The following is a 439,537-nucleotide window of genomic DNA, read 5'->3' as shown; positions in this document are numbered from 1 at the left end:
GAGCCCTTTGGACTTTCATTTTACCACCCATCCCTCTTTGGTAAGTTGGCTTAAAACGCTTCCTCCACCAGGTTTTTATACTCTCTGGCGTGCATTAATCAAGGTGAAGGGCATGGAGATAGGGATAACGATTTATCCGCACTTCATCACGAAGGACAAAACGCTGGCCTCTATCCTTGCAGACGTTAAGATAAAGGATTACGACTTCGTGTCAATCTTTCCCCATGCTCTCGGCCTCGTAGTCAACGGGCAGGTCGTTGAGAAGAAGCTCCAGAACGTCGAGAACACCCTCCGGGGGGTCGGCATAGACTACATAATTAGAATGCCCACTTCCATGAACCTCAGGGATCACATCTACCACACGAGGCACTTCCGCGTTGCCAAGGCACTGGCAGATGTGGCGATGAAGCTCGAGGCTAAGGTAATAGTCATGCAGAGCGGAAAAACTGGAAGGCTCGATCTCGAGATAGAGGCCATCCAGCAGCTCGCCGATATGGTGGAGCCCTTTGGCATAAAGATAGCCCTGGAGAACACCTACAGCGTCAAGGACACTCTCTACGTTGTGGACAACGTGAACAGGGACAACGTCGGCTTTGCCCTTGACGTTGCTCACGCCTTCCTAAGCGCTCAGGGCGACGAGAACAAGCTTCTGGAGGATGTAAAGCTCGGCACAGACAAGACGATAATCCTGATGGTCCACGACAACTTCGGAAAGCTCTTCCCGCAGGTTGAGCCTGAGGATGCTTTGGCTTATGGAGTCGGTGACCTGCACCTCCTGCCCGGGGAGGGCAAGATACCCTTCGGTAAGGTGCTCGGGCTCTTCGGGGATGTCCCAATCCTGCTCAAAGTGAAGGATCCTGAGAAGTTTGCCAGGGTGCCAACAAAGAAGAGCCTCATCGAGACTCTCACGCACATTTGAGCCTTTTCTCCTCTTTTATAAAATGGAAAGGGTCATTCCTCGCCGAAGATAAGGTCCACGAACCACCTTTCGTCGAAGGGTTTCAGGTCATCGTAGCCCTGACCGACGCCAACGAAGAGTATCGGGGCCCCAATTGCGTGGCTTATGCTCAACGCCGCGCCTCCTCTCGCGTCAGCGTCGAGCTTTGTGAGGATAACCCCGTCTATTCTAACGGCCTCGTTGAACTGCCTCGCCTGCTCTATTATCGAGTTTCCTGCCAGAGAATCGCCGACGAAGATCACGAGGTCGGGCTTTGTGACGCGCACTATCTTCTTCATCTCGTCCATGAGGTTCCTGTTGAGCTCGTTCCTTCCAGCCGTGTCGATGAGAACCACATCTATCCCCCTGGCCTTCGCGTGCTGGATAGCATCGTAGGCTACAGCGGCCGGATCAGCCCCGTAGGAGTGCTTTATCACCTTGACACCAACTCTCTTAGCGTGTTCCTCGAGTTGCTCTATAGCCCCCGCTCTGAACGTGTCGCTGGCCGCTACAACGACGCTGAAACCCTGCTTTTTAAGCCAGTGGGCGAGCTTCGCTATGGTGGTGGTCTTTCCACCCCCGTTGAAGCCCACGAAGGCTATCACGAAGGGCTTCTCCTCCTTTGATCGGATCATTTCAGGGAGGTCGATCTTCCTCGGGGGCGTGAGGACTTCAAGAACAGCCTCTTTCACGGCCTCTTCAATGATTTTCCCTTTGTCTGATCCGATTCTGACCTTTTTGCCAACGAGCTTCCCCTTTATCTTTTCTCTGAGCTCATCAACAACCTCGAGGGCAACGTCCGCTTCAAGGAGCTCGAGCTCCAGCTCACCTATTGCCTCATCCACGTCTTTTTCCTTTATCTCCACCTGAAGGAGCCTGTCCAAAAGGCCGGCCTTTTCTTCTTTCTTCTCCTCCCCGGAGATAACGGTCTTCTCCTCTTCCTCGACTTTCTCCTCCACCTGTTTTGTGAACCTCTTGAGCTTCTCCCTGAGCTTTCCTAACATGCCCACCACCACCAGAGCAAACCTCGCCGGCTATATATCGTTATCGGCCTCAGCGATAGCTGGTGTCCTCACCCCTCGGACCCGAAGCCACTCATCATCGGCTTCCACGACGTATGAACTCCTTCGATTCAACTATCCTGCCATTTTTAAGGCAGTAGAGCTTTATCACTTCGGTATCGACCGTTTCTCTCCGGTAGGCGAGGAGGTAGTCTATGAAGTTCCGTATCCCATACCGGACTATTGAGTCCCCGACGTACCTGGTTTCGTACAGAAGAACCAGCCTGTTCCTGTTCTCGGTAAGCCATCCGTAAAGGACTTCCCGCTCGGACTTGGATTTTGAGAGGGGGTTGAGCACGAGGTATGCATCGAACCCGGGGTTTTCCAGGGGGTTTCCGATGAAAACCTCACCCTCCACCACGAAGGGAAGTCCCTCCGCCAGAACCTTAAGGCCCCTCCTTGTCCATTCGTTGATGAATATCCCGGCTATCCTCTTCGGCCCGCCGCTCATTAAAATTCTGCCGGACTTTACATTTATGAGATCGCCCAGCTTCATTTCAGCCCGGTGTACTTCACTGGCAGGTTAAAAAGGATTCGGTAGGTTGATGGATGTTAAAAAAGAAAGACTTCAAGCCAACACATCTTTCTCCCCCTCATTCTCCACATCGTGGATCCTTCCGCCCTTCATGACCTCCCTGATGGCCAGGATCAGCAGGGCCAGGAGCAGGAAGATCACCGCCGAGGTTCCGAAGAGCACCTCGTAAGCCCTTGTGGTAGGGATCTTGATCTGAACATCTGGCGGAGCCCCCGGCGGGTGGAAGAGGATGTAGTATGTGCTCATGATTGTGCCGGCGATGGCCGGTCCCCACGTTGAACCGAAGTTTCTGAAGAGGCTGTTCGCCCCGGTTGCTACTCCCATGGCCCTCGGCGGGACGCTGAAGACAAGCACGTTGATGAGGGAGATGTTCATGAGGTTTATCCCCGTTCCAACGAGCGTTATGAGTCCAACGAACGCCCAGAGGTGATCGGGCGGAAGCTGTGGAGCGTATTTGGCCAGGATTCCCAGGCCAATGCTCGCCGTGAGGGCCCCTGTCAGGGCGATTGGCTTAGCACCAACCTTCGGCAGGAGCTTTCCGGCTATTGGGGCAACGATGAGCATGACAAGGGCCATTGGGGTCATCAGGAGACCGCTCTGGAGTATGGTCTTCCCGAAACCGTAGGGTGGCATCATCTGGAAGATGTAGGTGTTCGCCTGATTCATCATGGAGATGCCGAAGGCGGCAAACATTATCCCAACGTTGACTATAGCCGGATTCCTTGTGGAGATTATCCCAATTGGTATCAGCGGGTTCTCTGCCCCCTTCTCCCAGAGGACGAAGAGGAGGGCGCTGACCACAGCTACACTGAAGAGGACGAGCGTTTCCCTGGCCGTCCACCCCACTTCAGGTGCCCTCGTGACTCCGACGAGCATGGGGACGACGGCAAAGGCCAGCAGAACTGTCCCGATCCAGTCAACTTTTCCAGGGTTGATATAGCGGCTTTCCCTGAGCACTCTCCAGGCGAGAAAGAACATGAGCACTGCGAAGGGCGCCGCCGAGTGGTAAGTCCAGCGCCAGCCCCAGTTCTGGGTTACCCACGCGCCAAGTGGTAGAGCTATTACCATACCAACGCCGAACATCGCGCTTATCATTCCCTGAACCTGCGGGACCATCTTCGGGGGGAACTCTTCCCTGACCAAAGAGAAGGCCAGCGGGAAGATGGCCATGCCAAATCCCTGAACTGCCCTCGTCACGAGGAGCCACTGGAAGCTCGGTGCGAAGCCGTTGAGGATGACTCCTGTCGTGTAGAAGCCCAGGGCTATTAAAAACATCTTCTTCTTGCCGTACATGTCGCCGAGCTTTCCGAAGAGGGCGACGCTGACGGTTCCGACGAGGAGGTAGATGGTGAGAACCCAGCTCACGTCGTTGGGGTTTACGGCGAACTCCTCCTGGATCGTTGGCAGTGCCGGCGTGAGCATTGCTTCAGTGTACATGACCAGGAGCGGGAGGAGGACCACAACGAGCATGGCCCTTTTTGCGTAGGCCAGGTCGTACTCCATGTTCTTCGTGGCTTCCATCTTTATCACCGACATATCGGGCGATAGGTTGGTTTATAAGCTTAGCGGTTAATGTTATAAGAGAACCCGGAGAGTTCCAACCATGCACCCCCTCCTAAGAAAGGCCATTGAAGAGCGCTTCGGAAGGCTCAACAGGCTCCAGCAGGATGCCTTTAAGGAGATTAGCTCGGGAAAGAGCGTCCTGATAATAGCCCCCACCGGCTCCGGCAAAACGGAGGCCGCTGTCCTTCCCGTGTTCAACGAAATCCTTAAGAACGGCCTTAGGCCGATTTCCGCCCTCTACATTGCCCCGCTCAAGGCTTTGAACAGGGACCTGCTCGACAGGCTCGAGTGGTGGGGGAGAAAGCTCGGAATAAGCGTTGAAGTGAGGCACGGCGACACCTCAGCCCACAGGAAGGCAAAACAGACCAAAAAACCTCCTCAGATGCTCATCATAACCCCCGAAACCCTCGGCGTTATCCTGACGGTCAAACCCCTGCGGAAGTACCTGTCTAATGTTAAGTTCGTTATAGTTGACGAGATATCCGAGCTGGTGGACAACAAGCGCGGTGCCCAGCTCCTTCTAAACCTCGAGCGTTTGGCTGAGATAGCTGAGTTCAAGAGGATCGGAATGACGGCAACGGTCGGCAACGAGGAGGAAGTCAAGGAGTGGCTGAAGGCTGATGTCATAGTGAAGCCGCCCTGGAAGAAGGGCTACCGCTTCCACGTCCTCTACCCAACGCCGGACAAAGGGGATGAGGAGCTTGCGAGAAAGCTGAACCTCTCGCCTGAGATAGCGGCCCGTTTAAGGCTCCTCTGGGAGATCGTGGAAAAGCATGGGAAGGCCCTGGTTTTCACGAACACCCGCCAGTTCGCCGAGATTTTAGCCCACCGCCTGAAGACCTGGGGGAAGCCGGTGGAGGTTCACCACGGCTCCCTTTCCAAGGAGGCGAGAATAGCGGCCGAGAGGGCCCTGAAGGAGGGGAAAATCAAAGCGCTGATATGCACTTCCTCAATGGAGCTCGGCATAGACATAGGTGACGTCGACGTCGTGATTCAGTACATGAGCCCGCGCCAGGTCAACAGGCTCGTCCAGCGCGCCGGCAGGGCCAAACACAGGATAGGAGAGGTAAGCGAGGCCTACGTGATAACCTCCAACGTCGAGGACTACCTTCAGAGTTTAGTGATAGCAAAGCACGCCCTTGAAGGCCGTTTTGAGGCCGTTGAGCCCATTGGAGGCCTTGACGTTCTCGCCCATTTCATCGTCGGCCTGCTCACCGAGCATAAGCGACTTCCCCGCGAGAGGCCCTACGAGATAGCGAGGAGGGCCTACGTTTACAGGGAGCTGGGCTGGGAGGACTACCTCGATGTCCTGAAGGTTCTGGAAGATTCCAAGCTTTTGGGCCACGATGAAGAGACTGGACTGCTCTACCTCCGCAGGGGAGCGTTCCAGTACTACTACGAGAACCTCTCAACGATACCGGACGAGGTCTCCTGGAGGGTCTTTGAAGTGGGGAGCGGGCACATCATAGGAAGGCTCGACGAGAGCTTCGTGATGGACCTTGAGGAGGGCCTGGACTTCGTGATGAACGGGCGGAGCTGGATAGTGCTCGGGATAGACGACGAGAGCCGCTTAATCAAGGTCCGCGAGAGCAAAAGCCTGGAGAGCGCGATACCGAGCTGGGAAGGTGAGTTGATTCCCGTCCCCTTTGAAGTTGCCTTAGCAGTGGGCAGGCTGAAGAGGGAGTTAGCTTTTGACTTTGAGAAGGCAAAGGGCCTTTTGGAGGGTGTTGATTTCAGGGAGGAAGAACTGAAGAGAGCGGTTGAGGAGATAAGGGAAGGGCCCTTCTCAACAGACAGGGACATCGTGGTTGAGAGCACGCCAGAAGCGCTGGTAATCCACGCGGACTTCGGCAACAGAACCAACGAGGCCCTGGGGAGGTTCGTGCATTCTTTTTTAATCCTGCGCTACGGGAGGGTCTTCTCGGTTCGCGCACAGGCCCACGCGGTGGTGTTCAAAACACCATTCCAGCTGAACCCCGAGGAGGTGAAGCGCTACCTTTACGGGGAGCCGGAGAGCCTGGAATCTATAGTGGCAAGGGCGCTGAGGGATTCTCACGCCTACAGATGGAGAATGCTGAACGTGGCGAAGCGCTTCGGAGCAGTGAGGAGAGATGCCAAGATAAGGCGCGTTGAGAGGCTCTTCGAGGGGACTGTTATCGAGAGGGAGACCCTGAACGAGCTCTACCATGATAAGGTGGACGTGAGCAAAGGAAAGCTGGTCCTCGAGATGCTGAAGGCCGGCCTGCTCCGCGTGAAAACTGCCTTAAGGAGGGAGCCATCAACGCTGGCGAGGCTCAACATGACAGTCGGAGGGGAGTTTCTGCTCGGAGGAGTCCTGGAGAGGGACGAAATCCTTGAACTGTTCAGGAACAGGCTGCTTGACCACGAGGTGGTCTTGGTCTGCACCAACTGCGGCTGGCACTCGAAGACAAAGGTTTCGAGGCTGAAGAGCATAAAGGACAGGGAGTGCCCGCGCTGTGGCTCAAGGATGCTGGCCGTTGCCCACCCGATCGATGTTGAGGAATTCCTCCCCGTTCTCGACAAAGTCCGGCATGGAGAACCGCTCCAGGGGGACGAAGAGAGGGTCTACAGAAAACTGCTGAAGGCTGCTGACTTGGTTGATTCCTACGGTTTCGAGGCGGTTCTGGCTTTGGCCAGCTATGGAACGGGGCCGGACACCGCGGCGAGGCTTCTGGGCCAGTATAAGGGGGATGCCCTTCTGGTGGCTCTAATGGAGCGCGAGAGAGAGTTCATACGGACGAGGAGGTTCTGGGCGGAGGACAGGGACAGGATAGAGGAGCAGCCAGGGGAAAACAACGCGTAATGGCTCTTAACGAAATGAAAAAGAAAACAGGTGACAGGGGCGTGAAAGTCAAAGGTGTCTGGCGTAGAGGGTCTTCTTGCCTTCAGCCTGCGCCCTCTTGACGGCCTTCTCGAGGAGGGCCTTGAGCTCGGCCTCGAGGGCGTCGTAGAACTCCGGGCTGATCCTCATCTCGGCGTCGATGGCCTTAACGGCCTCCTTAACCTTTGACTTAACTATCATCTCGGCCATTTTCTAACACCTCCTTCGTGAGCTGTCCCAGGGACAGCTCCGCCCTTATCTGGGAGGCAGAGTTTATAATTCTTCCTCTGCCGGCCTGCAGAGCAAAAGGTTAAATCCCTGAAACCCTACTACGATAAGGTGATGGAATGAGGATAGCCCTCGTGGACGGCGAACACTATCCCGACGTGGTGAAATGGGCCGTTGAAATGCTCGGGAACGTTTGTTGCGCCGTCTTCCTCGGTGGAAGTGAGAAGATCGGGGGTCTGGAGCAGTTAAAGAAGAAATTGGGGATTAAAGTCTATCACGACCCCTCCGATTACCTCTCCGCACTCTCCAGGGCCCTGCGGGAGAACCCGGGGGTAGAAGAGGTGGTCGACCTGAGCGACGAACCGGTTCTCAATTACGAAGATAGGTTTAGAATCGCCTCCCTCTGCATGCTTCACGGCGTTGCCTACAGGGGTGCCGACTTCGAGTTCAGGCCTAAGCCCATGAAAAAAACGGGAAAGCCAAGTATAGCCGTAATTGGGACCGGAAAGCGCGTTGGAAAGACGGCCGTGAGTGGTTTCGTGGCAAGAACCCTGAAGGAGATCTCAAACCCCGTGGTTGTAACGATGGGGCGCGGCGGGCCGGAGGAGCCCGAGCTGATAAGAGGAGAGGAGTTTGAGTTGACCCCGGAGTTCCTCCTCAGGCTTTCCGAAAGTGGCAGGCACGCCGCTTCGGACCACTTTGAGGATGCCCTGACCTCTCGCGTAACAACTATAGGTTGCCGCCGTTGCGGGGGCGGTATGGCGGGCTTTCCACTGTTTGATGTCGTTGACAAAGGTGTCGAGCTGGCTGAGAAGTTACCGAATGACCTGATAATCTTAGAGGGAAGCGGTGCAACTTTCCCGGCTTACAGGGCTGACGCCTGCATAACCGTTGTCAGCGCCCTGCAAAAGCTGGACTTCATAAGGAACTACTTTGGCCCCTTCAGGCTTTCCCTCGCTGACATCGTGGTGGTCACCATGGGAGACCTCGCTGATGAGGAACAGCTGGAAGCCCTCGAAGGGGCCATCCTGGATATAAACCCCTCCACTGAGCTTCACATCACGACCTTCAGGGCGAGACCCCTTGGGCCAGTGGAGGGAAAGAGGGTTGGCCTGGTCATGACGTCAGAGTCCGCCCTCGAAACCACGAGAAGGCACCTCGAAAACCTCGGCGCGGAGGTTATGGCGATGTCGGGCAACCTCTCACGTAGACCCGCCCTGATGGAAGACCTGGAGAAGTTCAAAGGTATAGATGCGGTGGTGGTGGAGCTCAAGGCGGCGGCAGTGGACGTTGTCACGAGATGGGCGCTTGAGAGGGGAATCGAGGTCATCTACCTCGACAACGAGCCGGTGAACCTGGACGGGAAGGATCTAAGGGAGTCTGTGCTGAAACTCGGGAGGAAGGTTCTCTCAAGGAGGTCTGCGGGGTGATTATAGTTACAGACGCCGAAAGGAAGATCAGGCTCCCCTTCTCAAGGGGCATACTCACCAGGTCGATAACCCTGGCCGGTGTCGACGTTGGCGTTGCCTACGTTATAGCCACCGAGGTTCAGAAGGAGCTTGAAAGGGGGAAGAAGCACGTCGTCACAACCGATGAGATAAGGGAGCTCACTTACTCGAAGCTCCTGGAGAGGGGCCTCACGGACGCGGCCGAGAGGTACCTGTTCTGGAGAACCCTGGGGCGGAAGCGCGTGAGATTGGCCGTCCTCCTGGGGGGCACCACGGGCGTCGGGAAGTCAACGATAGCCACTGAGCTGGCGTTCAGGCTTGGAATAAGGAGCATCATAGGAACCGACACCATAAGGGAGGTCCTCAGAAAGGTCATAGCCAGGGAACTCCTCCCGGACATCCACGTCTCGTCCTTCCTCGCCTCGGAGGTCGTGAACGTGCCCCGGGGAATGGACCCGCTCGTATACGGCTTCGAAACCCAGGTCAAGCACGTCTCAGTCGGGATAAGGGCCGTCCTGGAAAGGTCGCGCAGGGAAGGGCTTAACGCGCTCATCGAGGGGATCCACGTCGTTCCCGGTTTCATAGAGACCAGCGGAAACGAGTTCATGTACGTGATAACCGTCCCGAGCGAGGAGTATCTAGTCTCCCATTTCTACGAGAGGGCACAATATTCGGCGAGGGGCGCGGAGAGATACATTGAGAACGTCGACAGGATAATGGCCATCCAGGATTACCTGGTTGGGAGGGCCAGAGAGTTCGGTGTCCCCGTGATAGAGAACGTTGAGCTTGAAAGCACGGTCTCGGCGATAATGGAGGACATGATGAACAAGCTCAAGGGTAAAGATGGGGGCTAAGCCTTTCTCTTCCATATCCCGAGGAGCTTCGTGCTCCCCCAGGTTGACTGGACTTCCCAGACCACGACCATGTCGGTGTAGATGTCTATTAAGTTAAAGCTGTTTCCGAAGGGGTTTCTGTGGAGCTCCCAGCTGATGGAACCGGAGTTTACTATCGGCGTATTCTCTATCTTGACCCCGTAGGCGTTGCCGCCGTGGCCGGTAAGGACCAGCTCTGTCCCCTCGTCGGTTAGTACTTTCAGCACATCGCCGGCATCTTCAAGGAAGCCCACTTCCCTGCTCCTGGGTATAGGTATGACGTTGTGGTGCAGTGCCACTATCCTGAACTTCCCCTCATACTCCTGCAGAAGCCCTCTGAGCTTTTTCTGTCCCATCCAGCCGACAACACCTATCGGCGTCTCGTACTGGGCTGTCAGGAGGGGGATTACGACGACGTCGTTGAGCTCCATTATCTCCGGCTCCCCAAAGTACTCCTGGAACAGCTCGTAGCCAAGGTAAGTTATGTCGTTGTGGCCCGGGATCACCACCTTGGGAGCCATGATCCCCTTGTAGTATTCGTAGGCCATCTCGTAGTAGCGCTCTATTCCTGCATCGACGATGTCCCCGTTGTGGATAACCAGGTCGGGCTTTAGTCTCTCGTTTATCATCCTGATGGCGTTCTCCAGCGTCTTTTTTCTGAAGTAGACCCTGTCAGAAACGTTGCTTTCGCTTACCTGCGCTATCCGGAGGATTCTTTTTCCGCCGGGAATGAATATCTTCGGCCTCACGGGTTTGTGCTCCTTGCTGACCTCATCCCCGATTACGCGCCTTATCGTTACTTTTACCTCGCCTTCGTCGTGGAGCTCTATTATGCTGTAGCTGTTGACGTCTCCCCTCCGGGTCTTTTTGCAGGAGGTGCAGCCCGCGTTGTCTATAACGAGATCCTCAACGCGGTAGACGTTAGGGACATGCTTGTGGCCGCAGGTGTATAAGGTGACCTCGTTCCTCAAAAGAAGGTCGAGAACGTCGCCTGCGTTGAAGAGGACGTTCCGCTCCCTCCCGGTGTCGGGAAGGGGAACGAGGTGGTGGTGAGCAGCAACCATCTTGAACTTTCTGTCAGAGTACTCCTCGAGCTTTTCCTTGAGCCAGCGGAACTTTTGGCCGCCTATCCTGCCGTCGCTTAAATCAGGAATCGTTGAATCCACCCAGATAACTACCCCGTCCTTGAACTCGTAGACACCGTTCAGCGGGCCAATGAAGTCCTCAAAGAGCTTGTAGCCGACGTTCCTGACGTCGTGGTTTCCGGGAAGAACGACAAGGGGCTTTTTTATTTTCTTGAGCTGGTAAGCCGCCTGCTCGTACTCTTCTCGGAGGCCCTGGTCGGTTATGTCTCCAGTATGGATGACGAAATCGAAGTTGCCCCTGTTGATCTCCTCCACTATGAGGTCGAAGGCATAGCTCTTAAAGGCCCCCTCACCGGTTATGTGGGTGTCGCTTATGTGGGCTATCCTTATCATGCCCATCACTCCGTCGCTATGGCCGTTTCGAGCTTCCTCCTGCTGGCCTCAAGGAGGTCGCTTATGGAGAAGATTCCGACTATCTTTCCACCCTCTTCTATGAGAACGTGCTTGATGCCCTTCTTTGAAAGAACGTCCAGAACCTCCCTCAGAGTGGCCGTTGAAGGAACCGTGACGAGGTCTTTGGTCATTACCTCCTTTACCGGTGTCGTGTTGGGCAGGCCTGGAATGACGAGCCTCTTTATTATGTCCCCCTTGGTGAGGAAGCCAACGACGTTTCCACTGTCATCAACAACGACCAGGGAGCCTATATCGAACTCTGCCATTACCTCGCTGGCCCTCTTCACGGTGTCGTCAGGCTTAACCCCTATCAGCTTTCTCTTCATGTAGACCTTAACGGGGGCCTTCAGCTCCATGGAATCACCACCTAAGCGTATGCTCCGAAAGTATAAAACCTACCCTAAAACCAGCTCCTGGACGCTGAACTTTTCCCCTTCGAGGTTTAACTCAACGTAAAAGGCAGTGCCGTTGACGGCGTTTCTCCAGCTGGCCCGGTGGTAAAGCTCAAGCGTTGAGGATGCAACGGCAAAGAGGTTCTTCTCGCTTAAAACGATCTGCCTTGCGTAGTCCCAGTTCTCCCTCCTGAGAATGTATCCTGGCTCTGAGTAGGCCGTGACGAATCCTTTTACTGAGTCAGGAGTTAGGAACAGCGCCCCCGTGTTGAAGCTGGTTTTTGTAGCTCCCTTGATCTCCGAATAACGCTTCAGGAGGTCTTCTTTTGATAGGGACTCCAGCTTTCTTGAAAGGTAGGCACCGAAAACGTAGCTGTCAGAGGCGTGTTTGAGATCTTTCCCGCTGAGTTCCGCCAGTCTAATTATTTCGTCCTTGTCTAAGTCTCCGTTGTGGTAGAGCCAGAAGGAAAAGCCCCTTCCAGTGGAAAACGCGAAGGGCTGAACGTTGAAAAGCCCTTTAGTCCCCTGACTGGCCGCCCTTGAGTGAGCAAGAAGAACTACGAAGCCCTCGAGTGAAGTCTCAAGCTTTTCAACTCCTTCTTCGTCTTCAAAAACCGGCCTCCCGGAGCGGTAATGGTCTAGGGACTCCTTCCCTAAGAGGACGTAGCCCCAGCCGTCCCTGTGCTCCCTGCCTTTTCCCCTGGCTTCTTTGTATGGATCGTTCTCCGAGGCGTCGATGAATGCCTCCAGCAGTGGCCGAATCCTCTCCCCTTCCCCGACTCCAAAAAGAACCCTGCACATGGTGTTCACCGGGGATAATAGTAAAAGCCTGCCAAAAACCTTTGCCAAAATCCTTTTAGGGAGTTGCAACGAATGAGTGCAGGTGAGTCAATGGAGGACGTAAAGGCTCCCATTTCTAAGGAAACCGGTGTTTCAATCCCGCCGGAGGTTAAGAACCTCAGCAGCATAGCGGCCAGCATAATGAGGGTTCTCAAGAAGATAAACGCCCACAGGAGCCTCTACGAAAGCAACGAGGAGGCGGTAAAGCAGCACTTAATCGGTGAGATAATGAGCTCCCTCGGCTGGGAATGGGACAACCCCGAGGAAGTCAGGCCGGAGTGGAGAACCGACGAGGGCAGGGCCGATTACGCCATAATCCTGGGTGGAGAGACAATAGCTTATTTAGAGGCCAAGAACCTCGGGGTGGACATCTTGAAGAGGGAAGAGCCCCTCAGACAGCTGGCAAAGTACTGCTTTTCCACTGGTGTGAGGTACGGAATACTTACCAACGGTGCCGCCTGGATAGTCGTTAAGGCCTTTGAAGTTGGTTCCAGTTTGGGGGATAGAATACTGGTCTCGGTAGACTTCCTAAACGAGCCGCCCATGAAGGCCGCCCTTAAGATATCCCTCCTGGAAAAGGAGAGGATAACTGAAATAGAGAGGATTTCCTCCCTCCTGAAGGTCCTGGAGCTCAGCTTTATGGGGCTTGTCAAGGAAGGCTACCCCCCGGAGGCCCTTTTTGAGTACCTCAAAGTCGATAAGAGCAAGAAAATCGTGCCGGTTTATCTCTTAGAAGGCCACGAAAACCCGAAGGCGGCTTACGTCTACGACAACGGCTGGAAAATGCTTCCCCTGCCAGAAAGAACTCTGAAGGGCGTCCTCCTGGCAGTCTTGCTCTATATAGGACAGAAGGCCTTTGGTGACGAGAAGAGGGAGATAATGACCGCCTATGAGCAGCTAAAAAGGATACCCCTGGAACAGGGAAAGGCCCGCGAGATACTTATCAGGCTTGACGAGGAGAAAAAACTCAACATCTCGGTGGAGCTATGAGGCTCATAATAAAGCGGAAAGACCTCGAAAAGATCCTCAAACTGGCGGAGGACAGCGACATCGAAGTCTGCGGCTTTTTACTGGGGAAAAACAGCGACGATGCAGATGTTGAGACCGTCCGTGAAACTGCCAACAGGCTTAACTCCCCAGTGGAGTTTGAAATAGATCCCCTTGAAATCGCAGGGGTTCTGGATGAGGCCGAAAAGCTGGGCCTTGAAATCGTCGGGGTTTTTCACTCCCACCTGTGCTGTCCACCGGTCCCTTCCGGAAAAGATTTGAGAGGGATGAAACTGTGGCGGAACGTCTGGCTCATAGTTACTCCCTCCGGGGATTTTCGGGCCTGGGTTGTGAAGGAAGAGAAGCTGGAAGAGGTAAAGATTGAGGTCACTCCCTGAACACCTTCCACAGCTCATCTGAGCAGGGCCTGGGGAAGGGCCTTTCTTCGCCGTTTGCCACTGCCACTCTCTTCTTCTCCGCCAAAAACTCGCCTATCACCGCTGCATTTATTCCCTTAGCTAAGAGCCTTTCAACCACGAACCTGGCGTGATCCCTCGGAACAGCCGCGAGAAGGGAGCCCGAGCCTATTAACGCCAGGGGATCAAGATCGTAGAACTCGCAGATCCTGGCGGTTTCCTCCCTGACGGGGATCCTGTCGAGGAATACCCTGAAACCCAGGCCAGATGCATCCGCCATCTCATGGAGGCCGTTCGCTATTCCCCCTTCCGTTGGATCATGCATCGCGTCCGCGAACTCCCGCAGGATCATGGCCTCGGGCAGGACGCTTATGTACTCTATCAGGGCCTTCGCCCTCTCGACAAAGCTTTCTCCAAAAACGTTCTTCAGCTCTTCCTCCCTCTCCCGCGCGATTATGGACGTCCCCTCCAGGCCGGCCCACTTGGTCATCACTATTGCATCTCCGGGCTTTGCACCGTTGGGGATAACCAGCTTTCCCTTCTCTACCTCTCCCAGCACCGTTCCGACTACTATCGGCCTTTTGAGCCCTGAAGTAACCTCTGTATGCCCTCCCACGATGGAAATGCCGAGCTTTTTGGCTTCCCTGTCGATGTCCCTCATAATCCTTACAGGAAGTTCTTCGTCGGAGTCCTCTGGGAGAAGTATCGTCACCAAAAACCATCTGGGCCTCGCTCCGGAAACGGCTATGTCGTTTGCGTTGACGTGGACGGCGTAAAAGCCTATGTCCTCGACCGCCCCGGTTATTGGATCGGTTGATGCCACTGTTGCCTTATCCCCAAAGGAGATCGCCGCAAAATCTATTCCAGTTCCAGGCCCCACTAAGACCCTCTCGTCCTCTGAACCAAGTGTTTTAAAGATCTTTTCCAGGATTTCGGGCGGAACTTTCCCGGCTGGAAGCATGACTTCCCCCTCATAGGTTTTTCTGTCGAAGGGCGGGGAGATCTTCGGTTTTCTCCACCAGATACTGATAGATCTCGGCGGTGAGCTTTTCGGTCTCAATCATATGTTCGAGGATCTCCTCGAGATTCCCCCTGTAGACCAGCTCCCTGAGGCGGTCTTCAGAAAGCTGAATCTCCAGAAAGCGACTTCCAGAATCGGCGGGATTTTCCCCGGGGAACTCCCGTCTAAAGGTTTCGAAGAGCCTTTCCGCATTCCCAACGCTTTCCTCGTACATAATCTTGAAAAGCCCGGTTACCCTCTGGTCCCAGACGGCTTCCCCGCTCAGGAGGCGAAGTGTGTTGTACATCTCCGCTTTCTTCATCTCCTGATTGAGGAGGTATGAAAGCAGGGCTCTGTAGTCCAGGCCCTCGATCTTTTTTATTAGCTCCCTGAGCGTTTCCCGTTCCCCCTGCCCGTATCCGGGTTTGGCCATGGCATCACCTTCAGACTTTTCGGGGTTTAGCCTTATTTCGTTTTCCCCTCCGTTGAAATAAAAGGGCAAGGCCGTCAGACGTAGTAGTACTCCCCGATCTCCTTCTGCTCCCTGTCCTTAACGCTCCCCTCTTTGTTGGCCCTGGGCCTTCCGGTGTCCGGGTCCCTGCGGAAGGTTATGCCAACGCCGGACAAGAACCTGTTCATGCCCTCGCGCATTCCCATCGGCGGTAAAGCCCTTCCATGCCTTCCCGGCTCGCCCTCGAAGACTATTAGCCTGTCGCTCAGATAATCAACCATCATAACGTCGTGCTCTACTATCAGAGCCGTTTTCTCGTTCTTGGCCATCAGCGAGCGTATGGCCTTTGAAACGGCAAGCCTCTGCTCGACGTCGAGGTGAGCTGAGGGCTCGTCGAGGAGGTATATGTCAGCATCCCTGAGCAGGCAGGCCGTTATAGCAACGCGTTGCAGCTCCCCGCCGCTCAGCTCGTTAACCTGCCTGTCGTAGAGGTCTGGAATGCCAAGCGGGTTGAGGAGCTCGCTCTTGTAGAAGTTGCTCATGAGCTTGCCGGCGTCTATCTTGCTCAGAAGATCATAAACGGTTCCCTCGTAGTCCGTCTTGATGTACTGGGGTTTGTAGGAGACAGTCAATGACCAGTTAACTTCGCCCTCGGTGGGCTTCTCAACCCCGGCGAGCATCTTGACGAAGGTTGTCTTACCTATTCCGTTCGGGCCAACTACGCCAACGACCTCGCCGACGTAAAGCTCTCCCCCTTCGGCCTCAAGCCTGAATGTCCCGTAGTCCTTTACAAGCTTAGGATACTGGACGAGTATCTCCCCCTCCTGGCTTTTCCTTTCGCTCCTCTTCGTGAATCTTATCTCGAATGGCCTGAAGCGGATGTTTTCATCGTGGAGATAGCCCTCGAGGAATTCATTTATCCCGTTCCTCGTGCCCTTTGGATGGGAGAATACACCGTACACCCCCGGCTTTCCGTAGACGATGTGGATTATGTCGCTTATGTAGTCGAGTATAGCCAGGTCGTGCTCAACCGTGAGGACGTTCTTTCCGCTTTCGGCGAGCTTCCTTATGGTCTTCGCTATCCTGAGCCTCTGCCTTATGTCGAGGTAGCTCGACGGCTCGTCGAAGAAGTAAAAGTGGGCATCCCTGAGCAAAGCGGCCGCTATGGCAACCCTCTGAAGCTCACCGCCCGAGAGCTGTTCTATGTCCCTGTCAAGGACGTTTTCAAGCTCGAGCTCCTTGACGATCTCCTCGAACTTTCCGCTTTCGTCGGCCTTCTTGAGCAGATCCCTCACCTTTCCCTTCACGGCCTTCGGGATGAGGTCTACATACTGCGGCTTGACCACGGGCTTGATTTCCCTGTTCTTGAGCTTTTCGAAGTAGTTCTGAAGCTCGTTGCCGCGGAAGGCTTTGATTACTGCATCCCAGGAGTCGTTGTCGGAGCAAAGGTTTGGGAGGAGCTGGCCGGAGAGTATCTTAACGGCCGTTGTCTTACCGGTTCCGTTAGGCCCGAGAACGCCAACGACCATGCCCTCCTTCACAACCGGGAGGCGGTAGAGGACGAAGGAGTTTATGCCGTAGCGGTGGACGCAGTCCTCCTCGAGTTGCTCCGGCAGGTTAACGATGGTTATTGCATTGAAGGGACATTTGTGAACGCAGATTCCACAGCCGGTGCAGCTCGCCTCCTGGATGATTGGCTTGTAGTTTTCCTCGTCTATGATTATCGCCTCACCGCCCATTCGGTTGACGGGACAGACCCTCTCACACAGGAAGTGCCCGCATTTGTCAGGATTGCACTTGTCGTAATCGATGACCGCTATTCTTGCCATTCTCACCACCTGGCTTAGCTGGGGCGGGCTCTTTTAAAGGCTTGCGGGCGGTTGATTTTTAAACCCAACCTCGACCCTCTCTCGATGATAATCCACATCGGAATAGACGACACCGACTCACCCAACGGCATGTGCACAACCTACCTCGGGGCCCTCCTCTACAGGGAACTGTCCAGGTTAGCCGAACCTTTGGACCTTCCGAGACTTATAAGGCTCAACCCCAACATTCCCTACAAGACGAGGGGAAACGGGGCAGTCGCCATGAGCTTTGAAGCCGAAGAAGAGCTGATCCCCGACATCAAGAACACAGTCCTTTTCTACGTGAGCCAGCTGGCAGATTTTGAGCACGAGAACACCCACCCGGGTGTTGTTTTCCTTGAGGGCGAGATTCCGGAGGAGCTGAGGGCGTTTTCCCTTAAAGCTCTACGGGAGCACGTTACCATTGAGGAAGCCGAGAGAGCTGCCGAAAATGCTGGAGCAGAGTACTTCAAGTTCAAGCTCGGCAGGGGGATTATAGGCTCCCTCGCGGCGATAGGCTATCCCCTCGAGAGGTTTACCTATGAACTCCTGGCCTACCGAGAGCCCGAAAACTGGGGGAAGCCGAGGGGAGTGAATCTGGAGAGCGTTTTTTTGGCGGACGTATGGGCTTACCCCTTCAGCTACGACAACGTTGACCCCCAGAAGGGAACAGTCCTCATAACGCCGCACGGCAAAGACCCCGTTCTTGTAGGTATCAGGGGAATCGAGGGGGCCAGAGTCCTTCAGGTCTTTGAGATGGTTGAGTTCGAAGAGCCCGTCGCTTTCTACCAGCTTTACAAGACCAACCAGAACACGGACGACCACTTAGTTCCGAAGAAAATAGGCGAGCTCAAACTCTACGACAGTGCCGTCGTTCGCGGTAAGGTCGCTTCGCCCTACTGGGAGCGCGGGAGGCACGTTTTCTTCGAGCTCGAGGATGATACCGGAAGAATCAGGGTGGCGGCCTTCGAGCCCACCAAGAGGTTCCGCAACTACGTGAGAAAGCTCCTCCCCGGTGATGAGATCATAGCCGCCGGGGGCGTTAAGGAGCACGAGGGCGTTCTAACGCTCAACCTCGAGAAGTTTTACCCGGTTAAACTCGTTCCCAAAATCGAGTATGAAAAGCCCAAGTGTCCCAGATGCGGCGGGACGATGAAGAGCAAGGGCGATTACTTCAAATGCAAACGCTGTGACTTCAAAATGCCCAAAGAGCTCACGCCCATTGAGGTTCCGCGCGATCTGGAAAGAAAAATCTACGAGGTTCCGCCAGATGCAAGAAAGCACCTCTCCAGGCCACTTGTTCTTCCCGGTGGAGAGGACAGACTGTTGGAGGCCCTTAGTAAAAGCCCCCCTGAAGATTCTCGGGTTTTGCCCGGGTTCTTATCCGGTGGCCATGGTCGTCGGAGCCCTGATGTTCCCTAGAAAAGGGGTGATCCTGGGCCCTTCAATACCGTTTTAAACCCTGCCCCAAACTCACGACCATGCTCGAAAAGCTCTTCAGCCTCGGCTACTCCAAGACCTTCGCTGAAAGATATTACGAGCTCTGGGGGGAGAGGGCCTTAGCGATTGCCGAGGCAATGGAAAAGCCCCTGCCGAGGTGCTTCCGCGTTAATACCCTCCGCATCGAGGTGCCGAAGCTCACCAAGCTCCTCAACAAAAAGGGCTTCCAGTTTAAGCGGGTCCCCTGGGCCCGGGAAGGTTTCTGCCTCACCCGCGAGCCCTTCGCGATAACCTCTACTCCTGAATACCTGAGCGGCCTCCTCTACATCCAGGAGGCGAGCTCGATGTATCCTCCCGTGGCTCTGGAACCAAAACCCGGCGAGACCGTTGCAGATATGGCGGCGGCGCCCGGGGGGAAGACGAGCTACCTTGCCCAGCTGATGGAGAATAAGGGAATAATCTACGCCTTTGACGTAGGGGAGGATAGGTTGAAGGAGACCAGGCTTAACCTTTCCCTCCTCGGCGTTACGAACACGGTTCTCTTCCACAGCTCTTCCCTTTACATAGAAGAACTCGGCGTTGAGTTCGACAAGATCCTTCTCGATGCACCTTGCACAGGCTCCGGAACGATACACAAGAATCCGGAGAGGAAAGCCAACAGAACCATGGAGGACGTTAAGTTCTGCCAGGGCCTGCAGATGAAGCTCCTTGAGAAGGGTTTGAGCGTGCTTAAGAAGGGCGGAATCCTCGTTTACTCAACCTGCTCCCTCGAGCCTGAAGAGAACGAATTCGTTATCCAGTGGGTTCTCGATAACTTCGAGGTAGAACTACTCCCCCTCCGCCACGGCGAGCCGGCCTTAACCAGGCCCTTTGGACTCGAGCTGAGCGAGGAAATAGCGAAGGCGAGGCGCTTCTATCCCGACAGGCACGGGACGAGCGGCTTCTTCGTTGCGAAAATCAAAAAGCTCTGAGTCAGTCCTTAGATTCCCTGACGAGCTTTTCCTCGATTTCCCCGAGCTTTTTAAGGACGTCCCCGCTCAGGTGTTTCTCCAGCTCTTCCCTGGCGGCCTTCGCCAGCTCAAACTTTGAGTCGTATTTCCCGAGGGACGTCCAGGGTATCTTCTTGCCTTCAACGAAGACGTCTATGTCGCAGAGCCTCTTGTAGCTATGGTATTCAATCCCCTTGAGGAGGAACTTGACGCGCTCGGGCTTCTCCCAGCTCAGGAGCTTGAGCTTGTAAACCGGAACGCGCATTAAGGGCCTGGGATAGTCCCAGTCCCATCCCTCACCCACGACGAAGCCGAGGTCAAGGTCTTCGATCACCATCATGAGCCTCGCTATGTTCTCCTCGTAGCGCTTCTCCGTGTCGTATACCTTGATGGTAAGCTCGTTCCACTCTGGGAGGAGCTTGAAGAGAAGCAGAGGCGCGTCGGTGCTGAGCTCGCGGTAAACCTGGAGGAAGCCCCTCCGTATCAGCACGGCGCCTTCTATTTCCTCCGGCCCAATTGGACCGCTGAGTCTTTTCTTCGTGATTCCAATGACCGTATCGCTGGCTTCGCCCTCATCGAGGGCATCTCTGAGGGACATTACTTCTCCGCCGTACTTTTCGGCTATGAATCTTAGGGCTTCATCAACCTTCTCTGGAACGCGGAGGAATATGAGCGTGCTCTCCACGTGAACCCTTTCCACTGGGAGGTTCCGGTTTATCACGGTACTTATGACGTGTGCTGCTCCATGCTTTATCAGGAACCCCGTCCTGGGCGGGAGGGTCTTCTTTATCCACTCGTCGGTGACGAACAGAAGCGTCTCGAACTCACTGCTCTCCCTTATTGCTTCCTCCGTCGGTATTTCCCCGACGGAGAATATCTCTCCTATCGCCTTCTTCACGGCCTCAGGGTGGGCCGTCCTGAGGAAAATTATGGAAGGCCCGAAGCGCATAAACCTCATCACAAGCCCCTCCGGATCTTGTAACCTCTATCAACCTCGGTTCCAGCGGGGTAGTCAATCCTTACAACCCTTCCGCTGGGGAGGAAGAGGAAGTTAACGCCGGGGACCGCGTTCAGCCCCTTTGGGATAACCCTGAAGTTATGACCGTAGAGCCTGAAGTCCGCCTCAACACCGGCGACGTCTTCCCAGGTGTGCCCGAGGGCCAGCTTCACTCCTTCCATTTCCACAACGGTGCCGGGCTCAACGACGGTATCACCAAAGAACTCCCTAACTGTCTCATAGTCATCTTCGTTGCCCGGGACGATGTAAAGAGTAGCACCGGAGTTTTTCAGGATTCTCGCCAGTTTTCTAAGCCCCGCCCTGTAAATGGGGAGCATTTCGGGCTTCCTCTCCAGCTTGACGTTGTCCACCAGGTCGCCCGTGTGGACGATTGCCTCCGGCTTAAACTCTTCAATCAGCTTCCTAAGAAAAGGGTAAACGCTCTCCGGCGTGTCACCTATGTGCATGAGGAGCGTTTCCCCCGAGGAAGAGCGGAGTTCTCTGAGCCTTCTCCTTCCCAGGAACCCCAGCATTGCTGAAGCACCTTTATGCCATGTTAGACGTAAGAGGCTTTAAAGGTTCCCCTGGAAGAAAGTCCGAGGGATTAAAAAAGGAAAGCGCTTTACCCGTATCTTCTTTCTTTCGCGGCTTTGACGAGCCCATTAAAGACCGGTGCAGGGCTCATCGGCCTTGACTTGAACTCCGGGTGGAACTGGGTCGCTATGAAGTATCTGTGGCCAGGCAGCTCAAGGATCTCCATCCTCCTCGCGTCGTCCCCGGCGATGCCGCTGAATACTAAGCCGGCTTCCTCGAACTTTTCGACGTAGTCGGGGTTAACCTCCCAGCGGTGTCTGTGCCTCTCGTAGACTATTTCCCGGCCGTAAAGTCCCCTGGCCAGTGTGTTGGGCTTTATGTAAACTGGATAAGCCCCGAGCCTCATGGTTCCGCCGAGTCTGTCGAGATATCTCTGTTCGGGCATTAAGTCCACAACCGGGTAAGGTGTCTGCGGGTCTATCTCGGTTGAATGGGCACCCTTCAGGCCGAGAACGTTTCTTGCGAACTCAACCACCGTTAGTTGGAAGCCGAAGCAGATTCCGAGGAAGGGAATGTCTTTTTCTCTGGCGTAGCGTATGGCCATCATTTTACCCTCAGTCCCCCTTGCCCCAAATCCTCCGGGGACTATTATTCCATCGACGCCCTCGAGAAGCTTTGTTCCAACTTTCTCAAGCTCTTCCGCCTCTATCCAGCGTATTTTGACCTTCACATCGTTGGCAACGCTGGAATGCTTTAAAGCCTCCTTTATGCTTAAGTAGGAGTCCGCTAACTTGACGTACTTGCCAACGATGGCTATCTCCACTTCCCTTTCCAGTGACCTGTACTTTTCAACCATCTCGCGCCATGCCCTGAGTTCGGGCTCCCTCTCCGGAAGGCCGAGCCTTCTGGTTAGGTACCTTGCAAGCCCTTCCTTCTCAAGCAGGAGGGGAACCTCGTAGGTGTCCTCAACGTCGTAGGCACTGATAACTGCCTCCCCGGGGACGTTGGTGAAGAGGCTTATCTTGAGCCTCGCGGACTCTTCAAGAGGCTCCTCGGAGCGCGCTACTATGGCATCCGGCTGAATTCCAAGGCTTCTAAGCTCTTTCACGCTGTGCTGTGTTGGCTTAGTCTTCTGCTCGCCGACAACTTTGAGCTTTGGCACGTAGGTTACGTGGACGAAGGCGACGTTCTCCCTGCCCTCTTCCAGCTGCATCTGCCTGGCGGCTTCAAGGAAGGGCATGCTCTCAATATCCCCTGCTGTTCCGCCGATTTCAACTATAACCACTTCGTAGTCCCTCGCTATTCTCCTGATGCGCTCCTTTATCTCGTTGGTGATGTGCGGGATGACCTGGACGGTGGCGCCGAGATACTCGCCTTTCCTCTCCTTCTCGATGACGGCTGAATAAACCTTCCCGGTGGTTATGTTGTGGTCAAAGCTCAAGCTCGTATCAAGAAAGCGCTCGTAGTTTCCCAAATCGAGGTCGACCTCGCCGCCGTCGTCGAGGACGAAGACCTCGCCGTGCTGGTATGGGTTCATTGTCCCGGCGTCGTAGTTGATGTAGGGGTCTATCTTGATGTTCGTTGTCCTAAAGCCCCTTGCCTTCATGAGCATGCCGAGAGAAGCGCTGGTGATGCCTTTACCGAGGCCACTGACGACACCACCCGTGACGAATATGAACTTTGTCATGGCAAAACCTCCACCAATTATGTCGTGGATTGATAGGGGGATGTTTAAAAAGCTTTGTCCCGGGGGCTTTGCTGTCCTTCTTCTCCGTCAGGGACGGGAGAGGTGAATTCAGACTCATCGGCAGGCCCTGTTTCCTCTTCGCTCACAGGGGTTTCAGAAGGAGCAGCAGAGGCGGGCAGTTTTCTGCTCGTGGCCTTTAAAAGCCGGCCGATTTCGTATACAAAGAAAAGCAGGCCCGCTAAACTTCCGACGAGAATAAACGGGAGCTTTGGAGGGAGTTCCAGGCCCCTATGCCATCTGTAGAGGAGATAGTTCTGATAGGCGAAGAGATACGTAAACCAGCCGATGAGGACGGCCTCGACCGAGTACTCCACAACTTTACCCCAATCCATGCTCTTCAGGAACTCCTTTATATCCATACCCCTCGCCGTATCCCGGATTATCGCGGTGGTTAAAAAGTTTTGGACGGGAAACGTTAAAAGTTTCCTCCCTAAATCGGGGCGGGAGCTGGAGTGATGGAGTACTTCCCCTACGAGATCCTCAGGCCTCACCAGAAGGAGTTTATAGATCTCGTTAACGAAGCGGTTAGAAGAGGTAGTAACCTAATAATTGAAGCCCCCACTGGCTTTGGAAAGACAATCAGCGTTCTGGCAGGCGTTTTACCCTATGCAAAGGAGGCGGGCTACAAGGTTCTTTATCTTGCCAGAACCCACAGGCAGATGGATCGGGTTATAGAGGAGCTTAAGGAGATAAACAAAAAGACTCCAGTTTCTGGAGTCGAGCTCCGGAGCAGAAAAGAGCTCTGCCTCCACAACTACCTCATAGAGTACACCAGCGACGCGTACACTGCCATGGTCGTCTGTAAGAATCTGAAGAAAAGCGGGAAGTGCCAGTTCTACGAGAACGAGAAAAAGAAAAAGGAGGAGTTTGAAGAGGTCGCAAAGTTCTTTCTTAGTGAGCCAGCCCACCCGGTGGAGATACTGGATTACGCACAAACCCTTGAGTTATGCCCCTACGATCTCACCCGGAAGGTAGCGGAGAAAGCCGACGTTATCGTGGCCAGCTACCTCTACATGATCTCACCGGGGATAAGGGAGGCGTTTTTGGAGGGCCTGGGACTCACGTACTCGGACCTGATAGTGATCTTCGACGAGGCCCACAACCTCCCGGATCAGGCTATCTCGGCGTTAAGCGACAGCATAAGTATCCACACGGTAAACCGCGCCATAAAGGAGGCTGAGGAATACAGGGAGCACGAGATAGCCAACTTCCTCAGCATCTTCGGGAAAGGGCTGGAGTTGCTTTACTCGGAGAAATTCTCGGACAGGGAAGTCACGGAGGTGCCCCTATCCCCGGAGAGCATCTTTGCCCATCCCATGAACGTCCTCGGGATTGATGCACGCTATCTGATAAAGACCCTTAACGAGATGGTAACCGTGGGGGACTCCATAAGGGAAGACAGGATCGAGAAAAACCAGCCACCCAGAAGTTACATCGGTAGAATCGGTGAATTTCTCCTTCTCTGGTTTTCCCTGATCGGCAGGGACGACTACCTGTTTTTGATGAGCAGAGAAAAGGGCCTGAGCCTTGAACTGGTTGCCCTTGACCCATCGAAGGCTCTAACATTTGTGAGAGATGTTAAGAGCGCAATCTTCATGTCCGGAACGTTAACTCCCCTGGAGGCCTTCAGGGACGTTATGGAAATTGAGAACTCAATGCTGAAGAAGTTCCCGAGGATGGTGAAGCGAGAGAACGCACTGGTTCTCGTTGCAAGGGACGTCTCCACGAGGGGGGAGGAGAGGTCTCTCCAGGTTTACAGGAAGATGGTGGACTACATCGTCGAGACTGTCAAAATAATACCTAAGAACGTCGGCGTCTTCACGGCCTCCTACGAAGTCCTCCAGGGACTTCTCTCAGCCAATCTCCAGGTGAGGCTGGAGGAAACTGGAAAGGCCGTCTTTATTGAGAAGCAGGGCGCTTCCTCAAAGGAGAACGACCTCCTTGTTGCCCAGTTCAAAGCACATTCCAAAACCAATGGGGCCGTTCTGCTCGGGGTTATGGGCGGTAGAAACAGCGAGGGGCAGGACTACAGCGGGGATGAGATGAACGGCGTCGTTCTGGTCGGTCTTCCGTATGCGAGGCCAACGCCCAGAACCGAGGCTCAGGTGAGGTACTTCGAAGCAAAGTTTCCGGGCAAGGGGAGATACTACGGCTATTATTTACCAGCCCACAGAAAGCTCGTTCAAGCTGCCGGGAGGGTCCATCGTTCGGCAGAGGAGAGGGGCTCTATAATAATCCTCGACTACCGCGCTCTCTGGGAGAACGTGAGAAAAGACCTCCCGGACTGGCTTGCAGAGGACATGAAGCCAGTTGATCTGGCTAAGATGAGGCTCTACCTCAAAAAGTTTTGGTCTAGCGTAGGGTGAATTCTTTCTCAACCCTCACCCTTGCACCTTTGACGTAAGCAAACTTGACTACCCTGTACTCCCCCGGAGTGAGTTCAACCGGGATCCTCTGCTCAACGGTTTCACCCGGTATGAGGACGATTCTCTTTTCCAGAAATACGAGGCCCAGGTTAAGCTTCTGCCAGAAGCCTACGTACTCGTAAAGCTCAACTTCGTTCGTTATCTCGACTTTGGCCAAGTTGGGGTTGCTTATTCGGAGAACTATCTCACCCTTTCTCGGAATAACCTCTATTTCAAGCTCAACCTGAGGAGGGGATCCGTAGGAGATCACGCCGGCTCTGTCTTCATCGGGCACCTTTACGATCTTCATCTATGACCCTTTCCTGTAAGTTGCCATAAATGTTTCGCTGTGCCTCGGGGAGCGAAGCGTTGTGGTGGGTGCCCGGCCGCAGGTGGAGCGGAGCTCACCCTTCCGGGAGTTCCTGGCAGGGGCAGAGCATGACCAGGACTTCTCTATGCCTCGGTCCGTCCAGTTCCACAAAAAGGATCCTCTGCCATGTTCCCAGCAAAAGCTTACCCCCGTCCACTGGAATAACCAGCTCGGAGTTGAGGAAGAGACCTGCCCTAAGGTGGGAGTGGGCGTTGCTGTCTATCCTGTCGTGGAGGTAGCCCTTTCCCTCCGGTATCAGCTCTTTCATCTTTGACTTGAAATCCTGTAGAAGGCCTTCCTCAGGTTCGTTTATCATCAGCCCGGTGGTAGTGTGCTTCGTGAACACCAGCGCTATGCCGTGCTTCATTTTTCCTTCCCGAACTTTCCGCTGAACCTCGTCCGTTATGTCGACTATCTGGAACCTCTCTCTGGTGGGAACTTCTATCGTGAAAATCAACCCCCTCACCTCGCCTCAGAGTGTTTTGAGCAGTTCTTCGAGGACTTCCCTTGAGGTCTTAACACCGTCCTGAACCAGGTACCTCAGAATAACGGCCAGCTCATAGGCCCGGAGTAACCTCTCGTAGTCCCGGTTCGAGGTCTTTGAGAGAACCTCCTTTCTGAGAGTGGAGTATATCTCCCCAACGGCGTCTCTGAAGAGGACTTCCTCTTCGATGAGCTTTCCCTCAAGCAGTGCCTCTGTAAGATCCCGCACGTAGTCCAGAGGATCGCCCTCATGCCTTCTTCCCATTAAGCCCCTTAGCCGTTCCATTGGTGACCACCCTTTTCTCTATCTCAACGTCCGTTGCGCTGAGAAGCAGCTCGGCCATGAGAATCGAGGAAAACCTCACGTCCCTGACCTCCAGGGCAACGTCTATTGCCCTTGAGATATCCCCGAGCTTCAAAAGACTGTGGGCTATATCCGCCAGGGCTATTGAACGGAGGCGTTCGCTCCTTATCCTCCCGGCAACCCTCATGGCCCCTTCGACATCACCGCGGATGAGGGAATACCTTATTATCTTCACCATTACCTCCTCGTTTTCAGTACGCTCCCAGATGGCCCTTACTACCTCCCAGTCGCCCTTCTCTGGATTCTCCAGGAACCTGTTCATAACTGCCTTCCCAACCACGGCGGCTTCCCTGTCATTCAGGGCACGAATAAGGTCCGCCAGGTGCTTTGGGGAAACATCAAGAAGCCTAAGGGAAGCTTCGACCAAAAGCTCTTCTCCATCAAGCTTTCTCATGAGATCAGCGGCTTCGTGGGACTCCCCGGCAAGGGCGAAGGCTATGGCCAGCTCAATCTTGAAAGCCTCTCCAAACTTTTCAACGAGCTCCTTTGCCAGCTCCTTTAGCGGTATTACGTACCTCTCCAAAACTCCGTACTCTTTCAGGAAGAACAGGGCCTCCTTAAAGGCGTGCTTTGCCCACTCCCTGAGTTCGATCTCCTTTATGACGTTTATCCCGTTTTCGTAGCTCCCCATGATGAGGTAGGACTTCATTATCTCGATTAAGGCCTTTGAACGGGAGGGCTCGGAGTGTATCATCTCAAGAGCCATTTTGCTCTTCCTGATTCTGTAGGCCACTTTTACTTTTTCCAGCCCTATTAGAGCTGTATTTCTGCGGATTACCTGGAGCAGGACCGTATCCCTCAACTCCTCGGACTTTATCTCGCCGGCGTAGTATATGGCCTCGCTTATCTCCCCGAGACCGAGCATATACCTGGCCGCCAGAGCCATTAGCTCATCCCTAACTGGGGCAGGCAAACTTTTGGAGTCCTCGACGACACGCTGATAAACTTTCTTTGACGTTCTCAGGCCGGATTTTGCCATTGAATATCCGATGGAGAGAAGGGCCCTCATGAGCCTTGCCGGGTCATCTATCCTCTTTGACGCCTCAATGGCCCTGATAAAAACGGGCTTAAACCTCTTATCATTGATTTTAGCCAGCCTTTCGGCGATTTTCGCGTAGGTGGTTGCCCTCAGATAGGGATCGGGGATAGCCTCAACGGTTTCAACGATTTCATCTATTACCATCAGCGACGCCCCCTGAATCCTATTTCGAAGTTAGGGTTCTTAATATTATCGGCCCAAAAGCTTTTAAAAGCCTGAGTAAAGCTTTTTCTATGCACGCAGTAATCCTGGGCAAAAATCCAGCTCTCAGTGAGGCTGAGTTTTATTCTTTTGGCAGGAGATTCGACCTTAAAGTTAGGGCGCTTGAATCTAACCGTAACTGGGTGTTGTTTGATGCTTTCTCCCAGGTTGAGAGATACTTCCACTGGCTCGGCGGCTCCCTCAAGCTCGTGAGAATAATCGGTGAGGGCGAAGGTGCTATTAAAGACCTCGAATACTCCAAACTCTTCACGGTAAGCCTCTACGGGAGGAGCGACTGGAAGCTCTGGAGGAAGCTGGGAGGCGAGATAAAGAGGCACTTCAAGGAGGAAGGGCCGGCCAAGTTCTTCAAGCCTGCTGAGGTTTATTCAATGCCTGCAGAACTCATCCTGAAGGGCTTTCCTGAGGTTAAGGACTTCGTCTTCCTCTTTAGGGGGGACGGGAGCTTCCTCGTCGGCGAAACCGTTAAAGTAACCGACCCGTTCGAACTGAAGAAGCTCGACGTCGGGAGGCCGGTTCAGAAGCCAATCCTCTCAATCCCGCCGAGGCTCGCGAGGATAATGGTGAACCTCTCCGAGGTCAGAAAAGGCAGCTTCCTTGACCCCTTCTGCGGGATTGGCACAGTGGTTCAGGAGTTCGTTCTTCAGGGCCTGGACGCCTACGGCAGCGACAGGGACGAGGGGCAGATCGGGGCGGCAAAGCAGAACCTCTCCTGGCTCAGGGAGGAGTTCAGGCTTAAAAACTCGGCCCATTTGGAGGTCTGCGACGCGAGGAAGCTCAAGAGGTGCTTCCGGCAGCGCTTTGACGCCATAGTGACGGAACCCTATCTCGGGAAGCCACTGCGGAGAAATCCGGACAGAGAAGAGGCAATTAAACTCGCCAACGAGCTTGACCGGTTTTACTATCAGGTCTTCGAGAGCTTTGCGGATGTTTTGAAGAGGAACGGAAAAGTCGTCTTCGTTTTCCCGGCTTACAGGCTTAACGGTGGGGGAGTGTACAGAAAAGAGAGAAAGTGGCTCGAAAAGCTCGGCTTCGAGGTTTTGGCGAAGTACACGGACTACGAGGAGAGACACCGCTTAATCAGGGACATCCACGTGCTGAGGTATGGGGGTTGAGCTTCTTTCCCTGGTAGTTTGTGAAGGGAAGCATAGCCTTGCTGGCGTCGCGCTCCGACTTTGGGGAGGCAGGATTATCCCCCTTACCATCATATCACCGGCCCGCTTTCTACCTAAAGGTTTAAAAGGAATAACTCCCCAGAATTTCAGGTGGTGCAATGGCCCTCTACGAGGAGAAGGTCTCGAGCAGGGGCTTCAGGATTTTTCTGATCCTCGCAGCGCTGCCGATGCTCTTCGGCCTCTATGCCACCTACATGGCCGGTGAGGGCTTTGGGTTCATGCTCATCACAGCGCTTCTCGTCGTGCTCGTATTAGTGGATGCTATGGAGATAAGGATCGAGATAGACGAGAGAAGGGTAAGTATACGGGGGTTACTCGGGCTTCTCACCAGAAAGACGGTCGAGATAGAGAACCTCGCGAGCTTCTCCGTTACAGAGGGCTGGATGAGCTGCTCCGGAGCAATTCACTTCAATCTCCCGGCCAAGGGCTGTGTAATTCTGAGGCAGAAAAAGGGCTGGACGGTTTCTTTCACTACGAACCACCCCGAGGAAGTTGCCCGGGTTCTGGCGATGCTTGGCATCCCACGGGAACCTTAGTTCCCTTTGCCCATGCTACCAAATCCACAGCCACCACGGCGGTTTTCCCGATCGGGCTCTCAGGGCCCGTCTGAGGCCTGGCGCTGGGACCACCGCGGGCCCACCGCGATTTCGTCCGCCGCCAACGCGAGGAGCGTGATGGGGTTCCTCATTCCCCACCACCGAGCCATCTCCAGTATGGATTCAGCTCGATGATGCTCCACCACTTCTTGAGCTCCTTTCTGGCTTTCCTGTAATCGGGGTAGAATCGCCCAACGAACTCCCAGAACGCCTTTGAGTGGTTCATGTGCTTCAGGTGCGCGAGCTCGTGGATTACCACATACTCCTTAAGCCAGGGCGGAACGGAAACGAGGCGGACGTTGAAGTTAATGTTTCCCCGGGGTGAACAGCTTCCCCATCTGCTCCGCTGGTGTCTGATGAATACTCTCTTCGGGAAAACGCCCATTTTTCCTGAGTATTCCTCGACCAAAGCCATTATCCCTGGTCGGAGGTATGACTTAAGCTCGGCGATGGCTTCATCCGGGTAGGCTGAGAACACGACTGTTCTGAACTTCCCGTGCACCCTGGTCTTTCTTCCGCGGATGACCTGGTATAGCTCCCCGTCTATGGGAAACCCCGATTCGGTTCTCCTGCTTTCTATCTCGGCCAGCTTGGCCTCAATCCACTCCTTATGGCGCTCCACGAAGGAGTCAACGTCGAAGCCTTCAGGCGCGGTAACGACTACAACGCCATTGGGCTTCATCTCAATCCGCGCATACCTGACGGGCCTCCTTCTGATTTCCAAGTTCATGCCATCACCTTTTAAGAAGGTCTGGCAACTTGAACTTATGAACCTTCGGGTCATCGAGAAAAAGGCCAAAAGCATCTACACTCCCTCAAGGATTCCCGGTGTCGAGTGGAGCTTAAACCAGTACGTCGGTTGCGCCTTCGCCTGCAAATACTGTTACGCCAGGTTCATGGCGAAATGGAGGGACTACGGCGAGTGGGGCAGCTGGGTGGAAGCTAAAACCAACGCGCCAGAGCTTGCCAGAAAGCGCGTTAATGGGAGCGTTTTCATGTCCGCGGTGAGCGACCCCTATCAGCCGGTAGAGGCGGAACTAAAGCTGACGCGGCGGGTTCTTCAATACATGGACAAGAGGAACGGGCTCTCCATCCTGACGAAGTCGCCGCTCGTTACGAGAGACATTGGCATCTTTAAACTCTTCCGCTCGATAGAGGTGGGCTTAACCATAAACGGCTTCACGGGAAGGGAAAAGCGGCTCTTTGAGCCACTGACGCCGGTTCAAGAGGCAAGGGTGAGCGCACTAAAGGAGCTGAAGGAATCCGGGCTGAAGACCTATGTTTTCGTCAGCCCGATAATTCCGGAAGTAACGGACGTCTCGGCCATAGTCAGGGAGACGAGAGACTTTGCGGATTACTACTTCTTCGAGGTTCTGAACCTCCGGGCGGCTGGAGAGGAGTTTCAAATCCTCCTCAAAGAGGGGTATCCGGAAAGCTACGCGATCCTGACTGACCCCGGGAAGTTCGGGGAGTTCCTGCGGGGGCTGAAGGGGGAGATAAAAGGCCTTAGGGTAAAGGCGGAGGGAATAGAGACCCACCAGAGGGGCTGGGAGTTCGTGGAACTTTAACTTCAGAAGGTTAAAAATGCGGGGAATTACCCCGAAACATGGGGCGTTTCAGTCTCTCTAACAACGATCTGAGATTGCTCATCCTTGTGTCGGTGGTAGTTAACCTGTCACTGGTGTTCCTTGGCTACTACTATCACGGGTCCCGTTGTTTACTCACATCCTGTCAAAATCTGCGTTCTTCGCTGGTGAACCTTTTAGGGAAACGCCAAAGGGCTCGTCTTCCTTTCTCTCGGCACCGGGTATCTCATCGAACTCGTACTCCTCACGAATGCCTAGGAGGATCTCGACCTCCTTCGGTGTAAGCACAGGCTTTCTCCAGTTTTCGTAGTCGTCGATCGGAACCCTCGGACAGGCAACTACGACGTAGGCATCAAAATCGAAGCCTTCCAAGGCGGAATAGCTTATGTAGTCCATTGCTATAAGCCTGGCGTACTTCCCATGCTCTCTGAGAAGATTAGCAATCTTCCTCGCCTCTGCCAGCCTGAGCTGTCCCTTTTTTGTACTTACGATGACCCCGAATTTCTCCGCGTCCATGGCCTTGACTATCTGGGCCCACCTTTTTTTGACGAGCCTTTCCGCCTCTTTGTTCATCCAGATGGCGTCGCCGGAATAGGGGTTTACAGCGAGGGTGGGCTTTTTCGTGGCAATTGCCACGCCTAACGGGTGGAAGTAACCGGCTCCAACAAAGAGAACCCCCTCCGCTTCCACTCTCGCGGCAGAGAAGTTGCAGCCTAAAACCTGTCCCGGCCAGCTTACCCTGGAATCACCCCTGCCAACCAGGACTTCAAAGCCCTTCTCCTCAAGAAAGCGACACATTCTCTCGAGATGGAGTATGTGCTGGGCGGTGGTAACCAGGGCTATCCTTTTCCCCAGCTTTCTTATCTCACCGAGGTTTTTCTCAAGGGCGGGGATTGGATCAACTTTTGCGAAAGCCGGGACGAAGATCGTGGGAACATCCAGGTGTAGCATCATGTAACTGTGTCCAAGGTGTATGAGGGCGTCGCATCCGAGTAGTTTAGCCTTTGAATCCGCGGGGTCACACGCCCCGTAGTTGACGTCGCCATTTATTATGACCTCTATTCCTTTGGCCTCAAGAAAGTCGGCCAGCTCCTGGGCTTCTTTTTTAAGACCTTCGGGCGTTTGTATGAGGACTTTTTTTGAGCCAATCCCGCGGAGCCTTTCCAATATCTCACCGAAGGGTACCTCGTGCATTTCACCACCGGGTTCTTCAACAGGGGGAGAGTTTAAATGGGCTCCGGTCGGGCAAACCTTTTTAAATCCCATCCCGATTCCCCACGCGAAGGGGCGGCTGGCGGGAGCTGGCCGTCACCTGGAGGTGAAGGAAATGGCAAGGATACACGCGAGGAAGAGGGGTAAGTCTGGATCAAAAAAGCCCCCAAGGACCGCTCCGCCCGCCTGGGTGGAATACACAGCGGAGGAAGTTGAAGGGCTCGTTGTGAAGCTCAGGAAAGAGGGCTACAGCACTGCCATGATCGGAACGATCCTGAGGGACCAGTACGGAATCCCGAGTGTCAAGCTCATCACGGGTAAGAAGATCACCGAGATACTTGAGGAGAACGGTCTTGCCCCGGAAATCCCGGAGGATCTGATGTTCCTCATCAGGCGCGCAGTGAACCTGAGGAAACACCTGGAGCAGCACCCGAAGGACAAACACTCCAGGAGGGGACTTCAGCTCATCGAGAGCAAGATCCTCAGGCTTGCCAAGTATTACACGAGGACCGGAAAGCTCCCAGCCGGGTGGCGCTACGATCCGGAGCAGGCCAAGCTCCTGGTCCGCTGATCCCTTTCCTTCTTCTTACCGGTGATGCCCCGTGGATAAGGGTGCCTTCTTAGAGCGGGCCAGAGCAGGGGCCGAACTGATAAAGATGCATATCGAGTTAGGCCACACGGTAAGGCTGATCTCCCACCGCGACGCCGATGGCATCACCGCCGGTGCCATTCTCGCCAGGGCCGTGGCAAGGGAAGGTGGGGCCTTTCAGCTGAGCATCGTCAAGCAGGTCAGTGAAGAGCTCCTCAACAGGCTCGCGAGTGAGAACAGGGAGATATACGTTTTCAGTGACCTTGGCAGTGGCTCGATGGAGCTAATAGAGAAATACCTCGGCGAAGCAACGGTTGTTGTGGTTGATCATCATCCACCCGAAAAGGAGAGCTTTTCGAACGAGTCCCACATCCTCGTCAACCCCGTTCTATTCGGCGCCAACAGCGTCCGTGATCTGAGCGGTTCAGGTGTTGCCTACTTCGTTGCCAGAGAGATGAACAGGGAGAACAGAGAGCTAGCCTATATAGCAATAGTTGGTGCAGTCGGTGACATGCAGGAGATAGACGGCCAGTTCCATGGCATGAACATCGAGGTCATCGAAGACGGGAAAAAGCTTGGAATCCTGGAAGTCAGGAAAGAGCTGAGGCTATTCGGAAGGGAGAGCAGGCCCCTCTACCAGATGCTTGCCTACTCCACCAACCCGGAGATCCCGGAGATAACTGGAGACGAAAGGAAGGCCATAGAATGGCTCCGCTCCAGGGGCTTCGACTCAGAGATGCATTACTGGCAGCTCAGGGAAGAGGAGAAGAGGAGGCTCCACGATGCTCTGGTTCTTCACCTCATAAAGCACGGTGCCCCGAAGGAGGCCATAGACAGGCTCATCGGAGACGTTGTGATAAGCCCCCTCTATCCAGAGGGCGACCCCAGGCACGAGGCCAGGGAATTTTCTACCCTATTAAACGCCACCGGAAGACTCAACGAGGGAACTTTGGGCGTTGCAATCTGCCTCGGAGATGAGGAAGCCTACAGAAGGGCAGTTAAAATGCTCGAAGACTACAAGAGGGAGCAGATCGAGGCAAGGAAGTTCATAATCCAGAACTGGAACACGGTCAACGAAAGTGATCACGCCTACGTCTTCTACGCGGGAAAGAGCATCAGGGACACACTCGCCGGGATAGCCGCCAGCATGGCCATAAACGCCGGTCTCGCCGATCCTGAAAAGCCAGTCGTTGTCATTGCCGACAGCGACGAAGACGAGAACCTGGTGAAGGGCTCCGCCAGAACCACCGAGAAAGCCCTCGCTAAGGGCTACCACCTCGGCGAAGCCTTGAGAGAAGTTGCGGAGAAGCTTGGGGGGGAGGGCGGAGGTCATGCCATAGCAGCGGGGATTCGCTTCCCGAAGGGCAAAATCGATGAGTTCATCAGGCTCTTCAACGAGGCGCTGGCAAGACAGCTCAGGGGGGAGCAGGGTGAAAGTCAGGGTTAAGGCAGAGATAGTCTGGCACTACGGTGATGCCAGAAAAGCTGAGGCAATCGCAAGGGCCGTTCAGGTAGACGATGAGGGCATACCGGAAAGCCTAAAGAAAAGTTTAAATTTGGAAACCCGATGGGTTGATGGAACCGTCAGGACAAAGGTTAAATACTCGGGTGAGATTGATACTCTCATCAAAGCGCTTGATGACCTGGTGTTTTCGGTCAAAATCGCCGAGGAAATGACCGAAAAGGTGTAAGTGGAGGTGTTAAGATGGCTAATCCGAAAAAGATGGCCGCCGCGGCAAAAGACAAGTGGAAGCTTAAGGAGTGGTACGTGGTTTACGCTCCCGACTTCTTCGGGGGTAAGGAGATAGGACTCACCCCGGCAGACGAGCCCGGGAAGGTTATAGGGAGGGTCATAGAGACCACGCTCAAGGACGTGACCGGTGACTTCACCAAGGGACACGTGAAGCTCTACTTCCAGGTCTACGACGTGAAGGGCCAGAACGCATACACCAAGTTCAAGGGCCACAAATTGGCCAGGAGCTACGTAAGGAGCCTCGTAAGGAGGAGGACGACGAGAGTTGACGGCATCTTCAACGTCACCACCAAGGACGGCTACAAGCTCCGCGTTATGGGGCTGGTCATCGCTTATAGAAGAATCCAGACCAGCCAGGAGAGGGCAATAAGGAGGGTCATCCAGGACATCATCTACAAGAAGGCCGAAGAGCTCAACTTCGCGGACTTCGTCCTCCAGTCCGTCAACGGTCAGATAGCGAACGAGATAGCCAAGGAGGCCAGGAAGATATATCCGATTAAGCGCGCCGAGGTAAGGAAGATTAAGGTTCTCGCCGAGCCAGGGGCCTGATGGCCTCCTCAAACGCTTTTTTCATTCGGTTTCTCTCCGCCCCCCATAACCCTTAAATACTTCTGCCACAACATTTAGATGGAAATCTAAACGGAGGCGCAGGCCATGGTGAACCTGGAACTGCTTAAGAAGATCGTTGAAGCTCCCGGTGTTTCTGGCTACGAGTTCCTTGGAATAAGGGACGTCGTTTTGAAGGAACTCGAGCCAGTTGTGGACGAGATATACGTTGACAAGCTCGGAAACGTCATAGCCCACAGGAAGGGTTCGGGGCCCAGGGTGATGGTAGCCGCCCACATGGACAAGATAGGCGTCATGGTAAACCACATAGACAAGGAAGGCTACCTCCACGTCGTTCCGGTTGGAGGCGTTGACCCGAGGACCCTCGTCGCCCAGAGGATTCGCTTCTTCACCGAGAACGGCGAGCGCTTTGGCGTTGTCGGCCATGTGCCACCCCACCTCCAGAAGCCGGAGGACAGGACGAAAGCGGCCGACTGGGACAACATAGTCGTTGACGTTGGCGCCGACAGCAAGGAGGAAGCCGAAAAGATGGGCTTCCGCGTAGGCACAGTCGGGGAATTCGCCCCGGCCTTCGTACAGCTCAACGAGAACCGCATAGCCACGCCCTATCTCGATGACCGCGTCTGCCTTTACGCCATGATTGAAACGGCCAAGGCCCTCGAGAACCACGAGGCTGATGTCTACTTCGTCGCCTCCGTCCAGGAGGAGGTTGGTCTCAGGGGTGCGGGGGTTGCCAGCTATGCCATAGCCCCTGAAATAGGAATAGCCATGGACGTTACCTTCGCCAAGCAGGTCGGCGACAAGGGTGAGCTTGTGCCAAAGCTCGGCGGCGGGCCGGTCATGGACGTGGGGCCAAACATCAACCCGAAGGTTAGGGCCTTCGCAGACGAAGTCGCCAGGAAGTACGAGATACCACTCCAGATCGAGCCTTCTCCAAGGCCAACTGGAACAGATGCAAACATAATGCAGATCAACAGGGAAGGCGTTGCCACTGCCGTTCTCAGCATACCGATAAGGTACATGCACAGCCAGGTCGAGACAGCTGATCTGAGGGACATCGACCTCACAATAAAGCTCGCCAAACACCTCCTTGAGGAGCTTAAGCCAATGGATTTGACTCCCTGACTTTTCCTTCCTTCGAAAACTTTATTGGCTTCCCCTTCTACCTCAGTTGATGCCGATGATACTTATCGCCCCGATTGGCGAGGTGGATGAGACCCCCTTGAAGAGAGTGGCCGACTTTGTGGGGGCCTATTACTCCCGCTTTGGCCTTTCCACCGGAATGCTCCCGGAGATCCCCGTGGAGCCCTTTTCCCGCGCCTTCAACCCGATAAGGAGGCAGTACCTCGGGCGGGTTTTTCTGCCCACCTTAGCCAACCTCCGGAAAAGGGCGGGAGGAACGGCAATCCTCGGCGTTACAGAGGTTGATCTCTACGAGGAGGGGCTGAACTTCATCCTTGGTTTAGCCAATCCATCGCTTGGGGCGGCCGTGATATCTCTCCACAGGTTAAGGCCCGAGTTCTACGGGAAGGGGCCAGATGAAGAGCTTTTAAAGGAGAGGGCCGTTAAGGAAGCCATGCACGAGCTCGGACACGTCTTCGGACTGGGGCACTGTCCAAATCCTCGGTGCGTTATGCACTTCTCCAACTCGATAAGGGATACAGACTTTAAAAGTCCCCTCTACTGCCCAGTCTGTGAGGAGAAGCTGGCCAAAAACCTGGGGGTGTTGGTGTGATAGAGGTGGAGCTGAAGGGCTACGCGGATGAGGAGATCTTCGAAAGGGTCCGGGAAAAGTACAGGCTCGTGAGGAGGGAGTACCACAAAGACACATACTTCCAGCATCCCTGTCGGGATTTCTCCAAAACCGATGAGGCCCTCAGAATAAGGGTGAAGCGCTTCAACGGGCACTTCGAGGTTTTCATGACTTACAAGGGGCCAAAACTTGATAAGAAATCGAAGACCCGGGAGGAGATAGAGGTTGAGCTGACCGATCCGGACAAGTACGTCGAAATACTCAAAAATCTGGGCTTTGTTGAGGTGCTCACGGTTACCAAGGTACGTGAGAAGTACTACGTTGAGAAGGGCATCAGCATAGCTCTCGACGAAGTGGAAAACCTCGGGAAGTTCATTGAAATAGAAACCCTTGTTGAGGATGAGGGGGAAATTAAGGAAGCTGTAGAGCACCTCAGGGCAATTTTAGAGGAGCTCGGTGTTGAACATTTTGAACGGAGGTCCTACCTTGAACTCTTGATGGAGCGATACAGGAATGGGGAAACTTGACGAGCTTTTCAGTTTAAGGCCGGGGTGGCATAAGCCTGCAGGGATTCTCTGAGATGATCACTTTCTCGCCCTCAACATAGTAACCAGGCTGACAACGAACACGAGGACCGAGAATATCTCCAGTCTGCCCACCCACATCAGGGCTATCAGGAGGACTTTAACATCACCTGGCAAAGACGGGGAAGTTATCCCAACGCTCAGGCCTACGTTGCCCTGGGCCGATGCGGTTTCAAAAAATGCGTCCACCAGGGATACCCTGAGGCGAACCATCATGTAGAGGGTTCCGAAGAGAAGGAAGGCTAGGTATGTTATCACAAAGCCCGTAACTTCCTGGAGATCCTCGGCCGTGAAGACGTAGTTTTGAACCTTCCTTTTTATGACCGCACCCCTGGGAAGGATCGACTGCTGAACGGTCCACTTCAGGCTTTCGTACATCAGGGTGAAACGGATCAGCTTTATCCCACCTGCCGTGCTTCCTGCGCCTCCCCCAATGACCATGAGCAGACCGAGTAAAAACTTGTCAAGTTCGGGGTACTTTGAGAGGTCAGAGATACTGAAACCGGTACATGAAATTGCCGAGACCGCGTGGAATACAGCCTGTCTCAGGGAATCCCCAACAGAATCACCATCCCAGACCAAGCCGTAGGCCAGGAGTGATATCGCTGGAATGAGAAAGAGGAACATGTACCTCACCTGGACGTCATCAAAAAACGAACCTATGCGCTTTTCTTTAAACACCCTGTAGTGGACTGTGAAGTTGACGGCACCCATGATCATCAAAAAGATTGTAATGGCCTCTATGCTCATGCTGTTGAAGTACCCGATGCTCGCGTCGTGGCTGCTCATACCACCGGTTCCCAGGCCGGTCATTGCGTGAGTAATTGCATCGAAGAGTCCCATGCCGTTTACGTAGTACAAATAGGCGCCGATTAAGGTGAGAACCAAGTAGATCTGGAATATGACCTTGGCCGTGTTGACCAAGTTGGGCAGGATTCTCTCGCTCCTGGCCTCTGCCCGATAAAGCCTTGCGGCGGCAACTCCGGGACGGATCAAAATGGAGAGGGCCACGAGGACTATCCCTATCCCGCCAAGCCATTGCATCCACGCCCTCCAGAAGAGCAGAACGTGAGGGTAACTCTCCAGGTTCTTCATCATTGTCAGACCAGTTCCAGTCCATGCGCTCATGCTCTCAAAGTACGAATCCAAAAAGCTCATATTGGCTATTTTAATGAAGGGAACGACGCTTACCAGCGATGCGAAGAGCCATATAAACGCAGCCGAGATCATGGCCTGCCTTAGGTTTACGTCCTCTATCTTTTTCTGTTGTCTGGAAAGCCAGGCCCCCAGGAGAACGTTGATAAACCCTGGAACAGCGAAGTAGGGGACGTAACCTATCTCCGAGGGATAGAACCATATGAGAAGGACCGGAAACAGGTAAGCTACGCCAACACCCTCGAGTATCGCGCCTATCAGATTCTGAACGACGAAGATGTCCTCGCTTGAGTTAATGTACCTCCTGAATTCTAACATACGGCACCGGAATAGAGCAGGCGGAGAAAAATAAAAGGTTTTCGAACAAAAAGTTTAAGGGTTAGGGGATCCTAAAAAGGCCGGTGTTGGGGATGGACGAGATGGAGGCTCTGATCAAGGCGGGAGAAATAGCAAGACAAGTCAGGAAGGAGGTCATGGATCTCGTTAAACCAGGGACAAGGCTCTATGACATAGCGGAGTTCGTCGAAAGGAGAATAGTCGAGCTCGGCGGAAAACCGGCATTTCCATGCAATCTCTCGACAAACGCACAGGCGGCCCATTACACTCCATACAAAGGCGATGAAACCACGTTGAAAGAGGGGGACTACCTGAAGATAGACCTGGGAGTCCATATAGATGGATACATCGCCGACACAGCGGTGACCGTTAGGGTTGGTATGGAAGAAGATGAGCTCATGGAAGCGGCCAGAGAAGCGCTCGAGAACGCTATAGCCACCGTCAGAGCGGGGGTGAAGATAAGGGAGATCGGAAAAGCCATTGAGGAAACGATACGGGGAAAGGGTTTCAATCCTATCGTAAACCTGAGTGGCCATAAAATAGAGCGCTACAGGCTTCATACTGGATTAAGCATTCCAAACGTTTACAGGCAGAACGACACCTACGAACTCAAAGAGGGGGATGTAATAGCCATAGAACCCTTTGCGACAACCGGGGCGGGACAGGTAATAGAGGTCCCCCCGGCGCTGATATTTATGTATCTCCAAGACAGGCCAACCAGGAACGTCCACGCCCGGAAGCTTTTAATGAAGATTAAGAACGAGTACAAGACGTTGCCCTTTGCCTATCGCTGGCTTCAGGGCGTTCTACCTGAGGGACAGCTTAAAATGGCTTTGTCCCAGCTTGAAACGGCCGGTGCCATCTACGCCTATCCAATTCTCAGGGAAATACGGGGCGGCATGGTTGCCCAGTTCGAGCACACTGTGATAGTTGAGAGAGACGGTGCCTACGTGACTACCTGAGCCCGAGTTTTGTCTTTCTCTTTCCTGCCCTGGAGGGAAGGAAAACCCTGGCTCGGCGATGGCGCCGGGGCAGGGATTTGAACCCTGGCGGGCGGACGCCCACGGGATCTCGAGTCCCGCGCCTTCCCGGACTAGGCTACCCCGGCGCTTCCCAACAACCAACACTCCCTCACGGAGGAGCGTTACAGCCGTCACGACCTCCTCAACCGTCAAATCCTCAGACAAAGCCATCTCAAGGAGCTTTGCCACGATTTGGCTCACGTTATCCCAGCGCTTCTTGGCCTTCCTGTACACCTCTGCAGGTAGCGTAATGTGCAGACGCGGTGAAAGGCGCCTAGGCCGCCTCCGCCGCGCTCCGGCCGGCTCCTGCTCCCCCGTATGGGAGTGTCCGGACACACCACCCGATTTTACCATGATGAAAACACCCACAAGACTTTATAAATTTTTACCTGAAACGAGCATGAAACGGAGGCGCAGGAAGTGAGGGTTAACCTTAAGAGCGGGAAAGTCAAGAGCAAAGTGGTGTGGAAAATGGTCGTTAGTGTGAAAAACTCGGAGGGTGTTAAACTCCTCATTGAAGAAGTCGCAAAGGCCGTTGGGGTCTCCCCCAAAGAGCTTATTGAGTATTACGAGTGGAAAGCAAACAGAGAGAGGCTCAAAAGGATCAAGACTAAAATGAGCAGGGAACAGGCCAGGGATGTCATCGAAAACTGGGAGAAGGAGAATCCTCGCGTGAGTGAGAGGGAGGCTATTAAGCTCTACTATGATGCCGAGGAGGAGATTAAGAAATGGGAAAAGCTGGAGAGAAAGCTGAAAAAACTCGGCCTGGAGTAGTTATTGACACCTCTGTTTTGATTTCAGCGCTTCTGTCCTCCAAAGGTCATGCCTTTGAGGTGATTAAACTTCTTTTTGACGAGAAAATAAAGACCTACTATTCTACCGCCACCCGAGGGGAGTACTACAATGTAATCGCTTATCCTAAAATCCTGAAGAAGATTCCTCGGTCTATTGCCAAAGAACGAGTTGATGTCGTCATCTTATACTCAGAAAGAGTTCCGATAAAGCGCTCTTTCAAAAGGTCTAAAACCCTCATTGAGAAAGTTGGCGATGCAAAGGACATTCCCTTTCTGGATGTGGTGTATAATTCAAAGGCTGAATTCCTGATAACTTACGACCGGAAGCACCTCTTAAGAATCCGGGATAAGAACAAGAGGTTTAAGTTAGGCCGGCACGAATTCTACATTCTTACCCCGAAGGAGTTCCTTGAACTCTACAAAAAAGGGAAAGATTTAACTGGTGAAAGCAAAAATGAGGAAGCGGAAGTTTAACCCTTTGGCCAGCGCGTGGTTCATCATTGAGGAACAGAACGGTAAACGGAAAGTCATCGGCATTGAGCGACCACGAAAGCGGAAAAGAAAAAGTCAGTATAGAACCTGCTTCTCTAAAGCTCCAGTATCCCAAGCTCTTCTTTCAGCTTATCCACCATGTAATAGTAGATTCTCACCGCGTTCTTCACGTTCCAGCGGTAGTTCCTACCACCAACGTTCTTTGGCGCTCTCCCCTGCAGGAACTCGATTAGGTGAAACACATCGGCCGGCGGATTTGGAACAGTACTCATCACGTTATCATTCATGAAATTCTGGAAGAACTTCCTGAAAAGTGCCAGATCCTTATGCTTCTCTGGATGGTTCAACATCGTCCTCTTGTATGTGTTGTCCTTCCTCATCTCATAGCCTGAAGCCTTGAGCCTCTTGAGGTCCTCACCCATCTCAACAGGAAAGACAGCTATATAACCCCTTTTCGTCTGGTGCTTCCTGTGTGACAGCTTTATCCTCTTCATGTCATAGACCTCTATTTTCTCTCTGTACTCCTCTGGCAAGCCAAAGACATTGAAAGTGTCATCAGAGGCCAGAGAAGGGGACTCCCTTTGTATCCACTTGGCGTATTCTTCGCGATCACGACCATAATGGATCTTGGCTGTTGAGTCAATCAAAGCCTCTGTAAAAACGTCTTGGGTCTCTGGCTCGCTTTTTGTCATTGCGTCAGGAAATGGCCTTCTTTCGTCAAAATCCGTCATCTCGAGTCCCGCGCCTTCCCGGACTAGGCTACCCCGGCGCTTCCTATTGATAGGGGCTCGGGGGAGTTTATAAATTTTTAGTTCTGAGTATATTGCCGCCTGCCCAAAATTCTGCTGTTGTAGTTAGTTTGCGGGAGACGATTTCGGTCGCAGGTCCATTATTTTTGGACAGGATCATGTAAATCAACCCGCGAAAAATTTATTAACCTGTATTTACTAAAACCTCACGGATTGCAAAGGTTTAAATCCTCAGACGCCCTAAGAAAAATGAAGGGGGTGACAGCATGGTTGGAATTCTGGTGCAGGAGGTTATGACGGACAGGTTCCAGAAGGTGGACATCAATGCTCCGCTTTCTGAGGCGGTTGGCATATTTGAAAAGGAGGATCCGGACCTGATTCTCGTGTTCGATGGAAACCTGTACAAAGGAGTCCTAACCCAGGACCTGATAATCAGATCTCACCTCAAGTGGGACCCCACCAAAGCCAAGGTTAAGGATGTTTACAAACCTGCCCCCGTTCTCCAGCCCGGCGATGACCTCAGCAAGGCGGCAAAGCTCATGCTTGAAGTTGATCTAAGGTCTCTCCCCGTTGGCGAGTCAAAGGCAGAGATAATCGGTGTCGTAAACGATGTGGCCGTCCTCGAAAGGGTTGCCCAGGAAAAGTTTGGAAAGGACAAGGTTGAAAACTACATGACAAAGGACGTTATAACCCTCACTTCCCAAGACACCGTGGCGAAGGCTCTCGCTACGATGAGAGACCACGCTATATCCAGGATACCCATAGTCAACGAGGAAGGCAAGCTGGAGGGCCTGGTTACCCTTCACGATCTGATAGTGCGCTTTATCAAACCCCGCTTCAAGGCCCAGTACGGTGAAGTTGCCGGTGAGAAGATACCGCCCTTCAGCATGCCACTGCGCGATGTGATGATAAGGGGAGTAATAACCATACTCCCCAACGCTACCGTCAGGGAAGCCGTCGCCACAATGAGGGACAACGACATCGATGGACTTGTAGTTGTTAACGAGGACAACAAAGTTGTCGGAGTGCTCACCGTTAAGGACCTCCTCCTGCCAATTTCGAAGATGACCGAAAAGGAGGCCCGTTTCTACCTCCAGCTCGGCGGGGACGCTTCAATCCTGAGCGACTTCACCAGGGAGAGGATAATCAGCGACATCAAAAGGTTCGTTGACGGCTACGAGAGCCTGCTTGGCCAGGAGGGAGTGATATACCTCTACATAAGGCGCTTTAAGGAAAAGTTCAGGGGAGTCCACCTCTACCAGGCAAGGATGAGGATATCGACCGACAGAGGACTTTTCGTGGCCACCGGTGAGAGCTGGGGCGCCATTCAGGCCGTCCACGATGCACTCCGCACCATCGAGAGACAGCTCCTTCAGAAGGCCGAGCTCGAGAAGGATCTAAGGTACGCCAAGAGGTTCCTCGAGAAGCTGGAGTTCTGACCTCTTTCTTTAACTTTTCGCTTGAAAAAATCAAAGCTCAACGCCGTAAAAAAGGAGGGCCAAATAAAGCGCGTAGAGGGCAAGGAAGTAAGCCCCAACGCGTCTGCCTATCCCTCCGGTTTTTCTCAGGGAGACTATCATCGGAATCATCACAAAAAGAACCAGGATTACGGTCAGCACTGAGGCCCCGGTCTGGAGGGGCCCTATGAGGGAGGCTATTCCGAGGACGACGAGGGCGTTCATGATGTTGGCCCCTATTATGTTGCCGACGCTTATGTTCCCCCGCTCCCTTATGGCGCCATAGATGGCGTTGGTCATCTCCGGGAGGGATGTTCCCACCGCCACCACCGTTGCCCCGATCACGAAGTCAGAGACTCCGAGGGCCTGGGCGATGTTTTTACTGCCGAATACCACCATTTCGGCACCGCCGACAAGAAAGAGGCCGAGAATTATGAGAAGAGCATAGTCGATAATTCCAACTCCATCCACCGGCTCCCAATCAGCTCCATTCCTTGCGTGCTTCTTCAACAGCCACCCAAGGTAAGCAGCGTAGGCGAGAAGAAGTAAAAATCCATCGAGCCTGCTTAAAACTCCGTCGATCGATAGGGCTATGAGAAAGATGAGTGAGGCAAGCATTACGAGGGAGTTCTCATAAGCAGGAGAGTCCGCTTTTAGGGGCTTGATCATGGAGGCGAGGCCGAGAATCAGGGCTATGTTGGCGAAAATGCTTCCGAGGGCGTTTCCAAGGGCTATCCCGTTGACCCCCTGATAGCTCGCCAGGGCGCTGGTGGTTATCTCCGGCAGAGTAGTTGAAAGGCTCACGAGGACGATGCTTATAATGAGCGGCGAGACGCCCGCCCTTCTTGCCACCTCGATTATTTTGTCGGATAGCCTATCCCCGGCAAGAACGAGGATCGCGATTCCAGCCAGTATTGAGAGAGACCATACCGCGAACTCGAGCATCCTCCATCCCAGGAATGTCTCTAAATGGCCATTATAAAAAGGTTGTGCAACAAACTTATTAAACTACTGAACTAACCACTCCCGGTGATAGACATGAAGCAGAGGAAGGGATTGCTCATAATCCTCGACGGCCTCGGCGACAGGCCAATCAAAGAATTTGGCGGAAAAACACCGCTTGAATACGCTAATACACCAAACATGGATAAGCTGGCGAAGGTGGGAATTCTCGGACAACAGGACCCCATAAAGCCCGGACAGCCGGCGGGAAGCGATACAGCCCACCTCAGCATCTTCGGTTACGACCCTTACAAAGTCTACCGCGGCAGGGGCTTCCTCGAGGCCCTCGGAGCCGGCCTTGACCTCAACGAGGACGACCTGGCTTTCCGCGTCAACTTCGCCACCATAGAGAACGGCATCATAACCGACAGACGTGCCGGAAGAATAAGCACTGAGGAAGCCCACGAGCTGGCGAAGGCCATCCAGGAGAACGTCAGGATACCTGTTGACTTTATCTTCACCGGAGCAACCGGCCACAGGGCCGTTCTCGTTCTCAGGGGAATGGCCAAAGGCTACCGCGTCGGTGAGAACGACCCCCACGAGGCCGGCAGGCCGCCCCACCCCTTCTCCTGGGAGGACGAGGAGAGCAAGAAAGTGGCGGAAATCCTTGAGGAGTTCGTCAGGAAAGCTCAAGAAGTTCTCGACAAGCACCCGATAAACGAGAAGCGCAGGAAGGAGGGCAAGCCGGTTGCCAACTACCTCCTCATCCGCGGTGCCGGAACTTACCCCGACATCCCGATGAAGTTCACGGAACAGTGGAAGGTCAAAGCCGCCGGAGTAATAGCGGTCTCCCTCGTTAAGGGCGTCGCCAGGGCCATAGGGTTCGACGTTTACACGCCGGAGGGAGCAACGGGCGAGTACAACACCGACGAGATGGCAAAGGCGAGGAAGGCAGTTGAACTGCTCAAGGATTATGACTTCGTCTTCCTTCACTTCAAGCCCACTGACGCCGCTGGCCACGACAACAACCCCAGGCTCAAGGTTGAGATGATAGAGAAGGCCGACAGGATGATAGGCTACATCATCGAGCACATCAACCTTGATGAGACCGTCATAGCTATAACAGGCGACCACTCAACGCCCTGTGAGGTAATGAACCACAGCGGCGACCCGGTTCCGCTCCTTATCGCCGGCGGCGGCGTCAGGCCCGATGAAACCCAGGCCTTCGGCGAGAGGGAATGCATGCGCGGCGGCCTCGGAAGGATAAAGGGCCACGACATCGTTCCCATCATGATGGACTTAATGAACAGGAGCGAGAAGTTCGGGGCCTGAAGGCCCTATTTTCGTTTCCCTTAAACCTCTTTCAGCGCCCTGACAAGTCTTTCGTTCTCCTCTGGCCTTTTCACGGAGAACCGGATGTGCTCGGGGAGGCCGAAGCTCTCGCAGCTCCTCACCAGGATCCCCAGCCCTTTGAGTGCCTCGACGACTTTTTTAGCGTCTCCAACGCGCTTGATGAAGAAGTTGGCGTCGCTTTTAACATTCAGGGCTTTTTCAATCCTCTCCTTCTCGCGCCAGATCAGTGGCATCGTCTTTTTCAGGTGCTTTAAGCGATCCTCAAGGAGAAACTCAAGGAAGGCCAGGCCGGTCGAGCCAATGCTCCAGGGCATTCTAACGCTCCTGAAAGCCTCTGGGAAGCCGATCACGTAGCCGACCCTTATTCCGGGCAGGCCGTAGCTCTTGGTGAAGGTTCTGAGCTTTACGACGTTCTCCCCTTCTGGGCTTTCAGGGTTCTTAACGAAATCAATAAACGCTTCATCCAAAACGAGCAGGGCTTTCTTGTCTTCAGCTGCCTCCAGGAGGGGCTTAAGTTCTTTAACGCGGTAGAACCTCCCGTCCGGGTTGTTTGGGTTGCAGAAGAAGACCACCGAGTCCTTCTCAACCAGCTCAGCCAGCTTCCAGGGCTCGTTCGGGCCCTTAATAACTTCCGCCCCGAAGATGTGTGCTGTTCTTTCGTACTCGCCGTAGGTGTGCCGAGGAATTACAACCTTCCTTCCGCGGAGTGCGAGGGTTCCGAGGAGGTAGAGGGCTTCAGTAATGCCGGCGGTCACGGCAACTTCCTCGCCGATTAGTTCCGAAAGACCCTCTTCAAGCCTTTCGTAGTAGGGATAGCGGTCGCTTATCCCCTTAGCACGCTCGAACATCTCGTCGAGCCATTCGGGAGGATAGGGGTTAAGTGACGCCGAAAAATCGAGCAGACCTTCCTCCCTCGCACCGCCGTGGTAGTTTGAGAACTTCAAAGGCTCAAGCATGGGCACACCCCCGTCCAGAGCAGCAGCACAGCTATTGCTACCCACTCAGCAACGATGAGCCAGTAGAGCTTTAAGGCCCTCTTTATGTCTTCATCCGCTGGCGCCCTGCCTGGAAAACGATAAACGCCGGGCTTCTCAAGCCACACGCCCAGGATGGCGCCCATCGCGGCTATTGGTTTATCGGAGTTTATCTTGAACTTGGCCAGGCGGTAGTAGCGGATGACCTTCCCCATGCCGAGGGGCAGGTAGAGGAGAACCGTCAGCCTGGCCGGGAGGAAGTTGAGGGCATCGTCAAGTCTTGCCGAGAACTTTCCAAAGTATTCGTAACGCTCGTTTCTGTATCCAAACATCGCGTCGAGCGTGTTGACGGCGCGATAGACCAGAGCACCGGGTAGGCCGAAGAGGAGAAAATAGAACAGAGGTGCCACAACGCTGTCGTTGAGGTTCTCGGCAAGGCTCTCTATCGCGGCAGAGTTGAGGTGGGGCTCGTCAAGCTTGCTAACGTCCCTACTGACTATCATCGAGACGGCCTTCCTCTTTTCTTCAACGTCCTTCGTCACAGTCCTGGCAACGTGCTCGTGCAAACTCCTCGCTGCGAAAGAGCTCTTCAGGAGGTAAACCATCAGCACGTAGTTAAGTGGATAGGGGGCAAGGGGTAAGAAGGAAAGCAAAAGGGCAAAGGCAATAACCATCAGTGCCGTAACCATTCCTACAAGAAAATCAAGCGCTGGAAAGCGCCGTTTATAGCGGGAATCGACCAATCCGGCGAGCTTTCCGAACCATACCACTGGATGAAGCTTCGCCGGCGGCTCCCCTAAAAGCAGGTCCCAGAGGAAGGCCAGGACGAAGGCGAATAAAGCCTCCATTCACCTATAACCTCCGGAGTATTTTCTCAGCGGCTTGACCTTTGGAGTAATGGATAAAAAGTCCATGGGTTTATATCTTTGGTGGTCGCCGGTGGAGACGAGAAAATGCCCCCTCTGCGGTGGAACCATGGTGAAGGGAAAGAACTACCAGTCGGGATACACCAGGTACTTCTGGGAGTCTCCGTGGAAGCATGGCATAAAGGCCGCACTGAAAGGGCCCACCCACGCCTACCCCTGGCTCTGCCTTAACTGCGGGGTTGTTCTGCTCTACGTGGAGGAAGCGGAACTTCAGAGGATAAGGGAAGAGTACGAGAGGGCCAGGACGGGTGAACAGCTTTGAGAGGGGTCGCCTTCTTCTCTGGCGGCAAGGACGGGCTTTATGCACTGTACCTTGCCGAAAAATCGGGAATTAAAGTCCCCTACCTGCTGGCCTTAAAAACGACGATTGAGCTCTCACCGCACTGGGAGAACTTAGATGCCTTAAAAACGCTAGCCGGGGCGATGGGCAGGGAGTTGCTTACCTTCGACATGGCCCGCGGAAGTGACTCCCTTGCTAACTTCGTAGCTTCCCTCGGCGTTGACTGCATCATAGCCGGCGACGTTCTAATCAAAGACCACAAAAAGTGGGTCGAATGGCTCGCGGAGAAAGCGGGGGTTGAGCCCCTCGAACCCCTCTGGGGAAGGGATACCCCCGGGTTGGCCAGGGAGATGCTCCGGGAGGGCTTTGAGTGGGCTATAATAGCCGTTGACAAGAAGAAGCTACCAAAAGAGGCGCTGACTTATGCATTCCGCTCGCTAAAAGACCTGGAGAACTTTTTGGAGGTTTACCCTGGCGTTGATCCTGTGGGCGAGTTCGGCGAGTTTCACACGGTGGTCTTGGCTTCGCCCCTCTTCGAAGGGCGCTTTGAGCTTGAGGTGAAGTCAGCCGAGGAAAGTGAGAGGTATCACTGGGTCCGCTTTGGGCTGGTGAGGGCATGAAAGCCGGAGAACTCCTCCAAAGGCTTGAAAAGCACGGCGTAACGCTGGAGAAAATGCTTAACACAGCAATGGAGCTCTACATCGGCAACGACCCGGAGAAAGTTAGGGATAGACTCAGGAGGCTGATGCTCCGCTACCTCGGGGACATCAACGTCCAGGCGCTCCTCATGGCGGCTTTACTCCTCGAGGAGAGTTTTAAGGTCAAGGGTGACCCGGTGAACCTTGTCGCGGATGAGTTGATTGGGATTAACATCGCCGAGTACATAGGCGGGAAGATGGCCCTCTTCAACTTCTTCTACTACGACACCAAAAAGCCAGGAATCTTAGCCGAGCTGCCGCCTTTCTTAGATGACGCGATAGGGGGGTTCATATCCGGGTGCATGACGAAACTCTTCCAGGAGGGCGCTGAATGAGGAACATCCTCCCGTTCCTGACGAGGGTTCCTATTAAAGGGGATTTTGAGAAGGCCCGCGGGGAGCTCTGGGCATTTCCGCTCGTAGCCGTGATAAGTTCAGCCCTTCCTTCTGCCATCCTCTATCTCAATCTACCGCTGGCCAACGTCCTTGCCATTCTGGCGCTCTACTTTAGCATTGGCCTCCTCCACCTGGACGGCCTTGCTGACTGGGCCGATGGAATAATGGCCAAGGGCGACCGCGAGAAGAAAATCAGGGCAATGAAAGATTTGAACACCGGGATAGCGGGCCTTTTTGCCGTTGCGATGGTTCTCTTTATCCAGGTTTATTCGCTTCTGCTGGTGCCGTTCTACTCCCTCTACCTCGCGGAGCTCAACTCGAAGTTCGCCATGCTCCTCGGACTTTTTACAAAGAAGCCGCTGGGGGAAGGCCTTGGGGCTTACTTCATGGAGGGGATGAACGGAAAACAGCTCGCCATCGGTGCATTCCTCTACGCGCTCCTCTACCTTCCGGTTGCGCTCCACAATCCCTTAACTCTAACGGGGCTGGTGGGCCTTCTCTTTGCAGTGTACGTTATCAAACTTTCCCTTGATAACTTCGGCGGTATAAATGGGGACTGCCTTGGGGCCATGGCGGAGATAACGAGGAGCGGGACTTTGCTCGTTCTGGCGTTTGCGTGGTGGTGGGCGTGATAATTGTCATGGCTGGCGGAAGATCAACGCGCATGGGAAGGGAAAAGCCCGTCCTGAAGGTCGGGGGAAAGCCTATGCTTCTCAGGGTTTACGGCGAGGCTGAGAAGGTTGGGGAAGCCTTCGTTGCCCTCTCGAAGAACACACCGAAGACCAGAGAGCTGTGCCTCACGGAAGGAATCCCCTTCGTTGAGACTCCTGGGATGGGTTACGTTGAGGACGTGGGGTGGCTCCTCCAGGAGTTCGGGCCTTTCGTGAGCATATCAGCAGATCTCCCCTTTGTTAAGGCCTCCGATATCGGCTCAATCGCCAAAGCCTTCGATGGGGAAACGAGTCTAACCGGGATCCTCCCCCTTGGGAGGGTTCCGCGGGATTTAAAGCCCGTGGTTTACAGAAACTACGCGGTGGTCGGGCTGAACACCGTTGGGGCCGGGGAGGAAAAGTTTTTCGAGCTCAGCAACCCCCTTTTGGCCCTCAACGTGAACACCCCGGAGGATTTAAAGCTCGCGAACGAGATCGCGAGATTAGTGGGAAGATGAGAGGAAACAAAGGGCGTTTTACCCTCGCGGGCATATGCGACGCCTTAGAGTCCAAGCCCTCCCAAAATCCTCTCCACATCGAGGTTCTCCCCCACAACCCTTGCGAACTTCTCGATTTCCTCCTCTATGCTCCACTCCTCAACAGAGACTGGCTCAAGACCATTCTCTCGCCTCAAATAGTTCAAAAACCTCTCCGTGAAGGCAAAGTTGTGGAAGATGCCGTGGAGGTAGGTTCCAATGGCTCTCTCACCGATTGCTCCCTCCGGCTCGAGGGTTCCAGCGCCATTTACCGACGTTATTACCGAGAAAGGCCTCTCCGAGAGGGAACGGCCCATCCTTATTTCATAGCCCTCCACGCTCATACCCTCGGCTGGCCCCCAGAGAACCCTCGCTTCCAGGTGGTTCGTTCTTTTCTCTGCCTTAAATACTGTTTTAGCCGGAAGGAGGCCGATACCTTTTATTTTGCCGCGCTTCGATTCAAAATCGTCTATAATCTCCTTCCCGAGCATCTGGAAGCCGCCGCAGATCCCCAAGACGAAAGCTCCGTCTTTATAAGCCTCAAGAATGGCATCCTCGATTCCGTTCTCGCGCATCCAGAGTAAATCTTCAACCGTGTTTTTGCTTCCAGGAATTATTACGACGTCCCCCTTAATCTCCTCGGCTTTCGTGACATAGTCAACGCCATTGGCCCAGTGGAGCGGCTCAAAGTCCGTGAAGTTGCTCATGTGGGGCAGTCTGACTATCTGGATGTGCAACTCGCCCTTAACCTTTGGAAACTCCACCAAGGAGTCCTCCTCTGGAAGGCGGTGCTCGACGTAGGGGATGACGCCGAGAGCAGGCTTTCCGTAGCGCTTCTCAAGGTAATCGAAGCCGGGCTTCAGCAGGGAAGCATCGCCGCGGAACTTGTTGAAGACGAAGCCAAGGACTAAGTCTCTCTCCTCTTCGCTCAAAAGCTCCATCGTGCCGACTATCGAGGCAAAGCTTCCGCCGCGGTCTATGTCCGTGACGAGGATAACTTTGGCGCCCGCGAACTTTGCCACGCGCATGTTGGCAATGTCGTAGTCCTTCAGGTTTATCTCGACCGGACTGCCGGCGCCTTCGATTATGACGAGGTCGTGCTCCTCCTTCAGCCCATCGAGGACCTTCATGGCCTTTTGAAAGAGCTCCTCTTTTTGTGAGAGCATGTAATCTTTAGCCGAAACGCTTCCGATGGGCTTTCCCATAAAGACGACCTGGCTCCTCATGTTTCCCTCGGGCTTGAGAAGAATCGGATTGAACCTCACGCTCGGCTTCTTTCTGCAGGCTATCGCCTGGAGGTACTGGGCGCGGCTCATTTCGCCGCCTTCAATGCTTGGAGCGGAGTTCAGGCTCATGTTCTGGCTCTTGAAGGGAACCACATCGTAGCCGAGGTTTGAGAAGATCCTGCAGAGGGCTGTGGTCAGGAGGGACTTGCCGGCTCCCGATGACGTCCCCTGGATCATGAGGGCCCTTCCCATCTTCCCACCGGAGGACATTTGTCGAAGGCCATATAAACCCTTGGATAAAACCTCCAGTGGTGGTTGAAGGTGGAGAGCCTCTTCCTGCTCGTTTTGGGGAACACCGAGATAAGCACCGTTCCTGGAATTAGTGTCGCAGGGGCGACGCCTGAATTGACCAAGCTCACTCCGGTCGCCGATGCCGAATACCTCTTTCACGAGAGGCCCTTGACCCTTGACGTGATTCCCGTAACGCCTGAAGGCCACCCAACTCCAGCCATAATCACCAAGGCCGCGAGGGAGCTGGCGAACTTTCCCCTCTTAGTTGTTAGGGGCGGAACTTATTTAGCTCCCCTCGTTTCCCACCTCCACATAAGCAATGCCATTGGCAGGGACTTCAGGAGGGAGCCTGCCCTACCTGAGTTTGGGGAGATAATCAAGCGCGCAAAGCTCCTTGGAGAAGAACTTAACAGGCTACCCGTAAAGGAGCTCGTGGTTGGGGAATCAACTCCCGGAGGAACAACCACGGCGCAGGCCGTTCTCTGGGCGCTCGGTTATAACGCCAGAACTTCCTCAGCGTCGCCTGACAATCCATTGAGCCTCAAGGAGAGAGTAATCGCTGAAGCCTTCCAGAGGGTGGGCATAGGGAAGGGCCATCTGAGGGACAACCCGCTTGAAGCGCTGAGACAATTTGGCGACCCGATGATGGCCACTGTGGTGGGATTGGCTCTCGGTTTCAGGAAAGAGATAGTTTTGGCCGGTGGAACGCAGATGCTCGCCGTTGCGGCCCTTCTGAAAGCCCTCGGTGAAGACCCGGGCCGCTTCATGATAGCGACGACGAAGTGGGTTGTCAACGATAGGAGCGCCACGTTCATTGAGACGGCAAGGGAGATAGGAGCAATAACTTATTCCGCTGACCTGGACTTTTCAAGGAGCGAGTTCAAGGGTTTGAGGGACTACGAGAGGGGTTACGTCAAGGAGGGGGTCGGTGCCGGAGGAGCAACTTGGCTGGCAGTTAAGGCGGGCTTCTCGCCGGAGGAGGTGAGCGAAAAGGTGGAAGAGCTTTACGGGAGGCTCATGGGATGAGGCGATTTCCCGACCACCTCCCTTTACCGTGGGAGGGGAAGTCTAAGGCGATAGCAGGAGGATCAACGCTGGTGTATGTTTTCGTTGGCGTAAACTTCAGAGGAATTCAAGTGGTAAGCATGTTGTTTTCTCGCCGTTGTGCTCAATCCTCCCCGCCATCCTTAAGTGAGGGTATTCAACATCCCGGAGTTTTGCCATCCCAAGAAATCTTTGCACGTGGTGAGCTCTAAAGGTTACTACGCTTCCCTTCGCTTCTTGTCTTTCCCCACTTTTTCAAACTCTCCTCCAGTGCCTCTCTCACGGCTTTACCTATGTTTATCCCGAGCTCTGTGGCAGTTCCCGCCCATTCCTTCTCCCCTTCGAAGGCAAAAACCCCAATTCCATCGCTCGCTGTGCCGGTGGCGTTGTAACCGAGCCTCAGCAGAGTGTAAGTTTTGGCTTCAGTTGCGGTCATTATCGCGTTTGCCATAGCGCCGACCGTTAAGCCCTCTTCAATTACGGGGGCAATGTTTATCGTTCCCGGCTTCCAAGGTGGTGGAACTTCTCCCGCTATGGCAGGGTTGGTTATTCCCGCTGTTACATAAGCAGTAACGCTCCCACTTTTGGCTGTGGCGAGAACTCTCCCATCTTCTACGATGCCGTCAAAGACCTCTTCGGGGAGTTCGCGGCCGTGATGTTCCTCCAAAGCCTGGTGAAGGAGCTTCACTTAAGCTTCGAAGAGGAGAGTGAGGAGGGCCTCCTGAAAGCCCTAAAAAGCTACGTGGGTGGGTGATATGGCCGAGAGGATACTCGAGGCCCTAAAACTGAAGTATGACTTCCTCAGCATAATGCTCCAGAGCCTTGAGGGGGCGATGGGAGATATTTCAAAGGAAACAGACCCCCGCGAGGTCTACCAGACACTCGTAAAATATGTGGGGGAGTTCCCAACGAGGGCGATGCTCCAGAAGATGGCCGACGAGAAGGGCCTCGGCATCAGGATCAGAACAGAGGAAGACGCCATAAAGGCGGTAGAACTGCTCTCTAAGAAGTGACCAGCGCTTTGGACTTCTCAGCAATTTCCTCAAGGATTCTCAGGGCCAGCTTCTGCTCGTCCGGTGAGGCCGTCTTTTTGACCTCTTTCAGCTTTTCTACGAAGGGCTTCACGAGGTATAGCTCTTCGGGAGAGATAGATGACACAAGCGCCTCCAAAAGCATGAGGGCATCAAAAAGGGTCTCCCCATTGAGGTAGTCTCCGAGCTTCTCAAGCACTGCCCTCGCGGTCTTCTCGTCCCATCTATCGCTGAAGTAGTAGCTGAAGAACTCCAGGGATGGAAGAGCCCCTTCGCCTTTCTCGGAGAGGTATTCCCCGAGGAAGTGACCAACTATTTCCTCCCCATAGGGCGCCTTAGAGGCGAGCTTTGCGAGCGTTTTGACCGCCCTAAGCCTCGCCCAGCGGTTACGGGATTTTGCGATAGTTATAAGGGGTTCCACCGCTGGCCTGAGGATGGGCGTTTTTGCAGGGTCAAGCTTCTCAGCGAGCTTTGAGAGCGCCCAGAGGGCGTCCATCCTCTCTAACTTGTCGCCCTCTTCGAGTTTGCGAGTTAGCTCAAACACAGCTTCAGGTTTTCTCTTCGCGAGTTCGATGAGCTCTTCTGTCTTTCCTGACTCAAGGGCACGCTTCAGTTCCGCTTTCTCTTCCTCCGAGAGCTCTCCGGGAGAGGGTTCTTTGAGGGCTGTATCAGGGGCGCTCTTCCTCGGCGTTTTGAACTGAGACAGTGAAGGCGGTGTTAAATACCTCTGGGCCTTTTTCTCCGGTGGCACTGAAAGGTACCTCGGCCCGGGTAGAACGCGCTCGTTTATTTTGAGGGTCTCCTCGCCCATTTTCTCCAGAACGTCTGCCAGCCACTTCAGAACGTAGGTGTCACCTACAGCTAAAGCAAGGTCAACGGCCTCGTAGAAGCGCTCGTTTATGAGGAGCTCGTTTATCTTCTCCCGGGCCTTTTCTGGTCTCCCCTTGTAGTAGTTGTAGATAGCCTCCTCAAGCTTTTCCGCTACTATTCTTGCCTTCTCCCTCAGTTCCGGGTTCTTTCCCATGGCGAGGTTTTTCACAATGGTTAGGGTTCTTGCGACCTCGTCTATGAGTTCCTCAGTCAGGGGATGTTCCGCTATTTCGAGGAGAATGTTGAGCATAAAGTCCGCCAAAGGAACGTCCTCTCCCGTCAGCATGTCGCCAGCGGCTGAGAAGGCCTCTTTCAGCAGGGAGGGGTCTCCGGTGTAGGTGCTCACGTTGAGGAGGAGCCTGAGGCCCATGGCCCTAAGACGGGGATTCCTGGATTTGAGGAGCCGGGATATAACGTCGTAAACCCTCGGGTCCGGAGAAAGGACGCGCATGTTTTCGAGTATTGGAGGAATTTCGAGGAGAACCGCTTCGTTCCTCCTGGCCTTCACGAGGTCTTTCAGGGCATGGCCCAGCTTCACAAAGGTTTCGGGGTCAAGGGGGATATTCCGGATGAGCCAAGCGAGGACCCGGAGGGCATGGAGAGAGATATCATCTCTGTCGCTTTTGGTTGCCTCCAGCAGGTCGTCGAGAAACTCGCGCACGAGAAAAAGCCGTTTAACGTCTGGCAAAGCTTTGAGGGTCTCTTCAAGGGCAATCAAAGCCCTGAGCTTTATCCCATCGTCCTGATCGTGGAGAAGCTTAAAGAGCCCCCTCAAGGCCCCGTCGTCTCTCTGGGCTAATTCAGCCACCTTACCTACCTTCCATGAGGAGAGGTGTCCCTTTAACAGCCCGTCGATGTTTTCCCCTGCTGTCATCACAGAGTGTTCGAAGTTGAAACTTATATGCTTTGCCTTTTCAGAAATCAAAAAGACCTGACGAAAGTGGCTCAAAGACCGAGCCGCTCCACAAGCTCCCTGAGCTTTTCTTTCCCGTTCCCCAGCAGAGGCTCCCCGTGTGCAGGCAAAAGGTTCTCGAAGTCAACCTCGAGGAGCTCTCTTATTCTTCTCCTGTTCATCTCCGGGTCGAGGGAGTACTGGTGCGGCACCTCTTCAAGTTTTCCCCCGCGCTCGATGACGAGGTCGCCGACGAAGAGGCTTCTGCTCTTTTCATCGAGCAGGCAGATGCTCCCTCTCGTGTGCCCGGGCTTGTGGAGAACCCTGAAGCCTTCAAAGACGTCCCCACCCATGAGCTCTACATCGGGCTCAAGTCCGGTCTTCTCCTTTATGAGTTCCACCTCGTCTCTATGAGCAGCTACAAGGGCGTTTGTTCTCCCCTTCAGGCACTTCAGCGAGCCGGTGTGGTCGAGGTGGCCGTGGGTGAGGACTATCGCCGTCAGGGGCTTTCCAATTTTTGTAACAGCATCGAGTATCTTCCCGCAGGTGGTTTCTAAACCAGTGTCCACCGCCACGAGGTGGTCTCCCCTGTCAACGAGGTAGACGTTAACGAACGTATCGAATATCCTGTGAACTCCGGGGAGGACTTCCCCATGCATGAAGCCCACCTCATTCGGGTTTCCGTCTTAACCCTAAAATCCTTTTCGGATAAGCTTATTAAGCCGGACTTCGAGATTTATTGGGTGCTGGCATGAAGCATGTCCCCATTTTTGACGACCTGAAAAGGATAGGCCATGACAGGGTTACCGCCGTAGGCATGGGCACCTGGGGTATAGGCGGCAAGGAGAGCCCCGACTACTCGCGGGATAAGGAGAGCTTTGAAGTTCTTAAACACGGCCTCGAGCTCGGAATAAACCTCATCGATACCGCTGAGTTCTACGGCGCCGGACACAGCGAGGAGCTCGTTGGAGAGGCGATAAAGGGCTTCGAGAGGGAGGAGATATTCATCATAAGCAAGGTCTGGCCGACCCACTTCGGTTATACCGAGGCCAAGAGAGCCGCTAGGGCGAGCGCTAAGAGACTGGGAACCTACATAGACCTCTACCTCCTCCACTGGCCCTCCGATGACTTCGGGAAGATAGAGGAGACCCTCCATGCGCTGGAGGAGCTGGTCGAGGAAGGGCTCATACGCTACATAGGCGTGAGCAACTTCGACCTTGAACTGCTCAAGCGCTCCCAGGAGGCGATGAGGAAGTACGAAATAGTGGCCAACGAGGTCAAGTATTCCCTCAAAGACCGCTGGCCAGAGACGAGCGGCCTTCTCGACTACATGAAAAAGGAGAAGATTGCGTTGATAGCCTACACCCCGCTGGAGAAGGGGACGCTGGCTGAAAACGAATGTCTCGCCGAAATTGGGAAAGCCTACGGAAAAAAGGCCGCCCAGGTTGCCCTCAACTACCTGATATGGGAGGAGAACGTCGTGGCGATACCAAAGGCCGGAAGCAAGGCTCATCTCGAGGAGAATTTCGGTGCTATGGGATGGCGCCTCTCGAAGGAGGATAGAGAAAAGGCAAGGGGGTGCGTCTGATGTACGGCTACCACAACAGGATTGCACGCGTCAACCTTACTGAAGGGAAGGTAACCTACGAAGAACTGCCGGATGAGGTGATAAGGAAGTTCATAGGCGGAAAGGGCCTGGGTTACTACCTTATCTACCGCGAGGTTCCGCCGGGGACCGATCCCCTTAGCCCGGCCAACAAGTTCGTCTTTGCGCCCGGTGGGATGACAGGCCTGGTCCCGGGTTCGAGCAAGGTAATAGCGGTGAGCAAGAGCCCGGAGACGGGGCTCATCACTGACTCAAGCGGAGGAGACGCCTTTGGGCCGAAGCTGAAGGGGCACTTTGACGCGCTGATACTCGAGGGAAAGAGCGAGGAGCCGGTTTATTTGTACATCCACGACGGAAAGGTTGAGATTTTGCCTGCCAGTCGCCTCTGGGGAAAGGGCAACTACGATGTTGCTAAGGAAATCTGGAGAGAACATCCAGGGACGAGCATGGCGATGATAGGGCCGGCAGGGGAGAAACTCAGCAGGATAGCCAACGTTGTTTACGACACGGAGAGGGCCAGCGGAAGGGGAGGCCTTGGGGCTGTCCTTGGGAGCAAGAAGGTTAAAGCGGTTGTGGTTGAGCCTGGAGAGAGGCCGGAGGTGGCCAACCCCGAGGAGTTCCAGAGGCTGTGGCAGGAGTACTACAACGAGTTCGCGACGAATCCAAAGTACGAGCACACGAGGAACTACGGAACCACTGACGCCATGAGGGATTCCGCCTCTGTTGGAATGAGCCCTGCCTACAACTTCTCGAGGCCCCACATTCCGGACGAGCTCGCCTCAAAGCTCGCAGGGGATGAAGTCAAGAAGTACGAGGTCGAGCCAGAGTGGTTCGTCCACGGCAAGAGCTGTCCGATAAAGTGCGCCCGCTATGTTGAGGTGGAATACAAGGGCAGGAAAATACGCGTAAAGCCAGAATACGAGAGCATAGCAATGCTCGGTGCTGCAACGGGCGTCTTCAACTTTCCGGCGGTTGCTTACTTCAACTGGCTCGTCAACAACCTCGGCCTGGACAGCATAGCGACTGGAAACACGATAGCCTGGCTCTTCGAGATGGTCGAGAGGGGCCTCATCGGCGAGGAGGAGATAGGATTCCCTGTGAAGGGCTTCGGCGACGAGGAGGCTGAGGAAAAGCTCATCAAATTAATGGCCGAGAGGAAGGGCATCGGTGCAGTCCTTGCCGATGGCGTGAAGAGGGCCTGCGAGAGGCTTGGCAGGGGCTGTGAGCTCGCCGTCCACGTCAAGGGATTGGAGAGCCCCGCCTGGGATCCGCGCGGCAGGAGAACCTACGCATTGAGCTACGCCACTGCAGATGTTGGCGCTTCCCACCTCCGCGGCTGGCCGAGGCCCCACCAGTTGCCAAACCAAGGACCCGCTAAAGAGCTTGTGCCCTCACTCATAGAGGACAGGGACGAGAGCTACATCACCGACATGCTCGGGACATGTAAGTTCGTGCCTTACGAGCTCGAAGACCTCGCGAGGCTTTACTCCATTGTTACTGGCGAAGAATGGACGGTTGATGAACTGCGCAGAAGGGCGTGGGCCGTTGAGAGCATGGCAAGAATCCACAACGCCCTCGACTGGGTGGTTCCTCCGCTCGACGACACGATTCCGCCGCGCTGGTGGGAGCCCGAGCCCGATGGGCCTGCAGAGGGCAACAAAGCTTTCATAGACTACAACGACTTCCTCGAGGCGAGAAGGGAGTTCTACAGGCTCAGGGGCTGGGATGAGGAGCTCGGCGTCCCACTGCCGGAAACGATGGAGAAGCTCGGCCTCCCGGAGTTCAAGGAAGACGCGGAGAGGGCCTTAGAAGTGGTAAGGAAGAGGCTGGGGCTTTGAGGCTCTACCCTTTTCCATTCTGCATTCTTTCCGCACTTTCTTTGTAACAACTTGGTGGCGCACTTTCTTGCCTCCGTAAACCTCTCTTATTACTGCTCTCTAGAGTTCTATTCCTACAATTTACATAGTTATGTCAATTATCATCGCCGTAAAGTTTATATACTGTGTTGTGCAGTATTCAATCCGTCCGACGATGAGTGTCGGACATGTCTCTTAGGAGGGAGAGTAATGAGGAAGTTGCTGGGTGTGTTGATTGTCTTTGGAATGGTGTTCCAGCTATTTGGACTTGTGGGGGCGAACTCAGAAGATACTATCAGGCCCTGGAGGGTTCAAGACCCGTACTTGACAGGAGATACTATTGGGGACTGGACGGTTCAAGAAAAGCTCATAAGTAGTTACTACGACAATGATCATTGGCTTGGAAAATTTGTCGCCATATCTGGAAGCAAGAGTGTCGTTCGTAATGGATATATTTACGTGACACATAGAGTAACTGATCCTAACCCCATCGGCGACGTGAGCAGAGTTTCATCGTTTGCAGTTAAGGAAGGAGGTAGCTGGCGCACATGCTCATGGTGGATATTCTGCACCACTTACTGGCCAGACATCAGAGTTAAAACTTATGAAGAATACGATTTTAATGCAAAATACTCCTACGGATATCAGGAAAGACCTACTGTAGAGTACAGTGATGTGACTGTGATCACTGATAAAGGTTCTGACACCCCTTACCTGAATCTTGATCCTGCGTTCAGAGCACTACTTGATGCTGTTGCATCTTTGGCAGGATCTCCCATTGGGGTCTCATGGATTTTTGATGTGTTCCAAACAAAAACTAACTCTGGACCAGTACAGGGTTTGTTGACTAGTGATATAAAGGTCGATCTGAAAACTGGCGAGCAGTGGTTCCCATATCCTGACGAGTTCTACGCCGATCATGGGCTTATTCAATCCCATATCACTCTTCAATTTGGACCCGTCTATGGAAAGAGAAAACCGGGGGACATAGACTTCATAGACCTAGATTCTGTTTACACTGTTGAAGCTGGAGAATATTTTATAGCACCTTTCATGGAGTACCCATCATACCTCCAAGTTAAGACAAGCAATGAACCGCTATCTTCCATTGACATACGGCTTGAATGGATAGAATGAGGGGATCACGATGAAAAGAGCTTATCTTCCCCTTTCGTTTTTCATAATCCTGGTATTGGTTGGAGCTTATGCGGTTGTAGGCATACTCAAAGACAGCGGAAAGGCGGGGAATAGCAGTGAAAATAGCAGTTCCACCTCAGCTCCCATGAACGAGACACCGTTTCAGCTTCTTTTGAAGGGATACAGCAGCTACTACGAGTTAGATGAGGGGACCTCTGGTGAATACCTGTGGAAAAAACTGGACCCGAAAAGTTACAGCTGTAACTTAAGTAGCAATGAGGACTTCCTTAAGGAGAAAGCGAGGAACGTTATCCAGATTTATAAGAACCTGTCAGTTAACGAGACTTCCAGGGGGGACCTTGTGGGCGTCCTACTCTTGGCTGACCTCAGAGATAGGATATCCGACCTCACAGCAAGTTATGTCTCTCCGTTTGCAAATACAATCTGTTTAATGGAGAACCGCCTGAAGAATTTTGAGATGTACAAAAAAGAAGCGCTTGAAGTTCATGGCTATCCCTCCTTCTCCTTTGATGACCTCTCAAACCTTAGTTTAACCCTGAAGAACATCACTTACAAAACCTACTGGGGTCCTCTCTCAGGGTCATGGGTTGTTGACGTTAGGGTTGTCCTCAAGCATTTTATTTACCGGGCAATATACAACGAGTCTCTGGTAGAACCTTTCCTGTCTGACTACAGCTACGAAGAAAGTGCCTCGTTGCTTGTAAACCTGAGCGATGAACTTAAAAAGGATCCATATGCAGAATCCGTCTTTAAACCCTCTCTCATATATTTGGCTTATTGGTGGAGCTGGGAGTATCAGCACTCCAGCAATCCCCCAGAAGTCAACGACAAGTACCTCAAAATATTCTGGGCCTGGTATAAGCTTGTCAATCCAGAAAAATTCATCGGGGGGTAGAATAATGGGTAAGAGGGCTGGAATAATATTCTTGGCCTTTTTTACGTTAATCGCTATTTCAGAGCTGGGTTTACTTGCCGGCATTTATGCAATCCCTTCGTCCAAAAGGGTTGAAGTTCTGAATGTTTTTCCAAAGGCGTACTGGATTTTTCATTTCAGCCAACTGGTCGTTGCTGGACTCTATATCCTGGGTTACTTCCTTGGATTCAGGGACAAAATCATGGCTGGAATAGTTGCTTCCTTTATTGTTTTCAGATTGCTCTCCATCGCCAGTATCCTTAACATCAAAACAGTTCTTACCTGGCGGGAGATCATTCAGGTGCTTGTTTTTTACGTTAGTGGTATGGCAACTTACTATCACCTGGAAGGGGACCGGGAATGATGTGGCACCCCGTTAAGGTGATCCTGAGAAAGAGGGGTCTGCCGTTTCTTCTCATGGTCTCCTTTTCGATCTCACTCATAATGCTTAATCTTGTCTCACAGGTGGGTGAAATTGTTGACAGCAGCATCGAATACAGCTTCAAGGAGTACAGACCTCACTCTGTGTATAACATGGAAATCACCCTCGGAGGCACGCCCGAGAATTTTACTTCCAACCCCTATGAGTTCATGCTGGAGGCGGAAAACCTATCAACTATCATCAAAAAACATCTGGGCGAAGACAACGTCACCAGCGGGGTCGTTTTAGCTTTCCCCTGGGCGAGGCTGGAGCCGCTGGAGATTAACAACCACACGGTGTACTTCTCCGTCTACCTGTTCAGGGAGCCCAGGGATCTCATGGAGTTTGGATTTGAAGGCAACTTTTCAGGTGATTCAGTTATCGTTCTTCAGGAGAACTTAACCGGGAACCTTTCTCCAGAGACGGCAGTGGCGTCTTTCTTCAACAGAAGCGTCCATGTGGTGAGGGCTTATGGGAAGTTCAGGGAGTACCCTCTTGCAAAGGCCGAGGGTGTTGAATACCTTCAGATAGCCATCCCTCTGCGGCCGTGGGCCGTTGAGACCACTCTTAGAAGAGTCAAGCCCGTATTAAAAACATTCAGCACATTTTCCGTTTACGTCGCAGTGAACCTCAACAACGTTTACAGGGATCCCGAGCCTTTGGAGACTCTCCTGGAAAGAAGAGTAAAGGATGAGCTCATAAATGCATCCATAACCTTCTATAGAGACGTTATCTGCGAACAAAGATCTCTGGTCGTTAGAGGGAACGGCTGGACTTACTTCAACGGCACTATTATGGATCCCAAAGAAGCGGAGCATGCAGCTTTTGAAAAAATATCTACCGGAAACAGCAGCCAGTACTGTGTGGCGTCTCTCTTGGGACCTTCCCTTGAAAAAAGGGACATACTCATCTTGGTAAAGAATGCGGGGTCTCAAACCGTTGATTTCTTTGAACTGTTTGGGGGCCTCCTGGTTGTTTTTTATCTGCCCCTTTTCACCCTGGTGGTTTACTCCGCCTCAAGCATCTTCGCGGATATGAAGCGAGATCTCAATGTGCTCTCGGTCAGGGGTATAGGAGGGAGGGTAGTTCTTGTCCAGAAGGCAGCGGTGCTGTTGCTGGTGACCCTGACCTGCCTTTTAGGATGGGTCGTTTTTGTATATTTGAATCCCGGCAGTGTGTCCTTTGGGGTCAGCATACTCATAACCCTGGCAGTGATCCTTTCCGTGCTGGTTTCAGAGAGGCTTGGGGAATTAAAGCCAGGAAGCAAGCTCGAAATAACGTTTGCGATACTGACGGTCATTTTCCTTGCCCTCGGCTACTTCCGAATCAACCAGACCACGGTGATGGGAAGCGGGTACTGGGCAGTGGTGATACTGCTGGCGTTGCTCTTGGCCCTCATCCCCCTGCTGGGGGCATTTGCCGGCCTGTGGTTCCACAAAGCATCCATCTTTATGCTCTCGCTCTCCTCTTCCTTTGACGTCAGACCCTACGTTAGGACCGTGATGAAACATAGCGCCCTGCTGACGTTTGCCGGTTATTCTTTTGCCCTGGCAATTCTGCCGAGGATCACCTCCGTTGCACTGGTCACGAACGAGATATACAGAGAAGGCTACGTTAACCTTGTCGGCTATTCAAAGACTCTCTCGCTCAGCCTCTTTGGGGTATACATCAATGAACTGGGGAGGTGGTTCGCCTTCTTTGGAGCCCTATCGCTACTGGTTTTGATGGGCATGGCCCTTAGCTATTATTCAAAGCTGCGGGATTACTCATCCACGAGAGGGATTGAAGTGACCATCGCCAAGAAAGCCCTCTTTGGGTTTATTCTCAGAGAACTGCTGTTGATTGCCGCAATGGCGACGGTGGTTTCCCTCTTCCTTTCGCTGTTTGTAGATGCGTACATAGGCATAACGTTTACAGCGGGAGAGCTCTCTTTCACGGGAAGCAAGATAATTGTCCAATCCGTTTTCAGGCCGCCTCATATTTTCGTCTGGGGGTGATCGGGGTGGGTGTTGTTGAGTTTGAGGATGTGTTCGTAAAATATGAGACATACACTGGTGGGGTTCTGGCCCTCAGGGGAGTTACGTTTTCCCTTGGGGAGAAGGAGGCGCTGGTACTCATGGGACCCTCGGGAAGTGGAAAAACAACGATACTGAAGGCAATCTTGGGGTTAGTACATCCACTTCATGGCTTGGTCAGGGTCTTCGGCATGGAACCAAAGAATGAGAAGCAGGCCCTCGAGGTCAGAAGGAGAGCAGGCTACCTGACTCAGGAGGGAACAATGATAAAGGAGCTCACCGTGTGGGAGAACATTCTTTTTTATGCCCGGGGCAGGAGAAAAAGCCTGGACGAGAAGTCTGTCAGAGAGCTGGCAGAGAGACTGAACATTGGGAGGGTCCTCGACAAGCATCCGGACCAGTTGAGTGGTGGGGAACTGAAGAGGGCGGAGCTTTTAATGGTGCTCTCCGACAGTCCGGAACTGTTGCTCCTGGATGAGCCGACTTCAATGCTCGACGCTGAAAACGCTGGGACTGTTGTTGAGGTACTGAACGAGATGAAAGGGCGAATCCCCATGATAATTACTTCCCACGACCCGAGGCTCGTGGAGCTAAGCGACCGGATTTTAAAAATAGTGGGAGGAAACCTGATTGAAGGGAACGGCCCATGATCCTTCGCATTGCTCCCTCGCTTTGGAGTGTTTTGACATCGGTAGAGTGCCCTTAAGCGACAACCCCTAACCACTCCGCGGTAGGGATACCAGGAAACCGGTGACGGGAGTAAGTGGGGCCCGTAAACCTTCCAGTAATTGGTGAAGGGTTAAGCCGAATCCCCGCCCTTCACTGGAAAATGAGGTTAGAGACCGGGAAAATCTAAGCAAGATCAGTCCTCTTCTTCCTCGACTTCTTCCCCGGCGAGCTTTCTCAGCTTATCCAGGTCGGAACTGACCGCTATAAGGACGTCCCCCTCGTGGATTTCATCTTTTTCACGGGGGTTGTAGATGTACATTGTTCCACGCTTTATTGCCAGTATCCTTGTCCCTATTTTGCTCGGAAGTTTAAGTTGCTGGAGGGTCTTGCCTACGAGGACTGAGCCAGGTCTGACCGTTACCCTTCCAAGCTCTTCCTCGGTATCTTCCATTATCTCTATGATGATGGGGTGCGGCTCTATATCCTTGAGGACTATATCAGCTATCCCATAGGCGGCATCGCTGATGCGTTCGTTTATGTCGGCCAAATCAATTATGCTCAGGAGCTGTTCCGGATCCTCCTCACGTTTGGCGGCCTTAAGAGCCAGTTTTTTGACCCTCTGCGTGAGGTCGTCCATGCGCTCCTCCAGAAGGTAGACCTCCTCAGCTATGTCCTCGCTGTTGTACATGACCGACGAAAAGGCCAGGTCTATCATAAGGGTCGAGAGGTTTTTCATCTCAACCAGGTAGTTCCTTATCTCGTCGAACTCATTCATTGGGCATCACCTTGATGACGCCTCTGGCTATCTCCTTGAGGTACTCCAGGGCCGTTTTCGTTCCACGCCCAATGATTATATCTCCAGGCATTATCCTCGTGTCCTCCTCTGGGTCGAATATCCACCTCTTTCCCCTTCTTATGGCGAGTGGCCAGACACCCGTGTTGGTTGGGAGATCGAGTTCTTCTAGGGTCTTTCCAACGAGAACTGAATTCGGAGAAACGGCTACCCTTCCGATTGTTTCCTCGCTTTCAAGGATGACCTCGGTTATAAGGGGATGAATTTTCTCTTCCAAAACTATTTTCGCCAGATCGGCGGCGGCGTTTGAGATTTCGTCTATTGAGTGGGCCATCTGTAGGATAGAGGTTATCTTTTCGGCTTCCTCCAGGCTTCTGGATGCCGCTAGAACAGCCCTCACCATCAGGTGGTAGTTTAGGATGTCCAGGTACTCTTCAAGCTCAAGAACCTCTTCGGCCATCTCCTTCTCTTTAAAAAGTGCGGCCGAATAAGCAAGATCAACCATAAGCTCCGCGGTATTTTTCATCTCAACGAAGATGTCCTTAACGTTGTTTGGAACCTCCACTTCGTCCCATTCTTCCATCGAAGTCCCTCCCCAGTTTTGGGTTCTCGGGCAAGTTTATTTACTTTTCGCCTTTTGACATGACAACATTTATAAAGCCACTTCGGCTAAGTGGCTTGGAGGTGGGTGAAATGGAGGTGGAGAACGATGCTCCCAGTGAAAGTAACAGTTGGAACCCGCGGATGGCGAGAAAGACTGAAGCAGACGTTCTTAGTAACGTTTCCTGCATTACTGCTCTGCTTAGCCCTTGATTTCGTTGGTGGGGGCGTTTTGGGAAAGAATTTTGAAATGATAGTCACCTCTTATCCGCTGCTTCTGATAATTCTCCCCGGTCTCAACGATCTGAGGGGCAACGTTTTTGGGGCTATGGCCTCGAGGATGACAACGGCCCTCCACCTCGGTAAAATTAGGGGAGTCCTCGACAAGGAAGTCACGACCAACGTGTCGATAGCTATTGGAAGCTCTAAGATACCCCTTATTATTCTCTGGATAGCAGGCACTATAAAGCTTGGTTTCCCCGATTCAGCCTTCGTCGTCCTTCTCATCGTGATTGCCTCCGCGTTAGTCGTTGGTTTGCTCCTCGGCTACTCCACCGCAATCATCACGGTATTCTCCTACCGCTGGGGCGCGGACCCTGACATGATAGCGGCCCCTTTAATAACCTCCGTGGCGGACGTCATAACAATCCCCTCGCTCGTTTATCTCGTATTTTTCTACGAGAGTAACGAAACGGCCTTCTACGCCTTTACGGCCCTCATGATAGCCCTCCTAGTTCTGCTAATACTTCGCTCTAAGTATGGGAGAGAACACATCAAAGCGTTCAAGGAGATCGGGGGAGTCTTAACCGGCCTGGCCATTCTCGAGATATTCTCAGGCTCGATGCTTGAATCTTACAGCGATTTCATCTCCCAAGTTATAATACTCAGCGTTATGTACCCGTCAATACTCGACAGCGTCGGTAACTTCGCCTCGATAGCCGCGGCAACCACTTCAACGAGGCTAAACCTTTCTGGAGAGAGCGCCCTCAAAGACAGGGAGTTCTACTTTGACATTTCTGCGCTGCTCCTGTTAACTCCGATAATAGGTTTTCTGACCAACTATATAGCAGTCCACGTCACAAACCTGATCGGCTATCACGCTACGTTGATATGGCCGTTCATCCTCGGCTACCCCTTCCTCGTCGCGGCAAACATAGCCATCGGAGTTATTATAGCCCTCATTTCCTTCCGCTTCAACATCGATCCGGACAACGTTGGAGTCCCGACTGTCACCACGGTGGCTGATATAACGGGAACACTCTTCGTCGTCCTGCTGGCGAAGATGATGGTGGGAGCATGACGGCCCGTCGAGGACCGCTTAAAGTGGCCGCACTACCTGTGCCCGCGGCAATCTTTCCTCTTTCCTTCTTCTGGAAAGTCCTCAACAGAAATAAGAACGAGCTTGCCCATTGGGATGAGATCCGTTCCGGGGAGAATGTGCCCCCGAAGCTACCCGGAGTAATGAGGCCCCTGAATCTGCCCTGAGAAGCTAGGATTTTTTGAAAAGCCTGCATTAATGGATGTTTCCGTTCATTGGGGCTCAATTTTTACAAAACGCAACTCTTTTATACACCCAGAATGAATTTTTCCCGAGGAGAAGTTTCTGGCGGAGGGACAACGATGACTGACAGGATTGTGGAAGAGATGAGACCCTTCTTCGACCCCAAAGCTGTTGCCATCGTAGGCGCAACCGACAAAAAGGGCAAGGTTGGGAACGTTATCTTCGAGAACTTCAAGAGAAACAAAGAGAACGGCATGTTTAAAGGCAACATCTATCCCGTGAACCCCAAGCTTGAGGAGATTGACGGCTACAAAGTCTACAAGAGTGTTGAAGAGCTCCCGGACGACACCGATCTGGCGGTCATCTCGATACCTGCACCATCCGTGCCCGAAACGATGAGGGAAATCGCCAAAAAGGGCATAAAGTCGGTCGTCATAATCACGGGCGGCTTCGGAGAGCTTGGCGAGGAAGGGAAGAAGCTCGAGCGCGAAATCTACGAGATAGCCAAAGCCAACGGGATACGCGTTATAGGTCCAAACTGCGTTGGCGTTTATGTGCCAGATACGGGCGTTGACACCGTCTTCCTGCCCGAAGAAAAGATGGACAGGCCCAGGAGCGGACCCATAGCCTTCGTCAGCCAGAGCGGTGCGTTCGCAGCTGCGATGCTCGACTGGGCGGCTGGAGCTGGAATAGGAATTGGAAAGATGGTCAGCTACGGCAACAAGCTCGACGTTGACGACGCCGACCTGATGGACTACTTCCTCCACGATGACGAGATAAACGTCGTCACCTTCTACATCGAGGGCGTTAAGGACGGAAGGAAGTTCATAGAGGCAGCTAAGAGGATAACGAAGGTCAAGCCAGTCATCGCTCTGAAGAGCGGGAGAACCGAGTATGGGGCAAAGGCGGCTTCTTCCCACACCGGTTCTCTCGCCGGGGCGGACACGATTTACGATGCCGTCTTCAAGCAGACGGGCATAATCAGAGCAGAAGACTTCGAGCACATGTTTGACCTGGCCAAGGCCTTTGCATCGCTCAAAGGCAAGCTCCCGAAGGGCGACAGGATAGGCATAATCACCGACGGTGGTGGAGCTGGGGTCATGGCAAGCGATGCAGTGGCCAAATTCGGCCTCAGGATGGCAAACCTGAGCGAGGAGACGATAAAGTTCCTCAAGGAGAACTTCCCGCCGCACGCTGTCGCTGGCAATCCGACCGACGTTGTCGGAGATACCGACGCGGAGCGTTACAGGATAGCAATCGAAGCTTTCACCAAAGACCCGAACGTTGACGCCATAGTTATCATCGTCCTCTTCCAGGTGCCCCTCCTCGAGGAGGAGAGGATAATCGACATCCTCGCCGAATACCAGAGGAAGAGCGATAAGCCGATAGTGGCTGTGGCAATGGGCGGAAAGAAGACCGACCGCTACGCGAGAATGCTCGAGGAGAGGGGAGTTCCGGTCTATCCAACCCCCGAGAGGGGAGTTAGGGCAATGGCAGGTTTGGTTCGTTATGCTCAATATCTGAAGAAGGGGTGATGGTTATGAAGGAGGAAGCCCTCAAAGTTATTGAGTCCGTCCTGGCCCAGGGCAGGACGGCCATGGTCGAGTACGAGGCAAAGCAGGTTTTAAAGGCTTACGGTCTGCCCGTTCCGAACGAGAAGCTTGCCAGGACTCTCGATGAAGCTCTAAAGTACGCCGAGGAAATCGGCTACCCGGTGGCCATGAAGCTCATGTCGCCGCAGATTCTCCACAAGAGCGACGCTAAAGTGGTTCTCCTCAACATAAAAACGCCTGAGGAACTCAAGGAGAAGTGGGAAGTCATCCACGAGAACGCGCACAAATACAGGCCGGACGCAGAAATCCTCGGCGTTCTCATAGCCCCGATGCTCAGGCCGGGCAGGGAGATAATCATCGGCGTCACCGAGGACCCGCAGTTCGGCCACGCGCTCATGTTCGGTCTCGGTGGAATCTTCGTAGAGGTTCTCAAGGACGTCACGTTCAGGGTAATCCCGATAACCGAGCGCGACGCCAGGAAGATGATAACGGAGATAAAGGGCTACCCGATTTTAGCGGGAGCGCGCGGTGAAAAGCCAGCTGATATAGAGGCAATAGTTGATATGCTCCTCAGGGTAAGCGAGCTGGTCGACGAGCTGAGGGACTACATCAAGGAGATGGACCTCAACCCTGTCTTCGTCTACAGCGAGGGCGAAGGCGCCGTGGTCGTTGACGCGAGGATCATCCTTAAGGTTCCCGAGGACAAAGGGCCCTAAATGAGCTCTGAGTGCAAGGAAAGGTGCGCTTAATCCTTTTCTTTTTGAAATTAAAAAACTCAACCGAAAATGCTCGAGCCGAAGAGGTGCAGAAAAATCTCGAACGCAACCAGTATCAGCGTGAGCGCAATAACCCCCTTTGGACTGACCTTAATGGCCCTCGTGTCCTCATCAAAGAACCTCATTAAGCCCGCTCCGGTTGGCGGAAGAGTCGTTTTATCCTTTGCCATACCCATCCCCTCGTCCTTTGTGGTAAGGCCTCTATAAGCGTTCTCCCCACGAACGTTTTTAAGCTTTTCCGGGAAGGTTTATTAACGTTCCTCCTTTATAGCCCCCGGTGGGAAGCATGGACTACGGGAGCCTCAGCCCAAAGACAAAAACGGTTTACGCCCAGGTTAGACATCTGGATGACTACCACTGGAACATAGAGGGAGAAACAATAAGCGGCATCCACAAAAAGAGCGGTATCAAGGTCACGATTATGACTGCAGACAACAAGGAGCAGGCCATCAAAATCGCAGAGAGCCTGAAGCCGGAGGGGATTGTGATAATAGCGGTCCCCGAGAAGAGCGTCTTCTCCGTCCACAACGGAGTTTTCATAATGACCAACAGGTACGCCAGGACAACCCTGAGCGACATAAACGATCACATAGTGTGGAAGGGTTTCAAAGTTGAAGAGAAGAACGGAAAACTCACTCAGATGGATTTTTATGAGTACCTGGGGGGCAGGTTGATAGATCACATCAAGCAGAACGCAGTAATTGGCCAGGACTACGTCTTCTGGCAGTTCTACAAGTGCGAAGAATGCGGCAAATACGTTGACATAGACAACCTGGAGTTCCATCTTAAGGAACACGGGATTAAACTTCAGGAAAAGAACGAGGAGGTCTACGAGATCTTCGAGCTGAACTTTGGGGACGGCAAAGTTTACGACAAGTTCGGAAAAGAGATTCCCATTTCAGCTTTCAGCGAAGAAACACGGGAATTCCTTGAGGAAACGCTGAAAAAGGAGTGATCAGGGGAAAAACTCCCGTTCAAGAAGTTTTCTTTCCCTTTCTTCGAAGGCGTTTTTGGTTACGACCACCGTTAAAACGCTTTCTTTTGTTGTCACTGTATCCTTAACCGCGAGGAGGAACTTCATCATGGGTTCGAAGCCAACCTCTGACTTCAGGTACTCGAGGGCATCTATATAAACTATCTTATACCCGTTTTCCAGTTCTCTGGTTATCAGGTCCTGGAGTATCCCAAGCTTTGACGGGCTTATGGCTATTACGCGAGGCTTCTCCCGAACGAGGCCTTCTTTTGCCCTCGTAAGCCAGAATACCAGGGAACCCTCCGAGAACTTCTCAGCGGCTCTTTCAGGGTCGGTTCTTGTTACCGCTATCATGTCGTTCCTGAAGAAGTGCGGGTATTGTGAGAGAAGCTCCTCTTCGCCGGGAAACAGATGGGCTCCAAGAGGCGGCACGTTCGATACTGACGTCTTCTCCGGCTTTACCGCTGGATAGAATACAAAGGTGAACGCTCCAACCGCGGCCAGTACTCTGCCCAAGGCCGCCGCGGAGAAAGCAAAGTTTGAATACCAGCCTATCTGCCTTCCAATGGGATAGGTAAGGTTGAGGAGACCGACTATTGAGATGCCCACAGGGAACAGTCTGTCCCAAAGCCTCCCCCCAATTATGTACTTCCAGAGGATGTAAGATAGGAGAAGCAAACTTCCGCCAAAGACAAACGATGGAAAACTGTTTTTGAGTAAGAAACTGTCCCCGAAGATATTTGCCGCCACAGCAAACAGCCATAGATACGAGGTTACAAGAAGTATCGACACGAGGAGGGCGTGTTTAAACCCGATTTTTCCATTCTCAAGGCAGAGGAAGCCCCAAACAACTGAGACACCTATCAAAAAACTCGGCACTAACGATGCAACATCGTAGGCCTCATCCGGTATCCTGATTCCGAGGGGGTCCAGGATGTACGCTTCGATGTCAAGGGCATTAATTAAAAAAGCCGCTGAAAGCAGTGCCCACCCCTGGTTCTTTGTTTGGTAAGCCTTGTAAGCTATGGCCCCAAAAAGAATCCACCTCGAAAGAAAGTTGACGAGCGCGATCCATTCCATTTAACCCACCTTCCTTAGTATTTTCTCTTGTTTCAGCAACACCATAGCCCCTGGAGGAACGTTCTCGTCCACTACGACGCCAGGCCCTATCAGAGAGTTGCTCCCAATCTTTCTGCCGGGATAGATGCTGACGTTAATCCCAGTTTTGACATTGTGGCCGATTATGGCGCCGAGTTTATGCCGCCCGCTGTCTTCGAGCTTTCCTTTGATTTCGACTTTGATGCTGCCCCTGTCGTGTCTAAGGTTAGCTGTTATAGTTCCCGCGCCGAGGTTTACGTTCTCACCTATTATGGAATCCCCGACATAGTTCAGATGGGGTGCATTGGAGTTGTCCATTATTATGGAGTTCTTGACCTCAACAGCGTTTCCAATGTGGCAGTTGTCGCCTATGCTCGTGCTGGGCCTTATAAAGCAGTTCGGGCCTATCACTGAGTTTCTCCCTATTTTTACCGGCCCTATTATGTAAGAGCCGCTCCTTACCACGGTTCCCTCTCCTATCTCAACAGGAGGTATTACTACGGCGCCTTCCTCGACTTTTCCTCTTATCTCATGCTTCAGCTTTGTTTTGAGCAGGTATTCGTTGAGCTCGAGGAGGTTCCATGGCCTGCCGATATCATTCCAGTAACCATCGTAAACTGCATAAACGACGTTTTTTCCGGCATTTATCATGAGGTTGATGGTGTCCGTTATCTCGTACTCTCCTCTCTCGCTCGGCGGTGTGGACTTGATGAAGCTAAAGACTTCAGGAGTGAATACGTAGAGGCCGAGGTTCGCATAACCCGGAATTTTCCCCGGCTTCTCGGTTATTTTTTCGACTTTGAGTCCATTAACGTCAACTTTCCCGAAGTGACTCAGGTCGTCGAAATTTTTTACCAGAATGGCCGCATCGGCATTGTGCTTTCTGAAAGTGGACACGAGTTCCCTGACTCCGTCTTTTTCAAGATATATGTCCCCGTTTGCCACTATGAATTCCTCGCCCGTAACGTATTTCTCAGCGCTTTCTATGGCTTTGGCAGTTCCATTCCCCGGAAGCTGTTCGACGTAAGTTACTGGCTTCCCGTGAAACTCGTCACTGATGACTTCAATCAGCTTCTCCTTTTTGTACCTTACAATGATCACAAAGTCATCAACGAACGGGTCAAGATTCTCCATTATGTACTCTATTAGGGGCTTGTTAGCCACTTTCAGAGTTACCTTGGGTCTGTCGTCGGTTAGGGGTTGGAGCCTTTCTCCTTTCCCTGCCGCTAAGATAACGCCTTTCATGGGCTCACCTCCAGAGTATTGAGATTAGGGATATTAGAGCATAACCCATGAGGAACTTTCTCCCGTATGCTGCGAGCTTCATGAGAAAATGTATAATTATCAAAGAGAGAAAGAACGATACTGAGGATAGGATTATTCCGTCGATCCCCACGAGACCGGACTCTTTGAGTAGCATAGCCCTGAGAGCAAAGTATGCAGGAGAGGCTAAGAGAGTGGCCCTAACGGCATCCCTTACATCACTTTCTATCATTGAAGCCGCTATTAGGGAAGTCAGGGCCCTCGAGGGGCCGGGCGATGAAAGCCCCTGGGCAGTTCCTACCAGAAAAGACAGAAAAAAATCTTTGATGTCCCCCGGTAAATTAAAGGGCACCCTTTCAAGAGTGCCCAGAATTAAAAGTACAACACCCAGGGCAACGTCCAAGATGAGAAGGGTTTGGATGCCAAGAGTTCCCAGGGTTTTCCCGAGGGGGTAGCCTATTATGAGTGTGAAAAGTGATGAGTACAGAAAGACCTTGGACCAGCTTCTCCCATTTTGAGTCATTAAATCCCTTGGAAGCAGGCATATTTCCTTCTGGAAATAGAAGATACCCGCAAAGGTCATCCCCACATATATGGGGAAAAGGTAAGCCTTTTCAAGCGCGAGCTCAGGGCTAGTCGGGAGCCATGCCAGAATCGTTCCAAGTATCGCTTTGAGTACCAGCTGGGGGTAGCTCAATCCTATACCACCCTAAACTATCTCCCCATAGAAAAAATAAAGTTTTCGAAGCATTTCTCCTCCTGTGGTCTCCCTGCCGTTGGAGAGCGGGCTTCATTAGCCAGCTGAGTGCTGGCAAGATACTGACCCGATACTGCCGTTTTTGCCTTTCTTGCTATGTGGTTTGGCTGCAGGGTTGCTAAAGACTTAAGTTGGTGATTTTTCCTTTTCCTTCAGGCATATTTTTAAACTCGCGGGCAAACTCTTCTCGTGTGAGAGAAAAGGAGGGTGATTTATATGAAGAACCCTTTTGAGAAAATGCCGACGGTGCTTACCGCTGATGAACTCATAGACAAAGCCTTCAGACGGGCTGAGAAAGCCGCTTCCGCCGTTACACCCCAGGGCGGAAAAGTGGCAAAGGCGAGACAGAGGGAGGAACTGAGGATAAGGACTGTTTCCAACGTCGTTAGAGACAACCTGAAGAAGATACTCGAGGGAACCCCCGGGGTTTCTACCCTGCCGAAGTTCTATCAGGAGCTCGTGGACACATTGGTTGACAGGGACCAGTTCCACCGTTCGCTGGCGAGGGTTGATTGGGCGATAAAGACAATCCGAAACCTTGAACAGAGGTACGTGGAAAAGCTTCGCTTTGAGAGGGACCCCATGGAGATAGCAAAGTTGAGGAGGCAGTTTTATGGCAGGGTGGCGGATATACTGCAGAGCATCAACGACGACCTTGAATACCTGAACAGGGCCAGAAACGTGCTAAAGGAACTCCCGGTGGTTGATCTTGAGCTGCCAACCGTAGTGATAGCGGGTCATCCCAACGTTGGGAAGAGCACTCTCCTGCGAGTCCTAACCAACGCAAAGCCTGAAGTGGCCAGCTATCCCTTTACCACCAAAGGCATCAACGTTGGCGAGTTTGAGGAGCACTACCTCAGATACCAGGTGATAGACACCCCGGGTCTCCTTGACAGGCCCCTCAGCGAGAGAAACGAAGTGGAGAAGCAGGCGATATTGGCACTGAAGCACCTCGGGGATGTTATAGTCTACATCTTTGATCCAAGTGAGCACTGTGGCTTTCCGATAGAAGAGCAGATGCACCTGTTTGAGGAGATCCATTCGGAGTTTGGCGAGTTTCCCTTTGTGGTGGTTCTCAACAAGACGGACATAGCGGAGGAGGAAAAGATTCGACAGATTGAAGAGTTCGTCAGAAAGAAAGGCCTCAGGCCCATCAGGATATCAGCTTTAACTGGGACCGGCCTGGATGAGCTAAAGAAGACCGTGATTGAACTGGTCAGGCCAAAGGCTGAAGGGCTCGCCAGGAAGATAATGGAAAAGGAACTGGAAAAATTCCGGGAGGGAAGCAATTTTGTGTGAGTTTCTCAGAGACCGAAGGCTCCCCTTATCCCGTTTATTATCATCTGCATGGCCATTGAGGCGAGTATCAGACCCATCATCCTCGTCATCACCTTGATGCCTAGTCTTCCGAGCCTCTCCTGTATCTTGCTCGAGAAGTAAAGGATGAGCCAGGATGTCAGCCCTACCGCCACGATGCTGGCTACAATGAGGGCCTTCTCGAAGATTTGGTGGCTCCTGGCAGTGTAGAGCATAACCGTTGTTATCGCGCCCGGGCCTGAGAGAAGGGGAATCGCAAGTGGAATTATAGCGACCTCCTCGAGTGTAACGGCCTCACCGCTGAACTCCTCGGTCTCCTCCCTGCTTATCTTCACAGTGGAGATATTTCCCGAGAGCATCTCCATTGCCATCCTGAAGAGAAGTATACCTCCGGCTATTGCAAAGGCGTCGATGCTTGAGCCGAAGAATTTGAATATCCACTGGCCGATGAGGGCGAAGACAAGGAGCGTTATCACGACGGTTATGGCAGTCTTCGTCGCTATCTCGCGCCTCTCTTTCCAGCCGAGGTCGCGGGTGACGCTCAGAAAAACGGGGACGGCTCCAATCGGGTTCGTTATCGCGAAAAGGCCTCCGTAAATGAGAATGAAATACTTCAGGTACTCGATCATGGGATCACCGTGTCGAGCGGGTACAAGGAGTTAAAAAGCTAATCTTCCCTCACCACTTCAAAGGAATAAGTCACCTCTGTCCCGCTCAGCTTCATGTGGGCGCTGGCGGAGCAGTACTTGTCCTGGCTCAGTTCTATGGCCCTTTTGGCCTTCTCCTCCTCCACGTTGCCGTATATTCTGTAGTGGATGTGGATCCTGCTGTAGATCCTCGGGTGCTCCTCGCGCCTTTCGCCGCTTATCTCGACCTCCAGACCCTTTAGGGGTTCGCGCATCTTCTGGAGTATCATCACCACGTCGTAGGCTGTACAGCCGGCGATACTCAAAAGCAGAAGCTTCATGGGGCTTATGCCGCCTTCCCCGAGTATGACTGAACAGCTCTCCCCCTCAATGTGTCCAACGAACTGATAATCCTTGAACCACTCAACCTTTCCCCTGACCGGGTCTGACATTGCCACCACTGGCTTCATTCCCAAAATGCCTTTAAAGAGGTTTCCCAAACTTTGGCGATGTACGTGAGACCCTTTGATCCATGGAAAGCGAAACTCTGCACCTGCCCCTTCAAGTACACGCTGAACGTCTACACCGGCTGCGACCACGCCTGCGTCTACTGCTACATAACGAGCTACATCCCCAACGCCTTTCGGGTGAGAACCAAGGAGAACCTCCTGCCAAGGCTGGAAAAAGAGCTAAGAGTGTTGGATAAAAGCCACATCATAGCGCTCTCCTACTCCTCCGACCCGTATCCAAAAATTGAGGAAAAGCTGGAAATAACGAGAAGAGTGCTGGAGCTTTTCAAGAGATACAACGTCCGCTGTCTGCTCCTCACGAAGTCCAACATCTTCGAGCGCGACATCGATATTCTAAGCGAGCTGAAGTGCGCCGTCGGAATAACAGTGACGACTGTGGATGAGAAGAAGGCGAAACTCCTCGAGCCGAACGCGCCAGCCCCGAGGGCCAGAATCCGGGCGCTGAAGAAGGCAAAGGAAGCGGGAATTCCTGTTTACGCCCGCATTGACCCGATAATCCCGTTTTACACGTGGGAGGACTTCGATGAGACCCTCGATGCCCTTAGCTTCGTGAGCCACGTAACGGTTTCAACCCTCAAACTCCGCCCCGATTCAAAGAAGAGGATGTTCGCCAAGTTCCCGGAGCTGATGGAGAAACTGTGGCCGCTCTACGAGAAGGGTGAGCAAATAGGCGGCTACTACTATCTTCCGCAGGAGCTTCGTTTTGAAATCCTGCAAAAAGCCGAGGAAGAGATCGTGAAGAGGGGTATCACCTTTGGTTCCTGCAGGGAAGGCTACCGCTCTTTCCCCACCTGCGACGGCTCACACCTCGTTCCCGGATGAGGGCTTCTCCTGCATTTCTATATTTTCTCTCTCAATCCTGCGGTGGTGGTTCTCTCTGGCGGCATTGATTAGGGCTTTGTAGAGCCCGATCATCTCCGGAAGGTATTCGGGTCTCCACTGAACGCCAACGTAAAATCCCTCTTCCCTTTCGATGGCCTCTGTTATACCGTCTATTGAGAACGCTATGGGCTTGAACCCTTCCCCAACCTTCTTAATTGCCTGATGGTGGAAACTGTTGACATGGATAAAGACCTCGTTGGTGCTTGAGACCTCCAGGTAATCCTTTATTGCCTCGTAAACCTTTGAGGCTGTCTTGAGTCTCATCCCGTGAAGACGCTGATGCGGGTTAGTCTGTCTTATGTCCCAGTCATGTTTTATCGCCTTCGGGATCTCTGAGGCTATATCCTGGTAGAGGGTCCCGTCCATGGCCACGTTCATTATTTGCATCCCTCTACTTATCCCCAAAACTGGGATTTCCATTTTAAGGGCCAGCCTGAACAGTTCTATCTCAAATTTGTCCCTGTCATAATCAACGCTCCTGATGTAAGGTAATGGGTCATCCCCGTAGAAGTAGGGATGGACATCGGGTCCATCGGTCAGCACTATGCCATCGGCGATGTTCACTATGTCCCCGGGATCACCTTCGGGCAGAAAAACCCCGGGTATCCCTCCAGCATTCTTTATAACCCGGAATTGCTGTTTGATGGAAGCCCAATCCGATTCTTCGGTTCCCACAATTATAGCTATGAGCGGCTTCATAGGCACCCCCGGATAAACTGAGGCAACCTCTATAAAAACGTGTTGATCAAGGGAGTAAAAAGGAAAACCCTGTCTTCTCAAAGTTTTTTGAGCTCCTCCTTAACGGTCTCCGCCAGCCTCTTCACACCCTCCCTGATCTTCTCCTCTGGCACGTAGGTAAAGTTGAGCCTCATGGTGTTCTTTTTGTCCCTGTGGACGAAGAAGGCCTCGCCGGGAACGTAAGCAACTCCCTTTGAAACGGCTTTTTCCAGCATGAACTTCGTGTCTATGCCCTCTGGGAGGGTCACCCACACGAACATTCCACCCTCGGGCTTTGTCCAGGTAACACCTTCGGGCATGTACTCCTCGAGAGCCTCAAGCATGACGTCTCTCCTTGGTTTGTAAAACTCAACGATCTTGGGTATGTGCCCATCCAGGTGGCCGTCTTCCACGTACTTCCAGGCTATGGCCTGTCCCAGAGTGTTGGTGCAGAGGTCTATGCTCTGCTTGGCTATCTCCATCTTCCTTATGAGGTGCGGATGAGCAGCCACCCACCCGATCCTGAGTCCCGGAGCGAGTATCTTCGAGAAGGTTCCGAGGTATATGACGCGGCCGTTCTCATCGAAGTGCTTTATTGGGGGTATAGGCTCCCCGGAGTAGCGGAGCTCGCTGTAGGGGCCATCTTCAACAATAAGGAAGTCGTACTCCTCCGCGAGCTCGACGAGCCTCTTCCTCCTCTCAAGGCTCATTGTGACCCCTGCCGGGTTCTGGAACGTTGAGACCGTGTAAACCATTTTCACTCTTTTTCCTTGCTTTTTGAGCTCCTCCAGCTTCTCCTCGAGGAGGTCAATCCTCATGCCTTCGTCGTCCATGGGGATCGATACAAACTCTGGATCGTAGTACTCGAACGCTTGTATCGCGGCTAAATAAGTGGGGGCCTCCACAACTATAACGTCGCCCGGGTTTATGATGACCCTGCCTATGAGATCAAGGGCCTGCTGGGATCCGGCAACCGTCAGTATCTCGACCTTGCTCATGGGAATCCCATACCTCTTTTCCATCCACCTCGCCAGCGCAAGCCTTAGGGGGGTGAATCCCTTGGTTGTTCCATACTGCAGGGCCTTATCGGCGTGTTCTTCGAGAATTTCGGCAGTTATCTTCTTTATTGTCTCAACGGGGAAAGTCTCAGGCGCGGGCAGGCCTCCGGCCAGGCTTATAACATCGCTTGTCTCAACGAGCTTCAGGAGCTCCCTAACCTCGGAAGCCTTCATCCTAAGCGCCTTCTGGGAGAAGAACGAGTCAAAGTCCACGGGCCCCGCGGCGAGCTTCTTTTCGAGTTTCTTCATCTTTTCCTCCACGTCCCTCCCTCCCGATGATCAACTTAATCCATCAGCACGGAACTGTACATAGACTTCTGGGGCTAATCGGTTATAAACTTTTCTCTAAACCTGCACTCCGGTTTTTCTATTTGTAAAGGAGCGGCCCGTAAGATCTCCACCTCTTCCGGCGGGTTATTCGGTGTTTCAGTGCACTAAAAGAGGCTTTAATGCCGATATTTTAGTACAGAAGCAGTTTTAACCAATTGCCCATCCCCCATCATGGCTCCCGGGTTTGGTTAACAGATGAACTTAACTGTGCATCTTATGTAAACGCTTCCTTTTGCGAAGGCCTTATATCCCTCGAGCCGAAAATCCTTCGAGGTGATTACCTCATGGCAATGAAAGGCTGGTGGGGAAGAATCCTCAGGGTTGACCTGACCAACAACAGGGTGTGGGTGCAGGAGTACCCCGAAGAGGTCGCTAAGAAGTTCATAGGCGGTAGAGGCCTGGCCGCGTGGATTCTCTGGAACGAGGCCAAGAACGTTGACCCACTTGGGCCTGATAACAAGCTCGTTTTCGCTTCTGGCCCGTTCAACGGTCTTCCAACCCCAAGCGGCGGAAAGATGGTGGTAGCGGCTAAAAGCCCACTCACCGGTGGCTACGGCGATGGCAACCTCGGAACCATGGCTACCGTTCACCTGAGGAAGGCCGGCTATGACGCTATAGTCGTCGAAGGTAGAGCCAAGAAGCCGGTGTACCTCTATATTGAGGACGACAACGTGAGCATACTCAGCGCCGAGGGACTCTGGGGCAAAGGCACCTTCGAGACCGAGAGGGAGCTCAAGAATATACACGGCAAGAACGTTGGGGTTCTCAGCATAGGCCCGGCCGGAGAGAACCTCGTCCGCTACGCAGTCGTGATGTCCCAGGAGGGCAGGGCAGCGGGAAGGCCTGGCATGGGTGCCGTCATGGGGAGCAAAAAGCTCAAAGCAGTAGTCATAAAGGGCACCAAGGAGATACCCGTTGCAGATAAGGAGAAGCTCAGGGAGCTTTCCCAGGAAGCCTACAACGCCATCCTCAACTCACCCGGTTATCCCTTCTGGCACAGGCAGGGAACGATGGCGACCGTTGAATGGACCAACGAAAACTCCGCCCTGCCGACAAGGAACTTCCAGGACGGTTCTTTCGAGTTCGCCCGCTCAATAGACGGTTACACCATGGAGGGCATGAAGGTCAAGCAGCGCGGCTGTCCCTACTGCAACATGCCCTGTGGAAACGTAGTTCTGGACGCCGAAGGCCAGGAGAGCGAGCTTGACTACGAGAACGTGGCATTACTCGGCTCAAACCTCGGAATCGGAAAGCTCAACGAGGTTTCTGTCCTCAACAGGATTGCAGACGACATGGGTATGGACACGATAAGCCTCGGTGGTGCAATAGCTTTCATAATGGAGGCCAAGGAGAGGGGCCTGATTAAGGACGACGCCGCTCCGGAGTTCGGTGATTTCAAGAAGGCCAAACAGCTCGCCCTCGATATCGCCTACCGCAGGGGAGAGCTCGGCAACCTCGCGGCGGAGGGCGTCATGAGGATGGCGGAGAAGCTCAACGCAGAGGACTTCGCCATGCACGTCAAGGGCCTTGAGGTCAGCGGATACAACTGTTACATCTACCCGGCGATGGCCCTTGCCTACGCTACCAGCTCGATCGGCGCCCACCACAAGGAAGCCTGGGTCATCGCCTGGGAGATCGGCACGGCTCCGATAGAGGGTGAGAAGGCCAAGAAGGTCGAGTACAACATAACCTATGACCCAGTGAAGGCCGCCAAGGTCGTAGAGCTCCAGCGCCTCAGGGGCGGTCTCTTCGAGATGCTCACCGCGTGCAGGCTCCCATGGGTCGAGGTCGGCCTGAGCCTCGACTACTATCCGAAGCTCCTCGAGGCCATCACGGGCGTCAGGTACACGTGGGACGACCTCTATAACGCGGCCGACAGGGTCTACGCCCTCATAAGGGCTTACTGGGTCAGGGAGCTCGGTGGGAAGTGGGGCAGGCACATGGACTACCCGCCGAAGAGGTGGTTCACCGAGGGCCTCAAGAGCGGACCTTACAGAGGCCAGCACCTCGACAGGGAGAAGTACGACGGTCTGCTCAGCGAGTACTACAGGATAAGGGGCTGGGACGAGCGCGGAATCCCGAAGAAAGAAACCCTCAGGAAGCTCGGCCTCGAAGAGGTCATCCCGGAGCTCGAGAAGGTCACGAAGCTCGAGTGATTTCCTTTTTCTCTTTTACGCTTGAGGAATCCCTGCGGTGGTGTGAGATGGTCAGGATAAAGCTCATGGGGGCTTTTGCCCATTTAGCTGGGGCGAGGGAGCTCAATGTTAAGCTTGAGGGTAGGAAAACCGTCGACGAGCTCCTCCGCGGGGTCATACCCAGGTACGACGAGTTCCATGACAAGGTCATCATGATAAACGGCCACCCCGCGAGGGGCGATGCTGAAGTTGAAGAGACCGACGAGATCAAGGTGATGCCCGTTCTGAGCGGGGGTTAAGGCTTTTCGTTTCTTTGCTGTGGTTTCTATTTCTGAGTAGGCTTCGGGAGTTTGAGAATACAGGAAGCTTTAGAAAAAGCTTCACCAAAAGAGCACCCTTCCTCATAAAACAGATGGGAAAGGTTAGCGTGCACTCTAAAACTCGCATTCTGGCGTCCTAATGAAGCCTTGTGGAGCGCTATAAACAGCCTCTAAAAACAAGTAACTTGAACTTGCACGCCAACTTTGATCAAACTTTGCGCAAGCAAAGTTTGTATGGCGCCGGGGCAGGGATTTGAACCCTGGCGGGCTAACGCCCACTGGCTCTCCAGGCCAGCGCCTTCCCAGGCTAGGCTACCCCGGCGCATAAATGAGAGGAATCAGGAGACGAGCTCGATCTCAATGGTAACATCCTCGGGAACACGGATGCGCATGATCTGGCGCATGGCCCTCTCATCGGCCTCAATATCGACGAGCCTCTTGTGAACGCGGAGCTCGAACCTGTCAAAGGTCGCAGATCCTTCCCCGTCGGGGCTCTTCCTCGTGGTGATCCTGATCCTCCTGGTCGGGAGCGGTATTGGACCGCTCATCCTGACGCCGGTTCTCTCCGCGATCTGCTTGATCTGGTCGGTGACCTCGTTGAGGGCCCTGATGTTCGTACTGGCGAGCTTAATCCTTGCCTTCTGCATCTCCGTCCCTCCTGAGGTTAAGGAAGGAAAGGAAAGTCAGAGAAGGGCGTCACTCCTCGCCCCTCTGGATGGATATGACCATACCGGCGGCGACGGTCTGGCCCATGTCACGGATGGCGAACCTGCCCATCTGCGGGATCTCCTTGACCGGCTCGATGACCATTGCCTTGGTCGGCCTGAGGAGGACGATGGCTGAGTCACCGGTCTTGATGAACTGCGGGTTCTCCTCAACGATGTTACCGGTCCTCGGGTCGAGCTTGGCAAGGAGCTGCTCGAACTTGACTGCCACCTGGGTGGTGTGGGCGTGGAGCACCGGGGTGTAGCCGACGGTGATAGCGGTCGGGTGGTTGAGGACGATGATCTGGGCCTTGAAGGTGTCCTTCGGCCTGACGACGGTCGGCGGGTTGGTGGTGTGTCCGGCAACGTCACCGCGCTTTATGTCATCCTTACCAACGCCACGGACGTTGAAACCGATGTTGTCACCCGGGTAAGCTTCCTGGAGTGGCTCGTGGTGCATCTCGATGGACTTGACTTCACCCTGGATCGGCTTGTGGAAGATCGTGCTGGCCGGCTCAAAGATGACGATGTCACCGACGCGGAGGATACCGGTCTCGACACGGCCGACCGGGACGGTACCGACACCCTTAATTGAGTAGACGTCCTGGATCGGGATGCGGAGCGGCTTGTCGGTCGGCTTCGGCGGCTCCGGGATCTGGTCGAGGGCCTCAAAGAGGGTCGGACCCTTGTACCAGGGCATCTTGTCGCTCCTGTGGACGACGTTGTCACCTACCCAGGCGCTGGTCGGGATAATCGGGAAGTCCTTGTAGCCAAGCATCATGAGGAGCTTCTTGACCTGCTCGGCAACCTCCTTGAACTTCTTCTCGTCGTAGTTGACCGCGTCCATCTTGTTGATGCTGACGATTATGTAGTTGATACCGAGGGTCCTGGCGAGGAAGGCGTGCTCCTTGGTCTGGGGCATGACACCGTCGGTGGCGGCTACAACGAGAACAGCGGCGTCAGCCTGGCTGGCACCGGTGATCATGTTCTTAACGAAGTCCCTGTGGCCTGGAGCGTCAATGATGGTGATGTACCTGTGCGGGGTCTCGAACTTGCTGTGGGCAACGTCAATGGTGATACCCCTCTCCCTCTCTTCCTTGAGCCTGTCCATGACCCAGGCAAACTTGAAGGACTTACCCTTCTCACCCATCTCCTCGAACTTCTTGATGACGGTCTCCGGTACGTTGCCGGTGTCGAAGAGCAGCCTTCCAACGGTGGTGCTCTTACCGTGGTCGACGTGTCCAATAAAGACGATGTTAATGTGGGGCTTTTCCTTGGGCATTTCCAAACACCTCCATATTTTGGTCTACTCCGGCTGAGTAGGATGGCTTTTTAAATCTTTCGAACCTCGGCCCCCTCGGGCGGGAAACCCACCTTTTTCGAGGGGACCTCACGAGTTCCGTGGGTCAACTCGGGTGAGAGGTTTAAAAAGTTAACTAGTGAGGTTTTTGTCCGTGCTAATCCCTCTTCCAAACTTCGAGAACCATGAACTTTCTAACAAGCGGGTTCGGGTAAAGTTCCCATTCTATGCCCTCGGTGTTGGTAAATAGCCTACCGAAGAGTCCCCCCTCCCTCGGGTCAAGGCTTGCTCCGGCAATCTCCCCCTCAAGGATTTCGACTTCCATATACCTTGGCAGTCCCACGGCTACCTCGCCATTTTTCCTGGCATACTCTATGGCCCACCTGGCGGTATAGAGGCCGGAGTATATCTCCGCTATCCTGACGGGAACGCTGGACTTTCCAATGGCTATTATCTCTATCCCCGTCTCCTCCCAGAACTTTCTCGCCAGAGGCTGGAGATCCCTTGCGAGGTCTTTCCACACTTCTTTTCCTCGGTCGGTTATGCTCAAAGCCTCTATCGTTGGTTCGTCAAGCTTCCTGACTTCTATCCCCCCAATGGTGGAATCCAGGTGGACAACATCGGGCTTTACTTCTCTTGCCAGCTCAACTGCCAGAACTGCCTCATCCCTTATGGCCTGCCTGCCGCTCATGTCATAATTAAAAGGATCCGCGTACCTGACTCTGCTCACCGTTGCAGTCCTGTAGGGTTTTTCAACTAAAACCGCGGCCGTTGCTATGAGCCCAACAGGGTTGTACCCCTCGTCGAGAAGCGCCCCTCCGGTGTCAGCGGCAACTATTCTCATGTTTTCACCTCCATGAAGGTCAGAACCTTTTGGTCATCACCCCTCAGTACTCGGCAAACTCATCATCCCCCCATGGCCTCAAAAGCTGTTCGGGATTTTCAGTGATCACCCCACAGGTAGAGGGGCTCACTGGTCAGGTTTATGTTTCCACCGGAGTTACTCTTATAACGTCGGGCGATTAAAACCTTTCCGGTGGGGATATGACAACCAGGAGAGAGTGGCCGTTGTTTTTGCTCGCCATTGTCCTGGTCATTCTGGTCATCTCGTGGAAGACCGTAAGCCCGCTTGTGACTCCGGTGTTCTTTGCCTTCACTCTGGCGTATATTGTGTATCCCGTTCACCAAAGGCTTGAAGCGAAAGTTGGCCCACTGAAATCTGCCCTCCTCATGACCCTACTTATGATCGTTCTGGGCCTTTTGATCTTCGCTGTTCTGGCAACGGTGGCCATAAACCTTCTCCGGACATTTTACAGAAACGTCGGCGATGTATTTAACTGGCTTTTGTCCGTTAATTTGCCTCCTTCGGTCTCCAGTTTTGTCCTGAACCTCAGGGCAAACTTGATGCCCATGCTGGCCGATTACGTTTCGTCATTTACCTTTTCTGTTCCGGGTTACATCCTCCAGTTCTTTGTCTTTTTGCTCACGTTTTACTATACATTGGCCTATGCCCGTGACATGATCCCGTTCATCCTCAAACTGGTTCCAGAAGAGCAGAAGGACTTTGTTTTTGAGCTTCTTGAGAACCTGGATAAAACGATGAACGCCCTCGTCAGGGCGTGGTTGCTTCTCAACGTCGCGAAGGGTATCCTGATGACCCTGGGGTACATTATCTTTGGGGTCTCGGATCTATACACTGCCCTGGTTGCGGGCTTTTTGACGTTCCTTTTCAGCTTCGTCCCCCTGCTTGAGGGGTGGATGCTGTGGGCTGTTGGGGCTGTATACCTTTACCTTTCCGGATCTCCCCTCCTGGCCATTGGGATTTCCATCTACGGCGCGGCCCTGGTTTCCCCTCTCCCCGACTACACTATACGCCCAAAGCTGGTCGCCAGGGGTGCTGATCTTGACGAGACGATAGTCTTCATAGGCATGGTTGGAGGTACCTGGGCTTTTGGTCTCAAGGGGATTCTTCTGGGTCCGATAATCCTGAGCCTGGCCCTGGTGGTTTTAAAGGAGTGGAAAAACAGGCAGAGAGTGGCTAAAGCTTCTCGCACTCAACCAGCTTAGCCCCGGCCTTCTGGAGCTCTTCCAGGGCTCTTTTTTCTCCCTCTGGATTTATCCCCCTGATGGCGTCCACTATTATGCAGGTTTCGTAGCCAAGCTTGAGAGCATCCATGGCCGTTGCCTTCACGCAGTACTCCGTCGCAACACCACAGACGTAAACCCGCTCAACCCCGTTTTTCTGCAGGATTTCGTTGAGTTCCGTATCCTCGAAACCGGAATATGCCTCCTTATCTGGCTCCGTTGCCTTTGATATTACAGCGGCATTCTCCGGAATCTCGACAACGAACTCTGCCCCCGGGGTGTTCTGAACGCAGTGCTTTGGCCATGGACCTCCCCGCTCCTTAAAGCTGATGTGGTTCTCAGGATGCCAGTCCCTCGTGGCAACTACCAGCGCGCCCCGCTCCTGGAACTTTTTGATGCATTGGTTGACCTTTGTGATTATTTTGTCCCCCTCCGGAACCGGAAGGGCTCCCCCGGGCATGAAATCCCTCTGCATATCGACTACAATAAGGGCTTCCCGGGACATGTTCATCACCGTAGAATGTTGGGCAGTGGCTAAATTAGGTTTTCGTTATTCAAGGCTGAGCCTGTCCCTGAACTTTGACATGTCCAGCCCTCTATCCAGCCCGAAGAGATACAGAACGAGCTTCCTGTCGAGGTTGCCGTACCTTTTTGAGAACTCCTCAAGCTCAGTCATGAGTTCATCCCGCCCAAGCCCCAGAGAAGAGGAGACAAATTGAGCCATTTCCTCAAAGAGGTCTTCACCCTTAATGCTCTCGTCCAGGGCTTCCTCCTTCACCAGAAGGACGCCTTCTCTCTCCTCGATGAGGCCCCGCTTTATCCACTCATCAACGGACTCCTTGGCCTCCTTAACACTCATTATCCTGAGCGTAAAGGCAAGCAGGCCAACGAGCTCGTTTCGGGAAAACTCCTTAGATCCTTTAACGCTTATCGCCTTCCTAAGCGGGTGCACAGGATCACCGGGGTTAAATATGCCCTGGAGATATAAAAACCTGCCGGAGAAGGAATATGGAGCCGGGACCGGGATTTGAACCCGGGACCTGCGGATTACGAGTCCGCCGCCCTACCGAGCTAGGCTACCCCGGCACCCGTTTGAAAGGGGGTGAGGGGGTTTATAAGTTTTTCCCGTCATGGCTTTGGAAGTGCTATGGCTATCAGAAGAAGGGAACCACCCAGGGCAAAACCGGCCAGGGTAATTGCCTGCATACGGGCCGGGTCGACCCTGTGCAGTATCTCCGGAAGTTCTATCCTGTGACCCTCGGTGGCTTTTCCAATTACTGAGGCGAGCATGAAACCGGAAATTGCATCGTAGATCCAGTGGTGGGCCAGAAAAATTGTAGAAAACGGGACGAGGGAGTTCAGGGCGATTAGAACCTTGCCCCATATTTTTTCTCTGTGATTCCAGAGGGTTATTACGTTGACTGCCGCTATGGTGTTGTGAAGTGACGGGAGAACGAACTCGGCCTGGGTTAAATAAGTGGCGCTCGGTGAAACTACGTCCAGCTTATAGACGTCGTGGGGCGCGTGTACGTGGACGAAAACATAAGTGATTCCACAGAGCAGATAGGAGAGGAAATATCTAGCCATGAGTTCATCGGCCGAGGACAGGTCTTTCCAGTAGATGAGGACGAAGAAAACAGTCAGTGCTATTGAGCTCGAGAACCCCATGAAGTACACGGCCTTCATCAGGTAGTAGAAGGGCAAAATGCTCTTTGCGAGTTCGAGGGTTGAAACGACGAAATGGCGAGAAGTGAAGGGGAGTCTCAGCAGGTAGCTGGTGACGTCCCGACTTTCATTTATAAACGGGTACAGAAATGTGAAGAGTAGCCATCCGAAGTACAGTATCAGGAATCCGTCAAGCCTCACCAGGACGTTATTATCTCTGAGGGACTCCGCCACTGAATTGAGGCCACCTTTCAGTCCCGCGCCCTTCATTTTCCTCGACCATGGTTGGGGGAGGAGTATTTAAACTTTTCACCAATAACCCCAAAACTCTGCGGAGTTGTGCACCCGAACTCCCGGAATCCTTTTATAAAACTCACGCCATTGGATGCCGGTGATTAAAATGAACATCGAAGTACCCGGCTACCGTAAACTGGAGTTTAGCTCAGTCCTCTTCGACCTCAACGGAACCCTCGGCCAGAGCGGGAGAATCGAGGAGGAGGTAAAGCACCTCCTTGAGAGGCTCGCTGATAAGTACACGGTGGTGGTTCTCAGCGCGGACACCTTTGGCACGCTCGAGGAAGAACTCAGGGGCCTTCCCGTGAGGGTTGAGAGGGTATCAAACGGGGCAGAGAAAGCGGAGGTTGCGAAGGGCTACGCCCCTTACGCGGCGGTTGGCAACGGCAACAACGACGTGGCGATGCTGGAAGGGGCCGAGCTGGCTTTCTGCGTCATCGGGCCCGAGGGGACGACCGTTGATGCACTACTCGCGAGCGACATAGCTGTGAAGGACGTGAGAGACGCCATAGCGATGCTCCTCGATGAGAGAAAGCTCATAGCGACGCTGAGGGGATGAGGGGAGAGATGTGAATTACAGAACGCTGAAGGGCCCCGGAACGGCCCGGCTCATCGTCAAGAAGTCGGTCTTCATAGGCTACGCCTCCCCTGCGAACATGGAAGAGGAAGCCAGGGCCTTCATAGCAAAGATAAAGGCCCACCACGGTGACGCGACCCACAACGTTTCCGCTTACCTAATCAACGACGGGAAGAACTTCGCGGTTCGCTATGACGATGACGGTGAACCAAAGGGCTCCGCCGGAAAGCCCGTCCTAAAGGTCATACAGAACAGGGGCCTGAGCAACGTAGTTGTCGTGGTTACGCGCTACTTCGGTGGCATAAAGCTCGGCTACGGCGGGCTGGTTAAAGCGTACAGCGACGCGGCGAGTTTAGCCATAGAGAACGCGGGAACCGTTGAGGTTTACGAGACGGAGCGCTTTGAGGTGGTCTTCCCTTACAGCCTCTTTCACACGGTTAGGGAGGCCGTTGAGAAGGCCGGGGGAAAGGTGGTAAGCGAGGAGTACGGGGAGCTTGTGAAGTTCACCGTGGAGATCAGAAAGGGCGAAGCCGGGCCCCTCATGGAGCTTTTGACCGAGAAAACGCGGGGCAGGGCAAGGTTGAGGCCGCTTTTTATGCTGGAATTGTAAGAAAGGCTTTTGTTTGTGCACCATCTGACTCGCCCTCAGTTCTTCCCAAAAATCCTCTCCCAGGCCCTTATGGCGCCCCATTTGTCGAGGAACTCGTTGAAGGTGCCGCACCTGGGAGAGAGGACGCAGACCGGACAGCCGTCTTTGCAGGAGCAGCCCTTCAAGTGCTCGAGGCTCTTCTCCATGAGCCTCTCGGCGTTTTCGTAGAGGACTTCGGCGAGGCCTGCTCCCCCTTCGTTGCCGTCGTAGATGAAAACCACCGGCATCCCAGCGTAGGGTTTTCCCGGAAAGGCCGCGTAGCTGTAGCCCCCGAGCTCCCTCGAATCAACGTAAGTGAATATCGGCGCTATCTTGATGAGGTTGTGCTCTATCGCGTGGAGCGCGGAGCCAACCCCGTCTTTGCTGTCAACCATCTTCTTTATCGCGAAGACCAGCTCCTCGTCGTTTATGCCCGCCCTCTGGAGGGCGTCGCCTATCGTTTTTCTTATTATAAAGCTCGTGCTCCCGAGGTAGAGCGGGAAGAGCTTTCTCCTGTCGAGGCTCCAGTAGAGGTGGAGCGCGATGTCTTCGGCTTTCTCACCAGCTTTCCCGAGGAACTCCCGGAACTCTTCGGCGGGGACGTCCCTTATCGACTCGGGGAAGACGAGCCATATTCCTTCTGTCTCGAACTCCCTCACGTGGGGTTCCTCAAACTCAACCCTCGCGAACTTCTCCCAGTTGAGTACCGGGTCTTCCCTCCCCTCTCCGCTCGCCGGAGAGAAGATCTCGCCCTTTAAAATTCCCATCTCCTTCAGCTTCGCCAGCTCGGCCACGTAGTTTCCTGTATCGAGGCCCTTAACGGCGTAGCCTGTGTAGACATGCCTCACCCTGAGCCTCCCGAGGCCTACCGTTACTCCCCCGTATGACTTCTCTCGCTTAACCTCGAGGATTTCAACGTCCTCGCGCTTGCTAACCAAGGTCTCGACGTCCCAGAGACGGTTTAACTGCCTCGCGAAGATGAAGTGGAAGTTGCCCGTGCTCAACCTGTCCGCCGCCATGTAGAGCTCTCCCCTGGAGAAGTAGGCCATCCCGGGCAAAAGCGAGCGGTGGTATTCATCGGTGTCGACCTCCTCTATGATGTAGCCCCTCATCCTTAGCCAGTCGATGAAGTTGATTAGCTCGCGCGTTGATGCCTTTTCCATCAGCTCGCCCCTTATCCATGGCTCGTCCTTCACGAGGAAGAAGCTCTCGTCGCTGGCTGTCCTGAGAGAGGAGTAGTTGAGGGCCGGCCTCCTAAGGCGGAGCTCCAGCTTCCCAGTTATCGGGTTCTTCCCCAGGTCTGCTTTACGCTCGGTGACGAGCTTTTCGGCTATTCTCCTCTCGAACCCGTCCAGCTCGTCCCAGTCGAGGATCCCGAGCTCGGTGAGCAGGTAATGGAGGTGCTTTTCCGCTATGCGCTCGCTGTCAACCTTAACGGGCGTATACTCTATGGCGCCCTTCTCAAGCCTTTCGACGAGCTCATCGAAGTGCTCGCGGTAATAGTAATCGAGGCCGTCCTTCCTCAGGACGATGCCGTTCAATGCCTCGCGGTCGGCCTTTCTTCCAGCCCTGCCGAAGCGCTGGATCAGGGAGAAGAGGCCATCCGGCGGGATGCCGTAGTTTATCACAGCGTCTAAGTCCCCTACGTCTATCCCCAGCTCGAGGGCGTTGGTGGTGAGCAGGACTGAAAGCCTGCCCTCCCTGAAGTCCCTCTCTATCCCCCAGCGGACGCTCTTTGGGAGTGTCCCCTTGTAGGTGCTCGCCCTCGAAAAGGCCGGCGAGCTCAGGAGAAAGCGGAGGAGCTTTTCGGTCCCCTTTCTGCTGTCGAAGAAGACGAGGGTCTTGATGCCCTCCTCGCTGAGCCTCTCGACGATGGCCTTCAGAAGCCCTCTCTCCTCGAGGTTTTCTGGCTCGAAGAGCACCAAATACCTCCTCGGGAAGGGGTTGGTCGCCTCAGTTATTGCCTCAAACTTGGCCCTGAAGAGTTTTTCCGCGAACTCCTCCGGGTTCCTCAACGTTGCGGAGAGGGCTATTATCTGGGGCCTGACCCCGAGGCGCTTTAACCTGAAGAGCAGGCGCCTGAAAAGCCACGCCGCGTTGCTCCCGAAGATTCCTCTGTAAACGTGGAGCTCGTCAACGACGAGGTAGCGCAGGTTCCTCAGAAGCCATTCGTAGTCCCTCCAGCGGCGCAGAACATTGTAGTGGAGCATGTCTGGAGTTGTGAAGACGACCCTCGGTTCCTCCCGGATCAGCTCCCTCCGCTCGCTCCAGGGGACGTCACCGGTGAGGATCCTCGCGCTCACGCTTTTTCCAGTTACTCGGTAGAGGGCTAAATTCTGGAGGGAGAACTTCTCGAACTGGTTGTTTATCAAAGCTCTGGTGGGGTAAACGAGGAGGTAAGTCCGCCCCGGGTCAGAGAGGTAGGAGTCGAAGATGGCCAGCCTGAAAATCTCGCTCTTCCCGCTCGCCGTGGGGGTTGTTACAACGATGTTTTTGCCGGAATAGAGCTTTTCGAGGGCCTCAACCTGGTGCCTGTAGAGGGTGAAGCCGAGCTCCCCGAGGAGGGCGTTTATTTCTGGGTTCCTGAACCTGAACTCCCCGAACTCGCCCTCGCTGGGTGAGAAAACGTGGACTTTAGCTATTTCTGACTTCAGCGGCTTGAGGGCTTCGAAGAGTGACATGGCCTTTCTTTCTTTAGAACCCTCAAAAAGCTGGCGGTGGTTGTTTGCTACGGGAGCTGACGAGGAAGTACTGGGCAATCCTTGAGGTCATAGCCGACGGAAAACTCAGCTCGGAGGAAATTACCGGGGAGCTTTTCTCAAAGGGGTTGATAGAGAGCGCATCTCCCGGGGCGGTCGCTCCGTACTTAGAAACCCTCGTTGGGATGGGGTTGCTCGAGAGGATCAGCGTTTTTGGGAAGAAGCGGAAAATTTACCGCTACCGCCACGTCTCCCCCCTGGTTGATTTTGCCTACTACCTGAACGCAAAGTACGGCTTTTTCGAGGCAGGTTTGCCCCCGAATAAGGTGGAGGAGCTTTTAAGGGAGAGGCTCCCGCACTACGTTGAGGTCTTCTTTGAGAGGCCCCTCTCCCAGCACTACGGACTCCAGCCGGTCCGGGTGGAGGGGCCCGAACTTGAGATTGACGTTGCCCTCGTGGAGAACAAGAGGCTCAGGCTCGTTGCCGAAGTGAAGTGGAAGAACAAAATCAAGAAGCAGGACATCAGAAAGGCCGAGGACAAGTTTGATAAAGCGGGGGCGGAAACCAACCTCCTCATAGTCCCTGACAAGGGCATTCTCCCGGAAAAGACCGAGAACGCGAAGGCCTTCGACTGGAGGGACGCCCTGGCGTTAGCCGGGGTAGCAAAAGTTCCCGTATAGCTCCCCCGAGGGTGCCTCACCTGCCGGGAAAAAAGAAAAATCAGCGGAGGTTTTCGGCCTCCGCGTAAAGTTCTGCCTTCTCGACGAGAACCTTGAGGAGCTCGAGGAGCTCGCGGGCGTTCTTCTCCGAGTAGGGAAGGAGAAAGTTTATGACCCCGCTGAAGCGGGCGTGATCCTCGAGGAGCGTGAGTGACAGGTCGACCTCTCTCACAGACCTCCCGAAGATGCCGCTGTAGGTGCTCCTCAGATAGACCTCATAACGCTTGCAGGCCTTCATGAGACCACACCTCCCGTGCAGGCCCCAAAGGGGGCAAAAAAGAAAAGGTCACCGGAGCAGGGCCCTTATCTCTTCCTCGCCGAGGACCCGCCCGATGTATTTGGAGAGGATGTAGGCGAGCAGGAAGACGTTCTCAGGAGTCAGGTCGATGAGCTCATAGATGTAGCGGTCGTAGCCGCTGGCGATAACGAAGCGGAAACCACCCGCCTCGAACTGCACCTCGACCCTGAGGGGCCCGTCCACGCTCTCTAACTCCAGGATGTAGTAATCAAAATCCATTGCGTACACCGCGACCACCGCGCAGAAGAGTGCAGGCGCCCTCAGGCGGTGTAACTCGGGCCTCGGGGTTTATAAATTTTTTGGCCCCGGGTTAAAAGGAAAGGGTCACCGGCCGGCCGTGCGCTTCTGCTCCTCCGCGATGAGCTTCGCCTGCTCTTCCAGGAGCCTGCAATGCTCCTGCTTTCTGCGTATGGACAACACGTGGTAGTAAAGCAGTATCAGGCCGAGCCCAAACACTGGAATCAGGGCGGCTTCCAGGACAAAGAGGACCGCGTGGCCAACCTTCTGGGCGGTTGTGAAGCACCTTATCCCCATGGGCATCACCAACACTGCATGTTTCCAATTGCTTTACTAGCCCTGAAACTCGTGGGGAGGGTTGAGTCCCTCCCCACGGACGGCCCCCTCCCGTTTCCAAAACTGCAAGCTGGTTCTGAAACATGAGTTCAGAAATGTCGTTAGAGAGGCTCTGAAGTTCGCTAAGTTGGTGTTTCCAAAACTGCAAGCTGGTTCTGAAACTCGTGGTAATAAACGAGGAACTGTCGACGGAGCTGGCGGTAGTTTCCAAAACTGCAAGCTGGTTCTGAAACCACGTAGACGAGCATGGCAGAGTACCGGGGTCGATAATAAAATACGTTTCCAAAACTGCAAGCTGGTTCTGAAACATGTTTGTAAACGGTTTGCTTTCTACACTATCGCCCACAGTTCGCCGGTTTCCAAAACTGCAAGCTGGTTCTGAAACGTTGTGGGACGGCATAAATTCTCTCAACTTCAGGTCCGGTTTCCAAAACTGCAAGCTGGTTCTGAAACTGGAGGTGGTGAAAATGAAAGCCATTATTGTGGGAAGGCATGAGATGTTTCCAAAACTGCAAGCTGGTTCTGAAACTTATATCTTCAAGACTGAGGCTATGGGTCTCTTCCCCGCTCGGGAAGAGTTTCCAAAACTGCAAGCTGGTTCTGAAACTTATATCTTCAAGACTGAGGCTATGGGTCTCTTCCCCGCTCGGGAAGAGTTTCCAAAACTGCAAGCTGGTTCTGAAACGAAAACTTGGTTGATGTGTATAAGATGTTAGAAGGTTTCCAAAACTGCAAGCTGGTTCTGAAACCTCTGGCAGCAGGGGGATGGAGTACTTGTACAAGGCCTCCCGTTTCCAAAACTGCAAGCTGGTTCTGAAACTATTCAGGGCCTCCCGATAAACCTTTTAGCCACTCTCCTCCAGGAAGTTTCCAAAACTGCAAGCTGGTTCTGAAACCATAGACTTTTTCGCCCCTTCTGACGAATAAAGTAGAGACAAACCCCTATATAAGCTTTTCGCTCCTCCAAAGCCGTAAAAAATCAGCCCTTAAAACGCTCCACTCAAACTAACACCAGTTGGAAAACACCAGACAGAGACCTCCCACGGCTCCCCCGGCCGTTGAAAGGGTTACAAAGCAGCCGTTTTTATCAGAGCGACTTATAAAAGCCTAAAAAGCTGAGACGACAGGTATTCTCTGAGTTTGCTCCACCTATCTCCGGGGAAAATCCTGCTTTTGCCTGAAAAGCCAGCAAAAATGCCCCGTTTTGCTGAGCATTAAATACCTTTCCGCTTTTCTTCTCCCGGCAAACAAAAGCCTTTCCAGCCGTTTCTGGCCGTTTGGGGCTGTTTCCCCCTTTCTCTTTGCAAAAACGCGCACCTGGTTACTCTTATGTAGCGTAAAAATGGGAAAACCGTCCTGCGGCCCCGTTTTCAGTTTTTGAGCAACCAAAAGCGAAATCGCTCCACCTATCGCCGAGGTTTCGCCCGCAGTTGCCCAGAAAAGCCACCAAACTCCCGTCCCTCCGGTGCACACTTTTTAAAATCCGGACTTTTTGGGCCTCTTCCCGTCAAAAACAGCCCTATCGGCCACTCTGGGGCCAAAAACCGCTGGCACACCTGGGTAGCCAGCAAAGGAAAGCTCCCGGGGGTAACGTGCACTGTCGCACGTATCCAACCGAAAGGTTTTTCTTTTCCTCAGCCTCCTTCAACCCATGAGGATAAAGCTCGACCTCAGGTCCGAGGAAAGCTTCCCAGAGTGGGCCTTTGGTAAGCACGCGATACAGGCCATGATATACACCCACCTCGACTCCACCGAATACGGGAAGCTCCACGATTCCAGGGGGTTCAAGTTCTTCACATTCTCCGACCTCTACCCGAGCGGGCACTTCAGGCCGGGGACGGTGAAGAGCCTCATCATAAGCTCGCCCGACGAGGGGTTTATAGAGACCCTCTACGAGAAGCTCCTCCCGGACGAAAGGTTATACTTCGGGGAGCACTCCCTGGAGGTAGTCTCCATCAAGAAGTTCAGGCTGAGGCCCGGGAGGGCTTTCATAACGGGCTCGCCGGTAGTTGTCGCGGCCAGGCCAGGGGCGGGGAGGTTCTTCACCTTCCACCACGACGGCAGTCTGGACTACTTCATAAGCGCAATAACACGAAACGCGGTGGAAAAATACTCCTCCTTCACCGGCGAATACTTCGGGCTCGACGGTCCCCTCTTCACGAGGATGGTGCCGAGGGTCAGGAAGAACGGATGGGTGGACGTTTACGTGAGGGTAAACATAAGGGGGGGATACTTCGACGTGCCGGGCTCCACCTGGAAGCTCTTAGAGGCGGAGGTAACTCCAGACAACAGGGACTTCTACGCCTTTATAATGGACGCCGGCGTTGGGATCCTCAACTCCCTTGGCTTCGGCTTCATGAATCCCATCAGGTCCACCAGGGGCTGAAGGCCCTGTAGGTGGCCTCTCCGAGGAGGTGCCTTTTCAGTTTTCTCGCCTCATAGTCCATCATGGAGCGGTAGCTCATGTTCCTCTTCCAGGGTTTGTAATAGACAGTCCTCCTCAGCGTGTCAGTTAGGGCCGCCAGGAGCTTCTTTTTGCCTTCGCGGGACAGGTAGACGGCGTTTCCTTTCCGCGAGAAGTCCTTCTTTGAGAAGAGGCCGCTGTCTAGGGCTGCCTTTACCGTTGAGAAGACATAGAGGGGCTTGAAAATGTCCGCCAGGTCTAGGGGAAGGGAGTGCCTCCTGTCGTTTACAGCGTGCAGGAAGCCTATCGACGGGTCGAGGCCGGCCTTAACAGAGGAGGAGAACGCCAGGCCATAGGTTATTGCGTTGGCGTAGCTTATCAGCGCGTTGACCTCATCCTCCGGAGGTCTCCTTGTCCTTTTAAAGTCCTCCGCACCTATCGCCTCGCCGAAGTAGCTGTAGTAGTGGTTCCAGAGCTCCGCTTCCCTGCCCATGACCTCCTCAACGCTCTCCCCGTCGACCCTGACCGAGTTTATCCTGACCGGGTTGATACCCCACCGCCCCAGTGTAAAGGCCATGTTGTTCTGGATGCCCTTCACGATTTCCCGGGCTATGTAAAGCCTCTTCTCAGGGTCTAAGTGGTGCTCGGCCTGGCCCAGGTGGAGCTTCCCCCTCGATGAGGCGTCGTTGATGAAGGAGCCCTTGTAGTCGCCCCCGGTGGTATAGAAGTGCACCGGGATTCCCCTCTCGCTCAGCAGGTCTATGGCCCCGCTGGTCAGCGAGACCCTTGCCATACAGTGGATTTCGGCAATCTGGGCCAGGGGGAGGGCCTTCTTAATGAGTTCGCCCACGAAGAAGAGCGAGTTGCCCTCCCTCTCGAGTTTGCCGTGCTGGGTGATGAAGAGGGGGTACTTCACCATGCGACACCGGAACCCAATAACCCCCGGGATTAAAAAGGTTGCGGCCCCTGTCCTTTCAAACAGCCCTACCGCGACTCTGAAACCACCAATGGGGACGGCCGGCACGCGCCCCTAAAGTTGCTTCGCTGGTTCTGAAACGGGGGGCCGTTCTTGTTTTGGGTCTCCCCTCAGTATCCTCGCCTCCTCGTCACTGGAGGCGGGGAGGTTCTCAAAACTGCAAGCTGGTTCTGAAACCATATGCTTTCTCGCCCTGCCGGGCGAATGAGGTTAAGACAAACCCCCACATAAGCTTTTCGCTCCTCCCAAACTAACGCCCGTTTGAAAACACCGGACAGGGGCCTCCGGGGGCACCTTCTGGCGTAAGAAGGCGGTTTTAGTGGCTGCTCACCCGGATTTAGCCCTTGAGGGTTGGGCATCCAAAATTCCAGGGGCCCTCTGGATCTACTCCACCTATCCCGAAAGAAAACTCCGGTTTTTGCCGGAGAAACTACCAAAACGCCCCGTTTTTGGCCCGTGGCTGGCCTTCGTCGTTCTTATCCCATTCGCCCCACCTATCGTCCGTGGTTTCCCCCGTTCTCGGCTAAAGAGCTTAAAATGCCTCCTTTGTCAATGCATAGTTTTGGAAACAGGGCCCTTTCAGCTGAATTGGAACAAAAATAAGGGACCAAAAAGCAATTTTAGTCAAAAGGTGGCGGCGCACCTTGTTAAATCAAAAGCCGCCGTTTTTCTGGCTTTTCATATTACGTTGTCGAACTCGTCCGGTGGCCGTCCGAGGTGGAAGCTCCTGACCACCCTGTCGCTGGGCAGGGAGTAGAAGAGCACCGAGTCCTCCTCCTCGTTTATCACGGAGTTCAGCTTCCTCTTCAGCTCCTTCACTTCGTTTCCCTCCAGATAGCCCTCGAAGACACTCCTCTGTCTCCACTGGAGGTAGGCCCTGAGTATCCTGTGAACCCTGGCAACCCTCTCCTCGTTGACGTCGTAGACGACTATATAGTAGCGCGCCATAGGCACCACAAAGGGAAAAATCATTTGAAGCAGCCGTAGCCGAGGCTCGTTTTTGCACCGACGCCGTGTTCTTTGAGGGCCTCCTCCAGGATGGCCTTTGCCTTCTCCGCCAGCTCCCCTCTTCCGAGCGGTGCGACCGCGAAGAGGAACTCGACGCCAGGTTTGACCGTAAGGTAGATAACCGGCACAGGGTCATGCCAGTCGCCCGGTGCTTCGTCCTCCTGGTAGTACGGCCCGTAGTGGGGGTTCATTATGTCAAACTCGAGGGGGGCTTTTAGGCTGTCAGAGGGAACAGGGAGCGCGTCGAAGAAGATGACCTCCCCGCTCTTCTTAGTCGTGCCAAAGATTTCCACGAGCTCTTCGAAGGGGACCCTGACCTTGCTGTTTTCCCCGAAGGTCGCTTGCAGTTGGGTCTCGCTGTTTTCCTCGGAGTCCAATTTCAGTTTTCCACTGGATAGCACCCTTTCGAGCTCCCCGACGATTTCGTAGAAATTATCCTTGTTGAGTTTGTCTTTTAGCGTGTCAAAGTTCTCATCGGCGAACTTCTCGAGTGCGTAGGCCCTTGCGATGCCCTTGAGCGCAGTCCCCGGGATGTAGGGGACACCGTAGTTCCGGAGCAACCTTATGCTGGTCTCATAGACGCTCTCATCGCCGAGGCCGACGACGAGACGGGAGGCCGTTTTTAGGCGGAAGACGTTGTTTTTGGCCAGCGTCTCAGCCATTTCCTTATAGAGGTTGAAGAATTTCTTGTAAGCCTGCAGGGCTTCTTCCCCTATTTCAAGCCCCTTTTCGCCCACCCACTCCTTGAGCACGCTCCCGGAGACCTTGGTGGGCACTCCTTTATCATCATCTCCCCCGGCGTCGTTGTTCGCTATCTTGCCCTGACTGTTACCATTGGTGGGCACTTCTTTCCATTCGTAGGGGGCGAACTTCTCGAGCTTTAAGCTGAGGTTGTCTATCCCCTTCCAGGGGTCGACGCCTTTGAAGGCTTTTAGGGTCTCGGCCGGGACGATGTACTTTACCTTTTTCCCACTCTTATCCCGATTGTTCTGCTCGTGGTGACTTTTTCCGGGGTTGTTTCTGTATTTCTCCGGACCTTTTCCCCTCTTGTGGGGGTTGTTTTGGTTATTACCCCCTCCCCAGTGGCGGCCCTTTTGGGGCTTTCCCCCGTAAAACCCCATATTACTCACCGTTCTCCTCCTTCTCCAGCATCGCCTCGGCGAAGCGTTTGAGCCAGTTCAGGAGCGCTATGGCTTCATCTGTGAGAATCATGGCCTCAATCCCGTTTGATTTCATGTAATATCTTAGCGGATCATTCCCCTTAGTGAGATTTCTCTTTTCTGCCAGCCACTCGGCTATGTGCTTATAGAGATAAGCGTAAGCCTTCTTCTCAGCTTTCTCAAAGCCCTTTGGTGAGATTGAACGGTAGTCCACATCCTTCAGGTTTTCCAGCCTTGAGAGGTAAAACGCCAGCGCCTGGCCGAGGCCGTTGGTGAGGATGAGCACGGGGGCGCTCCTGACGTAGGAGCTGTATTTCTTTTGAACATCTGAGCTTTCTCCCTTCACCTCGGAGATTTTCCCGTAGGCGAACTCCGCCCTCTCCTGCTCGAGGCTTTTTAAGTCCATGCTATCACCCCTGGTTTGGCTCCTTGCCGTTGCCGTTTACGGCAGCTAACTTCACCCTGACGAAGCCCTTTCCAACGGTCTCATCGCCGCCGACCTGGAGGTAGGGGTTTTTTTTGAAGAACTCTGTGAGCTCCCCCTCGACACCCTCAACCGAATTAAGATCTCCTCCCTTCGGCTTCCCCACGGCTATCACCGAGTAGAGCACGGTGTCACTCGGCAGGAACTCCTCGTACCAGAGGCCGCCTTTTCTTACGGTTCCCTTTGCGGGGTCTATGGCGATCCTCGCCACTATCTCCGTGTTCATCCTGACAAAGGCACTGAAGACGTCGTCCGGGACTATGGCGAGCCTTTCCTTCACTGAGACGCCTCCCGGCAGAACATCCGAGAGGGCTTTTTCGAGGGAGGAGAGGTCTTCTTTCTTGGCCTCAAGGACAACCTCCTCAAGGATAACATTACCATCAACGGTCAGGCGCGAGCTGTTGTCCACTATCGCCCCGTCACCGGGATTCGGTACCACAAAGTCCACCTTTTTCCCTGCGAGCTCCATGTCCCTCTTGAACCTCTCCAGCACGAGGGGGCTCGTAACGTAGGCAAAAACTCCCCTGGCGCTCCTGACGGGGAAGAGGAGTATTTTTGCATCGCCGACGCTTATGGCCCCTGCATGATCGTCTGCCCTTTCCGTGGGCGGGCCGAAGATTGAGTGCACGGCCCCTTTCTTAACCCCCTTCTCCTCGAAGGCGTGCCTTAAAACGCCCTTGAGGCTCTGGCCCCATATCACAGGAAAGCCTGTGTGCTTCTCCCTCTGTATCGGCAGGTCTATGACGCTGCTTTCGGAGCCGCTGCCCGCGTGCACGGGCGATATCGTGTAGATTCCCAAAACGAGTTTTTTCGAGTACATCAGACCACCTCCTTTCCATCTTCAGGGAGCCTCATTTTCAGGGCTTCAATCGAAAACTCTATGACTTTTTCTTTATCCGGGTAAAACCATACCAGTTTGCCATTTTCATACCTGACCCATACAAGGTTGTACTCGAAGCCCGAGTGAGCTATGAAGTTCCTGACTCCTGGCTCGGGGTTGAGACTGTCGCCTGAGGAAGAACCCAGCTTTATGGTTTTTCTCAGTTCACCATAGGAGAGCCCCTTCCTCTTTTTGAGGTCGTTTAACTTTTTGTCCTTGTCTATTTTGTCGAGGATGCCCGGAATACGTCTCGAAGTACCATCTTCGTAAACCCCCTTGCCTTCCTCAAGCTCAGAAAGTTCGGAAACCTGCTTCTCGACGACTACTCCTATCCTGGGCATCTTTACAAAGAGTTTTTTCGTTATATCACTTAGCTCCTTGGTAGTCACGCCTTCCTTGGGGTACTTCCCTCCGAACTCTCCCTGAAGAACTCTGAGGAGATAGTACAGCTTCACCGCAGTTTTGAAGTCCCTGTTGAACCCTCTTTTCCTCACCACATGGACTTTTGTCTTGCCCACTATGTCCGGCTTCATCGAGACCTCTATCGAGTCATCGAACTCCTTAAGGCTGGCCTCTATGATGCCCATAACAGAATTAATCTTCGGATAGAACGTCGCAAAGACCAGCGGGAAGCCGTTGGCTACGGAGCTTATGAAGGCGGACCATTCCCTCTTTTTCTTGTCGTTACGATCCCTGAAAATCGAGTACATCGGCCTGGGTCCTAGCTCCTCGCTCTCGATTAAGTGGATGTTTAAGACCTTGGATTTTACTATCTCCTCTTTCCACGGCTTTTCTCCCGAGGGAATAGGCTCGGAGTTCATGACATGAAGCCTCACCGTGCGGAGGTAAGCTAAAAGACCAAGCAGGTTCTTGAGGGCCCTGTACGTCAGGACGGGCATAAAGTTTATGCCATGGGTCAGGTCAAGGAAGACTTCAGTATCTTCCGTTGGTAACTCCTCGGCGAGGGTTTTGAGGACGAAGTAGTAGAAGTCGAGGACGTCTCCTTCGACGCTCGCGTTGTCGAACTCTCCTATACCAGGAGCGACTACTATCTTGGCTTCTTTAAGGAGTTCCCGGGTTTTCCCGTCCTCCACCAGGGGAAGAACCTTGTTGTCGATGAACCAGCGGACTCTTTCCTCAACGTCCTTTTTAACCATCTCGTAGGATCCGAGCTCCTTCTTCGGAACATCATTACGAAGTGTCAGGTTGGCCAGCGTGTCGAGAACTAAGATGATAGTTTTCTCCGGATTAAGGGCTTTCAGGAGCACCGGTAGAGTGCTGACGTTCTTCATCTCAACGTCGTTGCACCCTTCAATCCTCCAATCCTTACAGTTCACCCTGTATCCTATTTCCTCCCACGGGAAGGGGTTGCCCCAGGTTGCCACGAGAACCCTCCTCATCCCATCCACTTCCTATTAACACCAGCCCGTAACCTGCCCACGTCATCTTCCCGAGCCTGGGCCGGACGGTGAGGTCTTTTTCGGCCTTAAGCCAGAAGACCGTCCCGGCCGGGATAGCGTAATAGGTCGGCTTTGGTCTCTTCTCCACCTCGTCCCACCCGGTTATCCGGATGAGCCTGTCGGTGAAGACCTTGACGACGCAGGCGTTGAGTTCTTTCTTAATAAAGGTCTCCACCCTTTCGCCTTCGAGTATAACGGGCGTTGCGACGTAGAGCCTGAACTTCTGGCCGGCTTTAACCTCCCCTTCGGTAACCAGAGGGAACTTCCCGGCCTCGAATTCAAAGTCAGCGAACCTCGACTCCCCGCCGAGCTTTAAAGTGCCCCTTTCCCCGATTACGCTCCTTACGGCCTCCTCGTTCGGGTCAAAATAAACCATAATGCTGGCATCTTTCGAGAACCTGAGGGCCGAGACCCTGTAGAGGAGCCCCTCCTCGGTGGTTTTCCTGTCGTTGAGCCCAATGCCTATTCTCGTCTCCCTCTGGTAGACGCTTCTGGTGTCCACTATAGCGTCCTCCGGGATTTCCCCTTTGGCGAACTCCCCGGAAAGGTATCCTCTCAAGTGTTCCGCCCTTAGAAAGCCCGCTATCGGGTCGAAGTGAAGGCTCTTCTTTTCCCCGGATTCCACAACAACGACCTTCCTGCCGTTCGGGAGCAAATGTGCCCTGGGAAGAACTGGTTTGCCGTCAATCTCAACGATGTCCATCGGCAGTGGGAAGAGGGGTTCCCCTTTGAGCCCGAGGAAAGTCCCGAGGAGCGAGAAGCCTGGCTCCCAGCTTTCGGGATCAGGGATTTTCTCAAGTTTGTTGCCATTTCTCCTCAGCTTCAAAAGGTCGAGCCTGTCCCTTTCGTAAATGGCCCCCATTATTGCCCCCGCTATCGTATGCGGCAGGGGCTCGGTGCTCTCTGCAACGTGGTTCTCCCCGGCTGAAAAGTCCCTGCTTTCCCTGAAAAAGAGGATGTCGTGGGGGAAAATCCGCATCACGCTCCCACCCCCATCTCGAGGAGCACCTTCAAGAGATGCGCCGCGCCCCTCAGCTGCTTCCTGAGGACGAGACCGGCTATTTCAGAGGCCTTGTTTTCGCTTACCATTGAAGAGAGCTTCGCCGTGAGGCGCTTAAACCACAGCCCCTCGCCATTTCCATCATTCATGAAGTTTGCCAGCTCCCTCTCCAGGTCACCAAACCTCTCGTCGGGTTCGCCTCTCTCCGGATCGTCCACGATGATATCCTCTATTGCCTTGTTGATCTCTGTAGCGGTCTCCCTGTCGTCCTTCAGGCCGAGCTTCCTGAGGTCCTCTCCGCTCACCCTTACCCTCACGTGCCTCGCGACCCAGAGGAACTCGGTCAGCCTTCTGAAGACCTGCTCGTCCTCTTTTTCTTTATAGTTCGAGTGTCTCGACAGCTCGTACTTGAGGAGGTTGACGACGGCGTCGGGGTCGTTGGGCCATGTATCCACCCCATCGGCTATCTCGTAGATTACCTTGTTGCTCAGTCCCTGTTCATCCCTCTGTAACTCCATCAGGAGGGACTGGAGCGGAGAGCTCTCTTGCCCCTCAAAGAGCCTCCAGTTCACGGCAATCCTGTAGTAGCTACCGCTGTGCTTGAGGTAGCCTATCGCCAGGGCGTTCTTTCCGCTCTCCTTGGCGAGGTGCTCCAGCTCGTTGACCCTCCTGACGGCGCTGTAGAGGGGTTCCTTATAGTAGACCACTAGAAGGCCCGCGCTCATGCTCGTCGTGCGGCCCTGGAGGGACTCAAACCCGTCCCAGTCAGTCCTGAAGTGTTCTTGAAGGTTGTAAGCCAGCCAGACACTCTTATCCGTCGGAATGAGGGCGAAAACGTCATCTCCACCTGCGTAGAGCAGTTCTGTCTTCTTCCTCTTGCTCTCGGCGGGCACCTTGTCCACCGCGAACCTGCTGAGGGAGCGGGTTATGGCTATGTTTATCGGCGGCGTAACCGGTCTTGAGAGGTTAGGGGCGTCTCCGAGGGCGTACTCTCTGAGTGTCTTCACCGCTCTATCACCGCTTATTATCTTGCCCATGTTGTCGCCGTCCATCTTCAGTATGGCGTAGTACTTGGGCGGCTCGCCTATTAACTCGGCCAGTCCTTTCACGGCGTCTCTTATGTCCTCTAAATTGACCCCTCTAAGGGACGGGTCGTTCTCGTCCGTGCCGTAAATCTTGGCGAGGGCTTTTATGTCCCGGATGTTTTCAACGTAGAAGACCTCACTGTTGGGTGCCAGTTTCTTGAAGAGTGGACTCAAAGAACTCAAAAGGGAACCGAGCCGACTATGTAGGTCGGCCGCACGCGACCCGCCGAATTTTGGAGACTCCGAGTTCTCAATCCCCAGGTTGTGCAGAACCCACCCGTACACATCGGCCCACGTCACCGGCCTTCTTTCGCCGTTTTCCTCGACGTAAAGCTCCTCTTTTTTGTCCTTCTCGATGGCCTCTCTGGTTGGTCTTCTCATGGCAACTTCGCTTACCGAGTCGAAGGTCATCCCCTGAAGAGCCCTGGCCCTGAAGATGTTCCTGCCAATTCTTCCAATCTCTTCTCCCGTTAGTGTAACGACTTCAAAGTTGTTCTCCCACAGCGGGTAGTACCTCCTGTAGAACCTCTTGACGATGCAGAGCGGACAGAGGCGCTCGCCGACCTTTATGTCGTAGATTCCTCTGTTGTGCAGGTTGTCAACGAACTTCTTCCACCTTTCTTTAACCGTCGTGTAGTCGGCGTCCCCCTCGATAGCAAGGTGCTCGCCGCACAGGGTGCACTTGAAGCCGGCCTTCTGTTCGGGCCTCACGTGCCCCCTGGACTTGAATTCCGTCAGCTGGTCGAGGAAGAGGAAAAGCTCTGAATAGGAGTGGATTTCACTCTCTTCCCCGTCGGGAATCTCTTTGAGATACTCGGCCAGCTTTTTGGAGATAACGTTCTCAGGTTTAAGCTTTTCGAGGGGGATCTCCTCGAGGGTAATCGAGAAATATCCCCTTAAGGCGTTTTCGTAGTCTCCGCTCCACTTAAAGTAGGTTCCCATCCCATAGAACTCCCAGGCCGCTTCGAAGAGGTGCTCTAAAAAAGACGCTATTCCTTCCCGTATGTCTTTTTCAAGGGCCTCCAAGTTGGCATCGGCCGGGACAACCGCGAGCACCTTGTTGGGTATGTTACTTATCAGGAGCTTCCGCTTATCCACGTGCTCCCCGAGCTCGTGCTCGAAGAAGGGCTGTCCCCTCAAGTGGGGAAATATAATCGAGTGAGGGCCGTAGTTACGCCAGATTTTGGAAATGGCGAGGTAAGTTAAGAGGCTGAGTATGTGACTGCCGGCCCACAAGTCCCTCTCGGGCCTCGCGTTTGCAATGAAGCCTTGGATTGGGGAAAGCTTGAAGCGGAGGAGCTTCACTTTTCCTGCCCGGAGGGAGGCGTAAACGTCGAGCCTGCTGAGCCAGTCCTGATCCGGGATCATGGGGTCCGCCGGGAAGTTGATGAGCTCTTCGGCGATTGCGGGGCTGAAACCGTTCTCTTTAAGGACATTTTCGTACTTCTCCCTAAGCTCCGCGGGGAGCTTGTCCCAGAGCCTCGCGAACTCTTCAATTGAGCCGGCCTTTTCAAGCTCCTCCGCCACGGTTTCCTCCGCTTTCCTCAGAGCATCGAGGAACCTCTTTTTTTCTTCATCGTTCGCCGAAAACCAGAACCCGTTGAGGTTCTTGAGCTCCTTCTCCCTGGCGTTTATTGGATGTTTGAGAACGAATTTGCCGGGTTTCCCACGGATGGGATAGCTGGAGAGGCGCCTCCATTCGGGGGGAAGTCCGTCTTTTCCGTCGATGAGGGAGGCGAGAATCCTCGAAGGGGCGACTTCGAGAAGGGCCCGGGCGTAGGTCTGGGGTATCATGGATACACCTCCTCAAATCCTCTTCCCTTAAACCCGTTAACGACGTGAGTGGTAACCCACTCCACAAAATCCTCGTTGGTGAAGGCAGTCCCCTGGGGAGTGAGAACCTCGATTTCGACCGTAGTGTTACCCTTCCTGGCCCGGAACTTACCCCTGTGCCCGGGGAGATACTGGTAGGGGACTATGACGACCACGGGGTAATAGCTTCCTTTGATCTTCTTGACGGTGAGAATGAGTGACGACGCCCTGCGCGAGAACTCTTTCTCCCCACCGAGTCCCCTAACTTCAACCTTCCAGTTCGCGTATACGACCGGAGTTCCGAAGTAGTACCGGTATTCTTCTTTCGTTTTTCCCCCAAGGAGATTTCCAATGGCTTCGGAGGAAAATTCCCTGTGCGCAAACCCAAACCTTACCCCGCCGGTGTATGCCCTTTTATAGGAATTATACCTGCCGGCATAAGCTTCCTGAAGGGATTTGAGCGCATCCATAGGCCCCTGGTAAGATTTCCTTGAGACCAGGACTATGATTTTGGCCAGGTTGGGGAATGATGGCATCTGTAGAGGCTGCCTGGAGTTCTTTCTAAACACCCTGCCGGCGGACTCTCTGAGGGTTTCGTCGAGTATTTTTTTGAGGTCGTACAGGGTCGCAGTTTCAATGGTTTTTAGAAACTTCCTTATCTCCTCGTCGGTCTTCTCATTGCTGAAGGAGACTTTCGTTATCCCCAAACTTCCCGCCCCTCTTCTTGCCCTGAACCCAAAGCCACCCAGTGTTGTCGCAAGCCACAGGGAGGCGGAGGCCAGCACGAAAGCGTCCCTGTCGGGGGAGCTTATTGTGACCTGGAATTTTGAGCCAGCGGGGTAGTGTGTGGGAACATTTGAAAATTTGTTAAGGCCCATCTTGACCGAGAAGAACAGGTAACTGGTCTCATTGTACAGAAATCCTTTCGCACTGGGATTAACACTAAGGGGCGTTGGTTCGCTGAGGGCCTTCGCGGAAACAGTTACGAGGCTTCTTCTGCTCCTGCCGCTCCCGGCGGACCCAAAAATCCTTCCTTCAATTTCCCTCAGCGTTTTAACATCGTTTCCGAGGTAAGCCCCGGCAAGGGCCCTGAACCACCAGCGCATCACTCCCTTGACGCTTGCGGCACGGAACTCGGCCCTTCCCTGGTCGGCGCCCCTCATGAAGACCGGCGTTATGGCTTCGAGCTCAAAAGTGGCCCTATACATTAACCCACCTCCAGGGTATAGAACAGCTTCCCTGTCCTGCATCAGGAACGGGGTTAAAGCCAGACATCGCCCACATTTAATGCACTTACGTATAAAAATGTTTTGGTATGGCCATAATCTACCGCCCCTGCCACCGTGCCGCCACCAGGTTTCTCACCGCATGGTAGTACAGGAAAATTTACGACACGAAAAAAGCCCTGTGCTTCCAAAAGCTCGTCGTGCAGGGCCCGGGCGGTGCCGCCGTCGACGATTATGAAAAACGCCGGTTGGCCCTTTTCCTCGAAGGGGGATACCACGTAAGCGTTTTTGCCGAGCTTTATTTTTGCCTTCTTGAAGACCTTCCGTACCACTTTTGACACCTGGTTGAGGTACCCGGCCCCGTAATCAATACCGGCGAAGGATTTCATCAGGAAGACTTTCTCGGGTCTGCTAAGACCATATCTGAAACTTTGGAAACGGCCGAACGCACAAAGTTTGAGTGATGTCGCCGGGGTTTTCAGGTCCGCTAAGACGGGCCTAAAACTGGAATTCGACTTCGAAGACAAACCGGGGCCCAAACGGGCTGTTGCTGGCCCCCAGGCCCGCTTAAGGCGATTCTGAAACGAAAGAGAGTTTTTCATTTTCCGCACGGAGCTGCTCGGCCTCTTCCCGTTTCCAAAACTGCAAGCTGGTTCTGAAACGACTCCGGAATTCGTAGACGGATTGTCAGCGAACAGGGAAAGAGAATGTTTCCAAAACTGCAAGCTGGTTCTGAAACCGGTCGTTGTTGGACGGCATGACCTGACTGCCCCGCAGACCCGGTTTCCAAAACTGCAAGCTGGTTCTGAAACTTGATCTCGAAAAACTTGTTCAGAAATACAATGAAATCTTATCACCGAGTTTCCAAAACTGCAAGCTGGTTCTGAAACGTGAAAAACGTATGGAGGTGAGGGATGTGAGGACGGTGGTCGTAGGAGTTTCCAAAACTGCAAGCTGGTTCTGAAACCCGCAGCATTCGTATACACTGTCGTCGTAAGACTGTAGTTTACACGTGTTATGCCACCCGGTTTCCAAAACTGCAAGCTGGTTCTGAAACGGCCGAGAAGGCGGCGGGGGACATTCTTATCCCTGCCGCGTTTCCAAAACTGCAAGCTGGTTCTGAAACGCTGAGCCTTCTGGCTCTCCTCCTACAGGAGGCCAAGAGAAGAGGGAAAGAGGTCTATGGCTTCGTTTCCAAAACTGCAAGCTGGTTCTGAAACTCAGCGAGAATGGTACTTTCTACGTGGGAAACATGAAGGTACCGCCGTCGCAGTGTTTCCAAAACTGCAAGCTGGTTCTGAAACGTATGTTATGATAGGACGGCATAAGCTCTCAGACCTCCAGGCCCGCCGTTTCCAAAACTGCAAGCTGGTTCTGAAACGAGGGTTGAAACCCTCCCGAGCGGTCCCCTGCCGGAGTCCCTCTGGCAGGAGTTTCCAAAACTGCAAGCTGGTTCTGAAACAAAAAAGGTCTATGGCTTCAGTCTTGAAGCCATAGGCCTCTTTCCGTTTCCAAAACTGCAAGCTGGTTCTGAAACGGAAACGTGGGAAAGAGGTCTACACCTTTAGGTCAGATTCTCTTGGCCTCTTGTTTCCAAAACTGCAAGCTGGTTCTGAAACCTTTGCATCAAAATAAAAGAAGAGTTTTCGTACATTCTGATTGATGGTTTCCAAAACTGCAAGCTGGTTCTGAAACCCAGGCGGCCGGGGCAGATATTGTTCTCCCGGCCGCCGAAGGGTTTCCAAAACTGCAAGTTGGTTCTGAAACCATAGACTTTTTCGCCCCTTCTGACAAATAAAGTAGAGACAAACCCCTATATAAGCTTTTCGCTCCTCCAAAGCCGTAAAAAATCAGCCCTTAAAACGCTCCACTCAAACTAACACCAGTTGGAAAACACCAGACAGGGGCCTCCCACGGCTCCCCCGGCCGTTAAAAGGGTTACAAAGCAGCCGTTTTTATTCCACCAGTTTTTGCAGGCCTAAAAAGCTGAGAAGACAGGTTTCCTCTGATTTTGCTCCACCTATCTCCGGGAAAAATCCTGCTTTTGCCCAAAAAGCCAGCAAAAATGCCCCGTCTTGTCGCGCATTAAAGACCTTTCCGCTTTTCTTCTCCCGGCAAACAAAAGCCTTTCCAGCCGTTTCTGGCCGTTTGGGGCTGTTTCTCGCCTCTGTTTGCAAAAACGCGCACCTGGTTACTCTTATGTAGCGTAAAAATGGGAAAACCGTCCTGCGGCCCCGTTTTCAGTTTTTGAGCAACCAAAAGCGAAATCGCTCCACCTATCTTGCCTGGGCTTCCTCCAAAACTCTGAAAACACCTTCGTCTGCCTCTTTTTTCAATGCACAGGTCTGGAAATGGGGCGGGCCTGTGCTTTTAATACTCTAAAAAAGCTCTAAAATGCCTTTTCTGCCAGGGAGCCGCTGGCTCACCGGTGCAAACGAAAAACGGGAAACGCAAAGAAAGAAACGCACCCTACTCGAGGACCTTAAGCACCCTCCCGTACTCGAAACCGCTCAGGTAGACCAGCTCTCTGATCCAGTCGCTGGAACCCTTGCCCTTCCATACCCCGGTCAGCCTGTACCTCCCGAGCCAGACCTCTCCGAGGACGACCGTGAGGGTGTAGAGCGTGTCCCTCAGCGCTTCCCAGCTCCCCGGGTATGCCTTCCCCGGTTCGACCCTCGCCTCGAGCTTGAAGGGTACCAGGCCGCTTCCCTTCATGGCGTCCATCTGTGAGTATGCCCTGTCGTCCGCCGTCAGAACCACGACGTTCGCTTTCTTCTCCTCGGCGAAGGCCTTGTAGTCGAGGGCTATCTTCGTGTCGCCGTGGAAGGTCTCCCTCGAGCCCGCCCTCTCGGCGCCAAGTTTCCTCATGCCCTCCAGCTCGACCTTCGCCAGCTCCGCGAGTCTGGCCCTCGGCGTCGGCTGGTTGGAGAATTCGCCGAGTTCCTGGGCGTAGGGGAGCTTGTGGTTTGCTATTTGACCGACCTCAAAGGCCACCTCGTCCGAGTAAACGAAGTCAACTATCAGGTTCCCCCTCTCCTTCAGCCCCTCCTCGGCGAGAACCCTCGAGAAGGCCCTCTGCATGAGCGCGTTGGTGTCGAAGCCTATGTAGACGGGCCTCCCGTCGGCCTTGAGGGTTTTGATGAAGGAGACCAGCCCGCCCCAGTTCTCGAAGGGGACAATCCCCCCGGCTATGAGAGCCTGCCTGAAGACCCCGAAGTCGCCGTGGAGCTCATCGTTGAGGTTCACGAGGGCCGGCACCCTGTAGAGCGCCTCTTTATCGAGGCGGACGGTGCCGAGGATTACCTCGTTCCTCCCGGAATCCGGGGACTCGGTTTGGTCTGCCATGGAGGGGGCCGCCCTGGTCTTTACGGTCAGGGATGTTTCCCCGTCGAGGTAGAGGGAATCGAGGAGCGCCATCAGGTGCTCTCTCCTCACCGGGAGCTTTTCCGGTGACCCCTTTTTTCTCCCGCCGAAGCTGGCAGTCCCCTTCTTCCCGGTCAGCTCCTCCGTGAAGAAAAGCCTCTGCTTTACCATCGGGACCTCAAAGAGTAGCTTCCCAATGTATCTCGTCCAGTCCTCGAGGTGGAGGTAAGTAACCTCGTCCGCCCCGCCGGCTAAGGCCGCCCCGAGGAGGAGGGCACTCATGAACTTCCTGCCCGGAGTTATGTCCACGACCACCTCGTAGCCGAGTGACTTGAGGGACTTGATTGTGCTGAGAACCTTGTCCCTGAACTCGACCGGGTCTTCCTCCGTGAAGAGCTTCTCTTCGTCGGCTATGACCTTGATCTCCACGCCGTACGCTTTCCCGAGCTTTTCCAAAAGCCGCTCAGTCTTCTTGAGCTGTTCTTTAACCTTTTCGTTCCAGAGCAGGTGCACCTCGTCGGGGACCCAGTCCCTTAACTCCATGAGGTACCAGAGGGGGTTGAAAACGGCCTCCGGCGATGTCCCAACGGTGGTCACGTAGGCCCTCATTGTATCACCCGTGTGGTTTAGTGCTCAGGGTATAAAGTCCTTTCCGCGGAAAGGTTATAAGTACCTTTTGTTTAACCATGCGGGGGATACCCATGGGTGCGCCTGGAAACGGTAAAAGGAAGGTCGTTGCATCCACCTTGCTGATCGCTGTTCCCGCGCTGATGTTCGTCCGCAGGCCCGTTCCGCTCCTCCAGTGGGGTTTCTTCCAGGACCAGGAGTTCGCGGTTTTCACGATAGCGGCTTTCGTCTTTCTGGTAATCTCTGCTATCCTGGCCTTCGCTCACGCCGGGTGGGGAATAAGGGAACCTGGAATAACGGTATGGGACTTCGTGCGGCTTTTCCTGTCGAGGTACTTCGTCGGCGAGATGACCACTTCCCTCTACGGGCTGCTCCTCTTTGTGATCTTTGCGGTCATACTCACCGCGTGGCTCCCGGAGAGCATTATGAATGGGGATCCCCTTTTAACCGCGGGGTTCATCGCTTACTTCATAGGGACCATACTGATAACGGCCTGGGTCTTCCCACGGAAGATCGAGAACGAGCCCGACGATGACAGGCCGGCGCCCGTCGACTACCTTGTTTACGCACTCAGCAGTCCAGGAAACTGGAGCGGGGTCAGGGAGATTGAATGCGAGAATCTAAAGAAAAACCCGAAGCCCATAAACATACTCCCCCTGTATGTTTCAATGTACTACCACCTCAACCCACATAGAAAGCTCAGGGGTGTTTACCTCCTCACCACGAAGATACACACGGAAAACACCGGGGAAACCGGTAAGGATCAAACCAGCCCCCGCCCGCTGAAAAAGGAAGTTAGAGAAGAGCTCAGGAGTTTTCTTGAAAAGGCCTCGGAATGCCTCGGTGTTAGGTTTATAGTCCACTGGCCCTTAGATAGACCGGAATCGATCGGGAACGGTGAAAGGGAGGTTTTCATCAAGTTCGTCCACGTGGGGAACGGGAACATCGTCAAAGAAGTCTACCAGAGCATAGCCAGCTCGGAGATAGAGGAAAGGATAAAAGAAAGCCTCGAGGGAAAGGGGGAGGTTTCATTCAACATCACAGGGGGTACCGCGGTCATGAGCTCGGCCATGATGCTCCATGCCATCAGGGGGTCTGTCCACGCCGAGTACCTGAAGCAAGGCGTCTTCGACGTGGAACCGACCGAGCTCCTCCAGAAGATAGACCTCAACATCTTCGACGTTGATACACTGGTCAGGGAGATCAGGGACTACTTTGAGAGGCAGTACCAGAGGGAGCTCACAAAACGGAAGCGTGGTGGTGCCTGAAGCTGATAAAAATCTGGAGGGGTGATCATGGGGAAAGTCCTGGGTGATATCCTGGGCTTCATACTCCTCGCCTCGGCCAGCTGGTGGTTTTGGGTCGGCACCGGTTATAGAGGTTATATAAACTTCGCCATTGTCATAGGTTACGTTCTCCTCCTCTACGCGTGGACCGATTACATCCAGTTAATCATTCACAACCCATTCGGCTTTGCGGCTATGCTGGGCTTTTTCCTCGGCAACATCGAGGGTATCTTCTATGCCGTCCCCATTGAACTTGTTTTTCTGCTCTTTGCCTCCCTGATGAGGCTCAACCGCGAGAAGGCCGCCACGCTGACCTTTGTCGCATCCCTGCCCGTTGCACTGGTGAATTCCTATTATTACCCGATTGCAAGCCCCATGGCCTGGGCGCTCGTGGGTCTTATGGCTGCGGTAATAGAACACGCGGCCATCGAAGAAATGGCAGAGGGCGACGTCTTCATTATTCCGCTCTACTTCATGGCCCTGGGCCCGATTGCGTTCATCCCCCTCGCCTTCCAGAGCTTCACGGGGACGGGACTTTACTTAAGGGAGGATGAGGACAATCACATAGAGTACTACCCCGTCGGTCCGGCGATGTTCGTGGTTTCGGTTCCTCTCTTCCTTATGCTCGGCAACCTCGTAGAGTCCCAAAGTTTACCGGAATGGCTCTTTTATGCGCACTTCCACGGGATCAAACACCCCACTCTCGGCCTCATTGGTGCCTTAGCTGGGTCGTACCTTATGCCAAAGGTGATTTATGAGATGTACCAGCTGGAAAAAGATGAAAAAGATAGTTCAACCAGCCGGTTCACATCGGCGGGGGCGGTTATGGGACTTGCCGTGGGGGTCATCGCGGGGCTGCTCTCGATGGTCGTCCTGGCACTCATAGGGGTTTACTTCCAAAATCACGGATACATTTACCTCGCATACTTATTTGTATTCATGGCCTTTGGCGCGCTGTTCATCGGAGGTTTTGCAGTGTTCTTCCTGTTTTCCGAGCTGCACTACGAGGGCAAAAGTTCGATAAACCAGGCATTGTGGCTCTGGGGACTGACACTGGTGGCGATTCTCCAGTCGCTCTTCCTCTTGCCAGCGGCATGGAGGGCTTTTCCCGACGGAAGAGCTCCCGCCATCCTAACCGGCCTCGCTGTGGTGTCCCTTTTCTACCTGCAAGCAGGGAAATGGGAAAACCCGACCCTTATCGAGTGGCTGTGGATAGCAACGCTCCTGGTCTCGGCTTTCCTCGCCGGCGTCTGGGCTGGCTTCAGCCTCTGGTGGATACTCTACAGAGCCACCTGAGAAGGCTTTTATTTTTTACACGGGAAGACAGGCCATGGCTGAGGAACATCGGCTTCCGCGGCCTTCTCCGGGAGAATGGATACCTGTTCGGTGGTTATTTTAACCTCAGGCAACGAAGGCCTTCTCCACGCTCGGACCTGGGAAGGCTTTTTAAATCCATCCCCAAAGCAGGGCCGATGAGGACTCAGACCATAAAGCCGAGGATAAGGGAAATCCTCTCGGGGGAGCTTCCTCCGGAGCTGGTCGAACTCCTCCCAAAACACTGGGTCAGGATAGGCGACGTCATAATCCTGCCCCTCAGGAGGGAGCTTGAGCCCTACAGGGAGAGGATAGCCGAAGTTTACGCCGAAGTCCTCGGAGCTAAAGCTGTCCTCAGGAAGGGCCACATCCACGGGGAGACGAGAAACCCCGACTACGAGCTCCTCTATGGGACGGACACCATAACGGTTCACGTGGAGAACGGTGTCAAGTACAAGCTCGACGTGGCTAAAATAATGTTCTCCCCCGCAAACGTCAAGGAGCGCGTGAGGATGGGCAAAGTTGCAAAACCTGGTGAGCTGGTCGTGGACATGTTCGCCGGGATCGGCCACCTAAGCCTGCCGATGGCAGTCCACGGGAAGGCGAGAGTAATAGCGATAGAAAAGAGCCCCTACACATTCCGCTTTCTGGTTGAGAACATCGAGCTTAATAATGTCCAGGACAGGGTGACGGCCTACAACATTGACAACCGCGACTTTCCGGGGGAAAACATTGCCGATAGGGTCCTCATGGGCTACGTATCAACGACACACGAGTTCATACCGAAAGCCTTGAGCATAGCCAGGGATGAGGCAATAATCCACTACCACAACACCGTTCCGGAGAGACTCATGCCTAAAGAGCCCTTCGCAACCTTCCTAAGGATAGCGAGGGAGCACGGTTATGAGGCGGAAAAGCTCAACGAGCTGGTGATAAAGCGCTACGCTCCCGGCGTCTGGCACGTGGTGGTCGATGTCAGGGTTTACAGGAGGTAGGGAGAGCAAAGCTTATAAAACCCCTTCCCATACCAGAGCCGGGATGGGCCGGTAGCTCAGCCTGGTTAGAGCGCGGGGCTTTTAACCCCGTGGCCGCGGGTTCGAATCCCGTCCGGCCCGCCAGGGTCTTCTTCACTTCTGTCGGGGCGAGTCCTCGTTCGATAATTCTCTCCATTTATCGCGCCGTGTGTACTCAAACGGGTTTGAGCCTTCTCCTGCAGATGCCGGGTTCTTTCTATGCTCAATTCGGGGTTCCGCTGGTAAATTAGACCACCCCATGGCACCAAGCGAAACATTTATAACCTAAGATTGGAACAGATTTTATTGGGCCCTTCCCAATAAATACCTTGAGTTGATGGGTAATGAGGCTTAAAATCTCCTTGGAGCCCCTGAACAGGAACTTTGAGAGGCCCAATAAGCACGCCGTTCAGGGGTTTATCTATAACATGCTTAAGGACTCGGAGTACGGGGAGAGGCACGATGAACCAAAGTTTAAGTTCTTCACGTTCTCCGACTTCTTTACCGACTCCTCCGGGAGGCCGACGCTCCTGATGTCTTCACCTGAAAGAGGTTTCATTAATACCCTCCACAGCACTATCCGGGAGAGGGAAACCGTCCACATCGGCCAGCAGGAGCTGAGGGTTGTCGAGCTCAAGAAGTTCAGGCTCCCCCTGAGAAAGGCCTTCCAGACGGGCTCCCCGATAGTCCTGTATAGGAACGCCGAGGAAAACGAGTACTTCAAGCTCCACCAGCACAGGGATCTGCGCTTCTTCCTCGATAGACTCAAGGAGAACGCGGAGAAGAAGTACAGCGCGTTTTACGGAGACGAGTTCACCCTTGAGGGGCCCATCTTCGACAGGCTTATCCCGAAGCTCAGGAACAACGGGAAACTGGACGTTTACGTAAAGGTCGTCAAGAACGGCGTCCCCTTCCCGGTCATAGGCTCGAACTGGGAGCTCCTTGAGAAGGAGCGCATAAATCCGGAGGAAAGGCGCTTCTACCGCTTTATAATGGACGCCGGCCTCAGGGAGAAGAACAGCCTCGCCTTTGGGTTTTTGAACCCTGTCAGGAGGTGAAAAATTGGAGTTGAGGGAGCTGGTTAGCCTCGGCGGGCTCCTCCACGACATTGGAAAGCCCGTCCAGAGGGCAGGCTTTTATTCGGGTGATCATCCGAAACAGGGGGCGGAGTTCCTCAGGGAACTCGCGAGGAGTACCGGCAGGGAGGAATACAAACTTCTGGCCCTGTTCTCAGAGTTCCACCACCGGGACTACATGGACGAAACGGAGATGAGAAAAAAGATCCGCGAAGTCCGCCCTGAACGCTTTGGGCTCGGTGATGAGGACGTCCTCAGGGCGCTGTGGATCGTCTATGAGGCGGACAACCTTTCCTCCGCCGAGAGGGAGGAAGGAAAGCCGGAGCAGATAAGGCCGCTCCACTCAATATTCAACAGGGAAAAGGGTTATCCCCCAGTTACCCTCGAATTCGGCAGGGAGTTGCCGGTTCCAGGTGACATCGAGAGCTTAACAAAATTGAACTACGAGCGCGTGGTGAACGGCCTCAGGGAAGACTTCAAAAAGGCCGAGCTCAGGGTTGACAGGATTCTCCCGGTTCTTGAGAAACATCTCACCTTTGTAAGCTCCGTAACAGCTAAGGGAAACGTCATCTCGCTCTACGACCACATGAGGATGACCTCCGCTATAGCACTGGCGATGCTGAAGGCCGGCTGCACAGCTGAAGACGTGGCAACTGGAAGGTGCAAAAGGGAGAAGAGGTTCCTCCTGATCGAGGGAGACTTTTCCGGCATACAGGACTTCATTTATGAAGTCAGCGGAAAGGGAACCCTCAAGTACCTCCGCGCGAGGAGCGCCTACCTCGAGCTTATTTCATGGGACATCATCTTAGAAATCCTCAACAGGCTTGGCCTGACGAGGGCCAACGTCATCTTCAACGCCGGCGGCCACTTCCTCCTACTCGGCCAGAACACGGAAGGTGCCATAAAGGAACTCGAAAGCATCAGAAAGCACGTTGTGGAGTGGCTCTACCGCGAATTTGATGGGAAGCTTTACCTTGCTTTAGACTGGGAGGCAGTGAGCGGTGAAGAGCTCGGACGGAAGGGTGAGACAAACCTCTTCGCCGGGGCAAGGAAGAGGCTGAAGGAAAAGCTGAACATCAGGAAGCTGAGGCGCTTCTGTGAAGTTGAAGACCCCTTCAGAGGGCCAGAAGCAAGTGAAAGGCTCGAAGAGTGCGCCGTCTGCGGAAAGGAAGCGCCCGAGGGTGAACTTGATTCCTTCAGGCTGGGCGATGACCCAAGTGTGAAGGTCTGCAGGACGTGCAACGAACTCGTGGAACTTGGTAAAGAACTGCCCAAGGTTAAGGGGTTTATACTCGACAGAAAGGCCCACGAAGGCAAGGGAATAACGAAAGGCCCCTTCAGGCATTTCATACCTTACGTCGGGGAACAGATGCCGATGGGAGAAATTCTCCTCCTTAAGAACACCCTCGACGTTCCCGGGAACCTTCCGGGGGGCATTGAGTTCGTGCCCTACCTTGTGGCTGACTACTTTAAGCCGAGCGCTGAGGATAAGTACGCGGTTGCAGACTTCGAGGAACTGGCGGAAAACTCCACAGGAACGAAGAGGCTCGGCGTCCTCAAGGGCGACGTGGACAACCTCGGGCTGTTCTTCATGGACATGGACAGCCCCTCAAAGCTTGCCACGGCCTCGCGCTTCATGGACTACTTCTTCAAGGCCTACCTGAACGAGATCATTAACGGCAAGTTTGAATATTTGATGGGAGAAATTCCTTCACTCGGGAACTGGCCAAAAGAGCCTGATATCGTAGTTGTTTACGCCGGCGGAGACGACTTCTTCATTGTTGGCGCCTGGGACCAGGTCTTTGAGCTGGCCTTTAGGATTAGGGAAGCCTTCAGAGCCTACACGGGAAACGGGAGAACCCTATCGGCCGCCCTGGGTTATTTCCACCCCAAGACCCCAATCTACAGGATGGCTGATGCCGTGTCCGAGAGGCTTGAGAAGGCAAAAAGGGAGGGGAGCGATAAGGACAGGGTCTTCGTGATAGAGAGGACAGCTCCCCAAGGATTTCCGGTCGCTTACCGCTGGGAGCAGTACGAGGAACTCTGGAAGGCCTACAAACCGAGGGTTTACGCCGGAAACGGCAAACTGGCGAAGGAACTTGAGTCAAAGAAAGGCCTGCTCTGGCGCATTCTTGAGCTCAGGGAGCTCTACGTTAGAGACCCGAAGGGCGTGAAGTGGGCCTATCTGATAGCCTACCTCCTCGGCAGGCACAAGCTTTCCAGTCTCTTCCCTGAGCTCGTCGGGATAGATGCCGGGGCCGCCCTGAAGGGTGAGCCCCAGCCGATTTACTGGGTTGATGGCGTATTGAAGGTTGTCTTGATGGCCGTTAGGGGGTGATTCGATGAGTTATGGAGGGAACAGGAACGTTGGTGATAAAAACCGCCACCAACACACGGCTCCGTCTGAGGAGGAAGTCTTCAGAAAATTTGACAACCTGCAGTTCTGGGAGCTTCAGTCTGTAATTAAAAACAACGAAGCTATTAACAGAGCCTATTGGAAAATCAGGGATAGATTTTCCAAGTTCCCTGAATGGGATGAGAAAGAAATGCTTAGGAACGCGGCAATAGTGGCAGCAAAGGCCGTCGTGGACAAAATTCATACAACCCAAGTTAGAAAGATCATCGAAATGGCTAAGGATGTACACGTAAAGGTCAGCATAATCCAAGAAGAAAAAGCGGATCTTAGTAACGAGATCCAAGCAAATGCCCGGAAAATGATGATGTTGCTGGCTTATACTGCTGGAAAAAATCCCAACGTTTCAAGCCTTGCTAACAGTCTTCAACCAATTCTGGCGTGGCTCCTCGAAAACCCGAGTAAGGAAAACTTCAACCGCGTTTACGAGTTTTTTGAGGCCATAATCTCATACCACAGGTATTTCGGAGGGAAGGAATGATGGAGAAGGATAGAAAGTTCTACGGGAAATTCATTATTAAGGGGAAGATCAGAGCCGAAACCGGCCTCAAGATAGGTGCCGGAAGGAACGTTGCCGAGATAGGGGGCGTTGATTCACCTGTGATAAGGGATCCGATATCGGGCTATCCATACATTCCAGGTTCCTCCCTGAAGGGCAAGCTCAGGAGCCTCTTTGAGCTACACGTCCACACCCATCCAAAAGAGTTCAACTTGGAGTCGCTTGGGTTCAATAGGAACATAGGTACAGAGCAAAATAAGATTTTGATCCACGTCTGTGAAACCTACGAACAAGCCTCTAAGTGTCCGGTCTGCAGGGTTTTTGGTGCGAGTGGAGATGAAAGCAACTTCCCCTCAAGGATTATCGTGAGGGATGCACACTTAACGGAGAAATGGAAGAGTAAACCTCTCGAACTTATTACTGAGGCAAAACCTGAGGTTTCAATAGACAGGATTACATCAAAGACCAACCTCCGCCATTTCGAGCGCGTCGTCGCTGGGGCCGAGTTCGACTTCGAGATAATCTACAACGTTGAAGAGCTAAGCCAGTGGAAGGACGACATAAAGAACCTCCTAACGGCTATGGCCCTCCTTGAGGACAGCTACCTCGGCGGTTCCGGTTCCAGGGGTTACGGCAAGGTGAAGTTCGTCTTCGATACCTTCGAGTTCAGAAGTGCTGACTACTACCGCACCGGCAATGAAAGGGAGAAGGTATCCATACCAGTTGGAGAGAAGCCGGTCGTTGACATCCTCAAGGACTTCGACGGGCTGTTCTCGGGGGTGAAAGGGAAGCTGGAGGGGATGTAATGCCCCTACTTAAGTTCAAAGCAGTTAAGCTGATTCCCAGAGGGCCGGTAAGGGGGCTCCCCAGGGCCGACACGATATTCGGCGCTATCGGTAATGCCATAGCCACGCTCTTTGGCGCCAGGGCAGTTGACGAGCTGGTTGAGGGGTTCGAGAGGGGGGCAAGGATCAGCTCGGCCTTTCCCTTTGAGGGGGACACCTATTACTTCCCCAAGCCACTGAGCGCCGGTGTTCTCGACCTCGAGGAGCTTTTGAAAGACCTTTCCAGGGAGGAACGCTACGCCCTGGGGAAGGCCATGAAAAAAGTGACTTACCTCAACCTTGAGAACTTCGAGAAAGCCCTTAGGCTTGAGCCCTTTGGCTTTCCCACTGTCTTGCCCTTCAGGAGGGTGAACGTCCCCAGGGTGGCCCTCGACAGGGTAACCAGCGACTCCAGCCTGTATTTCTGGGACGAGGTGAGGTTCAAAGAGAACTCCGGCCTCTATTTCCTCTACTCTGGAGACGAGGACATTTTCAATGACTACATCCTCCCGGCGCTCCGCTATCTTTCCGACACAGGAATCGGCGGAAAGGCGACCTGGGGCTTTGGCCTCTTCGACTTTCAGGTTGGCGAGCTTGAGATAAACGCCCCTGAAAGCCCTTACAGTGCAACGCTTTCAAACGCCCTTCCGACGAAAACTCCCGTGCTCTGGAACGTCCTGAGGAAAGGTGGCTGGAGCTTTGGAAAAAGAAAGCCTAAGGTGAACTTCATCGCCGAGGGCTCCATCGTGGCGGACGACCCGGGGAGGATAATCCCCCTCGACCTCGGACTGCAGTGTAAGGTTCACGTCTACGGCTTAGTCTTCCCGGTCCCGGCCAGGGTTCCGGAAGAGGCTCTGAGAGGGGGGAACTGCCCATGAGGCTGGAGGTTCTCTCCCCGCTCCACATAGGGAACGGGAACAGGCTAACTCCAGTTGACATCTACCCAAGCGAGGACAGGGTCTACGTCCTCGATGTGGAAAAGCTTTTCAACGACCTCCAAAAGCTGGGCGTTGATATTGAGGAAATCCTCACGCTCCTGAAAAGCCCTCCTGGAGAGCACTACGTGTGGAAAGGCTACATCGAGGAATACAGCCTTAACCCATCCGACTACGCCCTCTACTCCCTCCCGGTGTTTGGTGAGCCCGGAAAAACCAGCATGCAGATAAACGAGTTCATAAAGTCCAGCGGGAGGCCCTACATCCCCGGCTCCTCCATCAAGGGAGCAATACGGACGGCCGTGTTCTATAAAGCGCTTAAGGATTGCGGCGATTCTGGAACGGCGATGAACCTCGTTGCGAACTTCTCACCAAACCTCGCGAGAGAAATAGGCTACAGTGAAAGTCTGATTGACTATTACGTTGATTACCTCAACAGAGAAACAGCTGAAAAGAGAAAGTTCGACGATAGAAGGGCCGACGACCTGCTTGAGGCCATAGTTTTCGGAATGGAGGGGAGTAAAGTTCATTACGAGCCCAAGCGCGACCCGATGAGGGCTTTAATCATAAGGGATAGCCCGGCCATAGGCAGGAAGCACCTTGCCGTTTACCGCGTCGAAGCCGTGGGGAACCCTTCACCGATACCAGTGTGGGTGGAGGCGCTCCAGCCGGGGACGGAGATTGAAGTTGAACTCAGCTTTGATGAAGAGCTCCTCAGGGTGAACTCCAGCTATTTCAACGGCCTCCTCTGGGAGTGCCTGAAGGACAGGGGAAAGCCCTGGGAAGTTTTTGAGGACTTCGTCTGGGAGGCCGTCAAGGAGTTCTACAACTCCATAGTAGAGCACGAGCTCAGGAGCCTTTCAAAGTTCGGAAGTCGGAGGGAGTCAGTCCGCTCGTTCTACGGAAGCATTAAGGGGAAAGAAAAAATCCTGAGGCTAGGCTGGGGGAGCGGGTGGATAAGCACCACAATCGGCCTCCTTCTGGTCGAAAGGGGCGGGAAGTGGGAACATGTCAGGAGAAAACTCGGGCTGGGCAGGAACCCATCGGGGAGGGGTTTCTCGAAGGACTTCCCGAAGACGAGGCGTTTAGCCGAGGGCAAACCAATGGGCTGGGTGGTGCTGAAATGAAGCTCCTCATAGCCTCGTGGGGGGACTTTGAGAACTGGAGGGAAGTCAAATACCACTTTGGGGGCGAGGTCAGCGTCGGCCCCTCAACCCTCCCCATCCTCCAGAAGGCCATAAAACCCGACTGGACGGTAATAGTCCTCTCTGAGACCCTCGGGAAGGACTTTTCCTCGCTGGAAGCCCTGAGGGAAGAGTTGAGGAGCAGGGTCCAGGAGTTCCTTGAAAGGATAGGTGCCGGCAGGGAGGTGGACGTCCTCATAGTCCCTGGCATAGGGAAGTTCGGGCACGGAACCTTCGAGGGGAGCGCGATGGACGTCTATTACTATGCGCTTCACGGCCTCTCCCAGGTGATTCCCCTCGAGGGAGAGCTCGAGGTGCACTTCGATATAACCCACGGGCTGAACTACATAACCTTTCTCGTCCACAGGGCCCTCAGGGAACTCCTTGGGATAAGGGCGCTCCTCAGCGAGACCCGCTTCAGGGCCTACAACTCGGACCCCTTCGTCCCAAAGCTCAGCTCCGAACTCGGCATAAACGTTATCGAGGACATCAAAGTAGAGCCCCACCCCTTAACCGGGAGGCTCCCAGGCCTTGATGGGTACATAATCCCTTACCTCACCGAGAAGAAGGTTCTGGGGGAACTCAAAAGGTTAAGGGCCTTCGAACTGATAAGGTCAGAGAAGAGGAAGCTTGAGGCTTGGGTAGGGTCGGTCGTCTTAGGCTTACCACTCCTCTTCGCCGAGGACTTCCCCGAGGTGGAGCCAATAGAGGGAGCCGTTGATGAGCTGATGGATACATGGGAAAGCCACGTCGAGGTCTCCGAGAAATCCGTCAGGAGGAAACTGGCCTTCGGGGAGGGCTTTGGTGCTCTGGTGAAGCTGGCCTTTCAGGTTAAAGCCCTGGGGAAGTTCAAGCTCACCCTCCCCCGAGCATCGACGACCTCTACAGAATCTCCCGGGAAGTCTTCAGGGGTGCTAACAGGGAGAGGGCAAACGTTGAGCTGGGAAAGATAGAGGACAAGGCAATAGCCTACGCTTCATCGTGCGTTTTCCCGGACTGGATGCCCCTGAAGGACTTTTTGGGCTTTGAGAAAGCCAGCAAAGAGATATCGCCCCGCAACTTCTTAGCGCACGCCGGCCTTGAGGCCAACGTGACCGAGGTTAAGATGGACCGCTGGGAAGCTGGGGATGTCAGGAGGGAGGCGAGAGAGCACACCTTCCTCCGGTATTCTCAGGAAGCCAGGAGACGCGTTGAGGAGATGACGGCAAATGCCCTCGGGGGTGTCTGAATGCTCGACGCTTACCTGAAGAACGGTGAGCTCTTTCTAAGGGACAGGGGAATAACGGAGATCACGGAAGAGACGATAAAGCAGGCCTACCTGTGGCCGGTCGAGGAGATGAGCGGGCTGAGCTTGGAGAGCGAGGAGGAAGCGGTTGCTATACTCAGAAAGTTCGGCTTCGAGCTGTCGGGCAAGACCTCCGAGTTGCTCCCCTCCTTCACGAAGACCTCCAAGGGAACCTGCTCCGTCTGCGGCAAGGCCGGCGAGTGGTGAGCAACAGGGCCTTCATCTACATAGACGACGACCTCTTTGGCTACATGATAGCGAAGAAGGTCGATGGAAAGAACGCCACCCTCAGGAGAACCGCAGTTGTGAGAACCAACGGCATGATATCGCTCTTCCCGTACCAGGAGGACAGGGATTTCGGGGTTAGATACGACCCGAGCGGGGACGACCACAACATATATGAGACAGAGATAGCCACCAACGTCATGAGGGGCAACTTCTTCATCGAGTTCGACCGCCTTGGGGTCTTCAAGGAGGGCCTTGAGGTTCCGAAGCTTGAGGGGCTTGAGGTCAGGAAAGTAAAGGACGCCACCGGAAAGAAGGTCACCCTCTACGTTTTGCCGGAGGAGGAGCGCGAGAAGAGGCTCAGGGCAATCTTGGAGGCGATAATGCAGTACCACGGCGGAGCGAAGCTGAGCAACTTCTTCACGAAGGTCTATCCCGAGGTCATGGTGGTGGCATTACTAAAGCGCAAGATACCAGTTATAGGGGATGCACTCAGGGTCAAGCAGGGCTACGTTGACGGGAAGCTCGTCCTCGACGTTGCCAGACTGAAGGAAACCGTGGAGACCTTCGGCGACAGCATAGAAAAGCTCTACATCGGCCTCTTCGAGAGCCGCTTCGCCAACGTGGACGAGCTGAGGGAAGCTTTCAGGGGCGTGGAGAACGTCGAGGTACTGGGCATGAAGGAGCTCAGGGAGAAGATAGCGGGGCTCGGTGAGTGACGTGCTCGGGCTTGTGGTGGAGGTAAAGCCTATACAGGCCCACTTCAGGATCCCCTACAATTCCCTCCTCATGGACAGCTACCCGTTCCCACCGAAGACAACGGCGATAGGCATGCTCGCCGGGGCGATGGGGTTACCGGAGGAAGGCCTCAGGGGACTGCTCAACGAGCTTCGCTATGGGGTAATCATTGAAGAGGCCGGCTCAAGGGTGGAAGAGACCGCGATAATCTTCAAGAAGGAGAACTCCCCGATATACCCCATAACTAAAGTCCTGTACCACAAGCCCCACTGCAGGCTCTTCTTCGCCGGGGAGGATAAGCTAATCGAGAGGGCCTACGAGGCTTTACTGGATCCAGCCTTTACGCCCTACCTCGGCGACAGCGAGAGCCTCCTTTACCCGGCGAGGAAGGACTACGTCAGGCTCGTTGGGGTGGAGGAAGGCAGAGAAACGACGCTCAGGAGCGTCATCCCGGAGGAGGCCTACTCATCCGGCGCGAGGTTCTTCGTCCTCAGGAGGAGCAACTTGACACTGAGGGACTACAGGATGCCGGTCGGCTTCACTTACAGCGGGAAGAAGAGGAGGGCGGTCTTCAGGAGGGTGGTGGCTTTTGCAGGTGGCTACGTCGAGCTGGCGAACCCCGTTGAAGTTTCCCTCTTCGACGGCGAGCCGGTCTTCACCTTTTGAGTGACACGGGCCTTTGAGTTTTCCCAGTTTTTGCTTTCTTCTTCCATGAAAGCTTGAAACAACGTCTGGATTCCAGTAAACAGCTGTGAAATCCCTCCAAAGGGGCAAAGAACCATCAGGCGGTCGTCCAAGGCATGCGTGAGGAACCCATCGAAAGGTTTTATGGATGCGAAATAGGACTGCCATCCAAGGAAGAGGAAGGCCTTAAATCCAAAGAGAACGTTAGAACTGGGAGTTCGAAGGGTCAAGAAAGGTGGACAAAACATTAAAGCAAATTTCAACCTGAAATGACAGAAAGTTTTTTGTAGACGGCCTTTCGATTTTCCAGTTTTTTGTGGAAGGCCTTAAAATTTCTCGGTAAAGCCAGAAAAGGCTCCGAAGAGGGCCTTATTTTTTGTGCCGGATTTATAAATGGCGTGCAGTGCTACGGGTTTCCACGGTAAAGCTTAAATAGGGGGTATAACATATCTTATTTTTGGGAAAGATGGAAATTTCCCGAAGGTTTCCGTAGGACAGAATTGTGTGGAAACAATCCCAGCGGGCAGAGCACGGGCCGGTTTCTGAGATAGTTTCCGTAGAACAGGATTGTGTGGAAACTGGGATATACGCCACCCTGCTCAAGTACTTCGAGTTCGACGAGAGGAACGTCTCCGTACGCTACCTCCTCCGGCTGGAAGGCTACTCCCTCGTCAGGCACTTTCTCGGGGATAAAGAGTACCAGTCTCTTAGGGCGTGGTGGTGATGTTTGTAATAGTGGTCTATGATGTAGACGTCAAGCGCGTCGCTAAGGTTCACCGCTTTTTAAGGACCCACCTCCACTGGAGGCAGAACAGCGTCTTCGAGGGAGAAGTCAGCAGGGCCCAGCTCTACGAGATAAAGAGAACCCTCGAAAGCCTTTTAGAGGGGGATGACTCGGTTCTGATATACGAGTTCCCGCGCGGGGACTTCACGCTCCACGTCGTAGGCACCGACAAGAGCCCAGCTGGGGAGGTAATCTGATGGGGATCACCGGGGTTATGGTCCAGTACTACTTCACCTGCAGGCGGGAGCTCTGGTTCTTCTCGCGAAACCTCAACTTCGACTTCGAGAACGATGACATGCTGATAGGCAGGCTGATACACGAGGAGGGCTACGAGAGGGACTGGAAGGAGGTCTTTCTGGGCGATGCAAAGCTTGACGTGGTGAAAGGAAGGGGGAGGGTGAAGGTCATCGAGGTGAAGAAGAGCTCCAGGCTCGAGGAGCCCGCGAAGTGGCAGCTCAAGTACTACCTCTACCTCCTGAGGAAGGCCGGCGTTGAGGCGGAGGGTGTAATCGCCTATCCCAAGGAAGGGAGGAGCGAGAAGGTAGGGCTGAACGGCGAGGACATCGAGACACTGGAGAGGGCTTTTGAGGACATCGAAAGGGTTATCTCCCTGGACAGACCACCCAAAGCCGAGAAAAAGCCATACTGCAGGAGATGTGCCTACAGAGACTTCTGCTGGGTGTAAGGGATGGAGTGGGATGAACTGGTCTGCCTGATGAAGGAAAGGAAGGCCAAGCCAGACAAAAGCCTTTACGAGCACTCGCTGGGGGCTAAAAAACGGGCCGAAGCCCTCTTGAGAAGGATTCCCCATCCGAAAGAGCTTGAAGACTGCCTCCTGCTCCACGTTTTCCTCCACGACTTAGGCAAGCTCGACGACAGGTTCCAGGAAAAGCTCAAAGGGGAGAGAAAGAAGGCCCCGCCGCACGCTTTTCTTGGGGTTGAGCTGGCTTTCCGTTTCCTCCCCTGCGGGGAACCATACAAAAAGATAGCCCTGCTCTCCATACTGACCCACCACACCGACCTGCACGAGGGCCTCTACCAGGGAGAGATAGACAGGGAAGAAAAGCTCATCGTTGGTGGAAAAGCCCTTTCCTCACCGGCAGAGCTTGTTTTTGACCTTCGGGAGGACGCAATTGTTAGCTTTGAAGATTGTGGCTTAAGCCCCTTCAAGGTCAGGGCCCTCTACACCCTCTTCAACGGCCTCCTCCGCGTTTCGGACTGGTTTGAGAGCGCGAACCTTCCGGCTGAGACGTATTACCTCGACTCGGGCAAAAGCGTCAGGGAAGCCGTTTTGGGCTACCTCTTGGGGAAGGGCTTTAAGCCGAGGGACTACCAGCTCCGCGTCCTCGGCAGAGGCGGCGGCTACTTCCGCCTCCCGACAGGGGACGGAAAGACGGAGACGAGCCTCTTAGCTACCCCCGACGGTGCCTCCAAGGTGGTTTACTCCCTCCCGACGATAACCACGACAGAGGCCATGAGGAAGCGCTTCGAGGGGATTTTTGGGAGTGAGAATGTCTCCTTCGCCCACAGCCTCCTCTTCCTGAGCCTCTACCGCAGGGGCGAGCTGGACTCAAAGCTCCTCCACCGCTACGCCATGAAACCGGTCTTCGTCTCTACCGTCGACCAGATTCTCCTGGCCTTTCTCAACTACCCGCGCTTTCCCGTGAGGGAGTTTGCACTGCGCGGAGCGCACTGGATAATAGACGAAATCCACGCCTACACCCCCTACACCCTCTCCCTCATACTGCAGGGAATCGGCTATGCAAAGGAACACCTCGGGACTGAAGTGACAGTTATGTCCGCAACGCTGCCGGGCCCTCTGGCTCGAGAACTGGAAAGGCTTGGCCTTGGTGAGCTCCTGCCCTTCTCTGAAGTCAGGGAACGCTACTCTTCCAGGAGGAGAGTGACAGTAAAGGTCAGGGACGAGGGCCTTTTGAACGCCCTCGACGAGATCTCCGGCGAGAAAGGGAAGGTCCTGGTGGTCACCAACACCGTCTCAAGGGCGAGGGAAATCTACGAGGCGCTGAGGGAGAAAAGGGCCGACGTTTACCTCTTCCACTCCCGCTTCATACATAAGGACAGGGAAAGGAAGATGGAGCTCGTTGAGGGCATCGAGAGGGGCATCCTCGTGGCTACCCAGGTCGTGGAGGTCTCTCTCGACATAGATTACGACGTCCTCTACACCGAGGCCGCCCCGGTGGACGCCCTCATCCAGCGCTTAGGCAGGGTGAACAGGAGGGGGCTTAAGGACGGTAAGGCATACATCTTTCAGCCCGAGGGGAAGAGGCCGTATTTACCATACGACAAAAGGGCCTACAGTGAGGCCAGTTCCCTCCTCGGCGAGCTTGAAGGGGCCGGGAGCGAGCTGGATTTGCTTAGGGTAAACGACGGGTTCTATGAGAGAATATGGGGCAGGTACGAGGCAGAGATAAGGAAGCCGAAGCTCGAGAAGGGCCTCATGATGTGGAAGAAAGCGGAAAAAGTCCTAAAGACCAGAGACACCTTCATGAGCCTCCCATCCATACCGGAGCCGTTCCTTGATAAAGCCATAGAGCTCGCGGCCGGCTGGGAAGAGCTGGGCGAAGAGGAAAAGCTGAGGGCGACCGTCTTCGTCATCGAGCACACGGTTAACGTCCCGATATGGACGCTGGAGGAGTACAAACACTTCAACGAAGACCTCTACGAGCGCTTTGGCGTTTTTGGGGTAGAGCTGGAATACGACAGCGAGGTAGGGCTGAGGGAGTAGCACTGGGAAGTGGGTTTGAAGGGAAAACAGTCTTTTTCGCTATTTTTGAGCAGGTTTCACCCGGTTTTCAGATTCTGCCCATGCATGTTTGTTTTCCATCCGTAAAAGCCTCTCTGGAGGTTTTTTCTTTTCTGTCTAAAAACCCATTGAAACGTTTTATGGCCATAAAATTCTTATCCGGTTCAGAGGCTCCGGGGCACTGAAACCCGAAAAGGGGCGGAGTTTTCGGAGTTTGACCGGTCAACCGGCTTTCAAAGAGTCTGGCTTCCGTTTTCAATCTGGGGTTAACGGCCAAAGCAGAAAAGGTGATTTTCGATTGCTTAATGACTGCATAGCAGCGGCCATAAGGTCAGAAAAAGGATATTATGGCCCATGGTGGCCTTTCAAAACCCGTGTCGGATTTATAAATGGCCCGCAGTGCCACAGGTTTCCATGATAAAGCTTAAATAGGAGTTATGATACCCCTTATTTTCGGGAAAGGCGGAAGTTTCCCGAAGGTTTCCGTAGAACAGGATTGTGTGGAAACAACCCCGGAATACTCTTTGCAACACTAACATCATCAAGTTTCCGTAGAACAGGATTGTGTGGAAACAGAAGTAGTCAATCGCCTTGTCCCTCGCTTGTAAGGCGGTTTCCGTAGAACAGGATTGTGTGGAAACACTTCCCAGTCCTGTGGGTAGTGTAACGTCCACTTCGTTGTTTCCGTAGAACAGGATTGTGTGGAAACGGGAGTTTGGAAAGGAGATGGGTGATGAGTTATGGAAGGAGATAATGAGAAGGTTCATGCTAAGAAGTTTAGTGTGATGGACATACCGAATATTGTATATAAGATGCTTGCTCCGTATGTTGGTAGGTTTGATTTTTATCATTATATTAGTTTGGAGCCGCTGTTAGAGGAGGATTATGTTCCGGAGGATGTTAAGAATTTGGTGAGGTATTTGTGGGAAGTTTATTTGGGGTTTTTTGTTTCTGGTGGTGATGACCAGGGAGAAATGGAGAAGCAAGCGCCGACGAAATTGATTCCTCCGGAGTATCGTTGGTATATTAAGGATGATATGATAAGGAAGTTGCCTAAGGGTGTTCATGTATATAAGGGGCCGAGAGGGGGGATATTTGTTGATTTGAGGGAGTTGAAGGATGTTAGGAATACGTATGATGTGAATGTGGAGAGCAAAAATAAGAGTGTGTATACTCCGAATTGGATTGAGTTTGCGTTTAAGAGTAAGAGCGAAGTTAGTGAGGAGGAGAAGAAGATTTGGAAGTATTTGGTTGAATTTTCGTCATATAAGAAAGCGTTAAATATGTTGTTTAATATTTCAGATATTGAGGTGGAAGTTGTTGAAGAGGAGGGTGAAGGGGATAAGTGGAAGGTTGCGTATATTGAGGGCAAGATTAAGTTTTTTGGAAAGAATATTACTGAGGAGGAGAGAGTTAAGCAGTCAGATACTGCATTGTTGTTATATTACGGGGAGCTGAATAAGGCAATTAGAACAATTGGCTGGTATTATTATCATGCTGTTGGTCATTTGATGTTTAGGGAATATGGGTTTGATGAAGAGATGCTTGGCAAGTTGAGAGAGTGGGTGGGGAAGGTTAAGATTTCTGATTATGGTAATTTGGATTTGGAGGAGTTTTGGTGTGAGGCTTTTGCTTTGCATTCGTTAACTGGTGGTCGGCCGAGTAAGTATGGCTATGTTCCTAAGGAGTTTGAGAGGTTGATAAGTGATATTATTGGTAAGTTGTTTGATAAGGGGTATGCTGGTAAGGAGAGGATTGGTGGTTATGTTTATGATAGTTTTGATACGGAAGTTGGTGTTAAGAAGAGTGAGCCTGAGGGGTTGAATATCAAGGTTGATAGGGAGGATGCGGAGGCGGAGAAAGGGGTTTGATGTTTCTATGCTTATTGATGATGGTTTGTGGTTTACGACAGTTGTTGATGACGAGGATGAGGAGATTGTTAAGGAGTTTTTGCATAAGGCCGTGCAGAATTATGGTAGGTATACTACTGAGGCTTTGGGTCAGATGGAGTTTTGGAAGAAGTATGCAGGATTGAGTGTGGAGCAGTCTGAAAAGTTGAATGGGATGTTGAAGTGGATAGTTGAGAAGCGTTATTGGAAGTATAAGGGTTATGTTGTTAGGAAGATTGCGAGGGAGTTGGGTATAGATGAGAAGAGAGCGGAGCTTATTGCTGTTACTGAGTTAGCGAATTTGGCGAATTATGCGAGGTATTTGGCGTATCAGGGCGAGACTAATGTTGAGAAATTTGTTTGGGTGACAGAGAAGGATGGTAAGGTTTGTGATAAGTGTAAGAGGATGGCCGAGTTGACAAAGGATGGTGTAACTCTTGATGAGATGAAGGTGCTGATTAAGGAGGTTTGTGGTGATACTGCGAGGGAGTTTATTTGTCATCCGAGGTGTAGGTGCAGTTTTATTAGAAAGTATAAAAAGGTAAAGCATATGTTATCTTTTGAGTTTCCGTAGGACAGGATTGTGTGGAAACCTCCCCAAAATCAAAAACTTCCTCTCTTCCGGGGTTCCTGCAGAACGGTTTTGGGGAGACATTACAGAGGCGTGGGACAGTGCTGCGTAGAAGCACCAGCTCCCCTTCGGGGTTTCCCCAGTTTTTGCCTCGGTTTTCGTGAAAAGGTGCCGGCGGTTGGCTCCCACAACCTCCAGATCGAAAGGCTTATAAGTGATATGTCGTTCGATATATTGGTGGTATCATGGAGCGCTCTGACTTCAGGGGGTGCCTCAAACTGCTCGTGCTGAAGATTCTTGCGGAGAGGCCCATGCACGGCTACGGCATAATGGTCGAGCTTGAGAGAACCTACGGTATTCCGCACCCCAGCCCGGGGACGGTTTACCCGATGCTGAACTCCCTGAGGAGGGCCGGACTCATCGAGTTTGCCGGCGAGGGTAAGAGGGACAAGAGGCTTTACAGGGCCACGGAAAAGGGGAAGGAATACCTCAGGGAGCATGAAGCAGAGCTTAAAAGGGCGGAGGAGCTCACCTACAGGTTCAGGGAGTTCGCGAGGCTTGGGGGCAGGGAACCGCTTGAAGTGATGAAGGAGGTCTTCAACTCCCTTGACACCCTAACGGAGGAGCAGAAGGAAGCCCTCGCGGGGGAGTTCGGGGAGTTCACCAGAAGGGTGAGGTTAATCCTTCTCGGCAGGGTTGAGAGGGGTGAGGGAAGTGAGTGAACACGCGATAGAGGTTGAAAACCTCGTGAAGAAATATGGTGATTTCGAGGCCGTTAAGGGCATCTCGTTCAAGGTCAGGAAAGGAGAGATATTCGCTTTTCTCGGGCCGAACGGGGCCGGAAAAACCACGACGGTGCACGTGCTCACCACACTCCTGAAGCCGACCTCTGGGAAGGCCTTTGTGGCAGGTCACGACATCGTGGCGGAGCCCAACGAGGTGAGGAAGAAGATAGGGATAGTCTTCCAGGACCCGAGCTTCGACAGGGAGCTTACCGCATACGAGAACATGTACATCCACGGCAGGATATACGGCCTGGGTGGGGGCGAGCTGAGGGAGAAGATCGAGAAACTCCTGAAGTTCGTTGAGCTCTGGGACTTCAGGGACAGGCCGCTCAAATACTTCTCCGGCGGGATGCAGCGCAGGCTTGAGATAGCGCGCTCCCTCCTCCACGAGCCCGAGATACTGTTCCTCGACGAGCCGACCATAGGTCTCGACCCCCAGACGAGGGCCCACATATGGGACTATATAAGGGCCATGAAGGAGGAGCACAACATGACGATCTTCCTGACCACCCACTACATGGACGAGGCCGAGGTGCTGGCTGACAGGATAGCGATTATGGACCACGGGAAGATAATAGCGGAGGGAACCGCCGAGGAGCTCAAGAAGCTGGTGGGCAACGACGTGGTTTACCTCAAGCTCGAGGCTCCCGAGGAGATCAAATGCCTCAAGGCGGACTTCATAAGGGGGTGCAAGCTCCTCCCCGATGGTAGGATTGCGCTGGACGTTGAGAACGCCGCCGAGGCCCTCCCGAGGCTCTTTGAGCTCGCGAAGGAGAGGGGAGTGAAGATACTCGAGGCTACATACCACAGGCCAACGCTCAACGACGTCTTCCTGCACCTGACGGGGAGGGAGATAAGGGACGAAGGTGGAGAGCAGAGGTTCCCGATGAGGTTTAGGAGGAGGTGAGATAATGAGGACGTTCACCACGATGATATACCGCGAGCTGAAGCGCTTTTCCCGTTCCCGTGCAAGGGTAGCCGGGAGCCTGATAAATCCGCTCATCTGGCTCGTATTCTTTGGAATGGGCTGGAGCGGGGTGTTCAACAACCCGATGGCGAAGGGGGTCTTCGGTGGCGTTGACTACCTCACCTACCTCGTCCCGGGTGTCTTCGCCATGACTGTCTTCAACATGAGCTTCATGCAGGGAGTTACGATAATATGGGACAAGCAGTTCGGCTTCCTCAAGGAGATACTCGTTGCCCCGGCGAGCAGGGCTGAGGCGATACTCGGCAGGATAACCGGAGGCTCCCTGATGGCCCTGATACAGGGAATAATCCTGCTGACCCTCAGCTTCGCGCTTGCAGACCTCAAATTGAGTGGCGTTCTCCCCGCCCTGGGGCTCGGCTTCCTCGTCGGGGTTGCCATAGCGGGCATGGGAGTGGCCATAGCACTCAAAATGACCAGCATGGAAGGCTTCCAGATGGTGGTCACGATGATAATGATGCCCATGACCTTCCTGAGCGGCGCGATATACCCAATAGACGCCATGCCCGGCTGGATGAAGGCGCTTGCCTACGTTAATCCCCTCACCTACGCCGTTGACGGGACGAGGCGCTACCTCGTGGGCGGTGCCATAGCGAAGTTTTCACCAGCTGTGGAATGGGGCCTGCTGGCGCTCCTGGCGCTTGCTTTCTCGGCCATTGCAGTGCTCGAGTTTGAGAAGGCCACCATCGACTGACACGGGCCCCCTCGGCCTGGGTTCTATTTCTTTTACCTTCCCCCCGCGAAAGAGCCTGAAAAGAGGGCAAAAACAGAAAGGGGAATCATCCCCTGAGTGGTAGTCCGTGGTCGAAGGAGTAGTAGACTTTCTGGAACTCGGCGCGGAAGCCGTAGACGTCCCTCTTGACCTTCTTCGGGTCTTCCCTGTCGAGGAGGACGCGCCTCATGAAGCGGGCAATCTCCCTCATCTCGTCCTCCATCATGCCAACCCTAGTCATCTCCTGGACACCTATCCTGAGGCCGCTGGGCTCGTTGACCTTCTCGAGCGGGTCCCACGGCAGGAGGTTCTTGTTGAGGATTATGCCGGCTTCCTCCAAAAGCGGGGCCGCCCAGCCGCCCGCTGCCGGGTGGAGGTCTGAGACGTCCACAATAACCTGGTGGCTCTCGGTGTAGCCTTTGTCCTCACCGATGACCTTGAAGCCCTCCTCCGCCAGAGCCCCGGCGAGGGCCTTCGCGTTCCTGACTATCTGGGCGGCGTACTTTTCACCGTACTCGAGCATCTCCGCCGCGGTGATGGTCTTACCCGCCATGTGGTGGAGGTGGTGGTTGCTAAGCACACCCGGGAAGATGGCCCACTGGAGCCTGGCTATCTCCTCGGTTTCACCGAAGCGCTTGTAGATTATCACTCCACCCTGCGGCCCCGGGAAGGTCTTGTGGGTCGAGGCGGTGATTATGTCTGCCCCTTCCCTGAGCGGGTCCTGGAACTTCTTTCCTGCTATGAGGCCAAGGACGTGGGCACCGTCGTACATGACGTAGGCTCCGACTTCCTTTGCAACGGGCGCGAGCTCCTTGACCGGGTGCGGGAACGGGAAGAGCGAGCCGCCGAATACCACTATCTTTGGCTTAAGCTCGCGGATGAGCTTTTCGGCCTTGTCAACGTCTATGTTGAACTCCTCGTTGTCGAAGGGCCAGGTGTGGACTTCAAGGCCGCGCATTCCGGCGGCACCGAAGGGCATGTGGCTTATGTGGCCTCCATGGCTGGTGTGGAGGACTATGGCTTTGTCTCCGGGCTGGGTTAGTCCAAAGAAGACGGCCTGGTTGGCGTTGGTTCCTGAGACGGGCCTTAAGTCGGCGAAGTCGCTCTGGAAGAGCTTCGTGAAGAGTTCCACTCCAATGAGTTCAACCTCGTCAACGTATTTGCACCCCTGGTAGTAGCGCTGCTTCGGCCAGCCTTCGGCGTACTTGTGCATGAAGCCGCTGGCGACTGCCCTCGTAACGCTCGGAGAAGTCACGTTTTCGCTTGCTATGAGGTTTATCGTGTGGCTCCTCCAGTTCTCGTGGTCCTCGATGAAGTTCAAAACCCTGTCGCGGTATTCCCTGTATCCGGCCATCCCAAACACCTCGGTGGGAGTTGGGCGGGGGGAATATAAATCTTACCGAAGGTGTGCACGTGCACAGAAATGCACACTGCAGTATGGGAAAAGGGGGTAAGGTGTCACTTCCGAAGCTTCGTCGCAAGCCACATGAGCAGGGGAAGCACAATGAAGGCCATCATGTCTCCGGTGTCGCCGGCGAAGGCGAGCACGTCGGCAAAGTTCCTGATGCCAGCAAGGTAAGCAAGCACCGGGGGAACCACCGTGAGGGCCCAGGCCACGGGCCTCCTGAGCTTTATGAACTCCTCGCTGTTGCTCTGCTGTGCCAGGGCTATGCCTATGTAGGCCGTCGTTATGGTGAAGAGCGGAATGAGGTTGCCCACGAGCCAGCCGGTCCTGCCGTAGAGGGACTCAAGGCCCTGCGTGGCCACCTGGGGGGTTTCCCTGCCGAAGACGAGGAGGAACGAAGCCATGAACGCCGCGTAGATGGCGGTAGGTATGAGGAAAGCTAACACGACCAGTTTCTTCGTTTTTTCGTAGCTCCCGAGCCCCTTGTAAATGTCTGGAATGATGGTGTGGCCGCCGAGGGCGAATATGGCAACGCCCGTTATGCTCAGGATTCCAGATATGTCGACGTAGAGCCCGTTCTCCAGCTTCGCGTGGGGAGCGAGCATGAAGATGACGGCAACAAAGAGGGTGAGCACGATGTAGCTTATTACAAGCTCCGTCTTTCCGCTCACTTCGAGGCCTTTGTAGACGACCAGCGACGCCAGGGCCCAGAATATTAAACTACCAGCGGTCTCGCCGGTGCCGAAGAGGCTCGCGAATACCTTTCCCATCCCGGCAGTGTAGGCCAGCAGAGCCCCAAAGCTCATCAGCGTTACACTGAGGTACATGAGCCAGCCGCCGGCTTTACCGAGGGTTTTGCCCGCTATGGTGCTCATCTGGGCACCGCCCATCTCGGCCGAGAGCTTCAGAACTACGAGGGCCGTTCCGAGGAGGAGAAGCATTACCCCGGTGAGGATTCCCAAGGCCGGGATAAGGCCGACCTTGCTGGCCGCGTAGGGCAGGCCAAGGACCCCAGCCCCGATCTGGGTTCCAATGAGAACGGCCAGAGCCTCCCTCTCGCTTATTCTTGCTTTGATAGTTATCGGGCTCGTCCTGATGCCCCTCACTCCTTTCCTTGTCCTGATGTTCTGGATGACTACGAGCTTTTTCCTCCTCTGTGCCGCTATTCTCGCCGAATAATACCTTCCGTGTGATGTGGCGACCTTTTTTCTCTCAATCTTGCCTGAAACAGGCATTTCTCTCACCGGCCCAATACTCAAATGAGCACATTTAAACTCTTCTACGGAAGTGTGAAGCGCCTTTCAAAAAAATATTCAGGGGTGCCGGGGATTGGCCTAAAGGGAGGGGCACGGTTTTTAAAGCTCGACGAGTAGGGGATACCATGATCGAGGAAGCCGCTAAACTGCTGGCGCGCTCAAGGTTTGCGATTGCTTTTACCGGTGCAGGGATAAGCGCCGAGAGCGGAGTGCCGACCTTCAGGGGAAAGGACGGCCTCTGGAGGCATTATAAGCCTGAGGAGCTGGCGACTCAGGAGGCCTTTGAGAGAAATCCGGCGTTGGTCTGGGATTTTTATCGGTGGAGAACGCGAAAAATTCTTGGGGCAAAGCCTAATCCAGCTCATTATGCCCTCGCAGAGCTTGAAAGGCTCGGAATCCTCAAGGCGGTGATAACGCAAAACGTCGATGACCTTCACCGCGAAGCCGGAAGCGGGAACGTTGTCGAACTCCACGGGAACATATTCCGGGTCAGGTGCGCCTCATGCTCCTATAGGGAGAACCTGAAGGAGAACGGCAGGGTCAGGGAGTTCGTTAACTCAAAGGATCTTCCGAGATGCCCGCAGTGCGGCTCTCTCCTCAGGCCGGACGTGGTCTGGTTCGGGGAGGCACTGCCGAGGGCTACACTCGAGAGGGCCTTTAAGCTGGCCGAAAAAAGCGACGTTGTTCTCGTCATAGGGACGAGCGGGCTGGTTTATCCGGCCGCGTACATCCCATACATCGTTAAGGAACACGGGGGAAAAGTTATAGAGGTGAACGTTGGGAGTAGCGGGATAACGCCGATAGCTGACATCTTCCTGCGGGGAAAGGCAGGCGAGGTAATGGCTAAAATACTCGACGGAGTCAGGAGGGAAGTTAAAGGCCCCTAAAAACGTTTGGTGCCGGGGCGGGGCTTTGAACCCCGGACCTCTCGGTTTCTCAGGCTCCCCTAAGGGAGCGGCCCTATGAGCCGAGCGCTCTGACCAGGCTGAGCTACCCCGGCACTGCCCGAGCGCCCGACCTATACCTCCAGCGGGGTATTTTTAAATCTTTCGATAGAGAACGCTAAATGAGCCCGAGGACCCAGAGGCCAATCGCAACCAGGAGGACTCCGGCAACAACGGAGAGCTCGGCTGAGTGCCTCACCATCGCCCTTGAGAACTCCTTGCTGTCCCTTAAACCGCCCATGGCAAACAGGATGACCAGCAGGGGGAGGACGAATATTACGTTGTAGAGGGCCAGCAGGAGGAACACCAGAACCATGGAGGAGCGGGCTATGATTGCCGCATAGACAACGTACGGCCCCGCAGAGCACGGCAGGAGCGTCGTTGAGACGCTTATACCGAGGATCAGAGCACCTATGACAGTCGTGTCGGCCGAGAACATCTTTTCCTCAGGGCCTTCTTATCCCCTGTCCTTGAGCGCTCCGCTATTCCCGTTGCTACGGTGTAAACTCCAAAGGCTATGGCAAAATAGCCGGCCCACTCGAGGGGGATTCTCCCGGCTATGAAAGTCAGACCCAGGCCGAGCGTGTAGTAGGAAACGTATACGGCCCCCACAAAGGAGAGACCAACGATGTAAAGTCCCTTCTTGTCAACACCCCTGGCGGAGAGCGCTATAAGGAAGAGGGTGTAAACCGCGAATGTGCAGGGATTTACCGAGTCCGCCATGGCCAGCATGAAGAACTGGGGGATGAAGCTAGACATGCCCAGCAGGGAGAGCACCGCGGCGCTCATTCCAAAGGACAGGAGGACTATGAGAAGCAAGTACCTGAATTCCCTGCTCTCCAGGAGTTTTCTGGCCCTCATGTGGCGAACTTGACGCTGGCGGGATATTAGGTTTTCCTAAACCTTCGGTTATAAACCTTCGGGGAGTTCGGAATGCTGGGGAAACCTATAAATTCTCCGGGGGAAAGTTTCTCCGGGTGAGAGGTGATGATGATAGCAAAGCCCTGCACGACCATGAAGGGTATAGTGATCAGTGCCTACTCCTGGGAGAGGCCGGTAAAGATAGACCTGACGAAGACTGCGCAATGCCTCAAGGAGAGGGGCTACACCGTCAAGAAGCTCCTTCCGGAGATGATGCTCATCCTTGAGATGGAGGGCTATGAGGTTTAGCGTCTACCCGAGCGGGAAGATAATAATCAAGCTCCTCGAAGATGCAAGCAAGGGCAGGGAGATGGCGACCGTTGTTTACGACTGCGCCGGGGTTCTGGAGGTGGTATCATGAAGATCCCGGACGATGTAAGGAAGGACATCCCGCTGACAAGTGAGGTCATCTACTTCGACAGCACTGCCACCTCGCTAACTCCAAAGCCGGTCGTAGAGGCCATGGAAGAGTATTACCTGAGATACCGCGCCAACGTCCACCGCGGTGTTCACAGGCTCTCCCAGATCGCGACGCACAGGTATGAGGAGAGCAGGAAGGTAGTTGCAGAGTTCATCAACGCAAAGTTCGAGGAGATAGTTTTCACCAGGAACACGAGCGAGAGCCTCAACTTGGTTGCCCTGGGACTGGAGCACATCTTCAGGCCGGGGGATAAGATAGTCACGACGCCCTACGAGCACCACTCGGATTTGCTCCCCTGGCAGAGGCTTGCGAAGAGGAAGGGCCTGAAGCTGGAGTTTATAGAGGGAGATGACGAGGGCAACCTCGATCTGGGCGATGCAGAGAGGAAGATAAGGGGGGCCAGGCTCGTCGCAGTTCAGCATGTCTCAAACGCTCTCGGCGTTATCCACGAGGTTGAAGAGCTCGGAAAGCTCGCTGAGGAGGAAGGGGCCATATTCGTCGTTGACGCGGCTCAAAGCGCCGGCCACATGGAGGTCGACGTTAAAAAGCTCCACGCCGACTTTTTGGCCTTCTCCGGCCACAAGGGGCCGATGGGGCCGACCGGAATAGGCGTTCTCTACATCAGTGAGGAGTTCTTTGAGGCCTTCGAGCCGCCGCTCATAGGGGGCGGGACGATCGAGGATGTCAGCCTCGACGATTACAAACTGACGGAGCCGCCCGAGCGCTTTGAAGCCGGGACGCCGAACATAGGCGGAGCAATAGGCCTGGCCGCCGGAATACGCTACATCCAGAGGATTGGGTTAGACAAAATCGAGGAGCAAGAGCACAAGCTCGTGAAGCGCATCACTGAAGGCTTAGACGAGCTTGAGATTCCGTGGTACGGGCCGAGGGACCTGAAGAAGCACGCAGGGGTTGTAAGCTTCAACGTTCCGCCGCTCCACCCGCATGACGTTGCAGCGATACTCGATGAGCACAACATCATGGTTCGCTCCGGCCACCACTGCGCCCTGCCGGTCATGAAGAAGCTCGGGATAAACGGCACGGTCAGGGCCTCCTTCCATGTCTACAACAGCGTTGAGGAGGTTGAGACATTCTTAGGGGTTATGGAGGAGCTCGTGAAAAGTTTGAGGGGTTAGAGGGGAATCTCCCCCCATTTAACCTCCATGGTCTCGGGCGTGCGGTAGATGAAGGCCCCCTGGCCCTTGCAGACGTGCTTCCTCATCGGGCCGGGTGGAACTCCACTCGCTTCGTAGATTAAGCTCTGCACATCCGGGTCGTGGTAGAGGAGCAGAACCGGGCCTGCCATGTTCAGCAGGGAATCCAGGGCGTACTCGCTGGCGACCACCGTTACCCTCTTCAGGGCCGGATTTGTCAGGAGGGGAAGTCCTGCGCTTCCAGCACTGGTATAGGTTAGAACAGCCGCATCGTTGAGGCCTATCATCACCTTTCTCCTCTTCTCGACGGCCGCGGCTAAGATGAGGAAAGCGTTCCCGACGAGGGTTATGCTATGGGCATCCCCAAAGTTCACGAGGATGCTTTGCCCGAGTTCCGGCACTTCACCCGAGTAGAGAAGCTGGTCCAGGGCAGTGTAACTCTCCGCGATTACCTCCGAATATTTTTGCCCGGCCTTTAGCGCCTTCGGAACACTCCCAACTTTTCCTGCCAGTATATCCGAGTAGAGCATCTCCGTTAGCGTCCTGTCAAGGCCATAAATCGTCTGGACTATCGTGGCGGCGGTGTAGAAGTCGAAGTGGCCTTCACCAGCGAGCTTTATGGGGTCCAGGCCGCCGGGCTTCGTGTCCTGAATTCTGAGAACTGTATCAAAGCCCTCTTCACCGAAACTTCCCTTCGTGTCGAAGATGATCCTGGAGTAGTCTTTCTCCGCGTATTTCCCCGCTAAATGTCTCAGGGCCTTGCCCGGCCACTCGTCCATGCCGAAGACCTTCAGCGTCCTGCCGTGGTAGGCCGGGTCGTAGAAGACTTCCTCGCCTTCCCTTTCAAAAAGTTTGACGGCTATGCCGCTATATTTCACGGCTCTCACCATTAAGAATGGGAGGTGGAGGTATAAACGGGTTCCGCTCAGACAACCTTCACCAGCCTCTCCATCCAGGGGCTCACCCTGACCTTTATGTATCCCCTGAGCTTTTCGTCCACACCTCTGTCGCCGGTGTAGACCCTGATGGAGCCATTCTGAACTTTTGAGGGCGTGGCGACGACTGTTATGTTCTCCTTCGGGATGTGCCTCAGCACTTCAGCCGAGAACTGCTGGTTTCCCCTGCCGAAGAGGAAGTTGAGGCCGCCGATGACGGTAACGACGATTTTCGGGTTCCGGTCAACGAACCTGAGAAGGTCTTTCTCCGTCGCGTCCTTTACGAGGAGCCTGGCCCTTCCATCCTTAACCTCAACGACGTCTACACCGAGCAGGGTTCCATCTATTCCAAGCGCGTCCTTTATTCTCTTTATCGTTGAGCCGGAGCCGAGGAAGTAAACCCCGTCGCTCCCGAGTATCTCCTCCGCAAGGGCCCCGGCTATAGCTTCAAGCTCTTCCTCCTCGTCGAGGGGAACCCCCTCCTTGCTCCCCTGAACGAGGGTCTCAACGACCGGGACGAGGGCCTTCCCGTAGGTTCTGGCCTTAACCTCGTTCTTCCTGTAGGCTTCCTCGTCTATGTCCCTGACCTCCCTCTCCTCAAGCCCTGCCCTCCCCCGGATGAACTCCACTAAAACCCTCGCCGCGTCCTCCGGAGATGCGGCAAAGACTCCAGAATACATCTTGACGCCCGTTGGTATTCCCAGGATGGGAACTTTCTTATCCACTACTTCAACAACATCCCTGGCAGTTCCGTCGCCGCCTGCGAAGAGAAGCAGCTCAACCTTTTCAGCCATGCCTCTCGCGAGCTCTTTTGTGTCCTTGGAAGTTGTGTCCGGGATTTTTACGCCTTCAACAAGGCGATAGCTTATCTCCCTGTGTCTGATAACTTCGTGGGGAAAACCGAACTCCTCGAAAACATCCTCCCCGAGCGGCCCCGGACCGGTCAGGAACTCAATTTTTCGGGCCTCCCCATAGTGGGACAATTCACCGAGAAACAGTCTCACGAGGTCAGCGGCTATTGGCTTAGCCCCTCGTTTTATGGCCTCCTCCACAACTCCATCTGTGCCCTTGAGGGCAACTTTTCCTCCCATTCCTGCTATCGGGTTGATTATGAGTCCAACGCGCATGTTTTCACCCCATGTACTTCCTCGCGAAGACCGTCAGGAAGACTGCCCACATGAACATTCCGAACTTCCCGTAACTTCCCTGTCTCGCCGTAGGCTTTCTCCTCACCTTCGCACATGGGTTAATCTCCCGAGAGCTTTTCATATATCAGAACGTCCACAAAGCCCTCCTCCGGGATGAACTGATGTTTTCTTAACCTCCCCGCGAGCTTAAAACCGTTCTTTTCCAGTACTCTTATCGAAGCCACGTTGGGCTCGAAAACCCTCGCGTAGACTTTGATGAGGTTGAGCCAGTTGAAGGCGTACTCCAGGATTAGCTTAACTGCTTCGCTTGCGTAACCCCTCCCCCAGTGTTCTGGGCCAATAATGTAGCCGACCTCCGCATTTCTGTTCATGAAGTCTATCCCGTGAAGGCCGATTACTCCAGCCAGTCTCCACTCGCCGCTCGTTATGATCGCAAAAACCTTTTCTTTCTCCCGGTTTCGTCTGATGGTCTCATACCATTCCAGCTCGTTTTCATAGAAGAAGACCTCGTGGGGCTTTGAGAGGTACCGCCTGACGTTTCTGTCGTTGTACCACTTCCATAGGGTGGGCAAATCGTCCCGAAGAAGGACTCCGAGTGACACTCTGTGGCCCTCCATGACTACAGGTCTCATTGCCTCACCGTAAGTTTAAAAGCACGCACACATATTTAACTTTGATGGAGAGGGAAAAACTCATCAAAACGGTCTCGGCTATATTCCGTGCGGCCGGCTTTAAGACCGCCCACATCGAGCTCAGAGAGAGTTGCTTTGACATAGTCGCGGGTAGGCTGTTCTTTCTTCTATTCGTAAAGGTCGTGGGAAACATTGATACCGTTAGCGAGGAGCAGGCCAGCGACTTGAAGAGGCTTTCCAAGGTATTTGGAGCGTCCCCCCTGATAGTGGGTCTGAGAACGAAGGGAGGGGAACTTGAAGAGGGTGTTGTTTACGAGAGGTTCGGGATAAACGCCCTCAGGCCCGAAACTCTCTATCAGGTTCTCCTTGAGGGAGAACTGCCGGTAATTTTCGCTGAGAGAGGCGGGTTTTACGTCAGGATCAATGGGGAGCTTTTGAGGGCTTTAAGGGAGAAGCATGGCTATTCCATAAATGAACTCGCCCAACTCCTTGGAATTTCGAGAAAAAGCCTCCAGAACTATGAAAAGGGGGAGCAGGCCGCTTCCCTCGACGTTGCCATCAGGATGGAGGAAATCTTCGACGAGGCGATAGCAGAGCCCATAGACATCCTGCGGGCCAGGGTGGAGGCCAATCTCTCCTCGGAGCCTGAAACACCCCTCGAAAGGGAAATATTTGAAAAGCTGAAGAAGCTTGGCATGGGGGTCGTCAAGATAAAGCGGGCCCCCTTCAACGCGCTTTCCAGAGAGGAGGAGTTCACGATTCTAACCGGGATAGACGAGAGAAAAACCAAGTCCACCGTGAAGAGGGCAGAAATGGTGGCGGAGGTCGGTAAGGTGATAGACAGCGAAAGTTTCTTCGTTCTGGAGCGGGCCAGGGCGGAGGTCGTCTCCGAAGTGCCGCTGATACCAAAGGAGAGCCTAAACACCATCAGGGATGTCGATGAGCTGATAGGCATGATTGAAGAACTGAAAAAAAGCCTGAAGCAGGCAGTTGCCAGGGATCTCAGCCGAAGATAACCTTCTTCCAGACCCCTCTCAGGTCGCTGACGTATTTGGCAGGCGAGGCTATCATAACCGCCCACCTCGGTGTCTGGCGCCTCTTAAGGGCGTTGGCCAGAGGTGTAACCTTCGCCAGCGGCTGGACATCGCCGTTCTCAAGGAGAACCCCTATTTCAGTCGCCTTAAGCCTTGGTTCGCTCAGCATCAGGTCGGACACACTGAACTCAAGGATAACCTCCCCTTCTTTAGCCCCAACGGCATCTGCCAGAGCTCTTTCCATTTCCTGGCGCTTCTTAACGTCTCTATAGGCCGACAGCAGGGTTCTCTTTTCTTCCTGATCGAGGGAATCCGCACTCTCAAGAACGGCTGCTTTGTAGAGGTCGCGGTATTTTATCCTCTTTACAATCTCCGAAGGGAATCCTTCGAGGTCCTCCAGCTCTACCAGGACTCTGCAGTCTGTCATCTTCCAGAAGTCCCAGAGGTTGCCCTCTTCAAGGGCAAACTCCAGAGCCCTGATCAGCATTCCCTCGGCTATCTTCACCGTGTGGTGGAAGTAGACGCGGGAATACATAAGGGAACGCGCCACCATCATTCCCTCAACGGCCTCAAGGCCTTTCTCTTCAACCACGAGTTCTCCGTTATGAACCGTCAGAACCTTGAGGAGTCTCTCCATGTCAATTATCCCGTGGGCAACACCTGTGTAGTGGGCATCGCGGATGAGATAATCTATCTGGTCGACATCGACGTCGCCGTGGAGGGCCTGGCCGAGATATCTCTTTAGATGCTTTCCGAGTATCAGGCTGGAAACCTCCTCCGGTGAGATTCCGTTTTCTTCGAGGATCCCGGGTATCCTCCCGCCGCCATTTCCATCGGTTATGTCGATTTTGCCAAGGATTATGTCCTGGCCCAGGTGCATGTGGTCGTGCTCCTTTACGTAGTGCTGGTAGATGCTCTCAAAGGTGTGGCTGAATGGCCCGTGCCCGATGTCGTGGAGGAGGGCGGCTATCTCAAGGATCAGTCCTTCGTCCTTCTCCAGGTTCAGCTCACCACTTAGCCTTTTAGCAACGTTCCAGGCTCCGAGGGAGTGCTCGAAACGGGTGTGGTTTGCCCCGGGGTAAACCAGATAGGCAAGGCCAAGCTGTTTTATGTTTCTCAGCCTCTGGAACTCAGGCGTTTTAACGAGATCAAGGATGACGCCCGAGATCTTCATACTCCCGTGAATCCCATCATGGACTATTTTTCCTTCCATCCCACCCACCTGGAAAAGCTTGGAAAGGGGATTTAATTTATTTTCGGTCATTTGTACTTCCCTTCAAGCTGCATCTGCTTTATCCTGGCCGTCAGTCCTTTCTTGGGCACTCTGTCCTCTTCTAAGATTTCTCCGGTTTTTGTGTCCAGCCTGGCGTAGTAGATGTACTCACCGCCGGATACCTTTATGTTCATGTAACCCCTGTCCTTGTAGTGGGTTATTCTTTCCGTGTTCAGGTTATCCTCACCGTACTTTCCCCGGAGATGCCTGTGGTACAGATCCTCAAGGGCCCTCTCCGTGAACCTGGCCTCTACCTTTAAAACCTGCCCAGTGCTCCTCTCGAGGGTCAGCGTTCCAACCTTCGTCACCCCGGTGAACTCTGCCGTCCAATTATCCGAGAGCACGAGGGGTTCCACCTTGGCCTCCGGGTCGATTTTCTTGGCTTCTTCCTCCGCTATTTTTTCGGCGAGTTCTCTCTTCAGAACTCTGTCCTTTTCCTTCAGCATCTTACCATCCTTACTTATGAACACTTTAACCTCTCTCTCGTTGTCTTCTATTTCCACAACGTAGTTGTCGTTTTCCTCGGAAATGTTCTTTATAGTGTATCCGGGATACCTCTCGAGAACGAGCTCCCCGGCTCTCCCGGGGGATACCACAACGTAGTAGTCAAGAACATCTCCGGTTGCGCCGTCTATTTTAACCTTTGCAACCCCAGATTCTCCCGCAAGGGTTATCTCCAGGCATTTGTGCTCGATAACCCTGTATTCCCTGGGTTCAAGGCCTGAAACCGGAAAGTTGCCCTCCACAAACTTCTTGGCTCTTTCAAAGGCTTCAGCGGGTGATGGAAGGCTCCTGACTTCCCTGGCCTCCCCGTTCCTCAGATTTACCCCGACGACAACTATTCCCCCCTCTACGAGTAAATCTGCAACGGCTTCTTTTTTGGTTTTTTCAAGGGACAGAACTTTTCCGGATGGATAAAGAGACTTTAGAAGCTCTTCCAGGGCCTCATCGCTCATTAAAGTTTCAAGTCCAACCAGCTTTCCTGTGTAAGGGTTGAAAATAACCTCAAACGAAAAGCGTCTCGTCCTGCCCAGGACTTTAAGTTTTTTCTCGCCAGTTTTGACGTTGATCTCTTCAGGCTTTTCTCCGGTTTCTTTCTCAACGATATCCCTCGCCTTTTCCAGAAAGTATTCTTGAGGTAGCGGTTCCAGTGAAACGTCTATCCCGCCGGTTCTGAGGTTCACCCTGACCTCTCCCCTGTTTTCTCCGATCCTGAGCTCCATAAGGGCCATTACCGGCAGATAAACCTTCCTTCTGTCGGTTATTGATACGTGATTTTCTGAAACTCCCCTCTTTTCGGCCACGAGGCCTTTCAGGATCAGGGCAACTTCGCCGGGACTTACCGGGTTCTGTATCCGTCTCTCGGTGGCTCTTATTACCGCTCTCCCGTCGAGAAGGGCTTTTTTCAGCGGTGTGGAAAGTTCCCTGTCTTCCTCGGCGTTCAGCACGACATCGTCCTTTGAGAAGATTATGGCCTTTCCACTCTCTTTTTCCGCCCCCGTGAGCTCCCAGGAGACAATGTAAGCGGTGGAAAGTTCCAGCGAAAGGGAAACGAGTTCTATCTCATCCGGTGAAACCGGATAATTCCTGGTCAGATGCTCTGAAACTCTCTTCATGAGTTCTGCATGTGAGAAATCATAGAGCAGGGGCGCATCAAGTTCGAATTCCTCCAGTGTCTCCTCCTTCTCTTCCTTCTCCGGAGTAAAAAACTTTTCAGCCCCCTCAGGGACGTTAACACTGTAATTGTTCAGCAGGGATGCAAGTTTTTCTCCATCCCAGGGAATGATCCTGCCGAGGTAGTCCTGTGATATCAAGAGTTTAGCGTCCTTGGTGAACCCCGCGGGCGAAACCAGGACTCCTTTGTGGGCCTTGTGTCTCTCGATGCTCTGAGCGAAAACGTTAACATCTTTGGAGCTTGCGAGTCCCCTGTCATGCACCAGGAGGATAAGCTTTTCTGTTCCCGCTATTGGGTCTTCCCTGATGGCCACTATGTCTGCGCCCCACTCACTTTCATTTGAGACCTTCTCGTAGTTCTTAAACCCCATTCTCCCCAGAAGCTCCGAAATGGAGTTTAGCAGGAGGTCTTTTGGGAGTCTCACGATGAGATCCGCGCTCCACGGCATCGTCCTCACCAGACACTAATAAATCGGCACAGTATTATAAATCCCTTTCCGTTCAGCCCGTTATCACCCTCGGTGTTTAGAATACTTTTTAACATGAACGAGTGCATTGAATGTTGACAGGGTTACACCGGTGAGCGGGATGTTCAGGATAGGTGATCTCTTTCATGGGGAACGAACCGTGTTTCTGAGGGTCGATCTGAACTCACCAGTCGAAGGTGGAAAGATAACCAGTGATGCCCGCTTCCGTGAAGTTATTCCGACGATTAAACACCTCCTGAATGAGGGAGCAAAGCTTGTCATAGCCACCCACCAGGGCAGGCCCTATGACGGAGATTACACGACGACGGAAGAGCACGCCAAAATACTGGGCAAGCTTCTGGGAGAGGAGGTGGAATACGTTGAGGACATCTTTGGAAGATACGCCCGCGAGCGTATAAGCTCACTGAAGGCGGGAGAAGCGCTTATGCTCGAAAACCTTAGGTTCGCCGCGGAGGAGGCCTTCTACAAGCCGCTCGAAGAGTGCGAGAGAACGTTCTTTGTAAGAAAACTGGCCCCACTGATTGACAACGTGGTAAACGATGCCTTCGCCTCCGCCCACAGGAGTCAGCCCTCCCTGGTGGGTTTTGCCCGGCTAAAGCCAATGGCCATGGGGCTTTTGATGGAAAGGGAAGTAACGGCCCTCGGGAAAGCCTACGAAACGGGGGAAAGGCCAAGGGTGTACGTCCTCGGAGGGGCTAAGGTTGACGATTCGCTTAAGGTTGCGGAAAACGTTCTCAGGAGTGGAAGGGCCGACCTTATTTTGACCGGAGGGCTTGTGGGCCAGGTCTTCACTCTGGCAAAGGGCTTCAATCTCGGCAACGCGAACATTGAGTTCCTGGCAAAGAAGGGCCTTCTCGAGCTCGTTGATTGGGCCGAGAGAATACTCAATGAGTTTTACCCCCTGATAAGAACCCCGGTCGATTTTGCAATTGACCATAAGGGGGAGAGACTTGAAGTCGACCTGCTGAGCGAGGAAATGAGACTGCTTGATCACTACCCCATCATGGACATCGGCTCCAGGACCGTTGAGAAGTACAGGGAGATACTGCTTAACGCAGGAACCATCGTGGCAAACGGGCCCATGGGAGTGTTTGAGAGGGAGGAATTTGCCGTGGGAACCGTCGGAGTTTTCCGTTCCATTGGAGAGAGCAGGGCCTTCAGTGTCGTGGGAGGCGGCCACAGCATAACCGGAATTCAAAAGTACGGAATAGAGGGGATAAGCCATATCTCGACGGGAGGGGGTGCGATGCTAAGCTTCTTTGCGGGGGAAAAACTCCCGGTTCTGGAAGCGTTGAGAATAAGCTACGACAAGTTCAGGGAAAAAGGTCATTAGTTTCGCCTGTTCATCACTTCCCTTTAATTTCCAAGAGAATCGACTTCCCCATATGAGCCTTTCCATGGGCAGGTTTCCGGAAAGTTGAAAGCCTTCTGCTGTTATGCGAAGGTGGTGAAGGAAATGAAGGTTGTGTTGAGGCCGCTCTTTAATGTCGAGCTCCCGGCCGGCTTCGAAGAAATACTCCGGTCAAAGCTCATGAGGAGAGAACTCAGAACCGGGGAAACCGTTGAGGTTGACCTGCTTGGAAAGCCACTTCAGTTCAAGGTTCTCCTGGCCGAACCATCCCCGTTAAGAGTTGACAGCTCGACGAGAATCGAGATCTCGACGGGTGAGATAAGTGAGATAACGCTGGATTTGGGAGTTGATGTTCAGGACGCGATTCCATTTGAAGGCGGCATTGTGGTCGTCCTCCGCAATGAAGTTCGAATATTGAACTGGAAAGGGCAAAAAGTTTATAGCAGGGAGTTTGAGAACTTGAAGAAAGTTAGGGTGGCCGAAGGAAAGGTGGTGGTAGTTCATGGTGACAGAATCACGATCGTTGAGCCTTGAGGGCTTCACATTCGATGAAACCTGGGAGGAGAAGAGGGAGCGGGCGAAGAGGATAGTTGAGATCCTCATGGAGGTCCACCCCCGGGAGAAGCTCCTCATAGGCGACCCCTACAGGACTCTAATCCACTGCATCATTTCCCAGCGCATGCGCGATGAAGTGACGTATAAGGTCTGGGAGGAACTCTTCAGGAAATACGGGGACATAGAGACGACAGCGGCAACCCCAATCGAAGAAATGCAGGAGTTCCTCCGAAAGCAGGGGGTTGGCCTCTGGAAGACGAAGGGCGAGTGGATTGTCAGAGCTTCCCAAATGCTCCTCGAGAAATACAACGGTAAGGTTCCGGAGGATATAAACGAGCTCATGAAGCTTCCGGGGATAGGGAGAAAGTGCGCCAACATCGTCCTCGCTTACGGGTTTGGAAAGCAGGCAATACCGGTTGATACCCACGTCAACAGGATAAGCAAGCGCCTCGGCCTGGCCCCTCCAAGGGTCGCTCCCGAGAAGGTTGAGGAGTATCTCGCCGGGCTTATCCCGGAGGATAAGTGGATTTACGTTAACCACGCAATGGTAGACCACGGGAGAAGTATCTGCAGGCCAATAAAGCCAAAATGCGACGAATGCCAGCTGAGAGAACTGTGCCCCTATGCAAAAGGCCTAATAACGGACGGGGACATAAAAGGAGAGAACCGCTCCCGGTGGGCTGAACGGGCATTTTAACGGCCTTACTGGATGACCTCAAAAAACGACTCAATTGTTTTTTGAGACAAACCGGCAACGTATCCCGGAAGGTCGAAAACATGGTCAACTCTGGAGATTATTCCCACGTCTGCCGTTGCCACAGCTTCAAAGCCCTTCAGCTCGAAGTCCGGGCTCTTCACGAGGTGAACCTCCCCAGGGAGACCCGATTTTTTCAAAGCCTCCTCGGTGAGGGCTTTCACGATGCCGCTCTTCGGAACGTTCTTTCCGTAGAAGAAGACGGCCTTCGCGACTCCGAGCTTTTTCAGGGCTCCCGTTATTTCGGTTAGAAGTTTCTCCGTACTCTCGTTGAGCCTGTACCTCCCCTGGTACTTCAGGTCCCTAACCAGGCCGTCCTCGCAGAGTATCGCCTTCCCCTCCACGATGGACTCTAAGGTTATTAGGACGTTGAAGCCATCTATTGCGAGGACTCTGCCGGCGAGCTCCCCCGGTTTTAGAAGCTTTCTCCTGACTTCTTCGATCCAGGGGTCGGGGAAGACGCACCTCGCGAGAAGGTGCCTCTCTTCTATGGTGAGACGGTGATGGTCGGCGACGAACTTCAGGGCGCTCTTCTTCCTGTAGCCCCTGTTGAGGAGGTACTTGAGGTCTTGATACGCCTCGCAGAGGGACATGGAAGAGGGTGGGAAGAACCCGTTAAAAGGGTTTAGACCACCTTTTCTACCACTTCTTCGTCAGTGCCCGTGTGTATCCTCAGCCTGACCTTTCCGCTGAGGAGCGAGCTCTTGACTTTCTTCGTCAGTATCTCGTCAACCTGGAAGATTCCCGCGGGATGTTTCATCCATATCTCGATGAGTATCGGTTGTTCCTCGTCCCCTTCCCTTATCTCGACCTTCTCCACTGCCAGGGCCGAAACCGCGTGGATGTCCACCTTGTCCTTCCTGTGGACGAGCCTGCTCCTCCCAGCTTCCATGTCGCAGCCGTCCGCTATGGTGACCAAAGAGCCCTCGATGGTGGTGCACGGGACCGCTTCGTCGTGGGTGTAGATGGCGTTTAAGGTGAGGGCCTTGAGGAGAGCTGGATCGTCGGTTCCGAACTCTGAAACCAGCTTTTCAATTATCGGCTCGGCCAGGAAGACGCTGAACATGTAGTGGTTTATCCTGTGTATCATGTTGCCGATGTCGTGGAAGAGGGCTCCAAAGGCGACGATGAACTTGCTCCAGCGGAGGGGCTTTCCGAGCTTTTCGGCGGTTGTCTGCATGCCGAACTTTTCAATGATCCGGACCAGTTCCAAGGCCCTCCTCGTCGTCAGGAGAACATGCACGGGCCCGTGGTCGTTGAAGTTGTAAACGTTGAGGGCTATGGAGTTAGTGACATCGAAGTAGTGGTGGTACTCCCTGAAGGTTCTCTCGTACATTTTGAAGAGCTCCTCATCGCTCATCAGCTCCCTTATCTGCTCAAGCAGTCCTTCCTCAGTGTACATTCTCTCACCCAGCGGCCAAACGGTGGGGAGAATTTAAGGGTTTTGAACTGAAAACGGTAAAAAGAGCCGGTCTTTACAAGGCATTTTTGACGCTTCAAAAGCTTCTATTCCAGCATTCCCTCGAGCTCGAGGATCTTCTTAGAGCGGAGGTAGACCACGGGGACACCCTTTTCCCTGAGCCTCTTCTTGAGCCCCTTATCGTTGGTGCAGACTATGACGCATTCGTTTTTCACGGCGAACTCAAAGATCTGGTCATCTATGGGCCCTTTCCCGAACTCTCCAATATCGATCTTCTCGAAGCGTTCCGCCAGCTTCTTCGCCATCCTCACGGCCAGGAGGTCTCTCCCCCTCGATTTTCTCTCTATGACCTCCAGCTCCTGGAGGACGACGTTCGGGATGAGGAGTCTGAAGCGGACGTCGAGAATCCTGTTGAGCTCACTTACTATGTCCACCTCAAACTGCCCCGGAACGAGGAGAAAGTTGGTGTCCGGAATGACCAGCCACTCCTTCTTTTCCATGGGAACCACCAACGGAAGAAAAGGGGAAGGGGCTCACTCCCGTATGAAGCCGTAGCCTATGAGGCGCCACCTGCTTCCCACCTGCCTGCTTATGGCGACGCGGTCCCCCGGCTCAGCACAGACGGGTATCTGGAGCTTTACCTCGACCGTGTCCTTTCCGAGGCCTGTGACGAGGCCCATCGTTCTGGCTGTTCCAACGTTGAGCATGAGAACCTCCTTCCTCTTTATTGGCTCCACTTTGAGCTCCTCCTCTGTTCCGACGACCCTTTCAAGGAGGTGAACTTCCAGGGTTAGGTTCTCCCACACGGGTGGGAGTTTGCCCGGCTTCCCGACGACGTTTCCCACCATGAGGTCTCCCTTGGTCAGATAGGGGTCAAGTTTGGTCCCAACTCCAACGAGACCCCCCGGATGGGCCTCCTCGACGAAGTTCCCCCCTGCCTGGAGGGACACTATCTCGGTCGTAATCGGTTCGTACTTTATCCTTCCGTGCTCCTCGTAGGGAACGCCAGGCCTGATTTCTATCTCATCGCCCACTTTCAGCTTACCCTGGACTATGGAACCGCCCAAGACCCCCCCAACGAGCTTCTCGGGAGGAGTCCCTGGTTTGTTCACGTCGAAGCTCCTCAGGACGAGCATCCTGGGTGGCTTCCTGAGGTCGTGCTTTGGAGTGGGTATGAACTCCTCCAGGGCCGCCAGCAATACATCAACGTTAGCCCCGTGGAGCGCCGAAATCGGGATTATCGGAGCGTTCTCGGCGACGGTGCCCCTGACGAACTCCTTTACCTCTTCGTAGCGCTTCATTACAGTCTCCCTGTCGACGAGCTCTATCTTGTTGAGGGCTATGACGATGCTCCTGTTTCCGATTATGTGGAGGGCCATCAGGTGCTCCCTCGTCTGGGGCATGATGCCTTCGTTGGCCGCTATGACGAGGATTGCCCCGTCCATGAGGGAAGCGCCGGCGAGCATCGTGGTCATCAGCGCCTCGTGGCCGGGGGAGTCTATGAAGGAAACCCTCCTCTCGAATTTGGTTTCATGGCCACAGTAGGGACACACCGGTGAGGTGGAGTACCTGCCGCAGTTCGGGCACACCCTTATCTCGGCGTCGGCGAAGCCTATCTTTAGGGTAATTCCCCTCCTCAGCTCCTCGCTGTGCGTATCAGTCCAGATTCCGGTTAAAGCCTTCGTGAGTGTTGTTTTGCCGTGATCAACGTGACCTGCCGTGCCAATGTTAACCTCGGCCTGCTTAAACTCCTTCTTCTTTGCCATCTCTCTCACCCTTAACCATAGAAAGCGGGGCCGTTTATTAAGGTTTCTTCATCACGCTCTCTTGCGATTTTGGGTTGAGTGTGTCTCGGATTATCCCTAATGGAGATGGAGTAAACAACGGATGACTCACGGGGCATTATGCTCCATAGTGGCTCTAAGGAGATTTGTCTTTTCCTCCTTGCTAAGGGGATATTCCGCATCTGTAAGGAGTTTGGCCGCTATCAGTGCAAATAGTAACCCCAGCAGCCCTAAGATGGCAAGGTTGCCATCCGACCAGCGTCCCAAAAGGGAAGCAGCCATCGGTATAATCCCTATTATGTAGCGGGAAACTAAGAGGTTGTTAGCCACCCTGTCGGCTTTCTCTTTGGAGTACACCTTTGATAACGTTTTCCACTCTTCTCGGTAAATGCGGAGGATTATTGGGGTCATTGCGATTAGCCAGAGTATGCCAAACGTTACACCAACCTCCACCCCATACTTCCCGAAAATAACGACCAGGACCTCAGCCGCAACCAGGCGCGTGAGGAAATTATATACGAACTTTTTTCGATCATTGATTCCGGTTAAAGCCTTCGTGAGTGTTGTTTTGCCGTGATCAACGTGACCTGCCGTGCCAATGTTAACCTCGGCCTGCTTAAACTCCTTCTTCTTTTTCTTTGTCATCTTTCTCACCCCTAACCATAGAAAGCAGGGCCGTTTATTAAGGTTATCACCGGAAGAGGAGACAAAAAGAAGAGGGCGACATCACCAGGTCACTTCGTACTCAAACGTTACGGCCCTGGATTCCCCGGCCTGGACGTTAAGAACAAACTCCACGTAGTTGCTCGTCTCGTCGCTCGGGCTGACGCTCGAGCTTAGGATCTTCCCGCTGTACTTGTAGTGGCGCACTATTACGCTCTTAGCGTCGTTCCCAAAGTTCTCGATCTTTATCTGAACCCTGTATTTCGCCCAGCGGTCACCGTAGTTCGAACTAAGGATCTTTGTGCTTCCCTTCAGGTCGTAGTCCTTTCCGACCCCTATCCTAACCACGTCGCCCTTAGGGGTGTGCTCTATGTGGCTCTCACCTATGAGTACAGTCCCGTCTCCGCTCTCGCGGTAGATCTCGACGACCCCAGCCGGGAGGATCTTATCTGTCCTGAAGGAAATCGACTCGTAAGCGTCGCCTTCCATGTCATAGGCCCAGCTCTCGTAGAGGTACTCCCTCTTCACGTCGAGTTCCGTGGAGACGTACGGGATCATCATTATGCTGGCTGGCTCTATGTCTATGGCCCCCAGAGGGTAGACGTAAAAGGCCTCCAGCTTGACCGGTCCCTGCGGGGCAACACCATTCCCTGCCGCTTTTCCCTCGGCGACAGCGTATACATACCTCGGGGAGACCTCCTGATAGAGCTGGACATCCCCCGAAACCAAAACGACTTTGGCGTTGTCGTACTTCCGTGTGTACCTACTTCCCCAGCTCATGCCGGAAACGCGATAGGTTACTTCAACGGAGTATTTTCCGTCCTTCTCTGCCAGAAAACTGGCGTAAACGCCGCCCTTCTTCTCTATCCGTGAGGCCTTGAAGTAAACCAGCTCACCCGGGTTCACAGCGTACAGGCCGTCCCCGCTCTGGATCACGAGCTTTCCGCCCTCCAGGCCCAGGAACTTCCCTTTGATAATATCCCCGTTCCTCGTCTTGACCTCAACGTCGCTGCCAATGGAATCGATATGTCTTCGCTCGACTGGGCGCTGTAAAGCCCCAAAAACTGGACGCTCGAGTTCAGTGGTCTGACTGTTATTTCCTCGACGTCAAGCCCGGCCAGTTCTTCCAGCGGGATCCTGTTTAGTCCCTTTTCAAGGCTCAGGTTGAGAACCCTGCTCACAACACCCAGGTTCGCGGAGTCGTAGAGAGCAACCTTAGTATCCGCCCGGGCCGCTCTCGTTCGCTCCGTCCCCGAAAAAAGTATCACGACCGCCCCCGCGGCCACCTTCCACAGCTTTTTCATCTGGATCACCGTATTTGATATATCGCCCCCTACTTATAACCCCACCATGGCTTTGAACCTGGTTGAAGTGATGGGTTGGCAAATGGAAACCCTTTTAACTGCCTGAGGGGATTGAGCACTGTCAATCTGATGAGGTGGTTGGCATGGACAGGATTGAAAAGGCGAAGGCAATCATCGAGAAGGCCAAGGCCGAGAACAGGCCGCTCGTTGAACCCGAGGCCAAGGAGATACTCAGGCTCTACGGCGTTCCGGTTCCGGAGTTTAAGGTTGCCACCAACGAGGAGGAAGCCGTTCAGTTCGCCCGGGAGCTCGGTTACCCTGTCGTTATGAAGATCGTTTCCCCGCAGATCATCCACAAGAGCGACGCCGGTGGAGTCAAGGTCAACATAAAGAGCGATGAAGATGCAAGAAAGGCCTTCAAAACCATCATGGAGAACGCGAAGAACTATAAGCCGGACGCAGACCTCTGGGGAGTTATCATCTACCGCATGCTCCCGCTCGGAAAGGAGGTCATAGTCGGCATGATCCGCGACCCGCAGTTCGGTCCAGCTGTAATGTTCGGTCTCGGTGGAATCTTCGTCGAGATCCTCAAGGACGTTTCCTTCCGTGTCGCCCCGATAAGCAAAGACGAGGCCATCGACATGATCAAGGAGATCAAGGCCTACCCGATTTTGGCTGGAGCACGTGGCGAGAAACCCGTTGACATAAACGCCTTAGCTGACATAATCGTCAAGGTCGGCGAGCTCGCCCTCGAGCTTCCAGAGATCAGGGAGCTCGACATCAACCCGATCTTCGCCTACGAGGATTCAGCCGTTGCCGTTGACGCGAGAATGCTTCTCTGAGCTTTATTTCTTTCCTCATTTCTGAGCTCCGATGGACATTGTCCTTTGTTGGTGTTCACTTTTTCTTCCAGGTAACGTTATAAACATCGGGGAGAACCCGTTACGGTGATACCCGTGGCGCTGAGTGACAGGCTCGAGATGGTCAACCCTTCTGAGATTAGAAAGCTCTTCGATCTGGCCGCCGGGATGAAGGATGTTATCTCACTCGGAATCGGTGAGCCGGATTTTGACACTCCGTCTCACATCAAGGAGTACGCGAAGGAGGCCCTTGATAAGGGCTATACCCATTACGGGCCAAACGCCGGCCTGCCGATGCTCCGCGAGGCCGTTGCCAGAAAGCTCAAAAATCAAAACGGCATAGAAGCGGATCCAAAAACCGAGGTCATGATACTGACCGGTGCAAACCAGGCCTTTCTCATGGGGCTCTCCGCCTTCCTCAGGGACGGCGAAGAGGTTTTAATTCCATCCCCGATGTTTGTGAGCTACGCTCCGGCCGTTGTTCTCGCAGGCGGAAAGCCCGTCGAAGTGCCGACCTACGAGGAGAACGAGTTCCGCCTCTCCGTTGATGACCTTGAGAAGCACGTTACCGAGAAGACCCGCGCGCTCATCATAAACACACCCAACAACCCGACTGGCTCCGTTCTCACGAAGAAGGACCTCGAGGAGATCGCAGACTTTGCGGTGGAGCATGACCTCATAGTTTTCAGCGACGAAGTTTACGAGCACTTCGTCTACGACGGCGTCAAGAACCACAGCATAGCCTCGCTCGACGGGATGTTCGAGAGAACTATCACGGTCAACGGCTTCTCCAAGACCTTCGCAATGACCGGGTGGAGGTTAGGCTTCGTGGCGGCACCGGCTTGGGTCATCGAGAAGATGGTCCGCTTCCAGATGTACAACTCGACCTGCCCCACAACCTTCGCCCAGTACGCAGCAGCCAAAGCCCTCGATGACCCAAGGAGCTGGGAGGCCGTTGAAGAGATGAGGAAGGAGTACGAAAGGAGGAGGAACCTCGTCTGGAAGAGGCTCAACGAGATGGGCCTCCCAGCGGTTAAACCAAAGGGCGCCTTCTACATCTTCCCGCGCATCAGAGACACGGGCCTCACCGACAGGGAGTTCAGCGAGCTGATGCTGAAGGAGGCGAGGGTCGCCGTTGTTCCGGGCTCAGCCTTTGGAAAGGCCGGCGAGGGCTACATAAGGATAAGCTACGCAACAGCGTACGAGAAGCTTGAGGAAGCCATGGACAGGATGGAAAAGGTGCTGAAGGAGAGGAAACTCGTCTGATCCCTTTTCTCATTTTTCCAGGACGTGCCTCTCAAGCACGTAGCAGTGGAAAGTCCCCTCGAGGACCTTCTCGCCTTTCCCGTCGAACACCTCCGCCCTGACGATTTTCTTTCTCCCGAGGTCCTCCTCCACTTTTGCCTCCGCTTTCAGTCTCTCACCGGCTTTCACAGGCTTGAGGAACCTGACTTCAGCCTTTCCGAGGACGACGGTGGGCTCGTTGACGGCAAGCATGGCCGCATAATCTGCTAAGCCAAAGGTGAAGCCGCCGTGGACGAGGCTGTACTCGTCAACGGCCATCTCCCCGGTGGTAACGAGCTCGACTTCGGCCCTTCCCGGTTCAATCTTTAGCGGCTTTCCAACCAGCCTTTCCGAGGTCAGTCCATGGGTTCTCTGCTCCATCTCGCTCACCCCTCACTCCTCTATGAGATCCTTTAAAACCCCTCTCACCTCCGGGTCAACCATTTCGAGGAATGTCTCCCTGGAGAGCGGCCTTTTTGCCAGTATTTTAACGGCCCTCTTCTTCCCTATCCCCGGAATCAGCTGGAGAACCCTGGGACTCTCGCGGTTTACGTTTATGGGAACCGGGATTCCGGTTATGCTCCTGAAGCCGTGGTCCACTATCAAAACGTCGTAGAAGCGGTTCAGGGGGACTTCCTTGGGGATGCCGACGATGAGGGGGTAGCTCCCCATCTGCCTCCCGTAGATGAGGCCATTGTCAAAGACCTCCGCGCGGACGTCCCTTAGAACCGTCCCCACCGGGATCAGGCGCCTGAGCATCGGCAGATCAATTTCGTGCCTTATCTTGTACTTGTAGTGCTGGATCAGGCGCTTGTGCTTCTCGGTCTTGACTTTGTCCCTCATGTGCCAGAGGGGTGTTCCGGGAAAGACGACCACCTGGCGGATGTTTATGCGCCTGACCATCAGGCCATCGTCGAGGAGCCTTTTGAGGAACTGGAAGGTCAGCTCGTAGCTTTCCTTCGTCTCGCCCGGGAGGCCAAAGACGATGTTTATCCCCGGCAAAAGCCAGGGCATGCCGTTGTAGCCCCTCCTTCCCCCAACCTCGTTGAGGATTTTAACGGCCTCGTAGGTTTCCTCGGCAGTGGCGTTCAGGTTGTTGAGCCTGGCAACCTTTGGGTCAGCGTTCTCAAGGCCGAAGGCGACAACGTTTCCGGGCGTTCCGTACTTGATTAAGGCCTTTGCAATCCTGACGCTCTCCTCGGGGTAGTTCGCTATTACAGCTGGATTCGCGTTGTCCACGTGAAGGGTTTTAACGTCCGGTGCAACCGAGCGTATCCCCGCGAAGAGCCTTTCTACTGCCTCCGGATTTGGAACCGGAACCCTGCCGTTCGGCTTCGCCATATATGAAAAGATGCAGCTCTGCCTCCCGACCCTGAAGTGCCTTACTCCCAGATCGTAGAGGGCCTTTACTTCGACTACAACGTCTTCAACGGGCCTGTCCTCAACAGTTTTATACCGCGCGGGCTCAGTGCAGAAGGAGCAACCGCCTATACCCATTGCCTTGGGACAGCCGCGCTGGGTCTCAATCTCGACTATTACAAAGTCCGGAAAGTCCGGGAACTGCTTAACCACTTCCGCCCCAATAACCGCGTAATCCCTTAATTCGTTATAGCTCCTGGAGCGGAAGGGGTCGGCATCCTTAGGATTGGTGAGAAAATCGAAGAGGAACGCCTCCAGGTCACCGTAAACAACGTGGTCAAAAACGGAGCGAGCCAGCGAAAGCTCATGCGAGGTTATCTTTGTCCCACCGGCGTGGGCAGAGCCCATGAAGGCTGGCCCACCAAGGATTCTGACGCCTTTGAATGGCTTGATGAACCTGGCCACTTCCTCGATCTGGGATGGAACCGCGGAGAGGTACTTGCCCGGCGTGTGGAGGCCGCCGATGTAAACAATTACGTCGGCCTTTTCCAGTATCTCCCGGGTCTTCGGGAAGTTTGGGGTTTTGTTCTTCGTGGCGATTCCATTCTCGCCCTCAAAGGTGGCCCTCAGGTCGTCTATGGTGAGGTAAAAAACGCTTGCCTCTTTCCGAGCCTTCTTTATCGCCCCGTAGGCGTATCGCGGGTAAATTCCGAGGTAAGGCGGAACGCCGAGCCCCGCCGGCTCATCGGTATAGCCGTCTATGATGGCAACTATCATGTGTCTGGCTTGGAGAGTGGGCTTAAAAAATTGAGGGGGCAAAGGTGTGAGTTAGCGGGGAGCTAAGCCGAACCTAAGCTCATTTTTCGAACACGTAGAAGTACCGCTCAAGGCTTTTGTGCACCCTCTGGTAGTACTTGCCCAAGAGCCTGAGGCCTGCCCTCTCGCCTTCGGTCTCCCCGTCGAAATCGGCTGGAAACGCTATGGCAAGCCTTCCTCCCTCTTTGAGCACGTTATACATGCTCTCCAGGGCTTTTCTGTAAAGCTCGTCCCTCTTTCTACCGGCAAGCGTTGCTGAAGTGCCGTAGGGAGGATCCGTGGCTATGGCTTCGAACTTCTTATCCGGGAAAAGCTCTTCCAGCCGGGTAGCATCGCCCAGCCTGAGCTCGTAGTTATTTATACCGTAGTGCCTGAGGTTTATCTCCGCCCCCCTGACCATCTCCGGCTTTATGTCCACCCCGTAGACCTTCAGACCCATTAAGCCGGCCTCGATTAGAATACCTCCTGCGCCCATGAAGGGGTCGAGGATTTCCGCCTTTGCCCTGGTGAGGTTCACCAGCGCCCTGGAGAGCCTGGGGGGGAGTGAGATGGGCCTGAAGAAGGGTCTGCGGTGGGCTTTCTTTTTTTCAAAGTCTTTGGGGTCGAAGAAGTGGAGTCTTATCCCTGCGTAGAGCCTCTCGCCGCAGTAGACCCTGACCAGTGTCTCCGGCTTTGAGAGGTTTACTTTGAACCCCTTCGCATATATAACTGCCCCGAGCTTCCGCGGGAGATCTAAAACGTCAAAGCGGCAGTTGGCCATGGTCTCGGTTTCGACCTTGAAGGTTCCCCTGATCGGCCACTCCTCCTTTCCGGCCTTTTCAAGAAGTTCTTCGACGGAATCCGCCTCAACGATAAGCTCTCCGTACTCATGTGCCAGGCCCAGCCTGTTGAGGTAAGGGAAGGCTTTTTCATCAGCGTCTATCTTCAGAAACAGGTAGTCCTGGCCAGTTATCTTTCCACCTGCCAGCTCAAGCATGGCCCTGACTTCGTCCCTGGCCATCTCCGGTATGTTCCCGAGGATTTCGACGTAGAGCACCCGACCACCTCACAGCACGTTCAGGTATTTATGAACCTGGAAGCTCAGGCCCACGTTCTTTCTGCCCATTATTTTGGCGGCCTCGCGGTAGAGCTCCATCAGCTGTCTTTGGGATATCTCAATCGGCTCCATCGGCTGTATAACGAGGGGGGCCAGGCCCTTCAGCAGTTCAGCGTACCAGCGGACGTTTTCGGGCTTCGTTTCGGAAGTGACGACGAGCTTTACGTATGTCTTCGCGCCGGCCTCCTTCAGAATCCTCGTGCTCTCAACTTCTCTAAGCACCAGGCTTTTCCATTCCTCCGTTGCCCTGGCTGTCTCGTCTTTTATGTCAACGCTCGCGTAATCTGTGAGGTGGGCCACCTCTTTGATGAGCTCCGGAAGGCCGCCGTGGGTTTCGAGGAAGTTGTCAAAGCCGAGCTCCTTCATGCGCCCCATCATGGCCTTCAGCGGCTTCACCTGAAGCGTCGGCTCGCCGCCGGTGTAGCTTATCGAGTGTATATCACCGGTGTCAAGCCTTAGGACGGCATCGATGACTTCATCGAGCGAAGCTGGATTCTGCCTGTACTCAAACTTCCAGGTGAAGGGTTCTACCTCATAGCGCCAGCGCGAAACGCGGGAGGCATCTATGTATTCCTTTGAGTCGCACCATACGCAGCGAAGGTCGCAGCCGGCGAATCTGACAAAAATCTGCCTCCTGCCGAAGGCACTTCCCTCCACGCTCCCTCCCTCACCCTGCCAGCTACTGAAGACCTCTGCCATTATCACCTTCATCCGACCACCTCACAGCTCTTCTACGTTAAGCCCTTTTATCCTGTCGCTCACGAACCCTTCGAGTATTTCAATCCTGATGTTCCTATTCTCGCCGGTCATGTCCGCCATGAGCTGAACCGCCCTCGCGTAGTCCCAGAGCCTCCTCTTCGCCCCATCGGTAACTTCCTCGGCCATGACTATCAGCTCCCTCTCCTCCGGGTGGGAACCCATCCACTCCACGACTTTCCTCGCGTCTTCCTCGGTGAAGGTGCCCTTCTTCCTGAAGAGCACTTTTCCACCCCCGCTTAAATGTGCCGGAGAAGCAATTCAACGCTCCTCTCGAAGACCTCCCGATCCTCCCCCTCGAGGATACCGTCAAGGTACTGGAGGTTTACGAGGTTAAGGACGATGTAAGCTGTATTCCTGTCCAGGCCAAGGTCGTAGGCGTCGTAAACAACGATCTCCTTCCCAAGGGCGTCGTTTATTAGGTCAACGAAGTGGGCTATGTCCTCAACGCTCAGCTCGTCCCACTTGCTTTCCATTTCATCAAAATACTCCTCAAGAACGCGGATCGTCTCCAGGTCAAGCTCCAGCGTGCCTTCAACAAAGGGAAACTCCCCAATGCGGAACACTTTCAGCCCCACATTATCCCTGATCCCTATCTGATCCCAGAGCACGATCCCCTCAACGGGGTTGTGGCCGTATCTGCTCGCAAGGTATGAAAAGCCCTCGAGGGCGGAATCGATTACCTCAATGAACTCCTCCTCATCCTGAAAGCGGATTATCTTGCTCACTGTTCCTGTCATCCTTTGCACCGTTAAAGGTTGGGCCAAGGGTTATAAGGCTTTGCGGGAAATCATCAACGCCCGACGAGTAGCGGGTTGCGATGACGTCGGGACCCCCAGGGGGCCGACATTCCCAAAGGCCCCCAAACTTTGATAAAACAAAGTCCTCCCGCAGGATTTTTATAACCTCCCCCCTAATCGCTCAAGGTGCCACCATGGTAACGCTCATCATCGCCGAGAAGCCCAACGTTGCCAGAACGATCGCCCACGCCTTAGCAGAAGGCAAACCCGTGAGAAAGACGATTGGAAAGGTGAGCTATTACGAGTTCACCCGCGACGGGAAGAGGATCATCGTTGCTCCTGCAGTTGGACATCTCTTCTCCCTTGCACCCAAAGATAAAACCTACGGTTACCCGGTCTTTGACATCGAGTGGGTGCCCGTTTACGTCGCCGAGAAGGGAAAGGGCTATGCGAAGGACTACATCAGGGCCCTCGCGACCCTAGCGAGGCAGGCTGACGAGTTCATCGTTGCGTGTGACTACGACACGGAGGGAGAGGTGATAGGTTACACCGCCCTCAAATACGCCTGCGGCGTCGACCCTTCAAAGGCAAAGCGAATGAAGTTCTCTGCTCTGACAAAGAAGGACATCCTCAACGCCTGGTACAACCTCGAACCAACGATAAACTTCGGCATGGCCGATGCGGGAATAGCGCGCCACGTTCTTGACTGGTACTGGGGCGTCAACCTTTCGAGGGCTTTAAGCTCGGCCATAAAACGCGCCAGCGGCAAGTGGATGGTTCTCTCGACGGGAAGGGTCCAGGGGCCGACGCTGAAGTTTCTTGTTGAGAGGGAGAAGGAGATTCAGAGCTTCACGCCGACCCCCTACTGGGTCATCAAAATGCTCCTCGAGAAGAACGGGGAACAGCACACCGCGACCTACGAGAAGGAGCGCATCCTTGACGAGGAGGAAGCCAAAAAAATCGTCGAGGAGGCAAAGAAGGGGCCTGCGTTCGTTGAGAAGGTTGAAGTGAAGCAGCAGCAGAGAAACCCTCCGGTCCCCTTTGACCTCGGAACCCTGCAGAGGGAGGCCTACTCGGCGTTCGGCTATTCCCCAAAGAAGACTCTGGACATTGCGCAGAAGCTGTATGAGAAGGGATACTGTCTCCACCCTGATTCTCTCATACCTACTCCTGAGGGGATAAAGAGAATCAAAGAGCTACCAAAGGAAGGCGAGGTATTTGCCCTTGACTTTGACCTCAAACTGTCGAGGGCGAGGTACAGGCTCCTTGAGAGGGACGCGGACGAGCCTATGTATAAGGTTGTCCTTGGCGATAGAACTGAGCTCTACCTCACCGGGGATCATCCGGTTCTGGTTTATCGGGATGATCGGCTGATATTCGTGCCCGCCGGGGAGCTCAGAGATGATGACCAGGTGGTGTTTTTCATAAACCGTGGGGAGTTTCGGAGCCCACTTAAAGCTCCACGGCTCTTTGAGTTCATCCTCAGAAACGCCACGTCAATGAAAGACTACATTCTTTACGAACCCTCTTTTGGCGGCATTTTGAGGGAAAGAATCAAGCAAGCCGGGTTAAAGGTGGAAATACTGTGGAGGTTCAAAATCAAGGAGCCAACTTACTACAAATACCTCAGGGGCAAAATGCCAGTTCCGATAGTGAAGTTCCTCGTTGAGAGAGGCATTATCTCCATGGAAGAGCTGAATGGTATCTTCCTTGGGTTTTCCTATGGCACCTCTTTGTCATCAGTAAAATTCGAATTTGGCGAGGAGTTTTGGTACCTATATGGGTTCGTCCTTGGAGATGGCCACTTGGAGAAAAAGGGCACCATAACGATATCCGCAAAAGAACGGGAGGAGGAAACTCTAAGGGCAATCCGAGAAGTTGCCAATGCACTTGGTGTTCCCATCTCATACGATAGGAAATATCGGGTAATAACCCTTCGCAGTAAGTCCTTAACCCGGCTCTTCGAGCTCCTTGGATGTCCCTATGGCAATAAGACTGAGGTTTTCAGAGTTCATGGTTTAGTGATGTCAAAACCCGAGTGGATGGCCTCGTTCCTTGCCGGTTACTACGACGCCGATGCCCATATTGGCGCAAAACCGACTGGAAGTAAGAAGTCAATGTCCCCACAGATTGTCCTGACGTCCAAGAACCGGCAGGCGATATATTCTGTCAAACTCATGTGGCAACTCCTTGGAGTCGGTACATACCTCTGGGAGAAAAAGGAGGGGCAGAGCAATTTTGTGGCCTACGAGCTGAAGGTCTACTCCCGCGACGCGCTCCGGTTTTATGAGATTATGCGGAAATACCTGAGAGTAAAGAGGCAGGACCTTGAGAATGTTCGGGAGGTTGCAATCAGAAAAAGGAAGTCCTACTCTCCCCATTACAGCGTTCTCAGGGTTAGAAACTGGAGAGGGAAGTTGAAGACCGATATGGCTTTCTTGAAAAAGTTCGACATGTCCAATCAGACGGCCCATGGGAGCGGGATAAGTCTCGACAAGCTGGAGCGGATTAGGGACTACCTGATCAACGAAGACCTCCGCAGGATTGCGACTGGGGACGTATACATCCTTCCAATAAAGGAAATCAAAAAGTTCCACTATCGCGGTAAAGTCTACGACCTTGTCGTCGATGAGTATCACAACTTCATAGCTAATGGCGTCGTTGTCCATAACTGTTCCTATCCGAGAACTTCATCCCAGAAGCTCCCGAAGAACCTCAACTTTAGGGGCATAATCCAGAACCTCGCGAAGCTTCCCGAGTACAAGCCCTTTGCCCACGAGCTTTTGGGCAGGGGGGAACTCAAGCCCATCGAGGGCAAAAAGGAAGACCCCGCGCATCCTGCCATCTACCCGACGGGCGAGCTTCCCAAGCCAGAAGAGCTGACGAAGGACGAGCAAAACCTGTATGATCTGATAGTAAGGCGCTTCCTCGCCCTCTTCATGGAGCCAGCGGTGAGAGAGACGATGAAAGTTGTCATAAACTCCAACTCCCACCGCTTCATCCTGAGCGGGGCGAGGACGCTAAAGGAGGGCTGGCTGAGGGTTTACGGGAAATACGTAGAGTTCGAGGAGGTTGTTCTTCCTCCCTTCAAAGAGGGCGAGCCCGTAAACGTTCTCCAGATAAAGCGCGAGAAGAAAATGACGAAGCCTCCAGCGCGCTATTCTCCAGCGGCGGTGATAAAGAAGATGGAAGATTTAGGCATAGGTACGAAAGCAACGCGCGCCCAGATACTTGAGACGCTCTACCAGAGGGGCTACATCGAGGGCAAAAGGAAGATAAAGGTGACTCCCCTGGGAATGCGCGTTGTGGAGGCCCTCGAAAAGAACGTGCCAGACATAGTCAGCGTGGAACTCACCAAAGCCTTCGAGGAGAAGATGGAAGACATAATGGCCGGAAAGGCGAAAAGGGATGAGGTCATCGAGGAGAGCAAGGAAGAGCTGGTAAGGATTCTCAGGGTCTTCAAGGAGAAGGAGCTCGACATTGGGAGGATGCTCCTTGAGAGCACCGGGACCGGTGTTACCCCATCCAAATCTTCAGCGGAGAAGGCAGGCGCGGTCAAAGAGAGCGAGGAAGAAAAGATGGAGGCCGCTCCCGGGGAAGCCAGCTCCGGGAACGCGGAGGGCAAAGAACCCGAGAAAAAGCCCCTCGTCATCGGAAAATGCCCCAAATGCGGTGGCGATCTGGTGGTTCGCTACAACCGGAAAACTGGAAAGCGCTTCGCTGGCTGTTCAAACTGGCCCAGGTGCGACGTGACCTATCCCCTCCTCCAGCGCGGGGAGATAATCCCCACAGATAAGACCTGCTGCAACGGTGTCCCCGTCGTCAAAGTCCGCGAAGGAAAGAAGGAGTATGAGGTATGCCTCGACATGAACTGCAAAGAGCGAGAAAATAGCTAAAGGGCCGCCATAAGGGAGAGGCCAACGATCGCAGCCAAAATGAGGGCTGTGATGATCACCACCACGATGGTCATTAGCCAGGCCAGGAAGGCCTTCAGCCAGTCTGTGTTGAAGACGGCCTTTATTACCCATACGTAGCCTATTATGCCGAGCAACCATCCTATCACCGGAATAATCGACAATACCCTTGCCAGTATGCCGCCGCCAAGGACGGCTATCATGGCCTTACCGATGGTTGCATCTTTAATGCCAACCAGCCTGGCTCCGAAGTATAGGAAGAGCCCTGCGATAAACAGTGCTATCAGCAAGACGAGTGCTCCAAGGGCTCCGATGGCTCCGAGAACTCCAGGCCTCAAAACACCCATCCCTACACCAGCGGGCATCGAGACACCTCCAATCTTTCTTGGCGCCAATGCTTATTAAACTTCTGAAAAGAAAAGAGGAATCCCAGTCTCAGAGGAGCTCCTTGAGGAGGCTCAGCCTTCTCCTGCTCATGAGAACCTTCGGGTGCGTGAGGAGGGCCTTTATAACCTCGACGTAGTCTCCGCCGGCTATCTTCTCCGCGTCCGCACCGCTGAGGATCTGAATGAAAAGATCCAGGTCTTCGTCAGTGAATTTCTCCGTGACCCTTCTGACCCTGAGAACCCTCTCAAGCCTCTTTCCGTCCTTCTCCCACCACTCCGTAGTGTAGTTCTGGAGCAGTGAGAGGTTCTCCTCCTCGAGGGCCTTCACAATCCACTTGCTCGCTATCGTTCCAGCCTCCATCGCCTCGGCCATTCCTCCACCGTGCATCGGGTTGACCTGCCTTGCCGCGTCGCCGACAACCAGCACGTTTTCCTTCGCCAGCTCCTTCACGAAGCCGCCGACAGGGACGAGCCCGACGTTGACCTCGAGGATTTTCTTCATTGGGATGTTGTTCTCCTTCAGCCACTTGTCGAGGTAGTACTTGGCCGTTTGCTGGTGATCCGAGGCGATACCTATTCCCACGTTGGCCCTGTCCTCGTCCTTCGGGAAGACCCAGACGTAGCCCCTTGGGGCAACCTCGTTGCCGAACCAGAGGTGTATGAGATCAGGATCAAAGCCCTCGATGAGCATTTCGTACTCGTAGCTTGAATCAAACTCGTGGGGAGGGGCGTAGGTGTTTATTCCGGCTTTTCTCGCGACGGTGCTCTCAACTCCATCCGCGGCAACTATGATTTCTGCGTAAATCTCGACCGGCTCATCCTCGTGCTTGGCCTTTATGCCAGCTATTTTTCCGTCCTTCCTTATGACGTCGAGGGCCTCAGTTCTCGCAAGAACATCCGCACCCGCTTTGGCCGCGTAGTAAGCCAGCATCTTGTCGAAGACCTTCCTCTCGAGGATCACGCCGCTCACTTCATTATAGCGCAGCTCAAGTTCGTAGCCGCCCGGGGAGTAGATCTTGGCACCGTAGATTTCTCTGTTGATATAGCGCCTGTCGTAGGGGATGTCGTACTTGTCGAAGACCTTTATGCTTATTCCTTCAGCGCACTGCTTCGGGCTTCCGATGGCGGGCTTCTTGTCAATGAGCAGAACCGAGTAACCGGCCTTGGCAACGTTTCTGGCCACAATCGGGCCCGCGATTCCGGCACCGACGACGACAACGTCGTACTTCATCTCGCTCATTCTTTCACCCCCAGCGGCTCAGCGCTGAGCGCCCCAACGGGGCAGGCGTTGATGCATATCCTGCAGCCTATGCACCTGTCCTGGAAGAACTCCCAGTCGCTCGCGTGGACCTCTATAGCGAGGGTAGGACAGACGCCGGCGCAACCACCGCAGAGGTAGCAACGGTCTTCGTTAACGATGACCCTAATCTTCTCCGGCATCGTTTTCACCGCCGATCCTTTGTTTCAGCCTTTCTTCGTCAATCTTGATGACCCCTTCTTTTATCCTTAACGGTATAAACCTGTCCAGTTCCTGCGCCTTTACGAGGACTTCCCTCTCCTTGAGGTTGAGCCTGTCGCTGAGCTCATCCACCGTCACTTCCCCGTTGAGGAGGACGTAGTGGAGTATAGCCAGCTGGGTCATGTCGCCTATCTCCCTGAGGTAGGTCTCTTTAATCCGGGCCATGAGCCTGTCCCTCTTGTGCTCTACAGCCTGGAGAAAGGAGAGGATTTTATTGAGCTCCTTGCTCAGCTGGAGAAAGCCCTCTACCTGGGCGTAGAGGTCGCCGCTCTCTGTGTTCACGCCCGATAAGTCGATGGTGGCCTTTTCCGTGGGGGCCCCATTGAGGTCAAGCCCCCTGTACCAGAATATGTGGGGGGTTACGGTCGTCACGAAGGTCTTTGAGATGTTGATCTCGTAGTACTTCCTTGAAGGCCCGATGAAGGGTCCCTCCTTCTCGTATGAGCGGAGAATGCCTTCCCTCTCCATGATTTTGAGGTGCTTGGCAACGGCGGTTGAAGAAACGTTGACTCTACTGCTTAGAAAACTGAAATAGCACTCGCTACAGGTCAGATGGCTAAGCAGATCCCTCCTCACCTTGTTCCCCAGGATATAGAACACATCCAGCTCGGTCCCACCCATGACCCTCACCACCCAAATCTGTAACGCAAAGCTTATATAGTGAACATTCAACCTTAGGTTGCAAACCGGAGATTTAATTCCAGGTTAGAGTGTGTTCAGAGCGTTATAAACCTTTGGATAAGGAGGTGTTGAGAAATGGGACTGATTAGCGATGCCGACAAGAAGGTAATAAGGGAGGAGTTCTTCTCCAAAATGACGAACCCCGTCAAGCTCATGGTTTTCACAGGCAAGAGCCACTGCCAGTACTGCACCCAGCTCAAGCAACTCGTTCAGGAGCTCAGCGAGCTCACGGACAAGCTCAGCTACGAGGTCATTGACTTCGACACGCCAGAGGGCAAGGAGATCGCCAGGAAATACAGGATAGACCGCGCCCCTGCCACGAGCATAACCCAGGACGGAAAGGACATGGGGGTCCGCTACTTTGGCCTTCCAGCCGGCCACGAGTTCGGTGCCTTCCTTGAGGACATAGTAGATGTCAGCAACGGCACCACCGACCTCATGCCCGAGAGCAGGAATGCCCTTCACGGAATTGACAGAGACGTCAGGATACTCGTCTTCGTTACCCCAACCTGCCCCTACTGCCCGCTGGCGGTTAGGATGGCCCACAAGTTCGCCATAGAGAACACCATTGCCGGAAAGGGCAGGATTCTCGGAGACATGGTCGAGGCGATTGAGTATCCGGAGTGGGCCGACGAGTACAGCGTTATGGCCGTTCCAAAGATAGTCATACAGGTCGACGGCGAGGACAGGGTTGAGTTCGAAGGTGCCTATCCGGAGAAGATGTTCCTCGAGAAGCTTTTGGCAGCCCTCGAGTGATTTTTCTCTTTTACTCAGTAAACGTTAAAAACCAGCTTACCATGTTTCCATGGGAGGGGCCATGGTTCTGAGCGTTGCAGGGGTCAACGTAAAGTTCACCGGCTTTTTGGACGACGGGTTCAGGGAGGTTTTTCTCGGAACGTTTGCGAGGCGCTACCTTCCCGACGTGTTCCCTTCAGAAGATGCTTCAGACATAATTCTGGAGCGCTTTAAAGGGGACAGCTTTCGGGTTTTCAGCGCAATCTACGACCACAATGGGGTCGATTCTTACAAGATTGAATCCCCGGTTCCATCCGCCTACGGGAACGAGGCTCCTGTGTTCTTTCTTCTCCAAGCGGTCGCCAGGGCCGGCGCAAAGAAGGGTCGCTTTATCATTACTGATTCCGTTAGCGTGGTTCTCCCCTCGGGGAAGGCAGTCCTTTTCGTTGGCTACCCGCATACGGGGAAGAGCACGATCTCTGCCATAGCACTGGGCGGCGATCTGCCCGTTTTGAGCACCGAGAATACCGTACTCGAGCTGAGGCAGGAAAAACTTTTCGTCGTTGGGGGCACCGACGTTCTGGTCTACGATCCAGGAGTAGAAGGGATTTACGGGATAAAGATCCCCTACGACGATGTAACCAAAAGCGGGTACAGGATAGCTGACCTTAGAGGGGATTCAACGCGGAGGGCCCTCCTGCGCGGGGGCGTTGAAGTTGAAACGATTGTGGTCCTCCACGCCGCCTTTAACTGCAGTCAGGCCAGTTTCGCAACCATCAGGGGAAGAAAGATCAAGAAAACACTCTGGTATTTTGCAACGGCCCTTTTGAAGGGCCTCGACTACTATGAACCCCTGCCGCTCCACATGCCCATGAGTGAAGAGATATCGGACAATCTCCGAGAGTTTCTCAAGGTGGCATCCGAATCCTACTCCGGGAGGATGTACGAAGCGTTTGGCAATCACCGGGCCATCTTTGAGAGTGTTGTCGAGGGATCTCTCCAGAAAGAGGAAAACACCGAAAATCAAAGCCCGAACTTCTCCTCGATGTAGGCCCTTATCAGCTCCTTCGTTGCCAGCAGGCCTTTAACGTGCGTCCTCTCCATGCCGTGGCTCGCGTGAACCCCCGGGCCAATGAGGGCAACGCGGAAGTCCCAGCCGGCCCTCAAGGCGGCGGAACCATCGGAGCCGTAGTAGGGGAAGACGTCAACGACGTGTTTTATTTTTCTCTTCTCGGCGAGCTCTATGAGCTTGCTCGTCATCTCGTAATCGTAGGGACCGGTTGAGTCCTTCGCCGCTATGGAAACGGCCGTCTCCATTCCAGAGACGCCTTCACCGACGACACCCATGTCAACTACGAGGAGCTCTTTGGTGCCTGGTGGATAGCCTGCCGAGCCGCCGTGGCCGACCTCCTCGTAGGGCGAGAAAAAGAACGCAACCGGAAGCTTCTCCAGCTTCTCCGCCCCGAGTTCCAAAAGCAGATCAATCATAACCGCAACACTCGCCTTGTCGTCTAAAAAGTGGGCCTTGACGAAGCCGTTCACGTACTCGAACTTCGGATCAAAGGCCACGAAGTCGCCGGGCCTTATTCCGAGCTTCTCCGTGTCTTCTCTCTTCTCGACTTCCTCGTCAAGCCTCAGGTACATGTTCTCCTCGGTTCTCTCCTTCTTTCCGGCGTCTTTGTTCACGTGGGCACTCGGGTTCCTGAGGAGGAGCGTCCCCCTGAACCTCTTTCCGGAGCGGGTGATTATCGTGCAGTATTCGCCCTCAAAGGTCGGCAGGAGCAGGCCTCCGATCGGGGTGAAAGAGAGGTGCCCGTCCGGGAGAATCCCCCTGACCATCGCTCCGAGGGTATCGACGTGGCCCGCTATCACCAGCTCCGGCTTTGGATGGTTGCCCGCTATCAAAGCCCCTTTGTTGGTGTAGTAAGTCTTAATGCCCACTTTGCTGAGTCTCCTCTCGATGTGAGCTAAAACCTCCTTCGTGTAGCCCGTGGGAGAGGGCACCTCAAGTATCTCCCTCAGGATCTCGACGACTCGCTCCATGTTATCACCTTTTGAAAATTCCTCGGGGAGCTAAAAAGGCATCGGTCAGAGTAGGGCCTTCAGCGATATGAAAAGCGCGATGACTAGGAGAGTGAGCACGAAAGTGGCGCTTATCGCTTCCTCGGCCTTCAGTTTGTATTGGGCTAAAATGGCGTTGGCCGCTATGGCAGGCGGCATGCTGGCCTCCACCAAAACCGAGTAGAATACCTCCCTGCTTGCCCAGCGGAGGGTCAGGAAGACGAAGATGAAAGGAATCGCAATCCTGAAGGTTCCGACCTCGAGGAGCTTTCTCCACTCGAGCCTGCTGAGGCTTATCCGCGAGCCGAAGTAAACCAGGAGAAGCGGGATGCTCCACCAGCCGAGGGTTCCAACAGGTCCAATGAACCAGCCTGGCAGTTTGATTCCCAAAATGACGAGGCCAAGCGCGAGGAGGTTTGCAAGCGTCGGCGGGAACTTTAAAGCCCTGAGAAAGCTCTCCCTAACGCTCGCGCCGCCGCTCGAGTAGTGGGCCGCTATGAACGTCACTATGGGGATTACGATCATCGAGTTCGTGGTTGAGTAGAGGATAGCAGGCGTTATGTCGCTCAAGAAGAGGCCCGCTATGGGAAAGCCAAGCGCCGCGGTGTTCGGGTAAACCGAGAGAACCATTAAAGCCCCGGCCCAGGGGTTGTTTTTGAGGACAAACCTCCCGTAGAGGTAGGAGAAGCCCAGGCTTATGGCGATTATGATGAAGACGTAGAGGAAAACGGTCTTTATGCTGAGCAGGTAAGCCAGATCCTTGCTCGCCACGTTGCCAAAGACGAAGAAAGCCAAAAGAATGTCATTGGTGATAAAGCGCAGCCAGTTGAAGGGCCTTTCGTCCTTTAGGGTGAGCCTTAGAATGTAGCCGAGCGCTATGAGGGCGAGCATCTCGACGATGTTCATGGTTTAACCAACGGTCTCACCGTTTAAAAGGGTGTCGAGTGGGTTCAGTCAGCCAATGCATCGGAGTGGTTAGAGGTTTTTCCCTGTGAGCCCCCTGATGCCAAGCCGATAAACTTATATATACCCACAGCCCAAGTTTAGTACAGAAAAATGTACTATAAAAATCTGTACCTGGTGGTAGCATGGAGGACCTCAAAGCTCAGCTCGAGGAGCTGAAGAAGAGGCTGGAGGTGCTCGAGGAGAACATAGATCCAGTAGACGAGGTCATGCTCTCCATAAAGGCCCGCCTGCGGAGGAAGCTTGAGGGGGGAAAGCTCCCGGAACTCGACGAGGAGAAAGCCGCAAAGACCCTCAAGGCCCTCGCAAACCATGACAGGATAAGGATACTCAAGATGCTCTCCGAAAATCCAATGGGCTTCAAGGAGATAAAGGAAGCCCTCGGCGTCGAAAGCCCGACGGTTTCCCACCACCTGAAGCTCCTCACGAAGACAGGGATGGTGAAAAGGGGTAAAGGGTACGAGATCTCGCCCAACGGGCGTTTGTTTTTGCGCCTGCTTGAGATAATCACTGCCCTTGAGGAGGTGGAAGAATGAGCAACCCGTGGGTTTATGGTTATCCCGAGGAAGGTCTGAGGTTTAGGGTGGCCGATTTCCTGAAAAAGGTGACTGCCCTCCTGATACTCTTCTGGATATTCAGGGGGCCTCTCAGGCTTGAGGCCTATCTGGAGTACATAGTCTGGGCCATAATAGGCCTTATCTTCGCCTGCGAACTTCTAAGTGTCGGGAAGTGGCTCGGAGTTAGCTTGTCTGGAGTTATCTTCGCCTTAGCCAAGGCTTTCCTCTGGGTCTCGGTCCTGCTCTTCGTCGGGAGCAGGTGGATAGGACTGCCGGAGAGCCTGAGCGGTGAGAAAGCTTTCCTCACTGCGGGGACTGCCTTTGCTTATTTCATCGTGCTCTCAATAGCTGGCCTTCTCGTGGGGAGCACCCCGTTCAGGAGCTCTAGCTCGAAGTGGTTCACCGTTGAAAAGAAAGCCTATTCATTCAGCGGGGCCGACTTTGGAGACGTCAGGCTGAGCGGGAGCGGGAAGGCCTACCCCGTCAGGGCTGGAAGAAAGACAGTCGGCTGGGTGATTGACAGAGAAGTCGAGGTTGAAGCCGGGACACCGCTGGGCAAGGTCAGGAAGCTTCTCTCTCCCCCTGTTGTAGTCTGGACATCAAGGAAGCTCGGCGGTGCAAAGGAGGAGGCAGACCATGCCTTCGTCGAGAGGGTTCAGGCCATGCTCGACCCCGACAGGCTCTACAGGGGCAAGGAACGCGCAAAGATTGTAGACCTCGGCGTTATCAAGGTCTACGAGGGGGACGGCTTCCAGTACGTCAAGCTGCCCTTCATCGAGGTCGTTGAGACACCCCACGGCGAGAGGGTGAAGGTCGGCCCGGTAAGTGTTCACGAGGGCAAACCTGTGAGCCCTCCCGAGGACATGGTGACGATAAGAGAGCTTGGAAACGGCTTCCAGCTCACCAAGGCCGGCGACAGGCTTGCTATAGAGACGGAAGAATACAGCATCGAGGTGGTTGGGGAGTCGGTCACTTACAGGAGCGGGGAAGAGGCGCTGAGGCTTTCGGGTGACTACGTCTCCCTAAAAGCGGGTGAGCTCTCGATAACGGTTGGGAAGAAGGGGGCAAAGCTCAGGATAGAGGACACGGTTATCACAGCCTCGGACGGGAAGGTCAAGATAAGGGTCGGCGGCAAGAGCTACACGATAGAGAGCCAGGAGGCCTGCCAGAGGGTCATGGAGCGGGCGAAGGAGATAGTTGAGGAGCAGAGCGCCGAACTAATCGAGGGCTTCGGCGTGGACAGGGCTGCTCTCAACGCGCGCGTTAAGGAGCTGATTGAGCAGCTGATGGCATACCTCGGGTGATGGAGATGATCTTTGAAAACGTGAAGGAAATCGAGATAAAGGCCGTGAACGAAAGGCTGAGCATCGAGGGCTGGGCGGAGAAGTGGAAGTTGGCTATACCAGGCACGGCGAGGTTGAAGTGGAGATCGAGCAGAGCGGGGAGAGGCTAATCATCGAGGAAAAGCCCAAAGCCAGGAAGGTTCTCGGGGTATTCTCCAAATCCCCGGAGGGATGGGCAGAGATAAACCTGAAGGTGCCCAACGTTGCTATTGTAAGCGCCAAGAACGTGAACGGCGAGATTATAGCCAAAGGCGTGCGCTTTGGGGAAGTAACGACGGTTAACGGACGGGTCAGCCTTGAGAACTGCGGGGCGGAGAAGCTCTCCAGCGTGAACGGCAGGATAAGGGCCCACCTGAAGGTCGCAGGCCCCCTCAAAGCCTCAACCGTCAACGGGAAGGTTGAGATAACGCTGGACGACCTTGAGGGTGAGGTCGAGGTCAGCACCGTCAACGGGGGCGTAACACTCCGCCTTACAGACTTCTGCGATGCGAGAATAGCGGCAAAGGCTGTAAACGGCGGAGTTCACTTCGCCGGCATCGACCCGGAGAACCCCGTTATCGGAACCGGTAACTATGAGGTCAGAGTCAGTACTGTCAATGGGAGCGTGAGGGTAGAACTTGTCTGAGTTTTTCAATTTTTGCATAATTATGTGATTATTGAATTAGCTAACCGCATAAACGCGGGGGAGAACATGGGCCTCAACAGAAACTTCTGGCTCTTCGAGGTGGGCCGCTTTGTGTCACAGCTCGGCTGGGCGGTGCAGGACGTTGCTTTGCCCCTCTACGTGCTCGACCAGACAAAGAGCGGCTCCATAATGAGCCTTTTCATCATAGCCGAGATACTGCCAAGGGCACTGCTCTCGCCGATAGCGGGTGTAATAGGCGACCGCTACAACAGGAAGAACCTCATGGTGTGGCTGGACATAGCCAGGGGAGTTCTCCTCTTCGCGGTCATTGCCTTTGACCTGCTCAGCATCGGTGAGCTCCTCGTCGTCCAGGTTGCCACGAGCATCATGGGGACTTTCTTTGGCGCGGCTACAGAAGCCATGTACCCTGACCTCGTGAAGGAAGAAGAGCTCACCATCGCGAACTCACTCCTCCAGAGCTTTGATGTGATAGCGAGGATAGTCGGCCCTGCCCTCGGTGGAATCATCTACGCCTTTGGCGGAGTAAAGCTCGCGATACTCATAAACGCGGTCAGCTTCTTTGGCTCGGGCCTGTTCGAGGTTCTCATCCACTACGAGTGGACTTCCAGGAAAATAGAGTCCCCCGGAGAGGTTATCGGCGACATAAAAGAGGGCATCGCCTTCCTCCGCTCGAGCAAATACCTGGCCGTTATACTCAGCTACGCCCTCTTCATAAACTTCCTCTTCAACCCGGTTTTCGCCGTGGCCCTCCCCTACGTTTACAGGGTGGAGCTGGCCTTTTCGAGCCAGTGGTTCGGCTTCCTCCAGACGGCGTTCATGGCGGGCATGCTCCTGGGGAACGTCGCGATAATGGCGAGACTCGGCAGTAGGGCTGAGAGCATGCTCTTCCGCGCGCTTTTTGTGCAGTTAGGCACCGTCCTCATGTTGGCCATCCTCATATCGCCCCTCCTCAGCATGAGTGCCTTCACACTCTTCGTCATCTTCATGGGCCTCAACGCCGTCGACGGCTTCTTCAACGCCCTGGTGAACGTCCCGATAGTTACAAAGCTCCAGAGGGCAATACCCAGCGAGCTGAGAGGGAGGATTTTCTCCGTCTTCGACCTCACAATGGGCATGACGATCCCGCTAAGCATGGCACTCGTCGGCTCTGCCCTTGACTACGTCCCGACATGGGCTCTTTTTGCCGTTTCTGGATTCCTGGGATTGCTGTTACCGCCTACTACTACTTCTGCTACGGCGGCCTCCTTGAGGGGCACATAGAGGCTGAGGCAATCGGATTAGAGCAGGGGATTGCCTGAAGCGCGGGATTAAAAGGTCACCTGACCTCTTTCAGCTTTCCCTCCCTCTTCTCTATTACTCTAGCCATTATGAAGAGCAGGTCGCTGAGCCTGTTGAGGTAAACGAGGGCGTTGCTTCCGAGGCCGTAGTCGAGGAGGAGCTTTGCAACTTTTCTCTCGGCCCTCCGCGCTATGGTCCTGCACACGTCAAGCTTTGCGCTCGCCATCGTTGAGCCAGGCAGAACGAACCCCTTCAGCTGAACCTCCCCTTCGTACTTATCGATAAGCCCTTCGAGCCACCTGACTTCTTCCTCCCCGACCTTCGCGTACTTCCCCTTGCTGGCGAGCTCCGCCATAATGTCATAGAGCTGAACCTGTATCCTCTCCAGTATCTCTGCCATCTCCCCTGGCAGATAGTGCTTGGCCTCCCCTAAAAAGCTGTCGAGCTCGTCTATCGTCCCGTTGGCTTCCATTATCGGCGAGTACTTCACGACGCGGTCGCCGGTGAAAAGGCCGGTCAAGCCCCTGTCCCCGGTTTTCGTGGTGATGGACATTTTGATCACCCCCATGTTTCCTCCTCCGGCCTTTATTGGCTTTTGGGAATGGGTTTTTATACTCGGCGATCCTCTCTTAGGCCGGTGAGGAGGGTGGAAATAAAGGAGTTCCAGAAAATGATCAAAGAGATTTACCTCCACAAGGACTCCAGGCGGGGTGTTGAGAAGACCTTCCTCTGGTTCGTTGAGGAGGTCGGGGAACTGAGCGAGGCGATAAGGAAGCGCGATAGAGAAGCCATGGAGGAGGAATTTGCAGACGTCTTAGCCTGGCTTGCCAGCCTGGCGAATCTCCTTGGGATAAACCTGGAGGAGGCGGCGAAGAAGAAGTACCCGGGAGTCTGCCCCTACTGCGGGAAGAACCCCTGCGAATGTGAGGAGAAGTTTTAGAACCAAGAATTTACCTCAAAGCCCGAGCTCTTCCTTGCCCTCTTCCCGGGCGTTCTATCCTTATGAAGTCTTCAAGCTCTCTCCTATCTTGTCCATTTTTTGCATAAACGGGTTATTCTTAAGCAAAGAGGGTAATCTCTTCCATTCAATCATCCAAACTGAAAGAGGTTTCAACCAGTTGACAATCTCGTGTACAAAAAACTATTTAAACTAGGAAGTCTAAATAATTTTGCCCCGTATACTGGGGCAACGAGTAGGGGGAATGTAGATGCGAAAGTTAGAAACCCTATTCGTGACTTTGTTCCTCCTCTCTGGAATGATAGAGACAGTGAGTGCAAGTGGAGAAAACTGGGTAATGCAGGACAGATACTGGAACACCTATACATACAATGGCCATACCCTCGGAAAGTTCTATGCCGTTCAGGGTTCTCCAGATGCAGAGGGATACTTTGGAGATATCGTTTTCAAGGTACAGAAGACCGCACCATGGAACCCGTACACTTGGAGGGTTTCATCATTTAAGAAAGAGGACGGAGACTCTTGGCAATCCTGTTGGTGGATTTTCTGCACCTATTACTGGGGAGAGGTTCAGGTGAAGACTTATGAAGATTACTATTCCGGAAGTGCAGATCCACAGTGGTTTATCTCCTACGCAGTTGCATACAGATACTTAAGTGGTTCTAACGTACCATACGATGCCCTTGACAGTATGCTCAAAGCTGCATTCGATGCCGTTTTATCATTAGCCGGTTCTCCCATCGGAGGTTCTTGGATCTTTGACGTAATAGGCCCTAACTCAGATGTTATCAGTGGACTTGGTACCAACAAATTAACAGTGAATCTAAGAACGGGAAAAATACTCTGGAATGAGTATTATGATGCAAAATACGGGATTATTAAGGATCAGCTAACTTTAACTGGAGCTCTGAACTGGGCAAACTCCCACGACACTGGCTACAGTGATTGGATAAACTTTGATGCTAAGTATACAGTGGAAGCGGGCTACATTTATTATAGCCCCGGTATGGACACTCCAGTGTACGTACCCGTTACAACAGACAATGCAATAATGCTCCCAATAGTAAATGTTAGGGTTGAGCTAGTACCATTGTTGAGCTAGTACCATAAGGAGGGGTCATGGTGGATGCAAAGAAAGGTGCTTCCCTCTTTATCCTCTTCCTTTTAGCTTTAGCTGTAGGTTACATAGCCTTCAACGTGATTAAACCTGAACCGGATCACCAGGTTAGCCAATCACCTCCCGACTTTTACCAATCCCCCAGTCCTTCCAAATACGCAGAGCTGTTTGGCGATATAATCAGAAATTACTCAACCTATTACTTGATGGAAAGTGCCCTCTACGGGGAGTACCTCTGGGACGGGTTGAATCAGGAGACATACAACTGCACCTTAACTAAGAATGCCACCCTCTTAAAGGAAAAGGTTAATAACCTCGTCTCCATGTATAAAAACCTCTCAAAGCGTGAGGTCTCAGAGAGAAGCGTAGTGGGGGTTCTTCTCCTGGGGGACCTTGGATTTGGTATTTCCTCCCTCTCCTCAGAGGGGGAGGAGCAGTTGCGGCGGGACTTGGGTGAGATATGCATACTCGAGGGTAGGTTAACGAACTTTGATTCTTTTAAGAAGAGGGCAGTGGAGGTTTACGGTGAGCCCTCCTTCTCCTATGAAAAGCTTTCAAACCTCAGCTCGCACCTTGAGAGGGAGGTAAGCAGGACTTATGGGATACCCTTTAGCGGTGAATGGCCCGTGGAAACCCGCTTCGCACTCCAGCATTTTGTTTACATATTGTCCCAAAACAGCACTCTTTTGGATTCATTCCTGAACGGTTACGACCCAGAAAAAAGCTACAACCTGCTGAAGACGCTCCTCGGAGAACTGGACGAGAACCCGTACGCTAAGGCGCTGTTTAGGCCATCTATAGTCTATCTTTCCGAGTTATGGCGTGAGGAATACGTTTTGTCACAGAACAAGGCCGCTGTTGATGACCACTACCTCAGGGTTTTCTGGGCCTGGTATCAGCTCGTAAAGCCCGAGCAGTTCATTGGGTGATAGCGATGGACAGATGGATAAAGCTACTGTTCCTGGTCTTCTTTCTCCTGGTTTTAATAGGGGACTTAATATCCCTCATAGGCTTTTACCTTATGGGACCGGCCCAGAGGAAGCTTATTTTGAACGTCCTGTCCCCAGTGTACTGGGGTCTTAAAGCCCTTGAAATTCTGGTTTTGGGTCTTTACATCTTTGGTATCATAAATAGCTTCAACAGGAAGAGCATGGCTGGTTTGGCCTTTATATTCACACTCCTTAGACTGCTTTCGGTTGGAGTCTTAAGCGGCGTTGAGACGGTTATAACGTGGAGGCTCCTGGTTCAGCACTCCGTTTTCTACGTGGCAGGTATCATAACAGCGTACCACCTGAAGGATGGGATGTAAATGCTGGAGCACTTGATCAAAATCATGGTCAGGAGGATGAGCTTCTTCCTTCTCATATTGATGTCCTTTACGGTCTCCCTCATGATCTTCGGCATCGTGGGGCAAGTGGGTCAACTCGTTGATGAGAACGTGGAGTACGCGTTTACCCACTACCGCCCGCAGGCCGTTTACTCATTGGGCTTTGATTTTGAGAGGAACCTCACTCCCTCCGCTGTGCATTTTGAGGCCGTGAATGTTATGGAAGCACTCGAAAAAGAACTCACAAAGGAGAACCTGAGCACCGGTTTTCTCGTGGCCCTTCCCGTTGCTTACATAAAACCCCTCCAGATTAAAGGCCATACTGTGTACTTCCAGGCATATTTCTTCAGGGATATCGGGGACGTTGAAGAGTTTGGATTCAGATTTGACCCGCCGGGAAATAACTTTATCCTCCTGAGCTACAACCTGTCAGAGGATTTAACTCCAGAGGCTGTCTCAGCATATTTCTTTAGTGAGAACGCCTCCCTTGTTAAAGCATATGGGGTTTTTATGGAATACCCCCTCGACCACTTATCCAACGTTGAGTACGTTCAAGTCGCGGCACCTCTTACAAATAAAACGCTTGCCGAATACTTCAGATGGTTAAACCGTGATCTCTTGGACTCGTCCGGGCTTAAGGTGAACCTGTACGTGGCACTCAATATCAAAAACCCCGTCAGAGACCCCTACGTAATCGAGAGCTTCGTAACCTCAAAACTGCCCCGGAGTATGGTTGCAGGTGTCACCAATTTCTATACTATGAAATACGGAAACGAGGGGGTTAAATTTTACATCATGAACAGCATCAACGGTTCCCATTTGGTGTACTTCAACGGAACCTGGATCGACCCAAAACGTGACGAGGAATACCTGATAAGGGTAATCAACCGGAACCAGGGCATTAGATTGGTTTCGTTTGGCGTCTCCCTAAGCCAGGCCGACATAGTTGACCTGGTAAAGGACGCAGGAACGCAAACTGTAAGGTTCTTTGGGAAGTACGCAGGGCTTCTTGTTGTTATCTACCTCCCCCTCTTCCTCTTAGTTTTGTACTCCTCCTCTACGGTGTTCAGAGACCTGCGCAATGACCTTGAGGTTCTTGAGCTTAGAGGGATACAGAGGAACGTGAAAGTTTTTCAGGAGTTCTTTATTTTCCTGATGGCCGGATTGGCCTCAACCGCTGCCTACACTTTTCTCATCGTACTTTCAGACTACTCCTTATCCCCTATCACATTCGTTGGCGTTGTCGGGCTCGTCTATCTGGCCATGCTGGTAGGCAGAAAGGGAGACACCTGGAGATTGGGCAGGGGCTCCATGCTTTCTTTAGCTGCATTCCTTGCGGCCTTTCTTATACTCGGTTACATGAGGGTGAACGGACTGGTTCTCCTCAGCAGGGGATACGAGGCTTTAATGTTGCTTTTCTCCCTCCTCATGGCCTTAATCCCAATCCTGGGGATTTTCGTAGGCTACCTCTTTCACAGGGCATGCGGCAATCTGATACGGCTTTTGGAACGGATTTTCGACGTGAGGTACTACCTGAGGGCTCTGGAGGGATATTCGTACGTTCTAACTTTCTCGGTTTATTCCTTGGGCCTGTACCTACTTCCTAAGATTGTATCCATCGACAGGGTAGTTAACGCCATCCTCAAGAATAATGACTACAGTGCCGTAGTTGGGTACAGTGACGTAACCTCACTCGGTCTTTTGGCTGCCTACCTGGACAAGTTAAGCCGGGGCTTTGGTGTCATGGGATTACTCGCAATCTCCCTGATTTTCATCGTCGCTTTGAGGAAATACCAGTCCGTAAGGGGATACTCGGCCCTCAGGGGAGGCGACTTAACTGCTGTCCGGAGAAGCTTTCTCAAGTTCCTGTTTTTAAAAATCGGCCTGGTAACGGTTATGTCTATAGCGGTAGCACTGTTCCTGGCGGTTTTCCTCGATGCATACATCGGCCTCACGTACACTTCAGGAAAACTCCTGGTTGAAAGTGGAAAGCTCACCCTTAAATTCCTCTTTAAACCACCTCACGTGCTCATATGGGGGTGATCAAAGTGGGTGTCGTCGAGTTTGAGGATGTCTTTGTGAAGTACGAAACCTACACGGGAAGCGTTTTGGCTTTAAGGGGAATAACTTTCTCCCTCGGGGAGGGGGAGACGATCCTTGTAGTGGGCCCATCTGGAAGCGGCAAAACCACGCTTCTCAGGGTTATCCTCGGCCTCGTTCAACCCATGCACGGAACTGTTAGAGTTTTCGGAATGGAGCCGCGGGACGGGAAGACAGGACTCGAAATCAGAAGGCGGATAGGTTATCTGACCCAGGAGGGGAAGATGATACCCGAACTCACGGTGTGGGAGAACATAATATTCTACGCAAAGGGAAGGGGCAGGAAGGTAGACGAGAACAGGGTCAGGGAGCTCGCGAGGGAGTTAAACGTTGAAGCCGTGCTCAACAAGCATCCCAACCAGCTCAGCGGAGGGGAGCTCAAAAGAGCTGAGCTTCTGATGGTTTTATCGGATGAACCCGAGCTCCTCCTCCTTGACGAGCCGACGTCGATGCTTGATGCCGAGAACTCCAAGGTGGTCATAGACCTCCTTTCCACATTCAAAGGCAGTGTCCCCATGATAGTGACATCCCACGACCCGAGGCTGGTTGAAGTCAGCAATAGGATTTTGGAGGTTACCGGTGGGGTGGTAAGAAAACCTGAAGGGACTGCCCCGCTATCTTTGAAGGATGGTCGTCCCAAAGAAGACGACGCCTAGGTTCTTCTCCCTTATCATCCCCACGTAACGCTTCTGCTGAAGAGAAAGCGGACGATAAAGGACGCACCTATGCCAATAAGATTTGCCACGAGATAGTTTATGCGGAGGTAAACGAGCGGGGCGTAAATGAGCCATTGAACTACCGCACCCATCAGTGATGCAATGTGAAAGGTAAAGAGCCTCTTCCAGAGGGGGGCGGTTCTCAAGTCCCTGAATGTCCAGAGGTCGTTGAGGAAGAAGTTGTTGAGGATTGCGAGCTCCGTGGCTGGGATATTGGCAACATACTCGTTCATCCCCAGCCCGGAGACGAAGACCCACAGAAAGCCCTCGTTGACGGCAATACCCACGGTTCCTACAATGCTGAACTTCACAATCCTGTCTATCTCGCCTTCCCACTTCATGAGCCTGTAAACGTGCTTGAGGTAGTTTATTATGGTTTTTCCGCTCAGCTTGCTCTCGCCGGCTTTTCTAAGGCCGAATGTGAAGGGGACTTCGACGACCCTGCTGTAGCGCCCCTTTATGAGGATCTCCATCAGGATTTTGAAGCCTACCGGGTTTAGCTCGGCCCCTTCCACGACCTCTCTCCGTAGGGCAAAGAAGCCGCTTACCGGGTCCTTGACGTGCCTTATCTTGGGGAGGGCAACGCGGCCTATCATTATGGCTCCCCTGGATATGAGCTTTCTGTACCAGTACCAGTTCTCAACAGCCCCCCCAGGAACATAGCGGCTCGCTATCGCTATGTCGGCGCCTTTCTCAATTTCCCTCACCAGTTCGGGGATCTTCTCCGGGGGATGCTGAAGGTCGGCGTCCATCACCACGAAAACGTCTCCTTCTGCCTCTTTAAAGCCCCTGATGACGGCAGAGGACAGGCCCTTCTCATCCGTCCTCCTGACCACCTTAACAGGATAACCCCGTGTTCTGCCGAGCTCTTCGGCGTGTTCCCATGTTCTATCCGGTGAATCGTCATCGACGATTATGATTTCGTAATCATAGCCTGCTTTCTCCATGGTGTTTGAAATACGCTCGAAGAGTTCCTCAAGATTTTCCCTTTCGTTATAGGTTGGGATTATTATTGAAACTTTCGGCTTGTTTGATCCGTCGCTGTCCATTTTGAACCCTCCCGACAACGTAGCAGAATCCCCGCAAAGTTTATAAGCTTTACACAGTCCCTAAACGCGGGCGCGGGGCCGTGGGGTAGCTTGGCCCATCCTGCGGGCTTTGGGAGCCCGTGACCCGGGTTCAAATCCCGGCGGCCCCACCAGCTTCTGGGTGGGACTATGGGAAAGCTGGCCCTCAGGATAGCCTACGATGGCACCGCTTTTTACGGGTTTCAAAGACAGCCGGAGGTTAGAACTGTCGAGGAGGAGGTCATTCGCGTTCTTCAAAAGCTCGGAATAATTCGTGATCCCGTTACTTCTGAGTTCAAAGGGGCCTCAAGAACCGATAGTGGAGTTTCGGCATTTTTCAACGTTGTTTCCTTTGTCCCGGTTCCGGAAAAGGCCCATCTGGCAACCCCCAGGGTTCTCAACCATCACCTAAAAGACGTCTGGGTCGTCGGGTTTTCTGAAGTTCCAGCCGAGTTCCACCCCCGGTTCTGGGCCAAGGAAAAAACTTACAGGTACTACCTGATCGATATGGGCCATGACTTTGAGGAAATGGTCAAATGTGCTAGATCATTCATTGGAACCCACGACTTTTCGGCCTTTGCCCGACCTGAACCGGGGCGGGATCCCGTGAGAGAAGTGAGGTCAATTGAAGTGATCCCGAGGCAGGGTTATTACATCGTTGAAGTTTCGGGCAAGTCTTTCCTCTGGGAGATGGTCAGGAGGATCGTCAACGCCATCTCTTACTGCGGCCTTGGGCTTCTTTCGAGAGAGGACGTTGAAAGAATGCTCTCCGGTGAAGTTGATAAAAAAATCCCTCCGGCCCCCCCGGAGAACCTCGTTCTGTGGAGAATTGAGTACGAGGGCATAACCTTTGAGACCGATGAAGAGGGCCTAAAAAAGGCCAGAAATGAGATTTTTTCCCGTTACTCCTCCGCCCTTGTCCGAGCGGCCCTCTTCGGCGACTGGCTTATTTCCCTGTAAACGCGTTCTAACTCTTTGTCGTAATATTCCCCATAGTATTGCTTGAGGGCCTTCTGCCTCTCTATGAAGTGCGTGAAGAGAAGGGGGTCATCGTCCTCTACATCAACTATAACAGCCTTCATGCCCTTCTTTGGCCTCAGCGCCCTTCCTATTGTTTGTATAGTCATGATGTCACTTTTACCACCGCCGGCGAGGATTATGGCGGATATCTCCGGTATATCAACGCCCTCCTTCAGGAGTGTCGAGGCCAGAACCGGGATCTTGCCCTCTTTAAAAGCCTCCAGGATTTCCCACCGGTTGGGGCTCTGCGAACTTAGAAACTCCGCCGGTACCCCCTCTTTTTCCAGCATTTCCTTGAGTATTTTCCCGTGTTCGAGCCTTTTAACGTCTATTAAAACCCTGTGGCCCTTCTTCACCAGCTCGAGAGCTTTCTTAACTATCGCCTCGTTTCTGGCGGGGTTGTTCATTACCATGTCCTCGTAAAGCTCCTTATACCCCTCGCTGAAAGATGGCATTGAGGACTCGTATCTTATCACCTCGAAGCGGGGCTTTGCGAGAAAGCCCTCCCTGATTAGATCCTCGGCCTTAACTTCGCAGATTGTCGGTCCGGCAACGGCCTCTATCTTTATCTCCTCGCCCCTAACACGTCTCCAGGGAGTTGCCGAAAGACCAAAGCGGTAAACCTGGGGCAGCTTAAGCCCGAGCTCGTAGAATTTTTCAGCTGCAGAAGTCCTGTGGCACTCGTCGAATAGGACTGCGCCATAATCTTTCTGGAGATTTTCCGGGCCCCTGGAGAGCAGGGTCTGGATCATCGCCACCGTGATTTTTCCCTCTTTCCAGTTGTTATCCCCAACAATGCCAGCCTCAATCCCGAGGACGTCATTCACCTTTTCGGCCCACTGGTAAAGGAGTTCTTTGGTGTGGACAACGATGAGGGCCGACAGGTTAAGACGGTGTATTATTGCCAGCCCAACCACGGTCTTACCACTCCCCACCGGAAGGGCCAGAACTCCCATCCTCTCCCTAACGGCCTTCCTCACGGCCCTTTCCTGGTATTTTCTGAGGACGTATTTTTCATTCCAGCTGGAGTTAAGAGTTTCCCCCCTTATCTCCCGCTCGTCCCTGACGCGAACGCCGTATCCTTTTTCCTTCAGGAAACCCCTCACCCTGGGCAACAGGCCGACCGGAAAGCTGTTGGTGTATGGATCGTAGAGGCTCTCCGGCTTCTCCCACTTCCCAAAATCTCTCTTGTAGGTGAGCAGGTTGTATATCTGGAAATATACCCTGGGCTCCCCCTTCTGAACGTACACCTTCGTTGAGCCATCTGGAATCTTGAGCGTGACCGCGGGCATGTTTATCAAACTGGAGATTTTGAGAAAACAATTTATAGGCTTTTTGGAAATCTGGGCAGGTGGTAGGATGCTCGAGGGGATACTGAAGCTGTTTGAAGATGAGCTCGTTGTGGTCAAGGAACCCGTTAGCAAGGAGCTTGAGATAACCAGGTACCTCCTCAAGTACAGGGACAGGCCGGTTCTATTCGAAGACGTTGAGGGCTGGAGGGTCGTTGGAAACCTCTGGAGCACCAGGGAGAGGATAGCCCGCTACCTGGGGATCAAAAAGGAGGAAATGCTCCACTTCATGGCCGATGCCATGGAGAACCCGTCCCCCTGCAGAACAGTCGAGAGGGCCCCCTTCATGGAGAACTCCACCACAGACTTCTCGCTAAGGGAGCTACCGGTTCCAAAGTACTACCCCAGGGACGGCGGCCAGTACTTCACCTCAGCCATGGTTATAGCCAGGGATGAGAGGGGCTTCGTTAACGTCTCATTCCATAGGATGATGGTGCGCGACGATAAAACGGCCGCGATAAGGCTCGTCCCGAGGCACCTCTACTCCATGTGGAAGGACAGGGCAGACCACGGGGAGGAGCTCGACGTTAGAATAGTGGTCGGGAACCCGGTTCACCTGCTCCTGGCCGGGGCAACGAGCACAGCTTACGACATCAGCGAGCTCGAAATAGCAAGCAGGATGAGCGAGAAGGCCTTTGGAAAGCCCGTTGATGTGGTCAACGTTGGAGGCATCCCCGTTCCCGTTGAGACGGAGTTCGTGTTCGAGGCAAAAATAACGCCCGAGCTGGTTGATGAAGGGCCCTTCGTGGACATAACCGGAACCTATGACGACGTCAGGAAGCAGCCGCTGGTGGTCTTTGAAAGGATGTACCACGTTGATGAGCCGATATTCCACGCCCTCCTCTCGGGTGGCTACGAGCACTACATGCTCATGGGTCTTCCGAAGGAGCCGCAGATATACGCGAGCGTCAAGCGCGTCGTTCCAAAGGTTCACGGCGTAAGGCTAACCGAGGGCGGTGCCATGTGGTTCCACGCGGTAGTTTCGATAACAAAACAGCACGACGGTGATGGAAAGAACGCTATTTTGGCCGCGTTTACCGGCCACCCCAGTTTGAAGCACGTCGTCGTGGTTGATGAGGACATCAACATCTACGACGATAGAGAGGTGGAGTGGGCGATAGCGACTCGCTTCCAGCCGGATAAAGATCTGGTCGTAGTGTCCAACGCCCGCGGTAGCACCCTTGACCCCTCGGCTGAGGACGGTTTGACCGCGAAGTGGGGGATAGACGCGACAAAGCCCCTAAAAAGAAAGGAAGAGTTCGAGAGGGCGAAGGTTTAGCCTTTATTTTTTTCCACAAGCTCTAAGAAGACCTCTTCGAGGCTCGGAACGCGGACCATCAGCTGGAGTATCTTTGCCCCCTGGTTCCAGACTATTTCGTTTATCTCGGGCCTTATGTCACTTGGAGCCGTTATTTTGTACTTTGTCTCGCTGACCTTCTCAATCTTCCAGTCAGTCCCGTCAAAGCTCACCGGCTTGTCCGTCTCGAGGAGGATGAGGTAACCGACCTTCTTCAGGAAGCTCATCTTTATGTTGTCTATGCTGTCCTCGGCGCGGAGTTTTCCCCTGACAATGACCCCAACCGTATCGCAGACCTCTTCGACGTGGGCCAATATGTGGCTGGAGAAGAAAACCGTCTTTCCTTCCTTCTTCTGCCGCAGTATTATGTTCTTGAACTCTGCTATCCCCGTTGGGTCAAGGCCCGTCATCGGCTCGTCGAGTATGAGAAGGTCGGGGTCGTTTATGAGGGCCTGAGCCAGGAGGAGCCTCTGCTTCATTCCCTTGGAGAACTTTCCGACTTTCTTGTCCCTCGCTTCCCAGAGGTCGACGAGCTCTAAGAGTTCCCTGGCGCGCTTTGCCCTCTCTTCCCTTGAAAGCCCGAAGGACTCCCCGATTATGTCCAGGGTCTGCATGGGTGTAAGGAATTCCCAGAGGGTGGCGTTCTCGGGCATGTAGCCTATCCTCGCCTTTGCCTTGATGAGCTGTTTCTCGTTGTACTTTCCGTCCCTGAACACCTCCTCCTCAAAGAGCCTTATCCTCCCCTTCTGGGGGTAGATGAGGCCGAGGGTGCTGAGTATGGCTGTACTCTTACCGGCGCCGTTGGGCCCTAAGAAGCCGTAGATCTGCCCCTTCTTCACGGTGAGCGTGAGCCCGTCAAGTGCCATTACGTCCCCGTACCTCTTCACGAGGTTCTCAATTTCGATCATTTCCATCACCTCAGGTCCATGCGGAGGAAGCGCAGTATGGCTGCACCCGTGTAGAAGACGGCCAGCCCGACCATTATCAGGAAGTTTTTCATGTTCTTGCTCACAGAGTGGGTTACCCCAACGTAGGTCGAGTTACAGCTACACTCGTAAAGTGTGTCTCCGGGTAACACATAGCTACAGCTGTCGGTCTTTGTCCTGTTGATAACCGTCGTTTCCCCCGTTTGGGGATCGTACTTCTTGGCTGTAAGATAGCACTCGTGATCCTCAACGTCAGAGAGAGTCAGCTTCAGCTGGGTCGTCGGTTCGAAGAAGAGGTACTTGGTAGCGTAGTCCCTGTAAACGCTTTCATAGCTCTTTCCAGGCTCCTCAGAGGCCGTAAAGGCCATGTATCCCACTATCGCAGGAACTATGAGGGCCATGACGAAGAAGAGGGCCAGCGCCAGGCCGAGTGCGTTCGTAGATGACTTTACAACCGTCGAGATGAGGTATCCCAGGAGCAGGAGCTGGCTGAGCCCAACCACGAGCAGGAGGTTCAGGAGGATGACTTCCCTGACTATCGTTGAGTCCATGGGTGCCCCTATCGCCAGGAAGCCCAGGACGGCCACGAGTGCCGAGAGCAAGAGGGCGACGAAGATCACCGTTATCTGGGCCAGCATCTTTCCGCCGATGTAGCCCACCCTTGAGAGGGGCTTGCTCACGGCCACCCTCAGTGTTCCTTTCTCTATCTCCGAGTTTATCGCGGTTGCGCCCATGAGGAGAGCCAGGATTGCTACGAAGAACGTCGCCATTCCTCCGAGGAACTGTATAAGGCTATTCATGAACTCGCTGGTGCTCATGCTGGCGAGATCCTCGTTCTGCTTCAGGATGTAGAAAAACGGGACGTAGAGTAGCATCATTATGGCAATCGTCGCTATGAATTTCTTGCTCCTGAGGCTCTGTTTGAACTCCAGCTTGAAACCCCACATCAAAGTCCACACCTCCCGTTATTTCATCCAGAACTATTATCTGTAGTATAAAAATCTTTGCCCCACAGGTGGTTGTTTGAAATCAGCACCGTGAATTAAAAGAGACGAAGGGCTAACACAAAAAGATGTAGCCCTCAGAGATCCCTCAGCATTAGTACTTTCTCAGCCTTTTCTCCGCAGTGCTTTTTCAGCCTCTCAACAACTTCCCTCTTCCCACCTAAAACTGGCCAGAGAATCGAGTCTATGTGGAGGGGAGGGATCCCGGTTTTCTCCGCTATTTTATTCCAGAAGTTTACCGGGGGCCCGCTTGTGAACCGCTTTGTGTAGGCCTTTATTCTGACGTCTTCGGGTATTTCAATGGACATTGGGTAGGGAACGAACTCACCAAAGGTGATCCTACCAGCGTATCCGAACATCTTGACGGCGAAAACTATCGTTTTGGCGTCCCTCCCTGCGTTCATGGCCTTGGCCAGGTCATCCCTGAGCCTTTCCATTCCATTGAAGTAGTAGTACTGGAGGTCTTCTAAGGTTAGCTGAGCTAAGAAGGGTTCGAGCTTCTGGAGCCTCTTCACCTTCCCGGCGGTGAGCCTCCTGTTGGTCCGGGAGTTGGGAAGAAAACGGGCATAAGCTCTGGCTATGCCTTCCCCGGAAGGATTCTCCGAGAAGTAAGCCGAGAACTCCCACCACCAGTCTTCGCCCTTTCCGCTCAGCTGGTAGCTCACTACCGAGTTCGCCACGACGAGCTTCAAAAAGAGCTCATTATCCCCAAGGTTCTCCCGGAGGTTTTTCAGGGCATCGAACTGGAGGTCAACGCGCTCCTCTATCGTTTTAGCACATTCTATCCCAAGCCCGGAGAGCGTTTCGATTAGCCGGGAGACCTTCGCTTCCTCCTCCTTAGGGGTGAATTTGATGAAATTATCCAAGGTCAAGTGGATCACCCCGAGGAGACCGACTTTATCAGCCTTTCGAGGAAGACGTTCTGGTTCACAACCTCGGCCCCGCTGTTCCTGGGAACCCCGAGCTCGACCCTTCCCCTCAGCCCGTGTTCCCTCAGGTAGTCCTCGGCCTCACCAATGAGCCTCTCGCCCTCTTCCCGGGGGATTAGCCCGTAGACTGTAGGTCCCCAGCTGCTTTGGCCATAGCCGTAGGTTTTTTCTGCCAGAAAATCGATTATAGGTTTTAGATCTTCCCTGAACTCGCCCCCCTGCTGGCTCCCGAAGTGCCTCCCGACCAGCCTCTGTATCTCCGTGAGGTGCCTCCCGAAGGCCTCTATGTTTTTCTCTACGAGGGCTGGTAAAAGGCCGAGGAGCAGGATGTGGCTTATCTCCCTCGCAACTCCCGGATCCCCCTGAGCGGACTTCATCACGGGCTCCTCTTCCCTCTCATCGAAACCGGGTTTAAGGTCTGGAATTATCAGGAGGAACGCCCAGCTCTCCGGGAACTCGTGCCTGACCACGAGCGGGGGGACGTCGTCTTTAACGCCCCCGTCCACCACCAGACCTCCGAGCTTGAAGGTGTAGATCCCGGCGCCGCTGTTCTTTCCCCTCCCGAGGGCCCTTGCCAGCTCTTCTACACTGATGTTTAGGCCGTTCAGTTTCGCTATAGCCATTCCAACCGCGAGGCTCAGCTGAGTTGTTGAGCCCAGGCCTACATGCCTGGGAATGGCCTTCACGACCTCGATGGAGTAGCCTGTGCCCGTTCCGAAAGAGTGGTTCATGCGGGCGACGGCTTCCCTTATTGTATCTTCGTCCTTACCGGAGGCGTTTATCTTTAACCCATCGCCAGGGGAGACCTTTATCTCGTAGCCGCCTTCAAGGGCGACTCCGATGGCGCCAAAGCGTCTCCCCAGCCCCCCGGAGGGGTCTATTAAACCGAGGTGGAGCCTCTTCGGCGTGCGGATTATCATGATGATCACCGCCTTTCTTTAACGAAAGACCTTTTTATAACCAACGCCAGCACCACACGGTGGTGGTATGAAGTTTGCTGGAGTTGACCTCAGCGAGCCAAGAATAATGGGCGTTATCAACGTTTCGCCGGAGAGCTTCTACAAGGGTAGCGTTAGAAACGACGAGAAGAAGCTCGTGGAGACGGCGGTTAAGATGGTCGAAGAAGGCGCCTCCTTCATCGACATCGGCGCCAAGTCCACCGCCCCCTACCTTGAGACCCGGATCCCCGTTGAAGAGGAAGTAAGGAGAGCAGTCTGGGCTGTAAAGGCCGTGCGCGACAGCCTGGACGTCCCGATAAGCATCGACACCACCAGCGCGAGGGTCGCCGAAGAGGCCCTCAAAGCGGGAGCGGACGTAATAAACGATGTTACCGGGCTGAAGGAAGACCCCAGCATGGCGGATGTCGCGGCTGAGCATGGGGCCCCTGTTGTCCTCTGCGCCCACGGAAGGGTGCGGGACTTCAGCAATCCCCTTCACACGGTCATCGACTTTCTCCAGGAGAGCCTCGTTATAGCGAGAGAGCACGGGATCGGGGATATCGCAGTAGACCCGGCAATCGGCTTTCTCCGCCCGGAAGTTCCAAAATGGTACGAGTGGGACTCAAAGGTTCTGGCGAACCTCAACGCCCTCAAAATCCTCGGGAGGCCGGTACTCGTAGGTCTCTCAAGAAAGTCATTCATCGGCGCGATAACGGGGAGAAAGGATCCTGCCGAGAGGTTGCCCGGGAGCCTCTCGGCTACCGCAATAGCGGTCTTCAACGGTGCTCAAATTATCAGAACCCATGACGTGAGAGAGACCCTCGATGCTGTGAAGATGGCCGCCTTCATTAAGAGGTTCCGGCCATGATTTCACTTCACAGCGTTCTTCCACTCCTCGATTACCGTAGTGAGGAGGCCCAGGGAGACTGGCCCTATGATTATCCCGACGAGGCCGAAGGCCCAAAGTCCACCAAATATTCCGAGGAGGGAGATCAGGGCGTTTAACCCCCTCCTCCTGAGGGTCATCCTTGGGGCCAGGAAGAAGTCGGGGAGCGGTGAGATGAAGGTTGCAGAGTATATTGCGAAGAGAAGTGCCGTTCCCCATTGGGAACTGTGGGCGAGGTATATTGCCCCGGGAATCCACACCGTCCAGCCGCCGAGGAACGGGAGAAGCTCCAGGAGAACGGCAAGGATTCCTAAGGCGATGGCACCGCTCACCGGAGCTATCCCAAACCCCCAGAAGCCCAGAACTGTGAGGGAACCTTTGATGACGCTGAGGGTGAGCCAGCTTTTAAGGAGTGTGTCCAGGGTGTTTTTTGCCTCATCTATGAGGCGCATTACGAACCCTTCGTTCTCAGGGGGAATAAGAGAGTATATGCCCTCTGCTATAGCGTGGGCGTTTATTAGACCGCCGTAGTAGACAAATATGAGGACGAACACCTCGAGAGAAAGCTTTGGAATTGAGTAGGTGTAGCTGGCAACGTAAGTCCCCAGTCTGGCCTCAATGCCCTTCGTTATTTCGGTCAGGGCCTCGTTCACCGTTGGGGACGATACGGTCACGGACTGAAGCCAGTTGAAAAACATCCCCAGGTAGTTTACGAGCTGTTTTTTAACGTCTGACACCCACAGGACAAAGCCAAAAATGAAGAGAAAGGACAGCACAGCTAAAAGTCCCGTTAAGATCATGGCGGATTTTTTCTCCCCGATTTTTCCGGACATTCTGCTGTGGAGAGGATAGGTAACGTAAACCAGGGCCAGGGCTATTACTATCGGCGAAACGAGGGGCTGGACTACTTTCCAGACAAGATAGAGGATCACTATCGAAATACCTGCCCAAACAGCCGCTTCAGTCCTCATCGAGCATCCCCAGGTATTTTAGTATCAGCCCCTTGGCCGAAGGCTTGTTAAAGACGAACAGGACTTTTCTGCTCTCGTCGAGCACAAAATTCTTCCCAAGTGCAAGCAGGCCAGTTTTGAGCCTGTGGACTTCAGCTTCATCAAGTTTGATCTCCACCGGCGCCCCGATGTCATTCAAGGCTTTTTCCAGCCTGTCCGCTATGCTCTGTGTTATGAACTTGACCGGACTCGGTTTAAACTCGTCCTCCGTGATGTCCCCGGGTTCGAGCGGGATTCCCCAGAACTCTTTGGCACACTCGAATGGATAGACGTATTCCGGACCATACTCCGGGAGGTAGAGCTCCCTGATCATTGCCAGGAGAACCTTCCTCGCGTCCCTCCCGTAGAACTCCACCCTGAGGTTGAACTTCCCGTCCTCGAAGCCGTTTTCGAACACCTCAAGTTTTTCCTCGCACAGCATACCCATCACCCAAGTATGGGCTTTAGGTAGCGGGGATCAAGGTAAAGGGAGGTACTCCCGATGGGGCCGAGGGAGTAGCTTCCCGTGGGTGAGTCGTACACTCTTATTTCTGCTCCTCTGACTCCCATAAGCTTTTCGAGTTTTTCAACGGCTGTCTGAAAGTTTCCGGTTGAATCGACGAGGCTTCCCGTGACGTTGATGGCAAACCACGTTCTTCCGCTGGCGAAGTTTTTAACTTCTTCCTCCGTCATGTTCCTTCCGAGGCTCACAACGTCCAGGAAGCTTCTGAAGTAGGACTGAATCTGGTCCCATATCAGTTCCTTTTCCTCGGGTGTTAGGCCTCTCCACTCCCCGCCCATGTCCTTGTAGGGGCCGGTTTTGAAGACCTCAACGTTAATCCCTGTCTGGGCGTAGTTCTTCTCCATATTGTAGTGGACGTATATGACCCCTATGCTGCCAACCTCCGCCAGGGGATCCGCTATGATTTCATCGCTGGCCACGGCTATATAGTACCCTCCCGACGCCGCTATTCCGCCGGTGTAGGCTACAACGGGTTTTCTTGCCCTTAGGACGAGGACTTCTTTGTATATCTCCCTTACCGCCCCCACGGCTCCGCCAGGGCTCTCTATCCACAGGAGAACCCCGCCTATTGAGTCGTCTTTGGCCAGCTTTTCAAGCGTTGGGACGACGTATAGGGCAGTTTCTTCAGTAATGATTCCAAATATGGGAACAACCGCTATGCTGACGTTCCCGCCTGTAACGTTTCTCCCGAGCTCGATTGCCCTCAGCTGCGCCTCAAGTTCCGCTATCCTGGCCCTGTACCATTCCTCCTGTGTCTGGTTTACGGTCGTGACCGTGCAGTTGCACTGGGGAGGAGTGTAACTTCCGATGCTCTGGTTTTGGAGGTAAAGAAGGGCAGTGGAAGTTACGAAAACACCGAGGATCAGGACGAGCATCAGGCTGATGTACTTCCACACTTCACTCTTCATCCCCCAACACCGGCTCAAGTTGACCTTCGGGCTTTTAATCCTTCGGGCAGTCCAACCGGGAAGTTTAAATTGAGTTCCACCCAATATTCTCGGGGATCAACATGCAAGTCTGGTACCGCTCCCGCGCCCTTTATGATGCCGTGATGAAGCTTATCTCTTCTGGAAAGTATGGGGACGCAATGAAAATAGCTGGGGAAATACCCGACGATAAAGTCAGGACGATGGCCTATGCCAGAATAGCCCTTAAACTCGCTGAAAACGATGGGGACTACCGGGAAGCCCTTGAAAAGGCCATCAACTCGGCAGCTGATCTTCCAGGGGATGACTCCACCAAGGTTCTGATGGGGATGGCCTTTGACTTCCTCAACATCGGGAAAGTCGAAGAATCCCTCAGGATAGCCAGGTACATAACGGATTTAGCGGGCAGGTCAAAGATACAGGCCGAGGTGGCGCTTAAGCTGGCCAGGGAAGGGAGGATAAGCGAGGCAATGGAGATAATAAACGACATCCTGGACGAGGATGTTAAAACATGGGCTATGTCCAGAATTGCCGGCGTGCTCCGGTGACTGGCCAGAGTAGAGATAGAGTTAAAAAGACTTAAAATGAACTTAGCTCGGGTGAGAGCATGGGAAGTCTTGACGAGGTGAAGGGCGAGGAAGTTAATTACGATGACTACGTCACTTTCCTCAAGAGGAGAATTAGACAGCTTGAACTCCAGGTGAGAACCCTCGAGGCGGACAAGGAGAGGCTGGAGAGAGAGCTTTCAAGGCTTAGGATGGAGATGTCGAGGCTAAGACAGCCACCGGCTTTTGCGGGCAACGTGATAGAGCTTCTCGACGACGACAGGGCAATAGTGCAGAACTACAACGGCCCGCGCTTCGTGGTGAGAATAGCCCCCTGGATAGAGCGCGACAAACTCAAACCCGGCTCAAGGGTTGCCCTCGACCAGAGGACGATGGCGGTCGTTGAGCTCCTCCCGAGCGAAAAGGACCCGAGCGTTCTCGGCTTCGAGGTCATAGAGAGGCCAAACGTTACCTACAATGACATAGGTGGCCTGGAAAAACAGCTCCAGGAGCTTAGGGAGGCGGTGGAACTGCCGCTTAAACACCCGGACCTCTTCGAGAAAGTCGGCATAGAGCCACCGAAGGGCGTTCTCCTCTACGGCCCACCGGGTTGCGGAAAGACCCTGATGGCTAAGGCAGTGGCAAACCAGGTCAACGCAACTTTCATACGCGTCGTCGGTAGCGAGCTCGTCAGAAAGTTCATAGGAGAGGGCGCTCGCCTGGTCCACGAGCTCTTTGAACTTGCCAAGGAGAAGGCTCCGACGATAATCTTCATAGACGAGATTGACGCGATAGGCGCGAAGAGGCTGGACGAAACCACCGGCGGCGAGAGGGAAGTAAACAGGACGCTGATGCAACTCCTTGCTGAGATGGATGGCTTTGACCCGCGCGGAAACGTCAAGGTCATAGCGGCAACCAACAGGCCAGACATACTCGACCCGGCTTTACTGAGGCCAGGAAGGTTCGACAGGCTGATTGAAGTTCCGCTTCCAGACTTCCACGGAAGGCTTGAGATACTGAAGGTCCAGACGAAGAGGATGAACCTCAAGAACGTTGACCTGGCCGTTATAGCGGAGCTTACCGAAGGCGCCAGCGGAGCCGACCTTAAGGCCATTGCGACGGAAGCGGGAATGTTCGCCATAAGGGACAGGAGGACGTACGTAACCCAGGAGGACTTCCTTAAGGCCGTTGATAAAGTACTCGGCTCGGAGAAGAGGCTCGCACAGGCGATAGCGATGCACGAGGTCATGTACGGCTGATTGGCCGTGTTCAACATGAGGTGGAGGACTCTCCTTTTAATTGCCCTCATATTGTTCCTCATATCCCTCGCCTTTTACACGTTAGTCACCACTGACTTGGAGGCAACCTATTCAAGCTCGGGTATCCTGAACGGAGTCTCAGTACTGTCCGGTGAAGGAGAAGCCAGGGTGGATTTCGGGGACATGCTGTCCTTCAACGTCAGGAGAAATGGAAACCTGGTGACTGCCTCCGTTCTGCCATCCGAACTTTCTCCAGGCTTTATTAAGCTCACCCTTCAGCCTCCCCATGGAGGTTCCATCTACTGGAGGGTCGAGCCACCCTGCGAAGTCCCTGTAAAGGTTTACTCAAAGGACGGGAGTTATGTACTTGAGGCGGACGGGCTCGGTGACTGTGGATCCGGGGAAGTTTCCATGGGCTTTCTTGCCACGGATTTTCCTCTGAGGCTGAGTCTTGAGACAACGGGGAGGAAGGGTCTTCGGGTATACCGGGCGAGATGGACGTTTCTGGTTGGGGAGTGAGTGAAACAGGTTTATAACGGGGTTTGCTAAGGCGCTCGGGAGAGAAATGGTCAGCAAAATAGCGATGCACGAGTCATTTACGGCTGACGTCGCTCGCTCTTCTTCCTTACATTGATTCTTCCAGCTTTGTCAGGGCCCACGCCAGCAAGTACATAGCTGGGATGGAAAGGAACGCCTTCTTATAACCCACGCCATCGATAAGTAAGCCGAGGAGGTACGGCCCCACCGTCGCGCCGAAGAAGCCCACCATGTTGACGAAGCCCATCACGGGGCCAAGGTTCTCCGGGGTGGCCTTCTCTGAGGTGTACGCGGTCACTATGGCGCCTACGGAGTAGAACGTCAGGCCCAGGGGAATAACAACCCACGGAGAAGCAGTTACAGCGAGGAGGAACGTGAGAACGGCGTTGAGGCCGAAGATCACCGGGATGCTCCCTTTCCCCATCCTGTCGTAGAGACCGCCGCCGAGCAGGGAGCCAGCTATTCCCACAGCCGAGAGCAGGGAGAAGAGGACGGAGGCACTCTCGATCGAGACGCCGGAATCCACGAGGAATGACACCAGGAACGTCAGCAGACCGAAGAAAGCGGCAAGAACAACGAAGTTCGCCGCGCTGAGAAGGAAAACGTTCCCGGGTATTGAGAAGGAAGCCCTCTGCGGCTTTGAGACCTCCCCGCGCACGGTAACGATTAGAGCAAGGCCGACGAGAAGGCTCATTGCGGAGAGAGCCGCGAAGGCGTAACCCCACTGGAGGGTGAGGGCCAGTGGAACGACGATGAGGGGCGCTATTCCGGTTCCAGCCGGGGAACCAATCATGAAGACCCCGAGGGCGGAGCCCTTCCTCTCGCGGTAGACCTCGCTTATTAAGGCTGTTGCAGGGGCGTAGTAGAGGCCGGAGAAGACCCCGTAGAGGGCCCTGACGGCGAGGAGCTCCCAGTACTGTCTCGCAAACACGATGAGTGCCGAAGAAAGTGAGTAGCCTATTATGCTTATCACGAGGAGGCGCTTCCTTCCCAGCCTGTCGCCTAAATAACCGGCCGGGACCTGGACGAGGGCATAGGGCAGGAGGAGCGCTGTCATCAGCAGGCCGGCTTCTGCGTTGTTTATTCCGAGCTCTGCCTTTATTATGGGTATCAGCGGGGGAACAGCCATCCTGTGGGCGTAGTTGAATATCCAGCCCAGGCTCAGCAGTGCGAGGAGCCCCTTCCGCATGGCTTCGATTGATAACTGAGCGTTTAAAAACCTGTCGCAAGGTAACTACATTTATAAATCCCGGGGAATATGAAACCCCGGGAGAGAAATGGTCAGCAAACTGTTGGCCCTCGACGCTTATCCGAATCTCCGCGACGTCGACTTCAAGATACTGAGGGGAGTAGAGCTCAGCATGCGCCGCTATAAATGGGTGCCCTTAGAGGAGATAGCGCGCCTCGCCAAGGTTGACGTTGAGACGGCATCGTTCCGCCTTGGGAGGCTCGACAACTGGGGCCTCGTTGTAAGGAGGAGCGATATAGGCTATATCGGCTATCAGCTCACGATTCACGGCTACGATGCCCTGGCAATAAGGGCCCTGGCGAAGAAAGGGGTTATAGAGGCCATAAGCACAGCTCAAATCGGGGTCGGGAAGGATGCGGACGTTTACGTCGGGGTGACCCCTTCGGGGGAGAAGGTCGCGATCAAGTTCAACCGCATCGGGGGCAGGACGGCCTCCAGAAAGGCAACATACCACGGGCACGTGTTTCAAGATAAACACCACACGAGCTGGCTCTACGTCTCGAGGCTTATAGCGAAGAAGGAGCACGAGGCTTTGACGCTCCTCAGCCCGATAGCCAGAGTCCCCAGGCCAATAGCGTGGAACAGGCATGTCGTTGTTATGGAGTTCATCGAAGGGAGAGAACTTGCAGAGCTTGGGGATACGGACCTAACAAAGGAAGAGGCGGCGGAAATATTGGACAAAGTGCTTGATGAGTACCTCAAGATAGTCCGCTTCGGGATAGTCCACTCGGACATGAGCGAGTTCAACGTAGTCCTGACCACGGAAGGGGACATCCTCATAATTGACTGGGCCCAGTACATGACAACAGTCAACCCCGAGAGCTATGAGCTGTTGAAAAGGGACATAGCCGTTCTGCTGAATGCGTTCGGGAGAAGGTGGGGCGTTAGAAGGGAATTCGATGAGGTGTGGCCCAGGTTTGAATCGGCCTGGAGGGAAAGCAGGGGGGAGGGGGATGGTAATTAAATACGAACCCCTTAACAGGAAGGAGAGGATAGCAAAGCTATTCCGCGAGGCCATCGAAGCGGAGAACCGGAAGGACCTGGAGAAGGCGAAGGAGAAGCTTGATGAGATCCTCCACGAGAGCATGGAAGAAGAGCCGGAGCTCTACTTTGAGGCCTGCTTCAGGCTGGCTGAGATATTTCTTCAGGAAGATAACTACAGGGGAGCCGTTAAGTGCGCCCTCCGCGCGATAGCCAGGGCTCCCAACGAGAACCTGTTCAGGCTGGGGTTCAAGAGACTGGGGGACATACTGACGATAATAAGAGAGTCCGGGAAGCTGGAAGAGCTGGGCCGCGATGGGGAGAGCTTTTTCCACCATGTTGGGGAAGACGAGGGCCTCAGGGACTTCGTTGAGGCCATGATCAGACTGGCGAGGGGGGAGAAAGTCGAAAAAGAGTTCCCGCTCAGGGAGATGAACGAGGCCCTATCCGTTCTCAGAGGATAGCTTCTATGATCCTACCCACGTACTCTTTTTCGGGCTTTAAGGGGAAGTTGTAGGGCTCCCTTTTCGGCCTCTCGTTGTAGTAGGGCCTGTTGCAGCCCGGACAGCCGTGGGTGGCGAAAACCTCCGGCGGGATCAGCTCTGTTAGCTCTTCCTTTGGAATTCCAAAGCCCGTGAGGTTGCCGTTTTCATCGAATTCAAATTCCTTAGGGGAAGAAAGTCCCTTTTCAAGGAGGTATCTCGCCAGCTGTATCCTGCGGTAGCGCTCCAGGGACGGAGGTTTGGCGTTCTCAAGGCGCGTTCCCTTAATGGGGGTGAAAGCGAAGAGAGAAACCTCGGCCTTCATGCGATAAGCCCGCGCCATGGCCTCTACCATCTCCCTATCCGTCTCCCCGAGGCCAGCTATGAGGTGAACGAAGGCACTTCCCGGGCCGAAGACATCGACGATGTCCCGGGTAAATTTCCACATATCATCCCAGGAGTAGAGGGAGTCCTTCACCTCCCTGTAGACCCGCTCGCTTGCCGCGTCAAGCCCAACACCGACGTAGTCAACTCTTCTCCCTTTGAACTCCCTCAGAAGTTCTTTTTCAACGGGCGTTATGGAGACCGAAACCGGGAGGTTTAGGGGCGCGAAGGCCTCGAGGAGCTCCAGGACATCTTCCACCATCCCGGGGTAGTCTATCGTCTGGAGGCAGATCCGGGAGAAGTTCCCCTTTGGCAGAGCATCCAAAACTTCTTCCAGCTCGAAGGCCGGCCAGGTGACGCGGGAAAGCTTCTCAAGGTCAGCTTTGCTCTCCCTGGCCTGGACGCAGAAGGCACAGTTGTTCCTGCAGTGGCCCGGCCAGTAGGTCATGAGGTAAGCGGTAGTCGGCTTAGCAAGCGTTTTTCCACTTCTGAGGCCCATCGTAACGGCCGTTCCGTAGGAGACCCTTATGAGTTCAACCATTTTCATCCCCCGCGAAGTATGCAAAGGCCAGCATTAAAAGGGCTATCCCTGCCAGGGCAGGTAGAAACTTCAGAATTCCAGCATAGCCGAGGCTTTCCGCGGCGTAGCCGAGGGCGAACTGGCCGCCCATTGTTCCGAGGTCGAAGAACATCGTGTAGACGCTTGAGCCCATCGTCCTTATCCTCCCGGGCAGGTTTCCGAGGGCCATGAGCTGCATCGCAGGAACTGCCAGACCAAAGCCAGCACCTATGAAAACGGCGCTCGCGTAGGAAGCCGGGGGGGAGAGTGGCCTGGGTGAGGAGCAGGTAACCGGTTATAACCGTGAGGAGGCCCGCCGCGGAGACCGGTATCGGCCCCATCCTGTCGGCGTTTTTGCCTCCAATCAACCTGGTGGCGAAGCTCGCTACCCCTACAATCATCATGTACCTCCCGAAGACCCTCTGGGGGTAGGAGAGCTCCTTGTAGAGGGCAGGGAGGAAGGTGGTCACGCCAGAATAGGAGGCAGAGAAGAAGAGGAGCGCTACTGACACCGCCACGAAGTGAAGCCTGAGGAGTTCTGAATAGTCTGCCTTCTCCCTCTTTTTCCCTGACACGGCGATTTTTCCAACGTCCCTTCTAACGGGAACCACAAAGAGCGCCCCAATTGCTGAGAAGAGCACCACGAGGAAGAAAGCACCGGCGAAGCCGAAGTAGTCCGAGGCGTAGCCCCCGAGGGCTGGACCGATTATGTTGCCGAGGGAGAACATCATGCCGCGCCAACCGAGGGTCTCCCCGACCCTTCCTGGTGGAGCTAAGTCAACTGCCGTCGAGAGGCTTGAAGGGTAGAATATCCCCATCGAGAAGCCATGCAGGGCCCTCGTAAAGGCGAAGAGCCAGATATTGCTAACTAAAGCCGAAACAACGTAGAGGACACCGGAAACGAGGCTGAGGATGTTTCCGAGGATCATGGCCTCAAGGCGATAACCCCTGTCGCCGATTATACCCCCTATAGGCTTTGAGGCCAGCGAGACCACCGAGGTTATCCCCGCGAGAACACCGACAATGAAGGGGCTCGCATTGAAAGTCATCGAGAAGGGGGACACTATGGGGTTAAGTGAGCTTGCGCCAAGGAAGAAAAAGAAGGTCGAGAGGTTGAGGAGCCAGATGTTTCTGCTGCTGTTCACTAGATCCCAGCCTCCGGTTCGTCCATGCCGTCCTTCATGAAGGCGTAGCTCATATGCTTCGTGTTCTTGGCGAAGCCAACGTTGCCCTTTGAGTCAACCATTATTATTCCCATCGTGTCCGGGCCGAAGTATCTTGTGGCGAGGCTTATTGCCGCCTCGCTGGCCGCCTGAGCGTCCATGCCGAGCCTTACAAAATCTGTAGCACTTTTGGCCAAGGCGAGCTTTATTGCCACCTCCCCGAGGCCCGTGCAGGAGGCCCCTGCCACTTCGTTGGCGTAGGTTCCGCCGCCGATTATCGGCGTGTCCCCAACGCGGCCGAACATCTTGAGAAAAACTCCGCCCGTTGAAGTGCCTGCAACGACCTCTTCACCGTCGAAGGCAACCGCACCGACCGTGCTCCTCAGAACCTCGGGGTACTCCTTTATCAGCTCATTCAGCTTCTTCCAGGTCGTTTCCCCGCTCTCGATGAGCTTCTTTCTGAGTTCCTCCCACTGCTTTAGCCTCTCCTCCGTTACCGGGTTGTATTCCTCGAAGCCCAAAAGGCGGGCGAACTTAACTGCCCCCTCCCCCGCGAGGAGGACGTGGTCGGTCTTCTCCATAACCTTCCTGGCGACGCTTATCGGGTTCTTAACCCCCCAGATTCCGGCAACGGCACCGGCTTCCAAGGTTTTCCCGCGCATTATGGCCGCGTCCATCTCGACCCTTCCGTCGAGAGTTAAAACGCTCCCCGTTCCTGCGTTGAAGAGGGGATTATCCTCGAGGACTTTAACGGCTTCCTCCACGGCATCCAACGCAGAACCGCGCTTCAGCTCGCGCCAGCCGGTTAAGACGGCTTCCCTAACACCTTCAAGAACCTTCGGGATGCGCTCCTCGTTTTTTATCGTCCCGGCGCCACCGTGGACTATGATAGCGACCATGGGGATCACCGCTGGAAAAAGTGCTCGAAAGGTTAAAAGGGTTATGGAAACGGGTCACCCCATTGAGACGAGGAGTATGCCGAGGATTGCAAGCGCAAGCCCTTCGAGTATCTTCCTGTTCGGCGTCTCCTTAAGGAAAACCACCGCCATAAGGGAGGCTATGAGCGGGTTTATGGATGAGACCGGGGCCGAGACCTGGGAGCCAACGGCCTGTGTCGAGTAGACGAAGAAAAACTGGCCGAGGAGGAGACCGCTGAAGGCCGCTCCAGAGAGCAAGGCAAGCTCTCTCAGGTTTGTGCTGAGGAGCTCGTCCCTGTAAGCGGGGAGAAAAACCGAAACACCTATGGCCGCAGAGAACATCCTGAGGCCGGCCAGCGTCAGGGGGTTGAAGTGCCCGGTGAGCCAGTCCATCATGGCTATGCCTATGCTCCAGGAGACGGGGGTTAGTAAAGCGTATACGAAGCCCCTGGGATCTGCGTGTTCTTCTTCCTCCGCCCTGCGGACGATTATGATGGCTAAAACTATCAGCAGAGCCCCCAGGTAAACTCTAAGGCTTACCCTCCTCCCGAGGAAGAGCGACGCCCAGAGGACTGTCCACAGGGGATAGGTGGATGTGATGGGGACGGTTCTTGAAACGCCCATCCTGTGGAGGGTATGGAAGTAGAAGTAATCGCCTATGACAAAGCCAAATTGGGCCGAGACGAAGGCAACGGCAAGATAGAGGGAGCTCGAGCTGAGTATCTCCTCTATCCCGCCCGTTGGGATCAGGACGGCAAGGTACATCAGAGAAACAGCGTAGAGGCGGATCATGTTAACTGCCACGGGGCTCCTGGACCTCATCCCGGCCTTTACCAGGATTGTGGCCGTTGCCCAGCAGAGTGCAGAGGCCAGGGCGGCAATCACTCCGAGCGCTGTTCCGTTCATGGAGGGAAAAGGAGTGGTTTAGTTTAAAAGTTTAACGTTTCGATGAGCCTCAAAAAAGAAAATTTAAGCCTTCACCGCGAGCAAGGATTGTATGATGAGCTCGGCGATGCTGACGAAAGGATGATGACGATCTTGAGTGCTGAATCACGTAGGAAAGGCTACGGGCAATTGGGGGCCCCGCTGGGGGTTTGACAGCCAGGGAACCTCCTGCACTTATCCGAGCGGCCTTCTCTGAATCCAATAAGACCCCAGAGTGGCGACCCATCGATACCCTTTTAGCCTTTCCACTCAAACTTCCACGGTGGTAACATGGCACTTGGAAAATTTGGTGATTCTGCGTACCTCTACCCGGGGAGCCCTTCTACGCTAATCCGGGTTTTTGATGGAGGGGCAGTCCTGATCGACCCAGGCCACGGGAGCGGACGGCACAAAGATTTGAAAAGGGAAATCAGAAAGCTGGGACTTGATGTCAGGGCCCAGCTGGCGACCCACGGGCATGCAGACCACATAGCCGTTGCCCCGGAGATAGGCGCGCCGCTTTTCATCCACCGCTTCGAGTTCTCGATAGCTGAAAGCCCCCTCAACAGGGAGCTTTTAACATTCGGCTCAAAGGCACCGGAAGGCTTCCTCGTCTTCCAGTTCCCGGAAGGAGTAAAGGTTAATGCGGTCTTCGAGTGGGGCGATGAGCTTTTTGGAACAAAGGCGATAGGGCTCAGCGGCCACTCGCCGGGGATGACGGGCTTCCTGGACGATGAAAACGGGCTAATCTACGCCGGAGACTCCTTCTTCGGTGAAAAGCTCATCCAGTCCGTCGGGGTGCCGTACCTCATCGACCCAGAATTATTCAAGACTTCAATCAAAGAATTACATAATTATGTAGACAAAGGCTACCTGCTCATCCCCTCGCACGGGAAGCCTGTTGGAGGAGAAGAAGCGGCGGAGCTGCTTGAGTTCAACCTTAAACGGGTGGATGAAACCGAGTCCCTGATTTTAGATCTCCTGCGAGACCCGATGTCTGTTGACGAGCTGGCCTTCAGGATAATGGAGCACTACGGCGTAGTCATAACCCCTCAGAAGCTCGCCCTCAACCTCGTCCCTGTGAGAGCTTTCATAGCCGAGCTGTACAACAGGGGGGAGATAGACGTCTTTGTGGATGGGGGACTTAAGTGGAGGGCGAAGACCCGCTGAAGCCATAAACAAATCCCGGGGCACCTCCCCTGACCCAGCGAATCTAAGAATGGCCGGTCTCTTTCCATTTAGGGGATAAACGAAAGCCGTTATGAAAACGGGGCTTAAAGGAAGAGCGTGCCGAAAATGACGGGCAAATTACAAAGGGGTCAGCCGAAGAGCCACAGAACCGCTCCCGGGAACCTTTTGCCCCAGTAGTATTCGTTGTGATCACCGCCTTCATCGATGACTACCCTGATGTTCACCCCTTCCGTGTAGCCCCTGTTCTCAAGTATTTCGACCATTTTCTCGGCACCGCTGATTATGTCCTGCGATTCGGCCGTCCCCCAGTCGATGTATATCTTTTTCGGCCCCCCGCTGGCGTTCTTGACGAAGTCGTAAATCTCCGGATTGAACCAGAACGCAGGACTCATGACCCCCACGTACTGGAAGACGTCGGGATAAAGAAAACCGGCATAGAGTGCCATCAGTCCGCCCAGAGAGGAGCCCATGATGCCCGTCTTTTCTGGATCGGTTCTGTACTGCGTGTCTATGAACGACTTGAGGTTTTTCACTATGAATTCAAGCGTGGCATTCCCAAGACCGCCCCGCCCGTACTTTTCGTTCACCCACGGAGCGTACTCGTCGATTCTCCTATCGCCTCCGTTGTCTATCCCGACCACGATTATTGAGAAGTTTTTCTCCCCATAGAGCTTTTCGAGGGCTTCGTCGACACCCCACTCACTCAAAAAAGCCGTTGCGTTGTCGAAGAGGTTCTGGCCATCGAACATGTAGAGTACTGGATACCTCTTTCTCGACGAGTTATAATCCGGGGGAAGGTAAACCCATATCCTTCTCGTGTCGTTCAGCTGCGGGATGAACATCTTGAAAGTCCTGACGTTGCCCGTTACCGTGTGCTCCTTGCTGGACTCGACGTAGTCGCGCCAGTTGTAGACGGTAAACTCGTAGGTATCTGCCTTTGTGAAAACGAAGCGCCTGTTCGAAATCTCCTCCCCGTTGGGCCCTTTTTCAACAGTTTCCCACGAGCCCCTCGTGAACTTAAACTCTATCACCGTCCCGTAGGGAAAGGTCAGGTCTATTGCCCACCTACCGTCCGGGAGTCTCTTCAGTCTGTAACGCTCGTCTCCTGGGTTCCAGCCATTGAAATCCCCGGCAATATAGACATAATCTCCCTCCGGCGTGTACTCGGGCACCGAGACTACGAAGGTCACGGTTATTTCGTTGAGGGTGGTGGAGGCTGTTGTCGTGGTCGTTGTAGTTGCGGTTGACCTGCCTGTGGTTGTGGTAAGTGGAAGTGTAGTTCTGGTTCCGCTGGTGGTGGATGTAGTTGTGCCTGGGATTACATAGCCACTGGTTGTGGTGGTTTGGGGAGTGGTAGTCCAGGTCGTTTTGGTGGCAGCGTTGTCCGGACTGGATGTTGTCCCCGAAGTGTCCCCGCTCTGAACGCCGGATCCATGATTAACACCAAAGTAAAGGCCGGAAAGGGCAAGTATAATGAGCATCAGCGCACCGATCAATCTTACGTCCATGTTGCCACCGGGTAAACTTAGTCTGAGGGGCTTTTAGCCTTTTCCGCAACCGTTTTTAGGGAAGTCTCAAAATTTCCATGGTGGTCTCGATGAGAGAGCTGACCCATGTGGACGAAAGGGGAGTGAAGATGGTAGAAATCGGGCACAAGGATATGGTTTTCAGGAGGGCAGTTGCGAAAGGGAGGATAAGGCTGAAACCGGAGACCATTCGCCTGATTCTTGAGGGAAAAACCAAGAAGGGAAACGTCATAGCCACGGCCCAGATAGCCGGAATTCTGGCGGTGAAAAAGACCTCCGAGCTGATCCCGCTCTGCCATCCGATACCGCTCACGGGCGTTGATATATCCTTTGAGTTCGGAGAGGACTACGTGGAGGCTGTCTGCGAGGTCAGGGCCTACTACAAGACCGGCGTTGAAATGGAAGCGCTGACGGGTGTTACGGTTGCTCTGCTTACGATCTGGGACATGGTCAAGGCCGTTGAAAAGGATGAGCGGGGGCAGTATCCGAACACGAGGATCGAGGGAATAGAGGTAATAGTAAAGGAGAAGGGGGAAGACATCCCATAGAGTTTCGTTCGACGTGACCCTTTTGGGACATCAGTGATCAAAACCCCTTTTAATTCCCTACGGTGAGAACTGGAAGAAATTGAAAGGACATTGGTGGCGTTTCCGCAACATTTATTTATCCGCTTTCCCACTAAACATCGAACTCCTGCTGAGGTGATATGCATGAAATCGAAAAAGGCCGCATTAGTCCTTTTGCTGTTGGGGGCCCTTCTGTTATTTGCCTCCGGAGCAAGCGCTCAGGAAAGCCCTTACTACTACGTCAAAACTTACGGTGGTTCTGGATGGGACAGCGGTAATGCCATGGCCATAGCCCCAAACGGCGACGTTATAGTCGCGGGCTACACGGAGAGCTTTGGCTCGAGCAAAAGTGATGCCCTGATAATGAGGCTTGACCGCCAGGGGCAGGTAAAGTGGGCGAAAACCTACGGCGGAAGCGGTTACGATTGGATTAACTCGATAGCTGTGGACCCCAGAGGAAACATAGTGGCGGTTGGCTACACGACGAGCTTTGGAAATGGTTCAGAGGATCTCTGGATTCTCTATCTGGACGAAAACGGAAGCGTTAAGTGGCAGAAGGCAGTGGGCGGCAGTAATACCGACGTTGGAAACGCGGTTACCATAGCACCCAATGGAGATATAATAGCGGTCGGGCAGACTGAAAGCTTTGGTGCGGGCTGGAGTGACCTCTGGGTTCTTCGCTTTGGTGCCGATGGAACCCTCAAGTGGCAGAAGACCTACGGTGGAAACGATGACGATGCTGGCACTTCGGTTGTCGTTGCTCCCAACGGGGACATAATCGTTGCCGGCTACACCCTGAGCTTTGGAACTGGCTTCCAGGAAGTCTGGGTTCTTCGTCTGGACGGAAACGGAAACATCCTGTGGGAGAAAAGCTACGACCTGAACTCCAACGAAGATGCCGCAAACTCCGTCTTAGTAACTTCCGGCGGCCAGATAATCGTTGCAGGCTACACCTCGGATATTAACGACAAGAATGCCCTTCTAATGAAGCTTGACGGAAACGGAAACCTCTTGTGGGCCCGCACTTACGGCGGAAACAGGGACGATGAAATTAATTCCATAGCCATTACCCCCGCCGGCGACATATTGGCCGTAGGAGGTACCTACAGCTTTGGTCTGGGTGGAGAAGATTCCTGGGTTATGATGCTCGACGGAAATGGCTACCTCAAATGGTCAAGAACATACGGTGGAGTTTCGGACGAATACTTCTCCAGCATGGCTCTAGAAAACGATTCCACCGCAATTCGTCTCGCTGGAACCACCTGGAGCTTCGGTGCATCCGGCGACGTCATGGTCCTCACCATACCCTTTGATGGGAACCTTCCGAACTGCGGCTGCGGACTTTCACAGAACCCGCTGCTGGCCAGTGTCCAGCCGAGCCTTGCAACCACGAGCGCTCAGGTTTCAGTGCCACCGGTGAGTCCCCAGCCAACGGCGGTGGCTCCAAAAGATGTCACCGGGAACATTGTAGTAAACAACCTCTACTCTTCCGCGACGCTCTCAGTTGAATCCACTCCCCCGGGGGCAACCGTTTACGTAAACGGAACCAAGATCGGGACAACACCCCTGCAGACGTTCCTCCTCCCGGGAACTTATGAAGTAAGGCTTAGTATGCCCGAGTACGAGGACTACGTAACCACTGTAACACTCTCTCCCGGTGAGAGCAAGACTCTGAGCGTCACCCTAACACCGACCTTTGGCTTCCTGACGGTTTATTCCAACCCTGACGGGGCCAAGGTTTTCATCGATGACTCCTACATTGGGGACACTCCGATTGAGAATTACAAGCTCTCAGTCGGACAACACTCCCTGAAAGTGACAAAAGAGGGCTATTATGATTACACGACGACTGTAACGATAAATCCGGGGCAAACTACAACGATCAACGCCCAGCTCAACCCCCGGCCGGCAAGCTTAACGATAGACTCAAACCCCTCGGGAGCTGAAGTCTATCTCAACGGAACTTACATGGGGACAACACCGCTCAGCATTAATGTCACCCCCGGAACTTATGAAGTAAGGCTTAGTATGCCCGAGTACGAGGACTACGTAACCACTGTAACACTCTCTCCTGGTGAAAGCAAGACTCTGAGCGTCACCCTAACACCGACCTTTGGCTTCCTGACGGTTTACTCCAACCCCGCTGGTGCTGAAGTTTACCTCAACGGCACGCTAATCGGAACAACCCCAGTTGAAAACTACAAAGTCCACGTTGGAACTTACGTGCTCAAAGTTGCTAAGGACGGATACGAGACTTATTACGCGTTTGTAACAATCGAGCCTGGAAAGACTGCAATCGAGAACATAACCCTCAGGCCGGTGGGGACCACTACAACGACCACAACTCACACGACCACTACTACAACCACAACGACCACATCTCCAGTTACCACAACCACTACTGCAACAACTACGACAACCATTACCACCAAGCCAACCACGACTACTACGACCACCACAACCACTACGACAAGCAAGGGAGAGGGTGGAGCTGGAACAGCGGCGATAATAGCTGTGGTAGTCATAATTGGCCTGGCTGCGGCACTGTTCCTCCTGCGGAGGAAGTGAACCTTTCCCTCCTTTTCTCCCATTTAGGGTAACATTTAAGAGGGCAAAACCTTGTAATACGGACGGCCTGTTTTAAAGGGTGCCAAGGGTGATAGTGTGTTCAACGTACTCGTGGTCAGATACGGGGAAATCGGAACGAAGTCGAGGCAGACGAGGAGATGGTTCGAGAGCCTGCTCATGAACAACATCCGCGAGGCCCTGGTTAGCGAGGGGATTGACTTCAAGAAGGTCGAAGCCAAGCACGGCCGCGTTCTGGTGAGGACGAACAGGGCAGAAGAAGCCGTTGAGGTTCTCACAAGGGTTTTTGGTATCGTCTCGCTCTCGCCGGCAATGGAAGTTGACGCTGAGATGGAGAAGATAAACAAAACGGCCCTCAAGCTTTTCAGGAAGAAGAAGCGCGAGCTCGGGCTTGAAAAGCCTAAATTCAGGGTCACCGCGAGGAGGATAACCAAGGAGTTCCCACTCGAGAGTCCGGAGGTTCAGGCGAAAGTCGGTGAGTACCTCCTCGAGAACGAGGAGGGCGAGGTTGACCTGCACAACTATGACATCGAGATTGGAGTGGAGCTGATGGAGGGCAGGGCCTATATCTACGTCGACAAAATCCGGGCCTGGGGCGGCCTGCCGATAGGGACACAGGGTAAGGTCGTGGCTCTTCTGAGCGGAGGCATAGATTCTCCTGTCGCCGCTTTCCTCATGATGAAGCGCGGCGTCGAGGTGATTCCGGTCCACATTTACATGGGCGAGAAAACCCTCGAAAAGGTCAGAAAGATATGGAACCAGCTGAAGAAGTACCACTACGGGGGAAAGAGCGAGCTCATCGTTGTAAAACCAAAAGAACGCGAAGAAATCATCCAGAAGCTCAGGGAGATGAAAAAGGAGAATTACACCTGCGTCTTCTGCAAGTTCATGATGGTGAGGAACGCGGCCAAGATAGCGAAGGAATTCGGCGCCAAAGGCATAGTCATGGGCGACTCCCTCGGTCAAGTGGCCAGCCAGACGCTCGAGAACATGTACATCGTCAGCCAGGCGAGCGACCTGCCTGTATACCGCCCGCTCGTAGGGATGGACAAGGAGGAGATAGTCGAAATAGCCAGGAAAATCGGCACCTTCGAGCTCTCCACCCTTCCCGAGGATGAGATACCATTCATACCGGAGCACCCGGTCATAAGGGGCTCGTGGGAGGAGTTTAAGGAGCTCTACAAAGCGATATTCGGAGAGGAGCCAAAGAAAAGGGAGTGCTGAGGTGGTAAGATGAACTTCGAAAAGCTGTCCGCTTATATCTCGGTCTTTCTTCCCGTGATATTCCTGGCCGGCCTCACGGTCGTGCTGGGCAAAAACCCGTGGTTCTCCTTTACCAATAACGCCCTCAGCGACATGGGTTCGCTCAAAAATCCTGAGAGGTGGTACTTCAACGGCTTTCTGATGGCCTTCGCAGTTATAACCCTAATCGCGGCCGTTGGGGCATTCAGAAGCGGCCTCAGCTACTTGATGATTTTTGCATCGGTTTCTCTCTTCCTCGTGGGCGTTTTCCCGGAGGAGTTGCCCTATCATTCCCCAGCCGCGGTTCTCTTTTACCTCATCGCGCTGGCGGATATAGCCATAACAGGGATTAAGCTCGGCCGCTCCGGGGTTTCACCCGGCTACCTGTGGTCAGTTCTGGCAATCTTCACCTTCATTCTGATGCTTTATCTGATAAAAGCCCACGTCTTCAGGGGTTTGGCCATTCCGGAGATGGTCGGCGCAATAACGATACTCGCGTGGTTCGTCTACATCGGTCTGCTCAGGCTGTGTTCTCAACTATAGGAAAAACTTCATATATCCCCCTTTCCCACCCCGGACCATGAAGGCGGTCGCACTCCTAAGCTCGGGCATAGACTCCCCGGTCGCTATTTACCTCATGCTCCGAAAAGGGCTGGAGATAACGCCCCTCAACTTCAGGCAGAGCCCTAAAAAGGAGTCCAAGGTGATGGAGCTATACGAAATCCTCAGGCGCTACGGAAAGCTCAACGAGCCCATATTCGTTGACGCCTACGAGGAGCAGGGGCCCGTTTTTTCAAAGCTCGCCGAGCTGGGAAAGGTCAAGTGGACGTGCCTCTTCTGCAAGTGGACGATGGTGAGAAAGGCCTGCGAGATAGGGCACCAGATTGGGGCAAAGGCAATAGTGACTGGAGATTCCCTTGGCCAGGTCGCTTCCCAGACCCTCGACAACCTGGCCATAATAAGTTCCGCCAGCGATCTGCCGATACTGAGGCCCCTCATTGGAATGGACAAGGAGGAGACAGTCCGGATAGCCAAGGAAATAGGAACGTTTGAGGTCAGCATAAAGCCTGAAGAGCCGTGCCCCTTCGTGCCTAAGTATCCCATCGTGAGGGGCTCCCTTGGGGAGTTCCTCAAAATAAAGGAAGGGCTCGTGAGGGAAGGCGTTCTCCGATAAAACCACAAGCTTTTATACCTCTCCACCAACCTACAATGCCCCTGCGCGAGGACCCCGGGGAGAATGAACCGGGGGGCGATGCGGGGGCTACAGCCCGGTCTCAGCGAGGTCCTCGCGGGAGGGCCTTCCGCGTTACGGAGCACGATGACCGCGGGAAACCCAGACCGGGCACAGTTCTGGCCCGCCTGGGTTAACCCGTCCGATTCTGCCGTCTGGCTTGGATGAAGGCGGGGGTTACGGGCGGGCCACACTAATCCAAGAGAAAGAAAGAAGAGGGTCACTCGAGAACTTCTAATACCTTAGCCTTGACTGTTCCCTTTCCGCCGGTTGGTTCGACGAGGGTGGCTCCACAAACCAGGCACCTAACCTGTATCGCCGGGTTGCTGAAGACTATCTGCTCGTTTCCGCAGTCAATGCACTTGACGCGGAGGAACTTACTCCTGGGCATGGGTATAAGGTTCTGCGGGAGAGCCATAGCTCATTCCTCCGTCATCTCAAACTTCTTAACGCGGAAGCCCTTTCCTCTCGTGTGGGCCTTACCGCAGACGGTGCAGACGAACCTGAGGTCGAGCTTTTTGACTGGCTTTTCTCTTCCCGTCGGGTTCGGCCTTGGGAAGCCGCGGTAACCCTTCAGGATCCTGCGGAACCTCCTCTGACCCTGGCTGAGCTCGCTCCTTGGTCTCTTCTTGACCTTCTCGACCTTGTGGATCGTGTGCTTCCTACAAAACGGGCAGTAGGTCCTCATCTGCTTTGGGTACTTCATGCTTACACCTCCAGCAGGGGCCCGGTGGGTTCCTACCTGCTTGCTTCGGACACCCCCGAGCCATGAGGCATGATAGCGCCTGCAAACCCCGATTGCTTGGAGGCTTTAAAAAGTTTTGCGGATGGGGAATTCAACGGTTTCCCTTCATCTTCCTGTCCCACTCCTCCAGCATTGTGTCAAGCGCCAGAAGGCTGTTGAGTCTCAGCCTCACCCTGCCGCTTTCCCAGTCTATCGAGCCTTTGAACTCGTTAAGCAGCTCGAAGACCTTTTCGGCTTCTTTCTCAGGGAGGTTTTTGCCATAGAACTCCTCGCCGCAGTTGGGACACTTGAAAGCGAACTCGCGGAGTTCGTTGAGGAATCTCCCCCTGTCCGACAGGATTTCCTTCATTTCGTTACCCCTTTTCGCCAGCATCTCCTCAATTAATTCCCCCCAGTCAAGGGGCGAGCCGCAAAGCGGGCACCTGGCCAATTCAATCCACCCCCTTCAAAAACCCCTCGATCTCCTTCAGGATGAGCTTAATGGCCTCATCGAGGTTTTTCTTTCCGTTCGCCCCGGCGGCCCCGGCGTGTCCGCCACCGGAGCCCTCTATAAGGGGCCCCACTTTCTCCATGACTCTGCCGAGGTGGAGGCCCTTCTTTACGAGCCCTTCCCTGGCCCTCGCCGAGATTCTGACGTCCTTTTTCTCGCTCCCCACTATCGCTATATCCGCTCCAAGGCTCAGAAACGTCTTGCAGGCGAGAGACTCGTAGGCGGAAACCTTTGAGACCGCTATGATGTACCTGCGGAACTTCTTTATCTCCAGCCTCTGGCAGGCCTTCAGGATAGCCATTCTCTTCGCCTGATCCATGTTCTCATCGCTTACTGGCGCTACTAACTGGAATATCTCCCCCATCTGGAACGGGAAGCGCTCAAGCATCTCCGAAACTGCCTCGAAGGTCTTCGCGTTGGCAAAGCGGAAGTTTGCAGTATCCGTGACGATTCCGGCGAGCAGGGCCTGGACGGCGGTCTCGTTGTAGAAACCGAGGTATTTGAAGAGTTCCCAGACGACCTCGGCCGTTGAAGTTCTCGAGGAGTCCACCACCGTTATATCTGCCCTTATCGGACTGTCCTTCTCAACGTGGTGGTCGATGACTATTACAGTCTTCCCCTCTGGAATTTTGATGGGCTCGAGCTGTTCTAAAGACGACGTGTCGAAAATAAGGACGACGTCCTCCTCAACGGAGGGATTTTTCTCAACCGGAACCGGGGAGAAGGTGAGAAGCCTCTTGGCGTAGGAGGATACGCTCTGGGCGACGCCTATCCTGACTTTCTCAACGCCTGCTGATTTTAAGTAGTGGGCGAAAGCTATGGCTGAACCCAAGGAATCAGGGTCGGCGTTGTGGTGGCAGAGGAGGAGGAATGATTTATCCTTTGAGCTTTCAAGAAAGCGCCTGAGCTTTATTTTGCCTTTCATCCCGGTTCCTCCAAGATTTCTTCAATCCTCAACAGAGAGCCTAGCTACCTCGCCCCATGATCCGGGCCCCGATCTAACCTTTGGCGGCCAGCGCCTTCAGCTTCTTCTCCACGCTCTCGTAGGCTCTTTCAAGGGCTTCGCTGATCAGGGAATCAACGTCCACCCTGACGAAGACGGGAACCTCGAGATAAACCTCGATTTCAAGGTCAAGGGTTTCATCCCGATTTATCCTCGTGGTCACCTCTATGTCTTTGACGTCGCTCCTGCTCAGGACATCGAAGATATGCTCTATAATGACCTTTTGCGCCAGTTCGCCGATTTCAATCAGCTCCTCCTCGCCCAGCTCTGGAAGGCCGATGTGGATAACTTTCCTCTCGCCGCTGTTCATGACCACCACCAAAAGAAAAGAGAAATCAACCGGCGGTTGGCGGCCTTAGGGCGGACTGTATCTGCGCGGTGAGCTCCTTGAGCTTCTCGTTGAGCTTTTTCTCCTGCCTCTCCAGGGCGTTGAGGCGGACTTCGAGGGTCTCTACCTTTCCCTTTAGTTCTTCAACTGCTTTAGCCTTCTCGGTTTTAACTATGAGCGTCCCCACCGTCTTGTAGATGACCGCATCCTCAGGCAGCTTTTCTATCTCCTCAAGGGCCTTCTTAGCTTCGGTTAGTTCGGCCTGAACACTCTGCTTCTGCTGAACGACGAGCTGAAGCTGCTGCTGATAGCTCTCAAGCTGACCCAACATGGCCTGAACCTGGGGCGGAATGTTCTGCATCCCAAACACCTCCGTAATCGTAATTCCAGCTAGAATAAGGGGAGGCCTTTAAATAGTTTGGGTATGGGGAAGTCAGAAACCGGGCGCAGTCAGCTGTCCAAAACCCTTTTGAATATAGTTTATCCGGAACTATATGCTTATTTGTAGGGCTCTATATTCTACTGCGACAATCTTTATATTTCTTCCCAATCAGGAAATAGCGGTGAACACCATGGGGAAAGTAGCCGCGGTATTGTTGGTATTTCTGCTGGCGATCTCAGTGGCCGTGAGCGGATGCATAACCTCCAAAAGCGATTCCCAGAACACTACAGGTTCCGCAAAAAGCGTAACCATCCGCACCACGGGAGCGACCTTCCCGCAGTACCAGGTACAGAAGTGGATTCAGATATACATGGAGTCCAATCCCAGCGTTACTATCGAGTACGAGGGCGGCGGAAGCGGACAGGGGCAGGATGCCTTCCTCAAGGGATTAACTGATATAGGCAGGACAGATTCACCGGTCACGGAGTCAACTTGGAAAGAGTTCCTCAAGACAGGAGATCAACCCCTCCAGTTCCCGATAGTGGTTGGTGCCGCTGTCGTTGTCTACAACATCCCTGGCGTTGATGAACTCAAGCTCGACGGCGAAACCCTCGCAAAGATATTCCTGGGTGAAATAGAGTACTGGGATGACCCGGCAATCAAGGCACTCAATCCCAATGCGAACCTGCCCCACGAAAAGATAATAGTCATACACAGGAGCGACTCGAGCGGGACGACGGCGATATTCACCACTTACCTCAGCCTCGTGAGCAGGGAGTGGGCCGAGAAGGTCGGGGCCGGGAAGGCCGTTGACTGGCCTGCGGACAAGCTCGGGAGGGGTATCGGTGGAAACGGCAACCCTGGGGTTGTCCAGGCCCTCAAACAGACTGAATACAGCATAGCTTATACCGAGCTGTCCTTTGTCATAGAGGAGAACCTGAAGGTGGTTGCGCTCAAGAACAGGGACGGCTACTACGTCAAGCCAGATGAGGAGAGCATCAAAGCTGCCGTGGCGGCGCTAAAGGCCTACATACCAGACCCTACCGAAGGCTACAAGGAGGACCTGACACAGCTCCTCAACGCCCCTGGAAAGGATTCCTACCCAATAGTGGCCTTCACACACTTCCTCGTGTGGCAGAACAAGGAAGGAAAACACTACAGCCCGGAAAAGGCGAAGGCCATAAAGGACTTCCTGAGGTGGGTTTTAACTGAGGGGCAGAAATCTGAGAACATCGCGCCTGGCTACGTCGGCCTTCCGCCAGAAGTGGCCCAGATCGGTCTGAAGGCAGTTGATATGATTCAGACCGGCTGATTCTTCTTCAATTTATTTTGGTGGTCTCTATGGGGTTTGGAGTGAACTCATTCATAGTGAAGGAGATAACCGGAAGGGGCTTTTCCCTCGAAGAACTCGGCGTGGATTTTGTTGAGCTTAGCTTCGATGACGTGAAAGTGCTCACTGAGGAGGGTATAAACTGGGAGACCCTCGGGAACCTTGAGGGACTCGGCTTTGATTTTACTCTCCATGCTCCGACCTCGGACGGGAGGAACGTGAGCCTCAACCTCGGCGTTTACACCAGGACGAACATCAGTGTTATGGAGAACGTCTTCAGGATCGCAAGTGCTCTCAACGCCGAGGACATCATCATCCACGGCGGCGACATTCGCGGGGACTACCACAGGGCCTTCATGAACACCCTTAGGCAGTTCAGGGAAATAGAGGCTTTGGCTAGGGACTATGGGGTACGACTTTTAGTTGAAAACCTTACAGGGGGAAGGATAGGAGCTTTTCCCCACGAACTAATTCCATTTATCGGCGAGAACTCGGCCGTTTGTCTCGACGTTGGACACGCCTTTTTAACGGCCATGAGATACGGACTTCCACTCCAGGAGTTTGACGTTCTCTCGAGGAGCGCCCGTGAGTTTCATGTCCATGATAACAACGGAGAAAGAGACGAACATCTCCCGCCTGGCGAGGGCATGATAGGGGTTCGCTATATCCTTAGAATGATTGAGAACTTCCGCCCCGAGAACGTCGTCTTTGAGGTTAGAAACTATTCAAACCCAATGGGGGTTATTGCCGGGATAAACGCCATCCGGGAGGGTAAAGAGATGAAAATCGTAAGGGAGGGGTCTCTATGAAACGGGACGGCTTCAAGGCACTTACGTATCCTGCGGTTTTCTTCGTGTTCATCCTCTTTACTTTGATGCTCCTCGTCTACTTTTTCCAATCCAGCCCTGCGTTCCACCGCTTTGGACTGGGAGTTTACACGCGGAACATCTGGAAAGCGGCCGAAGAACCGGAGTTAGAAGACTACGGCCTTCTTGCGGCCATTTGGGGAAGCATCTACACCGCGACCATAGCGACCCTCCTGTCACTCCCGCTGGCCATAGCGTATTCCCTCTTCGTAGTTGACTACTCCCCAAAGCGACTTAAAAAGCCCCTGATAGTGATGTCAGACATCATGGCAGGCCTTCCAACTGTAATCTACGGAGTATGGGGTGCAACGTTCCTTGTCCCGTTCCTGAGGGACTGGGTTATGAAACCACTACACGACCACCTCTCGTTCATTCCACTCTTTTCCTACCCCCCAGCTACTGGCTACTCCTACCTCTCGGCCGGTGTGCTCCTGGCAATAATGGTTACTCCCTTCGCCTCGGCCGTAATCAGGGAGGCATACTCGATGATCCCCTTCACCTACCGCGAGGCGGTCTACTCCCTCGGGGCGACGAAGTTTGAGGCCACGAGAATTCTCCTCGGCTACATAAAGCCCGCCATAGTATCGGGCATGATACTGGCCTTCGGAAGGGCCGTGGGGGAGACGGTCGCAGTTTCCCTCGTCATAGGCAACGCCTTCAACGTTGAAATTGGGCTCTTTGCGCCGGGTTATACCGTTTCGTCTCTCATCGCCAGCCAGTTTGGGAATGCCTTCATCTATGGGTACATGACCCCGGTCCTCTTCGCGGCTGGACTAGCACTCTTCGTGGTAGGTCTTGTGGTGAACGTCATCGGGCTGAAAATTCTCAAGGGGTGGGAGGAGAATGTTCACCTTTAACAGAAAATTAGTTGAGAGGGTCTTCCTGGCCTTAATAGCTATACTCACGGGCCTCGCACTGTTCCCGCTATTCCACATCATTTTAACTGTCGTAGCGAAGGGCCTGCCCGTCGTGCTTGAAAGGGGTGTCACCTTCTTCTTTGGAACCTTCAAAGAAGGAGGCATAGGGCCAGCCATAGCGGGAACCTTTATTCTGACGTTCCTGTCTGCCCTTATCGGGGTTCCGATAGCGTTCCTCGTCGGTCTCTACGCCTATGAATACCCGAAGAGCACGATAGGGAGGTGGACAAAGGTCTTGCTCCAGATAATGATAGAGTTCCCGACGATACTCGTCGGAGTGTTCGTCATGCAGGTTGTCGTAGTTCCCATGGGAACCTACTCCGCAATAGCCGGAGCGCTCGCACTGGCGATAATACTCACGCCTTATGTTGCAATTTACACCCATGAGGCGATGAGGGAGATCCCCTTCACCTATCGCGAGGCGGGATTCTCCTTAGGACTAACGAGGGCAAAGGTTCTCTTCAGGGTTTTGGCACCAATGGCAAAGAAGGGCATCCTCACGGGAGTTTTGATAGGCCTCGCCAAGGCCGCCGGGGAAACCGCTCCACTACTCTTCACAGCAGGGGGCCTCTACGAAAGCTATCCTGAATCCGTAACCAAGCCCATCGGAGCAATCCCGCTCCTAATCTACCGGCTCATTCAGAGCCCAAGTCCAAAAGACCACGCCATGGCCTGGGGGGCCTCGCTTGTCCTGATGACCATATTCCTGGCCATCTTCCTTCCGGTGAGGCTCAGCATGAAGGAGGTGAAAATGTGAAGTTTGCTATAGAGACGAAGAACCTCCACGTTTACTATGGAAAAAACCACGTGATAACGGGGGTTGACCTCCAGATACCTGAGAAAGGAGTGTTCGCCCTGATGGGACCGAGCGGCTGCGGAAAGAGCACCATGCTCAGAACCTTCAACAGGCTGATAGAGTTGAACGATGAGGCGAGGGTTGAAGGAGAAGTCCTGCTCTTTGGAGAAAACATCTACGGTAAAGATGTCGACCCAATGGATGTCAGGAAGCGCGTTGGCATGGTGTTCCAATACCCCAACCCGTTTCCCCACCTAACGATCTACGACAACGTGGCCATCGGCCCGAAGCTCAACAGGATGGTGTCTTCGAAGGAAGAACTTGACAAGAGGGTCGAGTGGGCGCTCAGGAAGGCGGCCCTGTGGGACGAAGTTAAAGATCGCCTGAATGACTATCCGAGCAACCTGAGCGGCGGCCAGATGCAGAGGCTTGTAATAGCGAGGGCTTTAGCAATGAAACCCGAGGTGCTACTCATGGACGAACCGACGGCTAACATAGACCCTGTCGGAACCGTGAAGATAGAGGAGCTCCTCTTCGAGCTTAAGAATGACTACACAATAGTACTCGTGACGCACTCGCCGGCCCAGGCCGCCCGCGTAAGTGATTACGTTGCCTTCCTCTACCTGGGGAAGCTGATAGAGGTAGGCCCGACGAAGAAGGTGTTTGAGAACCCCGAACACGAGCTGACCGAGAAGTATGTTACCGGGGCATTGGGGTGATGTTATGAGGAAGCTCCTTGACTTAGGTATGGAAAAGCTGAGGAAGCTTATAACTGAAATGGGTGAGACGGCCTTACTCTCCCTTGAAGGTGCCAGGAAAAGCTTGGAAGGGGAAAGAAACTCCGTCGAAGAGATATCGAGCAAACTGCATATAATGCGAGAAGAAGTCCTTGACATAGCCACAGAACTCCTCGTTAGGTACTCCCCGGTGGCAGGCGACCTGCGCTTCATCCAGAGCTCCATTGATGTATCCTACGACCTCTACAGGGTTTCACGCTACGCGATGGAGATAGAGAGAACAGCGAGAATCGTTGAGTCCGTCCACCTTACTCCTCTGCTCGAAAGGGGATTTTCCCTCACTGAAGAGGCCCTAAAGACTGCCATAGAAGCCTTTCAAAACCTCGAAGAGGCGAACTTTGGGAAACTCCTTGAGCTCGATAAGGAAATAGACGAGCTTTACATCAGCTCCCTTCGCGGAATAAAACAGGAGAAATGCCCTCCTTTTGAGGCCCTCATAATGCGCCACCTTGAGAGGATAAGCGACCACGCAAAGGAGATAGGGGCCCGGGTTGTCTACATCAGGGAGGGGAAGAGAGTCTAAATTTCGAGGGAATCCATCGCGACGTTAAGCCCCCTTCTAAAAATTTATTAAAATCCACCAAAAATCTGTCACCCGATGCTCCATATCCAGTCTATGCTTACTGAACCGGTCCAGTGATCGTCGAACCAAAGTAGGTGGGGATATACCGTCTCAATTGAAGCCTCTAGCTTTTGGTGAGCTGTTGTTGGGGAGCTTGGAACGTGAGTTACAAACTGATACCCGGGTTCAAGCTTAACCCAGCCGTCAGCATAACTTTCCCCGTTTCTGTTAAATTCGTACGTCCACCTGACCCAGTCACCGTTGGTATCAACTGTTATTTTGAAGAGCTTGATTACTTGGTCTATTGCAATGGATGCGCCTCCCGTTCCTAAGGTGTATGAAATCGTGGACTGGGTGTTTGAGTTGTATGCATCAACGTTATGGCTCGGGCCAAAATCCACCAGCCCAAAAACACTGTTCCCGTCGGGCTTAACGTTGGCGTAAACCTTAACTTTGTCAATCTTCCAGCTGTCCCCATAGAGGTAATACCCTGACCAGACGTAGGTCTTCATGTCCACAACCCGGTAATCGTTACTTGGGTCTACGTCCGCAAGCCTGTAAACTTCCCATTCAAGCTTTAACCTGCCGTAGGGTTTCCAGTTATCGTAGGAATTCCACTCAAGAATCCCCTCAATATAAGCACTCACCGTTGTTGTTGCCATAGGGGGGTAGATTTCAGTGGGCTCTCCATTAACCTTCACCTGCCAAGAAAACTCGGAAGGCTCTACCTCAAGGATGACCTCACGGTTCCAGTCTACCCTGGAGAACTCTCTCCTGGCATCATCAAGGAACTTGTCAACGTCTTTTATGTTGGTCCCCGCGTATATGAAGAACTTGCCGTCCGGAAGAATCTTCACGGCGTAGAGTGTGTTGTTCTCGAAGATTGGAGCGCAGGGGATAACTCTTGTATCGACCAGAGTTTTTAGTAGTTGAGAGTCAACAACCTCAAAGTTACCATTTTTTAGGCCCGTCAAAACCGTGGGGACATCCCGGTTTGTTAGATGAACTCCAGAAACTGAATCTGTCGAAGAATTACTGCCCTGAGGATAAGCTGAAACAACAAAAAGGCTTCCAACCAATACCCCAAGCACGAACCATAACATTTTTTGTCGCATTCGACCCCCTCCAACGGGTCGTCAACTTCAAGTTAGAAATTATAATATTTAAGCTTTTCGAGTCTAATGTACTTTACTTTTCATTATGAGAGACCTCCTTCGGAGCAGAGGTCAGAATTCCAGCGACTCCATCGCGACCTTAATCCACCTCAGATAGGAGTCCAGCGTCCCCCTGAGGGCGGAGTTGTCCTTTGCTAAGAAGCGGATCACCACTTTTTTTCCGTCCCTCAGGAACTCTATCCTGCTCCGTCTGTAAGGGACACTCTCGTGCTCGTAGAGAACGCTCTCGTAGACGATTCTCGCCACTTCCTCCGTTGGGAACTCAATCTCTATGTAACCCTCTATCGGCTCATTCATTTCTGCTCCCTCCCATGTGGCTGATGAGGAGTCCCATACTGGCGGAGACGAAGATCCCCAGTATGCTTGACAGAGATGCAACGGCATACATGTGCTCGCTCAGCACGCCGGAGGAGTAACCAATCTCCCCCACAAGGAGGCCGAGAACTCCAAAGCTCGCTATTCCAGTGGCCCGGCTTAGAGAGACCTTAACGTTGCGCTCCCAGACGAGTACTGTAGTTAGTAGTAACCTCACGAGGTATATCACGGCAAAAAAGTAAATCATCCCCAGGGAGAACTCCGTCTTGAGGTTTATCCCCCTCCAAGCGAAAAATATAGGGGCGAAGATACCGTAGGTAACCCCTGAAATGATTGTGTAGACTCTCTCAAAATGTTTCGTTCCAATAAGGTCGCTGTGGAGCATTAGACCGACCAAAAACGCCCCTATGCTGAAGTGCAGGCCAATCTCCTCACTTATCAGCGCGAGTGAAGTGGCCAGTATCATCACCACACCAAAGACGGCCTCGTCGCTTCTGAGATTTCTAAGGGCCCGGGTTATCTTGACTTTCTGCTTTATCCCAATTACATAGTTTATCCCGAGGGTCACCGTCAAGAAGAGGGCATACTTTGCCAACTCCAGGAAAAGCTCGAAGTAGCTAAGGTGGTGAAGTTCGAAGTTTATCATGATATATAGGATTACGAGTGTTCCAACCTCGCTTATGACTGCATACGAGAGCGCTATGTGGAGGAATTCGTGACCAAAAAAGCGCGTGAGCCTTATGACTATAGGAGCCGATGCGACGGCCAGAATTGAGGCCACTATAAGGTTCTCGGCTCGAAACTCGTAGCTGGTGAGCGGTAAAGTTAGCAAACCCATCGTGGTCAGCGTTACAACGTAAATTGGGAAGCTCTTCTTCCCGCCTATGCGAACCTCCTCCGGGGTGAGCTCCAGGCCTGCGTACATCATGAGAAAAAATATGCCCAACTCAGCCATGAGAGTTAGGTCATCGCGCGGAAGGTCGTGGAGAAAAACCCCAAGGGTAAGACCTGCGGTTATCTCCCCCAGAAAGCCGGGATAACCAATCCTCTCAAAGACCTCCGCAAAAATCCTTGCAGTTGCTATTATGATGAAGACGTAGCCTATAACGTTAAACGTCAAAGCCGCACCCCTGATTGTATAGTCTTTCTGTTTTTAAATAATTTTGGAACTGGTTAAGCTTTGTAGAGTTTGGGAAAGAGAATCGCGCTTCCGGGGAAGAGGCCCGTCAGGGTTGAATTGCCCGTGGAAGACAGACCGGGAGTCCTCCCCTAAGGCGGCTCTTCAGGTAAAGGTGAACGCGGCTCATATAATGAGTTCTACTCCAAACTTAAAGAGTCTTCTAAGGACTCATCTTCCTTTTTCAGACCGAGGGCCTCCTTGTAGTCCCATCTCCTCCCGTCCTCCATTATCCATATCTTGACGCTTATGAGGGGGCCGACCGGGTTCTCCTTATCAACGTCGAAGCGGTAGAAGTTGACCGCCATCCCGCGCGGGTGTCTCTCGATAACGCCGAGGACGTCCGTGTTGTACTTGTTTGATATACCCTGAAGGGAGAGCTCATTCCTAGGAACGAAGGTTCCACCCGTGAGTTCCGCAAAGGCCTGAGCAAAGGCGACGTGGTCGAGCCCAACGCGCTTGGCAGTGGTTACAACGAAGGGCATCTCCTCGCGGAGGGGCCTTATATCCCTGTGCCCCATCTCGCGCTGGAGTTTTATGCCGTGGAGGTACAGGTAACCCAGATAACCCCAGTCGTTTGGATCGACCTTGATGAAGGTCATCTTAAGCGGGTTCCCCTTCCAGACGTTAATTATCAAAAGCCTCTCGTAGTTCCTGTCGTAGGCCTCCATGAGCAGGTCCTGGATGGTCTTCTTCCCCCTAGTCAAATAGAGTGAATTAGGGAAGACCTTCTCCAGGTCGTGGCCGAAGCTCCTCGTCCTCCTCGTTGGTCTGTGGGAAGTCGTTATCAGCATCATTGCATTCCCAAGCTCGAGTGCATGGTTAAAAAGCTTTCTCATCGGCAGATTCTTATTCCGGATTATCCAGTGGACATGAACCAGAGAGGTGCCGGGACTCTGCTTGCTTTGCTGGGATGTTCATCTACAGCCTCGAACCGGTTATAATACAGTTCATTCTTACTCTCATCAGCTTCGCAGCTTTCTCCGCGCCCGTAGCTTCCGCTGTTCTCTGGCCCGCGGCCCTTAGGAACACGTTCGACTTTCTTTTTCTCCTCCCCCTTGCGATCGCCAAAGGTGTGGAGTTCTCAAAGTTCGCCCTCGCCGAGACTGGTAATAGCCCTGGGCCAGCGGGTTTGGTATGGTTCCATAAAGCGCACTGTCAAAGGCCACCTCAATAATTAACCCCAGCACCAGCTGTCGCGATGAGCCTCCTCGCGGGAGAGCCCCTGACGGTCTATCACCTCTTCGGCTTTGCCCTTATAAGCCGCTGGAGCGCTGACGTTCCCTCCTCCAAGGTGATGTTTTCAAAAGAAAAAGCTGAGCCCGGGATGAAGCTCTAAATATTGAGGAGCTGCCCACTTTCTAAAGTCCTTCTGAGTGCTCCCATGCCATACCTGCGGATATTTTTGAGCCCTCAAACTATAAAACGTTTCCTATTTTATAAAAATCCAATAAATTTATAAGGTCGTGCACAGATGATCATTACAGAAAACATGTTCAGGGGGAAACAAGGATGGTGAGCAAAAAGAAAATTAGCAGCATGCTTTTGCTTTTTGTTTTCGTGGAGTCATTTTTGGGACTCCAGCCGATAAGTGCGGAGGTTTCCCTTCCCAGAGAAGATACACTCTTCGTAACTGGAGCTCAGTGGAGCCCGGCATCAACGTGGAACCTCTTTTCACCTTCCCAGACCTGGGGAACATACATTACCGGAGGCTTCATGTACCTTCCGCTATTCCAGTACATAGCCGGTCTGAACGTCTGGGTGCCGATTATAGGGGAAAGCTTTGAGCTCGTAAACGAGACCACCCTTACAGTCCACCTGCGCCCTGAGGCTAAGTGGAGCGACGGAGAGCCGATAACCGCAGATGACGTTGTGTACACTTTCGAGCTTTCGAGGGAAATTGGCTCCGGGCCCGCGGCCGGTTCCGAGCCTTATATCGGGGACGTTAAGGCAATTGACCCACGCACGGTCCAGTTTACAATAGGGCCTGAGAAGAACCTCCCGATGTTCCTCCTCTATGCGCTTCAGTTTGCCCCTGCTCCAAAGCACATAATCGAACAGGTCTATCAAAAAGTCGGAAACCACATCATAGATTGGAGAAACTGCGGAGGAACATGTGACGATGTAATCTCTACTGATAATGGCGACGTGACCATAAACGTCCCGCAGGTGGTTTCCGGGCCCTATAAGCTCTACTACTTCGACGAGCTCAGAATTGTTTACGAGAGGATAGACGACTGGTGGGGCAAAGACATCTTTGGCCTGCCAGGCCCGAAATACGTAGTTCACAGAATCTACCTGAGCAACGAACAGGCGTTGCTTGATCTCAGACAGGGAAACGTTGACTGGTCAGGTATATTTATCCCCAACGTTGGCAACTTTAAGGAGATAGGCACATTCTACGAAGGCGAGCCTTATTTTAGGCCGGGAGCGTTTGTTATGCTTTACTTCAACCACAAAGACCCCATCCTTCAGGATCCCAATTTAAGAAAAGCCATCGCCTATGCAATAAACTACCAGGAAGTCCTCACGAAAGCGTTCTATGACTACTCTCCACAGCCCTCAATGTCACTGGTGTTTACGGTGTTCCCCCACTACAGAACCTGGCTCAACACCACACTTGCCCAGGAGTACTGGGGCAACCCCGAGGGGAAGATACCTTATGATCCGGAGCGTGCCAAGCAGATTCTTGCTCAGGCGGGATACAAAGATGTGAATGGAGATGGGTTCCTAGAGACTCCAAGCGGTGATAAGATCCAGCTAAACATAATAGTTCCGACTGGATGGACCGACTGGATGATAGCCGCAGACTTGATAGCCCACGACCTCCAAAAGATTGGACTGAACGTGGTGGCAAACCCCGTTGACTATGGTCAATGGTGGGGCATGATAAACAGCGCTGGATATACCCTTGCCTTAGGATGGACAAACTCACCCTCGTTCTACCACCCGTGGGACACGTATAGATACGTCCTCGACCCAAGGCTCACACCCCCAACCGCAAACTGGGGCTTCTACAACAACTCCAGGGCTCTAGAGCTTCTTGTTGAAGCGGCAAAAGCAAACTCTTCCGAGGAGCTCATGAAGTACTACACTGAGATTCAGAAGCTAATATATGAGGATATACCAGCCATCCCAATTGCCTATTCAGTCCAGTGGTATGCCTATAGCGAAAAATACTGGACCGGATGGCCCGATCAGGATAACCCCTGGTGGACGGAAGTGGCACCGTACAGGGAGTACTCCCTACCATTATGGCTGCTCTTTGGACTTTCAAAGAAGGGAGAGCCCGTTAGCCCGCCGCAGTGGGCAAAGCCCAAGGATGAGGGGGGTATATTGATACCAAACGAGGAAGTCCTCTCCCAGCTCAGCGGAGTTTTCGTGCCTGAAGTCAACGTAACCGAGACCTTCACGACTTCCTCAACCCCAGGAACTGGGACACAAACACAACCACAAACACCAGTGAGCAGCTCTAGGTTCATTGCTGGAATTTTGGGAATCGTAATAGCCGTTATAATCATTGTAATAGGAGTTAGGAAGCTGTCCAAGTGACAAATACCGTGGTGGTGGCTATCAATGCGGCCGATATACAGGTACCTCCTCATTAAACTTTCTTTTTTACTTGTTACCTACTTTGTGGCAGTGACAATAGCCTTCGTTCTTCCCAGAATAGCACCTGGCAATCCAGTGCAGCAAATTATAGCTGGACTTTCCCAGGGTTCACTCTCCCCAGAGCTGCTGGACCAGTACCAGAAAAGACTTGTGGAGGAATTTGGACTGAACAAACCCCTCTACGTCCAATATTTTGAATTCCTCAAAAATGCATTCTCAGGAAATCTTGGAACCTCCATCACTTCTTACAGACAGCCGGTGACACAGCTGATAGCATGGCACCTTCCATGGACTCTGCTTCTCCTCGTGCCGGCTACTCTGGTTGCATGGACAATAGGAAATTACCTTGGTGCAAGGGCCGCTTACAGAAGGGGCACTCTCTTCGAAAAGAGCGTTGTCTCAACGGGCATAATACTCTCCCAGATCCCCTACTACTGGATGGCGATGGTGCTTATATACGTCTTTGCAATTAACTTGGGTTGGTTCCCATCAGGTTCTGCATATGATCCGACCTTAGCTCCTTCTCTCAACTGGGAGTTCATAAAAAGTTACCTGCATCACTACATACTCCCCTTCCTTTCCATAGCCCTGGTCAGCACGGGCGGATGGATAATAGGAATGAGGGTCTTGGCGGCAATGGAACTGGGGTCAACCTATGTCAAATTCTCCGAAATGCTCAATGTACATGACGAGATTATATTTAGATATGTCCTCAGAAACTCTCTGCTCCCGCAAGTGACCGGGATAGCTATTCAGCTGGGGACCGTCATGGCCGGGCAGATAATTACGGAGCAGCTTTTCAATTATCAGGGAATGGGCATCTTACTTGCAAGGGCCCTGGGATCCAGGGATTACCCCATGATACAGGGAATATTCCTGATTCTCATTGGAACACTGCTCCTTGCCAACTTCATAGTCGAGTTTATCTACGTGCTGATAGACCCGAGAATACGCCTGGGGACCAGGGAGTGAGGTGAGACCATGGACAAGGAAATACTTTATGTGCTCTTCAAGAACAAAAGGTTCGTGATAGGCTTCAGTATACTGGTGTTTGAGATTTTACTGTCACTATTCGGAGCTTACCTGTACCCGGTTGACCCCTTTGACCCAGCAGGGCCTCCGGCGTCTCCTCCCAACAGTTACTACCTCCTCGGAACAGACCAATTTGGTAGAGACATCCTTGCTCAGGTAGTAGTCGGCATTAGAAATTCCCTTTATGTGGGATTACTGACCGGAATCTTCTCCATCGCCATAGGCCTTACAATAGGGATAATAGCAGGGATAAAAGGCGGGCTAATAGACGAAAGTCTGATGGCATTCACCAACGTCGTCCTCACGATACCCAACGTGTTGCTGGCCATTATCATAGCCAGCTACGTGGGTCTTGGAAATGCCGGGCTAACCCTCGTGGCAGTTATAATATCCTTAACAGCGTGGCCATGGTTTGCAAGGGCAATAAGGGCGCAGTTCCTGAGCCTTAGGGAAAGGGACTTTGTGCAGTTCTCCAGGATGACAGGATACGGAGACATGAGGATAGCGGTTTTCGACCTGCTTCCCTACGTCACCACGTATACTCTGGTCGCTTTTGTGAATTTTATGAACATAGGAATAAACGCGGAAGTTGGCTTAAGCATACTGGGACTGACGCCAATACACATAATGACCCTTGGAAAAATGCTCTACTTCGCCGCAGTCACTCAATCATACTTCCTGGGCCATTGGTGGGTCTTCATCCCTCCAGGAATTCTGCTCATTGCGCTATCGACTTCCCTGCTTTTGATAGCCACCGGAATAGAACAGGTGTTCAATCCAAGATTGAGGGAGATGTAAGGTGATGGCAATGAACAAAAGAATGGTGTTGGAAAATCTAAGGGCGTACTACCGACAGCTGAAGGGAACCACCGAGTATCTTGTAAAGGCGGTTGATGGCGTTAACCTGGAAATTTACGAGGGCGATATTTTGGGCCTGGTTGGTGAGAGCGGATGCGGAAAATCCACCCTCGCAAAAACCTTAATGATGGATCTTACCCCGCCCCTGCAATACATGGGAGGGAAACTACAGATTATAAGCAGGGATGGGACCGTATTCGAGATAACCCAGTTTAAAGGTAAAGACCAGGTCAAGAGAACTCTGTGGGGAAGGCACATAGCGTATGTTCCTCAGGATGCTTTGAACGCCCTTATGCCAACGATAAAAATTAAGAAAATAGCCTACGATGTCCTGAGATCCAACGAGAGCGGTATTACCTTCCAGGAGGCTGTTAAAAAGGCGAAAGAAAGGCTAACCGAACTGGATCTCCCCGATTACGTAACCGAGCTTTACCCCTTCCAGCTAAGCGGCGGAATGAGGCAGAGGGCAGTGCTGGCTATGGCAACACTACTGAACCCCGAGATTTTGATAGTGGACGAACCTACCTCGGCACTTGATGTTACGACGCAAAAAATAGTTCTGAAGTCTCTGATCAAGCTCAGAAAACTTGAACTCGTTGATAGCATAGTTTTCATAACTCACGATATATCCACGGTGAGGCAGATAGCAAACCGCATAGCCGTTATGTACGCCGGAAAAATCGTAGAGACTGGGCCAACTGAATCAATCATCAAGGAGCCCCTTCACCCGTACACCAAGGCCCTCATTGAGTCTGTGGCATCAATAGAACCTGAAGGAAAGGAAAAAGGCATTTCTTACATTCCAGGACAGCCTCCAAACTTGATAAATCCCCCGACTGGGTGCAGGTTCCATCCAAGATGCCCCTACGCCATGGAGATTTGCAGGAGAGAGGAACCAGAGTTGATAAAGATTGACGAGACCCAGGTCGCCTGCTGGCTGTACAAAGGGGGTAGGGAAAATGTCTAAAGAAATGCTGGTCTGTGACCATGTCACCAAAATCTTCACTTCGGGTTTCATAAAGAAGATCGAGGTCAAGGCCGTTGATGACGTGTCCTTCACTGTGAGGGAGGGGGAGATAATATCACTGATAGGACAGAGCGGTTCGGGAAAAACGACCCTGGGAAAGATTATCCTCAGGCTGATACCCCCCACCTCTGGAAAAATGCTCTTCTACGGCAAGGACATATGGAAGGACATAAAAACGAAGGAAGAACGAAAAGAGTACTGGAGACAGGTGCACGCAGTCTTTCAAAATCCCATGGGAAGTTTCAACGAGTTCTACAGGATAGACAGGGTTCTCGACCAGGCTTTGGAGCTTATAGACGTTGACCCCAAGTCGGAGGAGGGGAGGAGATTAAAGGAAGAATCTCTGAAAGCAGTGGGTCTGAACCCAGAGGAACTCTTGGGAAAATATCCCCACCAGCTCTCGGGAGGACAGCTTCAGAGGGTAATGATTGCAAGGAGCTGGATACTGAGGCCCAAGCTCTTAATAGCGGACGAGGCAGTTTCAATGCTCGATGTCTCAACGAGGGGCAAGATAGTGGAGATTTTCAAGGAGCTCAGAAATAAGCTGGGGAGCTCCATCATTTTTATATCGCATGACATTGGCCTGTCCTACTTCATCTCAGACAGGGTTTTCATAATGTACATGGGGAAAATAATCGAGGAAGGCACCCCCCAGGAGGTAATTGACAACCCGAAGCATGAGTACACAAAAACCCTGGTGGAGAGTGTCCCGACGATATACAGAAAATGGGAGGACTTCCTGGAGGTGTGAAGAATGTATAAGTTCCCCAAAGACTTTCTCTTTGGATACTCCTGGTCGGGGTTCCAGTTTGAGATGGGACTCCCCGGGAGCGAGGTTCCAAACAGCGACTGGTGGGTGTGGGTTCATGACATTGAAAACATAGCGGTAGGCCTCGTCAGTGGAGACCTACCCGAGAACGGGCCCGCTTACTGGGATCTCTATAAGAAAGACCACGATATAGCGGAAAGCCTCGGGATGGACGCGATTAGGGGAGGAATAGAGTGGACGAGACTGTTTCCCAGACCAACGTTTGACGTGAAGGCCCACGTCGAGAGGGACGAAAAGGGCAACGTAGTCTCGGTGGAAGTTCCTGAAAGTTCAATTAGGGAACTCGAAAAAATAGCCGACATGAAGGCCCTCGAGCACTACCGCGAGATCTACGCGGACTGGAAGGGGAGGGGAAAGACTTTCATACTCAACCTCTACCACTGGCCATTGCCCCTGTGGCTCCATGATCCGCTTAAAGTAAGAAAACTCGGGCCAGACAGGGCTCCGGCAGGATGGCTTGACGATAGGAGCGTCGTTGAGTTCGCCAAGTTTGCGGCATTCGTCGCGTATCACCTCGATGACCTCGTTGACGGCTGGAGCACGATGAACGAGCCGAACGTCGTGTACCAAAACGGCTACACAAGGCCAGCTGGTGGTTTTCCACCTGGATATCTGAGCTTTGAGGCCGAAAGAAAGGCAAAGATGAACCTCATCCAGGCCCATGCCCGGGCCTATGATGCTATCAAAGAGTACTCCGACAAAGAAGTGGGGATAATATACGCTTACACATGGCCCGACCCGCTCAGGGAGGATATCGAGGATGAAGTGCGGGCAATAAGGGAGAGGGAACTCTACAGCTTCGTTGATGCCGTCCACTTCGGAAAAGCCGCCGACATCGAAGAAAGAGAAGACCTCAAAGGGAGAGTGGACTGGCTCGGCGTGAACTACTACTCGAGGATTGCCTTTGACAGGGTGAACGGCCACGTCCTCCCGATGCCGGGTTATGGATTTTCCGGGGAGAGGGGTGGCCACGCCAGATCCGGAAGGCCCTGCAGCGACTTCGGATGGGAGATTTACCCAGAAGGTCTTGAAAAGCTCCTCAGAGACCTTGCAAAAAGATATAATCTCCCCATGATGATAACGGAGAACGGCATAGCCGATGCCGCTGACAGGTACCGCTCCCACTACCTCGTAAGCCACCTTAAGGCTGTTTACGAGGCCATGAAAGAGGGCGCCGATGTGAGGGGCTATCTCCACTGGTCGCTAACGGATAACTATGAATGGGCCCAGGGCTTCAGGATGAGGTTTGGGCTCGTATACGTGGACATGGAGACCAAGAAACGCTATTTACGTCCAAGTGCCCTGGTTTTCAGAGAGATAGCGACCGGAAAAGAAATTCCAGAGGAACTTGAGCACCTTTCGAACTTAGACTTCCTCGTTGGGTAGTCCGGCCATCTCTTCTCTTATCTTTCTCCGGACTTTTATCGCCGTCCCCACAATCCCCACCAGTGTGAGGAGAAATACCGTCAGGGCGGCTTTGAAAGTCACTGTTCCGCTCTCTCCCCTCAACACCACGAGGGCAAACAGGCTCAGCAGGAAAAACCAGGTCAGGAAAAGGAGTAACGGTCTGTACTTATCAAATCCGTCCATAACATCCCCCACAAAAGTTTAAGCATGAGGATATTAAACTTTCGATGTGCAGACCGATTGGGAAACAATGAACCTGGCTACGGTCCCAAACTGGATATAAGGAGGCCAAAAAGCCGCGGTTTTGTTTGCCTTTAATCTGAACACAAAAATTGAGAAAGTGTTCAGTAAACTGACCTGAACAGCACTTCCTCCACTAAAACGTGCTTTGGAAGCTTCAGCAGTGCTACAAGAAGCTCTGCAACATCTTCCGGCTTCATGAAGCCTTCTTCTATCTTCCTTCCTGGCCTGCCGTAGAAGTAAGTGTCCACCATGCCGGGGCGGAGTTCGATAAATTTCACTTCAGGGTTTTCCGCCTGGAAGGTCTTCGTAAAGGCCCTCGCCGCCCACTTGCTCGCCACGTAGGCTCCTGCGTTGGCCAGTATCATCGTTGAGATGTAGGAAGTAACGACGGCCACTGTTCCCTTTCTCTCCTTTAGGCTCGGCAGGAAGAGTTTTATAGTCCTCCAGACGCCGAGAGCGTTCACCTGGAAGACCCGTTCCATGTCCTCATCACTCACCTCGTCGAGCCTGCCACCCATCGGTATCCCTGCGTTTACCACGAGAAGGTCAACTCCCCCGAACTCCTGCAAAACTGCTCCGGCGAACTCCTTCAGGCTCTGAGGATCTGAGACGTCCAGATGGCTGTTGAGGACTTTAACGCCGTAATTTTCCTCCAGCTCCTTTGAAAACTCCTCCAGGAGGTCAACGCTCCTCGCACCAAGGGCCAGGCTATAGCCTTCCTTTGCGAGTGCCTCCGCGATTGCCCTGCCAATACCCTTTGAAGCGCCAGTAACGACGGCCACCTTCATTTTCTCACCTCCTGTGGAAAATTAGTTTAGGAAAAATAAACGTCTATCGAGGCCACCTTTCCGTCCCTGACAGCCCTGGCAAGCTCCCCTCTAACTTTGTTTCCTTCTATCTCGGCTTTCCTCCCGTCGTCAAGGTGGATGATAACCCTGGCTTTTCCAAGGTCCAGCTTCCAGGTGTCCACTTTGGCTGGATTGTGGTAGGTAACCCTGCACTTTGAGAACAGCCTGAAGCTCACCTTTCCATCCTCGTCAAACAGCCAGCCGGGAAGTGCAGGCCTGAAGGAGAGCACGAGCTCGCCGTTTTCGGTATCGAACGGTTTTTCCCCTATGAACATGTTTTTCCAGATGCTCAGGAACTCCGCATTTGCCCCTGTAAGCCGGGCGTAGAATCCCGCTCCGTGCAGGGACTCGTCGGGATAGGCGCTGCTGACTATAAAGGATGTGTTTTCAAGGGGACTCCTTCCGTAAACGGCCGGGTCAAGGAAGGCAACGATGACATTCCGGAAGTCCTCGTAAAACTCGTCGTAAAGTCCGCTTCTTATGAGTTCGAGCATGTATTTGTACTCCATGTGGAGCCAGATGGACTCGTTCTCCAGCCACCCCGGAGTAAAGGCCCTTGCCCTGCCGATCTCTATTGGCTGGTCTTTCAGGGAAGCGTTGAGCTTGTACATCTTCAGTTTTCTGTCATAGAGGTCGCTCTTCCTGACCTTTCTGTAAACCTCCTTCAAAAGTCCCCTGTCCCCCCTGAGGACTTTGAATTGCTTGACTGCGCCTTCGAGGAAGAGCGGCATTCTTCTCTGCTCGAACTTCAGAACCCTTATCTCCCCTTTTTCACTGACCTCATAATCCACCGGTTCATAGTAGAAGTACATCGGCATTATGCCGTTGTTCTCCTCTATGGCCCTCTCAAGACCCACCCTGAGCTTCTCGCGGAGGAGCTTCAGGCCATCGAGGAGTTCTCCTGTTTTAACTTCCACTTCCTTCCCATCGAAACCGAGCCTGGTCCTGTCCCTGTACCTTTCCCGGAGCTCCGAGAGAGACTCCCACAGCCAGTGATCCCGGTGTTCATCCTCCCTACCCTTGTACTCTTTAACGAGCCTGACTTCCTCCGTGAAGAGCTCCCACACCTCAACGGGGATCCTGAGCTCAACCTCTGGAAACTCCTCAAGGGAGTCTATTAAAAACTCAAAGAGCCTCACCAGCTCTGCGGCTTCTCCCACCGACGAGCCAAAGAGCCCCGGAAGCCCGTTGAGGGCATCGTACCAGCCCGGCTTCCCCGCTTCCATCTCTATTCCCATTCCGGCTGGATCGAGTGTCGCGAACTTGATGAATGCAAGATTGAGGAGCTTGGTGATAAGGTTCGTGCGGTATACCTCTCCCCTTCCATTCTCCGTCCTCATGAGGTGCCTGTACTCCTTCCGGGACTCGATGAGGGCCTTCTTCTCTTTGTCCTCGGCGAGGGAGTTGTACTGCCTCACCCTGCCGTTTTCGAGCACATACCTCTTTGACCTCGGGAGCACCACCATGGCGTTGTCATAATAGGTGTAGCTGTAATCCTCGAACAGGAGCTCCCTCTTCTTCTCAGGGTACACCCCAAGGTAGCTCTCTATCAGGTCGAGGTTGTATGTCCAGTGGTCGCACCAGTAGCCTTCCCCGTGAACCGCATCAACCTCCTCTTCACAGCCTTCGAGGACTCTGCGGAGGAACTCCTCTTCGGAGACCTTCAGCTTTATTCCCTTCTCCTCCACGAACATCAACAGCCTTCCCGGGGTGAAAGGCCCCTTCAGGAACTCTTCAAGGGGTTCCGGATTATCCACAAGCTCCTTCAGGAAGTCCGTCCTTTCGGTTTTCAGGCGGTATTTCACACCGTTGATCACGAGCGGGTTGTAGCCGTCGGCCTGTATGAGGTTCATGAAGAACTTTATGTCGTAATCCCTTATCTCTGGGTGGAAGAAGACGTTCTCCCTCCTGTTCTGGTTAACATCTCTGAAGTTCCCGTTTCCAGTCGAGTAGTACTCCGGTACAAGCACGAAGTAGTTGTAGTCCCTCTCCTGGTCGCCGTGCTTTCTCAGGTAGATGTAGTACACGAAGGGATTTCCCTCCTCAAGGAGCAGGGGATAACCTCCCCTTAGGACGTTGTCAAGGTAGCACTGCTTTGAGTACTCGTCAAAGAGCCTGGAAGAGGTTTGTGTCCATATATCTTCAACAACCTCCTCTATTATCTCGCTGTTCTCAAGGTGCTTCTTCTCGAGGTACTCTTCGCTGGCGAACTTCTTCTCGTATTCTTCGAGAAGGGCTATGTGCGGGACGTAGCCTATAACGGAGTGTATTTTGACCTCCTCACCGGGCATGAGCTTGGTTTCGAGGGGCGTGAAGGCGGAGGGTATCTTGTTGAAGGTCACCTGCTTTTCACGGACCAGCTCACTTAAGGGCTTCTTAATGAAGTTCTCAGGGGAGAGTAACGAGCTGTCCGTTCCGAAAACTATGTCGGGGTCAACTATAGGCATCACGAGCTCGTTTATACCTCCTTTCTTCACGAGGGAGATGTAAAACGTCCCCTCCGTGAGCTCAGTGACCTTTGGGACGTCTTCTGTTGATGACTTCAGCTTGAAGAAGGGCATCTTTTTGTCGAGGTTGTAGACCTCCATCCAGGCCTTAACGAGGGTGTTCATGTGCTTTATCACGTAGTCATTGACACCGTAGGGGACTACCACGGGCATTCCGTCGAGGAGTTCGATTCTTTTCGGGAAGTCGGAGATGTTCCTTATCCTGACCCTCCTGATGAGGGTAGGTATCCTCTCCCCGGGGAGCGTGTAGTAGAGCACGTTAATTTTGAGTCCCAGGTCTTCGTTTATCTCCTCTATTTCGAGCTCGTTTCTCCCTATGTACATCCTCTGCTTTACCCTTCCCTCCAGGGGAGTGAAGGCCTCGTAGGCAACCCCTTCGTCGGGGAGTTTGATGAAAGTCCTGAAGCCGAGGGTTCTAACCGTCTGGTAGGCCCTTATTGCGGAGTTGAACTCCATTATGGGGTGATCTTTGTCCTGCACGCCAAAGGAGCTCACACACTGTCCTCTGTTCACGTAAAATACCCACATGGGTATGCCCTTCTTTCCCGCTATTCCGGGTAGGAAGCTCGCGAAAGGCCTTAAGCGGTTGTAGTCCTCGATAACGAACCTGCCCTTTTCATCGAACCTGTACATCTCCATCACCCCAGGGATTGAAAATAAAGAACATTCAGCCGTTAACAAGCTTATAGACCCTCACGTAGTCGACATACATCCTTGCCGGGAACTTTGTCGTGGCGTCGGGCCATCCCGGCCAGTTGCCTCCAACCGCCAGGTTCAGGATTATGTAGAAAGGCCTGTCGAAGACCCACTCCTTGCCCATGGCCTCGACCTGCTCCCTTGTGACCACGTGATAGAGCTCACCATCAACGTACCACTCTATCCTGTCCGGGAACCAGTCAACGGCAAAAACGTGGAAGTCCTCCGTGAAGTCTGGGACTCCCTCCGGAAGGGTATAGCTCTTGGTTATAGAGCGACCTCCTGAGTATCCTGGCCCGTGGACGGTGCCGTGAACGGTTCTTGGCTCATGACCGAGGAGCTCCATTATGTCTATCTCCCCGCACTGGGGCCATCCGACTTCTTCTATGTTGCTCCCCAGCATCCAGAATGCCGGCCAGAGTCCCTTGCCCTCCGGTAGCTTCATCCTCGCCTCAACTCTCACAGGCGGAGCGAATTCTGCCTTCCCCTCGGTTTTGAGCCTTGATGAGGTGTACATGTATGTGCCGTACTCATCGGTGACCCATTCCTTTCTGGCCTCTATCACGAGTGTGCCGTTTTCTATCCTCGTGTTGTTTGGTGAGTAGTACTCGAGCTCGTTGTTTCCCCATCCGGGGATTCCGTATGCCTCTCCATTCCCTATCTCGAACGTCCAGTAGTCTTCGTTTACCTTTTCACCGTCAAACTCGTCATGCCATATGAGTTTCCATGTCCTACCGTTCTCCTGGATTTCAGCGGGCACCTGTGCTGTGGAGGTGGTGGTTGTGGGTGTGGTTGAAGTCCACGATGAAGAAGATGTCGTCTGTGTTTCTCCCCCTATGCACCCGCTCATGAAACCGCCGAGCATCACAACAAGAGTCAAGAGGCCCAGGAGTTTTTTCTCCATTCAAATCTCCTCCGGAAGTTGTTTTTGAATCGCCTCGGAGCTACCTTTTGAGAGCCCAGAAAAGAGCTGTTCAAGCTCTCCAATAAACTTCTCAGTGCTTATCACGTCCAGCCCGTATTTTTTGAGGGGATCATACAGTTCAGGGTTGTCTGTTATCAGGAGGGCGTTTTTTACTATGGCCGTAACCCCGACGAGGATGTCGCCGGTGGCCCTCTTGGTCCTGCTTTTTAGCAGGTTTTTCGTGATAATTGCGCTCTTGATGATTATCTCGTCATCCAACGGAACTATATGGTAGAGCTCCTTTAACACGGCCATCACATGATCAGGGTTTTTCCCTAGAAATGCCTTTGCGAAGAGATACTCGTATACACTAAGCTGAGGGACGAGGATTTCAAACTTCATCAGGGCAAGCTCGAGGAGGTCTTTGTTCCTTTTGGTGTGCATCCGCAGGAGGGCAGAGCTGTCGAAAAGTATTCTTTTGGGCATTTTCATTACTTTATTCCTCCTTCAGTTTTTTCAGAACTTCTAGGGCAAGCTCGCTTTCCTCTTCGTCGAGGCTTATTTCTTTGAGTTTCTTGTCCAGGTTCGTGGAGTGCCAGGTCTCTATCAGGATCTTGAGGACCTCGTCGTATGACCTCGCATCGAGCTTGGCCTTGAGCTTCTTTATCGCGTTCCATGTTTCTTCATCGACGGCTATCGTCTTCATAGCCCCCACCTCCCGAGGTACTCCCTCCTAATCCTCTCGGTTACACCATTGTTCCCAACAATCTCTCTGTAAACCCCCACGCTTTCCTTCCTCGGGATTCTCTCTTTTGTGATCATGTCAACGGAATACAGGCCAAACCTCATCCTGAAGCCCATCGCCCATTCGTAATTATCCGTAAGTGCCCAGTGGAAGTAACCCCTGACGTCGAAGCCGGACTCAAGGGCCCTCTCGATATAAGCCACGTGCGAGGCGATGAAGTGAGGCCTCAGCACGTCTTTAGAATCTGCGATTCCGTTCTCCATTATATAAACGGGCTTTCCATACTCTGAAGCGGCCTTTATGCTGTTGTAGATGCCCTCGGGGTACACTTCCCACCCGATGTCGCTAACTGGATATCCATCCTTTGAAAGCTCGTTTGGCGGGCAGGAGTACCCATAGCCGGGGACGCCCTTGAACCCCGTTATCGGGATTTCAGGGAACTTGGGCTCGGAATGGGCCACTACTTCCCTCGAGTAGTAGGTAATCCCTATCCAATCGAGCCTCTCGAGGTGAGGTACCTTTATCGTGGTCTCCATGTCGAACTCGATGTTGAGGTCACCCTTTGTTAATGCCTGGAGCATGAGACCACTGTGGAAGAAATCGGTCATCTGAGCCGCTTTGATGTCCTCAGGGTCATTGGGATCCTTTGGATAGGAGGTTCCAACGTTGTTGGCAATTATCCCGATAGGTGCTTCTTTCTCGAACTCCCTTATGGCGTCGTAGGCCCTTGCGTGGGCGTTTATTATATTTATGATGGCTTGCTTTGCACTTTGCGGATTAACAACACCCGGCGGGAACCCCGAGTAGGGGGCAAGGTATCCGAGCTCCACCATCACCATCGGTTCGTTGAAGGTCGCCCAGATGTCCACGAGGTGCCCGAACTTGTACGCGAGGTAGGCCGCAAACTTGGCGAACTCGAGAACGGACTTCTGGCTCACCCATCCGTTTCTCTCGTTTTGCAGGTTTGTATCGCGGGACTCGATTGGGTCGTGAAGCCATATGGGGTGGGTATAGTGGGTAAGGGTCAGGGCGACCTTGAAGCCGAGCTTCTTCAAATTTGTAAGGACGCGCGTGTAGTGGTGAACCTCATTTTTGTCCGCTATCCCGTCAAGCTTCCTGAGGGTTTCCCTGGTTATTTTCACCCTCTTGATGAGCCCGTTGCCGTCGAGTTCATAATCAACTTCAACCCCATAAGTGGGACAGGGGAATATCCTGCTCCACTCCAGGTTTAAGGAGTAAGCGTTGAGCCCGAGCTCCTTAGCCAGAGAATGATCAAGAGGATAAAGTTCGTAGTTGTTGATGCCTTCCTCAGGCAGATCCCCGCTTACGAGCTCTTTCTTCAGGTTAACGGGGTCTCTGGCCCAGTACCACCAATCGCTCCTCGTGTCCAGGTTCCTGTTGAACCTGTCACCCATCTCAAACTGGAAACCCGATTGCGAAACTCCCCAGAGGAATTCCGTCTTCATTTTTAACCCCCCTCATATCCCTTCAGGTGTAGCTCTTCAATGTTTCTATTCAGCTCGCTGAAGGTTCTGACCATTTCCTCGTAGGGCTCATCCTCAAGGTTTACGAGACCGTAGTTGCTGTTTTCCCCGTCCCATCTACCCTCTCTGGGCTGGTCAGACCATTTGAACCAGTGATATCCGACGGCATACGGAAGCTTCATAAAACTCTCTATGAAGCGCTTTGTGTATTCGGCCCTTTCTTTTTGGGTCTGAACGGTGATTCCTGCCCCAACAGTATTGGGAAGCCCGGAATCCACCGCCCTGAACGAGAACTCGGTTATCATTATGGGTTTCCCCGTAATTTCATGTATGTGATCCAGGTACTCCTTCGGCGCCACCTGGAAGTTATAGAGATTCAGCGAGATAACGTCCACGTACTTTCCAGCGACTTCAAAGACAACATCGGGAGGCCTGATGAAAGGAGAAACCGCAAACCTCACTCCAAGTATCAGGTGGTTCTGATCTACCTTCCTTATGGCGGTTGTTGTCACATTAAAATACCGCTCAGCGTATCTCCTCAAAAACTCCTTCCTTGCCTCGGTAAACGGGGGCGTTGATGGGAGGTCACCGGGATAGGTAAGCAGGTCGTCAAAGGAGTTATAATTTGTCTTGAGCTCCTCGTTAACCCGGGTAATGCTACCATTAAAGGTCTCTTTCAAAACTTCCACTGCCACTCTCTTTCCTGGAGCCTCGGGGGATAACTTCATGAAATCGTCCAAGAGATGATTGCCCGACCTCCAGTCCGGCCCCCAGCGAAGTTCGTTGTCCGTAAAGAAGCCGATGACCAGGGGGTTGTCCTTTAAAGGTTCAACATTGAAGTACACTGCCTTACTCACGTACTCCTCAAAATCGTCTTTGAAAATGTCGGGCATGGTGCCGCGTTCCCAGTTAAACCCGTATTTCCCCCCTATGTCAAGAAGAACGGCATATGGAAAATATTCATACAGTTCTGGAGAGGACCAGCTCCCAACAGTATTGAAGCCCCACTCAACCATCCTGTTAGTTGTGACATTGATCCACAGGCTTATGTCCCCGTACTTCCTCAGCACATTAGCGTAATACGGAGAATACCCCAGCTTAGGAGAGTGATCACCCAGGTAATTTATGGCGTTCACTCCTTTGGAGATAAAAAGGTAACCTTCCGGATCAACAAGCCAGTATTTTCCGTTTACCACTTCAACCCTAAAAAATCCCGAAGCTTCAAGCTGTGCCTTTTTCCATCCCCCGAAATCAGAATAGCCTTCAGAAAAATTCGCTTTAGGTTTGGAAGAGCTGCTCGTGGCAGGTTCGGTGTGGGGGGATGAATCAGTACTCGGAGATCTGGTATAAGAGGACGAATCCATATTCTCACTCTTCCTCTGTGCGTTGTTTCCAATGCATCCCAGGACCACTGTGGAAACAAGTATTAAACCGAGAACCTTGAGGAAGGACGCGTTTCTCATGTTTCATCCCCCTGGGGTAAAGAGCAGGGAAAACAAAGAAAACCTAAATTAATGCCTCTTCCCTAGGAGAAGTGGGATTACTGCCAGGCCGATTATGGCCGCTGGCCCGCAGATTCCTCCACCGCCCTTGCTGGTAGTTGTTGTGGTAGTTGTTGTCGTTGTTGTAGTGGTTGGCTTGCTGGTAGTTGACTGGGTAGTAGTAGTTGTCGTGGTAGTCGTAGTAGTCATTGACTGACTGGTCGTAGTAGTTGTTGCAGTGGTTGTAGTGGTCGTTGTTGTCGTTGTAGTAGTTTTTGGGGTAGTCGCAGTAGTCGTGGGCTGGCTGGTCGTAGTTGTTGTGGTTGGCCTGGTGGTAGTGGTTGTTGTGGTGGTAGTTGTAGTCGTGGTTGTGGTCGTAGTGGGAGGCGCTATGATCTCGGAGACCTCGCTGGGGGACAAAATCCTTGCATCATGGAGTATCCAGCCGTAGTTGAAAGCCGTGCCCTGGCTTCCGCTGTAAGAGCCTATGGATATTGAAGTCCACTGCTGATTCTCAACGGGCATGCCGAAGAAGTCAGAGAGCTGTTCGACAACTTTGTCGATCATGGGTTTTATGTCAATTATAACTTCTCCGGAAGCTGGAAGCTGCTCCTGGGGCATGAAGAGAAGGACTCCCCATCCTCCTCCGGACAGGGCCCTCTGGATCGTAAATTTAATATTTTTCATTTCCCCGTTCAAGATCACTGTGGAGGTAACTTCTCCCACTTCCCTCCTGTCCCCGACTATTCCTCCAAAGTCATCGAAGAATGGGACGTAGATTTCCCCAATGGGTGCTCCTGAACCCTTGTCTTCAAACCAGATGTTTATACCGTATCTCACAAGAGTGTCATTTCTTCTGGCTACATCGTATTTTACTTTCACCCAGATGCCCTCGTACTGGGATACATTGGAAGCCGGGAGCGGCAGCTGGAGGTATGAATACCCTCCAACGGGGGGTTTGTCTCCCCACCACTGGGCCGGGGCCCTTCCGTCGATGATAACCTCCGGCGTTGCCCAGGCTATTCCACCCCACTGTGTCTGCACGTTGCTTAGGTTAACGTAGAAGGCAACTTCTTCCGTGCTTTTAATGAACTTCATGAAAACTTCTCCCTGGCCACCAACTATGTTCCAGAAGTTTGTCTGCATCCAGATCGTTCTTCCATCACCGAGCTGGATTGAGCTATTAAGCCACTGGTCCCACCAGGTAAACTGAATGTCGCCCTCCTGAGCTGGAGCCGCTGCGATGTTCTTTATGTCCTCCAACGTCATTGCTGAAACAAGCCCCAAAAACACTAACGACAGAACTAAAACGCTTACGGCTTTTGTCGCCCGTCTGGCCATGGAAATCACCATGGAATTGTAGATACAATCCCATATAAGCCTTTCGCCTTTTTATATAGTTGGCCCGAGATTATAAAAATAATGGCGAATATAACATTCCCACAATCCGGGGCATTGAAAGTTCTCGGTAGGGGTGCTATAAAGGAAAGTGTCTTACTCAACCCGAGACAGGGGCCTCGCTGTAAAGGGCGAGGCTCCCGGAAAAAGACAAAAGACGAGCTCAGAACTTGAGGTAAGTCTCCATAAAGCGGACGACGTCTTTAAAACCAAAACGCCCCTCCCGGTTTGGGTCGTATATCATGCTTACTGCCTCTTCCCTTATCCTCGCCCCCATCTTTGCGGCCTTTAGCAACATCTCCGTCTCCACCTCGTAGCGGTCGCTCTCTATCTCAGGCAGGAACTCCCTTCTGTAGGCCCTGAAGCCGCTCTGGGTGTCGTAAACGTAAGTTCTGAGCTTGAGGCGGATGAGCCTGGTCGTGATTATGTTGCTCAGCCGCCTGGGGAGGGGCCTTTTGCCGGCTTCCTTAACCTTCCGCGCCCCGATCACCATGTCGGCCTCTCTCCTGACTATCGGCCCAACGAGCTTGATTATCTCCTCGGGTTTGTGCTGGCCGTCGGCGTCCATGAAGACAACGATATCCCCGGTTGAGTTTTTCACACCCTCGCGCATCGCGCAACCTTTGCCGCAGTTCCTCTCCAGCCTGATGACCTTCACCTTAGGGTTCTTCTCTGCAAAAGCCCTTGCCACTTCGTAGGTTCCGTCTGAGGAGCCGTCATCGACCACTACCACTTCATCGATGAACTCAGGAATCCTCTCCAGCACTTTGGGAAGGCCTTTTTCCTCGTTGTAGGCCGGGATAACGACGCTTATCTTCTTCTCTCCGAGCATTCACTTCTCCCCCAGCCTCCCAAGGGCTTTTTGAGCCTTCTCCCTGAAGTCTTTCTTATCTAAGAACTCCCAGTAGTGCTCCCTGCCCGGGAATTCCCCGGCCTTGACTTCGCTGTTGTAACTCTGAAGGGCTTTCAGTATTGCCTCGCCAAGGTTGGCGTAGCGCTTCGCAAAGGGCGGGGAGTTCTCATAGATTCCAAGGAGGTCGTGCCATACCAGAACCTGGCCATCAACCCACGGCCCGGATCCTATGCCTATCGTGGGGATCGAGACCTCCTCAGTTATTAGCTTCGCAACGTCTGCGAGGGTAAATTCCAGAACAACGGCGAAAGCTCCCGCTTTCTCAAGGGCCTTGGCATCGCGGAGGATTTCCTCAATCTCCTCCTCGGTTTCCCCCATGATCCTGTAGCCGCCAAGCCTCAAATAGCGCTGGGGCGTTAATCCCGTGTGGCCCATGACCGGGATTCCCATCCTGACGAGCTTCCTGACGAGCTCCTCGTGGTCGGCGCCGCCTTCTATCTTTACTGCATCCGCACCGGCCTGGATGAGCCTCATCGCGTTCTTTACGCCTTCTTCAACGCTTATTTCATAGCTCCCGAAGGGCATGTCGGCCAAAACCAGCGCCCTCTTTACAGCCTTAGCAACTGCCCTCGTGTGGAAGACCATCTGCTCCATGCTCACGTTGAGCGTGTTAGGTTCTCCATAGACCACCATGCCGAGTGAATCGCCGACGAAGACGATGTCGATCCCTGCTTTATCCACCAGAAGTGCCGATGGGTAATCGTATGCCGTAACCATCGTGATTTTCTCCCTTCCCTTCATCTCGCGAATCCTCTTCGGCGTTATCTCCCTCATGCCATCACCGGCACCGTTTCGACGGCGGGCTAATTAACGGTTTCGATGGGCTTATATACCAATGTCGGTAATTACTTACGGGTGGTGGAATGGGAAAGGTGAAGACCAGTGTTTACATCGATGGTGAACTGTGGAAGGAGTTCAAAGAGCTGGCCCGGCGGGAGAAGAGCGAGGTCAGCGAGCTCCTTGAGGAGGCGCTGGTGAACTACCTCATAAACGAAGTTTTGAAGGACGTAGACGACCCAGAGGTGCCCCTGTGGTTCGAGCCTTTGAAAGTCAAAGGGGAGAGCAGCGAGAAGCTCGTGAGGGAGATGAGGGATGATAGGGAGAAGCGTTTACTTGGACACTAGTGCGATTCTGAAGAGATACCTGGACGAGGAGGGCAGCGAGGTCGTGAAGAGGCTCTTCATGGACGCATACAGGGGGGAGGTGAAGCTGACCTTCAGCATCTGGAACATCGGAGAGGTGATCGACGTACTCGATATAAGACTGAGGCGGGGACAGCTCAGCAAAGAGGAGTTCGACTTCCTGAAAAAAGGCTTCCTGGCGGAGATAAAGCGGCTCACGAGGCTGGGCGTCCTGGAAGTCGTTCCCGTCCACTCCCTAATCCTGGCAGACGCCTGGAAACTGATCGAGAAATATCACCTATGCCAGGCCGATACCCTGCAGATAGTCTCGGCAAAGTACGCGGAGGCGGGGAGCTTTTATACTGCCGACGGAAGGCTCCACTGGATGGCAATCGAGGAAGGTTTAAACTCAATACTCCTTGGGGGTGAGTGAAATGAGGGAGTGGGAGCACTACGAGCACACTGCAGACATAGGCGTCCGCGGTTACGGCTCAACGCTTGAGGAAGCCTTTGAAGCCGTAGCCCTGGGACTCTTCGACGTCATGGTGGACGTGAGGAAAGTGGAGCCGGGGGAGTGCAGGGAAGTTGAGGTCGAGGGGGAGGACTTGGAGGCCCTTCTGTATTCCTTCCTCGAGGAGCTTTTAGTGCTCCACGACATGGAGGGCCTCGTCTTTGGAGACGTCAGGGTAAAGATAGAAAAGACCGAAAAAGGCTACAGGCTCAGCGCTAAAGCCTGTGGTGAACCGGTGAGCGAGAAGCACGAGCCGAAGGAGGAAGTGAAGGCTATAACCTACCATGACATGGAGATAAAGCAGTTACCTGATGGCAGATGGATGGCCCAGTTCGTCCCAGACCTATGAGGTGGTCTAATGGGCGCCAGGGACGTGATTAAAGAGGCAAACCCGGCCTTTTACGAGCGCTATTCACAGCTCGAAGACACCGACGAGTTCTGGGAATTCATGATAAAACCGCCCCGGCAGAGCATAAGGGTGAACACCCTCAAGGCACCGCTTGAGGTGGTCCTTGAGAGGCTTAAAGAGGAGTTCGAGCTTGAGCCGATACCCTGGGCCAGGGAAGGCTTCTTTATCAACGTCGACAACCTCGCGAAGGTTCCGGAGCACAGCCTCGGCCTCATCTTTGGCCAGGAGGCAAGTTCAATGATTCCGCCCGTTGCGCTCGACCCGAAGCCCGGGGAGCTGGTTTTGGACATGGCGGCGGCCCCCGGCTCAAAGACCGGACAAATAGCGCAGTACATGGAGAACGAGGGCTGCATCGTAGCGAACGACCCGAACATGGACAGGGCGAACGTTCTTATAGCCAACCTCAACAGGATGGGCGTTTTAATAGCGCGCGTCACAACCAGGGACGGGGCCGAGTTTGCGCGTTTCGAGAACACCTTCGACAGGGTTCTGCTCGATGCCCCATGCTCCTCCGTTGGGTTGATAAGGAAGAAGTGGCGCTTTTTAGAAGCGTGGAACCTGAAGGGCGTCATGAAGTACATGAACATCCAGAAAAAGCTCATCCTGGCTGGCTACAAAGCGCTGAAGCCCGGAGGAACGCTCGTCTATTCCACCTGCACGATAGACCCGCTGGAGAACGAGGAAGTTGTTGATTACCTCCTCAGGAAGACGGACGCCAGGCTGGAAAAAATCGAGCTCCCCGTTAAAACGAGCGAACCAGTCCTCGAATGGGAGGGAAAGGAATACTCGCCCGAGCTGAAGAAGGTTTTGCGCATACACCCAAACGACAACGACACCGAGGCGTTCTTCGTAGCTAAGATAGTCAAGCCGGAGGGGGGCGGATGAACGGGGAGATTAATGGAAAGGAAACGGGGGAGAAAGACACCGAACTCGTGAAAAAGCTCCTCGTTGAAAACTATGGCTATGCTCCAGAGCTAATCTACAAAATCGGGGGCAACAATCGGAAAGTTTACGCCTACAAGCCCTGCGAGCTGGTTAGCAACATCGGATGGAAGGGCCTTTACTTCGGAAAGATCGAGAGGGACGGAATAAGGCTCACCATAGAGGGGAGCTTTTTGGTCGGGCCAAAGGCGACGAAGAACGTGGTTGAGCTCGACGACGGGAGGGCGAGGCGCTATTTGGCAGGGGAGAGTGTTGAGATAGGTGGGGAGCTCTACGGGTGGGTGATAGTGAAGTGGCGCTCTTACTTCCTCGGCTCCGCAAAGGCCAAAGGGGGGAAGCTGATAGGCTACGTGCCAGGAGAAAGGAGGTTAAGGCTGGAGTAACGTTTTTGTCCCGCGAAAATTTAAAATAACCCCAGGCCTACCTGAGGTGGGGTGGGAGGGATGATACCTCTAAAGAGGATTGACAAAATCCGCTGGGAGATACCGAAGTTTGACAAGAGAATGCGCGTCCCCGGGTTGGTTTACGCCGACGACCAGCTCATAGAGAAGATGCGCCAGGATAAGACCCTTGAGCAAGCTGCTAACGTCGCCACGCTCCCGGGCATCTATAAGTACTCAATCGTAATGCCGGATGGACACGAGGGATACGGCTTCCCCATCGGCGGAGTGGCGGCCTTTGACGTAAAGGAGGGCGTGATAAGCCCCGGAGGCGTGGGATACGACATCAACTGCCTTGCCCCTGGCTCAAAAGTTATGACCGAGCACGGGTACTGGCTCAAAGTTGAGGAACTGCCCGGGAAGTTCAGGCTCCAGGGCGTTAAGGTTTACAACCTCGACGAGGGGCACAACGACGCTTCAAGGGTTGCCTTCGTCGCCGAGAGGGAAGTTGGAGAGGGCGAGCTGGCCGTGAGGATAACCACCGAGAGCGGAAGGGTCATAGAGGGAAGCGAGGAGCACCCGGTTCTTACTCCGGAAGGCTACGTTTACCTGGGGAACATCAGGGAAGGGGACTTCGTCATAGTTTATCCCTTCGAGGGCGTTGAATACGAGGAGAGAAAGGGCGTAATCCTCGATGAAGAGGCCTTCAAAGACGAGGACCCGCAGATGCTGAAGTTCTTGAAGGAGAAGGGCCTAATCCCGCTCCGCTGGGAGGATCCGAAGGTCGGAACGATAGCGAGGATCCTCGGCTTTGCCTTCGGAGATGCTCACCTTGGCGAGATGTCAGAAGGGTTAACCCTGGCCTTCTACGGGAAGGAAGAAACACTCAAAGAGCTCAGAAAAGACCTCGAGGGGCTCGGGATAAGCGCCGACCTCTACGTCCGCGAGAAAGGCCACGGCATCGAGACAACCAGCGGGCACTACGAAGGAAAGAGCCCCTCCGCGGAGCTGAGGGTCACATCAAGGAGCTTTGCTCTCCTGCTTGAGAAGCTTGGCATGCCAGAGGGCAAGAAGACGGAGAAGACCTACCGCGTTCCGGAGTGGATAATGGAGGCCCCGCTCTGGGTCAAGAGGAACTTCCTGGCCGGACTCTTCGCTGCTGATGGAAGCATTGTCGAGTTCAAGGGCAACACGCCCCTCCCCATAAACCTCACCCGGGCGAAGAGCGAAGAGCTTGCCGGTAGCCTTGCCGAGTTTTTGGGCGACGTTGCCAGGTTGCTGGCCGAGTTCGGCATAAAAACGGCCCTCTACGAGGTTAAGTCAGAGAAAGGCGTGACCTACAGGCTCTCCATAGTTGGTGAGGAGAGCGTTAAAGCTTTCGTTGAGCGGATAAACTACGAGTACGACCTCGAAAAGAAGGCCAGGGGCCTCATCGCAGCCGCTTACCTCAGGCTCAAGGAGCGCGTTGGGGAGGAGCGCAGGAGGGCCATCGAAGAGGCGAGGGGCTTCGTCGAGAGTAGCATCTACGAGGGTTACAGAGAGCCGGAGGTTCCGGAGGGCTTCCCGACCTTTGAGGAGTTCGCCAGAGAGAGGGGTTATGAGGGTGGCTTCGTCGCGGAGAAGGTTGTAAAGGTCGAGAGGGTAAAGCCGGGCTACGCCAGATTCTACGACATCGGAGTTTACCACGAGGCCCACAACTTCATAGCCAACGGCATCGTCGTCCACAACTGCGGCGTCCGCTTAATCAGGACGAACCTCACCGAGAAAGAAGTAAGGCCAAAGATCAAGGAGCTCGTCGACACCCTCTTCAAGAACGTGCCGAGTGGCCTTGGAAGCGAAGGCAGGGTGAAGCTCCACTGGACGCAGATCGATGATGTCCTGGCTGATGGTGCAAAGTGGGCCGTTGAGCACGGCTACGGCTGGGAGGAGGATCTGGAGCACCTCGAGGAAGGCGGAAGGATGGAGGGGGCAGACCCCAACGCGGTAAGCCAGAAGGCGAAGCAGCGTGGAGCGCCCCAGCTCGGCTCCCTCGGCTCGGGAAACCACTTCCTTGAGGTCCAGGTGGTTGACAAGGTATTCGACGAGAAGATCGCCAAAGCCTACGGCCTCTTCGAGGGACAGGTCGTTGTCATGGTCCACACCGGAAGCAGGGGCCTCGGCCACCAGGTGGCGAGCGACTACCTCAGGATAATGGAGGATGCCAACAGGAAGTACAGAATTCCCTGGCCCGACCGCGAGCTTGTAAGCGTCCCCTTCCAGAGCGAGGAGGGGCAGAGGTACTTCAGCGCGATGAAGGCAGCCGCAAACTTCGCCTGGGCCAACAGGCAGATGATAACCCACTGGGTCAGGGAGAGCTTCGAGGAGGTCTTCAAGAGAAAGGCCGAGGACATGGAGATGGGCGTGGTCTACGACGTGGCCCACAACATAGCGAAGGTTGAGGAGCACACCGTTGATGGGAAGAAGGTCAAGGTCGTGGTGCACAGGAAAGGCGCAACGAGGGCCTTCCCTGCGGGCCACCCTGACGTTCCAAGGGCTTACCGCGACGTCGGCCAGCCCGTCCTGATTCCAGGCTCTATGGGCACGGCCAGCTACGTCCTGGCTGGAGCAGAGGGGTCAATGAGGGAAACGTTCGGAAGCTCCTGCCACGGTGCGGGGAGGTTGTTGAGCAGGCATGCCGCGACCCAGCAGTACCGCGGTGACAGACTGAAGAACGAGCTGATGCAGAAGGGTATTTACATCAGGGCGGCTTCGCTCAAGGTTGTGGCGGAAGAGGCCCCAGGGGCCTATAAGAGCGTTGACAACGTCGTCAGCGTCGTCCACGAGGCCGGAATAGCCAGCCTCGTTGCCAGGATGAGGCCAATAGGCGTCGCCAAGGGCTGAAGCTTTTGCTCTTTCAATTTTCATCCAAAGCCGAAAAAAAAAGGGTTTGAAAGAGAAAAACCTTACCTTATCCCCGCTCCGAGTTTAACTTCTTTGTCCGGCATGAGCAGGGCGACGTTTTCCCCATCGTCGGCCGCTAAGAGCATCCCCTGGCTCTCTATCCCCCTGAGCTTCTTGGGCTCGAGGTTCGCTATGACGACGACGTAGCGGTTGAGCAGCTCCTCCGGCTTGTAGTACTTCTTCAGCCCCGCGACGAGCTGTCTGACCTCGCCGCCAAGGTCGACCTTCACCACGTAGAGCTTATCGGCGTTGGGGTGGTCTTTGACCTCGACTATCTTCCCAACCCGCAAATCGAGCTTCGCAAAGTCATCAAAGCTTACGTGACCCATCTTTTCACCCTCTCCTACCTTCTCATTTTTCTCGGGGGTTTTGGCCTTTTCTTCCTTCACCCCGGGAACCTCACCGTAGATGCTCTTGAGGAGAGCAAGGGCCTCTTCCCTCCTCTTTTCTCCGAAACGCTCCAGGACAGCCTTAAAGACGTCCTCCCTCTTGTAGTACTTCTCCAGGAGCAGTCTGGCACTCTCCGGGTTGCCCCTTCCTATGTAGTTCACGATGAAGTGGATTATCTCCTCGTCGGTAACCTTCCTAAAGAGGGGACTGGCTTTCCTGACGCGGTGGCCGGCTTTGAGCTCGCTGAACTCCCAGCTCCTGAGCTCTTCAAGGTTGAGCATGTGCCATATCTTCTCGCTGGCATCGGGCAGGAACGGCTCGAGGAGGATTCCGAGGGCCTTGACCATCTGGAGCGAGACGTTCACCGTCGTTGCCGTCCTCTCGCGGTCTGTTTTAGCTGTCTTCCAGGGCTTCTGGTGGTCGAAGTAGCGGTTTCCGAAGGCGGAAAGCTCCATAACGCGCTTGAGGGCGTCCTTGAAGCGGTATTCGCTTATCAGCTTACCCGTATCCTCGAAGGCCTTCTCAATCTCCTCAAAGGCCTGCCTGTCAAGCTCGTCCAGTTCGCCCCTCTCCGGAACAACCCCATCAAAGTACCCGTTAACGAAGGTCATCGCCCTGTGCACGAAGTTGCCGAGGTTGTTGACGAGCTCATCGTTTATCTTGCTCTTGAAGTCCTCAAAGGAGAAGTCACTGTCCCTCGTTTCGGGCATTATGGCTGTGAGGTAGTAGCGGAGGTAGTCGGCGGGGAAGGCATCGAGGAACTCGTGAACCCATATTGCCCAATTCCTGCTCGTCGAGAACTTCTTGCCCTCGAGGTTCAGGTATTCGTTTGCCGGGATGTCGTAGGGCAGGTTCCACTCCGCTTCAACTTCTCCGTCTTTGTACTTCCCGTAGGCCATCAGGAAGGCCGGCCAGAAGATGGCGTGGAAGGGCACGTTGTCCTTGCCTATGAAGTGAACAACTCTGGTTTGCCCGTCGAGGTTGAGCCAGAACTTCTTCCACTCTTCCTCCCTTCCCTCCCTCTTCAGGTGCTCGATGGTGATGCTTATGTACCCTATCGGCGCCTCGAACCAGACGTAGAGGACTTTACCCTTGACGTCCTCCTCGTCGAGCGGGACAGGGATTCCCCAGTCGAGGTCGCGCGTCATGGCCCTCTCTTCAAGCCCCTCGTTTATCCAGCCGAGGACCGTGTTTCTAACGTTCGGCTTCCAGTGGTCTTGCCCTTCAACCCACCTCCTGAGCCTCTCCTGGAAATCCTGCATTTTTATGTAGTAGTGGGCCGAGTCCTTGAAGGTTATTGGATTACCGCAGATGTTGCAGCGCGGGTTAATCAGGACTTCCGGCGTGAGAGGATGACCGCAGACCTCGCACTGGTCTCCCCTCTGGTTCTCAGCTCCGCAGTAGGGACACGTCCCGATGACGTATCTGTCTGGCAAAAACATCCTGTCGTGCTCGCAGTAGGCCTGCTTCGTGACCTTCTTAACCAGGTGGCCGTTTTCGAGGGCCTTCAGAAAGAACTCCTGGCTGAGCCTGTAGTGAACCGGTAGCTCGGTTCTTCCAAAGAAGTCGAAGCTTATCTTCGCCCTCTCAAAGGTTGTCTTTATGTGCTCGTGGAACTCGTCAACCACTTCCCTGGGGCTTTTTCCTTCCTTCAGCGCGCGGAAGGTTATCGGGGTGCCATGCTCGTCGGTTCCACAGATGAAGAGCACTTCCTCGCCCCTGAGCCTTAGATAGCGCACGAAGATGTCCGCCGGAAGGTAAGCCCCGGCCAGGTGTCCCGCGTGAATCGGCCCGTTGGCGTAGGGAAGTGCGGAGGTAACCATGTACCTGACCATTTTAACCACCGCCTGGCAGTGTTTCTGCCCCCCTTATAAGCCCTGCGGGTTTTAAACATTACGATAGGTTATTAAGGTGGCGGCGAAATATGCACAGTTTTATATAAAGCAAAGGTCTCGCCGGCCTCCGAGGTGGGAAGGTTTATTAAACACCGGGTGAACTCTCTACGGTGTGGAAAATGGAGGCCTCCAGAGGAGTTACAGTAAACCGGGAGTGGCGAGCCAAGATGGATGAACTGAGGGCAAAAGCTCGAGAAAACGTTGATGAAGTCCTCAAGCGTGCCTTCGGGTCGATAAAGTCGGAGAAGTCCTGGCGCGAGCTGGAGGCTGAGCTTTATGATGAGCTTTCTCGTGGATAGCAACGTGTTTGTGGAAGCTATAAAGGGCAATCCAGTGACGGAGAGTCTTCTTTCGGGACTCTTTCATTCCATTGCGAGGGTCTTCATAAACGAAGTGGTCTTCAGTGAGGCGTTTTATCACTACCTTCGTCTAAAAGCCGGCCCCTACTGGAAGGTTAAGAAAAACCCGGAGCTTGTAAAATCCGCGCCACTTCTTCCAAACGATGCACTCATACTTGCCACTTTGGAATACTATGGGGTTGGAGCGCTGGTCTCCCTTGACTCTGATTTCGCAGAGGCGTGTGAAAAGGAAGGAATAGTCCTCGTATCTTCCGCTAAAGACCTGGAGGAATCCCTATGAAATCCCGCGTCATCGAGCGCTTTAAATTTGAGGCAGCCCACACCGTGATAATCGGCGGCCAGGCTGAGGAGATACACGGGCACACGTTCCGGCTTGAGGTAACTGTTGAAGGCCCGCTGAGGAACGGCTACGTCATCGACTTTCTCCAGCTGAGGGCTATCGTTGAGGAGATCATCAAAAAACTCGACCACAGGAACCTGAACAGGCTCTTCGAGAACCCGACGACGGAGAACATTGCCCTCTGGATTGCCGGTGAGATCGGAAAAAGACTGCCGGAGGGCGTCAAACTCCACCGTTTGAGGCTCTGGGAGGGGGACGAGAACGGCGTTGAGTTCGAATTTTAGGCGAAACTCTTAGATAGCAGGAAGACCCATCAACCCGGAGAATCCGGATTTATCTCTACTTAACCCTCTCCTTGCGGAGGTGGATTGGTTTTGGCTTCCTTCACGCTTTCAACCATCGCCACGCCGTTGCTTGACCCGTTCAGGTCAATCTTCCCCGGAATCAGCGACTTAACTGGGACCGCTTTTTTCTTTTCCCCGGTGGGATACCAGCTTATTAAATCGCCTTCCTCAACATCGAGAACCTTTATCAGCCCAACGGGGCCTTCTATAATGTATCTTGCCGGGTTTTTTGGTGAGTACAGGCGCCATTTCCGGGCTTTCCTGAAATCGACGACTTTCCTGGAAGAATCCAGCCAGATTACGTCTATCTCGTCCAGCATAAAAAAGGTGTGGATTGCTGCGTTTACTCTTGTCTCGGACGGCAGATAGAACACAAGGGCATAATCGATGTTTTTTACCATCATCAATCCACGGAAGCGCCTGATAAAGCTGTCCGCAACCTTAACTGTGCCCGGCCATTCCTTTCCCTTGGTTTCGTTTATTATCATGGGCGAAGGTTGAGAGCATTTCCTAATAAACTTTGCCAGCGGGACTGTTACTATCACAGCAATCCGGAGGAAAAAATTTAAGTTTTAGAGACGCATTAGCTTTGAAGGGATTGAAACTCTGATGGTTAGCGTTCCATCCGATTCCAGTTATGTATTAAAAAGCCCTGTGAGTCTGGACGGGGGTGACCTTATGGAAAAACTTGATAAGGTGATTAAAGAATTCAATAAACTTCACGGCAGAGAGGCGGAAGTAAAAGTAAGGGAAATAACGGGGGAAGAGGTTATTCTGGAGTTCGAGGGCTCGTTCTGCGCCACCTGTGGGCTCTACGACTACTTCGACGACATAAAGTGGGAAGCTATGGAGTTCGGGCTTAACATCGAGCCCGTGGAGGTTCTCAAGGCTGAGGAGGATGATTTTGAGCATGGGCGATACGTTGTGAAGTACAGACTACTGGGTGATAAGTAGCGGCGTCTCTTCAAGTTATCGCACAAGCCCTTTTTCAGGGACAAACCTCCGGTCTGGAAAACAGTTATATACCCCGAGCGATGAATATATCAGTGCAACAACGTGCTTTGGTGGTGCAGCATGGTAGTGAAGAGGAAAATGACCCGGAAGTTTTTGGAGGACGCCTTCGCGGGCGAAAGCATGGCCCACATGAGATACCTCATTTTCGCCGAGCAGGCCGAGAAGGAGGGCCTCCACAACGTGGCCAAGCTCTTCAGGGCGATAGCTTATGCTGAATTTGTACATGCCAAGAACCACTTCATAGCCCTCGGGAACCTGGGCAAGACCCCTGAAAACCTCCAGGCGGGGATAGATGGCGAAATATACGAGGTCGAGGAGATGTATCCCGTCTTTAAGAACGCCGCCGAGTTCCAGGGCGAGAAGGAAGCTGTTAGGACGACCCATTACGCCCTCGAGGCTGAGAAGATACACGCGGAGCTCTACAAGAAGGCCAAGGAGAAGGCCGAGAGCGGCGAGGACATCGAGATAAAGAGGGTCTACATCTGCCCGGTCTGCGGCTATACAGCTGTAGATGAAGCCCCCGAGTACTGCCCCGTCTGCGGGGCCCCGAGGGAGAAGTTCGTGGTCTTCGAGTGAGCCTTTCGTTTTTCTATTTCACAGGTTTGAACCGCAAACTTTATAAGGACGACCTAATAAATTTAAGGTGGTGAAAGAAAATGGCGAAGTGGAAGTGCATGGTTTGTGGATACATCTACGATGAAGACGAGGGCGACCCCGAAAGCGGGATAGAGCCCGGAACCAGGTTTGAGGAGCTCCCTGACGACTGGGTCTGCCCGCTCTGCGGTGCCCCGAAGGACATGTTCGAGAGGATAGAGTGAGGTGATGGCCATGATAAGCGGAACCATAAAGAGCGGAGACTGGAAGGGGGAGAAGCACGTCCCCGTTATAGAGTACGAGAGGGAAGGAAACCTCGTAAGGGTCGAGGTTGCCGTCGGAAAGGAGATACCGCACCCGAACACGCCGGAGCACCACATTGCCTGGATACAGCTCTATTTCCACCCCGAGAATGGAGCCTTCCCCATACTCGTTGGCACGGTCGAGTTCACAAACCACACCGACCCGCTCACGGAGCCGAGGGCGGTCTTCTTCTTCAGGACCGAGAAGAAGGGCAAGCTTTACGCTTTAAGCTACTGCAACATCCACGGCCTCTGGGAGAACGAGGTTCAGCTTGAGTGATTTTCCTTTTTGTCCCTCCCCTTTAGGAGGGTTTATTACCGGCTGTTGGACAGCGGTGCGGTTAATTAGCGCCTGGGAGCTCAAGTTCTCGTCCTGTTCTACGGGGGTGTCCCCCTGCCAGATGCCACCTGCCAGAGGAAAGGTATAAGTACGTCAAAGTGCTACCATGGTAGGGGTATACCCGCGGATTGGAGGTGGTCTGGTGCCGACCGTTATAGTTGAGGGCCCGAGGGCGGATAGGGAGACGAAGAGGGAGCTTGTTAAGAGGCTCACCGAGGTTGTTAGGGAGGTTTACGGAGTCCACCACGTCAGCGTGATAATCCACGAGAACGAGACAGAGAACGTCGGCGTTGACGGGGAGCTTCTCTCCGATGTTCTCGAAAGGAGGCGCGGCAAGTGAGGGCTCTTGTTGTTTACTACTCGAGGGACGGCACACGAGAGAAGTTGCGAGAAGGATTGCAGAAGCTCTGGGGGCTGACCTTGACGAGGTCATTGACAGGAAGAACCGGAAGGGCATACTCGGCTTTCTCAGGGCCGGTTACGACGCGACCAGGGGTAAAACGACGGAAATAGCTTTTGAGAAAGACCCTTCAGAATATGACCTCGTGGTCATTGGTAGCCCTGTGTGGAATGGCAGAGTTACCCCGGCTATAAGGACGTACCTCCTCAGAAACAGGGAGAAAATCAGGAAAGCGGTCTTCTTTGCCACGTGCGCCGGGAGGAAGGGTAAAATCCTTGAAGGAATGAGGGGGCTCTACGGCGGAGAGGTCATCGCTGAGGCTGTAATGGAGAAGGAAGAGAAGACAAAGGAGTTCGTTGAGGCATTGAAAAGGGTCATAAATTCCTGAAGCTGGCCTAATCCAGCCGGGTTTTCCTTTCCCCCGCTCTGTCCGGATTGGAGGGAGGCATTGTGTCCGAGGGGAGAAAGACCTACGACCCCACCACATGGAAGCCCGGGCGTCTCGACCTGATCCTGTCGGCTGTGATTGCGTTCTCACTTCCCCCTCTGGCGGGCTGGCTTTACGATAAAAAGGGCGCGCTCATACCGATGTTAATCTACTACGGGCTCGCCTGGGGATTTGTAAAGCTCCGTCGGGGTGTCATCGGCTACCTCACTCCTATGCCCGAGAAGCCACCCGTGTGGTTCTACATCAACGTGGCCGTTGTCATCACCGCCCTCGCCTTCGCTTACATGTCCCCGGTTAGGGTGGAAAACCCCTGGCTCCCCGGGGTTGTCCTCACGGCCCTCCTCTGGGCACCGGTCAATGCATCCTCCGAGCAGATACTCTGGCTCTACATCTTTGACTCGTGGGATCTCTACCCAGAGGAGAGGCGCATCGGCTACAGAATAGCTGGACTGCTGCTGTTTATGGCTTTTGTTGGGATGATACACGTGATGTTCTGGACAAAGTTCCTCCAGGTGGCCAGGCCCGACACGGTCTTTGGGACCCTTTTTGTCCTCGCAACAACTATCTCAGGGTTCCTCCACATCGTTGTGTGGCGCCGCTCGGGTCAGATGGTGTTCACTTTCATACCGCATTTCCTGCTCAATCTGGGCCCCCTGCTTTGGACAGGGTACAGCATACTGCCCTATCTCTGGAAATGAGGGCAGTAGTTTTCTATTTTTCTCTCCTAAAAAAGCAAGAGCCCTGGCGGCAAAATAACGGAAATAGCGGCCTGTTTTTCATAGGTTCACTTGGGGCAAAGGTTTAATACCTCAAAACCCAATAGATAAAGGGGATAAAGGATGGTTCCGCCGGAGCTTGAAGAGGGGCTTCCCCTCGAAAGGATTAAGGACTTCTCGCTTGAAGAACTTTTGGGAATGGCCATAAAAGCTGAGATCGGTGCCAGGAAGTTTTACGGGAGTTTGGCGGAGAGGATAAACATCCAGGAGCTCAGGAACAAGATAGAGTGGCTTGCCGGGGAGGAGAAAAAGCATGAGGAGCTTTTGAGGAAAATTTACGCCAGCATGTTCCCCGGAAAGGAAATCGTCTTCCCTAAGGAGCACATAGGGCCGGAGCTCCAGCCGGTTGCCAGACAGCTCAGCAGTATCGGGGACGTAATAGACCTCGTCCGCTGGGCCATGAAGGCAGAGGAGATAGCGGCGAAGTTCTACGCCGAGCTGGAAAACATGGTCGACACCGCGGAGAAAAAGAGGCTCATGCGCTACCTCAGCGACATGGAGTGGGGCCACTACTACAACCTCAAGGCTGAATACGAGCTCCTCCTCGACTGGGAGATGTACAGCCAGATGATGCACGTCGGGCCTTAGTTTGTCTTTTTCTAATGTCAAAAGCCTTAAATTCCTCGGGTTTTTCCCCGAAGGCCCCGCCCTCAAAGCTACAGTTCCCTGACGGCGTCCTCTTCGAACTTTTTAACCTCTTCCTTTGTTCCAACCCAGACCACGATAGTTGGCTCAACGGTTATCATGCCGTCCTTTATCATGGGCTTTATCTCACCTATAGCCTTCTCAATCTTGTGACCCCGGTCAACGACCTCTATGATGATGGGTAAGTCCGTTGAGAGCCTTATAACGTCGCTGGAGTGAATTTTATTCCTCTTCCCGAAGCCGTAGATACCTCTGTAGACAGTTGCCCCAGCGATCCCCATCTCGAGGAGCTTCTCAACTATGGCCTTGTAGAGGGGCTTTCCATCAAAGCGGTCGTCCTCACAGACGTAGATCCTGAGCCTGAGCGTGTTCCAGTGCTCGACTTCCACCATGCCTTCACCTCCGGGCCAGTAAAAAGCCCACAAAGATTAGGGCAACGGTTATTATAACGTTTGCTAACACGTTGAGGGTTGCCATGAAGTATTCCTTTTCCCTGAGGAGTGAGAACGTCTCGTAGGAGAACGTTGAAAAGGTACTTAACGCACCGCAGAAGCCGATCCCGAGACCGGCCCTCCACTCGGGTGGAACTTCAAAGCCCCAGAAGACGAGGCCGTAGAGGTAGCCGAGTATCAGGCTTGCTATGCTGTTCACCGTAAGCGTCCCAACTGGAAAGTCGCGGTAAACGGGCAGGATACCAGTTATGTAGAACCTCGCAACGGTTCCAAAGACCCCTCCGAAGGTTAGGAACACTAACAGTCTTGCGTTCATCTCTCATCCTCCCCCCGTTTCCCTCCCGTGCCGGTTTCCCCTTTAAAGCCTCTGTCCCCGAGGGCCATGTAGTAGTGTATTAGCTCCTCAGCCCTCGAGAAGTCCCTCTCCGGGAGGTTTAACATCCCTCTGAGTCTTCTGTTCTCCGCAGTGAGTCCGGAGAGCGTTATGGCAAGGTTCTGGTTGTCGAGAGCGGAGTAGTAGCTCCTGAACTTCAGCGGGGACCATTTCCCCTCAAGCTTGTAGAGCCTCTCTTCAAGCTCCCCGATTTCCCTCTCAAGCTTTTCAATTTCCCTTTCATCGGCCTCTTCATCGAGATAACCGTCAAGGAGGATTATCCTCACGGCCTCCTCTGGCTTGAAGCCCCACTTCCTCGAAACCTCCTCTATCCTCTCCCAGAGCTCATCGGATACGCTAAAGGTGACCTTCCGCCACCTCCCTCTTGCCCAGACGGTTATCTTCATCCCCCACCACCGAGCCTCTCCCTTAGCTCCCTGTTTTCGAGGCTCAGCTCCCTCCTGAGGTTCAGCATGAACTCCCTGTCCTTCTTGGCCCTCTCCTCGAACTCTACCAGTTCTCTGTAGTGCTCTTCCATCTCGTTGAGCTTTTTCTCCAGCCTCTCCTTCCTCTCCCTGAGGAGCCTCAGCCTGAGGGCCTTCAGGGTTCTCTCAAGCCCTTCAATGTCCCTGAAACGGGCCTCTATTGCATTCTTCTCTTTCCTAATCTCATCGAGCTCCACCGGGCTCACTTCAATCCAAAGAGCCAACCTCTACCCCTCCTGTTTTCTCTTCCAGTGCTCATAACGACAGGCCGGCCCTTCAGAAACTCGATTGTATCTTCAAGCGCCCTCGCCTCTTCCTCGGTCGGCTTTCTGGCTGAGCGGTAATCGTAAGTGTCTATGAAGGCTTTCAAGCGGTTGTCAAGCTCCATGAGCTTTTTCATCTGGACTTCTTCCAGTTTCTTGAGGAGTTCGGGCTTATCTTTGATTTTCTCCGCGAGCATTGCATAGTGTCTCCTGCAAAGTATCGCCTGCGATGAGCCGTATTCTGGGAGCAGTTCGTCAAGTCTCTCTGCCAGGGCCTCAATGAGGATTTTCTCCTTCTCTCTCACAAGCTCGCAGAGGAAGCACTCGCCCTCCTCCCTCTTTCCCCGGAGGTAAACATCCAGGGCGTCTTCGTAAATAATTGAAACGCCGAGGGGCCCGAGGAGGGGATTTTTGAGGGCGACCTCAAGGGTCTTCCAGGCGTGTCTCGTGCAGAGGCCCAGGCTTTCCCTGAACTTCGTCCTGACTCCCGGGTCCGTGACGTGCTCGTAGAGTATCACCTCTATCTCATCTTCCTCGAACTTCTCCATCGCCCTGCAAACCGGGCAACCTCTGCCCCCGAGTGCCTCGGAGAGCTTTATCCCAACGATGTCCATGGCTCACACGAACCTGCCCATGGAATCAACGACAGCCAAAGCCCTGTAAGTGTTCTGGAAGTTGGAGATGCCGAGCTCCAAAGAACGCCTGAAGCCGCCGTTGGGGTTCTGAAGCTGGCGTACAAACCAGATATGCCTTCCCGGGCAGGCCGGCGTTTCTCCCTGCAGTTCAAGGCCCCGGGTGGCATAGAAGGTCGGCTCAATGTAAGGCGGCAGGCTGTAGGGAACCTCCGCAAAGCCTCCCATAGGGCAGAGCTCGCAGTTCTTGAAGTGCGGGCTCTTAGGCGGCTTATAACCGAGGGCGTAGAGGGTGTAAAGGGCCTGGTATGTCATCGTTGTCGTTGCCTGCTTTACACCGTAGCCGTTCCCCTCCCTAAACTTCATGACGAAGGCCCTTATTGCCTCCCTTTCCTCCTTTGAAAAATCCTGTCCAATAGCTCTGAACGCTTTGACGACCCAGTAAGTGGCTTCGAACGGTGTCGCCGTTCCGAACTCCTCGCTCCCGCCGAGGCTGATGGCGAACTTGCCTTCCGCGGGATTGTACTTGGTGTAAACTATGTCAACGTGCTCTCTGGCGATGTCCTTTGCCCCGAGTATGGAGAGGCCCTCGAGGGCCATGGCTATCGCAACAACGGCCGTCTGGGGCTGGATGGCCTTCTCAAGGAACTCGATTGTCTTCTCCTTCTCCGGGAACTCCACTCCGAGCAGTTCGTAGGTCTTGATGGCGTAGTAGGTGTCGTTCACGTTGGTATCTGCGAGGTCGCTTACGAAGCAGTAGCCCCCGTCCTCGTGCCTTCTCTTTTCAATATACTTAATTGCGGAGTCAACGTCAACGTACTGTCTGAGAAGGTCCAGCTTCGAGCCCATTCTACCCCCTCCTTTGAAGTAGAACAGGCGTCATCAGCCCTCAACGGGCGGTTCGGGCTCGAAGCCCGGGCGGACGCCATCACCCGCTTTGAATATCTGGGACACCTTTAAAAATCTCACGGTCATCGTCTAAACTCAGGGGATGTCCAGCTTTCTTAAATAGGCTTAGGGCAAAGGGTTTTAAGCTTCAATTTTTACCCTCCCTGCGGATGACGACCCTTGCCCAGTCTGAACTGTGATGATGTCGGTATTAGCTGACGCAGGGGCGGTGAGGTTCGCGGGCCGATGACCCGCTCCGTCACCGGAGGGAAAAGAATGGACAACGACGGGAGTTTCATAGAGTTCTATGCGAGCGAGGCCCTGATCTGCCCCAGGAGGATATACTACCGCCTGAAGGGCTACCCAGAGAGGTGGCTCGAGTCCGTTAAGGTTAAGCTAGACCAGGGAAGGAACACCCACGAAATCCTTGGAGAGATACTGCAAAAGCGCTTTGGCTTTGAGCTTGAGAAACATCTGGTGCTTCGCTCTAACAGACTTGGCCTTGAAATACACGGGAAGATAGACGCTTTTAGGGAGTTTCCGGTCGAGATAAAGGGAAAAACCAGCCTGCCAAAGTTGCCGTACGAGTACCATCTGGCCCAGCTCAACGTTTACCTCCGGTGGGCGGAGGCTGAATACGGCTATATTTACTACATAAAGCTCCACGAGCGCCCAAACACCATTATAGAAAAGCTGGACTTTTCGGACTTTCCGATCATCAAAGGACCGAATTTCAGGCTCTTCGAGGTTCCCTACGACGAGTCCCTCTTCAAGGCAACGCTGAAGCATTTCTACTCCGTCAAAAAAGCCTACGAAAGGGACAGGCCGCCGAAGGGAGAATATTCCCACGCCTGCAGGTTTTGCCCGTACAGATACCTCTGTTATCCCTCAGAAGAATGAAGGGGCCGTTTCTGAGAACGTTGAACTGGCTTGAAGTTACCGAAAATCCTTAAATACATCCGCGCCGATACTATTTTTAGTGGTTACCATGGAAGCGGGCTTCAGGTGCGAAAGGTGCGGGGCGCCGCTTGAGGTGTCGCCCGAGACGATAGTGGCGATCTGCCCCTACTGCGGCTTTCCAAACCACATAAGCGGGAACCTCAAAACCGAGAACATCTTCATAATCCCCTCCGTAAACAAGGACGCCATAGCTAAGGCCTTCTGGGATCACATCGAGGGGGACTTCGACCTGAAGAGGATAAAGGACGAGATAGAGGTGGTTGAGGTTGAGGGCCACTACGCCCCCTACTGGAGCGGCATCGTCCACGTGTACGGAACGGTTCGCTATATGAGACGAGAACAGGAGTGCCACACCGATTCCAAAGGGCGCACCCACTGCCACACGGTTGAGAGGCATTACACTGAGAGGGTGGACGAGGACATGCACCTCCTGGGTTCAGCCAGAAGGCAGGTCAAGAGCTTCGGCGTGGATGACGTTATGAACCACTTCTCCAAGACCAGGCCGGAGGGAAAGAGGCTCCTCGACCTTGATGGGGACGAGTGGGGGAGAATCAAGCTTGAGATACTCAACACGGAGATGGACGAGAGGCATGCCAGGCTGATGATGAGGGAAGACGCAGTGGACATGGTCAGGAACCACTTCCTTGGCAAGTCCGACAGGGTAGAGCGGTTTAACATCTACGCGGACGAGCCAGAGGACGTTAAGCTGCTCCTCCTCCCGATTTGGACGGTCTATTACAGGTATCAGAACTCGATATTTCAGGCAGTCTTCGCGGGCTGGGACGGAGAGAGGGTAGCCGCAACCGAGCCCATGAACGTCTTCAGGCGGGCGCAGTATCTCGCGGGGGCGGGAATAGGAGTACTGCTCGGGGCCTTTGGCTCAGCCTACACCGGAAGCCCGGTGGGGGGCCTCATCCTTACTGCCATAGGCGGCGGAATCGGCTGGTTCTTCGGTAGCAAAGTCCTCGAAGGCCAGAGGGTCGAGAGGGGTGACTGAAGATGGAGGTAACGTGCCCAAACTGCTCGGCCAAATTTAAGGTTCCGGATACAATTAGCGTCGTCACCTGCCCCTACTGCGGCACTACTTTTCACGTCCACACGGGAGGAGAGGTGGAAGAGGAGCACTACTTCTTCCCGCCGATGAGGGAAGACCCTGCTGGAAAGCTCCTGAAGTTCCTTTCGAGGCAGTACGGTGCTCCTGCTGACATAGTTGACGCGAGGGTCCTTGAGAAAAACCTTCACTGGGTCCCCGTTTACTTCTTCTACCTCCACGGAAAAGCCAGCGAAACCGTCGAGGAGGTCGAGTTCCTCGGCATTCCGGCGGGTTCGCCCCTGAAGACCCTCCTCATGGACTACCCCTTCCCCGTCAGGGGAAAGAGGTTCTTCGATGAGTCAATTGCTAAGAAGGGAACCTACCATGAGCCGGAGATGAAAAGAGAGGAAGCAGAGGTGATAGCCAGGTCGAGGCTTGAGAACGCGCTGAAGGAGGAGGCCAGGGAAGAAAGCTCCCCCCTCGGAAAACCTGAGCTCGAGGTTAAGTTCCAGGGGCTAGTCCACTATCCCGTCTGGGAGATAGCCTACGAGTACGGCGGGGAAACCTTCAGGGGCAACTACGTAGACGGAACAGACGGCAGGGTCATAAGGGCCGTTTATCCTCTCATGAGCGAAGCGAGGAAAAAGGCAACACTGCTCGGCTCCGGAGTTATAGGTGCTGGAATTGTCCTCGGGATAATAGCTTCTGCCCTCTACTCCAACCCGTGGGGAATAATGGGTGGCCTCGTCTCCGGGATAGCGGCCGGGGCCGGGATATTCTCGAAGGGCTCGGTGAGCAGGAGAACGGTCAGCGAGGTAATGAGGGTTAAGAAAGGCAACGTCTACTTCAAGAGGGTGTGAGGTGGTAACATGGGTAAGGAAACGAAGCTTTTGGAGAAGCTGGAGCTCGTAATCCCGGGCTTCCACGGCTACAAGAAGAAGGAGCTCTTAAGGGAGGACGACAGGCTCGTAAGGGCAAAGGTTGCGGACGTACTCGTTCAGGCAAGAAAAGAGATTGAGAGGGCACTGCAGAGGTGCGCGATGGTCAGCTGTCCCCAGCTGGTTGCAATGGACTCCCTCCGGAAGAAGCTCCTCACCCTGGAGGGCAGAGTGAGGCATGCAGAAGCTGGCTACGCGGGCTACTTCGACAGGATAAGCGTCAGGGAGGAGGAGCTTGAAAATCTCATAGAATACGACGCCAGGATGATAGAGCTTGCCGAGGAAATACTCGGCAGGGCAAAATCCCTTGGAGGGGAGGTCGTCAACCCCCAGGCCCTGGGGCTTTCGGTCCTCGAGCTGGAGGAGAGGCTGAGGGCCCTCGAGGAGACCTTAGATAAAAGGATGAGCATCGTGGCGGGTGAGTGAAATGGTGCAGGTCATTGAGTGGGTGAACCCCGGAGAGGACGAGATAATCTGGCGCTACCCCAACGAGGTAATAAAGTGGGGCGCCCAGCTCATCGTCCACGAGTACGAGGTAGCTGTGTTCATGCGCGATGGAAAAATCTACGACGTCTTTGGCCCCGGAAGGCACACCTTGACCACGCAGAACCTTCCGCTTTTATACAAGCTCGTCGGCGGGAGCAACAGCCCCTTCAAGGCGACCGTAATCTTCGTCAGCATGAAGGAGTTCCAGGGGAGGTACGGCGGGGAAACGCAGACGAGGGAGCTTGCCCCCATAAAGTACTACGGCGTCTACTGGTTCAAGGTTGCTGATCCAGTCCAGTTCATAACCGAAGTGGTCGGTGGCCAGAGCCTCTACGATGCGGGCGACGTTAGCAAGTTCATCCGCGCCTACTTCAACGAGGGCATGATGAAGCATCTCTCTGCCTATTCAATCGTTGACCTGTTCCAGAACCTCGACATGGTCAGCACGCAGGTGAAGGTAAAGCTCATGGAGGACTTCAGAAGGCTCGGCCTCGAGCTCGTCGATGTGAAAATTGAAGGCGTAAACACCACCGACGAGTGGCGCCAGAGGCTCTTCTGGCTCATGCACACCGGGAACGCCCAGGCGGTAATGCAGATGGACACTGTAAAGCAGGTGGCAGCTGAACTCGGGAAGAGCGGGGGCGCTTCCGTTGGAACAGGCATGGTTCTGATACCTCAGCTCATGCAGCCGGTTCAGCCGGCCCAGCCAGCGCAACCATTTGGTGGCGTTCCTCCAGCAGGCTACGGGGGGGCCGTTCAACAACCCCAGCAGGTAGCCCAGCAGGAGATATGCCCCTACTGTGGCAAGCCGATTCCGCCGGGGGCGCGCTTCTGCCCCTACTGCGGGCATGAAATTAAACGCTGTCCCAACGGCCACATAGTCCCGGAGGGGGCGCGCTTCTGCCCCGTGTGCGGGGCAAAGATAGAATAATGCCTTTTTTTCTTCATTATCCTTGCCACGGCGGTAGTTAGCCTTCCCTAATTCAAAAGCCCTCCACGCTTCGGAGGGCTTTTAAGATTTCAGTCAAAGTTCCCATGGTGATAACATGGACTGCACGAAGGACTACTGCGTTAGGGATTTAAGCCTCGCCCCGAGCGGGGAGAGGAAGATAGACTGGGTCTCACGCTTCATGCCGGTTCTCCAGCACATTAGGGCCGATTTCGAGAAGAGAAAGCCCTTCAAGGGCGTGAAAATAGCGGCGACACTCCATCTGGAAATGAAGACGGCCTTCCTCCTTTTAACGCTCAAAGCCGGGGGAGCAGAGGTCTCAGCTGCAGCCAGTAACCCGCTGAGCACCCAGGACGACGTCGTTGCCGCCCTGGCCAGGGCCGGCATTAAAGTCTACGCGATGAAGGGGGAGAGCAGGGAGCAGTACTACGAGTTCATGCACAAAGCCCTGGACATAGGGCCGAACATCATAATAGACGACGGTGCTGACATGGTGAGCACGGTTCTGAAGGAAAGGCCGGAACTGATTCCCGAAATATGGGGCGCGAGCGAGGAAACTACAACCGGAGTGATACGGCTCCGTGCTATGGAGAGGGACGGCTTTCTGAAGTTCCCGATAATAGCGGTCAACGACAGCTACACCAAATACCTCTTCGACAACCGCTATGGAACCGGCCAGTCAACGTGGGACGGCATAATAAGGACGACGAACCTTCTCGTGGCTGGCAAAAACGTGGTTGTCGTTGGCTACGGCTGGTGCGGCAGGGGAATAGCGATGCGCGCCAGGGGATTAGGGGCGACTGTCATCGTTGTTGAAGTTGACCCGATAAGGGCGCTCGAGGCCAGAATGGACGGCTTCCTCGTCATGGACATGAAAAGCGCGGCAAAGATGGGGGACATCTTCGTAACCTCAACCGGTAACATCAACTGCATAAGGAGGGAGCACTTCGAGCTCATGAAGGACGGGGTTATTTTAGCGAACGCGGGCCACTTCGACGTCGAGATAAGCAAACCCGACCTCGAGGCCCTTTCTGTGGAGATAAACGAGGTCAGGCCCAACATAAGGGAGTACAGGCTCGCCGACGGAAGGAGGCTTTACCTATTAGCAGATGGAAGGCTTGTGAACCTGGCGGCAGCCGACGGCCATCCAGCTGAGATAATGGACATGAGCTTTGCCCTGCAGGCGAAAGCGGCTGAATACATACTGGAAAACCACGGGAAGCTTGAGCCTAAAGTTTATGTCCTGCCGAGGGAGATAGACGAGATGGTCGCGGGGATCAAGCTGAAGGCAATGGGGATAACTATTGAGGAGCTCACTGAGGAGCAGAGGAGATACCTCGAGAGCTGGGAGCACGGGACGTGAACTTTCCGGGAGGGGGCAATATGGAGTTCGAGCCCCTGAAGCTCTTCCCCGTCGGATACGTCAGAAAGGACGAGCGACTCCAGGAGACGTTTATCGAAATACTCCCCGAGTTTCTGGAAGCTGTGGAGGGCCTTCGCGAAGACGACTGGATAAAGCTGATCCTCTGGTTCCACAGGAGCGATACGCCCGAGGGAAGGAGAGTCCTCAAAGTTCACCCCCACGGCAACCCGAAGAACCCTTTAACCGGGGTCTTCGCCACGCGCTCCCCGTGCAGGCCGAATCCAATAGCGCTCTACACAGTTAAAATCCACCGCATGGAGGGGAACAGACTCTACATAGACTGGATAGACGCCATGGACGAAACGCCGGTGGTCGACATCAAGATATTCGTGGAAAGGCACGACTGTCCGAAGGAGTTCATAGAGGAGAGGGAAGCCCACATCGAGGAGGGCAGGGTGATAGGAGAGGTGAGCATTATTCCGAGGAAGAGCGAGCACCTGGACGAGCTCGAGGAGGTCTCTCCGGAGGAATACGACGCGGTTATCCTCGAGATAGGACCGAAGACAACGACGCTGACTGCCAGAGAACTGAAAGAGCTTATAGAGACTCTGAAGGAAGTTTATGAAAACCTGCCCGCGGAAATAAAGGACAGGCTTGAGTGAAAGCCATGCTGAGGGGCATTATCTTCGACGTTGACGAGACCCTGGTCTACTACGAAGGCTACAACCACCGCGACTGGTATGAGGGCTGGGTAAAGCCCGAGCTGGAGAGGCGTGGCATTGCCCTCGACTATGAAACATACCGGAAAACCGTGACCGGCGAACTCCCGAGGAGCTACGTGGGGCAATTCGGTATCGATTATCTTGAGTTCTGGAAAATTGTGGACGAGGTCAACCTTCGCTACAGGCGGGAAATGGCTAAAATGGGCAGGATAAAGCCTTTTCCGGATGTTTCCGCCCTCGAAGAACTCAGAAAACTGGGCCTGAGATTGGCCGCGGTGAGCAACGCTTCTCAAGAGTGCACCGAGTTCGTCCTCGACCTCTTTAACCTAAGGGGCAGCTTTGAAGTCGTCTATGGAAAGGACTACTCTAACTTGGACGGCGTCAAGCCCAGCCCCTACCTCGTCGAGAAGGCCCTGAAGACGCTCAACCTGAAGCCTGAGGAGGCTTTGATGGTGGGAGATAGCGTTCACGACGTTTTGGCCGGAAAGAGAGCCGGTTTGCGAACCGTCAACGTAACCCGCTTTGAAAGGGTGGAGGGAGCGGATTACTACGTGAAAGACCTGTGGGAGCTGGTCGAATTGGTCAGGGAGCTGGGAAATTTTCAACCACAAACTATATATTTCCAGTTTCCAGAAATTAGCAAAGTCTCAGAGGGGCCACTCAAAAGACCCAAAAGGCAGTGATTTCGCGTTGCCACTCCGCGTTGGAGCGGGTTGATGGTGGCCCCCAAACGATACCCCCAGGCCGGCTTTGCCGGCAGGGGTGATAGGCACGCGGAATGAATGCGGATAACTTCCGAAGGGGTGGGATCTTTGAAGAGAAAAAGCCTGCTTTCAATGCTTTTGGTGGGCCTGATGGCCCTTAGTGTTGTGGCCAGCGGCTGTATCGGTGGGGGAGAGAACACAAAGGGTGCAATAGCCATCGTCTACGACGTGGGTGGAAGGGGAGACCTGAGCTTCAACGACATGGCCTACCTCGGGGCCAGCAGGGCCGCCAAGGACTTCAACCTTGAGCTCGTCGAGCTCCAGAGCAACAGCGAGGACGACTACTACAAGAACCTCGAGACCCTCGCAAAGGCCGGGAAATACAAGATTATCATCGCCGTTGGCTTCATGATGACCGACGCCACCAAGGCCATTGCCCAGAAGTACCCCGAGCAAAAGTTCGCCATAGTTGATGGATTTGACTCCGAGATGCCCGATAACGTCATGATGATCCTCTTCAAGGAAAACGAGGGTTCAGCTTTGGCTGGTGCGCTCGCCGGCCTCATAGCGGCCAACGACGGAAAGAACAAGGTTGGAATAGTCCTCGGCATGGAGATCCCGGTTCTCTACAAGTTTGAAGCTGGCTACCGCTTTGGTATAAAGTGGGCAGAGGACTACTACAAGCAGAAGACCGGAAACGACGCCAGGGTAGATGTCATCTACCAGTACACGGGTTCCTTTAACGAGGCCGCGAAGGGCAAGGCCGCCACCGAGGCCCAGCTCCAGGACGGAGCCTGGGTGGTATACCAGGTTGCGGGCGGAACAGGCCTTGGTGTCTTTGATGCCGTTAAAGAGTACCTCAACACCAGGAACAGGCAGATGGGCCCGCCCTTTGCAATCGGTGTCGACTCGGCCCAAGACTGGATAAAGCCCGGCGTTATCATCGCGAGCATGATGAAGCGCGTTGACGTCGGTGTTTACAACGCGGTCAAAGCCGTTATGGACGGTACTTTCAAGGGTGGAGCCGTTGAGCTCGGCCTTAAGGAGAACGGTGTCGGCCTGAGCACCGTTGACGACGTTATGGCCATGTTCAACTCCCTCTCCGAGGACACCCAGAAGAAGAAGCTCCAGGAGCTCGGCTTCAACAGCAAGGACGAGCTCAGGCAGTACCTTGAGAACACGAGGAACCAGGTCCCGAGCTGGATATGGCAGGCCGTGGATGAGCTCAAGCAGAAGATAATCAGCGGAGAGATAAAGGTTCCGGCCCCAACAAACAAGGACAGCATCGAGAAGGTAAGACAGGCCCAGACCTGGCAGGAGATGGAACAGCTGGCGGGCTGATCTTTTCTTTTCTCTTTCCTATGGGGGGTGTTTCCGTGAGCCAGGAGAAGCAGCCGGTCATAGAGATGAAGGACATAGTCAAAGTCTACCACGATGGTACAAAGGCCCTTTCCGGTGTTGACCTCACGGTTTATCCGGGGGAGATCCTCGGGCTCCTCGGCGAGAACGGCGCCGGGAAAACAACCCTTATGAAGATCCTTTTCGGCATGATAAAACCAACTTCCGGTAAAATCTTCGTTAGGGGGCAGGAAGTCCACTTCAAGAGCCCCTCGGATGCGATTTCTATGGGCATCGGGATGGTTCACCAGCATTTTACCCTCGTTGAGGTTTTTGACGCCCTCCACAACATCATCCTGGGCATGGAGGGCCACGGCCTTTTCTCAAGGACAGACGTGGAGAGCGCGAAGGAAAGGATTCAGAAACTGATGGAGGACCTGAACTTTCGGGTTCCCCTAGACGTCCCGGTAGAGAACCTCCCGGTGGGGGTACAGCAGAGGGTGGAGATCCTCAAGATGCTCTACCGCAAAGTCGACGTCCTGATCCTCGACGAGCCAACGGCCGTTCTAACGCCAATAGAGGTCGAAGAGCTATTCCAGGTCCTCAGGAAGCTCAAGAGCGAGGGCAAGACGATAATATTCATCAGTCACAAACTCAACGAGGTAATGGAGATCACCGACAGGGTCACCGTCATAAGGAAGGGCAAAGTGGTAGGAACAGTTGACACCAAGGACGCGACGCCTCAGCTTTTAGCAAGGATGATGGTGGGCAGGGACGTCGTCCTCAGGATAGAAAAGCCCTCGAAAGAACCCGGAAAGCCAGTCCTCCAGGTTAGAGATCTCTGGGTTAAAGGGGACAGGGGAGAGGAGGCCGTCAGGGGGCTATCCCTCGAGGTGAGGGAGGGCGAGATATTCGGCATAGCCGGCGTTGAGGGTAACGGGCAGACAGAGCTCATAGAGGCCATAACAGGGCTAAGAAAGCCGGAAAAAGGCGAGATAAGACTCAATGACCTCGATATAACTGGCAAATCTCCAAGAGAGCTCTACGATCTTGGAATGGCCCACATACCGGAGGACAGGACGAACATGGGGCTCATCCTTGACATGAGCGTCACAGAGAACTCCATCTTAGGTTTGCAGTGGAGGAAAAAGTTCCAGCGCTTCAGGGGGGTAATCCACTGGGGTAAGGCCAGAAAGCACACCAGTGAGCTCATAGAGAAGTTCGACATCTCTGCCCCGGGAACCGAGGCGCCGGTTAAGAGCCTGAGCGGAGGCAACCAGCAGAAGCTCATCGTCGCCAGGGAAGTCAGCAAGGAACCCGTTTTGATAGTGGCTTCCCAGCCCACGAGGGGCGTTGACGTAGCCTCAACCGAGTACATAAGGAACTACCTCATCAAGCTCAGAAACGAGGGTAAGGCGATTCTTCTCGTCTCAGCCGACCTCGATGAAGTTATCCAGCTCAGCGACAGAATGGGAATAATGTACGAGGGAGAGTTCATGGGCGTTGTAAAACCCAACGAAGTCACGATCGAGGAGATAGGCATGATGATGGGAGGTATACGCTATGAGGAGCTCGGGAAGGCCAGGAGTGAGTGAAATCCTCGAGAAGATCAACTTCAGGGCCTTTGTTGAGAGCATCATCGCTGTAGCCGTGGGCTTCCTCATAGGGGCCATAATCCTCCTCGCCTTCAACTACAACCCCGTTGAGGCCTACACTGCCCTCTTCAGGGGAGGGCTTGCATCAATCGATAACATAGCTGCCACGCTCCACTACTCCACCCCAATACTCCTCACGGCCCTTACGTTCGCCATCGGTGCCAGAACTGGAATATTCAACATTGGGGCGGAGAGCTCCTTCTACCTGGGAGCCATAGCGGCGGTAGCCTTCACGAACATCTGGGACAACCTCTGGTTCGGCCTCCTCATGGGAATGGCCCTTGGGGCGCTTTGGGCCCTTCCGGCGGCACTCCTCAAGGTCTACCGCGGTGTCCATGAGGTTATCTCCACCATAATGCTCAACTGGATAGGCTGGTATCTCATCAGCTGGCTCATAGTCGGTCCCTACGCCGATCCCACCAACCCAATAAAGACGATCAAGGTTCCTGAGAACGCAAGACTCCCCACTATCGGGAATACCGTGCTCTCCTGGGGCTTTATAATCGCGGTCGTTGCGGCGATCCTGGTTTACTTCATCCTCTGGCACACGACGCTGGGCTTTGGAATGAGGGCAAGCGGCTACAATCAGAGGGCAGCCAGGTACGGGGGAATAAGTCCCAGAACAGCTATGATGTGGTCTTTCATAATAGGCGGAATGGCCAGCGGGCTCGGCGGCGCGATGAAGATAATGGGTGAGTACCCCGGATACGCAATAAGCCAGGGAGGGTCCAATATCTACGGCTTCGGTTTCGACGGAATCGGTGTTTCACTCGTCGGCAGGAACCACCCGCTCGGGATAATCCTCTCGGCGATATTCTTCGGAATGCTCAAGGCCGGAACCTCGGAGATGCAACAGACAGGCGTTCCGCTGGAAATCGTTAAGGTCATACAGGGCATCATAATCATAACCGTCGCGATACCTGGCCTGTATGATCTCCTCAAAAAGGGCCTTGGGAGGGCTGCGTGATGGAGGTTGCGACCATCATTTTCCTCCTGAAGACGTCTTTAATGGCCATGGTGCCGATAGTTCTCACGAGCGTCGGTGCCGTTTGGAGTGAGAGGGCTGGGGTTGTGAGCATAGGCTATGAAGGGGTTATACTGGCGAGCGCTTTCTTTGGGGCAATGTTTGCAGAGATCAGCGGACACGCCAGCATAGGCCTTCTGGGGGGCCTCTTCATCGGGGCCCTATTCGGGATGCTCCACGGCATCCTCACGGTCTACCTCAAGGGAGACCACGTCATACCGGGCATAGGCATAAACCTCCTGGCGGCCGGATTGGTGCCCTTCGGCATCATGGCCTACTGGGGAACGGCCGGACAGCACCAGCTTCCCTTCAAGCTCTGGCACTTCGAGATAGGAAACAGTGAGTTCAGTCCGATGATCCTCGTCACGGTAATAGTAGCAATAGCCACATGGTGGGTTCTCTTCAGGACCCCACTCGGGCTCCGCGTTAGGGCCTGCGGCGAGAACCCAGAGGCGGCGGATGCTCTCGGAATAAACGTCGAGAAGTACCGCTTCTGGTCAACGGTATACGGCCACGCGCTGGCCGGTCTTGCCGGGGCCTACATGAGCGTTGACTGGCTTGGACTCGTCCACAAGACGATGTCGGGCGGAAGGGGCTTCATAGCACTCGCCAACATGGTGTTCAGCAACTGGAACCCGCTGCTGTCGCTCATCGGGGGCTGGCTCTTCGGCTTCTTCGACGCCCTGGCAATTTGGCTCGCTCCAAAGCACATAGTGCCGGAGCAGTTCATCTACATGCTCCCCTACATCATGACCCTCGTGATCGTCGCCGGAATAATAGGAAAGGCAAAGCCACCGAAATGGGACGGAAAACCGTACAAGAGGGAGTAAATCCCTCTCCTTTCAGCTTTTTAGGATGTAGCCCAGCGCAGCTCCCAGGGAGAGTCCGGCCAGCAGGGCTGAGAGCAAATACGCTAAGTCAAAGCCTCCGGAGCTCTTGTTTATGCTAATGATCTCCTTTTCACTGGCCTTTAGGACACTAACTGCGTTCTCCCTCAGAACTTCCGTGTAAGGTTTCCCCTCCCAGAAAACCGTTATCCCTGCAACGGGCTTTTCGCTCTTCTCCGAGAGCTCGAGGGCGACGTTCTTCAGCTGATCCGGGCTCTGGAGGGAGTAGACTATAACATCGGACTCCCTGGCCCTGGGAAGAACCTGGTCAACACCCTGAGCTGGAACCTCCTCCTCGGGCTCTACTGAGGCAACCGCCCTTATCCCGAGCCACTCTATGGCGTACTGGATGGGGGGCGTGTCTATCACAGCGCTCATGTTTTTCTCAACAAAGCCGGAGTAAGCGTATTTTATCGCCTCGACCTTCTCCCTGAATTTCTCGAACTTCGAGCGATATTCCTGGGCGTTTGTTGGGTCAACCTTCTCCAGGGCCTTCTCCGTGGCCGAGGCGATCGCCACCGCATTATCCGGGTCTAGCCATGTGCCGTGGGGGTTGTCCTTGTTGTTATACCACCACTCTGGAAGGTAGCGGAAGCCCTCTAGCTTGTAGTCATCTATAAGGAGCAGTTCACCGGTGATTACCCCCTCATTCTTCAGATCGGCCATCTTGCCCTCGACGGGGAGGTGACCGCCGGTCGTTACTATCACATCGGCCTTTTTGAGGAGCTCGACCTGTCCAGCAGTTAGCTGGTACTCATGGGGATCGGCTCCGAGCGGAATCAGCGTGGCTATATCAACCGCGTCCCCAAAGGCCTCGCTCACTATCGAGGCTATCGGCCCTATGCTTACCACTACCAGAGGTTTCTCATTGGAAGCCCCCGAAAACGGTATGCCCATCCCGGCGAGCAGGAGTATGAGCAGTAATGCCCTCGCCTTCATTTCGGTCACCCTCAAAATTTATGGCGGGCGGCTTTTAAGGGTATCCATTGAAGAAAAGGGAAGGGCAACAGCCCGTTTAATTAGCGATCTTTTCCGTTGTCGCTCTTTATGTGCGGCTTGCCGATGGCTATGGTGAAGCCCTTGAAGCTGTCGTCTTTTCTGTTGAACTCTATGGCCAGCGGGAGGCCGTTGTCCTCGTTGAAGACGATCCGGACTATTCTCGCACGGGAATGGCTGTTGAGATAGTTCTCCTTCAGGTTTTCGTAGTTGTCTATCACCTCATCTATGCTCTCGCTGTGCATCTCGTATATCTCGCTGGCGTAGACGCTGTGGTTCTTTATTTCCTCGATCTTCTTCTCCCTCTCCAAGCTACCACTCCCTCAGGCTTTGCGCCACGTTCCTTCCCTGAACTTAAAAATCTTCCTTCTTTCCGCCATCCTCAGGGCTTCCTCCAGCTTGCCCTTCGGAATATCCAGGCCATGGAGTTCCTTAAAGAGCCCGATGATCTCGTCGGTGCCTACTGCCTCCCGTTCTTCAAGGATGTTGCTCACCAAGTTTATCATGTCCTCGACAAAGTTCCAGGGGAAGACTATCCACGCCCATTCAATCTCCTCTGCGTAATAGTCCGGTTTAAAGCGTGAACCCTTGATCGTCAGAAGGGTTGCCGTTCTGACTTCAGCCGGTTTCTGGCCCTCAACGTAGTTTTTGGCCAGGGTCAGGCTTTCTCCCGTGTCGCTGATGTCATCAACGATGAGAACTTTCTTGCCGCCCAGGTCATAGTTGCTACCGTACTTGAGCTTTGCCTTTCCATCCGGCGTTGCAGTTACGCCCCAGTGCTCGACCTTGAGGCTGACGAGGTCTTTAACGCCCAGGTAGTCACAGTAGAGCCTGGCGGCGACCCAGCCACCCCTGGCGAGACCGACTACGACGTCAGGCCTCCAGTTTTCTTCCAGGATCTTCCAGGCGCCTTCCTTGGCCCACCTTTCGATGTCTTCCCAAGAAGCGAGTCTTGCCGGGAACTTCTTCATTGGATTTCCCTTAATTGAGCGGGAGCAAAGTGATATTTAAACGTTTTGGACAGCGTTGACAGAAAAATGTAAATTGATTAGGAGTATCTGAGCTTGACGTAGAGGTTCACCCCGCTCTGAAGGGCCGCCAGACCGTTGAGGGCTGTGAATATCCAGTCCCTTGGTGGCAGGTAAGCGTAGATCGTAAGGAGCGCTGATGCGGTGAAGTACACTAAGATGAACTTAAGGTTCAGCGGACAGTTCTTGGTCTTTATTGTCTCCCAGGTCTGCGGTACCCACGAACCCACCAGGAGCAGCATCCCTACGAGTCCAAGGAGTTCAACGCCAGACATTTTATCCCCTCATCTCGGCAAGGGGGTGAGTAGAAAAACATTTTGAACTGAAAGGACTCAAAAAGTGAGAAAAATCCACCGTGTTTGCTCAGAAAAATGAAAAACGCTCACTTCTCATTGATTACCTTGACCATCCCGAAGCCGTACTTTGTTTTCTCCCCAAAGCCAAGGTCATAGGCGAACTTTGCTATCTCCTCCGACCCGGTGTACCTGAACACCATAAGGGATCCACGGTAGTAGGTATCGGCAACGAGTATTCTAACCGGCTTGAACTTTATGACATCAATCGAGAAGGAGCTGTCTTCTGGGGTGATGCCATAGAGCTCCGTGTACCTGAGGAGAACTACCTTCCTGAACTTGTCGAAGAAAGTGGGTTCGCTTGGATAGAGGTCCCATATCTTCATTCTTCCATTGGAAAATTTAACTGTCCTCACGACTATCGGGCTAAGGGTCGAGAACATGACAGTGTCCTTTATCTCTGGTTCCCGCAGGGGCTTAACGTCCTCGGCTACAAAATCCGTTTCCCCAATCCTCATCGTGGGATTTAGAATAAAACCTTCGACCATCGCTGTTATTATGCCTGGCGAGTGGGATGAAACGTAGAGAGAAACGGCATCGCTCAGAATTCTCATGCCAGCTTCCGGAAGGAGCTCCCTCTTCCTGATCAGGATCCTTGAGAAAGTCAATAAATCAACGCTGCTTACCTCTATTTTCCTTGCAAGCTCTGGATCCACCAGCGATACCTTATCCACTATTTGACGGTACACTTCGTAGTTGTAGTTGAAGGGCAGTATCGGGTTATCCCCCACAGGGCGCAGCTTTATTTCAACTCTCATTATAGCCCCCCGAAGTTATTTCCAAACACAGATTACAATCGCCAAACTTCTTAATAAGAGTTTCGACGGGTCTGTTCGATTGAAAAGCGAAAGAGCAAAAACCTCAAAACCAGCATCAGGAAACTTTCAACGGTGCGCCGAAGGCCCTGTCCCCCGCATCACCGAGGCCCGGAAGGATGTAACCCTTCTCGTCGAGCTCCCTGTCAACCTTGGCAACAAATATCTCAACTTCGGGGAACTGCTCCTTGATCCTGGAGATGCCTTCAGGGGCGGCCAGAACGCCAAGAACTATCGTTCTCTTTGGTTTCCCGTACTTTTCAATCTCTTCAAGAACCTTAATGAGGGTTGAGCCCGTCGCTATCATGGGATCGGCAACGATCACCGTGTCTTCCGGCTTAAGGTCGGGTATCTTGATGTAGTTCATCTCTATCTCGAACTTCGGTGCTTTTCCTCTGGAGGCTGAGACTACACCAACTCTGGCATGCTCGAAGACCTTTATCAACCCTTCCATCAGCGGTATTGCTGCCCTGAGGACTGTTATGATGACGACGTTCCTCCTATCCTTAACGACCACGCCCTTCGTCTTTTCCAGGGGTGTTTCGACCTCAACCTCTTCAACCTCCATGGTTTTCGTCAGCTCGTACCCCATGTATCTTCCAAGCTTGACCAGGCCCTTCCTGAAGGCGATGCTATCGGTGTTCCTATCCCTTAGCTCCGTGAGGACCTCCATTATAAAGGGAGAGTCCTCAAAGGAGTAAACTCCACTCCACCTCTCATCGACCTTCATATTCATCACTCCAGATCCCAGTACTCCATCCTGGCAATCTTCCTTCTGACGTAAATCCCATAGTTATAACCAAAGGCCAGGCCAACTATGAGGCCGCCCAGGTGAGCCACCCAGTTAACCCCCGGCAGCCAGCTGTTTATAAGGAAGAGGAAGAAAGCGTTGCCAAGGGCCATCTGGATGTTCCTTTTCAGTGTGCCCTCTATCATTATCAGGGCCCCGGCGATTCCGAAGAGCGCCCCGCTGGCGCCGCCGCTTATGATGAATGGCCCCAGGAACTTGAGCGTCAACAGGTTGCCAAATATCCCCGCCGTCAGGTAGAGGACAAGAAATCTCGCCCTTCCGACGAGAATCTCAAGCTGACTCCCCAGGTAGAGCAGGAAAAATGTATTCATTGCCAGGTGAATCCAGTCGAGGTGAACGAAGATAGCTGAAACCAGCCTCCAGTACTCGTGGTAGTAGATAACAAGGTAGTTGACCAAGGCCACCCTTAGCAGAGCCCTGTCCGTGACTACAAGTCCTCCGCTGAGGTAGAGCTCGTAACCGAAAACCAGGAAGTTGATAGCCGCTATTGTATAGGTCAACCAGGCGTGCCTGATGGCTTTGTAGAGGTCATTGAGTGTCATTCCTTATCCCCTCCAGGATGATTTTCAAAAGCCTCTCATCGCTCGATGCTATGATGTTTACCTTCTCCTCGGCGCTGAGAGGTGGGTTGAACTCTTTGCCGCTCTCATCCACGACGATTCCCCCTGCCTCCCTGACAAGCAGAGTCCCGGCAAGGACATCGGTTGGCCGAACGTAGTTCCTCAAGTCCACCACAGCCTGGAGGGAGCCCCTGGCAAGATAGGCCATCTCGACGGCTATGGCACCAAGAACCCTTATGCGCTTTACCCTCCCGATAATGCCCAATCCTCTGCCCAGGGTATAAAAGCTTATGGCGGCTTTTTCTGGCTCCCTTGGGACCACGTGAATTCCCCTGCCGTTGAGGTATGCCCCGTGGCCTGGTATTGCCTCATAGTAGTTCCCGGGGAGGAACTCATAGATCGCTGAATAAACGGGTCTCTTACCCTTGAAGAGGGCGAAACTAAGGGCAAAAACCGGTATCCCTGAAGAGAAATTATACGAACCGTCTATAGGGTCAACGACGGCTGTAAGGTCGCTCCCCTGATCAATCAGGCCGATCTCTTCGCTGACGATGTTTATGCCCAGCGGTTTAAGCCTCTCCACCACAATATCTTCGGCAACCCTGTCAACGTACTTCGTAACGTCGCCGCTGACGTTCTTACCGACTTCTTTACCTCCTTCGGGCTTCCCGAAGAGGGGCATCACGGTCCTTTCAACGTCCCTGGCAAGGGAAAAAACAACTTCCTTCCAGCCAGTCTCCATACATCATGCCCCCATAAGAGCTATCAGCAGGTTTCTAGTCCCCGGCCCAAAGCCGAGAATGAACATGGCCAGCTTCACGAAGTTTATCAACTCCGGGTCTTCGCCCTCCATGTGTCTGTCCAATATCCAGACTATGGGGACCAGTATCAGGAGCTTTTCCAGATAAATCACTGCAGGAGTACCCGTCAAATCCATCAGAGTCCTCGCAAGTACGTGCTGTTCCCAGTATCCGAAAAACTGTATCCCGACGAAAGTCGTGGTTGCATCGTAGAAGTGGGTGTAGAACAGCACCCCGTTGTTCTTTATCAGCTGAAACTTTCTTGAGAGTACCCATATAACCCCCTCGGCCACTAAAAACGAAGGTATGAAATAGACGAAGTATTCCCACCTGAAATCTGCCCTGTCCAGGTTTATCAGCAGCAGAAAGAGCAGACCTCCAAGGAGAAGAAGTCCAACGTCCCGGTAGAGGGGATAGAGCTTCCCCCCCGGCCCAACGTGTCTCCAGACCACGAAAAGGGCAGCTATGGCAAAACCTGCTATTACAAAGTACCCACCAGGGCTCACCGTGAGATACGTCCTCGGCAGCATTCCAACGTCAGTCATAGCCCTCATCAGCGGACCCAGGAAGATGTAGGGCATGAGGGCAACAAAAAACCTCTCGTCCACTCGAATATCCATCCTCTTCAGCATCCGGTAGAGAAGAAGAACCGCTATCCCGAGGATTATCGCGTAGACCGTCGTGTTCACGGGATTGTAGCCCTGGTCGTACTTTATCGGATCCACGAAGTACCGCTGAAAGAACTCCTGGAGACCCATCGAACCACCGGTTGAGGTTGGGGTTAACTGTTAAAGCTTTTCCGCTCCAATCACTTTTTAAGGTATCCCACCCTAAGTTGGGGAGGTGAGAGAAAAGTGCACCTAATGGAGCTCCCCCGCGAAGTACTCCTCGGGGAAAACCTCACAGGGGAGGTTCTCAACGTTGCCAGGAGGCTCAGGCTTGGTAGGAGAGCCCTTGTCCTCTACGGTTCAACGACCATGAACATAGCGGGAAAAGACGTTGAGGAGAGCCTTTCCAGGGAGTTTGATGTCAAAGGAGTGATAATAGAAAGCGCCTCAGTGGCGGAAGTTGAGAGGACAATGAAGCTAGCCTCCGACTTTAATGCGGACTGGATGGTGGCTGTAGGAGGGGGGAGCATAATAGACGTTGCCAAACTGGCCTCATACAGGCTGGGGATTCCCTTCATCAGTTTTCCGACAACCGCTTCGCACGACGGGATAGCGAGCGCCAACGCCTCAATAAAGGGCCTGGGAGCGAAGACCTCAGTGAAAGCCAGACCACCAATAGCAGTTATAGCTGACGTGCAGATAATTAAAATTGCCCCCTACAGATACCTAGCGGCGGGAGTGGGAGACATAATAAGCAACCTGACCGCGGTTAAAGACTGGCAGCTGGCCCACAGAATAAAGGGCGAGTACTACAGCGAGTACGCGGCATCGCTCAGTCTGATGAGCGCCAAGATGGTGATAAAGAACGCGGACATAATACGGCTCGGCAACGAGGAAAGCGTGAGAAAAGTTGTGAAAGGCCTCATATCCAGCGGTGTTGCCATGAGCATAGCGGGCTCTTCAAGGCCGGCAAGTGGTGCGGAACATCTCTTCAGCCACGCCCTTGATATGCTCCTGGAGAAACCCGCCCTCCACGGCGAACAGGTCGGAGTCGGAACCATAATAATGGCCTACCTCCATGGGTTAAGGTGGGAAAGGGTTAAGGAAACCTTAAAGAAGGTAGGTGCACCAACTAACGCATACGAACTGGAGATCGAACCAGAGGTGGTGATAAAAGCCCTCACCATTGCCCACACCATAAGGCCCGAGAGGTACACCATCCTCGGAAGGGACGGCCTGACCTGGGAGGCGGCGGAGAAAGCCGCTAAAATCACCGGGGTTATCTGACCATCATCGCTCACGGAGGTGTTGAGAATGGTTATCACGCTGGTCGGAGAAAAACTGGCGAAACCCGGGCTTGAGTTTATCTACTATGGCCCCTCTGAACCCTGTAAAAGCTGCAGGCTGGCAAGGGTCTGCGTTGGAAACCTGGAACCTGGCAGGAGATACAGGATAGTCAGGGTAAGGAACATAGAACACTCATGTCCCCTTCACGAGGGAAAAGTCAGGGTGGTGGAAGTTGTTGAGCCTGCCATTGAGATCCTAGTGGATCCCCGGAGTGCCATAGTGGGGTCTAAGGTTACTCTAAAGTTCGTGGATTGCGGTGATCCAGGGAAGGAGAGCCTGGCAAGGCCGGAGGGACTCTTCGAAGGGGATCAGGTCAGGATAGAGGATATAGTGGGCGAAGTGGAGTGTGATGGGAAGAAGTTCAAGCTAGTCCGCGTCGTCAGGGGGCAGTGAGCCCCTCATTTTTCCGCGTACTGGGCGTAGTAGGCTATCGCCCTCAGGAGGTCGTTGAAACCTTCGTAAGTAACGAGGGACAGGGGAATCGCATCCTGTTCAAGACGCTTTTTGATTACTTTTCTTATCTCCTCCACCTTCTCCCCCGGAACTAAGTCGATCTTGTTTATGACCACTATTATCGGCTTCTCGTAGCGGAGCTTGAGCATGTGGTGGAGCTTCTCCATGCCCCGGTGAAGGCCAACGGTTGCATCGACCATGTGAATAACTATATCCGCCGAGATTATCTCGTTTAAAATTTCCCTGAACTTCTCTTCGCTGAGAACCTTACCCCTGAGTTCCTTCTCCGGAGCGAAGAGACCGGCGGTGTCGATGAGAACGAACTCGTCCGCCCCTCCCAGGGGGTTTTTCATGCTCTTCGGTATCTTGAGCTTTCCAAAGCGGCGTTTTATCACCCCCTTCGTTGTTCCAGGAAGGTTCTCCACCTCGCTCACCTTCTCCCCGATTAGGGCGTTCATGAGCGTTGATTTTCCCACGTTCTCGGCACCTATTATGGCAACCTTTATCATCCGGCCAACCTCCGTAAGGTTTATCTCTACGCTGGTAACACCCATGATGATATAAAATTGGTGGAAGGTGAAAGCATGCCACAGGAAGTGAAGCTTGGCCACCATGTCTATCACGTTGTGACAGTAGAAGACCTTAAATCGGGCAAAATGAGGGGTAAGAACGTCGTCTTCGAAGGAATCATTGAGGACAAACCCGTCGTTGAGTTTCTCCCCATGGAGCTCCCGAGTTACAGGACAACCTTTTCGGTGGATGGAATCAGGGTGGAGTTCTCGGGAAGTCCGTGTATAAAGAGGGGAGACAGAATCAGGGTTTACGGCAGATTTCTGGCGGGCGATCTGATAGCCACGGCCATCGAGACTGATGAGGCTATCTACATGGCGGAGGAGTGAGCATGGAACTTCTGGAGCTTTTTCTTGAAGCGGGGAACCTGAAAAAGCTAAGGAGAACCGGCTGGCTTCTCCGGGGAATTCCCAATCCGGAGAGCATAGCGGATCACTCCTTCAGGACGGCACTCATAACTCTGTTTTTAGGGGAGGAACTGAGGAGGAGGGGAGTTGACCTGGACCTCGAGAGGGCCCTGAAGATTGCCCTCATCCACGACCTCGGCGAGGCCAGGATAACCGACATTCCCCTGCCGGCTCAGAAGTATTTCAACAAGGTTGAGGGAGAAAGAAAGGCCCTTGCGGAGATGGTCGGAAGTGAATACCTGGCCCTTTTCGATGAATATGAGCAGGAAAGCACCACCGAGGGAAAGCTCGTAAAGTTCGCCGACAGACTCGAGATGCTCCTTCAGGCGCTGGAGTACGAAAAAGCCGGTTTCAGGGGCCTTGAAGAATTCTGGAAAACGGCTGAAAAACTGAAAGAGAGCGAACTATACGGGTACTTTGGCGGGCTCGTCGAAAAGCTTACTTCTCTCCGCCCGTAGTTCTCTTTCCCCAGCTCAGCTTCGCCGTCAGTATCTTCTCGCCGGAGAATATCCTGGCCGCTATGTAGAGGGTTATTCCGGCCAGCACTGAGAGATAGACCACGCTGAGGAGCATCGGCCCGTAGTTTCCGGAGAGGGCGTAACGGTAGGCCACTATGGGGTGGGTGAAGGGAATCGCCATGAGGCCGTACTGGGCCAGGGAGGGGAGTTCTGCAACGTCAACGAACATCAATATGAACGCCGGAAAAGCCAGGGGCAGGATCACGGAGCTGACGACCGTGTTGGCGCTCTGGACGTCTTCCGCAAAGACGGCTAAAACCATAGCGAGGCTCAAGGAAAACACGATGGTGAGAAAGACTATGAGGGCAAAGAGCAGGCTTCCTGCAGGCGTTATTCCCAGGCCGAGGTCGCTTAAGCTTATCCCTGTGTCGGTCGAGAAGGAGCCTATGTAGCTCTTAAGGCCGATCATGTAAGCTAAAGCCGCTATGAGCCCCATCACGGCTGTTCCCGATATCTTTGAGGCGACGATGGCAGTCCTCTTTACTGGCAGCGTAAGGAGCGTTTCGAGGGTTTTGTTCTCCTTCTCCGCCGCCACAGTGCCAGCCGCCATCTGCGCGGTTATCGTCACCATCAGGAAGACTATCAGCGGTAGACTCACGGACTGGGAAGAGAGCACGGCCGAAACTATTGAAGGGGAAACGTTGACGAGCCTGTCGTTGATATAAGAGAAGCTCGTTGCCCTGACCGGCTGGAGAACGGCCTCGGGATCCGTGACGTTCATGTTCCTCAGCTTCAGCTTCGCTATTTCCTGTGAGAGAACGTCTATAACCGCGTTTATCCTCGCCTCGCTGACGCTCTCTTTCATTCCTGTTCCGATCGAGCTGAATACCCCGTACAGCTCCACCGTGGCCACTCTGTTCGACTCTATGCCCTCGCTGAAGTTGGCCGGAATCACGACGAGGACGTTCCGATTTTCTTTCTGTGCCAGCTTTAAGGCCTCTGAGAGCGAAGGCGCTTTCACAAGGGCCACGGTGACGTTAGGAGTGGCGTTAAGGGCTTTGATGAGCACCTCCCCGTACCTTCCCTCGTCGAAGTTGACGATGGCAACCTGCGTCTGTCCCTGGGCCTTCTCAACGCCAACCTGCATCATCTTTCCCATGGCGGGATAGAGTATCAGGGGCACTATTATGAGCCCGAAGAGGAGCTTCTTGTCCCTCAGGAGGTTCATCAGCTCCTTTTTAAGCAGCACCCAGAAGTCGCTCATGACCCCTCCCCTCCCACCGGCTCATTGGCTTCAAAGCCCACAGCCTTCATAAAGACCTCCTCAAGGTTCTCCGCACGGTATTTCTCCTTCAGCTCTGCTGGAGTCCCGCTCTCGATTATCCTCCCCTGGTTTATCAGGGCAACGCGGTCGCAGAGGAACTCTACCTCAAGCATGTTGTGGCTGGAAACTAAGAAAGTGACACCCTCCTCGATTGCGAAGCGCTTTATCGTCTTCCTTATTGTGTAGGCGTTTATTATGTCCAGCCCGCTCGCGGGCTCGTCCAGTATCGCCAGCTTTGGCCTGACCATCAGCGCCCTCGCCAGCAAAAGCTTCCTCGTCATTCCCTTTGAGTAAGTCGAAACCTTGTCGTAGAGCCTCTCGCCGAGGTTCGCCAGTTTGACGCCAAGCTCAACCATTTCTCTGGCCCTTCTTTCGTCCTTCGCGTAGAGCCCGGCCATGAAGCGGAGGTATTCAATGCCCGCGAGGTTTTTATAGGCACCGGCCTCCTCGGGCAGGTAGCTTATGATCTTCCTTACCTCGCTGGCTTCCTCAACGATATCATAGCCAAAGACCTCGGCCTTTCCAGCCGTTGGTCTCAGCAGGGTGGCGAGTATCTTGAGTGTGGTGCTCTTTCCGGCGCCGTTTGGCCCGATTAGCCCGAAGATTTCCCCTTCCTTCACTTCAAAGGTTACCCCCTTAAGGGCCTTGACCCTGCCGTAGTCTTTTTCGAGGCCCTCGACTTTAACCGCCGGCATTTTTTCTACCTCCGACCTTGACGAGAAGTCCAAGGGTGGCAAGGGCGACCCCAAAAAGGAAAACCTCGAGGAGATCAGCATATCCTCCGATGATTGCTATCCCGAGACCGCTCGTGACGCCTATCCAGCCGTTTCTGGCGTGGCTGTTTTTGAGGTCTTGAGACAGAAGCACAGATCCGATCATCACCAGACCGAGCTCAAGGGCCAGGAAAAACGGGTTGACGCCACTGACCGCTTTTCCCTCGGGAACAGTTATGCAAGCCATCCTGTCCACTGGCGGGCGGAAGAGGGCCAGCGCGATGCCGCCAGCGTAGAGGAGTGCCCCTAAAATCCGCTCATTGGCTCTCATCTTTCTCACCTTCGTAGATGAATATGTCTTCAATCCTGACGTTGAAAAACCTTGCCATCTTAAAGGCCAGCCTGAGGGAGGGGTCGTACTTTCCCCTCTCTATCGCTATTATCGTCTGCCTTGTAACGCCCAGTGCCTTTGCGAGCTCCTCCTGGGTGAGGCCTCTCTCCTCTCTCAGCTCGCGGAGCCGGTTCTTCATGAGGACACCTCACATTTTCCTGGAGTAGTAAGCCCTGAAAGCCAGGTTCCCGAAGAGTATCATTGCGAACAGGGCGAAGAGAACTCCCGTGCACAGGTCATCTTTTGCCACGATGGCGGAGTAGTAAAGGAGCACAGCATCCGTCAGGAGAACCAGCTCCAGGGTTCTCGCGGCGGCAAGCTTTGCTATCTCGTTGCCCCTCTCATCCAGGGGGACTCCAATGTCCTCTACAATCCCCCTCGTGAGCAGGTAGCCGAGGATACCGCCTATGAAGCCAGCGGCCAGTGCCACGAAAGCCGCCCAGTCCATTCACATCACCCTCGCGTAGTAGTGCCTGAGGAGAAGGTGAGCTGCTCCCATTCCGGCCAGCGTTAGGCCCACTGCGATAAAAGCTCCCTCAGCTTCGGGCTCTGGGGTTCTGCCCGAGAGGAGGAGCATCACCACCGCAAGGGCCATCATAGTCATCTGGAGCGTCATCCTTGAGGCGACCTCATCTATCCTCAGGGACCTCTCGTCTTCGAAGATTTCCCCCTTTCCCGAGCTGACCTCCCAGCCCACCACCCATCCCAGGGCCATTACCGATAGGAGGGCCGGCAACAGGGCAAGCTTTCGTCCCATCTGCCTCAATGTAAAGTTTCCTTTACGTAAGGCTTCCTTTACATCCTTATAAGCTTTGCCACATAAACAAAGAATTACATAAAAAAGCAATTAAACAGAAACGTCGCCGGTTTCCCCGGCATCTTCCCCCGCAACGGCCTCTATGTAGGACACCATGTCGTGGATGGCCAGGAAGTCGAGGAGGGCCACGACCCCCTTCGGAATAACACCTGCTATGAGGTAGAATATCGCCAGAAACAGGTCGAGGCCAAGGTATACGAGAGACACCTTCACCGCGTTCCTGTTTTCAACGTAAACACCATATGCCAGGACCAGGTCGAGGGCGGCAAAGGGGCCGTAGATGAGAGGGCCCGAGGAAACGCTGATACCGTTTAAGATGGCCTGAATCAAAAGTACTACCGCGGTCACCTTCAGCGTCCCGAAGGTCAGTTTCATTCCCGTCCCCCCACAGGGTATTTTCTGGCGTTCTTTGCTATCTTCTTCAGGGCGGCCTTCTCGAGGTCAATTCCCAGCTCATGGGCCAGGAGGACAAGGTAGATTAAAACGTCTGCCAGCTCGTCTTCAACATTTTCCCTTTCCGCGGGATCGTTCATCGAAGCCAGGATTTCTTCGTTCTCTCTCCACTGGAAGTGCTCCAGCAGCTCGCCGAGCTCAACCGCAATGGAGATGGCCAGATTCTTTGGTGTGTGGTACCTCTTCCAGTCCCTCTCGTCCCTGAACCTGACGAGCTCCCCCTCGATTTCCCGCAGGCTCATGCTCCCACCTCAATACTCGTGGGGCCTGCTTTTCCTGAGGAGTTCCAGGAGTCTTAGAAGTTCTTCAAGTTCTTCCCCCGTGAAGTACTTCTCCGCCTCCTCCCCTGGATCCAGGGAAGCCAGGTAATCCCGGAGCTTCTCCAGGTCTCTCAGCTCCTCGTCCAGTTCGGAGGCCCTCTGGATGAACTCAAAGCTGGTGTAAGGAGTCTCAAAAGCCCTCTGCTGGTTGGCCATCAGGGCTATCTTGAGCTCACCTATGGTTTCCTCAACGAGCGAGAGCAGTTCTTCAACTTTCATAGCGCTCACTACTGCGGGTATTGCTGGGTGGTATTTAAGGCCTCCGAAACCTCCCTCTTCATGGGGGCTTCTCCTGGTTCGCTGTGTCCAAGTCTACTACTCGGGAAGGGGCCATGGGCTCGAATATTTTTCGGTCTTTGCCCGCATTTTTCTGAGCATAAAATTTTAACCGTATCCGCGAATAACCTGCGGTGGTCATCGTGGAGGCCATAAAGAACGCTCCTTCTGACGCTTCACTTGAGGTATTAGTCAAAAAAGAGAGAAAACTCCTCATGGGCAACGAGGCCATAGCCTACGGCGCCCTTGAGAGCGGGATTGCATTCGCCACTGGCTACCCGGGAACGCCCTCGACAGAGGTCATAGAGACCATAGCGAGGCTCAAGCCGGAGGTTTTCGCCGAGTGGGCGCCCAACGAGAAAGTGGCCCTGGAGGAAGCGGCTGGAGTCGCCTACGCCGGTCTGAGGGCCCTCGTGACTATGAAGTGCGTCGGTCTTAACGTCGCCGCCGACCCGCTAATGAGCCTGGCCTATTCTGGCGTTGAAGGCGGACTGGTAATACTTGTTGCGGACGACCCGGGGCCGCACACCTCTCAAACGGAGCAGGACGACCGTTATTATGGAAAGCTCTCCCTCCTTCCCGTTCTCGAGCCCGCTGACCCTCAAGAGGCCCACGACCTCATAAAGTACGCCTACGAGCTGAGCGAGAGGTACAAGGTTCCGGTGATTTTCCGCACGACCACGAGGGTCAACCACACGACCGCCAATGTTGAGGTTGGCGAGTTCATCGAGCTGGACAGGAAGCCGGTTTTCGGGAAGGACATTGAAAGGTACGTTAGAGCAAGCATGGAGGGTAACAGGAAGAGGCATAGGTGGCTGAACGAGACTCTGGCGAAGATAGAGGAGGAGTTCAACTCGATGCCCTTCAACCGGGTCGAGGGGAGTGGCAAAATCGGGATAATCGTCGAGGGGGCGCCGTACAACTACGTGAGGGAAGTGCTCCCGAAGGTCAAAGCGGACTTCAGGGTTCTCAAGCTCTCAACACCCCACCCGCTCCCGAGGAAACTGGTCACTGACTTCCTGAAAACTGTTGACCGCGCGATAGTTATTGAGGACGGTGCACCCTTCCTCGAGGAAGAGGTGAAGATAGCGGCCTACGAAGCCGGCCTGAACGTCCCGGTATACGGCAAGAGGACGGGGCATTTACCCCTCGAGGGCGAGCTTACGCCTTCGCTTGTCAGAAACGCCCTGCTGAGGCTCATCGGTGGGGAGAGCAAGGAATACAGGAAGCCGGAGGAAGTTGCTTACGCCGAAAGCCTGGCTCCAAAGAGGCCCCCGGTGATGTGTCCAGGCTGTCCGCACCGCGGGAGCTACAGGGCCCTCCTGGATGCCCTCCGCGACCTCAAGCTCGGCCTCTACTCCGTTCCTATACACGGCGACATAGGTTGCTACGCGTTATCCCTCCTCCCGCCGCTCGAGGCAATCTGGACGGAATACGTTATGGGTGCGAGTATAAGCCTGGCCAACGGCCAGAGCGTTGTAATGGGCAAAAAGATAATAGCGACCATCGGGGACTCAACCTTCTTCCACAACGGAATCCAGCCCCTAATTGACGCCGTCTACAAGAACCTGAACGTCCTGGTGATGATACTCGACAACAGAACAACGGCCATGACGGGCCACCAGCCGCACCCGGGAACGGGTGGTAGCGAAACCGGCAGGAAGTTCAATGAAATAGACATCGAGGCCCTGGTTAAAGCGCTCGGCGTCAAGTACGTCAAAACGGTTGACCCCTACGACCTGAAAGCGACGAGAGAGGCAATAAAGGAGGCCATGCAGGTTGAGGGGCCCGCTGTGATAATAGCGAGGCGCGAGTGCGTCATACCCGTCATAAGGCGCGGGGAAATAGGGGAGAAGCCAGTCGTGGTCGAAGAGAGGTGCACCGGCTGTAAGGCCTGCATCCTCTTAACCGGCTGTCCCGCGTTGGTCTACGACCCGGAAAAGAAGAAAGTCCGCATAGACGAGCTCCTCTGCACCGGCTGTGGCGTCTGCAACCAGACGTGCCCGTTCGATGCGATAAAGTTCGGGCTGGAAAGAGGGGCTTAGCCCCGGCTTATTTAAAGTAGCTCCAGCACCTCCAAAATCCCCTCCACACCTGGAACCTCAAAGCCCCTCTCGTGGATTTTTCTAATTCCTTCCGCTTCCGGGTTTATCCAGACGGCCCACATCCCGGCCTTTAGGGCCCCTTCAAAGTCTTCCTCCTTCGTGTCGCCGATGTGTATCGCTTCCTCCGGCTTCACGTTGAAGGCCTCGAGGGGCTTTTCGAACATCTCCCTCATGGGCTTGAAGGCCTTAACTTCGTCCGCGAAGAAGGTTCTATCGATGTAGTTCATAAGGCCGAACCTTTCGAGCAAAAGCCTCGTGTAGGAACCCGGCCAGAACATCACGTTGCCGGTGACGGTGACTTTTAAGCCCTCCCGCTTGACGCCTTCGAGGGCTTCTCTGGCTCCGGGAAGGACTATCTCGTCCCCTACCCCCAGAACTGCCCTCGCGGCGGCTCTCTTGACTAGTTCGACATCAATCCCGAGGAGTTCTGCCAGCATCTCCTGGCTCTCCTCGAGGGCCCTGGATGGGTCGCCGGCCGTTTTGGCGCGCATGGCCTTTATCCTCTCCCTCGTGAGCATCATGCCCTCGACAACGTCCACTATGCACGCCCCCATGAGCTTCGAGAGCTCGGCCGCTATGGCATCGAGCATGACGTTCATGTCAAGCAGGGTGTTCCAGACGTCGAATGAGGCAAGCTTCATAGCTACCACCGGAGGGGATATCAAAAGAGGAATTTAAGTTTCACGGCTCGGCCGCGAAATACACTCCACTCCTCTCAAAGGCCCCGAAGACCTTTCTGCCGTCTTTTGTTTTGAGCTCAACGAGGACTCTCTTAGGAGTCCCGTCCACCTCCACCTCAACTTTCATGGTGCTGAGAACCTGTATGAACGCATCCCCAAGCCTTTCAAAGTTAAAAATCAGCGCGTCACCCTCCCAGCGGTGACCGCGGTAGGAGACGCCGCCCATGCGGAAGGTAACCTCAAGAACGATTTTCATCAGCATTCCTCCGCCCTTCTTTGGAATTGGAAGGTTAAAAGGCTGGCGGGGGTCATTTCTTCTTCAGCACCACCACATGCTTCGCGAACTCCTCTAAAACCTCCTTCCTCATGCCCTCGAAGAACTTTATTGACCCTGCGTAGCTGTGGCCGCCGCCCTCTATTCCTGCACTCGGGAGTTTCTCCTGGAGCTTCGGGATTATTTCGTTGAGGTCAAAGCCGTAAGCGGCCATTCCGTCGCTGGCTCTAACAACTGCAAAGTCCGGGCCGTAGGCGAGGGTCAGTATCGGCGAGTCCTCGCCGTACTTCTCCTTGAAGTGGTCATGGATGAGCCCGCTCAGCTTGCCGGGGCTCGGGTAGGAGAACTTAGGCGCGAAGAGGTCAGCATCTATCGTGTTGAACCTTATGCCATTCGGCAGGACAACGCTCTTGACGTGGGGCAGGGAAGCCTGCAAAGCCTTCTCCTGCTTCTCCTTTACCTCTGGGTAAATTGCATTGATGAGCTCGCGGTACCTCTGGAGGTTTCCCGTAAGGAGGAGTAGCTCTTCGATCATTCCGTGGCCGTCCATGAACTTCCAGTAGAAGGCCTCGTGGTCTATAACTTCGGCGATCTTCTTCAGCTCTTCCTCGGTCAGGCCCTTGGCCTTTTTAGCTATCTCCAGGTACTGGTAGAACTCCGGGGCCTTACTCCTGTCGCCCGTTCCCGCTATGGCGGGGAGGTGCTTTATCTTGTCCTCAACCTCGGGGTTGATGAAGCGGGCCACTTCCGTTGCAAGCATTCCGGCGGTGAGTTCATAGTAGCCGCGCTTGACGTGGTGGGGATTGACGTGCACGTCAACGTACTCATCAACTTTGGCTTTATTCTCGCTCACCCACTCGCGCGGGTCGTGGTGGTCTATAACGACGATGGGAACACCGTAGGCCCTTATGCGCTTGTAAGCCGGGATGTCCTCGCTCGTTCCGCCGTTGTCGACTATCACCAGGAGCGGGAAGGGGTCCCCGAACTTCTCGTTGTCCTCAATCATGAAGATTATATCCTTAAGAACATCCTCGAGCTCGTAGAACGGCGCCCTGCTCGGCCTCCTCTTGAAGAGCTTCCACCTCGCGTCGGAATCAGGGGAAACCTGCTCGATGAGCGGCACTATCGCGTACTCCAGCGCCAGACCTGCGGTATAGCCATCGGTGTCGGCGTGGTGTCTGAGGAGTATTGGCCTTCCCTCAAGGATCGCCCTTCTGATCATAAACGCCGCCTTCATTATCCTGGGCTTGAGCTTCTCAAGGACCTCGCTCCTGACGAGGAAGCCAACGTCCTTTGGCTGGGCGCGCTCGTCGAGGGCCGTCTCAATGGCCTGCCTAACCCTGGCGGCGTCCGGGCCCCAGAGCTTCGCCATGTCGCTGACTTCTATCTGTATCTCACCCGAGTGGAAGGCTATCTTGCCTATTACCTCAACGACATCACCTACGTTTATGCTGGGGTAGGCTCTGACTCCAGGAGCTTCAAAGGCCGCTGCCCACGTTATGCCAGTTCCGTCCGTTAGGGTGAAGACTGTTGGACCGCCGGTGACCTGTATCTGAGTTACCCTTCCCTGTATTCTCACCGTTTTACCGGCCATGTCCTTGCTTAGCCCGGCTATGGGCGTTACGGGTATCTCCTTTCTGACGACAACTTCCTTATAGTTCTTAAGGGCAGACTCTATGAGGTCGACCTCCCTTTTGTCTGGCCTGACGTCGAGAACCTGGACGAGTATCTCTTCACCCGGTTTGTACTCCCTCCCACCAAGGAGGTCTTTACGCTTTATCAGGCCAACGACGTGCGGATTAAGTTCAACGAAGACTCCAAAGCGCTCAACCCTGTCGATAGTGCCTTTGTAAACGTTTCCAACCTCAACGTCTTCGTAATCACAGGTCTTGTCGAGGATGTAGACGACCTTGTAATTCCTGAGACAGTCGGGACAGACCCAGGTGGTTTCCATGCCCGGTTCCCAGGGCCCCTTGATTTTTCCGCAGATGTCGCAGGCAAGAACCCTGCCAGTTCCGCCGCAGGTCGGGCAGGTATCGTAAACTGGAACGGTTCCCTTTCCGTGGCACTCCGGGCATGGGATTTCATCAACTTCCTCATCAACGCCAAAGTAGTCCAGGTTGCGGTAACCTTTGAGCTTGTCTTCAAGTTTAAAATCGGCAGGAACGTAACCCCATCCTTTGCACACCGTGCATTCCTTCTCGCCAGTCTCTACCTTGCCCGTTCCGTGGCATTCGGGGCACTCCTTCACGGCCATCTCCATAACCCCCTTTCTCTCTCCGTCCCACCTAGTGAAGCAGACTTATAACTTTGCCGGCTAAAGTTTATAACCGGAATGCAGGAGATGAAAGGGCAATGGTGAGTGAATCCAATGCTGAGGGGATGATGAGCCCCGAACCTGAGCTCAAAAGCGTTGACCTAAAGGAGATAAACGAAAACCTTGATTCCATCAGGAGGCAGTTGGACGAGCTCCAGAAGGAGCAGGAGTTAGAAAAGACCCCGGACAAACTGGGATGGGATGACATAGCCCAGGAGCTCGTTGGGGCGATAACCTTTGCCCTCCCCTTTATCTTCACCTCCGAGCTCTGGGACGTGGCAAAGGACATCTCGATCGAACGCTCCTTCGCGATATTCCTTCTAACGCTGGGTGTTGCATACATCTTCATAGCCAAATCCAGAATCGGCAACCTCAAGCACGAAGACCTTTTCCACGTTCCCAAGAGGCTCATAACGGTCTCTTTGATATCCTACACAATATCCGCCGGGCTGATCTACCTCTACGGGATAAACGACGTTGCCAACTTCAGCACACTCCAATACATAAACGCCACGGTCATAGTCAGTACATTTGCCGTGATGGGGGCCATAGCCGTTGATATGGTGACGTGAATGAGGGTTGTAACCGGGAAGGACTATGAAAAGTTCGTGGAGGAAGGCGCTATTCCCTTTCCGGAGTGCGGGAAAAACCGGGAAGAGCTCGTTGAATTCGTGAAAAATCTGAGGGGAGACGAAACGATCGTTACCTCCAGCCTGGAACTCCTTGAGCTGATCGCTTCCGCCTTCAAAAACGGGGAGGAAAACGTTCTCGTTTACTCGGAGAGTGGGAAGCAACTAACGCTCAAAGAGGTATACGAGCTCAGAAAATACCTCGATTTCGATGTTAGAGGCGGTTTCCCAAAGGAAAGGGCCAGAACCACGGTGCTTTTCGTGGAAGGGAAAACGGACTCCAAGTTCTTTAAAGGGGTCTTCAAAAAGCTCTTCGAGTTCAGGGAAAGCAGAAGCCCTCCGGGAAACCTCAGGTTCATCGAGAAGGTTTTTGAGAGGGACAACTTCGACCTGCTGAAGCGCGAGGATGGAGTGCACCTGGCGATAATCCCGAGCGAGGGCAATTCGGGCGTTATAAGGAACTTAGGGAACTTTCTACGCGCCATGGACGTGTTCGGCTTCAATGTCGACAGAATAGGCGTTGCCGTTGACATCGACGAAGACGAGAAAAACGCCATCGCTTCAATAGAGGGCACACTTTCCGGGTTTGGCTACGAAAAATCCGATTACGTCTACCTTGTGGGCGAAACTGAAGTCGTTCCGCTCTTCATAGGCCTTCCCTTCCGGGACGAGCTCATCGACTGGAAAAAGCCCACCGTCGAGGAGCTAATGCTCCATCTCTTAGCTAAAGAGGGTCTGCTTGAAAGGGTCCGGCCGGGGTTAAGGGCTCTAAACGAGAACCTCGGGAGGAAGCTGAAACCAAAGGACGTTATGTATCTCGCCCTTTCGGCCTACGGCCACTGGGGCAACCTTGAGGGGTTCTACGAGCTCTTCGTCATGCGCTCCCGGTTCAAAAACCTGAAAGCCATACTAAGGGAAGCCGGCCTCATGGCTGGTCTTGAGAGACTGGCGTTTTGGGAGGGAAAAGGGGGAACTTTCAGGGCCGGGCAGGTCTGATGTTTACGCCGCCCTTTCCCGTTGCTCACGTCTCACCTGAAAGGAAGAAAAAGGTCAGAGTTCCCCTTTCTCCTTCAGCATCGCCAGATAGCTCGTGAAGGCGCCCGTTGATATGGTATCTCCGAGGCCAACCGTTGATACAGGGTTCTGGACGAGTCTTGTCGGAATTATGACCAGCTTGTATTCCTTAGTCCTCAGCTTCCTCTTTGCCTCCTCAAAGCGGAGCTTGACGTATTCTCCCCTCTCGTTGTAGGGAACCCGCAGGCCTATTTCGATCTGATCTGGTGCGGTTATGTCCCCCAGGGAAGCCCTCGACGCTGCAAGCGTTGTTGCGAGCTCGAGGCTCCGCCTGAGCTCTTCTTCACTCAGGGGATTATCGGCGTGGGTGATGTACATGATGTAATATATCGTGTGTATCTGGAGGACATCGAGGTTCATCTCGTCCAGGAGTATCTTCCCCCCCAAGACGGTGTCCTCTATACGGTTGTAGGTGAATATTCTCTCAGCCAGCTCGTCATAGCCCAGGGCGCTCAGCACATAGGCTATCTCTGCTTCGTCCATTCCAACGCTGTCCGCGAGGGGGAAGAGGTTGTAGATGACCTTCTTTCTAAGTTCCCTGCTCTGTATTGAAGCGAACTCCAGGTGAACCTTGAGGTCTTTCTCGCGCTTGAGCAGCATTATATCTTCCTTGGCCTTCCTGAGGTAATAGTTGGCGTCCTTCCCATCGGAGTAGCGGAGGTTTATCCCCTGGTAGCCGGATAGAATCGCCCCATCGACTCTCTCACCGATTTCCGGGAGGAATGACCTGAGCCCGGGCTCGGTGTAGATCCTTATGCTCTCAAACCTCGCTGAAACGATGAATCTGCCCGAGAAGGGGACGACTATTCTCTCGTCCCCAAGCTTAAAGGCCGTCCCGGCGCGGAATTCAAAGATGCGGTTCACCTTAACGGGATCACCCTCGCGGTAGGCCTCCCAGGGGTGCTTTAGAACAAGCCTCCCCCCTTCGACAACCGGATAGAAAAGGTTGGGCTTTCTTACGAACATCTCGGCCTGTCTCTTTGCCAGGTGTGGCGTGTATACGATGACCTCCCTGAAATCGAGGTTGCTCAGGAGGTTGGCTATTATCCCAGCCTGCCCGCCCATCCTCTCCACGTCGTACCTGAAGTGGGAGTCGAACCAGGTGTGGAGTTCTTCGTTAACGAGGGGAACCGCCATCGGCTTTCCCGTCTTAAGGGCGTGAACAAGTCTCGCAACAAAGTCAAGGGGCTCGCTTATCTCCCTGGGATAGTCTTCCATCCTCTTCCTCACGGCATCGGCGCCGAACTCGTCTATAAGCCTCTGCACGGTCTCACCGTTCAGGTAAACTATGGCATCAACGTTGGTGTTGTAGGCAGTGTATATTGAAAGTCCCCTCGCCTTCTCCAGGAGCTCCCTGACCATATGTATCACCTTTGGTGACTAACAATTGTGGAACTGCCCAGGATTTTAAAAGGGTTTCGGGGTGCCTGGAGCATATCACCGGCAGTGGTACGAAAACTTTATATAGTATGGACATTTATTCACTAACTGCAGATGGCGGCTCATGAAAATGAATAAAAAGGCCACATACATCGCGGCAGTTCTCCTCATACTCGCTGAGATGGGGGGAACTATAGCGCTTTCGAACGAGGTAATGAAACCAGACATCGACGTTAGGACAAAGATAGTACTCTTAGGGGTAAGCGTCGGAAAGACAACCTGTGGCGGTGAAGTAACCGTCAACGTAACCCTTAGCAACGCCGGAACGATCATTGCCATTGGCGACCTTATCATATACGTCGACAGAAACCAGGCATACCAGACGGCAGTTGAGGTGGATCCCCTAAGAACTATAACGGAGAGCTATTCAGTACCCGTTACTGAGGGGACTCACACCTTCAAGGTCGTGGTTTCCTCACTCGGGGGAGGCGACTCGATGAGCGTGACCAGAGATGTTCTAATGGACTCGGACTGTGACTATCTCAGTGACGGGGAGGAATATGAGTACGGGACGGATCCATTCAACAGGGATACCGATGGGGACGGAGTGATCGATTCCAAAGACACAAACCCGGTAGGAAATTACGCGATAACACTCTATATCCTCAGGGCGAGGGCGCTTGACGACGTTGACAGCTCACTTATAGGCCACAACCCCGCCGATATGAGCCTTGATGTGACCGTTGTCCTGACGGACAACCAGGACGACCTTGATAAGAAAATCCTGGCAACTCAAGACCCACTTATGAACCTCGAAGACTACGCCATAGCCAAGGCAACCTTCGACGTCCCGGACTACAAGACTGTTATCCCTATAACCTTTCACCTCTACGACAGGGACGAGGGAACAGAAAGAACCGAGATAGACGTTTCGCCCGGCCCAGAAAACATCGCCACCATATACTACAACGCCAAAACAGGAACCTGGACCGGTGACGATTATCCGGGCGATGAAAGCAATTACTTCGGCTACGGCCACTTAAGCGGCTGCGGCGACGGATCGTGCGGCATTACTCCCAGCAGCCCAGACAAAGACGTGACGGTCTACTCCAAGTACGAGAGCATACTTGAGAAAAAAGGAATAAATGGCGAGATTTTGAAAGTGTACTCTTCCACCAACATCAGCGAGGTAAAAGTAAAATCCGGGGAAGAAACCATAACAATCAGGGAACCACAGAGCGTTCACTTAGTCGAAGTTCTCTTAAACAACGGGAGCACCGTGAACATCACCCTGGTAAACACCTACAAGGCGAAGGTCCTCAAGACGAAACCAATAAAACTCCCAGCAGAGCCGGAAGTTCCGCCCACCCGGGAAAAAATGGCCACCGTGGAAGTTGAAGCCGCCTCAATAGAGGAACCGCTGAAGGGTGAAATTAAAATAAATCAACAGGGAGGCGATGTTATTAATTCTCGCTCCTCCGAGATCGTCACTTACTCATCGCAGGATGAGCATGACGGGGAAATATGGTTCGTCATAGTTCCCAGCGACCCGGATGGCATACCCTTCTGGCGCGAGGTGGAGCTGAACAAAGAGCTTGAGAAGCAGGGCTCACCCTACAGGTTCGACCCAAGCGACGGCTACGGGATACGTAACGGGTCTATACCAGGCTGGAGAACCTGGAATGAGAAAGACAAACTGAACGACTACGACGGTGACGGCGTTCCAAACGCTGTTGAACAGCTCATCGGGAAGGATCCTGCGAAGAAGGACATTCTGGGCATTGAACTGAACGTTTCCGTCGAGTGGCAGATGAGCGACGGGGACAGGAAAAACTTAGCTTACAGCATCAGGAAGGCGAGCGACTTCGTTTACGATTACACGGACGGCTACGCGATGATAACCAGGGTCACAATCTGGGATGGAAAAAGGAACTGGGAGAAAGCGGACATACAAATACACAATGGAAGTTGCATAGTTGGAGTATGGAACAAAGATATATGTCCCTACACTTACCCGATAGGTGGTTACTGGACAGGAGGACATATAATCATGCCCAGATCATTTAAGTCACCTCTGAAGAATGCGGACAAACTTTTGAATGACCCTCTCGTGCAGGCATGTATTCAGTCTAACCTCAGGTACCTTAACTTGGCGGGAGCTGTGGCATGTATTGATCTTGCATTGGACAATGTCAAGATAGGTTCGGCAGATTACGGACGCGCCATAGCCCATGAACTTGGCCACTATGTTTTCTGGCTTGGGGATGAGTACATGGACTGGCATGAGAGGATTTACTATCTGCCTGACTGGTTGGGAGGGTTGTGGACTGCAATGTTCGGTGGTTTGGGATACTCACAAACCACCGCCGGATGGTTCTACAACAATAGAGTCCCGCCGCACTCCATCATGGACATGACTTACGAGTACAGTGAATTGAGCTGGCCAGCAGACTACGAAAGATTCAAAGCCAATCTAACAAAAAAATTCGGAGAAAATAACTGGGAAGAACACATGACATACCAATGGAACAAGTGGCAGATGTGCGGTAGAGACACCCTAAGGAAACTATTGAATGGACAAATTGTAAGCTCTCGCCATTTTCTGATTAAAAACTATATCCCTCCCAAGCCATATACCGGCCCGTACACTGGAGTTGGTTGCTTCATGGAGGTGGTTTGAGAATGAAAAGGGTTATCTTCGCTCTTTTTGCCCTTTTTCTGATTACCTGGGGAGTTAAAGCGTATCAGGTTCATGTGGGTCTTACAAACCCCAGTAAAGTACTCCAACTCACTGGCTACAACGAGAGCGAAACACTCATAGGGACCTACGTCCAAAAAGGAACACTCGGCCCAAAGTGGCAACTGGTATTCTATAATCAGAAAACGCAAAAAGTTCGAATGATTTCTATACACGAAGATTTTGGATTAACCCCTAGACTGACCAAGAAAACATATCTGAACCCCACTCCCTATAACTATTCCCCGCTCTCCATTAATTTGGAACACTTGAAGGAGTGGAACGGCAAAGCACCAGCGCTTTTATTCCATGGAAAATGGTATTATAAGCCTACTTTTCAGGGAATCAGAGATTTTCGTTCCATTCAAGATGGGAATTTTACATTGATTGGCATTTTTTACTCCAAAGACAGCTTCTGGATGGGAGTCCAAGGAATCAGAGTTTGCAACGCAGACTTTGGTTATCCTCCAGTAGGTCCGGGCGGACTCATAGTACCCCCCACCCTCGGAGATGATGGCACTCCCACAGTTCTTGTAGCTATTCATGACAAAGGAAACTCGTCAGAAACATCGATAGTATTTTTCGACGGATCCACTATCAACATGGCTGGAGCAGTTCATCCAGAGTGTTCCATGGTCATCTTTGGGAGCAGACTTGGAATGATGTTCTGTAACCATCCAAGAGAGGGAGTTTTAAAAGAGATCCAGCACAGTTGCTCCTTTAAATTGAAGAACGCTAGTAAATTAACCCAAATTTGGCATCAAAACATGAAACAAGAGAGTCCAAGTATGATGGCAATGTTTGTGGCCAGGCCCATAGATGCTACTTCGAAGAACTGCGACGAGGAGGTGACATGGGTAATCGTGACGTTACGGAAGGGTGGATATTGTGGCGACGAATACTCTGGAAAGCTTGAGAACACGTAATATCAAAGATACAAACCCAAAACAGGCCCCTACACTGGTGTTGGTTACTTCATGGGGGTGATCTGGGGATGAGGAAGGCCCTCGCTATTGGAGTCTTGCTTCTCCTCATTTCCTTCTTCGCTTACAGCACATACACTTACCACGAGCTTTCATCAGCAGTGGGAGCTTACAAGTTAGCCGGAATTCCAAAAAGCGAAAAACTCATTGCAGCTTACCACGACAGTAACCTCTGGCAGTTCGCGACTTACGATGAGAAAACCAACACGCTCAAGCTTTACACGGTCAAACAATCTTCACCCTTCTGGCCGAAAGAGAGGAGAGTAGAGAGTGCAAAGGCCTTAGTCAACTACTCTCCTCTCAGCTTTGACTTAAAACTCCTCAAACAGTACGAACCGCATGAAAAAGCCCTTCTTTTCAAAACCTTGGGCTGGAAGTATGATTCACAAATCAACGGTTCTTACTGGTGGAACCTCAGTGAGATCATTAAGCCAAACGAAACGTTCTACCAGATTTACGCGCTCGGGAGCAGCTCTGGACTGTGGATCAAGTCAAAAACCGTGTGCGAAAAACGGAGCCTCTTTGCTAATGATTATCTTTGCTACGGACGTATTGGAGTGAGTGGTGTGCTTGTCTTCCCCTATTACGAGGGCACAAAGCTCCTGTGGATCAAAATAGTACCAGAGGAGCAGGGCGGGGAAGTGAGAGCATATTATCCCGGTGTTATCTTAACTGGACAGAGCGGAGCTGGCAAGACTTTCACTTTTGGATCACATGATAGGAGGATCATAGAAAGGATGCTTGAGAAACTGGAGAACGACAGTGCCAAGATTATAGACTTAACCCTTTACGTGAAGCCAAAACGTCTCCTGGATTACTATGCCGAAGGGCATTCTCTAAACAAAGACTACTGCTGGATATGGGCAGTATACAAGGAATCCCAGGAAATGAACATCACAGGCTCCCTGTGTTTCTCCAACTGGGAACTCGTAAGCAAAGAATAAAGGTGATGTGCGGATGAGGAGGGTTTTAATAGTCCTCGGCCTCCTTTTGGTTTCCCTTCTGCTTTTCAGCTACTTTTACCTTCCGAGTGAGAGCATGGACGAGCTTTACCAGAAGATTCCAGAACAAGTCAGGGAGAATTCAAAGCTTGTTGCGGCTTATTACTACTCTAAAACTGGCTTTGACGGGTTCAGAGAGTACCAGTTCGCGCTTTACAATCCAGAGAATAAGACGATTAGTGTTTACACTTTCAAGATCACCAAACTCCTGAAAGTCTGGCCGAGAATGAAGGAAGACAGGGTAACATGCAAAACACCATTCAATTACTCAGTCCTCGCAACAAGCCCGGAAAAACTCAACGACTTCAAAAACTGCGACAACTGCAGAGAACTACTTTATAAGGATCGGGTGTACATGAATGAGGAGATTGAGAGCATTTATCCATCGATTGAGGAAATAATTGGAGACAAAAAGAACGGCACCTACGTCCAAATCGCCATTCTCAAGGATTCAGAGATTACCACGGGAACAATCGTTGAGGTTCATGGTGACGTCATGTTTTCCACAGATGATGCTTATTATGGTGGGTTGCTTTACTTGCCGAGTCCCATGCTTAACTTCACAAGGGGTGTTGTTGTAGAATTCTTGCCTGTAGACAACAAGACCATCAAGCGGGTTGTCCACTATCCTGGCAACGTTACCCTCTCAAACACTATGTCCTGGAGGTACTCACAGAACACCACCTGGACTCTAAGTGAAGTTCCGATCGGGCAAATCCTTCAAGAGCTCAACTCAAAACAGCTCCAAAAAGCCATAGGGGAGAACGTGAGAGTGAGATTTCGCATTATAACAGACGATGCTGGAAAAGTATACGCCTGGATGAGATGGATAGACAAAAACAAGAATATCCATGCAGAACTGGGAATTTACCCATCAGGAAAAATGGACAGAAGGAAATTTGACTACATATATGAATACTACTGCAATTAAAGAAAGGAGGGCGACACAATGCTAAAGACGCTCCCCGCCATCAGAGTGCTTCCATGAAGAAAAATGTCCGGATGAACGGTACAAGTATTCAGAGAAAACAGTTGATCATAAGCTCGAAACATTAATGGGAGAATGGTTAATGAGCTCTAAGTATGTATTAACCTCAAAACCGGCCCGTACACTGGCGTTGGCTACTTCATGGGGGTGATCTGGGGATGAGGCGAAGTTGCTTGCCTTCTCAACAGAAACTGTGTATTACCCCGGCCTCAAAATAACAGGGGATATTGAATGGGCAAATTATAAGCTCCTGCCAGTTTCCGATTAAAAATTATATTCCCCCTACGCTGTATACAGGCTCCTATACCGAAATTGGCTACTTTATGGAGGTGGATCTGACTAAAACCAAAAATTCTAATACTCCGTAAAGAGCCTCCCGAGCTCTGGAATCTTCTCTATAACGTCCATTTCCCTCAAAGCCAGCCAGAGCGAAGCCTGATTGCTCGTGACCACGGGAACGCTGAGGTCCTCCTCCAGGGCCTCGATTATCTCAAAGGTTCTCCAGTTGGTACTGCTTATAAGGATAGCATCGGCCTCATCGATGAAGCTGGCCTTGGCAAGGCGGTAGGCCTCATAGGGCTCAAGCTTTCCAATCTGGGCATTGTCCTCTATGCCAAGGCCCCTTATGTCGAGGACCTCGAACTCGTTCGCCTCGAGGAACTCTTTCTCCCTCTGGTTTATCTCGTCGGTGTAAGGGGTCACCACAAGCAAGGAATGAGCGTCCAGAATTTTTAGGGCCTCTACCACGGCCGTGCTCGTGCTTATAACCGGCACCTTGACTTCATCCTCTATCTTTGCCTCGAGCTCCTTCTCGTAGTCCTTGCCACCTATGAATGAGCAACTGGTACAGCCATAGAGGATGAGCTCAACGTTTGCGTCCCTGAGGAGTTTAGCACTTTCAACGGCAAGTGTGTTCATCTTTATCAGCTCATCCTCGGTGATGTTCCTGAGCGGAACCCTGGAAGTGTAGAGCGAAAGACCCTCGGGAAGGTAATTGTGAAGCTCCATCTCCATGGTTGTGTTCGACGAGGGCACTATAAGGCCCAGCCTTCCTCTCCATCCGTACATGTTTTCACCGGATGTGCTTCTCCACCCCTCTATTAAACCTTTGGTTCTGGAAAGGTTGATTAAGCCCCGCGATAATACCTGCCCGGTGAGAGCATGGAGCTGGACGTGGCGATATTACGGAGAACTTCGGTCAGGTACTTCTCTGATGAAGCAGTAAGCGATGACACCATAAGAGAGCTAATAAAGGCCGCCACAAGGGCGCCGACGGCAAGCGGCCTTGAAAACTGGCTCTTTGTAGCGTTCCGGAGCGAAGAGGCAAGGAAGAGGGCCTTTGACCTGATAGCGGAAGGCATGGTGGAGTACTACAGGGCGGTGAACCTGCCAGAGGAGAAGATAGAGAAGCTCAAAAACCGCATATACGAGGAAGGCATGTACAGGGCGCCCGTTTATATCGCGGTCTTCATTGACAGGCGCGTCCGCTTCCTCAAAGGCAGGGAGTTCGACGAGATCGAGTTCATATGGAGCGTTGAGAGCGCGGCGATGGCGATTCAAAACCTCATGCTGAAAGCGGTGGAGCTGGGCCTTGGCACGGTGTACATCGGCGTGACGAACTTTCAAGCAATAGAAGAGAAAGTCAGGGAGCTTGCTGGCCTCGACGATAACTACTACCTTGTCGGCCTCATCCCGGTGGGCTATCCGAGGGAGGAAGTAAAACCGCGGGGGAGGAGAAAAGGAATTGATGAAGTCCTGAAGTTCATCTGAGCCAAAGGTTTTTATCCCTTCCCCTTCAATTTCCCGCCGGTGGTAGGGTGATAGAGTTCGTCATGCTGCTCGGCGTCCTCGGCGGCTGGTTCATCTCGATCATCACTCTTGTCATCATGCTGGTATTTGGGAAAATGGCGGGGCTACTGGGGATTTTCCTTCTGGTTCTGGGCATCGAGCTCAACAAATTCCTGAAGAAAAATTACATGGACGCCGTCGTCTCAAACTCTCCCCGGGCGAAGGAAATTGCCAGGCACATCTTCGAGATGAACGAGCTGATGCTCCTGTCGTCTTACGCGGCTTCTCTGTTCCTGTACGAGGTTATTCAGAAATACGTGGAGATAGTGATAAACGTGCCGGCAGGTTAGGCCAGTAAGCTTTTTAGGCACTTTCTCTCCCAGTTCTTTGATGAGCCTGAAGCTTAACCCCGAAGCCAGAGAAATCTACAGATCAATAAGGGATGAAATAGCCAGAAAGTTGCTACTCCGGGGAAGCGAGGCATTCCTCGACGAGTTTTCGCCTACCACTAACTCCGAAGAGATAGCCAGAAGGCAGGCTTACCTGCGGGAGAACCTGCAGAGGGTAAAACCTGAAATCGGGGAGTTCATAGAAAAAGTCCGGCCCATCCACTTCCGGAGGGAATATCTCCACGACAGAATACTCATAGTGAACGAGAGTGAGGTCAAGAAGGCGGAAGCCCTGGGTTTGTGCGCCGTCTCCACGGATCCAGCCGATGCCGAAGAGTATCCCCTTGTTCTGAGCACAGTGGGGTACGGAATAGACGTTGAACTAACCCCCACCCAGATAACTCCAGAGCTATACATCCAGCCACTGTGGGAAAACAGGGACACCCTGGAAGCCTTGGCTAAGATCGCGGAACTTACCGGTGAAAAAAGCATTGCACCGGAGCTGTTGAAGCAGATCAGCGGGATCAAGACTACCATGGACAGACTCTCAACGATAGAACAGCTCGAAGAAATACTGCATGAGAAAGAGCGGGAACTCAACGAAAAGGTATCGGAGAGACTCGAGCAGTTTTCCCTGACGCTTAAAGGGAAGGAGCTCCTGGAATTTCTTTCCGAGCTCAGGAGCGGTGATTACGGGGCAATATTCAGGCACTTCTCCTCAGTTGAAAACGAGATCCTCGAGATGATACGGGAAGTCGAGGAAGAGCTGGGGAAAATTCTGGGAACACCCGTGGAGATTTTCTCAAGGGAGGAACTGTACCCAGTCTCCGTGCCCCCTGAGAAGGTTGAGCTCATCAGGGAGGAACTGACCAGAGATTTCAAAGTTGAAATGTATCTCAAAAGCAGGGAACTGGCTGAGAAAGTACGGCCGCTGATACCGATGTTGAAGCAGGAAATCAGGGACGTTTACCGCCTTGACTTCCTGAGGGCGGTTAAGCTGTTTGCCGAGGGATTCTCCTTCCCCGAGCTGGGTGCTAATGGAATAGCTTTTCTCAGGGGAAGACACATCTTCATCGAGAATCCCCAGCCTGTGAGCTACGTAATCGGGGAAAAACCCCAGTGGTTCGACATCGAGGGATCGGAAAAAGTTCTTGATGAGAAAGTCGTCATCCTGACCGGGGCCAATAGCGGAGGAAAAACCAGCCTTCTCGAGCTCTTAACTCAGATAGCTATTCTCACCCACATGGGCCTTCCCGTGCCGGCGGAGAGAGTAGGGGTAAGCGTTCTCGATGAAGTCTTCTTCTTCAGGAGAAAAAGGAGCACCTATGGAGCGGGGGCATTTGAAACAGCTCTAAACGGCTTTGTCAAAGCCCTAAGGAGCGAAGGACGGAAGCTAATCCTCATAGACGAATTCGAGGCTATAACCGAGCCCGGTGCCGCAGTCAAAATAATTGGCGAACTGCTGAAGGTCGCCCATGAAAGGGGCTTTTACGTTGTCATCGTTTCTCACCTCGGCGAAGACCTGAAGAAGGAGCTCCCCTTCGCCAGGGTTGACGGCATAGAGGCCAGGGGTCTCGACGAGGGGCTTAACCTGATCGTTGACAGACAGCCGGCCTTCGGCAAACTCGGGAAGAGCACCCCTGAGCTGATAGTGGAAAGACTCGCAAGGAAGAAACGCGGAAAAGAGAAGGAGATCTTCGAGAGGATTCTAAAAGCATTCAAAAATGGCTGATCACACTTTTACGGTCTTCCACTTCCCTTTTCTGAAGATCCACCAGTACATGGCCCCGCTCATGAACGTCTCCAGGGTCATCGCAAGCCATGCTGCTATAATGCCGAGCCCTTTGAAACTAAAGCCGAGAAAACTGAAGCCAAAGCCCAGGAGATACGAGGGGAGAATCCTGAAGAGGAGCTTGCTCACGGCTGTAACGTACATCGGGCTCTTGGTGTCGCCGGCCCCTCTGAGGGAACCGCTCAGCACGAAGACCCACCCGAGGGGGATCTCGCTTATCCCAACGATTATGAGGTACAAGCTCGCCAGGTGGAGAACCTCGTGGTAGTGGGGGTCGTTCGGCGTCAGGAAAGGCATGACGAGGTAACGCGGGAAGGCAACGAGGACGAAGGCCATGACCTCCATGAAGGCCGTGACCATCTTCATGGCCTCATTGACGGTCTTCTCTGCCAGATCGGGCCTGTTTGCGCCGAGGTTTTGACCAACCAGAGTAGAAGAGGCAACGTTGAAGCCAAACGCGGGCATGTAGGCTATGCTCTCTATCCTCAGGCCGATCTGGTGGGCGCTGAGGGCCACATCCCCGAAGCGGGTGACTATGCTCATGTAGAGGAAGTTGTAGAAGCTGAAGAGGGCACGCTCCACGAAGGCGGGAACGCCTATCCTGAGTATCCTCCTGACCATTTCCGCTTCAAATCTCCAGCTTGGCTTAAGGCGGAGAACGAGCCTTCCGCTGAGGAGGAGGTACGCTCCGGCCAGGAAGGAAAAGGTTATTCCTATGCCAGAGGCCCAGGCCGCGCCGACGGGGCCCATTCGGGGGAAGCCGAGCTTCCCGTAGATGAGCAGATAATCAAAGGCTGCGTTGATGACGTTCATCGCTACGTCAAGCTTCATCGGTGTTCTGGTGTCCCCTGCCCCCCTCAGAGCCGAAAACATTGCAAAACCCACAAATTGGACCGGGTAGAACAGGAAGATAACCCTGAGGTATGAATATGCCAGGTTCAGCAACTCGCCTTCGGCGCCCATTATCCTGAGCATGTCATCGCCGAAGAACCAGCCGAAGAGGAAAACCGGGATGCCAAGGAGGAAGGAAAGGTAGATGCTCTGCTCCAGGACGAGCTCCGCTCCCTTGACATCCTTCGCCCCGATGAGCCTGGCAACGAGGGCAAGGGTTCCAATCGACACCACCATCATTATTGGAAACATGAACCAGCTGACCTGGCCGCCGAGGCCAACGGCGGCAACGGCCAGGGAGCTGACGTGGCCGACCATGAGAGTGTCCACTAGGTTGAGAAGCGTTTGAGAGATGTTCCCTATTATAGCTGGCCATGCGAGCGACCAGAGCTTCTTTCTTAGCTCGTCCATGGCAACCACTCAACCTGTCAGACCACAATCTAAACGGTAAGAAAGCGGTCTAATATTTAAGGGTTTCCTTGAAAACAGGGGAAGAGAAAGAAACAAAAGGGGCTCACTCGCCGCCCCTGAGCTTCATGATCTTTATCCTGCCGAGGGTTTCCCAGTACTCAACGGTCATGCCCTCTGCGAGCTGGCCCTTGATCTCGTCCTCGACACCGGTTTCAATCGGGACGTCGAAGGTCTGGTATGTCTCCATGTCCATGAGCTGAACGGTGTCTGGAGTTATGGCGATTATCTGGCCAACCCTCTTGTCAATGATCGGGACCTCAACCTCGGCGCTGGTCGGCTTGATTATGCTCCTGACCTTCTTGTCAAAGACCCCAACGGCCTCGATCCTCGCCTTGGCGGAGCCGTGCTTTCCAGGCGAGGAAACTGAGATGTCCACTATCCTGCAGGGTTCCCCGTCGATAAGGATGTACCTTCCGGGCTTGAGCTTGCTGACCTGAACCTTTGTCTTGTCTCCCATCTCTCATACCTCCTAAAGCGTTCTACACGAAATCAAGAGGGGCGTTTAAAAAATTTTTGAAAATACTACCTGCCCCTGGCCGAGGTCAAGAGGTAACCGTTAAACAGGAGGGGAGCCAGGAGCAGGAGGCCTACGAGAAGACCCAGCCTCAGATAAGTTCCTTCCAGTTTGAGCAGATATGCCACCCCTAAAACGCCCAGGAGCAGGAAAACTGCAATTTCAGGTATTACTGTCCCCCTGTTTACGGGAGTGATGCTCCTAAGTAGTGGGAAGGCTTCGAGCACAGCCATAAACGCCACGAAACCAATTAAAGACGCCGTCAGCATTATCCTGACACCCTCGAGTACCATGATGCCACCCAGAACTGCCATCGTCAAACCCGCAAACAGTATTCCCTGAGTCCTCCTTGTCTGGAAGACCTCTCCAGATATCTGGCCCCCGATTTCAACAAGAACTACCAAACTTGTAAAGCCCGCCAGGAAGAGAGAGCCCATGAGGAGAGCTATGACCAGTCCCCCACCGGGGACTTCACTGTCCCTGATCACCGTGGGAATCAGGTAAAAAGTCTCCACTGCCGTTATCGGGTTCTGAAGACTGTCCTTTGAGTACACCTCTATCCTGTTGAAGTTGTTAAGGGTCTTATTAACTTCCCTGATCGCCGTCTGAACTTCTGCGGCCTTCCTCATAGCTTCCTCGGAGGTATAATTGGGGTTTGAGAATATCTCACCCAGCTCATTGTGAAGCTCATCGTACCGGGCCTGGGCGTTTTCGTGACCCTGGTATGCGACCCCAATGGAGTAAACAGTGGTCATGGCAGCAGAAAAGCTCAGAAAGACCTGAAGGAGAACAACAAAAGTGAGGATTCTCTTAATGTTTATCCCCTCCGGGAGGAAGCTTCCCAGGACGTAGTAAACCCCGGCACCGAGGCCAAGGGCAAGAATAACCGTTAAGCCCATGAGAACGAGACCGTTTAAGTCCAGACCGGACGAAAGCGAAAACACAGACTGCCTGTAGAAATTCAGGTAGTCAGCGGCCCTTGGGCTTGTGACAAAGCTGTAAACCTTACTCCTGAGGAGTAACGTGGCTAAGGGGGTGAAAACTACAAGGAGAACCGCCATAGCCCCCAGGAACTCGACACTTCTTCCCTTTAGGATCGCGAGCAGGATAATTATCAAAACGATAACCCCAGCCATGATTGGAAGTAAAAGGCTATCCGGGAGATTGAATATCGGCAGGATAGCCCTGGCAGAGTAGTAAAGAACCACGCCCCCCGAAAGCATCAGGAACATCAGGAGTACGAGCGTTAGAGCAGGCAATTTTGAGACCTTGAACATGAACTCGTGGGCGAGATAGCGTGTAGTCCTAGTTGTGTCGATCTCCCCGTGGATAAGCAGCAACCCAAGACCGAGCACGATCAGAGAAACCAAAAACCCCTTAAGACCAAAGATTATATAGTACTTCGGCATCAGCAGGAAGTTCCATATTCCGAGGATGTATCCCGTTATCAGCAGCGCCATCAGGGTTGACATCTTCCGCATTCTAATCACCTCACTCGATTTGCATCGCGGTAGACAGGTTTGATTTAAAAATATAAAAACGTTATGGGCTTTTTGTGTTTGGGGACACAAACTCCCGGGGTGGGCCGGATGGAGATCATTGGGGTAAGTGATATCCACGGAAAAATCGAGAAGGTGAGGGCACTGGCTGATGCAATAACGGAGAGGGAAAACACCCCCGACCTCATTATGGTCGCCGGAGACATAACGAACTTTGGAACAGGGGAAGAGGCCAGAAAAATTCTGGAACCGCTCCTGGATCTTGGTATAACAGTTCTGGCTGTTTTTGGCAACTGTGATGGGCGGGATGTTCCGGAACTGCTGGATGAGCTCGGAATAGGGGCACACAACAGAAGGGTAGAGGCCAGGGGACTGGGCATCGTTGGAGTGGGCGGTTCCAACATAACCCCCTTCAACACGGTGTGGGAGCTCAGCGAGGGGGAGATAGAGAAAATCCTCATGCAGAACTATAGGAGCGGAGACCTGATACTCAGCCACGTTCCGCCGTACAATACTAAAGTGGACAGGACTCATTCTAACCTACACGTCGGTAGCAAAGCCCTCCGGAGGTTTATAGAGGACAGAAAGCCGCCCCTCGTGCTGACGGGACACATTCACGAGGCAAGGGCGATAGATCAGATCGGAGAGACCCTGATAGTCAACCCGGGGCCCCTCTTCAAGGGCTACTACGCTGAAATAAGGATAGAAAATGGAAAAGCCTCAGCCGAGCTTAAGAGGCTCTGAAAAGAGTCAAAGGAGCCCCTCCGCCTTCGCCGCCTCCTCCGGATCTTCGTTCCTGTGGACGACCCTGAGAAGGGCCCTTATCATGGGCTCGGGGTTCTCGCGCTGGAAGATGTTCCTTCCGACTACCGCCCCAGCTCCGCCTGCCTCTATGACCTCCCAGACGAGCTTGAGGAAGTCCACCGGGCTGTCGGTCTTCGCTCCACCGCTGAGGAGGACGGGAACGCCAGCGGCGGCATCAACGACCTTCGCGAAGGTCTCCTTAGAGCCAGTCCAGTAGGTCTTTATCATGTCCGCACCGATTTCAACAGCTGCCCTCGCCCCGTACATCACAACGCGGTAGTCCTCTTTGCTGCCGTACTTCTCGTTTATGTAGGGCCCCCTCGGGTAGGCGAACTGGACAATGGGGAAACCTAAATCATGGGCGTAGCTCGCTATCTCGGCGAACTGGCGCATCATAACATCTTCCTGAGGTGAGCCCCAGTAAACGGTAGCCGCTATCGCATCCGCGCCGAGCTTTATAGCGTCTTCAACGAAGCCCAGCTGGCTCTGGAGGAGTTGCTCATCCTTCGGCCTGAGCTCGGTCTTGCTCGTGAGCTTTATCATGAGCCCAGTATCTGGCTTGAGCTCGTCGACGGCAAGCCTCGTAACTCCTGGAAGCATCATAACGCCGTCTATGCCTGCCCTTACGACCTTCCTCATGATTATCCTCGGGTCAACGTGCTCCCAGACGGGTTCGAAATCAGCCGGGCCGTGCTCAAAACCGTGGTCCATCGCGAATATCAGCGCCCTTCCATCCCTGCGGAAGAACCTCTTCAGTCTCCTCCTGATGCCAACGCTCTGGTACGCGTCCATACTAGTCACCGTGGGTGGTATATTTAAGAAAATTTAAAGTTTTTCCTCACCGCGGAACTGTTCTCACCGGGACTCTTAATCCTCACTCCCAGCTATCGGTGAACCCCCATGAGGCTATCCTCAGCGTCTTCGAAAGGCCCATCTCGGGCGGAGAGATGAGGATTGTGGGCCCGTAAACCTTCCCGCCCTTGGCGAGGAGTTAAGCCGAACCATCACCGCTTACGGCGGGAGGGATCAGTCTTCTTTCCCTTCCTCTCCCGGCTTTTGTTGGGGCTCCATCTTAATGACGTAATCAGCAGCATTTTGAAGTGCCACAGAAAAGCCGGGCTCGACCCCTATGACAACGGTCTCTTTGCCCCTTCTTTTTGCCTCGATGATTATCGGAAGGAAGTCGGCGTCACGGGAGGCCAGGGCAATAACGTCGACATCGGAGTTGTATACCATCTCCATTGCCTCTATGGCCACTCTCACGTCGGTGTCACCCGCCACTATGACCGGCTCAAGCCCCTGGTTTACCACTGCCTCTATGAGCCCCTGGGGGGCGTACTGGTTGAGGATAACCTTGGCTACTCTAACGTTTCCTATCCTCCTAAGGGCGCTGAGGATGTCCTCGAGCTTTATGTTGAACTCCTTTCTGAGTATGTTGGGGCCATCAATGATGAGGCCTATCAGCTTCGACGGGCTCTCTTCCCTCTCCTCCTTTTTGCGAAGCATTGAAAAGAACTTCTCCTTCATTCCTCCCCACCGCCGAGGATTATCACGTAGTCCGCGGCGTGCTTCAAAGCCGCTGAAAACCCGGGTTCAACGCCTATGACGACTGTTTCCTTGCCCTTCTCTTTGGCCTTGAGGATAACGGGAAGAAACTCGGCGTTCCTTGTTGCCAGCGCTATAACGTCTATGTGCGGATTGTATATTTCCTTCATCGCCTCTACCGCCAGCTTCACTCCGGTCTCTCCCGGGACTACCACGGGTTCAAACCCCTGGTTTGAGACCGCCTCTATGAGCCCCTGGGGGGCGTACTGGTTGAGGATAACCTTGGCAACCCTAATATCGCCTATCTCGTTGAGCGCCTCGACGATGTCTTCGAGCTTAACTCCCAGCTCTTTCCTCAGTATGTTGGGGCCGTCTATCAGGAGGGCGATTTTCTTTCCCCTTGAGACCTTTCGCTTCATCTGTCCAATTATCTCCATCCCGCTCTTTGTCACTGAAACTATCTTTTCCCAACCGCTGGGCATCGCCGACACCGCCGTAATGTTCAAACCATCGGGAGTAGTTAACAGGGGTTAAAAAAATTGCTCAGCGCAGAAGTCTCTTGTAGTAGTACCAGAGGCCCCGGATTATGTCGCGCACCTCGATCATTGTGAAGGTCTCCGTCCTGTCTATGAGCTTCGCGGTTTCTTCCCAGCTGTGGGCCTGGAGAACGCGGTATATGAGGAGCTTTATCTGCCTCTCATCGAGGTAGGGCTTCATCCACCCGTCGAGGAAGTAGAGCTTGACTATCGGCTTGACGACATCTATGACCGTGTCATAGGTCAAAACCTTGCCCGTAAAGGCATCCAGTCTCTTCTTCTGGATCTCCGTGAGGTGGATCGGGTAATCCACGGCCTCGCCGAAGGGCGTCTCGAAGAGCCAGCGCGCGATTTCCGGCTCAAGCTCGCGGTGCGTGTCGCTCAGCCACTCGGTAAACCTGATCCTGAACTCGTCGTTGGCCTGCTTTATGAGCCCCTTCGCCCTCTCGCTTATCGCCTTGAGGACTATTGCCGTAAACTCGCCGCTGACAGGGTTTCTCGTGGGGCTGAGGTGCACAGTGGCAAAGCCGTTCCTGACCCAGAAGCGGGCAAGCTCCTCGCTGGCACCGAAGCCTGAACCAATCCAGTCAAGGCCCTTCTCGCGGGCTTCTTTCTCAAGGAGCTCTAAAGCTTTGCTTCCAAGCCCCATGTCCATGGCATCGGGGTGCGTCGCTATCCTAACTATGCGGTAGCCCGCAAGCCTTGCGAACTCTTTCAGATAGTGGTGCTTGACCATCATATCCGGAATTATGTTTCCGCGCGGCTTGTAGCCCGCGGCCATCTTCTCTATGACGTCCTTTGGTATGTTCCCTTCTTTGGCGAGCTGTATAGCCGTCACTATCTTGCCATTCTTGAGCCTCAAAACCCTCGCTTCGTGATGAGGCGCATCCGCAAGAAGCGCTACGTCGCTCGGCCTGTTGCGGTAGTGGGCCAGAATGTAAATTCCGATGAAGTGCCTCAGATCATCCCTGTCGTTCTCGAACCAGTCGTCGAGATCCGGTTCCTCAAGGTACACCTCCCCCTTCTTTATCAGCTCGTAGTCCTCCTCCGTGAGCTCGACGGGTTCAGCGTCTAAGAGGAGAACATCGAAGAGCCACTTCTCGATGGGGTCGTGGTCGGCGTAGCGGATCGGCTCGTCCATGTGGAGCTCCTTAAAGTTCCGTTTCTCTCCAGCTTTCTTGAGGAACTTGACGGAGAAGCCCCTTCCAGCGCCCTCGTAGCCGTGTATTGTCGAGGAGTAAACCACGCGGGGCTTGTTGAGGTATTTGTGGAGTATCGGCACGTGGATTCCCGCCGCTTCGTCGAGGATGTAGAGATCTGCGCTCTTCTTGTAACCCTCCGTGGGAGGATAGTAGCGCAGGCTGATTTTCCTCGCGTAGAGCCCCTTTATGAGACCTTCCTCCTCAACAGCATGGGACTTAAAGCCGAGCTTTTCAAGGGCCCTCCTGGCGAAGCGGAAAAGGGACTGGACGTTTTCAGGCTCGGGGGCGGTTACAATTATGCGCGTGCGCTTTTTCAGGGCAAGGGCCAGACCAACCGCCGCTATTCCAACGGAAACGCTTTTGCCCCTTCCCCTGTCGGCGGTAACGACAAGCATGCCCTCTTTCCCAACGAGCTCTTCAAAGGCTCTGAGAACTTCGACCTGCCCCTCCGTGAGGGCCATCTCGTAGAGCTCCCTGGGAAAGAGAGCCTCCTCCGGGATTGGAACCCCTTTCCTGCCCTCCATCTTCGCCTGGCTCTTGCTCTTATTTGGCTTCTTCCTTATCTTTCCTTCCTCGGTTACGATGTAAATCCCCTCGTGCTCCGTGAACTTCCTTATGAGCCTCCTGTTGAAGCGCTTCTTCACGTCGTCTATCGTGTATGGGGGAGTTACCAGGCTCTTGTGGAAGCCCGTCCACATGTCCTTCCACTTCTTGAAGGGGTGGGCAAGGATGAATACCAGCCCCCCGCCCCTGACCGTCTCTATGATCCTGCCGAGGTCGTTGGGGGAATAGTCGTAGCTCATGTCTAAGATCAGAAGGTCGTAGGTCTTTCCAAGTATCTCGCGGGTGTGCTTGAAGGTAACCGCCTGAACGTTAACCTCAGAACCCGCTAAAACATCGAAGTGCTTTCTAAAGGCCTCGTAGCGCTTCCTCCCGAAGGTTTCCTCGCCGAGGGCATCGGTAGCGTAGAGAACCTCGATTTTGTTCTCGCTCTCATACCTGAGGCGCTTCTTAACCAGCTCATCCAAAATCCCGCTCAGAACCCTCGCCGAAGCACCGGCGAGAATTCCCGCCAGTTCCGCCTTTCTCTCGGTGTCACCTTCAATGACTATCATTCTCCTGTGGAAGTTCTCAAGGGCCTGAGCGAGGGCAGTCTCGGTGAGCTTGAGAATACCGTCATTAACCTTCTCGCCTTTGGCGTAGTCTCTCACGTCCTTATCAAAGCGGACCTTGACGGTCATAGCGACCCCCCAGTTGAAGGGAGAGAAGGGATTTAAAAAGGTTGGGCGGCAGTCATCTCGATAATTATCGAAACGCTAAGCTTTTATACGAAAAGAGCCAAAATTAGTCCGGTGGTTCTAAGTGGCGAAAGGACTAACCGAGAAAGACCTCGGAAAGTTCAAGCTCGTTGGGAACATCGACGCCTTCAGGAAGAAACTCGTTTTCCAGGTGACTGAGATAAGCATCGAGAAAGACGACTACTTCTCAAGGCTCTACCTCTACGATAAGAAGGTTCAGCCATTCACCTCTGGCAAAAAAGATAGCAACCCCCGCTTTTCACCGGACGGGAAGCTCGTGGCCTTCACCTCCAAGCGCGATAAGGAGGGCAAGGAGGCCGAGCTGTACGTTATCCCCACGGATGGCGGCGAGGCGAGGCTCTTAGCGAAGTTCAGGTACGGGATAAAAAACCTCCGCTTCACGGAGGATGGGGAGAGCATAGCAGTGGTCACGCCGGTGGATACAGAGAAGAAGCCGAAGGATGATGTCCACGTCATCAGGGAAATACCCTTCTGGTTCAACGGCCTCGGCTGGGTCTACGGCAGGAGGAACGTTGTTTATTTGGTAGACGTTGAAACCGGGAAGAAGAAGCGCCTGACGCCGAAGAACCTCGACGTCTCTCAAATCCGCTTCCATGACGGTAAGCTCTACTTTATCGCCCAGGAAAACCGCGAGAAGAAGCCGATGGTGAGCGACCTCTACGTCCTTGAGGGGGGCAGGGCAAAGCGCCTGACCCCGGGGGAGTGGAGCGTGGGCGACTTCATCCCGCTCGAAGATGGAACCTTCGTCCTCAGTGCTAACACAAGGGAAAGGGGGATCCCGACCAACACGCACATCTACCACTACAACCCCGAAACCGGTGAGCTCAGAAAGCTCACGAAAGACCTCGACCGCTCGGCATACAACTCCCTCAACAGCGACGTCAGGGGAAGCCAGAGGGCAGAGCTCGTCTTTAAGGACGGGTGGGTTTACTACGTCGCCACCGACGGCCCGAGGGCGAACCTCTTCAGGGTAAACCTGGAGGGAAAGATTGAGCGCGTTGTCAGCGGGGACAGGAGCGTCGAGAGCTTTGCCATAGGTGATTACATAGCCTTCACCGCCCAGGACGCGGTCACTCCAACGGAGCTTTACGTCCTGAGGGATGGAAAGGAAAGGTGCGTTACCGACTTCAACGGCTGGATTAAAGAGTACACCCTCTCAAGGCCGGAGCACTTCAAAGTTAAGGCCAGCGATGGCGCTGAGATAGACGCGTGGATAATGAAACCCGTTGGCTTTGAGCCAGGCAAGAAGTATCCCGCTGTCCTTGAAATCCACGGGGGGGCCAAAAACAGCCTACGGCCACTCCTTCATGCACGAGTTCCACGTTTTAACTTCCAAAGGTTTCGTCGTGGTCTTTTCCAATCCCAGGGGAAGCGATGGTTACGGAGAAGAGTTCGCCGACATAAGGGGACACTACGGGGAGAGGGACTACCAGGACTTAATGGAGGTCGTTGATGAAGCCCTAAAGCGCTTTGACTTTATCGACTCGGAAAGGATCGGAGTAACGGGCGGTTCCTACGGCGGCTTCATGACGAACTGGATAGTGGGCCACACGAAGCGCTTTAAGGCCGCGGTAACGCAGCGCTCCATCTCGAGCTGGGTGAGCTTTTTTGGCACCACAGACATAGGCTACTACTTTGCCCCCGACCAGATAGGAGGAGACCCATGGAGCAACGCCGAGGGCTACTGGGAGAAGAGCCCGCTGAAGTATGCCCCCAGCGTTGAAACGCCCCTGCTAATAATCCACTCAATGGAGGACTACCGGTGCTGGCTTCCGGAGGCTCTCCAGTTCTTCACGGCCCTGAAGTACCTCGGCAGGACGGTGGAGCTTGCCCTCTTCCCGGGCGAGAACCACGAGCTCTCCCGCTCTGGCAAGCCGAAGCACCGCGTGAGAAGGCTTGAGCTTATCGCCGGGTGGATGGAGAGGTGGCTCAAGGGGTGATCCCTTTTCATAATCTTTAAATACATGAGCACACATAATTATGTGTGGTGATCCCATGCCCAACATAACACTCTCCGTTCCCCCAGAGCTCTACAAGAAGATGAAAGAGCACCCGGAGATAAGGTGGAGCGAGGTGGCAAGAAGGGCAATAGCGGAGTACCTGGCAAAGGTTGAGGCGGAGGAGCTTAGTTCGGAAGAACTGCTCTCCTTACTCGGTGAAGACTTCAGGAAGGAGCTTGAGAAGACGCCCCTCGAAGAATACGAGAAGGCACTCGAAAAGGCGAGGGATGAGGAATGGAAGAGGATCTCTACGACACTAACGTCCTGATTGAAGCCCTCAAATCCAGGAAGAAGCTCAACGGCTACACGACGATTCTAAACATCGTCGAATTTCCAAGGGGCCTCGAGCTGGGGCTGACCGTGATAACCCCAACTTTAGAGGATTACCTGCTCGCAATCAAGATTTCCCAGGCAATGGTGAAAAAAGGAACCCCAGTTCCCGCCATTAGTGCAGTTGTAGCGGCCGTGGCCATCAACAGGAAGTTAAAGCTCGTGGCGAGAGACAAGCACTTCGGGTGGATAAAAGAAGAGTTTGAAGGGCTGGATCTTCACAGCGTGTAATCCAGCACCTTCTCAGCCTCTTCAATGTGCTCTGGGTACACATTCCTGATCTCCGTGTGGAGGGCCTTGATGACCCTTCCGACGAGCACGAAGAGGGTTCCCGCTATAATCGGAAGCTCGTTTACGACCTCTTCCTCGAGCGGTATGTCGGCGGGTATCTTCTTGAGGACGAACTTTCTGATGGGCTCGATCTCAACGCCCTCGTCCTCGATAATCGCCCTGAGGAGGTTCATGCTGTTTTTGAAGCGGGTAGGGTATTATCATCTCTGCCATGGCCACCACCTCCGTGTTTTTTGCCGGATATTTTTAGTAACTTTTAGTATTGAAGTGCAAAAATCAGCGGGCCGAAGGGGAAAACCGCCATGGCACTCCCGCCCGTTGGCTTTAGGGCAATAATAGCCCCGAAAAGGAGAGGAGGTCAATCAAGGGTGAAGAGAAAACCAATGAAGAGGTTAACCTAAGAATCCCCTTATGCTGGCCGCCTCCACCACAAGGCCCTCGTTGATCTCCCCCTTCAGGATCCTGCCCGTTATCTCCCCGTGCCTATCGTCTCTCTCGTATTCTTTGGCCATTTTAACCAGGTACTCAAGGAACGGGAACCTCTCGGCCACCCGCGGATTGAAGTAACGGAAGGCAAATTCAAGATCTCTGTACAGGCCGTGATAGTACTCTGAAAGGAACTCGAGCTCCTTTTCGCTCAGTGCGCTTAGGCCAAGGAGCTCCGGCGGAACCCCAATTGAGTAGAGCGCGGCCGTGAACTTTATCGCCCTTGGCAATGCGGAACCGTTCACTTCCCTCGAGTAGCCAAAGAGCCCTACGTGAAGCTTTCTTCTCCTGCGGGATGGGACGTATCTGGCCACTTCCCTTATCATCGGCGCCAGGGCCAGCATCTCCTTCTGATAGCGCTCTGTATAAGGTTCCGTTATTTCAAAGACCTCCTCCGGAACCTCTTCCGCTTTCCCACGGCTTTTTGATTTAACACGCTCTATCGCTTTGATGACCTCCATCGTAGGCCGGTCGTACTTGAAGGAGCTCTGGGCGGTGTAGGTCTGGACGCTGGGGTATTCTGCTAAAACTGCATCGACGTTCTCCGGTGTAAAGTGCCCCCTGAACGGTGCCCCTCCCACGCCTATTATCGGATAGATTTCAACGCTCTCTTCTTCTCCCACTTTTTGAAGCTCGTAGAGGGCCTTTTTATCGTAAAGGACGGCACTTATTAGGCCGTAGTTCATGGCAGGGTCACTCCTGGCTAAGAAAACGCGCTGGTATTCGAGCTCCTTGTCCGAGAGGTACTCCCTCACTATTTCGGCGGAGTTTAGTAGGGCCTCCTTCGTCTCAAAAAGCGGGATAACGTTTATCTCCTCCGGGAAAAAGCGCCCTATCCACTCGTAGAGCTTGACATCGTAAACCCTCTTGTACTGTTTCCACACGATGTAACGTTTATACAGATGGTAGACGCGGTTGAGTTCGGCCGAAGACGTGGTCATGGGCAATATTACTTCGAATATCGGGGCGACTTCCTCCCCATAGAAGAGCCTCGCATAGTCAGCAGAGCGGGCTACGGCCTCAAGCGTCTCAAGGAGAAGCTTAGCCTCCGCCTTCTCAACGCTGGGATTTGGGACACGGGGAGTAAGGCGAAAGTCCTCACCGAGGCGATTTTTTCTGAAGAAGTTTGGGTAACGCTCAAAGAGCTTCCTGACGACGAACTCATCGACCTCTTTTCCCTCAAAGTCCCACATCTGTTCCTCTGCTCTCAAAACATTGAAGGCGTAGAAAACTTCGGTGATCTCGTCTTCGCCCCCCATATCCGGGGCGGTGGCGAAAAACGGGATAAACACGTTGTCCGGATGTTGAGTACTCATAACCCTTGGTATCATTTAGCCCGACCTCAATTCACGTTGCTGACTAAATTTAAACTTTTTGGGAGTAAAATTGAACAAATGACAAGAAGGTGGAAAAAGGTTTTTAAGTCCCCCGAGTTTACCCTGGCCCATGAAGGCTTACATCCTTGCTTTTCCCGAAAAGAGGTGGGAGAACTACACGATTCCAGTAAATGATGAGCCGGTGGTAAAGCTCACCGAGAGAAGACTGCTGATGAGCAAGAGGATTGACGGGGTTCTCACCATCGTCAGAAATGACAAACTAAAGACCTACTCGCTCCACGTCTCTAACCCCGTCCCCGTCTCAGCCAAGAACAAAATGGAGGCCCTCCTCAAGGCCCTTCCCGATGAGCCCTTCTTCCTGGTTGAAGGCAACATGCCTTTACTTATGCCCTTCCTCGTTAACTACCTGATAGGAGTCTATTACGAAAACGAGCCCGAGGCTGTAATCCCGGTCTGGAGGGACGGGAGTGCGGAGGTCTTTCATGCAGTCTACGAGCCCGATGCACTCGAGAACGCGATAGGCTCGGCAACTGCAGAGGGCTACACCAGCCTTTCGAAGGCGGTGGAGTTCCTCGACTACGAGCCAGTTTCCATAGAGGAGCTCTCTAAGAGGAACCCAAAGGTAACGCTGAGCTTTTTCAGGGTTAAAAACCTGCTGGATGTGGCTTTGCCGAAACAAACATAAAGAATAAAAGCTATTCGAGCCATATTTCAAGTCTCTGCTTGCCTTTACCCAGGCTGGAGCGCTTGAGCTTTTTGATGTGGCCTATCTCCTTTATATCCCTCACGTGGGTTCCACCGCAGGGGATCACCTCGAAGTCCCTTATCTGAGTGTAGCGTGTCTCTCCCTCCCACCAGACTTTCATCTCGCCGCCCTCGTCAACGTAGCGGTTGAAGAGCTCGATTATTTTCTCATTGTACTGGTTGAGGTTTTCCTGATACTCAATGTCGTACCTGCCCTTTTCCGGGCTCATCCCACTGCCGTGGAGTTCCCATTTTCCGGGTAGGATTTCGTTGAGAACGTGCTCCAGCAGGTGCATCGCGCTGTGTATCCTCATCAGCCTGTACCTTCTCTCCCAGTCAATCTTCAGCTCGACCTCGTCGCCTGCCCTGAACTTTTCCGGCGTAGCAACGACGTGCCAGACGTTTCCGCTGTCGTCCTTGTAGACCTCTAAAACTTCAACTCCGTTTATCCACCCCGTATCGTGGGGCTGGCCACCCCCTGTGGGGTAGAATATCGTCTGATCCAGGAGAAGGGCGTTGTCCTTCACCTCCAAAACCCTTGCCCGGGCCTCCTTCATGTAGGGGTCCTCGTAGTAGAGCTTGCGGGTCATGCTACCACCGGCTAAGTTGTCGGTAGACTGCTTAAAGCTCTATCGAAAAGAGAAAAGAAGCGGGAGTATTTACTTCCTCTCGTAGAGGCCGACCACTTCGCCCCAGGCCAGGATATGGCCCTCCATGGCCTTTTCCAAGTCTTTTCTGGAGGAGCCGGGCTTGAGATGAAGCTCTGTGTCAAGGGCGTAGACCTTGAAGTGGTAGTGATGGACACCGTGTCCCCTCGGCGGGCAGGGGCCGTTGTAGCCTATCCTGCCAAAGTCATTCTTCCCCTGGAGCATATGAATCGGCTTGTTCACCTCACCCTCCTTTGGAATTCCCATCGGTATTTCCCCCGTTGGTGGGATATTCCACGCTATCCAGTGGGTGAAAGTCCCGGCCGGTGCATCGGGGTCGTCCACTACGATGGCAAGGCTCTTCGTGCCCTCCGGAAGCTTCCCCACGTAAACCGGCGGGTTTATGTCGTCGCCTTCGCAGGTGTACTCCTTTGGGATCTTCTCACCGTCGTGGAAGACGGAACCAACCTCAAGGGTCTTGGCACCCATTTTTCCACCTCCCCCTGAAACGCAACCGCTTAGTGCAACCGAGATGATTAAAACAACCGGGATTACCCACCTCATGGCAAGAATTACGTGTCCAAACGTAAAAGCTTTTTGGAAAAAGGTCAACACCCGGCCCGGGTGAAGGAAATGGGGCATAGGCGCTGAAGGGAGGTGAGGAAACGTTTTAAGTTGCTCTACCTTATTTTTGTTCATGAGGGTTCTCTGGGAGAGGGAAATTCAAGCTGAGAAAATCGTTGTCTCCCCCCGGCCGGTCTGGAAGTGCCGCTCCTGCCCGATGCACGGAAAGAGACCGAGCTGTCCCCCCTACGTGCCCAGCTGGAAGGAGGCAAGGGAATGGGTTAAAAGTTTCAAAAAGGCCGTTTTGGTGAAGTTTTCTGTGGACATGGAAAATTTCGAGGAGGAAAAGCGAAAAGTCCTCCTGTGGCTTTTGAAGAGGGAAGCAGAGCTCTTCAAGGAGGGCAAGCTCTACGCCATGGCCCTTTTCCCCGGCAACTGCAACCTCTGCGACGACTGCCCCTTCGAGAGGGGTGAACCCTGCAGAATGCCCGAGAAAGTGAGACCCAGCGTGGACGCAGTAGGGATAGAGCTAAGTTACCTTATCGATATTGACTTCTCCGAGAGCGTTCTCTACGGGATGGTGATGGTTGAATGAGGGTTCACATAGCCCTGCTTGGCAGAACCCCCTGGGCCCTCGTGAACACTTACTACGCCTCGGTTATGGGGGGCGAACGGCCCGAGGAGATTTACATCGTGACGGAGGTCAGATACTCCGGGAATCTTCCCAGGATTGTGGAGGCTATAAAGGCAATATCCGGGGCCTACGGTTTTTCCCCAAAAATCGAAACGATCGTAATTCCAAACGACGACTTCAAAGAGGCCGACAAAGCGCTGAAAGACCTCTTCTCCCGGCTGAATGAAAGGGGCGATGAGATAGTCCTCAACATGACCTCAGGGAGGAAAGCCCTTGTGATGGCCGCAGTAATCCAGAGCAGGGGAGCCAACATGAAGGGGATCCTCTACATGGCCCTCCTCGACGTTGCGTTCCCCAACAGGCCCTACATGATGCTGCCGAAGCACATGCAGAGGCTAAAGAACTTCCTCGGTGAGAAAAATGGAGGTAGTGATTGAAAAGCCCGAGTTGCAGATCTTCCTCAACCTCCTCCAGGAGAGGGGAGAAATCGAAGTTAGGTTTCCCCTCTATCGGATTGGGCTGTTCAAGGCCAGGCCGAGCGAAAGCGGCTATCAGATCAGGGTAACTGCAGAAAAGAGGGACTTTCCCGCGCGGCACCCTGAGCTTCCCTCCTATTCCGACTTTTATGAGGCCTTCATATCGTCTGGAATCATAACATACGACAACGTTAAGGAGTTCGAGCACATGCTCGAGGCATACAAAGCCCTCAGGCGCGGTATCGTCTTCGCCCCAGACACCAACCTCTTCTACCACCGGTTCATCTCCAACTACAGGCCCCTCGACGGTTATCAGATAGTGGTCGCGGAGGACGTCAAGAACGAGATAGAAGGTGCCATGAACTACAAGTACAGGGACAACTACCTCCGCGAGATTGCCGAGGCTGTTGAAAACGGGCACCTCCTCAGGGAGCTCAGCAACAGGAGGACGAAAAAGGCCAGAAAAGCGGCCTACATAGCCCTCAAGGAGTTCGAGGCCTTGAAGGACAGGATAATAATAGCGGAACGCTACGGCGAGGGCCACAACAACGATGAGCTCATCGTCAAGACCCTCAAGCACTACGATGATATAAGCCCCACGTTGCTGGTCTTCCTTACCGCCGATCTGGCCATTACTGACGTCGCCAGAATGGAGGGCCTTGAGTACTTCTACTTTGAATACCCCACAGCCAGGCTCGGAACCCACGAAGTTTCTGCCTATCAGCTCAGGACGCTCATCTTCAACCTCGCGGCCGTCTTTGGCATTGTCGATGTTAACGGCACACTGGTCTACGGCGAGTTCGGGGGAAAGAAAGGGTTAAACGAGCTGAAGCTGATATTCAACGATAGAGGGCTGGAGAAAGAATTCTTCTTCCACCTCGACCTCTGCAGGAAGCTGGAAAAGATAATGGGAGGTTAGCTCCCCTCCCTCTCCTGGATTCTTGCAGTTCCGTAGCCGATGAAGAGCAGTTTATCCGGGTCGAGGGCCCTGACGACCTCCTGCCTGTGGGTGATGATTAGTGCAGTTATCCCTGCCTCGCGGATTATCTCTGCAACTTTCTTGGCGACGCGCATGGCTGTAAGGGTATCAAGATGCGCCGCGAACTCGTCTATGAGGAGCAGGTTCGGCTTTTCAGCCAAAAGCGACGCTATCCTTGCCCTCTCCTTCTGCCCCGTGCTTAGCTCGCTGTACTTGGCTCTGTAAAGGACGGCGTCGCTTAAGCCCGCCCTGTTGAGCACTTCAACAGCGGCGTTCAGGTCTTTAATCTTCCTGTAAACGTGCTCCAGTATGCTTTCCGAGCCAAAGCTCGGCTCAAATTCGCCGGGGATCATCACCGAAACCCTGGCGTTGGCGGACACTTCTATCTCCCCGCCCGTGGGCCTAAAGCGCTCCTCCCACCAGCCGTTGACCGAGCCGAGAATGAGCCTCAGGAGGGTCGTTTTTCCTGCTCCACTTGCGCCAACGACCGCAACTAGTTCGCCCGGCCTTATCTCGAAGTTGAGGTTCCTCAAAACGGGCCTCTGGATGACGCGGTGTCTCACGCCAAAGGCCATCAAAAGCTCCCTTATCTCCCCGGGCAGGCCTTTGATGTCCAGTTCGCTTTCAAAGACCTTGGAGACGTTCCTGAAAACTATCGGGCCGTTCAACGGCTCAACTTTGCCATAGCTTGGCCTCCAAAGCTTGCCATCTTTTGGGGCATAGGGGTCTTCCTTCAAAAACCGTTCGATGTAACCCCTGGCTTCGTCAGTGAGCGGGTAAAAGAGGACGGGCCTTCCGCTGGCTGTTTCCCAGAGGAACTTGAAGCCGACTTTCTCGAAGAAGGGGTTGTAGCGCGCCATCTGGGCTATGGTCTCGACGACGTGCTTCCCCTTCCTCATTTCTGGAATTCTCCTCTCGGCTATCCACCGGAGGGCCGACTCAACGCCCAGCTGTCCCAGCCCGTCGGAGCGGTAGTCGGGGTGCACAACGACCCTGGCAATTCTCGCCCCAGCGGTGTTTGTCTCGGCCAAAGCCCTCCACTTGGCCTTTTCCCAGAGATAAGAGCGCGCAATCTTCTTTCCGTACTTTTTCCTCAGCCTATCGTGGAGTTCCCTCATTATCTTCTCGGGCCAGAAGGCAGGATGGAACCAGTCCCTGGGAAAGACCTTCTCGCGGATGTTCTTCTCCACTTTTCCGTTCGGAAGCCTGCGGTGCATCAGCGGTATTGGCGGATCAACTCGCACATAGCCCAAAATCCTCGGCTCGTATTCTTCCCTTTCGACGAGCTCAAGGATGAGGAAGCGGGAAGCGGGGGTTGAGCCTTTGATCTCGAGGATGTGGACATTTTCGCTTCCACAGACGGGGCATTTTCCCCTGGTGTTGGCCTCGAAGATGTGGTTGTTCTCACAGCGCCATAGGGCCACCTTCTCCTTCTGGCTCGCGTAGTGGTACTGCTCAAGCTCGGCTATTGCCTCGAAATCGCCCTCGTATTTCGCTTCCCTTGCCCTTATCCTGTAGGTGTAGAGCAGCTCACCCGTTAAAGGGGAGTAGCGCTTCGCCTCAATGCTCTCCTCCCAGAGGGGCCAAACGGGTATTCTCTCTCCTGAGTAGAGCTTCCAGAGTTTGTAATCGTCGAAATCCAGAACTTTAACCCCTTCCTTCTCCTTGGGCCTGTGGATGACCTCTATCTCAACCTCGTCTCCGGTCAGGAACCACTGGGCAACGGTTCCGGTCATGTAGAGCCTGTAGGTTCCATCATCGGTTTCAACGTCAAGGACTCCAAACCAGCGGTGCTTGAAGCGCGGAATTTCATTGCCAGCAACCTTCCCCCTGACGGGCATATGCTCACCGGGAAGAATTGGAAGAGGAAGTTAAAACTTTAGCTTAGCAGGAGTTCAACCCGCTCAACAACTTCCCGCGCGCTCCTTCCAAATATCAAAACCATCGGCTCCTTGCCCCAGTCGCCGAGGTGGTAAACCAGGTCGGGCCGTTTTCTAATCCTTTTCACGGCGCTCTCCATGCCCCACCCCATTGTGCCTTTCTCGGCCCTCTTCACCACTTCCGGTTCTTCCCTCCTGTCGTAGAAGGAAATTGTGAGGCCGAGCCGTTTGGCCTCCTCTATGAGCTCCACCGAGTACCGGAGGTTCAGGACGGCCCTAACCCCGGGATAGAACTCGCGCATCTTCAGGAGAGCTCGCTTGAGGTGGTCGCTGGCGTTGAGCTCTACTGGCCCAACGGGCTTAACAGTTCTTCCATAGCGCACTATCCTGCCCTTCACGGCGAAGACTTCATTGAAAGGTGTCGCCAGGGCGAAGTTCGTCCCCACTTCAGGGACGTGCGGGTTCAACTTTTCTCCGAGCTTTATTAGCTCTTTAACGGCTTCCTCAAGCTCTTTCTTAGCCCTCCAGCGGTAGGCGTCCCTCTCAAGCTCCCAGAGGGGGTTAACGGCTTTTGCTTCGGCCTTCGAGAAACCTATCGAGCCTTCTACAAAGCGCTTTGCCCTCTCAACTGCTTCAGGAAGCTCAAGTCCTCTGGCGAGGAGAGTAGCTAAAGCTGAGGAAAAGGCACAGCCGGTCCCGTGGGTGAAGCCCTCCACCCTCCCGCCGGAAAACTCGTAAAACCTGCCTTCCCAGTAGAGGACGTCGGTGTAATTTAAATGCCCGCCCTTGACGACAACGGCCTCCGCTCCGAGCTCGGCTATCGCCTTTGCCGCTTCCCTCATGTCCTCAACCGAGCGGATTTTCAGGCCGCTCAGCTCCTCCGCCTCGGGAACGTTTGGGGTTACTACCGAGCCAGGGATGAGAGGCTTGAGAGACTCAACTGAATCTATCAGCTCTGCGCCCGTGCTCGATTTCATTACTGGATCAAGAACCCTCACTATGCCCTCTGTTTCTTTCTTCACAGCCTTGGCGACTTCGCCGCTCCCGAGCATGCCGATTTTGGCCGCCTTGATCTCAAAGCTTTCCCTGACCGCCCGTATCTGTTCCCTCACGACCTCTGGCAGGAGAGGGTGATAGCCCCTAACCTCCGAGGGGTTCTGGTAGGTGACGGAGGTAAGAACTGGGAGCGGATGCTCCCCTAAGGCAGAGACCGTCTCGATGTCTGCCTTCAGGCCAGCTCCTCCGCCTGGGTCGAGGCCCGCTATGACCAAAACGGCCATCCCATCACCTCAGCTTTTCGAGGATTTCAAAGGCCGCTTTTCTTCCGCTTAGCAGCATCCCGCCGAATATCGGCCCCATCCTCGGCGCCCCAGCTAAGGCATTAGCGGCCATTCCTGTTACGTAAAGACCAGGGAATGCCTCTCCCGTGTGCTTCACCGTCAGCTCTTCGCCCTTCTCGGCCCACATGGGCCCCTCGCCCGGAATCCTCTCAATCAGCCCGCGCTTGAGGAGGTGCCCGCTTATCTGTGCCCCGTGGCCCGTCGAATCAACCACGAACCTGGCCTCGACCGTGAGGGGGTCAACGTGAAGGCCCGTCATCTTGACCGGTGTCCAATTGATGACTATTCCAGCAACGCGGTTCTCCTTCACGACCAAATCCTCGACCTCAACCATGTTGAACACCTTAACCCCGGCCTTTACCGCCCTGCTCGCGAGGGTTGTTGCCATTTCTATGGCGTCCGCAACGTAGAGACCGTCTCTGAAGGGCCTGTATCCTATCCCGAACTCGTCGAGGATTTCCCTGGCCTCCTCCTGGACGACTACCCTGTTGAATCCCATGGCCCCTCCCCAGATGCCGCCGCCGATGGAGAGCTTCTTCTCGAAGATGGCCACCTTTGCGCCGTTTTTGGCAAGATAATATCCAGCCACCATTCCGGAGGGGCCTGCTCCGACTATGGCAACGTCCAAAGAGAGACTCTCGAGGAGGTCGTTGAAATAAGCCTCAACTATCGCCCTGCTTATCTCGGCTTCCCTCATGGCCACCACCCAAAACCTTTTAAGCCGCGTCAAAAACTGAGTTTTGAGATTTAAAAACTTTGTTATGAACCGGTGGTGGGCATGACGCAGCTCGAAGCCGCGAAGAGGGGAGAAATAACCGAAGAGATGAAGTCCGTCGCGGAAAGGGAAGGAATAAGCCCCGAAAAGCTCAGGAGAAGCGTAGCGAGGGGCCACACCGTCATATTCAGGAACGTGAGGCACGACTGGGTTAAACCGGTCGCCGTAGGCAACGTCGTTAGGGTCAAGGTGAACGCCAACATAGGCACGTCGAGGGATATAGTGGACGTCAAGGCTGAGATAGAGAAGGCCAAGGTGGCCGTTAAGTATGGCGCCGACACCATAATGGACCTCTCCACCGGCGGAGACCTGGATGAGATCAGAAAAACCATTATGCACGCCGTTGACGTGCCGATAGGGACGGTTCCAATTTATCAAGCCGCCGAGGAGATGCTTGCCAAAGGGAAGGCCATCATCGAGATGAGCGAAGAGGATATGTGGAAGGCCGTTGAGAAGCACTTTAGGGACGGCGTTGACTACACGACGATCCACGTCGGCGTTACAAGGGAAGTCGTTGAAAAAATCAGGAGGGCGAAGAGGGCAGTGGGCATGGTATCCCGCGGCGGGACTTTTTTAGCGGCCTGGATACTCCACTGGGGCGAGGAGAACCCGTTCTATAAAAATTACGACTATTTACTCGAGCTTGCGAGGGAATACGACGTAGTTCTCAGCCTGGGGGATGGTCTGAGGCCCGGGGGACTGTCAGATGCGGGCGACGAGCTTCAGATGGCTGAGCTGTACACCCTCGGGAGGCTCGTGAGGAGGGCGAGGGAAGCTGGCGTTCAGACGATGGTCGAAGGGCCCGGGCACGTGCCGATAGACCAGATAGCCGCTCAGGTGAAGCTGGCAAAGGTAGCAACGGACAACGCGCCCTTCTACGTCCTCGGGCCCATAGTGACGGACATCTTCCCTGGCTATGACCACATAAGCGCGGCCATAGGCGGTGCTATAGCGGCTCTGAACGGCGCGGATTTTCTCTGCTATGTGACGCCAACTGAGCACCTCGGCCTTCCCGATGTGGAGCACGTCCGCCAGGGTATCATAGCCGCAAAAATAGCGGCCCACGCGGTAAACCTAACCCGCTTCGAGGCCGAATTCAGAAAAGACTACCTCATGAGCCTTGCCAGGGGAAAACTCAACTGGGCCGAGCAGTTTGAGCTGAGCCAGGACAAAGAGCGGTTCATCGAGATAAGGAAGGAGAGGCCGACAAAGACTGAGGCCTGCTCGATGTGCGGCGACCTCTGCGCGATAAAGCTCATAAACGACATGCTCGCGGGGGAAAAGGGATGAGGCTCCTCTACTCAGGCAAGACGAAGGACGTCTACGAGGATGGCCCTTACCTCGTCTTTCACTTCAAGGACACCCTCCTCGGCAGGAACGGCGAGGAAGACAGCGGGGGCAATGAAGTTGTTCGAGAAAAGGCCGGAAAGGGGAGCGTCGTTTTGGATCAGGCGGAGTTCTTCTTCAAACTGCTTGAAAAGAACGGTGTAAAGACGCACTTCGTTGAGAGGATTGACTGGAGGAGGGCCCGCTTCCTGAAGGCTGAGAGGATTCCGCTTGAGGTGATTTACAGAGAGCTGGCCTACGGGAGCTTCCTGAGGAGATACAGCGGCTGGGTGAAACCCTTTCAGCCCTTGGGAATAGTTGAGTTCACCCTCAAGGACGACCGCCTCGACGACCCGCTGATAGCTGAAGACGCCGTGATCTCCCTTAAAATAGCGAGCAGGGAAGAGATTAAGGAGATGAAGGAAACAACCAGGAAGGTGGCCGGGATCCTTAAGGAATTCCTGGCATCGAGGGGCCTCCAGCTGGTTGACTTCAAGCTCGAGTTTGGAAGGTTAAACGGGGCGCTCCTGGTTATAGACGAGCTGAGCGGGGACACGATGCGCGTTGCGAAGGATGGGAAAATTCTAACCCTGGAAGAGCTTCTGGGGGTGATGGAGTGATAGTCTCGACGATAGCTTCCCACTCCTCCCTCCAGATTCTCCTCGGGGCTAAGGACGAAGGGCTTAGGACGAGGCTCTATGTGAAGCCCGGAAAAAAGGCCTTCTACGCCTCTACGAGGCTTGTCGATGAGCTTATCGTTACCGAAAAGATTGACACAATACTCGACGATGACGGAATAGTAATTCCGCACGGCTCCTTCGTTGCCTACCTCGGCCTTGAGGCGATAGAAAGGGCAAAAGCGAGGTTCTTCGGCAACAGGCGCTTCCTCAGGTGGGAGACGAGCTTTGAGCTGCAGGACAGGGCCCTCGATAAAGCGGGAATACCCCACGTTGAGGTTGTTGAGGAAGAAGACATCAGGCCGGATGAGCTTTACTTCGTCCGCCTCGAGGGGCCGAGGGGCGGGAGCGGGCACTTCATCGCCCGTGGGGAGGAGATTGAGGGAAGACTGGAGAGAGCTGAGGGGAACTACAGGGTCGAGCGCTTTATTCCTGGCGTTTACCTCTACGTCCACTTTTTCTACTCGCCGATTTTGGGAAGGTTAGAGCTCCTCGGCGTTGATGAGCGGGTGGTTGTAGCGGACGGAAACGCCCGCTGGCCGGTTAGACCGCTTCCCTACACCATAGCGGGCAACGTTGGTGTCGCCCTTAGAGAATCGCTCCTTCCGGAGCTCTACGACTATGGTTTAGCATTCGTTGAGGCAATGGGAAAGCTTGAACCGCCCGGGATAATCGGGCCCTTCGCCCTCCACTTTGCCTACGACGGGGAATTCAGGGCAATCGGCTTTGCCTCGCGTATAGACGGCGGGAGCAACGCCCTCCACTGGTACGGGCGGCTCTACTGGGACGAGCCGATGAGCGCCGGGAGGAGGATAGCGCGGGAGATAAAGCTGGCCCTTGAGGAGGAAAGGCTTGAGGAGGTAATAACTTGACCTACACGGGCAGGACGCTCGGGATAGGCCTGATTAAGGGGAGGCCCTTCGCCTTCTACCTCCTCTGCTCCCGCTCCTTCCCGAACAGGAGGGCAGTGATTCGGGGAAATGCAGCTTACATCATCAACCAGAGCGAGAGTAACAACCCCTACGTGAGCTATCCGGTGATTAGGGTAGACGAGAGGTACGCTGTAGTCGCCAACGGCCTCCACACGGACTTCATATTTCAGGCCCTCGAGTGGGAAAAGCCGAGGAAGGCTTTGGTTCACGTTCTCGACTCGATGGACTACGAGAGGGATGAACACGGCACGCCGAGGATAGCTGGTGTCATAGAGCGGGGGAGCGGGCGGGGCTGGCTCGGCTTCGCTGGAAGGGACGGCTTCTGGGTCAGGGAGCTTGAGCTGAGGGAGGGCAAAGCCTTCGTTACGGCAACGTATAACCTTGATGGCTTCATAGAGATTAGCATGGGCAACTTCCACTCCGCTAAAGAACTCGCGACGGAGATCCTTAAGCTCCCGTTAGAGCACAAAATACTCGCGATAGGTGTCATAGAAAAGAAAGAGGGATGGGAGGTAGAGTTCGCGCCTTAGCTTTTTGGCATTTCTTTGATGTGGACGTCCAGCTGCGGGAAGGGAATCTCCACGCCTTCCTTCCTGTAGAGCTCGTATATGCCCTTCGTGAGGTCACCCTTCACCGCCCAGTAGTCCTCGGTCTTAGCCCAAGCCCTTAGCTGTAAGTTAATAAACGAATCTTCAAGGCCTGCTATAACAACACTCGGCTCCGGATCCTTGAGAACCTTGGGGTGGCTCTTCATGAGCTCCATTGCCAGCTTTATCGCCCTGTCGAGGTCTGTGCCATAGGCAACGCTGACGTTAACGTCCACTCTCCTCGTGGGCATCCTGGTGTAGTTTGTTATGACGCTTCCCCAGACGAGCTTGTTTGGCACAGTGATCAGCACGTTGTCAGGTGTTAATAGCTCGGTGCTCATTATGCCAACGGCGTTGACCTTTCCGGTTTTCCCTGCCACTTCAACGACCTCGCCCATGTCTATTGGCCTTAAGGCAGCTATCCACACGCCGGCCGCTAAGTTAGTGAGCGTGTCCTGCATGCCAAAGCCCAGGATGAGACCTATCACCGCCGAGAGGCCCAGGACTACTGAGCCAACTCCAATTCCAAGGGCCCTGACCGCGAGCAGTATCACTGCAACGTAAAGGAGCGCGCTGAGGAACCTTCCAAGGAACTCCACGACGAGGTCCGGGAGCTTGTCTTCTTCAGCCCGTGCTTGAAGGAAGCAACGATTATCTTTGCCACGATCCAGCCAACGACGAGGATTACAATCGCTGTGGCAATCTGAATCGGCGTTATCCCAACGTACGGGAGCGGCTTGTCCAGGGTCACATTACCCAGATCCACCGTGCCCTCACCTCCGCAATGCCTTCATTGTTCACCAACGCTTATCTCCTTTTCCGAACTTAAAGCATTACTAGCCGGTTCTTCGAACGGAAACTTTTTTAGATGAAGGGCCCCTATTCGAGTGCCACAATAAAATGAGGTGAACCTAATGAACTATCCAGAACTCGCGCTGATATCCTTCATCCTCAGCGTCGTTTTCTCAATCGGAGGAGTTGGAAGCGCGATAGCGATAGTTCCAACGATGGGCTGGTTGGGCGTGCCCCTTATGGCCGCCAAGCCGGCTGGCCTCTTCATAAACACGCTCTCAATGTTCTCCGCGACGCTCAAGAACCTCAGACACGGCAAGCTCGACCACCGCTTCGGTCTTCCAATCCTGCTCGTTGCCACCGCTATGGCCCCGCTGGGTGCCTACGCCGGTAAGTTCATCCCGAAGGTCTACGCCATGTGGGTTTTCGCGGCCTTTCTCGTTTACTCCGCCACCGTGATGGTTTTCTTCAGGCCGAGGAGTCGCCAGAACACGGGCAACCACATCGTTGAAGGCTCGGTAATCGGCGGGATAGCGGGCTTCCTCGGGGGTCTCCTAGGGGTGGGCGGCGGAGGGATAATAAGCCCCGCTTCAATAATGCTCGGCCACGAGCCCAGGAAGGTGGCCACCACAACGGCCCTGGTTGTGTTCTTCTCCTCGCTGAGCGGCTTCCTGACCTACTGGGGAACGGGGAACCTCGACTGGGTGCTTTTGCTCTGGGTCTCGATTCCTGCCATAGCCGGCGGCTGGGTTGGCATGCACATCATGCACTTCAAAATGAGCTCCGGGCAGGTGAAGAAGGTAATAGGGGTTATCCTCTACCTGATAGCCCTTAAGACGGCACTGGAGCCCATCTAAACGAATTCAGCCCAGGAGCAGGTGTCTGGGAATGCATTTTGGAGGTTGACGGTTCACCATGAGAAGAAAAGCATTAAAAATGTAGACTAACTGGAACCTCCAGCCGGGCGTTCTCAAGCAGCTTGTCTCCAACCTTCTCAACTGCGCTGTAGTAGCCGGGCACGTAGAGTGTTGGCCCGCGCAGAATTACGCTCTCGTCGACCCAGTTTACCTCAGTTAGGACCCTGGGCTTTCCGTGATTCACTATTTCCTCCCAGAGGCGTCTGTTGATTGTGCAGCCTGGGTCATCGCCAAGTAGATCCAATGTGTAGTGGTAGGCCCTCGCGCGGCAGCCTCCGCAGATGTTCCTGTACGGACAGGTCTTGCAGTTCCCGGTGAAGTTGTCCCTGTCGCGGAGGAGGTTGAAGATCCTGCTGTTCTCCCATATCTCCTTGAAGGGCTTCACGCGGACGTTGCCAACGGGTAATGGCAGAAAGACGCAGGGTACAACGGTTCCGTCTGGCTCTATTCCTGAGTAAATCCTCCCGGCGCCGCAGCCACCTATGAATTCCGCTAAGGTCTTCACCGCGGTGTTCTCTCCGATGTAGAAGTGCGCTGGCGTTACGTACTTTCCACTGGACTCCTCAAGGGTTATGGGAGCATACTGTGGGGCCGTGGTTAATATCTCAAGCCTCCTCTTCTTCATCTGACGGTAGATTATCCTCATGTACTCGTCGCGCTCCTCCGGCGAAAGATCCACCTTCACCATGTCCTCTGCCCTTCCCGTCGGCACGAGGTTGAAGAAGATGACGCGCTTCACGCCTATGTTCTCGGCCAGGTCGAGAATGTCGTCTATTTCTTGGTACGTTTCCTTGTCCATCACCACTGCCATCCCATGGCTGACGCCAAGCTCCACGGCGTTCTCGAGGGCTTTGGTGGCATGCTCCCAGGCCCCTGGAATGCCACGGAACTCATCATGCTTCTCCGGCTTCGCCGAATCAACACTGACCTCGACGTATTTTATGCCTGCCTCCACTGCCTTCTTGAGCTTCTCCATGTCCGCGAACGTCCAACCATTGGTAGCGACAGAAGTGTGTATCCCTCTGCTCGAGAGCTCCTTTACGATACGGTAAAAGTCCGGGTGGATCGTGGGCTCACCGCCGCTGAGTGCTACCGCCGCGACTCCAGCTTTGTCGAGCTGATCAACCAGCATCAGCTTCTCCTCAAAGGACAGCTCGCTTGACAAGGGCCTGTCAGCCCTCTGGTAGCAGTGCTTACACCGGAAGTTGCACATGTTCGTGAAGTTCCAGACGATGAGGAAGGGCCCGGCGAGCTTCTGTGGAACCGTTACACCATACTTTGCTATGCCCTCAAGGACGACCCAGATTCCGCGCCTTATGTGTGGATCCCTTAGGAGAGCCTCTTTAACAGCCTCTTCATCACCGTGGGCCAGCTTTATGCCGAGTTTTAGAAGAACCTTTAGGACATCGGCCTGGAAGCGTATCATCATGGGCTCATTGAGGCTTTCTCCAGCGTAGACACTGAGCGCCCAATAGAGGGCGGGCAGTTCCCTACCGTTTATCTCGTAGCGCTTGAGCATCGGCCTGAGAAATGCCCTTGACAGTGGGTTTCCAAGGATGAGTTTGAAGGCAGTAAGGGCTGTTGAGATCTGATTCCCCCCAGATTCTTTAATCTCGGCTTCAACGCCTTCCCCCGCACTCACTTCCATCCCCAGTGAGGGAGTTGACGGAAATCACATATAAATCTTTCGTTCTTGTTATGTTGGTTATAACTGACACATCTGAGATAACCGAAAAGTTTAAATAATCTTTGCCCAACAATGCAATGAAAAACCCTGGAGGTGACTGAGATGGTGTCTGCGAAAACTGGCCTCTGGACGGCCCTGCTGGGTGCTCTCTTGATACTGCTGGACGGTATAGTAGTTCTGGCCAACAAGTCCTTCTACGGGTGGCACTACGGAAGCTACACGACAGTCGGCTGGGTTGAGATAATACTGAGCCTTCTCATAATGGGCCTGGCATACTACTACAAGAGGAGCCCAAAATCGGTAGGCTGGAGCATAGTCATACTAGCCCTTATAACAATGCCCTTCGATGGAGGCTTCTGGACCATCGGTGCATGGATTGCCCTAATCGGTGGTGCTATCATAGCCACCGCCAAGGAGTGAGTTGACATTTCGATTTCCAGTTTGCTTTTGTCCTTTTATCCCATCTTGGAGGGGCTAACATGACGACAGGGGCGGAGGAGACGTTTGTATCCTCAATAGAGCGATTGATGGTTCGCTGGGGCTACACCCACAGCGAGGGCAGGGTTTACGGGGCCCTGCTCATCTCTCCACGGGCCCTCACCATCGGGGAGATAGTCCGAATAACGGAACTAAGCAGGTCAACCGTCTCCTCCGCCCTTGCGCACCTCATCCGCGCTTACGTCATTACTGTGTACGTTAACGGGAGGAAAAAAATGTTCTCTGCCGTTCCAGGCCTTCTTGAGCTTTTTTTAAAACAACCTAAAGATATTCTGAAGCACGAAGTTAAACCAGCTCTGGAGTCCCTTGAGGAACTCGGGGTTGAGGGTCCAGTTCTGGAGGACCTTAAATCCCTCGAATGCCTGCTGGAGGCACTTCCGAGCCTTGAGTCACGATTCAAGTGCCCTTCACCCGAGGGCGGCAATTTTAAATAGACTGAGTCCAACCCCCTGACAAAGGGAATAGGGTGTGAGAATATGAGGGCGAGAGAGAAGAGGAGGTTCGTGGAAATAGTTGAGAGAATGATGAATAGGTGGGGTTATACCCACACCGATGCCAAAGTTTATGCTCACCTTCTCCTATCGGCGAACCCCCTAACCATAAACGACCTGAGCAAGCTCACAGGCTTGAGCCGCTCTTCCATATCAGTTGCCCTCTCAAAACTGACGAAGGACTACTTAGTTAACGTTAAAAAAGTCGGGAAGACGAAGTACTTCACTCCTATTCCAGCCTTTCTCGAAAGGTTCCTCCACCAGCCCAAAGAGACCCTAGATAAGGAGGTTAAGCCCCTCAAAGAGCTGACCCTCTCTATGCTTGACGATCCAGAGTCAGAAGAGCATCGCTTAAAGCTTGAAAGCATCCTGAAAGACCTGGAGACCCTTGAGTGCATTTTAAGCAAGGTCATAAGACTGGAGAAAGAGGAGACAGAGTGCCTCAAAGAGCTTAGGAAGAGTACCGTATGAGCCCCACTTACAACGTCATGGAAATAACCCCATAGAGACTCGGGATTTGGTGGGCGGGAATGAGGTCTCTTTTCGACGGAGGAGTTTTCCAACCCTTTCTTTTAAGAAACCCCGCATGGCAATCACCTTCAGAGAGAAGGACGCCCGAACTTAGAACTCCGAGACGCTTTCGGAAGGGGTAAAAAGGATAAAAGTACCCCACACCCCTCTCCTGTCCTGCCCGCCCTTTAAACGTTGAACTTTATCCCGACTTTTTCGGCGATCTCCAGGGCGACCTTGAGGACGTCTTCGTCGTTTATATCAAGGGTGGACTGCTTTGCTATCCCGAAGTCCGTCACGGTGAAGCTGTAATCGACCTTTATCCCGGCCTTTTCCATTACCTTTGTGGCACACTTCATCGGGCAACCGTCGATTACGATAACCCTCCTCGCCCGCTTTCCGATGTCGAGATGCATTTCAGAGCCGGCGGCTACGGCGGTGGTGCAGCACAGACGGGCCTCCTGGCCTGCTTTGGTGAGCAGTACTCCAACTTCATGGCCGATTTTTCCCACACTGGCCGCTCCGGAGCACGTGAAGATTATGTCGAGGTGTTCAGCCTCTTTGTGGCAGCTGGGAAGGAACTTCGGCAGCTTCTCAACATCAACCTCGTTTCCCATTCAGATCACCCCAATGCACGATAAAACCACTTCATTTAAAACATTTTTCATATGTTTTTGTTTTCAACCACTGGTTCTGGACACTTCTGCCCAGAAAATCTTAAAAGAAATTCATGTGAAACTTTTTCGATAAAAATGCTGTGCCTGAGGAACGTTGACTACTCACGGGACGGAATGAAGATCCTCCAGGAGATAAATATGACCTTCAGGGAGGGGATGAGCTACTCGATACTCGGCCCCAACGGTGCAGGAAAATCCACGGTGGCCAGAATTTTGATGGGGGAGCTTAAGCCCACCTCCGGCCAGGTTCTCCTCGATGGCAAGGACATAACCGGGCTTGACGTCACGGAAAGGGCAAAACTTGGAATAAGCATGGCCTGGCAGGAGCCGGCGCGCTACGAGGGGATAAAGATCAGGGAATACCTCACCCTCGGCGGGAAGCTGAAGGTCAAGGAGGATGAGATAAAAGAAGCCCTTGAGCTCGTCGGCCTCCCCTACGAACTCTATGCCGAGAGACTCATGGACAAAACCCTCAGCGGTGGAGAAAGGAAAAGGATTGAACTGGCCTCGCTTCTCCTCTTAAAGCCGAGGTACACGATACTCGATGAACCCGATTCTGGCCTTGACATAACGGCCGGCGAGCTGATAGAGAACCTCCTCTCGGAGTTCAAAAAAGCCGGGGCAACGGTTATTCTAATCACGCACCACGAGGAAATAGCTGGAAAAACGGATTTTGCCTACTTCGTCTGTGCCGGCAGAGTGGTGAAAAAGGGCTTCTCGCGAGAGGTCGTTGAGTACTACAGAAAAACCTGCGGAAGGTGCCTCTTCCTGGAGGGGTCGCCATGATAAGGGTCGACCGCGTGAAGGAGTATGAGGCTCTACTTAATGCCTACGAGCGCGAGGGCCTTGACACGTCTCTTTTTGGCGATAGGATAGCGGCCATAATCATAAGCGGAAGCAAAATAATCGGCCTCAACAACGTCCCCGGGGTTGAGATAAAGGGTGAGGAGGTTGAAAACGGGGTCAGGGCGAATATCAGGATAGCGGATGGCATCGAGCTTCCCTTCCCGATCCACCTCTGTACCGGCTACCTCAAAAGCGAGGGCTATCAGAGGGTTGAGTTCTATGTAGAGGTTGGAAAGAACTCGAAGGTGAAGTTCACCTCCCACTGCATATTCCCCTACGCGAAGGACTTCACCCACGAGGCCATATCGAAGATAACGGTCGGTGAGAACTCCTCCGTAGTATACGACGACGAGCACGTGCACGGCGAGGGCGTCAGGATGATAAGCAGAACCGAAGTGGACGTCAAGGACGGCGGCCGCTACACCGGGAAGTTCACCCTCACGAAGCACCGCGCGAGGGAGCTCAGGCTTGAGGTAACAGTTAAGCTCGCCGATAGGGCGGTTGCGGAGCTGACCTCGAAGGTCAGGGCAGTGAAGGACGACTCGGTTGAGGTAAGGGAAATCCTCATGCTGGAGGGGGCATACTCCAGGGGTAACCTCAAGAGCACCGCCATAGCCTTCGACAGGGCGAGGGTAAACGTCGTTAACGAGGCCTATGGGGTAGGTAACTACGCCAGGGGCCACGTGGAATGCCATGAAGTTGTCAAGGGAGAGGCGGATGTCCAGACGGTTCCTCTGCTGAGGGTGAGGAACGACAAAGCGGAACTCACGCACGAAGCTTCGATAGGCAGGATAAACGAGGCCCAGCTCGTCCAGCTCATGGCGAAGGGCTTAACCGAGGAGGAAGCGGCCGAGCTCATCATAAAAGGCCTTTTGGAGGAGTGACGAAAGGGAAAAAGAAATCAGCCGAGCAGAGTATGCTTCAGCGTTTTTACCCCCGTTATAAGCCACAGCGCAAGTAGAAGCCAGTAAACGGCGAAGCCGAAGGAGTCTACGGCATCAATTCCAAAGGCAATGCCGACGCTGTGGGTGGCACTGACGTAGGCTCCGAGCGGGAAGATGAAGGCCCACCAGGCGAGGCTGTAGGGCAGGTGAAGGTTTCTGAGGTAGTGCAGGGTTATTAGCACCGCCATGACCAGCCACCACGTGCCAAAGCCCCAGAGGAAGAAGGCAAAAACCTTGAGGGCTTCGATTCCAACCGGGAGCATCTTTGAGAGGTTCAACAGCGCAACTGCCCCCGCCCCGAGAGGGCCGAGGTTTATCCAGACCGAGGGCGCCATCATGGGCGGCATCAGCTCGTGGGTTATGAAGCGTCCCATGACTATGGCGAAGAGCGCCAGATAGAGGAAGAAGCCCGCCCCGAAGCCGAAGTAATTGAGCGCTATGAATGCCCCTTTCCACTGATCAGAGAGGGGAACGAAAGGTGTCGCCGTTAAGGGGAGCACCATGAGACCCACGGGGGGAATGAACCACGCGGGCGTTATCGTCTTTATGTCAACTCCTTCACCGACGAAGAACAGGTAGGGAATGAAGAACGCGAAGGCCATGACGAGGAGGGATCCTATCAGCCAGAGGGGAAAGGCTATCCCTGTATGGCCAGCCATGGCGAGGTTCATGGCCACTATGACCATCGCTATCGGCATCGTCCCGTAGAAGTGGGATGTTACGGGATGATACAGGTCATTCTTGGCATCTTCGGGGTACTTCACCCACCTGAGGAGCCAGGGGATAAGGAGGAGGAAGAACACCACAGCGTTGAGGTACACCAGGGCCTCTGAGAGATCACCAAGAAGTCCTTGACGCTCACTTTCATCCGACCTCACCAGAAAGAGCGGGCATACGGAAATTTTTAAGTGTTTCTTAACCTGTTGCAAAAAAAGAGCTCAGTGCTTTTCGCATTCCCCTCTGTGCTCCTTCTCTCCCTCTATCTTCTCCCTCCAGTACGGGTCGACTTCGAGAACCTGCTCGATGAAGGCCTTAACGACGTCCTTAATCGGCCCGTAGGCGCCGGTGACGACCCCTATACCAAGGTCGTTGAAGAAGGCTATCGCCCTCTGACCCATGCCGTAGGCGAGAACAACCTCCCCGCCGTGCTCCTTCACGAAGCGGGGCAGATCCCCTGGCCCGTGCTCCTCGAAGGGAACCTCGACAACTTCATAGCCCTTAATCTCTTTGTCCTCCACATCCACGAAAACGAAGTATTTGGCCCTTCCAAAGTGGCCGCTGACGTTGCTCTCAAGCCCTCCACCATCTTCAGCCGGGATTGCGATCCTCATTTCCACCACCGCATCCATGAATATCTTTTCAAATATAAACTTTGTGCATATGCACGCTCATTCCTTGAAAACTTCCCCGGTAACGAGGTCTATTCCAATTTTTCTGACCTTCAGCTTCCAGAGCTTTTCGGGGGCGCCGCCGCCCTCCTCGCGGTAGCCTGCTACCTCGATTATTCCGGCGTCTTCGAGGGCAGATAAGTGGTAGTAAAGCGTCGAACGCGGCATTTCAAAGCCAAACCCTTTCAGAGTCCCGTATATCTCGTTCGTGCCCTTCACGCCTTCGCTCAGGATTTTGATTATGCTTCTCCTGGGCTCCACCAGGAGGGGTTTGAGCGTCATCATGAGGGCCCTCAGGTTACCCATTTCTTCCATCATCCACTTCGGCATAGCATCACCTATTTCTTTTTCGCGCCAGCCTTTATAATTTTACCGCTCCTTCTGGCCAGAAGCTATAATATTATAGAAAACTTTATAAACACTTTTGCGATATTACAAAGTGAAGAAACTGCGGAGGTGAAAACCATGATAGGTATTGCGATACTCACTTACATCCTCGCGAGCCTCTTCGCAATAGCCGGGATGGGTGCAGCTGGAGTACTCATACCCAACTATATAACCCTCGGATTGAGCGTCCACGCGGCAATGTTCCTTGGCCTCGGCCAGAACACGGCGGAGCTTACCGTCGCAACGGCAATGAATTCAAGGAGGGGCCTGGTTGAGTGGAGAAAGGTTGCGATGATCCTGCTACCGGCCATCTTCTTCGTCCCGGTTGGGGCCTACATAAACCTGAAGATTCCCAGAGTGCTCGTCCTCGTTGCTTTCGACCTCTTCCTGCTCTTTGCACTCTACAGGATGCTCTTCCCGCGGAACATCAAAGGGGAAAGGGCAGAGGTTACCACTGCGGCCCTTGGAGCTTTGGAAGGGTTCATCGCAGGGCTGATAGGCATGGACGCCGCACCGATAGCCCTAATAGCCTTCGCGTACCTCTTTGACAACCCCAAGAAGATATCGGCCAACACGGCCGCAACGGCACTCGGCGTTTCCACGACGGCACTGCTGACCTATTACATCATGCTCCCCTCCGTTCCAATAGAGACTGGCACCCTGATAGGGGTCGTCACTGCTGGCTTCCTCGGCGGAATAACCGGGGTCTTCCTGATGCACAGGGTGAAGCCAAATTACGTCCGCTACACGATCCTTGCCATACTCGGTCTGGCATTCATTGAGGTTCTCACGAAGATAGTAGCAAGTGCTGGACAGGTCTCAGAGGGACTTTACGCCCTCAGCGTGGGCACCGTGGCCCTTGGGGCTCTCGCCTTCCTGCTGGCTTTGGTAGTGAAGTTCCTGAGGGGCGGAACAAAAGCCTCCGCCCTCTGAACCTTTCGTTGTTTAGAGGACTGAAAAATGGAGGTGGTTGAGATGCCGTTCGGTGTTCCCGGATGGAAGTGGAAAGTTGGAAGGTTTGGCTACACCATGGAGGAGGGTAAGGAAGAGATAAAGGCAAAAACAAAGGAACTGCTTGAGAAGGCGAGCAAGGGCAACGCCTGGAGGAACCCGAGGGGAGTTCTCCATGTTCCCCTCGTCGTTGAAGACCAGGTAGTCGGAGAGCTCTGGGAAGACCTAGACCCCAAAGGGCTTGAGGTTGGCGCCTACTGGTTCGGGAAGTGGGGAACAAAGGTTCAGCTCGTCAAGGACGGCCGCGTAGTGGGATTCGTCCGGCTCGCGTGAGCCTTTTATTTTTTCTATGGAAGGCAGCCAATGTCTCGCAGTGGAGGAACTTTCCTCTAATGGGCATCTGGCACTACTTACCCGGTGCTATATAGACTATTGCGGCAAGGGATTTAAAGGCCGTCTCCGAGTCCCTACGGTGGTTGGAATGGAGGAGAAGCTTGTCCTTTTTGTCTGCGTCAAGAACTCTGCCAGAAGTCAGATGGCAGAGGCCTTCTTCAATTACTTCAATGACGACCCGCGCTTTAAGGCAATGAGTGCCGGAACCGAGCCAGCGGAAGATATAGATCCGCTCGCGAGAGAGGTCATGGAGGAAATCGGTATCCCCCTCGAAGGGCAAAAACCAAAGCTTTACACTCAGGAGATGGCCGATAAGGCTTACCTCGTGATAACGATGGGCTGCCTCGATAAGTGCCCCTACGCTCCCCCAGAGAAGACCTGGGATTGGGGGCTTGAGGATCCCTACGGTAAATCCATCGAGAAGTACCGCGAGGTCAGGGACGAGATAAAGAGGCGCGTCCTGAAGCTCATCGAGGACTTAAAGGCCGGAAAGAGCAGGGAGGAGATAATAGGGCGGAAGAGCCTGTTCACTCTTTAGTCCTACCTTTGTTCCCACTCCAGGATAGTCTTTAACCCCCATTTTTACCCAAATTTGACCCAAAAAGGTTTAAAAATGGTCAGGCACTCCAAATCAAGTGAACAAAGGTTGAGATGAAAAACCTAACAGGTGATGTACCATGTTCAGAAAGGTGCTCTTCCCCACGGATTTCAGCGAAGGCTCGCACAGGGCCGTGAAGCAGTTTGAAGAGAGGAACGATGTTCCGGTGGGTGAGGTCGTCCTGCTCCACGTCATTGACGAGGGGGTTCTTGAGGAGCTCACGAACGGTTACTCACTCCTTTATGAGAAAGAGGAACTCGAGCTTGAGGAGATAAAGAAGAAACTGGAAGAGAAGACCATGGAAAAGCTTCAGGCAAAGATAGAAGACGTCAAGAAGGCTTTTAAGACAGATAAGGTCAAGCCCATCGTTCGCTTCGGCTTCCCGTGGGAGGAGATAGTTAAAGTTGCCGAAGAAGAGGACGTCTCTCTCATAATTCTCCCCACCCACGGAAAGCTCGGTTTCTCGAAAGAGCTCCTCGGTTCAACGGCTATGCGTGTGGTAAAGACGACCCTCAGGCCCGTTCTGCTCCTAAAGCCAAGTAAGGGTGATGAGGAATGAACTGGCTGAAGCTTAAGAACCATCTCGATAAGTACCTCCCTGTTTACGTCACGCTTGCTATGATAGCGGGCTTCTATGTGGGGAACCACTTCGACGTCAAAAAATACGAGGGGACACTCAAGAACCTCAATATGCTTGTGGTCATTAGCATGATATACCCGATGATGATCAACCTAAACCTCAGTGGGCTTAAGAACAGTGCTAAGCTCGGGAAGCAGTTGGCTATAGCCCTCACGATGGGACTGATAATTTCGCCGCTCATTATGTACAGTGCCATCTGGCTAACCGAGCTGTTCCACCCGCTTGACCACCAGCTTGCCCTCGGACTTCTCTTGGCTACTGTTGTCCCCTGCTCCTCGATGAGCATAGCCTACACCGGCCTCAGCAGGGGCAACATAGAGCTTGCAACGATAGTCGTTGCACTCAGCTTTACATTGGCTATCGTCACGGTTCCAGGGTGGCTCAAGATCTTTGCTTCGAGCTACCATGTCTCAATCTCCGTCTGGCTCCTCATCAAGACCATCCTCACCGTCGTCATAACGCCAATGATACTCGGCGTCCTCACGAGGGTGTACCTCATGAGAAAGCTCGGCCCAGAGGGCTTCCTCAGGATTAAGCCAGCGTTTCCAGCTATTTCTCTCCTCGGCATGTACACCATCGTCTTCCTCATCTTCATGGAGAAGGCGAAGCTCATAGCCAGCAAGCCGGGCATCGTTGGACTGGCGTTGATACCGCTGGTCCTCTACTATGCCATCGCCCTCCTCTTCATGACCTTCGTCGACAAAGCTGCGGGAATACCCTATAAGGATCATATGGCGGTAACCTTCACCTCCGTCGGAAAGAACGAGGGGACTGCCATGGCAATCGCTTTAGCGGCAGGAACAGGTCTCATGGCAATCGCTCCCGCACTGACACCAATCGCCCAGATACCCTTCCTCGTTAGCTACGTCAAGGCCTGGAGGAAGATAGCGGGAATGTGGAAGTGCAAAATCAAGGATGAGGAGGCCGTTTCTGAGTAAACGCCTAAACTTCTTTGCCCTTTTGTACATTAAAGGGGGGTCTCGAAGTTGAGGATCCTTTTGATGCTCCCTCCCACTGACAGTGCAATAAAAAGGGTCGTGGGCACCACCGGGCCACCTCTGGGTCTCGCATACCTTGCCTCGATGGTTCGCGAGGAACATGACGTCAGGATAATCGACGGAATAGCAGAGGAGCTGACGTTTGAGGATGTTATGAAGATAATAAAACGCTACGACCCAGACATGGTAGGGATAACTGCCACGACTTCCGCAATATATGACGCTTACGCAGTCGCAAAAATAGCCAAAAATCTCAACGAAAACGTTTTCGTCGTAATAGGTGGTCCCCACGTTACCTTTACGCCGGAGCTAACGATGAGGGAGTGCCCGTGCATAGATGCCGTTGTGAGGGGAGAAGGGGAGCTAACCTTCAAGGAGCTCGTCGATGCCCTTGACAAAGATCGTCCGCTAGAGGGTATTCTTGGGCTCTCCTACCAGGAAAACGGCAAAATACGGAACGAACCTCCCAGACCACTAATACAGAACGTGGACGAGATCCCAATACCGTCATACGACCTTCTCCCAATGGATAAGTACGTCGCCGATGGGACACCGTTTGGAACCATAATGACGAGCAGGGGTTGTCCCTTCAACTGCGCCTTCTGCTCCTCCTCTCTCCAATTTGGCAAGAGGTGGCGTGGCCATAGTGTGGAGCGGGTCATTGAGGAACTTTCGATACTCCGCTACGAGTATGGCAGGAGAGAGATAGAGTTCCTTGACGATACCTTCACTCTCAACAAGGTCAGAGCAATTAAGATAGCGGAAAAAATAAAAGAAGAAGGACTTGACATAACGTGGACTGCATCTTCAAGAGTAAACACTTTCAACGAAAAGGTAGCGAAGGCGATAAAAGCAGGGGGCTGCCACACCGTCTACTTTGGAATAGAGTCAGGAAACCAGAGGATACTGGACTTCATAGGAAAAGGTATCACACCGGAACAGTCAATTGACGCCGTTAAAACCGCCAAAAAGGCAGGGCTGATGGCACTTGGGTCATTTATAATCGGTTTCCCTGATGAAACACGGGAAGAAGTCGAGACTACCATAAAGTTTGCCAAAAAAGTTGGAGTAAACTTTGCCCAGTTTACTATAGCGACACCCTACCCTGGAACACGGCTCTGGGCCTATGCACTTCAAAACAACCTGCTTCTGACCAGGAACTGGAAGAAGTATACCACCGTAGACCCCGTGATGAAGCTGAAGTACTTCACTCCGGCTGGTATAGCCAAAATGCTGAGGAAGGCTTATCTCTCCTTCTATCTGAGACCGAAGGTTCTCCTGGAAGACATCGTTGAGAGGCACGGCTTTATATTGAAAAGAGCCATCAGAGGCGCTCTTAACATATACTATGGGAAGAAAAGATGAACTTGACAAAGTCTCATTCAAGACGGTCTCCTTCAACTAAGCCTCGGCCTTTACCTTTTCCCAGACTTCTTTCACGAAAGACTTCGTGTCGCTCATGGAATCTATCTTTACCTCCCTTCTCGTCCTAGCGAGGTACTCGATCGCCCCAGCATACTGGAGCGCATACTTACCGACGAGCTGCGCCCCATTCAGCCTGGACGAAGTGCCAGTTCCAGATGAAGAGGTTCTCCCGCCTCACGGTTCCCTCTATGTAGTAAGACAGGGGTCTTCTCTCTGTTTAGTAAATTTCATCCTCGGAGTTCGCCCTTATGGTCTCGGCGGTGGCTGTTTCTGCCCACCGGCGCCTATAACAACGTGCCTCATGCTAAATCACCCAAACCGAGCTTTTCAAGGGTTTCCCGTGTTGGGACGCCGTTCTCATCCCATCCCCCTAAGCGAATAATAAACCCTTTTCATTTCCTCCAGTTTTTCCCTGTCGAGCTTAACTTCGCCCTCGAAGAGCCTCGGAGATAAATCGTCCTTCCCGTTTCCGTACTTGAGGGTGAAGAGCCCCTCAAACGTCCTTATCCTCTCAGCGGTTCTCATGAGCTCTTCTTCGCTTATTCCTTCCCCGGTTACAGCTTTATACGCCCCGGCCCAGAGCTTAAGTGGAGTCGTTAGGAGCGCTATGACACAGACGGCGAGGGAGTCTGCTATTATATGCAGGTTCTCCCAGAGGACTGCGGGGCGGACCTTGCTTTCCGAATAGCTCCATGGATAGGCCGCTTCCACGTCCCTGACGAACATGGTGGCCATCTTCTCGGCCTCTTTTTTTGGCATAGTATTGGAACTCCGGGAAGGCATAGAGCGCCCTGTTAACGCTGCCTGAGTCGGCAACCGCCGAAATTAAAGCAGAGCCAACGAACGGCCTTACGTTGCTGCTCCATGACTCCATTCCGCCTTTGACATAAACAGTTGGAACTCCAAATTGCTCGCTCGCCTTCTTGACCCCTTCCGCGAAAATATCACCTTCCCCCTCCTGCTTCACGATCGTCTCGATGAAGTTGATGATTTCTTCACTTCCGAGCTTTACCTTTCCGAGCCTCGACGCGCAGGCCACAACTGCCACAGTGCCCATCATGTCAAGGCCTTCGCTCTGGCACTTCCTGTATATCCTCCAGGCCAGCTCCGGATCTTCTAACTTCAGCGTGAAGGTTGCGGCCGGGAAGGTCCCCCGACAGAGGTTTATGGGAAGCATCTCCCCCTCGTAGTTGACAAGCCCCCAGCACCTCAGCGGGCAGGAGAAACAGCTCGTCCTCCCAACCTTGTAGCTTTCCTGATGGGGCTCGCTGTATTCCTGACGGGCTTTACATCTCCAAAGGATGACGAAAATGGAAATCAACCTGAAAATTCAAGGAGGAAAGCCTTTTAATCGTTGAAGATGTTTTCACCTTGGTGTGAAGGATGAATGCGATTGAGGTCTCAGGCCTTGTGAAGTACTACGGCTCGTTTCAGGCCGTTAAAGGAATAAGCTTCTCCGTTAAGTCCGGCGAAGTTTTTGGCTTCCTCGGTCCTAACGGCGCTGGCAAGACAACCACAATAAGGATGCTCACGGGAGTTTTAAAGCCGAACGCCGGGGAGATAAGGGTTCTCGGCTATGACATGCTCAACGAGCGGGAAAGATAAAGGCGAGGGAAAGATAGACATCGTCCCCGAGATGGCTAACCCTTACGTTGATTTAATGGCCATGCAGAACCTTCGCCTGATGGGCGAGCTTTACGGGATGTCGAAGGCAGAAATAGAAAAGCGCTCACTTAAGCTCCTCAGGACCTTCGACCTCTACGAAAAGCGGAACATTAAGGTCAGGGGTTTTCAAAGGGAATGAGACAGCGATTAATCATTGCGATGGCCATGATTGCCGACCCTGAGCTGTACTTCCTCGACGAGCCTACGAGCGGCCTCGACGTCATAAGCGCGCGCCTCATAAAGGACGTAATCAGAGAGGAGAAGAAAGCTGGAAAGACGATATCCTTAACAACCCACAACATGAATGAGAGCGAGCTATGGAAGAGAATTGGCATAATCAGGGAGGGGGAAGCTCATAGCGATGGACACTCCGGAGAAGCTCAAGCAGCTCGTTAAGGGGCACGTTTCAGTTGAGGTAAGCTTCGAGCCGATGCAGTTTAACCCCTCAGAACACTCTCGCCCTCTCTGGAGGACGTTTTCATGGAGCTTGTGGGTGGTAAAAATGATTGAGCAGCTAAAGCGCTCCTTCGCGATAGCCAAGAAGGATATGCTCATCTTCTATCTCAAGGGGCCTGTAGTGATAATGGGCCTTATCTTTCCTTTCTTCCTCTTCCCAGCTTTCCTCATCGGCAGGAACCTCTCCGGGGAGCAGCTTTTCGTGGGCCTAACCGCCATGACCGCCTTCTTTACTTCGACCGCCGTTGGCCCCACGATGGGACCTTCTCGGCGATGACGGTGTTCCTCTCGTCTTATCCGCCACCCGACGTTCCGGCAGATGTGATGATGCTGACCTCGCTCGTGAAGTTCTCGCTCCTCTTCATAAGCGGCATATTCGTCCCGCTGGAGAGCCTTCCTCCCTATGGAAGGCTCGTCTCCTACGTCTCACCGCTGACCTACTACGTCGATGCCCTAAGGCACTCGCTCGGAAAAGGTTACCTTCCGCTCTGGATCGACCTTGGAATGCTAATCCTCTTCGGCGTGGCCTTCTTTTTCGTAGGGGGACGGTTCACAGGAGGGTGCTGGAAAAGAGGTTCACTTAGGCCTGACTATCTCGACTTCCCCATTTATTTTCTCCGCTCCGACTGTGTTGAAGACAGTTCCATACTTCTCGGCGAGCTTCTTCACGCGGAGTATCTTCTCCTCCGGCTCCCTCGTGATAACGGTGATTTTATAAGTTATCTCCCTCAGCTGGGGTTCCTCGAGGTTCCTCCAGCCCCGGACCTCGACCTTGAAGCCATCAACGTTTAAACGCATCTTCCTGATGAGCCTCCCCCAGTTTACGGTTAGACAGCCCCCTATGGCAGAGAGGAGGTATTCGGTGGGATTGGGCCCGCTGTTGCGGCCGTCGGTGTTGGTGTCAATTTTGAAGGTGAACTCCCTTACCTTAGCTGTGCTCCCAACGTTTCCGTCCCACTCAAGCTCGGCTTTATATTCAAGCCTCTCCATAACACCACCGGAAACCTTTGGAGGCAAACTTAAAAATGCTTTCATTCAATCTCACCCGGTGGTGAAAACGCTGGTCGCGGTTCCCACGTTCAAAGGTGGCCTCGATGATGAGGTTCACGAGAGCCTCGTTAGGGCTGAAACCTTTACGCTTGTTGAGGTCGAGGGCGGAGCTGTAAGGGATGTTAAAGTCATCGAGAACCCCTACAGGCGGGAGCCTTCTGGCGCAGGCCCCAAAGTTGTCCTCTTCCTGGTAAACCTCGGCGTCAGAGCTATAATATCGAGAACAGACTGCCCGAAAGGCAGGATTATCCTGGACTCAGCGGGGGTTAAGATGGTCATCCTTGATACCCCAATGAAAGTGAGGGACGCCCTGCGGGGGCTTCGTTGAGATTTCAATCTTAACGTTCAAAACATTTTTAAGTCCTTTCACCTCACCGAAACATGGTGGTAGAGAATGGGCCATCACAACCACGGCGAGCTTAAGGGAAGGATGGCCTTCTCGATAATCCTTAACCTGGTCATCACGATTGCCGAAGTAATCGGCGGAATCCTCTCGGGAAGCCTCTCCCTCCTCAGCGATTCCCTCCACAACTTCAGCGATGCGATGAGCATCCTCGCGAGCTATTTCGCGATAAAAATAGGGGAGAGAAAGGCCAACGAGAAGTACACCTTTGGCTATAGGCGAGCCGAAATCCTGGTTGCCTTCGTAAACTCCGCCGTCCTCGTTGGGGTTTCCCTCTTCCTCCTTGTTGAGGCTTACGGGCGCTTCAAATACCCCAAGCCGATAGGGGGGCCGCTGATGCTGGCGGTTGCCTTAACAGGCCTTGCCGCCAACGTAATCTCCGTTCTCCTCCTCCACGGCCACGCCCACGAGAGCATGAACGTCCGCTCCGCCTATCTGCACCTCATGGGCGACACGCTATCTTCTGTGGCAGTGGTCATCGGTGGAGTCCTCATAATCAAATGGAACCTCACCTGGGTTGACCCGCTCGTTACGGTCTTGATTTCACTCTACATCCTGAGGGAGGGCTATGAAATACTGAGGGGAAGCGTTGAAGTCCTTATGGAGGCCTCCCCGGAGCTCGACCTCGGGGCGATAAAAAGGGAGGTAGAGTCAATACCCGGGGTGAGAAACGCCCACCACTTCCACGCCTGGAGGATCGGAGAGAAGGAAATCCACTTCGAGTGCCACGTTGAGGTTGACGACATGCCGGTAAGCGCGGGCCAGGCCATAGTAGACGAGGTCGAGGAAAGGCTGAGGAAGTACGGGATAACCCACGTAACGGTTCAGCTCGAGGTTGATAGGTGCGAGGGGAAGGGCGTGATCTGCGGAAAGGAATGAGGCAAAAGAAACTACTTCAACCCATCGACCCGGCGCTCTGGGCTTTATGCATCTGACCCTATCCCCGCCCTGTCCAGGCCCTGGAGCTCATCCTCGACAGTTATGAAAAGATGACAGGCACACCCGTCTGCAGGGAGACGTTTGCGACACCCTTCGCCACTTCGTTTTATCTCCTCCCAGAGGAGCCCAAGGTAGTCCAGGTGGGAATAGGTAATGTAGAACGCAGCGTTCGAGTCGATCCACTCCGGCACATCGGCTTCAACCTTTACCGTCTGGTCCTTCAGGGAACACACGAGGACTTCAGCCGAATAGCCCGTGTAATCGAGCCTCTCTACTCCACTTACTGTTCGCGATGATTTCCTTAACGTACCTCGCTATGACGTCAATCTCGTAGTTAACCCTCTCTCCGGGCCTCAGGAGGCCGAGGTTAGTCTTTTCCAGCGTGTAGGGGATCACCTGGATCCAGAAGCGGCTCTCTTCGACCCTCGCAACGGTTAGAGAGACGCCGTTCAAAGCTATGGAACCCTTCTCGGCGACGCCCCACCTTTCGGGCGGCATCTCGAAGGCCATCCACGTCGTGTTCCCGCTCGTCCTCTTCGCTATGAACCTTACTGTGCAATCAACGTGGCCGGTCACTATGTGTCCGTTAAAGCGGCCGCTGGCCGGCATGGCCCTCTCGAGGTTCACCACCCTCGCCTCCCTCAGGTTCGTCCTCGCAAGGGTCTCCTCGCCAATGTCGAAGGTAGCTTCTTTCCCGTCGAAGTCCACAACTGTAAGGCAGGCGCCGTTCACTGCCACACTATCACCTGGTCTAACCTCAAAGGGGACCTCCACGTGGAGTTTTCCTGCAGAGTAGCGGGCCTTCCCGATTGCCTCAACTATCCCGCTGAACATCCTCACCACCCGGATAAGCCGTGACCAAAAAGCTCTCCCCGAGCTTTTCCACTGACTCTATCCTCAAAACCGGTGCCCCGTTCGCGTCCTCAACCTTCAGGCACTCGAAGGGCTTAATCCCTCTGCCGAAGAGCTTTGGCCCATAGAAGAGGTAGAACTTGTCGGCGTAGCTTAAAAACTGGCAGGCTATTCTGCCGCCTTCTATTAGGACGCTGTCTATGCCAAGTTCTCCGAGCTTCCTCAGCATTTCTTCTGGCCCTGTTATCGGGTAGGCCTCAGCTATCCCCTCGAACTTCTCAGGCCTCTCCGTGAAGAAGATCACTCTACCGTCTTCGAAGAGCCTGAAATTCCTTCCCTTCCTCACCTCTTCCGCCACTTTGCCGGAGCGGTCGAGGATCACCTTGACCTTCGGCGGGCAGTTCTCAAGCCTGCAGTTGAGCCTTGGATTATCGGCTAAGACAGTCCCTGAGCCCACCATTATCGCCATGTGCCTTCTCCTCAGCTCCTGAACCCTCTCCCGGGCCTTTTCACCGGTTATCCACTGGGAGGAGCCGCTCTCTGTCGCTATGAACCCGTCCAGGGTCAGGGCGAGCTTGATCGAGACAAAGGGCATCTTCGCCGTTATGTACTTGATGAAGATCTCGTTGAGCTTTCTGGCTTCCTCTTCGAGGAGACCGACTTCAACCTTTATCCCGGCTTCTCTCATCTTCTCTATCCCCCTCCCGGCCACGAGGGGGTTCGGGTCCTTCATCGCAACGACGACCCGCTTAAAGCCCTCTGCTATTATCCGGTCGGCGCAGGGCGGTTGCTTCCCCCAGTGGGAGCAGGGCTCAAGGGTTACGTACATGGTGGCGCCTTTAACGTCGTGGCCTTTGGCTTTGGCGTCCTCTATGGCGTTGACTTCCGCGTGCTTCTCGCCGAACTTTCTGTGCCAGCCGACGCCGATTACCTCGCCGTCCTTGACTATCACCGCCCCGACCATCGGGTTTGAGTTCACCCAGCCCTCTCCCCTTTTAGCCAGCTCGAGGGCAAGGCGCATGAACTTCTCGTCTTCAGGCCTCATGCTACCAGCTTCCCGGGGAGTCTTTTAAGGGTTTCTTGAAATCACCGAGAACAAAGCCCAGTTCACGGGCGAAAACGTTTGCCTGAAGAGTCAAGGGAAGAATGGAAAGCCATCAAAGCTAGGGTTTGAACTTTTCGGCCAGCTCAAAGCCCTTCCTGAGGGCTCTGAGGTTTATCTCCTCCGTGCCTTTTGGAATCGTGTCGAAGACTGCCTTCTCTATGGCTTCCCTGCCCACTACCCCAGTCCAGGCCGTGAGAATTCCGAGGGCCAGGATGTTCATGGTGAGGCTCAGGCCGGTGGTCTCCTCGGCTATCTCCGTCAGGGGCAGGGCTATGACGTTGAGCTTCTTCTCGAACTCAAAATCCCTGTGCGGCACGAGGTCCCTCTCGATTATCACCTTTGCACCCGGCTTGACAGTTTGGAGGTACCTGCTGTAGGCCTCCTGCGAAAAGAAGACCGCGCAGTCAGGAGCTATGACCTTTGGGTAGTCTATCGGCTCGTCGCTGATGATAACCTCCGCCCTGCTGGCCCCGCCCCTCGACTCCGGCCCGTAGCTCTGGGTCTGGACCGCATAAAGGTTCTCGTAAACGGCCGCGGCCCTTCCGAGGATGACGCTCGCCAGGATGACACCCTGACCTCCAAAGCCGCTGAAGAGGATTTCCTTCCTCATTCCTCCCACCCCATCATCTTCTTGGCGCGCTTTATGTACTCCCGGTATTCCCTCACGAGGCCCGGCCTGTCCCTGTCAACGAATTCACCTATGACTATCTTGCTCTCGAGCTCCTCCGGCTTCATGTTCTTGGCCTTCGCGAGCGGAACCGTTATCTCCTGGTACCAGCGGATAAGCTCGGGCGAAGTCTTCATCCTGTTCCTCCTTCCGAAGCCTATTGGACAGGGAGAGAGGAACTCCACCAGCGTGAAGCCTTCCTTCTGAAGGGCCTTCTTTATGCTGTTGATGCCCTGGAGGTAGTTGAAGACCGTCCACCTGGCCACGTAGTTCGCCCCGGAGGCAACGGCGAGTTGGGCGATGTCGAAGGGGTTCTCAAACTGGCCGTAGGGAGCTGTCGTTCCCTTCAAGCCCTTGGGTGTTGTTGGCGCAACCTGGCCACCGGTCATTCCGTAGGTGAAGTTGTTGATGAGTATAACCGTGATGTCGAGGTTCCTCCTTATGGCGTGGATAAAGTGGTTGCCACCTATCGCAGCGGCATCGCCGTCGCCCATGAAGGCGATTATCTTGAGGTCAGGGTTTGTAAGCTTTATCCCCGTGGCGAAGGCCAGAGCCCTCCCGTGGGTCGTGTGTAAGCCATCGAAGTTCACAAAGCCGGGAACGCGGGATGAACAGCCTATACCGCTCACCCAGACTATCTCGTCCTGGTTTAGGCCGAGGTCGTCTATCGCCCTGAGCGTGAACTGGAGAACACTGCCTATCCCACAGCCAGGACAGAATATCGTCGGAAGCATGTCCTTCCTGAGGTATTTGTCGCGGATCTCGTAGGAGGACTTCAGGTACATCATCTCACCACCCTTTCGATGATCTCCATCGGTGTGTGAACCTCTCCGCCTATCTTGCTTATCAGCTCCACCTCGGCCTTACCGTTGGCCCCTTCCCTGACGAGGTGGTAGAGCTGCCCCATGTTCATCTCGGGAACGTAGATCTTCCTAACCCGCTCCGCCAGCTTTTCAACCATCTCAAAGTCGAAGGGCCATATCGTGTTGAGCTTGAGAAATCCCGCCTTAACTCCCCTTTCGCGGAGCATCTTGACGGCGCTCATGGCCGAGCGCGAAACTATTCCCGTTGCAACTATCGCTATCTCGGCATCCTCAAGCCCAAAGGTTTCGTATGTGATGATATCGGCCTTGTTGCGCTCCAGCTTGTCTATGATCCTCCTGATGAGCCTCTCGTGGACTTCTGGCTCGACGGTCTTTGGATGGCCGTGCTCATCGTGGGTCAGGCCTGTAACGTACGTCCGGTAGCCCTTGCCGAATATCGGCATCGGTGGGACGCCATCGCCGTGCGGGTCTCCGAAGGGAAGCTTGGCCTCTTCCTCGTTTGCCGGGAGCTTTCTGTTAACGATTTCAATCTCCTCCGGGTTTGGTATGTAAACGCGCTCGCGCATGTGGGCTATCTCACCATCCGTGAGCAGAATGACGGGCGTCCTGTACTTCTCCGCGAGGTTGAAGGCCCTTATCGTGAAGTCAAAGGCCTCCTGGACCGTGGACGGGGAGAGCACTATGAGACTGTGGTCGCCGTGCGTTCCCCAGATGGCCTGCATTATGTCGCCCTGTGCCGCGAGCGTTGGCTGGCCGGTGCTCGGGCCCCCGCGCTGGACGTTAACGATTACTATCGGCGTTTCAGTCATTATGGCGTAGCCTATGTTTTCCTGCATCAAAGAAAAGCCCGGGCCGCTCGTTGCTGTCATAGCCTTCGCCCCTGCCCAGGAGGCACCTATTATCGCGGCTAAGCTCGCTATCTCGTCCTCCATCTGTATGCTTACACCGTTAACGAGCGGCATGTAGAGGGCCATCGCCTCGAATATCTCGCTCGCCGGTGTAATTGGGTAGCCGGCGTAAAACCTGCAGCCGGCCAGAATGGCCGCCCTCGCTATGGCTTCGTCTCCTTGAATGAAGTCTGACCTTCCAACGACAAAGGGGTATCTCATTTCAACCCCTCCTCAAACCCTGCTCTAAAAGCCCTGATGTTTATCTCCTCGGTTCCCTTTGGAACGTGCCTCCTGATTGCTTCCTCGACGTTTTCCCTCTTCACGATGCCACTCCTGGCCACAAGGTAGCCCAGGGCCACCATGTTGACTGTCAAAGCCAGTCCTGTTGTTTCCTCAGCTAGTCTCGTGAAGGGTGCGCCTATGTAATCTCTGTCGGGCTTCACGAGGTCTGTGTCAACGATGAGCAGGCCTCCCTCCCTGAGGGAGTCCTTAACGGTGTTGTAGCCGAGCTGGGCTAAAGCCACGAGAACGTCCGCCTTAGTCACAATCACGTCGTAAATCGGCTCCTTAGAGATTATAACATCGGCTATGGAATGGCCTCCCCTGCTGGCAGAACTGTAGTCCTGGGCCTGGAGAACGTTGAGGCCCTCTATCGCAGCCGCCTCCCCGAGGATTAAACCGGCCAGGACAACGCCCTGGCCACCTATACCGGCGAACCTAATCTGCATTCCTCAATCCCTCCAGATAAGACTTCGTGAACTTCAAAAATTCCCGTGCGTACTCAACGACCTCGTGGGCTTCACTTTCGCTGTGTTCCACAAAAGCATCGTAGTCCGCCGTGCGGCGCATGTTGGGGGCCTTAGAGTAGCCGGTGTACAGCTTAGGTGGCAGCTCTCCCGTTTTTACGAACTCCTTTCCGAGCTGGGCATGAACACCAGCGTGGCTTTTCGGCACAATTCCCTTCGAGAGCAGGAGAGCCCTTGCGCAGTAAAACATGTAGTGTCCCTTCTCAAGGAGTTCCCCGCTGGCCTGGAGCCATTCCTCCGCTTTCCGAATGAGGGCATCTATCTCGTTCATACGGCTAAACCCTCCGTCTTCGCGGTGGTATAAAGGCTGTCTTCCCTTGGCCCGTGGGGCACTATCATGACTGACACTCCGAGTTTAAGGGTCAGCTCGGCGCTCAGCTCCCCAATCCCGTCCCAGTCCTCTGGCTTTATCCCGTCCCTCAGCACGAGGAGAACGCCAAGGTCGCTGTCGGGCCTGAAATCTCCCCTAACCCTTGAGCCGAAGATTATGACTTCCTCGACCCTCTCTCCGAAGGCTTCTCTGATTCTCCTGCCCACGAGGTCGTACAGCCCCATCTCATTCACCCTTAAGCCCGAAGTGCTCCTGGACTTCATCAACCAGCCTGTTAAGCTCCGTGACGAACTCCGGCCTCTCCCTGTTGACGAACTCGCCTATTACAAACTTGCCCTTAAGCTCTTCTTCGCTCATGTTCTTAGCCTTGCTCACCGGCACGCTGTTCTTGAGGAACCAGCGGAGCATTTCAGCGGGCTCCTTCATCTGGTTCCTCCTTCCGAACTGGACCGGGCACTGCGAGATAACTTCAACGAGCGAGAACCCCTTAACGGTCAAAGCTTTCTTTATGCTCTCTATGAGCTGGTAGACGTGCGCAGTCGTCCACCTTGCCACATAGCTCGCTCCCGCAGCCGCAACCGTTTCGCTTATGTTGAGCGGGTTTTCGATGTTCCTGTATGGCGTTGTCGTGGTTTTGGCACCAAAAGGAGTTGTAGGAGCAACCTGTCCACCGGTCATGCCGTAGATGAAGTTGTTGACGAGGATGACCTTTATGTCGACGTTCCTCCTCGCGGCATGGATGAGGTGGTTTCCCCCTATGCTTGCTAAATCGCCATCGCCGCTTATGACGACGACCTTCTTGTCCGGCAGGCCGACCTTAACGCCTGTTGCGAAGGCTATAGCCCTCCCGTGGGTCGTGTGGAGTGTATCAGCTAAGAAGTACGGCGAGGCTATCCACGCGGAGCAGCCGATTCCACCCACCACCACTATCTCCTTCGGGTCAATCTTGAGCTGGTCAACGGCGTTGGCGAAGGCGTTCAGGACGGTTCCTCCCCCACATCCGGGGCAGAGGGCCGTGGGAAGGGCCTCCTTCCTCAGATACTTAATGAGGGGATACTTAGAGTAGATCTCCCTGGCCATCAGGCAACACCCCTTATCTCACGCAGGATTTCCTCAACGGTCAAAGGAACTCCACCTATCTTGTTGATACCCTTAAGCAGGACGTCGTCGTTTATGTAGCGCTCCACCTCGATTATCATCTGGCCGAGGTTCATTTCCGGCACTAGGATTGCCCTAACGCGCTTTCCAAGCTCCCTCATCCTCTCACCGGGGAACGGGTGGACGGTCTTTGGAACGAAGAGGCCTGCCCTTATTCCCTCTTCCCTCGCCCTGAGAATAGCGCCGAGGGCCGGGCGGGCAGTTACTCCCCAGCTGACGACGAGGATTTCAGCGTCGTCCGTGAAATGCTCCTCGTACTTCTCGTAAACTTTCCGGTTCTGCTCTATCTTTCTTTGGAGCCTCCTCACGAGCCTGTCGTGGACTTCCGGAGTGTAGACATCCCTCAGGCCGTTCTCCTTGTGGGTTGAGCCCGTGACGTGGGTGAAATAGCCGTGGCCGAAGAGCGGCATCGGTGGGACGCCGTCGCCGTGCGGGTCCCCGAAGGGGAGCCTGGCTTCTGCCTCATTCTCCGGAAGCTTGCGGTAGGCTATCTCGACCTCCTCTATATCCGGAATCCTGACGAGCTCCCTCGTGTGTGCTAAAATACCGTCAAAGAGCACAACAACCGGTGTCCTCAGCTTTTCCGCTATGTTGAAGGCCCTTATCGTCTCCCAGAAGGCGTCCTGCCCGCTGGTGGGGGAGACTGCAACTATCGAATGGTCTCCATGGGTTCCCCACCTGGCCTGGAAGAAGTCCCCCTGCGCCCCTTTGGTGGCCTGTCCCGTTGAGGGCCCGCTCCTCTGGACGTCAACGATTACTATCGGCGTTTCAGTCATTATGGCGTAGCCTATGTTTTCCTGCATCAAAGAAAAGCCCGGGCCAGCGGTTGCCGTCATGGCTTTCAGACCCGTCCAGGAGGCGCCTATCATGGCGGCAATGCTACCGATCTCGTCCTCCATCTGGAGGTAGTAGCCGCCAAGCTTCGGAAGCTCCCGGGCCATCGTCTCGGCTATCTCGCTCGAAGGCGTTATGGGGTAACCGGCGTAGAAGCGGCAACCCGCGAAGATTGCTCCGTATGCAACGGCCTCGTTACCCTGCATGAAGTAGTTGCCCGGCTTGTAAAGCTTCTTTATGAGCCTGACCTGCTCGGGCTCGTCGCCGCGGATTATCATGGTCACCACCTTACCGCGATGGCGAAGTCCGGGCAGAGGAGCTCGCAGAGCTTGCATTTGACGCACTTCTCGGCGTTGACCGGGACAGGGTAATGCACGCCCTTTTCGCTGAGCTCTTTGCTCCACTCGAAGACCTTCCTCGGGCACATCTCGACGCATATTCCACAGCCCTTGCAGAGAAAAGTATCGACGTCGATTTCAACTATTCCCTCGGCCTTACCTGCCACGAGGTAGCCGTTCTTTTCAACTGTGGTTTTGACGTCTGCCATAACCATCACCCGCGATTCGCTGGCCAGTTTACGTTTGTCAAAATTTAAAGGTTTCGCAGATGTACATCAGTGTTCCTAAAAGAAGTATCGGCGGGCTTATGCGCGGCAAGAAAAAGATGTGGGGGCAAATGCACTCCGGCGAAGGAAGTTCACCAGGTCACCAGCTGCCAGTCGAGGAGGCCGTTCTCAACTATGTACTCCCAGCGCCCGCGGCACTCGGGCCTGAGGTTTTCTATGTAACTTAAGTCCTGAGTTGCAGAGAACTTCTTTATGGCTCTTCCAATGGCCTTATCGTAATCGCTCAGGCAGTTGTGCGGCCCCCTTGGCGAGCCCGCCCCCACCGGGTCGCTGAGGATTCTCTTCCCCGGAAACTTCTTCTTGGCCCAGATGAGGAGCTCAACCGCACTCCAGAGCCAGGGCGGGCGGTACTCTCCCCTTTCCCAGAGACCCTCATAGGGGGTCCCCTTCTGTATGTCGGTGATGTTTATCGAGAAGGTGTCCGTGTAGGGCTCGGCCCTGATTATGCTCTCCTTAGCGTCCCTTATCCCGTCCCTCTCGCTCAGGAAGACCGGCTTGAGCAGGAGGTAGGTTTTGACCCTGGCTCCAGCCTTGTGGGTTACATCAGCGGCCTTCACGAAGTCGGAAAAGGTGTTGCCTTTGTTGATTGAAACCTCCGTTATGTCGTCGTTGGCAGTTTCTAAGCCGATGGCGACCTCGAAGTGCTTGTCCGGGATTAGCTCAGCTAATTCTTTAACGGCATCGTAGCGAACTAACTCGCTCCTGCTCTCGATGACTATCTCCTCAACGCTGTCCATCTTTGAAAGGATTTCAAAAATTTTCCTCCTCGTCTCAGGTTTGAGCTCGCCGTTGTCGAGGAACGAGCCCGATGTAAAAATCCTCACCGCGAAAGGCCCTTTCTTCCCTTCAATCTTTTTCAGCGCCTCGCGGAAGTAGTCAACTATAGCTTCTTGACTCCACCTAACTTCCGGGGCCGAGGCAGGGTAGGCGCACATGTAGCACGCTTTCCCAATCCTGAAGCGGTAGCAACCTATCGTCGGGAGGATAATGAAAAGCGCCGTTCCCGGCTTTCCGGCCACGTTGTCCTCGCTCGTCCAGTAGGTCATTTTCTCACCTGAGTCGGCATAGGAAGGAAGTTTTTAAATTTGAGGGACGCCCGAAAACCGCGGGGCCCTCAGTATATGTCCTTTTCTATAACAACGTAGGCCCTCCTGAACTTTCCACCCAGGCCCCTTGCACTCGCCTCGGATTCTGCTTTTTTAATTGCAGTTTTAACCGCCTCAACTATCGAAGCGTCTGAAATGCTCGCCGATGTTCTGCTTATTCCCAGAACCAGTTCGTAGCCGTTTTCGCCCTGAGTCACGTTAATCCAGTTCAAAGTTATCCCATTGACCCTCACGATTTCCGAGGTGATCGTGTTCTCGACAATTTGCACTCCCTGGTTTTTGCCTTCGCTCTCCTTTATGGAGAGCAACTCTTCCGAAATGCCAGCATCCCGGAGGAGTTTCGTTACTTCCATCTCAAGCTTCGTCCTGTCCACCTTAGGAGGGGCGCCGGCTGATGAGAGGGGAACCTCGAGAACCCTGCCGCCGCGGAAGTTGATGCTCCTGCGGGGTATATCCTCAAAGCTGGAAGCCTGTCGACACGTTTTAACTTCAATTCCTCCACAGTTACGGTCGTCTTGAGGCCGAGGATCCTCTCAACGCGTGACTTTATCGCCTCCGCCACTTCACTGGCCTCTACTTCCTCGGTTGAGTAGCCTTCGACCTTTATCCTCAAGAGGAGAATGTTGGCTCCAGAAAACCCCTGCCTGATCTTCCCGGACCCGCTGATGCTTTGTATTGCCACCTTCTTTCGCTGGAACAGGTGCCTCACACTTTCAACGACCCCGTTCTCAACGGGCACCAGAACCTCCGGAGGCAGGGAGAGGTTGAGCGTGAGGGTAACCGATCCAGGGACTTCCTGGGGAGCTTCCTCCCCGGGGCTCTCCTCTGGAGTTTCCGGCTCCGGGAGCTTGAGCTCACCGTGAAGGAAATCTAAGGCCTCAAATTTGCTGAGCGAGTATATTCTAACCCTCTCCATGATGGCAGGGAGGTTAACCGGCCCGCCAACGGGCTTTCCGTTTGAGAACAGAACCGGAGGAATCCCCGAGGCAATAAGCAGGATAAAGCCTTCCCTTCCGCTGAGGCTCCTTAGGAGGTCATCTTTGTTTATTTTTGCCCATGATCCTAAGAGCTCCACATGTATCACCCTCAGTGTATATAAACGTGCAAAAGTATAAAAACGTTGCTTCCAACCGGAAGCCTAAAAAAGAAAACCCGGGAACTCCTGTTCATGAGGATCCTGCTAACCAACGACGACGGCATCAACTCCAGCGGGATTAGGGCGGCTGTAAAAGCCCTGAATGAGCTGGGGGAGGTTTACGTGGTCGCCCCGCTCTTCCAGAGGAGCGCCAGCGGGAGGGCGATGACGCTCCACAGGCCCATACGGGTAAAGCGCGTTGAGATCCCCGGAGCTAAGGCCGCTTACGGGGTGGACGGCACCCCAACTGATAGCGTAATCTTCGCCATAGCGCGCTTTGGAAATTTCGACCTTGCCGTCAGCGGTATAAACCTCGGCGAGAACCTGAGCACCGAGATAACCGTTTCTGGAACCGCTTCTGCCGCAATTGAGGCAGCGACCCACGGGATTCCCAGCATTGCGATAAGCCTTGAGGTAGACCGGAAGAAGACACTCGGCGAGGGGGAGGGAATCGACTTCTCGGCTTCGGCGTATTTCCTCAAGAAAATAGCCCGGGCAATACTGGAGAATGGCCTTCCAGAGGGCGTTGACATGCTCAACATCAACGTCCCGGGCGACGCAACCCCTCAAACACCCCTCGCCATAACCAGGCTCGCCAGAAAGCGCTACTGTCCGACCGTTGAGGAGAGAATAGACCCGAGGGGGCACCCCTACTACTGGATAGTCGGAAGGCAAAAGACGGAATTCGAGCCTGGGACTGACGCCTACGCCCTGAAAGTTGAGCGGAAGGTCAGCGTGACGCCGATAAACATAGACCTGACTGCCAGGGTTGGGCTTGAGGAAGTTAAAAAGGTCCTCCGAGGGTTTGATTCCCCTGGAAGTTCGGCGGGATTTTATAGAAAACTTGATAAAGACACGGAACCCCAATAAAATGAAAGTCCTTCAAGGGGTGGTACCATGCGGGGACTGGGATTTTTAATTGCAGCGGTTGTTTTGTTGGGCCTCTTAGGTTCTGCAATGGTCAGCGCTACCACCGTGGCGGTTGACCTTGCGCACGGGGAGAACGCCAAATACCTCATCGAGCCTGTGACCGATTACAACAACAAGAGCAAGATCATCGCGCCCTCGATAGTTGATGGAATACCCGACCTGACCTGGGCGTACTTCGGTGCTAACGACAGCCTGGTCAGTGCAAGTGGTAATAAAATCCACTATCTTGGGAGCAACATAACCCTCGAATCCCTCGCGGGTGTTGATGTCCTCATTCTGGGCCAGCCCTCCCAGCCTTTATCCCCGGAGGAGATACAGGCGATTTCCCGGTGGTTTGCCGGGGGCAACAAAGTCCTCTGGATAGCGGGCGATAGTGATTACGGCTCAGCAGGTGTTCAGAGACAGAACATCACGAACACGATACTGGAGGGACTCGGCTACGGAAACCTCAGGCTCGATCTCTGTTCCGTTGAAGACCCGAGCAGCAACGCCAAAGCCGGCTTCCGCGTTATTGCCAATGTTGTGCCAGATGTGGATACACCTTTCTTGTCTGAGATAACCAAAAACCTCTCCAACGGAGGAAAGGTCCTCTACCATGGCCCCGGTGTTGTCGCATGGGTTGACGAAAACGGCAACTGGCACCCGCTCACCGGGACTTCAAAACCGCCGCTGACGTACAGGATAGTCGTGACAACGGAGAACGGAAAAATAGTGGAGAACTCCGATCCCCCTGCCGTGGCTTACAAAGCCAACGAGACCGGAGTCTTCACGCTCCTGGCCGCTCAGCTCGTTCCCCTTGATAACGGCAAAAAGAGCGTTCTCATAGTCAGCGGCGAGAGCCCCTACGGGGACTACGAACCAACCTGGAGCCCCCTATATTATGGCATCAACCTTGACGGTCCTCAGTTCGTCACCAACATCCTCCACTGGGCTATCCTTGTCGTGAGCGAAAGCGAGACAACGACCACTACTACAACAACGACAACTACCACAACCACCACAACTACTACGACGACAACCACGACTACTAAGACTACCACAACTACTCCAAAAACCACTACAACAACTACCACTACGACCCAGCCCACTACTACAACGACCACAACCACTACCGCACCAACAACTACCACGACTCAGTCCACCACAACAACTACCACCAGGCCAACCACGACTACAACGACGACAACCACCACTACCACCACAACAACTACCAGCGGTGGTGGAGGAATCTGCGGGCCAGCGGCCATAATCGGCCTGGCAGTGGCTCCACTCCTCCTCAGGAGAAGGGAGTGAGAAATCCCCTTTCTTTTATTCTTCAGAGAACCCTTTTTATTGCCGAGTCAGCGGGTATCGTGTGTTCCCCCGTGAGAGAGATCCACTCCAGGGGGAGCCTAAGGGCGGAGATGCCCATTCTATAGTGGTTCCGATAGGAAGCGCTCCTTATGGCGAGGAGGTAGTCAAACACCTCGGGAACTAAAAAGTTCCTCTGAAACTCCCCTGGAAGGTCGAGTTCGTTTAAGACAACGGGGGTATGGGAAAGAACGAGGGTGATGTTCTTCGACCCGGATTCATCAACGAGCTCCAGCAAACCTTCAGAACTGATGCCCAAAAGGGCGGGAAATCCATCGACCACCAGGGACGACCCCGCCGGAATTTCGCGGGAAGCCATTAAAACGTCCTCAAATCTGGTTGTTCTGGCGAAGTAGAAGCCCTTCGTACTATCCAGGAGCCTGTTCACGGGGGGAGCAGACGTCCTGCCCACGCTCACATGGTAAACCTCCCCCTTTTCGAGGAGAGCGGCCTCAAGATGGGCCAAAAACACAGCCTGGGAAAGGGGCTCGGAGAAAAGAACGGCGAGGGAGCTACCCAGCTTGATATCGAAGGGGAAACCGTCAAAGGGCCTTACGGATTCTTCCTTCTCAAGGGGTTGGAATACCAGGCTCATCTGAGTTAGTCCCCCTCAAAAGTATTTATCCTTTTCTCTGCCCGCTACTGCAAACCCCGCAACGCATCCAAAACGGTATCGAAAGGAGCGTCTGTTTTTATTGACGTGGGGGAGAAGTGAGTCCTGGTCGCCCTGTAGCCCATTTTTTTGAGGTTTTCCATTATTACGGCCAGTTTTCTGACTTCCAAACCGTGTCTCCCGGCTATCGCGTGGGTATCGTAGTGGAAGGGGACATCCAGCTCATCCGAAAGCAGTCTGAGGAACTCTAGCGTTTTATTGCTGGCCAATACCGCCTCCTGAGATTTTTTCAAGAGAGAGGCCACGAAGTCCTCATCCCTGAGCGCCCCCAGCCACAAGGGACCGTAAGCGTTTGAGGCAGAGGGCAGGAATTCCCTTGAATACCAAAACTTTCCGGATCTATCCTGCCAGAGGTAGCCAATGTTAGAAAGGGACTCATCCGCCTTTCTGGCACCGCTTTCAAGGCCCAGGAAGACACGGAAGTAGTGCTCCCTGTGATAGGCGAGCAGTACCTTAACGCCAAGATCGTACTTGGCAGCGTATCTGGCAACGAGGCCTATCAGTATCCTGAGACCTGCCTCGTGACAGAGCTCCCCCCTTATCGGGACGGCCAGATACTTTCTCATGCATGCGTTCCTGTAAGCCCCGCACAGCACTCCAGTGTCAGTTGCGGTAACCCCAAGAAAACCCCTCCTTTTCACGGCCCTGAGAGCCGTGTCGAGAAATTCAACAGGGGCACCAAAGGGATCAAGGTCTATGAAGTCAAAATACCTGAATTTTTCGGCCATAAGCCGATTTGCATCACCCCTGTTCACGACCGCCCTTTTGCCGGAGACGTCAAAAACAGCCCGTTCGTTGGAGGAATTCACAATTTTTCCACCGTTTAGCTCAACGTTCCGGAGAATTAGATTAAAGGCCTCCTCATTGATGTCGTTCATCCACACTTCACCGACGGAGGTTTCCAAAAGGTACCTGAGCCCCCTCACTCCGGTTGCAGAAAGGGCATCAAGGGCCCTTGAGGGCTTCAAAACATCAACCGCTAAAACGCTTATATCCCTGTTTATCGCCATGACCGGGTTGTAGAAAACGGGGGCATCGTATATCCTTTCTGCTCCGGGCACAAAAAACCTGGCGGCACCTTCCCTTACTTCTTTCAGCTCCATGTTTCCACCTGAGGGAAAAAAGAGGCGAAGCTTTAAAGAATTTCGACGTAATCACCCAGGGCCTGTCCCGGCAGACCCGGGTTGAAGTATGCCTTAACCTCGCCCCCGTTGCCGTGGGTTCTCAGAATCTTGCCCTTCATCTTTTTCCCTGTGGGGGTTCTCCAAACGACCTTCCTGCCCACCAACCTGGCCGCACTGCCCCTATCGTTAATACCCAGAGGCTTGAGTATCATATAGTGGGTGTGCTGGTGCTCATGGTTCCCGGCGTAGGATAGAACCATCGCCCTCAGGGCCATGGCTCCACCCCCATAATAGGGGTGCCGGAATCAGTTTTAAAAATTTTGCGGCATCTAAAAGGCCGCCTGGGGATTAGAGGGTACGCGTAAGCATAAAGAAGCATCCCACACTACCAGAAACCTTCAAAGGGAGAAGTCTTCACACCACCCGGTTCTGGATGCCTTTCGACCGCCATCTTAACGGAAAGACTTTTATACTTCAGCGGGCACTATTCTATGCAGTAAACCGAGGTGGTGTGCATGCATGAACTTGTAGAGTTCGCCGTTGAGAAGGCACTCGAGCTGGGAGCCTCCTACGCCGAGGCGCGCTTTGAGGAGAAGAGCGGCACTTCTCTGACAATGAAGAACGGCTCTCCAGAGGGGCTTGAGATTTTAGCCGATAAGGGAATCGGCGTTCGCGTCCTCGTGGATGGGGGAATGGGCTTTGCGAGCACCAACGTCCTCACGAAGGAAAGCGTTGCCGAGGCAGTGCAGAAAGCTGTAAAGCTCGCCAGAGCGGCCTCAAAGGTGAGAAACGAGCCGATAAGGTTCTCCGACGAGGACTTCCACGAGGTTTACTACGAGGTCAAAATGAGGAAGGACTTCCGCGACGTTTCGCCGGAGGAGAAGCTTGAGCTTCTAAGGAAAATCGAGGAGGAGGTAAAGGCCACCGGTGTGAACGTGCCGATGCGTTTCCTGAGCTACTCCGACCAGGTGTGGCACAAGATAATAGCCAACAGCGATGGAGCCTTCATCGAGAGCTTTATTCCGCGCGTTTCTACCACCTACAACCTCGTCGTCTTTGAGAACGGCCAGATGGAGCAGGCGCCCTTCGTCCAGAGGGCGTTCTCAGGCGGTTTAGAGCTTATCGAGAAGGACGAACCCTGGAAATGGGCGGTTAAAGATGTGCAGGCACTGAAGAGGCTCATCTACGAGGGCAGGAAGCCGCCCGAGGGAAAGGTCGACTTAGTTATAAGCCCCGAGGTTGCCGGCATAGCCGTCCACGAGAGCGTTGGGCACCCCTACGAGGCCGACAGGATATTCGGAAGGGAAGCCGCCCAAGCTGGAGAGAGCTTCGTCAAGCCGGAAATGCTCGGCGAGAGGATTGGCAGTGAAGTCGTTACCGTCATCGAAGACCCAACGATACCGAACAGCTGGGGCTTCTACCTCTACGACGACGAGGGAGTAAAGGCCCGCCCGCGCTACCTCATAAGGGACGGAATCATCACAGAGTTCCTCACCAACAGGGAATACGCCTACAAGCTCGGGCAGAGGTCCAACGCGGCCGCCCGCGCCATCAACTACAACCGCGAGCCCATCGTGAGGATGGCAAACACCTACCTCGCACCCGGCGATTATTCCCTCGAGGAGCTGATCGAGGACATAAAGCTCGGCGTCTACATGGTGAGCTTCAACGAGTGGAACATCGACGACAGGCGTTACCAGCAGAGGTACATAGGCAGGGAAGCTTACCTCATCGAGAACGGCGAGATAAAGCACCCCGTGAGGAGACCAATCCTTGAGATAACAACGAGGGCACTCTGGAGCAGCGTTGATGCCGTGGGCAAGGAAGTGGAGTTCTATCCGGGAACCTGCGGCAAGGGCGAGCCCGGACAGGGCGTCCCCGTCTGGATGGGTGGGGCGCATGCGAGGCTTCGTGACATACCGCTTAGGAGGCCGTGAGGTGGTAGAGATGTTTGACGTTAACGAACTCGTCCTGAAGAAGGCCAAAGAGCTCGGCTTCGGCGACGTCGTAGTCCTCTCCCACGAGATGAACAGGAGGCAGGTCCGCTTTGCCAACAACGAGATAACTGTGGCGAAAAACTGGCACGAGAGGAAGGTCGAGCTCTTCGTCGAGCTGGGTAAGAGGATCGCCGGGACGACGATAACCGAGCTGAGCGAGGAGAACATCGAGCAAACTCTCAAGACGCTCCTGAGCAACATGAGGGGAATGTCCCCGAAGGAGGACTACTACGGAATAGCTGAAGGCCCGTTCAATTACAGGGACATCCCCGAGACCTTCGATAAAGCCATAGTCGAGCTTGACGAGCCGAACGAATACGTGGAGAGGGCAATAAACGCGGCCCTTGAGGAGGGGGCGAAAAGGGTAGCGGGAGTACTCTACACAGACCACGACAGAATTTACCTCACCACGAGCAACGGCGTGGAGGCCTTCGATGAGGGAACAGGGATAGAGATAAGCGTCAGGGCGTTCATCGGCGACCTCGAGAGCGGCCACGGGACGAACTCGGTGAGGGTTTTGAAAAAATTCGACCCCGAGAGCGCCGGAAGAAAGGCCGGCGAAATAGCGAGCTTAGCGAGAAACCCCGAGCAGGGGCCGGAGGGGAAGTTTGACGTCATCTTTGACCCGTTAGCCTTTGCCAACCTGCTCAGTTACATGAGCTTCATGACGTCAGCCTACGCCGCGGAGGCCGGCTTCAGCTTCCTGGTTAACAAACTCGGCCAGAAGGTCGCCAGTGAGATCGTCACGATCAAGGACGTCGGCAACATGCCCAACGGCTACGGCACAAGAAAGTTCGACGACGAAGGCGTCCCCACGAGGGAAACGGCGATAATCGAGAACGGAACCCTCAAGACGTTCCTCCTCAACACGAGCTTAGCTAAAAAGTATGGAACAGAGACAACGGCCAACGCTGGCTTAATAATGCCCCACGCCTGGAACATCGTCCTTGAGCCGGGCGACTATTCAAAGGAAGAGCTCTTCGGCGAGGTGAAACGAGGAATCTACATAACCAACGTCTGGTACACGCGCTTCCAGAACTACGTGACTGGGGACTTCTCCACCATCCCGAGGGACGGCATCTTCCTCGTCGAGAACGGCGAGCTCAAGCCGATTAGGAACATAAGGGTAAGCGACAACCTCCAGCACATACTGGAGAGCACAGCGGCCCTTACCAGGGAGAGCCACCACGTCCACTGGTGGGAGGTCGACACGCCGGTCTCAACGCCCTACGTTCTCGTGAAGGACGTTGGGATAACGAGGGCCACGAAGTGAGCCCTCCCCCTTTCTTTGTTGACCTGTCCGAAATGGCCAACCAACCGCGAAAGTTTTATAAAACCGAAGCCTGGACAGAGGACTCCAGTAACAGGTGAGATCGTGCTGGAACTGCTAAACCTGCTCACGAGGTTTTTCACGTGGGGATTCGCCACTTACCGATGGAAAAAGAGGGGCGAGGACTTCATGCTCCTACTCAGCCTCGCCCTCTGGATGGATTTCCTGGCGGCCCTTGCCCAGGAGAGGATACTCTCAGCCCTCGGCCTGAGCCCCAACCCGGCTTCCCTGGTGCCCCTCATGTCGCTCATAGCGGTTTTTGTTGGCATCCTCCTGATGGCAGTATCCCTTTCGCTTCGGGATCAGATCAAGACCCGGTGGGGTCAGCTTTTGATACTTGCCTTTGGCATAGCGGGCCCAACGTACGTCCTTCTCGCGGTGCTCCTCGGGGCCACTCCCTCCCTCATCACGGCTTTTCCAGTCCCATTCATTGGCGCTTCCCTCATGTTCCTGGGCTACACCCTTATTAAGGAGGAGATCGGCCTGAAGACGGTATCCACGCTCTTTCCCGTCGGGGCGTTTTTGCTTGGGGCCATCAACCTCACCTACCCTCTAACCATAAGAACCTCTCTAGCGGGCCATCTCTACGGGCTTGGGGCGCTTTTCAGGGCCATGATGCTCGTCGGAATGATGAGATACGCTTTCCTTACCGTGAAACCACCCGAGATGCCGATAACCGAGCTCCCCACAGGTGCCTTCTACTCGGATAGGGGAAAAGCCCTGGATGTTCTCCTCCAGAGGATGCAGGCCAGCGGGAACGGAGTTCTTATCACGAGGAAGTTCCCCGAGGGGGTTAACCCAAAATTCCCGGTGTTCTGGATGACTAATGTTACTTCTGGCAAGATGGGGGAGAACGTCATGGCGATCTCCCCGACCGACATAGGCATCCTCGTGGACCTCGTCAAGAGGCACCTCGAAAAGGGGCATTCCCTCGTGGTTGTTGACTGTTTTGAGTACCTGATGATGGAGAACGGCTTTGAGAACGCGTTCAAATTCCTGCTTTCCCTGAAGGACATCGTCTTGAACTACAAAGGAACCCTCGTTGCGGTAATCGAGCCTGCCGCTTACTCAACAAAGCAGATGACGATGCTGACGAGGGAGCTTGAGAGGCTGGACATCTAAGGGATCAGCGGGCGGTGCTGGCGGTTTGGCCATGGCGGCCGGAGGAGGGAGAATGAGGTAGAAAGCCTCAGGCCCTCCTCACCTCAACCCAGGTTGAATGATAAGCCGAGCCCCTGCCGTAGCCATCAACCGTCTCGTCCGTTGTCAGGAAGTTTGCGTTCCAGCCAAGTAAGCTAACCCAGAAGGCCTTGTAGAGGAGGACAACACCTTTGGGCACGTCCTCGCTGAGCCTTGCGACCGTTTTAATGCTCCCGTAGTCGTTGAAGACCTCAACGGTGTCGCCTTCCTGGATGCCCCTCTCCCCAGCATCCGCCGGGTTGATGTAAAGGTTTGGGTCTATCATGCGGTAAGTGTTGTGGTACTGGCTCGTTATCGTCATCCTGTAGGTTGGGGTGAGAAGCCTGAGCGGGTATCTCCCTTCGAACTTCCTGTACTCAGGGAACGGGCTCAGGCCCCTTTCCACGGTCCGCTGGGAGAGGAGCTCTATCTTTCCGCTCGGCGTCTCCCACTTCCTCGGCTTTTCCGGGACCTTGACGAAGCCCCTCACCTTGAGCTCGTCCCAGCTTAAGTCATTGAGTTCGAGGATTTTCCGTACCACTTCCTCATCGCTCTCGTAGAGGTAGGGGTTCTCTATTCCGAGGGCCTTTGCCAGGAGCCTTGTAACCTCGCTGTTGCTCTTTCCGTAGAGCCTTACCACGGGCTCGTTTAAAGCCACGTAGCGGTGATAGTAGCTGTCAGCCACGTCAAGTCTCTCAAAGAAGGTGTTCGCAGGCAGGACGACGTCCGAGTAAAGCGCTGTATCGGTAAGAAAGATGTCGTGCGTAACGATGAAGACGTCGCTCTCTTTGAGAGCCCTCCTCAGCCTGTTCTGATTGGGCAGGCTCGCGAGCGGGTTGGAGTTGTAGACGTAGAGGAACCTGATTTCTCCCTTCTCGATGTATTCGGCCAGCTTCACCTGAGGAATTCTCTTCACCGGCCTGCTCCTCAGGAAGGCTCCCTCCGCGTAGCTCTTGTCTATCGTCTTCATGTCGTAGATGAAGCCGAAGCGATGGCCGACTAAAGCCGGAAGAACCGCTATTGCCCTTACAGCATCTCCTCCAGCCAAAGAACGCTGGAAGCCGTAGCCTATGTGGATCACGCCCCTCTTTTCGGCGTAGCTCCTGGCGAACTCCTCGACCTCTTCAACGCCCAAACCGGTCTCCCTGCTTACATAATCGAGCGATAAGGTTTTTACATAATTCCTGAATTCCTCAAAGCCGTAAACGTTCTCGCGGACAAAGGCCCTATCGTAGAGGTTTTCTTCTATGAGAACCTTCGCAACGCCCAGCGCGAAGAGGACATCGGTGTCAGGCCTTATCTGGAAGAACCTGTCGCTCCTCTTTGCCGTCTCTGTTCTCACGACATCTACCGTCCATACCTCGAGGCCGTTCTTCTTAGCCAGCATGAAACCATGGAGGTTTGTCCAGAAAGGATTTATCCCCCAGTAAACGAGCAGGCGCTGGTTTCTGAGCTCCTCGGGATCCATGCCAACCGCTGTCCCGTAAACGTCCTTCAACGCCTCCTGTCCGGCCCTGTCGCAGATGTCGTAGTCGAGCATGGCAGTGTTGAGGTAGTGGAAGAGCCTGAGCGGAAAAGCGTAGTTCACCACGCCCCTGTCGCCCGCGTACTGGTAAACCAGGACGCTCTCGCTCCCGTGCTCCTCGATGGTCTCTCTCAACCTGCTGGCAACGAGCTCTATTGCCCCCTCCCAGCTGGCCTCCCTGAACTGCCCACTGCCCCTTTCCCCCGTCCTGATGAGCGGTTTTTTGAGCCTGTCTCCGGAGTGGAACCACCTCGGCAAAAGCGCCCCCTTTGGACAGAGGAATCCCGCCGTGATGGGATGCTCAGGATTGCCTTTAACCGTAAGCTGGCCATCTTTGAACTCGCTTATAATGGAGCAGGTGTCGTAACAATCGCGCATGCAGACCGAGAAGATATTCTCACCCCCAGATGCCGAGGCTCGGGAGGAGCGTTATCACCATGCTTAGCAGTCCCCCGAGGAGTAGAGCCGGGAACGTCTGCCCCTTCTTTATTTCAAAGATGTAAGCAGCCAACGCCCCGGTCCAGACCCCAGTCCCGGGCAGGGGGACTGCGACGAAGATGAGGAGCCCCCAGAAGCCCCACTTCTCAACGCAGGAGTGGGCCTTTTTCCGCACCCTCTCGATGTAATAAAGGTAAAGGTGAGCTATTTTCCTCAGAGGTGTCCCCTCAAGCCAGAGCATGAGCCTGTCCATGTAGGGCAGAACTGCGGGGAGGGCAAGCGAGAGGAGCAAAACGCCGAGGGATGCCGCTAAGAGCGTCCCCCAGAGGGGATACCCCCTGCCTATGCCGTAGACTATCGCGTAGCGCCCCTCAAAGGTAGGAACCAGTGAGAGCAGGAAGACCTGGAGGAACTCATTCAACGCCAAACACCCCCAGCTTAAGTTTTCTCACGGCAGCATTGTAAAGGGGTAGCCACCGGTTTTCAGTAAGTTCAACGAGCAAACCCGTCCAGGGGCCAAGGAAGAGGGCAAAGAGGACGTCGCTGAACCAGTGGGCGTGGAGCAGAAGCCTTGAAAGGCCTATTCCAAGTGCCCAGCCCCACCAGAGCGGCCAGAGCGCCTTCCAGCGCCTGCTAAGGAAATAAGCGAGCACAGCGGCCCTCGTCGTGTGGCCGGAGGGAAAGGCAAGGTAGTCAACGTTCTTTATTGACTCCATAAGATTCCAGTGAACCTGGGCCTCCCCTGGACGGGGGACGCCGGTTAGAACCTTCAGCAGGGCCACAATAACCGCAGAGCCCGCAATACCCGCGGTCAGTTCAAGGGTGAACCTGCTCAACCGCCCCCTATCTTTTAAGTCCCGCAGGAGGAAGAGGAGGATGTAAACCGCAGTGAGGGCGAAGCTCGCCGTGTCCGTGAAGGTGCCTGTTAAGGAGCCGCCTTCAGGGAGGGCTGAGCCAATGGAATCGTTCACACCTCTGAAAGCCCCGGTTATTTGAAGGACGAGCAACAAAGCCAAAATCCCCGTTAAAGCCACCAGTGTTCTGTAGCCAGCTTCCCTACTCATCCTTCCGTCCCTCCTTAGGGAGAAAACTGACTCCCTATCCTAATGCTCCGCCTTTTTCTCTTGAAAGCCTCGTTCTTTAGAGGGAGGCCAGAGAGTCCCCTTACACGATTTTCCGGTACTAAATGATACCACTCGCATAAAGTGCGTGGTAGGTTTTGAGCAGAGCGTCCTGAACCTTCCTCGGCCCGAAGGTTCTGACTGCTCTCGCAAGCCCTTCGTTGTAAATACGGCGCATTATGAAGTCCGTCTCGCGGTTGAGGTTCAGCTTCTCCTGATTCTCGAGGTAGAGCCTCGCTATTTCAGCTGGCTCGCGGTAGTTGAGGCCTTTCAGCCATTTGAGTGGAATCCCGTCGTCAAAGCGCTTTATGACCTCGAAGCCTATTATCGTGACCTCATCGTCCCCGTAAAGCTCCCCGTAGATCTTGGTGAGCTCCCTGAGAAGCTCCCCGACGTCGGAGAAGCCGTCAAGCTTGGCATCCTCATTTGTCAGCTCCTGAACCTTCTTCTTCTCCACGCGGGTTATCCTGACCCTGGCTATGGCAGTGTCGCTCGGAGTCACCACTAAGTAGACCTCGCTACCCGGCTTCGCCTCGTAGTCGCCATAGCGTACCGTCGTCACCTTGTCCCCTCTGAGTATCCTCGACTTGTAGGAGCCATCAATCAGCATGAACTTCCTTATCTGAACGCGCCTTTTCCTCACTTTCGATCCCCCTGATTATCCCCACAACGTCCTCGAGCGACTGGATTACGAAGTCCGCGTATTCAAGGTATTCCAGCTCCGCACTGGCATATTTGCCGTATTTAAACCAGACAGTCTTCATCCCGACCTGCTTTGCGCCGTAAATGTCTGAATACAGCCTGTCACCAACCATCACGGCCTCCTCGGGCCTCACACCAAACCGGTTCAGCCCCTTCTCAAAGATCTTCCTGTGGGGTTTTTTAACCCCAACGAAGTCCGAGATGAGGACATCGTCGAAGTAGTCGTCTATCTCCGTTCTCAGGATCTTCTCCCACTGTTTTATCGGGTTTCCATCTGTGATAACCCCGAGCTTGAGCCCCATTTCCTTGAGTCTGAGGAGGGTTCTTTTTGCGCCTTTCACGGTCTCGAGGTGGGCTATCTTCGTGTTGTGGTAGTTGATGACCCCAGCAGCTACCCACTTCGGCTCGTACGGGAGGTCGAGGCGCCTTAGGAGGTAGTCAAAGTGGTAAGGAAAGTTGCTCCCGTATTCGTTTATGAGCTCCAAAAGCTCCTGGTAAGCTGTCTCGAAGTCAACGGGCATTCCGGCCCGTATCATGCCCTCGATGGCTTTTCGTCTCGCTATCTCAGCCAGTTTTGTCGTGTCGATGAGAGTATCATCCAGGTCAAAGAAAACGGCCTTTATCATTTCTCCTCCCCGCCGGACTTTGGAAGTTAGAGTATTTAACGGTGATGGTGGGCAAGATTTATAAAACCGGAGCTCAACCCCTTCCGAGGCGAGACAGGTGGGGCGAGAGATCTCAGAGGAGAAGCTCCAGGAGTATTTTAAAATCACTGAGGAGGCGCTGAAAAGGCTCGAAGTGGTGGTTCACGAGAAGAGCCTCCTGGGTGTTGTTGCCAGGGATTTCTTAACTATGGCGAGGAGCTATTTTGAGGATGCCAGATACTACTATGAAAAAGGCGACTACGTGACAGCGTTCGCGGCGCTGAACTATGCACATGGTTTTATTGACGCCGGTGTGAGGCTGGGGGTTTTTAAGGGAGAAGACGACAGGCTCTTTGCCTTCGGCTGAGGTGGGAGGTATGGGGGACTACGTGGTGGTTCTTGAGGCACCGATAATCGTTAAAGACGTCGAAACGAACGAAGATGCCGTAAACGTGGCTGTAAGTAAAGTTACAAAGGCCCTCAACAGGGAAAACCTCGACTTCGTTAGGGTCGAACTGGGCTACTCCCAGTGTCCCGTCTGCGGAGCCCACTTTGAGAGTGCCTTCGTAATAGGCAACGTTGGTCTCGTTGGTATGTACCTGACCCTCAAGGTCTTCAATGCCCAGAGCATCGAGCACGCCGAGAGGATAGCGAAGGCCGTCGTTGGAAAGGCCCTAAAAAAAGTCCCGCTGAAGGTTTTTGAAATAAGGGAGCTCAAAAATTCAGAGGAAGGAAACGGGATTAATCTGGAATGATGGGCCTTTACTTCAAGAAATTCACCTTTATCCCCGTCTCCTCCTCAACTTCCTCAAAGCCTTCCTTCATGTGCTTTGCAAGCTCCTCGTCAACCTCAAAGAGTGCCGCGAGGAACTCGCCAAAGTGCGCCTTCTCCTCGTTGGCAACATCGAGGAAGATGTGCCTTATCCTCTCGTCTTCAATTCCCGCCGCAAGCTCTTCGTAGAGGTTTATCGCATCGAGCTCCGCCTCAATTGCCCAGCGGAGGGCCTGCGCTATCTCGGTCCTGGTCAGTGGCCTGTCCTTCGGGAGCTCAAAGGGGTATTTCGCAAGCATTCAGTCCACCTCCAGGCTGAAGTCCTGGTAGTCCATCCAGATGCCGGTCTTCATGACCGAGTCATACTGGGCCTTGAGAAGCTCGTAGTGGGCATTCTCAACCTTTGCCAGCTCTTCGAAGATTTTTTTGACACTCTCGTGCTCCGCTTCCTCAGCGGCCCTCTCGTAGAACTCCCAGGTCAGCTTTTCCTGCTCCATCCCTATTTTCACTGCGTCAACCTCGCCGGGGTTCTCTTCATCAACCCGGACAACCAGCTTTTCGAGGAGCCCCCTGTCCACCGTCGGGAGTTCACACTTCTTCACCAACGCCTCCAGGAACTTCTCCTCAAAGATAGCCCAGTGGCCCGCTTCCTCCCCGGCGAGGAAAAGGAACATCTTCTTCGCCCTCTCGTCCTTGGCCTTCTTTGCAAGCTCAATGTAAAACCTGAGCTCGGCCTTTTCAACTTCAAGGGCGAGGGCCAGAGCCTCGAGCTCGTTCATGTTATCACCCACCAAGTTTAGTTTTCCGCTCCTATTAGCTTTTTGATTTCCTCGAGCACTTCTTTTGCGTGTCCCCTGGCCCGGACATTTGTCCTCTTCCACACGATCTCCCCCTCAGGGTTCAGGATGAAGGTGCTCCTTATTGCTCCCTCGTACTCTCTTCCATAGCCCTTTTTCTTGCCCCACGCTCCGAGGGCCCTGTGGAGCTCGGTGCTGGGATCGCTGAGGAGCTTTACCTTAAGGCCGTGCTTTTCCTTGAACCTATGGTGGCTCTTTGGTGAGTCCCGGGAAACGCCGATGACCTGAACGCCAAGTTTTTCGAACTCCGGGAGCAGTTCCGTGAACTCCATCGCCTCCGCGGTGCAGCCAGGCGTGTTGTCCTTTGGGTAGAAGTAGAGGACCGTCCACCTGCCAAGGACGAGGTCCCTTAGGGGCTTTTCCTGCCCGCCCTCATCGAGGACTTTTACATTGAGGTGCTCCATGGCATCACCCATATAATTAGGCTAACCTAATTCATAAGCTTTTTGGGTGAGGGGGCAAAGAGTTAATGGTGCCAAAAATGGATGAAAGAAGGGGAACTCCAAAGGTTGAGAGGGTTGAAAAGCCACTCGAGCTGAAGGACGAGCTCCTTAAGTTCGTCTTCCGGGTCTATCAGGGCACCGGAGGGGCTTACCCGGCACTCGAATGGGTGGAGAAAAAACCCTCAACGGACGATTTTCAGGGCTTTAGAAAGGTCTACGAGCCTTTCCTGGAGTTCAGGCTTGGGGAGGAGTTTGACGAGCTCTACATCCTGAGGGAGGACGGAAGAATAATCGGAACCGTGGCCCTCGTCTACAGTATCGAAGGTAAAGACGTCTGGTGGGTGCCTGAGGAAATAAAGAACGAGAAGGCGGGGCTCATCGAGTTTTTCATGGTGGAGCCAGCTTACAGGGGCAAAGGCCATGGTTCAAGGCTCCTCGAGTTCGCGGTGGAGAGGCTGAAGGAGTTAGGCAGGGAGGCCTACGTTATAACCTTCCCAAACCTTGAGGCTTACTCGTATTACGTTAGAAAGGGCTTCACAAAGGTCATGGACTACAAAGAGTTCGTTGTGCTGAAATACAGGGGTGGGGACCGTGGAGGGAATGATCGAGCTGGCCATGAGGTTCTACGAGGATGAATACTCCGACTCCATGCTATACACCAAACTCTCAAAGACGGAGAAGGACAAAAACATAAAGGAAGAGTTTCTCCGCCTTTCGCAAATTGAGTCCGAACATGCGAAGTTCTGGCATGGGTTCCTGAAAGCCAGAGGGGTGGAGGTTAAAAAATCAGGGGTCAGCAGGATACACGAACTGAGTGTAAGGATCTTGAGGAAACTTCTGGGGCCCGGGGCCGTTGCGTCCCTCCTGGAGCTGGGGGAAAGAAGCGCCATCCAGAAGTACTTCCGATACCTAACGGAGTACTCGGACAGGCTTTCCCCGGATGAGGTTGAAAAGCTGAAGGAGGTCATCCTCGATGAGCTGGAGCACGAGCAGTTCTTCATGGAAAACAAAAGGCGCTTCCACGCCGAAAACATCAGGGACATCATCTTAGGAATGAACGATGGCCTCGTAGAGATACTCGGCGCGGTGACCGGACTTTCAGCGGTTTACACCACAGCCCCGAAACTCGTCGGAATAAGCGGGGTTATCGTTGGCGTTGCAGGCTCTCTCTCAATGGGTATCGGGGCATTCATTTCGGTTCGCTCGCAGAGGCAGGTAAACGAGGCACTGAGGGAAAGGATGAGGGTTCTCTTTAAAATCTCCCCCGAAAGGGCGAAGGTGGAGATAAAAGAACGCCTAATGGAAAGTGGTGTTCCGGAGGAAGTAGCCGAAAACACTGCTGAAGAGCTCGCAAAAAGGGGAGAGGGCACTGTTGGACTCCTGACACAAGAAGGAAACGAGGACGAAGTCCGTTCGGCACTGTACACGGGCCTGGCCTATCTTCTCGGCGTGATCTTCCCGGTTCTCCCATATTTCCTGGCACCCACGTCCACGGTGGCACTGCCGTTCTCAATACTACTCGCGGGGACGGTACTTGCCATCGTAGCAACGCTAGTATCGGTACTCTCAGGGATTTCCATGAAGTCAAAAATTATGGAGATGGTTACAACGGGCCTCGGGGCGGCGTTCCTGAGTTACCTCTTTGGCAGGCTAATGGAGAGCATCTTTCATGTCTCAGCCCTTTAAGAACGCTGCCTAAACGTTTATATCTTTCTCTTTCCTCTCCTTAGGGGGTGGTTTCTGTGGAAGACCCATACATCTGGATGGAAAACCTAAGCGATGAGCGCGTTTTAAAGCTCGTTAATGAGGAGAACAGGCGCTTTAGGGAGTTTATCGGCAACCTCAGCGACGAACTCTTCCCGGAGGTCTGGGAGTACTCCTCGTTGCCAGCTCTCCAAGGTGCTAAGCTTACGGAAAAGGGCGTTATAGCCATGTACAAGGAGCGGGACAGGCAGGTCATCAGGTGGCTTGGTGGAGACACTATAATCGACTCAAAAGAGCTCGAGAGGGAACTCAACGACGAGGTTCTCCTCCAGGGCTTCGCCGCGGATAAACGCGGAAGATTCCTTGCCTACAGCTTCTCCATAGGCGGTGCCGACGAGGGGATAACCCGGATAGTAAGCCTCGAAACCGGTGAAATCCTGGAAGAGCTCAGACCTTCTGTTTGGGGCGTTACCTTCCTTGAGAACGGCTATTACTTCAGCAGGTTCTACAGGCACGGAGAGACACAGGACGGGGTCAAAGCTCCCGCCGTGAGGCTCTTCTGGAAGGACGAGGACGGGAAGAGAATGGTCTTTGGGAAAGGGCTTGGTTCCGGTTATTTCCTCTCGCTGGGAAAGAGCACGGATGGAAAGTGGGCGATGCTCACAGTCACCTTCGGCTGGAACAGGGCGGACATCTACACAGGACCAATAGACACGCCAGAGCTCTGGAAAAAGGTCTACTCCGCCGAAGTTCCCGCGGAGGCTATAGACGTTATCAGCGGCAAACTCTACGTCCTAACGAGGGAAGGCAGGGGGCTTGGAAAGGTGATAGCGATTGATGGAAAGGGCGTCACCGAGGTGATCCCCGAAGGGGAGTTCCCCCTGGAGTGGGCCGTGATAACGGGAAACAAAATCCTCGCGGGCAGGCTCGTGCACGCTAGCCACAGGCTGGAGGTTTATTCCGTCGACGGTGAAAAGCTCGACGAGGTAACCTTTGACCTTCCTGGGAGCGTCCACCCGCTCGACACCGACGGAAAGAGGGCCCTTCTCCGCTACGAGAGCTTCACCGTGCCCTATCGCCTCTACGAGTTCGACGGGGAGCTTAAGCTCATCGAAAAGCAGGAAGTTGAAGGCAACTTCAGAGTCGGGGAGGACTTTGCTGTCTCAAAGGACGGAACAAAAATCCACTGCTTCCACGTGAAGGGGGAGAAAGACGACAGGAAAGTCTGGGTCTTCGGATACGGCGGCTTCAACATCTCGCTGACGCCCCGCTTCTTCCCACAGGTGATTCCGTTCATAAAGCGCGGGGGAAGCTTTGCGGTGGCCAACCTGCGCGGTGGAAGCGAGTACGGTGAAGAATGGCACAGGGCGGGAATGAGGGAGAAGAAGCAGAACGTCTTCGACGACTTCGTGGCTGTTCTCAGCAAGCTCAAGGGAGAGGGCTATAAAGTGGCCGCATGGGGAAGGAGCAACGGCGGGCTTTTGGTTTCGGCGACCCTCACCCAGAGGCCGGACGTTATCGACGCGGCTCTGATAGGCTACCCGGTCATCGACATGCTCAGGTTCCATAAACTCTACATAGGGAGCGTCTGGGTTCCGGAATATGGGGACCCCGACGACCCTAATGACCGGGAGTTCCTGCTTAAATACTCACCGTACCACAACGTGAAGCCCAAAAAATACCCGCCGACGCTCATCTACACTGGTCTTTACGACGACAGGGTTCATCCGGCGCACGCGCTGAAGTTTTTCATGAAAATGAAGGAGACCGGTGCACCGGTTTACCTCCGCGTCGAGACCAAGAGCGGTCACATGGGCGCATCGCCTGAGACAAGGGCGAGAGAACTGGCTGATTTGCTAGCTTTTGTGGTAAAAAGCCTCGGCTGAGGCTATATTATCCTTTTCATCCAGCTCCCGCGCACGAACCAGGCCAGGGCCACCAGCGCCGCTAGAAAGTTGCTCATACCCATCCCGAAGAATACGCCCTTGCTAGTGAAACCGAAGAGACTCGCCAGCGGGATCCTGAGGCCAAGAACCGTTATGGCCCCAACGTAGCCGAAGGCGTAGCTAAGCGGGATCCTGAGGCCCCAGAGGCGCAGCATGTTGAGTACCATGCTTTTCTTTGTGTGGCCCGCCGAGCTAAAGGTTCCAGTGACGATGACGAATACCCCGTTGAAGAAGGGCACGGAGCTGAGGAAATACTTGAGCACGTACTCGCTCTGGGCTATAACCTCTGGATCATCCAGGAAGACCCTGAAAACTGGAACCCGGAAGAGGCCGATGATGACTACAGCAGAGCCCGCTATGAGGAAGTTGACCACCATGGCCCTCTCTGCTATTCTCTTGGCCCTCTCATAGTTTTCCGCCCCAACGTTTTGAGCTATCATCGTCCCGGTGGCCATGCTCACGCCATCAGCTATGCTCGTTATGAAGTTGACGAGACGGGTGGTTATGGTGTAGGCCGCGTAAACCGCGTCGCCATAGCCGTAGATGATCCTCGTGAGGACGACGAAGCCGAAGTTGTTCGTGGATTGGCCAACGGCAGAGGGGAGACCGACGTGGAATATCTTCCTGTAAAACCCGAAGTCGGGTTTCATGGTCTCGCGCGTGAGGTGCAGGCCTGCCTTCCCGCTCGTCAGAATCCTCGCACCGATTACTGCTCCAGTGCCGTTTGAGAGAACAGTGGCAATCGCCGCCCCCTCAACGCCGAGGCCGAGGAGGAATATGAAAACCGGGTCGAGGAGTGCGTTCATCCCAACGGTGAGCATGCTTATCTTCACCGGCGTCTTTGTATCTCCAGAGGCCCTCATGAGGGCAGAGAAAGCCATGAAGGCGAATGACAGCGGTGTGCCAGCAAAGACCACCTGCGCGTAGGCCTTTGCGTAGGGGTAGACGTTGGGCGTGACCTTCATGAAGCGGAGCGCGTAGGGGAGGATTGCCAGGCTTATTATTGCCGTTGCCGCGGAGAAGAGGAGCATGAGCGAATAGAGCGCTCCCGCCGAACGGTTGGCCCTCTCGTAGTTTCCCGCGCCTATGTACTGGCCGACGAGGGCGAAGCCGGCGGTCGCAAAGCCCATGCCAAGGGCCGTGAGGGTCCCTATTATCGGCCAGCTCGTTCCTGGAGCAGCCAGAGCCTCCCTACCGAGCTTCCCGAGCCAGAAGGTGTCCGTTATGTTGTAGAGAACCTGGACGAGGTTGTTGACTATCAAAGGATAGGCCAACCTGAGGAGGGTCTTCTCAATGGGGCCGTTGAGGATTTCCTCGCGCATTCTGAGCAGTTTTTCGCGCTCCATGTGCATCCCGATGAGACCGCTATCGAAACGTGACTATAAAAAGTTACCCCTCGATTATCGCCTTCCTCCAGCTTCCCCTCAGGAACCAGGCAATGGCCATGACCGCGCCAAGGACGTTGCTCAGGCCCATTCCGAGCCACGTTCCCGTTGTATCTTTCATTAAAACGCCCAGCCAGTAGCTGAGCGGGAGCCTCAGTCCCCAGAGCCTCACCATGCCGAGTATCATGCTTTTCTTCGTCTGTCCTGCACTCTGGAAGACGTTGTCCACCGCCGCAAAGACCCCGAAGAAGGGCAGTGATGCCGAGAAGTACTCCACGACCTTGGCGCTCTCGGCTATAACGGCTGGGTCATTTATGAAGAACCTGAAGATGGGCACGCGGAAGAGTATGAAGAGAAGCGTTCCAACGCTGAGTATCGCGAAGTTTATGACCATCGTCTTCTCGGCTATCTCCTTTGCCCTGTCGTAGAGCCTCGCCCCTATGGCCTGACCGACCATCGTCCCCATGGCCATGCTTATTCCGTCGGTGAAGGCGAACATGAAGTTCGTCAAGCGGTTGGTTATGCTGTAGGTGGCAAAAGCGACGTCCTCGAAGTTGGGAATTCCGTGAACCTCTCCGTAGAGCTTTCCGACGGTGAAGATAACCCTCGTCAGAATAACGAAACCCAAGGCCGTCGTCGAGCTACCGATGCTCGCTGGAAGCCCAACGCGGAAGATGCGGGAGTAAAGGTGAAAATCCGGCTTCAGGGTCTCGAGGGTGAGGTGAATTCCCACCCTGCCAGTGAAGAGGAGATAACCGCCTATTACGGAGCCGATAGTGCCGGAGAGCATCGTCGCTATCGCCGCTCCGATGACTCCAAGCCGCGGAAACGGCCCCCAGCCGAAGATGAAGAGCGGGTCGAGGACTATGTTGAGGATTACCGTGCCGATGTTTATCTTCACCGGTGTCCTCGTGTCGCCAACCGCCCTCAGGAGGAAGTTGAAGGCGAAAAGGGTGAAGGAAAAAGGAATCCCTAAAAAGACAACCCTCGTGTAGCTGAGCGCGTAGGGGTAAATGGTGTCGCTGACGTTCATCAGGCGGAGCATCTGGGGGGCGAGGACCACGCCGATGATTCCAACTGCGATTGAAAAGAGGAGCATCAGGGAATAGAGCGCCCCTGCGGAGCGGTTCGCCTTATCGTATTCTCTTGCACCGATGTACTGGCTCACGAAGGCGAAGCCGGCGGTTGCAAAGCCCATGCCTATACTGGTAAAGAGCCACACGAGGGGCCATGCCGTTCCCGGGGCGGAAAGCTCAGTCCTGCCGAGCCTGCCGAGCCAGAACGTGTCAGTGAGGTTATAGAGAACCTGAACGAGCTGGTTGATTATCAAAGGATAGGCTAACAGGACGAGCGTTTTTACTACCGGGCCGTAAAGGATCTGCTCGCGCAGGGCTTCGACTTTACGCATCATTGAGATGACCGTCGAAACGTGGGTATAAAAAGCTTATTGTGGACAAAAGAGCCGGTTACTCCGCCAGAACCCTAACGTCGAGGTTGAGGAAATGTTTATCGAAGGTGTATATTTCCCTGATTCCCAATTCTTTCATCTTAAGGTATGCGAGGGCGTCGTTGACACTTATTCTGTGCTCTTTTGCAACTATGAGGGAGCGAAGGTAGTCCTCTGTGCTCACCGGGAGAACTGTGATGTTCTTTGCGGTCAGAAGTTCCTCAAGAAAATCGAGGGCAAAGCTCAGACCCAGCTTTGCCTCAAGGATGTTGGCTACTTCGCTTAGGTGAACCACTGTCGTGACGATCTCTTCTCCATTCTCCACGCGCTTTAAAATTTGCTTTGCCTTTCTCTTTCTTTCCAGAATGTTTTCGGGGACGTTTCCTTTGGGCTTTATGACGGCATAAAGAAAGACGTTGGCATCCATAAACCTCATGGGATCCCCTCAGAGACTCTGGAGAAGTTCCTTTTCCAGATCCTCACCCTTAACCTCGACCTCAAGGATGTCGAAGAACTTCGAGAGATTTGGCTTTTTCCGAGGGAGTATCTCAAGCCGGTCTTCCAGCTCCACTATTATGACTTCGTTTCCCCACTTTTCCCGCCAGGAGCGTGGTATGACTATTCGCCCCTGGGAATCTATCCTCTTAACCTCCATTGCATTCATGAAATCACCATTTAAAATTTCTCATTGGTAGTAGATAAGCTTTTTGGCATTATGGGCAAGCTAAAGAAAAGCAGAGAACTGGAAAAGAAGAAGCCGGAAGGCTTCACTCGAGGGCCTTCCTGGCGGCTTCGAGGAGGATCTTCTGCTCTTCCTGAGCCACGGTCTTCCTGATGAGCTCAACTGCATCGGGGTTAGCTGAGATGCTGTCGATGCCGAGCCTGACGAGGATCTTGGCCATCTTCGGGTCACTGCCTGCCTGTCCGCAGATGCTGGTCTCAACGCCGTACTTCTTGCAGACCTTGATGACGTGCTCGATGAGCTTGAGCACTGCCGGGTGCGTCTCGTCGTAGAGGTGAGCTATTCTGTCGTTGTCCCTGTCGATGGCGAGGGTGTACTGGGTGAGGTCGTTGGTTCCGAAGCTAACGAAGTCAATGCCCTCCTTGATGAGGTCCTCGATGATGAGGGCGGCCGCTGGAACCTCGACCATTATTCCCCATTCAACGTCCTTGTGCGGCCTGAGGCCGACTGAGAGGGCTATCTCCTTGGCCTTCCTCACCTGCTCTGGATGACCTACAAGCGGGAGCATGACGCCGACGTTGGTGTAGCCCTCCTCGACGACCTTCTTGATGGCGAGGAACTCGGCCTTGAGGAGCTCGACCTGGTCGAGACTGCGCCTGATTCCGCGCCAGCCGAGCATCGGGTTCCTCTCGTCCGGCTCGTCCTCTCCGCCGGGCATCTCCTTGAACTCGTTGGTCGGGGCATCGAGCGTCCTGTACCAGACCGGCCTCGGGTAGAATGCGGCCGCAACGGTTCTTATGCCATCGGCGAGCTTCTCGACGAGCTCGTCGAACTTGCCCTCCTTGATGAACTTGACCGGGTGCTCACCGATGCTGAGGATCATGTGCTCGGCACGGAGGAGACCGACACCGTCGGCGCCTGTGGCGGCGGCCTTCTCGGCCATTTCAGGCATTGAGACGTTGACCTTGATCTTGGTCGCGGTGATGAGCGGAGCGCCCGCAACGACGACCTGTCCACCACCAGCGGCGGCCACCGGCTCCTCCTTCTTCCCGACGAGGTCCTTGACTATGCCCCTGTAGACGACACCCCTGGTTCCATCAACTGTGACGTAGTCACCGGTCTTGAGCTTCTTGGTTGCTTCCTTGGTACCGACAACGGCCGGGATACCGAGCTCCCTGCTAACGATAGCGGCGTGGCTGGTTCTTCCGCCCTCGTCGGTGACTATGGCACTCGCCCTCTTCATCGCCGGAACCATGTCCGGGTTGGTCATCGTGGTGACCAGGACATCGCCCTGCTTGACCTTGTCGATCTCACTAGCATCAAAGATGACAACCACCCTGCCAGCACCAACGCCCGGTGAAGCACCGAGGCCCTTGAGGATGATCTCAGCCTCTCCGGTCTCGGCGGCCTCCTCGGCCTTGGCCTCCTCCTTGAGGGTGGTTATCGGCCTGCTCTGGACGATGTAGAGCTTGCCGTCGTCCTTGTCGTAGGCCCACTCGATGTCCTGCGGCCAGCCGTAGTGCTCCTCGATCTTTGCACCCATCTTGGCGAGCTCTATGATCTGCTCGTCGGTGAGAACCTGCTTCTCAACCCATTCCTGCCCGAGATAGTCGGCGACCTTGACGTAGATGGTGCCCCTGTTGGTCTCGGGGTTGCGGACGACCATAACTTCCTTCTTGGCGATGAACTTGTCCTTTATCTTCCAGGTGCCCTTCTCGACGATGTACTCGTCAGGGGTAACGCTTCCGCTGACGACGGCCTCACCGAGGCCCCAGCTGGCGTTGATCATTATCTCGTTCCTGTCGCTGGTGACCGGGTTGGCGGTGAACATGACACCGCTCTTCTCGCTGTTGACCATCTTCTGGACGACGGCTGAGAGGTAGACCCTGCTGTGGTCGAAGCCCTGCTTGGCCCTGTAGAAGGTGGCCCTGGCTGTCCAGAGGCTGGCCCAGCACTTCTTGACCTTATCTATGACGTCTTCAGCGCCGTAGACGTCGAGATAAGTCTCCTGCTGGCCGGCGAAGGAAGCCTCTGGGAGGTCCTCAGCCGTTGCAGAAGAGCGAACCGCAACGTAGACGGCGTCCTTGTTGAATCTCTGACTGAGCTTCTTGTAAGCGTCCTCTATCTCCCTGGCTATCTCCGGGAGCATCGGGAGCTCGGTTATCTTCTGCCTGATCTTGGCTGTGTTCTCCTGGAGCTGCTTTGAGTCGTCAACGTTGGTGTTGCTTATGATGTCCATAATCCACTCCTGAAGGGTCTTTCCATCCTCGAGCTTGACGTGCTCGACGAAGTACTTGTAGGCCTCAGCCGTAACGCAGAACCCGGGCGGAACCGGGATTCCGGCGTTGGTCATCTCTCCGAGGTTTGCTCCCTTTCCACCGACGAGGGGAACGTCGGTCTTTCTGAGCTCCTCGAACCACTTTATAAACCTGTATCCGCTCATGGCTATCCCTCCATCAGGTACTTACCGGTGGTAATATCGGGGAACCCTATTTAAAATTAACTGAAAAGCCAGTGAGAAAAAGCTTTTTAAGCCCCACCGGACAAATTCGGAGAAATTTTGAGAATTCCAACTTCAAGGCCCCTTTTCCATGCATCAGTGTATCTAAGATACCCCTTTGTTGTTGGCGTCCCTCAGTGCTCTTTTTAGATCTTTAGTGGACACAACATTTTACAAAGAGCCCAAAAATGGGATTCCACTGGCAACCCTTATTACGGAGCATCCCCGGGAAAAAGTTTTAATAATCTCAGTGCCGATACATTACTGCACACAAGTGCATGGAGGTGTCCTGAACTATGGACAGAAAGACCCTAAGCGTCTTGATTGTTTTGATTATGGTCCTGGCCGTTGTTCCAGTGACCACAGCGCCGGCAGTGTCCGCAGAGATGGGCACTCAAACCAACGAGCCAAGTAATAAGATAATGCCCGTCGAGGAGCAGATCGAGAAGTTCCTCAGCGGGGGGGAGAAAGAGGTAAGGCTCATCATAGCGCCGAGCAAAAGCAAAGCAATGGAAGTTTACAACGAGATAGCAAAGATCGGCGAGATTGACCCGATAAGCAAGCCCGAATACCAGTTCATAGTTGCCACCATACCCAGGGAGAACCTGGCAAAGCTCAAGGGAATCAGCGGAATAATCGGCATCTGGAAGGACGAGATGGTCAAGCTTCCGGAGCCGGTCAAGGAGCCTGAGACCCTACCCCCCAAGGAAGCCCCGCAGATGCCCGACATGTTCCTCAGCATCTTCACCACCCGCGCCTATGACGCATGGATGAACTACGGAGTCTTTGGTGAGAACGTTACGGTAGCTGTTCTCGACACGGGCATTGACGTTGGCCACCCGTTCCTTCAGCAGACCCTCGACGGCAGGAGGAAGATAGTTGACATCTATGACGCCAGCGACGAGGGAATAGCCCAGCTCTATTACGCTGCTAACAAAACAATAAACGGCACCATAGTCGTCAACATGACGGTTCCAGTTTACTGGGGAGCCTACGCTGATTACTACGGCCACCCAAGTATGACAGAGTATAACATGACCTCCTACTACGTTGGCAGCATAGCCGGAAGCGAGTACTACCTCGGCCTCCTCCCAGAGAGGTACTTTGACCTCAACAACTTCAATGGTAAGCCCTACGATCCCTACAACTTCGGGCTCTTCGGTGACCTCAGCGACGTTTACCCTGTTCTCGTTGTCAACCAGGACGGCAACTTCGTTGCCTACATAGACCTCAACCTCAACAACGACTTCACCGACGACCAGCCAATGACACTCTACGACATCACCGGGGACTACGTTACCGTGAACACCACCATGGTTAACATAGCTCTGGCCAGGATTCACATAGGAGATATGAGCAACGATGAGAACCCGCTCATTACGATACCCTACGGGCCGGGAATCGGCTACGCTATGTTCATGTGGGACGCCCACGGCCACGGAACGCACGTCAGCGGTACAGTCGCTGGCGTTGGCCTTCCGGACGATCCTGTGTTCTCAGATGTCTATGGAATGGCACCAAACGCGCAGCTCATTGAGGTTAAGGTTCTCCCAGGGGAGCAGGGCTTTGGAAGGACGAGCTGGATAATCAATGGAATGTTCTACGCCGCTCTGAAAGGTGCCGACGTCATAAGCATGTCCCTCGGCGGAGGCGGGGAGATAAACGACGGTCTGGAGAGCCCAGAAATATTCTACGCTAACATGATAACAGACCTCTTTGGCGTCACCTTCGCCATTGCAGCTGGAAACGATGGGCCAACCACCAACACCGTCCATGCCCCAGGTGACAGCGACCTCGTCATAACCGTTGGAGCGTTCCGCTCAAGCGAGCGCTGGAAACGCTTCTACAAGATCGACGGCGTTGCCGACACCGTGGCGAGCTTCTCCAGCAGGGGCCCGAGGATGGACGGTCTCCTTGACCCGGACGTCATAGCACCGGGCGAGATGATATTCTCGAGCCTCCCGCTCTGGAACACCGTAGTTGAGCAGGATCCATACGAATATTATGGAATATGGGACGGAACTTCAATGGCAACTCCCCACGTCAGCGGTGCAGTGGCGCTCATGATAAGCTACGCCAAGCGGCACAACCTGCCTTATAACCCGATAATGATAAAGCGCGCCCTTGAGATGAGTGCAGTTCCAGTCCAGGAGGCCACCCCGGTCGACCAGGGCTTCGGACTGATACAGGTCGACGGTGCAATAGCCGTCCTCCAGAACCTCAGCGAGGAGAAGACCACATACATCTACGGCGGAACCACCTTCACAGGCTTCAAGAACGCCCTCGGGGAGAAGGAGATACCCGTAAGCCCGTATTACATCGAGTACAACAGCTACTTCTACGGTCTCTACGGCCTACCCTACCTCTACCGCGGTGTCTACATTAGGAACGAGTTCCCGGCCGGAGTTCCACTCTACTTCTACCCGATGGAATACGAGAACGGCTATGGATTCATCCCGAGTGTAGCAGAGAAGGCCTACCGCATAAGCACAAGTGACGATTGGATCATTCCCAACGCTGACACCGTAATAGCCGGAGGAGAAACCTTCGGAAGCTTCTCAATCCAGATAGACTACTCCAGGCTCCAGCCCGGTCACCTCTACGTTGGCTTCGTTTACATCGACGACCCCGAGACCAGCTACATCGACGACTTCATCCCGGTCATAGTCGACCTGCCGATGAACATGGGCGGACAGAACAAGGCCTCACTCAGTGACACCGCTCTGTCAGGTGCTGCCAAGCACTACTTCTACCAGGTCGCCCCCGGAACCAAGGAGCTCCGCGTTACCCTGAGTGTACCGCTCGACGAGAACGGAACTGCCATGGGCAGGACAACCCTCATGATAGCGAGACCAAAGGGTGCAGTTGTAGCGAGCTACGTTCCGGGCTACTACTTCGTTGGCCCTGGCCTGCCGGAGTACACCTGGGTTATCGAGAACCCAGAACCTGGAACCTGGGAGATAACGGCCTACACCAGCACTTACGCAAAGGCCAGAACCGGCTACAACGAGTCCCACTACACCATAAGCGTCGAAACCGTTGGAGTGACCATACAGCCCGAGAGGATGGTAATCGATACAGACTCCCCCGGAGTTATTCGCTCTGCAATCAAGGTTAAGAACACCAACTACGGAACCTTCCAGGCGGAGCTCTACGGACTCGGTATGGGCAGGCTCGACCAGGTCTATGGCATGGTAAGGAACGTCAGCCAGGATAAATTCGACGTCATAGGTGTCATACCAATCACAGAAAGCGACTACTACCTCCGCGTCGGTATAACCCAGCCAGAGGACCCGAACGCTGATCTTGACCTCTACGTGTACTACTTCCCGACCTATGATGACCTTAAGAACTTCACCAACTACATAGAGTACACAGACCAGATCGGCCCGGCCAGCGACGAGGTCTTCGAAAAGTTCATGCCAGAGCCGGGATACTACCTCATAGCGGTTTATGGCTACGACACCGCTGGCTACAACCCGATCCACTACGTCTTCTACTACCAGATCCTCAGGGACAACGGTGACATCAAAGTAAGTCCGAGCACTGCCCCGATAGTCAACAACAGTATCACGTACGCCTCGGTCAGAATCAACGTCAACGAGAGCGGAACATACCTCGGTGTGATTGGTGTCAAGGACAGCTCAACCGGCGAAGTACTCGATTACGCTCCTGTTATAGTCCAGGTCGGACTGCCGAAGATGGTCGTGATTGCCTACGCTGAAGGAGAGGTAATTCCCGGCGAGCCAACCAAGATCAGGGTGCTCCTCCTCGATGCCCAGAACATGACACCAATCATCGGAGAGAGCACGGTCATAGTTAACGGTGAGATTTACTACACCAACAACGGAATCCTGGAGTTCTATTACATACCGCGCGGACCTCAGGACACCCTCAGGATAAGGGTCATAAACCCGAACTACGAGGACGCCGAGAAGACGTTCACCCTTGGCCAGATAGATACCATGTCCAGGTACCAGTACTGGAAGAACCTGTACAACGAGGAGATCCAGTTATACGAGAACCTCACCGCACTCGTCCAGTCGGCAATTCCTGAGCCAACCAGGACCATGATCCTCAACCTCGCGGGCAAATACCACAACAGGGCAGTCTACTACTACGAAGAAGCACAGAGCCTATTAAACGTCGATCCAGACAGGGCAGCGTACTACATGAAGCTTGCCTACACCTATGAGAACAAGGCCAATAAAGTGCTTCAGACGTTCCTGGAGAGGTTCGGCTGAACCTTTTCTTTCTTTTCTCTTCAAAGAATTGTGACTCTTTTAGCGACGCCCCTTTTAACGAGAACCTCGCCAATGCTCTCGGGAAGTACCACGAGGTCGCCAGCAGTTACTGGCCCGTGCTCTCTGAGATTTTCGTCCAGGATTGAGGGCAGGTCAGCGGAGACTATGTAAGCGGTGCGAATTCTCGCCCCTTGAGAGCCTTTCCTGCTGACCACTTCCAAGCCCAGGTTAGCTTCTTTTTCCTCCTCTTCCACCTGCTTCTGGGGCTGGACACCTTTTCCAAATTCCTTCCTCTCAACAAAGGCTTTCAGAACCAGGAATAGTTTCCTCTCCTCCTCAACCAGCTCACCGGGGCTAAAACTTCCAGAAAAGACCGCATCAACGAGCTTGTGAAGTCTCAGCCGTATTATTTCCCTCATCAATTCCTCAGCTATCTTAAGCTGCTCAAGGTATATGGCCTCTTCCAGGTTTTCTCCCCGCTCCCGGGAGCTCTCGGCCCCCAGGTGAAGGGCCTTTATCAGGCTGTCGAAGTCAACGTAAAAAGATTCGTCGATTCCAACGAGTTCTGGTTTTGAAAGCTCCTCCTCAAGCATCTCCCTGAGTTTAATGATGTCCATCTTCGACCACCAAAAAAAGTTAGAGTTTAGAAGTCACTCTCCCACGCGCGGGGCAAGGAGGAATGTAAGCTTTCCTTCGTCCCTGATGGAATAATCCATCTGGAGGGGCATCTCGTTGCCGAACCTCAGCGTGACCTCCTCGGCTTTTCCGATGCCCTTGACCATGTCCGCCAGATAGCTTATTCCATAGGCGCTCGTGGTTTCTTCCTGGACTTCCAAGTCAAGCAAGCCTTCATCCTCGAGGGTGAGCTTTATCTCAACCTCGTTGGTCTCCCCCTCAGCCTTCATAATGAATTCGCTCTCCTTAGCTATGAACTTCATAGCATCGCTGACGAGGGAGGCGTCCTTTATGGCTTCCTTTAAGACTTCGCCAAGGAGAACGACTTTAGCGGTGAAGGGCAGCTCTGGAAGGTCAAGCTCGAGTTCTTCAACGTCTATGAGGGGGAGGCGGAAGGTTCTTTTTGCGGTTCCCTCAAAGGTTATCTCCAAGAAGTTTTCATCGCCCTTCCTGAGTATGAGGGCGTCTTTGCTCTTCCCTCTCCTGAGGACCTTCTTGAAGTGGTCCATGTTTATGCCTATGGTTTCGGGCTCCTCGACCTCGTACTTGGAGAAAATGCTGGCCGGCAGATGAAGGTCTACCAGAACCACTCTGCTGGGATCCATGGCACGCATGCTTATACCTTCCTCAGTCACCTTGAAAGCTGCCTCGTCAATCAGGTTGCTGGCAGTGGCTATAAGGTCTGCAAACTCTTTAGCACCGTCAAAAACTATCTCGAACGGCATCTTCATCCCCCCTGTCCACAGACTCCAGGATTCTGAGCATCAGCCTAACCCTCTCTTTCCCCCTGAATAAATAAGCTTTTCCGTTATCCAGATTTGGTACTCTAAGGTAGGCCTCATCCAGTTCTTCCAACGCCTTTTTTGCAAGCTTTAAAAGGACTTCACTTTTAACGTCCTTCACTCGTAAGACCTCCATACGTGGCCGCACCTGGTACACTTATAGAATATTGTACTTGGCTCGTCGCCAGCTCTCGTCTGGAGCTCCCACCAGTATGCTGTATCGTTGCCGCACTTGGGGCAGGTAACCTTGGTGGTTGGCAGGGTCTTAACGTCCTGCTCGATAACAACGATTTCCTCGTTGGGTTTGTGCTCGACCTTCTGGGTAATCCTGGTCTTTTCCCTGTCCTTTTCCTCTTCAAATGGCTCCTCATGGCCGCACACACGGCAGACCCATACTTTTCTCCTTCTGTCTGGGAGCATGAGGTTCCCGCACTTCGGACAGAACTTCATTTTCACCACCTCGCCAGCCAGGGTGGTATGTGGAAGGAAATAAAAAGGTTTGTGGTAATCCGGGATGAGGGTAAGGCAAATTTTTAACCCCTGGTTTTGAACCTTTTGTGGTGATCCGGAATGAAGAGAACGGTGGTCATAATAGGCGGTGGCGCGGCTGGAATGAGCGCCGCCTCTCGAGTTAAAAGGCTCAAGCCCGGGTGGGACGTCAAGGTCTTTGAAGCCACCGAGTGGGTAAGCCACGCCCCCTGCGGCATCCCCTACGTCGTCGAGGGAATTTCACCGAAGGAAAAGCTCATGCATTACCCTCCAGAGGTCTTCATCAAGGAGCGCGGCATTGACCTTCACATGAGAGCAGAGGTCATCGAGGTGGAGCAGGGGAGAGTCCGCGTGAGAGAGCAGGGAGGGGAGCACACCTACGATTGGGACTACCTTGTCTTCGCCAACGGCGCCTCGCCCCAGGTTCCGGCAATAGAGGGGATAGACCTGCCGGGGGTCTTCACCGCCGACCTGCCTCCGGATGCAGTTGCAATAACCGGGTACATGGAAAAGCACGACGTCAGAGATGTTGTCGTCATTGGAACAGGCTACATAGCCCTTGAGATGGCCGAGGCCTTCGTTTCGAGGGGTAAAAACGTGACCCTCATCGGCAGGAGCGAGAGGATCCTCAGGAAGAGCTTCGACAAGGAGATTACAGACATAGTAGAGGAGAAGCTCAGGGCCAGCCTCAACCTCCGCCTCAAGGAACTCATCTTGCGCTTCGAGGGCGATGGGAGGGTCGAGAAGGTCATCACCGATGCCGGAGAGTATAAAGCTGACCTCATCGTGGTTGCCACAGGGATAGAGCCGAACACCGAACTGGCAAGGGAACTGGGAGTTAAGATAGGCGAGACCGGCGCGATATGGACGAACGAGAGGATGCAGACGAGCGTCGAGAACGTTTACGCGGCCGGAGACGTTGCGGAGACAAAGCACATCATCACGGGCAAGCGCGTGTGGGTTCCGCTGGCCCCGGCAGGAAACAAGATGGGTTACGTGGCCGGAAGCAACATAGCGGGGGAGGATATAACCTTCCCCGGTGTGCTTGGAACGAGCATAACCAAGTTCCTCGACCTTGAGATAGGCAAGACAGGCCTCACAGAGGACGAAGCAATTAAGGAAGGCTACGACGTCAGAACTGCCTTCGTAAAGGCTGAGACGAAGCCCCACTACTACCCGGGAGCCAGGGAAATATGGTTGAAAGGTGTCGTTGACAACGAGACCAACAAACTGCTCGGAGTTCAGGCCGTTGGTGCCGAAATACTGCCCAGGATAGACACGGCCGCGGCGATGCTTCAGGCGGGCTTCACTACAAGGGATGCATTCTTCACCGACCTCGCCTATGCGCCGCCCTTCGCCCCGGTCTGGGATCCGCTTATAGTCCTTGCCAGGGTTCTGAAGTTCTGAGGCTTTCATTTTCCCTTAAACCTGAAACCTTAAAAGGGGCTTTCCTATCTCTGCCCCAGGTGGTGCCAATGGAAAAAGTGAGGCGTGAAAAGTGGAGCGAGAACTTCAGCGAATGGTACAACGAGCTTATAGAAACCGCCGGAATCCAGGACAAGCGTTACCCGGTCAAGGGAATGAACATCTGGCTTCCCTACGGCCTCAAGATCATGCGCAACATAGAGAAGTTCATCCACTCCGAGATGGAAAGAACCGGCCACGAAGAGGTACTCTTCCCCGCTCTCATCCCCGAAACCGAGTTCCAGAAGGAGGCGGAGCACATAGCCGGCTTTGAGGAAGAGGTCTTCTGGGTCACACATGCCGGCCACGACCCGCTGGACGTTAAGCTAATCCTCAGGCCAACGAGCGAGACGGCAATGTATTCGATGTTTTCACTCTGGATAAGGTCGCACGCCGACCTGCCCCTCAAAATCTACCAGATAGTTAACGTTTACCGGTACGAGACCAAGCACACGAGGCCCCTCATCCGCGTCAGGGAGATAAGCAGGTTTTTTGAAGCCCACACTGCCCACGACAGCTATGAAGAAGCAGAGAGGCAGATAAGGGAAGACCTCGAGATATTCGACAGGCTCGCAAAGTTCCTCGCGTTACCTTACATCGTCTCAAAGAGGCCGGAGTGGGACAAGTTCCCGGGAGCTTACTACTCCCTTGGAGCAGAGGTCATGATGCCCGACGGGAGGACGCTTCAAATAGGCACGATGCACAACTACAGGCAGAACTTCGCGAAGGCCTACAACATCCAGTACGAGACCGAGAGTGGAGAGCACGAGTACGTCCACCAGACGACCTTCGGAATGAGCGAGAGGCTCTTAGCCGCTGTTATAGGCATACACGGCGACGACAGCGGCATGGTTCTCCCGCCGACGATAGCGCCGATACAGGTGGTCATAATTCCGATCCCAATGAAGGAGGCAGACGCAGACGTCTTCGCCTACGCAAGGGAGATAGCTGAAGAACTCAGAACCGCCGGAATCCGCGTTCAGGTTGACGAGAGGGACATAAGGCCCGGCAGGAAATACTACGACTGGGAGCTGAAGGGCGTTCCGGTGAGGATAGAGGTCGGCCCGAAGGACGTTGAGGGCAAAAAGGCCGTGATAGCAAGGCGCGACACCCTCACGAAGGAGGTCGTTGAGAGGGCTAAGGTCGTCGAGGCCGTCAGGAGAACCTTCGACGAGATAATGGAGAACCTCTACAACCGCGCCAGGGAGTTCCTCGAGAGCCACATCAAGCGCGTTGACACAATCGAGGAGGCAAAGGCCGTTTTCGAGGACAGGCGCGGAATCGTGGAGATTCCCTGGTGCGGTAGCGAAGAGTGCGGCCTGAAGATGGAGGAAGAGCTCGACGCCAAGATGCTCGGCATCCCCTACCCGGAGGAGAACGCCAGGGCACCGGAAGGGAAGAAGTGCCCTGTCTGCGGCAGAGAGGCAAAGTTCATAGCCCGCTTTGCAAGGACTTACTGATTTTTCTTTTCCTTACTCCGGAGGGTCTCCCCATGATACTCGGAATACACGATGGCCATGATGCTGGAGTTGCCCTCATTGACGGCGAGAGGATTTTCGCGGTGAACGAGGAGCGCCTGAACAGGATAAAGAAATACAGGGGCTTTCCCGGGCTTAGCCTGAGGAAAGTCCTTGAGATGGCCGGGGCAGGGCCGGAAGACGTTGATGTCATAGCCGTTGCCGGGATTTTCAGGAAGCTCTCCCGCCTTAAAGAGCTTGAGGCAAACCTCAAAAGTCTCTTCGGGCCGGAGTTTAAGAGGAAGGTCCTCTTCGTTGAGCACCACCTGGCCCACTCTGCCTCAGCCTACTACACGAGCGGCTGGAGGGATGCCTTAGCTGTTAGCATAGATGCAGCAGGCGATGGGCTGAGCTCTTCTGTCTACATAGCCAGAGGGGGCGAGATGGTAAGGATAGCCCAGAGCACCTACGTTGACTCCCTCGGCGACTTCTACTCATCGGTCACAGAGCTTTTGGGATTCACCCCGATGATGCACGAGGGAAAAGTGATGAGCCTGGCCGCGTACGGGAGGCCGGCCTACGATTTAAGCTCAATAATCGAGCTGAACGGTTTAACTTTCGAAAACCACCTTGGGATTGTGGGTGTTGAGGCGACGAAAAGGCTTGCCGAGCTCTTCAGGTTCCCGCTGGAGCACGCCAAGGAAATCGCCCTCAGAATGAAGAAGGGTGAACTCGATGGTGAACTCCAGAAAAAAGCTATCGAGATAGCCGCCAGTGCGCAGGCCCACCTTGAGAAGCTTGTAGAGGAGCTTGGCCTCGAACTGAGGGGCTACACCCTCCCCGTGGCCTACGCGGGCGGAGTTGCCCAGAACGTCAAGGCCAACGCAATCCTGAGGCACATTTTTGGCGACGATAATCTGTGGGTCTTCCCGGCCATGGACGACAGTGGATTGGCCTTCGGGGCGGCGGTTTTCGTTAAGGCCCAGATGGAGAGGCTCGACGGAAAGTGGAGGCCTTTCAAGCTCGAGCACGTCTATCTTGGCCCGGAATATGGGCAGGATTACGTTGAGGGCTTCTTAAGAAGCGAAGGGGTTGAATACGAGGAAGTTGACGTTCCGTCCTTCCTTGCGGACGCCCTAGAAGAAGGAAAGCTGGTTGGTCTCTTCCAGGGCAGAATGGAGTTCGGGCCGAGAGCTCTGGGAAACCGCTCGATTTTAGCCGACCCGGGGGACGAGGGCGTTAAGGAAAGGCTCAACGTTGCCCTGAAGAGGGACGTCTTCCAGCCCTTTGCGCCGTCGATGCTCTGGGAAAAGGCCCATGAATACCTTGAAGACCTAAACGGGGCCCCGAACGAGTTCATGACCATGAGCTACACAGCTAGCGAAGCCTTTAGGGCAGAAGCTCCCGCCGTTGTCCACGTCGACGGGACAACGAGGCCCCAGGCAGTTAGGGGAGAAATCAACCCCCTCTACTACCGCGCAATCAAGGAATTCGAGGAGAGGACCGGCCTTGGGGCGGTGCTGAACACGAGCTTCAACATGCACGGTGAGCCGATAGTTTGCTCCCCTGAAGACGCGCTTAGAACCTTCAGAAAAGCCGGGCTCGACGTTTTGGTCATCGAAAGGTTTGCAGTTTTTGCAAAAACTTAAAAAAAGTCCAACAAGCTCACCTCCCGTAAAAAGCCCTCAGATAGAGCTCCCTTATCTCCTCAGGCTTCGGCTCCACGGGGTTGAAGGGGATTAGCCCATCGCGGTAGGCTTTATTTGCCATTTCTTCCACCTTTGAGACGAAGGTCTCCTCATCCACGAGCTCGCTCAGCCTTGGAACCTTCAGCATCTCGTTGAGCTCCTTAACGACCTCAATGAGGTCTTTGGCCGTATTGAAGCCAAGCTCTCTCGCTATCTCAGCATAGCGTCTCCTCGCGTACTCGCTTCTCTCGGCGTTGAACTCCATCACGTAGGGGATGAATATTGCGTTCAGAAGGCCATGGGGCCCTATCCATGCCGCCTTGTGGCTCATCGCATGGCAGAGCCCGAGGCGCGCGTTCAGGAACGCTATTCCAGCCATTGTGGCCGCGTAGTGAACTCTTGCCCTGGCTTCTTCGTCGCCTTTTACCGAGAGCGGGAGCCACCTGTAGACGGTCTTTATGGCATTTATCGCCATCGTGTCGCTGAATGGGCTTGCGGCCTTCGTCGTGTAGGCCTCTATACCGTGGACGAGAACATCGAGGCCAGAGTTCCTGGCAACTTCCCCGGGCATGGTTCTCGGAAGCCTGGGGTCGAGGATGGCCACGTCTGGGGCTATTTCGAGGCTGACGATGTTGTATTTGACCTCTCCCTTCTTCAGCACGCTCGAAGCCGAAACTTCACTCCCGGCGCCGCTCGTTGAGGGTATCGCGATGAGCGGTGTTTTCAACTTAGGAATGGGTTTAGGCCTTGAAAAGCGGTCGATGAAGGCAATCTCCTCAAACTTCACCTCGGGGGCATCGTAGAAGACCTTCAAAGCTTTAGCCGTGTCGATGACGCTCCCACCGCCGAGGGCAACCAGTAAATCGGGCTGGAACTCTTCCCTCAACTTGGGGAGTAGCTCTTCAACCGTCTCGACGCCCGGCTCAGCGGGGAGGTCTGTAACGGAGAAGACCTCGGCACCGGCTTCCCTCACGTAGTCCTCGGCCTCACCCAGGAAGCCGTGCCTCTTCATTGAGCTCGATGAAAGTATAAGAACGCGCTCGTAGCCCTTGACTTCCCTCGAGAGGGCTTTCAAACTCCCCTCTCCCTCTATGATCCGGGTTTTCAGCTGGAACATGGGTACCACCGGATAAGCTTAACGCGGTAGCTTTTAACGTTCGCGGATGATTGGAACCAGCGACAGGAATATCAGCGATGAGGCGAGCAAAAAGTCGGAGAGAAAGCCCAGCGCTTCAACCACGAATCCGCTCATCAGGTTGCCGATTATGGCCCCCAGAGAGCTTACGAGGTTGTAAGTTCCTATTAAAGAACCGCGCTTCTCCGGCGGCGCCCTGTGGGAGATTATCGAGGAGGTCGAAATGCTTATGTACGACCAGGTGTAGCCGGCTATGAAGTAGGAGAGGAATGCCAGAGCAAAGAAAACGCTTCTCTCCATAAAGGTGGAGACCGCCAGCAATAGGAACGCAACCCCCCTCAGAGCCAAACCCATCTTGAGTGCCCCGTAGCCACCGCTCTCCCTGATTTTCAGCCCAACGCGGGTGTACATGTAGGCTGAAATGGCGGAGTTGGCAATGTTCATGATGTAAAGCTCCGTCGCGCCCAGCCCCCTGCTCTTCAGGAGAACCGGAAACTGGGTGAAGTAAAGCATTGCCCCGACCCAGAAGAGGACCGTTGAGAGATAGAGATTTCCAAAGCCCCCCGTGGAGAACCTCGGGAGGTGGATTATCATGTTCGGCAGATACCTGAACTTTTCGACGACGTAGCCGGGGTATATTCCGAGAATCCTCCTGTCAACGTGGAGGGGAACTTCCCGTATTGTTTTAGCACCCCACGGAAGGGATAACAACCCAACAATGCCGAGGATCACGAATATCCCCCTCAAATCCAGGAACCGGGCCATTGCAAGGCCAAGAACCATGCCCGCGACCCATGCCCAGCCGCCTATCTCGTTGAACTTTCCTATGGCGTAGTCCCAGTCTTCCAGGCGGAAGACCTTGGTTATTATGAGGATTGGGATAGGTATCGTCGCCGCGATGAAGAAGGTGTAGACCGCGTTTATCACCATAACCTGCCGGACGTTCTCCGCGAGGGCGAAAAGGATGGAAGCTATCGCGGTGCCCAGAAACCCTATCAGGAGAAAAATCTTCCTCCTGTTGAGCCCGTCACTCAATTTACCCCAGAAGACGCCGCCAAGCATCGATGCGGTGCTACCTATCGCGTTCACAGCGCCAACATCAGTCGGGCCGCCGCCGAGGTTCATCGTGAGGAGAGGAATCAGGGGAGCGGCACCGCCCGTTGAGACTTTAAAGGGAATGAAGGAGTAGAACCATTTTCTAGGGTCAGACCGTTTTTTCATCTGCAGGCCCTTTTCCATGGCTTTAAGAGCCGCTAACTTCCTCTTCTGCGGGCGGCCTCTCAAGATTTTCACCCCAGCTTGGAGAAGAGAAGTTCAAAAAGGGTGGGTTAAAAAGAGGAAGGACGTTCAGTCCTCGTCGTCCCAGTCTTCGTCCTCCCAGTCCTCGTCCCAGTCCTCATCCTCTTCGTCCCAGTCTTCCTCGTCCCAGTCCTCTTCATCCCAGTCCTCTTCCTCGAATTCCTCCTCAACGTCGAAGGACTCGAATTCCTCTTCCTCTTCTTCCTCAACCTTCTCGGGCTGAACCTTCTTCTTGGGCGGGTAGTACATACCGACCACCTCCCCCTCTGAGGGGCATTTATTGAGCGTATAATGAGTTTAAAAACTTTTCTTCTCAAATTCGCGGCAATAATCGGTTTCCTAACGATTTTAGAGGCTGGGACAAATGTTAGGCACGGATAACGGTCCCCCCGGGGAGAAAGATTTATATACCACTGAGGAACTCCAATTGGTTTCCCTTCAGAAAATGGGGAGGGTAAATTTAGTAACACAAAAAGAAAGTGTCGCATAAGCGCGTTTGGGCAAAAACTGGTGATCCGGTGGCCGGAAATGGATGCCGAGAAGAACTCCGATGATGATGGGGGCTCCCTTATAAGGGCCCCTCTCCTCGAGGAGACACTGGGGATCGAGGGGATCTACATAGACTACGAAGGCAGGAACCCAACAGGAACGCACAAAGACAGGATCGCCAGGGCCCACGTGGAAAAGGCCCTTGAAGAAGGCTATTCTGCCATTACTGTGGGCACCTGTGGAAACTACGGTGTTGCCATAGCCTACTACGCCAGGCTCTATGGTCTAAAGGCTTTCGTTTTTGTGCCCGCTGGCTACACCCTTGAACGGGCCAGCGAGATGAAGGCCCTCGGCGCGGAGGTGATTCCCTGGCCCGGGACTTATGAAGAGGTTGTAGCCGAGAGCAGGCGCTTTGCCCTCGCAAACGGTATCTACGACGCAAACCCCGGAAGCCGTCCAGAGGTGGATTACGCTGGGTATTCTTCGATAGCGGAGGCAATACTGAGCGAAGTGAAGCCCGATGCAGTTTTCGTTCCAGTCGGAAACGGCACCACTTTAGCTGGGATATGGCACGGCTTCCGCGGAAAGGCCAAGCCAAGGATGATAGGTGTCACCACAGCCTTTGGCAACCAGCTCCTCTGGGAGTTCTACGGCGACCAAAGGAGGGAGATAGCGGAGACGCCGGTGAACGAGCCCCTTGTCTCGGAGATATCCTTCGACCTCGATGAGGCAATGAAAGCTATAAAAGAGTCCAACGGCTACGTCTTCGGCTTCGCGGATGATACTGCCCGGAGATGCGCTGAGTTGCTTCGCTTTACAACTGGTCTTTCTGTTTTGCCGGCTTCGGCCTTAACGGTTGCTGGTTTAATCAAGTTCGTAAGAAAGTTTGGGATTAGTAAAGGAAACTTCGTGCTGGTGTTAACCGGAGGTGTCCACGGTGGAGAAAGCGCTAGTGCTTACGGAGGGGCGCTATCTTACTACGGATGGAAAAACAGCGCACGGGCTTGTGCGGTACTCTAAGAAGTATAAAATAGTTGGCCTGGTGGATTCAACTTTAGCTGGAAGGGACGCAGGGGAAGTGCTCGACGGGATACACAGGGGCATCCCCATATACGGAACCATCGAAGAAGCCCTCAGGGAGAACCCGGATTCAAAGTGGCTCATCATAGGCGTCGCCACTCCTGGAGGAGTTCTCCCCTCGAGCTACAAGAGGATAGTTGCAAAGGCCATCAAGGCAGGCCTCGGAGTCGTCAACGGTCTCCACCACTTCCTCAGCGACGACCCATACCTAAAACGCCTCGCGAAGCAGAAGGGAGTCGAGATAATCGACGTTAGAAAGATATTCTACAACTACCGCGTCCCCTTTACAGGGAAGATAGAGGACGTTAAGGCGACAAAAGTAGCTGTTCTCGGAACAGATGCAGCCATAGGAAAGAGGACCACCGCGATAATGCTCCACGAGGCGTTTAAGGCCCTTGGTCTTAAAAGCGAGTTCATAGCGATGGGCCAGACGGGCTGGATGCAGGGCTTCAAGTACTGCATAGTCATGGATTCAATCGTCAACGACTTCGTTGCTGGTGCAATAGAAGACGTCTTCTACCGCGCCTGGGCTGAGGAGAGACCGGACGTAATAGTCACCCACGGCGAGGGCTCGCTCCTCCACCCGGCATTCCCGGGCGGATTCGAGCTGATAGGCGCGGCCAGGCCCGACTTCATCGTCCTCCAGCATGCGCCGGGAAGACTGACCTTCGACGACTTCCCCCAGTACAGGATCCCGCCGCTTGAGAACTACATAAGGATGATAGAGCTCCTCTCCGGGAAACCGCCGATAGCTATCACTATAAACACCCAGAACCTCACGAAGGAGGAGGCCCTCGAATGGGCAGAGCGGATAGAGAGCGAGACCGGAATCATGACGCGCGTCCCGTTCTATCAGGGAGTCGAGGATATAGCCCGGCTTATAGCGAGCAAAGCGAAAGAGCCCGCAGGGGTGAGAGCGAGTGAGTCTGCCGGAGCTGAAGTGCTTTGATTACATCCTCATAGAGAGACCAAAGGTCTCAGCAAGGCGCATCTCGGCGAGATACGTCCTCGGCATCGAGGGGGAGGAGCTCGATTACAAGCTAATCCACCGCTACCACGAGAGAATTCCAAAGGTGGAGACCTTTGCGAAGCTGATGAGCATGATTCCCGCCATAAACTACGGCCTCTTCACTCCCGAGATACGCTTTGGCTTCTCCCTCGACCCGAGGGACCTCAAGTTCTTCCGCGACATGATGGAGGTAACCGCCCGCGACATCTTCGTCAACAGGATAGTCCAGAGAACTGGCTTCGTCAAGGAGGAGTACATCCCGAAGGAAGTAACTCCTGAGATGGCCGAGCCGATGGCCAGGCTTTTGCCTGAAAGCGTTGAGGAGGAGCCTATCGACTTCGAGCTGGATTATTCCAAGTGTGCAGTCATGCTGAGTGGTGGCAAGGAGAGCCTCCTCACCTATGGGATTATGAAGGAGCTCGGCTGCGAGGTTTATCCCTTCTTTTACAACGAGTCCGGCGGCCACTGGAGGGTGGCAATCCCGGCCTACCGCTGGTTCGAGAGGAACGAGCCGAGGACAAAGAGAGTCTGGAGCAACGCGGACAGGCTCTACACCTTCATAGAAAAGAACATGAGGATCCTCCAGAACGTGGGCAAACCGAAGGCCGAGGTCTACCCCATAAGGCTGTTCTTCTTCGCCGGCTACTCCTTCGCCTTCCTCCCGCTTACTTACAAGTATAACATAGGAAACGTGCTCTTCGGCAACGAATACGACGACCCGAGGGGCTTAACCTACGAGTACAGGGGAATCCGCCACTATTACGCCACCTACGACCAGAGTCTGGACTTTGAGAGATACATGACGCGCTGGTTCGCGGAGAGGGGCCTCAGGATAAGACAGTGGTCGGCCGTCAGGCCCATAACCGGCCTCATTGTGGAGCGCGTGCTTCACAGCCGTTACCCGGAGCTCTTCAGGCTCCAGAGGAGTTGCCACTCAGTCCACAGGGAAGGAGAAGATTACGTCCCCTGCGGGAAGTGCTTCAAGTGCAACGGAATCCTAACGTTCCTCCTCGCGAACGGCATAGACCCATCCATAATAAAATACAAGCCAGAACACGTTGAAGGCCTCGCCAAGCGCATAAGCGAAGGAAAAACCCGGCTGGACAAGGAGGAGCTTGAGCACTCCCTTTACCTCATAAAGCGGAGAAACCCAGAGTTCCCGCTCGAAGGGAAGCCCCACTGGCACGTTGAAATGCTCCACTTCGACGGAAGGAACTCGAGCTTTGATGCCATCCCCGAAGAGTTTCGCGAGAAGATCTACAGGCTGCTTGAACCCTACACTAAGGGCTATACCTACTTGAAAGGCGACCACTGGGTCAGGATCTCCCGCGAGGAGGCGGTAAGGGGTGTTCTCAACGAAGAAAAGCCCTTCGGAACTGCCACCGATTGAGCAGACTGCCGAAAACTTCACCATCATCGACGGGGAGGACTACATAGAGGAGATATTCAAGAACGACATGGAGATAAGCCGCTCTTTCTCCCGCTTTCAGCTTGGTGAGGAAGAGTACAGGGAGAACTACGAAAAGGTCATCAAAAGCCTCCTCTCAACGGGCGAGCACAAGTTCTTCGTCGCAGCGGACCCCCACGGGCGCTACCTCGGCCACGTGTGGATCTGCCTGAAAGTGGATACAGTAGACTTCGTCCCCTCGGCTTACATATACGACATCGAGACCCTCATCCCGGGGAGAGGCATAGGGAGCGCCCTCTTGGAGAAAGCTGAGGAATGGGCGAGGAAGAAGGGTGCCAGGAAAATCTCCCTCAGGGTTGACGCCAACAACCCGGCAAGGGGATGGTACGCCGAGAAGGGCTACTCCGAGAGGGCCGTTATTATGGAGAAGCTCCTTTAACATTTGGTTTCAAACTTTCTGTTTTGGAAACCTTTTTCTTTGGCATCTTCCAGACACTGCCGATGATCGTGCGGGGCAGAATAATCCTGGAGGAGCTCTCCGTGCCCTTTGAGGTTTCAAAAACCAGGAAAGGCCTATCCCTGAGAATAGGACTGCCGGAGAAGCCACTCGAGTACTCCGTGGACTGCCCCTGCCTTGAGCCGCTGGAGCTCCTCGGCCTCTTCTTGCCCGCCCTCGAGGAAGAGCTGGGCGAAATAAAGGGTGTTCTCGTTGAGGAAGTGATGAGTGAAGGAGTCGGAGGAAAACTCACGGAGAGGCTCCGGAAATTTAAAAAAATACACGGGCTGAGCAGCGAAGTGGCGAAAAACCTCAAAGTTGCCCCCTGAACAGCTTCTTCAAATTCCTCTCGAACGGGGGCCAGACGACGCCCCGATCCGTGATTATTCCTGTTAGATACTTGTGAGGTGTGACATCAAAAGCTGGATTGTAAACATCGACGTCGGGGGCTATTTTACAGCCGCCGCAGGTGAGGACTTCCTCCGGCTTTCTCTCCTCGATGGGTATCTCCTTTCCGCTCCTAAGGGAGAGGTCTATCGTTGAGAGCGGTGCCACCGTGAAAAACGGTATCCCGTGCTCCCTCGCGAGGACTGCCAGACTGTAGGTTCCTATCTTGTTGGCGAAGTCGCCATTCGCCACAATCCTGTCCGCTCCGACTATTATGGCATCCACCTTACCCTGCTGCATGACAAAGCCGGCCATGTTGTCTGTTATGAGCTTTAGGGGAATGCCGTCGTAGTGGTACTCCCACGCGGAAAGCCTCGCACCCTGGAGGACAGGCCTCGTCTCGTCCACCCAGAGGAGCTTAAGCGTCCCATCTCGGTGCATAACCCTCAAAACAGCCCCAACCGTGCCAAGCTGGACTGTGGCTAGGCTTCCAGCGTTGCAGTGCGTTAAAACGTTCCCCTCGGGCAGAACTTCCGCGCCATAGTGGCCCATCCTGAGGTTCGCTTCAACATCTTCGTCGGCTATCTTCTGCGCTTCATTAACGATGAGTCCCTTTATCTCCTCGAGGGGGCTCTCGAGGTTCTCCTCCACGAGCTTCCTAATCCTGTTGAGGGCCCAGAAGAGGTTCACGGCGGTCGGCCTCGTGTTCTTAAGCCTTTCATAGGCCGAATAAAAACCCTCCATGAACTCGTCTTTTGTTTTAGCTTTGGTTGTGTCTGCATAAAGTGCGAGACCGAAGGCAGCTGAAGCACCTATAGCGGGCGCACCTCGGACCTTAAGGGTTACTATCGCCTCCGCGACCTGCTCAACGGTTCCCAGCTCAACCGTTTTGAACTCCCTCGGCAGGGCAGTCTGGTCTATCATGATGACCTTACCTTTCTCGTAGCGAACGCTCCTCGGGAGCCTCGTGAGTTCCTCTGGCCTGTACCTCAGCTCCATTCAAACCACCCCAAAGGGTTTAAGGGAAGGACTTAAAGCTCATTCGGTGATCTGGATGGCGCTGAGAATATTCGTGACCGGCCCCGCTGGTGTCGGAAAGACGACCCTCGTTGACAGAGTAGCCAGAGAAGCTGACCGCTGGGGCTACATCGTCGGCGGGATTGTAACCCAGGAAGTGCGAAGGGATGGAAAGCGCATCGGGTTCAGGATAATAGCCCTTGATACAGGTGAAGAGGGAACCCTGGCGAGCATCAGGGGGACATCCCATCTGCCCGGCCTCCCCTTCGGGAAGTACCTCGTCCATGTGGACGAGATTGATCGCGTTGCCGTTCCTGCCATAAAGCGCGCCCTGGTCGAGGCGGACCTCATCGTCATCGACGAGATAGGCCCCATGGAATACAGGAGCGACGAGTTCATAAAGGCCGTGGGGGAAGTCCTGAAGTCAGAGAAGCCCCTTTTGGCGGTCGTTCACAGGAATTTCGCCGACAGGTTCAGGCCGCTGGGCGAGCTCCACGCGTTAAGCGTCGAGAACAGGAACCGGGAGTTTGGGATAATCCTAGACGAAGTTATAAAGGAGCTGAAGGGAATCAGAGGTTGAGCTCATCCTTGCAACTCTCGCATACCCACTTTTCTCCTCCCTCGATGTAGACCCTGTAGAGGGGCCCGTACTGGCCGCAAACCTCGCAGATGCCGTAGACCTCGGTCTCCTCCTCACCACTCTCCTCTTCCCCGTGGTTGTGGGTGTAAAGCGCCGCCAGCAGGTCAGCCGCGGTAACAAAGCCCACGGGCTTTCCGAGCCTGGTCACGAGGAGCCTCCTGATGCCCTTCTCCATCATCCTCTCGATGGCGTCCTGGATCGTGTAGTCATCTTCTATGGTTATGGGTTTCTCGGTCATTACTTCCTTAACGAGAACCTTCTTTGGATCCTTCTCTTTGGCCACGACCTTGTCAAGTATGTCCCTGTCGGTTATTATCCCGACGATTCTTTCGTTCTCATCAACGACAACGGCACTCCCTACCTTGTTGCGGGCGAGTATCTGAGCAGCCTTGTGAACTGTATCCTCAGGCCTAACGAGCACTGCTTTCCTCTTGACTATCTGACCCACCGTGACCTCTGCCAACCCTATCACCCCTCCATTGGGGATTACTCTTGAATCTTAAAAATGTTTTGGGATCTTCTCCTGAGGAGCCAGTAGGAGATTAAGAAGGTGACGATAAACACCAGCACGGCCAAATAGGACGAGAAATGCCCGCCTTTACCAATTGTAGGGTGGGCGCTTGTGTTATTAGTGAGCTTCAAGACGTCGGTAGCGTTCGTCCCGGCGGTATTCCTGGTGGGCGCCGATCCGAGGAATTTATTACATAGACCAGGGTTGACAGAAAAGACGCCAGGCTTAGGCTTATTACATGCAACTTTTCGAGGGAGGAAGCTTTTTAATGACCCTGCCCGCATCGCGGCGCGGGATTATCAGTAAGGGCCTGTTGGAGGCCTGGTAAAGCCTCATCTCTTGAAGCTTTTTCCCGTACTTCTTCCCCGCGACCTCAACGAGCCCCACCCGTAGCATCCTGTCGATGTGGTAGCTCACAGTGGAGATGGGAAATCCGAGTTCCTCTGAAATTTGAGTTATTGACTTGGGTTTGTCCTCAATCGCATGGAGGATTGCCAGGGCCTTCTCGTTTGTTATTATCTGAGCCAGAATCTTCGCCGCTTCGTCGTTGATGTTAATGGCCTTCTCGTCCCCCATTAAAGCCACCGTTGGGAGTTGGAAGGGGGAGCATTAAAACTTTCCACGACTTCAAGAAGCTTTGAAGCAAAAGGTGTGAGAGTAAAAGGAAAGGGGTCAAATTCACGGCTTCTCGAGAACGATCTCGATGGTCGAGGTGTTGGCGGTCCTACCGTCAGCAGTTGGAAGCTCTTCGGTGCCGATCTTGATCTCCTTGACCCTGACCTCTGGGAGGAACCTGTTCCTGACGATCTCTGCAACGTCAACGGCCCTGCTGATAGCCCTACCGCGAGCCTTCACGGTAACCTCCTTGGCACCCTCGTTGAACTGGGTTATAACGGCCAGGACGTAGTTCATAACCGGCTTCTTTCCGATGTAGACAACGTGCTCCTCAGCCATTTCTGGCACCTCCGGAAGTTTGTCGTTAGGCTATCACTGGGATAGGGTTAAATACTTTTCGGTCTCCCCTGCTCCTGTCTGAGGCTCTAGGATTGGGGCGAGACGTTTTGACATTTAAACGTCAAAAAAGGATTTAAATGCTCTGAACATTGACATTATGGTGGTGACAAAAATGGCCGTCCACCCAATAGACTACCGCTACGGGAGCGAGGAGATGCGCCGCATATGGGACGAGGAAAACAAGCTTCAGAAGCTTCTCGACGTTGAGGCGGCCTTGGCGAGGGCCCACGCGAAGCTCGGCAACATACCGGAGGAGAGCGCCCGCGTTATTTCTGAGAGGGCCAACACGGAGTGGGTCAAACCCGAGCGCGTCAGGGAGATAGAGGCAGAGATACACCACGACATAATGGCGGTAGTCAAAGCTTTAAGCGAAGTCTGCGGCGAGCACGGGAAGTACGTCCACCTTGGCGCCACATCGAACGACATAATAGACACCGCCAACGCACTCCTCATAAAGGAGAGCCTTGAAATAGTAGAGAAAGACCTGAAGAGACTCCGTTCTGTTCTGAAAAAACTCGCAAAGGAGCACAAGCACACCGTCTGCATCGGCAGAACCCACGGACAGCATGCCGTCCCGACCACTTATGGAATGAAGTTCGCAATATGGCTCGATGAAGTTCAGAGGCACGTCGACAGGCTCAACGAGCTCAAGGAAAGGGTCCTCGTGGGCAAGATGAGCGGTGCAGTCGGGACTATGGCGAGCTTCGGGGAGAAGGGGCTCGAGATACAGAGGCTGGTCATGGAAGACCTCGGCCTCAAGCCGGCAAAGATAAGCAACCAGATAATCCAGAGGGACGTTTACGCCGAGCTGATGGCCTTCCTGGCCCTCGTGGCTTCCACCCTTGACAAGATTGCCCTGGAGATCAGAAACCTCCAGAGGACTGAAATACTTGAAGTTAGCGAGCCCTTTGGCGAGAAGCAGGTTGGTTCCTCAACAATGCCCCACAAGAGGAACCCGGTGAGGAGTGAAAAGGTGAGCGGCCTGGCGAGGGTTCTCTACTCCAACGTGATCCCCGCCTTGCTGAACAACCCGCTCTGGCACGAGAGGGATCTAACTAACTCCTCGGTGGAGAGAGTTATTCTCCCAGAGAGCTTCGTTCTCCTTGACGAGATGCTAAAAACCACCATAAAAGTCCTGAGCGGCCTCGAGTTCTTCCCGGAGAACATAGAGCGCAACCTCTACATGACCAACAACCTGATAATGGCCGAACCCCTGATGCTCAAGCTTACCGAGAAAGGCATGGGAAGGCAGGAGGCGCACGAGTTGGTGAGGGGATTGGCCATGAAAGCCTTCCGCGAGGGGAGGGACCTCCTGGAGGTCGTGAAGGAGAGCGAAGAGGTTAGAGAATTCCTCGGCGATGAGGATATAGCTTCCTTAAAGCCAGAAAACTACATCGGACTGGCGCCGCAGATAGTGGATAACTTAATCGCCTTTGTAGAGGAGAAAGAGCGCGAAGAAGACAGCGAATTCCTCTGATACCTTTTTCTGGCGTTTTCTTTGCTCTTTTGCTCGTTCCATATCAATGTGCTGATCAACTCTCGGATTTTTCGGTGGATTTTGACTTTTTGAAATTTTAATAAAATTGATTTTAATAAAAATAATTTTTTAATGAGTTTGAATAATTACCATATTTGCAATATCAAGAAGTCAATATATCGCTTGGGTTAAAATATATTAAAGTTACTATTTTCGATATTATTATTTTTCAATTTTTAACTATTTAAGTTAGTAAAATCAGCACTAGCCGCAGGTATTTATGGAGGATGGGCCCCGTCCGGAGTCCCAAACAAGGAACACGGGGGCTTTTCAAGACACTGGTTTTTTGGCTGAAGACCGCATCTTTGTCACAAGATTTGGTTACGATTAACGGTAGTCATGGGTTGTTGGCACGTGCGGGCAGGAGACGTTCAACGGGCACCCGACAAAACTGTGTCCTCCGTTCGGCTGAATCGGCGGCATTCTACATGGATGCCCGGGTCATAGCGGATATCGTCTCTCAACGCTAAGTGCCCTCAAATGTCTTGAGTAACGTCGTAGCGGGTGTTTATACTGCTTCCTCCTGAAAATGGTGGCAAGCAGTTGTGGGCCAGTTACTGCGATTTGCTACCTGGAGTCATGAGCCCGCTCGGTTTCTGGGGTGGACTATCAAGGAACCGTCAAGGTGGGCAGATAACTCACCCATGAACCCGATCGTACAGACCAGGGGGAGCACATTCTACCGGTTGAACTATACTATCCATGTGCATCTCAGACGGCCCCCAATTAAATGTGCAACCTTGTGCGTAAGAATTGGATATAATGTGCCTTATATCCAATTTGCGCGAACATAAAAGTACATCGAAAGAATCAATCCCCCTCAACGAGACCCTCGGACTCGAGGGCCTTAATAGTAGTTCTGTCCTTCCCAATAGCCACGCTAAGCTCGTTGATGCTCATCGGCGCTCCCTGAGGAAGTTCGGTAACCATCGGCTGGTGTGGTTTAAGCACGTCCAAAACCAGTAGCCATATCCCCCTCGCTATACCGCATCTGGTCCTCAGGACTTCCTTCATACCCGATTCCCAATACTCCCCAAGCTTGTCCTGAGAATTGCAGTAAGCTGGACTCCCGCTAAACAACGGCCCGCTTGCTATGGTCGGGAGGGTTACTCAGGGGACCCAGTGAGACATAACCCTCTAAGCCGCTTGAGCCGTGAGGACCCTGTGCCTTTCGGTCAACTAAATTCCAATACAAGCATCCCCTGGCACAAGTGGGAGTTCCTTAAAGCCCCGTCGATTGAGATAACTTAACCCAGAAGTTGAGCTTTCGCTGTCCCTACGAGGAGAGATAGAAAACGCTGCCTTATGGTTCTGTTCCGCGCTACCAAACGGAGCCCTTCTCAGATTATTCCAGCTTGCAGCGTCGTTTCTTTCAGGGTGCAGGTTATCCCTCTAACTACCACCGTTAATGGTACGTGAAACTTTAGCGTTTGGAGCGGGGGCAGATTCTTGTGTGGCGGATGTCTATACCCGGCCCTCCCTAGAGCCTCTCGCAATATTTCCTGCGTCGAGTTTCTTTTTTATTACTGTTTTAAATGTTAAAAACATGAAACTTTTTAATATCTTGAATTAAAATAGAAAGAAAATTTTTTATAATTTAATAATACACTAAATTATAGTGCAATTGTCTTTAACATATACTAAAGTTATACAATGCAAAAAACACAAAAAATATTAATACTTTTATTTATAGTAACAACTCTCAGTGTTTTCCATGGAGCACATCGAAGGATAGCATTAGGACGACCCAATTAGATACTCCACAATATATTGAAAATTCTGCAGGCAACACGCATTAAAAAGGGTTAAATCCCGCAAGCTGGATATAGGGACAGGTGAGAACTCTATGAGGTTACCATCGCACAAGACAAAAATCGTCGCCACCATCGGGCCGGCGTCGGACGATTCTAAGACTTTGGAAGCTCTGATAAAAGCCGGTATTAGCGTCGCCAGGATAAACTTCTCACACGGCACATTTGAGGAGCACAAGAAGAGGATCGAAAGAATAAGAAGAGTCTCAGAGCGCCTCGGCCGTAGAGTTCCGATACTTGGTGATCTCCCCGGGGTCAAGATAAGGGTCGGGGATATCATCGGAGGGAAGGTCGAGCTCCGGCGCAACCAAACAGTGACTTTGACCGTGAGGGACGTCGAGGGGATGGAGGGCCTGATTCCCGTGGAGTTTAAGGACTTCCCCAAGCTTGTATCTCCGGGGGATGTCATCTACCTCAGCGATGGGTTCATCATCCTTAAGGTGGTCAAAGTTGAAGGGCTAGACGTTGTTTGTAAGGTTCTTGCCGGAGGGGTGCTCTACTCCCACAAGGGTATAAACATCCCCAACGCGAGGATTCCGCTGGAAGCGGTGACCGAGAGAGACCTGGAGATTCTTGATTTTATGATGGACAACGACGTGGACGCGGTGGGGATCAGCTTTGTGGGCTCTTCCTATGACGTCCTCAAGGTCAGGCACTTCATCGAGGAAAAGGGAAGCAGAATGTTCGTGATCTCGAAGATAGAAAGGCCCGATGCCGTCAGGAATTTTGAGGAGATTCTCTCGGCTTCAGACGGCGTGATGGTGGCCAGGGGAGATTTGGGCGTCGAGATGCCCATTGAAAAGCTTCCTATTCTTCAGAAGAAGCTCATAGAGAAGGCTGTAATGGCGGGTAAGCCAGTTATAGTGGCAACCCAGATGCTCGAGAGCATGACGACCGAGAAGCTTCCCACCAGGGCCGAGGTTACGGACGTTGCAAACGCGATACTGGACGGTGCCGACGCCGTTATGCTCTCCGAGGAGACAGCCATTGGAAAGTACCCCGTTGACGCGGTTAGGATGATGGCAAAGATAGCCAGGACCACCGAGGCATACAGGGAAAGCTTTGGCAACGTAAGAATGCTGGAATGGAAAGAAAAAATCCCGAAGAAGGGGACTATAAAGGACGCCATCGCCAGAAGCATAATAGAGGCCCTTCAGGTCGTTGATGCCAGGTATATCCTGACCCCCACCAAAAGCGGCTACACTGCCCGTTTGATATCCCGTTTTAGGCCAAAGCAGTGGATACTCGCTTTCACGAGCGACGAGAAAGTTGCCAGTGGGCTGATGTTCAGCTACGGCGTGTATCCATTTGTCGTTGGGGACCATGATGAGAAGGAGATAATCCAACTGATAAAGGGTCTGGGCCTTGCCAGGGAAGATGACACAGTGCTCCTGACCGAGGGGGCGCCGGTCGGAAAGACGACTGGGACGAACACAGTGAGGATCTTTCAGATTCCGTGATGCTTTTTGCTTCACCTTTTTTCAGGGGCCAATGAAGGATAAAAGGAAACCTTCAAGCCCTCACCCTCTTCCACACCGTGCCTCCCGGCGTGTCCTCGAGTTGAATCCCAAGCTCCCTCAGTTGGGTTCTTATTTTGTCCGCCAGGGCGAAGTTTTTCTCCTTTCTGAGCTGGGCGCGCACCTCTACGAGGAGCTTTATGAGTTCCTCCTCTTCTCCGGCTTTCTGCTCTTTAAAGTAGTCCTCGAAGATGCCAAAGACCTCGCCGACAACCTTGAAGAACTCCCAGGCCTTTCTCAGGATGCTCTCCTTTGGTGTCTCCACCCGGGTTAAATAGCGGTTGACAGCGTTGCTTGCCTCGAATACTGCCTTCAGGGCCTCGGCCGTGTTGAAGTCATCGTCCATCGCCTCGTAGAACTTTTTCCTTGCCTCCCTTATCGCCTCGTAGGCTTCAAACTCATGCTTTTCCCAGCGGAAGGAAGTCTCAGCCCTCTCCATCGCCACGCGGATGTTTTCGAGGGTGTTGTAGAGCCTCTCTAGGTTGTTCTTTGCATGCTCCATGCCTTCCTCGGTGTAATCGAGCGGTGACCTGTAGTGCTTCTGGAGCACGAAGAGCCTTATTACTTCGGGGTCGTAGCGCTTCAGGGCTTCTCTGATGGTTATGAAGTTTCCGAGGCTCTTGCTCATCTTTTCCCCGTTGACCATGAGGAATCCCGTGTGCATCCAGTAGCGGACCCATTCGTGGCCTGTGCAGGCTTCTGTTTGCGCTATCTCGTTCTCGTGGTGGGGGAAGATGAGGTCGCTGCCTCCACCGTGGATGTCGAAGCTTTCGCCGAGATATTTGGTACTCATCGTGGAGCACTCTATGTGCCAGCCGGGCCTCCCCTCGCCCCACGGTGAAGACCACTTCGGTTCGCCCGGCTTTGCCTTCTTCCAGAGGGCGAAGTCTTCGGGGTTCTTCTTTCCTTCGCCGGGCTCCACCCTCGCGCCCTTGACGAGGTCCTCAACCTTTATCCCGCTTAACTTGCCGTAGTCCTTGAACCTGCGAACCTCAAAGTAAACCCCATCGCTCCCCTCGTAGGCGTAGCCCTTCTCCTGGAGCTTTCTTATGAATTCTATGATATCTGCAACGTGCTCGGTGACTCTCGGGTATATATCGGCCGGCTTGACTTTTAAAGCTGCCATGTCTTCAAGGAAATACCGAAGGAACTTCTCGGCGAGCTCTTTCGGGTCCTCGCCGGTTTCGTTGGCCCTCTTGATGATTTTATCGTCTATGTCGGTGAAGTTCATGACCATCAGAACGGTGTAGCCTTTGTGCTCGAGGTAGCGCCTTACCACGTCGAAGGCTATGTAGGTTCTGGCATGGCCGATATGAGTATAATCGTAAACCGTCGGCCCGCAGACGTACATTCTCACCTCTCCCTCTCTGAGGGGCCTGAACTCTTCCTTCTGCCTCGTCTGAGTGTTGTATATTTTTATGGCCATCCCCACCACCGGGGGAACTTTATGGCGGCGTTTTATTAGGTTATCGCCTTCGCTTTGGCCAACTGAAATTTTCCACGGTGCCGGCAAAAGTTTTAAAACGATGGCTTTGAATGCCACTCAGGAGTTAAAGGAGGTAGTGATCATGACGAAGGTTCAGAGGGGAGACGTCATAAGGCTCCACTACACCGGAAAGGTCCAGGAGACCGGTGAGATATTCGATACCACTTACGAAGAGGTCGCCAGGAAGGCGGGCATCTATAACGAGAAGGGCATCTACGGCCCGGTTCCGATAGCGGTTGGGGCGGGCCACGTTTTGAAGGGCTTGGATGAGAAGCTCGATGGTCTCGAGGTCGGAAGGAAGTATGAGATAATCGTCCCCCCCGAGGAGGGTTTCGGAAAAAGGGACCCCAGCCTCATCAAGGTCTTTACCCTGGGCCAGCTCAGGAGGGCGGGAATATATCCAATTCCGGGGATGCCGATAGAGCTCGAAACCGGTGACGGGAGGAAGCTTAAGGGGCGGATACTCACCGTGAGCGGTGGCCGTGTCAGGATCGATTTCAACCACCCCTACGCAGGCAAGCACTTGGTCTATGAAGTTGAGGTGATGGAGAAAATAGAGGACCCGATAGAGAAGGTCAAGGCCCTCGTAGAGCTCCGTCTGCCGAGGATACCTCTGGAAAAGGTCATCATTGAAGTTGGGGAGAAAGACGTGACCGTTGACTTCACGCCCGTGCTCGATGAGGTCGACAGGAACACCTTAGTTCTGGGGGAGATTCTCCTGGAGAGCGACCTTAAGTTCATAGGATACGAAGAGGTCAGGTTCAGGCCCACACTTGAGGAACTTCTAAAGCCGCCCGAGGCGGAAAAAACTGCCGAGGAGAGCAAAGAAGCAGAGCCCCCTGAAGGTGCACCTCAAGAGGACACGGAAGGGGCTAGGGAAGAAGGAAAGCAGGCTTCTTAATCCTTTTATATCCCTTTTCCGACTTAACTTTTGGTGGAACCATGGAAGTCAGACTCCGGGAGAAGCTGGAGAGGCTCGTCGAGGACTTAACTCACAGGTTCTCCCAGCGGGATAGAGAGGAGATAAGGAAGGCAATAATAGCCATGATCAAAGTCAGAGACATCCCGGTGTCCCCCCTGAATCCCGCCGGCGGGTACCACCCGGTTCTCGTCCTAAAAAGAGATTTGGCGGCCTGGAGAAAGAGGTCAGGGTGTCTTTAGTTGACCTTTCGGTGTTAACTAAATACAACCTGCCTGGTTGGAGGAGGGAAGTTGTATTTTTCCTGGATAGGGACGTTGTGTACGTTGATATGGTTGGGGGAGTTGAAACGCTGTTCATCGGCGAGCCGCATCTTTTGGCGCAGATAAGGGACAGCCTAGCCAGGATACTCCAGCAAATGAGGTACAAACCCCGGGAGTTCGTCCTGTTTTACGACCAAATTTACATGGACTTCGGGGGGGAAGTACATATTCCTGGAGCTTCGGGGTAGCGATCTGAGGCTGAACCTGGTTAACCTGAACCTCAGCGAGGCAAGCAGGATCCTCGGGGAGGCCATCCCCTACATGGACTCCACCTTTGGAAACAAAAACGACGAATTCTACAAGCTACTGTTCGTTTATTCATCCGAAACATTGGGGACCTTCCAGTGGTTTTTTGACCGCTACATTTTCCCCCGCCTGAACCCCGAGCAGAGGGAGTTTCTGGATGAGATGCACGATTACAGGAACTTCGTCAGTCTGCTGTATTCATACGTTTCGAGGCTTAACAAAGACCGGCTCGGAAGCGAGGTAGGTATAAGGATCGTCAGAAGGGCCAACCCGAACAGGCCGCTCGAGATAGGCATAGCCTTCACCAACCGCGGCATCGAAGTCAAGAGATATCCAAGTACAACAACCATAAGCTTCATGGTGTGATTGATGCCCCTCCGCAGGAACCCCTACGTCCTTTTTATCGTCCTGTTTCCTATCTCATTTATTCCACGCTTTTTCGGCGGAAACCTGGAGCGCTGGGCCTTCTGGCTTCTGTTCTGGTACGTTCTCATCCCCTTGGTGGTTTCCCTCGCCCTCGGTTTTAGGCCGGGGGAGCTCGGGCTGAAGCTTCCCCGCGACAACTGGAAAATTTTTGGGCTTTTAATGACCCTTGCCGTTATTGTAAGCTTTGGAGGGCTCCTCATTCCATCTATGAGGGACTACTACCCGGACTTTGCTTATTCAGGCTGGGTGAGCTTCCTAGAGAAGGAGCTGGTCGTTGGGGTTGTTATGCTTGCCCACGAGGCTTTTTTCAGGGGGTTTCTTCTGTTTCCGCTTGCGGAGAAGAACGAGCGGCTGGCTGTACTTGCTCAGGACGTTCCTTATGCCATCGTCCACATCGGAAAACCGCTCCCAGAAATCCCCTACTCGTTTTTTGCAGGCCTGGTTTTTGCCTGGATGGATCTGAGGGGAAAGAGCTTCTTCCAGAGTTTCCTCCTCCACTGGCTCGGTTCGGCGTTCTTTGACGTCCTGTGCGCGCTTTTTAAGGTTGGCATAATTCATCCTTAGAGGTTTGTGAGGGTGGGGGCATAATAAAAGAAAAATGCTCACTGGAGCATGCCTTCGAGCTTCTCCACGAAGGTTATGCTCCTCTTGAGGTCGGCGAAGTACTCCTTGGCCTTCTCGACGTGCTCCCTCTCCACTTTCCCGCCCCTGGCTAAAACGCTCGCGGGAGCAAGTAACTGGACTGCGTAGCGCAGGCTGGTCTTCTCGCCGAGCTCTGCCAGGTACTCTATGGCCTCCTCGCTTATCTCTATCTTCTCCTCCCTGGCGCGGATCTTGACGATTTCGCGGATTTCCTCCTTTTTGTAGGGCTCGGTGTTGATTATCAAAAGCCTGTCGAGCATGTCTATCGGAATCCCGTGCGGGGCCTTTATGTCAGTTCCCCTTATGGTCGTCATGCCCCTGTTGGTTGCCAGGATTAGTATTGGGGCCAGCTCGCTCTCCATTGCCCTCGCAAGGAATGAGAAGGCCTCTACGTCGAGCATGTGGCACTCGTCTATGAAGAGGACGCCCGGAACGAGCGTTGCCTTTCCTTCCTCAATCCACTTCTTTACAGTCTCATCAACGCGTTGCCTGATGTCATCGCTTATCTCTGCCCCTGTGCTGAAGAGCAGGCCGAAGATGTTTCCGCGGGCGTTGGCAACGTCCAGGTCGTGGAGGGTAACCGTGTAGGTGAACTCCTTTATCTTGAGAACCGGCCCGCCCGGCAGGTTGACCTTTCTCTTGAAGAAGAGGCCCTCTTCCTCCTTCGTGGTGCCGGCCTTGGAAATCCTCCCGGTTTCAGCGTCTATCTGGATGACATCCCCTTCCTCCACACCAAGCTCCATGAGCTGGTAGGCTATCTCCCTGCCGGCCCTTATGGTCTTCTCGTCGTCCTTCGTGCGCAGGGTTATGAGGACGCTCTCCGGAACCTCGATGTAGGGGTTGAAGGGATGCCTCGTCTTGTTGACCTTCACCTCCTTTACCTCGCCCTCGTAGACTTTCCTCTCCTCGCTTATTCTAACTCCTATCGCCCTCCTCATGGCCTGCTTGAGGAACTCGGTCTTTTTGATCTCGGAGGAGTAAATCTCGCTTCCCGCAATCTGGACGAAGGGGACGTCTTCACCGAGTTCCCTCGCTATGCCCATGGCTATGGCCGTTTTGCCGCTTCCCGTCGGCCCTGCCAGCAGGATGCCCTTTCCGGCAAGCTTGCCTCGCTTTATGAGCTCGACGGCTATTCCAGCGGCTTCCCTCGCCTTTACCTGCCCGACCATTCCGTCCGCCATGAATTTTGCCTTTCCGTCCTCCAGGCCAAGGCCCTTTATGTGGGAGTGGCTTCCAATCCTCTCGAAGCTCCTCACGGCGACCTCCTCGATGGCCGGCATTCGATCACCTCCAGCGCTTAATCTTCCCGAGGGTTACTAAAAAGAGGAAGGCTTAAAAATTTGACGGAGCGGCTCAGGCCGTCGATCCCGGGCATCTGTGACCCCAAAGGCCAATCTCATCATAGCCATTAGCTACTCCTTCCATCCGTACTCCCCGATGAGGGGCACGAATGCAACGCCGCCGTGGTTTTTAATCTTTATCGACCCGTCGGGACGTTTTATGACCTCCAGGAGATCCTGCCAGAGGTGATAGCTCCCAACCGGGATTATGAGCTTTCCCCCGGGTTTGAGCTGCTCTATAAGTGGTTTCGGAATCTCGGGTGCCCCCGCGGTGACTATTATCCTGTCATAGGGGGCCTTCGGGGGGAAGCCTTTTGTGCCATCCCCGGGGATCACGTGAACCCTATCCGAGTAGCCAGCGCGCTCCAGGTTTCTCCGTGCAAACTCAACGAGTTCCGGAATCCTCTCGACTGTGTAGACTTCTCCCTTCACGAGCTCGGCCATTAAAGCGGCGTTCCATCCGCTCCCTGTCCCAACTTCCAAAACGTCCATTCCGGGTTTAAGCTCCGCTAACTCAAGCATTATCGCCACCATGTGGGGGGCAGAGATCGTCTGTCCAGCCGGAATCGGAAGGGGCTCGTCCAGGTGGGCGTAGCTCCAATAGCGCCTCTCGACGAAGAGGTAGCGTGGGAGTTTAAGGAAAGCCTCTTTTATGAGCGGGTTCTTTAGAATTCCCTCCGCTTCGAGCTGCTCCACTGTTATCTCCCAGAGCCTTCTGAGCTCTGACTCCTCCATGCGAACACCATAATAAATTGGCTGGAGAGAACTTAAGGTTAACTCAGCCGAGCACGGCTTTGGCGATAATCCCTACGAGCTGGGTCGCTTCGCTTCCTCCGGGGGAGAGGCCCATCATCCTCTCCATCAGCGTCTGGCCCGCGTACATTCCCGCCGCGAATACCCAGAGGAGGATTACGAAGTACTTGAGGGAAACTACCCAGTGGCCTCCATCGGCTGTCTTTATCGCGAGTGCGGAGAGGAAAGAGTGAACTACCATGATAGTCAGCATGATGTACATGACGAAGTTCATGCCCGTGGGTGGAATTACGTGGATTATATCCCCTATGTACTCCGTTGGGATCGGGAGCTGGCTGAAGAGGATGTTTATCGACGCCGCCACCTGGAATGACGCCGCGAGGGTAAAGGCGAAGGAAGCTGTTAGTCCGTAGATTATGCCTATGAAGCTGGCTATGCTCTGTTGCCTCTTCTTCCTGAGCCTTACGAGCCTCTCGAAGTTTCTGCTGATGACCAGGCCAACGTAGTCCGGTTCCGAGCCCATCCTTATGGCCTCTCTAAAGATTTCACAGCAGGGGTTACATACTGATGGTTGACGGGGACGGGAAGGTCCTCTGGAACGAGAGCGCGTTCTTCGTGGAGGATCTGCTCGTTAACGGGGACACACTCTACGTCTCAGGGGCCGACGAAAACGGAGGTAGGGTTGCGGCGTACGATCTAAGGGAAAAGAAAGAACTCTGGAACGTGCGCTTCCCATACAGGGCGAAAGTTCTGGCCTATGGAGCGGATAAGCTCGCCGTTGGCGCTGGCAAGTTCGAGACCAGGGAGGAGGGCAACGTTACAAGGATCTACAGCGAAGGCGGCCTCTATTTGCTCAATCCAAAGAACGGGAAAGTCCTGTGGAAGGACACGAGCATGGGCTACGTGAGGAGCCTGGCCGTCAGTGGAAACCTCCTGGCCGCTGGAACGGGGAGCTCCTACTTCTATGTCCTTGACCTGGGCAGGGTGAATGAATCCCCCAGCATCTGCGGGCCCGGGATTTTCCTTCTCCTAGCGCTGGTTTTCACAATGACCAGAAGGGGTGGTTGAAGTGCCTCCCGAGGAGGATATTGATCTGAGAGAGGCTCTTGCAACGGGGGAGGACCTTGAGGAGCTCATAGTCCGGGCCTCTCACGATGGTGAGTTTCTGAGGGAGCTCATAAAGTACCTCGACGACGACCTCTGGATCGTCCAGAAGAACTCTCTGATGGTCATCATGAGCGCTATTGGGGAACACGAGGAGCTCTTTGATCCCCTCCTGAGGAAGCTCCTGACGATGATACGGAAGAGCGAGGCAATCCCGCTGACGATCGAGATAGCGAAAGCCGTGGGGTTGCTCTCAAAACTGAAGCCCGATCTTGTTAAGAACGCCGTTCCGGTACTCTTCGCCAACTACCGCGTGGGGGATCCGAAGATCAAGGTAAACATGACCTACGTTCTTGAGGAGATAATGCGCCAGAACCCCACGCTCTTTGGCAATATGTTCCACGATATAACGGCTCTTCTCAACTCTCCAGATGAAACGGACCGGCTGGCGGCTTTGAACTTTATTTCGGCCCTCGGGGAGAACGGCTCCAGGTACGTTACGCCCTTCCTCCCCAAGCTTCTCGCCTTCCTCTACGACAGGGACGAAGTAGTGAGGGCCAGCGCGGTCGAGACGCTTACTGATGTAGCCGTTAACAACCCCAAGTTCAGAAATATAATCAAAACCAAGCTTTCGGATCTGAGGGACAGGAGCGAGCTCGTGACCATCAAGGTGCAGGAGGGCCTCAGAAAGATAGCCCTGGCGGAGGCGAGAGAAAAGGCTGAGGGAGGGGGTTAGGTTCCTTTTCTCCTCTCTTTCTGCTCCCTTATGTAGGGGTGTCTCATAATGTGGTTGCATTCGAGGCATTTTATGACCACGTGACCGTTCCTGAGCCGCACCCTCGCGTTGACTCCAGGAACCAGGAAAGAGTGGCACCTCTTGCAGTATCGTCTCTTCCACTTCCGGGGCATTCTTATCCTCGCCTTCTGCTGGACTGCCAGCGCTATCTCAACATAACGGTTGGCCAGCTCCCTGTCATATGGAAAGACCTTTTCAGCCAGGGTAAACAGGGTCTCCACCCTCTCCCAGGCTATTCCCCTCTTTTCCCTCTCCCGTATGAACCTCTTCTTCCCCATGGCCCTCACCTTACCAGTCTCAGCTTTCCAGCGATGGGTTCGTAGAGGTAGCCTTCACTGATGAGGCGTTGGACTGTTTCCACGGCAGCCTCCCTGTCAAAACCGGCCCTAACCAGGGCCTCCTCGAACTCCGCCCTGCTGACGTCCCCTCCAAGCGTTGTTGATTCAATATCCCTGAAAACTTCAAGGGCCTTTGCCACCCTTTTGTCGGGAGGGATATACCCCCTGTAGTTCCTGAGGAGCCTCTGGACCTCGCTCTGGGGAAGGGAGGAGAGCACAGCCATCCAGTCGTTGAGTATCTCATCGTTCATGAGCCTGACGGTTTTTATATGGCTTTTCTTGGCTTTTCCCTCGAGCCTGGCAATGGACCCAAGGAGGCGCAGGCTGAGCTCGTAGCGGGTTCCAACGTCGAACACTCCTCCTGGAATAGTGAGCAAATCGAATTTCCACCCGTACTCCTCCCTCTTTTCCATGAGCCACTCCTCAAAGCTCCTTCTAAAGGCTTCCCCAATGCCCTTTGAAGCAGATATAGCCGAAACCCTCTCCCTCTCGAGGAAGACCGTCACTATAAGGTTCTGGATGTACCGCTGGAGCGTCTCTTCCCTTTCCAGATATGGCCTCTCGTCCTCCCCGGGTATGAACACGAATGGGGTCTCGGCCCTTCCGATAATGTCATCAAGCGGGTGGGCCCGCTTTGGAAGGGATAAAAGCCCCACAGTCTTTTTCTGGAGGATGGCGTTTTCTGCGGCCTTTGAAATCTTAACCGGAGAGCTGGGGACGTAATACCGCAGGGGAGTGTTGTTCGGGTTGAAAAAAGTAAAATCCAGGTCAAGAAACTCGTCCACAAGTTTTTCTCTCCCCTCCTTCCTGAACCTGAGCTCATCTGGAAGAAGGGAGTGGAGGAACTTCAGTATGCGCCACAGCGTTATGACCCCGTTTTCCCTTCCCTTGTACCCGAGAACCGAAAACTCGTAGCCTTCGCCCCAGACCCTCGGTGACTCCAGAACCTGCGGGCTACCGTAGAGGCCATAGATCAGGCCGAGCTGGAAGTCCCTGCTTGCGTAGATAGAGCCTGAGATCAAGTCCTCGACTTCCTCCGGTTTTAGGACCATTTCCCGGTATCTTTTCCAGTAGTCGGCATAACTTATGGACCTTAGGGAGGTTACGTGGATCATCCTCATGTTCCCCCAGGGATAGGCATCGACGATACCTCTCACCTCGACGTAGGATCCGGAGAGGAACCCGCCCGCGATGCGGCTCTTCTCGTCTATCCTGAGGGCGACGTAGGCTCTGAGGGAACCTGGCGGGGTGGAAGAGAGCTCACTCGGACTGATGGGAGAGAGTAGATAATATGCGGCATCGTTTGGGGCGTTGGGGGGTTTTCTCAGGATCAGAAAGCCCGAGACAGTTGTCTCATCACCATTGGCGGCTCTCTGAATGCTCTCCTGGAATTCCCTCACCTTTCTCTCGGGGGTCAGGGGTTCCTTTTCCTCCCTGAGCAGGGTCAGGAGCTCCCGGTACGGATCCATCATGTTGGCGTAGTGGGAGACGGCACTGATAAAACTTTGGGGGAGGGAACCGTAAAGTTTATAAACCCTTTTTGGGTGGTGTGTATTGGTGCGGTGGTCATAGCGGCGGGGTCACACCCGGTCTCGTTTCGATCCCGGAAGTTAAGCCCGCCCGCGTTCCCGGGTGTACTGCCCTCCGGAAGGGGGCGGGAAACCGGGAACGCCGCCGGCCACTATAAGCTTCTTCTTACTAAGCTTGGGGGTAAGCGCCTACACAAAACCTATTTAAAGCTTGAACCCCTTAATCCTCAGGGGGACGATGTTCGAGAAGAAAAAATCCGGCCTTACCTGGGACTACCTGAGGGAGAGGCATTCCGAGATACTCGAGGATTTAAAAACTCTGCGTGACTGGGATACTGTAAAGGCCGTAATCCCCGAATCAGAGGAGCTCAGTGATTATTCCCTTCTGGCCCTCCAGGCCCTCGCCTCGTTTATACGCGAGTTCCAGATTGAAAGGAACCTTCTGGGAGAGAGGATCGGAACCCTGGAGGGAAAACTGGAGGACGTCAGGACCGAGATGAGGGAGAAGGATGCCTCCTTTGAAAGGCGTTTAAAAGCCCTCGAAGACTCCATCTCAGACCTCCAGAGGAAGATGCTTTTTGTTGAGGGGATAAGCAACCTCGTGCCCCGCATCAACGAGATCGAGGAGAGACTGGAGGCAAACCCGGCTGAGCTCCTCGCGAAGCTCGAAAAGCGCTATGCTCAGTTAATCGAAGAACGAGTTGAGCAGATGATCAACAGGCGCCTCAGGGAGTTTGAGGGCTCGATACCGGGCATGAGCGGAGATCTCGTTAAGTTTTTAAGGGAAATTCAGGAGAAGAACGAGTCTCTTGTGGTCGAGAACTACCAGCTCAGGAAAGAGGTGGAGCCCCTGAAGGCTGCTCTCCAGGCCAAAGAAAGGGAGGTCGAAGAGCTCAAAAAGAAGCTCTCCTCCTGCAACGAGCTGAGCAGGAGGATAGACGAGCTCCAGCAGAGGGTTCAGGAATACGAGGAGAAGGCCAAGATGGTGTCCTCGATAGAGAAGGAGCTCATGGAGATAACCGGGGCGCCGACTCCCGGGGATGCGATTGCCCTCGTTAGGAAAATGAAGAACGAGTACGTGCCTAAGTCAAAGCTGACGCCTCTTCTCGATGAGATCAAACGTCTTAAAGCCCAGGTGGCTAAGCTAGAGGAGGAAAACCGCTCTCTTCTCGAGAAGAACGAGAAACTGGCTGAGGCCCTCAGGAGCATCATTGAAAAGGGCACTGGCAAAGAAGATGAGTGATCACTCCTCGAGGATCGCAACCGCCCTAACGGGGCTCCCGGATCCGCCCTCTATTTTGAGGGGGAGAGCTATAAAAACGAACTCCGTGCCAAGCACTTCTTCCAGGTTCGTTAGATTCTCAAAAATCGGTATCTCCCCGCTCAGGAGTATCGTGTGAACGCTCTCATTGCCTATGCTCATGGCATCGGTGCCGACGGCTTTTACACCCTCCGCGGCAAGAAACAGGGCAACTTCAGGCGAAAGCTCCCTTCCGCCGGTTAGAAAGAGAACTATCCTGTCGTAGTAGCCCGAGTCAGGTATTTCGTCGAGCTTTACGGGGCCTTCCCCGTTGCGAACATCTATGACCAGTCCATTACCAATGAACTTCTCAAGGGGAAGTTCATCCACGGTCTTTCCACCGGGGATAAAGTGAGCGGGTGCATCAACGTGGGTTCCCGAGTGCTCCCCCATCTTCAGCGAGTTCATGTAATAGCCGTCCCTATCGATAAAGGCCCAGGGTCTTACACGTATCTCCGGATCACCGGGGTAAACCAGGGTATCCTCCCCAAGCGGAAGGGAAAGGTCAACTATCATGGCCTCACCGTCTAAAACTCACCCTTCTGAATAAAAACGTTGCCCCATTTCGGGATGCACAAATGAAAAGTTAATCAGGAACCGGCGACCTTTGCCCAGCCCATCGCCCTCTTCACGGCCTCCTTCCAGCCGCGGTAGAGCCTTTCCCGGGTTTCTTCATCCATGGCCGGCTCAAAGACCCTCTCGGCCTTCCAGAGGCCCTTTATCTCTTCGAGGCCTTCCCAGTAATCGACTGCCAAGCCAGCAAGGTAAGCCGCACCGAGGGCGGTGGTTTCCTTCACGAGGGGCCTCACGACGCGCCTGTTCAGTATGTCCGCCTGGAACTGCATCAGGAAGTCATTTGCAGTCGCCCCTCCGTCAACGCGGAGTTCCCTGATGCCAACTAGCGCCTCCATTTCTTCGATGACATCGCGGGTTAGATAGGCTATCGCCTCGAGCGTTGCCCTCGCGAGGTGCTCCCTGCCGGTACTGCGCGTTATCCCTATTATCAGCCCGCGCGCGAACTGGTCCCAGTAGGGCGCCCCGAGGCCGACGAAGGCCGGCACGAAGTAAACTCCCTCGTTGCTTGCGAGCTTTCTGGCGAGCTCTTCAGTTTCGGAGGCATTCTTGATGATCTTTATTCCATCCCTGAGCCACTGGACTGCCGCCCCCGTCACGAATATGCTCCCCTCAAGGGCGTAGGTGACCCTCCCCTTGAGTCCCCACGCAATCGTTGTGAGCAGGTTGTCCGAATAGCGAACCATTTTGCCCGTGTTGGCCAGGATGAAGTTCCCCGTCCCGTAGGTGGCCTTCACCATTCCGGTCTCAAAGGCCGCCTGCCCGAACAGGGCCGCCTGCTGGTCACCCGCGTCTCCGCTGACCGGGATTTCCTCACCGAGGATCTCTTTCTTTGTGTAGCCGTAGACCTCGCTCGACTCCCTCACCTCCGGGAGAACGCCCTCTGGAATTTTGAAGAGCTCGAGGAGCTCATCGTCCCATTCGAGCTTCTTGATGTTGAAGAGCATCGTCCTTGAGGCGTTGGAGTAATCGGTGACGTGCTCCCCCGTGAGGCGGTAGATGAGGAAGGTATCCACCGTCCCGAAGAGGACTTCGCCCTTCTCGGCCCTTTCCCTCAGGCCAGGAACGTTGTCGAGGAGCCACCTGAGCTTGCTCGCCGAGAAGTATGCATCTGGCACAAGGCCCGTCTTCTCCTTGATGAGGCTTCCGTAGTCTCTCTTTATCTCCTCGACCATCTCAGCCGTTCTCCTGCACTGCCAGACTATCGCGTTGTGGAGCGGTTTTCCACTTTTATCCCAGACTATTGTGGTTTCCCTCTGGTTGGTTACTCCGATGGCAGCTATTTGGTTGGGCTCGATTTTAGCACCCTCGATTGCTGTTTTTATTGCCCTCATCTGGGCTTCCCAGATTTCCTCGGGGTCGTGCTCCACCCAACCTGGCTTTGGATAGTGCTGCGGGAATTCGTACTGGCCGAATCCGAGAACGTTGCTCTCCCTGTCGAAGATTATCGCCCTGGCAGAGGTCGTCCCCTCATCGAGCGAAAGTACGAACTTCTCCATTTCCACCACCCGGGTTCGGTCACCTCAGTCCGAGCTTCTTGAGGTAACCAAGCATTCTCTCAACATCATCTACTATAACGCCGTCGAAGAGGGGGATGAGCCTGACGAGGCTGTCGTTGGAGTAGTAGCTCTCATCTTTGAGAGACCACAGGAGCACTTTAAGCCCCGCCCCCTTCGCCTTCTCGAGCTCCTTCACGGTCTTCTCAACTCCAACGACGCTAAGGGCCTCTATCGGCGGGTTTATTGACCATGGCCTGAGCTCTGCTATAAGCTGAGGAAGCTGTGCGAGAACCTCTTCCCTGTCCAGGAGCACCCCCAGCCTCGTCTCTGAGTCAAGCTTCCTGTATTCCCTCAGGGCATCGATGATGAATGATGAAACAATGACCCTTTCGGGGTTGTTTGCCCCTATGATTTCAGCGGTCTTCTTGACGGCATCGATGTCTTTGATTTCAACGTTCACCACTGCATTCTCAGGCAGCGCCTCAAAGACCTCTTCCAGCGTTGGTATCCCCTCGCCCATTCCAAAGTCCAGCTCCCTGAGCTCCGCCAGGGTCATCTCCTTAACCTTTCCGCTCCCGTTGCTTGTTCTATCGACGGTCTCGTCGTGGATTACAACGACCTCCCCGTCCTTCGTAAGCCAGACGTCGAGCTCGATTCCATCTGCTCCGGCCTCGATGGCCTTCCTGAAGGCCAGAAGGGTGTTCTCCGGGTACTTCTCGGAATAGCCCCTGTGGCCGAGCACGAGAATATTCCTGCCCATTAGTGAGTCACCACCTTTATTTTGCCCCTAAACGGTAAAAACTTTTCTCGGTCTGGCTGGATCATAGGAGATGGGGGCAATACGAGCGGGACCAGCTTCTGATCCCAGTGGAGCTCTTCCGGTAGTTCCAGAGGCAGATCCCAAGACCACGCTATCCCTGGGCGCGCAAGAGAACCGTGAAGGCCCCAGTATCCAGCGTAAGAAACCGGGGGATAGCTGGCCATGGAAGCCCACGCGGCATTCAAGGCACCCCTCAAAAAGGGCCTTAGCGGTTCCGGGGTTCTCCGAAGGGAAGACAACAAGTCCCCCTTTAGCCCCTGCGCCTCGGTAGTAGAGCACCTCATCGTTCACTTCCGTTCCCGCTTTCATTGCTCAGAAATGGGCTGGCAACCCTTAAAAGTTCCACTGCGAAATTCTTACGCCCTTTCAACAGCTTGCCAAATTGGGGGTGGAGATGTGGAGTTCAAGTATTCAAGGATATTCCTGCTCGGCTTCGGTTTCTTCGGTATAAGCATCATCTGGGCCCTCTACAACGCCTACATACCGATCTTCCTGCAGGACACCTTTGGCATGAACAAAACGGTGACGGGCTTCGTCATGACAATCGACAACCTCTTCGCTGTCCTGCTTCTCCCGTTCCTCGGTGCGCTCAGCGACATGACGCGGACGAGGCTCGGCAGGAGGAAGCCCTACATCCTCCTCGGCGCCCCATCCGCTGCCATAATGTTCGCTCTCATCCCAGTAGCGAGGAGCCATGGAAACCTCGCCCTCTTCATGGGGACGATAATCTTCATGAACTTCTTCATGGCCCTCTTCCGCTCTCCCGTTATCGCCTTCATGCCCGACATCACACCGAGCAAAAAGAGGAGCCAGGCCAACGGCATAATCAACTTCATGGGCGGCCTCGGAGCGCTTCTGGCCTACTTCGGGGGCAAAGCCCTCTACGATGTGAACTACGCCTACCCCTTCTACGCTGCTGCAGCCATAATGCTCCTGGCCAACCTCCTGGTTGTGCTCTTCGTCCCCGAGCCCGAGGAATACCGTGTTCCTGGAAAAGAAATCAGCGTTAGAAAGCTGCTCTCGGAGACGTCACGCAGGAGCTTTGGCGAGCTGAAGGAGAACCTAAGGGACGTCTTTGCGAGCCACGAGAGGAGTCTCTTGTTCGTACTGGTCTCAATCTTCCTCTGGTTCGTTGCTTTCAACTCCCTGGAGACCTTCTTCACCAGCTACTTCAAGTACCACCTGTTCGGGATCCCCGTGGGTGCCGCCGAGACCGAGTTCACGAGGAAGATTGAGAGCACCGGAGCTTTTCTGCTCGGCGCAGTCTCGCTCAGCTTCATGCTGGCCGCGATACCCGCGGGCTTTCTCGGGGCGAGAATTGGGAGGAAGAAGACCATAACCTTAGGCTTAGTCCTCATCTCCCTCGTGGTGGCTGGGGTATACTTCCTGGGTGAAACCTCCAAGCCCCAGAGTCCTTCCCTCTCTGACCCTGTCGTCATGGAGTTCATGGCCCTGTTCTTTGTTGCAGGGATAGGCTGGGCGATGGTCAACGTGAACTCCCTGCCGATGGTGGTGGACATGACTACTGAAGAAAGGCTCGGCGGCTACACGGGGCTTTACTACTTCTTCAGCCAGGCCGCCAACCTCGTCGCACCTCCGCTCGCCGGGGCCTTCCTCGACCTCATCGGCTACAAAACGCTCCTGCCCTTCGCGGTGGCGTTCTTCATACTGGCGGCGATAACGATGCAGTTCGTCAGGAAGGGCGACATAGTTAGGGGCAGGGGCAATGCCCTCGACTACCTGGGCACGGATTGAAATTTAATTTCCCAAAGCCAAAACATTGACAAGTTCATGGCAAATGGGGGTGAAACCGTGGAAAGGAAGGGACTCAACTGGAGTGTTGTGTTCGGTCTTGCTCTGCTCGGCTTCAGCAGGAGCATGGGGTGGGCCCTGAACAAGGGCTTCTCCTTTCCCCTACTCTCCGATTACACCACTTCCGCCTTTGTTAAGGGCAGCATCCTTGCTCTCGAGGGGTTTATTGGCCTGCTTGTCCCGCCGTTCCTGGGGTATTACAGTGATACCCTGAAGTCAGGGCACGGAAGGAGAAGGCCCTTCATCTTCGTCGGGGGTATTCTATCGGCCGTAGCTACGCTCATGATATGGACGGCCTATAGGATGGGCGTCCCGCTCTGGGGTTTTGCACTTAGCCTGGCGTTCCTCTACTTCTCGCTGCACCTCTACACTGCCCAGTTCAGGGCCTTGATGCCTGACACGGTCGAGAGTGGACAGCGGGGGAAGGCCAGTGGGGTAATTACACTCCTCGAGTGGGCGGGCAACCTGTTCCTCTTCGGCCTCGGCGGCTTTTTGGTGGCAAAGTACGGAAAAGGCTATATCGGGCCCTTCGGGCTTGCTGCCCTGTTCCTCTTCATGGCCGCTGCCTTCGTCTACTACAAGGTCAGGGAGCCTGAGGCACCGAAGATAGAGGAGAACGAGAGCCTCTCCGAGTACGTGAAGAGCATATTCACCACGAGGGACTTCCTAAAGTTCTACACGGCCCAGATACTCTGGTGGATGAGCTTTGAGTTCATAGCGATTTTCCTCTACGGCATACTGGCTTTCATACTTTATGGCTCAGCCACGGAGGAAAACATAAACACAGTAACGCCCATGGGCCTCTACCTCATGGCCCTCTTCAACGTCGCAGTCCTGCTCGGTTCCCTGCCCGGTGGCTATATCTACGATAAGGTTGGAAGGAGGCTCAGCATAATCCTCGGCGGTCTTATCTTTGCCCTCCCACTGCTCTGGGGCTGGTTCATCCACACTTCGGCACAGATATACGCAGCCCTTCTTGTGGCTGGAATCGGGTGGGGTACCCTCCTGGCGGCTTCCTACCCCGTCGTTGGTGACCTCCTCACAAAGTTCGAGAAGGAGGCCTTCACCGGCCGCTACTACGGAGTCTATGAAGCCACCAAGTCCATCCCTGTCCTTCTCGCTGGCACGATAGGAGGGGCCATAGTTGACCTCGCGGGCGGCAACTACCGCATCCTCTTCCCCATCGGGGCTGTGCTGGTGCTCATAGCCATGCCCCTAATCTGGAGCATGAAGGAGCTTGAGGTGAAGAACGGTTAAATATTTCTTTCCCATAATTTTCACGGTGAGAAGCGTGAAGAGCCTTAATGAGATAAAGACCATCCTCAGGGAGCACATGGACGAACTGAGGACAAAATATGGGGTTCGATCAATCGAGATTTTCGGATCCTACGTTCGAGGTGAGCAAAGGGAAGACAGCGACTTAGACCTTCTCGTTGAGTTCGAAGAGCCAGTTGGACTGCTGACGATCTCAATGCTCCAAGTTTACCTCTCCGGCCTGCTCGGAATCAAAGTGGACGTCATTCCCAAGGACTCACTGAGGCGGGAGCTGTGGGACAGTGTGAGCAGGGAGGCAGTAAGGGTATGAGGAGATATGACCTCTACATTAAGGATATCCTGGAGCACATAGAAAAGGCCCAGCGCTTCGTTGAGGGAATGGACTTCCAAGAGTTTGTTAGAGATGAAAAGACGATGTACGCCGTTATCAGATGCATAGAGGTCATTGGCGAGGCTGCCAAGGCAGTTCCTGCAGAGATCCGCGAGAAGTATCCCGAAGTACCGTGGAGGGCTATAGCGGGAATGAGGGACAGGCTGATCCACGGCTATTTTGGTATAAACCCTGAGATTGTCTGGATCACCGTTGTCAAGGATCTGCCTCCTTTAAGGGAGAAGCTCAAAAAGATTCTCGAAAAGGAGGTGATATAAGATGATTCTCCATGTCGTTATCATCGTGATTCTTTTGCTTCTCGCCTTCTCTGCCTTCGTTGGCTATAAGATGGCGAAGCCGCCGAGGCTCATCGGAGAGTGGACACCCAAAGACCTCGGCTTTGACTACGAGGATATAACCTTCGAGACCGAGGACGGGCTTAAGCTCAGCGGATGGTGGATCCCGAACGGAAGCGATAAAACGGTCATTCCACTGCACGGCTATACTGCGAGCAGGTGGTACGAGCTCTACATGAGGCCAGCCGTTGAGTTTCTCCTCAAAGAGAACTACAACGTCCTCGTCTTTGACTTCAGGGTCCACGGGAAGAGCGGGGGAAATTACACGACAATCGGAGACAAAGAGATAGCCGACGTCAGGGCGGCCGTGAGATGGCTGAAGGAAAACCATCCGGAAGAAGCGAGGAAAATAGCCCTCTTAGGTTTCTCGATGGGTGCGATGCTCACCATACGCTCCTTAGTGGAGGTTGAAGAGGTCTGCTGCGGCGTCGCCGATTCACCACCCGTGAAGTTAGATAAGACCGGTGCGAGGGGCCTCAGATACTTCGCCGGCCTCCCTGAATGGCTCCACGTCTTTGTCAAGCCATTCACGAAGCTCTTCAGCGGCGGGAAGGAAGTTTACACCCTAAGCTATGCCGACAAAGTAAGAAAGCCGCTCCTCCTGATAGCTGGAGAGAAAGACCCGCTCGTGGCTGTGGAAGAGGTTCGGGAGTTCTACGAGCGCAACAGGGCCGTAAACCCCTACGTCGAGCTCTGGGTGACGGATGCACCCCACGTAAGGACTCTCAAGCTCCACCCAGAGGAGTGGAAGAAGAGAGTGAGAGAGTTCCTGAGGAAGTACCTCTGACGCTTTCCCCCTAAGTTAGCCTCTTAACGGCCCAGTTGTAGAGGAGCACCGCTATAAGGAGCATTCCAAGTGAGCAGGCGGCGAGCCACACCACATCGGGGAGCACCTCGCCCGGGGGCCTGTGGTAGAGCTCCAGCAGGCGGAGGTCCTTCAGCGCCCTTCCGAGCGGGAAGTAGTTCGCTATCGGCTTCGCCCAGCCGGGGAGTACGCTCTCCGGGATGACAATGCCCGCCAAAAAGAGAAGGGGCATTGAGATTAGGTTCACGAGGGCATTGGTGGCCTTCATGCTCCTCGTCCCCATCGCTATTGCGAGGCCGAGGCCCATTGAAAAGACCGCCGCTAACCCTATTATACCCCAGCCGGCCAGGCCCGGAAAGACAGTCTCGCCGAAGACGAGCCTGGAGTAGCCTATGCCTATCAGTATGCTCACCGCTATCACCGTGAAGGTCGAGAGCATCTTGCCAGCGAGAAAGTCCCAGGCCGTTGCCGGGGAAGCCGCTATCCTCCTCAGCGTCCCCTTCTCGATCTCCTCGAAGACCAGGCCCGAAACCGTGAGCATGGTCGCGAAGAGGAACTGAATACCTATGAAGCTCGTCACGTAGAACCGTATCGGCGATGGCGTTTCACCCTTCACCTTCTCCTCGTTGAGGTCGAGGGGGTCGATGAGGCCCACTAAGTATGCCTTCATCATGGCAGGTGAGAGGTTGGAGAGGTTCCCGGGGAGGTAGGCCTCCATGTAACCCAAGGTCACCTCGAGCCTTCTATAGGCCATCTCACGCTCGAACTCCGAGAGGAAGCCCCTTATGAGGCCGCTCGCTATCTGGTACTCCTGCGGGTCGCTCCTGTCAAAGTAGGCGTAGACCTTTCCCTGAAGGCCGTTGCTGACGTTTTCGCCGAAGCCCTTAGGAAACACTATCAGGGTGTCAATCTTACCTCCTTTTATCGCGTCGAGGCCCGCGCTCTCGTTTGGGTACTCAGTTACCCGGAAGACCCTCTGCCCCTCGATTGTGACGTTTTTCATTATCTCAACCACGTTGAGGGCGTTGAAGGGTGTGCTTTCGTTGAAGTGGACTATTCCAACGTCGATGACCGCCGGCGGGCTTGAGCCGCCCCATATGCTTCCCAAGAGGGTTATCCACATCAGCGGGAAAACGAATATCCAGAAAAGCGTCATTCTCTCCCTGCTGACCTCCCGGAGGTCTTTCAGGAGTATCCCCTTAACTGCCCTCGCCTTCATTCCAGCCCCCTCCCCGTGAGCCTGAGGAAAACGTCCTCAAGCGTTGGCTCCTCCACACGGATGCTCTTTATCTCGCTCCCGCTTTTCACGAGGGTCTCGACTATCAAAGGCAGAACGCTCCTCGGGTCTTCAACCGAAACCCGCAGGGAGTTCTCCCTCTCCACGGCCCGGAACTCCTTCGTAACTGCCCCAGTCCCCCTGAGGATTCCCTCAACCCGGATAACGCTCTCGTTTCCCGCCAGCTTTTTGAGTTCCTCCGGTGTCCCAACGGCTATCACCTTTCCCTCGTTCATTATCGCTATTCTATCCGCCAGGGCTTCGGCCTCCTCCATGTAGTGGGTCGCGAGGAGGACAGTCCTTCCTTCCCTCTTAAAGCCCCCAATCAGCTCCCAAAGCTCCCTCCGCGACGGCACGTCCAGTCCCGTGGAGGGCTCGTCCAGGATTAGGAGTCTCGGATCGTAGAGAAGCGCCACCGCCAGGTTTAGCCGTCTCTTGAAGCCGCCGCTCAGTTCCTTCGCTTTCTTCTTAGCAGGGAGGCTGAACTCCTCGATGAGCTCCCCAACCCTCTCCTTCGGGACGTCGTAGAGGTCTGCGTAGAACTCCAGGTTTTCCTTGACGGTTAGGGCATCGTACGCCAGGCTCTCCTGGGGGACATAACCAATCAACCGGGCGGTTTTCTTGGAGAGCGGCTCACCGAAGACCCTTACCTCGCCTGAATCATAGGAGAGCCCCTCGGCGAGTATCCTCATGAGGGTCGTCTTGCCCGCCCCGTTGGGCCCGAGCAGGGCAAAGACCTCCCCTTCCTCGACCTCAAGGTTTATTCCCTTGAGAGCGGTGAAGTCCCCGTAGCTTTTTCTCAGCTCTCTAACCTCGAGGGCCTTCACACGATCCACCCGCAATAAGAAACGCGCCGGGAGATATAAAACCACTGGAATTCAGAGCGGCCTCGGCTAACCCTCTTCTCCTCACCGGTCAGCGTGGCTAACGCTCGTCATCGGCCTCCTCAAGTTGGGGGAACCTTTTAAAAAGCAACCGCCAAAAGAAGAAAGGGGAATGAAGAGCGTTTACCGGCCGGATTCGCTACTGGATGAAGAGACTGGCACTGGCTGACCCCTTAGATATCTATCTCTCCCTTCTCCCTGAGCTCCCTGTACATGCGCCAGGTTATCACGGGCATCTTAGCCGCCAAAACGTCGTCAACCCTTCTGACGGCAGTGTTGTGGGGTGCGCCCTTCACGACCTCCGGGCTGGTGTAGGCTTCTTCGCTTATCTTCTTGAGGGCCTCAACGTATGCATCGAGCTCCTCCTTGCTCACTGTCTCAGTAGGCTCTATCATTAGGGCCTCGTGGACGATCAGCGGGAAGTAAACCGTTGGGGCGTGCATTCCGAAGTCAAGGAGCCTCTTGGCGACGTCCATCGCTGTGACACCGGTCTCCTTCTTCATTGGCTCGGCTGAAAAGACGGTCTCGTGCTTCCTGAGCTCTTTCCCGGGCAACTCGTAGCCTTTCGTTCCCTTCAGCTTCTTTGTAAGATAGTTCGCGTTGAGGACTGCCACCTCGCTGACCTCTTTGAGGCCTTCCCTCCCCATTACCTTGAGGTAAGTTAAAGCCCTCACGAGAACCGCAAAGTTTCCGTAGAGCTCCTTTACCTTGCCGATGCTTTTAGGCACATCGTAATCGAGGTAGTAGCGCCCGCCGTCGTAGCTCACGAGCGGAACCGGGAGGTAGTCCTTCAGGAAGTCCTTAACGCCGACGGGCCCGCTTCCAGGGCCGCCACCGCCGTGTGGAGTTGAGAAGGTCTTGTGGAGGTTGAGGTGCACCACATCAAAGCCCATGTCACCCGGCCTTATCTTTCCGAGGACCGCGTTGAGGTTAGCGCCATCGTAGTAGAGTAAGCCCCCTGCCTTGTGGACTATCTTCGCTATCTCCGGTATCTCGTCCTCGAAGATGCCGAGGGTGTTCGGGTTCGTGAGCATTAAACCAGCAGTCCTCTCGCTTACCGCGTTCTCAAGGGCTTCTAAATCAACGGTTCCGTTCTCGTTGGAGGGTATTTCGATGACCTTGAAGCCTGCCATGGCCGCGCTGGCCGGGTTCGTTCCATGCGCCGAATCTGGAACGAGCATTTCCGTCCTCTGGGTATCCCCGCGGTCGAGGTGGTAGGCCCGGATTATCAAAACTCCCGTGAATTCGCCGTTTGCTCCTGCCGCCGGCTGGAGGGTGAAGCGGTCCATGCCGGTTATTTCCTTCAGCCACTGCTCCAGCTCCCACATTACCCTGAGCGCTCCCTGGACGGTTCTCTCGTCCTGGTATGGGTGAACGTAAGCCACCCCCGGATGGGAGGCTATCTCCTCGTTAATCTTCGGATTGTACTTCATGGTGCACGAACCGAGAGGATAAATTCCGGAATCAACGCCGTAGTTCATCTCGCTCAGCCTTGTGTAGTGCTTGACTATCTCCGGCTCGCTCAGCTCCGGAAGGTTGAGAGAGCTCTTTCTCCTGAGCTTTTCAGGGATTTCAACTTTAACGTCCTCAACCGGCCTCGGAAGTGTGTAACCGACCCTGCCAGGCCTTGAGAGCTCAAATATGAGCGGTTCGTTCCATCTGGCCTGCCTGAACATTCCCACCACCTCACAGCTCCGCCTCACCTATTATCTCCTCCAGCGCTTCAATCAGCTTGTCAATCCACTCCTTCCTCGTCGTTTCAGTGGCTGAGAAGAGCGCCGTCTCGCCAAGCTCCGGGAAGTGCTTTCCGATGTAATAACCGCCGTGGATGCCCTTCTCCAGGAGCTTCTCGTGGATTACATCGTAGGGAACCTCAAAGCGGACTGGCACGTCTTTGAAGTAGAGCCCTTCGAAGGGAACCTCGCCGACTTCGGAAAGGCGCTTCTTGAGGTAGGCGGTGTTCTTGAGTATTATCTCGCCGAGCTCCGCCAGGCCCTTTGGTCCAAGCGTTGCGAGGTGTATGGCGGCTGCAACTGCAACGAGCGCCTCGTTTGAGCATATGTTCGAGGTCGCCTTCGCGCGCCTTATGTGCTGTTCCCTCGTCTGCAACGTCATCACGAAGGCCCTCTTTCCGTCAGCATCTCTGGTCATGCCGATTATCCTGCCCGGCATCTGGCGGATAATTGATCTATCGTTCTTCACCGCAAAGACACCCGCCCTTGGCCCGCCGAAGTTCATGGGATTGCCCAGGTACGCGGCCTCTCCAACGGCTATGTCGGCGCCCAGCTCTCCGGGGGCCTCAAAGACCCCGAGCATAGTCGGATCAGCCCCGACGACGAAGTAAGCCCCTGCCTCGTGGGCGATTTCTCCAATTTCCCTGATGTTCTCCTCAACAATGCCAAAGAAGTTGCTCATCTCGACGTAAACTCCGGCGGAGTCCTTCACTTCTTTCCTGAGCTTTTCGAGGTCGAGCTGACCCCCCTCGTCCCAGGGGACTTCGACTATCTCAAGCTCCGCTCCGAGGGTGTAGGTTCTGATCACCGCTTTCTTCTCAGGGCTTAGGGCCTTCGGGATCAGGAAGCGCTTCCTCTTGCCGTTGTGGAGCCTCACCGTCATCAGTGCCGCTTCCGCTATTGCAGTCCCCCAGTCGTACATCGAGGAGTTCACGATTGGAAGGCCATAGAGTTCAGCCATCATGCTCTGGTACTCAAAGAGGGCCTGGAGCATGCCCTGGCTTATCTCGGGCTGGTAGGGGGTGTAGGCGGTTAGGAACTCGCTCCTCTCGATGAGGTACTTGACGTGGGCTGGAACGTAGTGGAAGTACGTGCCCGCCCCCAAAAAGCTCGGCATCTCAAGGACAGTCCTGTTTTTGCCTAAAATTTCGTTCATCTCGGTGAAGACCTCGTATTCGCTCTTTCCCTCCGGCAGGTTGAACTCCTTGACCATGCCCTTGGGAACGTCGGAGAAGAGGTCTTCGATGGAGGAAAAACCGATTTCCTTCAGCATCTCCCCCTTATGGGCCGAGTTCGGGATGTAGTGCCTGGCCATGCCTATCACCTTCTGAGCTTTAAGATGCTCGCTGAAGGTTGGGCGAGGGAAATATATGCTTTATGCTTGGAAACGCTCACGTGAACAAAAATGTGCAGAAAAGGAAAGTCAGCCGGCAACGCCGGCGTCCTCAAAGAACTTCTCCATTAGGCCAGCCACGCTCCTTATGGTGTAGACCATGCTCTCGTAGACAGCCCACTGGATCTTGCTGTACTCCCTCCCGTCGAGGGTCCTGAAGCCGCTGAGGGAATTGACGTCGAAGCTGGCGTGGAGCTCGATGTTTCTTATGGCCCAGCCGTCAACGTCGTTGTCTAACCAGTCGTCCTTGTCGACGTGGGTGTAGATGTAGCCGAGGTGCCGGCAAAGCTTTAAAACGCCCGGTCCATGCTATGGCGTGACAATGATGCTCTTCCTGCAAGCACGTGAGAGCGGCCGCTTCTGCTCGGAGGTGGTTGAATGATAATAGCGTTTGACTTCGACGGAACCCTCGCTGACAGCTACTACTGCATCGAGGAGGCCTTCAGGAGAACACTGGAGAAACGCTACCGCTGGCTCCCGGGAAAGGCCCTCTGGGCAAAGCTCCTGACGAAACTGGTTCTCTTCACAGAGAGGCCGGCCTTTGGAAAGCACAACAAGAACTCGAAGCCGCCGTTCTTCCTCAGAACGAAGTTTTTTGAGGCCTGGTTCGAGGAGAGGGCGAAGCTGACGAAGCCGATAGACAACTCCCCAGAACTGCTCAGGAAGCTCAAGGAAGCTGGCCATACGGTCATCTCCTTCTCAGCCGAAGACTCCATAGAGGGCATGAAGGTGAGAAGGCTGAAGGAGATGGGCATCTACGACCTCTTCGATGATGTAATTGTCTTTGGAAGATACATGACGATGGCTGAGGCATTTCAGCTCGTCCGCGAGAAGTATGGAAACGATACCTTCATCTGGGTGGACGACAAGCCCTGGCGCTTCATCGGACACGGCGACGGGAACACCGAATACGTCTGGTACTACTTCCCGTTAACTGCCAGATTCGTGGAGGAGAAGAGAGAAATGCTGGCTTTAATTCCCCACCTGCACGTGATCAGGGACCTCTGGAGCGTCTTGGATGTCATCGAGAAGGTCAAGCGGGAGCGCTCATCCTGAGTCCGCGTTCGTGTACTCTATCGTGTCCTCTATGAACTCGTCGAACGTTTCCCTGTCGGTTTCCTCCAGCTCAAGGGTGAACTCCCTGCCGAGGGACCACCTGACGGCCACTTGGCCCTTCTTTCCCTCAACGAGGACTAACCCGAAGGGCAGATCTCCTGCCCAGTGGTGCTTGGTGAACTCAACGTCAAAGCCCTCCTCCCTGAGCTTTTGCAGGATGACCTCGTGGGTCTTGTGCGGGCCGTAGGGGCTCCTCGCTCTTCCGATGTAATACATTTCTACCCACCATTGGGCAGTTGGGAAACGGGACTTAAAACCTTTTCGGCCAGCCTAACATTTTAAAGGACAACGTTTTAAGGCCAAGATGGGTAGGGATTCCGATGAAGTGGAAGAGACTGGGCCCCCTGATGCTCATCCCCCCGCTGGTCTTTCTCCTGCTGTTCTTCTACTATCCGGTATTCCTCATTCTAAGGGACGGCCTGTCCCCGGGTGCCCTCGGCGAGGTATTGGGGGATTCCTACTACAGAAAGGTCATCCTCTTCACGTTCGAGCAGGCGATAGCTTCGACCATCTTAACGCTCGCCCTCGGTCTCCCAGGGGCTTACCTCTTCGCCAGCTACGACTTCCCGGGAAAGCGCTTCCTGAAGGCCCTCCTGACGGTTCCATTCGTCATGCCGAGCATAATGGTCGCCATGGGCTTCATCATTCTCTTCGGCAGGAACGGGGTTGTAACAAACCTGATCGGCAGGGATCCGGGGATAATCTACTCCTGGAAGGGCATAATCTTAGCTCACGCGTTCTACAACTTCCCCGTTGTAGTTAGAATGGTCTCGGCCCTCTGGCAGAGGATAAACCCCCACTACGAGGAAGCGGCCATGAGCCTCGGGGCGAGGGGCTTCACGCTCTTCAGAAAAGTTATCCTCCCGATGCTTTATCCCGGAATACTGGCCTCTTCCATGCTAACCTTCATCTTTTCCTTCCTCAGCTTTTCGATACCGCTGATAGTGGGCGGCTACAAATACGCCACCCTCGAGGTGGCCATATTCACCGAGATAATGACCCTTCTGGACTTCAGGAGGGGCTCGGCCTTAGCGGTTATCCAGCTGGCGCTGAGCTTTACCTTCATGTACGCCTACCTCAAGAGCCTGGAGCTCTACTCCCGGGCCGAAGAGCAGAAGGTCTTCAGGAGGGCCGAGAGGTTAACAGCTAAGGAGATCCTCAGCGTCAAAGGCCTTCTGATCTTCCTTTACTCAGTCGTGGTTGCGCTCTTCATAGTGGCCCCCCTCCTGGCTGTCGTCTACGAGTCCTTCACCTACGGCGGAAGGCCGATGCTCCTCTGGTACAGGCGCCTCTTTGAGGCTGAATACAACCCCCTCTTCGCCTCGGACAGTCTGCACGCGATAGGATACACCTTCCTCTTCGGCTTCTCAACGGTTTTCCTGAGCCTGCTCGTAGCCCTCCCGATAGCCTACGCCCTGCGGAGATGGCGTTTCCCCGGGAGGAGGATCTTTGACACCGCCGTTATGCTCCCCCTGGGCTCTTCGGCGATAATCATAGGGCTGGGCTACATAAAGGCCTTCCACAGTAAGCTCCTCCTGCTCGGCAGCCCCTACTTAATAGTCTTCGCCCACACCGTTATAGCCTACCCCTTCGTCCTAAGGGCCCTGTTAGCATCCCTGGGCAAGATAAAGAGGAACCTCCACGAGGCGGCCTTAACCTTAGGTGCCAGGGATCTGACGGCATTTCTGAAGGTGGAGCTCCCCTTAGCTTTCGGCGGACTTCTCGTTGGAGCCATATTCGCCTTCGCCATGAGCGTCGCCGAACTCGGGGCAACCTACATGATCTATAAGCCAGAATACACGACCGTCACGATAGCCATCTACAAGTACCTCGGAACCAGGCAGTTCGGCCCGGCATCGGCCATGGGGGTGATTCTAATCCTCGTGAGCCTTGCTGGCTTCCTGATAATCGAGAAGACCGGTGAGGAGATATGGTAAAGGTGAGGCTTGAGGGGATCAGGCTCGTTAGGGAAGGGTTCACCCTGAGCATTCCAGAACTTGAGGTCAGGGACGGTGAGCTTCTCACTATATTAGGGCCGAGCGGTTGCGGTAAAACAACGACCCTGAGGATAATAGCCGGCCTGGAGAAGGCAGAGGGCAGGGTTTTCTTCGGCGGGGAAGACGTTACTGACAAGGAACCCTACGAGAGGAACATCGGCCTTGTTTTCCAGGATTACGCACTCTTTCCCCACATGACCGTTTTTGAAAACGTGGCCTTTGGGCTGAAGCTGAGGAAACTGCCAGGGGATGAAATAGAGCGCAGAGTTAGAGAGGTTCTTGAATTAGTTGGCCTGGAGGGGATGGAAAAACGCTATCCTGAGCAGCTCAGCGGTGGTCAGCAGCAGCGCGTGGCTCTGGCCAGGGCCCTTGTCATAGAGCCCCTCGTCCTCCTCCTCGATGAGCCGCTCAGCAACCTGGATGCCAGAATCAGGGAAAGGCTAAGGCGGGAGATAAGGAGGATCCAGCGGGAAACCGGGACTACGGCTGTATACGTCACCCACGACCAGGAGGAGGCAATGGCAATAAGCGACAGGATAGCGGTAATGAACGCCGGAAGAATCCTCCAGGTTGGGGAACCTCTGGAGCTCTACTACCGGCCAAAGAGTGAGTTCGTGGCCAGGTTCCTTGGAAAGGCCAACCTCCTCGAGCTCGAAAGCAAAAACGGAAGGGCCTGTCTCGGCAGGCTGTGCTTCGAAGTTGGCAGAGAGGGGCATGTCAGGGTGTTCTTCAGGCCCGAGAGCGTTGTCGTAACGGAAGGGAACGATGCGGAGGTTCTGGAATACGAGATCCTGCCGGGCAGGGTGCGGATGATCCTCGAACTGGAGGGGAAAGAGATAACGGCCGAAATTCCCTTACCAGAGTTGCCCTTTAACCTGAAGGAAATTCCGAAAAAAGTGGGGATAGAGGTTAGAGCCTACTCAACCCTCCCTTGAGGCCTTTATCTCCTCCGGGCTCTTGCCCTGGACCATGAGCTGCACCCACTCTCTTATCCAGCGGTCGAAGTTCTCCCTCACGTACTCCGGGTCGAGGCTAACTGGCCTGATCTCCTCGAGTGGAACGGCGTACCTATAGACGTCCGGGAGCTTAATGGCTGGATTAACTGGATACATCCACTGGTTGGTTGGCACTTCGCCCTGGAAGTCTTCGGTCAGGAGCCACTCTATGAACTTCTGGGCGAGGGCTTTCTTCTTGGTGCCCTTGACTATTCCCGCGCCCTCAACCTGGAGGTAGTTGCCCTCTCCGAAGGCCACTGCCCTGACGTTGGTGTTGTTTTCGTAGTAAACCGTAGCCGCTGGTGATGTGGAGTAGCTCAGAACCAGGGGATAGCCCTCCTGCATGAACTTTCCATACCACGCATCGCTCCAGCCTTCTGTTATAACAACGCCGTTCTCTCTGAGCTTCTCCCAGTAGTCAAGGTAGCCGTCGTCGCCGTAGACGGCTATCGTCCACAGGAGAAACGCCGCGCCAGGTGAGCTTGTTCTCGGGTCTTCGATGACGAGTTTGCCCTTCCACTCGGGCCTGGTGAGGTCTTCAAAGCTCTTCGGCGGCTCGCTGACCCTGTCAAGTCTGTAGTTTATGGCTATGTACCCATAGTCGTAGGGGATCAGGTGGTAGGTTGGGTCGAGCTTCTCGATGAGCCATTCCGGAACGAGGTCTATGTTCTCCGGTTTGTAGGGGTCGAGGATTCCGGCTTTTATCGCTTTCGCGGCGAGGCTGTTGTCTATGCCTATAACCACGTCCGCCTGGGGATTGTCCTTTTCAAGGATCAGCCTGTTCAGGAGCTGCCCTGCGTCGCCAACGGTGATGAGCTTTACCTTAACCCCGTATTTCTCCTCGAACTTTGGAAACGCGGCTCTGGCGATGTATTCAAAGCTGTCATAGGAGTACACCACAAGGGTTTCAGGCTTGGAACTGGTGGCAGTTTTTTCGCTCCCCGAGGTTGTGGTGTTCTGCAAGGTTCCGGCGGAACTGGTTGTAGTTTTTTCGCCTCCCGAGCCTATGCAGCCCAAGGAAAAGGCGAGCACAAACATGAGCAGGATGGCGAGGGTTTTTGACTTCACGCTCCCACCTCCAAAATCAAGTTTTTGTTTTTCATAACCAGGTCTTTGCGGGGATTAATAAACTTTGCCGGGCGGACGCTGCTTATGTCATTCCGAGTAGTATTCACCGTTTCTGCCATAGACATACTTCGGAAAATCCTTGCAGGTTGTATTATTCTGCCAAAAGTTGAACGAAAACTGTGATGGATGTCCGAAAGGGTTTTAAGGATGTCCGCCATAGAGATTTACTGTCCCATCTTGTCCCCGGATACATTTTTGTTTTCCTGGGGTGTACCCAAATAAGGGGGTGAATGGAATTGGAGCAGAGGGATAAGTGGGCAACTAAACTCGGTTTGATTTTGGCCATGGCAGGAAACGCCATTGGCCTTGGCAACTTCGTCAGGTTCCCGACGCAGGTGGCCCAAAACGGCGGCGGCGCATTCATGGTGCCGTACTTTGTGGCACTGTTCTTCCTCGGTATTCCAGTGATGTGGATTGAGTGGGTAGCGGGTCGCTATGGTGGCAGGTATGGCCACGGTACCCTCGGTCCAACGTACTACCTCATGGCCAGGGAGAGCCTTAAACCAAGGAGCGCGCTCTGGATGGGTGTTATATCAGGAATGCTCGCCTCCTCTCTGACGGTGCTCCTCAACAGCTACTACCTGCACCTCGTAGGCTGGTCAGCGGCGTACTCCTGGTTCAGCATAACCGGGGCCTACTTCAACCAGAACCCGGGAGACTTCTTCACCAACTACCTCGGCAACCACGCCCAGGTCTTCCTGTTCTGGGGCATAACAATGATACTGCTCGCTATAGCCGTTGGTCAGGGTGTCAGCAAGGGAATAGAGAGGTGGGTCAAGGTAATGATGCCGTTGCTCTACATATTTGCCATCATCCTGGCCGGCTACGTCTTCGTCCTAGGCTCCCCCGTTGACCCCAACTGGAACACCATAGATGGCTTTAGGTTCGTTTGGAGCCCCAACTGGAGCTACCTAGGAAACAACCTGTGGAAAGTAATGCTCGCGGCAACTGGACAGATATTCTTCACCCTCTCGCTCGGCATGGGTATCATCCAGAACTATGCCAGCTACCTTGGCCCCAAGGATGACGTCGCGTTGAGCGGTCTCGCGACTGTTTCACTCAACGAGTTCGCCGAAGTTGTCCTCGGCGGTTCAACAGCCATACCCCTTGCCACTGCCTATGCTCCCAAGATCGTTCCGGCGGATGTCCTCGCCCAGGGCAAGAGTGAGGCACTCGCCTGGATCGGCCAAAAATTCGGTCTTGGCTTCGCATACACCAGCCTGCCGAACGTCTTCGTCAGCATGGGCAGTGCTGGAAAGCTCTTCGGTGCGATTTGGTTCCTCCTCCTCTGGTTCGCGGGCTTTACATCGGCCATAGCCATGTACAACTATCTAACGGCAATGCTTGAGGAGGACCTCAACATCAAGAGGAGCATTGGCACCTGGCTGGTATTCCTGATATACCTCATAATGGGCCTGCCAGTCGTTTACATCGATGGCTATATGGATCAGGCTGACGCTTGGGTCAGCTTCCAGCTGACACTGCTGGCTCTCTTTGACATCATAGTAGCGGTCTACCTATTCAAGCCCGACAACTTCTGGAAGGAACTCCACGAGGGCGCATGGATGGAAGTTCCCGGCTGGTACAAGCCAATAATCCTCTACATCGCCCCAATACTACTGTTGCTCCCACTAATCGGAATGTTCAGGGACCTAGTTGGATCAACGCTGGAGTGGCCTGCAAGGATAGCCATAATAGTACTGCTTGCCTTAGGTGCCATAGAGAGCTACTACTCAATCAAGAAGAAGTACGCAGAGGAGCTGGAGAAGAACGAGGTCATCATAAGGGTCTGAGGTGGTGAAAATGGAAAGCTGGGTAATCTACATGCTAGCGGCATGGCTCGTTATTTTCGCCTTGATGGGCTGGAGCATTGGAAGGCTCCTCAAAGCAGAGAAGGCAAAAGGGTCTTAAGCCTTCTTTTCTTTTCAAATTTTGGAGGTGTTGACGTGAAGAGTAGGGACATTCTGCTCGAAACAGCCGAGGTTCTCGAATCAATTCTCGATAGAATTGAAGGCATCACGCTCCTCACCAGTAAAGAAAAGGAGCGCGTGAAGGAAATACTAAGCGAGGCATCCCGGAACTTCAAAAAGCTCGCAGAAGAGGCCAAGAATGACAACGAAGAGCTCGCGGAGTTCTTTTTCAAGAAAGCGAAGGAGCTTAAGGCCATGAGCACGGACAAGGCCATTGAGAAGGAAGGAAAGAGGAACTACATGAGGCTCGCCGAGAGAATGCTTCTTTATTCTCGCTCGGCCTGGTATGACCTCGTTCCCGAGAAGATGAAGGAACTGAAGGGGGTCTACCGGAAGTACCTTTTCGGGATGACGGCGTTCTTCATGCTCACCGGCTTCTACCTGAACCCATTCCTCTCAATAACGGCCCTGATCCTGGCGATCCCCATAATCCTTTCAATGCTCTCACTCCAGAGAAGGGGCTACCTGGGTCTCCTCCTTGCGTATTCCGCCATCCCAATACCTATTATAGTTGGAGCCATGGCGCTGAGTTACGGCATGAGAAACCTAAACGACTCCTCGAAGATAGCAGAAATAGCCCAGCACCTCGGCAAGAGCACAGCCTTCGCAAAGGGCTACCTGATCGTCCTCGTGTTGCTAGCGGCCGTGGAACTTTACCTGGTGCTGAGTTCGGTCGTGGGACTCTACAAACACAGGCACGCTTTCCTTTAGTGGAGGGCCCCGTTGCCCCTTCCCCCGGTTCTTATTCTTATCGCTCCCTCAGCCAGGATCACAAATATCCCCTGCTTAGTATTTCTGTTTGCTCAAGGTCGCTGTCCTTAACCACTATCTCAAGCTCAATCTGTGGGCAGCAAGTCGCAGGGAAGCATCCCCTGAGCTCCCCTTTCCTGGACTGAGAAGACCGCCGGGGGCATGAATCCTGGGCTTTTGAGGGTCCCAAAATAAACAGGGCAAAGCCCCGAAAAGGGTTTTGAAAAAATGTCATTTAACCTGCTCAATGAACTTCCTGAGCCTCTTCACGGAGATCCGGGTTTTTCTGGCGAGCTCTTCTGGATCGGCCTTTCTCAGGTCTTCAACGCTTTCAATGCCCGCTTCTCTGAGCTTTGCCAGCGTTTTTGGCCCGATGCCCTTTATCGAAAGCAGGTCGCTCTCCCCCGCTTCCCTTTTTTTGGCCTTTTTGGAGGACTTTCCAGCGACTTTCTTTTTCTTCTTTAGCGATTCAACGACGGCCCTCTTCTTCCCCCGTGATTTCACCGTTTCAACGGCTATGGCAGTTGAGTAAGCCCTCGTCTCTGTCGGCTTTTCTGCCTCCCCCTTCTCCGGCGGAACTTCCGGCGGTTCAACGTACTCCTCAAGCTCCGGCGGATTCTCGCTGATGTAGTGCTCAACCAGCACCGGCTTGAAAGCGTTGTCGCGCTCCTCGAGCTCTTCGAGGAGTTTCACGTCGAACTCCCCGCTCTTCACGTACTTCACGACCTCGTTCGCCAGCCTGTGGAAGTCCCTGCTGTGGACTAAAACCCTCCTCTTGCCGTACTCCTTCGCCTGGCCCGTAGTTATTAAGAACTGCCAGTCGCTGGCCTCCAAAATCAAAAGCTCCCTTGCGAGCTGCTCGATGGCCCTGTTGGTCAGCCCGTCCTTACCGTAGAAGCGACTCGCTATAGCCACCATCCTGTCCTCGGCCCTGTAGACGTGTTCCCACGTCCATTCAGTTTCCTTATTCCACCACGTCGAGTGGTCGGAGTTGGCACCCCAGGAGCCCTCCGGGAGCTCTATTTCGTGCCTCTCGGCTGAGTAATCCTCAAGGAACCTCGAGAGCGTCGTTGTCTTTATGCCCCTCAGGGCCATCAGCTCCAGGACTCTTCCGAGCCATTTAACGCCCTCGAACCACCAGTGGCCGAAGAGCTCGGTGTCGTAGGGCGAGACTATTATTCCCTTCTCCCCGGTCTTTTCTTCGTATTCCCTCAGGAGCCCCTCCACAAGTAAGACGAAGTGCCTCGCG

Annotated in this window: 467 protein-coding genes, 6 tRNA genes, 1 rRNA gene, 11 pseudogenes, 2 CRISPR repeat arrays and 1 riboswitch (2 of these 488 only partly in view); of the genes and pseudogenes, 242 read left to right on the top strand and 243 right to left on the bottom strand. The window is 53.8% G+C overall.

Annotation, left to right across the window (positions count from 1 at the left end):
• Window positions 1–31, bottom strand: the start of a protein-coding gene (locus tag ACZ47M_RS05790) for a CGP-CTERM sorting domain-containing protein (protein ID WP_315342742.1). 605 nt of this gene lie to the left of the window's left edge; only the first 31 of its 636 coding nucleotides appear in the window; its start codon is at window positions 29–31; the stop codon falls past the left edge of the window.
• Window positions 32–112: 81 nt separating this feature from the next.
• Here ACZ47M_RS05790 and ACZ47M_RS05785 point away from each other — a divergent pair, with 81 nt between their 5' ends.
• A complete protein-coding gene (locus tag ACZ47M_RS05785) occupies window positions 113–919 on the top strand; it encodes a sugar phosphate isomerase/epimerase family protein (protein WP_315342901.1) in 807 nt (268 codons plus the stop codon).
• Window positions 920–951: 32 nt separating this feature from the next.
• On the opposite strand, the gene ftsY is transcribed toward ACZ47M_RS05785, so the two are convergent.
• The 3 genes from ftsY to ACZ47M_RS05770 all read right to left on the bottom strand — a co-directional run bounded on the left by ftsY (window position 952) and on the right by ACZ47M_RS05770 (window position 4,054).
• The gene (ftsY, locus tag ACZ47M_RS05780) at window positions 952–1,941 is read right to left on the bottom strand and encodes a signal recognition particle-docking protein FtsY (protein ID WP_315342903.1); all 990 of its coding nucleotides are present in this window, start codon (window positions 1,939–1,941) and stop codon (window positions 952–954) included.
• A gap of 94 nt (window positions 1,942–2,035) precedes the next feature.
• On the bottom strand, window positions 2,036–2,494 hold the full coding sequence (locus ACZ47M_RS05775) for a hypothetical protein (protein ID WP_315342744.1): 459 nt from the start codon (window positions 2,492–2,494) through the stop codon (window positions 2,036–2,038).
• Between the two features lie 72 nt (window positions 2,495–2,566).
• Complete coding sequence (locus ACZ47M_RS05770; protein ID WP_315342905.1) at window positions 2,567–4,054, bottom strand: MFS transporter; 1,488 nt, start codon at window positions 4,052–4,054, stop codon at window positions 2,567–2,569.
• Window positions 4,055–4,136: 82 nt separating this feature from the next.
• Between ACZ47M_RS05770 and ACZ47M_RS05765 the strand changes: the two genes are divergently transcribed.
• Entirely contained in the window at window positions 4,137–6,920 is a 2,784-nt protein-coding gene (locus tag ACZ47M_RS05765) for a DEAD/DEAH box helicase (protein WP_315342746.1), read from the top strand.
• Between the two features lie 48 nt (window positions 6,921–6,968).
• Here the strand turns inward: ACZ47M_RS05765 and ACZ47M_RS05760 are convergent, their stop codons facing one another.
• Window positions 6,969–7,148, bottom strand: coding sequence for a hypothetical protein (locus tag ACZ47M_RS05760; RefSeq protein WP_010478048.1), 180 nt, complete (start codon window positions 7,146–7,148; stop codon window positions 6,969–6,971).
• Window positions 7,149–7,285: 137 nt separating this feature from the next.
• Between ACZ47M_RS05760 and ACZ47M_RS05755 the strand changes: the two genes are divergently transcribed.
• Together ACZ47M_RS05755 and ACZ47M_RS05750 are read left to right on the top strand one after the other, a co-directional pair.
• Window positions 7,286–8,596, top strand: a complete 1,311-nt coding sequence (locus ACZ47M_RS05755) for a 2,3-diphosphoglycerate synthetase (protein ID WP_315342750.1) — start codon at window positions 7,286–7,288, stop codon at window positions 8,594–8,596.
• Entirely contained in the window at window positions 8,593–9,468 is an 876-nt protein-coding gene (locus ACZ47M_RS05750) for a 2-phosphoglycerate kinase (protein ID WP_315342752.1), read from the top strand. Before ACZ47M_RS05755 ends, ACZ47M_RS05750 begins: the two co-directional genes overlap by 4 nt.
• On the opposite strand, the gene ACZ47M_RS05745 is transcribed toward ACZ47M_RS05750, so the two are convergent.
• Genes ACZ47M_RS05745 through ACZ47M_RS05735 form a run of 3 tightly spaced genes read right to left on the bottom strand, consistent with a single transcriptional unit; the run spans window position 9,465 to window position 12,217 of the window.
• Window positions 9,465–10,964, bottom strand: coding sequence for a metallophosphoesterase family protein (locus tag ACZ47M_RS05745; RefSeq protein ID WP_315342907.1), 1,500 nt, complete (start codon window positions 10,962–10,964; stop codon window positions 9,465–9,467). The genes ACZ47M_RS05750 and ACZ47M_RS05745 overlap by 4 nt on opposite strands.
• Before the next feature lie 5 nt (window positions 10,965–10,969).
• Window positions 10,970–11,380, bottom strand: a complete 411-nt coding sequence (locus ACZ47M_RS05740; RefSeq protein ID WP_315342754.1) for a CBS domain-containing protein — start codon at window positions 11,378–11,380, stop codon at window positions 10,970–10,972.
• A 39-nt stretch (window positions 11,381–11,419) separates the two neighbouring features.
• A complete protein-coding gene (locus ACZ47M_RS05735; RefSeq protein WP_315342909.1) occupies window positions 11,420–12,217 on the bottom strand; it encodes a class II glutamine amidotransferase domain-containing protein in 798 nt (265 codons plus the stop codon).
• A gap of 90 nt (window positions 12,218–12,307) precedes the next feature.
• On the opposite strand from ACZ47M_RS05735, the gene ACZ47M_RS05730 reads away from it, so the two are divergent.
• Window positions 12,308–13,246 carry a type I restriction enzyme HsdR N-terminal domain-containing protein gene (locus tag ACZ47M_RS05730; RefSeq protein ID WP_315342756.1) on the top strand — a complete coding sequence of 313 codons (939 nt, stop codon included), beginning with the start codon at window positions 12,308–12,310 and terminating at the stop codon, window positions 13,244–13,246.
• Window positions 13,243–13,641, top strand: coding sequence for a M67 family metallopeptidase (locus ACZ47M_RS05725; protein ID WP_315342758.1), 399 nt, complete (start codon window positions 13,243–13,245; stop codon window positions 13,639–13,641). The genes ACZ47M_RS05730 and ACZ47M_RS05725 overlap by 4 nt, the downstream gene beginning before the upstream one ends.
• On the opposite strand, the gene ACZ47M_RS05720 is transcribed toward ACZ47M_RS05725, so the two are convergent.
• The 3 genes from ACZ47M_RS05720 to ACZ47M_RS05710 form a co-directional block, all read right to left on the bottom strand.
• Entirely contained in the window at window positions 13,631–14,620 is a 990-nt protein-coding gene (locus tag ACZ47M_RS05720; RefSeq protein ID WP_315342760.1) for an AIR synthase family protein, read from the bottom strand. The two genes, ACZ47M_RS05725 and ACZ47M_RS05720, sit on opposite strands and share 11 nt — an antisense overlap.
• Window positions 14,621–14,630: 10 nt before the next feature.
• The gene (locus ACZ47M_RS05715) at window positions 14,631–15,092 is read right to left on the bottom strand and encodes a ferritin family protein (RefSeq protein WP_315342762.1); all 462 of its coding nucleotides are present in this window, start codon (window positions 15,090–15,092) and stop codon (window positions 14,631–14,633) included.
• A 74-nt stretch (window positions 15,093–15,166) separates the two neighbouring features.
• On the bottom strand, window positions 15,167–16,939 hold the full coding sequence (locus ACZ47M_RS05710; RefSeq protein ID WP_315342910.1) for a ribosome biogenesis/translation initiation ATPase RLI: 1,773 nt from the start codon (window positions 16,937–16,939) through the stop codon (window positions 15,167–15,169).
• Window positions 16,940–17,023: 84 nt separating this feature from the next.
• On the opposite strand from ACZ47M_RS05710, the gene tiaS reads away from it, so the two are divergent.
• Window positions 17,024–18,379, top strand: coding sequence for a tRNA(Ile2) 2-agmatinylcytidine synthetase TiaS (tiaS, locus tag ACZ47M_RS05705; protein ID WP_315342764.1), 1,356 nt, complete (start codon window positions 17,024–17,026; stop codon window positions 18,377–18,379).
• A gap of 59 nt (window positions 18,380–18,438) precedes the next feature.
• Complete coding sequence (locus ACZ47M_RS05700) at window positions 18,439–19,368, top strand: RsmB/NOP family class I SAM-dependent RNA methyltransferase (RefSeq protein WP_315342766.1); 930 nt, start codon at window positions 18,439–18,441, stop codon at window positions 19,366–19,368.
• A 1-nt stretch (window position 19,369) separates the two neighbouring features.
• Here the strand turns inward: ACZ47M_RS05700 and ACZ47M_RS05695 are convergent, their stop codons facing one another.
• From ACZ47M_RS05695 to ACZ47M_RS05680, 4 genes are all read right to left on the bottom strand, one after another.
• Window positions 19,370–20,344, bottom strand: a complete 975-nt coding sequence (locus ACZ47M_RS05695) for a hypothetical protein (protein WP_464883381.1) — start codon at window positions 20,342–20,344, stop codon at window positions 19,370–19,372.
• A complete protein-coding gene (locus ACZ47M_RS05690; RefSeq protein ID WP_315342770.1) occupies window positions 20,344–20,916 on the bottom strand; it encodes a metallophosphoesterase in 573 nt (190 codons plus the stop codon). The genes ACZ47M_RS05695 and ACZ47M_RS05690 overlap by 1 nt, the downstream gene beginning before the upstream one ends.
• Before the next feature lie 89 nt (window positions 20,917–21,005).
• Entirely contained in the window at window positions 21,006–22,604 is a 1,599-nt protein-coding gene (gene pyrG, locus ACZ47M_RS05685; RefSeq protein ID WP_315342772.1) for a glutamine hydrolyzing CTP synthase, read from the bottom strand.
• A 44-nt stretch (window positions 22,605–22,648) separates the two neighbouring features.
• A complete protein-coding gene (locus tag ACZ47M_RS05680) occupies window positions 22,649–23,023 on the bottom strand; it encodes a hypothetical protein (RefSeq protein WP_315342773.1) in 375 nt (124 codons plus the stop codon).
• Between the two features lie 96 nt (window positions 23,024–23,119).
• On the opposite strand from ACZ47M_RS05680, the gene ACZ47M_RS05675 reads away from it, so the two are divergent.
• Window positions 23,120–25,030 carry a helicase C-terminal domain-containing protein gene (locus ACZ47M_RS05675; RefSeq protein WP_315342912.1) on the top strand — a complete coding sequence of 637 codons (1,911 nt, stop codon included), beginning with the start codon at window positions 23,120–23,122 and terminating at the stop codon, window positions 25,028–25,030.
• Here ACZ47M_RS05675 and ACZ47M_RS05670 read toward each other — a convergent pair.
• From ACZ47M_RS05670 to ACZ47M_RS05655, 4 genes are all read right to left on the bottom strand, one after another.
• Complete coding sequence (locus ACZ47M_RS05670) at window positions 25,017–25,379, bottom strand: immunoglobulin-like domain-containing protein (protein ID WP_315342775.1); 363 nt, start codon at window positions 25,377–25,379, stop codon at window positions 25,017–25,019. The two genes, ACZ47M_RS05675 and ACZ47M_RS05670, sit on opposite strands and share 14 nt — an antisense overlap.
• A 94-nt stretch (window positions 25,380–25,473) precedes the next feature.
• On the bottom strand, window positions 25,474–25,896 hold the full coding sequence (locus ACZ47M_RS05665) for a secondary thiamine-phosphate synthase enzyme YjbQ (protein WP_315342776.1): 423 nt from the start codon (window positions 25,894–25,896) through the stop codon (window positions 25,474–25,476).
• Window positions 25,897–25,911: 15 nt separating this feature from the next.
• A complete protein-coding gene (locus tag ACZ47M_RS05660; protein WP_315342778.1) occupies window positions 25,912–26,187 on the bottom strand; it encodes a hypothetical protein in 276 nt (91 codons plus the stop codon).
• The gene (locus ACZ47M_RS05655; RefSeq protein ID WP_315342779.1) at window positions 26,171–27,469 is read right to left on the bottom strand and encodes a prenyltransferase; all 1,299 of its coding nucleotides are present in this window, start codon (window positions 27,467–27,469) and stop codon (window positions 26,171–26,173) included. Before ACZ47M_RS05655 ends, ACZ47M_RS05660 begins: the two co-directional genes overlap by 17 nt.
• An 89-nt stretch (window positions 27,470–27,558) precedes the next feature.
• Between ACZ47M_RS05655 and ACZ47M_RS05650 the strand changes: the two genes are divergently transcribed.
• Window positions 27,559–28,659, top strand: coding sequence for a TRM11 family SAM-dependent methyltransferase (locus ACZ47M_RS05650; protein WP_315342780.1), 1,101 nt, complete (start codon window positions 27,559–27,561; stop codon window positions 28,657–28,659).
• Window positions 28,660–28,817: 158 nt separating this feature from the next.
• Entirely contained in the window at window positions 28,818–29,255 is a 438-nt protein-coding gene (locus ACZ47M_RS05645; protein WP_315342782.1) for a hypothetical protein, read from the top strand.
• A gap of 148 nt (window positions 29,256–29,403) precedes the next feature.
• Here the strand turns inward: ACZ47M_RS05645 and ACZ47M_RS05640 are convergent, their stop codons facing one another.
• Window positions 29,404–30,045 (bottom strand): M48 family metallopeptidase, encoded by a 642-nt coding sequence (locus ACZ47M_RS05640; RefSeq protein WP_315342784.1) that lies wholly within the window; start codon window positions 30,043–30,045, stop codon window positions 29,404–29,406.
• A gap of 37 nt (window positions 30,046–30,082) precedes the next feature.
• Between ACZ47M_RS05640 and ACZ47M_RS05635 the strand changes: the two genes are divergently transcribed.
• Window positions 30,083–30,883: an SPL family radical SAM protein gene (locus tag ACZ47M_RS05635; protein WP_315342786.1), complete on the top strand. Its 801-nt coding sequence runs from the start codon at window positions 30,083–30,085 to the stop codon at window positions 30,881–30,883.
• Between the two features lie 153 nt (window positions 30,884–31,036).
• Here ACZ47M_RS05635 and dph2 read toward each other — a convergent pair whose 3' ends face one another.
• Entirely contained in the window at window positions 31,037–32,095 is a 1,059-nt protein-coding gene (gene dph2 / locus ACZ47M_RS05630; protein ID WP_315342788.1) for a diphthamide biosynthesis enzyme Dph2, read from the bottom strand.
• Between the two features lie 133 nt (window positions 32,096–32,228).
• Here dph2 and ACZ47M_RS05625 point away from each other — a divergent pair, with 133 nt between their 5' ends.
• The 7 genes from ACZ47M_RS05625 to cyaB all read left to right on the top strand — a co-directional run bounded on the left by ACZ47M_RS05625 (window position 32,229) and on the right by cyaB (window position 37,302).
• The gene (locus ACZ47M_RS05625; RefSeq protein ID WP_010478098.1) at window positions 32,229–32,684 is read left to right on the top strand and encodes a 30S ribosomal protein S15; all 456 of its coding nucleotides are present in this window, start codon (window positions 32,229–32,231) and stop codon (window positions 32,682–32,684) included.
• A gap of 31 nt (window positions 32,685–32,715) precedes the next feature.
• Complete coding sequence (locus tag ACZ47M_RS05620) at window positions 32,716–34,149, top strand: DHH family phosphoesterase (RefSeq protein ID WP_315342791.1); 1,434 nt, start codon at window positions 32,716–32,718, stop codon at window positions 34,147–34,149.
• Window positions 34,133–34,393, top strand: coding sequence for a KEOPS complex subunit Pcc1 (locus ACZ47M_RS05615; RefSeq protein ID WP_315342793.1), 261 nt, complete (start codon window positions 34,133–34,135; stop codon window positions 34,391–34,393). The genes ACZ47M_RS05620 and ACZ47M_RS05615 overlap by 17 nt, the downstream gene beginning before the upstream one ends.
• Window positions 34,394–34,407: 14 nt before the next feature.
• Window positions 34,408–35,004: a 30S ribosomal protein S3ae gene (locus ACZ47M_RS05610; protein ID WP_010478104.1), complete on the top strand. Its 597-nt coding sequence runs from the start codon at window positions 34,408–34,410 to the stop codon at window positions 35,002–35,004.
• 105 nt (window positions 35,005–35,109) lie between these two features.
• Complete coding sequence (locus ACZ47M_RS05605; protein ID WP_315342795.1) at window positions 35,110–36,147, top strand: lysyl aminopeptidase; 1,038 nt, start codon at window positions 35,110–35,112, stop codon at window positions 36,145–36,147.
• 55 nt (window positions 36,148–36,202) lie between these two features.
• A complete protein-coding gene (locus tag ACZ47M_RS05600; RefSeq protein ID WP_394356315.1) occupies window positions 36,203–36,757 on the top strand; it encodes an archaemetzincin family Zn-dependent metalloprotease in 555 nt (184 codons plus the stop codon).
• The gene (gene cyaB / locus ACZ47M_RS05595; protein ID WP_315342799.1) at window positions 36,754–37,302 is read left to right on the top strand and encodes a class IV adenylate cyclase; all 549 of its coding nucleotides are present in this window, start codon (window positions 36,754–36,756) and stop codon (window positions 37,300–37,302) included. Before ACZ47M_RS05600 ends, cyaB begins: the two co-directional genes overlap by 4 nt.
• 57 nt (window positions 37,303–37,359) lie before the next feature.
• Here the strand turns inward: cyaB and ACZ47M_RS05590 are convergent, their stop codons facing one another.
• The gene (locus tag ACZ47M_RS05590) at window positions 37,360–38,832 is read right to left on the bottom strand and encodes a TrkH family potassium uptake protein (RefSeq protein WP_315342801.1); all 1,473 of its coding nucleotides are present in this window, start codon (window positions 38,830–38,832) and stop codon (window positions 37,360–37,362) included.
• Window positions 38,833–38,924: 92 nt separating this feature from the next.
• Here ACZ47M_RS05590 and map point away from each other — a divergent pair, with 92 nt between their 5' ends.
• Window positions 38,925–39,812, top strand: a complete 888-nt coding sequence (gene map / locus ACZ47M_RS05585) for a type II methionyl aminopeptidase (protein ID WP_315342803.1) — start codon at window positions 38,925–38,927, stop codon at window positions 39,810–39,812.
• Between the two features lie 59 nt (window positions 39,813–39,871).
• On the opposite strand, the gene ACZ47M_RS05580 is transcribed toward map, so the two are convergent.
• A tRNA-Ser gene (locus ACZ47M_RS05580) sits at window positions 39,872–39,958 on the bottom strand.
• Between the two features lie 385 nt (window positions 39,959–40,343).
• Here ACZ47M_RS05580 and ACZ47M_RS05575 point away from each other — a divergent pair.
• On the top strand, window positions 40,344–40,646 hold the full coding sequence (locus ACZ47M_RS05575; protein ID WP_315342805.1) for a hypothetical protein: 303 nt from the start codon (window positions 40,344–40,346) through the stop codon (window positions 40,644–40,646).
• Window positions 40,601–41,140, top strand: coding sequence for a putative toxin-antitoxin system toxin component, PIN family (locus ACZ47M_RS05570; RefSeq protein WP_315342806.1), 540 nt, complete (start codon window positions 40,601–40,603; stop codon window positions 41,138–41,140). The genes ACZ47M_RS05575 and ACZ47M_RS05570 overlap by 46 nt, the downstream gene beginning before the upstream one ends.
• A 113-nt stretch (window positions 41,141–41,253) precedes the next feature.
• Here ACZ47M_RS05570 and ACZ47M_RS05565 read toward each other — a convergent pair whose 3' ends face one another.
• Window positions 41,254–41,889, bottom strand: coding sequence for an integrase (locus tag ACZ47M_RS05565; protein WP_315342808.1), 636 nt, complete (start codon window positions 41,887–41,889; stop codon window positions 41,254–41,256).
• Between the two features lie 284 nt (window positions 41,890–42,173).
• On the opposite strand from ACZ47M_RS05565, the gene ACZ47M_RS05560 reads away from it, so the two are divergent.
• Window positions 42,174–43,346: a CBS domain-containing protein gene (locus tag ACZ47M_RS05560; protein WP_315342810.1), complete on the top strand. Its 1,173-nt coding sequence runs from the start codon at window positions 42,174–42,176 to the stop codon at window positions 43,344–43,346.
• Between the two features lie 30 nt (window positions 43,347–43,376).
• On the opposite strand, the gene ACZ47M_RS05555 is transcribed toward ACZ47M_RS05560, so the two are convergent.
• Window positions 43,377–44,309: a sodium:calcium antiporter gene (locus ACZ47M_RS05555; protein WP_315342812.1), complete on the bottom strand. Its 933-nt coding sequence runs from the start codon at window positions 44,307–44,309 to the stop codon at window positions 43,377–43,379.
• Window positions 44,310–44,402: 93 nt separating this feature from the next.
• Here ACZ47M_RS05555 and ACZ47M_RS05550 point away from each other — a divergent pair, with 93 nt between their 5' ends.
• Complete coding sequence (locus tag ACZ47M_RS05550; protein WP_315342913.1) at window positions 44,403–45,638, top strand: 2,3-bisphosphoglycerate-independent phosphoglycerate mutase; 1,236 nt, start codon at window positions 44,403–44,405, stop codon at window positions 45,636–45,638.
• 20 nt (window positions 45,639–45,658) lie between these two features.
• On the opposite strand, the gene ACZ47M_RS05545 is transcribed toward ACZ47M_RS05550, so the two are convergent.
• The gene (locus ACZ47M_RS05545; RefSeq protein ID WP_315342814.1) at window positions 45,659–46,615 is read right to left on the bottom strand and encodes an aminotransferase class I/II-fold pyridoxal phosphate-dependent enzyme; all 957 of its coding nucleotides are present in this window, start codon (window positions 46,613–46,615) and stop codon (window positions 45,659–45,661) included.
• Window positions 46,600–47,481, bottom strand: coding sequence for an adenosylcobinamide-phosphate synthase CbiB (gene cbiB, locus ACZ47M_RS05540; protein ID WP_315342815.1), 882 nt, complete (start codon window positions 47,479–47,481; stop codon window positions 46,600–46,602). The genes ACZ47M_RS05545 and cbiB overlap by 16 nt, the downstream gene beginning before the upstream one ends.
• A 127-nt stretch (window positions 47,482–47,608) precedes the next feature.
• Between cbiB and ACZ47M_RS05535 the strand changes: the two genes are divergently transcribed.
• The 5 genes from ACZ47M_RS05535 to ACZ47M_RS05515 are packed head-to-tail and all read left to right on the top strand — an operon-like array spanning window position 47,609 to window position 50,100.
• Window positions 47,609–47,821, top strand: coding sequence for a hypothetical protein (locus ACZ47M_RS05535; RefSeq protein ID WP_315342816.1), 213 nt, complete (start codon window positions 47,609–47,611; stop codon window positions 47,819–47,821).
• Window positions 47,818–48,459, top strand: a complete 642-nt coding sequence (locus ACZ47M_RS05530) for a PAB0415 family putative ATP pyrophosphatase (protein WP_315342817.1) — start codon at window positions 47,818–47,820, stop codon at window positions 48,457–48,459. The genes ACZ47M_RS05535 and ACZ47M_RS05530 overlap by 4 nt, the downstream gene beginning before the upstream one ends.
• The gene (gene cobZ / locus ACZ47M_RS05525; protein WP_315342819.1) at window positions 48,456–48,872 is read left to right on the top strand and encodes an alpha-ribazole phosphatase CobZ; all 417 of its coding nucleotides are present in this window, start codon (window positions 48,456–48,458) and stop codon (window positions 48,870–48,872) included. Before ACZ47M_RS05530 ends, cobZ begins: the two co-directional genes overlap by 4 nt.
• On the top strand, window positions 48,869–49,564 hold the full coding sequence (gene cobS / locus ACZ47M_RS05520; RefSeq protein ID WP_315342821.1) for an adenosylcobinamide-GDP ribazoletransferase: 696 nt from the start codon (window positions 48,869–48,871) through the stop codon (window positions 49,562–49,564). The genes cobZ and cobS overlap by 4 nt, the downstream gene beginning before the upstream one ends.
• Window positions 49,561–50,100 carry an NTP transferase domain-containing protein gene (locus tag ACZ47M_RS05515; protein WP_315342915.1) on the top strand — a complete coding sequence of 180 codons (540 nt, stop codon included), beginning with the start codon at window positions 49,561–49,563 and terminating at the stop codon, window positions 50,098–50,100. The genes cobS and ACZ47M_RS05515 overlap by 4 nt, the downstream gene beginning before the upstream one ends.
• Before the next feature lie 44 nt (window positions 50,101–50,144).
• On the opposite strand, the gene ACZ47M_RS05510 is transcribed toward ACZ47M_RS05515, so the two are convergent.
• Window positions 50,145–51,596 carry a cobyric acid synthase gene (locus ACZ47M_RS05510; protein ID WP_315342823.1) on the bottom strand — a complete coding sequence of 484 codons (1,452 nt, stop codon included), beginning with the start codon at window positions 51,594–51,596 and terminating at the stop codon, window positions 50,145–50,147.
• 69 nt (window positions 51,597–51,665) lie between these two features.
• Here ACZ47M_RS05510 and cobT point away from each other — a divergent pair, with 69 nt between their 5' ends.
• A complete protein-coding gene (cobT, locus tag ACZ47M_RS05505) occupies window positions 51,666–52,661 on the top strand; it encodes a nicotinate mononucleotide-dependent phosphoribosyltransferase CobT (protein ID WP_315342825.1) in 996 nt (331 codons plus the stop codon).
• 226 nt (window positions 52,662–52,887) lie between these two features.
• Here cobT and ACZ47M_RS05500 read toward each other — a convergent pair whose 3' ends face one another.
• Window positions 52,888–53,346: an adenosylcobinamide amidohydrolase gene (locus tag ACZ47M_RS05500; RefSeq protein ID WP_315342917.1), complete on the bottom strand. Its 459-nt coding sequence runs from the start codon at window positions 53,344–53,346 to the stop codon at window positions 52,888–52,890.
• On the opposite strand from ACZ47M_RS05500, the gene ACZ47M_RS05495 reads away from it, so the two are divergent.
• On the top strand, window positions 53,287–53,433 hold the full coding sequence (locus ACZ47M_RS05495) for a NitrOD5 domain-containing protein (RefSeq protein WP_394356316.1): 147 nt from the start codon (window positions 53,287–53,289) through the stop codon (window positions 53,431–53,433). The genes ACZ47M_RS05500 and ACZ47M_RS05495 overlap by 60 nt on opposite strands.
• 1 nt (window position 53,434) lies before the next feature.
• A complete protein-coding gene (locus ACZ47M_RS05490; RefSeq protein WP_315342826.1) occupies window positions 53,435–53,692 on the top strand; it encodes a hypothetical protein in 258 nt (85 codons plus the stop codon).
• Here the strand turns inward: ACZ47M_RS05490 and ACZ47M_RS05485 are convergent.
• On the bottom strand, window positions 53,682–55,454 hold the full coding sequence (locus ACZ47M_RS05485; RefSeq protein WP_315342828.1) for a hypothetical protein: 1,773 nt from the start codon (window positions 55,452–55,454) through the stop codon (window positions 53,682–53,684). The genes ACZ47M_RS05490 and ACZ47M_RS05485 overlap by 11 nt on opposite strands.
• 71 nt (window positions 55,455–55,525) lie before the next feature.
• Entirely contained in the window at window positions 55,526–56,131 is a 606-nt protein-coding gene (locus ACZ47M_RS05480) for an MBL fold metallo-hydrolase (RefSeq protein WP_315342830.1), read from the bottom strand.
• A 92-nt stretch (window positions 56,132–56,223) separates the two neighbouring features.
• Between ACZ47M_RS05480 and ACZ47M_RS05475 the strand changes: the two genes are divergently transcribed.
• From ACZ47M_RS05475 to ACZ47M_RS05445, 7 genes are all read left to right on the top strand, one after another.
• A complete protein-coding gene (locus ACZ47M_RS05475; RefSeq protein ID WP_315342832.1) occupies window positions 56,224–57,060 on the top strand; it encodes an aldo/keto reductase in 837 nt (278 codons plus the stop codon).
• Entirely contained in the window at window positions 57,060–58,916 is a 1,857-nt protein-coding gene (locus ACZ47M_RS05470; RefSeq protein WP_315342834.1) for an aldehyde ferredoxin oxidoreductase family protein, read from the top strand. Before ACZ47M_RS05475 ends, ACZ47M_RS05470 begins: the two co-directional genes overlap by 1 nt.
• A 228-nt stretch (window positions 58,917–59,144) precedes the next feature.
• Window positions 59,145–60,071, top strand: coding sequence for a hypothetical protein (locus ACZ47M_RS05465; protein WP_315342836.1), 927 nt, complete (start codon window positions 59,145–59,147; stop codon window positions 60,069–60,071).
• Between the two features lie 10 nt (window positions 60,072–60,081).
• A complete protein-coding gene (locus ACZ47M_RS05460; protein WP_315342837.1) occupies window positions 60,082–60,987 on the top strand; it encodes a hypothetical protein in 906 nt (301 codons plus the stop codon).
• Between the two features lie 4 nt (window positions 60,988–60,991).
• Window positions 60,992–61,369, top strand: coding sequence for a hypothetical protein (locus tag ACZ47M_RS05455; RefSeq protein WP_315342838.1), 378 nt, complete (start codon window positions 60,992–60,994; stop codon window positions 61,367–61,369).
• Window positions 61,366–63,423, top strand: a complete 2,058-nt coding sequence (locus ACZ47M_RS05450; protein ID WP_315342839.1) for a hypothetical protein — start codon at window positions 61,366–61,368, stop codon at window positions 63,421–63,423. The genes ACZ47M_RS05455 and ACZ47M_RS05450 overlap by 4 nt, the downstream gene beginning before the upstream one ends.
• A gap of 5 nt (window positions 63,424–63,428) precedes the next feature.
• On the top strand, window positions 63,429–64,091 hold the full coding sequence (locus tag ACZ47M_RS05445; protein WP_315342841.1) for an ABC transporter ATP-binding protein: 663 nt from the start codon (window positions 63,429–63,431) through the stop codon (window positions 64,089–64,091).
• A gap of 212 nt (window positions 64,092–64,303) precedes the next feature.
• Here ACZ47M_RS05445 and ACZ47M_RS05440 read toward each other — a convergent pair whose 3' ends face one another.
• Both ACZ47M_RS05440 and ACZ47M_RS05435 read right to left on the bottom strand, forming a co-directional pair.
• Entirely contained in the window at window positions 64,304–64,885 is a 582-nt protein-coding gene (locus ACZ47M_RS05440) for a potassium channel family protein (protein WP_315342843.1), read from the bottom strand.
• The gene (locus ACZ47M_RS05435) at window positions 64,878–65,486 is read right to left on the bottom strand and encodes a potassium channel family protein (protein ID WP_315342845.1); all 609 of its coding nucleotides are present in this window, start codon (window positions 65,484–65,486) and stop codon (window positions 64,878–64,880) included. The genes ACZ47M_RS05440 and ACZ47M_RS05435 overlap by 8 nt, the downstream gene beginning before the upstream one ends.
• A 126-nt stretch (window positions 65,487–65,612) precedes the next feature.
• On the opposite strand from ACZ47M_RS05435, the gene ACZ47M_RS05430 reads away from it, so the two are divergent.
• From ACZ47M_RS05430 to ACZ47M_RS05420, 3 genes are all read left to right on the top strand, one after another.
• Window positions 65,613–66,803, top strand: a complete 1,191-nt coding sequence (locus ACZ47M_RS05430; protein WP_315342846.1) for a magnesium transporter — start codon at window positions 65,613–65,615, stop codon at window positions 66,801–66,803.
• A gap of 320 nt (window positions 66,804–67,123) precedes the next feature.
• Window positions 67,124–68,539, top strand: a complete 1,416-nt coding sequence (locus tag ACZ47M_RS05425; protein WP_315342848.1) for an acetate--CoA ligase family protein — start codon at window positions 67,124–67,126, stop codon at window positions 68,537–68,539.
• Between the two features lie 5 nt (window positions 68,540–68,544).
• Window positions 68,545–69,273 carry an acetate--CoA ligase family protein gene (locus tag ACZ47M_RS05420; protein ID WP_315342919.1) on the top strand — a complete coding sequence of 243 codons (729 nt, stop codon included), beginning with the start codon at window positions 68,545–68,547 and terminating at the stop codon, window positions 69,271–69,273.
• A 59-nt stretch (window positions 69,274–69,332) separates the two neighbouring features.
• Here the strand turns inward: ACZ47M_RS05420 and ACZ47M_RS05415 are convergent, their stop codons facing one another.
• Window positions 69,333–69,503 carry a preprotein translocase subunit Sec61beta gene (locus ACZ47M_RS05415; RefSeq protein ID WP_010478173.1) on the bottom strand — a complete coding sequence of 57 codons (171 nt, stop codon included), beginning with the start codon at window positions 69,501–69,503 and terminating at the stop codon, window positions 69,333–69,335.
• Between the two features lie 116 nt (window positions 69,504–69,619).
• On the opposite strand from ACZ47M_RS05415, the gene ACZ47M_RS05410 reads away from it, so the two are divergent.
• Window positions 69,620–70,288 (top strand): TBP-interacting protein, encoded by a 669-nt coding sequence (locus tag ACZ47M_RS05410; protein ID WP_315342922.1) that lies wholly within the window; start codon window positions 69,620–69,622, stop codon window positions 70,286–70,288.
• On the opposite strand, the gene ACZ47M_RS05405 is transcribed toward ACZ47M_RS05410, so the two are convergent.
• The 3 genes from ACZ47M_RS05405 to ACZ47M_RS05395 are packed head-to-tail and all read right to left on the bottom strand — an operon-like array spanning window position 70,289 to window position 73,364.
• Entirely contained in the window at window positions 70,289–71,386 is a 1,098-nt protein-coding gene (locus tag ACZ47M_RS05405) for a DUF835 domain-containing protein (RefSeq protein ID WP_315342849.1), read from the bottom strand.
• Window positions 71,387–72,649: a bifunctional sugar-1-phosphate nucleotidylyltransferase/acetyltransferase gene (glmU, locus tag ACZ47M_RS05400; RefSeq protein ID WP_315342851.1), complete on the bottom strand. Its 1,263-nt coding sequence runs from the start codon at window positions 72,647–72,649 to the stop codon at window positions 71,387–71,389. It abuts the gene before it with no gap.
• 4 nt (window positions 72,650–72,653) lie between these two features.
• Window positions 72,654–73,364: a hypothetical protein gene (locus ACZ47M_RS05395; protein WP_315342852.1), complete on the bottom strand. Its 711-nt coding sequence runs from the start codon at window positions 73,362–73,364 to the stop codon at window positions 72,654–72,656.
• 276 nt (window positions 73,365–73,640) lie between these two features.
• On the opposite strand from ACZ47M_RS05395, the gene ACZ47M_RS05390 reads away from it, so the two are divergent.
• Window positions 73,641–74,723, top strand: coding sequence for an NOG1 family protein (locus tag ACZ47M_RS05390; RefSeq protein ID WP_315342854.1), 1,083 nt, complete (start codon window positions 73,641–73,643; stop codon window positions 74,721–74,723).
• A 5-nt stretch (window positions 74,724–74,728) separates the two neighbouring features.
• Here the strand turns inward: ACZ47M_RS05390 and snatA are convergent, their stop codons facing one another.
• Window positions 74,729–75,370, bottom strand: coding sequence for a neutral amino acid NAAT transporter SnatA (snatA, locus tag ACZ47M_RS05385; RefSeq protein ID WP_315342855.1), 642 nt, complete (start codon window positions 75,368–75,370; stop codon window positions 74,729–74,731).
• A 38-nt stretch (window positions 75,371–75,408) separates the two neighbouring features.
• Window positions 75,409–75,819, bottom strand: a complete 411-nt coding sequence (locus ACZ47M_RS05380) for an OsmC family protein (RefSeq protein WP_315342924.1) — start codon at window positions 75,817–75,819, stop codon at window positions 75,409–75,411.
• Between the two features lie 57 nt (window positions 75,820–75,876).
• Here ACZ47M_RS05380 and ACZ47M_RS05375 point away from each other — a divergent pair, with 57 nt between their 5' ends.
• Window positions 75,877–76,719, top strand: coding sequence for an SPL family radical SAM protein (locus ACZ47M_RS05375; protein WP_315342856.1), 843 nt, complete (start codon window positions 75,877–75,879; stop codon window positions 76,717–76,719).
• Here the strand turns inward: ACZ47M_RS05375 and ACZ47M_RS05370 are convergent.
• Together ACZ47M_RS05370 and ACZ47M_RS05365 are read right to left on the bottom strand one after the other, a co-directional pair.
• The gene (locus ACZ47M_RS05370) at window positions 76,699–77,478 is read right to left on the bottom strand and encodes a gamma-glutamyl-gamma-aminobutyrate hydrolase family protein (protein ID WP_315342926.1); all 780 of its coding nucleotides are present in this window, start codon (window positions 77,476–77,478) and stop codon (window positions 76,699–76,701) included. The two genes, ACZ47M_RS05375 and ACZ47M_RS05370, sit on opposite strands and share 21 nt — an antisense overlap.
• Before the next feature lie 77 nt (window positions 77,479–77,555).
• Window positions 77,556–78,803 carry an aminotransferase-like domain-containing protein gene (locus ACZ47M_RS05365; RefSeq protein WP_315342857.1) on the bottom strand — a complete coding sequence of 416 codons (1,248 nt, stop codon included), beginning with the start codon at window positions 78,801–78,803 and terminating at the stop codon, window positions 77,556–77,558.
• A gap of 371 nt (window positions 78,804–79,174) precedes the next feature.
• On the opposite strand from ACZ47M_RS05365, the gene for reads away from it, so the two are divergent.
• Window positions 79,175–81,040, top strand: coding sequence for a tungsten-containing formaldehyde ferredoxin oxidoreductase (for, locus tag ACZ47M_RS05360; protein WP_315342928.1), 1,866 nt, complete (start codon window positions 79,175–79,177; stop codon window positions 81,038–81,040).
• Window positions 81,041–81,087: 47 nt separating this feature from the next.
• On the top strand, window positions 81,088–81,318 hold the full coding sequence (locus ACZ47M_RS05355) for a MoaD/ThiS family protein (protein ID WP_315342858.1): 231 nt from the start codon (window positions 81,088–81,090) through the stop codon (window positions 81,316–81,318).
• 256 nt (window positions 81,319–81,574) lie between these two features.
• Here ACZ47M_RS05355 and ACZ47M_RS05350 read toward each other — a convergent pair.
• The 4 genes from ACZ47M_RS05350 to ACZ47M_RS05335 all read right to left on the bottom strand — a co-directional run bounded on the left by ACZ47M_RS05350 (window position 81,575) and on the right by ACZ47M_RS05335 (window position 84,187).
• Window positions 81,575–81,661, bottom strand: a tRNA-Ser gene (locus ACZ47M_RS05350).
• A gap of 16 nt (window positions 81,662–81,677) precedes the next feature.
• The gene (gene rpsJ, locus ACZ47M_RS05345; RefSeq protein WP_010478195.1) at window positions 81,678–81,986 is read right to left on the bottom strand and encodes a 30S ribosomal protein S10; all 309 of its coding nucleotides are present in this window, start codon (window positions 81,984–81,986) and stop codon (window positions 81,678–81,680) included.
• 49 nt (window positions 81,987–82,035) lie between these two features.
• On the bottom strand, window positions 82,036–83,325 hold the full coding sequence (gene tuf / locus ACZ47M_RS05340; protein WP_315342861.1) for a translation elongation factor EF-1 subunit alpha: 1,290 nt from the start codon (window positions 83,323–83,325) through the stop codon (window positions 82,036–82,038).
• Window positions 83,326–83,500: 175 nt separating this feature from the next.
• On the bottom strand, window positions 83,501–84,187 hold the full coding sequence (locus ACZ47M_RS05335; RefSeq protein WP_315342863.1) for a DUF4152 family protein: 687 nt from the start codon (window positions 84,185–84,187) through the stop codon (window positions 83,501–83,503).
• Window positions 84,188–84,387: 200 nt separating this feature from the next.
• On the opposite strand from ACZ47M_RS05335, the gene ACZ47M_RS05330 reads away from it, so the two are divergent.
• Window positions 84,388–85,410: an AI-2E family transporter gene (locus ACZ47M_RS05330; RefSeq protein ID WP_315342865.1), complete on the top strand. Its 1,023-nt coding sequence runs from the start codon at window positions 84,388–84,390 to the stop codon at window positions 85,408–85,410.
• Here the strand turns inward: ACZ47M_RS05330 and ACZ47M_RS05325 are convergent.
• From ACZ47M_RS05325 to ACZ47M_RS05310, 4 genes are all read right to left on the bottom strand, one after another.
• Window positions 85,382–85,933, bottom strand: coding sequence for a nicotinamidase (locus ACZ47M_RS05325; protein WP_315342929.1), 552 nt, complete (start codon window positions 85,931–85,933; stop codon window positions 85,382–85,384). The genes ACZ47M_RS05330 and ACZ47M_RS05325 overlap by 29 nt on opposite strands.
• 45 nt (window positions 85,934–85,978) lie before the next feature.
• Entirely contained in the window at window positions 85,979–86,380 is a 402-nt protein-coding gene (locus tag ACZ47M_RS05320; RefSeq protein ID WP_315342867.1) for a DUF2240 family protein, read from the bottom strand.
• 57 nt (window positions 86,381–86,437) lie between these two features.
• A tRNA-Thr gene (locus ACZ47M_RS05315) sits at window positions 86,438–86,514 on the bottom strand.
• A gap of 42 nt (window positions 86,515–86,556) precedes the next feature.
• The gene (locus ACZ47M_RS05310) at window positions 86,557–87,363 is read right to left on the bottom strand and encodes a phosphatase PAP2 family protein (protein WP_315342868.1); all 807 of its coding nucleotides are present in this window, start codon (window positions 87,361–87,363) and stop codon (window positions 86,557–86,559) included.
• A 130-nt stretch (window positions 87,364–87,493) separates the two neighbouring features.
• Between ACZ47M_RS05310 and ACZ47M_RS05305 the strand changes: the two genes are divergently transcribed.
• Complete coding sequence (locus ACZ47M_RS05305) at window positions 87,494–87,946, top strand: HAD family hydrolase (protein ID WP_315342930.1); 453 nt, start codon at window positions 87,494–87,496, stop codon at window positions 87,944–87,946.
• A gap of 10 nt (window positions 87,947–87,956) precedes the next feature.
• Window positions 87,957–88,574, top strand: a complete 618-nt coding sequence (locus tag ACZ47M_RS05300) for a YigZ family protein (RefSeq protein ID WP_315342869.1) — start codon at window positions 87,957–87,959, stop codon at window positions 88,572–88,574.
• 35 nt (window positions 88,575–88,609) lie between these two features.
• Here the strand turns inward: ACZ47M_RS05300 and ACZ47M_RS05295 are convergent, their stop codons facing one another.
• Window positions 88,610–91,273 (bottom strand): DEAD/DEAH box helicase, encoded by a 2,664-nt coding sequence (locus ACZ47M_RS05295; protein ID WP_315342870.1) that lies wholly within the window; start codon window positions 91,271–91,273, stop codon window positions 88,610–88,612.
• A 44-nt stretch (window positions 91,274–91,317) separates the two neighbouring features.
• Here ACZ47M_RS05295 and ACZ47M_RS05290 point away from each other — a divergent pair, with 44 nt between their 5' ends.
• Window positions 91,318–91,971: a hypothetical protein gene (locus ACZ47M_RS05290; protein WP_315342872.1), complete on the top strand. Its 654-nt coding sequence runs from the start codon at window positions 91,318–91,320 to the stop codon at window positions 91,969–91,971.
• Between the two features lie 40 nt (window positions 91,972–92,011).
• On the opposite strand, the gene ACZ47M_RS05285 is transcribed toward ACZ47M_RS05290, so the two are convergent.
• From ACZ47M_RS05285 to ACZ47M_RS05275, 3 genes are all read right to left on the bottom strand, one after another.
• Window positions 92,012–92,248 (bottom strand): hypothetical protein, encoded by a 237-nt coding sequence (locus tag ACZ47M_RS05285; RefSeq protein ID WP_315342874.1) that lies wholly within the window; start codon window positions 92,246–92,248, stop codon window positions 92,012–92,014.
• 48 nt (window positions 92,249–92,296) lie between these two features.
• Window positions 92,297–92,527 carry a hypothetical protein gene (locus ACZ47M_RS05280; protein WP_315342932.1) on the bottom strand — a complete coding sequence of 77 codons (231 nt, stop codon included), beginning with the start codon at window positions 92,525–92,527 and terminating at the stop codon, window positions 92,297–92,299.
• Between the two features lie 105 nt (window positions 92,528–92,632).
• The gene (locus ACZ47M_RS05275; protein WP_315342876.1) at window positions 92,633–92,842 is read right to left on the bottom strand and encodes a hypothetical protein; all 210 of its coding nucleotides are present in this window, start codon (window positions 92,840–92,842) and stop codon (window positions 92,633–92,635) included.
• 92 nt (window positions 92,843–92,934) lie between these two features.
• Window positions 92,935–93,777: direct repeats of the CRISPR family, unit length 30 nt; unit sequence GTTTCCAAAACTGCAAGCTGGTTCTGAAAC.
• A 755-nt stretch (window positions 93,778–94,532) separates the two neighbouring features.
• Between ACZ47M_RS05275 and cas6 (ACZ47M_RS05270) the strand changes: the two genes are divergently transcribed.
• Window positions 94,533–95,267, top strand: a complete 735-nt coding sequence (gene cas6, locus ACZ47M_RS05270; RefSeq protein ID WP_315343579.1) for a CRISPR-associated endoribonuclease Cas6 — start codon at window positions 94,533–94,535, stop codon at window positions 95,265–95,267.
• On the opposite strand, the gene cas1 is transcribed toward cas6 (ACZ47M_RS05270), so the two are convergent.
• The 11 genes from cas1 to ACZ47M_RS05215 form a co-directional block, all read right to left on the bottom strand.
• Entirely contained in the window at window positions 95,248–96,204 is a 957-nt protein-coding gene (gene cas1 / locus ACZ47M_RS05265; RefSeq protein ID WP_315343576.1) for a CRISPR-associated endonuclease Cas1, read from the bottom strand. The two genes, cas6 (ACZ47M_RS05270) and cas1, sit on opposite strands and share 20 nt — an antisense overlap.
• 735 nt (window positions 96,205–96,939) lie before the next feature.
• Window positions 96,940–97,209 carry a CRISPR-associated endonuclease Cas2 gene (gene cas2 / locus ACZ47M_RS05260; RefSeq protein WP_315343574.1) on the bottom strand — a complete coding sequence of 90 codons (270 nt, stop codon included), beginning with the start codon at window positions 97,207–97,209 and terminating at the stop codon, window positions 96,940–96,942.
• Between the two features lie 20 nt (window positions 97,210–97,229).
• A complete protein-coding gene (gene cmr6 / locus ACZ47M_RS05255) occupies window positions 97,230–98,390 on the bottom strand; it encodes a type III-B CRISPR module RAMP protein Cmr6 (protein WP_315343571.1) in 1,161 nt (386 codons plus the stop codon).
• 1 nt (window position 98,391) lies between these two features.
• Complete coding sequence (gene cmr5, locus ACZ47M_RS05250; RefSeq protein WP_315343568.1) at window positions 98,392–98,835, bottom strand: type III-B CRISPR module-associated protein Cmr5; 444 nt, start codon at window positions 98,833–98,835, stop codon at window positions 98,392–98,394.
• Window positions 98,836–98,839: 4 nt separating this feature from the next.
• Window positions 98,840–99,733 (bottom strand): type III-B CRISPR module RAMP protein Cmr4, encoded by an 894-nt coding sequence (gene cmr4, locus ACZ47M_RS05245; protein WP_315343565.1) that lies wholly within the window; start codon window positions 99,731–99,733, stop codon window positions 98,840–98,842.
• Window positions 99,733–101,193 (bottom strand): CRISPR-associated CARF protein Csx1, encoded by a 1,461-nt coding sequence (gene csx1, locus ACZ47M_RS05240; protein ID WP_315343562.1) that lies wholly within the window; start codon window positions 101,191–101,193, stop codon window positions 99,733–99,735. Before csx1 (ACZ47M_RS05240) ends, cmr4 begins: the two co-directional genes overlap by 1 nt.
• Window positions 101,120–102,232 (bottom strand): type III-B CRISPR module-associated protein Cmr3, encoded by a 1,113-nt coding sequence (cmr3, locus tag ACZ47M_RS05235; RefSeq protein WP_315343580.1) that lies wholly within the window; start codon window positions 102,230–102,232, stop codon window positions 101,120–101,122. The genes csx1 (ACZ47M_RS05240) and cmr3 overlap by 74 nt, the downstream gene beginning before the upstream one ends.
• Window positions 102,232–105,132 (bottom strand): type III-B CRISPR-associated protein Cas10/Cmr2, encoded by a 2,901-nt coding sequence (gene cas10 / locus ACZ47M_RS05230; protein WP_315343559.1) that lies wholly within the window; start codon window positions 105,130–105,132, stop codon window positions 102,232–102,234. Before cas10 (ACZ47M_RS05230) ends, cmr3 begins: the two co-directional genes overlap by 1 nt.
• Window positions 105,129–106,358 (bottom strand): type III-B CRISPR module RAMP protein Cmr1, encoded by a 1,230-nt coding sequence (gene cmr1 / locus ACZ47M_RS05225; RefSeq protein ID WP_315343557.1) that lies wholly within the window; start codon window positions 106,356–106,358, stop codon window positions 105,129–105,131. Before cmr1 ends, cas10 (ACZ47M_RS05230) begins: the two co-directional genes overlap by 4 nt.
• Window positions 106,359–106,411: 53 nt before the next feature.
• Window positions 106,412–106,765, bottom strand: a complete 354-nt coding sequence (locus tag ACZ47M_RS05220) for a hypothetical protein (protein WP_315343554.1) — start codon at window positions 106,763–106,765, stop codon at window positions 106,412–106,414.
• A 243-nt stretch (window positions 106,766–107,008) separates the two neighbouring features.
• Window positions 107,009–108,143: direct repeats of the CRISPR family, unit length 30 nt; unit sequence GTTTCCAAAACTGCAAGCTGGTTCTGAAAC.
• 702 nt (window positions 108,144–108,845) lie between these two features.
• Window positions 108,846–110,348, bottom strand: a complete 1,503-nt coding sequence (locus ACZ47M_RS05215) for a CRISPR-associated ring nuclease (protein WP_315340791.1) — start codon at window positions 110,346–110,348, stop codon at window positions 108,846–108,848.
• 77 nt (window positions 110,349–110,425) lie between these two features.
• On the opposite strand from ACZ47M_RS05215, the gene ACZ47M_RS05210 reads away from it, so the two are divergent.
• The 24 genes from ACZ47M_RS05210 to ACZ47M_RS05095 all read left to right on the top strand — a co-directional run bounded on the left by ACZ47M_RS05210 (window position 110,426) and on the right by ACZ47M_RS05095 (window position 132,314).
• The gene (locus ACZ47M_RS05210) at window positions 110,426–111,634 is read left to right on the top strand and encodes a hypothetical protein (protein ID WP_315340789.1); all 1,209 of its coding nucleotides are present in this window, start codon (window positions 110,426–110,428) and stop codon (window positions 111,632–111,634) included.
• Between the two features lie 27 nt (window positions 111,635–111,661).
• Window positions 111,662–112,948 (top strand): hypothetical protein, encoded by a 1,287-nt coding sequence (locus ACZ47M_RS05205; protein WP_315340786.1) that lies wholly within the window; start codon window positions 111,662–111,664, stop codon window positions 112,946–112,948.
• A gap of 176 nt (window positions 112,949–113,124) precedes the next feature.
• Window positions 113,125–113,961, top strand: coding sequence for a tRNA(Phe) (4-demethylwyosine(37)-C(7)) aminocarboxypropyltransferase Taw2 (gene taw2 / locus ACZ47M_RS05200; RefSeq protein WP_315340784.1), 837 nt, complete (start codon window positions 113,125–113,127; stop codon window positions 113,959–113,961).
• A 45-nt stretch (window positions 113,962–114,006) separates the two neighbouring features.
• Window positions 114,007–114,084 (top strand) — tRNA-Lys (locus ACZ47M_RS05195).
• Window positions 114,085–114,323: 239 nt separating this feature from the next.
• The gene (cas6, locus tag ACZ47M_RS05190; protein WP_315340782.1) at window positions 114,324–115,037 is read left to right on the top strand and encodes a CRISPR-associated endoribonuclease Cas6; all 714 of its coding nucleotides are present in this window, start codon (window positions 114,324–114,326) and stop codon (window positions 115,035–115,037) included.
• Between the two features lie 4 nt (window positions 115,038–115,041).
• Window positions 115,042–117,393 (top strand): type III-A CRISPR-associated protein Cas10/Csm1, encoded by a 2,352-nt coding sequence (gene cas10 / locus ACZ47M_RS05185; protein WP_315340780.1) that lies wholly within the window; start codon window positions 115,042–115,044, stop codon window positions 117,391–117,393.
• A 4-nt stretch (window positions 117,394–117,397) separates the two neighbouring features.
• The gene (gene csm2, locus ACZ47M_RS05180) at window positions 117,398–117,949 is read left to right on the top strand and encodes a type III-A CRISPR-associated protein Csm2 (RefSeq protein ID WP_315340777.1); all 552 of its coding nucleotides are present in this window, start codon (window positions 117,398–117,400) and stop codon (window positions 117,947–117,949) included.
• The gene (gene csm3, locus ACZ47M_RS05175; protein WP_315340775.1) at window positions 117,946–118,773 is read left to right on the top strand and encodes a type III-A CRISPR-associated RAMP protein Csm3; all 828 of its coding nucleotides are present in this window, start codon (window positions 117,946–117,948) and stop codon (window positions 118,771–118,773) included. The genes csm2 and csm3 overlap by 4 nt, the downstream gene beginning before the upstream one ends.
• A complete protein-coding gene (csm4, locus tag ACZ47M_RS05170) occupies window positions 118,773–119,669 on the top strand; it encodes a type III-A CRISPR-associated RAMP protein Csm4 (RefSeq protein ID WP_315340772.1) in 897 nt (298 codons plus the stop codon). The genes csm3 and csm4 overlap by 1 nt, the downstream gene beginning before the upstream one ends.
• Window positions 119,666–120,853, top strand: a complete 1,188-nt coding sequence (gene csm5 / locus ACZ47M_RS05165) for a type III-A CRISPR-associated RAMP protein Csm5 (protein WP_315340771.1) — start codon at window positions 119,666–119,668, stop codon at window positions 120,851–120,853. Before csm4 ends, csm5 begins: the two co-directional genes overlap by 4 nt.
• A complete protein-coding gene (csx1, locus tag ACZ47M_RS05160) occupies window positions 120,850–121,863 on the top strand; it encodes a CRISPR-associated CARF protein Csx1 (protein ID WP_315340769.1) in 1,014 nt (337 codons plus the stop codon). Before csm5 ends, csx1 (ACZ47M_RS05160) begins: the two co-directional genes overlap by 4 nt.
• Before the next feature lie 47 nt (window positions 121,864–121,910).
• Entirely contained in the window at window positions 121,911–122,138 is a 228-nt protein-coding gene (locus tag ACZ47M_RS05155; protein WP_315340767.1) for a TM1812 family CRISPR-associated protein, read from the top strand.
• Window positions 122,139–122,402, top strand: a complete 264-nt coding sequence (locus tag ACZ47M_RS05150) for a hypothetical protein (RefSeq protein ID WP_315340765.1) — start codon at window positions 122,139–122,141, stop codon at window positions 122,400–122,402. It abuts the gene before it with no gap.
• Window positions 122,399–123,139, top strand: a complete 741-nt coding sequence (gene cas7i / locus ACZ47M_RS05145; RefSeq protein ID WP_315340763.1) for a type I-B CRISPR-associated protein Cas7/Cst2/DevR — start codon at window positions 122,399–122,401, stop codon at window positions 123,137–123,139. The genes ACZ47M_RS05150 and cas7i overlap by 4 nt, the downstream gene beginning before the upstream one ends.
• Entirely contained in the window at window positions 123,132–123,824 is a 693-nt protein-coding gene (gene cas5, locus ACZ47M_RS05140; protein WP_315340760.1) for a CRISPR-associated protein Cas5, read from the top strand. The genes cas7i and cas5 overlap by 8 nt, the downstream gene beginning before the upstream one ends.
• Before the next feature lie 589 nt (window positions 123,825–124,413).
• A complete protein-coding gene (locus tag ACZ47M_RS05135) occupies window positions 124,414–124,566 on the top strand; it encodes a hypothetical protein (RefSeq protein ID WP_315340757.1) in 153 nt (50 codons plus the stop codon).
• The gene (gene cas2, locus ACZ47M_RS05130) at window positions 124,566–124,823 is read left to right on the top strand and encodes a CRISPR-associated endonuclease Cas2 (protein WP_315341102.1); all 258 of its coding nucleotides are present in this window, start codon (window positions 124,566–124,568) and stop codon (window positions 124,821–124,823) included. Before ACZ47M_RS05135 ends, cas2 (ACZ47M_RS05130) begins: the two co-directional genes overlap by 1 nt.
• Window positions 124,823–125,311 (top strand): CRISPR-associated protein Cas4, encoded by a 489-nt coding sequence (cas4, locus tag ACZ47M_RS05125; protein ID WP_315340754.1) that lies wholly within the window; start codon window positions 124,823–124,825, stop codon window positions 125,309–125,311. The genes cas2 (ACZ47M_RS05130) and cas4 (ACZ47M_RS05125) overlap by 1 nt, the downstream gene beginning before the upstream one ends.
• A 3-nt stretch (window positions 125,312–125,314) precedes the next feature.
• On the top strand, window positions 125,315–127,372 hold the full coding sequence (gene cas3 / locus ACZ47M_RS05120; protein ID WP_315340752.1) for a CRISPR-associated helicase Cas3': 2,058 nt from the start codon (window positions 125,315–125,317) through the stop codon (window positions 127,370–127,372).
• Between the two features lie 758 nt (window positions 127,373–128,130).
• Window positions 128,131–129,261: a hypothetical protein gene (locus tag ACZ47M_RS05115; protein WP_315340748.1), complete on the top strand. Its 1,131-nt coding sequence runs from the start codon at window positions 128,131–128,133 to the stop codon at window positions 129,259–129,261.
• Window positions 129,224–129,853, top strand: a complete 630-nt coding sequence (locus ACZ47M_RS05110) for a structural protein (protein WP_315340745.1) — start codon at window positions 129,224–129,226, stop codon at window positions 129,851–129,853. Before ACZ47M_RS05115 ends, ACZ47M_RS05110 begins: the two co-directional genes overlap by 38 nt.
• Window positions 129,854–130,095: 242 nt before the next feature.
• Complete coding sequence (locus ACZ47M_RS05105) at window positions 130,096–130,572, top strand: PadR family transcriptional regulator (RefSeq protein ID WP_315340743.1); 477 nt, start codon at window positions 130,096–130,098, stop codon at window positions 130,570–130,572.
• Entirely contained in the window at window positions 130,565–131,542 is a 978-nt protein-coding gene (locus tag ACZ47M_RS05100; protein WP_315340738.1) for an ATP-binding cassette domain-containing protein, read from the top strand. The genes ACZ47M_RS05105 and ACZ47M_RS05100 overlap by 8 nt, the downstream gene beginning before the upstream one ends.
• Window positions 131,543–131,546: 4 nt before the next feature.
• Window positions 131,547–132,314, top strand: a complete 768-nt coding sequence (locus tag ACZ47M_RS05095; protein WP_315340735.1) for an ABC transporter permease — start codon at window positions 131,547–131,549, stop codon at window positions 132,312–132,314.
• Between the two features lie 85 nt (window positions 132,315–132,399).
• Here the strand turns inward: ACZ47M_RS05095 and glyA are convergent, their stop codons facing one another.
• Together glyA and ACZ47M_RS05085 are read right to left on the bottom strand one after the other, a co-directional pair.
• Entirely contained in the window at window positions 132,400–133,686 is a 1,287-nt protein-coding gene (gene glyA, locus ACZ47M_RS05090) for a serine hydroxymethyltransferase (protein ID WP_315340733.1), read from the bottom strand.
• Between the two features lie 104 nt (window positions 133,687–133,790).
• Window positions 133,791–134,972 (bottom strand): aromatic amino acid transport family protein, encoded by a 1,182-nt coding sequence (locus ACZ47M_RS05085; RefSeq protein ID WP_315341099.1) that lies wholly within the window; start codon window positions 134,970–134,972, stop codon window positions 133,791–133,793.
• 146 nt (window positions 134,973–135,118) lie between these two features.
• Here ACZ47M_RS05085 and cobB point away from each other — a divergent pair, with 146 nt between their 5' ends.
• Complete coding sequence (cobB, locus tag ACZ47M_RS05080; RefSeq protein WP_315340730.1) at window positions 135,119–135,880, top strand: NAD-dependent protein deacetylase; 762 nt, start codon at window positions 135,119–135,121, stop codon at window positions 135,878–135,880.
• Window positions 135,881–135,887: 7 nt separating this feature from the next.
• Here cobB and ACZ47M_RS05075 read toward each other — a convergent pair.
• Together ACZ47M_RS05075 and ACZ47M_RS05070 are read right to left on the bottom strand one after the other, a co-directional pair.
• Window positions 135,888–135,993, bottom strand: a tRNA-Met gene (locus tag ACZ47M_RS05075).
• A gap of 62 nt (window positions 135,994–136,055) precedes the next feature.
• A pseudogene (locus ACZ47M_RS05070) lies at window positions 136,056–136,798 on the bottom strand (cytochrome c biogenesis protein CcdA).
• Window positions 136,799–136,924: 126 nt separating this feature from the next.
• Between ACZ47M_RS05070 and ACZ47M_RS05065 the strand changes: the two are divergent.
• Both ACZ47M_RS05065 and ACZ47M_RS05060 read left to right on the top strand, forming a co-directional pair.
• A pseudogene (locus tag ACZ47M_RS05065) lies at window positions 136,925–137,219 on the top strand (hypothetical protein).
• Window positions 137,216–138,415, top strand: coding sequence for a cysteine desulfurase (locus ACZ47M_RS05060; protein ID WP_315340728.1), 1,200 nt, complete (start codon window positions 137,216–137,218; stop codon window positions 138,413–138,415). Before ACZ47M_RS05065 ends, ACZ47M_RS05060 begins: the two are co-directional and overlap by 4 nt.
• Here ACZ47M_RS05060 and ACZ47M_RS05055 read toward each other — a convergent pair.
• From ACZ47M_RS05055 to ACZ47M_RS05045, 3 genes are all read right to left on the bottom strand, one after another.
• Window positions 138,412–139,311: a hypothetical protein gene (locus ACZ47M_RS05055; protein WP_315341097.1), complete on the bottom strand. Its 900-nt coding sequence runs from the start codon at window positions 139,309–139,311 to the stop codon at window positions 138,412–138,414. The genes ACZ47M_RS05060 and ACZ47M_RS05055 overlap by 4 nt on opposite strands.
• Window positions 139,312–139,358: 47 nt before the next feature.
• Window positions 139,359–140,495, bottom strand: coding sequence for an ATP-NAD kinase family protein (locus ACZ47M_RS05050; RefSeq protein ID WP_315340725.1), 1,137 nt, complete (start codon window positions 140,493–140,495; stop codon window positions 139,359–139,361).
• Between the two features lie 119 nt (window positions 140,496–140,614).
• The gene (locus tag ACZ47M_RS05045; RefSeq protein WP_315340723.1) at window positions 140,615–141,148 is read right to left on the bottom strand and encodes a GNAT family N-acetyltransferase; all 534 of its coding nucleotides are present in this window, start codon (window positions 141,146–141,148) and stop codon (window positions 140,615–140,617) included.
• A gap of 44 nt (window positions 141,149–141,192) precedes the next feature.
• On the opposite strand from ACZ47M_RS05045, the gene ACZ47M_RS05040 reads away from it, so the two are divergent.
• Window positions 141,193–142,164 carry a transcriptional regulator gene (locus tag ACZ47M_RS05040; protein WP_315340721.1) on the top strand — a complete coding sequence of 324 codons (972 nt, stop codon included), beginning with the start codon at window positions 141,193–141,195 and terminating at the stop codon, window positions 142,162–142,164.
• On the opposite strand, the gene ACZ47M_RS05035 is transcribed toward ACZ47M_RS05040, so the two are convergent.
• The gene (locus ACZ47M_RS05035) at window positions 142,151–143,395 is read right to left on the bottom strand and encodes an HD domain-containing protein (protein ID WP_315340718.1); all 1,245 of its coding nucleotides are present in this window, start codon (window positions 143,393–143,395) and stop codon (window positions 142,151–142,153) included. The two genes, ACZ47M_RS05040 and ACZ47M_RS05035, sit on opposite strands and share 14 nt — an antisense overlap.
• A 47-nt stretch (window positions 143,396–143,442) precedes the next feature.
• Complete coding sequence (locus ACZ47M_RS05030) at window positions 143,443–145,578, bottom strand: restriction endonuclease (RefSeq protein WP_315341095.1); 2,136 nt, start codon at window positions 145,576–145,578, stop codon at window positions 143,443–143,445.
• A 139-nt stretch (window positions 145,579–145,717) separates the two neighbouring features.
• Here ACZ47M_RS05030 and ACZ47M_RS05025 point away from each other — a divergent pair, with 139 nt between their 5' ends.
• From ACZ47M_RS05025 to ACZ47M_RS05015, 3 genes are all read left to right on the top strand, one after another.
• Window positions 145,718–146,950, top strand: coding sequence for a phosphoglycerate kinase (locus ACZ47M_RS05025; RefSeq protein ID WP_315341093.1), 1,233 nt, complete (start codon window positions 145,718–145,720; stop codon window positions 146,948–146,950).
• A 123-nt stretch (window positions 146,951–147,073) separates the two neighbouring features.
• A complete protein-coding gene (locus ACZ47M_RS05020; protein WP_315341091.1) occupies window positions 147,074–147,502 on the top strand; it encodes a DUF6849 domain-containing protein in 429 nt (142 codons plus the stop codon).
• Entirely contained in the window at window positions 147,471–148,220 is a 750-nt protein-coding gene (locus tag ACZ47M_RS05015) for an endonuclease III domain-containing protein (RefSeq protein ID WP_315340715.1), read from the top strand. The genes ACZ47M_RS05020 and ACZ47M_RS05015 overlap by 32 nt, the downstream gene beginning before the upstream one ends.
• 5 nt (window positions 148,221–148,225) lie before the next feature.
• On the opposite strand, the gene ACZ47M_RS05010 is transcribed toward ACZ47M_RS05015, so the two are convergent.
• From ACZ47M_RS05010 to ACZ47M_RS04975, 8 genes and pseudogenes are all read right to left on the bottom strand, one after another.
• Entirely contained in the window at window positions 148,226–148,870 is a 645-nt protein-coding gene (locus ACZ47M_RS05010; RefSeq protein ID WP_315340714.1) for a DUF434 domain-containing protein, read from the bottom strand.
• Between the two features lie 32 nt (window positions 148,871–148,902).
• Window positions 148,903–149,679 carry a metal-dependent phosphohydrolase gene (locus ACZ47M_RS05005; RefSeq protein WP_315340713.1) on the bottom strand — a complete coding sequence of 259 codons (777 nt, stop codon included), beginning with the start codon at window positions 149,677–149,679 and terminating at the stop codon, window positions 148,903–148,905.
• Between the two features lie 104 nt (window positions 149,680–149,783).
• Entirely contained in the window at window positions 149,784–150,197 is a 414-nt protein-coding gene (locus ACZ47M_RS05000; protein WP_315340711.1) for a PIN domain-containing protein, read from the bottom strand.
• Window positions 150,198–150,230: 33 nt separating this feature from the next.
• Window positions 150,231–151,463 carry a translation initiation factor IF-2 subunit gamma gene (gene eif2g, locus ACZ47M_RS04995; protein WP_315341088.1) on the bottom strand — a complete coding sequence of 411 codons (1,233 nt, stop codon included), beginning with the start codon at window positions 151,461–151,463 and terminating at the stop codon, window positions 150,231–150,233.
• 126 nt (window positions 151,464–151,589) lie between these two features.
• On the bottom strand, window positions 151,590–151,979 hold the full coding sequence (locus ACZ47M_RS04990; RefSeq protein WP_394356287.1) for a translation initiation factor 2: 390 nt from the start codon (window positions 151,977–151,979) through the stop codon (window positions 151,590–151,592).
• 39 nt (window positions 151,980–152,018) lie between these two features.
• A pseudogene (locus ACZ47M_RS04985) lies at window positions 152,019–152,126 on the bottom strand (GTP-binding protein); the annotation flags it as partial.
• An 81-nt stretch (window positions 152,127–152,207) separates the two neighbouring features.
• Window positions 152,208–153,080 carry a DUF4139 domain-containing protein gene (locus ACZ47M_RS04980; protein ID WP_315340707.1) on the bottom strand — a complete coding sequence of 291 codons (873 nt, stop codon included), beginning with the start codon at window positions 153,078–153,080 and terminating at the stop codon, window positions 152,208–152,210.
• Complete coding sequence (locus ACZ47M_RS04975; protein WP_315340705.1) at window positions 153,077–153,457, bottom strand: hypothetical protein; 381 nt, start codon at window positions 153,455–153,457, stop codon at window positions 153,077–153,079. The genes ACZ47M_RS04980 and ACZ47M_RS04975 overlap by 4 nt, the downstream gene beginning before the upstream one ends.
• Window positions 153,458–153,591: 134 nt before the next feature.
• On the opposite strand from ACZ47M_RS04975, the gene ACZ47M_RS04970 reads away from it, so the two are divergent.
• Both ACZ47M_RS04970 and ACZ47M_RS04965 read left to right on the top strand, forming a co-directional pair.
• Entirely contained in the window at window positions 153,592–154,290 is a 699-nt protein-coding gene (locus ACZ47M_RS04970) for an acetate--CoA ligase family protein (protein ID WP_315340702.1), read from the top strand.
• Window positions 154,291–154,404: 114 nt separating this feature from the next.
• The gene (locus tag ACZ47M_RS04965) at window positions 154,405–155,574 is read left to right on the top strand and encodes a pyridoxal phosphate-dependent aminotransferase (RefSeq protein ID WP_315341085.1); all 1,170 of its coding nucleotides are present in this window, start codon (window positions 154,405–154,407) and stop codon (window positions 155,572–155,574) included.
• 9 nt (window positions 155,575–155,583) lie between these two features.
• Here the strand turns inward: ACZ47M_RS04965 and ACZ47M_RS04960 are convergent, their stop codons facing one another.
• The 6 genes from ACZ47M_RS04960 to ACZ47M_RS04935 form a co-directional block, all read right to left on the bottom strand.
• Window positions 155,584–155,973 carry a PaaI family thioesterase gene (locus ACZ47M_RS04960; protein WP_315341083.1) on the bottom strand — a complete coding sequence of 130 codons (390 nt, stop codon included), beginning with the start codon at window positions 155,971–155,973 and terminating at the stop codon, window positions 155,584–155,586.
• A gap of 12 nt (window positions 155,974–155,985) precedes the next feature.
• The gene (locus ACZ47M_RS04955) at window positions 155,986–157,728 is read right to left on the bottom strand and encodes a radical SAM protein (protein ID WP_315340700.1); all 1,743 of its coding nucleotides are present in this window, start codon (window positions 157,726–157,728) and stop codon (window positions 155,986–155,988) included.
• Window positions 157,729–157,807: 79 nt separating this feature from the next.
• Window positions 157,808–158,803 carry a TIGR01177 family methyltransferase gene (locus tag ACZ47M_RS04950; protein WP_315340698.1) on the bottom strand — a complete coding sequence of 332 codons (996 nt, stop codon included), beginning with the start codon at window positions 158,801–158,803 and terminating at the stop codon, window positions 157,808–157,810.
• Window positions 158,804–158,812: 9 nt separating this feature from the next.
• Window positions 158,813–159,574, bottom strand: coding sequence for a 7-carboxy-7-deazaguanine synthase QueE (locus tag ACZ47M_RS04945; RefSeq protein ID WP_315340695.1), 762 nt, complete (start codon window positions 159,572–159,574; stop codon window positions 158,813–158,815).
• Between the two features lie 9 nt (window positions 159,575–159,583).
• The gene (locus ACZ47M_RS04940) at window positions 159,584–159,844 is read right to left on the bottom strand and encodes a hypothetical protein (protein ID WP_315340693.1); all 261 of its coding nucleotides are present in this window, start codon (window positions 159,842–159,844) and stop codon (window positions 159,584–159,586) included.
• 14 nt (window positions 159,845–159,858) lie between these two features.
• Window positions 159,859–160,359, bottom strand: coding sequence for a hypothetical protein (locus ACZ47M_RS04935; protein ID WP_315341081.1), 501 nt, complete (start codon window positions 160,357–160,359; stop codon window positions 159,859–159,861).
• A 194-nt stretch (window positions 160,360–160,553) separates the two neighbouring features.
• Here ACZ47M_RS04935 and topA point away from each other — a divergent pair, with 194 nt between their 5' ends.
• Complete coding sequence (gene topA, locus ACZ47M_RS04930) at window positions 160,554–164,255, top strand: DNA topoisomerase I (protein WP_315340690.1); 3,702 nt, start codon at window positions 160,554–160,556, stop codon at window positions 164,253–164,255.
• Here the strand turns inward: topA and ACZ47M_RS04925 are convergent.
• From ACZ47M_RS04925 to surR, 4 genes are all read right to left on the bottom strand, one after another.
• The gene (locus ACZ47M_RS04925) at window positions 164,252–164,638 is read right to left on the bottom strand and encodes a hypothetical protein (protein ID WP_315340687.1); all 387 of its coding nucleotides are present in this window, start codon (window positions 164,636–164,638) and stop codon (window positions 164,252–164,254) included. The genes topA and ACZ47M_RS04925 overlap by 4 nt on opposite strands.
• Window positions 164,639–164,708: 70 nt before the next feature.
• The gene (locus ACZ47M_RS04920; RefSeq protein WP_315341079.1) at window positions 164,709–165,890 is read right to left on the bottom strand and encodes an NAD(P)/FAD-dependent oxidoreductase; all 1,182 of its coding nucleotides are present in this window, start codon (window positions 165,888–165,890) and stop codon (window positions 164,709–164,711) included.
• A gap of 5 nt (window positions 165,891–165,895) precedes the next feature.
• Complete coding sequence (locus ACZ47M_RS04915) at window positions 165,896–166,099, bottom strand: DUF362 domain-containing protein (protein ID WP_315340684.1); 204 nt, start codon at window positions 166,097–166,099, stop codon at window positions 165,896–165,898.
• A complete protein-coding gene (gene surR / locus ACZ47M_RS04910) occupies window positions 166,083–166,799 on the bottom strand; it encodes a sulfur metabolism transcriptional regulator SurR (protein ID WP_315341076.1) in 717 nt (238 codons plus the stop codon). Before surR ends, ACZ47M_RS04915 begins: the two co-directional genes overlap by 17 nt.
• 135 nt (window positions 166,800–166,934) lie before the next feature.
• Between surR and pdo the strand changes: the two genes are divergently transcribed.
• Together pdo and ACZ47M_RS04900 are read left to right on the top strand one after the other, a co-directional pair.
• Window positions 166,935–167,615: a protein disulfide oxidoreductase gene (gene pdo / locus ACZ47M_RS04905; protein WP_315340682.1), complete on the top strand. Its 681-nt coding sequence runs from the start codon at window positions 166,935–166,937 to the stop codon at window positions 167,613–167,615.
• 61 nt (window positions 167,616–167,676) lie between these two features.
• Window positions 167,677–168,645: a hypothetical protein gene (locus tag ACZ47M_RS04900; RefSeq protein WP_315341073.1), complete on the top strand. Its 969-nt coding sequence runs from the start codon at window positions 167,677–167,679 to the stop codon at window positions 168,643–168,645.
• On the opposite strand, the gene ACZ47M_RS04895 is transcribed toward ACZ47M_RS04900, so the two are convergent.
• Window positions 168,618–169,637, bottom strand: coding sequence for a M42 family metallopeptidase (locus ACZ47M_RS04895; RefSeq protein ID WP_315340680.1), 1,020 nt, complete (start codon window positions 169,635–169,637; stop codon window positions 168,618–168,620). The two genes, ACZ47M_RS04900 and ACZ47M_RS04895, sit on opposite strands and share 28 nt — an antisense overlap.
• A gap of 45 nt (window positions 169,638–169,682) precedes the next feature.
• Window positions 169,683–170,561: an AEC family transporter gene (locus ACZ47M_RS04890; protein ID WP_315340677.1), complete on the bottom strand. Its 879-nt coding sequence runs from the start codon at window positions 170,559–170,561 to the stop codon at window positions 169,683–169,685.
• A gap of 182 nt (window positions 170,562–170,743) precedes the next feature.
• Between ACZ47M_RS04890 and ACZ47M_RS04885 the strand changes: the two genes are divergently transcribed.
• The 5 genes from ACZ47M_RS04885 to ACZ47M_RS04865 all read left to right on the top strand — a co-directional run bounded on the left by ACZ47M_RS04885 (window position 170,744) and on the right by ACZ47M_RS04865 (window position 174,424).
• Complete coding sequence (locus tag ACZ47M_RS04885) at window positions 170,744–171,154, top strand: ArsR/SmtB family transcription factor (protein WP_010478334.1); 411 nt, start codon at window positions 170,744–170,746, stop codon at window positions 171,152–171,154.
• Window positions 171,151–172,479 (top strand): hypothetical protein, encoded by a 1,329-nt coding sequence (locus ACZ47M_RS04880; protein WP_315340670.1) that lies wholly within the window; start codon window positions 171,151–171,153, stop codon window positions 172,477–172,479. The genes ACZ47M_RS04885 and ACZ47M_RS04880 overlap by 4 nt, the downstream gene beginning before the upstream one ends.
• Window positions 172,479–172,628 (top strand): hypothetical protein, encoded by a 150-nt coding sequence (locus tag ACZ47M_RS04875; protein WP_315340668.1) that lies wholly within the window; start codon window positions 172,479–172,481, stop codon window positions 172,626–172,628. The genes ACZ47M_RS04880 and ACZ47M_RS04875 overlap by 1 nt, the downstream gene beginning before the upstream one ends.
• A complete protein-coding gene (locus ACZ47M_RS04870; RefSeq protein WP_315340665.1) occupies window positions 172,562–173,143 on the top strand; it encodes a DUF4097 family beta strand repeat-containing protein in 582 nt (193 codons plus the stop codon). Before ACZ47M_RS04875 ends, ACZ47M_RS04870 begins: the two co-directional genes overlap by 67 nt.
• Before the next feature lie 66 nt (window positions 173,144–173,209).
• Entirely contained in the window at window positions 173,210–174,424 is a 1,215-nt protein-coding gene (locus tag ACZ47M_RS04865; protein WP_464883408.1) for an MFS transporter, read from the top strand.
• Window positions 174,425–174,479: 55 nt separating this feature from the next.
• Here ACZ47M_RS04865 and ACZ47M_RS04860 read toward each other — a convergent pair whose 3' ends face one another.
• Window positions 174,480–174,995, bottom strand: a complete 516-nt coding sequence (locus ACZ47M_RS04860) for a cob(I)yrinic acid a,c-diamide adenosyltransferase (protein ID WP_315341070.1) — start codon at window positions 174,993–174,995, stop codon at window positions 174,480–174,482.
• A 93-nt stretch (window positions 174,996–175,088) separates the two neighbouring features.
• On the opposite strand from ACZ47M_RS04860, the gene ACZ47M_RS04855 reads away from it, so the two are divergent.
• From ACZ47M_RS04855 to ACZ47M_RS04830, 6 genes are all read left to right on the top strand, one after another.
• The gene (locus ACZ47M_RS04855) at window positions 175,089–175,382 is read left to right on the top strand and encodes a MazG nucleotide pyrophosphohydrolase domain-containing protein (protein ID WP_315341068.1); all 294 of its coding nucleotides are present in this window, start codon (window positions 175,089–175,091) and stop codon (window positions 175,380–175,382) included.
• 316 nt (window positions 175,383–175,698) lie between these two features.
• Entirely contained in the window at window positions 175,699–176,502 is an 804-nt protein-coding gene (locus ACZ47M_RS04850) for a hypothetical protein (protein WP_315340659.1), read from the top strand.
• 20 nt (window positions 176,503–176,522) lie between these two features.
• Window positions 176,523–177,446, top strand: coding sequence for a hypothetical protein (locus tag ACZ47M_RS04845; protein ID WP_315340656.1), 924 nt, complete (start codon window positions 176,523–176,525; stop codon window positions 177,444–177,446).
• A gap of 5 nt (window positions 177,447–177,451) precedes the next feature.
• Entirely contained in the window at window positions 177,452–177,826 is a 375-nt protein-coding gene (locus tag ACZ47M_RS04840; RefSeq protein WP_315340653.1) for a hypothetical protein, read from the top strand.
• Window positions 177,827–179,887: a hypothetical protein gene (locus ACZ47M_RS04835; RefSeq protein WP_315340650.1), complete on the top strand. Its 2,061-nt coding sequence runs from the start codon at window positions 177,827–177,829 to the stop codon at window positions 179,885–179,887.
• Window positions 179,888–179,892: 5 nt separating this feature from the next.
• A complete protein-coding gene (locus ACZ47M_RS04830) occupies window positions 179,893–180,600 on the top strand; it encodes an ATP-binding cassette domain-containing protein (protein ID WP_315340648.1) in 708 nt (235 codons plus the stop codon).
• A 14-nt stretch (window positions 180,601–180,614) separates the two neighbouring features.
• Here ACZ47M_RS04830 and ACZ47M_RS04825 read toward each other — a convergent pair whose 3' ends face one another.
• On the bottom strand, window positions 180,615–181,709 hold the full coding sequence (locus ACZ47M_RS04825; protein ID WP_315341067.1) for a glycosyltransferase: 1,095 nt from the start codon (window positions 181,707–181,709) through the stop codon (window positions 180,615–180,617).
• Between the two features lie 74 nt (window positions 181,710–181,783).
• Here ACZ47M_RS04825 and ACZ47M_RS04820 point away from each other — a divergent pair.
• A tRNA-Pro gene (locus ACZ47M_RS04820) sits at window positions 181,784–181,861 on the top strand.
• A gap of 16 nt (window positions 181,862–181,877) precedes the next feature.
• Window positions 181,878–182,687, top strand: coding sequence for a tRNA pseudouridine(38-40) synthase TruA (truA, locus tag ACZ47M_RS04815; RefSeq protein ID WP_315340645.1), 810 nt, complete (start codon window positions 181,878–181,880; stop codon window positions 182,685–182,687).
• Here truA and ACZ47M_RS04810 read toward each other — a convergent pair.
• A complete protein-coding gene (locus ACZ47M_RS04810) occupies window positions 182,630–184,039 on the bottom strand; it encodes a DEAD/DEAH box helicase (protein ID WP_315341064.1) in 1,410 nt (469 codons plus the stop codon). The genes truA and ACZ47M_RS04810 overlap by 58 nt on opposite strands.
• Window positions 184,040–184,106: 67 nt before the next feature.
• Between ACZ47M_RS04810 and ACZ47M_RS04805 the strand changes: the two genes are divergently transcribed.
• A complete protein-coding gene (locus ACZ47M_RS04805) occupies window positions 184,107–185,375 on the top strand; it encodes a UbiD family decarboxylase (RefSeq protein ID WP_315340643.1) in 1,269 nt (422 codons plus the stop codon).
• Here the strand turns inward: ACZ47M_RS04805 and ACZ47M_RS04800 are convergent.
• From ACZ47M_RS04800 to ACZ47M_RS04785, 4 genes are all read right to left on the bottom strand, one after another.
• Window positions 185,372–186,301 (bottom strand): ABC transporter ATP-binding protein, encoded by a 930-nt coding sequence (locus ACZ47M_RS04800; protein ID WP_315341062.1) that lies wholly within the window; start codon window positions 186,299–186,301, stop codon window positions 185,372–185,374. The genes ACZ47M_RS04805 and ACZ47M_RS04800 overlap by 4 nt on opposite strands.
• A 5-nt stretch (window positions 186,302–186,306) precedes the next feature.
• Entirely contained in the window at window positions 186,307–187,266 is a 960-nt protein-coding gene (locus ACZ47M_RS04795) for an ABC transporter permease subunit (protein WP_315341059.1), read from the bottom strand.
• A gap of 134 nt (window positions 187,267–187,400) precedes the next feature.
• Window positions 187,401–188,195: an N-glycosylase/DNA lyase gene (locus ACZ47M_RS04790; protein WP_315340640.1), complete on the bottom strand. Its 795-nt coding sequence runs from the start codon at window positions 188,193–188,195 to the stop codon at window positions 187,401–187,403.
• A 5-nt stretch (window positions 188,196–188,200) separates the two neighbouring features.
• Entirely contained in the window at window positions 188,201–189,172 is a 972-nt protein-coding gene (locus ACZ47M_RS04785) for a beta-ribofuranosylaminobenzene 5'-phosphate synthase family protein (RefSeq protein WP_315340638.1), read from the bottom strand.
• A gap of 67 nt (window positions 189,173–189,239) precedes the next feature.
• Between ACZ47M_RS04785 and folP the strand changes: the two genes are divergently transcribed.
• Complete coding sequence (gene folP, locus ACZ47M_RS04780; RefSeq protein WP_315340636.1) at window positions 189,240–190,058, top strand: dihydropteroate synthase; 819 nt, start codon at window positions 189,240–189,242, stop codon at window positions 190,056–190,058.
• Between the two features lie 2 nt (window positions 190,059–190,060).
• Here folP and ACZ47M_RS04775 read toward each other — a convergent pair whose 3' ends face one another.
• From ACZ47M_RS04775 to sppA, 3 genes are read right to left on the bottom strand one after another with little or no spacing between them, the layout of a single operon-like run.
• A complete protein-coding gene (locus ACZ47M_RS04775; protein ID WP_315340634.1) occupies window positions 190,061–191,047 on the bottom strand; it encodes an AI-2E family transporter in 987 nt (328 codons plus the stop codon).
• Complete coding sequence (locus tag ACZ47M_RS04770) at window positions 191,037–191,507, bottom strand: PH1570 family protein (RefSeq protein ID WP_315341056.1); 471 nt, start codon at window positions 191,505–191,507, stop codon at window positions 191,037–191,039. Before ACZ47M_RS04770 ends, ACZ47M_RS04775 begins: the two co-directional genes overlap by 11 nt.
• A gap of 5 nt (window positions 191,508–191,512) precedes the next feature.
• On the bottom strand, window positions 191,513–192,496 hold the full coding sequence (gene sppA / locus ACZ47M_RS04765; protein ID WP_315340632.1) for a signal peptide peptidase SppA: 984 nt from the start codon (window positions 192,494–192,496) through the stop codon (window positions 191,513–191,515).
• 101 nt (window positions 192,497–192,597) lie between these two features.
• Here sppA and ACZ47M_RS04760 point away from each other — a divergent pair, with 101 nt between their 5' ends.
• The 3 genes from ACZ47M_RS04760 to ACZ47M_RS04750 are packed head-to-tail and all read left to right on the top strand — an operon-like array spanning window position 192,598 to window position 194,837.
• Window positions 192,598–193,062, top strand: coding sequence for a hypothetical protein (locus ACZ47M_RS04760; protein ID WP_315340630.1), 465 nt, complete (start codon window positions 192,598–192,600; stop codon window positions 193,060–193,062).
• Between the two features lie 59 nt (window positions 193,063–193,121).
• Window positions 193,122–194,318 carry a proteasome-activating nucleotidase gene (locus ACZ47M_RS04755; protein ID WP_315340628.1) on the top strand — a complete coding sequence of 399 codons (1,197 nt, stop codon included), beginning with the start codon at window positions 193,122–193,124 and terminating at the stop codon, window positions 194,316–194,318.
• Between the two features lie 6 nt (window positions 194,319–194,324).
• Window positions 194,325–194,837 (top strand): hypothetical protein, encoded by a 513-nt coding sequence (locus ACZ47M_RS04750; protein WP_464883407.1) that lies wholly within the window; start codon window positions 194,325–194,327, stop codon window positions 194,835–194,837.
• 106 nt (window positions 194,838–194,943) lie between these two features.
• Here the strand turns inward: ACZ47M_RS04750 and ACZ47M_RS04745 are convergent, their stop codons facing one another.
• A complete protein-coding gene (locus ACZ47M_RS04745; RefSeq protein WP_315340623.1) occupies window positions 194,944–196,044 on the bottom strand; it encodes an MFS transporter in 1,101 nt (366 codons plus the stop codon).
• Window positions 196,045–196,132: 88 nt separating this feature from the next.
• On the opposite strand from ACZ47M_RS04745, the gene ACZ47M_RS04740 reads away from it, so the two are divergent.
• Both ACZ47M_RS04740 and ACZ47M_RS04735 read left to right on the top strand, forming a co-directional pair.
• Window positions 196,133–197,068 (top strand): serine/threonine-protein kinase RIO2, encoded by a 936-nt coding sequence (locus tag ACZ47M_RS04740; RefSeq protein ID WP_315340620.1) that lies wholly within the window; start codon window positions 196,133–196,135, stop codon window positions 197,066–197,068.
• Entirely contained in the window at window positions 197,058–197,549 is a 492-nt protein-coding gene (locus ACZ47M_RS04735) for a hypothetical protein (protein ID WP_315340617.1), read from the top strand. Before ACZ47M_RS04740 ends, ACZ47M_RS04735 begins: the two co-directional genes overlap by 11 nt.
• On the opposite strand, the gene ACZ47M_RS04730 is transcribed toward ACZ47M_RS04735, so the two are convergent.
• From ACZ47M_RS04730 to ACZ47M_RS04715, 4 genes and pseudogenes are all read right to left on the bottom strand, one after another.
• On the bottom strand, window positions 197,539–198,492 hold the full coding sequence (locus ACZ47M_RS04730) for a radical SAM protein (protein ID WP_315341053.1): 954 nt from the start codon (window positions 198,490–198,492) through the stop codon (window positions 197,539–197,541). The genes ACZ47M_RS04735 and ACZ47M_RS04730 overlap by 11 nt on opposite strands.
• Window positions 198,485–199,655: pseudogene (locus tag ACZ47M_RS04725) on the bottom strand (MFS transporter). Before ACZ47M_RS04725 ends, ACZ47M_RS04730 begins: the two are co-directional and overlap by 8 nt.
• Window positions 199,655–200,572 carry an isoaspartyl peptidase/L-asparaginase family protein gene (locus tag ACZ47M_RS04720; RefSeq protein ID WP_315341050.1) on the bottom strand — a complete coding sequence of 306 codons (918 nt, stop codon included), beginning with the start codon at window positions 200,570–200,572 and terminating at the stop codon, window positions 199,655–199,657. The pseudogene ACZ47M_RS04725 and the gene ACZ47M_RS04720 overlap by 1 nt, the downstream one beginning before the upstream one ends.
• A 54-nt stretch (window positions 200,573–200,626) precedes the next feature.
• On the bottom strand, window positions 200,627–201,496 hold the full coding sequence (locus ACZ47M_RS04715; protein ID WP_315340614.1) for a DMT family transporter: 870 nt from the start codon (window positions 201,494–201,496) through the stop codon (window positions 200,627–200,629).
• 309 nt (window positions 201,497–201,805) lie between these two features.
• Here ACZ47M_RS04715 and ACZ47M_RS04710 point away from each other — a divergent pair, with 309 nt between their 5' ends.
• A complete protein-coding gene (locus ACZ47M_RS04710) occupies window positions 201,806–202,684 on the top strand; it encodes an MBL fold metallo-hydrolase (RefSeq protein ID WP_315340611.1) in 879 nt (292 codons plus the stop codon).
• 149 nt (window positions 202,685–202,833) lie between these two features.
• Here the strand turns inward: ACZ47M_RS04710 and ACZ47M_RS04705 are convergent, their stop codons facing one another.
• Window positions 202,834–204,213, bottom strand: a complete 1,380-nt coding sequence (locus tag ACZ47M_RS04705) for an alpha/beta hydrolase-fold protein (RefSeq protein WP_315340608.1) — start codon at window positions 204,211–204,213, stop codon at window positions 202,834–202,836.
• Between the two features lie 89 nt (window positions 204,214–204,302).
• On the opposite strand from ACZ47M_RS04705, the gene moaC reads away from it, so the two are divergent.
• The 5 genes from moaC (at window position 204,303) to ACZ47M_RS04680 (ending at window position 209,799) form a co-directional block, all read left to right on the top strand.
• Window positions 204,303–204,779 carry a cyclic pyranopterin monophosphate synthase MoaC gene (gene moaC / locus ACZ47M_RS04700; protein WP_315341046.1) on the top strand — a complete coding sequence of 159 codons (477 nt, stop codon included), beginning with the start codon at window positions 204,303–204,305 and terminating at the stop codon, window positions 204,777–204,779.
• Between the two features lie 162 nt (window positions 204,780–204,941).
• On the top strand, window positions 204,942–207,365 hold the full coding sequence (locus ACZ47M_RS04695; protein ID WP_315340605.1) for a PEGA domain-containing protein: 2,424 nt from the start codon (window positions 204,942–204,944) through the stop codon (window positions 207,363–207,365).
• A 96-nt stretch (window positions 207,366–207,461) separates the two neighbouring features.
• Window positions 207,462–208,607, top strand: coding sequence for a tRNA uracil 4-sulfurtransferase ThiI (thiI, locus tag ACZ47M_RS04690; protein WP_315340603.1), 1,146 nt, complete (start codon window positions 207,462–207,464; stop codon window positions 208,605–208,607).
• Between the two features lie 9 nt (window positions 208,608–208,616).
• Window positions 208,617–209,168 carry a DUF998 domain-containing protein gene (locus ACZ47M_RS04685; RefSeq protein WP_315340601.1) on the top strand — a complete coding sequence of 184 codons (552 nt, stop codon included), beginning with the start codon at window positions 208,617–208,619 and terminating at the stop codon, window positions 209,166–209,168.
• Between the two features lie 37 nt (window positions 209,169–209,205).
• Window positions 209,206–209,799, top strand: coding sequence for an adenine nucleotide alpha hydrolase family protein (locus ACZ47M_RS04680; protein WP_315340599.1), 594 nt, complete (start codon window positions 209,206–209,208; stop codon window positions 209,797–209,799).
• 277 nt (window positions 209,800–210,076) lie between these two features.
• Here ACZ47M_RS04680 and ACZ47M_RS04675 read toward each other — a convergent pair whose 3' ends face one another.
• The 6 genes from ACZ47M_RS04675 to ACZ47M_RS04650 all read right to left on the bottom strand — a co-directional run bounded on the left by ACZ47M_RS04675 (window position 210,077) and on the right by ACZ47M_RS04650 (window position 212,783).
• Window positions 210,077–210,274, bottom strand: coding sequence for a 30S ribosomal protein S27e (locus ACZ47M_RS04675; protein WP_315340597.1), 198 nt, complete (start codon window positions 210,272–210,274; stop codon window positions 210,077–210,079).
• Window positions 210,275–210,277: 3 nt separating this feature from the next.
• Complete coding sequence (locus ACZ47M_RS04670) at window positions 210,278–210,562, bottom strand: 50S ribosomal protein L44e (RefSeq protein ID WP_315340595.1); 285 nt, start codon at window positions 210,560–210,562, stop codon at window positions 210,278–210,280.
• A gap of 130 nt (window positions 210,563–210,692) precedes the next feature.
• A complete protein-coding gene (locus ACZ47M_RS04665) occupies window positions 210,693–211,031 on the bottom strand; it encodes a hypothetical protein (RefSeq protein WP_315340593.1) in 339 nt (112 codons plus the stop codon).
• A gap of 1 nt (window position 211,032) precedes the next feature.
• Complete coding sequence (locus tag ACZ47M_RS04660) at window positions 211,033–212,016, bottom strand: DHH family phosphoesterase (RefSeq protein WP_315340590.1); 984 nt, start codon at window positions 212,014–212,016, stop codon at window positions 211,033–211,035.
• Between the two features lie 73 nt (window positions 212,017–212,089).
• Window positions 212,090–212,404 carry a DUF3194 domain-containing protein gene (locus ACZ47M_RS04655; RefSeq protein WP_315341043.1) on the bottom strand — a complete coding sequence of 105 codons (315 nt, stop codon included), beginning with the start codon at window positions 212,402–212,404 and terminating at the stop codon, window positions 212,090–212,092.
• A 25-nt stretch (window positions 212,405–212,429) separates the two neighbouring features.
• Window positions 212,430–212,783, bottom strand: coding sequence for a prefoldin subunit beta (locus tag ACZ47M_RS04650; protein WP_315340587.1), 354 nt, complete (start codon window positions 212,781–212,783; stop codon window positions 212,430–212,432).
• A gap of 211 nt (window positions 212,784–212,994) precedes the next feature.
• Here ACZ47M_RS04650 and pstS point away from each other — a divergent pair, with 211 nt between their 5' ends.
• Genes pstS through ACZ47M_RS04620 form a run of 6 tightly spaced genes read left to right on the top strand, consistent with a single transcriptional unit; the run spans window position 212,995 to window position 218,033 of the window.
• Entirely contained in the window at window positions 212,995–214,116 is a 1,122-nt protein-coding gene (gene pstS, locus ACZ47M_RS04645) for a phosphate ABC transporter substrate-binding protein PstS (protein ID WP_315340585.1), read from the top strand.
• A gap of 29 nt (window positions 214,117–214,145) precedes the next feature.
• A complete protein-coding gene (locus ACZ47M_RS04640) occupies window positions 214,146–214,943 on the top strand; it encodes a sugar phosphate isomerase/epimerase family protein (RefSeq protein WP_315340583.1) in 798 nt (265 codons plus the stop codon).
• A complete protein-coding gene (gene pstC / locus ACZ47M_RS04635; RefSeq protein WP_315340581.1) occupies window positions 214,940–215,857 on the top strand; it encodes a phosphate ABC transporter permease subunit PstC in 918 nt (305 codons plus the stop codon). The genes ACZ47M_RS04640 and pstC overlap by 4 nt, the downstream gene beginning before the upstream one ends.
• Window positions 215,844–216,674, top strand: a complete 831-nt coding sequence (gene pstA / locus ACZ47M_RS04630; protein ID WP_315340578.1) for a phosphate ABC transporter permease PstA — start codon at window positions 215,844–215,846, stop codon at window positions 216,672–216,674. The genes pstC and pstA overlap by 14 nt, the downstream gene beginning before the upstream one ends.
• Window positions 216,671–217,432 carry a phosphate ABC transporter ATP-binding protein gene (locus tag ACZ47M_RS04625; protein WP_315340576.1) on the top strand — a complete coding sequence of 254 codons (762 nt, stop codon included), beginning with the start codon at window positions 216,671–216,673 and terminating at the stop codon, window positions 217,430–217,432. Before pstA ends, ACZ47M_RS04625 begins: the two co-directional genes overlap by 4 nt.
• A gap of 4 nt (window positions 217,433–217,436) precedes the next feature.
• On the top strand, window positions 217,437–218,033 hold the full coding sequence (locus tag ACZ47M_RS04620) for a phosphate signaling complex PhoU family protein (protein ID WP_315340573.1): 597 nt from the start codon (window positions 217,437–217,439) through the stop codon (window positions 218,031–218,033).
• A 68-nt stretch (window positions 218,034–218,101) separates the two neighbouring features.
• Here the strand turns inward: ACZ47M_RS04620 and ACZ47M_RS04615 are convergent, their stop codons facing one another.
• The 4 genes from ACZ47M_RS04615 to ACZ47M_RS04600 form a co-directional block, all read right to left on the bottom strand.
• Window positions 218,102–219,187, bottom strand: coding sequence for a hypothetical protein (locus ACZ47M_RS04615; protein ID WP_315340570.1), 1,086 nt, complete (start codon window positions 219,185–219,187; stop codon window positions 218,102–218,104).
• 111 nt (window positions 219,188–219,298) lie between these two features.
• A complete protein-coding gene (pcc1, locus tag ACZ47M_RS04610) occupies window positions 219,299–219,544 on the bottom strand; it encodes a KEOPS complex subunit Pcc1 (RefSeq protein WP_315340568.1) in 246 nt (81 codons plus the stop codon).
• The gene (locus tag ACZ47M_RS04605; RefSeq protein WP_315340565.1) at window positions 219,537–220,682 is read right to left on the bottom strand and encodes a cation:proton antiporter; all 1,146 of its coding nucleotides are present in this window, start codon (window positions 220,680–220,682) and stop codon (window positions 219,537–219,539) included. The genes pcc1 and ACZ47M_RS04605 overlap by 8 nt, the downstream gene beginning before the upstream one ends.
• A 197-nt stretch (window positions 220,683–220,879) precedes the next feature.
• Window positions 220,880–221,536: a ribosomal biogenesis protein gene (locus tag ACZ47M_RS04600; protein WP_315340563.1), complete on the bottom strand. Its 657-nt coding sequence runs from the start codon at window positions 221,534–221,536 to the stop codon at window positions 220,880–220,882.
• Between the two features lie 404 nt (window positions 221,537–221,940).
• Here ACZ47M_RS04600 and ACZ47M_RS04595 point away from each other — a divergent pair, with 404 nt between their 5' ends.
• The 7 genes from ACZ47M_RS04595 (at window position 221,941) to bgaS (ACZ47M_RS04565) (ending at window position 229,483) form a co-directional block, all read left to right on the top strand.
• The gene (locus ACZ47M_RS04595) at window positions 221,941–222,078 is read left to right on the top strand and encodes a hypothetical protein (protein ID WP_315340561.1); all 138 of its coding nucleotides are present in this window, start codon (window positions 221,941–221,943) and stop codon (window positions 222,076–222,078) included.
• 377 nt (window positions 222,079–222,455) lie between these two features.
• Entirely contained in the window at window positions 222,456–224,291 is a 1,836-nt protein-coding gene (locus tag ACZ47M_RS04590) for an ABC transporter substrate-binding protein (RefSeq protein ID WP_315340558.1), read from the top strand.
• 24 nt (window positions 224,292–224,315) lie between these two features.
• Window positions 224,316–225,323: an ABC transporter permease gene (locus tag ACZ47M_RS04585; protein WP_315340556.1), complete on the top strand. Its 1,008-nt coding sequence runs from the start codon at window positions 224,316–224,318 to the stop codon at window positions 225,321–225,323.
• A gap of 9 nt (window positions 225,324–225,332) precedes the next feature.
• Window positions 225,333–226,181: an ABC transporter permease gene (locus ACZ47M_RS04580; RefSeq protein ID WP_315340553.1), complete on the top strand. Its 849-nt coding sequence runs from the start codon at window positions 225,333–225,335 to the stop codon at window positions 226,179–226,181.
• A 4-nt stretch (window positions 226,182–226,185) separates the two neighbouring features.
• Complete coding sequence (locus ACZ47M_RS04575; protein ID WP_315340550.1) at window positions 226,186–227,208, top strand: ABC transporter ATP-binding protein; 1,023 nt, start codon at window positions 226,186–226,188, stop codon at window positions 227,206–227,208.
• Window positions 227,201–228,019, top strand: a complete 819-nt coding sequence (locus tag ACZ47M_RS04570; protein ID WP_315340547.1) for an ABC transporter ATP-binding protein — start codon at window positions 227,201–227,203, stop codon at window positions 228,017–228,019. The genes ACZ47M_RS04575 and ACZ47M_RS04570 overlap by 8 nt, the downstream gene beginning before the upstream one ends.
• Window positions 228,020–228,022: 3 nt before the next feature.
• Window positions 228,023–229,483 carry a beta-galactosidase BgaS gene (gene bgaS, locus ACZ47M_RS04565; protein WP_315340544.1) on the top strand — a complete coding sequence of 487 codons (1,461 nt, stop codon included), beginning with the start codon at window positions 228,023–228,025 and terminating at the stop codon, window positions 229,481–229,483.
• Here the strand turns inward: bgaS (ACZ47M_RS04565) and ACZ47M_RS04560 are convergent.
• The 11 genes from ACZ47M_RS04560 to panB all read right to left on the bottom strand — a co-directional run bounded on the left by ACZ47M_RS04560 (window position 229,463) and on the right by panB (window position 241,497).
• Window positions 229,463–229,687 carry a hypothetical protein gene (locus ACZ47M_RS04560; protein ID WP_315340542.1) on the bottom strand — a complete coding sequence of 75 codons (225 nt, stop codon included), beginning with the start codon at window positions 229,685–229,687 and terminating at the stop codon, window positions 229,463–229,465. The two genes, bgaS (ACZ47M_RS04565) and ACZ47M_RS04560, sit on opposite strands and share 21 nt — an antisense overlap.
• A gap of 161 nt (window positions 229,688–229,848) precedes the next feature.
• Window positions 229,849–230,535, bottom strand: coding sequence for an SDR family oxidoreductase (locus ACZ47M_RS04555; RefSeq protein WP_315340540.1), 687 nt, complete (start codon window positions 230,533–230,535; stop codon window positions 229,849–229,851).
• 26 nt (window positions 230,536–230,561) lie between these two features.
• Window positions 230,562–233,741 carry a cellobiose phosphorylase gene (locus ACZ47M_RS04550; protein WP_315340537.1) on the bottom strand — a complete coding sequence of 1,060 codons (3,180 nt, stop codon included), beginning with the start codon at window positions 233,739–233,741 and terminating at the stop codon, window positions 230,562–230,564.
• A 28-nt stretch (window positions 233,742–233,769) separates the two neighbouring features.
• Window positions 233,770–234,702 (bottom strand): glycoside hydrolase family 16 protein, encoded by a 933-nt coding sequence (locus tag ACZ47M_RS04545; RefSeq protein ID WP_315340534.1) that lies wholly within the window; start codon window positions 234,700–234,702, stop codon window positions 233,770–233,772.
• Window positions 234,703–235,194, bottom strand: a complete 492-nt coding sequence (locus ACZ47M_RS04540) for a type II toxin-antitoxin system VapC family toxin (protein ID WP_315340531.1) — start codon at window positions 235,192–235,194, stop codon at window positions 234,703–234,705. It lies immediately after the preceding gene.
• A 4-nt stretch (window positions 235,195–235,198) separates the two neighbouring features.
• Complete coding sequence (locus tag ACZ47M_RS04535; RefSeq protein ID WP_315340529.1) at window positions 235,199–235,408, bottom strand: hypothetical protein; 210 nt, start codon at window positions 235,406–235,408, stop codon at window positions 235,199–235,201.
• Window positions 235,405–236,913 carry a beta-galactosidase BgaS gene (gene bgaS, locus ACZ47M_RS04530; RefSeq protein ID WP_315340527.1) on the bottom strand — a complete coding sequence of 503 codons (1,509 nt, stop codon included), beginning with the start codon at window positions 236,911–236,913 and terminating at the stop codon, window positions 235,405–235,407. Before bgaS (ACZ47M_RS04530) ends, ACZ47M_RS04535 begins: the two co-directional genes overlap by 4 nt.
• Window positions 236,914–236,915: 2 nt before the next feature.
• Window positions 236,916–238,394: a beta-agarase gene (locus tag ACZ47M_RS04525; protein ID WP_315340526.1), complete on the bottom strand. Its 1,479-nt coding sequence runs from the start codon at window positions 238,392–238,394 to the stop codon at window positions 236,916–236,918.
• A 48-nt stretch (window positions 238,395–238,442) separates the two neighbouring features.
• Window positions 238,443–239,753 carry a CGP-CTERM sorting domain-containing protein gene (locus ACZ47M_RS04520; RefSeq protein WP_315341041.1) on the bottom strand — a complete coding sequence of 437 codons (1,311 nt, stop codon included), beginning with the start codon at window positions 239,751–239,753 and terminating at the stop codon, window positions 238,443–238,445.
• Window positions 239,754–239,973: 220 nt separating this feature from the next.
• Window positions 239,974–240,642, bottom strand: coding sequence for a glycosyltransferase family 2 protein (locus ACZ47M_RS04515; RefSeq protein ID WP_315340525.1), 669 nt, complete (start codon window positions 240,640–240,642; stop codon window positions 239,974–239,976).
• On the bottom strand, window positions 240,643–241,497 hold the full coding sequence (gene panB, locus ACZ47M_RS04510; protein ID WP_315340523.1) for a 3-methyl-2-oxobutanoate hydroxymethyltransferase: 855 nt from the start codon (window positions 241,495–241,497) through the stop codon (window positions 240,643–240,645).
• 89 nt (window positions 241,498–241,586) lie between these two features.
• Between panB and ACZ47M_RS04505 the strand changes: the two genes are divergently transcribed.
• Genes ACZ47M_RS04505 through ACZ47M_RS04480 form a run of 6 tightly spaced genes read left to right on the top strand, consistent with a single transcriptional unit; the run spans window position 241,587 to window position 246,966 of the window.
• Complete coding sequence (locus tag ACZ47M_RS04505) at window positions 241,587–241,847, top strand: ribbon-helix-helix protein, CopG family (protein WP_315340520.1); 261 nt, start codon at window positions 241,587–241,589, stop codon at window positions 241,845–241,847.
• Window positions 241,816–242,277 carry a type II toxin-antitoxin system VapC family toxin gene (locus ACZ47M_RS04500; protein WP_315340518.1) on the top strand — a complete coding sequence of 154 codons (462 nt, stop codon included), beginning with the start codon at window positions 241,816–241,818 and terminating at the stop codon, window positions 242,275–242,277. Before ACZ47M_RS04505 ends, ACZ47M_RS04500 begins: the two co-directional genes overlap by 32 nt.
• 1 nt (window position 242,278) lies before the next feature.
• Window positions 242,279–242,704 (top strand): archease, encoded by a 426-nt coding sequence (locus ACZ47M_RS04495; RefSeq protein ID WP_315340517.1) that lies wholly within the window; start codon window positions 242,279–242,281, stop codon window positions 242,702–242,704.
• Window positions 242,705–242,713: 9 nt separating this feature from the next.
• The gene (locus tag ACZ47M_RS04490; RefSeq protein WP_315340515.1) at window positions 242,714–243,649 is read left to right on the top strand and encodes a tRNA (cytosine(49)-C(5))-methyltransferase; all 936 of its coding nucleotides are present in this window, start codon (window positions 242,714–242,716) and stop codon (window positions 243,647–243,649) included.
• Window positions 243,646–244,089, top strand: a complete 444-nt coding sequence (locus ACZ47M_RS04485) for a methyltransferase RsmF C-terminal domain-like protein (protein ID WP_315340513.1) — start codon at window positions 243,646–243,648, stop codon at window positions 244,087–244,089. Before ACZ47M_RS04490 ends, ACZ47M_RS04485 begins: the two co-directional genes overlap by 4 nt.
• Window positions 244,090–244,149: 60 nt before the next feature.
• Window positions 244,150–246,966 carry an RtcB family protein gene (locus tag ACZ47M_RS04480; RefSeq protein WP_315340511.1) on the top strand — a complete coding sequence of 939 codons (2,817 nt, stop codon included), beginning with the start codon at window positions 244,150–244,152 and terminating at the stop codon, window positions 246,964–246,966.
• Window positions 246,967–247,028: 62 nt separating this feature from the next.
• On the opposite strand, the gene metG is transcribed toward ACZ47M_RS04480, so the two are convergent.
• The gene (metG, locus tag ACZ47M_RS04475) at window positions 247,029–249,251 is read right to left on the bottom strand and encodes a methionine--tRNA ligase (protein ID WP_315341038.1); all 2,223 of its coding nucleotides are present in this window, start codon (window positions 249,249–249,251) and stop codon (window positions 247,029–247,031) included.
• A 179-nt stretch (window positions 249,252–249,430) separates the two neighbouring features.
• Here metG and ACZ47M_RS04470 point away from each other — a divergent pair, with 179 nt between their 5' ends.
• The 3 genes from ACZ47M_RS04470 to ACZ47M_RS04460 are packed head-to-tail and all read left to right on the top strand — an operon-like array spanning window position 249,431 to window position 250,294.
• Window positions 249,431–249,610, top strand: coding sequence for a hypothetical protein (locus ACZ47M_RS04470; RefSeq protein WP_315341035.1), 180 nt, complete (start codon window positions 249,431–249,433; stop codon window positions 249,608–249,610).
• A complete protein-coding gene (locus ACZ47M_RS04465) occupies window positions 249,588–249,950 on the top strand; it encodes a PIN domain-containing protein (RefSeq protein WP_315340509.1) in 363 nt (120 codons plus the stop codon). The genes ACZ47M_RS04470 and ACZ47M_RS04465 overlap by 23 nt, the downstream gene beginning before the upstream one ends.
• A complete protein-coding gene (locus ACZ47M_RS04460) occupies window positions 249,947–250,294 on the top strand; it encodes a 6-pyruvoyl trahydropterin synthase family protein (protein ID WP_315340506.1) in 348 nt (115 codons plus the stop codon). Before ACZ47M_RS04465 ends, ACZ47M_RS04460 begins: the two co-directional genes overlap by 4 nt.
• 59 nt (window positions 250,295–250,353) lie before the next feature.
• Here ACZ47M_RS04460 and ACZ47M_RS04455 read toward each other — a convergent pair whose 3' ends face one another.
• The gene (locus ACZ47M_RS04455) at window positions 250,354–250,842 is read right to left on the bottom strand and encodes a DUF192 domain-containing protein (protein WP_315340505.1); all 489 of its coding nucleotides are present in this window, start codon (window positions 250,840–250,842) and stop codon (window positions 250,354–250,356) included.
• A 190-nt stretch (window positions 250,843–251,032) separates the two neighbouring features.
• Here ACZ47M_RS04455 and ACZ47M_RS04450 point away from each other — a divergent pair, with 190 nt between their 5' ends.
• The 8 genes from ACZ47M_RS04450 (at window position 251,033) to ACZ47M_RS04415 (ending at window position 254,816) form a co-directional block, all read left to right on the top strand.
• Window positions 251,033–251,308, top strand: a complete 276-nt coding sequence (locus ACZ47M_RS04450) for a hypothetical protein (protein ID WP_315340504.1) — start codon at window positions 251,033–251,035, stop codon at window positions 251,306–251,308.
• A gap of 120 nt (window positions 251,309–251,428) precedes the next feature.
• The gene (locus tag ACZ47M_RS04445; RefSeq protein ID WP_315340502.1) at window positions 251,429–251,944 is read left to right on the top strand and encodes a rubrerythrin family protein; all 516 of its coding nucleotides are present in this window, start codon (window positions 251,429–251,431) and stop codon (window positions 251,942–251,944) included.
• 80 nt (window positions 251,945–252,024) lie between these two features.
• Complete coding sequence (gene rd, locus ACZ47M_RS04440; RefSeq protein ID WP_010478457.1) at window positions 252,025–252,186, top strand: rubredoxin; 162 nt, start codon at window positions 252,025–252,027, stop codon at window positions 252,184–252,186.
• 10 nt (window positions 252,187–252,196) lie between these two features.
• Window positions 252,197–252,544, top strand: coding sequence for a class II SORL domain-containing protein (locus tag ACZ47M_RS04435; RefSeq protein WP_315341032.1), 348 nt, complete (start codon window positions 252,197–252,199; stop codon window positions 252,542–252,544).
• Window positions 252,545–252,746: 202 nt separating this feature from the next.
• The gene (dmpI, locus tag ACZ47M_RS04430) at window positions 252,747–252,944 is read left to right on the top strand and encodes a 4-oxalocrotonate tautomerase DmpI (RefSeq protein ID WP_315340497.1); all 198 of its coding nucleotides are present in this window, start codon (window positions 252,747–252,749) and stop codon (window positions 252,942–252,944) included.
• Complete coding sequence (locus ACZ47M_RS04425) at window positions 252,916–253,392, top strand: flavodoxin family protein (protein ID WP_315340495.1); 477 nt, start codon at window positions 252,916–252,918, stop codon at window positions 253,390–253,392. The genes dmpI and ACZ47M_RS04425 overlap by 29 nt, the downstream gene beginning before the upstream one ends.
• A gap of 62 nt (window positions 253,393–253,454) precedes the next feature.
• Window positions 253,455–254,150: a hypothetical protein gene (locus ACZ47M_RS04420; protein ID WP_315340493.1), complete on the top strand. Its 696-nt coding sequence runs from the start codon at window positions 253,455–253,457 to the stop codon at window positions 254,148–254,150.
• Between the two features lie 141 nt (window positions 254,151–254,291).
• Window positions 254,292–254,816: a ferritin family protein gene (locus tag ACZ47M_RS04415; protein WP_315340491.1), complete on the top strand. Its 525-nt coding sequence runs from the start codon at window positions 254,292–254,294 to the stop codon at window positions 254,814–254,816.
• A 68-nt stretch (window positions 254,817–254,884) separates the two neighbouring features.
• Here ACZ47M_RS04415 and ACZ47M_RS04410 read toward each other — a convergent pair whose 3' ends face one another.
• Genes ACZ47M_RS04410 through ACZ47M_RS04385 form a run of 6 tightly spaced genes read right to left on the bottom strand, consistent with a single transcriptional unit; the run spans window position 254,885 to window position 257,927 of the window.
• Complete coding sequence (locus tag ACZ47M_RS04410) at window positions 254,885–255,265, bottom strand: DUF190 domain-containing protein (RefSeq protein WP_315340489.1); 381 nt, start codon at window positions 255,263–255,265, stop codon at window positions 254,885–254,887.
• A gap of 4 nt (window positions 255,266–255,269) precedes the next feature.
• Window positions 255,270–255,641 carry a fluoride efflux transporter CrcB gene (gene crcB / locus ACZ47M_RS04405; protein ID WP_315340487.1) on the bottom strand — a complete coding sequence of 124 codons (372 nt, stop codon included), beginning with the start codon at window positions 255,639–255,641 and terminating at the stop codon, window positions 255,270–255,272.
• Window positions 255,638–256,105 carry a hypothetical protein gene (locus ACZ47M_RS04400; protein WP_315340483.1) on the bottom strand — a complete coding sequence of 156 codons (468 nt, stop codon included), beginning with the start codon at window positions 256,103–256,105 and terminating at the stop codon, window positions 255,638–255,640. Before ACZ47M_RS04400 ends, crcB begins: the two co-directional genes overlap by 4 nt.
• Window positions 256,102–256,380: a hypothetical protein gene (locus ACZ47M_RS04395; RefSeq protein WP_315340479.1), complete on the bottom strand. Its 279-nt coding sequence runs from the start codon at window positions 256,378–256,380 to the stop codon at window positions 256,102–256,104. Before ACZ47M_RS04395 ends, ACZ47M_RS04400 begins: the two co-directional genes overlap by 4 nt.
• Window positions 256,381–256,385: 5 nt before the next feature.
• On the bottom strand, window positions 256,386–257,060 hold the full coding sequence (locus ACZ47M_RS04390; protein WP_315340477.1) for a DUF6062 family protein: 675 nt from the start codon (window positions 257,058–257,060) through the stop codon (window positions 256,386–256,388).
• A gap of 3 nt (window positions 257,061–257,063) precedes the next feature.
• Entirely contained in the window at window positions 257,064–257,927 is an 864-nt protein-coding gene (locus tag ACZ47M_RS04385; RefSeq protein ID WP_315340474.1) for a prenyltransferase/squalene oxidase repeat-containing protein, read from the bottom strand.
• A gap of 17 nt (window positions 257,928–257,944) precedes the next feature.
• A riboswitch (Fluoride riboswitch) is annotated at window positions 257,945–258,020 on the bottom strand.
• A gap of 192 nt (window positions 258,021–258,212) precedes the next feature.
• Here ACZ47M_RS04385 and cas4 (ACZ47M_RS04380) point away from each other — a divergent pair.
• The 12 genes from cas4 (ACZ47M_RS04380) to ACZ47M_RS04325 all read left to right on the top strand — a co-directional run bounded on the left by cas4 (ACZ47M_RS04380) (window position 258,213) and on the right by ACZ47M_RS04325 (window position 269,968).
• The gene (cas4, locus tag ACZ47M_RS04380) at window positions 258,213–258,866 is read left to right on the top strand and encodes a CRISPR-associated protein Cas4 (protein WP_315340471.1); all 654 of its coding nucleotides are present in this window, start codon (window positions 258,213–258,215) and stop codon (window positions 258,864–258,866) included.
• An 88-nt stretch (window positions 258,867–258,954) separates the two neighbouring features.
• Window positions 258,955–259,923: a TFIIB-type zinc ribbon-containing protein gene (locus ACZ47M_RS04375; protein ID WP_315341029.1), complete on the top strand. Its 969-nt coding sequence runs from the start codon at window positions 258,955–258,957 to the stop codon at window positions 259,921–259,923.
• 2 nt (window positions 259,924–259,925) lie between these two features.
• Window positions 259,926–260,819 carry a zinc-ribbon domain-containing protein gene (locus ACZ47M_RS04370; protein WP_315340469.1) on the top strand — a complete coding sequence of 298 codons (894 nt, stop codon included), beginning with the start codon at window positions 259,926–259,928 and terminating at the stop codon, window positions 260,817–260,819.
• Between the two features lie 9 nt (window positions 260,820–260,828).
• Entirely contained in the window at window positions 260,829–261,323 is a 495-nt protein-coding gene (locus tag ACZ47M_RS04365) for a hypothetical protein (RefSeq protein ID WP_315340465.1), read from the top strand.
• A 1-nt stretch (window position 261,324) separates the two neighbouring features.
• Entirely contained in the window at window positions 261,325–262,314 is a 990-nt protein-coding gene (locus ACZ47M_RS04360; protein ID WP_315340463.1) for an SPFH domain-containing protein, read from the top strand.
• A 115-nt stretch (window positions 262,315–262,429) separates the two neighbouring features.
• A complete protein-coding gene (locus ACZ47M_RS04355; RefSeq protein WP_315340462.1) occupies window positions 262,430–263,695 on the top strand; it encodes an adenosylhomocysteinase in 1,266 nt (421 codons plus the stop codon).
• A 20-nt stretch (window positions 263,696–263,715) separates the two neighbouring features.
• The gene (gene tsaA, locus ACZ47M_RS04350; RefSeq protein WP_315340460.1) at window positions 263,716–264,357 is read left to right on the top strand and encodes a tRNA (N6-threonylcarbamoyladenosine(37)-N6)-methyltransferase TrmO; all 642 of its coding nucleotides are present in this window, start codon (window positions 263,716–263,718) and stop codon (window positions 264,355–264,357) included.
• Between the two features lie 5 nt (window positions 264,358–264,362).
• The gene (locus ACZ47M_RS04345) at window positions 264,363–265,100 is read left to right on the top strand and encodes an HAD family hydrolase (protein WP_315340457.1); all 738 of its coding nucleotides are present in this window, start codon (window positions 264,363–264,365) and stop codon (window positions 265,098–265,100) included.
• A 129-nt stretch (window positions 265,101–265,229) separates the two neighbouring features.
• A complete protein-coding gene (locus ACZ47M_RS04340; protein WP_315340455.1) occupies window positions 265,230–266,462 on the top strand; it encodes a BMP family lipoprotein in 1,233 nt (410 codons plus the stop codon).
• Between the two features lie 65 nt (window positions 266,463–266,527).
• The gene (locus tag ACZ47M_RS04335) at window positions 266,528–268,054 is read left to right on the top strand and encodes an ABC transporter ATP-binding protein (protein ID WP_394356286.1); all 1,527 of its coding nucleotides are present in this window, start codon (window positions 266,528–266,530) and stop codon (window positions 268,052–268,054) included.
• Window positions 268,023–269,081, top strand: coding sequence for an ABC transporter permease (locus ACZ47M_RS04330; RefSeq protein ID WP_315340450.1), 1,059 nt, complete (start codon window positions 268,023–268,025; stop codon window positions 269,079–269,081). The genes ACZ47M_RS04335 and ACZ47M_RS04330 overlap by 32 nt, the downstream gene beginning before the upstream one ends.
• Window positions 269,081–269,968 carry an ABC transporter permease gene (locus ACZ47M_RS04325; RefSeq protein ID WP_315340448.1) on the top strand — a complete coding sequence of 296 codons (888 nt, stop codon included), beginning with the start codon at window positions 269,081–269,083 and terminating at the stop codon, window positions 269,966–269,968. The genes ACZ47M_RS04330 and ACZ47M_RS04325 overlap by 1 nt, the downstream gene beginning before the upstream one ends.
• A gap of 12 nt (window positions 269,969–269,980) precedes the next feature.
• Here ACZ47M_RS04325 and ACZ47M_RS04320 read toward each other — a convergent pair whose 3' ends face one another.
• The 9 genes from ACZ47M_RS04320 to ACZ47M_RS04280 form a co-directional block, all read right to left on the bottom strand.
• Window positions 269,981–270,964: a metal ABC transporter solute-binding protein, Zn/Mn family gene (locus ACZ47M_RS04320; RefSeq protein ID WP_315341026.1), complete on the bottom strand. Its 984-nt coding sequence runs from the start codon at window positions 270,962–270,964 to the stop codon at window positions 269,981–269,983.
• An 80-nt stretch (window positions 270,965–271,044) separates the two neighbouring features.
• Window positions 271,045–271,332, bottom strand: coding sequence for a hypothetical protein (locus ACZ47M_RS04315; protein WP_315340444.1), 288 nt, complete (start codon window positions 271,330–271,332; stop codon window positions 271,045–271,047).
• 12 nt (window positions 271,333–271,344) lie between these two features.
• Window positions 271,345–271,992, bottom strand: a complete 648-nt coding sequence (locus tag ACZ47M_RS04310) for a phosphoribosyltransferase (RefSeq protein ID WP_315340441.1) — start codon at window positions 271,990–271,992, stop codon at window positions 271,345–271,347.
• Window positions 271,993–272,069: 77 nt separating this feature from the next.
• Entirely contained in the window at window positions 272,070–272,324 is a 255-nt protein-coding gene (locus tag ACZ47M_RS04305; RefSeq protein ID WP_315340439.1) for a PQ-loop domain-containing transporter, read from the bottom strand.
• A 107-nt stretch (window positions 272,325–272,431) separates the two neighbouring features.
• Window positions 272,432–273,160 (bottom strand): CRISPR-associated endoribonuclease Cas6, encoded by a 729-nt coding sequence (cas6, locus tag ACZ47M_RS04300; protein ID WP_315340436.1) that lies wholly within the window; start codon window positions 273,158–273,160, stop codon window positions 272,432–272,434.
• Window positions 273,161–273,275: 115 nt separating this feature from the next.
• Window positions 273,276–273,947 carry a uracil phosphoribosyltransferase gene (gene upp, locus ACZ47M_RS04295; protein ID WP_315341023.1) on the bottom strand — a complete coding sequence of 224 codons (672 nt, stop codon included), beginning with the start codon at window positions 273,945–273,947 and terminating at the stop codon, window positions 273,276–273,278.
• A 5-nt stretch (window positions 273,948–273,952) separates the two neighbouring features.
• Complete coding sequence (locus ACZ47M_RS04290; protein ID WP_315340434.1) at window positions 273,953–274,570, bottom strand: rhomboid family intramembrane serine protease; 618 nt, start codon at window positions 274,568–274,570, stop codon at window positions 273,953–273,955.
• Window positions 274,557–275,330 carry a bifunctional fructose-bisphosphatase/inositol-phosphate phosphatase gene (locus tag ACZ47M_RS04285; RefSeq protein WP_315340431.1) on the bottom strand — a complete coding sequence of 258 codons (774 nt, stop codon included), beginning with the start codon at window positions 275,328–275,330 and terminating at the stop codon, window positions 274,557–274,559. Before ACZ47M_RS04285 ends, ACZ47M_RS04290 begins: the two co-directional genes overlap by 14 nt.
• Window positions 275,331–275,333: 3 nt before the next feature.
• On the bottom strand, window positions 275,334–276,146 hold the full coding sequence (locus ACZ47M_RS04280; protein WP_315340429.1) for a DUF63 family protein: 813 nt from the start codon (window positions 276,144–276,146) through the stop codon (window positions 275,334–275,336).
• Window positions 276,147–276,242: 96 nt separating this feature from the next.
• Here ACZ47M_RS04280 and ACZ47M_RS04275 point away from each other — a divergent pair, with 96 nt between their 5' ends.
• Window positions 276,243–277,283 carry an NAD(P)-dependent glycerol-1-phosphate dehydrogenase gene (locus tag ACZ47M_RS04275; protein ID WP_315340426.1) on the top strand — a complete coding sequence of 347 codons (1,041 nt, stop codon included), beginning with the start codon at window positions 276,243–276,245 and terminating at the stop codon, window positions 277,281–277,283.
• 27 nt (window positions 277,284–277,310) lie between these two features.
• Window positions 277,311–277,736, top strand: coding sequence for a UPF0179 family protein (locus ACZ47M_RS04270; protein ID WP_315340423.1), 426 nt, complete (start codon window positions 277,311–277,313; stop codon window positions 277,734–277,736).
• Window positions 277,737–277,741: 5 nt separating this feature from the next.
• Here ACZ47M_RS04270 and ACZ47M_RS04265 read toward each other — a convergent pair whose 3' ends face one another.
• Window positions 277,742–278,305, bottom strand: coding sequence for an Era-like GTP-binding protein (locus ACZ47M_RS04265; RefSeq protein ID WP_315340420.1), 564 nt, complete (start codon window positions 278,303–278,305; stop codon window positions 277,742–277,744).
• Between the two features lie 75 nt (window positions 278,306–278,380).
• Here ACZ47M_RS04265 and ACZ47M_RS04260 point away from each other — a divergent pair, with 75 nt between their 5' ends.
• Window positions 278,381–278,695 (top strand): GTP-binding protein, encoded by a 315-nt coding sequence (locus ACZ47M_RS04260; protein WP_315340418.1) that lies wholly within the window; start codon window positions 278,381–278,383, stop codon window positions 278,693–278,695.
• A gap of 2 nt (window positions 278,696–278,697) precedes the next feature.
• The gene (locus tag ACZ47M_RS04255; RefSeq protein ID WP_315340415.1) at window positions 278,698–279,231 is read left to right on the top strand and encodes an HD domain-containing protein; all 534 of its coding nucleotides are present in this window, start codon (window positions 278,698–278,700) and stop codon (window positions 279,229–279,231) included.
• Here ACZ47M_RS04255 and ACZ47M_RS04250 read toward each other — a convergent pair.
• The 9 genes from ACZ47M_RS04250 to ACZ47M_RS04210 all read right to left on the bottom strand — a co-directional run bounded on the left by ACZ47M_RS04250 (window position 279,212) and on the right by ACZ47M_RS04210 (window position 283,468).
• Window positions 279,212–280,495 carry an ABC transporter permease gene (locus ACZ47M_RS04250; RefSeq protein WP_315340412.1) on the bottom strand — a complete coding sequence of 428 codons (1,284 nt, stop codon included), beginning with the start codon at window positions 280,493–280,495 and terminating at the stop codon, window positions 279,212–279,214. The two genes, ACZ47M_RS04255 and ACZ47M_RS04250, sit on opposite strands and share 20 nt — an antisense overlap.
• The gene (locus ACZ47M_RS04245; protein WP_315340410.1) at window positions 280,492–281,250 is read right to left on the bottom strand and encodes an ABC transporter ATP-binding protein; all 759 of its coding nucleotides are present in this window, start codon (window positions 281,248–281,250) and stop codon (window positions 280,492–280,494) included. Before ACZ47M_RS04245 ends, ACZ47M_RS04250 begins: the two co-directional genes overlap by 4 nt.
• Window positions 281,237–281,599, bottom strand: a complete 363-nt coding sequence (locus tag ACZ47M_RS04240) for a hypothetical protein (RefSeq protein ID WP_315340408.1) — start codon at window positions 281,597–281,599, stop codon at window positions 281,237–281,239. Before ACZ47M_RS04240 ends, ACZ47M_RS04245 begins: the two co-directional genes overlap by 14 nt.
• A complete protein-coding gene (locus tag ACZ47M_RS04235; RefSeq protein ID WP_315340405.1) occupies window positions 281,586–281,798 on the bottom strand; it encodes a helix-turn-helix transcriptional regulator in 213 nt (70 codons plus the stop codon). Before ACZ47M_RS04235 ends, ACZ47M_RS04240 begins: the two co-directional genes overlap by 14 nt.
• Window positions 281,799–281,807: 9 nt before the next feature.
• Window positions 281,808–282,107 carry a DUF2178 domain-containing protein gene (locus tag ACZ47M_RS04230; protein ID WP_315340402.1) on the bottom strand — a complete coding sequence of 100 codons (300 nt, stop codon included), beginning with the start codon at window positions 282,105–282,107 and terminating at the stop codon, window positions 281,808–281,810.
• Window positions 282,108–282,416 carry a DUF2178 domain-containing protein gene (locus tag ACZ47M_RS04225; protein WP_315340399.1) on the bottom strand — a complete coding sequence of 103 codons (309 nt, stop codon included), beginning with the start codon at window positions 282,414–282,416 and terminating at the stop codon, window positions 282,108–282,110.
• Between the two features lie 90 nt (window positions 282,417–282,506).
• Window positions 282,507–282,851 (bottom strand): hypothetical protein, encoded by a 345-nt coding sequence (locus ACZ47M_RS04220; protein ID WP_315340397.1) that lies wholly within the window; start codon window positions 282,849–282,851, stop codon window positions 282,507–282,509.
• The gene (locus tag ACZ47M_RS04215; protein ID WP_315340394.1) at window positions 282,848–283,171 is read right to left on the bottom strand and encodes a nucleotide pyrophosphohydrolase; all 324 of its coding nucleotides are present in this window, start codon (window positions 283,169–283,171) and stop codon (window positions 282,848–282,850) included. The genes ACZ47M_RS04220 and ACZ47M_RS04215 overlap by 4 nt, the downstream gene beginning before the upstream one ends.
• A 9-nt stretch (window positions 283,172–283,180) precedes the next feature.
• Window positions 283,181–283,468 (bottom strand): hypothetical protein, encoded by a 288-nt coding sequence (locus tag ACZ47M_RS04210; RefSeq protein ID WP_315341020.1) that lies wholly within the window; start codon window positions 283,466–283,468, stop codon window positions 283,181–283,183.
• Between the two features lie 200 nt (window positions 283,469–283,668).
• Between ACZ47M_RS04210 and iorA the strand changes: the two genes are divergently transcribed.
• Window positions 283,669–285,570 (top strand): indolepyruvate ferredoxin oxidoreductase subunit alpha, encoded by a 1,902-nt coding sequence (gene iorA, locus ACZ47M_RS04205; protein ID WP_315341018.1) that lies wholly within the window; start codon window positions 283,669–283,671, stop codon window positions 285,568–285,570.
• Window positions 285,571–285,581: 11 nt separating this feature from the next.
• Here the strand turns inward: iorA and ACZ47M_RS04200 are convergent, their stop codons facing one another.
• Genes ACZ47M_RS04200 through ACZ47M_RS04190 form a run of 3 tightly spaced genes read right to left on the bottom strand, consistent with a single transcriptional unit; the run spans window position 285,582 to window position 288,841 of the window.
• Window positions 285,582–286,271: an HAD family hydrolase gene (locus ACZ47M_RS04200; RefSeq protein ID WP_315341016.1), complete on the bottom strand. Its 690-nt coding sequence runs from the start codon at window positions 286,269–286,271 to the stop codon at window positions 285,582–285,584.
• A gap of 40 nt (window positions 286,272–286,311) precedes the next feature.
• Complete coding sequence (locus tag ACZ47M_RS04195; RefSeq protein WP_315341014.1) at window positions 286,312–286,566, bottom strand: hypothetical protein; 255 nt, start codon at window positions 286,564–286,566, stop codon at window positions 286,312–286,314.
• A 52-nt stretch (window positions 286,567–286,618) separates the two neighbouring features.
• On the bottom strand, window positions 286,619–288,841 hold the full coding sequence (locus tag ACZ47M_RS04190) for a DHH family phosphoesterase (protein ID WP_315340391.1): 2,223 nt from the start codon (window positions 288,839–288,841) through the stop codon (window positions 286,619–286,621).
• A 98-nt stretch (window positions 288,842–288,939) separates the two neighbouring features.
• Here ACZ47M_RS04190 and ACZ47M_RS04185 point away from each other — a divergent pair, with 98 nt between their 5' ends.
• Both ACZ47M_RS04185 and ACZ47M_RS04180 read left to right on the top strand, forming a co-directional pair.
• On the top strand, window positions 288,940–289,473 hold the full coding sequence (locus ACZ47M_RS04185) for a DUF2391 family protein (protein WP_315340389.1): 534 nt from the start codon (window positions 288,940–288,942) through the stop codon (window positions 289,471–289,473).
• Window positions 289,474–290,526, top strand: a complete 1,053-nt coding sequence (locus tag ACZ47M_RS04180; RefSeq protein WP_315340386.1) for a DUF3226 domain-containing protein — start codon at window positions 289,474–289,476, stop codon at window positions 290,524–290,526.
• A gap of 54 nt (window positions 290,527–290,580) precedes the next feature.
• Here the strand turns inward: ACZ47M_RS04180 and pfkC are convergent, their stop codons facing one another.
• Window positions 290,581–291,966, bottom strand: a complete 1,386-nt coding sequence (gene pfkC / locus ACZ47M_RS04175) for an ADP-specific phosphofructokinase (protein WP_315340384.1) — start codon at window positions 291,964–291,966, stop codon at window positions 290,581–290,583.
• Between the two features lie 142 nt (window positions 291,967–292,108).
• Here pfkC and ACZ47M_RS04170 point away from each other — a divergent pair, with 142 nt between their 5' ends.
• The 4 genes from ACZ47M_RS04170 (at window position 292,109) to ACZ47M_RS04155 (ending at window position 297,636) form a co-directional block, all read left to right on the top strand.
• Window positions 292,109–294,664: a hypothetical protein gene (locus ACZ47M_RS04170; protein WP_315340382.1), complete on the top strand. Its 2,556-nt coding sequence runs from the start codon at window positions 292,109–292,111 to the stop codon at window positions 294,662–294,664.
• Between the two features lie 2 nt (window positions 294,665–294,666).
• Window positions 294,667–295,647, top strand: a complete 981-nt coding sequence (locus ACZ47M_RS04165) for a hypothetical protein (protein ID WP_315340379.1) — start codon at window positions 294,667–294,669, stop codon at window positions 295,645–295,647.
• A 68-nt stretch (window positions 295,648–295,715) separates the two neighbouring features.
• The gene (locus ACZ47M_RS04160; RefSeq protein WP_315340376.1) at window positions 295,716–296,648 is read left to right on the top strand and encodes a hypothetical protein; all 933 of its coding nucleotides are present in this window, start codon (window positions 295,716–295,718) and stop codon (window positions 296,646–296,648) included.
• A gap of 13 nt (window positions 296,649–296,661) precedes the next feature.
• A complete protein-coding gene (locus ACZ47M_RS04155) occupies window positions 296,662–297,636 on the top strand; it encodes a hypothetical protein (RefSeq protein ID WP_315340373.1) in 975 nt (324 codons plus the stop codon).
• Between the two features lie 411 nt (window positions 297,637–298,047).
• On the opposite strand, the gene ACZ47M_RS04150 is transcribed toward ACZ47M_RS04155, so the two are convergent.
• Complete coding sequence (locus ACZ47M_RS04150) at window positions 298,048–298,761, bottom strand: maleate cis-trans isomerase family protein (protein WP_315340370.1); 714 nt, start codon at window positions 298,759–298,761, stop codon at window positions 298,048–298,050.
• 93 nt (window positions 298,762–298,854) lie between these two features.
• Here ACZ47M_RS04150 and ACZ47M_RS04145 point away from each other — a divergent pair, with 93 nt between their 5' ends.
• The 3 genes from ACZ47M_RS04145 to ACZ47M_RS04135 are packed head-to-tail and all read left to right on the top strand — an operon-like array spanning window position 298,855 to window position 301,602.
• Window positions 298,855–299,463, top strand: coding sequence for a nitroreductase family protein (locus tag ACZ47M_RS04145; protein ID WP_315340369.1), 609 nt, complete (start codon window positions 298,855–298,857; stop codon window positions 299,461–299,463).
• Window positions 299,464–299,510: 47 nt separating this feature from the next.
• Window positions 299,511–299,831 (top strand): hypothetical protein, encoded by a 321-nt coding sequence (locus ACZ47M_RS04140; protein ID WP_315340366.1) that lies wholly within the window; start codon window positions 299,511–299,513, stop codon window positions 299,829–299,831.
• A gap of 40 nt (window positions 299,832–299,871) precedes the next feature.
• Entirely contained in the window at window positions 299,872–301,602 is a 1,731-nt protein-coding gene (locus ACZ47M_RS04135) for a P-loop NTPase family protein (RefSeq protein ID WP_315340363.1), read from the top strand.
• On the opposite strand, the gene ACZ47M_RS04130 is transcribed toward ACZ47M_RS04135, so the two are convergent.
• From ACZ47M_RS04130 to ACZ47M_RS04120, 3 genes are all read right to left on the bottom strand, one after another.
• Window positions 301,603–302,964, bottom strand: coding sequence for an MATE family efflux transporter (locus ACZ47M_RS04130; RefSeq protein ID WP_315340360.1), 1,362 nt, complete (start codon window positions 302,962–302,964; stop codon window positions 301,603–301,605).
• Between the two features lie 103 nt (window positions 302,965–303,067).
• Window positions 303,068–303,481 carry a translation initiation factor IF-5A gene (locus ACZ47M_RS04125; protein ID WP_315340358.1) on the bottom strand — a complete coding sequence of 138 codons (414 nt, stop codon included), beginning with the start codon at window positions 303,479–303,481 and terminating at the stop codon, window positions 303,068–303,070.
• A gap of 65 nt (window positions 303,482–303,546) precedes the next feature.
• On the bottom strand, window positions 303,547–305,019 hold the full coding sequence (locus tag ACZ47M_RS04120; RefSeq protein WP_315340357.1) for a sodium-dependent transporter: 1,473 nt from the start codon (window positions 305,017–305,019) through the stop codon (window positions 303,547–303,549).
• Between the two features lie 108 nt (window positions 305,020–305,127).
• Here ACZ47M_RS04120 and ACZ47M_RS04115 point away from each other — a divergent pair, with 108 nt between their 5' ends.
• Window positions 305,128–305,781, top strand: a complete 654-nt coding sequence (locus ACZ47M_RS04115) for a metallophosphoesterase (protein WP_315340356.1) — start codon at window positions 305,128–305,130, stop codon at window positions 305,779–305,781.
• Window positions 305,782–305,787: 6 nt separating this feature from the next.
• Here ACZ47M_RS04115 and fba read toward each other — a convergent pair whose 3' ends face one another.
• The 4 genes from fba to ACZ47M_RS04095 form a co-directional block, all read right to left on the bottom strand.
• A complete protein-coding gene (gene fba, locus ACZ47M_RS04110; RefSeq protein WP_315341013.1) occupies window positions 305,788–306,633 on the bottom strand; it encodes a class I fructose-bisphosphate aldolase in 846 nt (281 codons plus the stop codon).
• 234 nt (window positions 306,634–306,867) lie between these two features.
• Complete coding sequence (locus tag ACZ47M_RS04105) at window positions 306,868–307,368, bottom strand: TIGR00288 family NYN domain-containing protein (protein WP_315340353.1); 501 nt, start codon at window positions 307,366–307,368, stop codon at window positions 306,868–306,870.
• Complete coding sequence (locus ACZ47M_RS04100) at window positions 307,365–307,868, bottom strand: TIGR00288 family NYN domain-containing protein (protein WP_315340351.1); 504 nt, start codon at window positions 307,866–307,868, stop codon at window positions 307,365–307,367. The genes ACZ47M_RS04105 and ACZ47M_RS04100 overlap by 4 nt, the downstream gene beginning before the upstream one ends.
• Before the next feature lie 61 nt (window positions 307,869–307,929).
• Window positions 307,930–310,365, bottom strand: a complete 2,436-nt coding sequence (locus ACZ47M_RS04095) for a tRNA(Met) cytidine acetyltransferase TmcA (RefSeq protein ID WP_315340348.1) — start codon at window positions 310,363–310,365, stop codon at window positions 307,930–307,932.
• Between the two features lie 121 nt (window positions 310,366–310,486).
• Here ACZ47M_RS04095 and ACZ47M_RS04090 point away from each other — a divergent pair.
• The 3 genes and pseudogenes from ACZ47M_RS04090 to ACZ47M_RS04080 all read left to right on the top strand — a co-directional run bounded on the left by ACZ47M_RS04090 (window position 310,487) and on the right by ACZ47M_RS04080 (window position 313,004).
• Window positions 310,487–312,383 (top strand): annotated as a pseudogene (locus ACZ47M_RS04090) (alpha/beta hydrolase family protein).
• 55 nt (window positions 312,384–312,438) lie between these two features.
• Window positions 312,439–312,711, top strand: a complete 273-nt coding sequence (locus ACZ47M_RS04085) for a hypothetical protein (RefSeq protein ID WP_315340345.1) — start codon at window positions 312,439–312,441, stop codon at window positions 312,709–312,711.
• Window positions 312,678–313,004, top strand: a complete 327-nt coding sequence (locus tag ACZ47M_RS04080) for a PIN domain-containing protein (RefSeq protein WP_315340342.1) — start codon at window positions 312,678–312,680, stop codon at window positions 313,002–313,004. The genes ACZ47M_RS04085 and ACZ47M_RS04080 overlap by 34 nt, the downstream gene beginning before the upstream one ends.
• Here ACZ47M_RS04080 and ACZ47M_RS04075 read toward each other — a convergent pair.
• Window positions 312,992–313,249: pseudogene (locus ACZ47M_RS04075) on the bottom strand (DUF1931 family protein); the annotation flags it as partial. The gene ACZ47M_RS04080 and the pseudogene ACZ47M_RS04075 overlap by 13 nt on opposite strands.
• A 207-nt stretch (window positions 313,250–313,456) precedes the next feature.
• Window positions 313,457–314,881, bottom strand: coding sequence for a phosphoenolpyruvate carboxylase (gene ppcA, locus ACZ47M_RS04070; RefSeq protein WP_315340341.1), 1,425 nt, complete (start codon window positions 314,879–314,881; stop codon window positions 313,457–313,459).
• 115 nt (window positions 314,882–314,996) lie between these two features.
• On the opposite strand from ppcA, the gene ACZ47M_RS04065 reads away from it, so the two are divergent.
• Window positions 314,997–315,572 (top strand): molybdenum cofactor guanylyltransferase, encoded by a 576-nt coding sequence (locus ACZ47M_RS04065; protein WP_315340339.1) that lies wholly within the window; start codon window positions 314,997–314,999, stop codon window positions 315,570–315,572.
• Window positions 315,573–315,582: 10 nt separating this feature from the next.
• Here the strand turns inward: ACZ47M_RS04065 and ACZ47M_RS04060 are convergent, their stop codons facing one another.
• Window positions 315,583–316,221, bottom strand: a complete 639-nt coding sequence (locus ACZ47M_RS04060) for an alanyl-tRNA editing protein (protein ID WP_315340336.1) — start codon at window positions 316,219–316,221, stop codon at window positions 315,583–315,585.
• Window positions 316,222–316,290: 69 nt separating this feature from the next.
• On the bottom strand, window positions 316,291–316,842 hold the full coding sequence (locus tag ACZ47M_RS04055; protein WP_315340334.1) for a YbhB/YbcL family Raf kinase inhibitor-like protein: 552 nt from the start codon (window positions 316,840–316,842) through the stop codon (window positions 316,291–316,293).
• 133 nt (window positions 316,843–316,975) lie between these two features.
• Here ACZ47M_RS04055 and ACZ47M_RS04050 point away from each other — a divergent pair, with 133 nt between their 5' ends.
• Genes ACZ47M_RS04050 through ACZ47M_RS04040 form a run of 3 tightly spaced genes read left to right on the top strand, consistent with a single transcriptional unit; the run spans window position 316,976 to window position 318,871 of the window.
• The gene (locus tag ACZ47M_RS04050; RefSeq protein WP_315340332.1) at window positions 316,976–317,437 is read left to right on the top strand and encodes a DUF2284 domain-containing protein; all 462 of its coding nucleotides are present in this window, start codon (window positions 316,976–316,978) and stop codon (window positions 317,435–317,437) included.
• Entirely contained in the window at window positions 317,434–317,913 is a 480-nt protein-coding gene (locus ACZ47M_RS04045; RefSeq protein WP_315340330.1) for a hypothetical protein, read from the top strand. Before ACZ47M_RS04050 ends, ACZ47M_RS04045 begins: the two co-directional genes overlap by 4 nt.
• On the top strand, window positions 317,897–318,871 hold the full coding sequence (locus tag ACZ47M_RS04040) for a PIN domain-containing protein (RefSeq protein ID WP_315340327.1): 975 nt from the start codon (window positions 317,897–317,899) through the stop codon (window positions 318,869–318,871). The genes ACZ47M_RS04045 and ACZ47M_RS04040 overlap by 17 nt, the downstream gene beginning before the upstream one ends.
• Here the strand turns inward: ACZ47M_RS04040 and ACZ47M_RS04035 are convergent.
• Genes ACZ47M_RS04035 through ACZ47M_RS04025 form a run of 3 tightly spaced genes read right to left on the bottom strand, consistent with a single transcriptional unit; the run spans window position 318,868 to window position 322,848 of the window.
• Window positions 318,868–320,772 carry an ATP-binding cassette domain-containing protein gene (locus tag ACZ47M_RS04035; protein WP_315340325.1) on the bottom strand — a complete coding sequence of 635 codons (1,905 nt, stop codon included), beginning with the start codon at window positions 320,770–320,772 and terminating at the stop codon, window positions 318,868–318,870. The genes ACZ47M_RS04040 and ACZ47M_RS04035 overlap by 4 nt on opposite strands.
• A gap of 38 nt (window positions 320,773–320,810) precedes the next feature.
• Entirely contained in the window at window positions 320,811–322,091 is a 1,281-nt protein-coding gene (thiD, locus tag ACZ47M_RS04030; protein ID WP_315340324.1) for a bifunctional hydroxymethylpyrimidine kinase/phosphomethylpyrimidine kinase, read from the bottom strand.
• Window positions 322,092–322,095: 4 nt separating this feature from the next.
• Window positions 322,096–322,848, bottom strand: a complete 753-nt coding sequence (locus tag ACZ47M_RS04025) for a sulfide-dependent adenosine diphosphate thiazole synthase (protein ID WP_315341010.1) — start codon at window positions 322,846–322,848, stop codon at window positions 322,096–322,098.
• Between the two features lie 81 nt (window positions 322,849–322,929).
• On the opposite strand from ACZ47M_RS04025, the gene thiC reads away from it, so the two are divergent.
• From thiC to ACZ47M_RS04005, 4 genes are read left to right on the top strand one after another with little or no spacing between them, the layout of a single operon-like run.
• Window positions 322,930–324,216 carry a phosphomethylpyrimidine synthase ThiC gene (gene thiC, locus ACZ47M_RS04020; protein WP_315341007.1) on the top strand — a complete coding sequence of 429 codons (1,287 nt, stop codon included), beginning with the start codon at window positions 322,930–322,932 and terminating at the stop codon, window positions 324,214–324,216.
• Window positions 324,213–324,872: a phosphoribosylaminoimidazolesuccinocarboxamide synthase gene (locus tag ACZ47M_RS04015; protein ID WP_315340322.1), complete on the top strand. Its 660-nt coding sequence runs from the start codon at window positions 324,213–324,215 to the stop codon at window positions 324,870–324,872. Before thiC ends, ACZ47M_RS04015 begins: the two co-directional genes overlap by 4 nt.
• Window positions 324,869–325,801: a formate--phosphoribosylaminoimidazolecarboxamide ligase gene (locus ACZ47M_RS04010; RefSeq protein WP_315340319.1), complete on the top strand. Its 933-nt coding sequence runs from the start codon at window positions 324,869–324,871 to the stop codon at window positions 325,799–325,801. The genes ACZ47M_RS04015 and ACZ47M_RS04010 overlap by 4 nt, the downstream gene beginning before the upstream one ends.
• On the top strand, window positions 325,798–326,391 hold the full coding sequence (locus tag ACZ47M_RS04005; RefSeq protein WP_315340317.1) for an IMP cyclohydrolase: 594 nt from the start codon (window positions 325,798–325,800) through the stop codon (window positions 326,389–326,391). Before ACZ47M_RS04010 ends, ACZ47M_RS04005 begins: the two co-directional genes overlap by 4 nt.
• Here the strand turns inward: ACZ47M_RS04005 and ACZ47M_RS04000 are convergent.
• Window positions 326,388–327,199 (bottom strand): annotated as a pseudogene (locus ACZ47M_RS04000) (mechanosensitive ion channel family protein). The gene ACZ47M_RS04005 and the pseudogene ACZ47M_RS04000 sit on opposite strands and share 4 nt — an antisense overlap.
• A gap of 163 nt (window positions 327,200–327,362) precedes the next feature.
• Here ACZ47M_RS04000 and ACZ47M_RS03995 point away from each other — a divergent pair.
• Window positions 327,363–328,097 carry a sulfite exporter TauE/SafE family protein gene (locus ACZ47M_RS03995; RefSeq protein WP_315340315.1) on the top strand — a complete coding sequence of 245 codons (735 nt, stop codon included), beginning with the start codon at window positions 327,363–327,365 and terminating at the stop codon, window positions 328,095–328,097.
• Between the two features lie 73 nt (window positions 328,098–328,170).
• On the opposite strand, the gene ACZ47M_RS03990 is transcribed toward ACZ47M_RS03995, so the two are convergent.
• A complete protein-coding gene (locus tag ACZ47M_RS03990; RefSeq protein ID WP_315340311.1) occupies window positions 328,171–329,805 on the bottom strand; it encodes a radical SAM/SPASM domain-containing protein in 1,635 nt (544 codons plus the stop codon).
• A 141-nt stretch (window positions 329,806–329,946) separates the two neighbouring features.
• Between ACZ47M_RS03990 and ACZ47M_RS03985 the strand changes: the two genes are divergently transcribed.
• Genes ACZ47M_RS03985 through ACZ47M_RS03975 form a run of 3 tightly spaced genes read left to right on the top strand, consistent with a single transcriptional unit; the run spans window position 329,947 to window position 331,304 of the window.
• Window positions 329,947–330,264, top strand: coding sequence for a hypothetical protein (locus ACZ47M_RS03985; RefSeq protein ID WP_315340309.1), 318 nt, complete (start codon window positions 329,947–329,949; stop codon window positions 330,262–330,264).
• A gap of 59 nt (window positions 330,265–330,323) precedes the next feature.
• The gene (locus tag ACZ47M_RS03980) at window positions 330,324–330,776 is read left to right on the top strand and encodes a GbsR/MarR family transcriptional regulator (RefSeq protein WP_315340306.1); all 453 of its coding nucleotides are present in this window, start codon (window positions 330,324–330,326) and stop codon (window positions 330,774–330,776) included.
• Between the two features lie 42 nt (window positions 330,777–330,818).
• Window positions 330,819–331,304: a GbsR/MarR family transcriptional regulator gene (locus tag ACZ47M_RS03975; protein ID WP_315340304.1), complete on the top strand. Its 486-nt coding sequence runs from the start codon at window positions 330,819–330,821 to the stop codon at window positions 331,302–331,304.
• Window positions 331,305–331,531: 227 nt separating this feature from the next.
• Here the strand turns inward: ACZ47M_RS03975 and ACZ47M_RS03970 are convergent, their stop codons facing one another.
• On the bottom strand, window positions 331,532–331,960 hold the full coding sequence (locus ACZ47M_RS03970; RefSeq protein WP_315340301.1) for a putative zinc-binding protein: 429 nt from the start codon (window positions 331,958–331,960) through the stop codon (window positions 331,532–331,534).
• 135 nt (window positions 331,961–332,095) lie between these two features.
• On the opposite strand from ACZ47M_RS03970, the gene ACZ47M_RS03965 reads away from it, so the two are divergent.
• A complete protein-coding gene (locus ACZ47M_RS03965) occupies window positions 332,096–332,806 on the top strand; it encodes an ABC transporter ATP-binding protein (RefSeq protein WP_315340299.1) in 711 nt (236 codons plus the stop codon).
• Window positions 332,803–333,750, top strand: a complete 948-nt coding sequence (locus tag ACZ47M_RS03960; RefSeq protein WP_315340296.1) for a SufB/SufD family protein — start codon at window positions 332,803–332,805, stop codon at window positions 333,748–333,750. Before ACZ47M_RS03965 ends, ACZ47M_RS03960 begins: the two co-directional genes overlap by 4 nt.
• Before the next feature lie 17 nt (window positions 333,751–333,767).
• On the opposite strand, the gene ACZ47M_RS03955 is transcribed toward ACZ47M_RS03960, so the two are convergent.
• The 3 genes from ACZ47M_RS03955 to ACZ47M_RS03945 are packed head-to-tail and all read right to left on the bottom strand — an operon-like array spanning window position 333,768 to window position 335,528.
• Window positions 333,768–334,688 (bottom strand): TDT family transporter, encoded by a 921-nt coding sequence (locus ACZ47M_RS03955; RefSeq protein WP_315340294.1) that lies wholly within the window; start codon window positions 334,686–334,688, stop codon window positions 333,768–333,770.
• Between the two features lie 60 nt (window positions 334,689–334,748).
• Window positions 334,749–335,141, bottom strand: coding sequence for a NifB/NifX family molybdenum-iron cluster-binding protein (locus tag ACZ47M_RS03950; protein ID WP_315341004.1), 393 nt, complete (start codon window positions 335,139–335,141; stop codon window positions 334,749–334,751).
• A gap of 57 nt (window positions 335,142–335,198) precedes the next feature.
• Window positions 335,199–335,528 carry a helix-turn-helix domain-containing protein gene (locus ACZ47M_RS03945; RefSeq protein ID WP_315340292.1) on the bottom strand — a complete coding sequence of 110 codons (330 nt, stop codon included), beginning with the start codon at window positions 335,526–335,528 and terminating at the stop codon, window positions 335,199–335,201.
• Window positions 335,529–335,663: 135 nt separating this feature from the next.
• Between ACZ47M_RS03945 and ACZ47M_RS03940 the strand changes: the two genes are divergently transcribed.
• The 6 genes from ACZ47M_RS03940 (at window position 335,664) to ACZ47M_RS03915 (ending at window position 340,530) form a co-directional block, all read left to right on the top strand.
• The gene (locus tag ACZ47M_RS03940) at window positions 335,664–336,518 is read left to right on the top strand and encodes a sulfite exporter TauE/SafE family protein (RefSeq protein WP_315340290.1); all 855 of its coding nucleotides are present in this window, start codon (window positions 335,664–335,666) and stop codon (window positions 336,516–336,518) included.
• A gap of 42 nt (window positions 336,519–336,560) precedes the next feature.
• Entirely contained in the window at window positions 336,561–336,869 is a 309-nt protein-coding gene (locus ACZ47M_RS03935) for a GAF domain-containing protein (RefSeq protein ID WP_315340288.1), read from the top strand.
• Window positions 336,870–337,017: 148 nt separating this feature from the next.
• The gene (locus tag ACZ47M_RS03930; protein ID WP_315341000.1) at window positions 337,018–337,467 is read left to right on the top strand and encodes an arsenate reductase ArsC; all 450 of its coding nucleotides are present in this window, start codon (window positions 337,018–337,020) and stop codon (window positions 337,465–337,467) included.
• Between the two features lie 139 nt (window positions 337,468–337,606).
• Window positions 337,607–338,086 (top strand): universal stress protein, encoded by a 480-nt coding sequence (locus ACZ47M_RS03925; RefSeq protein WP_315340286.1) that lies wholly within the window; start codon window positions 337,607–337,609, stop codon window positions 338,084–338,086.
• Complete coding sequence (locus ACZ47M_RS03920; RefSeq protein ID WP_315340284.1) at window positions 338,083–339,105, top strand: arsenic resistance protein; 1,023 nt, start codon at window positions 338,083–338,085, stop codon at window positions 339,103–339,105. Before ACZ47M_RS03925 ends, ACZ47M_RS03920 begins: the two co-directional genes overlap by 4 nt.
• 48 nt (window positions 339,106–339,153) lie before the next feature.
• Complete coding sequence (locus tag ACZ47M_RS03915) at window positions 339,154–340,530, top strand: B12-binding domain-containing radical SAM protein (RefSeq protein WP_315340281.1); 1,377 nt, start codon at window positions 339,154–339,156, stop codon at window positions 340,528–340,530.
• Between the two features lie 417 nt (window positions 340,531–340,947).
• On the opposite strand, the gene ACZ47M_RS03910 is transcribed toward ACZ47M_RS03915, so the two are convergent.
• Together ACZ47M_RS03910 and ACZ47M_RS03905 are read right to left on the bottom strand one after the other, a co-directional pair.
• Window positions 340,948–341,349 (bottom strand): aldehyde ferredoxin oxidoreductase C-terminal domain-containing protein, encoded by a 402-nt coding sequence (locus ACZ47M_RS03910; protein WP_315340278.1) that lies wholly within the window; start codon window positions 341,347–341,349, stop codon window positions 340,948–340,950.
• A gap of 97 nt (window positions 341,350–341,446) precedes the next feature.
• Window positions 341,447–341,911, bottom strand: a pseudogene (locus tag ACZ47M_RS03905) (aldehyde ferredoxin oxidoreductase C-terminal domain-containing protein); the annotation flags it as partial.
• 62 nt (window positions 341,912–341,973) lie between these two features.
• Here ACZ47M_RS03905 and ACZ47M_RS03900 point away from each other — a divergent pair.
• The 5 genes and pseudogenes from ACZ47M_RS03900 to ACZ47M_RS03880 all read left to right on the top strand — a co-directional run.
• Window positions 341,974–342,195, top strand: coding sequence for an ATP-binding cassette domain-containing protein (locus tag ACZ47M_RS03900; protein ID WP_315340275.1), 222 nt, complete (start codon window positions 341,974–341,976; stop codon window positions 342,193–342,195).
• Entirely contained in the window at window positions 342,167–342,394 is a 228-nt protein-coding gene (locus ACZ47M_RS03895) for a P-loop NTPase family protein (RefSeq protein WP_315340273.1), read from the top strand. Before ACZ47M_RS03900 ends, ACZ47M_RS03895 begins: the two co-directional genes overlap by 29 nt.
• Window positions 342,391–342,651: an ATP-binding cassette domain-containing protein gene (locus tag ACZ47M_RS03890; RefSeq protein ID WP_315340270.1), complete on the top strand. Its 261-nt coding sequence runs from the start codon at window positions 342,391–342,393 to the stop codon at window positions 342,649–342,651. Before ACZ47M_RS03895 ends, ACZ47M_RS03890 begins: the two co-directional genes overlap by 4 nt.
• A gap of 106 nt (window positions 342,652–342,757) precedes the next feature.
• Window positions 342,758–342,988 carry a hypothetical protein gene (locus tag ACZ47M_RS03885; RefSeq protein WP_315340267.1) on the top strand — a complete coding sequence of 77 codons (231 nt, stop codon included), beginning with the start codon at window positions 342,758–342,760 and terminating at the stop codon, window positions 342,986–342,988.
• Window positions 342,985–343,116, top strand: a pseudogene (locus ACZ47M_RS03880) (ABC transporter permease); the annotation flags it as partial. The gene ACZ47M_RS03885 and the pseudogene ACZ47M_RS03880, both read left to right, overlap by 4 nt.
• 171 nt (window positions 343,117–343,287) lie before the next feature.
• Here the strand turns inward: ACZ47M_RS03880 and ACZ47M_RS03875 are convergent.
• A complete protein-coding gene (locus tag ACZ47M_RS03875) occupies window positions 343,288–343,701 on the bottom strand; it encodes an OsmC family protein (RefSeq protein WP_315340266.1) in 414 nt (137 codons plus the stop codon).
• 58 nt (window positions 343,702–343,759) lie between these two features.
• Here ACZ47M_RS03875 and ACZ47M_RS03870 point away from each other — a divergent pair, with 58 nt between their 5' ends.
• Window positions 343,760–344,089: a NifB/NifX family molybdenum-iron cluster-binding protein gene (locus tag ACZ47M_RS03870; protein WP_315340263.1), complete on the top strand. Its 330-nt coding sequence runs from the start codon at window positions 343,760–343,762 to the stop codon at window positions 344,087–344,089.
• A 66-nt stretch (window positions 344,090–344,155) separates the two neighbouring features.
• Window positions 344,156–345,043, top strand: a complete 888-nt coding sequence (locus ACZ47M_RS03865) for a cation diffusion facilitator family transporter (protein WP_315340261.1) — start codon at window positions 344,156–344,158, stop codon at window positions 345,041–345,043.
• 300 nt (window positions 345,044–345,343) lie between these two features.
• On the opposite strand, the gene ACZ47M_RS03860 is transcribed toward ACZ47M_RS03865, so the two are convergent.
• The 14 genes from ACZ47M_RS03860 to ACZ47M_RS03795 form a co-directional block, all read right to left on the bottom strand.
• Entirely contained in the window at window positions 345,344–345,937 is a 594-nt protein-coding gene (locus tag ACZ47M_RS03860; protein ID WP_315340997.1) for a riboflavin synthase, read from the bottom strand.
• Window positions 345,918–347,000 (bottom strand): bifunctional diaminohydroxyphosphoribosylaminopyrimidine deaminase/5-amino-6-(5-phosphoribosylamino)uracil reductase RibD, encoded by a 1,083-nt coding sequence (gene ribD / locus ACZ47M_RS03855; RefSeq protein WP_315340256.1) that lies wholly within the window; start codon window positions 346,998–347,000, stop codon window positions 345,918–345,920. Before ribD ends, ACZ47M_RS03860 begins: the two co-directional genes overlap by 20 nt.
• Before the next feature lie 118 nt (window positions 347,001–347,118).
• Window positions 347,119–347,670 carry a 2-oxoacid:ferredoxin oxidoreductase subunit gamma gene (locus tag ACZ47M_RS03850; protein WP_315340254.1) on the bottom strand — a complete coding sequence of 184 codons (552 nt, stop codon included), beginning with the start codon at window positions 347,668–347,670 and terminating at the stop codon, window positions 347,119–347,121.
• Entirely contained in the window at window positions 347,667–348,512 is an 846-nt protein-coding gene (locus ACZ47M_RS03845; protein WP_315340995.1) for a 2-oxoacid:ferredoxin oxidoreductase subunit beta, read from the bottom strand. The genes ACZ47M_RS03850 and ACZ47M_RS03845 overlap by 4 nt, the downstream gene beginning before the upstream one ends.
• On the bottom strand, window positions 348,512–349,660 hold the full coding sequence (locus ACZ47M_RS03840; protein ID WP_315340252.1) for a 2-oxoacid:acceptor oxidoreductase subunit alpha: 1,149 nt from the start codon (window positions 349,658–349,660) through the stop codon (window positions 348,512–348,514). Before ACZ47M_RS03840 ends, ACZ47M_RS03845 begins: the two co-directional genes overlap by 1 nt.
• Window positions 349,657–350,169: a 2-oxoacid:ferredoxin oxidoreductase subunit gamma gene (locus ACZ47M_RS03835; RefSeq protein WP_315340249.1), complete on the bottom strand. Its 513-nt coding sequence runs from the start codon at window positions 350,167–350,169 to the stop codon at window positions 349,657–349,659. Before ACZ47M_RS03835 ends, ACZ47M_RS03840 begins: the two co-directional genes overlap by 4 nt.
• Complete coding sequence (locus ACZ47M_RS03830; protein ID WP_315340246.1) at window positions 350,159–350,518, bottom strand: HEPN domain-containing protein; 360 nt, start codon at window positions 350,516–350,518, stop codon at window positions 350,159–350,161. The genes ACZ47M_RS03835 and ACZ47M_RS03830 overlap by 11 nt, the downstream gene beginning before the upstream one ends.
• A complete protein-coding gene (locus tag ACZ47M_RS03825) occupies window positions 350,515–350,802 on the bottom strand; it encodes a nucleotidyltransferase family protein (protein ID WP_315340243.1) in 288 nt (95 codons plus the stop codon). Before ACZ47M_RS03825 ends, ACZ47M_RS03830 begins: the two co-directional genes overlap by 4 nt.
• Window position 350,803: 1 nt before the next feature.
• Window positions 350,804–351,658, bottom strand: coding sequence for a 2-oxoacid:ferredoxin oxidoreductase subunit beta (locus ACZ47M_RS03820; protein WP_315340240.1), 855 nt, complete (start codon window positions 351,656–351,658; stop codon window positions 350,804–350,806).
• Window positions 351,658–352,848 carry a 2-oxoacid:acceptor oxidoreductase subunit alpha gene (locus ACZ47M_RS03815; RefSeq protein WP_315340992.1) on the bottom strand — a complete coding sequence of 397 codons (1,191 nt, stop codon included), beginning with the start codon at window positions 352,846–352,848 and terminating at the stop codon, window positions 351,658–351,660. The genes ACZ47M_RS03820 and ACZ47M_RS03815 overlap by 1 nt, the downstream gene beginning before the upstream one ends.
• Before the next feature lie 2 nt (window positions 352,849–352,850).
• Window positions 352,851–353,117: a 2-oxoglutarate ferredoxin oxidoreductase subunit delta gene (locus ACZ47M_RS03810; protein WP_315340989.1), complete on the bottom strand. Its 267-nt coding sequence runs from the start codon at window positions 353,115–353,117 to the stop codon at window positions 352,851–352,853.
• A 149-nt stretch (window positions 353,118–353,266) separates the two neighbouring features.
• The gene (locus ACZ47M_RS03805; protein WP_315340238.1) at window positions 353,267–354,241 is read right to left on the bottom strand and encodes an archaeosine biosynthesis radical SAM protein RaSEA; all 975 of its coding nucleotides are present in this window, start codon (window positions 354,239–354,241) and stop codon (window positions 353,267–353,269) included.
• Window positions 354,242–354,309: 68 nt separating this feature from the next.
• Window positions 354,310–354,675 (bottom strand): hypothetical protein, encoded by a 366-nt coding sequence (locus tag ACZ47M_RS03800; protein WP_315340236.1) that lies wholly within the window; start codon window positions 354,673–354,675, stop codon window positions 354,310–354,312.
• The gene (locus ACZ47M_RS03795; protein WP_315340234.1) at window positions 354,645–355,385 is read right to left on the bottom strand and encodes a hypothetical protein; all 741 of its coding nucleotides are present in this window, start codon (window positions 355,383–355,385) and stop codon (window positions 354,645–354,647) included. Before ACZ47M_RS03795 ends, ACZ47M_RS03800 begins: the two co-directional genes overlap by 31 nt.
• A gap of 84 nt (window positions 355,386–355,469) precedes the next feature.
• On the opposite strand from ACZ47M_RS03795, the gene surE reads away from it, so the two are divergent.
• Window positions 355,470–356,306 (top strand): 5'/3'-nucleotidase SurE, encoded by an 837-nt coding sequence (surE, locus tag ACZ47M_RS03790; protein ID WP_315340231.1) that lies wholly within the window; start codon window positions 355,470–355,472, stop codon window positions 356,304–356,306.
• A 27-nt stretch (window positions 356,307–356,333) separates the two neighbouring features.
• Window positions 356,334–357,659, top strand: coding sequence for a CGP-CTERM sorting domain-containing protein (locus tag ACZ47M_RS03785; protein WP_315340230.1), 1,326 nt, complete (start codon window positions 356,334–356,336; stop codon window positions 357,657–357,659).
• A gap of 22 nt (window positions 357,660–357,681) precedes the next feature.
• Here the strand turns inward: ACZ47M_RS03785 and ACZ47M_RS03780 are convergent, their stop codons facing one another.
• The 3 genes from ACZ47M_RS03780 to ACZ47M_RS03770 are packed head-to-tail and all read right to left on the bottom strand — an operon-like array spanning window position 357,682 to window position 359,788.
• Window positions 357,682–358,311: a hypothetical protein gene (locus tag ACZ47M_RS03780; protein ID WP_315340229.1), complete on the bottom strand. Its 630-nt coding sequence runs from the start codon at window positions 358,309–358,311 to the stop codon at window positions 357,682–357,684.
• Window positions 358,312–358,355: 44 nt separating this feature from the next.
• Window positions 358,356–359,492 carry a tRNA (guanine(10)-N(2))-dimethyltransferase gene (locus tag ACZ47M_RS03775; protein WP_315340227.1) on the bottom strand — a complete coding sequence of 379 codons (1,137 nt, stop codon included), beginning with the start codon at window positions 359,490–359,492 and terminating at the stop codon, window positions 358,356–358,358.
• A gap of 32 nt (window positions 359,493–359,524) precedes the next feature.
• Window positions 359,525–359,788, bottom strand: a complete 264-nt coding sequence (locus tag ACZ47M_RS03770) for a 50S ribosomal protein L35ae (protein ID WP_315340225.1) — start codon at window positions 359,786–359,788, stop codon at window positions 359,525–359,527.
• A gap of 240 nt (window positions 359,789–360,028) precedes the next feature.
• On the opposite strand from ACZ47M_RS03770, the gene ACZ47M_RS03765 reads away from it, so the two are divergent.
• The 3 genes from ACZ47M_RS03765 (at window position 360,029) to ACZ47M_RS03755 (ending at window position 363,962) form a co-directional block, all read left to right on the top strand.
• Window positions 360,029–361,450, top strand: a complete 1,422-nt coding sequence (locus tag ACZ47M_RS03765) for a TldD/PmbA family protein (protein ID WP_315340223.1) — start codon at window positions 360,029–360,031, stop codon at window positions 361,448–361,450.
• A 10-nt stretch (window positions 361,451–361,460) separates the two neighbouring features.
• On the top strand, window positions 361,461–362,783 hold the full coding sequence (locus tag ACZ47M_RS03760) for a TldD/PmbA family protein (RefSeq protein ID WP_315340221.1): 1,323 nt from the start codon (window positions 361,461–361,463) through the stop codon (window positions 362,781–362,783).
• 102 nt (window positions 362,784–362,885) lie between these two features.
• A complete protein-coding gene (locus tag ACZ47M_RS03755) occupies window positions 362,886–363,962 on the top strand; it encodes a DUF835 domain-containing protein (protein ID WP_315340219.1) in 1,077 nt (358 codons plus the stop codon).
• A 67-nt stretch (window positions 363,963–364,029) separates the two neighbouring features.
• Here the strand turns inward: ACZ47M_RS03755 and ACZ47M_RS03750 are convergent, their stop codons facing one another.
• The 5 genes from ACZ47M_RS03750 to ACZ47M_RS03730 all read right to left on the bottom strand — a co-directional run bounded on the left by ACZ47M_RS03750 (window position 364,030) and on the right by ACZ47M_RS03730 (window position 368,431).
• On the bottom strand, window positions 364,030–365,922 hold the full coding sequence (locus ACZ47M_RS03750) for a molybdopterin-dependent oxidoreductase (protein WP_315340217.1): 1,893 nt from the start codon (window positions 365,920–365,922) through the stop codon (window positions 364,030–364,032).
• A 19-nt stretch (window positions 365,923–365,941) separates the two neighbouring features.
• Window positions 365,942–366,403 carry a COG2426 family protein gene (locus tag ACZ47M_RS03745; RefSeq protein WP_315340214.1) on the bottom strand — a complete coding sequence of 154 codons (462 nt, stop codon included), beginning with the start codon at window positions 366,401–366,403 and terminating at the stop codon, window positions 365,942–365,944.
• Window positions 366,396–367,046 (bottom strand): phosphatase PAP2 family protein, encoded by a 651-nt coding sequence (locus ACZ47M_RS03740; RefSeq protein ID WP_315340212.1) that lies wholly within the window; start codon window positions 367,044–367,046, stop codon window positions 366,396–366,398. Before ACZ47M_RS03740 ends, ACZ47M_RS03745 begins: the two co-directional genes overlap by 8 nt.
• A 118-nt stretch (window positions 367,047–367,164) precedes the next feature.
• Window positions 367,165–367,713, bottom strand: a complete 549-nt coding sequence (locus ACZ47M_RS03735) for an ASCH domain-containing protein (protein WP_394356285.1) — start codon at window positions 367,711–367,713, stop codon at window positions 367,165–367,167.
• Entirely contained in the window at window positions 367,703–368,431 is a 729-nt protein-coding gene (locus ACZ47M_RS03730) for a TIGR02253 family HAD-type hydrolase (protein ID WP_315340206.1), read from the bottom strand. The genes ACZ47M_RS03735 and ACZ47M_RS03730 overlap by 11 nt, the downstream gene beginning before the upstream one ends.
• 97 nt (window positions 368,432–368,528) lie before the next feature.
• Between ACZ47M_RS03730 and ACZ47M_RS03725 the strand changes: the two genes are divergently transcribed.
• Complete coding sequence (locus ACZ47M_RS03725; RefSeq protein ID WP_315340203.1) at window positions 368,529–368,816, top strand: DUF357 domain-containing protein; 288 nt, start codon at window positions 368,529–368,531, stop codon at window positions 368,814–368,816.
• Between the two features lie 10 nt (window positions 368,817–368,826).
• Window positions 368,827–369,204 (top strand): DUF555 domain-containing protein, encoded by a 378-nt coding sequence (locus tag ACZ47M_RS03720; RefSeq protein ID WP_315340200.1) that lies wholly within the window; start codon window positions 368,827–368,829, stop codon window positions 369,202–369,204.
• Between the two features lie 7 nt (window positions 369,205–369,211).
• Here ACZ47M_RS03720 and ACZ47M_RS03715 read toward each other — a convergent pair whose 3' ends face one another.
• Genes ACZ47M_RS03715 through ACZ47M_RS03705 form a run of 3 tightly spaced genes read right to left on the bottom strand, consistent with a single transcriptional unit; the run spans window position 369,212 to window position 370,482 of the window.
• Window positions 369,212–369,520, bottom strand: coding sequence for a ferritin family protein (locus ACZ47M_RS03715; RefSeq protein ID WP_315340197.1), 309 nt, complete (start codon window positions 369,518–369,520; stop codon window positions 369,212–369,214).
• On the bottom strand, window positions 369,521–370,000 hold the full coding sequence (locus ACZ47M_RS03710) for a ferritin family protein (protein WP_315340195.1): 480 nt from the start codon (window positions 369,998–370,000) through the stop codon (window positions 369,521–369,523). It abuts the gene before it with no gap.
• Between the two features lie 17 nt (window positions 370,001–370,017).
• Window positions 370,018–370,482, bottom strand: coding sequence for a peroxiredoxin (locus ACZ47M_RS03705; RefSeq protein WP_315340192.1), 465 nt, complete (start codon window positions 370,480–370,482; stop codon window positions 370,018–370,020).
• Between the two features lie 77 nt (window positions 370,483–370,559).
• Between ACZ47M_RS03705 and ACZ47M_RS03700 the strand changes: the two genes are divergently transcribed.
• From ACZ47M_RS03700 to ACZ47M_RS03690, 3 genes are read left to right on the top strand one after another with little or no spacing between them, the layout of a single operon-like run.
• A complete protein-coding gene (locus ACZ47M_RS03700) occupies window positions 370,560–371,156 on the top strand; it encodes a GNAT family N-acetyltransferase (protein WP_315340987.1) in 597 nt (198 codons plus the stop codon).
• Window positions 371,113–372,207 carry a VIT1/CCC1 transporter family protein gene (locus tag ACZ47M_RS03695; protein WP_315340189.1) on the top strand — a complete coding sequence of 365 codons (1,095 nt, stop codon included), beginning with the start codon at window positions 371,113–371,115 and terminating at the stop codon, window positions 372,205–372,207. Before ACZ47M_RS03700 ends, ACZ47M_RS03695 begins: the two co-directional genes overlap by 44 nt.
• Before the next feature lie 56 nt (window positions 372,208–372,263).
• Complete coding sequence (locus tag ACZ47M_RS03690) at window positions 372,264–374,111, top strand: prolyl oligopeptidase family serine peptidase (RefSeq protein WP_315340985.1); 1,848 nt, start codon at window positions 372,264–372,266, stop codon at window positions 374,109–374,111.
• A 2-nt stretch (window positions 374,112–374,113) separates the two neighbouring features.
• Here the strand turns inward: ACZ47M_RS03690 and ACZ47M_RS03685 are convergent, their stop codons facing one another.
• The 5 genes from ACZ47M_RS03685 to ppsA form a co-directional block, all read right to left on the bottom strand.
• A complete protein-coding gene (locus ACZ47M_RS03685) occupies window positions 374,114–375,517 on the bottom strand; it encodes an MATE family efflux transporter (RefSeq protein WP_315340983.1) in 1,404 nt (467 codons plus the stop codon).
• A gap of 43 nt (window positions 375,518–375,560) precedes the next feature.
• Complete coding sequence (locus ACZ47M_RS03680) at window positions 375,561–376,967, bottom strand: MATE family efflux transporter (RefSeq protein WP_394356278.1); 1,407 nt, start codon at window positions 376,965–376,967, stop codon at window positions 375,561–375,563.
• A gap of 55 nt (window positions 376,968–377,022) precedes the next feature.
• Window positions 377,023–377,439, bottom strand: a complete 417-nt coding sequence (locus tag ACZ47M_RS03675; RefSeq protein WP_315340186.1) for a type II toxin-antitoxin system VapC family toxin — start codon at window positions 377,437–377,439, stop codon at window positions 377,023–377,025.
• A gap of 9 nt (window positions 377,440–377,448) precedes the next feature.
• Window positions 377,449–377,667: an AbrB/MazE/SpoVT family DNA-binding domain-containing protein gene (locus ACZ47M_RS03670; RefSeq protein ID WP_315340184.1), complete on the bottom strand. Its 219-nt coding sequence runs from the start codon at window positions 377,665–377,667 to the stop codon at window positions 377,449–377,451.
• 103 nt (window positions 377,668–377,770) lie between these two features.
• Window positions 377,771–380,128: a phosphoenolpyruvate synthase gene (gene ppsA, locus ACZ47M_RS03665; RefSeq protein ID WP_315340181.1), complete on the bottom strand. Its 2,358-nt coding sequence runs from the start codon at window positions 380,126–380,128 to the stop codon at window positions 377,771–377,773.
• 353 nt (window positions 380,129–380,481) lie between these two features.
• Between ppsA and ACZ47M_RS03660 the strand changes: the two genes are divergently transcribed.
• Entirely contained in the window at window positions 380,482–384,429 is a 3,948-nt protein-coding gene (locus ACZ47M_RS03660) for a S8 family peptidase (protein WP_315340178.1), read from the top strand.
• A gap of 20 nt (window positions 384,430–384,449) precedes the next feature.
• On the opposite strand, the gene ACZ47M_RS03655 is transcribed toward ACZ47M_RS03660, so the two are convergent.
• From ACZ47M_RS03655 to ACZ47M_RS03640, 4 genes are read right to left on the bottom strand one after another with little or no spacing between them, the layout of a single operon-like run.
• Window positions 384,450–385,046 (bottom strand): DNA replication complex subunit Gins51, encoded by a 597-nt coding sequence (locus ACZ47M_RS03655; RefSeq protein ID WP_315340175.1) that lies wholly within the window; start codon window positions 385,044–385,046, stop codon window positions 384,450–384,452.
• 33 nt (window positions 385,047–385,079) lie between these two features.
• Window positions 385,080–385,829, bottom strand: a complete 750-nt coding sequence (locus ACZ47M_RS03650; protein WP_315340978.1) for a DNA polymerase sliding clamp — start codon at window positions 385,827–385,829, stop codon at window positions 385,080–385,082.
• Window positions 385,807–386,022: a hypothetical protein gene (locus tag ACZ47M_RS03645; protein WP_315340172.1), complete on the bottom strand. Its 216-nt coding sequence runs from the start codon at window positions 386,020–386,022 to the stop codon at window positions 385,807–385,809. Before ACZ47M_RS03645 ends, ACZ47M_RS03650 begins: the two co-directional genes overlap by 23 nt.
• Window positions 386,004–386,336 carry a transcription factor S gene (locus ACZ47M_RS03640; protein ID WP_315340975.1) on the bottom strand — a complete coding sequence of 111 codons (333 nt, stop codon included), beginning with the start codon at window positions 386,334–386,336 and terminating at the stop codon, window positions 386,004–386,006. The genes ACZ47M_RS03645 and ACZ47M_RS03640 overlap by 19 nt, the downstream gene beginning before the upstream one ends.
• Before the next feature lie 120 nt (window positions 386,337–386,456).
• On the opposite strand from ACZ47M_RS03640, the gene cdr reads away from it, so the two are divergent.
• The 3 genes from cdr (at window position 386,457) to ACZ47M_RS03625 (ending at window position 390,945) form a co-directional block, all read left to right on the top strand.
• Window positions 386,457–387,782, top strand: coding sequence for a CoA-disulfide reductase (gene cdr, locus ACZ47M_RS03635; protein ID WP_315340170.1), 1,326 nt, complete (start codon window positions 386,457–386,459; stop codon window positions 387,780–387,782).
• Between the two features lie 68 nt (window positions 387,783–387,850).
• Window positions 387,851–389,299, top strand: coding sequence for a proline--tRNA ligase (gene proS, locus ACZ47M_RS03630; RefSeq protein WP_315340972.1), 1,449 nt, complete (start codon window positions 387,851–387,853; stop codon window positions 389,297–389,299).
• 32 nt (window positions 389,300–389,331) lie between these two features.
• Complete coding sequence (locus ACZ47M_RS03625) at window positions 389,332–390,945, top strand: carbamoyltransferase family protein (RefSeq protein ID WP_315340168.1); 1,614 nt, start codon at window positions 389,332–389,334, stop codon at window positions 390,943–390,945.
• Window positions 390,946–390,961: 16 nt separating this feature from the next.
• Here ACZ47M_RS03625 and ACZ47M_RS03620 read toward each other — a convergent pair whose 3' ends face one another.
• From ACZ47M_RS03620 to ACZ47M_RS03610, 3 genes are read right to left on the bottom strand one after another with little or no spacing between them, the layout of a single operon-like run.
• Window positions 390,962–392,101, bottom strand: coding sequence for an iron-containing alcohol dehydrogenase (locus ACZ47M_RS03620; protein ID WP_315340969.1), 1,140 nt, complete (start codon window positions 392,099–392,101; stop codon window positions 390,962–390,964).
• A gap of 33 nt (window positions 392,102–392,134) precedes the next feature.
• The gene (locus tag ACZ47M_RS03615) at window positions 392,135–393,412 is read right to left on the bottom strand and encodes an MFS transporter (RefSeq protein WP_315340165.1); all 1,278 of its coding nucleotides are present in this window, start codon (window positions 393,410–393,412) and stop codon (window positions 392,135–392,137) included.
• A 54-nt stretch (window positions 393,413–393,466) separates the two neighbouring features.
• A complete protein-coding gene (locus ACZ47M_RS03610; RefSeq protein WP_464883406.1) occupies window positions 393,467–393,667 on the bottom strand; it encodes a hypothetical protein in 201 nt (66 codons plus the stop codon).
• A gap of 279 nt (window positions 393,668–393,946) precedes the next feature.
• On the opposite strand from ACZ47M_RS03610, the gene ACZ47M_RS03605 reads away from it, so the two are divergent.
• The 5 genes from ACZ47M_RS03605 to ACZ47M_RS03585 all read left to right on the top strand — a co-directional run bounded on the left by ACZ47M_RS03605 (window position 393,947) and on the right by ACZ47M_RS03585 (window position 398,229).
• Entirely contained in the window at window positions 393,947–394,927 is a 981-nt protein-coding gene (locus ACZ47M_RS03605; protein WP_315340160.1) for a pyridoxal-phosphate dependent enzyme, read from the top strand.
• Window positions 394,845–395,936 (top strand): DUF1611 domain-containing protein, encoded by a 1,092-nt coding sequence (locus ACZ47M_RS03600; RefSeq protein ID WP_315340159.1) that lies wholly within the window; start codon window positions 394,845–394,847, stop codon window positions 395,934–395,936. Before ACZ47M_RS03605 ends, ACZ47M_RS03600 begins: the two co-directional genes overlap by 83 nt.
• Complete coding sequence (locus ACZ47M_RS03595) at window positions 395,908–397,386, top strand: hypothetical protein (RefSeq protein ID WP_315340157.1); 1,479 nt, start codon at window positions 395,908–395,910, stop codon at window positions 397,384–397,386. Before ACZ47M_RS03600 ends, ACZ47M_RS03595 begins: the two co-directional genes overlap by 29 nt.
• Window positions 397,343–397,843 (top strand): GNAT family N-acetyltransferase, encoded by a 501-nt coding sequence (locus tag ACZ47M_RS03590; protein WP_315340155.1) that lies wholly within the window; start codon window positions 397,343–397,345, stop codon window positions 397,841–397,843. The genes ACZ47M_RS03595 and ACZ47M_RS03590 overlap by 44 nt, the downstream gene beginning before the upstream one ends.
• Window positions 397,844–397,905: 62 nt before the next feature.
• Complete coding sequence (locus tag ACZ47M_RS03585; protein ID WP_315340153.1) at window positions 397,906–398,229, top strand: hypothetical protein; 324 nt, start codon at window positions 397,906–397,908, stop codon at window positions 398,227–398,229.
• Here the strand turns inward: ACZ47M_RS03585 and mtnA are convergent.
• Entirely contained in the window at window positions 398,213–399,286 is a 1,074-nt protein-coding gene (gene mtnA / locus ACZ47M_RS03580) for an S-methyl-5-thioribose-1-phosphate isomerase (RefSeq protein ID WP_315340150.1), read from the bottom strand. The genes ACZ47M_RS03585 and mtnA overlap by 17 nt on opposite strands.
• A gap of 55 nt (window positions 399,287–399,341) precedes the next feature.
• Here mtnA and ACZ47M_RS03575 point away from each other — a divergent pair, with 55 nt between their 5' ends.
• Complete coding sequence (locus ACZ47M_RS03575) at window positions 399,342–399,884, top strand: NTPase (protein ID WP_315340966.1); 543 nt, start codon at window positions 399,342–399,344, stop codon at window positions 399,882–399,884.
• On the opposite strand, the gene ACZ47M_RS03570 is transcribed toward ACZ47M_RS03575, so the two are convergent.
• The 3 genes from ACZ47M_RS03570 to albA form a co-directional block, all read right to left on the bottom strand.
• The gene (locus ACZ47M_RS03570) at window positions 399,874–400,407 is read right to left on the bottom strand and encodes a CBS domain-containing protein (RefSeq protein WP_315340964.1); all 534 of its coding nucleotides are present in this window, start codon (window positions 400,405–400,407) and stop codon (window positions 399,874–399,876) included. The two genes, ACZ47M_RS03575 and ACZ47M_RS03570, sit on opposite strands and share 11 nt — an antisense overlap.
• Before the next feature lie 282 nt (window positions 400,408–400,689).
• On the bottom strand, window positions 400,690–401,031 hold the full coding sequence (locus tag ACZ47M_RS03565; RefSeq protein WP_315340961.1) for an ArsR/SmtB family transcription factor: 342 nt from the start codon (window positions 401,029–401,031) through the stop codon (window positions 400,690–400,692).
• Between the two features lie 102 nt (window positions 401,032–401,133).
• Window positions 401,134–401,409 (bottom strand): DNA-binding protein Alba, encoded by a 276-nt coding sequence (albA, locus tag ACZ47M_RS03560; RefSeq protein ID WP_010477671.1) that lies wholly within the window; start codon window positions 401,407–401,409, stop codon window positions 401,134–401,136.
• Window positions 401,410–401,581: 172 nt separating this feature from the next.
• Here albA and purB point away from each other — a divergent pair, with 172 nt between their 5' ends.
• Entirely contained in the window at window positions 401,582–402,946 is a 1,365-nt protein-coding gene (purB, locus tag ACZ47M_RS03555; protein ID WP_315340958.1) for an adenylosuccinate lyase, read from the top strand.
• Window positions 402,947–403,912: 966 nt separating this feature from the next.
• Here the strand turns inward: purB and ACZ47M_RS03550 are convergent.
• Window positions 403,913–403,990: pseudogene (locus tag ACZ47M_RS03550) on the bottom strand (DUF211 domain-containing protein); the annotation flags it as partial.
• A gap of 862 nt (window positions 403,991–404,852) precedes the next feature.
• Here ACZ47M_RS03550 and pyk point away from each other — a divergent pair.
• The gene (pyk, locus tag ACZ47M_RS03545) at window positions 404,853–406,277 is read left to right on the top strand and encodes a pyruvate kinase (RefSeq protein ID WP_315340141.1); all 1,425 of its coding nucleotides are present in this window, start codon (window positions 404,853–404,855) and stop codon (window positions 406,275–406,277) included.
• A 52-nt stretch (window positions 406,278–406,329) separates the two neighbouring features.
• Here pyk and cysS read toward each other — a convergent pair whose 3' ends face one another.
• Window positions 406,330–407,760, bottom strand: a complete 1,431-nt coding sequence (gene cysS, locus ACZ47M_RS03540; protein ID WP_315340955.1) for a cysteine--tRNA ligase — start codon at window positions 407,758–407,760, stop codon at window positions 406,330–406,332.
• A gap of 100 nt (window positions 407,761–407,860) precedes the next feature.
• Between cysS and ACZ47M_RS03535 the strand changes: the two genes are divergently transcribed.
• From ACZ47M_RS03535 to mrtA, 5 genes are all read left to right on the top strand, one after another.
• Complete coding sequence (locus ACZ47M_RS03535; protein ID WP_315340139.1) at window positions 407,861–408,721, top strand: FKBP-type peptidyl-prolyl cis-trans isomerase; 861 nt, start codon at window positions 407,861–407,863, stop codon at window positions 408,719–408,721.
• Window positions 408,722–408,762: 41 nt separating this feature from the next.
• Complete coding sequence (locus tag ACZ47M_RS03530) at window positions 408,763–408,981, top strand: hypothetical protein (RefSeq protein ID WP_315340136.1); 219 nt, start codon at window positions 408,763–408,765, stop codon at window positions 408,979–408,981.
• On the top strand, window positions 408,972–409,250 hold the full coding sequence (locus ACZ47M_RS03525) for a hypothetical protein (RefSeq protein WP_315340135.1): 279 nt from the start codon (window positions 408,972–408,974) through the stop codon (window positions 409,248–409,250). Before ACZ47M_RS03530 ends, ACZ47M_RS03525 begins: the two co-directional genes overlap by 10 nt.
• Window positions 409,251–409,323: 73 nt before the next feature.
• Complete coding sequence (locus tag ACZ47M_RS03520) at window positions 409,324–409,674, top strand: hypothetical protein (RefSeq protein WP_315340134.1); 351 nt, start codon at window positions 409,324–409,326, stop codon at window positions 409,672–409,674.
• Between the two features lie 3 nt (window positions 409,675–409,677).
• The gene (gene mrtA / locus ACZ47M_RS03515) at window positions 409,678–410,298 is read left to right on the top strand and encodes a CPBP family archaeomyxosortase MrtA (protein ID WP_315340131.1); all 621 of its coding nucleotides are present in this window, start codon (window positions 409,678–409,680) and stop codon (window positions 410,296–410,298) included.
• Between the two features lie 38 nt (window positions 410,299–410,336).
• Here the strand turns inward: mrtA and ACZ47M_RS03510 are convergent, their stop codons facing one another.
• The 3 genes and pseudogenes from ACZ47M_RS03510 to ACZ47M_RS03500 form a co-directional block, all read right to left on the bottom strand.
• A complete protein-coding gene (locus ACZ47M_RS03510; protein WP_315340129.1) occupies window positions 410,337–411,656 on the bottom strand; it encodes a RuvB-like helicase in 1,320 nt (439 codons plus the stop codon).
• Window positions 411,657–411,788: 132 nt separating this feature from the next.
• Window positions 411,789–412,451 (bottom strand): protein-L-isoaspartate(D-aspartate) O-methyltransferase, encoded by a 663-nt coding sequence (locus ACZ47M_RS03505; protein ID WP_315340127.1) that lies wholly within the window; start codon window positions 412,449–412,451, stop codon window positions 411,789–411,791.
• 43 nt (window positions 412,452–412,494) lie between these two features.
• Window positions 412,495–413,016: pseudogene (locus tag ACZ47M_RS03500) on the bottom strand (archaellar assembly protein FlaJ); the annotation flags it as partial.
• Between the two features lie 20 nt (window positions 413,017–413,036).
• Between ACZ47M_RS03500 and ACZ47M_RS03495 the strand changes: the two are divergent.
• Both ACZ47M_RS03495 and ACZ47M_RS03490 read left to right on the top strand, forming a co-directional pair.
• Entirely contained in the window at window positions 413,037–413,537 is a 501-nt protein-coding gene (locus tag ACZ47M_RS03495; protein WP_315340124.1) for an outer membrane protein assembly factor BamB family protein, read from the top strand.
• 1 nt (window position 413,538) lies between these two features.
• Complete coding sequence (locus ACZ47M_RS03490; protein WP_315340122.1) at window positions 413,539–414,309, top strand: PH0542 domain-containing protein; 771 nt, start codon at window positions 413,539–413,541, stop codon at window positions 414,307–414,309.
• Here the strand turns inward: ACZ47M_RS03490 and ACZ47M_RS03485 are convergent.
• Both ACZ47M_RS03485 and ACZ47M_RS03480 read right to left on the bottom strand, forming a co-directional pair.
• Window positions 414,306–414,647 (bottom strand): ribonuclease P protein component 4, encoded by a 342-nt coding sequence (locus ACZ47M_RS03485; RefSeq protein ID WP_315340120.1) that lies wholly within the window; start codon window positions 414,645–414,647, stop codon window positions 414,306–414,308. The genes ACZ47M_RS03490 and ACZ47M_RS03485 overlap by 4 nt on opposite strands.
• Window positions 414,648–414,652: 5 nt before the next feature.
• Window positions 414,653–416,179, bottom strand: a complete 1,527-nt coding sequence (locus ACZ47M_RS03480) for a hypothetical protein (RefSeq protein WP_315340117.1) — start codon at window positions 416,177–416,179, stop codon at window positions 414,653–414,655.
• 86 nt (window positions 416,180–416,265) lie between these two features.
• Here ACZ47M_RS03480 and rrf point away from each other — a divergent pair.
• Window positions 416,266–416,387, top strand: a 5S ribosomal RNA gene (gene rrf, locus ACZ47M_RS03475).
• Between the two features lie 60 nt (window positions 416,388–416,447).
• Window positions 416,448–417,479, top strand: a complete 1,032-nt coding sequence (locus ACZ47M_RS03470) for a hypothetical protein (RefSeq protein WP_315340114.1) — start codon at window positions 416,448–416,450, stop codon at window positions 417,477–417,479.
• Here the strand turns inward: ACZ47M_RS03470 and ACZ47M_RS03465 are convergent, their stop codons facing one another.
• The 3 genes from ACZ47M_RS03465 to ACZ47M_RS03455 form a co-directional block, all read right to left on the bottom strand.
• The gene (locus ACZ47M_RS03465; RefSeq protein ID WP_315340111.1) at window positions 417,480–418,052 is read right to left on the bottom strand and encodes a cyclase family protein; all 573 of its coding nucleotides are present in this window, start codon (window positions 418,050–418,052) and stop codon (window positions 417,480–417,482) included.
• Between the two features lie 74 nt (window positions 418,053–418,126).
• Window positions 418,127–419,608 (bottom strand): glycerol kinase GlpK, encoded by a 1,482-nt coding sequence (gene glpK, locus ACZ47M_RS03460; protein WP_315340108.1) that lies wholly within the window; start codon window positions 419,606–419,608, stop codon window positions 418,127–418,129.
• Between the two features lie 19 nt (window positions 419,609–419,627).
• The gene (locus tag ACZ47M_RS03455; protein WP_315340105.1) at window positions 419,628–420,368 is read right to left on the bottom strand and encodes a glycerophosphodiester phosphodiesterase family protein; all 741 of its coding nucleotides are present in this window, start codon (window positions 420,366–420,368) and stop codon (window positions 419,628–419,630) included.
• A gap of 456 nt (window positions 420,369–420,824) precedes the next feature.
• Between ACZ47M_RS03455 and ACZ47M_RS03450 the strand changes: the two genes are divergently transcribed.
• The 5 genes from ACZ47M_RS03450 to ACZ47M_RS03430 are packed head-to-tail and all read left to right on the top strand — an operon-like array spanning window position 420,825 to window position 425,028.
• Window positions 420,825–422,183 (top strand): SLC45 family MFS transporter, encoded by a 1,359-nt coding sequence (locus ACZ47M_RS03450; protein ID WP_315340100.1) that lies wholly within the window; start codon window positions 420,825–420,827, stop codon window positions 422,181–422,183.
• A 57-nt stretch (window positions 422,184–422,240) separates the two neighbouring features.
• Window positions 422,241–423,497: an MFS transporter gene (locus ACZ47M_RS03445; protein ID WP_315340097.1), complete on the top strand. Its 1,257-nt coding sequence runs from the start codon at window positions 422,241–422,243 to the stop codon at window positions 423,495–423,497.
• A 25-nt stretch (window positions 423,498–423,522) separates the two neighbouring features.
• Window positions 423,523–423,825 (top strand): nucleotidyltransferase family protein, encoded by a 303-nt coding sequence (locus ACZ47M_RS03440; protein WP_315340094.1) that lies wholly within the window; start codon window positions 423,523–423,525, stop codon window positions 423,823–423,825.
• A complete protein-coding gene (locus ACZ47M_RS03435) occupies window positions 423,822–424,163 on the top strand; it encodes a HepT-like ribonuclease domain-containing protein (protein WP_315340091.1) in 342 nt (113 codons plus the stop codon). Before ACZ47M_RS03440 ends, ACZ47M_RS03435 begins: the two co-directional genes overlap by 4 nt.
• 1 nt (window position 424,164) lies before the next feature.
• Window positions 424,165–425,028, top strand: coding sequence for an alpha/beta hydrolase (locus tag ACZ47M_RS03430; protein WP_315340089.1), 864 nt, complete (start codon window positions 424,165–424,167; stop codon window positions 425,026–425,028).
• A 10-nt stretch (window positions 425,029–425,038) separates the two neighbouring features.
• Here the strand turns inward: ACZ47M_RS03430 and ACZ47M_RS03425 are convergent, their stop codons facing one another.
• The 4 genes from ACZ47M_RS03425 to gcvPA form a co-directional block, all read right to left on the bottom strand.
• The gene (locus tag ACZ47M_RS03425) at window positions 425,039–426,265 is read right to left on the bottom strand and encodes an ABC transporter permease (RefSeq protein ID WP_315340087.1); all 1,227 of its coding nucleotides are present in this window, start codon (window positions 426,263–426,265) and stop codon (window positions 425,039–425,041) included.
• Window positions 426,262–427,149 (bottom strand): ABC transporter ATP-binding protein, encoded by an 888-nt coding sequence (locus ACZ47M_RS03420; RefSeq protein WP_315340085.1) that lies wholly within the window; start codon window positions 427,147–427,149, stop codon window positions 426,262–426,264. The genes ACZ47M_RS03425 and ACZ47M_RS03420 overlap by 4 nt, the downstream gene beginning before the upstream one ends.
• Before the next feature lie 230 nt (window positions 427,150–427,379).
• Complete coding sequence (gcvPB, locus tag ACZ47M_RS03415; protein ID WP_315340953.1) at window positions 427,380–428,882, bottom strand: aminomethyl-transferring glycine dehydrogenase subunit GcvPB; 1,503 nt, start codon at window positions 428,880–428,882, stop codon at window positions 427,380–427,382.
• A gap of 10 nt (window positions 428,883–428,892) precedes the next feature.
• Window positions 428,893–430,254 carry an aminomethyl-transferring glycine dehydrogenase subunit GcvPA gene (gcvPA, locus tag ACZ47M_RS03410; protein ID WP_315340083.1) on the bottom strand — a complete coding sequence of 454 codons (1,362 nt, stop codon included), beginning with the start codon at window positions 430,252–430,254 and terminating at the stop codon, window positions 428,893–428,895.
• 456 nt (window positions 430,255–430,710) lie between these two features.
• Here gcvPA and ACZ47M_RS03405 point away from each other — a divergent pair, with 456 nt between their 5' ends.
• Window positions 430,711–431,388 (top strand): HAD family hydrolase, encoded by a 678-nt coding sequence (locus tag ACZ47M_RS03405; protein WP_315340081.1) that lies wholly within the window; start codon window positions 430,711–430,713, stop codon window positions 431,386–431,388.
• On the opposite strand, the gene ACZ47M_RS03400 is transcribed toward ACZ47M_RS03405, so the two are convergent.
• Complete coding sequence (locus ACZ47M_RS03400; protein ID WP_315340078.1) at window positions 431,380–431,664, bottom strand: hypothetical protein; 285 nt, start codon at window positions 431,662–431,664, stop codon at window positions 431,380–431,382. The genes ACZ47M_RS03405 and ACZ47M_RS03400 overlap by 9 nt on opposite strands.
• A 104-nt stretch (window positions 431,665–431,768) precedes the next feature.
• Between ACZ47M_RS03400 and ACZ47M_RS03395 the strand changes: the two genes are divergently transcribed.
• Entirely contained in the window at window positions 431,769–433,385 is a 1,617-nt protein-coding gene (locus ACZ47M_RS03395) for an ABC transporter permease (protein WP_315340075.1), read from the top strand.
• Entirely contained in the window at window positions 433,379–434,380 is a 1,002-nt protein-coding gene (locus ACZ47M_RS03390) for an ABC transporter ATP-binding protein (RefSeq protein ID WP_315340073.1), read from the top strand. Before ACZ47M_RS03395 ends, ACZ47M_RS03390 begins: the two co-directional genes overlap by 7 nt.
• Here ACZ47M_RS03390 and ACZ47M_RS03385 read toward each other — a convergent pair.
• A complete protein-coding gene (locus ACZ47M_RS03385) occupies window positions 434,366–435,508 on the bottom strand; it encodes a thiamine ABC transporter substrate-binding protein (protein WP_315340070.1) in 1,143 nt (380 codons plus the stop codon). The two genes, ACZ47M_RS03390 and ACZ47M_RS03385, sit on opposite strands and share 15 nt — an antisense overlap.
• Before the next feature lie 290 nt (window positions 435,509–435,798).
• Between ACZ47M_RS03385 and ACZ47M_RS03380 the strand changes: the two genes are divergently transcribed.
• Both ACZ47M_RS03380 and ACZ47M_RS03375 read left to right on the top strand, forming a co-directional pair.
• Window positions 435,799–437,361 carry a sodium-dependent transporter gene (locus ACZ47M_RS03380; protein WP_315340067.1) on the top strand — a complete coding sequence of 521 codons (1,563 nt, stop codon included), beginning with the start codon at window positions 435,799–435,801 and terminating at the stop codon, window positions 437,359–437,361.
• Window positions 437,362–437,514: 153 nt separating this feature from the next.
• Complete coding sequence (locus ACZ47M_RS03375) at window positions 437,515–438,249, top strand: ATP synthase subunit B family protein (RefSeq protein WP_315340064.1); 735 nt, start codon at window positions 437,515–437,517, stop codon at window positions 438,247–438,249.
• 270 nt (window positions 438,250–438,519) lie between these two features.
• On the opposite strand, the gene ACZ47M_RS03370 is transcribed toward ACZ47M_RS03375, so the two are convergent.
• Window positions 438,520–439,537 carry the 3' portion of a 1,4-alpha-glucan branching protein gene (locus tag ACZ47M_RS03370; RefSeq protein ID WP_315340062.1) on the bottom strand. Its footprint extends 971 nt past the window's final position, so only the last 1,018 of its 1,989 coding nucleotides appear in the window; its start codon lies beyond the right edge, outside the window; the stop codon is at window positions 438,520–438,522.

It is taken from the genome of Thermococcus waiotapuensis, assembly GCF_055384795.1.
The sequence above is the reverse complement of the archived record's forward strand: the minus strand, read 5'-3'. Positions and strand labels throughout refer to the sequence as shown.

Bases quoted from the DNA above. Each gene is read 5' to 3' on its own strand.
- ACZ47M_RS05420 (WP_315342919.1), top strand. From the start codon at position 68,545: ATGAAGGAGGAAGCCCTCAAAGTTATTGAGTCCGTCCTGGCCCAGGGC.
- ACZ47M_RS03895 (WP_315340273.1), top strand. From the start codon at position 342,167: ATGACATGCTCAACGAGCGGGAAAGATAAAGGCGAGGGAAAGATAGAC.
- ACZ47M_RS03655 (WP_315340175.1), bottom strand. From the start codon at position 385,046: ATGGACATCATTAAACTCAGGGAGATGCTTGAGGAGGAGCTTTCAAAA.
- ACZ47M_RS05480 (WP_315342830.1), bottom strand. From the start codon at position 56,131: ATGCATGGGGAAGTCCTCCCCGGAGTTCACAGGATATTCGATACGTTC.
- ACZ47M_RS05425 (WP_315342848.1), top strand. From the start codon at position 67,124: ATGACTGACAGGATTGTGGAAGAGATGAGACCCTTCTTCGACCCCAAA.
- cmr6 (WP_315343571.1), bottom strand. From the start codon at position 98,390: ATGGGGTTTTACGGGGGAAAGCCCCAAAAGGGCCGCCACTGGGGAGGG.
- ACZ47M_RS04130 (WP_315340360.1), bottom strand. From the start codon at position 302,964: ATGGACGAGCTAAGAAAGAAGCTCTGGTCGCTCGCATGGCCAGCTATA.
- ACZ47M_RS04160 (WP_315340376.1), top strand. From the start codon at position 295,716: ATGAGGAAGGCCCTCGCTATTGGAGTCTTGCTTCTCCTCATTTCCTTC.
- ACZ47M_RS05715 (WP_315342762.1), bottom strand. From the start codon at position 15,092: ATGGCCAAACCCGGATACGGGCAGGGGGAACGGGAAACGCTCAGGGAG.
- ACZ47M_RS03660 (WP_315340178.1), top strand. From the start codon at position 380,482: ATGGACAGAAAGACCCTAAGCGTCTTGATTGTTTTGATTATGGTCCTG.
- ACZ47M_RS04720 (WP_315341050.1), bottom strand. From the start codon at position 200,572: ATGGTCGCTATCATAGTCCACGGTGGCGCCGGGACGATAAAAAACGAG.
- ACZ47M_RS03850 (WP_315340254.1), bottom strand. From the start codon at position 347,670: ATGAGGAAGGAAATCCTCTTCAGCGGCTTTGGAGGTCAGGGTGTCATC.
- ACZ47M_RS04080 (WP_315340342.1), top strand. From the start codon at position 312,678: ATGGAAGAGGATCTCTACGACACTAACGTCCTGATTGAAGCCCTCAAA.
- ACZ47M_RS05670 (WP_315342775.1), bottom strand. From the start codon at position 25,379: ATGAAGATCGTAAAGGTGCCCGATGAAGACAGAGCCGGCGTGATCTCC.
- ACZ47M_RS03720 (WP_315340200.1), top strand. From the start codon at position 368,827: ATGGGGGACTACGTGGTGGTTCTTGAGGCACCGATAATCGTTAAAGAC.
- ACZ47M_RS05770 (WP_315342905.1), bottom strand. From the start codon at position 4,054: ATGGAAGCCACGAAGAACATGGAGTACGACCTGGCCTACGCAAAAAGG.
- ACZ47M_RS04650 (WP_315340587.1), bottom strand. From the start codon at position 212,783: ATGCAGAACATTCCGCCCCAGGTTCAGGCCATGTTGGGTCAGCTTGAG.
- ACZ47M_RS04255 (WP_315340415.1), top strand. From the start codon at position 278,698: ATGGAACTTCTGGAGCTTTTTCTTGAAGCGGGGAACCTGAAAAAGCTA.
- ACZ47M_RS04670 (WP_315340595.1), bottom strand. From the start codon at position 210,562: ATGAAGTACCCAAAGCAGATGAGGACCTACTGCCCGTTTTGTAGGAAG.
- ACZ47M_RS05650 (WP_315342780.1), top strand. From the start codon at position 27,559: ATGCACGCAGTAATCCTGGGCAAAAATCCAGCTCTCAGTGAGGCTGAG.
- ACZ47M_RS04710 (WP_315340611.1), top strand. From the start codon at position 201,806: ATGGCACTTGGAAAATTTGGTGATTCTGCGTACCTCTACCCGGGGAGC.
- ACZ47M_RS05040 (WP_315340721.1), top strand. From the start codon at position 141,193: ATGGAGAGGGAAAAACTCATCAAAACGGTCTCGGCTATATTCCGTGCG.
- pcc1 (WP_315340568.1), bottom strand. From the start codon at position 219,544: ATGAATGAGCCGATAGAGGGTTACATAGAGATTGAGTTCCCAACGGAG.
- ACZ47M_RS05535 (WP_315342816.1), top strand. From the start codon at position 47,609: ATGGTGAAGGGAAAGAACTACCAGTCGGGATACACCAGGTACTTCTGG.
- ACZ47M_RS04370 (WP_315340469.1), top strand. From the start codon at position 259,926: ATGGAGGTAACGTGCCCAAACTGCTCGGCCAAATTTAAGGTTCCGGAT.
- ACZ47M_RS05740 (WP_315342754.1), bottom strand. From the start codon at position 11,380: ATGGAGCTGAAGGCCCCCGTTAAGGTCTACATGAAGAGAAAGCTGATA.
- ACZ47M_RS03765 (WP_315340223.1), top strand. From the start codon at position 360,029: ATGCATGAACTTGTAGAGTTCGCCGTTGAGAAGGCACTCGAGCTGGGA.
- topA (WP_315340690.1), top strand. From the start codon at position 160,554: ATGGTAACGCTCATCATCGCCGAGAAGCCCAACGTTGCCAGAACGATC.
- ACZ47M_RS05305 (WP_315342930.1), top strand. From the start codon at position 87,494: ATGAACATCGAAGTACCCGGCTACCGTAAACTGGAGTTTAGCTCAGTC.
- rpsJ (WP_010478195.1), bottom strand. From the start codon at position 81,986: ATGCAGAAGGCAAGGATTAAGCTCGCCAGTACGAACATCAGGGCCCTC.
- ACZ47M_RS04580 (WP_315340553.1), top strand. From the start codon at position 225,333: ATGGACAAGGAAATACTTTATGTGCTCTTCAAGAACAAAAGGTTCGTG.
- ACZ47M_RS05720 (WP_315342760.1), bottom strand. From the start codon at position 14,620: ATGCTTCCAGCCGGGAAAGTTCCGCCCGAAATCCTGGAAAAGATCTTT.
- ACZ47M_RS05485 (WP_315342828.1), bottom strand. From the start codon at position 55,454: ATGACAGCAGGGGAAAACATCGACGGGCTGTTAAAGGGACACCTCTCC.
- ACZ47M_RS05555 (WP_315342812.1), bottom strand. From the start codon at position 44,309: ATGCTCGAGTTCGCGGTATGGTCTCTCTCAATACTGGCTGGAATCGCG.
- ACZ47M_RS04620 (WP_315340573.1), top strand. From the start codon at position 217,437: ATGAGGAAGCTCCTTGACTTAGGTATGGAAAAGCTGAGGAAGCTTATA.
- ACZ47M_RS04920 (WP_315341079.1), bottom strand. From the start codon at position 165,890: ATGAAGTACGACGTTGTCGTCGTCGGTGCCGGAATCGCGGGCCCGATT.
- ACZ47M_RS03995 (WP_315340315.1), top strand. From the start codon at position 327,363: ATGAACTATCCAGAACTCGCGCTGATATCCTTCATCCTCAGCGTCGTT.
- ACZ47M_RS04455 (WP_315340505.1), bottom strand. From the start codon at position 250,842: ATGATAATAAACGAAACCAAGGGAAAGGAATGGCCGGGCACAGTTAAG.
- ACZ47M_RS04225 (WP_315340399.1), bottom strand. From the start codon at position 282,416: ATGGGACGAAAGCTTGCCCTGTTGCCGGCCCTCCTATCGGTAATGGCC.
- ACZ47M_RS04285 (WP_315340431.1), bottom strand. From the start codon at position 275,330: ATGGAGACTGGCTGGAAGGAAGTTGTTTTTTCCCTTGCCAGGGACGTT.
- ACZ47M_RS04895 (WP_315340680.1), bottom strand. From the start codon at position 169,637: ATGGAGCGAGTCGTCGAGATCCTGAGGGAGATACTTGAGGTGCCCTCT.
- ACZ47M_RS03380 (WP_315340067.1), top strand. From the start codon at position 435,799: ATGGAATTGGAGCAGAGGGATAAGTGGGCAACTAAACTCGGTTTGATT.
- cas2 (WP_315341102.1), top strand. From the start codon at position 124,566: ATGTTTGTAATAGTGGTCTATGATGTAGACGTCAAGCGCGTCGCTAAG.
- ACZ47M_RS03530 (WP_315340136.1), top strand. From the start codon at position 408,763: ATGGAAGTCAGACTCCGGGAGAAGCTGGAGAGGCTCGTCGAGGACTTA.
- ACZ47M_RS03535 (WP_315340139.1), top strand. From the start codon at position 407,861: ATGGCTTTGAATGCCACTCAGGAGTTAAAGGAGGTAGTGATCATGACG.
- ACZ47M_RS03605 (WP_315340160.1), top strand. From the start codon at position 393,947: ATGGATGCCGAGAAGAACTCCGATGATGATGGGGGCTCCCTTATAAGG.
- ACZ47M_RS03845 (WP_315340995.1), bottom strand. From the start codon at position 348,512: ATGTACCTGAAGTCCTCCTACGAGATCCGCGACAAATACCTCAGGAAG.
- ACZ47M_RS03925 (WP_315340286.1), top strand. From the start codon at position 337,607: ATGTTCAGAAAGGTGCTCTTCCCCACGGATTTCAGCGAAGGCTCGCAC.
- ACZ47M_RS04470 (WP_315341035.1), top strand. From the start codon at position 249,431: ATGGAGGCCTCCAGAGGAGTTACAGTAAACCGGGAGTGGCGAGCCAAG.
- ACZ47M_RS03465 (WP_315340111.1), bottom strand. From the start codon at position 418,052: ATGATAGTTGACCTTTCCCTTCCGCTTGGGGAGGATACCCTGGTTTAC.
- ACZ47M_RS04775 (WP_315340634.1), bottom strand. From the start codon at position 191,047: ATGAGGACTGAAGCGGCTGTTTGGGCAGGTATTTCGATAGTGATCCTC.
- ACZ47M_RS04545 (WP_315340534.1), bottom strand. From the start codon at position 234,702: ATGGAGAAAAAACTCCTGGGCCTCTTGACTCTTGTTGTGATGCTCGGC.
- ACZ47M_RS05510 (WP_315342823.1), bottom strand. From the start codon at position 51,596: ATGGGAAGGGCCCTCATGATCCAGGGGACGTCATCGGGAGCCGGCAAG.
- ACZ47M_RS04555 (WP_315340540.1), bottom strand. From the start codon at position 230,535: ATGAAGGTGGCCGTCGTTACTGGCGCTTCAAAGGGTATTGGCAGGGCA.
- ACZ47M_RS04595 (WP_315340561.1), top strand. From the start codon at position 221,941: ATGAGCCTCCTCGCGGGAGAGCCCCTGACGGTCTATCACCTCTTCGGC.
- ACZ47M_RS03730 (WP_315340206.1), bottom strand. From the start codon at position 368,431: ATGATAAAGGCCGTTTTCTTTGACCTGGATGATACTCTCATCGACACG.
- csm3 (WP_315340775.1), top strand. From the start codon at position 117,946: ATGATGGAGAAGGATAGAAAGTTCTACGGGAAATTCATTATTAAGGGG.
- folP (WP_315340636.1), top strand. From the start codon at position 189,240: ATGAAGTTTGCTGGAGTTGACCTCAGCGAGCCAAGAATAATGGGCGTT.
- ACZ47M_RS04215 (WP_315340394.1), bottom strand. From the start codon at position 283,171: ATGAGCCTGCGGGAAATCGAGGGGGAGCTCGTCAGGTTCAGGGACGAG.
- ACZ47M_RS04615 (WP_315340570.1), bottom strand. From the start codon at position 219,187: ATGCGACAAAAAATGTTATGGTTCGTGCTTGGGGTATTGGTTGGAAGC.
- ACZ47M_RS03785 (WP_315340230.1), top strand. From the start codon at position 356,334: ATGCGGGGACTGGGATTTTTAATTGCAGCGGTTGTTTTGTTGGGCCTC.
- ACZ47M_RS04280 (WP_315340429.1), bottom strand. From the start codon at position 276,146: ATGGGTCTCCAGGAGTTCTTTCAGCGGTACTTCGTGGATCCGATAAAG.
- ACZ47M_RS03705 (WP_315340192.1), bottom strand. From the start codon at position 370,482: ATGGAGCACCTCAATGTAAAAGTCCTCGATGAGGGCGGGCAGGAAAAG.
- ACZ47M_RS05410 (WP_315342922.1), top strand. From the start codon at position 69,620: ATGGACTACGGGAGCCTCAGCCCAAAGACAAAAACGGTTTACGCCCAG.
- ppsA (WP_315340181.1), bottom strand. From the start codon at position 380,128: ATGAGCGGATACAGGTTTATAAAGTGGTTCGAGGAGCTCAGAAAGACC.
- ACZ47M_RS04460 (WP_315340506.1), top strand. From the start codon at position 249,947: ATGAAATCCCGCGTCATCGAGCGCTTTAAATTTGAGGCAGCCCACACC.
- ACZ47M_RS03685 (WP_315340983.1), bottom strand. From the start codon at position 375,517: ATGGAGCGCGAAAAACTGCTCAGAATGCGCGAGGAAATCCTCAACGGC.
- ACZ47M_RS05030 (WP_315341095.1), bottom strand. From the start codon at position 145,578: ATGCCGTGGAGCGCGGATCTCATCGTGAGACTCCCAAAAGACCTCCTG.
- ACZ47M_RS05690 (WP_315342770.1), bottom strand. From the start codon at position 20,916: ATGCTGGGGTTCCTGGGAAGGAGAAGGCTCAGAGAACTCCGCTCTTCC.
- ACZ47M_RS04290 (WP_315340434.1), bottom strand. From the start codon at position 274,570: ATGACACTCAATGACCTCTACAAAGCCATCAGGCACGCCTGGTTGACC.
- ACZ47M_RS05280 (WP_315342932.1), bottom strand. From the start codon at position 92,527: ATGGATTTTGATTACTACATCCTGGAGTTAGAGAGCGTGGACGGGCCC.
- ACZ47M_RS04955 (WP_315340700.1), bottom strand. From the start codon at position 157,728: ATGATAGTTGCCATCATAGACGGCTATACCGATGAGCCGGCGGGGCTC.
- albA (WP_010477671.1), bottom strand. From the start codon at position 401,409: ATGGCTGAGGAGCACGTTGTCTACATCGGAAAGAAGCCGGTTATGAAC.
- ACZ47M_RS03485 (WP_315340120.1), bottom strand. From the start codon at position 414,647: ATGGGGAAGAAGAGGTTCATACGGGAGAGGGAAAAGAGGGGAATAGCC.
- csm2 (WP_315340777.1), top strand. From the start codon at position 117,398: ATGAGTTATGGAGGGAACAGGAACGTTGGTGATAAAAACCGCCACCAA.
- cmr5 (WP_315343568.1), bottom strand. From the start codon at position 98,835: ATGGACTTAAAAAGCCTCGAGCAGGAGAGGGCGGAGTTCGCCTACGGG.
- ACZ47M_RS05700 (WP_315342766.1), top strand. From the start codon at position 18,439: ATGCTCGAAAAGCTCTTCAGCCTCGGCTACTCCAAGACCTTCGCTGAA.
- sppA (WP_315340632.1), bottom strand. From the start codon at position 192,496: ATGAAGAGTGAAGTGTGGAAGTACATCAGCCTGATGCTCGTCCTGATC.
- cdr (WP_315340170.1), top strand. From the start codon at position 386,457: ATGAAGAGAACGGTGGTCATAATAGGCGGTGGCGCGGCTGGAATGAGC.
- ACZ47M_RS05760 (WP_010478048.1), bottom strand. From the start codon at position 7,148: ATGGCCGAGATGATAGTTAAGTCAAAGGTTAAGGAGGCCGTTAAGGCC.
- pyk (WP_315340141.1), top strand. From the start codon at position 404,853: ATGAGGTTACCATCGCACAAGACAAAAATCGTCGCCACCATCGGGCCG.
- tsaA (WP_315340460.1), top strand. From the start codon at position 263,716: ATGGAGTTCGAGCCCCTGAAGCTCTTCCCCGTCGGATACGTCAGAAAG.
- ACZ47M_RS03935 (WP_315340288.1), top strand. From the start codon at position 336,561: ATGCCGTTCGGTGTTCCCGGATGGAAGTGGAAAGTTGGAAGGTTTGGC.
- mrtA (WP_315340131.1), top strand. From the start codon at position 409,678: ATGCCCCTCCGCAGGAACCCCTACGTCCTTTTTATCGTCCTGTTTCCT.
- ACZ47M_RS05060 (WP_315340728.1), top strand. From the start codon at position 137,216: ATGAAGATCCCGGACGATGTAAGGAAGGACATCCCGCTGACAAGTGAG.
- metG (WP_315341038.1), bottom strand. From the start codon at position 249,251: ATGGTCAGGTACATGGTTACCTCCGCACTTCCCTACGCCAACGGGCCG.
- tuf (WP_315342861.1), bottom strand. From the start codon at position 83,325: ATGCCCAAGGAAAAGCCCCACATTAACATCGTCTTTATTGGACACGTC.
- ACZ47M_RS04925 (WP_315340687.1), bottom strand. From the start codon at position 164,638: ATGCCCGCTGGTGTAGGGATGGGTGTTTTGAGGCCTGGAGTTCTCGGA.
- cobS (WP_315342821.1), top strand. From the start codon at position 48,869: ATGAGGAACATCCTCCCGTTCCTGACGAGGGTTCCTATTAAAGGGGAT.
- ACZ47M_RS04335 (WP_394356286.1), top strand. From the start codon at position 266,528: ATGAAGGACATAGTCAAAGTCTACCACGATGGTACAAAGGCCCTTTCC.
- ACZ47M_RS04180 (WP_315340386.1), top strand. From the start codon at position 289,474: ATGAGGGTTGTAACCGGGAAGGACTATGAAAAGTTCGTGGAGGAAGGC.
- ACZ47M_RS04085 (WP_315340345.1), top strand. From the start codon at position 312,439: ATGCCCAACATAACACTCTCCGTTCCCCCAGAGCTCTACAAGAAGATG.
- pfkC (WP_315340384.1), bottom strand. From the start codon at position 291,966: ATGGTCAGGGAGCTCCTGGAGAAGGCGAGGGGACTTTCAATATACACT.
- ACZ47M_RS05570 (WP_315342806.1), top strand. From the start codon at position 40,601: ATGGGAAAAGCTGGAGAGAAAGCTGAAAAAACTCGGCCTGGAGTAGTT.
- ACZ47M_RS04365 (WP_315340465.1), top strand. From the start codon at position 260,829: ATGGGTAAGGAAACGAAGCTTTTGGAGAAGCTGGAGCTCGTAATCCCG.
- ACZ47M_RS03920 (WP_315340284.1), top strand. From the start codon at position 338,083: ATGAACTGGCTGAAGCTTAAGAACCATCTCGATAAGTACCTCCCTGTT.
- ACZ47M_RS05450 (WP_315342839.1), top strand. From the start codon at position 61,366: ATGATGTGGCACCCCGTTAAGGTGATCCTGAGAAAGAGGGGTCTGCCG.
- glyA (WP_315340733.1), bottom strand. From the start codon at position 133,686: ATGGCCGGATACAGGGAATACCGCGACAGGGTTTTGAACTTCATCGAG.
- ACZ47M_RS03390 (WP_315340073.1), top strand. From the start codon at position 433,379: ATGGTAAAGGTGAGGCTTGAGGGGATCAGGCTCGTTAGGGAAGGGTTC.
- ACZ47M_RS04485 (WP_315340513.1), top strand. From the start codon at position 243,646: ATGAACGGGGAGATTAATGGAAAGGAAACGGGGGAGAAAGACACCGAA.
- pstA (WP_315340578.1), top strand. From the start codon at position 215,844: ATGTTCACCTTTAACAGAAAATTAGTTGAGAGGGTCTTCCTGGCCTTA.
- ACZ47M_RS05335 (WP_315342863.1), bottom strand. From the start codon at position 84,187: ATGAGAATAGTTGCCGCTGACACCGGAGGGGCGCTTCTCGACGAGGGG.
- pyrG (WP_315342772.1), bottom strand. From the start codon at position 22,604: ATGACAAAGTTCATATTCGTCACGGGTGGTGTCGTCAGTGGCCTCGGT.
- ACZ47M_RS03885 (WP_315340267.1), top strand. From the start codon at position 342,758: ATGATTGAGCAGCTAAAGCGCTCCTTCGCGATAGCCAAGAAGGATATG.
- truA (WP_315340645.1), top strand. From the start codon at position 181,878: ATGGGAAAGCTGGCCCTCAGGATAGCCTACGATGGCACCGCTTTTTAC.
- ACZ47M_RS05470 (WP_315342834.1), top strand. From the start codon at position 57,060: ATGTACGGCTACCACAACAGGATTGCACGCGTCAACCTTACTGAAGGG.
- ACZ47M_RS03825 (WP_315340243.1), bottom strand. From the start codon at position 350,802: ATGGGGCTGTACGACCTCGTGGGCAGGAGAATCAGAGAAGCCTTCGGA.
- crcB (WP_315340487.1), bottom strand. From the start codon at position 255,641: ATGAACGCAAGACTGTTAGTGTTCCTAACCTTCGGAGGGGTCTTTGGA.
- ACZ47M_RS05150 (WP_315340765.1), top strand. From the start codon at position 122,139: ATGCTCGACGCTTACCTGAAGAACGGTGAGCTCTTTCTAAGGGACAGG.
- panB (WP_315340523.1), bottom strand. From the start codon at position 241,497: ATGAGGGAGATAACGCCGAAGAGGATTCGCGAGATGAAGGGAAGGGAG.
- ACZ47M_RS05380 (WP_315342924.1), bottom strand. From the start codon at position 75,819: ATGTCAGACCCGGTCAGGGGAAAGGTTGAGTGGTTCAAGGATTATCAG.
- ACZ47M_RS03430 (WP_315340089.1), top strand. From the start codon at position 424,165: ATGATTCTCCATGTCGTTATCATCGTGATTCTTTTGCTTCTCGCCTTC.
- cas2 (WP_315343574.1), bottom strand. From the start codon at position 97,209: ATGGCGCGCTACTATATAGTCGTCTACGACGTCAACGAGGAGAGGGTT.
- ACZ47M_RS03810 (WP_315340989.1), bottom strand. From the start codon at position 353,117: ATGGCAGACGTCAAAACCACAGTTGAAAAGAACGGCTACCTCGTGGCA.
- ACZ47M_RS04310 (WP_315340441.1), bottom strand. From the start codon at position 271,992: ATGAAGAAGTTCCCGGCAAGACTCGCTTCTTGGGAAGACATCGAAAGG.
- ACZ47M_RS03710 (WP_315340195.1), bottom strand. From the start codon at position 370,000: ATGAACGAGCTCGAGGCTCTGGCCCTCGCCCTTGAAGTTGAAAAGGCC.
- ACZ47M_RS04785 (WP_315340638.1), bottom strand. From the start codon at position 189,172: ATGATAATCCGCACGCCGAAGAGGCTCCACCTCGGTTTAATAGACCCC.
- ACZ47M_RS03930 (WP_315341000.1), top strand. From the start codon at position 337,018: ATGGAGGAGAAGCTTGTCCTTTTTGTCTGCGTCAAGAACTCTGCCAGA.
- ACZ47M_RS03400 (WP_315340078.1), bottom strand. From the start codon at position 431,664: ATGTATTACATCGGAAGAGCGAGGAGCCCCTACGGCCCGCACAAGACC.
- csm4 (WP_315340772.1), top strand. From the start codon at position 118,773: ATGCCCCTACTTAAGTTCAAAGCAGTTAAGCTGATTCCCAGAGGGCCG.
- ACZ47M_RS04945 (WP_315340695.1), bottom strand. From the start codon at position 159,574: ATGAAGGTGATAATGGCAGAGGTCTTCAGTAGCTGGCAGGGTGAGGGA.
- ACZ47M_RS04715 (WP_315340614.1), bottom strand. From the start codon at position 201,496: ATGAACGGAACAGCGCTCGGAGTGATTGCCGCCCTGGCCTCTGCACTC.
- ACZ47M_RS04045 (WP_315340330.1), top strand. From the start codon at position 317,434: ATGAGGGTTCACATAGCCCTGCTTGGCAGAACCCCCTGGGCCCTCGTG.
- ACZ47M_RS04685 (WP_315340601.1), top strand. From the start codon at position 208,617: ATGAACTTCGAAAAGCTGTCCGCTTATATCTCGGTCTTTCTTCCCGTG.
- ACZ47M_RS04270 (WP_315340423.1), top strand. From the start codon at position 277,311: ATGGTTATCACGCTGGTCGGAGAAAAACTGGCGAAACCCGGGCTTGAG.
- ACZ47M_RS04600 (WP_315340563.1), bottom strand. From the start codon at position 221,536: ATGATGCTGATAACGACTTCCCACAGACCAACGAGGAGGACGAGGAGC.
- ACZ47M_RS05095 (WP_315340735.1), top strand. From the start codon at position 131,547: ATGAGGACGTTCACCACGATGATATACCGCGAGCTGAAGCGCTTTTCC.
- ACZ47M_RS05355 (WP_315342858.1), top strand. From the start codon at position 81,088: ATGGTCAGGATAAAGCTCATGGGGGCTTTTGCCCATTTAGCTGGGGCG.
- ACZ47M_RS05430 (WP_315342846.1), top strand. From the start codon at position 65,613: ATGCTCCCAGTGAAAGTAACAGTTGGAACCCGCGGATGGCGAGAAAGA.
- proS (WP_315340972.1), top strand. From the start codon at position 387,851: ATGGAAAAAGTGAGGCGTGAAAAGTGGAGCGAGAACTTCAGCGAATGG.
- cmr1 (WP_315343557.1), bottom strand. From the start codon at position 106,358: ATGTATAGGGCCACTTTTGAGCTCGAAGCCATAACGCCGGTCTTCATG.
- ACZ47M_RS05590 (WP_315342801.1), bottom strand. From the start codon at position 38,832: ATGTTAGAATTCAGGAGGTACATTAACTCAAGCGAGGACATCTTCGTC.
- ACZ47M_RS04360 (WP_315340463.1), top strand. From the start codon at position 261,325: ATGGTGCAGGTCATTGAGTGGGTGAACCCCGGAGAGGACGAGATAATC.
- ACZ47M_RS03945 (WP_315340292.1), bottom strand. From the start codon at position 335,528: ATGCCGAAGTGGATGATGGAAGAAATGGGTAACCTGAGGGCCCTCATG.
- pdo (WP_315340682.1), top strand. From the start codon at position 166,935: ATGGGACTGATTAGCGATGCCGACAAGAAGGTAATAAGGGAGGAGTTC.
- ACZ47M_RS04095 (WP_315340348.1), bottom strand. From the start codon at position 310,365: ATGACCGTCAAGGTCCGCTTTGATAAGGACGTGAGAGACTACGCCAAA.
- ACZ47M_RS05440 (WP_315342843.1), bottom strand. From the start codon at position 64,885: ATGAATGAGTTCGACGAGATAAGGAACTACCTGGTTGAGATGAAAAAC.
- moaC (WP_315341046.1), top strand. From the start codon at position 204,303: ATGAGAGAGCTGACCCATGTGGACGAAAGGGGAGTGAAGATGGTAGAA.
- cas3 (WP_315340752.1), top strand. From the start codon at position 125,315: ATGGAGTGGGATGAACTGGTCTGCCTGATGAAGGAAAGGAAGGCCAAG.
- ACZ47M_RS03910 (WP_315340278.1), bottom strand. From the start codon at position 341,349: ATGCCAAAAAAAGAGGCCGAGAAGATGGCCACCATGTTCGTCAGGGAC.
- ACZ47M_RS04795 (WP_315341059.1), bottom strand. From the start codon at position 187,266: ATGTGGGGTTTCAAGCTGGAGTTCAAACAGAGCCTCAGGAGCAAGAAA.
- ACZ47M_RS04570 (WP_315340547.1), top strand. From the start codon at position 227,201: ATGTCTAAAGAAATGCTGGTCTGTGACCATGTCACCAAAATCTTCACT.
- ACZ47M_RS05435 (WP_315342845.1), bottom strand. From the start codon at position 65,486: ATGGAAGAATGGGACGAAGTGGAGGTTCCAAACAACGTTAAGGACATC.
- ACZ47M_RS04735 (WP_315340617.1), top strand. From the start codon at position 197,058: ATGGTAATTAAATACGAACCCCTTAACAGGAAGGAGAGGATAGCAAAG.
- glpK (WP_315340108.1), bottom strand. From the start codon at position 419,608: ATGGAGAAGTTCGTACTTTCGCTCGATGAGGGGACGACCTCTGCCAGG.
- ACZ47M_RS04505 (WP_315340520.1), top strand. From the start codon at position 241,587: ATGGGAAAGGTGAAGACCAGTGTTTACATCGATGGTGAACTGTGGAAG.
- ACZ47M_RS04760 (WP_315340630.1), top strand. From the start codon at position 192,598: ATGCAAGTCTGGTACCGCTCCCGCGCCCTTTATGATGCCGTGATGAAG.
- ACZ47M_RS04520 (WP_315341041.1), bottom strand. From the start codon at position 239,753: ATGGCCAGACGGGCGACAAAAGCCGTAAGCGTTTTAGTTCTGTCGTTA.
- ACZ47M_RS04035 (WP_315340325.1), bottom strand. From the start codon at position 320,772: ATGCCCGTCAGGGGGAAGGTTGCTGGCAATGAAATTCCGCGCTTCAAG.
- ACZ47M_RS05405 (WP_315342849.1), bottom strand. From the start codon at position 71,386: ATGGAATGGATCGCGCTCGTCAACTTTCTTTCGAGGTGGATTCTTTTT.
- ACZ47M_RS05155 (WP_315340767.1), top strand. From the start codon at position 121,911: ATGCCCCTGAAGGACTTTTTGGGCTTTGAGAAAGCCAGCAAAGAGATA.
- ACZ47M_RS04135 (WP_315340363.1), top strand. From the start codon at position 299,872: ATGAGCCTGAAGCTTAACCCCGAAGCCAGAGAAATCTACAGATCAATA.
- thiD (WP_315340324.1), bottom strand. From the start codon at position 322,091: ATGGCCGTTTTGGTCATAGCGGGCCTCGACCCAGGCGGAGGAGCTGGC.
- ACZ47M_RS03740 (WP_315340212.1), bottom strand. From the start codon at position 367,046: ATGAGTAGGGAAGCTGGCTACAGAACACTGGTGGCTTTAACGGGGATT.
- ACZ47M_RS03640 (WP_315340975.1), bottom strand. From the start codon at position 386,336: ATGAAGTTCTGTCCGAAGTGCGGGAACCTCATGCTCCCAGACAGAAGG.
- ACZ47M_RS04320 (WP_315341026.1), bottom strand. From the start codon at position 270,964: ATGAAGGCGAGGGCATTACTGCTCATACTCCTGCTCGCCGGGATGGGC.
- ACZ47M_RS04970 (WP_315340702.1), top strand. From the start codon at position 153,592: ATGGACAGGATTGAAAAGGCGAAGGCAATCATCGAGAAGGCCAAGGCC.
- ACZ47M_RS05755 (WP_315342750.1), top strand. From the start codon at position 7,286: ATGAGGATAGCCCTCGTGGACGGCGAACACTATCCCGACGTGGTGAAA.
- cmr3 (WP_315343580.1), bottom strand. From the start codon at position 102,232: ATGCGGATTTTCCCCCACGACATCCTCTTTTTCAGGGAAAGCAGGGAC.
- ACZ47M_RS05655 (WP_315342779.1), bottom strand. From the start codon at position 27,469: ATGGTAATAGATGAAATCGTTGAAACCGTTGAGGCTATCCCCGATCCC.
- ACZ47M_RS04935 (WP_315341081.1), bottom strand. From the start codon at position 160,359: ATGACAGGAACAGTGAGCAAGATAATCCGCTTTCAGGATGAGGAGGAG.
- ACZ47M_RS04195 (WP_315341014.1), bottom strand. From the start codon at position 286,566: ATGAAAATCGTTCTTGAGGTTACCTTCCGCATGGGCGGCGTCTCCTAC.
- ACZ47M_RS04575 (WP_315340550.1), top strand. From the start codon at position 226,186: ATGGCAATGAACAAAAGAATGGTGTTGGAAAATCTAAGGGCGTACTAC.
- ACZ47M_RS04535 (WP_315340529.1), bottom strand. From the start codon at position 235,408: ATGAAGACGATAGCCGTCGATGAAGAAACATGGAACGCGATAAAGAAG.
- ACZ47M_RS04835 (WP_315340650.1), top strand. From the start codon at position 177,827: ATGCTGGAGCACTTGATCAAAATCATGGTCAGGAGGATGAGCTTCTTC.
- ACZ47M_RS04325 (WP_315340448.1), top strand. From the start codon at position 269,081: ATGGAGGTTGCGACCATCATTTTCCTCCTGAAGACGTCTTTAATGGCC.
- ACZ47M_RS03775 (WP_315340227.1), bottom strand. From the start codon at position 359,492: ATGGAGCTGAAAGAAGTAAGGGAAGGTGCCGCCAGGTTTTTTGTGCCC.
- ACZ47M_RS03820 (WP_315340240.1), bottom strand. From the start codon at position 351,658: ATGGCCAGGGAGATCTACTCTAAGTATCCCCTCATTAAGTATCTGAGG.
- ACZ47M_RS05785 (WP_315342901.1), top strand. From the start codon at position 113: ATGGAGATAGGGATAACGATTTATCCGCACTTCATCACGAAGGACAAA.
- ACZ47M_RS05330 (WP_315342865.1), top strand. From the start codon at position 84,388: ATGACAACCAGGAGAGAGTGGCCGTTGTTTTTGCTCGCCATTGTCCTG.
- surE (WP_315340231.1), top strand. From the start codon at position 355,470: ATGAGGATCCTGCTAACCAACGACGACGGCATCAACTCCAGCGGGATT.
- ACZ47M_RS05010 (WP_315340714.1), bottom strand. From the start codon at position 148,870: ATGTCCCTCTGCGAGGCGTATCAAGACCTCAAGTACCTCCTCAACAGG.
- ACZ47M_RS04220 (WP_315340397.1), bottom strand. From the start codon at position 282,851: ATGAAACTGACCTTCGGGACGCTGAAGGTGACCGCGGTAGTACTTTTG.
- bgaS (WP_315340527.1), bottom strand. From the start codon at position 236,913: ATGAAGACGGAATTCCTCTGGGGAGTTTCGCAATCGGGTTTCCAGTTT.
- ACZ47M_RS04800 (WP_315341062.1), bottom strand. From the start codon at position 186,301: ATGATCGAAATTGAGAACCTCGTGAAGAGGTACGGGGACGTAATGGCA.
- ACZ47M_RS04410 (WP_315340489.1), bottom strand. From the start codon at position 255,265: ATGGTGGAAGTCGAGCACTGGAACACGCTCAGGCTCAGGATCTACGTC.
- ACZ47M_RS05465 (WP_315342836.1), top strand. From the start codon at position 59,145: ATGAGGAAGTTGCTGGGTGTGTTGATTGTCTTTGGAATGGTGTTCCAG.
- ACZ47M_RS04445 (WP_315340502.1), top strand. From the start codon at position 251,429: ATGGTAGTGAAGAGGAAAATGACCCGGAAGTTTTTGGAGGACGCCTTC.
- ACZ47M_RS03780 (WP_315340229.1), bottom strand. From the start codon at position 358,311: ATGAGCCTGGTATTCCAACCCCTTGAGAAGGAAGAATCCGTAAGGCCC.
- ACZ47M_RS04165 (WP_315340379.1), top strand. From the start codon at position 294,667: ATGAAAAGGGTTATCTTCGCTCTTTTTGCCCTTTTTCTGATTACCTGG.
- ACZ47M_RS05085 (WP_315341099.1), bottom strand. From the start codon at position 134,972: ATGCCTGTTTCAGGCAAGATTGAGAGAAAAAAGGTCGCCACATCACAC.
- ACZ47M_RS05365 (WP_315342857.1), bottom strand. From the start codon at position 78,803: ATGAAGAAACTCGAAAAGAAGCTCGCCGCGGGGCCCGTGGACTTTGAC.
- ACZ47M_RS04415 (WP_315340491.1), top strand. From the start codon at position 254,292: ATGGTTCCGCCGGAGCTTGAAGAGGGGCTTCCCCTCGAAAGGATTAAG.
- ACZ47M_RS03715 (WP_315340197.1), bottom strand. From the start codon at position 369,520: ATGCTTGCGAAATACCCCTTTGAGCTCCCGAAGGACAGGCCACTGACC.
- ACZ47M_RS04515 (WP_315340525.1), bottom strand. From the start codon at position 240,642: ATGCTCGGAGAGAAGAAGATAAGCGTCGTTATCCCGGCCTACAACGAG.
- ACZ47M_RS05490 (WP_315342826.1), top strand. From the start codon at position 53,435: ATGGCCGAGAGGATACTCGAGGCCCTAAAACTGAAGTATGACTTCCTC.
- ACZ47M_RS04190 (WP_315340391.1), bottom strand. From the start codon at position 288,841: ATGGCCGTGAAGGAGTGCCCCGAATGCCACGGAACGGGCAAGGTAGAG.
- gcvPA (WP_315340083.1), bottom strand. From the start codon at position 430,254: ATGGCCAGGCACTACATCCCGAACTCGGCCCATAAGGGGGAGATGCTG.
- ACZ47M_RS04230 (WP_315340402.1), bottom strand. From the start codon at position 282,107: ATGGACTGGGCGGCTTTCGTGGCACTGGCCGCTGGCTTCATAGGCGGT.
- ACZ47M_RS04060 (WP_315340336.1), bottom strand. From the start codon at position 316,221: ATGACCCGCAAGCTCTACTACGAGGACCCCTACATGAAGGAGGCCCGG.
- ACZ47M_RS04960 (WP_315341083.1), bottom strand. From the start codon at position 155,973: ATGGAGCAGAGAACCCATGGACTGACCTCGGAAAGGCTGGTTGGAAAG.
- ACZ47M_RS04185 (WP_315340389.1), top strand. From the start codon at position 288,940: ATGGTGAGTGAATCCAATGCTGAGGGGATGATGAGCCCCGAACCTGAG.
- ACZ47M_RS05000 (WP_315340711.1), bottom strand. From the start codon at position 150,197: ATGGAAAAGAAGGAGTGGCTGGTCATTCCGGACACCAACTTTCTCCTC.
- ACZ47M_RS05045 (WP_315340723.1), bottom strand. From the start codon at position 141,148: ATGAGACCTGTAGTCATGGAGGGCCACAGAGTGTCACTCGGAGTCCTT.
- ACZ47M_RS05565 (WP_315342808.1), bottom strand. From the start codon at position 41,889: ATGACGGATTTTGACGAAAGAAGGCCATTTCCTGACGCAATGACAAAA.
- ACZ47M_RS04400 (WP_315340483.1), bottom strand. From the start codon at position 256,105: ATGAAGATAACCGTCTGGGCAAGAGGGAGGTGGCGGAAGGTCACCTTT.
- ACZ47M_RS03395 (WP_315340075.1), top strand. From the start codon at position 431,769: ATGAAGTGGAAGAGACTGGGCCCCCTGATGCTCATCCCCCCGCTGGTC.
- ACZ47M_RS05285 (WP_315342874.1), bottom strand. From the start codon at position 92,248: ATGAAGGCCTGCAAGCGTTATGAGGTCTATCTGAGGAGCACCTACAGC.
- ACZ47M_RS05370 (WP_315342926.1), bottom strand. From the start codon at position 77,478: ATGAAGCCGCTCATAGCTATAATTGTGGGAACCGAAGAATCGGATTGG.
- tiaS (WP_315342764.1), top strand. From the start codon at position 17,024: ATGATAATCCACATCGGAATAGACGACACCGACTCACCCAACGGCATG.
- ACZ47M_RS04050 (WP_315340332.1), top strand. From the start codon at position 316,976: ATGAGGGTTCTCTGGGAGAGGGAAATTCAAGCTGAGAAAATCGTTGTC.
- ACZ47M_RS04115 (WP_315340356.1), top strand. From the start codon at position 305,128: ATGGAGATCATTGGGGTAAGTGATATCCACGGAAAAATCGAGAAGGTG.
- ACZ47M_RS04880 (WP_315340670.1), top strand. From the start codon at position 171,151: ATGAGCAACCCGTGGGTTTATGGTTATCCCGAGGAAGGTCTGAGGTTT.
- ACZ47M_RS05610 (WP_010478104.1), top strand. From the start codon at position 34,408: ATGGCTAATCCGAAAAAGATGGCCGCCGCGGCAAAAGACAAGTGGAAG.
- ACZ47M_RS03455 (WP_315340105.1), bottom strand. From the start codon at position 420,368: ATGGGCAGGAATATTCTCGTGCTCGGCCACAGGGGCTATTCCGAGAAG.
- ACZ47M_RS04550 (WP_315340537.1), bottom strand. From the start codon at position 233,741: ATGGAGATGTACAGGTTCGATGAAAAGGGCAGGTTCGTTATCGAGGAC.
- bgaS (WP_315340544.1), top strand. From the start codon at position 228,023: ATGTATAAGTTCCCCAAAGACTTTCTCTTTGGATACTCCTGGTCGGGG.
- ACZ47M_RS04260 (WP_315340418.1), top strand. From the start codon at position 278,381: ATGCCACAGGAAGTGAAGCTTGGCCACCATGTCTATCACGTTGTGACA.
- ACZ47M_RS05725 (WP_315342758.1), top strand. From the start codon at position 13,243: ATGAGGCTCATAATAAAGCGGAAAGACCTCGAAAAGATCCTCAAACTG.
- ACZ47M_RS05710 (WP_315342910.1), bottom strand. From the start codon at position 16,939: ATGGCAAGAATAGCGGTCATCGATTACGACAAGTGCAATCCTGACAAA.
- ACZ47M_RS05775 (WP_315342744.1), bottom strand. From the start codon at position 2,494: ATGAAGCTGGGCGATCTCATAAATGTAAAGTCCGGCAGAATTTTAATG.
- ACZ47M_RS05205 (WP_315340786.1), top strand. From the start codon at position 111,662: ATGGGGAAAGTCCTGGGTGATATCCTGGGCTTCATACTCCTCGCCTCG.
- csx1 (WP_315343562.1), bottom strand. From the start codon at position 101,193: ATGAGGAGGGTTCTCGTGGCAACCTGGGGCAACCCCTTCCCGTGGGAG.
- ACZ47M_RS03700 (WP_315340987.1), top strand. From the start codon at position 370,560: ATGGATGAAAGAAGGGGAACTCCAAAGGTTGAGAGGGTTGAAAAGCCA.
- csx1 (WP_315340769.1), top strand. From the start codon at position 120,850: ATGAAGCTCCTCATAGCCTCGTGGGGGGACTTTGAGAACTGGAGGGAA.
- ACZ47M_RS03610 (WP_464883406.1), bottom strand. From the start codon at position 393,667: ATGTACTACCCGCCCAAGAAGAAGGTTCAGCCCGAGAAGGTTGAGGAA.
- ACZ47M_RS04915 (WP_315340684.1), bottom strand. From the start codon at position 166,099: ATGCCGGAGAAGATTAGGGTCATCGTTAACGAAGACCGTTGCTACCTC.
- ACZ47M_RS04805 (WP_315340643.1), top strand. From the start codon at position 184,107: ATGCTCGAGGGGATACTGAAGCTGTTTGAAGATGAGCTCGTTGTGGTC.
- ACZ47M_RS03950 (WP_315341004.1), bottom strand. From the start codon at position 335,141: ATGAGGATCGCAATCCCGGCTGAAGATGGTGGAGGGCTTGAGAGCAAC.
- ACZ47M_RS05275 (WP_315342876.1), bottom strand. From the start codon at position 92,842: ATGGGGATAAGGTGCTTCACAACCGCCCAGAAGGTTGGCCACGCGGTC.
- ACZ47M_RS03860 (WP_315340997.1), bottom strand. From the start codon at position 345,937: ATGTTCAGCGGGATAGTTGAGGCAATCGGGAAGGCCCGCTACTCTGCA.
- ACZ47M_RS04480 (WP_315340511.1), top strand. From the start codon at position 244,150: ATGATACCTCTAAAGAGGATTGACAAAATCCGCTGGGAGATACCGAAG.
- ACZ47M_RS04705 (WP_315340608.1), bottom strand. From the start codon at position 204,213: ATGGACGTAAGATTGATCGGTGCGCTGATGCTCATTATACTTGCCCTT.
- fba (WP_315341013.1), bottom strand. From the start codon at position 306,633: ATGGACGCGTACCAGAGCGTTGGCATCAGGAGGAGACTGAAGAGGTTC.
- ACZ47M_RS05210 (WP_315340789.1), top strand. From the start codon at position 110,426: ATGCGGGGGATACCCATGGGTGCGCCTGGAAACGGTAAAAGGAAGGTC.
- ACZ47M_RS03565 (WP_315340961.1), bottom strand. From the start codon at position 401,031: ATGGGGGACGAGAAGGCCATTAACATCAACGACGAAGCGGCGAAGATT.
- ACZ47M_RS04500 (WP_315340518.1), top strand. From the start codon at position 241,816: ATGATAGGGAGAAGCGTTTACTTGGACACTAGTGCGATTCTGAAGAGA.
- gcvPB (WP_315340953.1), bottom strand. From the start codon at position 428,882: ATGTTCAGGCAGGCCAGATGGAACGAACCGCTCATATTTGAGCTCTCA.
- ACZ47M_RS05605 (WP_315342795.1), top strand. From the start codon at position 35,110: ATGGTGAACCTGGAACTGCTTAAGAAGATCGTTGAAGCTCCCGGTGTT.
- ACZ47M_RS05575 (WP_315342805.1), top strand. From the start codon at position 40,344: ATGGTCGTTAGTGTGAAAAACTCGGAGGGTGTTAAACTCCTCATTGAA.
- ACZ47M_RS03480 (WP_315340117.1), bottom strand. From the start codon at position 416,179: ATGATGGATCCGTACCGGGAGCTCCTGACCCTGCTCAGGGAGGAAAAG.
- ACZ47M_RS05550 (WP_315342913.1), top strand. From the start codon at position 44,403: ATGAAGCAGAGGAAGGGATTGCTCATAATCCTCGACGGCCTCGGCGAC.
- ACZ47M_RS03890 (WP_315340270.1), top strand. From the start codon at position 342,391: ATGAGACAGCGATTAATCATTGCGATGGCCATGATTGCCGACCCTGAG.
- ACZ47M_RS04055 (WP_315340334.1), bottom strand. From the start codon at position 316,842: ATGAGGTGGGTAATCCCGGTTGTTTTAATCATCTCGGTTGCACTAAGC.
- cas10 (WP_315343559.1), bottom strand. From the start codon at position 105,132: ATGATACCCCAGACCTACGCCCGGGCCCTTCTCGAAGTCGCCCCTTCG.
- ACZ47M_RS03675 (WP_315340186.1), bottom strand. From the start codon at position 377,439: ATGAGGTTTATGGATGCCAACGTCTTTCTTTATGCCGTCATAAAGCCC.
- ACZ47M_RS04425 (WP_315340495.1), top strand. From the start codon at position 252,916: ATGTTCTCGAAAGGAGGCGCGGCAAGTGAGGGCTCTTGTTGTTTACTA.
- ACZ47M_RS04495 (WP_315340517.1), top strand. From the start codon at position 242,279: ATGAGGGAGTGGGAGCACTACGAGCACACTGCAGACATAGGCGTCCGC.
- ACZ47M_RS05035 (WP_315340718.1), bottom strand. From the start codon at position 143,395: ATGGAAGGAAAAATAGTCCATGATGGGATTCACGGGAGTATGAAGATC.
- purB (WP_315340958.1), top strand. From the start codon at position 401,582: ATGGCCGTCCACCCAATAGACTACCGCTACGGGAGCGAGGAGATGCGC.
- cysS (WP_315340955.1), bottom strand. From the start codon at position 407,760: ATGGCCATAAAAATATACAACACTCAGACGAGGCAGAAGGAAGAGTTC.
- pstC (WP_315340581.1), top strand. From the start codon at position 214,940: ATGAAACGGGACGGCTTCAAGGCACTTACGTATCCTGCGGTTTTCTTC.
- ACZ47M_RS05545 (WP_315342814.1), bottom strand. From the start codon at position 46,615: ATGCTTGAGCCTTTGAAGTTCTCAAACTACCACGGCGGTGCGAGGGAG.
- ACZ47M_RS03875 (WP_315340266.1), bottom strand. From the start codon at position 343,701: ATGGAGAGGCTTGAATATAAAGCCGAGCTTGAGTGGGACGGAAACGTT.
- ACZ47M_RS03735 (WP_394356285.1), bottom strand. From the start codon at position 367,713: ATGCTGATTGATGGCTCCTACAAGTCGAGGATACTCAGAGGGGACAAG.
- ACZ47M_RS04730 (WP_315341053.1), bottom strand. From the start codon at position 198,492: ATGGTTGAACTCATAAGGGTCTCCTACGGAACGGCCGTTACGATGGGC.
- surR (WP_315341076.1), bottom strand. From the start codon at position 166,799: ATGGGTGGGACCGAGCTGGATGTGTTCTATATCCTGGGGAACAAGGTG.
- ACZ47M_RS03575 (WP_315340966.1), top strand. From the start codon at position 399,342: ATGGCGCTGAGAATATTCGTGACCGGCCCCGCTGGTGTCGGAAAGACG.
- ACZ47M_RS03970 (WP_315340301.1), bottom strand. From the start codon at position 331,960: ATGGGAAACGAGGTTGATGTTGAGAAGCTGCCGAAGTTCCTTCCCAGC.
- for (WP_315342928.1), top strand. From the start codon at position 79,175: ATGAAAGGCTGGTGGGGAAGAATCCTCAGGGTTGACCTGACCAACAAC.
- ACZ47M_RS04435 (WP_315341032.1), top strand. From the start codon at position 252,197: ATGATAAGCGGAACCATAAAGAGCGGAGACTGGAAGGGGGAGAAGCAC.
- ACZ47M_RS04345 (WP_315340457.1), top strand. From the start codon at position 264,363: ATGCTGAGGGGCATTATCTTCGACGTTGACGAGACCCTGGTCTACTAC.
- ACZ47M_RS04305 (WP_315340439.1), bottom strand. From the start codon at position 272,324: ATGTCTGGCGTTGAACTCCTTGGACTCGTAGGGATGCTGCTCCTGGTG.
- ACZ47M_RS03680 (WP_394356278.1), bottom strand. From the start codon at position 376,967: ATGATGCGTAAAGTCGAAGCCCTGCGCGAGCAGATCCTTTACGGCCCG.
- ACZ47M_RS04660 (WP_315340590.1), bottom strand. From the start codon at position 212,016: ATGAAAGGCAAAATAAAGCTCAGGCGCTTTCTTGAAAGCTCAAAGGAT.
- pstS (WP_315340585.1), top strand. From the start codon at position 212,995: ATGGGGAAAGTAGCCGCGGTATTGTTGGTATTTCTGCTGGCGATCTCA.
- ACZ47M_RS05765 (WP_315342746.1), top strand. From the start codon at position 4,137: ATGCACCCCCTCCTAAGAAAGGCCATTGAAGAGCGCTTCGGAAGGCTC.
- ftsY (WP_315342903.1), bottom strand. From the start codon at position 1,941: ATGTTAGGAAAGCTCAGGGAGAAGCTCAAGAGGTTCACAAAACAGGTG.
- ACZ47M_RS04755 (WP_315340628.1), top strand. From the start codon at position 193,122: ATGGGAAGTCTTGACGAGGTGAAGGGCGAGGAAGTTAATTACGATGAC.
- ACZ47M_RS03980 (WP_315340306.1), top strand. From the start codon at position 330,324: ATGACGACAGGGGCGGAGGAGACGTTTGTATCCTCAATAGAGCGATTG.
- ACZ47M_RS04120 (WP_315340357.1), bottom strand. From the start codon at position 305,019: ATGCGGAAGATGTCAACCCTGATGGCGCTGCTGATAACGGGATACATC.
- ACZ47M_RS04525 (WP_315340526.1), bottom strand. From the start codon at position 238,394: ATGAGAAACGCGTCCTTCCTCAAGGTTCTCGGTTTAATACTTGTTTCC.
- ACZ47M_RS05730 (WP_315342756.1), top strand. From the start codon at position 12,308: ATGGAGGACGTAAAGGCTCCCATTTCTAAGGAAACCGGTGTTTCAATC.
- mtnA (WP_315340150.1), bottom strand. From the start codon at position 399,286: ATGGAGCTGAGGTACAGGCCAGAGGAACTCACGAGGCTCCCGAGGAGC.
- ACZ47M_RS05215 (WP_315340791.1), bottom strand. From the start codon at position 110,348: ATGAGGGCCTACGTGACCACCGTTGGGACATCGCCGGAGGCCGTTTTC.
- ACZ47M_RS04465 (WP_315340509.1), top strand. From the start codon at position 249,588: ATGATGAGCTTTCTCGTGGATAGCAACGTGTTTGTGGAAGCTATAAAG.
- ACZ47M_RS03805 (WP_315340238.1), bottom strand. From the start codon at position 354,241: ATGACCTACTGGACGAGCGAGGACAACGTGGCCGGAAAGCCGGGAACG.
- ACZ47M_RS05625 (WP_010478098.1), top strand. From the start codon at position 32,229: ATGGCAAGGATACACGCGAGGAAGAGGGGTAAGTCTGGATCAAAAAAG.
- ACZ47M_RS04695 (WP_315340605.1), top strand. From the start codon at position 204,942: ATGAAATCGAAAAAGGCCGCATTAGTCCTTTTGCTGTTGGGGGCCCTT.
- taw2 (WP_315340784.1), top strand. From the start codon at position 113,125: ATGAGGACTCAGACCATAAAGCCGAGGATAAGGGAAATCCTCTCGGGG.
- ACZ47M_RS05660 (WP_315342778.1), bottom strand. From the start codon at position 26,187: ATGGGAAGAAGGCATGAGGGCGATCCTCTGGACTACGTGCGGGATCTT.
- ACZ47M_RS03865 (WP_315340261.1), top strand. From the start codon at position 344,156: ATGGGCCATCACAACCACGGCGAGCTTAAGGGAAGGATGGCCTTCTCG.
- cmr4 (WP_315343565.1), bottom strand. From the start codon at position 99,733: ATGTACTCGAAAAAACTCGTTTTGGGAATCTACACGATATCGCCCGTG.
- ACZ47M_RS04675 (WP_315340597.1), bottom strand. From the start codon at position 210,274: ATGGCTCTCCCGCAGAACCTTATACCCATGCCCAGGAGTAAGTTCCTC.
- ACZ47M_RS03835 (WP_315340249.1), bottom strand. From the start codon at position 350,169: ATGCAGATTAGGTTCGCCGGTATAGGTGGCCAGGGCGTTGTCCTGGCC.
- ACZ47M_RS05310 (WP_315342868.1), bottom strand. From the start codon at position 87,363: ATGAAGGGCGCGGGACTGAAAGGTGGCCTCAATTCAGTGGCGGAGTCC.
- ACZ47M_RS03495 (WP_315340124.1), top strand. From the start codon at position 413,037: ATGGTTGACGGGGACGGGAAGGTCCTCTGGAACGAGAGCGCGTTCTTC.
- cobB (WP_315340730.1), top strand. From the start codon at position 135,119: ATGATCGAGGAAGCCGCTAAACTGCTGGCGCGCTCAAGGTTTGCGATT.
- ACZ47M_RS05325 (WP_315342929.1), bottom strand. From the start codon at position 85,933: ATGTCCCGGGAAGCCCTTATTGTAGTCGATATGCAGAGGGATTTCATG.
- thiC (WP_315341007.1), top strand. From the start codon at position 322,930: ATGACGCAGCTCGAAGCCGCGAAGAGGGGAGAAATAACCGAAGAGATG.
- ACZ47M_RS05015 (WP_315340715.1), top strand. From the start codon at position 147,471: ATGGTGACAGAATCACGATCGTTGAGCCTTGAGGGCTTCACATTCGAT.
- ACZ47M_RS04065 (WP_315340339.1), top strand. From the start codon at position 314,997: ATGAAGGCTTACATCCTTGCTTTTCCCGAAAAGAGGTGGGAGAACTAC.
- ACZ47M_RS03990 (WP_315340311.1), bottom strand. From the start codon at position 329,805: ATGGAAGTGAGTGCGGGGGAAGGCGTTGAAGCCGAGATTAAAGAATCT.
- cobZ (WP_315342819.1), top strand. From the start codon at position 48,456: ATGAAAGCCGGAGAACTCCTCCAAAGGCTTGAAAAGCACGGCGTAACG.
- ACZ47M_RS05020 (WP_315341091.1), top strand. From the start codon at position 147,074: ATGAAGGTTGTGTTGAGGCCGCTCTTTAATGTCGAGCTCCCGGCCGGC.
- ACZ47M_RS04875 (WP_315340668.1), top strand. From the start codon at position 172,479: ATGGAGATGATCTTTGAAAACGTGAAGGAAATCGAGATAAAGGCCGTG.
- ACZ47M_RS04865 (WP_464883408.1), top strand. From the start codon at position 173,210: ATGGGCCTCAACAGAAACTTCTGGCTCTTCGAGGTGGGCCGCTTTGTG.
- ACZ47M_RS03965 (WP_315340299.1), top strand. From the start codon at position 332,096: ATGCTGTGCCTGAGGAACGTTGACTACTCACGGGACGGAATGAAGATC.
- ACZ47M_RS05115 (WP_315340748.1), top strand. From the start codon at position 128,131: ATGGAAGGAGATAATGAGAAGGTTCATGCTAAGAAGTTTAGTGTGATG.
- csm5 (WP_315340771.1), top strand. From the start codon at position 119,666: ATGAGGCTGGAGGTTCTCTCCCCGCTCCACATAGGGAACGGGAACAGG.
- ACZ47M_RS05645 (WP_315342782.1), top strand. From the start codon at position 28,818: ATGGCCCTCTACGAGGAGAAGGTCTCGAGCAGGGGCTTCAGGATTTTT.
- ACZ47M_RS03625 (WP_315340168.1), top strand. From the start codon at position 389,332: ATGATACTCGGAATACACGATGGCCATGATGCTGGAGTTGCCCTCATT.
- cas6 (WP_315343579.1), top strand. From the start codon at position 94,533: ATGAGGATAAAGCTCGACCTCAGGTCCGAGGAAAGCTTCCCAGAGTGG.
- ACZ47M_RS04375 (WP_315341029.1), top strand. From the start codon at position 258,955: ATGGAAGCGGGCTTCAGGTGCGAAAGGTGCGGGGCGCCGCTTGAGGTG.
- ACZ47M_RS04105 (WP_315340353.1), bottom strand. From the start codon at position 307,368: ATGAAGGAGAAGTTCTTTTCAATGCTTCGCAAAAAGGAGGAGAGGGAA.
- ACZ47M_RS04330 (WP_315340450.1), top strand. From the start codon at position 268,023: ATGAGGAGCTCGGGAAGGCCAGGAGTGAGTGAAATCCTCGAGAAGATC.
- cas4 (WP_315340754.1), top strand. From the start codon at position 124,823: ATGGGGATCACCGGGGTTATGGTCCAGTACTACTTCACCTGCAGGCGG.
- ACZ47M_RS05600 (WP_394356315.1), top strand. From the start codon at position 36,203: ATGATACTTATCGCCCCGATTGGCGAGGTGGATGAGACCCCCTTGAAG.
- ACZ47M_RS04590 (WP_315340558.1), top strand. From the start codon at position 222,456: ATGTACCTTCCGCTATTCCAGTACATAGCCGGTCTGAACGTCTGGGTG.
- ACZ47M_RS04885 (WP_010478334.1), top strand. From the start codon at position 170,744: ATGGAGGACCTCAAAGCTCAGCTCGAGGAGCTGAAGAAGAGGCTGGAG.
- ACZ47M_RS04155 (WP_315340373.1), top strand. From the start codon at position 296,662: ATGAGGAGGGTTTTAATAGTCCTCGGCCTCCTTTTGGTTTCCCTTCTG.
- ACZ47M_RS04860 (WP_315341070.1), bottom strand. From the start codon at position 174,995: ATGTCCATCACCACGAAAACCGGGGACAGGGGCTTGACCGGCCTTTTC.
- ACZ47M_RS05635 (WP_315342786.1), top strand. From the start codon at position 30,083: ATGAACCTTCGGGTCATCGAGAAAAAGGCCAAAAGCATCTACACTCCC.
- ACZ47M_RS03900 (WP_315340275.1), top strand. From the start codon at position 341,974: ATGAATGCGATTGAGGTCTCAGGCCTTGTGAAGTACTACGGCTCGTTT.
- ACZ47M_RS04770 (WP_315341056.1), bottom strand. From the start codon at position 191,507: ATGCTGTGCGAGGAAAAACTTGAGGTGTTCGAAAACGGCTTCGAGGAC.
- cas6 (WP_315340436.1), bottom strand. From the start codon at position 273,160: ATGAGAGTTGAAATAAAGCTGCGCCCTGTGGGGGATAACCCGATACTG.
- ACZ47M_RS05475 (WP_315342832.1), top strand. From the start codon at position 56,224: ATGAAGCATGTCCCCATTTTTGACGACCTGAAAAGGATAGGCCATGAC.
- ACZ47M_RS03650 (WP_315340978.1), bottom strand. From the start codon at position 385,829: ATGCCGTTCGAGATAGTTTTTGACGGTGCTAAAGAGTTTGCAGACCTT.
- ACZ47M_RS03940 (WP_315340290.1), top strand. From the start codon at position 335,664: ATGATAGGTATTGCGATACTCACTTACATCCTCGCGAGCCTCTTCGCA.
- ACZ47M_RS03815 (WP_315340992.1), bottom strand. From the start codon at position 352,848: ATGATAATCCGCGGCGACGAGCCCGAGCAGGTCAGGCTCATAAAGAAG.
- ACZ47M_RS03645 (WP_315340172.1), bottom strand. From the start codon at position 386,022: ATGGAGGTCTTACGAGTGAAGGACGTTAAAAGTGAAGTCCTTTTAAAG.
- ACZ47M_RS03770 (WP_315340225.1), bottom strand. From the start codon at position 359,788: ATGGCCCTGAGGGCGATGGTTCTATCCTACGCCGGGAACCATGAGCAC.
- ACZ47M_RS04265 (WP_315340420.1), bottom strand. From the start codon at position 278,305: ATGATAAAGGTTGCCATAATAGGTGCCGAGAACGTGGGAAAATCAACG.
- cas6 (WP_315340782.1), top strand. From the start codon at position 114,324: ATGAGGCTTAAAATCTCCTTGGAGCCCCTGAACAGGAACTTTGAGAGG.
- ACZ47M_RS05295 (WP_315342870.1), bottom strand. From the start codon at position 91,273: ATGTCACTCTTCGAAGCCCTCAAGCCGCTGAAGTCAGAAATAGCTAAA.
- snatA (WP_315342855.1), bottom strand. From the start codon at position 75,370: ATGATCGAGTACCTGAAGTATTTCATTCTCATTTACGGAGGCCTTTTC.
- ACZ47M_RS04250 (WP_315340412.1), bottom strand. From the start codon at position 280,495: ATGAGCGACTTCTGGGTGCTGCTTAAAAAGGAGCTGATGAACCTCCTG.
- ACZ47M_RS05745 (WP_315342907.1), bottom strand. From the start codon at position 10,964: ATGATAAGGATAGCCCACATAAGCGACACCCACATAACCGGTGAGGGG.
- ACZ47M_RS03750 (WP_315340217.1), bottom strand. From the start codon at position 365,922: ATGCGCGATTGTTACGACACCTGCTCCATTATAAGCGAGTTCAAAGAT.
- cbiB (WP_315342815.1), bottom strand. From the start codon at position 47,481: ATGGAGGCTTTATTCGCCTTCGTCCTGGCCTTCCTCTGGGACCTGCTT.
- ACZ47M_RS04655 (WP_315341043.1), bottom strand. From the start codon at position 212,404: ATGAACAGCGGCGAGAGGAAAGTTATCCACATCGGCCTTCCAGAGCTG.
- ACZ47M_RS04740 (WP_315340620.1), top strand. From the start codon at position 196,133: ATGGTCAGCAAACTGTTGGCCCTCGACGCTTATCCGAATCTCCGCGAC.
- ACZ47M_RS04200 (WP_315341016.1), bottom strand. From the start codon at position 286,271: ATGAAGCTTGCCTCATTCGACGTCTGGAACACCCTGCTTGACATGAAC.
- ACZ47M_RS04810 (WP_315341064.1), bottom strand. From the start codon at position 184,039: ATGCCCGCGGTCACGCTCAAGATTCCAGATGGCTCAACGAAGGTGTAC.
- ACZ47M_RS04145 (WP_315340369.1), top strand. From the start codon at position 298,855: ATGGAGCTGGACGTGGCGATATTACGGAGAACTTCGGTCAGGTACTTC.
- cas4 (WP_315340471.1), top strand. From the start codon at position 258,213: ATGACCCGCTCCGTCACCGGAGGGAAAAGAATGGACAACGACGGGAGT.
- ACZ47M_RS04210 (WP_315341020.1), bottom strand. From the start codon at position 283,468: ATGAAAGTTGAAGAACTGCTCTCGCTCGTTGAGGAAACCATAGGTGAG.
- ACZ47M_RS04040 (WP_315340327.1), top strand. From the start codon at position 317,897: ATGGAGGTAGTGATTGAAAAGCCCGAGTTGCAGATCTTCCTCAACCTC.
- ACZ47M_RS04390 (WP_315340477.1), bottom strand. From the start codon at position 257,060: ATGGACATCGTTGGGATAAAGCTCTCCGAGGCACTCGGGGGCAGAGGT.
- ACZ47M_RS03960 (WP_315340296.1), top strand. From the start codon at position 332,803: ATGATAAGGGTCGACCGCGTGAAGGAGTATGAGGCTCTACTTAATGCC.
- ACZ47M_RS05560 (WP_315342810.1), top strand. From the start codon at position 42,174: ATGGTTGGAATTCTGGTGCAGGAGGTTATGACGGACAGGTTCCAGAAG.
- ACZ47M_RS04825 (WP_315341067.1), bottom strand. From the start codon at position 181,709: ATGGACAGCGACGGATCAAACAAGCCGAAAGTTTCAATAATAATCCCA.
- ACZ47M_RS05005 (WP_315340713.1), bottom strand. From the start codon at position 149,679: ATGTACACTGAGGAAGGACTGCTTGAGCAGATAAGGGAGCTGATGAGC.
- ACZ47M_RS04240 (WP_315340408.1), bottom strand. From the start codon at position 281,599: ATGAGAGCCAATGAGCGGATTTTAGGGGCACTCCTCTACGCTGGCGGC.
- ppcA (WP_315340341.1), bottom strand. From the start codon at position 314,881: ATGATACCAAGGGTTATGAGTACTCAACATCCGGACAACGTGTTTATC.
- ACZ47M_RS04490 (WP_315340515.1), top strand. From the start codon at position 242,714: ATGGGCGCCAGGGACGTGATTAAAGAGGCAAACCCGGCCTTTTACGAG.
- ACZ47M_RS04890 (WP_315340677.1), bottom strand. From the start codon at position 170,561: ATGAACATCGTCGAGATGCTCGCCCTCATAGCGCTCGGCTACATTCTA.
- ACZ47M_RS05390 (WP_315342854.1), top strand. From the start codon at position 73,641: ATGAAGAACCCTTTTGAGAAAATGCCGACGGTGCTTACCGCTGATGAA.
- ribD (WP_315340256.1), bottom strand. From the start codon at position 347,000: ATGAGGCCTGAAGACGAGAAGTTCATGCGCCTTGCCCTCGAGCTGGCT.
- ACZ47M_RS05050 (WP_315340725.1), bottom strand. From the start codon at position 140,495: ATGCGCGTTGGACTCATAATCAACCCGATAGCAGGAATGGGAGGAAAA.
- ACZ47M_RS03760 (WP_315340221.1), top strand. From the start codon at position 361,461: ATGTTTGACGTTAACGAACTCGTCCTGAAGAAGGCCAAAGAGCTCGGC.
- ACZ47M_RS05675 (WP_315342912.1), top strand. From the start codon at position 23,120: ATGGAGTACTTCCCCTACGAGATCCTCAGGCCTCACCAGAAGGAGTTT.
- upp (WP_315341023.1), bottom strand. From the start codon at position 273,947: ATGAAGGTCGATGAGAGGTGGAGTGGAGTTTACTCCTTTGAGGACTCT.
- ACZ47M_RS05105 (WP_315340743.1), top strand. From the start codon at position 130,096: ATGGAGCGCTCTGACTTCAGGGGGTGCCTCAAACTGCTCGTGCTGAAG.
- ACZ47M_RS03840 (WP_315340252.1), bottom strand. From the start codon at position 349,660: ATGAGATACCCCTTTGTCGTTGGAAGGTCAGACTTCATTCAAGGAGAC.
- ACZ47M_RS04900 (WP_315341073.1), top strand. From the start codon at position 167,677: ATGGTTCTGAGCGTTGCAGGGGTCAACGTAAAGTTCACCGGCTTTTTG.
- ACZ47M_RS04840 (WP_315340653.1), top strand. From the start codon at position 177,452: ATGGACAGATGGATAAAGCTACTGTTCCTGGTCTTCTTTCTCCTGGTT.
- ACZ47M_RS04150 (WP_315340370.1), bottom strand. From the start codon at position 298,761: ATGTACGGATGGAGAGGAAGGCTGGGCCTTATAGTGCCCTCGTCGAAC.
- ACZ47M_RS05460 (WP_315342837.1), top strand. From the start codon at position 60,082: ATGAAAAGAGCTTATCTTCCCCTTTCGTTTTTCATAATCCTGGTATTG.
- ACZ47M_RS05375 (WP_315342856.1), top strand. From the start codon at position 75,877: ATGTACGTGAGACCCTTTGATCCATGGAAAGCGAAACTCTGCACCTGC.
- ACZ47M_RS05455 (WP_315342838.1), top strand. From the start codon at position 60,992: ATGGGTAAGAGGGCTGGAATAATATTCTTGGCCTTTTTTACGTTAATC.
- ACZ47M_RS04245 (WP_315340410.1), bottom strand. From the start codon at position 281,250: ATGCCGGCGGTTAAAGTCGAGGGCCTCGAAAAAGACTACGGCAGGGTC.
- ACZ47M_RS03405 (WP_315340081.1), top strand. From the start codon at position 430,711: ATGATAATAGCGTTTGACTTCGACGGAACCCTCGCTGACAGCTACTAC.
- ACZ47M_RS04585 (WP_315340556.1), top strand. From the start codon at position 224,316: ATGCGGCCGATATACAGGTACCTCCTCATTAAACTTTCTTTTTTACTT.
- map (WP_315342803.1), top strand. From the start codon at position 38,925: ATGGACGAGATGGAGGCTCTGATCAAGGCGGGAGAAATAGCAAGACAA.
- ACZ47M_RS05735 (WP_315342909.1), bottom strand. From the start codon at position 12,217: ATGTGCAGGGTTCTTTTTGGAGTCGGGGAAGGGGAGAGGATTCGGCCA.
- ACZ47M_RS03520 (WP_315340134.1), top strand. From the start codon at position 409,324: ATGGACTCCACCTTTGGAAACAAAAACGACGAATTCTACAAGCTACTG.
- cas1 (WP_315343576.1), bottom strand. From the start codon at position 96,204: ATGGTGAAGTACCCCCTCTTCATCACCCAGCACGGCAAACTCGAGAGG.
- ACZ47M_RS03620 (WP_315340969.1), bottom strand. From the start codon at position 392,101: ATGTTCCAGCTGAAAACCCGGATCATAGAGGGAGAGGGGAGTTTGAAA.
- ACZ47M_RS05680 (WP_315342773.1), bottom strand. From the start codon at position 23,023: ATGGATATAAAGGAGTTCCTGAAGAGCATGGATTGGGGTAAAGTTGTG.
- ACZ47M_RS04170 (WP_315340382.1), top strand. From the start codon at position 292,109: ATGAAAATGAATAAAAAGGCCACATACATCGCGGCAGTTCTCCTCATA.
- ACZ47M_RS04850 (WP_315340659.1), top strand. From the start codon at position 175,699: ATGATAGAGACAGTGAGTGCAAGTGGAGAAAACTGGGTAATGCAGGAC.
- ACZ47M_RS04100 (WP_315340351.1), bottom strand. From the start codon at position 307,868: ATGCCCAGCGGTTGGGAAAAGATAGTTTCAGTGACAAAGAGCGGGATG.
- ACZ47M_RS03830 (WP_315340246.1), bottom strand. From the start codon at position 350,518: ATGAACGAGATAGATGCCCTCATTCGGAAAGCGGAGGAATGGCTCCAG.
- ACZ47M_RS04235 (WP_315340405.1), bottom strand. From the start codon at position 281,798: ATGAAGAACCGGCTCCGCGAGCTGAGAGAGGAGAGAGGCCTCACCCAG.
- ACZ47M_RS03975 (WP_315340304.1), top strand. From the start codon at position 330,819: ATGAGGGCGAGAGAGAAGAGGAGGTTCGTGGAAATAGTTGAGAGAATG.
- ACZ47M_RS04355 (WP_315340462.1), top strand. From the start codon at position 262,430: ATGGACTGCACGAAGGACTACTGCGTTAGGGATTTAAGCCTCGCCCCG.
- ACZ47M_RS04680 (WP_315340599.1), top strand. From the start codon at position 209,206: ATGAAGGCGGTCGCACTCCTAAGCTCGGGCATAGACTCCCCGGTCGCT.
- ACZ47M_RS05220 (WP_315343554.1), bottom strand. From the start codon at position 106,765: ATGAAATCCTTCGCCGGTATTGATTACGGGGCCGGGTACCTCAACCAG.
- ACZ47M_RS03510 (WP_315340129.1), bottom strand. From the start codon at position 411,656: ATGCCGGCCATCGAGGAGGTCGCCGTGAGGAGCTTCGAGAGGATTGGA.
- ACZ47M_RS05640 (WP_315342784.1), bottom strand. From the start codon at position 30,045: ATGAACTTGGAAATCAGAAGGAGGCCCGTCAGGTATGCGCGGATTGAG.
- ACZ47M_RS04640 (WP_315340583.1), top strand. From the start codon at position 214,146: ATGGGGTTTGGAGTGAACTCATTCATAGTGAAGGAGATAACCGGAAGG.
- ACZ47M_RS04025 (WP_315341010.1), bottom strand. From the start codon at position 322,848: ATGAGGGAAGCCGAGATAAGCAGGGCGATAGTTGAGGCTTATTTCAAC.
- ACZ47M_RS04450 (WP_315340504.1), top strand. From the start codon at position 251,033: ATGGAAAAACTTGATAAGGTGATTAAAGAATTCAATAAACTTCACGGC.
- ACZ47M_RS04385 (WP_315340474.1), bottom strand. From the start codon at position 257,927: ATGGGCTCGAAGCTGGACCTTCTCAGACAGTACGTTGACGTTGACTCC.
- ACZ47M_RS03435 (WP_315340091.1), top strand. From the start codon at position 423,822: ATGAGGAGATATGACCTCTACATTAAGGATATCCTGGAGCACATAGAA.
- ACZ47M_RS03585 (WP_315340153.1), top strand. From the start codon at position 397,906: ATGATCGTGCGGGGCAGAATAATCCTGGAGGAGCTCTCCGTGCCCTTT.
- ACZ47M_RS03505 (WP_315340127.1), bottom strand. From the start codon at position 412,451: ATGGAGGAGTCAGAGCTCAGAAGGCTCTGGGAGATAACAGTGGAGCAG.
- ACZ47M_RS05025 (WP_315341093.1), top strand. From the start codon at position 145,718: ATGTTCAGGATAGGTGATCTCTTTCATGGGGAACGAACCGTGTTTCTG.
- ACZ47M_RS05695 (WP_464883381.1), bottom strand. From the start codon at position 20,344: ATGAGGTTTATGCGCTTCGGGCCTTCCATAATTTTCCTCAGGACGGCC.
- dph2 (WP_315342788.1), bottom strand. From the start codon at position 32,095: ATGCACGAGGTACCCTTCGGTGAGATATTGGAAAGGCTCCGCGGGATT.
- ACZ47M_RS04015 (WP_315340322.1), top strand. From the start codon at position 324,213: ATGAGGCTCCTCTACTCAGGCAAGACGAAGGACGTCTACGAGGATGGC.
- rd (WP_010478457.1), top strand. From the start codon at position 252,025: ATGGCGAAGTGGAAGTGCATGGTTTGTGGATACATCTACGATGAAGAC.
- ACZ47M_RS03670 (WP_315340184.1), bottom strand. From the start codon at position 377,667: ATGAATGCAATGGAGGTTAAGAGGATAGATTCCCAGGGGCGAATAGTC.
- eif2g (WP_315341088.1), bottom strand. From the start codon at position 151,463: ATGGCAAAGAAGAAGGAGTTTAAGCAGGCCGAGGTTAACATTGGCACG.
- ACZ47M_RS05415 (WP_010478173.1), bottom strand. From the start codon at position 69,503: ATGGCAAAGGATAAAACGACTCTTCCGCCAACCGGAGCGGGCTTAATG.
- ACZ47M_RS04745 (WP_315340623.1), bottom strand. From the start codon at position 196,044: ATGCGGAAGGGGCTCCTCGCACTGCTGAGCCTGGGCTGGATATTCAAC.
- ACZ47M_RS03425 (WP_315340087.1), bottom strand. From the start codon at position 426,265: ATGAAGGCGAGGGCAGTTAAGGGGATACTCCTGAAAGACCTCCGGGAG.
- glmU (WP_315342851.1), bottom strand. From the start codon at position 72,649: ATGAAAGGCGTTATCTTAGCGGCAGGGAAAGGAGAAAGGCTCCAACCC.
- ACZ47M_RS03985 (WP_315340309.1), top strand. From the start codon at position 329,947: ATGGTGTCTGCGAAAACTGGCCTCTGGACGGCCCTGCTGGGTGCTCTC.
- ACZ47M_RS04540 (WP_315340531.1), bottom strand. From the start codon at position 235,194: ATGAAAATGCCCAAAAGAATACTTTTCGACAGCTCTGCCCTCCTGCGG.
- ACZ47M_RS04125 (WP_315340358.1), bottom strand. From the start codon at position 303,481: ATGGGAGACAAGACAAAGGTTCAGGTCAGCAAGCTCAAGCCCGGAAGG.
- ACZ47M_RS04560 (WP_315340542.1), bottom strand. From the start codon at position 229,687: ATGGACGGATTTGATAAGTACAGACCGTTACTCCTTTTCCTGACCTGG.